General features: G+C 61.4%; 391 protein-coding genes, 3 tRNA genes, 7 pseudogenes and 2 riboswitches (2 of these 403 only partly in view). Of the genes and pseudogenes, 210 read left to right on the top strand and 191 right to left on the bottom strand.

Annotation, left to right across the window (positions count from 1 at the left end):
• The 17 genes from R1T44_RS07185 to R1T44_RS07265 all read left to right on the top strand — a co-directional run.
• Positions 1–368: the end of an N-acetylmuramoyl-L-alanine amidase gene (locus R1T44_RS07185; RefSeq protein ID WP_043335201.1), read on the top strand. It extends 1,087 nt beyond the left edge of the window; the window shows 368 of its 1,455 coding nt (coding positions 1,088–1,455); its start codon lies beyond the left edge, outside the window; it ends in the stop codon at positions 366–368.
• Between the two features lie 163 nt (positions 369–531).
• A complete protein-coding gene (gene mutL, locus R1T44_RS07190) occupies positions 532–2,862 on the top strand; it encodes a DNA mismatch repair endonuclease MutL (RefSeq protein ID WP_225347773.1) in 2,331 nt (776 codons plus the stop codon).
• 60 nt (positions 2,863–2,922) lie between these two features.
• On the top strand, positions 2,923–3,906 hold the full coding sequence (miaA, locus tag R1T44_RS07195) for a tRNA (adenosine(37)-N6)-dimethylallyltransferase MiaA (RefSeq protein WP_197738708.1): 984 nt from the start codon (positions 2,923–2,925) through the stop codon (positions 3,904–3,906).
• Between the two features lie 114 nt (positions 3,907–4,020).
• Positions 4,021–4,269: an RNA chaperone Hfq gene (gene hfq / locus R1T44_RS07200; RefSeq protein ID WP_043335203.1), complete on the top strand. Its 249-nt coding sequence runs from the start codon at positions 4,021–4,023 to the stop codon at positions 4,267–4,269.
• Positions 4,270–4,284: 15 nt separating this feature from the next.
• Entirely contained in the window at positions 4,285–5,655 is a 1,371-nt protein-coding gene (hflX, locus tag R1T44_RS07205) for a ribosome rescue GTPase HflX (protein WP_052384759.1), read from the top strand.
• A 392-nt stretch (positions 5,656–6,047) separates the two neighbouring features.
• Positions 6,048–7,274, top strand: a complete 1,227-nt coding sequence (hflK, locus tag R1T44_RS07210; RefSeq protein ID WP_153635357.1) for an FtsH protease activity modulator HflK — start codon at positions 6,048–6,050, stop codon at positions 7,272–7,274.
• Positions 7,274–8,155, top strand: coding sequence for a protease modulator HflC (gene hflC / locus R1T44_RS07215; protein WP_043335206.1), 882 nt, complete (start codon positions 7,274–7,276; stop codon positions 8,153–8,155). Before hflK ends, hflC begins: the two co-directional genes overlap by 1 nt.
• A 348-nt stretch (positions 8,156–8,503) precedes the next feature.
• Entirely contained in the window at positions 8,504–9,688 is a 1,185-nt protein-coding gene (locus R1T44_RS07220) for an ATP phosphoribosyltransferase regulatory subunit (RefSeq protein ID WP_153635358.1), read from the top strand.
• A gap of 188 nt (positions 9,689–9,876) precedes the next feature.
• Positions 9,877–11,172, top strand: coding sequence for an adenylosuccinate synthase (locus tag R1T44_RS07225; RefSeq protein ID WP_043335209.1), 1,296 nt, complete (start codon positions 9,877–9,879; stop codon positions 11,170–11,172).
• A 403-nt stretch (positions 11,173–11,575) separates the two neighbouring features.
• Positions 11,576–12,082, top strand: coding sequence for an SUF system Fe-S cluster assembly regulator (locus R1T44_RS07230; protein WP_153635359.1), 507 nt, complete (start codon positions 11,576–11,578; stop codon positions 12,080–12,082).
• A gap of 119 nt (positions 12,083–12,201) precedes the next feature.
• On the top strand, positions 12,202–13,644 hold the full coding sequence (sufB, locus tag R1T44_RS07235) for a Fe-S cluster assembly protein SufB (protein ID WP_054557094.1): 1,443 nt from the start codon (positions 12,202–12,204) through the stop codon (positions 13,642–13,644).
• Positions 13,645–13,718: 74 nt separating this feature from the next.
• Positions 13,719–14,468, top strand: a complete 750-nt coding sequence (gene sufC, locus R1T44_RS07240; RefSeq protein ID WP_043335213.1) for a Fe-S cluster assembly ATPase SufC — start codon at positions 13,719–13,721, stop codon at positions 14,466–14,468.
• Positions 14,468–15,880 (top strand): Fe-S cluster assembly protein SufD, encoded by a 1,413-nt coding sequence (gene sufD / locus R1T44_RS07245; RefSeq protein WP_052384761.1) that lies wholly within the window; start codon positions 14,468–14,470, stop codon positions 15,878–15,880. Before sufC ends, sufD begins: the two co-directional genes overlap by 1 nt.
• Positions 15,877–17,121, top strand: coding sequence for a cysteine desulfurase (locus tag R1T44_RS07250; RefSeq protein ID WP_153635361.1), 1,245 nt, complete (start codon positions 15,877–15,879; stop codon positions 17,119–17,121). Before sufD ends, R1T44_RS07250 begins: the two co-directional genes overlap by 4 nt.
• A gap of 166 nt (positions 17,122–17,287) precedes the next feature.
• Positions 17,288–17,863 carry a putative Fe-S cluster assembly protein SufT gene (gene sufT, locus R1T44_RS07255; RefSeq protein ID WP_153635362.1) on the top strand — a complete coding sequence of 192 codons (576 nt, stop codon included), beginning with the start codon at positions 17,288–17,290 and terminating at the stop codon, positions 17,861–17,863.
• Positions 17,864–18,118: 255 nt separating this feature from the next.
• A complete protein-coding gene (locus tag R1T44_RS07260) occupies positions 18,119–18,724 on the top strand; it encodes a YceI family protein (protein ID WP_153635363.1) in 606 nt (201 codons plus the stop codon).
• A 138-nt stretch (positions 18,725–18,862) separates the two neighbouring features.
• On the top strand, positions 18,863–19,813 hold the full coding sequence (locus R1T44_RS07265; RefSeq protein ID WP_153635364.1) for a SanA/YdcF family protein: 951 nt from the start codon (positions 18,863–18,865) through the stop codon (positions 19,811–19,813).
• A 105-nt stretch (positions 19,814–19,918) separates the two neighbouring features.
• Here R1T44_RS07265 and R1T44_RS07270 read toward each other — a convergent pair whose 3' ends face one another.
• The 4 genes from R1T44_RS07270 to R1T44_RS07285 all read right to left on the bottom strand — a co-directional run bounded on the left by R1T44_RS07270 (position 19,919) and on the right by R1T44_RS07285 (position 23,916).
• The gene (locus R1T44_RS07270; RefSeq protein WP_043335223.1) at positions 19,919–20,377 is read right to left on the bottom strand and encodes a hypothetical protein; all 459 of its coding nucleotides are present in this window, start codon (positions 20,375–20,377) and stop codon (positions 19,919–19,921) included.
• Between the two features lie 322 nt (positions 20,378–20,699).
• Positions 20,700–21,608, bottom strand: coding sequence for a 30S ribosomal protein S6--L-glutamate ligase (gene rimK, locus R1T44_RS07275; RefSeq protein ID WP_043335225.1), 909 nt, complete (start codon positions 21,606–21,608; stop codon positions 20,700–20,702).
• Positions 21,609–21,805: 197 nt separating this feature from the next.
• Positions 21,806–22,315, bottom strand: coding sequence for an ATP-dependent zinc protease family protein (locus tag R1T44_RS07280; RefSeq protein WP_082388802.1), 510 nt, complete (start codon positions 22,313–22,315; stop codon positions 21,806–21,808).
• Positions 22,316–22,791: 476 nt separating this feature from the next.
• Positions 22,792–23,916 (bottom strand): DUF3549 family protein, encoded by a 1,125-nt coding sequence (locus R1T44_RS07285; protein WP_153635365.1) that lies wholly within the window; start codon positions 23,914–23,916, stop codon positions 22,792–22,794.
• A 780-nt stretch (positions 23,917–24,696) separates the two neighbouring features.
• Here R1T44_RS07285 and R1T44_RS07290 point away from each other — a divergent pair.
• From R1T44_RS07290 to R1T44_RS07300, 3 genes are all read left to right on the top strand, one after another.
• The gene (locus R1T44_RS07290; protein WP_197738747.1) at positions 24,697–25,431 is read left to right on the top strand and encodes an amino acid ABC transporter substrate-binding protein; all 735 of its coding nucleotides are present in this window, start codon (positions 24,697–24,699) and stop codon (positions 25,429–25,431) included.
• Positions 25,432–25,578: 147 nt separating this feature from the next.
• A complete protein-coding gene (locus R1T44_RS07295) occupies positions 25,579–26,253 on the top strand; it encodes an amino acid ABC transporter permease (RefSeq protein WP_043335389.1) in 675 nt (224 codons plus the stop codon).
• The gene (locus tag R1T44_RS07300; RefSeq protein ID WP_131431600.1) at positions 26,250–27,014 is read left to right on the top strand and encodes an amino acid ABC transporter ATP-binding protein; all 765 of its coding nucleotides are present in this window, start codon (positions 26,250–26,252) and stop codon (positions 27,012–27,014) included. The genes R1T44_RS07295 and R1T44_RS07300 overlap by 4 nt, the downstream gene beginning before the upstream one ends.
• 202 nt (positions 27,015–27,216) lie before the next feature.
• On the opposite strand, the gene R1T44_RS07305 is transcribed toward R1T44_RS07300, so the two are convergent.
• Entirely contained in the window at positions 27,217–27,483 is a 267-nt protein-coding gene (locus tag R1T44_RS07305; RefSeq protein ID WP_054556810.1) for a late competence development ComFB family protein, read from the bottom strand.
• A gap of 199 nt (positions 27,484–27,682) precedes the next feature.
• Positions 27,683–29,671, bottom strand: a complete 1,989-nt coding sequence (locus tag R1T44_RS07310; protein WP_082388800.1) for a cation:proton antiporter domain-containing protein — start codon at positions 29,669–29,671, stop codon at positions 27,683–27,685.
• A gap of 75 nt (positions 29,672–29,746) precedes the next feature.
• Here R1T44_RS07310 and R1T44_RS07315 point away from each other — a divergent pair, with 75 nt between their 5' ends.
• Both R1T44_RS07315 and R1T44_RS07320 read left to right on the top strand, forming a co-directional pair.
• Positions 29,747–30,112 carry a YqcC family protein gene (locus tag R1T44_RS07315; RefSeq protein ID WP_153635368.1) on the top strand — a complete coding sequence of 122 codons (366 nt, stop codon included), beginning with the start codon at positions 29,747–29,749 and terminating at the stop codon, positions 30,110–30,112.
• 117 nt (positions 30,113–30,229) lie between these two features.
• Positions 30,230–30,730 carry a gamma-glutamylcyclotransferase family protein gene (locus tag R1T44_RS07320; protein ID WP_153635369.1) on the top strand — a complete coding sequence of 167 codons (501 nt, stop codon included), beginning with the start codon at positions 30,230–30,232 and terminating at the stop codon, positions 30,728–30,730.
• A 135-nt stretch (positions 30,731–30,865) separates the two neighbouring features.
• On the opposite strand, the gene brnQ is transcribed toward R1T44_RS07320, so the two are convergent.
• Both brnQ and R1T44_RS07330 read right to left on the bottom strand, forming a co-directional pair.
• On the bottom strand, positions 30,866–32,206 hold the full coding sequence (brnQ, locus tag R1T44_RS07325) for a branched-chain amino acid transport system II carrier protein (RefSeq protein WP_197738709.1): 1,341 nt from the start codon (positions 32,204–32,206) through the stop codon (positions 30,866–30,868).
• Positions 32,207–32,475: 269 nt separating this feature from the next.
• Complete coding sequence (locus R1T44_RS07330) at positions 32,476–33,774, bottom strand: DUF1853 family protein (RefSeq protein ID WP_153635370.1); 1,299 nt, start codon at positions 33,772–33,774, stop codon at positions 32,476–32,478.
• A 1,267-nt stretch (positions 33,775–35,041) separates the two neighbouring features.
• Between R1T44_RS07330 and R1T44_RS07335 the strand changes: the two genes are divergently transcribed.
• The 8 genes from R1T44_RS07335 to R1T44_RS07370 all read left to right on the top strand — a co-directional run bounded on the left by R1T44_RS07335 (position 35,042) and on the right by R1T44_RS07370 (position 39,830).
• Positions 35,042–35,383, top strand: a complete 342-nt coding sequence (locus R1T44_RS07335; protein WP_153635371.1) for a hypothetical protein — start codon at positions 35,042–35,044, stop codon at positions 35,381–35,383.
• 87 nt (positions 35,384–35,470) lie between these two features.
• Positions 35,471–35,803, top strand: a complete 333-nt coding sequence (locus R1T44_RS07340; protein ID WP_153635372.1) for a hypothetical protein — start codon at positions 35,471–35,473, stop codon at positions 35,801–35,803.
• Positions 35,804–35,899: 96 nt separating this feature from the next.
• A complete protein-coding gene (locus R1T44_RS07345; RefSeq protein ID WP_043335408.1) occupies positions 35,900–36,232 on the top strand; it encodes a hypothetical protein in 333 nt (110 codons plus the stop codon).
• 105 nt (positions 36,233–36,337) lie between these two features.
• On the top strand, positions 36,338–36,670 hold the full coding sequence (locus R1T44_RS07350) for a hypothetical protein (RefSeq protein ID WP_153635373.1): 333 nt from the start codon (positions 36,338–36,340) through the stop codon (positions 36,668–36,670).
• Between the two features lie 623 nt (positions 36,671–37,293).
• Complete coding sequence (locus tag R1T44_RS07355; RefSeq protein ID WP_317292820.1) at positions 37,294–37,545, top strand: hypothetical protein; 252 nt, start codon at positions 37,294–37,296, stop codon at positions 37,543–37,545.
• Positions 37,546–37,860: 315 nt separating this feature from the next.
• Positions 37,861–38,100 (top strand): hypothetical protein, encoded by a 240-nt coding sequence (locus R1T44_RS07360; protein WP_153635374.1) that lies wholly within the window; start codon positions 37,861–37,863, stop codon positions 38,098–38,100.
• A gap of 73 nt (positions 38,101–38,173) precedes the next feature.
• Positions 38,174–38,935, top strand: a complete 762-nt coding sequence (locus R1T44_RS07365) for a haloacid dehalogenase type II (protein ID WP_317292821.1) — start codon at positions 38,174–38,176, stop codon at positions 38,933–38,935.
• A 211-nt stretch (positions 38,936–39,146) separates the two neighbouring features.
• Positions 39,147–39,830: an alpha/beta hydrolase gene (locus R1T44_RS07370; protein ID WP_153635375.1), complete on the top strand. Its 684-nt coding sequence runs from the start codon at positions 39,147–39,149 to the stop codon at positions 39,828–39,830.
• Positions 39,831–39,969: 139 nt separating this feature from the next.
• Here the strand turns inward: R1T44_RS07370 and R1T44_RS07375 are convergent, their stop codons facing one another.
• Positions 39,970–40,536 (bottom strand): DUF6314 family protein, encoded by a 567-nt coding sequence (locus R1T44_RS07375; RefSeq protein ID WP_153635376.1) that lies wholly within the window; start codon positions 40,534–40,536, stop codon positions 39,970–39,972.
• Between R1T44_RS07375 and R1T44_RS07380 the strand changes: the two genes are divergently transcribed.
• On the top strand, positions 40,535–41,410 hold the full coding sequence (locus R1T44_RS07380; RefSeq protein WP_153635377.1) for a DMT family transporter: 876 nt from the start codon (positions 40,535–40,537) through the stop codon (positions 41,408–41,410). The two genes, R1T44_RS07375 and R1T44_RS07380, sit on opposite strands and share 2 nt — an antisense overlap.
• A gap of 39 nt (positions 41,411–41,449) precedes the next feature.
• On the opposite strand, the gene R1T44_RS07385 is transcribed toward R1T44_RS07380, so the two are convergent.
• A complete protein-coding gene (locus R1T44_RS07385) occupies positions 41,450–43,156 on the bottom strand; it encodes an aminotransferase-like domain-containing protein (protein WP_153635378.1) in 1,707 nt (568 codons plus the stop codon).
• Between the two features lie 156 nt (positions 43,157–43,312).
• On the opposite strand from R1T44_RS07385, the gene R1T44_RS07390 reads away from it, so the two are divergent.
• Positions 43,313–44,302: a DMT family transporter gene (locus R1T44_RS07390; protein WP_172978630.1), complete on the top strand. Its 990-nt coding sequence runs from the start codon at positions 43,313–43,315 to the stop codon at positions 44,300–44,302.
• Positions 44,303–44,426: 124 nt separating this feature from the next.
• Here R1T44_RS07390 and R1T44_RS07395 read toward each other — a convergent pair whose 3' ends face one another.
• The 3 genes from R1T44_RS07395 to R1T44_RS07405 all read right to left on the bottom strand — a co-directional run bounded on the left by R1T44_RS07395 (position 44,427) and on the right by R1T44_RS07405 (position 47,336).
• Positions 44,427–45,038: an OmpW family outer membrane protein gene (locus R1T44_RS07395; RefSeq protein WP_153636803.1), complete on the bottom strand. Its 612-nt coding sequence runs from the start codon at positions 45,036–45,038 to the stop codon at positions 44,427–44,429.
• A 481-nt stretch (positions 45,039–45,519) separates the two neighbouring features.
• A complete protein-coding gene (locus R1T44_RS07400; protein WP_043335424.1) occupies positions 45,520–46,113 on the bottom strand; it encodes an OmpW/AlkL family protein in 594 nt (197 codons plus the stop codon).
• 359 nt (positions 46,114–46,472) lie between these two features.
• The gene (locus R1T44_RS07405) at positions 46,473–47,336 is read right to left on the bottom strand and encodes a lipopolysaccharide kinase InaA family protein (protein WP_317292822.1); all 864 of its coding nucleotides are present in this window, start codon (positions 47,334–47,336) and stop codon (positions 46,473–46,475) included.
• A 586-nt stretch (positions 47,337–47,922) separates the two neighbouring features.
• Between R1T44_RS07405 and R1T44_RS07410 the strand changes: the two genes are divergently transcribed.
• The 10 genes from R1T44_RS07410 (at position 47,923) to R1T44_RS07455 (ending at position 58,230) form a co-directional block, all read left to right on the top strand.
• Positions 47,923–49,539, top strand: coding sequence for a cytochrome ubiquinol oxidase subunit I (locus R1T44_RS07410; RefSeq protein WP_153635381.1), 1,617 nt, complete (start codon positions 47,923–47,925; stop codon positions 49,537–49,539).
• A 6-nt stretch (positions 49,540–49,545) separates the two neighbouring features.
• Positions 49,546–50,679: a cytochrome d ubiquinol oxidase subunit II gene (cydB, locus tag R1T44_RS07415; RefSeq protein ID WP_172978631.1), complete on the top strand. Its 1,134-nt coding sequence runs from the start codon at positions 49,546–49,548 to the stop codon at positions 50,677–50,679.
• Between the two features lie 125 nt (positions 50,680–50,804).
• Positions 50,805–50,906, top strand: a complete 102-nt coding sequence (gene cydX, locus R1T44_RS07420) for a cytochrome bd-I oxidase subunit CydX (RefSeq protein WP_024951692.1) — start codon at positions 50,805–50,807, stop codon at positions 50,904–50,906.
• A 59-nt stretch (positions 50,907–50,965) separates the two neighbouring features.
• On the top strand, positions 50,966–51,271 hold the full coding sequence (locus tag R1T44_RS07425; RefSeq protein ID WP_082388798.1) for a cyd operon YbgE family protein: 306 nt from the start codon (positions 50,966–50,968) through the stop codon (positions 51,269–51,271).
• 499 nt (positions 51,272–51,770) lie between these two features.
• Positions 51,771–52,907: a glycosyltransferase family 2 protein gene (locus tag R1T44_RS07430; protein WP_225347777.1), complete on the top strand. Its 1,137-nt coding sequence runs from the start codon at positions 51,771–51,773 to the stop codon at positions 52,905–52,907.
• On the top strand, positions 52,897–53,331 hold the full coding sequence (locus tag R1T44_RS07435; RefSeq protein WP_159055771.1) for a GtrA family protein: 435 nt from the start codon (positions 52,897–52,899) through the stop codon (positions 53,329–53,331). Before R1T44_RS07430 ends, R1T44_RS07435 begins: the two co-directional genes overlap by 11 nt.
• Positions 53,328–54,527, top strand: coding sequence for a hypothetical protein (locus R1T44_RS07440; RefSeq protein ID WP_153635384.1), 1,200 nt, complete (start codon positions 53,328–53,330; stop codon positions 54,525–54,527). Before R1T44_RS07435 ends, R1T44_RS07440 begins: the two co-directional genes overlap by 4 nt.
• Complete coding sequence (locus R1T44_RS07445) at positions 54,502–55,197, top strand: hypothetical protein (protein WP_153635385.1); 696 nt, start codon at positions 54,502–54,504, stop codon at positions 55,195–55,197. Before R1T44_RS07440 ends, R1T44_RS07445 begins: the two co-directional genes overlap by 26 nt.
• A gap of 207 nt (positions 55,198–55,404) precedes the next feature.
• On the top strand, positions 55,405–56,244 hold the full coding sequence (locus R1T44_RS07450; RefSeq protein ID WP_225347778.1) for a mechanosensitive ion channel family protein: 840 nt from the start codon (positions 55,405–55,407) through the stop codon (positions 56,242–56,244).
• Positions 56,245–56,388: 144 nt separating this feature from the next.
• On the top strand, positions 56,389–58,230 hold the full coding sequence (locus tag R1T44_RS07455) for a glucosyltransferase domain-containing protein (protein ID WP_153635386.1): 1,842 nt from the start codon (positions 56,389–56,391) through the stop codon (positions 58,228–58,230).
• 143 nt (positions 58,231–58,373) lie between these two features.
• Here R1T44_RS07455 and putP read toward each other — a convergent pair whose 3' ends face one another.
• The 4 genes from putP to R1T44_RS07475 all read right to left on the bottom strand — a co-directional run bounded on the left by putP (position 58,374) and on the right by R1T44_RS07475 (position 65,133).
• Positions 58,374–59,855 carry a sodium/proline symporter PutP gene (gene putP / locus R1T44_RS07460; protein WP_153635387.1) on the bottom strand — a complete coding sequence of 494 codons (1,482 nt, stop codon included), beginning with the start codon at positions 59,853–59,855 and terminating at the stop codon, positions 58,374–58,376.
• Positions 59,856–60,323: 468 nt separating this feature from the next.
• On the bottom strand, positions 60,324–63,503 hold the full coding sequence (gene putA / locus R1T44_RS07465) for a bifunctional proline dehydrogenase/L-glutamate gamma-semialdehyde dehydrogenase PutA (protein WP_225348112.1): 3,180 nt from the start codon (positions 63,501–63,503) through the stop codon (positions 60,324–60,326).
• A gap of 506 nt (positions 63,504–64,009) precedes the next feature.
• Positions 64,010–64,768, bottom strand: coding sequence for an AraC family transcriptional regulator (locus tag R1T44_RS07470; RefSeq protein ID WP_153635388.1), 759 nt, complete (start codon positions 64,766–64,768; stop codon positions 64,010–64,012).
• A complete protein-coding gene (locus tag R1T44_RS07475; RefSeq protein ID WP_043335450.1) occupies positions 64,768–65,133 on the bottom strand; it encodes a hypothetical protein in 366 nt (121 codons plus the stop codon). The genes R1T44_RS07470 and R1T44_RS07475 overlap by 1 nt, the downstream gene beginning before the upstream one ends.
• Positions 65,134–65,333: 200 nt before the next feature.
• Here R1T44_RS07475 and R1T44_RS07480 point away from each other — a divergent pair, with 200 nt between their 5' ends.
• Positions 65,334–65,999 carry a helix-turn-helix domain-containing protein gene (locus tag R1T44_RS07480; protein WP_153635389.1) on the top strand — a complete coding sequence of 222 codons (666 nt, stop codon included), beginning with the start codon at positions 65,334–65,336 and terminating at the stop codon, positions 65,997–65,999.
• 140 nt (positions 66,000–66,139) lie between these two features.
• Here the strand turns inward: R1T44_RS07480 and R1T44_RS07485 are convergent, their stop codons facing one another.
• Genes R1T44_RS07485 through R1T44_RS07495 form a run of 3 tightly spaced genes read right to left on the bottom strand, consistent with a single transcriptional unit; the run spans position 66,140 to position 69,071 of the window.
• On the bottom strand, positions 66,140–67,660 hold the full coding sequence (locus R1T44_RS07485) for a tripartite tricarboxylate transporter permease (protein WP_043335451.1): 1,521 nt from the start codon (positions 67,658–67,660) through the stop codon (positions 66,140–66,142).
• Complete coding sequence (locus R1T44_RS07490; protein WP_043335453.1) at positions 67,660–68,097, bottom strand: tripartite tricarboxylate transporter TctB family protein; 438 nt, start codon at positions 68,095–68,097, stop codon at positions 67,660–67,662. The genes R1T44_RS07485 and R1T44_RS07490 overlap by 1 nt, the downstream gene beginning before the upstream one ends.
• Positions 68,097–69,071, bottom strand: coding sequence for a Bug family tripartite tricarboxylate transporter substrate binding protein (locus tag R1T44_RS07495; RefSeq protein WP_317292823.1), 975 nt, complete (start codon positions 69,069–69,071; stop codon positions 68,097–68,099). Before R1T44_RS07495 ends, R1T44_RS07490 begins: the two co-directional genes overlap by 1 nt.
• A 625-nt stretch (positions 69,072–69,696) precedes the next feature.
• On the opposite strand from R1T44_RS07495, the gene R1T44_RS07500 reads away from it, so the two are divergent.
• A complete protein-coding gene (locus tag R1T44_RS07500; RefSeq protein WP_153635391.1) occupies positions 69,697–71,343 on the top strand; it encodes an MFS transporter in 1,647 nt (548 codons plus the stop codon).
• 165 nt (positions 71,344–71,508) lie between these two features.
• Here the strand turns inward: R1T44_RS07500 and R1T44_RS07505 are convergent, their stop codons facing one another.
• On the bottom strand, positions 71,509–72,465 hold the full coding sequence (locus tag R1T44_RS07505) for a Bug family tripartite tricarboxylate transporter substrate binding protein (RefSeq protein ID WP_225347780.1): 957 nt from the start codon (positions 72,463–72,465) through the stop codon (positions 71,509–71,511).
• A gap of 441 nt (positions 72,466–72,906) precedes the next feature.
• On the opposite strand from R1T44_RS07505, the gene R1T44_RS07510 reads away from it, so the two are divergent.
• The gene (locus tag R1T44_RS07510; protein WP_317292824.1) at positions 72,907–73,947 is read left to right on the top strand and encodes an adenosine deaminase; all 1,041 of its coding nucleotides are present in this window, start codon (positions 72,907–72,909) and stop codon (positions 73,945–73,947) included.
• A 158-nt stretch (positions 73,948–74,105) separates the two neighbouring features.
• A tRNA-Gly gene (locus R1T44_RS07515) sits at positions 74,106–74,179 on the top strand.
• 43 nt (positions 74,180–74,222) lie between these two features.
• Here R1T44_RS07515 and R1T44_RS07520 read toward each other — a convergent pair.
• On the bottom strand, positions 74,223–74,669 hold the full coding sequence (locus tag R1T44_RS07520) for an HIT family protein (RefSeq protein ID WP_317292825.1): 447 nt from the start codon (positions 74,667–74,669) through the stop codon (positions 74,223–74,225).
• 333 nt (positions 74,670–75,002) lie between these two features.
• Here R1T44_RS07520 and R1T44_RS07525 point away from each other — a divergent pair, with 333 nt between their 5' ends.
• Positions 75,003–75,641 carry a LysE family translocator gene (locus tag R1T44_RS07525; protein WP_153635401.1) on the top strand — a complete coding sequence of 213 codons (639 nt, stop codon included), beginning with the start codon at positions 75,003–75,005 and terminating at the stop codon, positions 75,639–75,641.
• A 108-nt stretch (positions 75,642–75,749) separates the two neighbouring features.
• Here the strand turns inward: R1T44_RS07525 and R1T44_RS07530 are convergent, their stop codons facing one another.
• Together R1T44_RS07530 and dctP (R1T44_RS07535) are read right to left on the bottom strand one after the other, a co-directional pair.
• On the bottom strand, positions 75,750–76,748 hold the full coding sequence (locus tag R1T44_RS07530; RefSeq protein ID WP_153635402.1) for a TRAP transporter substrate-binding protein: 999 nt from the start codon (positions 76,746–76,748) through the stop codon (positions 75,750–75,752).
• Positions 76,749–76,916: 168 nt separating this feature from the next.
• The gene (gene dctP, locus R1T44_RS07535) at positions 76,917–77,930 is read right to left on the bottom strand and encodes a TRAP transporter substrate-binding protein DctP (protein WP_172978633.1); all 1,014 of its coding nucleotides are present in this window, start codon (positions 77,928–77,930) and stop codon (positions 76,917–76,919) included.
• Positions 77,931–78,252: 322 nt separating this feature from the next.
• Here dctP (R1T44_RS07535) and R1T44_RS07540 point away from each other — a divergent pair, with 322 nt between their 5' ends.
• The 10 genes from R1T44_RS07540 (at position 78,253) to xylB (ending at position 89,647) form a co-directional block, all read left to right on the top strand.
• Positions 78,253–78,846 (top strand): Yip1 family protein, encoded by a 594-nt coding sequence (locus R1T44_RS07540; RefSeq protein WP_082388794.1) that lies wholly within the window; start codon positions 78,253–78,255, stop codon positions 78,844–78,846.
• 181 nt (positions 78,847–79,027) lie between these two features.
• The gene (locus R1T44_RS07545) at positions 79,028–79,984 is read left to right on the top strand and encodes a sugar-binding transcriptional regulator (protein ID WP_043334551.1); all 957 of its coding nucleotides are present in this window, start codon (positions 79,028–79,030) and stop codon (positions 79,982–79,984) included.
• Between the two features lie 875 nt (positions 79,985–80,859).
• Complete coding sequence (locus R1T44_RS07550) at positions 80,860–82,203, top strand: ABC transporter substrate-binding protein (RefSeq protein ID WP_107335189.1); 1,344 nt, start codon at positions 80,860–80,862, stop codon at positions 82,201–82,203.
• A 234-nt stretch (positions 82,204–82,437) separates the two neighbouring features.
• The gene (locus R1T44_RS07555; RefSeq protein WP_043334545.1) at positions 82,438–83,325 is read left to right on the top strand and encodes a carbohydrate ABC transporter permease; all 888 of its coding nucleotides are present in this window, start codon (positions 82,438–82,440) and stop codon (positions 83,323–83,325) included.
• 31 nt (positions 83,326–83,356) lie between these two features.
• Positions 83,357–84,241, top strand: coding sequence for a carbohydrate ABC transporter permease (locus tag R1T44_RS07560; RefSeq protein WP_043334580.1), 885 nt, complete (start codon positions 83,357–83,359; stop codon positions 84,239–84,241).
• A gap of 221 nt (positions 84,242–84,462) precedes the next feature.
• A complete protein-coding gene (locus tag R1T44_RS07565; protein ID WP_153635405.1) occupies positions 84,463–85,710 on the top strand; it encodes an ABC transporter ATP-binding protein in 1,248 nt (415 codons plus the stop codon).
• Between the two features lie 56 nt (positions 85,711–85,766).
• Positions 85,767–86,477, top strand: coding sequence for an HAD family hydrolase (locus R1T44_RS07570; protein ID WP_225347828.1), 711 nt, complete (start codon positions 85,767–85,769; stop codon positions 86,475–86,477).
• A 21-nt stretch (positions 86,478–86,498) separates the two neighbouring features.
• A complete protein-coding gene (locus R1T44_RS07575; protein WP_153635406.1) occupies positions 86,499–87,344 on the top strand; it encodes an L-iditol 2-dehydrogenase in 846 nt (281 codons plus the stop codon).
• Positions 87,345–87,403: 59 nt separating this feature from the next.
• Positions 87,404–88,105, top strand: a complete 702-nt coding sequence (locus R1T44_RS07580; RefSeq protein WP_317292826.1) for a nucleoside/nucleotide kinase family protein — start codon at positions 87,404–87,406, stop codon at positions 88,103–88,105.
• A gap of 24 nt (positions 88,106–88,129) precedes the next feature.
• Entirely contained in the window at positions 88,130–89,647 is a 1,518-nt protein-coding gene (gene xylB / locus R1T44_RS07585; RefSeq protein ID WP_153635407.1) for a xylulokinase, read from the top strand.
• A gap of 137 nt (positions 89,648–89,784) precedes the next feature.
• Here the strand turns inward: xylB and mgrA are convergent, their stop codons facing one another.
• Positions 89,785–90,813, bottom strand: a complete 1,029-nt coding sequence (gene mgrA / locus R1T44_RS07590; RefSeq protein WP_153635408.1) for an L-glyceraldehyde 3-phosphate reductase — start codon at positions 90,811–90,813, stop codon at positions 89,785–89,787.
• A gap of 194 nt (positions 90,814–91,007) precedes the next feature.
• Between mgrA and R1T44_RS07595 the strand changes: the two genes are divergently transcribed.
• On the top strand, positions 91,008–91,913 hold the full coding sequence (locus R1T44_RS07595) for a LysR family transcriptional regulator (protein ID WP_153635409.1): 906 nt from the start codon (positions 91,008–91,010) through the stop codon (positions 91,911–91,913).
• A 102-nt stretch (positions 91,914–92,015) separates the two neighbouring features.
• Here the strand turns inward: R1T44_RS07595 and R1T44_RS07600 are convergent, their stop codons facing one another.
• The 4 genes from R1T44_RS07600 to glcD all read right to left on the bottom strand — a co-directional run bounded on the left by R1T44_RS07600 (position 92,016) and on the right by glcD (position 96,673).
• Positions 92,016–92,423, bottom strand: a complete 408-nt coding sequence (locus R1T44_RS07600; protein WP_043334532.1) for a GlcG/HbpS family heme-binding protein — start codon at positions 92,421–92,423, stop codon at positions 92,016–92,018.
• Between the two features lie 79 nt (positions 92,424–92,502).
• Entirely contained in the window at positions 92,503–93,825 is a 1,323-nt protein-coding gene (gene glcF / locus R1T44_RS07605) for a glycolate oxidase subunit GlcF (RefSeq protein ID WP_153635410.1), read from the bottom strand.
• Positions 93,826–93,853: 28 nt separating this feature from the next.
• Complete coding sequence (gene glcE / locus R1T44_RS07610) at positions 93,854–95,056, bottom strand: glycolate oxidase subunit GlcE (protein WP_153635411.1); 1,203 nt, start codon at positions 95,054–95,056, stop codon at positions 93,854–93,856.
• A 117-nt stretch (positions 95,057–95,173) separates the two neighbouring features.
• Entirely contained in the window at positions 95,174–96,673 is a 1,500-nt protein-coding gene (gene glcD, locus R1T44_RS07615) for a glycolate oxidase subunit GlcD (protein WP_153635412.1), read from the bottom strand.
• A 376-nt stretch (positions 96,674–97,049) separates the two neighbouring features.
• On the opposite strand from glcD, the gene glcC reads away from it, so the two are divergent.
• The gene (glcC, locus tag R1T44_RS07620) at positions 97,050–97,865 is read left to right on the top strand and encodes a transcriptional regulator GlcC (RefSeq protein ID WP_317292827.1); all 816 of its coding nucleotides are present in this window, start codon (positions 97,050–97,052) and stop codon (positions 97,863–97,865) included.
• Positions 97,866–97,964: 99 nt separating this feature from the next.
• Positions 97,965–98,549 carry a YqaA family protein gene (locus R1T44_RS07625; protein WP_153635414.1) on the top strand — a complete coding sequence of 195 codons (585 nt, stop codon included), beginning with the start codon at positions 97,965–97,967 and terminating at the stop codon, positions 98,547–98,549.
• 4 nt (positions 98,550–98,553) lie between these two features.
• Here the strand turns inward: R1T44_RS07625 and R1T44_RS07630 are convergent, their stop codons facing one another.
• From R1T44_RS07630 to R1T44_RS07645, 4 genes are all read right to left on the bottom strand, one after another.
• Positions 98,554–99,981, bottom strand: a complete 1,428-nt coding sequence (locus tag R1T44_RS07630) for a D-serine ammonia-lyase (RefSeq protein ID WP_153635415.1) — start codon at positions 99,979–99,981, stop codon at positions 98,554–98,556.
• A gap of 615 nt (positions 99,982–100,596) precedes the next feature.
• Positions 100,597–101,016 carry a CBS domain-containing protein gene (locus R1T44_RS07635; RefSeq protein ID WP_043334523.1) on the bottom strand — a complete coding sequence of 140 codons (420 nt, stop codon included), beginning with the start codon at positions 101,014–101,016 and terminating at the stop codon, positions 100,597–100,599.
• Between the two features lie 158 nt (positions 101,017–101,174).
• Positions 101,175–102,659 carry a dihydrolipoyl dehydrogenase gene (locus R1T44_RS07640; protein WP_153635416.1) on the bottom strand — a complete coding sequence of 495 codons (1,485 nt, stop codon included), beginning with the start codon at positions 102,657–102,659 and terminating at the stop codon, positions 101,175–101,177.
• A 113-nt stretch (positions 102,660–102,772) separates the two neighbouring features.
• Positions 102,773–103,522 (bottom strand): glutathione peroxidase, encoded by a 750-nt coding sequence (locus R1T44_RS07645; RefSeq protein WP_107335176.1) that lies wholly within the window; start codon positions 103,520–103,522, stop codon positions 102,773–102,775.
• 375 nt (positions 103,523–103,897) lie between these two features.
• On the opposite strand from R1T44_RS07645, the gene R1T44_RS07650 reads away from it, so the two are divergent.
• From R1T44_RS07650 to R1T44_RS07675, 6 genes are all read left to right on the top strand, one after another.
• Positions 103,898–104,176, top strand: coding sequence for a hypothetical protein (locus tag R1T44_RS07650; protein ID WP_197738711.1), 279 nt, complete (start codon positions 103,898–103,900; stop codon positions 104,174–104,176).
• 100 nt (positions 104,177–104,276) lie between these two features.
• Positions 104,277–104,438, top strand: coding sequence for a YqaE/Pmp3 family membrane protein (locus tag R1T44_RS07655; RefSeq protein WP_043334518.1), 162 nt, complete (start codon positions 104,277–104,279; stop codon positions 104,436–104,438).
• 368 nt (positions 104,439–104,806) lie between these two features.
• Positions 104,807–105,955: an ABC transporter ATP-binding protein gene (locus R1T44_RS07660; RefSeq protein WP_082388792.1), complete on the top strand. Its 1,149-nt coding sequence runs from the start codon at positions 104,807–104,809 to the stop codon at positions 105,953–105,955.
• A 161-nt stretch (positions 105,956–106,116) separates the two neighbouring features.
• Positions 106,117–107,253, top strand: a complete 1,137-nt coding sequence (locus tag R1T44_RS07665) for an extracellular solute-binding protein (protein WP_317292828.1) — start codon at positions 106,117–106,119, stop codon at positions 107,251–107,253.
• Between the two features lie 174 nt (positions 107,254–107,427).
• On the top strand, positions 107,428–108,729 hold the full coding sequence (locus R1T44_RS07670; protein ID WP_153635417.1) for an ABC transporter permease: 1,302 nt from the start codon (positions 107,428–107,430) through the stop codon (positions 108,727–108,729).
• Positions 108,730–108,732: 3 nt separating this feature from the next.
• Entirely contained in the window at positions 108,733–109,584 is an 852-nt protein-coding gene (locus tag R1T44_RS07675) for an ABC transporter permease (protein ID WP_153635418.1), read from the top strand.
• 180 nt (positions 109,585–109,764) lie between these two features.
• Here R1T44_RS07675 and R1T44_RS07680 read toward each other — a convergent pair whose 3' ends face one another.
• Positions 109,765–111,648 (bottom strand): sigma-54-dependent Fis family transcriptional regulator, encoded by a 1,884-nt coding sequence (locus R1T44_RS07680; RefSeq protein ID WP_317292829.1) that lies wholly within the window; start codon positions 111,646–111,648, stop codon positions 109,765–109,767.
• A gap of 660 nt (positions 111,649–112,308) precedes the next feature.
• Here R1T44_RS07680 and R1T44_RS07685 point away from each other — a divergent pair.
• From R1T44_RS07685 to R1T44_RS07715, 7 genes are all read left to right on the top strand, one after another.
• Positions 112,309–113,463 (top strand): ABC transporter ATP-binding protein, encoded by a 1,155-nt coding sequence (locus R1T44_RS07685; RefSeq protein WP_153635419.1) that lies wholly within the window; start codon positions 112,309–112,311, stop codon positions 113,461–113,463.
• A complete protein-coding gene (locus R1T44_RS07690; RefSeq protein ID WP_153635420.1) occupies positions 113,463–114,701 on the top strand; it encodes an ABC transporter ATP-binding protein in 1,239 nt (412 codons plus the stop codon). The genes R1T44_RS07685 and R1T44_RS07690 overlap by 1 nt, the downstream gene beginning before the upstream one ends.
• A complete protein-coding gene (locus tag R1T44_RS07695; protein ID WP_043334509.1) occupies positions 114,701–115,570 on the top strand; it encodes a carbohydrate ABC transporter permease in 870 nt (289 codons plus the stop codon). The genes R1T44_RS07690 and R1T44_RS07695 overlap by 1 nt, the downstream gene beginning before the upstream one ends.
• An 11-nt stretch (positions 115,571–115,581) precedes the next feature.
• A complete protein-coding gene (locus R1T44_RS07700; RefSeq protein WP_043334505.1) occupies positions 115,582–116,382 on the top strand; it encodes a carbohydrate ABC transporter permease in 801 nt (266 codons plus the stop codon).
• A gap of 73 nt (positions 116,383–116,455) precedes the next feature.
• Positions 116,456–116,728, top strand: a complete 273-nt coding sequence (locus R1T44_RS07705; RefSeq protein WP_043334560.1) for a DUF2160 domain-containing protein — start codon at positions 116,456–116,458, stop codon at positions 116,726–116,728.
• A gap of 156 nt (positions 116,729–116,884) precedes the next feature.
• A complete protein-coding gene (locus R1T44_RS07710) occupies positions 116,885–118,951 on the top strand; it encodes a DUF4955 domain-containing protein (RefSeq protein ID WP_153635421.1) in 2,067 nt (688 codons plus the stop codon).
• Between the two features lie 329 nt (positions 118,952–119,280).
• Positions 119,281–120,933, top strand: a complete 1,653-nt coding sequence (locus R1T44_RS07715) for an ABC transporter substrate-binding protein (RefSeq protein ID WP_225348116.1) — start codon at positions 119,281–119,283, stop codon at positions 120,931–120,933.
• Positions 120,934–121,115: 182 nt separating this feature from the next.
• Here the strand turns inward: R1T44_RS07715 and gcvP are convergent, their stop codons facing one another.
• The gene (gene gcvP, locus R1T44_RS07720) at positions 121,116–124,010 is read right to left on the bottom strand and encodes an aminomethyl-transferring glycine dehydrogenase (RefSeq protein ID WP_317292830.1); all 2,895 of its coding nucleotides are present in this window, start codon (positions 124,008–124,010) and stop codon (positions 121,116–121,118) included.
• Between the two features lie 311 nt (positions 124,011–124,321).
• A complete protein-coding gene (gene gcvH, locus R1T44_RS07725) occupies positions 124,322–124,714 on the bottom strand; it encodes a glycine cleavage system protein GcvH (protein WP_043334495.1) in 393 nt (130 codons plus the stop codon).
• A gap of 897 nt (positions 124,715–125,611) precedes the next feature.
• On the opposite strand from gcvH, the gene R1T44_RS07730 reads away from it, so the two are divergent.
• Together R1T44_RS07730 and gcvT are read left to right on the top strand one after the other, a co-directional pair.
• The gene (locus R1T44_RS07730; RefSeq protein WP_225996440.1) at positions 125,612–126,973 is read left to right on the top strand and encodes an alanine/glycine:cation symporter family protein; all 1,362 of its coding nucleotides are present in this window, start codon (positions 125,612–125,614) and stop codon (positions 126,971–126,973) included.
• 254 nt (positions 126,974–127,227) lie between these two features.
• Positions 127,228–128,361 carry a glycine cleavage system aminomethyltransferase GcvT gene (gene gcvT / locus R1T44_RS07735; RefSeq protein ID WP_394805766.1) on the top strand — a complete coding sequence of 378 codons (1,134 nt, stop codon included), beginning with the start codon at positions 127,228–127,230 and terminating at the stop codon, positions 128,359–128,361.
• A 264-nt stretch (positions 128,362–128,625) separates the two neighbouring features.
• Here gcvT and R1T44_RS07740 read toward each other — a convergent pair whose 3' ends face one another.
• The 3 genes from R1T44_RS07740 to R1T44_RS07750 all read right to left on the bottom strand — a co-directional run bounded on the left by R1T44_RS07740 (position 128,626) and on the right by R1T44_RS07750 (position 130,960).
• On the bottom strand, positions 128,626–128,832 hold the full coding sequence (locus tag R1T44_RS07740; RefSeq protein ID WP_043334489.1) for a cold-shock protein: 207 nt from the start codon (positions 128,830–128,832) through the stop codon (positions 128,626–128,628).
• A gap of 636 nt (positions 128,833–129,468) precedes the next feature.
• The gene (locus R1T44_RS07745; RefSeq protein WP_043334487.1) at positions 129,469–130,131 is read right to left on the bottom strand and encodes a 3-oxoacid CoA-transferase subunit B; all 663 of its coding nucleotides are present in this window, start codon (positions 130,129–130,131) and stop codon (positions 129,469–129,471) included.
• A 127-nt stretch (positions 130,132–130,258) separates the two neighbouring features.
• Positions 130,259–130,960: a CoA transferase subunit A gene (locus tag R1T44_RS07750; protein WP_043334485.1), complete on the bottom strand. Its 702-nt coding sequence runs from the start codon at positions 130,958–130,960 to the stop codon at positions 130,259–130,261.
• Positions 130,961–131,345: 385 nt separating this feature from the next.
• Between R1T44_RS07750 and R1T44_RS07755 the strand changes: the two genes are divergently transcribed.
• Positions 131,346–132,242, top strand: a complete 897-nt coding sequence (locus tag R1T44_RS07755; protein ID WP_043334482.1) for a LysR family transcriptional regulator — start codon at positions 131,346–131,348, stop codon at positions 132,240–132,242.
• A gap of 132 nt (positions 132,243–132,374) precedes the next feature.
• Here the strand turns inward: R1T44_RS07755 and R1T44_RS07760 are convergent, their stop codons facing one another.
• The 5 genes from R1T44_RS07760 to R1T44_RS07780 all read right to left on the bottom strand — a co-directional run bounded on the left by R1T44_RS07760 (position 132,375) and on the right by R1T44_RS07780 (position 137,032).
• On the bottom strand, positions 132,375–133,184 hold the full coding sequence (locus tag R1T44_RS07760; RefSeq protein ID WP_225347831.1) for an alpha-ketoglutarate-dependent dioxygenase AlkB family protein: 810 nt from the start codon (positions 133,182–133,184) through the stop codon (positions 132,375–132,377).
• Between the two features lie 85 nt (positions 133,185–133,269).
• Complete coding sequence (locus R1T44_RS07765) at positions 133,270–133,821, bottom strand: phosphatase PAP2 family protein (RefSeq protein ID WP_043335024.1); 552 nt, start codon at positions 133,819–133,821, stop codon at positions 133,270–133,272.
• The gene (locus R1T44_RS07770; protein ID WP_043335027.1) at positions 133,793–134,950 is read right to left on the bottom strand and encodes a glycosyltransferase family 4 protein; all 1,158 of its coding nucleotides are present in this window, start codon (positions 134,948–134,950) and stop codon (positions 133,793–133,795) included. Before R1T44_RS07770 ends, R1T44_RS07765 begins: the two co-directional genes overlap by 29 nt.
• Before the next feature lie 236 nt (positions 134,951–135,186).
• Positions 135,187–136,140 (bottom strand): LysM peptidoglycan-binding domain-containing protein, encoded by a 954-nt coding sequence (locus R1T44_RS07775; protein ID WP_225347832.1) that lies wholly within the window; start codon positions 136,138–136,140, stop codon positions 135,187–135,189.
• Entirely contained in the window at positions 136,130–137,032 is a 903-nt protein-coding gene (locus R1T44_RS07780) for an acyltransferase (RefSeq protein WP_043335030.1), read from the bottom strand. The genes R1T44_RS07775 and R1T44_RS07780 overlap by 11 nt, the downstream gene beginning before the upstream one ends.
• Positions 137,033–137,303: 271 nt before the next feature.
• Between R1T44_RS07780 and nhaD the strand changes: the two genes are divergently transcribed.
• Positions 137,304–138,593: a sodium:proton antiporter NhaD gene (nhaD, locus tag R1T44_RS07785; RefSeq protein WP_213114316.1), complete on the top strand. Its 1,290-nt coding sequence runs from the start codon at positions 137,304–137,306 to the stop codon at positions 138,591–138,593.
• A gap of 463 nt (positions 138,594–139,056) precedes the next feature.
• Here the strand turns inward: nhaD and R1T44_RS07790 are convergent, their stop codons facing one another.
• Positions 139,057–139,839 (bottom strand): VOC family protein, encoded by a 783-nt coding sequence (locus R1T44_RS07790; protein WP_043335032.1) that lies wholly within the window; start codon positions 139,837–139,839, stop codon positions 139,057–139,059.
• A 116-nt stretch (positions 139,840–139,955) separates the two neighbouring features.
• Between R1T44_RS07790 and R1T44_RS07795 the strand changes: the two genes are divergently transcribed.
• Complete coding sequence (locus R1T44_RS07795) at positions 139,956–140,855, top strand: DMT family transporter (protein WP_131431689.1); 900 nt, start codon at positions 139,956–139,958, stop codon at positions 140,853–140,855.
• A gap of 144 nt (positions 140,856–140,999) precedes the next feature.
• On the opposite strand, the gene R1T44_RS07800 is transcribed toward R1T44_RS07795, so the two are convergent.
• The 3 genes from R1T44_RS07800 to R1T44_RS07810 form a co-directional block, all read right to left on the bottom strand.
• Complete coding sequence (locus R1T44_RS07800) at positions 141,000–142,757, bottom strand: monovalent cation:proton antiporter-2 (CPA2) family protein (RefSeq protein WP_107335164.1); 1,758 nt, start codon at positions 142,755–142,757, stop codon at positions 141,000–141,002.
• Between the two features lie 214 nt (positions 142,758–142,971).
• Positions 142,972–143,238, bottom strand: a complete 267-nt coding sequence (locus tag R1T44_RS07805) for a GrxA family glutaredoxin (RefSeq protein ID WP_043335038.1) — start codon at positions 143,236–143,238, stop codon at positions 142,972–142,974.
• Positions 143,239–143,415: 177 nt separating this feature from the next.
• The gene (locus tag R1T44_RS07810) at positions 143,416–144,468 is read right to left on the bottom strand and encodes a YeiH family protein (RefSeq protein WP_225996387.1); all 1,053 of its coding nucleotides are present in this window, start codon (positions 144,466–144,468) and stop codon (positions 143,416–143,418) included.
• Between the two features lie 214 nt (positions 144,469–144,682).
• On the opposite strand from R1T44_RS07810, the gene R1T44_RS07815 reads away from it, so the two are divergent.
• The 3 genes from R1T44_RS07815 (at position 144,683) to R1T44_RS07825 (ending at position 147,861) form a co-directional block, all read left to right on the top strand.
• Entirely contained in the window at positions 144,683–145,591 is a 909-nt protein-coding gene (locus tag R1T44_RS07815; protein ID WP_043335040.1) for a LysR substrate-binding domain-containing protein, read from the top strand.
• Positions 145,592–145,771: 180 nt separating this feature from the next.
• Positions 145,772–146,596, top strand: coding sequence for an alpha/beta fold hydrolase (locus tag R1T44_RS07820; RefSeq protein WP_317292831.1), 825 nt, complete (start codon positions 145,772–145,774; stop codon positions 146,594–146,596).
• Positions 146,593–147,861, top strand: coding sequence for an MFS transporter (locus R1T44_RS07825; protein WP_225347835.1), 1,269 nt, complete (start codon positions 146,593–146,595; stop codon positions 147,859–147,861). Before R1T44_RS07820 ends, R1T44_RS07825 begins: the two co-directional genes overlap by 4 nt.
• A 113-nt stretch (positions 147,862–147,974) precedes the next feature.
• On the opposite strand, the gene R1T44_RS07830 is transcribed toward R1T44_RS07825, so the two are convergent.
• From R1T44_RS07830 to R1T44_RS07840, 3 genes are all read right to left on the bottom strand, one after another.
• A complete protein-coding gene (locus tag R1T44_RS07830) occupies positions 147,975–149,261 on the bottom strand; it encodes an ABC transporter substrate-binding protein (RefSeq protein WP_225347836.1) in 1,287 nt (428 codons plus the stop codon).
• Positions 149,262–149,407: 146 nt separating this feature from the next.
• Entirely contained in the window at positions 149,408–150,175 is a 768-nt protein-coding gene (locus tag R1T44_RS07835) for an ABC transporter permease (protein WP_225347837.1), read from the bottom strand.
• The gene (locus tag R1T44_RS07840) at positions 150,172–150,924 is read right to left on the bottom strand and encodes an ABC transporter ATP-binding protein (RefSeq protein WP_200906787.1); all 753 of its coding nucleotides are present in this window, start codon (positions 150,922–150,924) and stop codon (positions 150,172–150,174) included. The genes R1T44_RS07835 and R1T44_RS07840 overlap by 4 nt, the downstream gene beginning before the upstream one ends.
• A 58-nt stretch (positions 150,925–150,982) precedes the next feature.
• Positions 150,983–151,096: riboswitch (TPP riboswitch) on the bottom strand.
• A 164-nt stretch (positions 151,097–151,260) separates the two neighbouring features.
• Between R1T44_RS07840 and R1T44_RS07845 the strand changes: the two genes are divergently transcribed.
• The 3 genes from R1T44_RS07845 to R1T44_RS07855 all read left to right on the top strand — a co-directional run bounded on the left by R1T44_RS07845 (position 151,261) and on the right by R1T44_RS07855 (position 155,401).
• Positions 151,261–152,226, top strand: coding sequence for a phosphotransferase family protein (locus R1T44_RS07845; protein WP_225347838.1), 966 nt, complete (start codon positions 151,261–151,263; stop codon positions 152,224–152,226).
• A 137-nt stretch (positions 152,227–152,363) separates the two neighbouring features.
• Positions 152,364–154,073: a potassium/proton antiporter gene (locus tag R1T44_RS07850; protein ID WP_131431696.1), complete on the top strand. Its 1,710-nt coding sequence runs from the start codon at positions 152,364–152,366 to the stop codon at positions 154,071–154,073.
• Between the two features lie 203 nt (positions 154,074–154,276).
• Positions 154,277–155,401, top strand: coding sequence for a GGDEF domain-containing protein (locus R1T44_RS07855; RefSeq protein ID WP_054557336.1), 1,125 nt, complete (start codon positions 154,277–154,279; stop codon positions 155,399–155,401).
• Between the two features lie 159 nt (positions 155,402–155,560).
• Here R1T44_RS07855 and R1T44_RS07860 read toward each other — a convergent pair whose 3' ends face one another.
• From R1T44_RS07860 to R1T44_RS07870, 3 genes are all read right to left on the bottom strand, one after another.
• Positions 155,561–156,772, bottom strand: coding sequence for a DEAD/DEAH box helicase (locus R1T44_RS07860; RefSeq protein WP_225347839.1), 1,212 nt, complete (start codon positions 156,770–156,772; stop codon positions 155,561–155,563).
• A gap of 222 nt (positions 156,773–156,994) precedes the next feature.
• Positions 156,995–157,085, bottom strand: a tRNA-Ser gene (locus tag R1T44_RS07865).
• A gap of 220 nt (positions 157,086–157,305) precedes the next feature.
• Positions 157,306–157,396, bottom strand: a tRNA-Ser gene (locus R1T44_RS07870).
• A 254-nt stretch (positions 157,397–157,650) separates the two neighbouring features.
• On the opposite strand from R1T44_RS07870, the gene R1T44_RS07875 reads away from it, so the two are divergent.
• The 6 genes from R1T44_RS07875 (at position 157,651) to R1T44_RS07900 (ending at position 161,054) form a co-directional block, all read left to right on the top strand.
• The gene (locus tag R1T44_RS07875; RefSeq protein WP_054557334.1) at positions 157,651–158,319 is read left to right on the top strand and encodes a Bax inhibitor-1/YccA family protein; all 669 of its coding nucleotides are present in this window, start codon (positions 157,651–157,653) and stop codon (positions 158,317–158,319) included.
• Between the two features lie 127 nt (positions 158,320–158,446).
• Positions 158,447–158,836 (top strand): sulfurtransferase complex subunit TusD, encoded by a 390-nt coding sequence (gene tusD, locus R1T44_RS07880; protein ID WP_043335054.1) that lies wholly within the window; start codon positions 158,447–158,449, stop codon positions 158,834–158,836.
• Between the two features lie 52 nt (positions 158,837–158,888).
• On the top strand, positions 158,889–159,299 hold the full coding sequence (gene tusC / locus R1T44_RS07885) for a sulfurtransferase complex subunit TusC (RefSeq protein ID WP_225347840.1): 411 nt from the start codon (positions 158,889–158,891) through the stop codon (positions 159,297–159,299).
• Positions 159,300–159,420: 121 nt separating this feature from the next.
• Positions 159,421–159,711 (top strand): sulfurtransferase complex subunit TusB, encoded by a 291-nt coding sequence (tusB, locus tag R1T44_RS07890; protein WP_043335056.1) that lies wholly within the window; start codon positions 159,421–159,423, stop codon positions 159,709–159,711.
• Positions 159,712–159,766: 55 nt separating this feature from the next.
• Positions 159,767–160,120 (top strand): TusE/DsrC/DsvC family sulfur relay protein, encoded by a 354-nt coding sequence (locus R1T44_RS07895; RefSeq protein ID WP_166019546.1) that lies wholly within the window; start codon positions 159,767–159,769, stop codon positions 160,118–160,120.
• A gap of 205 nt (positions 160,121–160,325) precedes the next feature.
• Positions 160,326–161,054: a YebC/PmpR family DNA-binding transcriptional regulator gene (locus R1T44_RS07900; RefSeq protein ID WP_054557332.1), complete on the top strand. Its 729-nt coding sequence runs from the start codon at positions 160,326–160,328 to the stop codon at positions 161,052–161,054.
• A gap of 186 nt (positions 161,055–161,240) precedes the next feature.
• Here the strand turns inward: R1T44_RS07900 and R1T44_RS07905 are convergent, their stop codons facing one another.
• Positions 161,241–161,927, bottom strand: a complete 687-nt coding sequence (locus R1T44_RS07905) for a DUF4396 domain-containing protein (protein WP_153635435.1) — start codon at positions 161,925–161,927, stop codon at positions 161,241–161,243.
• A gap of 280 nt (positions 161,928–162,207) precedes the next feature.
• On the opposite strand from R1T44_RS07905, the gene rloA3 reads away from it, so the two are divergent.
• From rloA3 to R1T44_RS07950, 9 genes are all read left to right on the top strand, one after another.
• Positions 162,208–162,804 carry a retropepsin-like aspartic peptidase RloA3 gene (gene rloA3, locus R1T44_RS07910; protein WP_225347841.1) on the top strand — a complete coding sequence of 199 codons (597 nt, stop codon included), beginning with the start codon at positions 162,208–162,210 and terminating at the stop codon, positions 162,802–162,804.
• Between the two features lie 69 nt (positions 162,805–162,873).
• Complete coding sequence (locus R1T44_RS07915) at positions 162,874–163,269, top strand: thiol-disulfide oxidoreductase DCC family protein (RefSeq protein ID WP_225347842.1); 396 nt, start codon at positions 162,874–162,876, stop codon at positions 163,267–163,269.
• Between the two features lie 142 nt (positions 163,270–163,411).
• Entirely contained in the window at positions 163,412–164,293 is an 882-nt protein-coding gene (fhuF, locus tag R1T44_RS07920) for a siderophore-iron reductase FhuF (RefSeq protein ID WP_225347843.1), read from the top strand.
• Positions 164,294–164,379: 86 nt separating this feature from the next.
• The gene (rlmF, locus tag R1T44_RS07925; protein ID WP_225347844.1) at positions 164,380–165,576 is read left to right on the top strand and encodes a 23S rRNA (adenine(1618)-N(6))-methyltransferase RlmF; all 1,197 of its coding nucleotides are present in this window, start codon (positions 164,380–164,382) and stop codon (positions 165,574–165,576) included.
• A gap of 247 nt (positions 165,577–165,823) precedes the next feature.
• Positions 165,824–166,792: a glycosyltransferase family 2 protein gene (locus R1T44_RS07930; RefSeq protein WP_317292832.1), complete on the top strand. Its 969-nt coding sequence runs from the start codon at positions 165,824–165,826 to the stop codon at positions 166,790–166,792.
• Positions 166,792–167,268: a lipid-A-disaccharide synthase N-terminal domain-containing protein gene (locus R1T44_RS07935; RefSeq protein ID WP_225347846.1), complete on the top strand. Its 477-nt coding sequence runs from the start codon at positions 166,792–166,794 to the stop codon at positions 167,266–167,268. Before R1T44_RS07930 ends, R1T44_RS07935 begins: the two co-directional genes overlap by 1 nt.
• 101 nt (positions 167,269–167,369) lie before the next feature.
• The gene (locus tag R1T44_RS07940; RefSeq protein ID WP_225347847.1) at positions 167,370–169,061 is read left to right on the top strand and encodes an ArnT family glycosyltransferase; all 1,692 of its coding nucleotides are present in this window, start codon (positions 167,370–167,372) and stop codon (positions 169,059–169,061) included.
• A gap of 113 nt (positions 169,062–169,174) precedes the next feature.
• Positions 169,175–170,959 carry an ArnT family glycosyltransferase gene (locus R1T44_RS07945; RefSeq protein ID WP_317292833.1) on the top strand — a complete coding sequence of 595 codons (1,785 nt, stop codon included), beginning with the start codon at positions 169,175–169,177 and terminating at the stop codon, positions 170,957–170,959.
• 2 nt (positions 170,960–170,961) lie between these two features.
• Positions 170,962–172,128: an NAD-dependent epimerase/dehydratase family protein gene (locus tag R1T44_RS07950; RefSeq protein WP_225347849.1), complete on the top strand. Its 1,167-nt coding sequence runs from the start codon at positions 170,962–170,964 to the stop codon at positions 172,126–172,128.
• A 112-nt stretch (positions 172,129–172,240) separates the two neighbouring features.
• Here R1T44_RS07950 and R1T44_RS07955 read toward each other — a convergent pair whose 3' ends face one another.
• On the bottom strand, positions 172,241–173,404 hold the full coding sequence (locus tag R1T44_RS07955; RefSeq protein WP_225347850.1) for an oxidoreductase: 1,164 nt from the start codon (positions 173,402–173,404) through the stop codon (positions 172,241–172,243).
• A gap of 399 nt (positions 173,405–173,803) precedes the next feature.
• On the bottom strand, positions 173,804–174,277 hold the full coding sequence (locus R1T44_RS07960) for a hypothetical protein (RefSeq protein WP_225347851.1): 474 nt from the start codon (positions 174,275–174,277) through the stop codon (positions 173,804–173,806).
• A gap of 421 nt (positions 174,278–174,698) precedes the next feature.
• Between R1T44_RS07960 and R1T44_RS07965 the strand changes: the two genes are divergently transcribed.
• Positions 174,699–175,130 (top strand): OsmC family protein, encoded by a 432-nt coding sequence (locus R1T44_RS07965; RefSeq protein ID WP_043335071.1) that lies wholly within the window; start codon positions 174,699–174,701, stop codon positions 175,128–175,130.
• Positions 175,131–175,255: 125 nt separating this feature from the next.
• On the opposite strand, the gene R1T44_RS07970 is transcribed toward R1T44_RS07965, so the two are convergent.
• Genes R1T44_RS07970 through R1T44_RS07980 form a run of 3 tightly spaced genes read right to left on the bottom strand, consistent with a single transcriptional unit; the run spans position 175,256 to position 177,712 of the window.
• Positions 175,256–176,320, bottom strand: a complete 1,065-nt coding sequence (locus tag R1T44_RS07970; protein ID WP_317292834.1) for a YihY/virulence factor BrkB family protein — start codon at positions 176,318–176,320, stop codon at positions 175,256–175,258.
• 46 nt (positions 176,321–176,366) lie between these two features.
• The gene (rarD, locus tag R1T44_RS07975) at positions 176,367–177,317 is read right to left on the bottom strand and encodes an EamA family transporter RarD (RefSeq protein ID WP_225347853.1); all 951 of its coding nucleotides are present in this window, start codon (positions 177,315–177,317) and stop codon (positions 176,367–176,369) included.
• Positions 177,314–177,712: a DUF1904 family protein gene (locus R1T44_RS07980; RefSeq protein ID WP_317292835.1), complete on the bottom strand. Its 399-nt coding sequence runs from the start codon at positions 177,710–177,712 to the stop codon at positions 177,314–177,316. The genes rarD and R1T44_RS07980 overlap by 4 nt, the downstream gene beginning before the upstream one ends.
• Positions 177,713–178,042: 330 nt before the next feature.
• On the opposite strand from R1T44_RS07980, the gene R1T44_RS07985 reads away from it, so the two are divergent.
• From R1T44_RS07985 to R1T44_RS08010, 6 genes are all read left to right on the top strand, one after another.
• A complete protein-coding gene (locus R1T44_RS07985; protein ID WP_225347855.1) occupies positions 178,043–178,957 on the top strand; it encodes a nitrilase family protein in 915 nt (304 codons plus the stop codon).
• Entirely contained in the window at positions 178,957–179,658 is a 702-nt protein-coding gene (locus tag R1T44_RS07990) for a pseudouridine synthase (RefSeq protein ID WP_054555772.1), read from the top strand. The genes R1T44_RS07985 and R1T44_RS07990 overlap by 1 nt, the downstream gene beginning before the upstream one ends.
• A gap of 292 nt (positions 179,659–179,950) precedes the next feature.
• Positions 179,951–180,958 (top strand): ABC transporter substrate-binding protein, encoded by a 1,008-nt coding sequence (locus tag R1T44_RS07995; protein WP_225347856.1) that lies wholly within the window; start codon positions 179,951–179,953, stop codon positions 180,956–180,958.
• A gap of 313 nt (positions 180,959–181,271) precedes the next feature.
• Positions 181,272–182,594 carry a dicarboxylate/amino acid:cation symporter gene (locus R1T44_RS08000; protein WP_225347857.1) on the top strand — a complete coding sequence of 441 codons (1,323 nt, stop codon included), beginning with the start codon at positions 181,272–181,274 and terminating at the stop codon, positions 182,592–182,594.
• A gap of 91 nt (positions 182,595–182,685) precedes the next feature.
• Positions 182,686–184,173, top strand: coding sequence for a cysteate racemase (gene cuyB, locus R1T44_RS08005; protein WP_317292836.1), 1,488 nt, complete (start codon positions 182,686–182,688; stop codon positions 184,171–184,173).
• A gap of 138 nt (positions 184,174–184,311) precedes the next feature.
• Positions 184,312–185,226: a LysR substrate-binding domain-containing protein gene (locus R1T44_RS08010; protein WP_317292931.1), complete on the top strand. Its 915-nt coding sequence runs from the start codon at positions 184,312–184,314 to the stop codon at positions 185,224–185,226.
• 257 nt (positions 185,227–185,483) lie between these two features.
• On the opposite strand, the gene R1T44_RS08015 is transcribed toward R1T44_RS08010, so the two are convergent.
• Positions 185,484–185,837: a hypothetical protein gene (locus R1T44_RS08015; protein ID WP_043335079.1), complete on the bottom strand. Its 354-nt coding sequence runs from the start codon at positions 185,835–185,837 to the stop codon at positions 185,484–185,486.
• 659 nt (positions 185,838–186,496) lie between these two features.
• Here R1T44_RS08015 and R1T44_RS08020 point away from each other — a divergent pair.
• The gene (locus tag R1T44_RS08020) at positions 186,497–187,615 is read left to right on the top strand and encodes an ISAs1 family transposase (RefSeq protein ID WP_317292837.1); all 1,119 of its coding nucleotides are present in this window, start codon (positions 186,497–186,499) and stop codon (positions 187,613–187,615) included.
• A 612-nt stretch (positions 187,616–188,227) separates the two neighbouring features.
• Here the strand turns inward: R1T44_RS08020 and R1T44_RS08025 are convergent.
• From R1T44_RS08025 to hsdR, 5 genes and pseudogenes are all read right to left on the bottom strand, one after another.
• Positions 188,228–188,974, bottom strand: a pseudogene (locus R1T44_RS08025) (DDE-type integrase/transposase/recombinase); the annotation flags it as partial.
• Between the two features lie 1,290 nt (positions 188,975–190,264).
• Complete coding sequence (locus tag R1T44_RS08030) at positions 190,265–191,311, bottom strand: Abi family protein (RefSeq protein WP_317292838.1); 1,047 nt, start codon at positions 191,309–191,311, stop codon at positions 190,265–190,267.
• A gap of 1 nt (position 191,312) precedes the next feature.
• Complete coding sequence (locus R1T44_RS08035; RefSeq protein WP_317292839.1) at positions 191,313–193,052, bottom strand: restriction endonuclease subunit S; 1,740 nt, start codon at positions 193,050–193,052, stop codon at positions 191,313–191,315.
• The gene (locus R1T44_RS08040) at positions 193,049–194,554 is read right to left on the bottom strand and encodes a type I restriction-modification system subunit M (protein ID WP_317292840.1); all 1,506 of its coding nucleotides are present in this window, start codon (positions 194,552–194,554) and stop codon (positions 193,049–193,051) included. The genes R1T44_RS08035 and R1T44_RS08040 overlap by 4 nt, the downstream gene beginning before the upstream one ends.
• A 79-nt stretch (positions 194,555–194,633) precedes the next feature.
• Positions 194,634–197,072, bottom strand: a complete 2,439-nt coding sequence (gene hsdR / locus R1T44_RS08045; RefSeq protein WP_317292841.1) for an EcoAI/FtnUII family type I restriction enzme subunit R — start codon at positions 197,070–197,072, stop codon at positions 194,634–194,636.
• A gap of 429 nt (positions 197,073–197,501) precedes the next feature.
• Between hsdR and R1T44_RS17530 the strand changes: the two are divergent.
• Positions 197,502–198,454 (top strand): annotated as a pseudogene (locus R1T44_RS17530) (IS30 family transposase).
• Between the two features lie 91 nt (positions 198,455–198,545).
• Here the strand turns inward: R1T44_RS17530 and R1T44_RS08055 are convergent.
• The 3 genes from R1T44_RS08055 to R1T44_RS08065 form a co-directional block, all read right to left on the bottom strand.
• Positions 198,546–199,238 carry a flavin reductase family protein gene (locus tag R1T44_RS08055; protein ID WP_317292843.1) on the bottom strand — a complete coding sequence of 231 codons (693 nt, stop codon included), beginning with the start codon at positions 199,236–199,238 and terminating at the stop codon, positions 198,546–198,548.
• A gap of 78 nt (positions 199,239–199,316) precedes the next feature.
• Positions 199,317–200,452 (bottom strand): IS3 family transposase gene (locus R1T44_RS08060; protein WP_394805767.1). Its coding sequence is split into 2 segments (ribosomal slippage): positions 199,317–200,194 and positions 200,194–200,452, totalling 1,137 coding nucleotides; the frame shifts between segments, so codons are not numbered across the junction.
• A 63-nt stretch (positions 200,453–200,515) separates the two neighbouring features.
• Positions 200,516–200,731, bottom strand: a complete 216-nt coding sequence (locus tag R1T44_RS08065; protein WP_317292845.1) for a transposase — start codon at positions 200,729–200,731, stop codon at positions 200,516–200,518.
• Between the two features lie 155 nt (positions 200,732–200,886).
• Here R1T44_RS08065 and R1T44_RS08070 point away from each other — a divergent pair, with 155 nt between their 5' ends.
• The 14 genes from R1T44_RS08070 to R1T44_RS08130 all read left to right on the top strand — a co-directional run bounded on the left by R1T44_RS08070 (position 200,887) and on the right by R1T44_RS08130 (position 215,183).
• A complete protein-coding gene (locus R1T44_RS08070; RefSeq protein WP_457851504.1) occupies positions 200,887–201,234 on the top strand; it encodes a hypothetical protein in 348 nt (115 codons plus the stop codon).
• Between the two features lie 10 nt (positions 201,235–201,244).
• A complete protein-coding gene (gene trbK / locus R1T44_RS08075) occupies positions 201,245–201,475 on the top strand; it encodes an entry exclusion lipoprotein TrbK (protein ID WP_317292846.1) in 231 nt (76 codons plus the stop codon).
• Between the two features lie 13 nt (positions 201,476–201,488).
• Positions 201,489–202,985 (top strand): P-type conjugative transfer protein TrbL, encoded by a 1,497-nt coding sequence (gene trbL / locus R1T44_RS08080; RefSeq protein ID WP_317292847.1) that lies wholly within the window; start codon positions 201,489–201,491, stop codon positions 202,983–202,985.
• 12 nt (positions 202,986–202,997) lie between these two features.
• Positions 202,998–203,264, top strand: a complete 267-nt coding sequence (locus tag R1T44_RS08085) for a hypothetical protein (RefSeq protein WP_317292848.1) — start codon at positions 202,998–203,000, stop codon at positions 203,262–203,264.
• A gap of 72 nt (positions 203,265–203,336) precedes the next feature.
• Positions 203,337–203,537: a hypothetical protein gene (locus R1T44_RS08090; RefSeq protein ID WP_317292849.1), complete on the top strand. Its 201-nt coding sequence runs from the start codon at positions 203,337–203,339 to the stop codon at positions 203,535–203,537.
• Positions 203,538–203,763: 226 nt separating this feature from the next.
• Positions 203,764–204,195, top strand: a complete 432-nt coding sequence (locus R1T44_RS17495; protein ID WP_394805775.1) for a plasmid fertility inhibition factor family protein — start codon at positions 203,764–203,766, stop codon at positions 204,193–204,195.
• A 78-nt stretch (positions 204,196–204,273) separates the two neighbouring features.
• Positions 204,274–204,528 (top strand): FitA-like ribbon-helix-helix domain-containing protein, encoded by a 255-nt coding sequence (locus R1T44_RS08095; RefSeq protein ID WP_317292850.1) that lies wholly within the window; start codon positions 204,274–204,276, stop codon positions 204,526–204,528.
• Complete coding sequence (locus R1T44_RS08100) at positions 204,525–204,953, top strand: type II toxin-antitoxin system VapC family toxin (protein ID WP_317292851.1); 429 nt, start codon at positions 204,525–204,527, stop codon at positions 204,951–204,953. The genes R1T44_RS08095 and R1T44_RS08100 overlap by 4 nt, the downstream gene beginning before the upstream one ends.
• An 82-nt stretch (positions 204,954–205,035) precedes the next feature.
• Positions 205,036–207,801 (top strand): class I SAM-dependent DNA methyltransferase, encoded by a 2,766-nt coding sequence (locus tag R1T44_RS08105; protein WP_317292852.1) that lies wholly within the window; start codon positions 205,036–205,038, stop codon positions 207,799–207,801.
• Positions 207,798–208,631, top strand: a complete 834-nt coding sequence (locus tag R1T44_RS08110) for a hypothetical protein (protein WP_317292853.1) — start codon at positions 207,798–207,800, stop codon at positions 208,629–208,631. Before R1T44_RS08105 ends, R1T44_RS08110 begins: the two co-directional genes overlap by 4 nt.
• Complete coding sequence (locus R1T44_RS08115) at positions 208,628–209,638, top strand: virulence RhuM family protein (RefSeq protein WP_317292854.1); 1,011 nt, start codon at positions 208,628–208,630, stop codon at positions 209,636–209,638. Before R1T44_RS08110 ends, R1T44_RS08115 begins: the two co-directional genes overlap by 4 nt.
• A 13-nt stretch (positions 209,639–209,651) precedes the next feature.
• Positions 209,652–211,700 carry a DEAD/DEAH box helicase gene (locus R1T44_RS08120; RefSeq protein WP_317292855.1) on the top strand — a complete coding sequence of 683 codons (2,049 nt, stop codon included), beginning with the start codon at positions 209,652–209,654 and terminating at the stop codon, positions 211,698–211,700.
• Positions 211,693–212,877 carry a GIY-YIG nuclease family protein gene (locus tag R1T44_RS08125; protein ID WP_317292856.1) on the top strand — a complete coding sequence of 395 codons (1,185 nt, stop codon included), beginning with the start codon at positions 211,693–211,695 and terminating at the stop codon, positions 212,875–212,877. The genes R1T44_RS08120 and R1T44_RS08125 overlap by 8 nt, the downstream gene beginning before the upstream one ends.
• A gap of 281 nt (positions 212,878–213,158) precedes the next feature.
• Complete coding sequence (locus R1T44_RS08130; RefSeq protein WP_317292857.1) at positions 213,159–215,183, top strand: hypothetical protein; 2,025 nt, start codon at positions 213,159–213,161, stop codon at positions 215,181–215,183.
• Between the two features lie 206 nt (positions 215,184–215,389).
• Here R1T44_RS08130 and R1T44_RS08135 read toward each other — a convergent pair whose 3' ends face one another.
• The 4 genes from R1T44_RS08135 to R1T44_RS08150 form a co-directional block, all read right to left on the bottom strand.
• On the bottom strand, positions 215,390–215,911 hold the full coding sequence (locus tag R1T44_RS08135) for a flavin reductase family protein (RefSeq protein WP_317292858.1): 522 nt from the start codon (positions 215,909–215,911) through the stop codon (positions 215,390–215,392).
• A 289-nt stretch (positions 215,912–216,200) separates the two neighbouring features.
• On the bottom strand, positions 216,201–217,235 hold the full coding sequence (locus R1T44_RS08140; protein WP_317292859.1) for a methionine synthase: 1,035 nt from the start codon (positions 217,233–217,235) through the stop codon (positions 216,201–216,203).
• 97 nt (positions 217,236–217,332) lie between these two features.
• A complete protein-coding gene (locus R1T44_RS08145; RefSeq protein ID WP_317292860.1) occupies positions 217,333–218,322 on the bottom strand; it encodes a DUF1852 domain-containing protein in 990 nt (329 codons plus the stop codon).
• 549 nt (positions 218,323–218,871) lie between these two features.
• Entirely contained in the window at positions 218,872–220,923 is a 2,052-nt protein-coding gene (locus tag R1T44_RS08150; RefSeq protein ID WP_317292861.1) for a sigma-54-dependent Fis family transcriptional regulator, read from the bottom strand.
• Between the two features lie 427 nt (positions 220,924–221,350).
• Between R1T44_RS08150 and R1T44_RS08155 the strand changes: the two genes are divergently transcribed.
• Positions 221,351–223,147 carry an NAD(P)/FAD-dependent oxidoreductase gene (locus tag R1T44_RS08155; protein WP_043336840.1) on the top strand — a complete coding sequence of 599 codons (1,797 nt, stop codon included), beginning with the start codon at positions 221,351–221,353 and terminating at the stop codon, positions 223,145–223,147.
• Between the two features lie 84 nt (positions 223,148–223,231).
• On the top strand, positions 223,232–224,008 hold the full coding sequence (locus tag R1T44_RS08160; RefSeq protein ID WP_024952470.1) for an SDR family NAD(P)-dependent oxidoreductase: 777 nt from the start codon (positions 223,232–223,234) through the stop codon (positions 224,006–224,008).
• A 264-nt stretch (positions 224,009–224,272) separates the two neighbouring features.
• Here the strand turns inward: R1T44_RS08160 and R1T44_RS08165 are convergent, their stop codons facing one another.
• A complete protein-coding gene (locus tag R1T44_RS08165; RefSeq protein WP_043336845.1) occupies positions 224,273–225,313 on the bottom strand; it encodes an SDR family oxidoreductase in 1,041 nt (346 codons plus the stop codon).
• Positions 225,314–225,442: 129 nt separating this feature from the next.
• On the opposite strand from R1T44_RS08165, the gene R1T44_RS08170 reads away from it, so the two are divergent.
• Positions 225,443–226,234 carry a LysR family transcriptional regulator gene (locus R1T44_RS08170; protein WP_209443821.1) on the top strand — a complete coding sequence of 264 codons (792 nt, stop codon included), beginning with the start codon at positions 225,443–225,445 and terminating at the stop codon, positions 226,232–226,234.
• A 492-nt stretch (positions 226,235–226,726) separates the two neighbouring features.
• Here R1T44_RS08170 and R1T44_RS08175 read toward each other — a convergent pair.
• The 15 genes and pseudogenes from R1T44_RS08175 to R1T44_RS08245 all read right to left on the bottom strand — a co-directional run bounded on the left by R1T44_RS08175 (position 226,727) and on the right by R1T44_RS08245 (position 239,127).
• A protein-coding gene (locus tag R1T44_RS08175) for an IS3 family transposase (protein WP_394805758.1) occupies positions 226,727–227,862 on the bottom strand; the annotation gives its coding sequence in 2 pieces (ribosomal slippage) (positions 226,727–227,604 and positions 227,604–227,862; 1,137 coding nt in all).
• Between the two features lie 66 nt (positions 227,863–227,928).
• A pseudogene (locus R1T44_RS08180) lies at positions 227,929–228,914 on the bottom strand (IS3 family transposase); the annotation flags it as partial.
• Between the two features lie 57 nt (positions 228,915–228,971).
• The gene (locus R1T44_RS08185) at positions 228,972–229,196 is read right to left on the bottom strand and encodes a hypothetical protein (protein WP_043337194.1); all 225 of its coding nucleotides are present in this window, start codon (positions 229,194–229,196) and stop codon (positions 228,972–228,974) included.
• 105 nt (positions 229,197–229,301) lie between these two features.
• Positions 229,302–229,760: a hypothetical protein gene (locus tag R1T44_RS08190; protein WP_043337196.1), complete on the bottom strand. Its 459-nt coding sequence runs from the start codon at positions 229,758–229,760 to the stop codon at positions 229,302–229,304.
• A gap of 66 nt (positions 229,761–229,826) precedes the next feature.
• Positions 229,827–231,230, bottom strand: coding sequence for a DUF3141 domain-containing protein (locus R1T44_RS08195; RefSeq protein ID WP_209443825.1), 1,404 nt, complete (start codon positions 231,228–231,230; stop codon positions 229,827–229,829).
• Positions 231,227–231,526 (bottom strand): DUF3141 domain-containing protein, encoded by a 300-nt coding sequence (locus R1T44_RS08200; protein ID WP_209443826.1) that lies wholly within the window; start codon positions 231,524–231,526, stop codon positions 231,227–231,229. The genes R1T44_RS08195 and R1T44_RS08200 overlap by 4 nt, the downstream gene beginning before the upstream one ends.
• A 49-nt stretch (positions 231,527–231,575) precedes the next feature.
• A pseudogene (locus R1T44_RS08205) lies at positions 231,576–231,782 on the bottom strand (hypothetical protein); the annotation flags it as partial.
• Between the two features lie 84 nt (positions 231,783–231,866).
• Positions 231,867–232,526 carry a methyltransferase family protein gene (locus R1T44_RS08210; protein WP_043337201.1) on the bottom strand — a complete coding sequence of 220 codons (660 nt, stop codon included), beginning with the start codon at positions 232,524–232,526 and terminating at the stop codon, positions 231,867–231,869.
• Positions 232,519–232,764 carry a DUF2933 domain-containing protein gene (locus tag R1T44_RS08215; protein WP_052384922.1) on the bottom strand — a complete coding sequence of 82 codons (246 nt, stop codon included), beginning with the start codon at positions 232,762–232,764 and terminating at the stop codon, positions 232,519–232,521. Before R1T44_RS08215 ends, R1T44_RS08210 begins: the two co-directional genes overlap by 8 nt.
• 2 nt (positions 232,765–232,766) lie before the next feature.
• Positions 232,767–235,175 (bottom strand): copper-transporting P-type ATPase, encoded by a 2,409-nt coding sequence (locus R1T44_RS08220; RefSeq protein WP_245163154.1) that lies wholly within the window; start codon positions 235,173–235,175, stop codon positions 232,767–232,769.
• A gap of 100 nt (positions 235,176–235,275) precedes the next feature.
• The gene (locus R1T44_RS08225; RefSeq protein ID WP_043337204.1) at positions 235,276–235,530 is read right to left on the bottom strand and encodes an SHOCT domain-containing protein; all 255 of its coding nucleotides are present in this window, start codon (positions 235,528–235,530) and stop codon (positions 235,276–235,278) included.
• A 201-nt stretch (positions 235,531–235,731) separates the two neighbouring features.
• Positions 235,732–236,070: a DUF5676 family membrane protein gene (locus tag R1T44_RS08230; protein WP_225347873.1), complete on the bottom strand. Its 339-nt coding sequence runs from the start codon at positions 236,068–236,070 to the stop codon at positions 235,732–235,734.
• Positions 236,063–236,416 carry a YHS domain-containing protein gene (locus R1T44_RS08235; protein WP_052384923.1) on the bottom strand — a complete coding sequence of 118 codons (354 nt, stop codon included), beginning with the start codon at positions 236,414–236,416 and terminating at the stop codon, positions 236,063–236,065. Before R1T44_RS08235 ends, R1T44_RS08230 begins: the two co-directional genes overlap by 8 nt.
• Before the next feature lie 796 nt (positions 236,417–237,212).
• A pseudogene (locus R1T44_RS08240) lies at positions 237,213–238,382 on the bottom strand (IS3 family transposase).
• Between the two features lie 286 nt (positions 238,383–238,668).
• Positions 238,669–239,127, bottom strand: coding sequence for an META domain-containing protein (locus tag R1T44_RS08245; protein ID WP_024953445.1), 459 nt, complete (start codon positions 239,125–239,127; stop codon positions 238,669–238,671).
• Between the two features lie 198 nt (positions 239,128–239,325).
• Between R1T44_RS08245 and R1T44_RS08250 the strand changes: the two genes are divergently transcribed.
• The 5 genes from R1T44_RS08250 to R1T44_RS08270 all read left to right on the top strand — a co-directional run bounded on the left by R1T44_RS08250 (position 239,326) and on the right by R1T44_RS08270 (position 244,622).
• Positions 239,326–240,321, top strand: coding sequence for an ion transporter (locus R1T44_RS08250; RefSeq protein WP_024953446.1), 996 nt, complete (start codon positions 239,326–239,328; stop codon positions 240,319–240,321).
• Between the two features lie 214 nt (positions 240,322–240,535).
• Positions 240,536–241,573, top strand: a complete 1,038-nt coding sequence (locus tag R1T44_RS08255) for a TauD/TfdA dioxygenase family protein (protein WP_024953447.1) — start codon at positions 240,536–240,538, stop codon at positions 241,571–241,573.
• Between the two features lie 271 nt (positions 241,574–241,844).
• Positions 241,845–243,164: an ergothioneine biosynthesis protein EgtB gene (gene egtB, locus R1T44_RS08260; protein ID WP_024953448.1), complete on the top strand. Its 1,320-nt coding sequence runs from the start codon at positions 241,845–241,847 to the stop codon at positions 243,162–243,164.
• Positions 243,165–243,254: 90 nt separating this feature from the next.
• Positions 243,255–243,596 (top strand): DUF427 domain-containing protein, encoded by a 342-nt coding sequence (locus R1T44_RS08265; RefSeq protein ID WP_024953449.1) that lies wholly within the window; start codon positions 243,255–243,257, stop codon positions 243,594–243,596.
• Positions 243,597–243,854: 258 nt separating this feature from the next.
• Positions 243,855–244,622 (top strand): nuclease-related domain-containing protein, encoded by a 768-nt coding sequence (locus R1T44_RS08270; RefSeq protein ID WP_225347876.1) that lies wholly within the window; start codon positions 243,855–243,857, stop codon positions 244,620–244,622.
• A gap of 59 nt (positions 244,623–244,681) precedes the next feature.
• On the opposite strand, the gene R1T44_RS08275 is transcribed toward R1T44_RS08270, so the two are convergent.
• From R1T44_RS08275 to R1T44_RS08320, 10 genes are all read right to left on the bottom strand, one after another.
• The gene (locus R1T44_RS08275) at positions 244,682–245,974 is read right to left on the bottom strand and encodes a type II toxin-antitoxin system HipA family toxin (RefSeq protein WP_052384808.1); all 1,293 of its coding nucleotides are present in this window, start codon (positions 245,972–245,974) and stop codon (positions 244,682–244,684) included.
• Positions 245,971–246,213: a helix-turn-helix domain-containing protein gene (locus R1T44_RS08280; RefSeq protein ID WP_084589588.1), complete on the bottom strand. Its 243-nt coding sequence runs from the start codon at positions 246,211–246,213 to the stop codon at positions 245,971–245,973. The genes R1T44_RS08275 and R1T44_RS08280 overlap by 4 nt, the downstream gene beginning before the upstream one ends.
• 445 nt (positions 246,214–246,658) lie before the next feature.
• Positions 246,659–249,271 (bottom strand): site-specific integrase, encoded by a 2,613-nt coding sequence (locus tag R1T44_RS08285; protein ID WP_156961922.1) that lies wholly within the window; start codon positions 249,269–249,271, stop codon positions 246,659–246,661.
• Positions 249,268–251,757, bottom strand: a complete 2,490-nt coding sequence (locus R1T44_RS08290) for a hypothetical protein (RefSeq protein WP_153635476.1) — start codon at positions 251,755–251,757, stop codon at positions 249,268–249,270. The genes R1T44_RS08285 and R1T44_RS08290 overlap by 4 nt, the downstream gene beginning before the upstream one ends.
• A 134-nt stretch (positions 251,758–251,891) precedes the next feature.
• Entirely contained in the window at positions 251,892–252,716 is an 825-nt protein-coding gene (locus R1T44_RS08295; protein WP_043335830.1) for a hypothetical protein, read from the bottom strand.
• Positions 252,717–253,080: 364 nt separating this feature from the next.
• Entirely contained in the window at positions 253,081–254,028 is a 948-nt protein-coding gene (locus R1T44_RS08300; protein ID WP_043335828.1) for a site-specific integrase, read from the bottom strand.
• Between the two features lie 334 nt (positions 254,029–254,362).
• Entirely contained in the window at positions 254,363–255,928 is a 1,566-nt protein-coding gene (locus R1T44_RS08305; protein WP_284893779.1) for a DEAD/DEAH box helicase, read from the bottom strand.
• Positions 255,925–256,470, bottom strand: coding sequence for a hypothetical protein (locus R1T44_RS08310; protein WP_284893780.1), 546 nt, complete (start codon positions 256,468–256,470; stop codon positions 255,925–255,927). The genes R1T44_RS08305 and R1T44_RS08310 overlap by 4 nt, the downstream gene beginning before the upstream one ends.
• A gap of 227 nt (positions 256,471–256,697) precedes the next feature.
• Entirely contained in the window at positions 256,698–256,826 is a 129-nt protein-coding gene (locus tag R1T44_RS08315; protein ID WP_284893781.1) for a hypothetical protein, read from the bottom strand.
• Positions 256,827–257,200: 374 nt separating this feature from the next.
• Complete coding sequence (locus R1T44_RS08320) at positions 257,201–258,211, bottom strand: helix-turn-helix domain-containing protein (RefSeq protein ID WP_317292862.1); 1,011 nt, start codon at positions 258,209–258,211, stop codon at positions 257,201–257,203.
• 306 nt (positions 258,212–258,517) lie between these two features.
• Here R1T44_RS08320 and R1T44_RS08325 point away from each other — a divergent pair, with 306 nt between their 5' ends.
• Positions 258,518–259,567, top strand: coding sequence for a phosphotransferase enzyme family protein (locus R1T44_RS08325; protein WP_317292863.1), 1,050 nt, complete (start codon positions 258,518–258,520; stop codon positions 259,565–259,567).
• Positions 259,567–260,901 (top strand): aspartate aminotransferase family protein, encoded by a 1,335-nt coding sequence (locus tag R1T44_RS08330; protein ID WP_317292864.1) that lies wholly within the window; start codon positions 259,567–259,569, stop codon positions 260,899–260,901. The genes R1T44_RS08325 and R1T44_RS08330 overlap by 1 nt, the downstream gene beginning before the upstream one ends.
• 398 nt (positions 260,902–261,299) lie before the next feature.
• On the opposite strand, the gene R1T44_RS08335 is transcribed toward R1T44_RS08330, so the two are convergent.
• The gene (locus R1T44_RS08335; protein WP_317292865.1) at positions 261,300–263,327 is read right to left on the bottom strand and encodes a TonB-dependent receptor domain-containing protein; all 2,028 of its coding nucleotides are present in this window, start codon (positions 263,325–263,327) and stop codon (positions 261,300–261,302) included.
• A gap of 357 nt (positions 263,328–263,684) precedes the next feature.
• On the opposite strand from R1T44_RS08335, the gene R1T44_RS08340 reads away from it, so the two are divergent.
• On the top strand, positions 263,685–264,563 hold the full coding sequence (locus tag R1T44_RS08340; RefSeq protein WP_317292866.1) for an ABC transporter substrate-binding protein: 879 nt from the start codon (positions 263,685–263,687) through the stop codon (positions 264,561–264,563).
• A 106-nt stretch (positions 264,564–264,669) separates the two neighbouring features.
• On the opposite strand, the gene R1T44_RS08345 is transcribed toward R1T44_RS08340, so the two are convergent.
• From R1T44_RS08345 to R1T44_RS08380, 8 genes are all read right to left on the bottom strand, one after another.
• On the bottom strand, positions 264,670–265,662 hold the full coding sequence (locus R1T44_RS08345; protein WP_317292867.1) for a nucleoid-associated protein: 993 nt from the start codon (positions 265,660–265,662) through the stop codon (positions 264,670–264,672).
• Positions 265,663–265,978: 316 nt separating this feature from the next.
• Positions 265,979–267,556: an aldehyde dehydrogenase (NADP(+)) gene (locus tag R1T44_RS08350; protein ID WP_317292868.1), complete on the bottom strand. Its 1,578-nt coding sequence runs from the start codon at positions 267,554–267,556 to the stop codon at positions 265,979–265,981.
• Between the two features lie 54 nt (positions 267,557–267,610).
• Positions 267,611–268,783 carry a fumarylacetoacetate hydrolase family protein gene (locus tag R1T44_RS08355; protein ID WP_107335117.1) on the bottom strand — a complete coding sequence of 391 codons (1,173 nt, stop codon included), beginning with the start codon at positions 268,781–268,783 and terminating at the stop codon, positions 267,611–267,613.
• Positions 268,784–268,785: 2 nt separating this feature from the next.
• A complete protein-coding gene (locus R1T44_RS08360; protein ID WP_284727638.1) occupies positions 268,786–270,243 on the bottom strand; it encodes an FAD-binding oxidoreductase in 1,458 nt (485 codons plus the stop codon).
• A gap of 30 nt (positions 270,244–270,273) precedes the next feature.
• Positions 270,274–271,530 (bottom strand): TRAP transporter large permease, encoded by a 1,257-nt coding sequence (locus R1T44_RS08365; RefSeq protein ID WP_317292869.1) that lies wholly within the window; start codon positions 271,528–271,530, stop codon positions 270,274–270,276.
• Positions 271,527–272,018 (bottom strand): TRAP transporter small permease, encoded by a 492-nt coding sequence (locus R1T44_RS08370; RefSeq protein WP_317292870.1) that lies wholly within the window; start codon positions 272,016–272,018, stop codon positions 271,527–271,529. Before R1T44_RS08370 ends, R1T44_RS08365 begins: the two co-directional genes overlap by 4 nt.
• 75 nt (positions 272,019–272,093) lie before the next feature.
• Complete coding sequence (locus tag R1T44_RS08375; RefSeq protein WP_107335113.1) at positions 272,094–273,146, bottom strand: TRAP transporter substrate-binding protein; 1,053 nt, start codon at positions 273,144–273,146, stop codon at positions 272,094–272,096.
• Between the two features lie 198 nt (positions 273,147–273,344).
• Entirely contained in the window at positions 273,345–274,649 is a 1,305-nt protein-coding gene (locus R1T44_RS08380) for an L-fuconate dehydratase (RefSeq protein ID WP_317292871.1), read from the bottom strand.
• A 292-nt stretch (positions 274,650–274,941) separates the two neighbouring features.
• On the opposite strand from R1T44_RS08380, the gene R1T44_RS08385 reads away from it, so the two are divergent.
• The gene (locus R1T44_RS08385; protein ID WP_317292872.1) at positions 274,942–276,471 is read left to right on the top strand and encodes a UxaA family hydrolase; all 1,530 of its coding nucleotides are present in this window, start codon (positions 274,942–274,944) and stop codon (positions 276,469–276,471) included.
• 465 nt (positions 276,472–276,936) lie between these two features.
• Here R1T44_RS08385 and R1T44_RS08390 read toward each other — a convergent pair whose 3' ends face one another.
• Positions 276,937–277,956 carry an SMP-30/gluconolactonase/LRE family protein gene (locus R1T44_RS08390; protein WP_107335112.1) on the bottom strand — a complete coding sequence of 340 codons (1,020 nt, stop codon included), beginning with the start codon at positions 277,954–277,956 and terminating at the stop codon, positions 276,937–276,939.
• A gap of 286 nt (positions 277,957–278,242) precedes the next feature.
• Here R1T44_RS08390 and R1T44_RS08395 point away from each other — a divergent pair, with 286 nt between their 5' ends.
• From R1T44_RS08395 to R1T44_RS08405, 3 genes are all read left to right on the top strand, one after another.
• Positions 278,243–278,899 carry a transposase gene (locus R1T44_RS08395; RefSeq protein ID WP_317292873.1) on the top strand — a complete coding sequence of 219 codons (657 nt, stop codon included), beginning with the start codon at positions 278,243–278,245 and terminating at the stop codon, positions 278,897–278,899.
• A gap of 11 nt (positions 278,900–278,910) precedes the next feature.
• Positions 278,911–279,576, top strand: coding sequence for a transposase (locus R1T44_RS08400; RefSeq protein WP_317292874.1), 666 nt, complete (start codon positions 278,911–278,913; stop codon positions 279,574–279,576).
• Positions 279,577–280,551: 975 nt separating this feature from the next.
• Positions 280,552–281,532: a LysR family transcriptional regulator gene (locus R1T44_RS08405; RefSeq protein WP_284727689.1), complete on the top strand. Its 981-nt coding sequence runs from the start codon at positions 280,552–280,554 to the stop codon at positions 281,530–281,532.
• Positions 281,533–281,607: 75 nt separating this feature from the next.
• Here R1T44_RS08405 and R1T44_RS08410 read toward each other — a convergent pair.
• The 6 genes from R1T44_RS08410 to R1T44_RS08435 form a co-directional block, all read right to left on the bottom strand.
• Positions 281,608–282,461 (bottom strand): IS5 family transposase gene (locus R1T44_RS08410; RefSeq protein WP_317291923.1). Its coding sequence is split into 2 segments (ribosomal slippage): positions 281,608–282,119 and positions 282,119–282,461, totalling 855 coding nucleotides; the frame shifts between segments, so codons are not numbered across the junction.
• Between the two features lie 60 nt (positions 282,462–282,521).
• Positions 282,522–284,099, bottom strand: a complete 1,578-nt coding sequence (locus R1T44_RS08415; protein ID WP_317292875.1) for an aldehyde dehydrogenase (NADP(+)) — start codon at positions 284,097–284,099, stop codon at positions 282,522–282,524.
• A gap of 115 nt (positions 284,100–284,214) precedes the next feature.
• Positions 284,215–285,231 (bottom strand): AraD1 family protein, encoded by a 1,017-nt coding sequence (gene araD1 / locus R1T44_RS08420; RefSeq protein ID WP_284727465.1) that lies wholly within the window; start codon positions 285,229–285,231, stop codon positions 284,215–284,217.
• Between the two features lie 145 nt (positions 285,232–285,376).
• Positions 285,377–286,681, bottom strand: a complete 1,305-nt coding sequence (locus tag R1T44_RS08425) for a TRAP transporter large permease (protein WP_284727466.1) — start codon at positions 286,679–286,681, stop codon at positions 285,377–285,379.
• Positions 286,681–287,328, bottom strand: coding sequence for a TRAP transporter small permease subunit (locus R1T44_RS08430; protein WP_284727467.1), 648 nt, complete (start codon positions 287,326–287,328; stop codon positions 286,681–286,683). The genes R1T44_RS08425 and R1T44_RS08430 overlap by 1 nt, the downstream gene beginning before the upstream one ends.
• Before the next feature lie 154 nt (positions 287,329–287,482).
• Positions 287,483–288,502 carry a TRAP transporter substrate-binding protein gene (locus tag R1T44_RS08435; protein ID WP_284727468.1) on the bottom strand — a complete coding sequence of 340 codons (1,020 nt, stop codon included), beginning with the start codon at positions 288,500–288,502 and terminating at the stop codon, positions 287,483–287,485.
• A 232-nt stretch (positions 288,503–288,734) separates the two neighbouring features.
• Here R1T44_RS08435 and R1T44_RS08440 point away from each other — a divergent pair, with 232 nt between their 5' ends.
• Together R1T44_RS08440 and R1T44_RS08445 are read left to right on the top strand one after the other, a co-directional pair.
• Complete coding sequence (locus R1T44_RS08440; protein ID WP_284727469.1) at positions 288,735–290,480, top strand: IlvD/Edd family dehydratase; 1,746 nt, start codon at positions 288,735–288,737, stop codon at positions 290,478–290,480.
• Between the two features lie 10 nt (positions 290,481–290,490).
• A complete protein-coding gene (locus tag R1T44_RS08445; protein ID WP_317292876.1) occupies positions 290,491–292,290 on the top strand; it encodes an IlvD/Edd family dehydratase in 1,800 nt (599 codons plus the stop codon).
• 77 nt (positions 292,291–292,367) lie between these two features.
• Here the strand turns inward: R1T44_RS08445 and R1T44_RS08450 are convergent, their stop codons facing one another.
• The 11 genes from R1T44_RS08450 to R1T44_RS08500 form a co-directional block, all read right to left on the bottom strand.
• Positions 292,368–293,075: a FadR/GntR family transcriptional regulator gene (locus tag R1T44_RS08450; RefSeq protein ID WP_284727471.1), complete on the bottom strand. Its 708-nt coding sequence runs from the start codon at positions 293,073–293,075 to the stop codon at positions 292,368–292,370.
• A gap of 1,101 nt (positions 293,076–294,176) precedes the next feature.
• Positions 294,177–295,232, bottom strand: a complete 1,056-nt coding sequence (locus R1T44_RS08455; RefSeq protein ID WP_284727472.1) for a LacI family DNA-binding transcriptional regulator — start codon at positions 295,230–295,232, stop codon at positions 294,177–294,179.
• Between the two features lie 145 nt (positions 295,233–295,377).
• The gene (locus R1T44_RS08460; protein WP_279836709.1) at positions 295,378–297,096 is read right to left on the bottom strand and encodes an alpha-amylase family glycosyl hydrolase; all 1,719 of its coding nucleotides are present in this window, start codon (positions 297,094–297,096) and stop codon (positions 295,378–295,380) included.
• 136 nt (positions 297,097–297,232) lie between these two features.
• Positions 297,233–298,504 (bottom strand): ABC transporter substrate-binding protein, encoded by a 1,272-nt coding sequence (locus tag R1T44_RS08465; protein WP_024950908.1) that lies wholly within the window; start codon positions 298,502–298,504, stop codon positions 297,233–297,235.
• 125 nt (positions 298,505–298,629) lie between these two features.
• The gene (locus R1T44_RS08470; RefSeq protein WP_394805768.1) at positions 298,630–300,297 is read right to left on the bottom strand and encodes an alpha-amylase family glycosyl hydrolase; all 1,668 of its coding nucleotides are present in this window, start codon (positions 300,295–300,297) and stop codon (positions 298,630–298,632) included.
• Positions 300,298–300,335: 38 nt separating this feature from the next.
• On the bottom strand, positions 300,336–301,985 hold the full coding sequence (locus R1T44_RS08475) for an alpha-amylase family glycosyl hydrolase (RefSeq protein ID WP_024950906.1): 1,650 nt from the start codon (positions 301,983–301,985) through the stop codon (positions 300,336–300,338).
• Positions 301,986–302,136: 151 nt separating this feature from the next.
• On the bottom strand, positions 302,137–303,243 hold the full coding sequence (locus tag R1T44_RS08480) for an ABC transporter ATP-binding protein (protein WP_175090554.1): 1,107 nt from the start codon (positions 303,241–303,243) through the stop codon (positions 302,137–302,139).
• A gap of 45 nt (positions 303,244–303,288) precedes the next feature.
• On the bottom strand, positions 303,289–304,929 hold the full coding sequence (locus tag R1T44_RS08485; protein ID WP_317292932.1) for an alpha-glucosidase family protein: 1,641 nt from the start codon (positions 304,927–304,929) through the stop codon (positions 303,289–303,291).
• Positions 304,930–304,955: 26 nt separating this feature from the next.
• Positions 304,956–305,798: a carbohydrate ABC transporter permease gene (locus tag R1T44_RS08490; protein WP_084208934.1), complete on the bottom strand. Its 843-nt coding sequence runs from the start codon at positions 305,796–305,798 to the stop codon at positions 304,956–304,958.
• A gap of 11 nt (positions 305,799–305,809) precedes the next feature.
• Entirely contained in the window at positions 305,810–306,784 is a 975-nt protein-coding gene (locus R1T44_RS08495) for a carbohydrate ABC transporter permease (protein WP_175090552.1), read from the bottom strand.
• A 15-nt stretch (positions 306,785–306,799) separates the two neighbouring features.
• Positions 306,800–308,068: an ABC transporter substrate-binding protein gene (locus tag R1T44_RS08500; protein ID WP_284727477.1), complete on the bottom strand. Its 1,269-nt coding sequence runs from the start codon at positions 308,066–308,068 to the stop codon at positions 306,800–306,802.
• Between the two features lie 417 nt (positions 308,069–308,485).
• Here R1T44_RS08500 and R1T44_RS08505 point away from each other — a divergent pair, with 417 nt between their 5' ends.
• Positions 308,486–309,985: a carbohydrate porin gene (locus tag R1T44_RS08505; protein ID WP_107335101.1), complete on the top strand. Its 1,500-nt coding sequence runs from the start codon at positions 308,486–308,488 to the stop codon at positions 309,983–309,985.
• Positions 309,986–310,249: 264 nt separating this feature from the next.
• On the opposite strand, the gene R1T44_RS08510 is transcribed toward R1T44_RS08505, so the two are convergent.
• Both R1T44_RS08510 and R1T44_RS08515 read right to left on the bottom strand, forming a co-directional pair.
• Complete coding sequence (locus tag R1T44_RS08510; protein ID WP_284727478.1) at positions 310,250–310,378, bottom strand: putative transporter small subunit; 129 nt, start codon at positions 310,376–310,378, stop codon at positions 310,250–310,252.
• A gap of 53 nt (positions 310,379–310,431) precedes the next feature.
• Positions 310,432–312,123 (bottom strand): sodium:solute symporter family protein, encoded by a 1,692-nt coding sequence (locus R1T44_RS08515; protein WP_317292877.1) that lies wholly within the window; start codon positions 312,121–312,123, stop codon positions 310,432–310,434.
• 791 nt (positions 312,124–312,914) lie between these two features.
• Between R1T44_RS08515 and R1T44_RS08520 the strand changes: the two are divergent.
• The 9 genes and pseudogenes from R1T44_RS08520 to R1T44_RS08560 all read left to right on the top strand — a co-directional run bounded on the left by R1T44_RS08520 (position 312,915) and on the right by R1T44_RS08560 (position 322,546).
• Positions 312,915–313,166: pseudogene (locus R1T44_RS08520) on the top strand (PAAR domain-containing protein).
• Between the two features lie 296 nt (positions 313,167–313,462).
• A complete protein-coding gene (locus R1T44_RS08525; RefSeq protein ID WP_153635504.1) occupies positions 313,463–314,095 on the top strand; it encodes a putative quinol monooxygenase in 633 nt (210 codons plus the stop codon).
• A 335-nt stretch (positions 314,096–314,430) separates the two neighbouring features.
• A complete protein-coding gene (locus tag R1T44_RS08530) occupies positions 314,431–315,144 on the top strand; it encodes a UTRA domain-containing protein (protein WP_153635505.1) in 714 nt (237 codons plus the stop codon).
• Positions 315,145–315,289: 145 nt separating this feature from the next.
• Positions 315,290–316,321, top strand: a complete 1,032-nt coding sequence (locus R1T44_RS08535; protein WP_317292878.1) for a putative 2-aminoethylphosphonate ABC transporter substrate-binding protein — start codon at positions 315,290–315,292, stop codon at positions 316,319–316,321.
• 62 nt (positions 316,322–316,383) lie between these two features.
• Positions 316,384–317,607: a putative 2-aminoethylphosphonate ABC transporter ATP-binding protein gene (locus R1T44_RS08540; RefSeq protein WP_317292879.1), complete on the top strand. Its 1,224-nt coding sequence runs from the start codon at positions 316,384–316,386 to the stop codon at positions 317,605–317,607.
• Complete coding sequence (locus R1T44_RS08545; RefSeq protein WP_317292880.1) at positions 317,604–319,295, top strand: putative 2-aminoethylphosphonate ABC transporter permease subunit; 1,692 nt, start codon at positions 317,604–317,606, stop codon at positions 319,293–319,295. The genes R1T44_RS08540 and R1T44_RS08545 overlap by 4 nt, the downstream gene beginning before the upstream one ends.
• Positions 319,296–319,342: 47 nt before the next feature.
• Positions 319,343–320,482 carry a 2-aminoethylphosphonate--pyruvate transaminase gene (locus R1T44_RS08550; protein WP_317292881.1) on the top strand — a complete coding sequence of 380 codons (1,140 nt, stop codon included), beginning with the start codon at positions 319,343–319,345 and terminating at the stop codon, positions 320,480–320,482.
• Between the two features lie 13 nt (positions 320,483–320,495).
• Positions 320,496–321,314: a phosphonoacetaldehyde hydrolase gene (gene phnX / locus R1T44_RS08555; protein ID WP_317292882.1), complete on the top strand. Its 819-nt coding sequence runs from the start codon at positions 320,496–320,498 to the stop codon at positions 321,312–321,314.
• A 335-nt stretch (positions 321,315–321,649) separates the two neighbouring features.
• Positions 321,650–322,546 carry an EamA family transporter gene (locus R1T44_RS08560; RefSeq protein ID WP_153635511.1) on the top strand — a complete coding sequence of 299 codons (897 nt, stop codon included), beginning with the start codon at positions 321,650–321,652 and terminating at the stop codon, positions 322,544–322,546.
• Positions 322,547–322,662: 116 nt separating this feature from the next.
• On the opposite strand, the gene R1T44_RS08565 is transcribed toward R1T44_RS08560, so the two are convergent.
• Together R1T44_RS08565 and R1T44_RS08570 are read right to left on the bottom strand one after the other, a co-directional pair.
• Entirely contained in the window at positions 322,663–324,144 is a 1,482-nt protein-coding gene (locus tag R1T44_RS08565; protein ID WP_279836685.1) for a mannitol dehydrogenase family protein, read from the bottom strand.
• 140 nt (positions 324,145–324,284) lie between these two features.
• A complete protein-coding gene (locus R1T44_RS08570; protein ID WP_153635513.1) occupies positions 324,285–326,045 on the bottom strand; it encodes a purine-cytosine permease family protein in 1,761 nt (586 codons plus the stop codon).
• Between the two features lie 803 nt (positions 326,046–326,848).
• On the opposite strand from R1T44_RS08570, the gene R1T44_RS08575 reads away from it, so the two are divergent.
• The gene (locus tag R1T44_RS08575) at positions 326,849–327,256 is read left to right on the top strand and encodes an RcnB family protein (RefSeq protein WP_284727488.1); all 408 of its coding nucleotides are present in this window, start codon (positions 326,849–326,851) and stop codon (positions 327,254–327,256) included.
• A 115-nt stretch (positions 327,257–327,371) separates the two neighbouring features.
• Here R1T44_RS08575 and R1T44_RS08580 read toward each other — a convergent pair whose 3' ends face one another.
• Positions 327,372–327,980: a helix-turn-helix domain-containing protein gene (locus tag R1T44_RS08580; RefSeq protein ID WP_172978641.1), complete on the bottom strand. Its 609-nt coding sequence runs from the start codon at positions 327,978–327,980 to the stop codon at positions 327,372–327,374.
• 338 nt (positions 327,981–328,318) lie between these two features.
• Between R1T44_RS08580 and R1T44_RS08585 the strand changes: the two genes are divergently transcribed.
• From R1T44_RS08585 to R1T44_RS08625, 9 genes are all read left to right on the top strand, one after another.
• Complete coding sequence (locus R1T44_RS08585; RefSeq protein WP_043334026.1) at positions 328,319–329,377, top strand: type 2 periplasmic-binding domain-containing protein; 1,059 nt, start codon at positions 328,319–328,321, stop codon at positions 329,375–329,377.
• Between the two features lie 81 nt (positions 329,378–329,458).
• The gene (locus R1T44_RS08590; protein ID WP_043334025.1) at positions 329,459–329,974 is read left to right on the top strand and encodes a TRAP transporter small permease subunit; all 516 of its coding nucleotides are present in this window, start codon (positions 329,459–329,461) and stop codon (positions 329,972–329,974) included.
• The gene (locus R1T44_RS08595) at positions 329,971–331,299 is read left to right on the top strand and encodes a TRAP transporter large permease (protein WP_054555879.1); all 1,329 of its coding nucleotides are present in this window, start codon (positions 329,971–329,973) and stop codon (positions 331,297–331,299) included. The genes R1T44_RS08590 and R1T44_RS08595 overlap by 4 nt, the downstream gene beginning before the upstream one ends.
• 31 nt (positions 331,300–331,330) lie before the next feature.
• Entirely contained in the window at positions 331,331–332,371 is a 1,041-nt protein-coding gene (locus R1T44_RS08600; protein WP_317292883.1) for an Ldh family oxidoreductase, read from the top strand.
• A 308-nt stretch (positions 332,372–332,679) separates the two neighbouring features.
• Complete coding sequence (locus R1T44_RS08605; RefSeq protein WP_317292884.1) at positions 332,680–333,774, top strand: ADP-ribosylglycohydrolase family protein; 1,095 nt, start codon at positions 332,680–332,682, stop codon at positions 333,772–333,774.
• A gap of 837 nt (positions 333,775–334,611) precedes the next feature.
• Positions 334,612–334,956, top strand: coding sequence for a hypothetical protein (locus R1T44_RS08610; protein WP_317292885.1), 345 nt, complete (start codon positions 334,612–334,614; stop codon positions 334,954–334,956).
• A 65-nt stretch (positions 334,957–335,021) separates the two neighbouring features.
• Positions 335,022–335,360 (top strand): hypothetical protein, encoded by a 339-nt coding sequence (locus tag R1T44_RS08615; RefSeq protein ID WP_054555881.1) that lies wholly within the window; start codon positions 335,022–335,024, stop codon positions 335,358–335,360.
• A 69-nt stretch (positions 335,361–335,429) separates the two neighbouring features.
• The gene (locus tag R1T44_RS08620; RefSeq protein ID WP_175090547.1) at positions 335,430–335,768 is read left to right on the top strand and encodes a hypothetical protein; all 339 of its coding nucleotides are present in this window, start codon (positions 335,430–335,432) and stop codon (positions 335,766–335,768) included.
• 77 nt (positions 335,769–335,845) lie between these two features.
• Complete coding sequence (locus R1T44_RS08625) at positions 335,846–336,193, top strand: hypothetical protein (protein ID WP_043332305.1); 348 nt, start codon at positions 335,846–335,848, stop codon at positions 336,191–336,193.
• A gap of 392 nt (positions 336,194–336,585) precedes the next feature.
• On the opposite strand, the gene R1T44_RS08630 is transcribed toward R1T44_RS08625, so the two are convergent.
• From R1T44_RS08630 to R1T44_RS08655, 6 genes are all read right to left on the bottom strand, one after another.
• Positions 336,586–338,550, bottom strand: a complete 1,965-nt coding sequence (locus R1T44_RS08630) for an ABC transporter ATP-binding protein (protein WP_317292886.1) — start codon at positions 338,548–338,550, stop codon at positions 336,586–336,588.
• Between the two features lie 23 nt (positions 338,551–338,573).
• Positions 338,574–339,473, bottom strand: coding sequence for an ABC transporter permease (locus R1T44_RS08635; protein ID WP_043332303.1), 900 nt, complete (start codon positions 339,471–339,473; stop codon positions 338,574–338,576).
• Positions 339,474–339,480: 7 nt separating this feature from the next.
• On the bottom strand, positions 339,481–340,425 hold the full coding sequence (locus R1T44_RS08640) for an ABC transporter permease (protein WP_054555884.1): 945 nt from the start codon (positions 340,423–340,425) through the stop codon (positions 339,481–339,483).
• A 1-nt stretch (position 340,426) separates the two neighbouring features.
• Entirely contained in the window at positions 340,427–341,704 is a 1,278-nt protein-coding gene (locus R1T44_RS08645) for an alkaline phosphatase family protein (RefSeq protein WP_317292887.1), read from the bottom strand.
• Complete coding sequence (locus R1T44_RS08650) at positions 341,704–343,203, bottom strand: ABC transporter substrate-binding protein (protein WP_175090543.1); 1,500 nt, start codon at positions 343,201–343,203, stop codon at positions 341,704–341,706. Before R1T44_RS08650 ends, R1T44_RS08645 begins: the two co-directional genes overlap by 1 nt.
• 292 nt (positions 343,204–343,495) lie before the next feature.
• A complete protein-coding gene (locus R1T44_RS08655; protein ID WP_052384372.1) occupies positions 343,496–344,533 on the bottom strand; it encodes a LysR substrate-binding domain-containing protein in 1,038 nt (345 codons plus the stop codon).
• A 253-nt stretch (positions 344,534–344,786) separates the two neighbouring features.
• Between R1T44_RS08655 and R1T44_RS08660 the strand changes: the two genes are divergently transcribed.
• Both R1T44_RS08660 and R1T44_RS08665 read left to right on the top strand, forming a co-directional pair.
• Positions 344,787–345,884, top strand: a complete 1,098-nt coding sequence (locus R1T44_RS08660; RefSeq protein ID WP_317292888.1) for a TauD/TfdA family dioxygenase — start codon at positions 344,787–344,789, stop codon at positions 345,882–345,884.
• Positions 345,881–346,456, top strand: a complete 576-nt coding sequence (locus R1T44_RS08665) for an HD domain-containing protein (RefSeq protein ID WP_043332289.1) — start codon at positions 345,881–345,883, stop codon at positions 346,454–346,456. Before R1T44_RS08660 ends, R1T44_RS08665 begins: the two co-directional genes overlap by 4 nt.
• Before the next feature lie 16 nt (positions 346,457–346,472).
• On the opposite strand, the gene R1T44_RS08670 is transcribed toward R1T44_RS08665, so the two are convergent.
• Positions 346,473–347,375, bottom strand: coding sequence for a LysR family transcriptional regulator (locus R1T44_RS08670; RefSeq protein ID WP_043332286.1), 903 nt, complete (start codon positions 347,373–347,375; stop codon positions 346,473–346,475).
• Between the two features lie 217 nt (positions 347,376–347,592).
• On the opposite strand from R1T44_RS08670, the gene R1T44_RS08675 reads away from it, so the two are divergent.
• On the top strand, positions 347,593–348,579 hold the full coding sequence (locus tag R1T44_RS08675; RefSeq protein WP_317292889.1) for a zinc-dependent alcohol dehydrogenase family protein: 987 nt from the start codon (positions 347,593–347,595) through the stop codon (positions 348,577–348,579).
• Between the two features lie 226 nt (positions 348,580–348,805).
• Entirely contained in the window at positions 348,806–349,615 is an 810-nt protein-coding gene (locus R1T44_RS08680) for an SDR family NAD(P)-dependent oxidoreductase (RefSeq protein WP_317292890.1), read from the top strand.
• Between the two features lie 129 nt (positions 349,616–349,744).
• Here the strand turns inward: R1T44_RS08680 and R1T44_RS08685 are convergent, their stop codons facing one another.
• From R1T44_RS08685 to R1T44_RS08700, 4 genes are all read right to left on the bottom strand, one after another.
• Positions 349,745–350,995: a methyl-accepting chemotaxis protein gene (locus R1T44_RS08685; protein WP_317292891.1), complete on the bottom strand. Its 1,251-nt coding sequence runs from the start codon at positions 350,993–350,995 to the stop codon at positions 349,745–349,747.
• 297 nt (positions 350,996–351,292) lie between these two features.
• Complete coding sequence (locus R1T44_RS08690; RefSeq protein ID WP_317292892.1) at positions 351,293–352,705, bottom strand: amidase; 1,413 nt, start codon at positions 352,703–352,705, stop codon at positions 351,293–351,295.
• A 136-nt stretch (positions 352,706–352,841) separates the two neighbouring features.
• The gene (locus R1T44_RS08695) at positions 352,842–354,368 is read right to left on the bottom strand and encodes a sodium:solute symporter family protein (RefSeq protein WP_215824277.1); all 1,527 of its coding nucleotides are present in this window, start codon (positions 354,366–354,368) and stop codon (positions 352,842–352,844) included.
• 10 nt (positions 354,369–354,378) lie between these two features.
• Positions 354,379–354,618: a hypothetical protein gene (locus tag R1T44_RS08700; protein ID WP_107335026.1), complete on the bottom strand. Its 240-nt coding sequence runs from the start codon at positions 354,616–354,618 to the stop codon at positions 354,379–354,381.
• 269 nt (positions 354,619–354,887) lie between these two features.
• Between R1T44_RS08700 and R1T44_RS08705 the strand changes: the two genes are divergently transcribed.
• On the top strand, positions 354,888–357,080 hold the full coding sequence (locus R1T44_RS08705) for an OsmC domain/YcaO domain-containing protein (RefSeq protein WP_317292893.1): 2,193 nt from the start codon (positions 354,888–354,890) through the stop codon (positions 357,078–357,080).
• Positions 357,081–357,200: 120 nt separating this feature from the next.
• Here the strand turns inward: R1T44_RS08705 and R1T44_RS08710 are convergent, their stop codons facing one another.
• Positions 357,201–358,142 (bottom strand): LysR substrate-binding domain-containing protein, encoded by a 942-nt coding sequence (locus R1T44_RS08710; protein ID WP_317292894.1) that lies wholly within the window; start codon positions 358,140–358,142, stop codon positions 357,201–357,203.
• A gap of 169 nt (positions 358,143–358,311) precedes the next feature.
• Here R1T44_RS08710 and R1T44_RS08715 point away from each other — a divergent pair, with 169 nt between their 5' ends.
• Positions 358,312–359,016 (top strand): SDR family oxidoreductase, encoded by a 705-nt coding sequence (locus R1T44_RS08715; RefSeq protein WP_192838068.1) that lies wholly within the window; start codon positions 358,312–358,314, stop codon positions 359,014–359,016.
• A gap of 259 nt (positions 359,017–359,275) precedes the next feature.
• On the top strand, positions 359,276–359,959 hold the full coding sequence (locus R1T44_RS08720; RefSeq protein WP_054555908.1) for a type 1 glutamine amidotransferase domain-containing protein: 684 nt from the start codon (positions 359,276–359,278) through the stop codon (positions 359,957–359,959).
• Between the two features lie 188 nt (positions 359,960–360,147).
• Here the strand turns inward: R1T44_RS08720 and R1T44_RS08725 are convergent, their stop codons facing one another.
• The 9 genes from R1T44_RS08725 to R1T44_RS08765 form a co-directional block, all read right to left on the bottom strand.
• Positions 360,148–361,203 carry an ABC transporter substrate-binding protein gene (locus tag R1T44_RS08725; RefSeq protein WP_317292895.1) on the bottom strand — a complete coding sequence of 352 codons (1,056 nt, stop codon included), beginning with the start codon at positions 361,201–361,203 and terminating at the stop codon, positions 360,148–360,150.
• Between the two features lie 142 nt (positions 361,204–361,345).
• Entirely contained in the window at positions 361,346–363,541 is a 2,196-nt protein-coding gene (locus R1T44_RS08730; RefSeq protein ID WP_317292896.1) for a TonB-dependent siderophore receptor, read from the bottom strand.
• A 344-nt stretch (positions 363,542–363,885) separates the two neighbouring features.
• Positions 363,886–365,718 carry an allophanate hydrolase gene (atzF, locus tag R1T44_RS08735; RefSeq protein WP_245162897.1) on the bottom strand — a complete coding sequence of 611 codons (1,833 nt, stop codon included), beginning with the start codon at positions 365,716–365,718 and terminating at the stop codon, positions 363,886–363,888.
• Positions 365,718–369,557, bottom strand: a complete 3,840-nt coding sequence (uca, locus tag R1T44_RS08740; RefSeq protein ID WP_317292897.1) for an urea carboxylase — start codon at positions 369,555–369,557, stop codon at positions 365,718–365,720. The genes atzF and uca overlap by 1 nt, the downstream gene beginning before the upstream one ends.
• Positions 369,558–369,764: 207 nt before the next feature.
• Positions 369,765–370,475, bottom strand: coding sequence for an urea amidolyase associated protein UAAP2 (locus R1T44_RS08745; RefSeq protein WP_084589286.1), 711 nt, complete (start codon positions 370,473–370,475; stop codon positions 369,765–369,767).
• A gap of 90 nt (positions 370,476–370,565) precedes the next feature.
• Positions 370,566–371,336 carry an urea amidolyase associated protein UAAP1 gene (locus tag R1T44_RS08750; RefSeq protein ID WP_213114920.1) on the bottom strand — a complete coding sequence of 257 codons (771 nt, stop codon included), beginning with the start codon at positions 371,334–371,336 and terminating at the stop codon, positions 370,566–370,568.
• Positions 371,320–372,192, bottom strand: a complete 873-nt coding sequence (locus R1T44_RS08755; RefSeq protein ID WP_084589284.1) for an ABC transporter ATP-binding protein — start codon at positions 372,190–372,192, stop codon at positions 371,320–371,322. Before R1T44_RS08755 ends, R1T44_RS08750 begins: the two co-directional genes overlap by 17 nt.
• On the bottom strand, positions 372,189–373,013 hold the full coding sequence (locus R1T44_RS08760; protein ID WP_043332237.1) for an ABC transporter permease: 825 nt from the start codon (positions 373,011–373,013) through the stop codon (positions 372,189–372,191). Before R1T44_RS08760 ends, R1T44_RS08755 begins: the two co-directional genes overlap by 4 nt.
• A 108-nt stretch (positions 373,014–373,121) precedes the next feature.
• Positions 373,122–374,270, bottom strand: coding sequence for a putative urea ABC transporter substrate-binding protein (locus tag R1T44_RS08765; RefSeq protein WP_084589283.1), 1,149 nt, complete (start codon positions 374,268–374,270; stop codon positions 373,122–373,124).
• A 53-nt stretch (positions 374,271–374,323) separates the two neighbouring features.
• Positions 374,324–374,432: riboswitch (guanidine-I (ykkC/yxkD leader) on the bottom strand.
• 315 nt (positions 374,433–374,747) lie between these two features.
• Here R1T44_RS08765 and R1T44_RS08770 point away from each other — a divergent pair.
• From R1T44_RS08770 to R1T44_RS08780, 3 genes are all read left to right on the top strand, one after another.
• Positions 374,748–375,194 (top strand): DUF6998 domain-containing protein, encoded by a 447-nt coding sequence (locus R1T44_RS08770; RefSeq protein WP_200906750.1) that lies wholly within the window; start codon positions 374,748–374,750, stop codon positions 375,192–375,194.
• A gap of 45 nt (positions 375,195–375,239) precedes the next feature.
• Positions 375,240–375,929 (top strand): DUF6998 domain-containing protein, encoded by a 690-nt coding sequence (locus R1T44_RS08775; protein WP_213114922.1) that lies wholly within the window; start codon positions 375,240–375,242, stop codon positions 375,927–375,929.
• Between the two features lie 296 nt (positions 375,930–376,225).
• The gene (locus R1T44_RS08780) at positions 376,226–377,464 is read left to right on the top strand and encodes a pyridoxal phosphate-dependent aminotransferase (protein WP_317292898.1); all 1,239 of its coding nucleotides are present in this window, start codon (positions 376,226–376,228) and stop codon (positions 377,462–377,464) included.
• A 79-nt stretch (positions 377,465–377,543) separates the two neighbouring features.
• On the opposite strand, the gene R1T44_RS08785 is transcribed toward R1T44_RS08780, so the two are convergent.
• Together R1T44_RS08785 and R1T44_RS08790 are read right to left on the bottom strand one after the other, a co-directional pair.
• Positions 377,544–377,957, bottom strand: coding sequence for a DUF6691 family protein (locus tag R1T44_RS08785; protein ID WP_043332231.1), 414 nt, complete (start codon positions 377,955–377,957; stop codon positions 377,544–377,546).
• Entirely contained in the window at positions 377,954–378,412 is a 459-nt protein-coding gene (locus tag R1T44_RS08790) for a YeeE/YedE family protein (RefSeq protein WP_043332377.1), read from the bottom strand. The genes R1T44_RS08785 and R1T44_RS08790 overlap by 4 nt, the downstream gene beginning before the upstream one ends.
• 139 nt (positions 378,413–378,551) lie before the next feature.
• On the opposite strand from R1T44_RS08790, the gene R1T44_RS08795 reads away from it, so the two are divergent.
• Complete coding sequence (locus R1T44_RS08795) at positions 378,552–379,463, top strand: LysR family transcriptional regulator (RefSeq protein WP_043332228.1); 912 nt, start codon at positions 378,552–378,554, stop codon at positions 379,461–379,463.
• A gap of 142 nt (positions 379,464–379,605) precedes the next feature.
• On the opposite strand, the gene R1T44_RS08800 is transcribed toward R1T44_RS08795, so the two are convergent.
• From R1T44_RS08800 to cadR, 9 genes are all read right to left on the bottom strand, one after another.
• Positions 379,606–380,355 (bottom strand): 2OG-Fe(II) oxygenase family protein, encoded by a 750-nt coding sequence (locus tag R1T44_RS08800; protein WP_225347925.1) that lies wholly within the window; start codon positions 380,353–380,355, stop codon positions 379,606–379,608.
• 263 nt (positions 380,356–380,618) lie between these two features.
• Positions 380,619–381,407, bottom strand: coding sequence for a CmcJ/NvfI family oxidoreductase (locus R1T44_RS08805; RefSeq protein WP_156961859.1), 789 nt, complete (start codon positions 381,405–381,407; stop codon positions 380,619–380,621).
• A gap of 183 nt (positions 381,408–381,590) precedes the next feature.
• Complete coding sequence (locus tag R1T44_RS08810) at positions 381,591–381,911, bottom strand: DMT family transporter (protein WP_043332225.1); 321 nt, start codon at positions 381,909–381,911, stop codon at positions 381,591–381,593.
• A 14-nt stretch (positions 381,912–381,925) separates the two neighbouring features.
• Positions 381,926–382,378 carry a DMT family transporter gene (locus R1T44_RS08815; RefSeq protein ID WP_084589279.1) on the bottom strand — a complete coding sequence of 151 codons (453 nt, stop codon included), beginning with the start codon at positions 382,376–382,378 and terminating at the stop codon, positions 381,926–381,928.
• A 189-nt stretch (positions 382,379–382,567) separates the two neighbouring features.
• Positions 382,568–383,977, bottom strand: coding sequence for an NAD(P)-binding domain-containing protein (locus tag R1T44_RS08820; protein ID WP_052384367.1), 1,410 nt, complete (start codon positions 383,975–383,977; stop codon positions 382,568–382,570).
• Between the two features lie 175 nt (positions 383,978–384,152).
• Complete coding sequence (locus R1T44_RS08825; protein WP_317292899.1) at positions 384,153–385,040, bottom strand: PAS domain-containing protein; 888 nt, start codon at positions 385,038–385,040, stop codon at positions 384,153–384,155.
• A complete protein-coding gene (locus R1T44_RS08830; protein WP_317292900.1) occupies positions 385,037–386,002 on the bottom strand; it encodes a response regulator transcription factor in 966 nt (321 codons plus the stop codon). Before R1T44_RS08830 ends, R1T44_RS08825 begins: the two co-directional genes overlap by 4 nt.
• Positions 385,999–386,400, bottom strand: a complete 402-nt coding sequence (locus tag R1T44_RS08835) for a sensor histidine kinase (protein WP_043332223.1) — start codon at positions 386,398–386,400, stop codon at positions 385,999–386,001. The genes R1T44_RS08830 and R1T44_RS08835 overlap by 4 nt, the downstream gene beginning before the upstream one ends.
• Before the next feature lie 93 nt (positions 386,401–386,493).
• Positions 386,494–386,901 (bottom strand): Cd(II)/Pb(II)-responsive transcriptional regulator, encoded by a 408-nt coding sequence (gene cadR / locus R1T44_RS08840; RefSeq protein ID WP_007148576.1) that lies wholly within the window; start codon positions 386,899–386,901, stop codon positions 386,494–386,496.
• A 95-nt stretch (positions 386,902–386,996) separates the two neighbouring features.
• Between cadR and R1T44_RS08845 the strand changes: the two genes are divergently transcribed.
• The 3 genes from R1T44_RS08845 to R1T44_RS08855 are packed head-to-tail and all read left to right on the top strand — an operon-like array spanning position 386,997 to position 389,720.
• Complete coding sequence (locus tag R1T44_RS08845) at positions 386,997–387,893, top strand: cation transporter (RefSeq protein WP_004364974.1); 897 nt, start codon at positions 386,997–386,999, stop codon at positions 387,891–387,893.
• A gap of 3 nt (positions 387,894–387,896) precedes the next feature.
• Complete coding sequence (gene lspA / locus R1T44_RS08850; protein WP_110075549.1) at positions 387,897–388,409, top strand: signal peptidase II; 513 nt, start codon at positions 387,897–387,899, stop codon at positions 388,407–388,409.
• Positions 388,410–388,430: 21 nt separating this feature from the next.
• Positions 388,431–389,720 carry an ISL3-like element ISPpu12 family transposase gene (locus R1T44_RS08855; protein ID WP_285461985.1) on the top strand — a complete coding sequence of 430 codons (1,290 nt, stop codon included), beginning with the start codon at positions 388,431–388,433 and terminating at the stop codon, positions 389,718–389,720.
• Between the two features lie 42 nt (positions 389,721–389,762).
• Here R1T44_RS08855 and R1T44_RS08860 read toward each other — a convergent pair whose 3' ends face one another.
• Positions 389,763–390,449: a histidine kinase gene (locus R1T44_RS08860; RefSeq protein ID WP_317292901.1), complete on the bottom strand. Its 687-nt coding sequence runs from the start codon at positions 390,447–390,449 to the stop codon at positions 389,763–389,765.
• Positions 390,450–391,174: 725 nt separating this feature from the next.
• Here R1T44_RS08860 and R1T44_RS08865 point away from each other — a divergent pair.
• The 5 genes from R1T44_RS08865 (at position 391,175) to R1T44_RS08885 (ending at position 397,177) form a co-directional block, all read left to right on the top strand.
• Positions 391,175–393,406 (top strand): DUF1989 domain-containing protein, encoded by a 2,232-nt coding sequence (locus R1T44_RS08865; protein ID WP_317292902.1) that lies wholly within the window; start codon positions 391,175–391,177, stop codon positions 393,404–393,406.
• A 350-nt stretch (positions 393,407–393,756) separates the two neighbouring features.
• Positions 393,757–395,115, top strand: coding sequence for an ammonium transporter (locus tag R1T44_RS08870; RefSeq protein WP_107335007.1), 1,359 nt, complete (start codon positions 393,757–393,759; stop codon positions 395,113–395,115).
• Positions 395,116–395,240: 125 nt separating this feature from the next.
• On the top strand, positions 395,241–395,408 hold the full coding sequence (locus R1T44_RS08875; RefSeq protein WP_153635554.1) for a hypothetical protein: 168 nt from the start codon (positions 395,241–395,243) through the stop codon (positions 395,406–395,408).
• 183 nt (positions 395,409–395,591) lie between these two features.
• The gene (locus tag R1T44_RS08880) at positions 395,592–396,524 is read left to right on the top strand and encodes a phosphodiesterase (protein ID WP_317291877.1); all 933 of its coding nucleotides are present in this window, start codon (positions 395,592–395,594) and stop codon (positions 396,522–396,524) included.
• Positions 396,521–397,177 (top strand): HAD family hydrolase, encoded by a 657-nt coding sequence (locus tag R1T44_RS08885; protein ID WP_225347935.1) that lies wholly within the window; start codon positions 396,521–396,523, stop codon positions 397,175–397,177. Before R1T44_RS08880 ends, R1T44_RS08885 begins: the two co-directional genes overlap by 4 nt.
• Positions 397,178–397,435: 258 nt before the next feature.
• Here the strand turns inward: R1T44_RS08885 and R1T44_RS08890 are convergent, their stop codons facing one another.
• Complete coding sequence (locus tag R1T44_RS08890; RefSeq protein WP_043332205.1) at positions 397,436–398,845, bottom strand: NAD(P)-binding domain-containing protein; 1,410 nt, start codon at positions 398,843–398,845, stop codon at positions 397,436–397,438.
• A 954-nt stretch (positions 398,846–399,799) separates the two neighbouring features.
• On the opposite strand from R1T44_RS08890, the gene arfA reads away from it, so the two are divergent.
• A complete protein-coding gene (gene arfA / locus R1T44_RS08895; RefSeq protein ID WP_043332202.1) occupies positions 399,800–399,979 on the top strand; it encodes an alternative ribosome rescue factor ArfA in 180 nt (59 codons plus the stop codon).
• 116 nt (positions 399,980–400,095) lie between these two features.
• On the opposite strand, the gene R1T44_RS08900 is transcribed toward arfA, so the two are convergent.
• A complete protein-coding gene (locus R1T44_RS08900) occupies positions 400,096–401,295 on the bottom strand; it encodes an oxidoreductase (RefSeq protein WP_043332199.1) in 1,200 nt (399 codons plus the stop codon).
• A 167-nt stretch (positions 401,296–401,462) separates the two neighbouring features.
• On the opposite strand from R1T44_RS08900, the gene R1T44_RS08905 reads away from it, so the two are divergent.
• The gene (locus R1T44_RS08905) at positions 401,463–402,341 is read left to right on the top strand and encodes a LysR family transcriptional regulator (RefSeq protein ID WP_317291878.1); all 879 of its coding nucleotides are present in this window, start codon (positions 401,463–401,465) and stop codon (positions 402,339–402,341) included.
• A 111-nt stretch (positions 402,342–402,452) separates the two neighbouring features.
• The gene (locus R1T44_RS08910) at positions 402,453–403,232 is read left to right on the top strand and encodes an NYN domain-containing protein (protein ID WP_317291879.1); all 780 of its coding nucleotides are present in this window, start codon (positions 402,453–402,455) and stop codon (positions 403,230–403,232) included.
• A gap of 88 nt (positions 403,233–403,320) precedes the next feature.
• Here the strand turns inward: R1T44_RS08910 and R1T44_RS08915 are convergent, their stop codons facing one another.
• From R1T44_RS08915 to R1T44_RS08925, 3 genes are all read right to left on the bottom strand, one after another.
• The gene (locus R1T44_RS08915; RefSeq protein WP_317291880.1) at positions 403,321–403,563 is read right to left on the bottom strand and encodes a YdcH family protein; all 243 of its coding nucleotides are present in this window, start codon (positions 403,561–403,563) and stop codon (positions 403,321–403,323) included.
• A gap of 93 nt (positions 403,564–403,656) precedes the next feature.
• Complete coding sequence (locus R1T44_RS08920) at positions 403,657–404,502, bottom strand: enoyl-CoA hydratase/isomerase family protein (RefSeq protein ID WP_192838093.1); 846 nt, start codon at positions 404,500–404,502, stop codon at positions 403,657–403,659.
• A 252-nt stretch (positions 404,503–404,754) separates the two neighbouring features.
• Complete coding sequence (locus R1T44_RS08925) at positions 404,755–405,942, bottom strand: CNNM domain-containing protein (protein ID WP_317291881.1); 1,188 nt, start codon at positions 405,940–405,942, stop codon at positions 404,755–404,757.
• Between the two features lie 509 nt (positions 405,943–406,451).
• Here R1T44_RS08925 and R1T44_RS08930 point away from each other — a divergent pair.
• Positions 406,452–407,399: a helix-turn-helix transcriptional regulator gene (locus R1T44_RS08930; protein WP_317291882.1), complete on the top strand. Its 948-nt coding sequence runs from the start codon at positions 406,452–406,454 to the stop codon at positions 407,397–407,399.
• A 125-nt stretch (positions 407,400–407,524) separates the two neighbouring features.
• Here R1T44_RS08930 and R1T44_RS08935 read toward each other — a convergent pair whose 3' ends face one another.
• From R1T44_RS08935 to R1T44_RS08945, 3 genes are all read right to left on the bottom strand, one after another.
• A complete protein-coding gene (locus R1T44_RS08935; RefSeq protein ID WP_317291883.1) occupies positions 407,525–409,504 on the bottom strand; it encodes a tripartite tricarboxylate transporter permease in 1,980 nt (659 codons plus the stop codon).
• 176 nt (positions 409,505–409,680) lie between these two features.
• Complete coding sequence (locus R1T44_RS08940) at positions 409,681–410,814, bottom strand: tricarboxylate transporter (RefSeq protein WP_317291884.1); 1,134 nt, start codon at positions 410,812–410,814, stop codon at positions 409,681–409,683.
• A 183-nt stretch (positions 410,815–410,997) separates the two neighbouring features.
• Entirely contained in the window at positions 410,998–412,113 is a 1,116-nt protein-coding gene (locus R1T44_RS08945) for a 4-oxalomesaconate tautomerase (protein WP_317291885.1), read from the bottom strand.
• A 134-nt stretch (positions 412,114–412,247) separates the two neighbouring features.
• Between R1T44_RS08945 and R1T44_RS08950 the strand changes: the two genes are divergently transcribed.
• A complete protein-coding gene (locus tag R1T44_RS08950; RefSeq protein WP_317291886.1) occupies positions 412,248–413,138 on the top strand; it encodes a LysR family transcriptional regulator in 891 nt (296 codons plus the stop codon).
• Positions 413,139–413,400: 262 nt separating this feature from the next.
• Positions 413,401–415,242: a dipeptidase gene (locus R1T44_RS08955; protein WP_317291887.1), complete on the top strand. Its 1,842-nt coding sequence runs from the start codon at positions 413,401–413,403 to the stop codon at positions 415,240–415,242.
• Positions 415,243–415,418: 176 nt separating this feature from the next.
• On the opposite strand, the gene R1T44_RS08960 is transcribed toward R1T44_RS08955, so the two are convergent.
• On the bottom strand, positions 415,419–416,867 hold the full coding sequence (locus R1T44_RS08960) for an amidase (protein WP_317291888.1): 1,449 nt from the start codon (positions 416,865–416,867) through the stop codon (positions 415,419–415,421).
• Between the two features lie 218 nt (positions 416,868–417,085).
• On the opposite strand from R1T44_RS08960, the gene R1T44_RS08965 reads away from it, so the two are divergent.
• The gene (locus tag R1T44_RS08965; protein WP_043332182.1) at positions 417,086–417,274 is read left to right on the top strand and encodes a DUF3008 family protein; all 189 of its coding nucleotides are present in this window, start codon (positions 417,086–417,088) and stop codon (positions 417,272–417,274) included.
• Positions 417,275–417,427: 153 nt separating this feature from the next.
• Here R1T44_RS08965 and R1T44_RS08970 read toward each other — a convergent pair whose 3' ends face one another.
• The gene (locus R1T44_RS08970) at positions 417,428–418,216 is read right to left on the bottom strand and encodes an OBAP family protein (protein WP_225347945.1); all 789 of its coding nucleotides are present in this window, start codon (positions 418,214–418,216) and stop codon (positions 417,428–417,430) included.
• Positions 418,217–418,488: 272 nt separating this feature from the next.
• Between R1T44_RS08970 and R1T44_RS08975 the strand changes: the two genes are divergently transcribed.
• Both R1T44_RS08975 and R1T44_RS08980 read left to right on the top strand, forming a co-directional pair.
• Positions 418,489–419,238, top strand: a complete 750-nt coding sequence (locus tag R1T44_RS08975; RefSeq protein WP_317291889.1) for an HAD family hydrolase — start codon at positions 418,489–418,491, stop codon at positions 419,236–419,238.
• Between the two features lie 141 nt (positions 419,239–419,379).
• Complete coding sequence (locus R1T44_RS08980; RefSeq protein WP_317291890.1) at positions 419,380–420,570, top strand: DUF4268 domain-containing protein; 1,191 nt, start codon at positions 419,380–419,382, stop codon at positions 420,568–420,570.
• Positions 420,571–420,694: 124 nt separating this feature from the next.
• Here the strand turns inward: R1T44_RS08980 and R1T44_RS08985 are convergent, their stop codons facing one another.
• On the bottom strand, positions 420,695–421,006 hold the full coding sequence (locus R1T44_RS08985) for a hypothetical protein (protein ID WP_317291891.1): 312 nt from the start codon (positions 421,004–421,006) through the stop codon (positions 420,695–420,697).
• 576 nt (positions 421,007–421,582) lie between these two features.
• On the opposite strand from R1T44_RS08985, the gene R1T44_RS08990 reads away from it, so the two are divergent.
• Positions 421,583–423,214 carry a BCCT family transporter gene (locus R1T44_RS08990; protein ID WP_054555939.1) on the top strand — a complete coding sequence of 544 codons (1,632 nt, stop codon included), beginning with the start codon at positions 421,583–421,585 and terminating at the stop codon, positions 423,212–423,214.
• Between the two features lie 173 nt (positions 423,215–423,387).
• Here R1T44_RS08990 and R1T44_RS08995 read toward each other — a convergent pair whose 3' ends face one another.
• Positions 423,388–424,419, bottom strand: a complete 1,032-nt coding sequence (locus tag R1T44_RS08995) for an LLM class flavin-dependent oxidoreductase (protein ID WP_317291892.1) — start codon at positions 424,417–424,419, stop codon at positions 423,388–423,390.
• A 289-nt stretch (positions 424,420–424,708) separates the two neighbouring features.
• On the opposite strand from R1T44_RS08995, the gene R1T44_RS09000 reads away from it, so the two are divergent.
• Both R1T44_RS09000 and R1T44_RS09005 read left to right on the top strand, forming a co-directional pair.
• Positions 424,709–425,476 (top strand): extensin-like domain-containing protein, encoded by a 768-nt coding sequence (locus R1T44_RS09000; protein WP_254627193.1) that lies wholly within the window; start codon positions 424,709–424,711, stop codon positions 425,474–425,476.
• A gap of 237 nt (positions 425,477–425,713) precedes the next feature.
• Complete coding sequence (locus R1T44_RS09005) at positions 425,714–426,199, top strand: Sbal_3080 family lipoprotein (RefSeq protein WP_317291893.1); 486 nt, start codon at positions 425,714–425,716, stop codon at positions 426,197–426,199.
• A gap of 151 nt (positions 426,200–426,350) precedes the next feature.
• Here R1T44_RS09005 and R1T44_RS09010 read toward each other — a convergent pair whose 3' ends face one another.
• Positions 426,351–426,773, bottom strand: a complete 423-nt coding sequence (locus R1T44_RS09010) for a VOC family protein (protein ID WP_043332174.1) — start codon at positions 426,771–426,773, stop codon at positions 426,351–426,353.
• Positions 426,774–427,051: 278 nt separating this feature from the next.
• Here R1T44_RS09010 and R1T44_RS09015 point away from each other — a divergent pair, with 278 nt between their 5' ends.
• From R1T44_RS09015 to R1T44_RS09030, 4 genes are all read left to right on the top strand, one after another.
• Positions 427,052–427,777, top strand: coding sequence for an SCO family protein (locus tag R1T44_RS09015; protein WP_317291894.1), 726 nt, complete (start codon positions 427,052–427,054; stop codon positions 427,775–427,777).
• Positions 427,774–428,250 (top strand): hypothetical protein, encoded by a 477-nt coding sequence (locus tag R1T44_RS09020; protein WP_175090515.1) that lies wholly within the window; start codon positions 427,774–427,776, stop codon positions 428,248–428,250. Before R1T44_RS09015 ends, R1T44_RS09020 begins: the two co-directional genes overlap by 4 nt.
• A gap of 108 nt (positions 428,251–428,358) precedes the next feature.
• Positions 428,359–429,888, top strand: a complete 1,530-nt coding sequence (locus tag R1T44_RS09025) for a PepSY-associated TM helix domain-containing protein (RefSeq protein ID WP_175090514.1) — start codon at positions 428,359–428,361, stop codon at positions 429,886–429,888.
• Positions 429,885–432,068, top strand: a complete 2,184-nt coding sequence (locus tag R1T44_RS09030) for a TonB-dependent receptor domain-containing protein (RefSeq protein WP_317291895.1) — start codon at positions 429,885–429,887, stop codon at positions 432,066–432,068. The genes R1T44_RS09025 and R1T44_RS09030 overlap by 4 nt, the downstream gene beginning before the upstream one ends.
• A 148-nt stretch (positions 432,069–432,216) precedes the next feature.
• Here the strand turns inward: R1T44_RS09030 and R1T44_RS09035 are convergent, their stop codons facing one another.
• Positions 432,217–432,801, bottom strand: a complete 585-nt coding sequence (locus R1T44_RS09035; protein ID WP_043332160.1) for an NAD(P)H-dependent oxidoreductase — start codon at positions 432,799–432,801, stop codon at positions 432,217–432,219.
• Between the two features lie 274 nt (positions 432,802–433,075).
• Between R1T44_RS09035 and R1T44_RS09040 the strand changes: the two are divergent.
• Positions 433,076–434,238, top strand: a pseudogene (locus tag R1T44_RS09040) (IS3 family transposase); the annotation flags it as partial.
• Between the two features lie 177 nt (positions 434,239–434,415).
• Here R1T44_RS09040 and R1T44_RS09045 read toward each other — a convergent pair.
• Both R1T44_RS09045 and R1T44_RS09050 read right to left on the bottom strand, forming a co-directional pair.
• Positions 434,416–435,690 carry a Y-family DNA polymerase gene (locus R1T44_RS09045; protein ID WP_317292933.1) on the bottom strand — a complete coding sequence of 425 codons (1,275 nt, stop codon included), beginning with the start codon at positions 435,688–435,690 and terminating at the stop codon, positions 434,416–434,418.
• Positions 435,691–435,698: 8 nt separating this feature from the next.
• Positions 435,699–436,160 (bottom strand): LexA family protein, encoded by a 462-nt coding sequence (locus R1T44_RS09050; protein WP_043332158.1) that lies wholly within the window; start codon positions 436,158–436,160, stop codon positions 435,699–435,701.
• A gap of 288 nt (positions 436,161–436,448) precedes the next feature.
• On the opposite strand from R1T44_RS09050, the gene R1T44_RS09055 reads away from it, so the two are divergent.
• Positions 436,449–437,657 (top strand): glutamate carboxypeptidase, encoded by a 1,209-nt coding sequence (locus R1T44_RS09055; RefSeq protein ID WP_254627163.1) that lies wholly within the window; start codon positions 436,449–436,451, stop codon positions 437,655–437,657.
• Positions 437,658–437,769: 112 nt separating this feature from the next.
• On the opposite strand, the gene R1T44_RS09060 is transcribed toward R1T44_RS09055, so the two are convergent.
• The 3 genes from R1T44_RS09060 to R1T44_RS09070 form a co-directional block, all read right to left on the bottom strand.
• A complete protein-coding gene (locus R1T44_RS09060; RefSeq protein ID WP_043332154.1) occupies positions 437,770–438,081 on the bottom strand; it encodes a putative quinol monooxygenase in 312 nt (103 codons plus the stop codon).
• Positions 438,082–438,307: 226 nt separating this feature from the next.
• Positions 438,308–439,798 (bottom strand): CoA-acylating methylmalonate-semialdehyde dehydrogenase, encoded by a 1,491-nt coding sequence (locus R1T44_RS09065; protein ID WP_043332153.1) that lies wholly within the window; start codon positions 439,796–439,798, stop codon positions 438,308–438,310.
• Between the two features lie 142 nt (positions 439,799–439,940).
• Positions 439,941–441,290, bottom strand: a complete 1,350-nt coding sequence (locus R1T44_RS09070) for an omega-aminotransferase AptA (RefSeq protein ID WP_043332339.1) — start codon at positions 441,288–441,290, stop codon at positions 439,941–439,943.
• 199 nt (positions 441,291–441,489) lie between these two features.
• On the opposite strand from R1T44_RS09070, the gene R1T44_RS09075 reads away from it, so the two are divergent.
• Positions 441,490–442,452 (top strand): LysR family transcriptional regulator, encoded by a 963-nt coding sequence (locus R1T44_RS09075; RefSeq protein WP_043332151.1) that lies wholly within the window; start codon positions 441,490–441,492, stop codon positions 442,450–442,452.
• Positions 442,453–442,627: 175 nt separating this feature from the next.
• Here the strand turns inward: R1T44_RS09075 and R1T44_RS09080 are convergent, their stop codons facing one another.
• On the bottom strand, positions 442,628–443,530 hold the full coding sequence (locus R1T44_RS09080) for a LysR family transcriptional regulator (protein WP_043332149.1): 903 nt from the start codon (positions 443,528–443,530) through the stop codon (positions 442,628–442,630).
• Positions 443,531–443,652: 122 nt separating this feature from the next.
• Here R1T44_RS09080 and R1T44_RS09085 point away from each other — a divergent pair, with 122 nt between their 5' ends.
• The 7 genes from R1T44_RS09085 (at position 443,653) to R1T44_RS09115 (ending at position 449,499) form a co-directional block, all read left to right on the top strand.
• A complete protein-coding gene (locus R1T44_RS09085; RefSeq protein ID WP_175090287.1) occupies positions 443,653–443,943 on the top strand; it encodes a putative quinol monooxygenase in 291 nt (96 codons plus the stop codon).
• 118 nt (positions 443,944–444,061) lie between these two features.
• Positions 444,062–444,790: a glycine betaine ABC transporter substrate-binding protein gene (locus R1T44_RS09090; protein ID WP_175090286.1), complete on the top strand. Its 729-nt coding sequence runs from the start codon at positions 444,062–444,064 to the stop codon at positions 444,788–444,790.
• Between the two features lie 152 nt (positions 444,791–444,942).
• Complete coding sequence (locus tag R1T44_RS09095; RefSeq protein WP_317291896.1) at positions 444,943–446,109, top strand: L-dopachrome tautomerase-related protein; 1,167 nt, start codon at positions 444,943–444,945, stop codon at positions 446,107–446,109.
• A gap of 336 nt (positions 446,110–446,445) precedes the next feature.
• Entirely contained in the window at positions 446,446–447,459 is a 1,014-nt protein-coding gene (locus tag R1T44_RS09100; protein WP_175090284.1) for a zinc-binding alcohol dehydrogenase family protein, read from the top strand.
• Between the two features lie 157 nt (positions 447,460–447,616).
• A complete protein-coding gene (locus R1T44_RS09105) occupies positions 447,617–448,012 on the top strand; it encodes a VOC family protein (protein WP_175090283.1) in 396 nt (131 codons plus the stop codon).
• A 215-nt stretch (positions 448,013–448,227) separates the two neighbouring features.
• Positions 448,228–448,665 (top strand): RcnB family protein, encoded by a 438-nt coding sequence (locus R1T44_RS09110; protein ID WP_153635609.1) that lies wholly within the window; start codon positions 448,228–448,230, stop codon positions 448,663–448,665.
• Between the two features lie 405 nt (positions 448,666–449,070).
• On the top strand, positions 449,071–449,499 hold the full coding sequence (locus R1T44_RS09115; protein ID WP_175090282.1) for an RcnB family protein: 429 nt from the start codon (positions 449,071–449,073) through the stop codon (positions 449,497–449,499).
• A gap of 99 nt (positions 449,500–449,598) precedes the next feature.
• Here R1T44_RS09115 and R1T44_RS09120 read toward each other — a convergent pair whose 3' ends face one another.
• From R1T44_RS09120 to R1T44_RS09140, 5 genes are all read right to left on the bottom strand, one after another.
• Positions 449,599–450,990: an amidase family protein gene (locus R1T44_RS09120; protein WP_317291897.1), complete on the bottom strand. Its 1,392-nt coding sequence runs from the start codon at positions 450,988–450,990 to the stop codon at positions 449,599–449,601.
• The gene (locus tag R1T44_RS09125; RefSeq protein ID WP_052384353.1) at positions 450,987–451,670 is read right to left on the bottom strand and encodes a DUF2848 domain-containing protein; all 684 of its coding nucleotides are present in this window, start codon (positions 451,668–451,670) and stop codon (positions 450,987–450,989) included. The genes R1T44_RS09120 and R1T44_RS09125 overlap by 4 nt, the downstream gene beginning before the upstream one ends.
• A 114-nt stretch (positions 451,671–451,784) precedes the next feature.
• Positions 451,785–453,065, bottom strand: a complete 1,281-nt coding sequence (locus R1T44_RS09130; RefSeq protein WP_317291898.1) for a TRAP transporter large permease — start codon at positions 453,063–453,065, stop codon at positions 451,785–451,787.
• Positions 453,065–453,670, bottom strand: a complete 606-nt coding sequence (locus R1T44_RS09135; RefSeq protein WP_054555982.1) for a TRAP transporter small permease subunit — start codon at positions 453,668–453,670, stop codon at positions 453,065–453,067. Before R1T44_RS09135 ends, R1T44_RS09130 begins: the two co-directional genes overlap by 1 nt.
• Before the next feature lie 193 nt (positions 453,671–453,863).
• Entirely contained in the window at positions 453,864–454,910 is a 1,047-nt protein-coding gene (locus R1T44_RS09140; protein WP_286173725.1) for a TRAP transporter substrate-binding protein, read from the bottom strand.
• Between R1T44_RS09140 and R1T44_RS09145 the strand changes: the two genes are divergently transcribed.
• On the top strand, positions 454,909–455,100 hold the full coding sequence (locus R1T44_RS09145) for a hypothetical protein (RefSeq protein WP_317291899.1): 192 nt from the start codon (positions 454,909–454,911) through the stop codon (positions 455,098–455,100). The genes R1T44_RS09140 and R1T44_RS09145 overlap by 2 nt on opposite strands.
• On the opposite strand, the gene R1T44_RS09150 is transcribed toward R1T44_RS09145, so the two are convergent.
• Both R1T44_RS09150 and R1T44_RS09155 read right to left on the bottom strand, forming a co-directional pair.
• Positions 455,087–455,887, bottom strand: coding sequence for a putative hydro-lyase (locus R1T44_RS09150; RefSeq protein WP_317291900.1), 801 nt, complete (start codon positions 455,885–455,887; stop codon positions 455,087–455,089). The genes R1T44_RS09145 and R1T44_RS09150 overlap by 14 nt on opposite strands.
• A 176-nt stretch (positions 455,888–456,063) precedes the next feature.
• Complete coding sequence (locus R1T44_RS09155) at positions 456,064–456,966, bottom strand: LysR family transcriptional regulator (protein ID WP_317291901.1); 903 nt, start codon at positions 456,964–456,966, stop codon at positions 456,064–456,066.
• Between the two features lie 132 nt (positions 456,967–457,098).
• Here R1T44_RS09155 and R1T44_RS09160 point away from each other — a divergent pair, with 132 nt between their 5' ends.
• The 5 genes from R1T44_RS09160 to R1T44_RS09180 all read left to right on the top strand — a co-directional run.
• Positions 457,099–457,290, top strand: a complete 192-nt coding sequence (locus R1T44_RS09160) for a hypothetical protein (RefSeq protein ID WP_043332127.1) — start codon at positions 457,099–457,101, stop codon at positions 457,288–457,290.
• 153 nt (positions 457,291–457,443) lie between these two features.
• The gene (locus R1T44_RS09165; RefSeq protein WP_317291902.1) at positions 457,444–458,373 is read left to right on the top strand and encodes a LysR family transcriptional regulator; all 930 of its coding nucleotides are present in this window, start codon (positions 457,444–457,446) and stop codon (positions 458,371–458,373) included.
• Between the two features lie 422 nt (positions 458,374–458,795).
• Complete coding sequence (dctP, locus tag R1T44_RS09170) at positions 458,796–459,824, top strand: TRAP transporter substrate-binding protein DctP (protein ID WP_054555987.1); 1,029 nt, start codon at positions 458,796–458,798, stop codon at positions 459,822–459,824.
• 201 nt (positions 459,825–460,025) lie between these two features.
• A complete protein-coding gene (locus tag R1T44_RS09175) occupies positions 460,026–460,592 on the top strand; it encodes a TRAP transporter small permease (RefSeq protein WP_052384351.1) in 567 nt (188 codons plus the stop codon).
• Positions 460,589–461,373 carry the 5' portion of a TRAP transporter large permease gene (locus R1T44_RS09180; RefSeq protein ID WP_317291903.1) on the top strand. Its footprint extends 493 nt past the window's final position, so only the first 785 of its 1,278 coding nucleotides appear in the window; the start codon lies at positions 460,589–460,591; its stop codon lies beyond the right edge, outside the window. The genes R1T44_RS09175 and R1T44_RS09180 overlap by 4 nt, the downstream gene beginning before the upstream one ends.

Below are 461,373 nucleotides of genomic sequence, written 5' to 3' on the forward strand. Positions count from 1 at the left end.
AGCAGGCGGGCTTCGTGGTGCTCAAGTCGCCGGATATCCCCTCGCTGCTGGTGGAGACGGGCTTCATCTCCAATCCCCAGGAAGAGCGCAACCTCAACAGCGGCCCCTATCAGGAGAAGCTGGCGCGCTCGATCTTCTCGGGAATCCAGAGCCACTTCGAGCGCAATCCGCCGCCCGCGAGTCTGCTGGCATGGCAGCGCAGCCAGGCACGCGGTGGCAACGGCGGCGAATATCGCGTCAAGAGTGGCGATACGCTGTCGGAAGTGGCCCAGCGCCACAACGTGAGCATGGCGGCCCTCAAGCAGGCCAACAACATGAGTGGCGACACGGTGCGCGTGGGCCAGCTGCTCAAGATCCCGCGCAGCTGAACCTGACGTCATGAAGTCGCCCTGACCGCGCCTTGCGTTGGCGGGGCGCAGACACTGTCCGCTGATGCAGTTCCGGCATGCGTTGCTTGCCGTGGCTGGGTCGGCGGACAGTATCGTTTTCAGAGAAGCGGCGTTTTTCGCTCGTGTATCCAGGAGTCTATCGATGTCTGACGAGCTGACCGACATGCAGCCCGCTCGCCCTGGCGAGCGACGGATCCGTATCCTCAATCCGCGCCTTGCCAACCAGATCGCGGCGGGTGAGGTCGTGGAGCGGCCGGCTTCCGTTGTCAAGGAGCTGGTCGAGAACGCCATCGATGCCGGCAGCACCCGCATCGAGCTGGAGCTGGAAGGTGGCGGTGCGCGGCTGATTCGCGTGCGCGACAACGGCTGCGGCATCACCGAGGAAGACCTGCCGCTGGCGCTGTCACGGCATGCGACCAGCAAGATCGAGAGCCTGGATGATCTCGAGGGCGTGGCGAGCCTCGGTTTCCGGGGCGAGGCACTGGCCTCGATCAGTTCGGTCTCGCGGCTGGAGCTGTTCTCGAATGTCTCGGAGGAACCGGCCAATGGCTGGCGGGTGGTGGCGGAAGGGCGCGAGATGGCGCCGCGCGTCTCCCCGGCGCCGCATCCGCGTGGCACCAGCGTCGCGGTGCGTGATCTGTTCTTCAATACGCCGGCGCGCCGCAAGTTCATGCGCACCGAGAAGACCGAGTTCGGTCATGTCGAGGAAAGCTTCCGGCGGCTGGCATTGTCACGCCACGACATCGGCTGGACGCTGCGCCACAACCAGAAGGTGGTGCACCAGCTGCGCGCCGGTGAAGACACCCTGACGGTGGAGCGGCGCATCGGTGCGTTGCTGGGGCGCAACTTCCTCGAGCATGCGCTGCATCTGGATATCGAGGCCTCCGGCCTGCGCCTGTCCGGCTGGGTGGGCTTGCCGACGCACTCGCGTGCCCAGGCCGATCAGCAGTACTTCTTCGTCAATGGCCGCGTGGTGCGCGACCGCCTGGTCGCGCATGCCGTGCGTCAGGCCTATCGCGATGTGCTGTTCCATGGTCGGCATCCGGTGTTCGTGCTCTACCTGGAGCTCGACCCGACGGTGGTAGATGTCAATGTTCACCCGACCAAGCACGAAGTGCGCTTCCGGGACGGGCGCCTGGTGCATGACTTCCTGTTCTCGAGCCTGCACAAGGCGCTGGCCGAGGTGCGCCCCGGTGACAACAGCGCCGCGCCTACCGGCATCGAGGGGCAGGAGAAGGAAGAGGACCCCGGCTGGCAGCAGCAGGGCATGCGCCTTGGCCGTCAGGAACAGGATGCCCAGCCAAATGCCGCCACTGAACAGCAACCGTCATCGGCCGGTCCGCAGGCCGGGGGCGACTCGTCAGCCTCGCCAAGCGCGCCTGCAGGCCGCCCTGCGGCCCCCTGGCAGCCTTCCTCGCAGCTGCCGCCTGCCGGTGATGGTCGCTCCAGCGAACGCCTGAGTGCCGAGCGTGTGCGTCAGTTCATGGCCGGCTATCGGGCACTGCACCCCAGCGAAGATCATCTGCTCACGCCGGGTGGCGGCGCAGGCGGCGCGGGCGTGGCCAATGATCCGGCGGCGATCGCCAGTGCCGAACGTGAGGCACGGCGTGCGCCACGTGTCACGCTGGGCGAAGGTGGCCGCGAGGGTGACGGGCCAGGGCAGGGCGCAGGACAGGGCGCAGGACAGGGCAGTGCGCAGGCCGGTGTCGGGGAGTCTGCGCCCGGCTGGCGGGTCGACTCGGCGCCGGCGGGAGCGCCTTCCAGCGACGCAGGGCCTGGCATGTCGGCGCCGTCTGTCTCAGGCAGTTCGGTCTCGGGTGGTTCGGTCTCAGGCAGCTCGGCAGTGGTGATGCGTGGTCTGCCGGCCCAGAGTGACGACGATGACACGCCGCCGCTGGGCTACGCCGTGGCGCAGCTGCACGGCGTCTATATCCTGTCGCAGACCTCGCGCGGGCTGGTGATGGTCGACATGCATGCCGCTCATGAGCGCATCACCTATGAGCGCATGAAGCAGCACGTTCACGGTGGCGGCCATCTGGAGGCCCAGCCGCTGCTGGTGCCGGTGTCGCTGGCGGTCAGTTCGCGTGAGATGGGTACCTTCGAGCGCGAGTCCGAGGCGTTCACGCGTCTGGGCGTCGAGCTGGACGCTGCCGGGCCGGAAACTCTGCTGGTGCGTCAGGTGCCGGTCGTGCTCGGCAATGCCGATGTGGAGCCCCTGGTGCGCGGCATGCTGGAAGATCTCGAGCGCTATGGACGCAGTGACCGCATGGAGGCGCACATGAATGAACTGCTCGCCGACATGGCGTGTCGCGGCAGCGTGCGCGCTAACCGCCGTCTGACGATTCCGGAAATGAATGCCCTGCTGCGTGACATGGAGCGCACCGAGCGCTCCGGGCAATGCAATCATGGCCGGCCGACCTGGACCGAGCTTTCGATGCATGAGCTCGACAAGCTGTTCCTGCGCGGCCAGTAGATGACGCCCCGTGTCGTAGCGGTTCACCCCTGATTCACCTCCCAGCCCAGACAATAGGCCATGACCCAGATTCAACCCCCTGAAGATTCCCGACACCACGCGCCTGAGGTGGCTGACAAGCCGCCTGTCGTGTTGTTGATGGGGCCGACGGCCTCCGGCAAGACCGACCTCGCCATTCGCTGGCATGAGGAGCAGGGCGCGGAGCTGGTCAGTGTCGATTCGGCGCTGATCTATCGCGGCATGGATATCGGCACGGCCAAGCCGAGCGCGGCAGAGCTGGCCCGAGCGCCACACCGCCTGATCGACTTTCTCGACCCGCTGGAGAGCTATTCCGCCGCCGAGTTTCGTCGCGATGCGCTGGCGCATATCGCCGAGATCCAGTCCCGCGGCAAGATGCCGCTGCTGGTCGGCGGCACCATGATGTATTTCAAGCGTCTATTGGAAGGCGTGGCGGAGCTGCCGGCAGCGGATGCCGAGCTGCGCGCGGAGCTCGAGGCGCGTATCCAGTCCGAGGGTCTGTCGGCGCTGCATGCGCAGCTGGCGCGGCTTGATCCGGCCACGGCACAGCGCATTCGGGCCACTGACCCCCAGCGGCTGACACGCGCGCTGGAGGTCTGTCTGATCAGCGGGCGCCCGATGAGCGAGCTGCTCGCGGAGCAGCCAGAGGCGGAACTTCCGTTCCGGCCGATAGCGATCGCACTGGCGCCCCACGATAGAGCCGTGTTACATGAACGTATCGAGACGCGTTTTGATCAGATGTTGGAACAGGGCTTCATTGCCGAGGTCGAAGCGCTGAAGGCGCGTCCGGAGCTGCATGCGGGCCTGCCCTCGATACGTTGTGTCGGCTACCGTCAGGTGTGGGATTTTCTCGATGGCCATCTGAGCCGGGATGAGATGCGCGAACGCGGCATCATCGCGACGCGTCAACTCGCCAAGCGACAGTTGACCTGGTTGCGGAGCTGGCAGGGGATTCACCCGGTGGATTCCATGGGTGTAGATCCTTACAGTGAAACCTTGAAAATCGTGCGCCAGACCTGCACTTAGCGTAACATGAGCGGTCACGACCCGCGCCCGTGAAGCCCCCTCAAGAGGGCAACCCGGAGCGCTGGCGAACATAACCATACTTACCTCGAACGAGACATTTTTACGGAGAGTCACATGTCCAAAGGTCAATCACTCCAGGACCCGTACCTGAACATCCTGCGCAAGGAACGTATCCCGGTCTCGATCTTCCTGGTCAACGGCATCAAGCTGCAGGGCCAGATCGAATCCTTCGATCAGTTCGTGATCCTGCTGCGCAATACTGTCTCCCAGATGGTTTACAAGCACGCTATCTCGACCGTGGTGCCGTCGCGCAATGTGCGCCTGCCGGCCCAGGATCCGAGCGTGCCGTCCACAGAAAGCTGAAGTTAGAGGCGCTGATTGTTCTTCGAACGACCCGAAGCCGGTGAAACGGCCGTCCTGGTGCATGTCAATTTCCGGGACGAAAAAGAACGCGAGGATGCCGGTGAGCTCCTCGAACTCGTACGTTCGGCAGGCGCCGTGCCGGCGACCCTCATCGAGGGTAGCCGGCCCCGCCCCGACTCCCGTACGTTCATCGGAGAAGGCAAGCTTGAGGAAGTGCAAGAGGCCCTGGCCGTGCACGAAGCCGAGCTGGTCATTTTCAACCATTCATTGAGTCCTTCCCAGCAGCGAAACCTCGAAGCCACGCTCAAGTGTCGCGTCATCGACCGTACCGGTCTGATTCTCGACATCTTTGCCCAGCGTGCGCGGACCCATGAGGGCAAGCTGCAGGTGGAACTCGCACAGCTCGAGTACATGTCCACCCGCCTGGTGCGGGGTTGGACCCACCTTGAGCGTCAGAAAGGCGGTATCGGTCTGCGAGGCCCGGGGGAAACCCAGCTCGAGACTGACCGTCGCCTGTTGCGTGCCCGTATCAAGTCGATCCACAAGCGACTCGAGAAGGTGCACAAGCAGCGCGATCAGAACCGCCGTGCCCGTGCGCGTGCCGAGATCCCGAGCCTGTCGCTGGTCGGCTATACCAACGCCGGCAAGTCGACGCTGTTCAACGCGCTGACCACCTCCGAGGTGTACGCCGCCGATCAGCTGTTCGCGACGCTGGACCCGACGCTGCGTCGTCTGGAGCTCGAGGATGTCGGTCCGGCAGTCCTGGCCGATACCGTCGGCTTCATTCGTCATCTGCCGCACAAGCTGGTGGAAGCCTTCCAGGCGACCCTGCAGGAAGCGGCGGAAGCGGATCTGCTGGTACATGTCATCGACGCCGCAGACCCGGAGAATGACCGCAATACCGAGCAGGTCAATCACGTCCTGAGCGAGATCGATGCCGGTGATGTGCCGCGTCTGTTGGTCATGAACAAGATCGATCGACTCGACATGGCGCCGCGCATCGAGCGTGATGGCTTCGGTCGTCCGCTGGCGGTGTGGCTGTCGGCACGCGACGGCAAGGGGCTGGATCTGCTGATGCAGGCCTTCGCCGAGCTGCTGTCCGACAACGTCATCTCCATGCAGCTGACGCTGGGGCCTGCCAAGTCCCGTCTGCGGGCAGGCCTGCATGAGCTGGACGCGGTCAAGGACGAGCAATATGACGAGCAGGGCAATGCGCTGCTGGACATTCGTCTCGAGAAACGCGACTTTCTGCAGTTGTTGTCGCATCTTGGTGAATCGCCTGAAGATTATCTCGGCGGTGAACATGACGACCGCGAAGCCTGGCAGCGTGAGCTGTCCGCCGAACGCGCGGAAAAGCATCGCGTGTCGGTCACGCACAAGTCCTGATACCGTCTGGTAGCGAGACTTGCGCCGGTGCGCTGCGCTGCGCTGCGCTCGACGAGAAGTGGCGCGCGACGCAGCATCGCACCGTTGTCGCATTGCAGTGGCAAGCACTACCCGGCATCCATCGCCGCGCACGAATGACGATGGATGCCCTCGCGCAGGGCCTGCCCTGCGCGTCAGAGCAGCGGGCATTCAGCAGGATTGGCTGGATGCCGTCCGACGGACGATGGTCGTCGGGCAGGGCCATGGCCTTCTCCCGCAAGGGACGCGTCGCCATGCCGTACGAGAGAATCGGTCGCCGGAGGCCATCAGGCTCAAGGCATGGAACCGGTCGCAGCTGGCAGGGCGGCGTCATCATAATGACGAGCGGAACATCGACTGAGTGGAGACGACGTATGGCTTGGAATGAGCCGGGTGGCGGCAACCAGCATGACCCGTGGAGCGGCGGTGGTCGCAACGGGGACAAGAAGGGGGGCGGGGGTAGCGGCGGTGGCAATGGTGGACCGCCCGACCTCGACGAAGCGCTGAAGAAATTCCAGGACAAGCTCAACGGCATGCTCGGCAATGGCCGCAAGCGTCGTGGCGGTGCCGGTGGCAATGGCAATGGTGGCAACGGTGGCAGCACCAATGCCTTCGCACTGCCGGGTATCATCGGTGTCATCCTGGTCGCCATCTGGGCGGCTTCCGGTTTCTATCTGGTCGATCAGTCAGAGCGTGGCGTCGTGCTGCGTTTCGGCAAGTACAACGACATCGTCGGTCCGGGCCTGCACTGGAATCCGCCGATCATCGACGATGTGCGTGAGGTCAACGTCACCAAGGTGCGTTCGCTCTCCCAGACCAAGTCGATGCTGACCCAGGACGAGAATATCGTCGAAGTCCAGATGTCCGTGCAGTATCAGGTGTCCAACCCGCGTGACTTCCTGCTCAACGTCCGTGCGCCCGAGATCAGTCTCGAGAACGCCATGGACTCTGCGCTGCGTCACGAAGTCGGCAGTGCCGACATGAACGACATCCTGACCTCCGGTCGTGAACTGCTGGCCAGCAACGTCAAGTCGCGCCTGCAGTCCTATTTGGACAACTACGGTGTCGGCCTGACGCTGCAGACCATCAACGTCGAGTCCACCTCTGCGCCGGCAGCGGTCCAGGATTCCTTCGATGACGTCATCAAGGCGCGTGAGGATCGTCAGCGCACGATCAACCAGGCACTGGCCTACGAGAACTCGATTCTCCCGGAAGCCCAGGGTCAGGCGCAGCGCATCATCGAGGAAGCCGAGGGTTACAAGGAGTCCGTGGTCGCGAAGTCCCAGGGTGAGGCCAACCGCTTCACGTCCCTGCTGACCGAGTACCAGAAGGCGCCGGAAATCATCCGCGAGCGCATGTATCTGGAAACCATGGGTGAAGTGCTCGGCAAGACCAACAAGGTGCTGGTGGATGTCGAGAACGGCAATTCTCTCATGTACCTGCCGTTGGACAAGCTGGCCAACAAGTCCAGTGCTGCCGCCGAAGACAGCAGTGGCATGAGTCGTAGTGAGCTGGACCGTGTGTCCCGACAGGCGAGTGATGCCCTGAGCCGCAGCCAGAGCACTGACAGCAGCAACAGCATCCGTCGGGAGGGTCGTTAATGATCAACAATCGCTCACTGATGGCCGTCGCCGGTCTGGCCGTAGTGGCCTGGCTTGGTAGCAACAGCCTCTACACGGTTGATGAGACCCAGCGCGCCATCAAGCTCAAGTTTGGTGAAGTGGTGGAAGACAACATCCAGCCCGGTCTGCACTTCAAGCTGCCGGTCTACAACACGATCCGTACCTTCGATACGCGCGTGTTGACGCTGGATGCCCAGGCAAGCCGTTATCTGACCCGCGAGAAGAAGGCCGTCATCGTCGACTCCTTCGTCAAGTGGAAGATCGTCGATCCGAAGCGCTACTACGAAGCGACTTCCGGCGACGAGCAGATGGCCGAGCGCCTGATCGCGCCGCGTGTCGACGAGAGTCTGCGTAACGAGTTCGGCAAGCTCGAGCTGGTGCAGATCATCTCCGAGCAGCGTGACGCGCTGATGAAGAAGCCCACCGAAGAGCTCGACGAGGTGATGCGCAAGGAACTGGGGGTGTCGATTCTCGATATCCGCGTCAAGCGTATCGACCTGCCGGACGAAGTCTCCCAGGCGGTCTACGAGCGCATGAAGACCGAGCGTCAGCGTGAGGCACGTGAGTATCGTGCCCAGGGTCAGGAGCAGGCCGAGAAGATTCAGGCCAATGCCGATCGTCGCCGTTCCGTTCTGCTCGCGCAGGCCGAAGAACAGGCGCAGACCCTGCGCGGTGAGGGCGATGCCTCCGCCGCTGCCATCTATGCCGGTGCCTACGGGGCGGATACCGAGTTCTTCCGCTTCTACCGCTCACTGCAGGCCTATCGCGACAGCTTCAAGGGCGATGGCAACATGATGGTCATGCAGCCGGACAGCGAGTTCTTCCGCTTCTTCAAGGACCCGCAGGGTGGCAGCAAGTAAGCAGCATCACTCAGCCCGAAGGCTTGCTTTCGGGGATGTTGCGCGCGGCCTCTGGCAGCATCAGAGGCCGCGCAGTGGATGAACGTCGCTCGAGAGGTTCGCGGGGTTCATCCCACAAGGATTCATGCTAGACTCCTGCAACCGGGCACCGCCCGGTTTTTTTGTGGCCGCTTTTCATGCACAGGCGCAAGGCCGACAGGAAAGCGTCGAGCAGGACCTTGCTTCACGGGTCTCGGTCGGCTGCTGTGAAATCCCCCGCAGGCGTCGCGTTCGTCACGCACGCCAGCCGGGTGAATTTCCTCGCGTCACGAGTCACCCCTTGTCATAAATCTCTCGCAGGATAGCGCAATGACCATCGCAGATCGCTGGCTCCTCCCGGATGGCATGGATGAGGTATTGCCCCCTCAGGCAACCCGTATGGAGGCGCTGCGCCGCGCGCTGCTCGACCTCTATCATCGCTTCGGCTATGACCTGGTGCTGCCGCCGCCCGTCGAATTTCTCGATTCGCTGCTGACCGGCACCGGTACCGAGCTTGATCTGCAGACCTTCAAGCTGACCGACCAGATGACCGGTCGCATGATGGGCGCCAGCGCCGACGTCACCCCGCAGGTGGCGCGCATGGACGCTCACTCCCTGCACCGCGAAGGCCCGGTACGTCTGTGCTACTGCGCCAACGTGCTGCGCACCAAGGCGGACAAGCACCAGGGCGGTCGCAGCCCGGTGCAGGTCGGTGCTGAGCTGTTCGGTCACGCCGGCCTCGAGGCCGACCACGAGATCCTGCACCTGGCACTGACCAGTCTCGAGCAGGCCGGCGCCGGTGAATTGCACCTGGCACTGGGCCATATCGGCATCTATCGTGCCTTGATCGCCGAAGCCGGCATGAATGACGAGTACGAGCGTGAACTGTTCGCCGCCATCGAGCGTAAACAGTATTCCGCTCTCGATGCATTGATCGATCGCGTGGTGGGGGACAAGGTAGTGGCGGGCATGCTCAAGGCGCTGCCGCACCTGCACGGTGATGACGAGATTCTTGCCCAGGCGCGTACCGCCTTCGCCGGCGCACCGGCGGCAGTCGCCAGCGCTCTGGATCAGCTGACGGCGCTGAGCTGCGCGGTCCGCGAGCGTCATCCGCAGGTCACGCTCTATTTCGATCTCGCCGAACTGCGCGGTTACGAGTATCACACCGGCATGGTGTTCGCGGCCTACGTCCCGGGATACGGTCAGGCGCTGGCCAAGGGTGGTCGCTACGACGATACTGGACGTGCCTTCGGTCGTGCGCGTCCTGCCACCGGCTTCTCGATGGACCTCAAGCAGCTGGCCTCGCTGGCCGTGCAGGCCCCGGCCTGCGACGGCATCTGGGCGCCGGCACTCAACGACAGCGCGCTGCGTGAGTGTGTCGATCAGCTGCGTGCCGCTGGCGAGCGTGTCATCGAAGCGCTGCCGGGCCAGACCACCGGCGCGGATGCACACCGTTGCAATCGTGAGCTGGTCAATGGCGACGGCGGCTGGCAGGTCGTCACACTCGATGCCTGAGCTTGTATGACTGAGCTTGTATGACTGAGCTTGAATGGTTGAGCTTCGGTGATCCGAGAGCGATGGCAGCGAGTGACAGATAGCAGAACAGCTGGGGCCACTGGGTCCCGAGGTGCAGCTGCCGACAGGGCAGCTGCACTTGTGAGTGGGTTTTCACCGACGGTTATTCACCGAAAGAGATAGGAACCATGGGCAAGAATGTAGTCGTGCTCGGCACCCAATGGGGTGATGAAGGCAAGGGCAAGGTCGTCGACCTGCTGACCGAATCCGCCAGCGCCGTCGTGCGTTTCCAGGGTGGCCACAACGCGGGTCACACCCTGGTGCTGGACGGCAAGAAGACCGTCCTCCACCTGATCCCGTCCGGCATCCTCCACCCGGGCAAGACCTGCGTCATCGGCAACGGTGTCGTGCTGTCTCCGGAAGCGCTGATCAAGGAAATCCGCGAGCTTGAAGCCAACGACGTGCCGGTGCGTGATCGCCTGCGACTGTCGCCGGCCTGCCCGCTGATCCTGTCCTACCACGTGCGTCTGGACCAGGCGCGCGAGAAGGCCCGTGGCGTCGCCAAGATCGGTACTACCGGTCGCGGCATCGGTCCGGCCTACGAAGACAAGGTCGCGCGTCGTGGTCTGCGTCTGGGTGACATGCTCCACCGTGAGCGTTTTGCCTCCAAGCTGGGCGAAGTGCTGGATTACCACAACTTCGTGCTGCAGCACTATCACGGTGAAGCGCCGGTCGACTTCCAGCAGGTGCTGGACGAAGCCATGGAAATGGCCGAAGAGCTGCGCCCGATGGTCTGCGACACCGTGGATCTGGTCCACTCCGTGCGCAAGGCCAACGAGAACATCCTCTTCGAAGGTGCTCAGGGCTCACTGCTCGACATCGACCACGGTACCTACCCGTACGTCACCAGCTCCAACACCACTGCCGGCGGCACCGCCACCGGTTCCGGCGTCGGCCCGCTGTATCTCGACTACGTGCTGGGCATCACCAAGGCCTACACCACGCGTGTCGGCTCCGGTCCGTTCCCGACCGAGCTGTTCGATGAGTTCGGCCGTCACCTGGCCGAGCGTGGCCACGAATTCGGTGCCACCACCGGTCGTGCGCGTCGTTGTGGTTGGTTCGATGCCGTCGCTCTGCGTCACGCCGTGCAGATCAACTCGGTCAGCGGCATCTGCCTGACCAAGCTGGACGTGCTGGATGGTCTCGAGAACATCCGTGTCTGCATCGGCTATCGCAGCAAGGATGGCGACGTGCTGGACAACCCGGTGGATTCCGAAGGCTACGAAGCCATCGAACCGCTGTACCAGGACCTGCCGGGCTGGAGCGATTCCACCATCGGCGTGCGCGAAGTCGACAAGCTGCCGGCCAACGCCCGCGCTTACATCAGCTTCCTGGAAGAGCAGGTCGGCGTGCCGATCGACATCATCTCCACTGGCCCGGACCGCAACGAGACCATCGTGCTGCGCAACCCGTTCCACGGCTGATCATCACGCATGGCTCACATGAGCCTTGCATGACGGCATGATGGCGTGACCAAGACACCCCGTCGGGAATTCCCCGGCGGGGTGTCTTGCGTTGTGGAGGGGCGCGCGTTGTAGAGATGACTTGTGTTGCAGGTAGGGCTTGCGTTGTAGAGAGGGTGGGGCTGCCGTCATCGCTTACCTGGCGCGCACGGGATTGTTGTACAGGGCACCTGGTCCCTAGGGCAGGGCTGGTAGATATTTTAAATGGGAATGATTGTTATTTTTGTTGTGATCGGCGGCTATCTTGTCGGCAAACTGGTTGCCCAGGTCGCAATTCGACGTTTTCGGTGGGGTCCCCGCTTCACATCGTTCTGATACAGGACTAAAATGGTCCCCAATTAATCTTCCCGTGGTGGAGGCCAGCATGCTGAAGCTTTCCAAGATGACCGATTATGCCGCTGTCGTGATGGCGCGCATCGCCCGCGAGCCGGACTCGGCCCATGCGGCGATCGATCTGGCCGAAAGCGTGCAGCTGCCGCATCCCACCGTGAGCAAGACGCTCAAGGCGCTGGTGCGGGCAGGGCTGCTTGAGTCGCGGCGCGGCGCGCTGGGCGGTTATCGCCTGGCACGCCCGGCCAGCCAGATCACGGCCAGCGACATCATCAGCGCCATCGAAGGCCCGGTGGCCGTGACCGAGTGCAGCCACGCCGACGGCGATTGCGAGCTGGTCAACACCTGCGGGGTGGCCGACAACTGGCAGCGCGTCTCGTACGCCATCAGTGAGCTGCTGGGCAGCGTGACGCTGGCGCATCTGGCGTCATCCGCGCCACTGCGCATGCCGGTGCAACTGCCGATTCAGGCCATCAGCCTGTACGGGGATGACGAACCGCCCCCCATGGCCACGGCAGCCGACAGCACCGGTAAACGCTGAATCCGTTGCCGCGCGACACACGTCGCCGTGGCAACACGAACATTCGAACTTCGCTGCGATTCGGGCGGGGTGATCAGGCATCTGAACAGACCCGGAGCTCTCCGGGAGAGGAGACCAGCATGGCGAGCCAGGAGATGGAGCAGCTTGTACAGCGCGAGTACAAGCAGGGCTTCGTGACCGATATCGAGAGCGACACCATTCCGCCGGGACTGGATGAAAGCGTGATTCGCTTCATCTCGGCCAAGAAGGGTGAGCCGGAGTGGATGCTGGAGTGGCGTCTGGATGCGTATCAGCAGTGGCTGAAGATGAAGGCGCCGTCCTGGGCCCACCTGGATTATCCGGAGATCGACTACCAGGCGATTTCCTACTTCAGCGCGCCGAAGAAGCCGGAAGACCGCCCGCAGAGTCTGGACGAGGTCGACCCCAAGCTACTCGAGACCTACGAGAAGCTGGGTATCCCGCTGCACGAACGTGCCGCACTGGCCGGTGTCGCGGTCGACGCGGTCTTCGACTCCGTGTCTGTGACCACCACCTTCAAGAAGGAGCTGTCCGAGGCGGGCGTCATCTTCTGCTCCATCTCGGAAGCCATCCAGGACTACCCGGAGCTGATCAAGCAGTATCTCGGTACCGTGGTGCCCAAGGCAGACAACTACTTCACCGCGCTGAACGCGGCCGTCTTCACCGATGGCTCCTTCGTGTTCGTGCCGGAAGGCGTCACCTGCCCGATGGAGCTTTCCACCTACTTCCGCATCAACGCCGCCAACACCGGCCAGTTCGAGCGCACCCTGATCATCTGCGAGAAGCAGGCTCAGGTCTCGTATCTGGAAGGCTGTACCGCGCCGCAGCGTGATGACAACCAGCTGCACGCCGCCGTGGTCGAGCTGGTGGCACTGGAAGACGCCTACATCAAGTACTCCACCGTCCAGAACTGGTATCCGGGCGATGAAGATGGCAAGGGCGGCATCTACAACTTCGTCACCAAGCGTGCCGACTGCCGTGGTGACCGCTCCAAGGTCTCCTGGACCCAGGTCGAGACCGGCTCCGCGATCACCTGGAAGTACCCGTCGTGCATCCTGCGCGGCAAGGACAGTGTCGGGGAGTTCTACTCCGTCGCCGTCACCAATGGCCGTCAGCAGGCGGACACCGGTACCAAGATGATCCACATCGGTGAGGGCACCAAGTCCACCATCGTCTCCAAGGGCATCTCGGCCGGTAATTCCGAGCAGTCCTATCGTGGTCTGGTCAAGATCGGCCCGCGGGCCAAGGGCGCGCGCAACTTCACCCAGTGTGACTCGTTGTTGATCGGCGACCGCTGTGGCGCGCACACCTTCCCGTATCAGGAAATCGGCAACGCGACGGCCACCGTCGAGCACGAGGCGACGACCTCCAAGATCGGCGAAGATCAGCTGTTCTACTGCCGTCAGCGCGGCATCAGCGAGGAAGATGCGGTCAACATGATCGTCAATGGCTTCTGCAAGGACGTCTTCCAGGAGCTGCCGATGGAGTTCGCCGTCGAGGCCGAGGCGCTGCTCAACGTCACCCTTGAAGGCGCCGTCGGCTGATCCCGCCGTCCCTTTCGCATTCACCCCATTCTTGAAGGCCGCTCGCGGGCGGCCTGTCAGCAAAAGGTATCAACATGCTCGTAGTCAAAGATCTGCACGTTTCGGTGGAAGGCAAGGAAATCCTCAAGGGTCTCGATCTGACCATCAACAAGGGTGAAGTCCACGCCATCATGGGGCCGAACGGCGCAGGCAAGTCCACGCTGTCTTCCGTGATCGCCGGCAAGGACGGCTATGAAGTGACCTCGGGCACCATTACCTATGAAGGTGAGGATGTGCTGGAGATGGAAGTCGAAGAGCGTGCGCGTGCCGGCATGCTGCTGGGCTTCCAGTACCCGGTGGAAATCCCGGGGGTCAAGAACGTCTACCTGCTCAAGGCGGCGCTGAATGCCAAGCGTGAAGCCGAAGGCCTGGGCGAGATTCCGGCCCCGGAATTCATGAAGCTGATCCGCGAGAAACTGGCCTTCATGCAGATGGACGCCAGCTTCCTGCAGCGCGCCGTCAACGAAGGCTTCTCCGGCGGTGAGAAGAAGCGCAACGAGATCCTGCAGATGCTGGTGCTGGAACCGAAGCTCGCCATGCTCGACGAGATCGACTCCGGCCTCGACATCGATGCCCTCAAGGTCGTCGCCAAGGGCGTCAACTCGCTGCGCAACGAAGACCGCGCCGTGCTGATGGTCACCCACTACCAGCGTCTGCTCGAGCACATCGTGCCGGACCAGATCCACGTGCTGATGGATGGCCGCATCGTCAAGTCCGGCGACAAGTCGCTGGCACTCGAACTCGAAGCCCAGGGCTATGACTGGCTGCAGGAGGAAACCGCGTAATGACAGCACTTGCTACCGCGTCCGTCCCCGGCAGCGAAGCCTTCGCCAGCGAATTCGCTGCCCGCAAGGCCCGCTTTGCGGCTGACCCGAGCTGGATGGCCGCCCGCCGTCAGGCCGGCATCGCCCGCTTTGAAGCCCTCGGCCTGCCGACCCGCAAGGTCGAGGCCTGGAAGTACACCGACACCCAGGCACTGGGTCGTCAGCAATATCGTCTCGCCGACGATGCAAGCCTCGCGCCGGCCGTGAAGGATGCGCTGGCTCTCGACGTCGACGCCTACCGTCTGGTGTTCGTCGATGGCCTCTACAATGCCGAGCTGTCCGATGTGGCAGGCCTGCCCGACACCGTGCGTGTCGTGCCGCTGTCTGACGCCATCGTCAATCAGCCGGAAGTCATCGGCGGCTCGCTGAACCGCCTGACCGGCATCGACTTCACGCCGTTCGTGGCGCTGAACTCCGCCTTCACCGAAGAGGGTGCGGTGATTCAGGTCGGCCCGCGCACGGTGCTCGACAAGCCGGTCTACGTGCTGTTCCTGTCGCGTGCCGCCGTCGAAGGCCAGCCCGTGACCATGAGCCACCCGCGTCTGCTGGTGCAGCTGGGCAGCCGCGCTGAAGCCAGCGTGATCGAGCATCACATCGGTGAGAGCGGCGCGACCAACTTCACCAACATGGTCAGCGAAGTGATGCTGGAGCGCGGCGCCGTGCTCAATCACTACAAGCTGGGCGAAGCCGCCACCGGCGAGACGCATATCGCCTCGCTGCAGGTCGAGCAGCCGCGTGACAGCCAGTATCGCTCCATCAACCTGAACACCGGTGGTGGTCTGGTGCGCAACGACATCGTCTGCGACCTGAACGGCAACAACGCCCATGCACGCCTCGATGGCCTGTTCTTCGGTCGTGATCGCCAGCACGTGGACACCCACTCGCTGGTCAATCACAACGAGGCACTGACGTTCTCCGACGAGAACTACAAGGGCATCCTGGCCGACCGCGCCCGCGGCGTCTTCAATGGCCGCGTGCTGGTCAAGCGCGACAGCCAGCAGATCGAGGCGCATCAGAACAACGCCAACCTGCTGCTGTCGGACCGCGCCGAGATCAACACCAAGCCGGAACTCGAGATCTACGCCGACGACGTCAAGTGCTCCCACGGCACCACGACCGGTCAGCTCGACGAGACCGCCGTGTTCGCGCTGCGCGCCCGTGGCATCGATGAGCAGACCGCCCGTGGCCTTTTGACCCTGGCCTTCGCCAACGAAGTCATGACCGGTCTGGGCATCGACGCCATCGCCGAGCGCATCGAGCGCAGTGTCGCGGGACGCCTGCCGTCACGCTTCCACCTCGATGAGCTGGTCGATCTCAGCGTCGAGCTGGGCGGTGGCGCCGTGGCGGTGGCACGTGATGAGGACTTTGCATGAGCGCACTCGACAACCTGATGCTCGACGTCGTGCGGGTACGCGAGGATTTTCCGATCCTCGAGCGTCGCGTGCATGGTGATGTGCCGCTGATCTATCTGGACAGCGCCGCCACCAGTCAGACGCCGACCGCCGTCATCGACGCGATGAGCGACTACTACCGCAAGACCAATGCCAACATCCACCGTGGCCTGCATACCCTGGCGGATGAGGCGACGGCGGCCTTCGAAGGTACGCGTGAGAAGGTGCGCAGCTTCATCAATGCGCGTCTGACGCGGGAAGTCATCTTCACGCGTGGCACCACCGAGGCGATCAATCTGGTCGCCAACAGCTGGGGAGCCAACTGGCTGAATGCCGGCGATGAAGTGCTGATCTCGGTGATGGAGCATCACGCCAACATCGTGCCGTGGCAGCTTCTGGCCGAGCGTCTCGACATCGTCATCAAGGTCATCCCGTGTGACGACGATGGCGTGCTCGACATGGCGGCTTACCGCGACCTGCTGGGCGAGAAGACACGCCTGGTCTGCGTCAATCAGGTTTCCAACGCCCTGGGCAGCATCAACCCGGTGGCCGAGATGGCGACGCTGGCGCACGCTCACGACGCGCTGATTCTGGTCGATGGCGCCCAGGCGGTGCCGCATCAGCAGGTCGATGTGCGCGAGATCGATGCTGACTTCTATGTCTTCTCGGGCCACAAGATGTACGGCCCGACCGGCATCGGTGTGCTCTACGGCAAGGAAGCGCTGCTGGAGGCGATGCCGCCGTGGCAGGGTGGCGGTGAGATGATCCGCACGGTGTCGTTCGAGAATGGCACCCTGTTCGCGGACCTGCCGCACAAGTTCGAGGCCGGCACGCCGCCCATCGCCGAGGTCATCGGGCTGGGCAAGGCCATCGACTGGCTGGACTGCACCCACATGGCGCTGATCACGCGCTGGGAACAGCAGCTGATGCGCCATGCCAGCGAGCGCATGCGCGAAGTGGACGGCCTGCGCATCATCGGCAACTCGCCTGACAAGGCAGGCGCGATCTCCTTCGTGGTCGATGGTGCCCACGCCCAGGATATCGGTCTGCTGATCGACCAGCTGGGGGTCGCCATCCGTACCGGCCACCACTGCGCGCAGCCGGTGCTGCGTCGCTTCGGTGTCGATGCCACCTGTCGGGCCTCCTTCGCGGCCTACAACACGCCGGAAGAGATCGACATGTTCGTCGATGCCCTGCAGCGTGTGCTGACCATGGTGCGCTGAGCACCACCCTGCGGTGGCCCTGACGGGCGCTGATCAATGAGGCTCGCGCATGGCGGGCCTCATTGGTATCGGCACTTGCCAGGGGATGTTGTCACCCGCACGTCTTGAGTGAACCAACAGAATTCACGAGCCGCATGCCTGTCATGCGGCTCGGCAAGGAGAGGGCATGAGCCACACTGAAGACCAGCTGGCCAGCCTCGGCAAGGGCCAGAAGATGCCGTTGCAGCGGGACGTGGAGGGCATCTCGGTACCGTTCGGCAAGTCGGTGACCCTGCACGAGGACTCGGTGGTCGAAGTCATGCAGGCCAAGGGCAGCACCGTCAGCGTCGCCTTCGAGGGTCGCATGTACCTGATCGAGAGCTTCAGCCTCGATGCGCTGGGGCTGGACGCCGTGCCGCGTCCGCATCTGCCTGCCGGCCAGAGCGATGCCGACATCGAGGCCTTCGTCTGGGCCCAGCTGCGCACCTGCTTCGACCCCGAGATCCCGGTCGACATCGTCGAGCTGGGGCTGGTCTATGGCTGTCGTATCGACACCCTGATCAGCGGCGAGAAGATGGTCAATCTCAAGATGACGTTGACCGCGCCGGGCTGCGGCATGGGCAACGTGATCGCCGAGGACGCCAAGCGCAAGATTCTTGGCGCCGAGGATGTCTCCAAGGTCCATGTCGAGATCGTGTTCTCGCCTGCCTGGTCGCGCGAGATGATGAGTGAGGATGCCCGCCTGGAACTGGGCATGTTCTGAACATCATCAGCGCCCCTTAGTCGTCTGCTGTTGTCGCCCTTTATTGTCTGCGGCCCCCTGGAGGCCTTGCATGGCCGTCAGTCGCAGTAACACTTGGGCGAGATGCAGCAAACGCAACCGGATGGGCGGGAACCTCTCGTCCATCCGGCTATCCAATTCACGTTGCTGAGCGTCCGGGCAAGTTGCTGCCTCGGGCCGCGTCGGCACGTCCGTTTGACGGTTTCCCGTATCACCTGCCTCAAGGAAGACTCCCCAATGCGATTCCAGACTGCGCTGCGCACCCTGACCGCCACCCTGATCCTGAGCACCGCTGCCAGCGCGCAGGCCGCCTGGAAGCTGGATGGCGATGTGTCACAGCTGAGCTTCCAGACCACCAAGATGGCCAAGTCGGGCGCCAGCACCGTCGAGACGGATGCTTTCACCTCCTGGCGGGCGCGCGTCAATGACGCCGGTCAGCTGTCGGTGGAGATCGACCTCGACTCCGCCAGTACCGGCATTGACATTCGTGACCAGCGCGTCAGCGAGAAGCTGTTCGAGTCCGGCACCTATCCGTTGGCCGTGATGACCGCCAGTCTCGACATGCCGACCCTCAAGGTGATGGAGCCGGGTGATACTCAGAAAGTGGATGTCGAAGGCCAGCTGACGCTGCACGACAACACCCAGAACCTGCCGATGAGCCTGCAGGTGACACGCCTGCGTGGCGATCGCTGGCTGGTGCAGACCCTCACGCCTGTGATGGTCGACGCTGAGCAGTTCGCGCTGGTTGATGGCATTCGCACCCTGCGTGACCTGGCCGGGCTTGGCAACATCGCGACCCAGGTGCCAGTCAACGTCAAGGCCGTGATGGTGCAGGAAGACTGAGCGGAGTCACCCGCATGCGTGGCCGGGGAACAGTCAGTGCTGGCAGAGCCTCGGCCGCTTGGGTAGGCTGGGCGCTCATGCCTGCACGATGTGACGGTAACGGCAGGAAAGACAGGCAGGGATGGGCGTGAGGAAGAGATGCAGCGAGTGATCATGCGGGCTGGCTGGACCATCGTCGGTCTGCTGGCCGCCGGTGCAATGACGGTGGTCGGGCTCAACCTCTGGGTCGTGATGGCAACGCACGATCGCATTGCCACGTCACCGCTGACCTGTCAGAGCCGTGAGGTGGGGATCGTGTTCGGCACCTCCCACGGCCTGGTGGGCGGGGGCAGCAATCCGCACTATCAGGCGCGCCTCGATACCGCCGCCCAGCTCTACCGCCTGCGCCGCGTTTCCAACCTGCTGCTCTCGGGAGACAACCGCACGCGTTACTACAATGAGCCGATGACCATGTGGCGTGATCTGCGAGCACGCAACGTGCCGCAGGAGTTCATGACGCTCGATTACGCGGGCTTCTCCACCTTCGATACCCTCGTGCGAGCGCACAAGGTCTTCGGTGTCGACGAGGCGGTGCTGGTCACCCAGCCGTGGCACCTGCCGCGCGCGCTGTTCATCGCCGATGCACTGGGTCTGGAGGCGGTGGGCTGTCCGGCCATCTCCGAGCGCCAGCCGCCGGGGCTCAAGCTGATGCTGCGCGAGTGGCTGGCCCGTGCGGCGACAGTGGGTGATCTCTACCTGTGGGGGCGCAAGCCGCGCTTCCTCGGGCCGCAGGAGTCGCTGCCGACGCCGGTGTTGTCATCGCACTCATCATCGCATCCCTCATCATCTCACTCCTCAGACAAGCACGTGATGTCGACGCGAGAGGACTCCGTGACAGCCGGAGCAGGGCAGCAGGCCGCTCCCAATCGTGATGTGGCGGATGGAGTGGAAGTGGCGGATGGAGTGGATGTGACGGATAAAGAGAATGCTGCCGACACGCCGGACCCGCATGCCCTCGCGCGTCAGGCGCAGGCAAGCCTGCTGGCCAGTCTGCCCGGAGTGAAGCAGGCATTGCTCCAGTGGCTGCCTGTCAGGTCTGATACGAACTAGCCGCGCATTGGCCTCGTCAGACGCACAAGGTCAACACGAAAACGCCCCGCACTTCCTTTGGAAGGCGGGGCGTCTTGCGTTCACGGCCTGGCGGCGGGCAGGTGGCTAGCCGGCGCGGCGGCGGGCGGCCTGACCTGTCTGGTGACGGTACAGCTCGCGGATCAGATGGCGGCAGTTGTGGAAGATGCCTTCCAGTACCTTTTCCATGCTGTCAGGCAGTGGATGCGTGAAGGCGGTCGAGCAGGCCTGCATCAGGACGCGTTCCTGTTCGAGCAACTCGTTGATCAGCACCTGATTGTCATTGCCGACGATGCTCTTCAGGCGACTCCATAGCCACATGTAGTCATCGCGCTCGACATCGGCGTCGCGCGGCATCAGGCTCAGATGCTTGCGTGTCTCGACTTCCAGGGCCTGTTTGAGCTCGACACGGCTCGCATAGAAGGGCTCGAAGGCCTTCAGGAGCGCGGGACGCAGCCGTTCGGCGTTATCCTCGAAATAATCAAGACTGTCTGCCAGGGCTTCCTGGACGCTATCCATCGCCACCTGGCGATTGTCGAGAAACATGGGCGGTCACCTCCTCCGTCAGAAGAGATTGTGCGGGTGAAAACAGTGTTTTTCTACCCCTGAAGGGCAGAAAGTCAGGATATTTATTCCCGCACTGTCAATCCCTGCAGTTTACGACAATACAATGACGTTCTGGTGACGATCATCGTTGCCTTTCAGGCGCTGGCCTTGCCCTGTTTCCATCGCTCACGCTTGTGCACGCGCGGCCATCTGACCCAGAGACGCCAAGGGTGCAGTCATGACGACCTGCACCCTTGATCAAGCGTTGCGCGCAATGCTCTCAGGCTTCAGCGCTAAGGCTCAAGCCCTCAGCCCTCAGCCCTTAGCCCTTGGGCTTGGGCGGAATCTTCTTGGCCGGCGCGGCGGACTTGGCGATGTGATCGATGATCAGACCGGCGATGTCCTTGCCGGTGGCCGTCTCGATGCCCTGCAGGCCCGGCGAGGAGTTCACTTCCATGATCACTGGGCCATGATTGGCGCGCAGCAGGTCGACACCGGCGACGGACAGGCCCATGGCCTTGGCGGCGCGGATGGCGGTGGAGCGCTCTTCCGGCGTGATGCGGATCTCGCTCGCGGTGCCGCCACGGTGCAGGTTGGAGCGGAACTCGCCATCGGCCGCCTGACGCTTCATGGACGCCACCACCTTGTCACCCACCACCAGGCAGCGGATGTCGGCGCCACGCGCTTCCTTGATGTATTCCTGCACCATGATGTTGGCTTTCATGCCCATGAAAGCCTGGATCACGCTCTCGGCGGCCTGGTTGGTCTCGGCGAGTACCACGCCGATGCCCTGGGTGCCTTCCAGCAGCTTGATGACCAGCGGCGCGCCCTTGACCATGGTGATCAGGTCGGGGATGTCATCCGGCGAATGCGCGAAGCCGGTGACCGGCAGGCCCAGCCCCTTGCGCGACAGCAGCTGCAGGGAGCGCAGCTTGTCGCGTGAGCGGGAGATGGCCACGGAATCATTGACCACGTAGGTGCCCATCATCTCGAACTGGCGCAGCACGGCGCAGCCATAGAAGGTGACCGAGGCACCGATGCGCGGCACGACCGCATCGAAGTGCTCGATCTCGGCACCCTTGTAATGGATGGACGGGCGGTGCGAGGCGATGTTCATGTAGCAACGCAGCGTGTCCACCACGCGCGCGGTGTGGCCACGTGCCTCGGCGGCCTCGATCAGGCGACGGGTGGAGTAGAGGCGTGAGTTACGCGACAGGATACCGATATGCATGAAATCCTCCGGAGCCGAATGGGCCAGACAGAGATAGGAATGAATCAGAAGAAGACTGACGTGATGCCCGTCAGGAGGCGTGGTATTCGCCGGTGAAGCCTTTGTCGAATCGAGGCGTCACGCGATGCAGATGGCACCGGGGCCAGCGTCTTGAGGCGAGATGCCGAAGCATGCCGCCGCGCGCCTGGCTGGTGCCGTCAGGGTTCGCCGTGCAGATAGGCGGCGCCCGGTGCGACCAGCAGGCGACGCAGGGCACGGCGCCCCAGCAGAATGGGGTGACGCATCTGGGAGCGGTCCACCAGCGTCATGTCGATATCGTAGTCGAGCCCGGCCAGCTTCATGCGCGAGCGAATCGCGTAGCGCCACTCGGCCTGACCATTGGATGAGCGCACGCGGCGGCGATCATGCACCGGCGTCTCGACCGTATGCGGCGGGGAGTCGCTACCGCCGGTCCGGGTGATGAAGCGAACCCACAGATCATCGTTATGTTCGAAGACCTCGATGCTCTCGGCATGCAGCGCACTGGAATGCGCACCGGTGTCGATCTTGGCATTGAGGTGCAGCTTGAGTTCCGGCAGCTCGATCAGCTCACGCCGACCCACCACGCCCCGCGGACGAAAGCCCAGCAGGTCATGATTCAGTGTCTTGAGATCGAGGGGCGGTGCCTTGTCGATGTGATGACGCGAAGTGTTCTTGTGATGCGACATGTTTCATCCTGAATCAGAGGGCGTGAGCGAAGCGGGCAGCGGCTCACGGCATGAAGACACCGGGCAGGCGCGGCACAGCGTAATGTGCGTTGCCGGCATGGCGGGGTAATGGCCAGGCGGGCGCGCAGCATAGTCACTTAACGTACTGACAGCAATCCTTGCTGAAGCCTCTTTTTTCGCCTCACGAATCGGAGATGACGGTGGCGCTGGCAACGCCCGGCAAAACCGCCCCGGGCACGCGGTCATGGCACGCGGTGATGGCGCGCTTTCATCGCCGTCAGACGCCTCGCTTGCGGGCGCTGGGCAAGTCACCCACGGCCACAGGCGCGGGTGGCATCGTGCAACTGGCGCGTCGCAACTTGCCCTGTTCACCGGTGCCGATCAGCCCCGATTCCACGACTCGATCAAGTGTCCGATCAAGTGTCGTGGGTTATGCGCATGATCTCAAGCACTGTCACCTGTGGGCATGCCCGGCGTCAATGACGCGGGGCAGGATTGCCGGTATCGGCCTGGCGAGTTAGGGCGGCGAGCGCCTGACCCAGCGGGCTGTCCGCGCTTGCATTGCGCAGCGTCATCAGCACCGGCAGACGCAGACGCGGAATCAGGGCGAGGTCGCGGGCCAGGGCAGCGAAGTTGGCCTGCGGGCAGCTGGCCAGGCGGGTCAGGAAGGCCGGCAGACGTTCGGCATCTTCCAGGTGGGCGTAGCCGCGCGCGGCGATTGCGACCAGCACGTCGACATTGACGGCCTCGTCGTCGGCCAGCAGGGCATCGATCCACTCCGCCGCCGCAGGCCGTGGGCTGGCACCGGCGGCCCGCAGGCAGGCGCACAGCGTCTCCAGGTCCCCCAGGTCACGCGCGGCCTGGCCACGCGCGATCAGGGCGGAGAGCAGCTCGGTCTCGTATTCCTCCGGCAGCTGGCCAGCCAGCTGGGCATGGGCGGGCGGCGCCTGCTCCAGACACAGCGCGATGGCGCGCAGCGGCGTATCCGGCAGGTCAGCCAGACGCTGCACGAAGGCGGCGGCAAGCTCGCCGGACAACTCGCCGCGTCGTGTCAGCACGTCGGCAATGCCCTGCAGGCCCAGTGACGGCCAGTCATCCAGCGGTAGCTGGGCGGTGAGATACTGCTCGGCGAGCTCGTAGTACTGGCTGGCAGGGCGGTCACAATCGAGGCTGGCGCGGGCGTGCAGCATGGCGCGCAGGCTGTCATCCGGCGTGAAGGCCAGCGGGTTGTCCTGCATCAGGTTGTCGATCTTGCCTGCCTCGGCCTGCTGGAGATCAGGCCGGCCGACGGTCAGCGCCGTCTGACCCAGCGTCGTGATCAGGCGTTCGAGGAAGGCGTCGCGTTGCGCGGGAGACAGACGGCCTTCCTCATCCAGCGGCAAGGCCAGAAACCACACCAGCGGATCGTCGAGCCCGGCCGGACGGAACACGCATGCCAGGCGTGCCTGGCCCTTGAAGGGCTGCTCCCACGGCTGCTGTTCGGTCTCGAAGGCTTCGAGTTGCTCAAGACTGAGCGGCGCCAGGGTGCGACCCAGGTGATAAAGGTGCAGCTCGGCGCCGGTGCGTGTGAAGAAGTTGCTCAAGGAAGAGAGAGGAGTCATGAGGCTCACCACGGCTGTGTCTCCGCCACGCCTCGGCTTGGCGTGTGGAAGAACGGAAGAAAAGAGTCTTGTCGAGCATCATTGCCAGGCGTGGCATGTGTCGTTGAGTGACAGCTGCCGGCGCGTGACATGTGCCTGAGCATGTCTGGAATGGCAGCGACTTTAGCGATTCACCGGCTGTCATGCCACCCGCTGGCGTGTGATGGCGGCCAGAGGGAAGAGGGCGACCTGATCCTATTATGGCCGCTCTTTCGGCCCGTAACGGCTTGACAGATTACGCGGCACCTCAAGTCCCGCTGAGCGTTTTGCAGGTTGATGATTTTTTGATCAATTTTCGTCATCCCACGACTGGCGTGGCTTGCAGCGTGACCGAGGCGGGTTATCCACAGCATCGTCCACGGATGGCGTGAATAACTGTCATCCACTTGTCGTCAGGCTGACATCTAGCGCTGCAGGTAGCCCAGACGGCGTCACTGGCCCGCCATGACAGGCATGCTAGAATCGCGCTCATTGACAGAATTGCTGTCTTATTCCTTCTGGTTATGTCCTTAAGGGATGAAATGATTGGGAATGCGGGGCAGTCCCGTTATCCTATACAACCAAATCACATATAAAAGGCTGTGCTTATACCTGTTCTGTTGGCTAGACATCCGCGATCAGCCGAATGTCAGCGACCGTCCAGCGCCAATGGCTCAGTCTTGCGATCCACGAGGAATCCCGATGCGCCAATCACGTTCGCTCGCAGCTGTCTTCTCTTCTACCGCTCTCAAGGGCGCCGTGATGGCTGCCGCGCTGGGCGCGACCACCCTGGGCAGCCTGGCGGCACAGGCTGACACCCTCAAGGTCGGCATGTCGGGCGGCTACTTCCCGTTCACCTTCGTCAAGCAGGACAAGCTGCAGGGCTTTGAAGTGGATGTCCTCAACGCCGTCGGCGAGATCACCGGCGACGACATCGAATTCGTGACCATGAGCTTCTCCGGCCTGATCGGCTCGCTGGAAGCCGGCCGCATCGACACCGTGGCCAACCAGATCACCATCACCGATGCACGCCAGGCCAAGTTCGCCTTCACCCAGCCCTACGTCTACGACGGGGCTCAGGTGGTCAAGCGTCGCGGCAATGACGAGATAACCGGCGTCGAGTCCCTCAAGGGCCACAGCGTGGCGGTCAACCTGGGCTCCAACTACGAAGCGCTGATGAAAGAGCTGCCGTACGCCGACCAGATCGACATCAAGACCTATGAGTCCAACATCGAGCAGGACACCGCTCTGGGCCGTGTCGATGCCTTCGTGATGGACCGCGTCAGCGCAAGCCAGGTGATCCAGAAGACGCCGCTGCCGCTGGAACTGGCTGGCAAGCCGTTCTCGCGTCTGGAGAACGCACTGCCGTTCCGCAAGGACGCCGAAGGCGAGGCCAAGCGTGACGAGGTGGATGCCGCGCTGACCGAGCTCAAGGAAAATGGCCGCCTGGCCGAGATTTCCAACAAGTGGTTCGGCAACGACATCACCACGCCTTGAACATTGCTTGCTGCGCCCTGATACAAGGGCGCATGCCAGGATGTCATGTGCAAACGGGGTGACGGCTTGACCGTCGCCCCGTTGTCGTCATGTCGACGGGTGTCTTTCCAGACCCTCAGCCAAGCCCCCAGCCTGTCCGGATAACGAATGGATACTCTCAATATCGATTACATGCTTGGCCTGTTGCCGGTCATGCTCAAATACCTGCCACTGACACTCAAGATGGCCTGTATCGGCATGGTGGCCGCGCTGGTGCTGGCCTCGCTGTTGGCGGTAGTGCGGGTGCTCAAGGTGCCGGTGCTGAATGCGCTGACCATCGTGTTCATCTCCTTCTTCCGCGGCACGCCGCTGCTGGTGCAGTTGTTCCTGTTCTACTACGGCCTGCCGCAGGTGATGGCGTTCCTGACCCAGATCGATGGCGTCACCGCGACGATTCTCGGCCTGACGCTGCACTTCTCGGCCTACATGGCCGAATCCATCCGCGCTGCCATCGTCGGGGTCGATCGCAGCCAGACCGAAGCGGCGCTCTCCATCGGCATGACCAATGTCCAGCTGATGCGACGCATCGTGCTGCCCCAGGCGGCCCGCGTGGCGGCCCCCACGCTGATGAACTACTTCGTGGACATGATCAAGTCCACGTCGCTGGCCTTCACGCTGGGGGTGACCGAGTTGATGGGCGCGACCCAGAAGGAAGCGGCCAGCAGCTTCCTGTACTTTGAATCCTTCATCATGGTGGCCATCGTCTACTGGGTGATGGTGGAAGGGCTGTCCTTCGTGCAGCGCTGGATGGAGAAACGTCTCAACAAGGCCTATCAGCGATGATTGCAGTCAGAAACCTGGTCAAGAAATTCGGCGGGCAGGCCGTACTCGATGGCATCACTCTGGAAGTGAAGCAGGGTGAGATCATCGTCGTCATCGGCCCGTCAGGCACCGGCAAGTCCACGCTGCTGCGCTGCATCAACTTCCTCGAGCAGCCCGATGGTGGCGAGATCCAGATCGGCGAGCGCAAGGTCGAGGCTACACGCGCCAGCCGTCACGACATTCTCGGTCTGCGTCGCAGCAGTGCCTTCGTGTTCCAGAACTATGCGCTGTTCGCCAACAAGACGGCGCTGGAGAACATTGCCGAGGGCCTGATCGTCGTCAACGGCTGGCCCAAGGCCAAGGCGCACCAGCGAGCGCGCGAGATTCTCGAGCGTATCGGCATGAGCGAGAAGGCGGACGCCTTCCCGGCGGCTCTGTCAGGCGGTCAGCAGCAGCGTATCGGCATCGGGCGCGCCATGGCCGCCCAGGCCGAGGTGATCCTGTTCGATGAGCCGACCTCGGCACTGGACCCGGAATGGGTCGATGAGGTGCTGGAGCTGATGAAGCAGCTGGCGGTCGAGCGCCAGACCATGATCGTGGTCACCCACGAGATGCAGTTCGCGCGGGAAGTCGCCGACCGCGTCATCTTCATGGAAGGCGGGCGTATCGTCGAGCAGGGGCCGCCGAGTCAGCTGTTCAGCGCGCCGAAGGATGACCGCACGCGCGCCTTCCTGCGCAAGGTGCTGGATGAAGTGCCGCCGCAGTGCGCCGAGGGCATCTGATACTGCCCGGTTGAGGTAATGCCCCTCAGGTCACGTGAGGTAACGCCTCGGGCAGTACCTGCGACAGACACAACGGCCACCGCGATATCCATCGCGGTGGCCGTTGTCGTTTCGCTGGCGGTGATCATTAATCCGTTTCTGGTGTTGCAGGGCGCGTTCAGGGCGCGTTCAGGGCGACGCTTCATGGGGCCGCAGCGTGTGGCTAGCCGTGGCGGGGCATCGAGCGCACCTTGTCGAAGGCTTCCTGAAGCGCCATCGAGACGCGCTCTTCCAGCAGCTCCTGCTCGGCGGGTGCCATGTAGAACGCCATGTCGACGTCGTGGCGGATATAGCGGGGCGCCAGCTGATTGAGCGCGATGCAGGCCACGTCTTCGCGGCTGTCGACATCCATGGCGTGGCTATCGGGATGCAAGCGCAGCTGGTCGAGCACCAGCTGCTCCATGTAATTGTGTACGCCTGCGCTTTCCATGTGTATTGCCTCCTGGTGATGGGTGCTATCTCCCATGCAGGGCCGTGCCCCCTGACATGTCGATCCCTTCAGTGTGCTCATCAGTATGTTCATCCGAGCTGACTCTCTGTGACGCTCTCCCTCCCGCACGCCAGCTCGGTTGCTGGCGGCAGGACAGCAGGCGGCGGAGTCTTGGGTGTCGCCTGCCGCTCAAGGCCTGTCAGCCGGTCAGCAGGCGGGTTTCCGCCTCTTCAATATGATCAGCCAATCCCGATAATACCAGTGTATCGCCACACGCCAGCGTCAGGTCGCCGGTGGGTTCTTCCAGGTTCTCGCCACTGGCGCGCACCACGCGTGAGACGAGAATGCCGCACACTTCCGGCAGGGCGATGTCGTCCAGTCGCCGGCCACAGGCCCAGGCATCGGCGGTCAGCGTCAGTGGGTGTCGTCGCAGCAGCGGGTTGCCGCGTTTGTCGGTCAGCTGGGACTGCTGACCATGGAAATAGCCATGCAGCATGCTGTAGCGCGCCTCACGCGCATTCTGGATCGAGCGCGCCACGCGCCGGAAGGGCACCTCGAGATTGACCAGCACATGCGAGACCAGCATCAGCGAGCCCTCGAGTACCTCGGGAATCACCTCGGTGGCCCCGGCGGCCTTGTAGGTCTCGAGGTCCGCGTCATCCTGGGTGCGCACCAGCACCTTGAGGTTCTCGAGTTCCAGCGGCTGGATGGCGCGCAGAATGGCCAGCGCATGCGAGAGCTGATTGACGGTGATCACCACCTGACGGGCGCGCTCGATACCGAGCGCGCGCAGGATTTCCAGACGCTGAGCATCACCGAACACCACCGGCTCACCGGCGCTGGCGGCCTCGTGGACGCGGATGGGGTCGGCATCGATGGCGATCCACTCAAGTTTCTCCTGAGTGAGAAATCGCCCCACCGTCTGGCCGACACGCCCGAAGCCGCACACGATGACATGGCCACTGAGCGGGGCGGTGGCGGCGCTCAGCTCCGCGGTGGTGTGCGGGTTCTCCTGGGTGGGCGTGGTGGAGCGACACAGGCGGCGCGTCAGCTGCTGGTTGTGGCGAATCAGGCTTGGCGTGACTACCAGCGAGCCGATGATGATCGCCACCACCAGGCCGACGGTCTCGTTGTCCATCAGGCGTTGCTGACTGGCCAGGGCCAGCAGCGCGAAGCCGAATTCGCCACCCTGGGACAGCACCAGGCCAGTGCGCAGCGCGCTGTCCAGCGGGCGGCCGGAGAGGCGCGCCAGTCCGGTGATCAGCAGTGCCTTGGTCGCCAGCAGGCAGGCCACGCCGATGACGACCCAATACCACTGGGCCAGCAGCACCTGCGGGTCCAGCAACATGCCCACCGAGACGAAGAACAGCCCCAGCAGGATGTCGCGGAAGGGCCGGATGTCGGCCTCGATCTGATGGCGGAAATGGCTCTCGCCGAGCATCATTCCGGCCAGGAAGGCGCCCAGCGCCATCGACAGGTGCAGGCTGTGGGTCAGCCAGGCGGAGAACAGCGCCACCAGCAGCACGGTGAGCACGAACAGCTCTTCCGAGCGCGCGCGCGAGATTTCCTGGAACACGAACGGCAGCACCCACTTGCCGATCATCAGCATCACCGCCACCAGCCCGAGCCCCTTGATGAGCATCAGGCCCAGGTCGCTGAGCAGCTGGCTGCCATCGCCGGCCATGGCCGGAATCAGGATCAGGAACAGCAGGGCGGCGAGATCCTGGAACAGCAGCACGCCCACGGCGGCGTGGCCGTGGGGGCTGTCCAGTTCATTCCAGCGCGCCAGTTCCCGCGTAACGATGGCGGTGGAGGAAAGCCCCAGTGCACCGGCCGCGACCAGCGCCGCCGCCGGTGACAGGCCAAGCGCCGAGCCCAGTGCCCAGAACAGGCCACTGCATACCGCCACCTGACAGGCACCCAGCCCGAACACCGTGGTCTTGAGGGCGCGCATCCGCGGCACCGAGAATTCGAGGCCGAGCGAGAAGAGCAGAAACACCAGCCCGAATTCCGACAGGAAGGCGAGTTCTTCCGGGCGACCGATCCAGCCCGCCAGATGAGGGCCGACCAGAAAGCCGACCGCCAGATAGGCCAGCACCGGCGGCAGATGCAGGCGGCGGAACAGCGCCGCGGCCACTACCGAGGCTCCCAGCAGTATCATCACATCATTGAACAGCGTGTCTGCCATGCGGCCTCCTGGCCTTCCGTGAGCATCATCGGGATAATAGCGTGAACGAACCATGCATGATTTGACGGAGGTCGCATGAATCCGACTGAACAACCCCAGGACGGCGAGATCGCCGGCAATCCCTACGACGAGCTGCGCGCGCTGCTGGCACGTCTGGAAGCGACCATGAAGGCAGCAGACCTGTGGCGCATGGACACGCCATCCCCGCAGGCCTTCATGAGTGTGGAGCCATTCTGTGTCGATCACATGGACATGGGCCAGTGGCTGCGCTTCGTGTTCATCGCCCGTCTGCAAGCGCTGTGCGATGCCCGCGCGCCGTTCCCCGCCAAGTGTGAAGTGGCGCCGGCCATCGAGGCCTGGTTGAAGGATGCCCGCCCCGAGCGCCGCGTGGCGATGACGGAAGTGATTCGCGAGATCGACACGCTGATCACGACGCACTGATTGCCGGGTAGGGGTCTCACCTCGCACTGAGCCTCCTCTACCCGACACCTCCCACTCTGCCCCTATGCAGGCGTGATGCCCTCGCATTGCGCCTCGAGACAACTGTCAGGCGCTTGCATGGCCTATTACTTCGCCTACGGCAGCAACATGAATCCGGCGCGTGTCGAGGCACGCATCGGCGAGACGCGACGGGCCGTGCATGGTTGGCTGCAAGAGCATCGCCTGAGTTTCGACAAGGCCTCTCGGGTCGATGGTATCGCGCATGCCAACGTGCAGCCTGCGCCGGGCGAGCGCGTCGAAGGCGTGCTGTATGAGCTGCTCGAGGCCGAGCAGATCACGCTGATGGACCCCTTCGAAGGCCGCCCGCATGAATATGAGCGTTTCCTTCATTCCATCGTCACCCGCGAAGGCGTGATCGACGCCTGGGTGTATGTGGCGCTGCCCGAGCGCACCGCCGAGGGCCTCAAGCCGGCACGCGAGTATCTGGAGCACCTGCTTGGCGGGCGTGACTTCCTGACGCCGGACTACTTCACGGCACTGAGCGGCGTCGAGGCCGTGCATGCGCTGGATGACGCCACCCTGGCTCAGCTGGGCCTGTCGCGTAGTACGCCGCGCTGACGGTCGCCTGATAGCTGACGGGTGCCTGTCATCTGTTTTCTGTCACCTGTCATGTCGCAACAAAAAGCCCGCCTCTCGTTGGAGAGGCGGGCTTTCGTGTTTCTGGTCACGCCGCGCGACTGATTGGCGTGAGCCTCAGTCCTGCGCGGCCAGTGCCGGGTCCAGGTTCGTCTGGTCACGACGGCTGGCCAGCATGCCGATGATCAGCCCCGCCAGCGCCGGCGCCAGCCAGCCCAGATTCATCGAGGCCAGCGGCAGCAGCGGCTCGATGCGGTGCGAGATGGCCATCAGCGAGTCGATGCCGCTGGCTTCGAAGCCATCCAGCAGGCTGACCAGCAGCGTCAGGCCCAGGGTCCAGGCGAACACGCGCGGCGCATCATGCAGGCGCGGACGCAGGTAGGACAGCAGCGTCAGCACCAGCACCAGCGGATAGAGCGTCACCAGTACCGGAATCGAGACGCTGATCAGGGTCGAGAGGCCCAGATTGGCGATCAACGCCGAGGCCACGGCCATCACGATCACCAGCAGGCGGTAGGGCACGCTCGGCAGCAGGCGATGGAAGAACTCGCCGCAGGAGGTCAACAGGCCCACCGCGGTGGTCAGACACGCCAGGGTGATGACCAGCGCCAGGATCAGCTTGCCGGCATCGCCGAACAGTGCCTCGACGTAGACCGGGATCAGTTCGCCCTTGGCCGCTTCGCTGACCAGTGCATGGCTGGTGGCGCCCATGTAGGTCAGCGGCAGGTAGACGGCGGCCAGACAGATGGCGGCGATGGCGCCGGCCCACAGGGTGTAGCGGGTCACGTCAGCGGTCGCGGTGATGCCGCGTGCCTTGATCGCCGAGACGATCAGGATGCCGAACACCATCGAGGCCAGCGCATCCATGGTCAGGTAGCCCTGCTGGAAGCCGGTCATGAACGGCGCCTCGGCCCACTCGGGACTCACCGGCCCCAGCGGCCCCTGTGGGTCGATGATGGTGAACAGCGCGATCAGCGCCAGCAGCGCGATCAGCAGCGGCGTCAGCCACTTGCCGACCACATCCATCAACTTGCCCGGGCTCAGCGCGATCAGCGTGGCGATGCCGAAGAACAGCACCGAATGCAGGGCCAGGCCGCTCTGTGCTGACATGTCGATGAAGGGGCGCATGCCCATCTCGAAGGCCACGGTGCCGGTGCGCGGAATCGCGAACATCGGCCCGATGGACAGGTAGATGGCGACGCCGAAGGCCGCGGCTGCCCACTTGGGCAACGGCGAGGTGATCTTGTCGAGGCCACCGCCGATCACGGCCACCGCGACGATACCGGCCAGCGGCATGCCGACACCGGTGGCCAGAAAGCCCAGTGCCGCCGGCCAGAATTCGGCACCCGCGCCCTGACCCACCTGAGGCGGGAAGATGATATTGCCTGCGCCCAGAAAGAGGGCAAAGGTCATGAAGCCCAGCGCCACGATGTCGAGGCTGGAAAGTCGTGTTTTCACTATGACGTCCTACGGATTCAGCAGATGCGTTGCAGCAGGCGTCATCAGGTGACCGATGAGGTGGTCGGTCAGGCAAGAAGACGTGCCGAGAAGCCGTTGGCTAGCGACAGGGGTGGGTCACCAGCAGACCCGGGAGCAGCGGGGTAGTGTTGCGCGCGGGCCGAATGGCGAGATCAGGCTGATGGATTGTCGCCACCCTGATCTGACGCGGCGCATTATCGTTGATTTCACGTGGCAAGACAAAGCCATCAGCAAGCCACGCGGCAGGCTCACTGCGCGGCAGGCGCCGGGGGCGGTAGTGGAATGAAGCTCGGCCAGTCGTCCGGCACCACGAAGATCCGCCATTGCTGGCGGGGCGAGCTGGCGGTGGTCGGCTCGCCGTCAGGCGCCGCCACGCTGCGCTCCAGCCACAGCTGGCGGGGGTGTTGATGCGTGCGCTGGCGGCTATGCTGCTGAGCCGGCGCGTCTTGCTGAGCCGCCGTGACTTGCTGAACCGGTTCGTCCGGCCTGAGGTCGTCAGCGGCAGGTGGCACGAAGTGATCGCGCAGCCAGCGGTCAAGTTCATGCCATGGTTGTAGCGACGCCACGGGCGGGGCGGCCAGCCAGGCAGGCTTTTCCCTGACACAGCCCAACAGCGGGCCGTCATGTATCGGGGAGGCCTCGAGGGTCTGACAGAAGGCAGCGAACTGACTGACGCTCATCCACCAGCCGGCCTGGCGCGCACTCTCGGGATGGCAATGGCGGGGCGGGGGCAGCCAGTCGGCGGGAGCTATATCTGGCTGCCAGGGGCGAAACAGGCAACCGGGCAATGCCAGTTGCTGGCCTGCAAGCAGCGGGGCAGGCGGATCTTCTGCCAGCGGTGAGTTCGTCTCGCTCGCGCCTGCCTGTCTGGCCAGTGCTTGTCTGGCAAGTGCCTGGCGGATCGTCTGCTGTCCGCGCTCGGTATAGGCCAGGGGCAATTGATGCTCAAGGCTGCGCTGATACTTGATGGCGAGGCTGTCGGCGCCGCCGGGGCCTATCCAGCGTGCCGGGCTGTCAGCCGCTTCGGGGCCTTCTGGCAGGCCGAGATAGAACTTGATCGCGACCTCCAGGTGCGTGGGCGCCGTGTCCTGCGCCGCCAGATAGAGCATGTCCAGCTCGCCCAGCGTGATCTTGCCCTGGGAAATCCTGAGGTTGTTGACCAGCAGGTGACTGCCGGGCGCGTGTGCCAGCACGAATTGCCAGAGCAGCTCATGGTAGTGGCCCAGGCGATAGTGGCGGCGCTCATTCACGGCGGCCTCGAGCGCGTGGGGCGCCTGCTCCAGTGTCATCAGCCAGCGGTGGCGGACGCGGTCATCCTCCAGCCCGAGTGCCGCCAGGGACGGGCGCGGGTAACGCGCAAGCTGCAAGAGGTCCGGGGCACTCAGAAGCCAGGCGATATCCCTGACGCGCGGGTGACTGTAGCGCGCGCAGTCGCGGCGCAGGTCGCGGCCGGTCGCACAGGGGGAGTCGGCCCATTGGGCAAAAGGGGGCGATGACTCGGCTGCACCGGGCGATGCATGGGATTGGGCTTCGGGCTCGATAGGCATGACGCCAGTGTATCCCACGTCGGATGACGGTCGATAATGCGCGACTTCGTTCGGGGCTGGCTCTGTGTGAACCGAGCCGAGTGCTGCTTGCCGGCCGTGGTGTCCTGCTGGTGCTCCTTCTCTCCCTCTATCTACTCCCTTCTCCTTTCCCTTCCTCCACTCCCACTCTCTGCTCTCTCTGTCTTCTCGCTCCTTTCCCTCACTCGCCACTCTTTACCCGACCCTTTACGCCAGCCTAGCGCTGCTCACGCGACACTTTCTCGCCGTTTTCTTGACGCTCTTCCACCACGTTCTGCCGTCCACCGCCGGAAATGCGACGGCCGTCCCCAGGCTGTCATCATTTTGACATCGTTGCATGGGTCGCCTAAGCGATTGAAAACGTTGAGATTACTTCGCGTGGGTGGGTGAGGGTGCTTCAGTCCGGGTTGGAAGAGCGCTGAATTGATTCGATGAGAGAATCAATCCTGTTCCGGCGCGGGGATATATCCCGCGGCTCGCGAGGTTCACAATGCACTCCATCAACGTTGCAGCAAATATGCAGGGCTGATGAGGCGGTATTGACCTCGAGCTCTTGGTTGTCGAGCGACATGAATCTTCTCGACATCAGTGGGCAAGGCGTCACCGACTGACAGTGTGAGGGGCAGAATCCACACCCTGAACAATCGGTCAATGAATATTCGTAAAGATTGATGTGCACAATTTCTTGCTGCTAGACGCTGTTTTCAGGCGTCTCAGCCAAAGCAGAAAGAAAAATACGCATTTTCTTGTTTTTGTGGCATCCAGTTCTGCTGTGGCGACGTATAACTCATCAGCACAGCAAGACACACCCTGCAGCGTGCAGCATGTTCGACCAAGGTGGTGGGCGAGACACTGTCTTCCTCAACCAAAGTCGATAGTGATCTGCCAGGCCGAAGCGCCGCTCAAGGGGATGGGCCAGCACGCAAACAAGGAATTCTTGCACTCTCCATGTTGTACAAGTCTTTTTCAGAACCGATGCAATAGCTTTATGGGTGATGAGAGGGGCAGTAGGGGCAAGCGCTGGGGAAGGCCGTTCGTTTCCAGTGGCGTTGCTCAAAGAGAAACAGTGAGCTTCCAGTTGCACGGCTAGTTTGAGCGCAGCATAACAATTAGTCTGTTAATAATCGAAACGCAGCACGCACCACAGTCAGTGAAGGCCAGGACCCGGACAGGGGTCAGCAAACCACTCCTTCACTGACTGACAACGACTCAAAGCGGAAGCATCCGCACCAGGACCAGGAGATACACCATGAAAAACATTTCCCTCAAGACTCTGATCGCTACCGTCGCCATCGCCACTGCCAGCACCTCCGTATTCGCAGCCGACGATAGCCCTGCCGCCGTGCGCGTCCAGAACGCCATCAGCAGCCAGCAGATCATGGGCCAGACTCAGCCGGCTGCCACCAGCCAGCAGGGCTTCTCCGAAACGGGCATGAGCGTTGCTGCCGGTCGCGTTGAGCAGGCGCTCAATGCTGACCACATCCGTGGCGTCGATACCGCTGCCGTGTCCCAGGCCAACGCCACCGTCAATGATCAGGGCAAGAGCGTCGCCGCTAGCCGCGTTCAGCAGCGCATCAGCGACAACGCCTGAAGCAGAGTGGGCCACGCTGACAACTCGGTGACCCCCGAACATCGCCTCACCTGACATTCGATCCTTGCCCATTTCTGGAGAATCATCATGAAAACCCTGACTTCCCTGATCGCCGCCGCTGCCATTTCCATTGCTGCCACCGGCGTTGCCACCGCTGATGAAAGTGTTGCCGATGCCCAGGTGCGTGCCGCACTGAGTGAACAGGTCATCCACGGCCAGGCGCAGCCCGCCGCGACGCAGCTGAATGCTGCCGAGTCCGGCATGAGTGCCGCTGCCAACCGTGTCGAACAGTCCCTGAACGCCGACACCATCAAGGGTGAGCAGACGCACGCCGTCTCCCGCGGCCAGAGTCTGAGCAACGACAACGGCAAGAGTGTCGCGGCATCACGCTTTGAAGATGCGCTGAACGGCAACGCCTGAGTCTGCAGGTCCTGATTCATGGCCTCAGGCCCGGGACCACAGCAGCACTGATCTCCCTTTTATCTATTCGCTATTCACTTTTTCTGGAGTCATCTAATGAAAACCCTCAATGCCCTTATCGCCGCCGTTGCCCTGTCCGTGACCGCCACTGGCGTCGCCAATGCCGATAGTGTTGCCGACCAGCAGGTTCGCGCCAACATCAGTGAATCCGTGATCCACGGTCAGGCTCAGCAGGCAGCCACTCAGCAGCAGGCCATCACCGATGCAGGCAAGAGCGTTGCGGCCAGCCGTGTCGAGCAGGCGCTGAACAGCCAGACCATCAAGGGCCAGCAGGCGCAGGTCACTCGCGACACCCAGCAGTTCGTCAATGATTCCGGCAAGAGCGTTGCCGCGTCACGTGTCGAGCATGCCCTGAACGACAACGCCTGATGCGTCGCGCCGTCACACTGACGGCAGCGAACAAGGACTCTGCTTGCGACCTGGCTGACCTTTTTACCCGGTTGACCCGATAAAAGATTTCACTGGAGATATTTCATGAAAATGCTCAATACCCTCATCGCCGCCACCGCGCTTTCCGTTGCTGCCACCGGTGCTGCCTTGGCAGACAGCGTCGCTGACCTTCAGGTGCGCTCTGCGCTCAGCGAATCCAGCATCCACGGCCAGGCCCAGTCCGCCGCCGCCGAGCAAGCCACCTTTGCCGATACCGGCATGAGCGTTGCCGCGGGTCGTGTCGAAAGCTCCTTGAACGATGCTGCGATCGAAGGTCAGCGCGAGACCCTGGCGTCCGACTCACAGCAATTCGTCAACGATGCTGGCAAGAGTGTTTCCGCGACTCGCGTCCAGCATGCTCTGAGCGAAAGCGTCTGAGCCAGATTGTCTGAGCCAGATTGTCTGAGCCAGGTTGTCTGATTCAGGTTGTCTGAGCCCCGCTCTGATTCGTGACCACGCATGGCAGCAACTGACCCAAGCGTCCCCGTAGCAAGTGTCGTCATGAGCAGCAGCAAGAGTTTTAAGTAGCTAGAGCTTGAAGACATAAGGTCTTGGAGACATAAGGGCTTGGAGACATAAGGGCTTGGAGACATAAGAGCTCGAAGAATCAAAAGCGTGAACAAGCCAGTCGTAAAGCAGTGTCACTGACACTGATCGCCAGGTGATACCTCGTCGCGAAGTGAAACGACAGTCTGACCCTTCCTGAAATGGCCGGTATCTGTCGGGAGTCATCCCGCGCAGCGACGCCCCGTGCCTCGTACGATGACGTAGAAGGGTCCCGCCATGGGCAAGCCTGAATATCGCGCCATCGTAAACCGCATCCTTGTGGGTAGTGCTTGTTGATGGTCTTTATCAATAGGTCACGTGGGTGATGTCAGTTATCGACTCTGATAGATATCCCGCCTGGATATACCCAGTACTTGAAGTGATCAATGATGTGTCACTTCATGGCAACTCGATAGTGAAAATGAACGGAGGATAGAAAGATGATCAAGTCATTCATGACTCACGGCCTGGCAGCGTTTGCCCTCGCCACCAGCGGTCTGGCCAGTGCCGATATCAGCACTGATGACAGCAGTAACGTGCGATTCAATAGCGCTCAATCTCACGGCATCCACAGCGAAGTGCGTGATTATCAGAAGAGCGAAAAGCGCTACGCCGCAAATCCTGACATTCTGATCACCAGCCGTGGCAATGTGTTTGCCGATAGTGATGTGCATGGTGCAGTCGATATCGACGCTGACCATCGCTGAGCTTTCGATGCTGACGGTTCACACGACTCGGTTCACACGACTCGGTTCACACGACTCGGTTCACACGACTCGGTTCACATGACTTCATGCCGCAAGTTGTCATTGCGAAACAATTGAAGCGCTGTGATTTGATTGCCACTGCTTGAATCACCGCGCAGCGACGATTGAAGGCGTAGGCACTGATGCGCAGCCAGTGACTACCGACATTCAGGGAGAGCGAAAGGAAATATCCCAGACGTAGAGACACTTGGATAGTGAGCAGAACGCTTGAGCAAGGGCTTTGGGACCCTCCACCATCCCCTCTAGAACGACCTGGTGGCAAAACCCTTTCTCAAACGCTTTCCTGTCCTGGGTGTCGCTGTCCCGACATTCATTGCCCGCCACCATGGCGGGTTTTTTTATGCCCGGATTCCAGAAGGGCACAGCAAGTGGCTGGTCGACTCTGTGTATGGCACCTTGCTTGATGCCCGCAATATTCTGAGGGTTTTCCAGATGATTCGTAAGGATTCATCGGCAGTTCACTGTGTGGATGTCATGATGCATCACGGTGATTAAACGTTGTTGATTGCCGGCCTGCATGTCGGATATCCCGAGGCAGGATGCCATGATATCAATCAAGTGGAGGCCCATGATGGTGCGCGGAAAACTCAAGAAAGTGGCGGGTTCATTGGTGTTGGGCGTTGGTCTGATGTCAGGGAGTGTGATGGCGGGTGATGTCGTCGAAAAGCCCAAGGTGCTGATCTTCGATGTCAATGAAACGCTGCTGGATCTTGCCTCGATGCGCAGTTCCGTCGGCGAGGCACTGGGGGGAAGAGAAGACCTGCTGCCCCTGTGGTTCTCGACCATGCTGCATTATTCTCTGGTGTCTACCGTGACTCGGGATTACCACGATTTCGGGCAGATCGGTGTCGCCTCGTTGCGGGTGGTCGCGCAGAAAAACGGTGTCGAATTGACGGATGAGCAGGCGAAGAAGGCCATCATCACCCCGTTGCTGACACTCCCGCCTCACCCTGATGTCAAGGAAGGTCTGGCCAGGCTGAAGGCGGAAGGCTACAAGATCGTCAGCCTGACCAACTCGTCCAACAAGGGCGTCCAGGCGCAGTTCGAAAACGCGGGATTGCTGCCGTATTTCGATGCGCGCTACAGCATTGAAGATATCCAGATCTACAAGCCGGACCTGCGTTCCTATGAATGGGTGCTGGACAAGCTTGATGTCGAACCCGAGGAAGCCATGATGGTCGCGGCACATGGCTGGGATGTCGCGGGCGCCAAGGAGGCGGGCTTGCAGACCACGTTCATCGCCCGCCCGGGCAAGGCATTGTTCCCGCTGTCAAAGAAGCCCGATCATGTCGTGAAGGATGTGAACGAACTGGCCGACATTCTGCAATAGCACCAGAACCCTTGATTGGCAGAACCCTTGATTGACAGGTGCTGAAGATATTCTGTCATCATGGCGTTTATGGCATCGGTGAGGCTGGCGGGCGTCGAGTGACAGGGCAATTTGCCTGTTCATCGTGAGATTGCCAGCCTCATCGCATGGCAGATGCCAGCGTCAATGGTAGGCTGGGCGGCATTCCCCTTCTTACCGACCGGAGCTGAACATGAGTGACGCATCACAGCAGCATGGCCACCGTGCCCCTCAGATCATCGAGCCGAGCGCCCAGGCGGATGCCTGCGTGATCTGGCTGCACGGCCTGGGTGCTGACGGCAGTGATTTCGTGCCCGTGGTGCCTGCATTGGGTCTGCCTGAGAATCACGGCGTGCGTTTCGTCTTCCCGCATGCACAGGAGCTGGCCGTGACCGTCAATGGCGGCATGCGCATGCCGGCCTGGTACGACATTCTCGAGATGAATCTCGGCCGGCGCGTCGATGAGGTGCAGCTGCGTGAATCCGCAGCCTACGTGCATGCCTTGATCGAGGAGCAGATCGCCCAGGGCATCGCCAGTGAGCGCATCATTCTGGCCGGCTTCTCCCAGGGCGGTGCGGTGGTCTATGAGGCGGCGTTGAGCTGCGAGCGTCCGCTGGGCGGCTTGCTGGCGCTCTCGACCTATTTCGCGACCAGCGCGACCATTGCGCCGAGCGCCGCCAATCAGGGCCTGGCCCTCAGTGTCCATCACGGTACCCACGACGATATCGTGCCGCTGGCACTGGGTGAGGCGGGCGCCGAGAGTGCGCGTGCACTGGGTCATCCACTTGAATGGCAGACCTGGCCGATGGCGCACGCCGTGTGTCTCGAGGAAATCGAGGCGATCGGTGAGTGGTTCAAGGCGCGTCTGCTGGCCTGATCGGCTGCCAGGATCGACTGTCAGTATCGACTGCCAGAGCAAAAACGCCGCTGACGGATCACTCCGTCAGCGGCGTTTTCATGTGCTGCCAGCGGCCCCGTCATACGCCGTCAGCGGTCTTTGCCAGTGCTGGTCGCGCTCAGCAGCGATAGCGGTAGGCGAGGTGTTCATCCTTGCGCGGGCCGGTGATGCGCCAGTCGAGATCAAAGCCCAGGGCATTGCCCACCTCATCGCGCACGATGACCAGCGTGGCGGCGTAGAGATCATCGATGCACAGATGCGCTTCACGACTGACGAAGTGATCTTCGCCTCGAGCGCTGTCGGCCACCAAGTCGAACAGGAAGACGGCGGCATCGCGGCCACGACGTTCATGACTGAGCGACAGCGCCTCGCCATCCGCAGCCAGCTGCCAGCGATAGCGGTTGTGGAAGTTGACGCTGGATGACTGGCCCTCGAGCTGGAACTGGCCCTGCTCGAGAAATACCACACTCTCCTCCTCTTGCTGAGCCGCCTGTCGTGACCCGTCGTGGGGGAAGGCTGGGGCTTCGCGGGTGACCGTCACCTCGCCGCTTCCCTGGCCAGACCAGGCATTGCGCGAGGCCGGGCCGGAGCGTGACGAAAAATCCAGCCGGCGGATCTGCGCGAGCAGCGCATAGAGGGTTACAATTGGTGTCAACTTCTTCTGGCTACCGAGTTTACTCGTCATGTCCTACCTGATTGGTGTCACGGCCCTCTGGGCCTTCTCGTTTTCCCTGATCGGCGTCTATCTGTCCGGTCAGGTCGATAGCTATCTGGCCGTACTGACGCGTATCGTGCTGGCGTGCCTGATCTTTGCGCCGTTCATGCGCCCGCGGGCGATCAGCGGTCGTCTGCGCTTCCAGTTGATGGCCATCGGCGCGATCCAGCTCGGCCTGATGTACATCTTCTTCTATCGCTCCTTCCTGCTGCTGCCCGTGCCGGAAGTGCTGCTGTTCACCATCTTCACGCCTATCTACATCACCTTGCTCGATGACCTGATGAACAAGCGCCTGTCGCCATTCTACCTGCTGACCGCCGCGATTGCGGTGCTGGGTGCGGCGATCATTCGCTACAACGGGGTCAGTGACGGCTTCTGGCTCGGCTTTGCGGTCGTGCAGGGTGCCAATCTGTGCTTTGCCATCGGGCAGGTGGCCTATCGTCAGGTTGCTCCGCAGCTGCCGGCGGATGTCGCCCATCGCCATGTGTTCGGCTGGTTCTATCTCGGCGCGCTGGCGCTGGTGATCGTGATGTTCCTGCTGTTCGGCAGTACCGACAAGCTGCCGTCGCAGCCGGTGCACTTCGTGGTGCTGGGCTGGCTGGGCATCGTGGCCTCGGGGCTGGGCTACTTCCTGTGGAACAAGGGCGCGACGCGGGTCGATGCCGGCACGCTGGCGATCATGAACAATGCGCTGGTGCCGGCGGGCCTGCTGGTCAATCTGCTGATCTGGAACCGCGACGCCGACCTGGCGCGTCTGGCGCTGGGTGGGGCGGTCATCGTGGCGGCACTGGTGATCAATCAGGTGTGGGCACGTCGCCGCGAGCAGGCGCTGCGCATGGCCTGACAGTCTGTGCCATAAGCAAATCCAGACATCGCACCTCAATCAGCCCTCGCCCTGTGCGAGGGCTTTTTGCAGGTGAGCGGTGAGGCGCGCCAGTATCTCCTGCTGGCGGGGAATCTCGTCAGAGGGCCGCGCAGCGTTCTGCATCGCTTCCTCGCCGAGCTGGGCCGCATTGAGACGCAGGCCGGATTGTTCGGCATTGAACAGGCTGCCGGGCAGGGTGGCGATGCCTGCATTCAGCAGCTCCTGATGCAACTGCTCAAGCTGGCGCGCCTCAAGGCTGGGCAGGCCACACCATTGCAGATAGCCGCCGCTCGGTGGCGGCAGCCAGACTCGGTCACCCAGCGCCGTGCTCAGGTGCGCACGCAGACGCTCCAGGCGCCTCGCATAGCAGCGTCGCATGCGCTGCACGTGGCGGCCGTAATCCCCGCTGGTGATCAGTTCGCTCAGGGCAGCATGCATCCACGGCATGTCGCCCATGCCATTGGCCCAGCGCGCCCGAATCATCGCCTGCAGCCCCAGTGGTGACTCCTGCTCGGGCCGTGACAGCCACAGCCAGCCGCAGCGGGTGCGGGGGTCCAGCGTCTTGGAAAATGATCCGAGACTGATCAGCGCAGGCATCGGCCTGTCGGCATGGCGATGGGCGAGGTCGGCCAGCCACGGCTGGCGGGTATCGAAGCTCAGCTCGGCAAAGGTGGTGTTCTCGACCAGCAGGATGGCGTGGCGGGCCGCCAGTGCCAGCAGGCGGTGGCGATCTGGCGTGCTCAGCTGTCCGCCCAGGGGATTGTGGCCATCCGCGGTCACGATCAGGGCATCCAGCGTCAGGGCGGGCGTCTTGTCATCATGACGTTCGAGCAGACGCTCGAGCGCCGCGACATCCAGTCCCTGGTGCGCGCGGGCCGGAATGGCGATCGCCTGATGGCCCTGGGCTTCGATGGCAGCCACGATGCCGAAATAGCCCGGCGCTTCGACGCCGATCCGACAGCGGCCCTTGGCGGCACGCAGCTGGCCGAGCAGCAGGGACATGCCATGCTGCGCCCCCTGGCTGATCAACAGGGCGTCGCTGTCACAGGGATGGCCGTGGTGGCTGAGGTGCTGGGCGATGGCGGTGCGCAGCGCGCTCGAGCCCGGCGGTAGGGCATAGGCGCTGGGATGCTGGGCATGCGCCCCGAGCTGAGTGCGCGCCAGACGATACAGGCGACGCACGGCGGGGGCGTCCAGCTCTGGGTGAGCGGCACCTAACGGCGCCAGGCGCGGATCACTGGCATTCGCCATCGCCTGCCAGGCCGGGTCACTGATGGTGAGGGTGGTGATGGCGCGCGGCCTGTGATGTGACTCTCGCTGCCCGTGCTCTAGCTCGTCGGGGTGGCGAGATGAAGCCGGGCTGGTCTGTGAGTCGGTATTCAGGGCATCCGCGTCGTGAGCAGCCTGCGTCGCTGGCGCGACCCGATAGCCGGCACGCGGTTCGGCGATGATCAGGCCCGCCGCCTCCAGCTCGCCATAGGCACGAATCACGCTGTTGAGGCCGAGCCCCGACTGCGCCGCCTGCCGCCTGAGCGAAGGCAGGCGCTGTCCCGCGCTCAGTTTACCCGTCGCCATCTGGGTCTTGAGCCGCTCGACCAGCTGCTGATAGCGCGGCAGCGTCGCGGCTGTGGCGCCTGAGCTGGCGGTTGAGCTGGTGGTTGAGTTGATGGCGGGGCCTGCAAGCGAAGGGCGGCTGGCGGACGAAGCGTGCTCGGCGGATGACATGCCTGTCTGTACCCCTTGAATTGGTGATTATCTGTATCTTGTGCCCCCTTGAGGGTTCGCGGCAAGCTGAAGGCTCATGTCGTGGTCCCGTCGGTGCACGTCCTGCACCTGCCTATGGGCCGACCGCTTGTCATTTCTCTCGCTGGAGTCTGCGTGATGTGGATGCCACTTTGCTTCGTGTTTCTGTTCGCCAGCGGCTTCATCGCCGCGCGCTTCGGCACCCTGGACGCTGAACCCTTCACCTTGCTGCTGGTGCGCAGCCTGCTGGTGCTGCCGGTGCTGGGGTTGATTCTATGGCTGCGCCGCAAGCCGCGTCAGTGGGGCCGGCGCAATGACCGTCTGGCGCAGATGGGCATTGGCATGCTGTTGCATGGCGCCTACCTGGGCGGCGTGTTCGCGGCGGTCAAGGCGGGGCTGCCGGCGGGCCTGACGGCGCTGCTGGTCAGCCTGCATCCACTGGTGACGGCGGCCTTGTCACTGCCGCTGTTCGGCGTGCGGCTGGGCGCCAAGCAGTGGGCGGGGCTTGGCTGTGGCGCCATCGGCGTCAGTCTGGTGCTGGGGGCAGGGCTTGCCAAGGATGGCGCGGGTACCCTGGAGTGGCCGCTGATCGGGCTCGTCTGGTGCCTGGTGGCGCTGATCGGCGTGTCCAGCTCGACGCTGTGGCAGAAGCGGGTCTCCGGGCGCATGGGGCTGGTCGAGGGGCTGATGTTCCAGTATCTCGGTGCGGGCGCGGTGTTCGTCGTCGCGGCGACCAGTGTCGGCAGCTTTGCCTTTGACCCCACGCCGCGTCTGCTGCTGACCATGGCCTGGCTGGTGATCGCCATCTCGGTCGGTGCCATCTGGCTGCTGATGCTGATGCTGGAGCGGGGCGAGGCCCATCAGGTCGCGCGCACCTTCTTCCTGGTGCCGCCGTGTGCCGCGCTGATGGCATGGTGGCTGTTCGATGAGCAGTGGACCGCGCTGATGGTGGCGGGCGCGGCACTGGTGGTGCTGGGGCTGGTGCTGGACCGCCCGCGTCCGGGCAAGGTGAGCAAGGCGCCGGCCGACGACGCCATGCCGCCTTCGCCTTCAACGCCCTCAACCTCAATAGCTTCAGCAACTTCCAAGGCCTCGGTAACGAACAGCGGGCAAGCCGCCCCGCGCTGAGGCGTGCCGAGCGCACAACTCACAACGCACAACGCACAACGCACAACGCCCCGCCGGCCCGAGATGGGCTGGCGGGGCGTTGTCGTTTCTGACCAGTCAGAAGCGCTAGCCAGGAAGTGGCTGATCAGAAGCGATAGCTGATCCCGGCCATGGTCACGATGGGGTCGATCTCGACCTTGTCGTTGACGCTGCCCGCCACGGTGACATCGGAATCGATATCCAGATACCAGGCGGCGACGTTGGCCGCCCAGTGCTCGTTGATCACCAGATCGACGCCGATCTGTGCGGCCGCGCCCCAGCTGTCATCCATCTCGAGCTTGGTGCCATCGTCGAGGGTTTCATCGGAGAAGTGGGTGTAGTTGACGCCCGCGCCGATGTACGGCTGAATGCGCGATTCACGTCCGCCAAGCGGGTAGTACTGCAGTGTCAGGGTCGGCGGCAGGTGATCGACGGAACCGGCTTTCTGGCCATTGAGCGAGATGTCGTGGTCGAAATCCTGCGCCGCCAGCAGCTCGATACCGAAGGTGTCGGTGAAGCGATAGCCGAGAGTGAAGGCAAAGGCGCTGTCATCATCGACATCCACGTCGGCACCGATGGCATCGATGCGACCGTTGTCACTCTTCGGCGAGACCTTGGCGACACCTGCACGCGTCCAGAACTGTCCGGCGCCGTAGTTGAGCGAGCTGAGAGAGTTGAGAGAGCTGTGAGAGCTGGCATTCAGCGAGTCGGCGGCCATGGCCGGTGTGGCGCCGAGAGTCGCGAGGCTGGTGAGGCCTGCCAGTGCCAGAATCTGCCACGGGCGTGCCGCAGAGCGCGGGCTGCGCGAAGTCAGGTGCGCGGGGAGGGAGGCTGAGCGAGAGACGACGTCGGACATGATGGCTCCTGAAGGATGGCGGGAAACAATGCCCTCATTCTAGGTAGCCGAATTTCGAGAAATTTGATCTGGGGCAAGAGTTTACGGGCGTTCTTGCTCGGTCAGGGACGTGGTTGATCCAGGTCAATTTCTGCGCCACGTCGCTGAAGATCGGCCATGTAGCCGTTGGCTGCCCACAACGAAAACGCCGCAGACCCGAAGGTCTGCGGCGTTTGTGTGTGATGCCCATCTGGCGCCTGGACGGCTCGGCGTTGCCGAGCTCCATCGCTGACGTTTTCATGACGCGGCATCACACGGCTTGCCAGGTACTCGCTGGAGGCATGTTCACGCCTCGTGCAAGGACTTAGAAGCGGTAGGTGACACCGGCACCGACAGTGACCGGGTCCAGCTCGGTGTCGTTCACGTCCTGTCCGGCGATCTTGGTATCGGCCTTGACGTCGGCGTAACGAGCGAAGCCGTTGACGGCCCAGGCTTCGGTGATCTTGAGGTCCACACCCAGCTCGGCAGCGGCGCCGTAGCTGTCGTCGATGTCCATGCTCTGGCCACCGGCAGACTCACCGGAGAAGTGGGTGTAGTTCAGGCCGACACCAGCGTACGGCTGGACGCGGGCTTCAGTACCGCCCAGCGGGTAGTACTGCAGCATCAGGTTGATCGGCATCTGATCGAAACCACCGGCGCTGTTTTCCCAGTCAGTGCTGAATTCTTCAGTGGACTGCAGGGCGATGGCCAGGTTGTCGTGGAACATGTAGCCCACGGAACCGGCGAAGCCAGACTCGTCCTTGGCGATCAGACCGTTGCCGTTGTTGCTCTTGCCGTCGACCTTGGCAACGCCACCGCGCAGGAAGGTATCACCCTTGCCATATGCCATGGCGGATTGTGCGCCCATTGCCATGGTGCCGGCGATAACAGTAGCGGTCAGGATCTTGATAGCTTTCATGTGTAGTTCTCCTTGAAGCTTGGCTTCGTGAGCTGCCTGTCAGCAGTGCCTCGCTACCCTACGGCTTGGGCCGTGTGCTCTGCGTGGCTGCGTCGATCAGGGGACGCTGCAAACTATAAAAAACAGCGTTCTGTTTGGCAAGCTTTTTTTAGAACGTTGTTTGAAAACTTATTAGGCGTCCTGTTAGCGGATGTTACCGATTATTTCAGGGAAGTTTAATGTCTCACGAGTGAGACTTGTGGTGACGCATTCGAGCGACATCCCCATTCATCCTCGCGCAAGGTGACCAAGACCTTGGTCGCATGCCGTGCGCGAGGTTAGTGTTCACTACGCAAAGGTCATTTCCGGCCTCTGCAGGCTCAGCGCCGCTTGCGTGCGGCGCGTGCTTCCAGCTCTTTCAGCCACTGACTGACCTCGGCGCTCTGCGCATCCGCATCGCGATAGATGGCAAGAAATTGTCGCCATTCATCGTGCTGCCAGCTCTTCAGGCGGCGCCACAGCACGTAGAGATCGCGCAGGCACTCGTGGCGGCGCAGCACGAAGCGGCGCGTCTTCTCGAGGTCGATGATGACGGCGTCCATCTGCCAGGTGCTGTTCGGCGACTCACTCGGCGGGCGACTGAGGAAGAGGTGCTTGGGGAACAGACAGCCATGCATCAGGCCAGCCTGATGAATCTCGCGAACGAGGCGGGCGCTGGCGGTGATGACCTGAGAGCGCATGCCGGCATCGAGTTCCGCCCAGCGTTCATGCCAGTGATCCAGATCATCGCGCCCGGCGAGATCGAAGGTGATCAGGATGGCGCGCCATTCCCGGCCAGCACGCCGCTCGCCGTACCAGCCGGCGTCCACTGCCGGTATTCCCAGCGCGTGATAGTGGCGGATGGCACGCCATTCGCGAGAGAAGGTCGGTTCGCCCAGCGGGCGCGCCAGGCTGCGGCCCAGGTGGTTGGTCTGGCGCTTGAGATAGAGGCGATGACTGTTGCCGTCCTCATCCTCGAGCGTCAGCAGCGAAACCGTCGAGACGCCGCCGCGTTCACGATTCGGCGCGTCGACGTCGTGGGCTGCCACTTGCCACAGGGCATCGAAGCTATTGAGGTCGTGCTGCTCCAGCAGGCGGGCGAGGCCGGCTTCGCAGTAATCGCCGTGGCCGCGCGGCGCCGTGGCGCTGGGGCTGGTGGTGGCGGTGTGACCAGCAGAGGGATGAATGGGGGAGCGATGCGTCATGTCAGGTAGGAATCACGGTCTCGGGTGATAGGCGGTAAGCGTTCACTGGCAATCCTTGGCGGTGAGCGCTGCGATGACTGGCCATGATAGTTAGCCTGCTGGGGAAGTGACAGGCCTGCGGCACAAAACTCTCCTTCCCAGCGCGTCAATGGCGCGGGGCCGTGATGGCTTGCTGCGCGGCGACTGGCGGCGCTTGGGTGCGCCAGTCGGTCGCAGCGTGGTGCAACGTCGCAGTGTGGTCGATGGTCGCAGCGCGCGCAGGGGTGCGCAGAGTCAGCGTTGAGATGGCGCCAGGCCAGCGAGGCCCGCCGCTCCAGCATCCATGCGGCTTGCAGCGGAGTTGTCCAGTGACAGCAGGCACTTGGCGGAGGTAGCGGGTGCGACATGCGCCCGGTGAGTGCGACAACCTGACATCTGGAGACTGGCGCGGGAGGGTAGACAATGCCGACCAAGGTCTTGGTGCCACGGTGCCATTGCCTGTGTGCTTGCCGGCGAGAGTCGGCCTGATGTGTCCGTCCGACGTCGGTGGCAAGCGCATGCAGGGACGGCAGCCTGACCGTCCGCCTTATCGCAAAGGGGTTAAGACATGATCTCCGATACCGTCGTGGAGCTGTCGCGGTTCCAGTTCGGCATGACCGCGCTCTACCACTTCCTGTTCGTACCATTGACCATCGGCATGGCTTTCCTGCTGGCCATCATGGAATCCCTGTATGTCATGACCGGCAAGCAGGTCTACCAGGACATGACCAGGTTCTGGGGCAAGCTGTTCGGTATCAACTTCGCTCTTGGCGTGGCCACTGGCCTGACGATGGAATTCCAGTTCGGCACCAACTGGGCCTACTACTCGCATTACGTCGGCGACATCTTCGGTGCGCCGCTGGCCATCGAGGGCCTGGTGGCCTTCTTCCTCGAGTCCACCTTCGTCGGCCTGTTCTTCTTCGGCTGGGACCGCCTGACCAAGCGTCAGCACCTGATGGTGACCTGGCTTGTGGCCTTCGGCTCCAACTTCTCGGCGCTGTGGATCCTGATCGCCAACGGCTGGATGCAGAATCCGGTCGGTGCGGCCTTCAATTTCGAGACCATGCGCATGGAGCTGACCAGCTTCGCGGATGTCATCTTCAACCCGGTCGCCCAGGCCAAGTTCGTGCATACCGTGTCGGCAGGCTATGTGACCGGCGCCATGTTCGTGCTCGGCATCAGCGCCTTCTACCTGCTCAAGGGGCGTGACCTGGGCTTTGCCAAGCGCAGCTTCGCCATCGCCGCCGCCTTCGGTCTGTTCTCGGTGGCTTCGGTGATCGTGCTGGGCGATGAGTCCGGTTATGAAGTCGGGGATGTCCAGAAGGCCAAGATGGCCGCCATCGAGGCGATGTGGGAAACCGAGCCGGCGCCGGCGTCCTTCACGCTGATCGGTCTGCCCAACGAGGAGACCCAGCACACCGATTACGGCATCCATATTCCCTATGTGATGGGCCTGATCGGCACGCGCTCGCTGGATACCGAGATTCCCGGCATCAAGGAGCTGACCGAGGAGCACCGCGGACGCATCCTCAATGGCATGCAGGCCTATGACCTGCTCCAGCAGCTGCGTGATGGCCAGGACGACATCGCGACCCGCAAGGCCTTCGATGCGGTCAAGGATGATCTCGGTTACGGCATGCTGCTCAAGCGCTACGTCGAGACTCCGTCAGATGCCACGCCGGAGATGATCGACAAGGCCGCCGCCGACTCGATTCCGCCGGTCGCGCCGATGTTCTTCTCGTTCCGCATCATGGTCGCCTGCGGCATGGCGATGCTGGTGATCTTCATCGCGGCGGTGTGGATGACCGCCAAGCAGCGCTTCGACGTGCGGCCCTTCCTGTGGATCTGCCTGCTGTCGATCCCGCTGCCGTTCATCGCCGTGGAAACCGGCTGGTTCGTGGCCGAATTCGGGCGTCAGCCGTGGGCGGTGGGGGAGATCCTGCCGACCTTCATGGCGGCCTCGAGTCTGGATGAGTCCGACCTGTGGTGGTCCATCGGTGGCTTCCTGGCCTTCTACAGCCTGTTCTTCGTCATCGAGATGTGGCTGATGTTCCACTTCGCGCGCAAGGGGCCGTCTTCCCTGCACACCGGTCGCTATCACTTCGAGCGCAGCGGCATCCACCATGGCGCCATGTCCGAAGATGACGGCATGTCACTCAATCCTTCGCTGTCATTCAAGGAGTAACGGATCATGTGGGATTACGAGATCCTCAAGCTGTTCTGGTGGGTGGCGGTAGGGCTGCTGCTGATCGGCTTCGTCATCACCGATGGCATGGACATGGGCGCGGCGATGCTGATGCCGCTGGTCAGCCGCAATGACAGCGAGCGCCGTGTGGTGATCAATACCCTGGCCCCGCACTGGGATGGCAATCAGGTATGGCTGGTCACCGCCATCGGCGCGGTGTTCGCGGTGTGGCCGGTGGTCTACGGCGCCGTGTTCTCCAGTTTCTATTTCGCGATGCTGACCATCCTGTTCTCGCTGTTCTTCCGCCCGCTGGGCTTTGACTATCGCTCCAAGCTCGAGAACACCCAGTGGCGTGGCTGGTGGGACCGCGGCATCGTCGCCGGCAGCCTGATTCCCACCGCCTTCTTCGGGCTGATCTTCGGCAACCTGCTGCAGGGCGTGCCGCTGGAAGTCGATCAGTTCATGCGTGCCAGCTACGCCGGCAGCTACCTGGGGCTGTTCAACCCCTTCGCTTTGCTGTGTGCGGCGCTGTCCATCGTGATGGTGATGCTGCATGGCGGCACCTGGCTGGTGGCACGTGCCGATGAGGCCGTCGCCGCACGCAGCGCGCGTCTGGTGCAGCCGCTGGGCCTGCTGACGCTGGGGCTGTTCGCGCTGGGCGGCCTGTGGGTGTGGCTGTCCGGCATGGGCTACAGCATCGATCAGATGGGCGATACCGCTTCGGCCTTGAAGCTGCTCGACAAGCAGGTCGGGCCAGGCAGCTGGCTGGATGTCTATGCGCGTGAGCCGCTGACGCTGCTGGCACCGCTCAGCGCAGTGGTCGGTGTGCTGGCCGCGATGGTGCTGTCGGCCCGGCGCAAGGGCGGCGCGGCCTTCACGGCAAGCTCCGTCGGGGTAGGGGGTGTGGTCGCCACCGCGGGCATCAGCATGTTCCCGTTCATCGTGCCGTCCTCGCGCATGAGCGAGGCCAGCCTGACGCTGTGGGATTCCGTTTCCAGCGAGCTGACGCTCTCCATCGTCACCGTGGCGGGGCTGGTGATGGTGCCGACCATCATCCTCTACACCACCTGGTGCTACGTGAAGATGTGGCGTCGCGTCACCGTCGCGCATATCGAGCAGGACGGTCACAGCCTGTATTGAGGTGCGCTGACCTGAGTTGAGCTGATCTGAGTTGAGCTGATCTGAATTGAGTTGAGCTAGCTGAGCCAATTGCTCCCATTTGCTATCAACAGGCGAGGGCAGTGCCCTCGCCAGGAGACGACACCATGTGGTATTTCGCCTGGATTCTCGGTGTGTTGCTGGCCTGCTTCGCGGGCATCATCAATGCATTGTGGCTTGAGCAGACCCACACCTTTGACGATGATTGAGTGAGGCGGCCCCCAACGTTACTTCTGCGCCGCTGACCGTTCCGATCAAGGAGAGCTCGATGTCACGACCCTGGTACGCCTCACGACCACCGGCCTGGTGCCGAACTCGACCTGCCCATCTGGCCTCGCTGCTGCTGTCTGCCATGGTGGCCATCTGGATGCTGCTGGGGCCGGATGCGATAGCCTCGATGCAGACAGGACCGCGCTATCTGATGTTGCTGGTCGCGCTGTGGGGGCTGGGCGCCGGCTTCACGCATGGCGTCGGCCTGGTGCCGCGCCATGCGACCCGCGCCTGGCTGCTGGGGGCGCCGCTGAGCTGGTGTCTTTTGCTCATCACGCTGGTGACCCTCGCGTCCAGCCAGTAACGCGATTGCGCGGGCTCTAATCATTACATCAACAAACACGGCCGCTCCCTGGAGCGGCCGTGTTTGTTTAGGGCTAAAGGCATGGCTCAAGGGCATGGCTTGCGAGCCCTTGAGTGATTCAGGCTTTACTTGTTGAGGCCGCAGGCTCTATAACGCAGCGAGGTGGTGTCGCGCTCAATGACCCGCGCAGACCGCTCTCGCAAGCCCTCGTAAACCCTCGCAAGCCCTTGCCGATGTCTGGCGCTGTGCGGAGCTTTTCACGGATTCTTGCAGCCGGCAGACCGGTTCGCGCTGGTCACCGTCAGCATTGACGCTGCGTTGTATTCGTCGCCCTCGGCCCCAAGAGGTAATGGAGCGGAGGGAGGAGGGGCGCCGATCGAGAACGGGAGAGTGTCTGGTAAGCCGCTGGTGCAGCACCTGTGTCCTCTTCACTCTCACCTTGTCAGATGATGATGCCCTGGCGTGTATGAATGACGGGGCTCTCGATGGAGGAAATACCATGCGGTCTTCAGCTGATGCATCCTGCGGCCAGGCGTCTGGCCGGCAGTCCTCGTCGGGGCACATTCCCCGCGACATGTCGCGCCGCCTTTCCGGTGACTGGGTCTTGTCATTGGTGGTGCCGGTGATGAACGAGGAGGAGACCATCGGTCTCTTTCTGGAGGCCATCGAGAAGACTCTGGGCTCGCAGGTGCCACACCTTGAAGTGCTGTTCGTCGATGATGGCTCGACCGACGGCACCCTGGCGTGTCTGGAGGCCGCGGCGGCCGGCGATGCCCGCGTGCGCTACCTGAGCCTGACACGCAACTTCGGCAAGGAAGCGGCCATGTCCGCCGGCATCGAGCAGGCGCGTGGCGATGCCATCGTGCCGATGGATGTCGATCTGCAGGACCCGCCGGAGGTGATTCTCGAGTTCATCAGCCAATGGCAGGCCGGCTACGACATGGTCTATGGCGTACGCGCCGCGCGTAATGAAGACACCGCCACCAAGCGCAAGACGGCAGGCTGGTTCTATCGCGTCTTCAACCGCCTGACCTTCACCGAGATACCGCGCGATGCGGGCGACTTCCGCCTGCTGGACCGCCGTGTCGTCGAGGCGCTGCGGCGCCTGCCCGAGCGCAATCGCTTCATGAAGGGCCTGTTCTCATGGCCCGGCTATCGCTCGGTGGGCGTCACCTACCAGCGCCCGTCGCGCACGGCCGGCACCACCAAGTTCAACTACTGGAAGCTGTGGAACTTCGCCCTCGATGGCGTGGTGAGCTTCTCGACCTGGCCGCTGCGGGTCTGGACCTATATCGGCAGTGTCGTCGCCGCTCTGTCCTTCCTCTATATCCTGGTGATCATCAGCAAGACGGTGCTGTTCGGCGCCGATGCGCCGGGCTATGCCTCACTGATGGTCGCGATCCTGTTCTTCGGCGGCATGCAGCTGATCTCGATCGGCGTGCTGGGCGAATACCTCGGTCGTCTGTTCATGGAAACCAAGCAGCGTCCGCTTTACCTGATCGACCATGACAGCCTGCACGACAGCCCGCCGGGCAGCGTGTCACCGGACAGGGGCCTCGATAGCGGCCTGAGCACTGCGCGAGTCGTGCGCGGCGCGTCACGCGATGCGGCGCGAGGTGAATCACTTGAGCGCTGATCGTGAGGGCGTCAGCGAGTCCGACAGGCCAGTCACTGCCCGCGCCAGGGAGGAGGCGGGCACCGCGACCCGCTTCGGGCTGGTCGGGCTGGCCGCGACGGGCGTGCACCTGGGCGTCGCCGCCTTGCTGCTGTTCCTGTGGCCGCAGCTCAATGAATTCATCGCCAATATCATTGCCTTCTGCGTCGCCTTTCAGGTCTCGCTGGTCGGCCATCGCCGGCTGACCTTCAAGCGCCAGGGCAGTGCCTGGCGTTTCGGGCTGGTCGCGGCGGGCGGCTTTGCGCTCAACAATGGCCTGTTGGCACTGCTGATGCAGGGGCTGGATCTGTCGGGCTTCGTCGCCATCGCGATCGCCACGCTCTCGGTGCCGATCGTGACCTATCTGGCCTCACGGCTGTGGGCCTTCAAGGAAGACCATGCATGAATGACAGCGTCACCGCAGGACCGCGCTCGACGCTGGGGGAGCGCCTCAAGACATTGGCAGCCGAGACGCCGCCCCCTGCCGAGGCACTCGCGCGGGCGCAGGCCGTGCGCATTCCCTGGGGGCATATCCTGCTGGCGCTGCTGGTGACGCGCGCCGTCTGGCTCGCCATCGCGCTGTGGGGCGATCACAGTTATCTGCACGCCATGGCGCAGTTCGACGGCAGCTGGTTCAAGGGCATCATGACGCGCGGCTACGATGTCGAGGCGCGCGGCATGAGCGATGGCGACGCCGCCAACTGGGCCTTCTTCCCGCTCTATCCGGCGCTACTGTGGCTGGTGACGCTGGGCGGTCAGCTGGACCCCGAGCTGATGGGCGTGCTCCTGAGCAATGCCTTGCTGGCCGTCGCGCTGGGGCTGGGCTGTCGCTATCTGGCCATCACGCGCCCCGGCGCGCCGTTGCTGCTGTTCGTGTGGCTGGCGGCCAGCATGCCGTACAGCTTCTATTTCAGCGCGCTCTATTCCGAGTCACTGTTCTGGCTGCTGTGTCTGGCGTCATTGATCGACTGGCGCTGTCAGCGTACCGGCCGCGTGATGCTCTGGACGCTGCTGTTGTCGATGACCCGCGCCACCGGGGTGTTCTGGGTCATCGCGATGGGAATCGAGCTTGTGGCGCGCCTGCGCCTGCGGGCTTTCGCCGAGCTGTGGCGGCGGCCCGATTGGCTGCTGATCGGCGTGGTGGGGCCCTTGGGGCTGTTCCTGTTCATGGCGCTGCTCTATCACCGGACGGGTGACGCGCTGGCCTTCAGTCATGTGCAGATTTCCTGGGGCCGTGAGATGGGCAATCCCCTCACCAACCTCATTGAAGGGCTGAGCTACTGGCAGAGCGCGCCGGAGACGCTGCGCCCGGCGTGGCAGGCGAGCATGGCGCTGGTCGGTGTCGGCCTGATCGGCTGGCTGGGCGTGCAGCGGCGCTGGCTGGAGATGGGGCTGGCGGGCTTCACGCTGTTCGTACCGCTGGCGACCGGGCTGGACGCTATTCCGCGCTACATGATCGGCATGCCGGTGTTCGTGCTGGCCCTGCATGACCTGCTCACTCGTCTGCCACGCATGCTGGCCTGGGGCCTGGTCATGCTGGGCGCGCTCGCTAATCTCTGGCTGGTGGAGAACTGGTATGACACCGTCTTCTGGCTCGTCTGATGCCCTGTATGGCGCGCCACGGCCACGGCGCAGCCAGCGGGTCTGGTGGCTGCTGGCCACCGTGGTGGTGTTGGCCTTCGAACTCACCCTGCTGTGGCTGGCGCGCACGCCCAGGGTCGATGATCACTACCGGCGCTACTTCATCGAGCATGCCACCACCTGTTACCGGCCGATGGGCGAGGTGCCGGTACTGACGCCCGGTGAGCGCTACCCCATCCGCAAGGGCGAGCCGCTGGGCAATTGCGGCGTGCTGTGGGCCGGTTTCTACTCGCCCCAGCCAGATGTGCCGGTCAGTGCGCGGCTGGCGGAGGTCACCTTGCGCCTGCGGGTGGCGCCCGAGGTCTCGCCGGCAGGCTCGCAGGCCGTGGTCGTGGCGCTTGAGCTGTCACGCTTCCCGGATTCGGCCGCCGCGCTGCCGGTGGAAGTCATGATCGGGGAGCAGACCGTCACGCGCTGGCCGGTAGGCGGCCGTTATGAGCGCTTCGAGGTCGAGGTGCCCGCCGCGCTGATCGCGAGCGACGGCAGCTTCAGCCTGACCCTCAAGGGGCCGCCGCCCATCGCGCCGCGCGATGCGGGCCTGGATGCCAACAAGTTTCCCGTGGGCCTGCGCCTGGACGCGCTGACGCTGCGCTCACCGCTGGGACTGACGCCCGCTCGGGCGCAGCCCTGAATGGATGAATGGCCTGTCAGGGCACGCTGCTTCAGCGGCAAGAGCACTGACGTGACGCCGATAGTCAGGTAAATTGTGTGCGCGTGAATACCCAATGATCCGTTCGGCCGAGTGTCAGTGCGTCCCCGGCGCGCGCCTCGTGCCCTATAACGATAAAGCACCCGGTGGTCTGCTGACCGCCACGCAAGGGATGCTCAAGGAGTTGTCGTGGAATTTTTGAATGCCATCCCCATGGATACCAGTCAGCTGTTCGAGATAGGGCTGCAATGGGGCGGAACCCTGCTGTCGGCGCTGGCCGTGCTGGTCTTCGGCATGTGGGTCGCCAAGCGCCTGACCCAGTGGGCGACCTCGCTGCTGCACCGCAAGAGCATGGACGAGGCGGCGGCCGGTTTCGTCGGCCAGATCGCCTACGCCATCCTGGTGGTCATGGTGCTGCTGACCGCTCTGGACCAGATCGGTGTCGATACCACCTCCATGATCGCCGCGCTGGGTGCGGCGGGTCTGGCGATCGGTCTGGCGCTGCAGAGCTCGCTGTCCAATCTGGCCTCCGGCTTCCTGCTGGTCACGCTGCGTCCGTTCAAGAAGGGCGATTACGTCGAAGCCGCCGGCACCTCCGGTAGCGTCGATCAGATCACCATGCTGCAGACCCGCCTGGTGACGCCGGACAACCGCAAGGTCACCGTGCCGAACTCCAGCGTCATGTCCAACACCATCACCAACTACTCGGCGCTGCCGACGCGGCGTCTGGACCTGGTGGTCGGTGTCAGCTATGACGACGACATCCGTCAGGTCAAGGCGGTGCTCGAGGAGCTGGTCGCCGGTGACGAGCGCATCATGAAGGAGCCGTCCTACCTGATCGCCGTGTCAGAGCTGGCCGACAGCTCGGTCAACTTCAACTTCCGCATGTGGTGTCAGGCCTCCGATTACTGGGCGCTGAAGTGGGACATGACCGAACGCATCAAGCTGACCTTCGATGAGCGCGGCATCAGCATTCCCTATCCGCAGCGCGATGTGCACTTCCATCAGGCCAGCACGCCGGCCGAGTAACTTTTGCATCACGTAGGCATGTCGACAACGCCACCCTCGGGTGGCGTTTTTGATGGGCTTTCGTCGGGGCATTCCATCGCGCCCCGAGTCAGGTACTCTCGACGTCATCCGTCCTGGGTATCGTTCTGATCGGGAGTCCAGTGCATGACAAGCTCGCAGCCGTTGTCCCAAGCGTGTGATGCCGCTGATGCCAGGCGGCGTCAGGCATGGCGCATTCTGCTTGCCAGTCTCGTGGTGATCGGGCTCGGGCTTGTGCCACTGATCGCCACGCGCGCGCTGTATCTGGATGACATGAGCCGTGCCCTGGATGGCTATTACGGCTGGATGCTCAATGCGCGCCCGGCCGCCGAGGGCATCATGCGCCTGCTGGGCTTTGGCGATGTGCTGGTCAATGTCGCGCCCTTGCCGCAAATGGCGGCCTGGGGGTTGGCGGCGAGCATGGCGCTGGCCTGGTGGCGATGGCTGCCGGGGCTCTCGCTGGCGGGCTGCGTAGTGGGCAATGCGCTGATCTGGCTGACGCCCTTCACCCTGCAGAATTTCAGTTACGCCTTCGACAGCCTGCCGATGAGCGTGGCGCTGGCCAGTGCCACACTGGCCAGTCTGGTGCTGCGTGCTGGCGGGAAAAGCGGGGCAGAGGGAGAGCAAGGCGGAGGGATAAGCGAAGGGCGAGGCCCATGGCAAGTCTGGCAGCCACCGCTGAGCGCCTTGCTGCTGTTGTTGCTGGCGCTGTGCTGCTATCAACCGGCCCTGAATGCCTTTCTGGTGCTGAGCCTGCTCGAAGCCCTGTTCGCGGGCGCCGTCAGCACGTCACTGTGGTCGCGCTGGCGGATGCTGTTGCAGCGTGGGGCGCTGGCCGCCGTCGCCTTGCTGCTCTATCTGCCCATCACGCGGCTGCTGGTGGCGGGGGAGTACAGTCAGCAGCATGGCCAGATGCTGCCCTTCGCCGACCCTCAGGCCTTGCTGGCAGGGATCGAGCACAACCTGAGCGTGGCGCTGGGCGCGCTGCGTGAGGGGCTGGGGCAGGTCACGTTGTTGCTCAGTCTGGCGCTGCTGGCCGGGGCAGCGCTGTTGCGACTCCTGCCTCGAAGCGTGCCTTTATGTCATGCAGAAGCCGCTGGCGCGCCCGAGGGCAGGTCTCGCTCGGCGCGCCAGCTATCGCTGCAGCGCATGAGCTGGGCCCTGTGGGCGCTGCTGCTGGTTCCCGCCCTGTGGGGGCCGATGCTGTTGCTGGCCGAGCCGGTATTTCATTCGCGCACCCTGATCGCCTGGGGACCGCTGTTGGGCGGTGCCCTGATGCTGGCACTGAGTGTGAGTGTGAGTGTGAGAGAGGGCGCGAGCGCGGAGGCAAGCGCAACGCCGAGCATGACAGAAACGGCCAACACGCAGCGCAAGTCACCTGGCTGGCGGGGTCTGACGCAGTGCCCTTTGAAGCCGTGTCTGTTGATCGTCGCCGGCCTGTTGCTGGTGCGCCATGGGGTGATCTTCGCCGCCTGGAGCAATGCGCTGGGCGCCCAACAGGCCCATGAGACACAGCTGGCGCGCACTCTGGTGGCTCAGGCGCGGGAGCAGGGCCTGCCGCTGGACTCGCCCCGTGACGCCGAGCGCTACCAGCCGCGCGATGCCTTGCCGGTACTGGTGCTGGGCGAGGCGCCAGTGGCGCCGCTGGCGCGGGTCGCTCGCCAGCAGGCGGCGGCCGTGGGCCAGAATCTGGTTGCCGCCTTCACGCCTGACAACTACTGGGCCGTGGTGCGGCTGCGCCTGGCGGGCGCCAGCGCGGTGACCTTGCTGCGCGATGAGGCGCTCAAGGCACGCCTGCAAGCGCGATCGCCCTGTGCGCCGGGCGATGCTGTCAGTCAGGCCTCCGATCAGCCCACCAGCCAGCCCTCAGCTCCTTTATCAGTTCTGTCGCAAGTGCCGTCGCCAGCGCTGTCACTGCAAGAGGGAGTCTGGGTAATCGATTTCCGCAAGCCTCGCCAATGTGATTAGGACATATGAGAGAGCCATGACAGCCAGAGTCAGTGAGGACAAGTTGCCATGAACGACAACGCCGCCCCGAGGGGCGGCGTTGTCGTATTGCCGATATGAGCGGCAATAGGTACAGGCTTCAACAATGTGTTGTCACACCTCGATCAGGCGTGGTTCTCGACCTTGTCGAATTCCGTGGTGATCTCATCAGCCGGTGCTGCGCTCATGATGCTGGCCACGTAGATGGCGATGTAGGCGAAGATGACGCCCGGCACGATCTCGTAGAGATCGAAGATGCCACCGGAAAGCTGCTTCCAGACCACCACGGTCACGCCACCGACGATGATGCCGGCCAGCGCGCCGAAGCGGTTCATGCGGCGCCAGTACAGCGACATGATCAGCGCCGGGCCGAAGGCGGCACCGAAGCCGGCCCAGGCGTAGGACACCAGACCCAGCACGCTGGAGTTCGGGTCCAGCGCCAGGATCCAGGCGATGATGGCGATACCGACCACCGCGAAGCGACCGACCCACACCAGCTCGGACTGGGTCGCATCCTTCTTGAACAGCGCCTTGTAGAAGTCATCGGCCAGAGCAGAGGACGATACCAGCAGCTGGGAGTCAGCGGTGGACATCACGGCAGCCAGGATGGCGGCCAGCAGCACGCCGGCAACCGCCGGGTGGAAGATGAAGTTCACCATGACCATGAAGATCTTCTCGCTGTCGGCCAGGTCCTTCGGCACGTAGACGAGACCCAGCAGGCCGATACAGATGGCCGCGAACAGACCCAGTGCAGACCAGACGACGGCGATGGTACGGGCCGCGCCGATGTCCTTCTCGCTGCGGATGGCCGCGAAACGCGCCAGGATATGCGGCTGACCAAAGTAGCCCAGGCCCCACGCCAGTGAGGAGACGATGCCGACCAGGGTCAGCGCTTCGCCGGTGGAGGCGTCACGGAACCATTCCAGCAGCAGCGGGTTCTCGGCAGTGATGCGCGAGGTCGCTTCTGCCACGCCACCCATGTCGGTGAGTGCCACGATGGGCACCACGATCAGGGCAACAGCCATCATCAGACCCTGGATGAGGTCAGTCCACGACACGGCGAGGAAGCCGCCGAAGAAGGTGTAGGACACGATGGCGATGGTACCGACGGTCACGGCGATGGTGTAGTCGAGGCCGAAGACGGTCTCGAACAGCTTGCCACCTGCCACCAGACCGGAGCTGGTGTAGAAGAGGAAGAACAGCAGGATGAAGACGGCCGAGATGACGCGCAACATCTTGGAGTTGTCGCGGAAGCGCTTCTCGAAGTAATCCGGCAGGGTCAGCGAGTCGCTGGCGACGAAGCTGTAGATACGCAGGCGCTTGGCGACGATCAGCCAGTTGAGCCAGGTACCGGCCAGCAGACCGATGCCGATCCAGGCAGCGGACAGGCCGCTGAGGTAGGCAGCGCCGGGCAGGCCCAGCAGCAGCCAGCCGGACATGTCAGACGCACCGGCGGAAATGGCGGATGTCCAGGGGCCCAATGAGCGGCCACCCAGGATGTAATCCGACATGTTGGAGGTGCGCTTGTAGGCCAGCAGGCCTATGCCGAGCATCACCGCCAGATAGATAGCGAACGTGATGAGTATGGTGGGGCTGTTATCGACCATCGTGGAGTAAATCCTTTGCATTTATTGTTGTCGGACGGCGAGCGTCGTGATGATTCACTGCCAGTGACGGTTCCTGTCAGACCGTCGCCGGGAGTCCTGCGTCATGCATCGAACGTCCTTCGAGGGCCATGTCGCGGCGGCTCTCGCAAGTTCCTGCCAATCTTGTACGTTCAGACTAGCGCATAAACGAATCTTCTGACGTTCGTCCGTCCCCGCATATTGCCGTCGAGTCAAAAGGGGAAACGGCAACGGACACCGCAGGGCACGAGCATGAGGGGCCAGTCGCTGGCGATTCATGTCCGTGGGCGTCCCTGTCGGTGTCCGGGGCAGATGACGGCCTGGCGTGCTCGCCGTCATCCACTGGGCATCGTCCTGATGCCCTGTCACCTGGCTACCTCATGCACGTCCAGCATGCAGTCTTCCGCCAGGCATGACCTCTGCTGCTGCCGCGAGAGCAGGCAGCGTCGGTCATTCGTCGCCCATGGCGAGAAGAGACGCGTTGCCGCCGAGAGCCGTGGTGTTGACGGTACGGGTCTTCTCGGTAGCGAAGCGGTGCAGGTAGTGCGGGCCGCCGGCTTTCGGGCCAGTACCAGAGAAGCCCTGACCACCAAACGGCTGTACACCTACCACAGCACCGATGATATTCCTGTTGACGTAGACATTACCAACACGAATTTTCTGTGCAACGGCATTAGCAAAACTTTCGTTTCGCGAATGCACACCGAAGGTCAGGCCGTAGCCGAGGCCATTGATGGTATCGATGACCTTGTCCACTTCGCCGCCTTTCCAGGTCGCGATGTGCAGTACCGGACCGAACTGCTCGCTTTCCAGGCTATCGATGCCATCGATGCGCAGGGCGACCGGCGCAACGAAGGTGCCGTGCTCGGTGATGGTCTTGTCGACGGCGGCTTCGGCGATCACGCGGCCCTGGCTGCGATATTCCTCGATGTGCTTGAGCAGACCGGCACGCGCTTCCTCGTCGATGACCGGGCCGACGTCGGTGCCCAGATCGCGCGGGTCACCGATCTTCAGCTCGTCCATCGCGCCCTTGAGCAGGCCGATGACGCGCTCGGCGACGTCTTCCTGCACGTAGAGCACACGCAGGGCGGAACAGCGCTGACCGGCACTCTGGAAGGCGGACTGCACCACGTCATTGACGACCTGCTCCGGCAGGGCGGTGGAGTCGACGATCATGGCGTTGAGGCCACCGGTCTCGGCGATCAGCGTCGGCAGCGGAGCGTTCTCACGCGCGGCCAGCGAGCGGTTGATGATCTGCGCGGTCTGGGTGGAGCCGGTGAAGCACACGCCAGTGATGCGCGGGTCGCTGGACAGCACGCTACCCACGGTCGGGCCATCGCCCGGCAGCAGCTGGACGACATCGTGCGGCATGCCGGCTTCGCGCAGCAGCTCGACCACGCGGTGAGCGACCAGCGAGGTCTGCTCGGCGGGCTTGGCGACCACGGTGTTGCCGGTGACGGCGGCGGCGACCATCTGGCCGCAGAAGATCGCGACCGGGAAGTTCCACGGGCTGATGCAGGCGAAGACGCCCTTGCCGCCGAGCATGATCTGGTTGTGCTCGCCGGTCGGGCCCTGCAGCTCGGTCGGCTCGGCGAAGTCGGCACGCGCACGGTTGGCGTAGTAGCGGCAGAAGTCGACCGCTTCACGGATCTCGGCGATGCCGTCGGTGAGCAGCTTGCCACCCTCGCGGGAGCACAGGGTCATCAGCTCGGCGGTGTGGGTTTCCATCAGGTCACCGAAGCGCTCGAGAATCGCGGCGCGTTCCTCGACCGGTGTCTGCTCCCAGCGCGGGAAGGCAGCCCAGGCGGCGTCGATGGCCTTGGAGGCTTCCTCGGCGCTGGTCCACTGCACGTGGCCCAGGGTGTCACGACGGTCGAACGGGCAGGTGACGGCCTGACGACGCTCGGCATTGACCTCGACATCGAAGGCCAGCTGCGGACGCACGTCGTAGGTGGTGTCCATGTGCGTGGCCATCTCGTCGATCAGCGGCTGGTACTGGCTATTGATGTTCAGATTGATGCCCCGTGAATTCAGGCGGTCTGCGCCATAGATATTCGGCGGCAGCGCGATGCGTGGGTTGTGGTAGGTCTTGTACTGATTGAGCGTGACCACCGGGTGGGTGCACAGGCTCTCGACCGGCACGCGCGGGTCGACCAGCTGGTGAACGAACGAGGAGTTGGCCCCGTTCTCCAGCAGACGACGCACCAGGTACGGGAGCAGGTCCTTGTGCGCGCCGACCGGCGCATAGATACGGCACCAGGTCCCCTTGGGGGCACGCTTGAGCGCGGCTTCATACAAGGCTTCGCCCATGCCGTGCAGACGCTGGAATTCGAACTGACGTGTCTCGCCGGCGTTGGCCACATCCAGAATGGTGCTGATGGTGTGGGCATTGTGGGTGGCGAACTGCGGGTAGATGCGTCCGCGAGTGTTCTCGGACAGCAGGAAGCGCACGCAGACCAGGTAGCTGACGTCGGTGGAGGCCTTGCGGGTGAACACCGGATAGCCTTCGACACCCAGCTCCTGGGATTCCTTGATCTCGCTGTCCCAGTAGGCGCCCTTGACCAGACGCAGCGGGATCTCGTCGCCTTGCAGGTCGGCGATGCGGTTCAGGTACTGCAGGGTCGGCAGGGCACGCGTCGAGTAGGCCTGCACGACGAGGCCGAACTTGCCCCAGCCGCGGCAGGTGTCGCTCTCGTAGACGGCGCGGAACACTTCCAGCGAGATCTCGAGGCGATCGACTTCCTCGGCATCGATGGTGATGGCGACGTTCAGCTCGCGGGCGATGCCGGCCAGTTCACGCACGCTTGCCACCAGCTCTTCCAGCACCTGCTCACGACGGCCGAATTCATAGCGCGGATGCAGGGCGGACAGCTTGATGGACACGGACGGCGACGGGGTGCCTTCCTTCAGCTTGCGCGAGGTTTCGCCGACGGTGCGGATGGCACGCGCGTAGTCGTCGAAGTAGCCCTTGGCGTCGTCGCGGGTACAGGCCGCTTCACCCAGCATGTCGTAGGAATAGGTGTAGCCCTTGTCGAACAGCGGCTGGGAGCGCTTGAGCGCTTCCTTGATGTCGCGGCCCAGCACGAACTGCTTGCCCATCACCTTCATCGCCTGGTACATGGCGCGGCGGATGACCGGCTCGCCGAGACGATTGACCATGCGGTTGATGAAGGTGGCCGGCTTGCCGTCACCCTTGGGCAGATCCATCTTGATGACGTTGCCGGTCATCAGAAGGCCCCAGGTGGAGGCGTTGACGAACCAGGACTCGCTCTGGCCCAGGTGGGACTTCCAGTCGGCCACGCCGAGCTTGTCCTCGATCAGCGCATCGGCGGTTTCCTTGTCCGGAATGCGCAGCAGCGCCTCGGCCAGGCACATCAGCAGCACGCCTTCCTGGGTGTCGAGGCTGTACTGCTGCAGCAGCTCGTCGATGGAATCGACGGCGGTGTCCATGGTGCGGATCTCGCGAACCAGCTCGGCCGTCTTGTCGCCGATGCGCTTGGCATCCTTGTCTTCGGCGTTCAGCAGCCCGACCAGCTCGCTGACGTAGGCGCTTTCATCGACCAGGTAGTGGTCGCTTAAGCGCGCGAACAGCGCCTCCGGAGACTGCTGCCAGGTGCTGGCGGCCAGCATCTGGTCACTGCGCAGGATGTTGTCCTTGAGCACATTGCCCTTGAGCACCCCTTGCTTGTCGTTTGTCGATGACTGGGCGGCTGTGGACGTGGCTGAGGCGATCGCGGCATTCACTGCACTGGACTGATCGGAGGAAGTGGAGGTGGTCATGGTGCGAACCCCTTGCTGCTGGGCGTCGAAGCGCCGAATGGGATTGCCGAGTCACAGCGCCGGGAGTGATGCAGAACGCATCAGAAAGCGCGACAGCGGCACGTCTGGATGTATGACTGAGAATGTAGGGTGGCGCAGGGGGGCGGGTCTTTCCAATTTCTCGGCTGCACATGTCAAATTCACGGGCATGTCAGAAAAGTGACACGCTTCTCCGACCTTTGTCGAAGGCTGTGCAGCGAAATGATGCGATCTTGTTATACCAAGGTGGTAGAGGCTTGAGGGGCGAATTGAAGAGCGGCGTGCCAGGCACACGGGCGGATCTGACACGCACGCCTCATCGGCTCCTGCCGGCTCGATCAGGACTTGCGCAGTGCCGAAGGCGGGAAGCCGAGATGCTTGCGGAAGGCGTGGGACAGGGCGCTCTGGTTGGCAAAGCCGCAGCGATCCGCGATCTGGGACAGGGAAAGCTCGCTGGTGCCCAGCAGCTGGCGTGCCTCTTCCAGCCGACGGCGCAGCAGATACTGATAGGGCGAGAGGCCGGTCAGGACGCGGAAGCGCTCGCTGAAATGCTGCTCGGAGAGATGCGACTGGCGGGCAAGATCCGCCACGCTGAGGCGCTGGCCGAGATTGGCGTCGATGAAGCGGTTGAGCGCGACCAGATCCAGCTGACGACCACTGGTGCTCAGCGCGCTCATCGGCTCTTCTATGCGTGTGTTCAGGCAGGCGAGGAAGGTGGCGGCGAGCAGGTCGCCCGGCGCCTGCTGGTAGTCGTTGACTTCCGCGAGCATGAATTCGAGATAGCCACGCAGGCGGGTGTCCAGCGTGAAGAAGCGTGGGCGCTCGAAGAGACGCTTGAGCTCGCGATGATGGGCGGTCAGGTAGGGCGCATCATCGGGCAGGTCGAGAATCAGCTGGCGATTCTCGCCGATGCCCGCGTAGTAATGGACATGATCGGCCGGCACGATGCAGCCGGTCAGCGGGCGAATCTCGCCGCCCTGGCCCTCGATCTCGAACTCGGCCAGGCCATCGAGGCCGATCACCAGCTGGTGGTAGCTGTGATCGTGGTGCTCACGCAGGTTGGAGAGCGGGATCAGGCGCATCTCGCTGGCGGCCATCAGGCGCGAGTCTCCGCGACACCGGTGCGGGCACGCAGATGGCCCAGCAGCACGTTGAGCTCTTCACGGCCGGCGCGCGAGAACAGCGCACCGCCCTGGGCCAGCTGCCACGGCCGGGCGTGGTTGTCGAAGATGCCCTGGCAGCGGCGCCGTAGACTCTCCAGATACTCATCATGGCGAATCGGGTAGCCGATCACGCTGTGCCACTCGTTCTCGTTGATCTCGCCGCTGATCGCCTGGTCCAGCACGCGGGCGATATCGCTGTAGTCGGTACGAAAGCGCGGCGTACGCGACATCATCAGCATGGCCACGGTGCCGACGGTGACGATCAGGCAGACCACGAAGGTGATGATGAAGATGGACATGAGCGAACCTTGTGCGGGCGTAACCGGAAATAGTGTGGTAGCTCACCATTCTATCACGCTGCACGGCCAGTATCGTCAGTGCGGCAGGCGCGTCATGTTCTGTCTGTCAGAACGTTATGGCATGATTCAAGTCCATTGAGACGGCATGGCACACGTTGCCTGTCAGCCTCGTTCTTCACCTGCCGTGGGAGCCCCGCCGCATGGCCAATCAACGTGTGGAAGCGGTCGAGCGTGCCTTGACGCTGCTGGAAGCCTTTACCCCCGCGACCCCTCGCCTGACGCTCAACGAGCTGGCGCAGGCCAGTGGTTTCTACAAGAGCACGATTCTGCGGCTGATGGGCTCGCTTGAGCACTTCGGCTATGTGGCGCGTGACAGCCATGGCATCTACTCCATCGGCGCGGCGCTGGGGCGTTTTGCCCAGCTGGCACCGGCGCTGCCGGCCCGCGAGGCTCAGCTGCGCGGCTGGTTGGCGGCGCTGAATGCCGCCAGTGGCGAGACGGCCAGCCTGATGCTGGTCGAGCATGGCCCGCTGGCCGAGGCGCGCCCGGTGGAGGGCGTGACACGCCCGCGTCAGGCGATGTGCCAGTACGCGCATGTCAGCCAGTGGCCGCTGCGTCATCAGCTGGAGGAGGGCGAGCTGGTCGATGAGGCGCTGTCCGCCTTGCTGCAGCAGTGTGTCGACAGTGGCGAGATCGAGACCGGTGAAGCCGCCGGCCTGTCGGTGGCGGCGTTGGCGGTCAGCGTCGCCCAGCATCACGACGAGGGGCTGGCACCGGCGGAAGTCATCGTGCTCAGTGGCCCGACGGCGCGCCTGACGCCTGCCCAGGCCCACCGCCTGCTCGCGCAGTGGCAGCAGGGCAACTGATGCGCGCTCACCAGTGACAGGAGTCTTGAAGTGCTGAAATGACATCGCCCCCGCCGGTCTTGCCGGCGGGGGCGATGTCATTTCAGAGCGCTGTCATTCAGGGCGTGGCACCTCATGAGAGGCGCGGACCCTGGCCAGGATCAGGCGTCGGTGGCGGCCTTGGCGGCGCTCATGCGGCGACGCAGGATGGGGCCGACGATCACCGGCAGCAGCAGACCGGCGATGGCGATGCACCACAGGGTCACGGCCAGCGGGCTGCCGATCAGGATGGTCCAGTCGCCGTCAGACAGCTGCATGGCGTGACGCAGGTTCTTCTCCATCTCTGGCCCCAGCAGCATGCCGAGAATGACCGGCACCAGCGGGATATCCAGCTTGCGCAGGAAGTAGCCAGCGACCCCGAAGGCGACCATGAAGTACAGGTCGAAGGTCGAGTGGCTGATGGAGTAGATGCCCACGAAGGCGACCATGGTCACCACCGGCAGCAGATACTTGGGCGGCACGGACAGCAGCTTGACGAAGATGCCGACCATCGGGATGTTCATCAGCAGCAGGATGACGTTACCGATCAGCAGCGCCGCGATCACGCCCCACACGATGTCGCCGTGCTGGGTGAACATCAGCGGGCCGGGGGTGATGTTGAGCGAGATCAGCATCGCCAGCAGCACCGCGGTGGTACCGGAACCCGGCACGCCCAGCGTCAGCATCGGCACCAGGGCACCAGAGGCGGCGCCGTTGTTGCCGGCTTCCGGGGCGGCCACGCCGCGCGGATCACCTTCACCGAAGTTGCCTTTCTTGCCGAGGATCTTCTTCTCCAGCGTGTAGCTGATGAAGCTGCCCAGCGACGCACCGGCGCCCGGCAACACGCCGGAAATGAAGCCCAGCACACCGCCACGGAAGGAGGTCGGCAGAATCGCGACGATGTCCTTCAGCTTCAGGGTCATCTTGTTCATGGCGATCATCGGCTTGCCTTCACCGGCGTGCTGTTCGATGAAGAACAGCAGCTCCGAGATGGCGAACAGACCGACGATGGCGATGATGAAGTCGATGCCCTCGAACAGCTCCAGCACATCGAAGGTGTAGCGCTGGGTGCCGGTGGAGCCATCGATGCCGACGGTGGCGATCATCAGGCCGATGGCGGCGGCCATCAGCGTCTTGACCGGATTCTTGCCGGTGATGCCGCCCAGGGTGGCGAAGGCCAGCACGAACAGCGCGAAGTATTCCGCCGGGCCGAAGGTCAGCGCGAAGCTGGCCAGCCACGGCGCCATCACGATCAGGCCGATGGTGGCGATCAGGCTGCCGATGAAGGAGGCGATCGCCGAGATGGCCATCGCTTCGGCGGCCTTGCCTTTCTGGGCCATCGGATAGCCATCGAGACAGGTCATCATCGCCGGCTCATCGCCCGGGATGTTGAGCAGGATCGAGGAGATGCGCCCGCCGTACATGGCACCGGCGTAGACCGAGGTCAGCAGGATAAGCGAGGTTTCCGGGCTCAGGCCCAGGGTGAAGGCCAGCGGAATCAGGATGGCCACACCGTTGGCCGGGCCCAGGCCCGGCAGTGCGCCGATCAGGGTGCCCAGGAAGGCCCCCAGCACGGCGAACATCAGATTCTCTGGCTGCAGGGCGATGCCGAAGCCCTGCATCAAGAAGCCAAGACTTTCCATTACGCCACCTCCAGGATGCCCAGCGGCAGTGGTAGCTCAAGCACGAAGTTGAACAGGGCGAAGACGACGATGCCGCCGAGCAGGCCTGTCACGTAAGCGCGAACCGGCTTGGAGCCCATGCGCCAGCACAGGGTGCCGACCGCAGCGGTGGTCGTGACGATGAAGCCCAGCGGCTCAAGCAGTGCGGTGTACAGGCACAGGATGACGATGGCCAGCACCATCTCGGCGCCGGTGCGGCTCCACGGCCATTGCTGGTCCGGGTCGGGGCGCACGATCAGATACAGGCTGCTCAGCGCCAGCACGATCGAGAGCACCGTGGGGAAGGTTTCGGGCCCGATGGACTCGGCCCCGCCGAAGGGTTCCGGGAACTGCTGGGCACCCCAGCCGTACGCGACGGCCAGGGTGAGCATCAGCAGACCAAAGATGCGGTCATTCATCAGCGAATCAGCCCAATGTCCTTGGAAAGGGTCTGGATGTCCTGGATCTGTGCCTTCACGAAGGCATCAAAGTCGGCACCCGATTTGTGGAACGGCATTAGGCCGCTCTTGGTCATCACATCTTTCCATTCTTCGCTTTCATAGACGCTGTCCAGCGTGGTGGTCCAGTACTGCTCGGCATCGTCGCTGACACCGGCCGGGATGTAGAAGCCGCGCCAGTTGGGGGCGACGGCATCGATGCCCTGTTCGCGAGCGGTCGGCACCTCAGCCAGCTTGCCCGGCAGGCGCTCTTCGGAGAGCACGGCCAGCACTTTCAGGTCGCCGGATTCCATGAAGCCCTGAATCTCGGAGATATCACCGGTGAAGGCCTGCACGTGGCCGCCGACGACCTGGGTGATGGCTTCGCCGCCGTTGTTGTAGGACAGGTAGGAGACCTTGGGCAGGTTCTCGACATCGGCAGCCTGGGCGGCGATCAGCACCTTGAGGTGATCCCAGCCACCTGCGGCACTGCCGCCGGCGAACTTGACGGATTTCGGGTCTTTCTTCAGCGTGTCCATCACCTCACTCAGGGTGTTGTACGGCGAATCCTTGGAGACGGCGATGGCGCCGTAGTCCGCGCCCAGTGCGCCGATCCACTCGACCTGGTCCTGATTCATGCCCGGGAACTGGCCCTGGGCCAGACGGGTGGTGGTCGCGGTGGAGGCGGCCACCAGCAGCTGCTCGTCACCGGCACGCTTGGAGACGGTGTGCGCGAAGGCGACACCGCCACCGGCACCGGCCATGTTGATGGTCTGCACGTTGCCCGGCACGAAATCGAGCTCAGACAGGATCTTGCCGACGCTGCGGCAGGTGAAGTCCCAGCCGCCGCCCGGATCAGCCGGCGCGATGCAGTCAACCTTGCCTTTCGGTTCGAAGGCGAAGGCCTGGGCGGACATGGCGGTGACCACCGCAGCTGTCAGGAGTTTGAGTGTCATATGACGTGTCATGGCGACCTCTGGTGTTATTGGATTGTGGTAGCGGCACATGTCGTGAGTCAGGTGCTGGCAGCGGTCGAGCGAGAAACTCGCCCTGCGCCGCGAACCTGACAGCAACCTTACAATTCTGTAAGGCGGAACTTTATTCTGTATGGTGAAATTAGACTGCCGCCCGATGGCTCGCAAGATACCCATTCGTCGCACCGACCTTGGTCGAAAGGCGTATTTGCGCACCTTTGTGGTGCATTTTTGTGAATGATCCGGCGGGATGTCGTGTCGGAATCTGGCGGTTTCCGACGCTCTCTTGCTTCTCTCTTGCTTTTCTCTTGTTCCTCTCTCACTCCTCTCTTGTTTCTCTCTCGCTTCTCTATCGCTGCTCTCTGGCTGCTCTTACTTGCCTCCCTCGCACCTCGCCCAGCAGGCCCGAGCGGGACGCTTGCGTCGCCTGCGTGAGCTGTGCGTTCACGGGCGTCATGGCTTGCTTGTCGTGTTTGAAACGTTATGCGGCGTTGCAGCAGAAGCGTGGCCATTGGGCTTTGGTCTAGCGTGTAGCCGGTAGCCAGACTGCGTGCTGACCGGGTGCCATCGGCAATCGTGCAAGGGGACAGGGGAGGGGAGAAGACTCATGGCCAAGGTGTTGGGCAGTGTGTGGGCGTTGTTGCTGGGTATCGTGCTGATCATGCTCGGCAATGGCATGCACTTCACGCTGATCGGTCTGCGTGGCGGCATCGAGGGCTTCTCCTCGGCGGAGCTGGCGATCGTCACCTCGGGCTACTTCGTGGGCTTTCTCTCCGGCGCGCGCTATACGCCGGTGCTGATCCAGCGGGTCGGGCATGTGCGGGTGTTCGCGGCACTCGGCAGCTTCATCTCGGCGGCCTTGATCGCCTTGCCGCTGCTGACCGAACCCTGGGCCTGGACGTTGCTGCGCCTGCTGATCGGCTTCTGCATGTCAGGCATCTATGTCACGGCGGAAAGCTGGTTGAATGCGGCTGCCAGCAACGAGACGCGCGGCAAGGTGCTGTCGGCCTACATGATGGCGCAGACACTGGGCATCATCGGCGCGCAGGGCCTGTTGACGCTGGGCGACGCCGCGACCTCGGTGCTGTTCATCTGTGCCTCCATCCTGGTGTCGATCTCCTTCGGGCCGATTCTGCTGTCGGCAGCCGTGGCCCCGGTGGTCGAGGTGTCGCGGGCCATGTCGTTCGCGAAACTGTTCAAGGCGTCACCGCTGGGCGCCATCGGCATCTTCCTGCTCGGCAGTGTCTATGCGACCCAGTCGGGGATGGGCGCGGTCTTCGGCACCCAGGTGGGCCTGTCGGGCTCACATATCGCTCTGTTCATCGCCATGCTGTTCGCCGGCGCGCTGGTGTTGCAGACCCCGATCGGCTGGCTGTCGGACCGCATGGACCGCCGCGTGCTCATCTGCGGCCTGTCCGCCGCAGGGGCAGGCTCATGTCTGTTCGGCTGGATGGCGGGCGATGCGCTGTGGCCGTTGATCGCCTCGGCCTTCTTTGCCGGGGGCGTGACCACACCGCTGTATGCGCTGCTGCTGGCCTTCACCAATGATTCGCTGTCGGCCGAGGAGATGCCGGGCGCCTCCGGCGGGCTGGTGTTCGCCTTCGGGCTGGGTGCCATCGTCGGGCCGCTGGCGGCAGGTGGCGCGATGGAGGTGATGGACCCCTACGCCTTCTGGCTGGTGCTGGCGACCACCTTCGTGGCCATCTCGCTGTATGCGCTCTATCAGATCACCCAGCGCGAGATGGTGCCGGTCGAGGAGACCGACAGTTACCTCAACATCCTGCCGACGGCGTCACCGATGGCGGTCGAGGTGGCGGTGGAGTGGGCGCATGAACACGCCGAGGATGAGCAGCTGGCCGCCGAGGCAGCCGAGGCAGCGGCGCAGGAAGAGGCCTTCGAGGTCGCGCTGGAAGAAGCCTTCGAGGAGGCATTGGAAGAGGCGCTGGATGAGGCGTTCGAGGCCAACGTCGCACCGCTGGAGGAGGCGGAGTTGGTGGAGCCGGATCACGAGTACGTGGCAGAGCCGCTGCTCGAGGCTGATGCCGACACGGAAATCGCGTTCGAGACGGAGCGGTTGTCCGAGCTGTTGCCGGGAGCGGAGCCTCGGTCACAGACAGCTTCTGAGACAGGTTCAGGCGCTGACACAGGTTCAAGCTCGGACTCAGAGCCGCACGAAGAGAGAGACCAGGCATCGTCCTATCAATTCGACTCCGAACATCAGCCGCCCAAGGGGCCCTGGCCCTCCATGCCTTGAGGTCGTTGGAAGCCAGTCAGTCGCAAAAAGACGCCACCCCGGCTAACGGGTGGCGTCTTTTTTGGGGCTGCCTTGAGCTTTTGCCAGTCTCGAGCGTTTGCCAGGCGAGCGCGGCGCTCAGGGCTCAAGGGTCTCAGGGAGCCAGTACCTCAGGGCTTCAGTTGATCACTGCAGGCCCAGCTCCTGCGACATCTGCTCGACATCGTTGACCTGCTGGGTGATGAAGCGATCCAACGCCTGGCCGGACTTGTGGAACGGCATCAGGCCGTTGTCCTGCATCACCTGCTGCCACTCGGGCGTCTCGGCCATGCGGTTGAGGGTCTGCTCCCACCAGTCGAAGGCGGCATCCGACGCGCCACCCGGCAGGTAGAAGCCGCGCCAGTTGGGTGCGACCACATCGATCCCCTGCTCACGCGCGGTGGGGATGTCGCTGTACTGGCCGGGCAGACGCTCTTCACTGAACACTGCCAACAGGCGCAGGTGGCCGGATTCGACGAAGCCGCGGGCCTCGGTCATGTCGCCGGTGAAGGCCTCCAGGTGGCCGCCCATCACCTGGGTGATGGCGACGGAGCCGGAGTCGTAGGCGAGGTACGGCAGGGCGCGCAGATTGTCGATGCCCGCCTCACGCGCCGCCATCAGCACCTTGAGGTGATCAAACCCGCCCGCGACATCGCCACCGGCGAAGCGCACCGCCTTGGGGTCTGCCTGCATGGCGGCCAGCAGCTCGTTCAGCGATTGGTAGGGTGAGTCCTCGGCCACGGCAATCACACCGTAGTCGGCGCCGAGAGTCATCAGCCAGCGTACGTCGTCGACCTTGCCGTCCTGATAGGCATGCTGGCCCAGGCGGGTGGTGGTCGCGCTCGAGGCGGCGACGATGACCTGCTCATCGGCGTGGCGCTTGGACTTCACATGCGCGAAGGCGACGCCACCGCTGGCGCCGGGCACGTTGAGGGTCTGCATGCCGGCAGGGATGAGGTTCTGCTCATCCAGCAGGCGGGCCACGCTGCGACAGGTGAAATCCCAGCCACCGCCGGGCTTGGCGGGTGCGATGCACTCCGTCTTGCCCTGCGGGGCGAAGTCGGTCTGTTCGTTCTGCTCCTCTTGGGCGGCGTTGGCGCTCAAGGGTGCCAGCAGGCCAAGGCTGAGCAGCAGGGCAGCAGGGCAGCGGGCAGGGCGCCAGTGCGCTGTCGAGATTGCTTTCTGCGTGAGAAGGGATGGCGTGCAGGGGATGTGGCGTGCATGGCTATCGTGTCCTTGGTGTTCAGCGTCGATCGTTATGGTTATGTCAGTCAGCGTGGCATGGGGCTGAGCGTTGCTGGCTGTCGCACGCTCATGACTGTTGTGATGAGCTTGTGTCGTGAGCTTGCGAGAGTGCGAATGAACGAAAATAGCCTATTTCGGCGAGTCGCGAAAAGGCACGGCAGGCGGGCAGTGAGTAGAGAAATCGCATTTCCCGCGCCGTCACTCCTCAAGGTGGTCTCGGGATTGCTAGAATTGCGCCATCAGGCTGTGGTGAGCGCTCCGCGATCTTCCAGCCGCCGCCTTTCATTGAGGAGACGGGCCATGACCCTTACCCCGCGCATGCACGACTTTCTCGCCCGCCTGCCCAAGGTGGAGCTGCACCTGCACATCGAAGGCTCGCTGACGCCGGCCTTGATGTTCGAGCTGGCGGCGGAGCAGGGCATCACATTGCCCTACGCCACCCTGGAGGAGGTCGAGGCGGCCTATGACTTCGCGGACCTGCCTGCCTTCCTCGCGCTCTATTACCAGGGCATGGGCGTCTTGAATGATGAGTCACACTTCTACCGCCTGGCGCAGGACTACTTCCGCCGTGCGAGCGCCGATGGCGTCAAGCATCTGGAGCTGTTCTTCGATCCGCAGGCGCATCTGGCGCGTGGCGTGAGTCTGGAAACCCAGTTCGCGGGGCTGGAGCGCGCCTGTCGTGAGGCAGTGAAGGAATTCGATATCACCTCGGCGCTGGTGCCGAGCTTCCTGCGTTGTCATTCCGCGGCGTCTGCGCGCGAGCTGTTCGACGCGCTGATTCCCTTTGAATCGCGCTTCGTGGGTGTCGGCCTGGACAGCGCCGAGATCGGCAATCCGCCGGAGAAGTTCACCGAAGTCTTCCAGCTTGCGGGGGAGCGCGGCTGGCATCGTGTCGCGCACGCAGGTGAGGAAGGCCCGGCAGAGTACATCCGCACGGCGCTTGAGGTGCTGGGGGTGGAGCGTATCGACCACGGTGTGCGCTGCCTGGAAGATGCCGCCCTGGTCGCGGAGCTGGCCGAGCGGCGTATCCCGCTGACGGTGTGTCCGCTGTCCAATGTCGCGCTCAAGGTGGTGGAGCGCATGGAAGACCACCCGCTGCCGAAGCTGATCGATGCGGGCCTCAATATCACCCTCAACTCGGATGACCCGGCCTATTTCGGCGGCGGCATGCTCGACAACTTCATCGCCGTGCAGCAAGCGCTGAACCTCAGCGAGGCGCAGTGGCTTACCCTGTGCCGCAACGCCATCGACGCCGCCTTCCCGCAGCGCGGCGAAGGCCTCGGCATGAGTGACGCCCGCCGTGGTCTGCTGCTGGCGCAACTCGATAGCTGCGCAGCCTGAGAATTATCACCGGCGCTTGAATACTGAATGCAATCAACGGCTTGGCCACCAACATCGCCAGTACGACGCCGCCTGCGGCAACCGCTCCATCAGATGTTGCTTGACCGCGCTAAGTCGTTGAGTACAATGCAGTTCTGGCGTGCGCAATGCACCGCCCTGCGGGTGTAGCTCAATGGTAGAGCAGAAGCTTCCCAAGCTTAAGACGAGGGTTCGATTCCCTTCACCCGCTCCAGATTCTTCAAAAAAGCCTTCCGAATGGGAGGCTTTTTTGTTTTTCACTCACAACGTTGGCGTATATCTTCCGCCAGCTCGGCCAACTTCTCATCACTTTCACGTGGGCCATCCGCGCTGACAACGTAGCCATCGTATTCGGTCATGTAGTACTTCATCTTCGAGTTTCTGGCCTGCCATTCGCCTGGCTGTGTGCCATGCAGCGGGATGAGCTTGGCGTGCAGGTGGTTGACGCCGTAGCCCTCGAAGATGATGGCGGTGCGTGCTACCCCGAAGTAGGCGTCGAGCTTGCGCGCCACGCGGCGCGTGAAGCGCATCAGGCCGAGAATCACCTCATCGTCTTGTTCATACACGCAGCTGCCCAGGTGGCGTTTGGGGATGACGACCGTGTTGCCCGGAGTAGAGGCAAAGATGGAGAGGAAGGCCAGGAACTGCTCGTCTTCGGCCACGACATGGCTTGGACTGTGGCCCGCAACGATCTGACAAAACACGCAGTCACTCATGGTTCTTCCCTGGTAGTTTAGTGTCGCCAGATTCGTCCTGAATCTGGGGCAGAGTTCTGTGATCAGAGCTTTTGTGAGCAGGGCACTTGTGAATAGCGCTCGGCAGTCTCCTTGCATGAGTGAAGTGTGATGGAGGCTGGTTGTCAATGCCAGGCAGCCCCCGCAGAAGTGGTTATCGGCAGCAACAACGTGCTCAAAGAGGGGAGCGGCTATCTTGCCGAGCCGATCGGAGCGAAAAGTGTTGCTGACGTGGCGGAGAGTCGCGATATTGGCAGGTCACCTTTCAGCAGTTCGTCACTCGTTGAACGACAAGGAAACCCAGTGGAACTCACCGTCTGGCTGGCATATGTCAGCGTCATCACTGCCTTGATCACCTTTCCCGGGCCGTTTGCGTTGCTGTGCATGGATCATGGCCTGCGCCACGGCCGACGCCGCTCGTTCGCGACGGTGGTGGGTGGGGCGGCGGCGTCACTGGTGTTGATGGCCTTATCGTCGCTGGGCCTCGGCGCAGCATTGGCGGCCTCCGAGACGGGGTTTCTGGTGCTGAAGATCGTCGGGGCGCTCTATCTCATCTATCTGGGCATTCAGGCCTGGCGGGCGCCATCCCAGCCGGTGGTGTTCGATGCCGTGGGGGAAGACGGGCAGATGCGCGCCCGAGCCACGCGTTGGCAACTGTGCCGCAAGGGCTTCGGTATCGGGATCAGCAACCCGAAGGACCTGCTGTTCTTCGGCGCGCTGTTTCCCAACTTCATCGACATGGCCCAACCGCAGCTGCCCCAGTTCGTGGTGCTGGCGCTGACCTGGCTGGTGGTGGACCTGCTGACGATGAGCACCTACGCCCATGCGGGTTCCAGCATCAGTCGCTGGTTTGATAGCCACCGGCGCGTGCGGCTGTTCAATCGCACCACGGGCAGTCTATTCGTCGTGGCCGGCGCGGGACTGGCGGCGTCGCATCGTTGAGCAGAGCCCCGCTCTATTGCACAAGACGTGAAGCGCACGAAGACGACAACGGCACCCGAGGGTGCCGTTGTCGTGTCTGGAGCCTGTCGATCATCAGTGCTTTCGGGCTCAGCGCTCAGGACGTGATTCGAGATACTTCGTCAGCAGTTCGCGATCTTCACTGGTGACCTTCTGCTTCCAGCTTTCCACCACATGCTGACTGGCCTCCTCGAGGGCATCCTGCAGCTCAGGTGGGGCCGGGGTGATCAGCTTCGCGCCGTTCTCCTGCAGGATGGCGTAGGCCTCGTCCAGCACGCTGTGGGTGGCCGTCCAGCCGGCAGACTCGGCGGCATGCGCGGCATCGATCAACGCCTGCTGCTGCGCCTCTGTCAGGTCGTCGAAGCTATCGCGATTCATGTGGATGATATTGAGCGGCATCGCGTAGTTGAGCGTGGTGAAGTGGGGCATGTAGCGGTAGAGCTCCGCACTGACACCGCCCATCGCGGAGGTCAGCGCGCCGTGGATGCTGCCACCGGGCAGCAGGGGTTTGAGCTCTCCCCAGCTCATGACCTGAGGCGCCGCGCCCAGATTGAGCAGCACACGCTGCGTGTTGCGGTCGTAGGTGCGGATCGGCATGTCCTTCAGGTCATCACCGTCAGCGATAGGCGCTTTCGACCACAGGCCGCTGGGCGTCCACGGCAGGGCATACAGCAGGATCTGGTTGTACTCGGCGAGCAGTTCCTCGTAGCGCGGCTTCGCGACCACGTACAGGCGGTGAGCTTCATCGAGGTCGTAGGCGATCGCCGGCAGTGAGGAGATGCCGAAGAAGGGGGCTTCCTCGGCGAGCGCGCCACTGAGTGTCGCGGCGATGTCGATGACACCGCCGGCGGTGGCCTGTAGGTGACTGGCGGAGCGAATGTCCGAGCGCAGCGTCAGCGTCAGGTCGCCTTCGGACTGGCTGGCGACCTGCTGACTGAATTCGGCAGCGCGTTGGCCCATCATCGTGTCGGGCTCGTAATCGCTGCTCATGCTGAGGGTCGTCTGGGCGTGCGCGCTGAGTGCGCTGATCAGGCCTGCCGTGGCCAGGCCAGCGGACAACAGCGCGGAAATGCGTGAGGAAGACGTCATGGGGAATCCTTTCTTTTTGTCATTGACCTTTGCCCGCTAGGGTAGTGCATGCCTGCGTTTATGCTCAGGTGAATCGTGACGTCGCGCATTTTCCCTGCGCTGTCGGGAGAGGTTGCCGCGTGGGGTGGCCGTCATGGCCAAGGTCGGTGGCGTGGGCGCGTGCCTGACTCAGAGGGCATCGCGTTGTGCGAGATAGCGATCCAGCAGTTCGCTTTCCTCAAGGTCAACCTTGCTGCGCCAGCTCTCGATCACGCTGACACTGGCGCGTGCCAGTGAGCGCTTGAGTTCGGGCGAGAGCGGATTGCTGACCGTCACGCCGGCCTCTTCCAGCTGGGCATGGGTCTGCTCCAGGACGCTGGCGATGGCGTTCCAGCTGGTGTCTTCGATCTCGGTCGCGGCGCTGAGAAGGGCCTCGCGCTGGGTGTCGTCGAGCGCTTCGAAGCGTGACCGGCTCATGTGAACGATATTGAGCGGCATGGCGTATTGCAGCGCGGTGTAGTGATCCAGCGTGCGGTTGAGCTCCGCCGTCAGGCCGCCCAGGGCCGAGGTCATCACTGCCTCGATACGGCCTTCGGCCAGCTGCTGTTGCATCGGCTCCCAGCCGAGCACGGTGGCGATGGCGCCAAGGTTGAGCAGTACGCGTTGGGTATTGCGGTCGTAGGCCCGCACGGGCACGCCCCGGAGGTCATCGCGTGTGGTGATCGGCTTGCGCGACCACAGCCCGCTGGGCGGCCAGGGCAGGGCGTAGAGCAGAATCTGGTCATGCTCTTCCAGCAGCGCTTCATAGCTGGGGCGCGCCAGGCGGTAGAGTTCGCGCGCCTGATGCGGGTCATCGACCAGGGTCGGCAGCGAGCTGAGGCCGAACAGCGGCATTTCGGCGGCCAGCGCGCCGCTGTGGGAGTCAGCCAGCTGGATGATGTCGGCGTTGATGGCCTCGAGATGATTCACCGAGCGCAGCCGACTCAGCGGGCCTTCTCCGAAGGAGATCTCGAGCTCGCCCTCGCTGAGCGATGCTACCTGATCGACGAACTGCTGGGCGCGCTGGCCCATCATGGTCTGGGGGCCGTATTCGCGGCTCATGGTCAGCTCGACAGGCTCCGCCTGGGCGGGCGTGCCCAGGGTGGCAAGGCCCAGTGCCAAGCCCACGCCGAGCGCTCTCTTGATGCCGAACATTCTCTTCATGTCGAGCACTCCCTGCATGACAAGCACTGCCTTCATGCCGCTACGCTGTCCGATTAGCATTCGTCGTTATCCATCCATAGGGGGTAAATCAAGTATCCCTCAAAAGTGCAGGGCGTGCTGTCGCTGTCTCGATCAACGCTTCCCCGGTTGGCCTGTTTCACGCCTGCACCGGCACGATTCGGAAGGGGCAACGGGCGTTGAACTGCCAGTTGGCGCAATGTGGTCTACGCTCAAATCATGGCTGTGCAACTGCCCTGACACGAACTCCGCGCCGGGACCGCATGGCCGGATTGTCGACGACTGTCAACGGGAGGTAGACCACATGCTGACCCACGTATGGGGCTTGATGGCGCATCCGCAACGGGAATGGCAGACCATCCGCAAGGAACACGAATCCATCACCCACCTCTACGCACATCATGTGCTGCTCATGGCGCTGGTGCCTGTCATCTGCGCCTACATCGGGACCACGCAGTTCGGTTGGAGCCTGACGGAAGGCCACGCCATTCTTCTGGAGCCTCTGGATGCCTTCTTCGCCGGTATCGCGTTCTATATCGCCATACTGACAGCGATCGGCTTCATGGGCACTGTCATTCACATGCTCTCGCAGCGTTTCTCGGGGCACCCCAGCCGCCGGCGTTGCATCATCTTCGCGGGCTATGTCGCCACGCCGATGTTCCTCGCGGGGCTGGTCGCGCTCTACCCTGTCATCTGGGTGTGTATCCTCGCGGGCACCATTGGCCTGTGTTACAGCGCATACCTGCTGTATCTGGGCATCCCGCCACTGCTCGACATCTCCAACAAGGAAGGCTTCCTCGTCACCGGGTCGACACTGGGGATCGGGGTGCTGGTTCTCGAGGGCCTGCTGGCGGTCACCGTGCTGCTGTGGGGGTATGGCGCACGCTGGTTCATGTAGTCCTTCGCGGCACGTAGGCGTCAGTCTGCTGATGCCATCGGCGCGAAAAAGCGTCTCTGCAACGCCTCGCCTTCATCGGCGGGGCGTTGTCATTTTGCGCGCGGGTTGGCGCGTGGCACTTGTGCTCGGTGGCGGCGGCGTGGAAAGTGTTGGACTCAATCGACAGTGTGGAAGAAAGCGCATGGACAAGTTTGAACAGCGACTGGAGCAGGCTGCGCGGGCTGCATGGTTGTCATATGTCGGTGGACGGACCCAGGACGACATCGCGGTTCAGCTGGGGGTGTCGCGCCCCGGCGTGCAGCGCCTGCTGTCGTTGGCGCGTCAGGAGCGGCTGGTCAAGATCTCCATCGATCATCCCGTGGCCAGCAGCATGGCGCTGTCGGATACGCTGGTGGAGCACTTCGGGCTGAGCTTCTGCGATGTGGTGCCCTCTGACACCCAGTCACCGGAGAGCATCGCGGAGTATCTGGCGGTGGCGGGTGCCGAGCGCCTGGCGTTCTATCTCGGTCGCCAGCAGCCACAGACCATCTCGCTGAGCACCGGGCGTGCGGTACGTGCGGCGGTGGAAGCGCTGAGTCGCAGCGAGCGCCCCCAGCATCGCATCGTGTCACTGGTCGGCAATGTGGCGCTGGATGGCTCCTCCAACCGCTATGACGGCGTGATGCTGCTGGCGGACAAGATCGGCGCTGATCGCTTCCTGCTGCCCGCGCCCGTGGTGGCGGCCAGCATCGAGGAGAAGGAGTCGCTGCAGGGGCAGAATCTGGTCAAGGCGGTGTTCAAGGTCGCCTGTGAGGCCGATGTGGGCATGATCGGCATCGGGCGTCTCGATGCCCAGGCGACGCTGTTCCAGGATCAGTTCATCAGCGCCGCCGAGCGCGATGAGCTGATGGAGGTCGGTGCCGTGGGGGAGTTGATGGGCTGGCCGCTCGACACCCATGGCCGGCTGATCGATTGCCCGCTGGCGCAGCGCATCACCAGTGTGCCGCTGACCTCGCTCAAGGCGCAGCCGCTGATCGGGCTGGCGGGCGGCCACGACAAGGTGCCGGCCATCCTGAGTGCGTTGCGCGGTGGTTGGCTGCAAGGGCTGATCATCGACGAGGTGGCTGCCCAGCGGGTCTGCGCGGCCCTCAAGGAGTGAGCAGAGAACTGCCGTCTTCGTATGATTTCACCGAGATGTCAGCAGCCTATTAGTTTTCTGCTGATGGCTTGCGCTTGACGGCTGGCTCCCGATGACAGGCTTTTGTGGATACAGTCTGCACAAGGCGCCGTACAAGGCGCCGAGCGAGTCATCGGGAGCAGGGCGGGGCGTATGGCCAGGCCTTGCTCCTGGTGTCGTTCTTGGTGTCGTTCGCGGTGTCGTTATCGTGGTCAGGGTTCAGCATTGTCGTTGCCCGCGCGATGCTCGCGTGAGGCCCAGGCGTCCCGTTACCTTCCCGGTGCTATTGCTCTGCTATTTCTCCGTCACTCCTTCGCCCTTCCTTTGCTATTTCTCCGCGATACCTGCGTTTTTTCTTGCCCTTTGCTCTCTCTTTGCCCTCTCTTGGTTCGCTCTTTGTTCTCTCTTTATTTCCCCTTCGTTCTCCCATCCTCGCGTAGGAGGTACGACTTTCAGGGCGAACACTGACTTCTCTTGTCTGACAATCGAGTGCGTTTGTTCACCTCAATGATAAAGAATCGGGGCGGCAATCGTGGTCCGCGTTGTTTCGTTTAACGCTAATATCTGTCTATGCTGAATTGCACGCAAGCTCAGTGGCCATGCCGCCTTGTGGCCTACACCCAAAGGATCAGATCCCAAGGTTGTATAGCCCAAGGTATAGCGCTTCAGGGTTTGCTTTTTTACAGGTCTGATCCGATCATTTGTTCACTGAATGACGTTTTGATCGAACGTGTTTGCGTCGCGATGTCTCGCCAGGACATCCGTTCACCAAGCCGGTTGATGGGAAGGTATCGGTGCCCAAGGCGCCGCTGCCCTCGAAAAGAACAATGCCAATAACGCCCCGATGGAGTGCCCTCATGCGCCTACCTCACATCACCAAGTCCCGCCGTCATCTGCTCTCGCTCGCCAGTGTCGCTGCCCTGGCGCCGCTCAGCGCCCAGGTCAGTGCCGAGACCATCACCGTCGCGACCGTCAACAACGCCGACATGGTGGTCATGCAGAGCCTGACCAGCGAATTCGAGAAGGCGCATCCGGACATCACCCTCGACTGGGTGGTACTGGAAGAGAACGTGCTGCGTCAGCGTCTGACCACCGATGTGGCGACCCAGGGTGGCCAGTTCGACGTCATGACCATCGGCACCTATGAAGTGCCCATCTGGGCCAAGCATGGCTGGCTGACCAAGCTCGACAACCTGCCGGAGGACTATCAGGTCGATGACCTGATCAAGCCGGTGCGTGATGGTCTGAGCGTGACCGAAGGCGAGAAGAAGGGCCTCTACGCGCTGCCGTTCTATGGCGAAAGCTCCATGCTCTACTACCGCAAGGACCTCTTCGAGCAGGCCGGTATCGAGATGCCCGAGCAGCCGACCTGGAGCCAGGTCAATGACTGGGCCGCCAAGCTCAACTCCGCGGATGAAGGCGTCTACGGCATCTGCCTGCGCGGCAAGCCGGGCTGGGGGGAGAACATGGCGGTACTGGGCACCATGGTCAACAGCTTCGGCGGCCGCTGGTTCAATGAGGAGTGGGAACCGCAGCTGGATTCCCCGGCCTGGAGCGAGGCCATCAACTTCTACGTCGACATGATGGGCAAGTACGGCCCGCCGGGCGCGACTTCCAACGGCTTCAACGAGAACCTGGCACTGTTCTCCAGCGGCAAGTGCGGCATGTGGGTCGACGCCACCTCGGCGGCCGGCAAGCTCTACAACCCGAAGGAATCTTCCGTGGCCGACAAGCTGGGCTTCGCGCCGGCACCGATCGCCAAGACGGAGAAGGGCTCGCATTGGCTGTGGTCCTGGGCGCTGGCGATTCCGGAATCCTCCAAGTCCAAGGATGCCGCCCAGACCTTCATTACCTGGGCCACTTCCCAGGAATACGTGAACCTGGTCGGCGAGCGTGAAGGCTGGGCCAGCATCCCGCCGGGCACCCGTGTCTCCACCTACGAGAACCAGTCCTACAAGGACGCCGCACCCTTCGCCGGCTTCGTGATGGACGCCATCACCAGTGCCGACCCGACCGATCCGACCCTGGAGCCGGTGCCCTATGTCGGCGTGCAGATGGTGACCATTCCGGAATTCCAGTCCATCGGTACCCAGGTGGGGCAGATGATCGCCGCGGCGCTGGCCGGCCAGATGTCGGTCGAGCAGGCACTGTCCTCCGCCCAGCGTTCCACCGAGCGCACCATGCGCCAGTCGGGTTACTGATCTGATCCAGCCGGTCTGATCCCAACCGATCTGATCTGAACGTTGCAACGGCCTCCCGCCTTGCCTTGAGCCTCAATCGAAATTGACTCGAAGCACGGCGGGAGCCCCGTCCGGCACCCGCGGTTACCCCCTTCCTCTCGAGACTCCTGCAACGCCCTCGCGGCGTGGCACGGGGAGCCTCGGCCTGAAGCCCACCGCATTGCCGGACTTCCTCACCGTATCGAAGGACTCACCATGCGCACGAGAGCATCCGGACGCACCGTCGGGGGATTGCGAACCCTGTCGCTGCAAGCCCCAGCCGTAAGCCTGTTGTTGATGTGGATGCTGGTACCACTGGTCATGACCCTGTGGTTCTCCTTCCAGCGTTACAACTTGATGATGCCGTCGGTGTCCGGCTTTGCCGGCGTCGACAACTATTACTACCTGCTGACCGACCCGTCCCTGTGGACCGCCATGGGCAACACCTTGCTGCTGGTGGGCTGGGTGCTGGTCGCCACCGTGGTCGGCGGCACGCTGCTGGCGGTATTGCTGCAGCAGGAATTCTTCGGCCGCGGCGTCGCGCGTCTGTTCGTGATCGCACCGTTCTTCATCATGCCCACCGTGAGTGCCCTGGTGTGGAAGAACATGATGATGCACCCGGTCAACGGCATTCTGGCCTGGGTCGCCGGGCTGTTCGGTCTGCCGGCCATCGACTGGTTCGCCAGCCTGCCGCTGACCTCCATCGTGATCATCGTCACCTGGCAGTGGCTGCCGTTCGCGGTGTTGATCCTGCTGACCGCCATCCAGTCACTCGATGACGACCAGGTCGAGGCGGCGCGCATGGACGGGGCAGGGCCGGTGGCGATCTTCTTCTACATCACCCTGCCGCATCTCAAACGTGCCATCAGCGTCGTGGTGATGATCGAGATGATCTTCCTGCTGACCATCTTCGCCGAGATCTTCGTTACCACCTCCGGTGGTCCGGGGCTTGCCTCGACCAACCTGGCGTACCTGATCTACATCCGCGCCCTGCTGGACTTCGATGTGGGTGGTGCCTCCGCCGGTGGCGTGATCGCCATCATCCTGGCCAATATCGTGGCCTTCTTCCTGGTGCGTACCGTCGCCAAGAATCTCGAGAACTGATGACAAGCGCTCAGCACAGGGAGACTCAATGATGTCGACTTCAACTTCCAATTCCGTGGCCGCCGCCAGCGCTGCCGTCAGCGCCAGTCGCGCGCGCCGCAGCGTGATCAACAAGAAGCTTGTCCTGACCCTGGTGGCCTGGACCATCGCGCTGGTGATGTTCTTCCCGATCTTCTGGATGATCCTCACCAGCTTCAAGACCGAGGCCGAGGCGATCGCCACGCCGCCGAGCCTGTTCTTCACGCCCAGCGTCGAGGGCTATATCGAGATCCAGGCACGTGCGGACTACTTCAAGTACGCCCTCAACAGTGTGGTGATCTCGCTCGGGGCAACGCTGCTGGCACTGCTGATCGCGATTCCGTCCGCCTACTCGATGGCCTTCCTGCCCACCAAGCGTACCCAGGGGACACTGCTGTGGATGCTGTCGACCAAGATGCTGCCGTCCGTGGGCGTGCTGCTGCCGGTCTACCTGATCTTCCGCGATCTGGGCCTGCTGGATAGCCGTACCGGCCTGATCATCATCTACATGCTGATGAACCTGCCGATCGTGGTCTGGATGCTCTACACCTTCTTCAAGGACATTCCCAAGGACATCCTCGAAGCCGGTCGCATGGATGGTGCCAGCACCCTGCAGGAGATCTTCCACCTGCTGCTGCCGCTGACTCTGCCGGGCATCGCTTCCACCGGTCTGCTGTGCGTGATCCTGAGCTGGAACGAGGCGTTCTGGAGCCTGAACCTGACCACCTCCAACGCCGCACCGCTGACCGCCTACATCGCGTCCTTCTCCAGTCCTGAGGGGCTGTTCTGGGCCAAGCTGTCCGCGGCTTCCACGCTCGCCATCGCGCCGATCCTGATCTTCGGCTGGATGACCCAGAAGCAGATGGTACGCGGCCTGACCTTCGGCGCCGTCAAGTAATCCGCGCCAGCCAGAGACACGCAAGACGCACACGCAAGACGCATAAGCTACAGAGAGGTACGCCGCCTGCGCCACATTGGCTGATGAACATTGCCAGATGAGCATTGACTGAGAGCAGATCAGCGCAGGCGGCCGAGAGCCACACGCATGTTGCACCCTTGCCATGCCACCCAAATTTGCCATCACCTGCCCTCGGGCAGGTGCGGATAAGGAAACTTCCCATGTCCACACTCACGCTCAAGAACATCGTCAAGGAATTCACCTCCGGCAGCGGCGCCAGCGCCTCCACCACCCAGGTCATCAAGGGAGTCGATCTGGAAGTGAAGGACCAGGAATTCGTGGTCTTCGTCGGCCCGTCCGGTTGCGGCAAGTCCACGCTGATGCGCATGATCGCCGGTCTCGAGAACGCGACCTCCGGTGACATCCTGATCGATGGCAAGCGCATGAACGATATCGGCCCGGCCGAGCGCGGCCTGGCGATGGTGTTCCAGAGCTACGCGCTCTATCCGCACATGACGGTGGGCGAGAACATGGGCTTCAGCCTCAAGCTCGCCGGCGTCTCCAAGGAAGAGCGCGCCGAGAAGGTCAACGCCGCCGCCGAGGTGCTGCAGCTCGGGCCGTTGCTGGACCGCAAGCCCAAGGCTCTGTCCGGTGGTCAGCGTCAGCGTGTCGCCATCGGTCGCGCCATCGTGCGCAACCCGAGCATCTTCCTGTTCGATGAGCCGCTCTCCAACCTGGACGCCGCGCTGCGGGTGCAGATGCGCATCGAGCTGGCGCGCCTGCATGCCGAGCTCAAGGCGACCATGATCTACGTGACCCACGACCAGGTCGAAGCCATGACCATGGCCGACAAGATCGTCGTGCTGCAGGGCGGCGTGGTCGAGCAGGTCGGCTCGCCGATGGAGCTCTACCATCACCCGCGCAACCGCTTCGTGGCCGGTTTCATCGGCTCGCCGAAGATGAACTTTCTCGACATCACCGTCACTGGCGTGGCCGGCGAGGGCGTCACGGTGCGCCTGCCCGACGGCAGCGAGCGCCTGATTCCGGTGGTGAGCCAGACCGAAGATGGCGCCTCGGTCATCGTCGGCGACAGCCTGACGCTGGGCGTGCGCCCCGAGCACCTGATGCTGGACGCGCAAGGCCCGTTCAGCGGCCAGGTTCAGGTCATCGAGCGTCTGGGCGGGGTGACCTCTCTGTACCTGGCGACTCCGGATGGTTCCGGCGATGCGCCGATCGGCGGCCTCAAGTCCGACGAGCAGTCAGACAGCGGCTGGATCCTGATGGCGGATGGAGACGTCAACAGCCGCGTGGGTGACAGCATCCGCTACGGCTTCGATACCGAGCGTGCGCACCTCTTCACCCGTGAAGGGTTGGCGCTGCAGAATCTCAACCGTCACCCGCTGACCAGCCTGACGCGTCAGGACAATTCCCTGTCCAGCGCCAGCGCCGCACAGGAAGCCCGCGCATGAACCGCGCAGCCGCGAATCGGGAAGCCGCGAATCGGGAAGCCAGAGAGGATGATGAGATGAGTACACCCTTGCAGCAGGTGATCTTCGATTGTGACGGCGTGCTGGTGGACAGCGAAGTGCTGGCCGAGGAGGAGCTGTCGCGTCAGCTGGGTGAGTGGCTGCCGGATCTCGACACCGAGGCCGAGCTGCGCGCGGCGCTGGGCATGACCACCGAGGCCATCCTGGGCCATCTGGAGGCCATGAGCGCTCACACCCTGCCGCCGCAGGCGATGGAGCGCATCGACCACGCCATCGAGTCACGTCTGGCAAAGGAACTTGCGCCCATCAGCGGCATGGCGGAACTGCTTGGCGGGCTGTTGGCGAATGGCGTGGCCGTGGCGATCGTCTCCAATAGTGCCGAGCGGCGGGTGCGTGCCTCGCTGGCCGCCACCGGTCTGGATCGCTGGCTGGGCTCGGTGCCGCTCTTCACGGCCGAGCAAGTCGCGCGCCCCAAGCCCGCGCCGGACGTCTATCAGCTGGCGCTGCGTCAGCTGGGGCGCGATGCCCTGGAGTGCGTGGTGATCGAGGATAGCCTCGCTGGCGTCAGCGCGGCGGTCGCGGCCGGTCTGCGCGTGATCGGCTTTACCGGCGCCGGGCATATTCCGCCGGGCCACGCCCAGCATCAGTTGGAGGCGGGTGCCTGGCAGAGCCGTGCCAGCATGGAGGAGGTCAGTGGTCTGATCAGTCAGCTGCGTATCGGTCAGGCCAGCGACCTGAGCGCCACATGAGCACCGTCAGGGGGTGACAACATGCAGACGCTATCCGAGTCGGCCAATAATAGTGAGCCGCTGACCTCGCCACGCAGCGCCCGGCTCGCCGGCAAGGTGGCGGTGGTCACCGGTGCTGCGGGCGGTATCGGCCTGGCCATCGCCACCCGCTATGTCGCCGAAGGCGCCTATGTGGCGCTGGCGGACATCAACGGCGAGGCGGCGGAGCGTGCCGCCCAGCAGCTGCGCGAGCAGGCCGGGCCGCAGGCACGCGTCCTGGCGGTGACGCTGGACGTGACGTCGAGCGTCTCGCGTCAGAGCATGCTGGAATGCGTGCAGGCACAATTGGGGCCGATCGATATCCTGGTCAACAATGCCGCCGTCTTCGCCATGGCGCCGGTGCTGGAGGTCAGCGAGGGCATGCTGCGCCACCAGCTGGCGGTCAATGTCGAAGGCCTGTTCTTCACCCTGCAGGCGGTGGCCAGAACGATGGTCGAGCGCGGGCAGGGCGGCAAGATCATCAACATGGCCTCGCAGGCCGGACGACGCGGCGAGGCGCTGGTCAGCGCCTATTGTGCCTCCAAGGCCGCCGTGATCAGCCTGACCCAGTCCTGCGGGCTTGATCTCATCCGTCATGGCATCAATGTCAATGGCATCGCGCCGGGCGTGGTCGACACGCCGATGTGGGATCAGGTCGATGCGCTGTTCGCCCATCATGAACAGCGCCCGCTGGGCGAGAAGAAACGTCTGGTCGGTGAGGCGGTACCCTATGGACGCATGGGGCTGCCGGATGACCACGCCGGCGCCGCGGTATTTCTGGCCTGTGAAGACAGCGATTTCGTCGTCGCCCAGACACTCAATGTCGACGGTGGCAACTGGATGAGCTAAGGATGAGAGACACCTTCCGTCCCGCTGCAAGGGTGCGCATCCATTAATGAGGTAGTCACGTGACATCTTTACCCGATTCTCGCCTGGCCCACATGTCGCCCTCGTTGGACGACATGGCAAGCCGTGTGCTGGCGGAACACGCCTCCAGTCAGCGCACACGTACCATCGTGGCCCTCGCCGGCCCGCCGGCGGCGGGCAAGTCGACGTTGTCGGAATCCCTGTGCGAGACCCTCAATGCGCTGGAACCCGGCATCGCCGTGGTGGTGCCGATGGATGGCTATCACTACGACAACGCCGTGCTGGCGCCGCAGGGCCTGCTCTACGTCAAGGGCGCACCGGAGACCTTCGATGCGCGCGGGCTCTATCATGATCTCGTCAGGGTGCGCGCCGATGATGGCCCGGTCGCCGTGCCGGTCTTCGATCGCCCGCTGGACCTGGCACGTGCCGGCGGCCGCGTGGTCGGGACTCACCATCGCATCGTGCTGGTCGAGGGCAACTATCTGCTGCTGCGCCACGCGCCCTGGGACGCGCTGCTCGGCTTGTTCGACATCAGCATCTTTCTGGATATCGAGGATGAGGTGCTGGTGCCGCGTCTGTTGCATCGCTGGCGCGAGATGGGCCAGGATGCCCGCGGTGCCCACGAGCGCACCCATCACAAGGACATGCTCAACGCGCACCTGATCAAGCAGGACTCGCTCAACGCCGACTGGCGTTGGCGCCTTGCGAATGCCCCCATCGGCCCCGATGGGGAAGACAGCTGAATGACGGATGGCAGGGAGAGCCCCATGTGGGTAGGTGTTGATTGTGGGACTCAGAGTACCAAGGTGGTGATCGTCGATCCGGCCTGCGGCAGCATCGTGGCCCAGGGCCAGCGCAGTCATGCGCTGCAGGAAGGTGCCAACGGACGCCGCGAGCAGGATCCGCAGGACTGGGTGGCGGCGCTTGAGGGCGCCTTCGCTGATGCACTGGCCGCCTCGCGGCTGGACCCGCAGCGCATCACGGCGATCGGAGTGTCCGGTCAGCAGCATGGCATGGTGGTGCTGGATGAGGCCGGTGTGCCGCTCCATCCGGCCAAGCTGTGGTGTGACACCGAGACCAGCGAGCACAATGCCGCACTGATCGCGGCGCTGGGAGGTGAGGCGGGCTGTCTGGAGACGCTCGGTCTGGTGCTGCAGACCGGCTACACCGCCTCCAAGCTTGCCTGGCTGCGTGAGCGGCATCCCGAGCGCTATCAGCGCATCGCCAGCATCCTGCTGCCGCATGACTATCTCAACTTCTGGCTGACCGGCGAGCGCGTCGCCGAATACGGCGATGCCTCGGGCACCGGCTATTTCGATACCCGGCGGCGCTGCTGGCATCTGGATGTCTTCGCGCAGATCGCCCCGGAGCTTGATGCCCGGCGCGTGCTGCCCCGATTGATAGAATCCCATCAGCCGGCCGGGAGCATTCGCCCCGAGATCGCCGCGCGCTTCGGGCTGCGTGACGACGTCATCGTCTCCAGCGGCGGCGGCGACAACATGATGAGCGCCATCGGCACCGGCAACATCGCGCCGGGGCGGGTGACGCTCAGCATGGGCACCTCCGGCACGGTATGCGCCTGGTCGGCGGACTATCCGGCCGACTGCGACCCTCAGGTGGCCAGTTTCAGCGCCAGCGATGGTGGCTGGCTGCCGCTGGTGTGCACCATGAATGTGACCTCGGCCACCACGCGGGTACGCGAGATGTTCGGCTTCGACATCGCCACCTTCTCAGCCCAGGTGGCAAGCGCCCCGCGCGGAGCCGAGGGCGTGCGGGTGCTGCCGTTCTTCAATGGTGAGCGTGTGCCGATGCTGCCGCGTGCCCAGGCCAGTTTCCATGGGCTGGACAGCCGCAATGCCACCCCGGCCAACCTGTGTCGCGCGACCATGGAAGGCGCAAGTTACGGCCTGCGTTACGCACTGGAGTGCATGGGGCCGCTGGGCAGTGAGGCGCGCCAGATCCGCCTGGTGGGCGGTGGCGCCAAAAGTCCGCTGTGGCGTCAGATGCTGGCGGACATTCTCGGCCTCGAGGTGGTCTGCCCGCAGGTGACCGAGGCCGCCGCCCTGGGCGCCGCGATTCAGGCGGGCTGGTGTCTGGGACAGTCAGGCGATGAAGGACAGGGTCGCCATAGCGAGACGCTTGAGCAACTCTGTGAGCGGCTGGTCGCGCTGGATCACGCGACACTCGCCCAGCCCCAGGCCGAAGGAGTGGCCGCCTACCGCAAGGGCTACGCCGATTACCGCGCGCTGCTCGCCAGCGAGCACGGCATTACCGCCGGCGGCTGAGCACGTTGTCAGAGCACGGCGGCTGAACTCAATACATCAGCACGTCACGCCAAACACATCGCCCCCGCCGAGTGAGACTCGACGGGGGCGATGTGTTTCACGCGCTTCATTGTATCAGTCGCGGCTCAGGCACGAGCTCAGGCATTGGACGAGCGCGCCCATAGATTGACGCCGCTATCGATGGCGTAGCGGTCGATCTCGTCGAGCTCGGCCTGGGTGAAGTCGAGATGATCCAGTGCCTTGACGCAATCGCTGACCTGTTCCGGACGGCTGGCGCCGATCAGTGCGGTGGTGACGCGGTTGCCACGCAGCGCCCAGGCGAGGGCCATCTGGGCCAGCGACTGGCCACGGCGCTCGGCGATGGCGTTGAGGGCGCGCACCCGCTCCAGATTGTCCTCGGTGAGGTGATCTTCCTTGATCGCTCCGCCGCGTGCCAGACGGCTATCCTGTGGCACGCCGCCCAGATACTTGTTGGTCAGCACGCCCTGGGCCAGCGGCGAGAACACGATGGAGCCGATGCCCTCGTCATCGAGGGTGTCGAGCAGGCCGTCTTCCTCGATCCAGCGATTGATCATCGAATAGCTGGGCTGATGGATGATGCACGGCGTGCCCAGTTCGCGCAGGATGGCGGCGGCTTCGCGGGTGCGTTGGGCATTGTAGGAGGAGATGCCTGCATAGAGCGCCTTGCCGGAGCGCACGGCACTGTCAAGCGCGCCCATCGTCTCTTCCAGCGGCGTGTCCGGATCGAAGCGGTGTGAATAGAAGATGTCGACGTAATCGAGGTCCATGCGCTTGAGGCTCTGATCCAGGCTCGAGAGCAGGTACTTGCGGCTGCCCCATTCGCCGTAGGGGCCAGGCCACATGTGATAGCCCGCCTTGGTGGAAATCACCATCTCATCGCGGTAGCCGGCGAAGTCGCGCTTGAGCATGCGACCGAACATTTCCTCGGCGCTGCCCGGCGGCGGCCCGTAATTGTTGGCCAGGTCGAAGTGGGTGATGCCCAGATCGAAGGCGGTCTGGCAGATGGCGCGCGCATTGTCTTCGTGGGCGTTGTTGCCGAAGTTGTGCCAGAGCCCCAGTGACAGGCGGGGCAGTTTGAGGCCGCTCTTGCCGCAGCGCTGGTAGTGCATGCGTTCGTAGCGATCTTCAGCCGGGGTATAGCGCATGGCGGAGTCCTTTCACGAGTGGAGGCGTCGATGTCTCACAGGGATGAGGTGACATCGAATGACGCCTTCAGTCTAGGTCGCGTCTGCAGGTCTGATAAGCACATGCGAACGAATAGATTGTTCGCCAGAACGTACAATGCTGTGGCAGTCTCGTTCACTGAAATCCCGGATGGCTGGCGTGAGGAGCAGGCAGGATGCGGCATCACAAGCAGGTGGAGCGACTGATGTTGTTCGCTCAGGTGGCGGAAACCCTCAGCTTCACCCGGGCGGCCAAGGCGCTGGGCGTGTCGCGTGCTCATCTTTCCGAGCAGGTGCGGCGGCTGGAGCAGGACATCGGAGCGCCCTTGCTGATCCGCACCACACGGGCGGTACGCCTCACCGAGGAGGGCGAGCGCATTCGCCAGCGCATGCAGTCGGTACATGGCGAACTGCTGGCACTGGAGCGCGAGCTTGAACACGACCTGAAGCAGACGAGTGAGTCGGAGCGTCAGGGCTACAGCGGGGTGTTGCGCATCACGGCGCCGGTACTGTTCGCCGAGCGTTATCTGATCGAGGTCTGCAATGCCTTCCAGGCGCGCCATCCGGCGGTCGAGCTGCGTCTGGACGTCAGTTACGAGAGTCATGACCTGACCCGCGAGCCATTTGATGTGGCATTTCGCGCCACGCGCACGCCACCGGACAACATGATCGCGCGTCGCCTGCTCGATTACGTCCACTGCTGCTGCGCGTCGCCCGAGTACCTTGCCGCGCATGGCACGCCGCACACGGCCGCGGCACTTGGTGATCATCGCTGCCACGTCTGGTCGGGGCAGTCCGGCTGGCCGCTGGCCAGTGGTGAAGTCAGTCTCGCGGGGGGATTGGCCATCAATGATCACCGCCTGCTCAAGCAGCAGGCGCTGGGTCATGCCGGCATCATTCGGGTCGCCCATTACCTGGTCGACCGTGAGCTGGCCGAGGGCCGTCTGGTGCGTCTGCTGGCGCACGAGGAGGGCGAGCCCAACAGCATCTACATGCTCTATCCCCAGCGCCTGCCGCAGTCGGGCAAGCTGCGCGCCTTCATGGCGGCGGTGGAAGCCGCCATGCCGCCTCGCGGTGCGTGAACGAAAGACACAGACGCAAGAGTGGCGTATGCAAAAAGACCGCCGTGCCCTGATGGACGCGGCGGTCTTTTTATTTGCCTCTTTATCCAGGCTGGCGGGGCCTCAGAGGCCCAGCGCGGCGACCCCGGCCTTGGCGATCTGGGCATCCTGCTCCGGCTTGACGCCGGACACGCCGATGCTGCCGGCGATCTGGCCTTCGACCATCACCGGCACGCCGCCGCCCAGCATGCCTTCAAGTTGCGGCGCTGACAGGAAGGCGGTGCGTCCGCCGTTGATGGAGTCCTCGAACAGCTGGGTCTCGCGGCGACCCAGGGCGGCGCTCTTGGCCTTCTCCTGGGCGAAGTAGCCGGTCATCGCCGGGGTGTCGTCGAGGCGACGCAGACCCAGCGGGTGGCCGCCATCGTCGGCAACGGCGATGGAGACGGCCCAGCCATTGGCCTCGGCTTCCTTCTGGGCGGCGTCCAGCATCTGATTGACGTCAGCGAGGGTCAGTACGTGGCGAGTGATCATCGGGCTTCCTTGGCAGTGGTGAGGTGAAAGAGATAGTGAAACAGATAGTGAAACAGATACTGAAACAGATAGTGACGCTTCATTTCTGCGGGAGCGTCTCGGGCAGGGCGTCATCCACCAGTTCGATCCAGTGACTCACCGGCGTGCGTCCGGCGCTCGAGAGATGCGTCTGACAGCCGATGTTGGCGGTGGCGATGCGCGCAGGCCCGTTGGCCTCCAGCGCCTCAAGCTTGCGGTCTCGCAGCTGGCGTGACAACTCCGGTTGCGTGATCGAGTAGGTGCCGGCGGACCCGCAGCACAGATGGCCCTCCATGACAGGCGCCAGTGTAAAGCCCAGTTGCGACAGGATCTTCTCCACCTCGCCGCCCAGTCCCTGGGCATGTTGCAGGGTGCAGGGACAATGGAAGGCCAGCGGCTGTTGGTCGGGCGCGGCCGCGAGACTCTTTCGATCATCGCGGGCGATCTCCTCGCCGAGTACCTCGACGATATCGCGGGCCAGGGCGCTTACGCGTGCGGCGCGCTCAGCATAGTCCGGGTCATCGGCCAGCATCTCGCCATATTCCTTGACGAAGGCCCCGCAGCCACTGGCGGTCTGCACGATCGCTTCCGCACCGGCCTCGATGGCCGGCCACCAGGCATCGATGTTGGCACGCATGCGCGCGCGACCGGCCTGCTGGGCGTTGAGGTGATAGTCGATGGCACCGCAGCAGCCGGCCTCGTGGATCGGCGTGACGCCGATGCCGAAGCGCGCCAGCACGCGGGCGGTGGCGGCATTGATGTTGGGGGCCAGGCCCGGTTGCACGCAGCCCTCCAGCATCAGCACCTGGCGAGACAGCAACTGATCAGAAGGCGTCGCGGTGACGGGCGCAGCTGGGTGCTCGGCTTGACGGTCGCGCTCGCGGGCCAGCGGGATCTTGTCGGCCAGCGCGCCAGGCGCGAGGGGGCGAAAGCGCACGCCAAGTGCCAGCAAGGCCTTGAAGCGCGCGGGTTCGACCAGCGCATGGCGCAGGCCACTGCGCAGCAGGCGCTCTCGCCACGGGCGGCCGACGCGACGCTCCAGTTCCTGACGCCCGATATCGAGCAGGGTGTGATATTGCACGCCCGACGGGCAGGTGGTCTCGCAGCTGCGACAGCTCAGGCAGCGATCCAGATGCCGCTGGGTCTCGCGGGTGATCTCGCTGGCCTGCTGGCGGGTGCTTGAGTCCTGGCTCTCGGGGTCGCTCTCCAGCAGCTGCTTGATCAGATAGATGCGCCCGCGCGGCCCGTCGCGCTCATCGCCCAGCAGCTGATAGGTGGGGCAGGTGGCATTGCAGAAGCCGCAATGCACGCAGCTGCGCAGGACCTTGTCGGCCCGCTGGATATGCGGTCTGGCAAGCGCGGCGTCACTGAAGTGGGTCTGCATTCAGGTGCGTCTCCTGTCGTGGCGTGAGTCACATCTCGGCATACAGGCGACCGGGATTGAGGATGCCGTGGGGGTCCAGCTGCTGCTTGAGCTGAAGGTGATAGCGGGCATTGGGGGCGGCCAGCGGCATCAGCGGGCTGTCCTCGGCGGCGACGGTGCCCGGGGTATAGCAGATGGCATGGCCGCCCAGCCGACTGGCCAGCGCGCGGATGCGCTGGGCCGGGGCATCGCTTGCAAGCCAGCGCTGTGCACCCGCCCAGTCACACAGCAGGTCGGCATCCCCCACAGGGCCCAGCAGTTCGCTGACGGCGGCTTGCCACTCGAGGTGGTCCAGCGCCAACGGCAGCGACAGTCGCCACAGTGCCTGATGCGGTGCGCGCGCGCTGAAGAAGGGCAGGCGCTGCTCACGCAGCTCAGTCCAGTGCGCCGTCGCCTGATCCGCCGTCAGGGCCTCGCCGCCCAGCTGCTCGCACCCGGCCTGGACCGACCGCTCGCCTCCTTCCAGACGCAGGGTGAGGCGGCCGTCATGCCAGCTGGTCGCCGTGATCGGCAGCGGCGTGCGGCCCCAAGCATTCAGGTGAGACAGCGCCTCGGCGAGGCTGATTTCCAGACACAGCGATTCGCTTGCCACCGGGCGCGGCATCACCTTGAGCGAGACTTCACTGATCACGCCCAGCGTGCCCTGGGCGCCGCACATCAGGCGCGACAGGTCATAGCCCGCCACGTTCTTCATCACTTCACCACCGAAACGCAGCGCCTTGCCGTCGGCGCTGATGATGCGCGTGCCCAGCACCAGGTCGCGCAGGCTGCCGCTCCAGGGGCGGCGTGGGCCGCTGAGCCCCGAGGCGAGAGTGCCGCCGACGGTCGCCGCGGGCCCGAAGTGGGGTGGCTCGCAGCTCAGGTGCTGACCTTGCTCGGCGAGCACGGCCTCCAGCGTCGCCAGCGGGGTGCCGGCGCGCACCGAGACCATCAGCTCCACCGGGTCGTAGTGGGTGATGCCATGATGCGCGCGCATGTCGAGCACTTCCTCGGCGGCCACTTCACGGCCTAGAAAGGCCTTGCTGCCACTGCCGGCGATGCGCAACGGGCGTCTCGCCTCATGGGCGGCGCGGACCTGTGCGCGGAGTGCCTCGCTGGCATCCTGCTGCTGCGGGGGCTGGCTGGCGGCAGGCGTAGCGCACTCGGCATGGCTTGGCACCTGATCCTGGAGCGAATCATCTGGCTCTGGCATGGCATGTCTCTATTAAAGTGGCGATGAAGTGGTGAACGTCAGGTAGCGAAAGGTCAGGCGGCAGCGGATTCGAGAGCTGTCCATGACAGAGAAACCGTCCAGCCACGCGGCGTCTGTCTAGAAACGCGGCAGATCGGGGTGCGGCAACTGGTTGTCATGCACGTGCATGGCACCGAATTCGGCGCAGCGCGCCAGCGTCGGGATGTTCTTGCCGGGGTTGAGCAGGCCAGCGGGGTCGAAGGCGGCCTTCACGGCATGGAAGACGCTGATCTCCTCGTGGTTGAACTGGGCACACATCTGATTGATCTTCTCGCGGCCCACGCCATGTTCGCCGGTGATGCTGCCGCCGGCGGCCACGCACAGTTCGAGAATCTTGCCGCCGACCTCCTCGGCCAGTTCCAGCTCGCCGGGCTGGTTGGCATCGAACAGGATCAGCGGGTGCATGTTGCCGTCACCGGCATGGAAGACATTGGCCACCGCGAGCCCCGATTGGCGCGAGAGCTCCGCGATGCCGTTCAGCACGGCGGGCAGCTCGCGACGCGGAATGGTGCCATCCATGCAGTAGTAGTCCGGCGACATGCGACCCACGGCGGGGAAGGCATTCTTGCGCCCGGCCCAGAAGCGCGCGCGCTCGGCCTCGTCCTGTGCCTGGCGGATCTCGGTGGCGCCGGCGCGCTCCAGCACCTCACGGACTCGCGCGCAGTCATCGACGACATCGGCCTCGGCGCCGTCCAGCTCGCAGAGCAGAATGGCGGCGGCCTCGACCGGGTAGCCCGCGTGGATGAAGTCCTCGGCGGCGCGGATCGCCAGGTTGTCCATCATCTCGAGCCCGCCGGGGATGATGCCGCAGGCGATGATGTCGCCCACCGCGCGGCCGGCCTTGTCGATATCGGCGAAGCTCGCCATCAGCACCTTGGCGGTCTCGGGCCTGGGCAGCAGGCGCACCGTGACTTCCGTGACCACCCCCAGCATGCCTTCGGAGCCGGTCATCAGCGCCAGCATGTCCAGCCCGGGCGAGTCGAGGCTGTCGGCGCCGATCGTCATCGCCTCGCCTTCGATGGTCAGCATCTCGAGCTTGAGCAGGTTGTGAACGGTCAGGCCGTACTTGAGGCAGTGCACGCCACCGGCATTCTCGGCCACGTTGCCGCCGATGGAGCAGGCGATCTGCGAGGAGGGGTCCGGCGCGTAGTAGAGCCCGAAGGGCGCGGCGGCCTCGGAAATGGCGAGATTGCGCACCCCGGGCTGCAGGCGTGCGGTGCGGGCGTCAGGGTCGATCTCGAGAATCCGTGCCATGCGCGACATCACCAGCAGCACGCCTTGCGCCAGCGGCAAGGCACCGCCGGATAGCCCGGTGCCGGCGCCACGAGTCACCACCGGCACGCCCAGCGCATGACATTCACGCAGCAGGGCGGCGACCTGCTCGACCCGCTCCGGCAGGGCGACCAGCATCGGCATGACGCGATAGGCGGACAGGCCATCACATTCGAAGGGGTGCAGGTCCTCCTCGCGGTGCAGCAGCGTCAGGTCCGGCAGCAGGGTGGTGAGATGCGCCAGCACCTGACCCTTGTCGTGCTGGGCCAGCGGTCCATCCAGCGTCGGGTCATAGAGGATATTCATGCACTGCCTCCCGGAGGTTGGGGTCTGCGCGGCTGCTTTCTGTCGTTGCTGTCTGTCGTTACTGTCGGCTGGTGCGGGGTTCGAGCGAGTCGCCTGTCGATTCCGCCGCACCTGATCTGCACACAATCTGGCCTGCCTCCCCGGCCTTGTCCATGCTTCACATCAGTGGTCTGACCAGACATTCGTCTAGTGTTTGCGCAAGGAAAACCACGCTTTACTGGCCTCACGTCCGCTGCCATCAGGCGGCTTTGCGTCACTCGATCGACAGGTCTGACCAGTCGGAAATCTCCAGGCGCTGCCAGCGGGTTGATCAAGTGCCACGAGCGGGTTGATCAAGGCCCAGCACACAAAGGTCGAGCAAAAGGGGAGGGGCAGGATGCTGCGAACCATCGCCGAGTCAGGAGCTGACCCCCGCGCTGCGGATCAGGCCGCGGCGCGTCTGGAGCAATTGATTCTGGACGGCGTGCTCAAGCCCGGGCAGATGATCCCCTCGGAGCGCCGGCTATGTGAGCGGCTGGGTATCTCGCGGGCCTCGCTGCGCGAAGGGCTCAGGCTGTTGCGTGGCAAGGGCATCATCGAGACGCGTCATGGCAAGGGCTCGAGCGTCGCGGCGCTGTTGCCGAGCGGCGATATCAGCCCGCTGATGCACCTGTTTCGAGATCAGCCGCGCACCCTGTATGACCTGCTGGAAGTGCGGGCTTTGCTGGAAGGGCAGTCGGCGCGACTGGCCGCCCAGCGCGGCACGCCGGCGGATAGAGTGTTGATCCGGCGTCATTACGAGGCGATGGCGGCCTGCGTGCGCGAGTATCCGCCCGACTTCGCGTCCTCAGCGCCGGGCGATGAGGCGCTGCCGGATGCCCAGCAGCTGGCGCGTCACGACCACGCCTTCCACCACGCCATCTGTGAGGCGTCCCACAATCCGGTGCTGGTGCATACGCTCAAGGGCATCAATGACCTGCTGCTCAGCTCGGTGTTCGCCTCGCTGCGCAATCTCTACCATCGCCCGATTCCCCGCGGCCAGATCAATGCCCAGCACACGGCCATCTACCGCGCGGTGATGGACCAGCAGCCGGAGGCGGCAGAGAAGGCGGCGCTGGAGCATCTGCACAGCATTCGCGACAACCTGCGCGAGCTGGAGGCGGAGGACGAGCGGCTGGTGCGCTCGGCCGTGCGGCTGGAAGGCTTCGAGTAGCGCGTCAGGGTTCTGGCTCAGGCGGACAAGCAGGCTGGCAAGCGGGGCGGACTCAAGGCAAAGTGGGCAGCTCATCGCCCAGGACAACGTGCTGCCTTCATGTGGAAACTCTCTTCCGCGAGTGATTGGCTCGACCGCCTCAATCACTCCCGCCACGCCATGCTGTGGCTGTTCATCGCCTCGATGCTGGAAACCCTGCTGATCCCGATTCCCATCGAGGTCGTTCTGATCCCGTGGATGCTGCGCCACCCCGAGCGCCGCTGGCGCGTGGCCGCGGTGGCACTCGCCGGCAACCTGACCGCGGCATTGCTGGGCTTCTATTTGGGAGCCTACGCGCTGGCGGCGTGGGGCGATGGGTTGATCGGCTTCTTTGGCGGGCAGCAGGCCTTCGAATCCTTCCAGCAGCGCTTCAGCGAGCAGGGCTTCCTTGCCATCATGCTGATCGGCATCGTGCCGATTCCCTTCCAGAGCGCCATGCTGGTCGCCGGTGCCAGCGGCTATCCGGTCGCGTTGTTCCTGCTGGCGGCGCTGATCGGGCGCGGGGTGCGCTATTTCGGGCTGGCAGCCCTGGTGGCACTGGTCGAGGATCAGGCACTGGCGCTCTGGCAGCGCTACTCGCGCCCGCTGGGAGTGATCGGGCTGGCGCTGACCGGCGTGTGGTTGTGGCAGGCCTTCATCGCCTGATCGCTCACTCTTGCCGGCTTGCGCTGACCTGCGACAGCAACGCCTTGCCGCGCTGATAGTCGGCCTGCCAGATCGCCTCGGGCACCATGCTGCCGCCGGTGGCCCAGACGACATGGGTGGTATTGGCCTGCACCTCGCCGTCATCCAGCCCGTTGGCCGCCCGCCAGGCGTGCCACTCGGGGGCATCATTGCGCAGTACGTGGCGGATACCGGGCACGCCGGCCAGCGCGGACGGTTCAAGCATGAGGCCTTCGCTGTCATATGCCAGCGCGAGCAGTTCGAGCAGATGCTCATCGCGCACGGTATGGATGCCGCTGAGCAAGGGGGCCATCACGCGCCCGACGAAGGCCGAGGCGCGACCCACCGCCAGGCCATCGGCGCAGGTGCGATTGTCCAGCCCGATATCCTCCACCGCGATGCCGTCATGTTCGCCGGTCAACATGCCCAGCAGCATGCAGGGGGAGCTGACCGGTTCAGCGAAGAAGCAGTGCACGGCGTCACCGAAGACCTGCTTGAGGCCGTAGGCCACGCCACCCGGTCCGCCGCCGACGCCACAGGGCAGATAGACGCAGAGCGGGTGGCGGGCATCCACCGGGATGCCCTGCGCCGAGAGCTGCTCCGCGAGGCGGCTGGCCGCCGTGGCGTAGCCCACGAACAGATCCCGCGAGCTTTCATCATCGATGAAGTGGGCGTTGGGCTGCTGCGCTTCCTGGCGCCCCGCGGCGACGGCCTTGCCGTAATCCCCGCTGTGCTCCACGACCTCCGCGCCCCGGGCGCGCAGCAGGTCCTTCTTCCATTGCTTGGCATCCGCCGACATGTGCACGGTGACGCGAAAGCCGAGCCGCGCGCTCATGATGCCGATGCTGAGCCCCAGATTGCCGGTGGAGCCCACCACGACCTGTTGGCCGGCCAGCAGGTCTCGTATCTCATCACGCTGGAAGGCGCGGTAGTCGTCTTCCTGATGCAGCAGCCCTGCGTCAATGGCGAGACGCTCGGCATGCTTGAGCACTTCATGGATGCCGCCGCGCGCCTTGATCGAACCCGAGATGGGCAGGGCGTTGTCACACTTGATCATCAGGCGGCCGGGCAGCGGGGATTCGGTTGCGCTGAGAGGAGATGCGGTCGAGGCTATGCCGCTCAGCGCCTGCTGCAAGCCGGGCGTTGCCACCAGCGGTGATTCGATGCGCCCTGACGCGGCGGCGGTCTCGGGGAAGGCTTCGGCAATCCAGGGAGCGAAACGCATCAGGCGTGCGTCGGCGTCCTCGATGTCCTGGGCTCCCACGCCACTCGCCTGCAGCGCCGGTGAGGCGAGCGCCTTGGCGGTCGCGACGCGTTCAGGGTTGAGCCAGCCGATTTCGCGGCCGGCCATCAGGCTGGCGATTTCAGGGTGACGCAGCGTCAGGGCGTGGAGGTCATGGGGCGTGGCAGACATGCGGTGTCCTTGTGGGGGCTCGATCCAGCGATCAGGTCAGATCACAGGTTAGCGCGTCTTCCACTGGCAACGCACGTAGCCCAGCTTTCACATTCCGTAAAGGTCAGTGACAAAAAAGACCGAATTTTTTGGCAACCGTCGGGATAGAAATGCAAAAGGTGCAGTCATAGTAAGCAAGGACATGATGTTATCGCGATGTTATGTCTGGCTTTAACTGTTCTTTGGTCCGCCACGGTTTTCCTGGCGGATTTTTTTATGCCTGAAATACGCGGGCTTTGGCAGGTTTTCGCCTGGGGCGTTTGGATTCTCCCAAGCTTTCAGCGACTTTCACTGTGACTATAGGTCTTGGGGGCAGGGCGCGGCACAGCGCTTCCCAACGACTGTCACCGCCTCGGGTTGCGGCGCGAGAATTGATGGGTGTCAGGCTGGCGGCAGAGATTGATTAGCCATTGGGTAATCTTCGAGGCGTTGGCCTGCTGGTGCAAGCATGCTGAAGGCGCTCTCGATGCACTCGGTTTTCTCAGCCATCACGTACAGAGCCCCCAGCGGTGATGACCGCTGGGGGCTCTGTACGTTTGGTCTGGCTCCAAGCAGTTTCTTGATGGGTGAACTGTCTCAACAGCCGTTCTGCATCACCAGCAGCGCACTCAGAACATCGCGGCGGGTGACCATGCCGATCAGGCGGCCCTGCTCGACCACAGGATAGACCTTGGGACGCTGGCCATTCATGTGCTGCGCCAGATCCGTGATGCTGTCATTCGGGCCGACGCTGAGGACTTCGTGACGCATCAGGTCGCCGACCTGGGCATGCTGGCCGCAGTGATAGGCACTGTCGAGCAGCTTGCCGAGGATGTCCTGTTCGGAGATGAAGCCGATCAGGCGGTCCAGGTCATCCACGACCGGCACGCCGGGCAGACGGTGGTGGGTCAGGCCCTGGGCGAGTTCGAGAATGCTGGTGCGCGCCTTCACGCGATAACAGTCGCGGGACATGATGTCGCGAAGGGTCGAGGGCACCTTGAGCTGGGTGGCTTTCATGGGCAGATCTCCTGCGTCACTGCTCTTCGACTCTCCGGTGAGGGAGCCGTGCGATGAATGCCGGCAGCCACTATCGTGACTGCCGGCGACATTCAACATCTGTTCAGAGCATAGGGCATCACTGCGTGAGCTGCGCGTCCCGTTGCCTTGAGGGGGTATCAGTCACCCGGACCGCATTCCATGCAGCGCTCGACGATGGCCGGGCCCAGCTGCAGGTTGGCGTTGAGGTCACGCAGCGCGGTGCGCAGGCCTTCCTCGATCACCGGGTGATAGAAGGGCATTTCCAGCATCTGCTCGATGGTCATGCGTTGCTGATGGGACCAGGCCAGCAGGTGGGCGAGGTGCTCGGCACGCGGACCGAAGATCTCGGCGCCCAGCAGCAGGCCGGTGCCTTGCTCGCCATAGACGCGCAGCATGCCCTTGTTCATGCGCATCACGCGGGAGCGACCCTGGCCGGTGAAGTCGACTTCGCCCACCGCGTAGCAGTCGCAGGCACCGTAGCGCTGTTCGATCTCGGCGGTCGAGAGGCCGATGGTGGCCATCTGCGGATCACTGAACACGACGGCGATGGTGCTCTTGCGCTGACCGGCACGCACGTCGGGGAAGCGACCGGCGTTGTCACCGGCGATTCGACCCTCATCGGAGGCTTCGTGCAGCAGCGGCAGGTCATTGTTGGCGTCGCCGGCGATGAAGACATGGCTCGGCGTGTCGTCGCTCAGACGAGTCTGCAGGGTGTGACGATTGAAGATCGGCACGCCGCGCTCGTCCAGCTTCAGGCCCAGCGCCTCGATATTGAGGCGATCGACATTCGGGCGACGGCCGGTGGCCGCGAGCAGGTAGTCGAAACGCTCGGTGAGGCGAGCTTCGCTGCCACGCTCGATGAAGGTGATCTCGACCCCGGCACCGTTATCGTCCTCGACACGTTCGATCTTCTCGACCTTTGCGTCCGGGTCGAGGTAGAACTCCTCGTTGAAGACGCGATCGGCATTGGCACGCAGCTTCTCGTCACGCAGCGGGCCGATGGCGCCGCCGACACCGAACATGCGGATGCGCACGCCGAGACGCGTGAGCGCCTGGCCCAGCTCCAGCCCGATGACGCCCGGGCCGAAGACGGCGACGGATTCCGGCAGGTCGTCCCAGTCGAAGACGCTGTCGTTGATGATCAGGCGGTCACCGGCATTCTCGAAGAAGCCCGGGTAGCTGGGGCGTGAGCCGGTGGCGATCACGACACGCTCGAAGGTGACGCGGGTCTCGTTGTCGCCGATGATCAGGCTGTTGGCGGTCTCGAAACGCGCATTGCCGCGCAGCTTGTCGTGGGAGGGAATGCCTTCCACGGACTCGACCACGAAGCCGACGAAGCGGTCGCGCTCACGCTTGACGCGGTCCATCACGGCGCGGCCATCCACCTTGACCTCGCCTTCGATATTGATGCCGAACGGTGCGGTGTCACGGGCGTGATGCGCGGCTTCGGCCGCACTGATCAGCAGCTTGGACGGCATGCAGCCGACACGGGCACAGGTGGTGCCGTAGGGGCCGCCTTCGATCATGACCACGGAATCGGTGTGTGCCTTGGCGGCGCGATAGGCACCCAGACCGGCACTGCCGGCACCGATGATGGCGACTTCAACCTGGCGTTCGTTCACGTCGTACTCCTCAAGGCGCGCCAGCGGCGCACCTGACAATGGGGTCTCAGGCGCGAGCGTGGCCCGCGCGTGATGAAAAGAGAAAGTTATCGGGGCCTGTCAGCGTGATGCGTTCAAGCGCTGGTCAGGCTGCCGAAGTAGCGGGCGACTTCATCGCTGCCGCCGACATGCTCGCCGTCGATCCAGACCTGCGGCACGGTGGCCTGACCGGTCATGGCGCGCAGGGTGCGTGAGGTTACGCCGCGGGTGCCGACTTCGATGACTTCGTAGCTGATGCGTGCTTCGTCGAGCATCTGCTTCGCACGTGCGCAGTACGGGCAGCCCGGCTTGCTGAACAGGGTAGCGAAACTGGGACGGCCGGCGTCCGGGTCCAGATAGTCGAGCATGGTATCGGCGTCGGAGACTTCAAAGGGGTCGCCCGGCTTCTGCGGCTCGATGAACTGCTTCTCGACCACGCCGTTGCGTACCAGCATGGAATAGCGCCAGCTGCGCTTGCCGAAACCGATGTCGCTCTTGTCGACCAGCATGCCCATGCCGGCGGCGAAGTCGCCGTTGCCATCGGCGATCAGGCTCAGGTTCTCGGCTTCCTGATGCTCGCCCCAGGACTCCATGACGAAGGCGTCATTGACGGACAGGCAGACGATCTCGTCGACGCCGACAGCATAGAAGCGATCGGCCAGCTCGTTGTAGCGCGGCAGGTGAGTGGAGGAGCAGGTCGGGGTGAAGGCGCCCGGCAGGGCGAAGACCACCACGTTGCGGCCCGAGAAGATCTCCTCGCTGGTGCGCTCGACCAGACGGCCGTCGCGACGGATCTTGAAGCTGACGTTCGGGACCTGCTGGCCTTCGTGTGATTCGAGTTGCATGAAATTGGCTCCGGTCTCGATGAGACGTATCTAAAGGGGATGGCAGGCGACTGAGGCTCGATGACAATGTCGAGTGCATGAGAAATCAGTGCCTTGCGAAACTGGAGCCAGTCTAGGGGCAAGCCTCTTGCGGGTGAATTTGATTGCATCAAGCGAGGCGATAGCTTTTCTTGATGATACTGCTGACAGTCAGTCGTGTGCTGGCTCATGGCCTTGTTCTCGGCAGGAACGTGCTGGTCGGCAAGCGGCTTTTTTGCCGGAAATAGTTATACAGACTTGATATTTGCCCCTGTCAGCCATAGGTAGTGGGTACGTCACGGCATCGTCAGGCGTCGAGTCTGGCAAGCGAGGCAATAGATGAACGCACGAGAGTACATGGCGAAGCACGGCCTGGACGGCGACAAGGACAAGGAGGAGGACAAGCCTCAGAGTCTGGAAGAACATGCCTGGGCACGTGCACGTGAGTCCGGCAGCCATCGGCCACGCACCGGGACGCCGCATGACTGGGAAGACTGGGAGCGCTACCACGAGCAGCTGGCCGCGGACTCCGAGAAGCTGTCCCAGAAGATCGATCGTCAGGCCCGCGCCGGCGGATCCGCCTCTGCGCACGACGATGACGTCGACAAGGCTGACGCTGATCGAGACGGGCAGTGATCGAGAAGGACTGTGATCAAGAAGGACACTGATCAACACGAGTACCGAACATTCATGACCTCCGTGGAGTCACGGTTGTCACAATCGCAAGGAGCAACTCATGGATATCATTCGCATCATTCTGGCCATCATCCTGCCGCCGCTGGGCGTTCTCATGCAGGTGGGTGTCGCCAACAAGCATTTCTGGATCAACATCATCCTGACCTGCTTCGGTTTCCTGCCGGGGATCATCCACGCGGTGTGGGTCATTACCAAGTTCTGACCGCCGCTGAACCCCAGAGGCTCTGATATGGCTGCCCACCTCGGGCAACCCAGAGTTGAAAGGCCCAAAGCCCCCGCTGCCTTGTGTGCAGCGGGGGCTTTTCAGTGGGCGCTCACCGGGGAAGCGCCATGTGGCGTCGGTGATTCAGCGGCGGTGCATGCCGAGGGCCCTTGGCGAATGGCAGGCGACGGTAGTTCAACATTTAGACTTTCGCATAGCCTGATTTCAACGCTTTTCAGCGAGCGCGGCGCTTGTCGCCTCTCGCTTGCCCCCGTAGGGTCAAATGGGACTGAGGGCAGCGATCAGGGCCGGTGAAGCCTGTTCGATCACATGCTCCACGATAACAACAACACGTATGGATACCACGCATGGTCACGACTGCTGAGCCCGACGCGCCGCAGGAGACCAGCTCCTGCTTCGCGATCTTCAATGATGTGCAAAAGAGCTATGACGGCGAAACGCTGGTGGTCAAGGGCTTCAATCTTGAAGTCCAGCGCGGCGAGTTCGTCACCCTGCTGGGACCGTCCGGTTCCGGCAAGACCACCTGCCTGATGATGATGGCAGGCTTCGAAACGCCGACCCACGGCGACATCCTCCTCGACGGTACCCCCATCAATGACTTGCCACCGCACAAGCGCGGCATCGGCATGGTCTTCCAGAACTATGCACTGTTTCCGCACATGAGCGTGGCCGAGAACCTGGCCTTCCCATTGGAAGTGCGCGGCATGAGCAAGGAGGAGATCTCGACCAAGGTGGCCAACGCGCTGGACATGGTGCGACTCGGCGAATTCGGCGATCGCCGTCCGGGGCAGCTCTCCGGCGGGCAGCAACAGCGGGTCGCCCTGGCACGTGCGCTGGTCTTCGAGCCGGAGCTGGTGCTGATGGATGAACCGCTGGGGGCGCTGGACAAGAACCTGCGCGAGGAGATGCAGTTCGAGATCAAGCGCATCCACCAGCGCCTCGGCGTCACCATGCTCTATGTGACCCATGATCAGACGGAAGCGCTGACCATGTCGGACCGCATCGCGGTCTTCAATGACGGCATCGTCCAGCAGCTGGCAACCCCCGAGGCGCTGTATGAAGCGCCGGAGAATGCCTTCGTCGCCTATTTCATCGGCGAGAACAATCGCCTCAACGGCCAGGTATCGCAGCTTGACGCTCAGGGGGAGCATTGCACGGTGACCCTCGACAGCGGCGAGCAGGTACGGGCACTCAAGGTGGCCGTCAATGAGGTCGGCGAGCGCACCCAGCTGTCACTGCGCCCGGAGCGGGTACGCCTGCTGTCGGCGGAAGAGCCAGGCGCCGCGGGCACGCAAAGCCCTCCCGACAATGTCTTCTCCGCCGAGGTGCTCGAGGTGATCTATCTTGGAGATCATCTGCGCACGCGCGTGGCGGTGTGTGGCAGTGACGAATTCATCATCAAGACACCCAACGCCGAGGGTTATCCGCCCTTGCGGCCCGGGCAGACATTGCAGGTCGGATGGGACGCCTGCGACTGCCGGGCGCTGGATGCCTGAGGCCAGCAAAGGTCAGAACAGGCCAGCAAAGAACAGGCGAGAAAGGACAGGCGAGTAAAGACAAGGCAGCACGGGAGGTGAAGCACGCTTCCTCAGCAGAGCAAGAGCAGATTTCGCGACAAGAGTGCAGCACAACAACAAGAAATCAGGGAGATTCATCCATGTCAGTCATCAATCAGTTCACCGCGTCATTCACTACCTCGCGCCCGGGCATGCCGCTGCGCAGCCTGCTGGCGGTTGCCGTGGCAGCGGCCGGCATGAGCGCCGCAGCGGCCCAGGCCGAGACGCTCAATATCGTCTCGTGGGGCGGCGCCTATACCGACAGCCAGAACAAGGCCTATCACGAGCCCTGGGAAGAGAAGAGCGGCGACACCGTCGTCAATATCGACAAGTCATCCAATGCGCTGTCCGGTCTGCGCGCACAGGTCCAGGCCGGCAACGTCACCTGGGACCTGGTCGACATGCTGCCCAGTGATGCCTTGATCGCCTGTTCGGAAGGCCTGATCGAGCCGCTGGACCCGGACACCCTGTTCGCGGCAGCGCCGGATGGCACGCCGGCCAGCGAGGACTTCATCGAGAATTCGCTCAGCGAGTGCTTCGTGCCGCAGATCGTCTACTCCAACATCGTGGCCTTCAATACCGAGATGTTCCCCGAGGACAAGCAGCCGGATTCCATCGATGACGTCTTCAATCTCGAGGAATTCCCCGGCAAGCGTGCGCTGCAGAAGAAGCCGATCAACAACATGGAGTGGGCGCTGGTAGCCGATGGCGTGGCCCCGGAAGATGTCTACGAGATGCTGGATTCCGAGGAAGGCATCGAACGTGCCTTCGCCAAGCTCGATACCATCAAGGACAGCGTGATCTGGTGGGAAGAGGGCGCACAGCCGCCGCAGCTGCTGGCGGACAAGGAAGTGGCCTTCGCCTCGGCCTACAACGGACGCATCTTCGATGCCGAGGTCAACGAGAAGCAGCCATTCTCCATCGTCTGGGATGCCCAGGTCTTCGAGCTGGATGGCTGGGTCGTCCCGACCGGCAAGCTCGACAAGGTCAAGGATTACCTGATGTTCGCCACCGATACCCAGCGACTGGCGGATCAGGCCAAGTACATCTCCTACGGGCCGGCGCGTACCTCCTCCGCGGCACTGGTCTCGACCCATGCGGACACCGGCATCGACATGAAGCCGCACATGCCCACCTATGGCCCCAACTTCGAGACCGCCATCCCCAAGGATGACGAATTCTGGGCCGACAACCTCGATGAGCTGAGCCAGCGCTTCAACGCCTGGCTGGCACGCTGACCCCTGCACTGACCCGCTGGCCCCGGTGGCGCACACCCGCGCGCCGGGGCCTTTTTGATCATGCCTGATGGCCCGTCGGCCATGCTCGATTCCGCCAGGTTGGCTTCCGTCACTGTCACGCGGAAGCCGGCTGGCGGCCCAGGCATCCTCGGATAGCCGATCAAGGAGTGCAGGATGAGCGATTCCTCCGCCCCGGCCACGTCCGGAAGCGCAGCACATGACCCCACTGGCGCCCCCGGCGCGGCGCTGACCACCGCCGATGGCGTACCGCTGAAACAGAGCCTCAATCGCGCCATCCGTCGCAGTCGCATCAAGGCGTTGCTGCTGGTGGCGCCGTTGCTGGTCTTCATCGGGCTGGCATTCGTCATGCCCATCTTCGACATGCTGTCACGCAGTGTCGACAACCCGGAAGTCTCCACCTATCTACCGCGCACCAGCGAGGTGCTGGTCGACTGGGACGGCGAAGGGTTGCCGGAAGAGGCCGCCTACGCCGCCCTGGCGCAGGATCTGGCCGCGGGACTCAAGGCGCGCAATCTCGGGCGCGTCGCCTCGCGTCTCAACTACGAAAAGTCCGGCATGCGGTCGCTGTTCATGAAGAGCGCCCGCCGTGCCGGTCGCATGGAGGCCCCTTACAAGGCCGCGCTGATCAAGGCCGATGAGGATTGGGAGGACCCGGATATCTGGCGTCTGATCAAACGCGAATCGTCGCCTCTCACCGCTTCCTACTATCTGGCGGCGGTGGATCGCCAGTTCTCACCGACAGGCGAGATCGTCGAGAAACCGGAGTATCTGCAGATCCACGTCTCGCTGTTCATCCGCACCTTCTGGATGAGCGCGGCGATCACCGGGCTGTGTCTGTTGCTGGCCTATCCGGTGGCCTGGCTGCTGGCGACCCTGCCAGCCAGTCGCGGCAATCTGCTGATGATTCTGGTGCTGCTGCCGTTCTGGACCTCGCTGCTGGTGCGAACCACCACCTGGATCGCGATCCTGCAGCAGCAGGGGGTGCTCAATGACATGCTGGTGGGCGTCGGGATACTCGCCGAGGAGGCGCGTATCCAGATGATCTACAACAAGACCGGCACCATCATCGCGATGACCCACATCCTGCTGCCGTTCATGATCCTGCCGCTGTACTCGGTGATGAAGACCATACCGCCCAGCTACATGCATGCGGCGCGCTCGCTGGGTGCCGGGCCGATAACCGCCTTCCGGCGTGTCTACTTCCCGCAGACCTTGCCGGGCATCGGGGCGGGCTCGATTCTGGTCTTCATCCTCTCCATCGGCTACTACATCACGCCGGCACTGGTGGGCGGGCAGTCGGGCCGCTTCATCACCAACTTCATCGCCTATCACATGCAGACCTCGCTCAACTGGGGCCTGGCAGCGGCCATTGGCTCGATACTGCTGGTCGTGGTGATCCTCTTCTATCTCGTCTACAACCGCCTGATCGGTGTGGACAAGGTCAAACTGGGGTGACAGATGGCCATACCTTCCTATGCAACTCGTGGTGAGCGGATCTGGCATTGGGTGTTCTGCGTGCTGTGCACGCTGATCTTCCTGTTCCTGATCGGGCCGATCCTGGTGATCATTCCGCTCTCGTTCAATGCCGAACCCTACTTCACCTTCTCGGAGAAGATGCTGTCGCTGGACCCGGAGGGCTACTCGCTGCGCTGGTATCAGGAGTTCTTCACCTCGGATGAGTGGATGCGCTCGATCAAGAACAGCATCATCGTGGCGGTGTGCGCGACGGTGCTGGCCACGGTACTGGGCACGCTTGCCGCACTGGGGCTTTCCAGCCGTTTCATGCCGTTTCGCAATACCATCATGGCGATCCTGATCTCGCCGATGATCGTGCCGCTGATCATCAGCGCCGCGGCGATGTTCTTCTTCTTCTCGAAACTGGGGCTGACCCAGACCTATCTGGGCGTGATTCTGGCGCACACGGCGCTGGGCATTCCCTTCGTGGTGATCACGGTGACGGCGACGCTGTCCGGCTTCGATCACTCGCTGACACGTGCGGCGCACTCGCTGGGGGCCAGTCCGAGTCGCACCTTCTTCCGCATCATCCTGCCGCTGGTGACGCCGGGGGTGGTGTCCGGTGCGCTGTTCGCCTTCATCACCTCGTTCGATGAAGTCGTGGTGGTGCTGTTCATCGCCGGGCCGGCGCAGACCACCATCCCGATCCAGATGTGGTCCGGTATCCGCGAGGAGATCAGCCCGACGATTCTGGCGGTGGCCACGCTGCTGGTGATGGTCTCGATCCTGCTGCTGACGACACTGGAGCTGATTCGCCGCCGCAATGAACGTCTGCGCGGCCTGACGCCGAGCTGACCACTGTCCTCGACCCTCTGCCCTTTGCTCTTGAGTGCTGAGCGCTTGATGGCTGTGAGAAACAGGAGTCGCAAGAAACGCCCTTGCCCCCGCAGAGTCTGTCTGCGGGGGCAAGGGCGTTTCAGGGCCAGGGCTTGAAGACAGGGCTTGGAGACAGGGCTTGAGGAAAAGCCTGCTGCGTCAGGCCGCGCCGAGTCGCTTGTAGAGCGTGGTGCGGCTGATGCCCAGCTCCCGCGCGAGACGCGAGACGTTGCCGCCCAGCGCGTCCAGCGCACTCTGCAGCTCCTCGGCACTGAAGAGATCATGCAGCGAGGGCAGGCCGCTCGGTTGCGAGGGCTGGTGGGCAATCTCGCCCTCTGCCGCGTGGCAGTCGCCCTGTGAGGCGAGACAGTCGCCCGCCAGCATCACATGGCACGGCTCCAGGGTCGGCCCATCGCACAGTGCCAGCGCCAGACGCAGCACGTTGTCCAGCTCGCGCACGTTGCCGGGCCAGTCATGCTGGGTGAGGCGATCGAGGAAGGCGGGCGTGATGCGCGGCAGCTCACGTTGCTGCTCCCCGCACAGCCGTGTCAGCAGGGCACGACTCAGTCCGGCGATGTCGTGACGCTCCCTCAGCGGCGGCAGGGCGATGGTGGCCCCACACAGGCGATAGTAGAGATCCGCCCGGAAGCGCCCGGCCTTGACCAGCTCGCTGAGGGGCTGATGGGTGGCGGCGACCAGTTCGAAATCGACCCGCTGCGGCTTGCCGCCGCCCAGCGGGGTGACTTCACGCTCCTGCAGCACGCGTAGCAGACGCGCCTGCACATGCAGTGGCATGTCGCCGATCTCATCCAGAAACAGGCGCCCGCCATTGGCCTCGAGCAGGCGGCCTTCGCGTCCGGCGGGGTCGGCACCGGTAAAGGCGCCGCGCCGATAGCCGAACAGCTCGGCCTCGACCAGCTCATCAGGCAAGGCGGCGCAGTTGATGGCGACCAGCGGCTGATGGGCGCGATGACTGGCCTGATGCAGCGCCTTGACCACTTCCTCCTTGCCGACGCCGGTCTCGCCCTGCAGCAGTAGTGGCAGGCGGGCGTTCACCAGCCGCGCCAGCAGTTCGCAGACTCTGGCCCAGCCGGCATCGCCATGATGCAGGCGCGCGAGGCTCGGGTGGCACGCAGTCTCTCGAGTGGCGACTTCGGCCGGTGGCTGGCTTGCGGAGCGCTCGGCCGGCGCACGGGCCACGACCCGTGGCCTGGGCGGGGCTGCACACAGGGTGTAGCCCGTGAAGCGCGGGTGTTGTGTGAGCATCAGGCACTGCGCATTGGCGAGCTGGGCCAGCGGCGCCCAGTCCAGCTGCCAGCGTGCCAGCGGCTGGCCCAGCAGCAGGTGGATGTCATCGCGGGTGGCGCAGCTGTCGCTGTCCGCTGCATTGGCTGCGCTGTCCGTTGCGTTGGCTGCGTTTTCGGAAGCGGGCGTGAGTTCAAGATGAGCCGCCAGCAGCTGCAGTCCCCGGCGACTGGCGGCAGCGACCTGACCTTGCGGCGTGACGGCCAGCAGGGCCGCACTGGGCGAGTCCAGCTGCGAGCGGTTGAGATGCAGGCGCAACAGGTGATGGTCGTGCCCATGCGCCTCGCCCAGACGGCGTTGCTCGATGTCATCCGCCAGTACGCCGAGCATGCCGAGGCTGTACTGGCGCACACGGTAGGGATCGCAGATCAGTCCCAGGCACCCCTCGCAGGCGCCGGGCGTCAGGCCTCGATTGGCACTCCAGCTGGCGGGTGCCAGCAGCGCGGCACTGGCACTGGCCAGCCCCTTGAGGCATTCGGCGTCATGCGCTTCGAGCGCGATGCGCGCCAGGCGATTGGCACGCGGTGCATTCAGGGTCTCGGCGATGGCGTTGTGACCCAGCGACTCCTCACGCCAGCGCGCGCCGGGGTGCAACAGGGGGGCGTCATTGCCCAGCAGCTGTTGATGGCCGTAGCTTGCCAGCACCACGCCGTCGCGGTCGGTCAGCACCAGACACGCCTGCCAGTGATCGAGCAGGTTGAGGGTATGGCCGGCCACCGCTGACGCCACCGTCGCCATCAGGTTGGCGGCCTGACGCTGACGCCAGACGAGCTCCTCCGGCGGACACCTGAGGGTTGAGGGCGGCAGCGACGAGGGGAAAGAAGAGGGAAGAGAAGAGGAGGGAGCAGGTGGAAGCGCCGCCGCAGACGTTGCGCAGGCGGCGCTTGGATCGAGCGCCTGATCCTCTGCGTGGTGAGCTGGATGCTTGGCCGAATGATGAGCAGCGTGGCGCGCTGAGTGTTTGGCGGCGTGGGGTAGTGGCATGCGATGTCCCTTGTGCGGCGGGCCTTTCAGGCCTCTGTTGTTATTGGTGCTGTTATCGATGCTGTGATCGGTCTGGGGGAGTGTTCACGGCAATGTTCACTTGTGCGTGGTGAGTGTTCAGTTCCGAGGACTCCAGTGTGCAGACACTGTTCATCAGAGTAGCGGCAGACGCGGCGGATGACGGGCTAGACCATGGTCTGCCCCTGCCTTGGTCGCATCTGGCAAGTGGCTGAATGATCGACAGAAGAGCGGAATCCGGCGCCCTCCGAGGGGCGATGGAGGCTGTCTGTGGGCAGGGGGTTGCGCGCGGCTGGCACAGGGTTCGCTTGAGGATAGTCACCAGGTGGGTGTGAACACTCGGCAGTGGTTGGCCGTGTCCTTGCCCCGATGACTTTCACCAGACGAGACAGCGCCATGTCCTTGAGCCTTGAGGCGGTCACCCGCCGGGTTGGCCGCGAGACCCATATCGACAGGGTGGACCTGACCTTCGAGCCCGGCTCCTTCAATGTGCTGCTGGGACGCACCCTGTCCGGCAAGACGTCGCTGATGCGCCTGATGGCGGGTCTCGATGTGCCCAGTGACGGGCGCATCGTGATGAACGGCGAGGACGTGACCGGCCGTCCAGTGCGCGAGCGCAACATCTCGATGGTCTATCAGCAGTTCATCAACTACCCGAGCCTGAGCGTCTACGACAACATCGCCTCGCCGCTGAAGCTGGCGCGCATGGCGCCGGAGGAAATCCGCCGCCGCGTGCACGAGATCGCCGAGATGCTGCATATCGAGCAGTTTCTTGCGCGTCAGCCGGCGGAGTTGTCCGGTGGCCAGCAGCAGCGCACGGCCATGGCGCGGGCGCTGGTCAAGGACGCCGACCTGGTGCTGTTCGATGAACCGCTGGTCAATCTCGACTACAAGCTGCGCGAAGAACTGCGCCACGAGATGCGCAGCCTGTTCGCGACCCGCAACACCATTGCCGTCTACGCCACCACCGAGCCCGGCGAGGCGCTGGCACTCGGCGGCACCACCACCCTGATGCATGAAGGGCGGGTGCTGCAGTCCGGGCCTACCGAGGCCGTCTACCATCATCCACTGAGTGTCGAGGCGGCGAAGCTCTACTCCGAGCCGCAGATCAATCTGTTCGAGGCCGAGGTGCGCGGACGTGAGCTGGCGTTCTCCGGCGCGGCCAGTGCCGGCGAGCAGGGCAGCCGTTTCGTGCTGCCCACGCCACTGGCGGGGATCGAGAGCGGGGCCTACCGCTTCGGCATCCGCCCCAGCCATCTGGGGCTGGCACCTCTGGCCGATGATGATCTGGAGTTCGCCGTCACGGTGGATATCGCCGAGATCTCCGGCTCCGAGACCTTCCTGCATGTCAGCAATGACGATCACTCGCTGGTCCTGCATCTGGCCGGCATCCACGACTTCGCCGTGGATGATGCCATCCGCGTCTATGCCCCCGCCCACAAGCTGTTCGTCTATGCCGCCGATGGTGGTGACGGGGCGGAACAGCATGGCGATGGGGCACTGATCCGCTCGCCCGAGCGACCCACCACGACTGGCGGAGGGCTGGCCTGATGGCGGAAATACACCTCAATGATCTGGCGCACAGCTACCTGGCGGCGCCCACCGCGGACAGTGATTACGCCATCCGGCGCATGAATCATGTCTGGCAGCAGGGCGGCGCCTATGCACTGCTCGGCCCGTCGGGGTGTGGCAAGAGCACGCTGCTCAACATCATCTCCGGGCTGCTGGCCCCCTCCGAGGGCGAGGTGCGCTTCGATGATCGCGTGGTCAATCGGCTGCCGCCGGAAGAGCGCAACATTGCCCAGGTTTTCCAGTTCCCGGTGGTCTACGACACCATGACGGTCTTCGACAATCTGGCCTTTCCGCTGCGCAATCAGCGCCAGCCGGAGCACAAGGTGCAGTCCCGGGTGCGTGAGATCGCCCAGGTGCTGGAGCTGGAAGACCTGCTGACTCGGCGTGCCAGCAACCTGACGGCCGACGAGAAGCAGAAGGTCTCGATGGGCCGTGGCCTGGTGCGCGATGACGTGGCCGCCATCCTGTTCGATGAACCGCTGACGGTCATCGACCCCCACCTCAAGTGGAAGCTGCGCCGCAAGCTCAAGCAGATCCACGAGCAGTTCAACATCACCATGGTCTACGTCACCCATGATCAGCTGGAGGCCTCGACCTTCGCCGACAAGATCGCGGTGATGTACGAGGGCCGCATCGTGCAGTTCGGCACCCCGCGCGAGCTGTTCGAGGACCCCGCTCACACCTTCGTGGGCTACTTCATCGGCTCACCGGGCATGAACCTGGCCAGCATCACGCTGGAATCGCAGGGCGTGCGGCTCGGCACGGGGGAGGATGCACCCTTGCTGCATCTTCCACGAGCGCTGCTAGCGACACTGGCGGAGCGCAAGGGCGAGTTGAAACTGGGCATTCGCCCCGAATTCGTCGAGCTCGAGGCCAGCGACAGCTCATCAGCGGCGGCGGTTCCCGACACCCGCGAGCATTGGCTGAGTGGTCAGGTCACGCTGGTGCAGGACCTGGGGACCTACAAGGTGGTGGATCTCGACATCGGTGGCGGCTGCCTGTTCAAGGCGCGCATCGAGGAAGATGCGCTGCTGCCGACAGGCCGCGTGCGTCTGCGCCTGCCGGCCCGCTGGCAGCGCTTCTATCTCGATGAGCACCTGCTGGACCTGTCACAGGCCGGCGCGCCCGACAGTGGCGAGGCGGACAGCTTTGCCAGAGGGGAGAGTGGCGGCCCTGTCAGAGGGGAAGATGACCAGCGGCCGGGAGGAAACGCCTGATGCAACGCACACACAACAATCGCGCCTGGTGGCTGGTGCTGCCGGTAGTCATCGTGGTGGCATTCTCGGCCATCATCCCGATGATGACGGTGGTCAACTACTCGGTGCAGGACATCTTCGACCCCTCCACGCGCTTCTTCGTCGGCACCGAGTGGTATCGCGAGATCCTGCGTGACGAGCGCCTGCACGATTCGCTGATCCGTCAGTTCGTCTATTCATTCGCGGTGCTAGCCATCGAGATTCCGCTGGGGATCGCCGTGGCGCTCTCGATGCCGCGCAAGGGCTTCATGGTCTCGCTGTGCATGATTCTGCTGGCCTTGCCGCTGCTGATCCCCTGGAATGTGGTCGGCACCATCTGGCAGATCATCGGTCGTGAGGACATCGGTCTCTACGGCTGGGCGCTGGGCCAGCTGGGCATCGACTACAACTACGCCTCCAATCCGGCTGACGCCTGGGTGACGGTGCTGGTGATGGATGTCTGGCACTGGACGTCGCTGGTGGCGTTGCTGTGCTATTCGGGGCTACGTGCCATTCCCGATGTCTATTACCAGGCCGCGCGTATCGACCGTGCCTCGCCCTGGGCCGTGTTCCGCTACATCCAGCTGCCCAAGCTCAAGAGCGTGCTGTTGATCGGCATCATGTTGCGCTTCATGGACAGCTTCATGATCTACACCGAGCCCTTCGTGCTCACCGGTGGCGGGCCGGGTACCACCACCACCTTCCTGTCCCAGACCTTGACCCAGATGGCGATCGGCCAGTTCGATCTCGGACGTGCCGCAGCCTTCTCGCTGATCTACTTCCTCATCATCCTGCTGGTCTCGTGGCTGTTCTATACCGCCATGACCCATCAGGACAGTGACGACGCCTGAGGAGACGAGTGATGACCACACGCAAGCGTCTGGTAATGACGATCTATCTGCTGTTCCTGCTGGTGCCGATCTACTGGCTGCTGATCATGTCCTTCAAGTCGAATCAGGAGATTCTCGGCGGCCTGACCCTGTGGCCCGAGAACTTCACCTTCGACAACTATCGGGTGATCTTCACCGACCCCAGCTGGTACATGGGCTACCTCAACTCGATGAGCTACGTGGTGCTCAACATGCTCATCTCGCTGGCGGTGGCGCTGCCGGCGGCCTATGCCTTCTCGCGCTATCGCTTCCTGGGCGACAAGCATCTGTTCTTCTGGCTGCTGACCAATCGCATGGCGCCGCCGGCGGTCTTCCTGCTGCCGTTCTTCCAGCTCTATTCCTCGGTGGGGCTGTTCGATACCCCGCTGGCGGTGGCACTCGCGCACTGTCTGTTCAACGTGCCGCTGGCGGTCTGGATTCTGGAAGGCTTCATGTCCGGCGTACCCAAGGAGATCGATGAGACGGCCTATATCGACGGCTACAGCTTCCCGCGCTTCTTCCTGACGCTGTTCATTCCGATGATTCGCCCGGGAATCGGGGTGACCGCCTTCTTCTGCTTCATGTTCTCGTGGGTGGAGCTGTTGCTGGCGCGAACCCTGACCTCGACGGAGGCGAAACCGATAGCGGCGGTGATGACGCGAACGGTCTCGGCCTCGGGCATCGACTGGGGCGTGCTGGCCGCCGCCGGTGCCCTGACGCTGATTCCCGGCATTCTGGTGATCTACTTCGTGCGCAACCATGTCGCCAAGGGCTTCGCCCTGGGCCGGGTGTGATCGTCACCAGGCCGAGCGCCGCTGTCATTGCCGTCAGCAAGTCTCTGCTGGCGGCCCACAAGAGGACATGATGATGGAATGGATGGCCTGGACACTGCCCACGTCACTCTTCTTTGCCGGTATCGGCACCCTGCTGCTGGGCATGACCGCCTGGCAGTTCGTGACCCCGACGCTGAGTCGGCAGGGATTTCTGCCCATCGCGACCACGCGGGGCGACAGACTGTTCATCGGCCTGCTCTCCAGCGGCTGGCTGCATCTGCTGTGGTTGGGCTTTACCGATCAGGTGCTGTGGATGATCAGCATCGTGTGTGTCGTCTGGATGCTGGTGTTGATGAAGTGGGGATGAAGTGGGGATGACATGCGGGGAGATGTGAAGAGGAGAGAGCGCTGACGACAGGCAGCGTCGCCCGGTGGCAACACGGAACCGGACAGCCTGAGGGGAGTCCCAAGCGGTTCTGACTGGCATCCGCCAGTGTCATTCGCCGCTCTGGAATCTCGTTGCATGTCGTCATCTCGTTCACCGCATCGCTCGTCTACAGGTAGTGCTTCAAAGGGTGCTTCACATGGCGCTTCACGTGGCGACTCTCCCTCGCCGGGCCGCAAGAACCGCCGTCGTCTCTGGGCGGGCGTGACAGGGCTGAGCATTGCCTGCGTTGTCGCCCTCGGCTGGTGGGCCGGTACACCGCTCGACAACCCGGACGCCGCGACGCCTGATCAGCAGGTCGGGGATGGCGAAACGGAAGATGCAGGGCAATCAACATTGTGGCAGCAGTATCAGCGCGTGTGGCAGGCCAATCAGACCCGCTCACCCAAGGCGCGCAAGCCACTGCCACTGCCAGACGTTTCCCGCGCCGGCTACCACCAGGGCGAGGCACTGCCGGCGCTTGAGCTCGAGTCCCGTGACGAGGGTGAAGCGGCAGGAAAGGGCGAGGCAGAAAAGGGCACGGCAGGTGAGAGCGCAAAGGGCGTGCTGCGCCGGTTCGATGTCACGGCCTACGGCGCGGATGGTAGTGACACCCTGAGTGATCGCCGCGCCATTCTCGAGGCGCATGCCGCCATGCGTGACTGGCAGCGCCAGGGCAGTGATGACGCTGACCGCCCGGCGCGCCGCGGCGTGCTCTATTTCCCGGCGGGGGATTACGTGGTGTATGGGGCGGCCGAGCGCGACTGGTTTCACTCCCGCCTGGTGGCACTGAAAGCCGCGGTGGCGGACGCAGAACACCAGCAGGCGCTGCGCGAGGCATTGCTCAAGATGCAGGGTTTGAGTCTGGCAGGCAGTCATTGGACCTTGATGGGCGCGGGCAGTGATGTCACGCACCTCAAGCAGACCCGGCCGATGCTGCCGTTGCACGCCAGCTGGTACTGGAGCACTCCCTGGCTGCTGCATCTGGGCAATCTGGCCGAGGGGGGCAAGCAGGAAGAATGGCAAGCCGTCACACCGACGAGACACCGGCAGCCGGCGGATACGCAGGACACGATCACGCTGGCGGATGAGGCGGGTCAGTCGGATGAGACAGATGGCGCAGCGCTCTCGCCAGGCGATGAGGTGCTGCTGGAGAGCATCGACAAGCGGCCTGAGTCAGTGGCGCGTGCCCTGGCGCCCTATCAGATGGAAAAGGACGCCAGCACCGGCGAGTCACGCTGGTTGATCGAGCGTGACGGAGTGATCAAGCGGGCGCGCTATCGCGTGGTGGCACGTGACGGCAAGCGCCTCACGCTCTCGCTGCCGGTGGTGCATGAGCGCTTTCCCGGCGAGCAGTGGCGCATCGCACGCCTGCACCCGGCGCGGGAAGTCGGGGTGCAGGGCATCACGCTCAAGGGCAACTGGCGGGGGCACTTCAAGCATCACCGCAGTGCCGAGGATGACAGCGGCTTCGGCCTTCTGGACCTGGATGGCATCACGGATGGCTGGGTACGTGACGTGCGGCTCGACAGTTTCAATCAGGGGGTGAAGGTGCGCCACAGCTCACAGCTGACACTCGAAGACGTGACGATGACCGGCAAGCCCGGGCATATCGCGATGACGATCAGTGACAGCAATCAGGTACTGGCCCGCCAGGTAGTCGACCAAAGTCATGCCTGGCATGCGCCCGGGGTGGCCCGCTACGCGACCCATAACGTCTACCTTGAACTGGAGCACGCCGGTGACAGTGGTATCGAGCTGCATGGTCAGCAATCGCGCGACAACGTGTTCGATCGCAAGCGTGGCGGTCATGTGCGTGACCGCTGGGGCGCCAGTGTCGGCCATCAGCCCAATCATCTGCGCGGGCTGGTGCTGTGGAATCCGGTCAATACCGGCAAGCCGCATGCTGCCTGGCCCTTCATGCGCGCCGACTCCCACTTCGGCAAGGTGATCATGCCGACGGTCGTCGGGGCGACCGGGCATGCGCTGGGCATCGCCAACCGCCATGACTATGCCCGAGTGATGAATGCCAAGGGCGTGACCGAGTATGACCCCTTGCCGCCGATGGATGCCTTGCAGGCACGCGTCGAGTCGCCGGGCGAGGCCGTGGAGCCCGCCTCGCTCTACCGCGCCCAGCGCGAGCTGCTGCAGGAGACGCGAGAGTGACAGCAAGCCGCTGAGTATCAGTGCATCAGGGCATCAGCGCAGCAGAGCAATCAGGTCAGCAAGGACAACAGAGCAGCAAGAACAACAGAGCAGCAGCCAACGACAGCCGATCGCAACGGCAGGAGGACGAGCAGCACCGAGAGCAAGCAAGGCGGCGAATCGCGCCGCGCGACACGTGATTGACGGAAGTGGTTGTTGGAAGACGCGACACAACAATAACGCCAATGAAGGGACATCCCATGAGTCAGCACATCATTCGACCCGCACGCCTGCGTTACGCCATCGCCTTCGCCACGGCGGCGGGGCTTGCCGGCCTTTCCAGTCAGGCCATGGCCGATCAGTATCAGGATGCGGCAAGGAAGTGGATCGATCAGGAGTTCTCACCCTCCACGCTGAGCAAGGACGAGCAGATGTCCGAGCTCGAATGGTTCATCAAGGCCGCTGAACCGCTGCGCGGCATGGAAATCAAGGTGGCCTCGGAAACCCTGACCACCCATGAATACGAGTCCAAGGTGCTGGCCAAGGCCTTCAGCGAGATCACCGGCATCAAGCTGACCCACGACTTGATCCAGGAAGGCGACGTCATCGAGAAACTGCAGACCCAGATGCAGTCCGGGCGCAATATCTACGATGGCTACGTCAACGACTCCGACCTGATCGGCACGCACTTCCGCTATGGCAAGGTCGTGCCGATCAGCGACATGATGGAAGGCGACGGCAAGGCCTTCACCTCGCCGACGCTGGATCTGGACGACTTCATCGGGCTGGATTTCACCACCGGCCCGGATGACAAGCTCTATCAGCTGCCGGACCAGCAGTTCGCCAACCTCTACTGGTTCCGTGCCGACTGGTTCGAGCGCGAAGATTTGAAGAAGCAGTTCAAGGACAAGTACGGCTACGAGCTGGGGGTGCCGGTCAACTGGTCGGCCTATGAGGACATCGCCGACTTCTTCACCAATGACGTCAAGGAAATCGACGGTGAGCGGGTCTACGGCCACATGGATTACGGCAAGAAGGACCCGTCACTTGGCTGGCGCTTCACCGATGCCTGGTTCTCGATGGCGGGTGCCGGCGACAAGGGCCTGCCCAACGGCCTGCCGGTGGACGAGTGGGGCATTCGTGTCGAGGAATGTCAGCCGGTGGGCTCCTCGGTGACACGTGGCGGCGCGGCCAACGGCCCGGCGGCCGTCTATGCCACCACCAAGTATGTCGACTGGCTGGGCAAGTACGCACCGCCGGAAGCCCAGGGCATGACCTTCTCCGAGTCCGGTCCGGTGCCGTCCCAGGGCAACATCGCCCAGCAGATCTTCTGGTACACCGCCTTCACCGCCGACATGACGCGGGATGGCCTGCCGGTGGTCAACGACGATGGCACCCCGAAGTGGCGCATGGCGCCGTCGCCGCATGGCCCGTACTGGGAAGAGGGCATGAAGCTTGGCTATCAGGACGTGGGCGCCTGGACCTTCTTCGATTCCACGCCGGAGAAGAATCGTCACGCGGCCTGGCTGTACGCGCAGTTCGTCACCGCCAAGACCGTCTCGCTCAAGAAGACCCTGGAAGGGCTGACGCCGATCCGCGAGTCGGATATCCAGTCCCAGGCGATGACCGATGCCGCGCCGAAGCTGGGCGGTCTGGTCGAGTTCTATCGCAGCCCGGCGCGGGTGCAGTGGTCGCCGACCGGGACCAACGTGCCGGATTACCCGAAGCTCGCCCAGCTGTGGTGGCAGTACATCTCCCAGGCCGCCAGCGGCGAAGCCACGCCGCAGGAAGCCCTCGATGGTCTGGCCAAGGCGCAGGACCGCATTCTCGAGCGTCTCGAGCGCGCCAAGGTGATGGACAACTGTGGGCCGAAGCTCAACGAGGAGCGTGATGCGGAGTACTGGTTCGCCCAGCCGGGTGCGCCGAAGGCCAAGCTGGACAACGAGAAGCCCAAGGGCGAGACCATCGCCTACGACGAGCTGCTCAAGAGCTGGAAGGAGTAAGTTTGGCCGGCGCGACAGTGCGCCTTCGAGCAGTTTCCTGAAAGACAGCAGCAACGACAACGCCCCTGCCGGTTTCCCGGCAGGGGCGTTTTTGTGCCACAGCGATCAGCGACAGCGTTTCATCACTTTCTCATTGCTGGCTTACCGTTACGGCTTTTAATTACCGCGTTCAGTCACGGCTCTCAATCACGGTAGAGATCGATGCTCGGGCAGGAGCAGATCAACTGACGATCGCCGTGCACGTTGTCGACCCGGTTGACCGCCGGCCACTGCTTGGCGGCCTTGACGTGCTCGCTGGGGAAGGCGCCGATCTCGCGGGAGTAGCTGCGCGTCCACTCGGCGTCCATCAGGTCGGCCTGAGTGTGCGGCGCGTGCACCAGCGGGTTGTCTTCCAGGGTCCACTCACCTTGCTCGACACGGGTGATCTCGGCGCGAATCGCGATCATCGCCTCACAGAAACGGTCGATCTCGTAGAGCGACTCGGACTCGGTGGGCTCGACCATCAGCGTGCCCGCCACCGGGAACGACATGGTCGGCGCGTGGAAGCCGTAGTCGATCAGACGCTTGGCGATGTCTTCCTCGCTGATGCCGGAAGCGGCCTTCAGCGGGCGGATATCGATGATGCACTCATGCGCCACGGTGCCGTTCTTGCCGCGATAGAGCACCGGATAGTGCCCATCGAGACGCGTGGCGATGTAGTTGGCGTTGAGGATCGCAAGCTCGGTGGCTTCACGCAGCCCCTGCGCGCCCATCATCTTGATGTAGGCCCAGGAGATCGGCAGGATCGCCGCGGAACCGAAGGCGGCGGCCGAGACGGCGGTGCATTCCGGCTTCACGCCTTCCAGCGGGGTGACCACGTGGTTGGAGACGAACGGCGCCAGGTGGGCCTTGATGCCGATCGGGCCCATGCCCGGGCCGCCGCCACCGTGGGGAATGCAGAAGGTCTTGTGCAGGTTGAGGTGCGAGACATCGCCGCCGAAGTCACCCGGGCGGCAGATGCCGACCTGAGCGTTCATGTTGGCGCCGTCGATGTAGACCTGGCCGCCGTGGTCGTGAACGACCTGACAGGCCTCGCGCACGGTTTCCTCGAACACGCCGTGGGTGGACGGGTAGGTGATCATGATCGCGGACAGCTTGTCGCTGTGCTGTTCGGCCTTGGCGCGCAGGTCGGCGATGTCGATGTTGCCGTTGGCGTCACACTCGACCACCACCACCTTCATGGCGGCCATCGCGGCGGAGGCCGGGTTGGTGCCGTGGGCGGAGCTGGGGATCAGGCAGATGTCGCGCGCGCCTTCGCCGATGGAGGCCTGGTAGCGACGGATCGCGACCAGCCCCGCGTATTCCCCCTGCGCGCCGGAATTCGGCTGCATGGAGATGGCGTCGTAGCCGGTGATCTCGACCAGGAAGGCCGACAGCTCATCGATCATCTGCTTGTAGCCGACTACCTGATCCGACGGTGCGAAGGGATGGACGTTGGCGAATTCGGGCCAGGTGACCGGGATCATCTCGGTGGTGGCGTTCAGCTTCATGGTGCAGCTGCCCAGCGGAATCATCGCGTGGGTCAGCGACAGGTCCTTGTTCTCCAGACGCTTCAGGTAGCGCAGCATCTCGGTTTCCGAGTGGTAGCGGCTGAAGGTCGGGTGGGTCAGGAAGTCGCTGTCACGCTGGCAGGCCGCCGGAATCGCGCTTGCGCCCTTGGCCAGCAGGTCCTGGTCCAGCGCGGCGACGGACAGGCCGTGCTCCTCGCCGAGCAGCACGTCGAACAGCACGCCGACGTCAGCGGCGGTGGTGGTCTCGTCGAGGTTGATGGTGATGCGGCCGTCGCCGTGGTGGCGCAGGTTGATCTCGTGGGTCAGCTCGCGACCGTGGATCTTGCCCTCATCCACGCCGGTCACGGTGATGGCATCGAACCAGCTGTCGTGGGCCAGTGCCATGCCGCAACGGCTGACGCCCTCGGCGAGAATGCTGGTCAGGCGATGCACGCGGGTGGCGATGCGCTTGAGGCCCTCGGCACCGTGATAGACGGCGTAGAAGCCGGCGATGTTGGCCAGCAGTGCCTGGGCGGTACAGATGTTGGAGGTCGCCTTCTCGCGGCGGATGTGCTGCTCGCGGGTCTGCATCGCCATGCGCAGTGCCGGGTTGCCGCGTGAGTCCTTGGAGACGCCGATGATGCGGCCCGGGATGGAGCGCTTGAGCTTGTCGGTGGTGGCGAAGAAGGCCGCGTGCGGGCCGCCGAAGCCCATCGGCACGCCGAAGCGCTGGGAGGTACCGACGACGATGTCGGCGCCGAGGCTGCCCGGCGACTTGAGCAGCACCAGGCTCAGCAGGTCGGCGGCCACCACGCTCATCGCGCCATTGGCGCGCGCGGCGTCCAGCAGCGGCGCGAGGTCGCGCACCTGACCGGTGTTGCCCGGATACTGGAAGAGGGCGCCGAAGATGTCGTGCTCGCCGACGTTCTCGGCGGCATCGATGATCAGCTCGAAGCCGAAGTAGTCGGCGCGGGTGCGCATGACGTCCAGGGTCTGCGGCAGCACGTCATCGGCGATGAAGAAGCGCTTGCTCTTGCTCTTCTTGTTGCCGCGTTGACACAGCGCCATGGCCTCGGCAGCGGCGGTGGCTTCGTCCAGCAGGCTGGCGTTGGCCAGCTCCATGCCGGTCAGGTCCATCACCGCCTGCTGGAAGTTGAGCAGTCCTTCGAGACGGCCCTGGGCGATTTCCGGCTGATACGGCGTATAGGCGGTGTACCAGCCCGGATTTTCCAGCACGTTGCGCTGGATGACCGCCGGCAGGTGGGTGTTGTGGTAACCCTGACCGATATAGGTCTTGAACACCCTGTTCTGACGCGCGAGGCGCTTCAGGTAGTCCAGTGCTTCGGATTCCGTGCGTGGCCCTTCGAGATCCAGCTCACGGCCCAGACGAATGGCGGTGGGCACCGTGCGGTCGATGAGCGTGGCGATGCTCTCTTCGCCCAGCGTCGCCAACATGCGCGTCACATTGGCATCGGTCGGCCCATTGTGGCGGGAGATGAAATCGTCGTGTCCGGCCAGCTGGGCCAGGGTAAGCGTCTCGTGAGCCATGCAAGAAATCCTGTGCTGCAACGGGGACTGCAGAGGGCAGTCCGCGGGAGGAACATCACCGTGCCAGCGAGGAAGCGGCGGGCAGGGCGTCGGGAATCATGGGGGCATCGACATCACTGCCGAGCATGCTGCAGTTGCTTCACTCCCCGCGCGACCTGCAAGGGCGGTCGTGTCAGGGGCGTCGTGCCATCGAAACGGGGTGGCGCAGTCACGAGGGTGGCTGTGCGCGAGTGCGGCTATATGCGAGCGCGGAAAGGCGCTGAAACCTCCTGCCCTGAGCGTCTGCGGCATGGACAGGAGGTTGACGGCGATCAGGCTTCGCTTTCGACCAGCTGAGAATAGGCATCAGCGTCGAGCAGCTTGTCGAGTTCGGCGCTGTCAGCGACCTTCATCTTCAGAATCCAGGCATCGTCATAGGGGCTTTCGTTGACGGATTCCGGCGCGTCTTCGAGGCTCTCGTTGACGGCGATGACTTCACCGGCCAGCGGCGCGTACAGATCAGAGGCCGCCTTGACGGACTCGATGACCCCGAACTCTTCTTCCAGCGCCAGCTCACGGCCGACTTCCGGCAGTTCGACGAAGACGACGTCGCCCAGCGCTTCCTGGGCGTGGTCGGTGATCCCGATGGTCACGGTGCCATCACCGTTGTCCTGAACCCACTCGTGACTCTCGGTGTACTTCAGCGTGGCGGGAATATTGCTCATGAGTGTTTTCCTATGTGAAAAGATTTTCTGATTCAGGGAATCGGTACGTCATTATGCCCCAAGGTCCCGGCGTGTGGCAGTGGCAGACTGCCGCGTGATGCTACGACTTTGGGCGTGTATTGCTGACGGCCGTACCTCTATCGTGGTCTGTCACTCTTCGGGCGTCCAGTGTCTTGCGTGGTTCACTCATGAAGCCCGCCATCACGGGCCTGCCTGGCCCATGGATGTGCATCGCTGGCCAGGCCGCCCAGCGCCTTTCCAGCGCGCCGTGACACCTCGTGAGAGGTTGAGTGCATTGCAGCAGCGCGGGAGATCGGTCGCGCCAGTGGGCGAGGATGTCCGGGTCACTGTTGCGAGGCGCTCAAACTCGCGTTATGGTGCCGACAGTTTCTTATCGGAAACTTGTTTCCATGTTGTGTCGTGAAGACCCGGCTGTCAATGCCTGATGCGTTCGAGCAGAGCGAACCTGATGAGAGCGCGTGAGAGTGCTAGTGGCGCTGAGGGAGTCTTTACCTGAGGGTTACCGCGCCGGGCATGCGGCTCGGCTTTCGGTTCGTCATTTGTCTCGACATCCGGCTCGGTTTGTTGTGAGACTTTTTTCGTCAGTCTCGAGATCACCCGGCGCAGGATCTGCTGCCAGAAGACACGATGAGGCGATGAAACATGCGAGTTGGCGCAGTCTCATCGTACTTTTTACGCAATGATTGCCTCACCTGCCAGCGTAAAGCCCTGTTGGGCTAGTGAAGTGAGATAGCTTCCGCTAATGTGAGCTGTCCCAACGGTGAAAATGCCGTGGGAGGCTCGTCGCGGGTCGATCACCCGCCTGGGGATGGTACCGCCACGAGTCACTGCGCATCGTGTGATAACAACAATTCAGCGGAGGAAATCTGCGTGGAAATGATCAGTTCCGTCTTTAGTGCCATCAATGGCGTCGTCTGGGGCCCATTGATGCTGATCCTGTTGCTCGGGGTCGGCTTCTATCTTCAGGCAGGCCTCAAGGGCATGCCGCTTCGCAAGTTGGGTACCGGCTTCAAGCTGTTGTGGAATGGTCGTGCGCCGGGCAAGGATGGCGACGGCGAGATTTCTCCTTTCAATGCCCTGATGACGTCGCTGTCGGCGACCATCGGTACCGGCAACATCGCGGGCGTGGCAACCGCCATCGCGCTGGGTGGCCCGGGGGCGATCTTCTGGATGTGGATCACCGCGCTGGTCGGCATGGCGACCAAGTACGCCGAGGCCGTGTGTGCCGTGCGTTATCGTGAAGTCGATGACACCGGCAACCATGTCGGTGGCCCGATGTACTACATCCGCAACGGTCTGGGCGCCAAGTGGGGCTGGCTGGGCGGTGCCTTCGCCTTCTTCGGTTGCTTCGCGGCCTTCGGCATCGGCAACACCGTGCAGTCCAACTCGGTCGCGGATGCGCTGGAAACGTCCTTCGCCATCCCGCACTGGGTCTCCGGTGTGGTGATGATGGTGCTGGCCGGCGCCGTGATTCTCGGTGGCATCAAGCGTATCTCCAGCGTGGCGGGCAAGCTGGTGCCGTTCATGGCCATCGCCTACTTCCTGGCCGGCATCATCATCCTGGTGATCAACGCCGACCAGATCGGCCATGCCTTCGGCCTCATCTTCACCTATGCCTTCAATCCGGTCGCGGCTACCGGCGGCTTTGCCGGGGCAGCGGTGATGGCCGCCATCCGCTTCGGTGTGGCGCGCGGTATCTTCTCCAATGAAGCGGGCCTGGGCAGTGCGCCCATCGCCCACGCGGCGGCGCAGACCAAGAACCCGGTTCGTCAGGGGCTGGTCGCGATGCTGGGGACCTTCATCGACACCATCATCATCTGCACCATCACGGCGCTGGCGATCATCACTTCCGGCCTGTGGTCTTCCGGGGAAACCGGCGCGGCCCTGACCTCGATGTCCTTCGATCAGGCGCTGCCGGGCGTGGGCAACCACCTGGTGGCCATCGCGCTGGCGGTCTTCGCCTTCACCACCATTCTTGGCTGGTCCTTCTATGGTGAGAAGTGCTTCCAGTACCTGTTCGGTACGCGTGCCATCATGCTGTATCGCATCGTGTTCGTGATCGCGATTCCGCTGGGCGCGATGGCCAAGCTCGACCTGATCTGGCTGATGGCGGACACCTTCAATGCGCTGATGGCGATTCCGAACCTGATCGGTCTGGCGCTGCTGTCGCCGGTGGTCTTCAAGCTGACGCGTGATTATTTTGATGGCAAGGAAGTGCTGGCTGGCGAAGATCGCTGAACGACGCTGATGACTCGCCTGGCCCTACCGTGCCACTGACTGCCTTCTGCATCGCTCGGGTCACCTGATCTGGGCGGTGCAGGCGCAGGGTGCCCTGTTCAAGTCGGCAGTGCTCTTGAGAGCAGTGCCCATGCCGGCAGGGCTCCTGACAGCGGTGCCCTGACAGCAGTGCCCATGACAACAAGCCTCTAGAGAGCGTGTGCCGTTCGGGTGCCATCTCTGAGAGTCATCGCAAGCCAACCTGGAGAATGACGATGTCCGATTCCGCCGCAGTGACGGGTCTCAAGCAGACCGCCCTTCATGACCTGCATGTCGAGCAGGGGGCCAGGATGGTCGAGTTCGCCGGCTATTCCATGCCCGTGCAGTACCCGCTTGGCGTCAAGAAGGAGCATGAACACACGCGCGCCAAGGCAGGGCTGTTCGATGTCTCGCACATGGGGCAGTTGATCCTGCGTGGCGAGAATGTGCAGGCGGCGCTGGAGGCCCTGGTGCCGACGGATATCATCGACCTGCCGGTGGGCATGCAGCGCTATGGCCTGCTGACCTCCGACACTGGCGGTATCCTGGATGACTTGATGATCGTCAATGGCGGTGATCACCTCTACGTGGTGGTGAACGCTGCCTGCAAGGATCAGGACATCGCGCACCTGCGGGTCGGCCTGCCGATGGATATCGAGCTTGAGGTGCTGGATGATCGGGCACTGCTCGCACTGCAGGGGCCGATGGCTCACGCGGTGATGCAGCGTCTGTCGCCCGAGGCCTGCGAGCTGACCTTCATGCACCATGCCCACGTCACCATCGAGGGCATCGAGTGTTGGGTCAGCCGCAGTGGCTATACCGGCGAGGATGGCTTCGAGATCTCCGTGCCCGATGCCGACGCAGAGCGTTTCGCGCGTCTGTTGCTGGCGATTGAGGAGGTGGAGTTCATCGGTCTTGGCGCGCGGGACTCGCTGCGTCTCGAGGCGGGGCTGTGCCTGTACGGTCACGATCTCGATACCACCACCTCGCCGGTGGAAGGCAGCCTGATCTGGGCGTTGGGCAAGGTGCGTCGTCAGGGCGGCGAGCGTGAAGGCGGCTTCCCGGGGGCCGATGTCATCCTGACCCAGATCGCCAACAAGGATCACACCCGCAAGCGGGTGGGGCTGGTTGCCCAGGGGCGTGCGCCTATCCGCGAAGGGGCTGAGCTCTATGATGCCCAGGACAATCGTATCGGTGTGGTGACCTCCGGCAGCTTCGGGCCGACCTATGGCAAGCCGGTGGCGATGGGCTACGTGAGCATCGCTCACAGCGCACTCGAGACCGAAGTGTTTGCCGATGTGCGTGGCAAGCGTCTGCCGATGACGGTGACGAAGATGCCGTTCGTCGAGCAGCGCTACTATCGGGGGTAAGCGCACCGTGGTCAGGTGAGCCACAGTCAGGCTCGCTGCGAGGCGTGACGACCCGTCGCGGGTAGCAGCGCCTTGAAGAGATACGAAAAGGAAGGGAAACGAAAAAGGGACTGCCCAGGCAGTCCCTTTTTTCATGTCTGGCACTCGGGCATGCGGAGGGATGCGATACCCCGCGGCGTGCGCGAACGCCAGACGCAGAAAAGCCCGCCGAAGCGGGCTTTTCTGTCGGAGGAGGGGTTAGCCTCTTCCAGCTAAAATCAAAGCTTAGTCGATCAGCTTGATGTTAGCGGCCTGGAGGCCTTTCTTGCCCTGGGTGACGTCGAAGGAGACCTTCTGACCGTCTTGCAGAGACTTGAAGCCTTCAGCCTGGATTTCGGAGAAGTGTGCGAACAGGTCGTCACCGTTGTCGTCCGGAGAAATGAAGCCGAAACCTTTGGTGTCGTTGAACCACTTGACTGTGCCAGTTGCCATGATCGTAATTCCTTACTGATGATATTGCCGGGAGTTACCCGATAAACGTGGGTAAAACAAGGAGGATATACACCAGGTACCGAAGTGCTTCGATCACGACTGACGATATTCGACTTGCTAACCAACGAGAGCAATACTGCGCTGCTCGGGCGGTAAGGTCAAATGAAATATCAAAAACTTATCCTTTTGCCTAATAATCGTGCGCAGAATTCGCCCGCAAAGCCGTGCCAATAGTGCTGAGAATTTCGCCACACCGAGGGCAAGGAGTCCGCTTGTTTTTTATCCCGTTATCTTGGTGTGAGCGATGACACCTGTAGGTAAAAGACCATAGTGCGGCTTTTCTTGTATAGGGGGTTGAATGGCGCAAAGCCCCGTATGGCGGGCGATGGACACAAAAAAGCCGGCAGCGATGGCAGCGCTGCCGGCGGATGGCGTCGAAGCCATCAAGGCTCTCGGAGAGAGGATGTGATGCGCCCATCACATCATGAGAGATTTTCCTCAAAAGAGTCGGCAAAAATCCGTGGGATGCCGGGGCCGTGTTTTGCCACCCTCGAGCGAAATTGTTTCATGAGTCAAAAGTGGCTCGAAGGTCAAAAGCGGCGCGAGGGTGGCCAGTGCCCGGGGGCAGAAGGTGCCTCAGGCGTCCAGCTGCATTTCCGGCACGTGTTCGGGGACGACCAGTTTGCCTGCGGTCAGGCGCTCGATTTCCTCGACGCTCACGCCTGGCGCGCGCTCCAGCAGGTGGAAGGCACCATCCTTGATCTCGAGGAAGGCGAGGTCCGTCAGCACGCGACGGATGCAGCCGGCACCGGTCAGCGGCAGTTCGCACTGGCTGAGCAGCTTGGATTCGCCGTGCTTGGAGGCGTGGGTCATGGTGCAGATGATGTTCTCGGCACCGGCGACCAGGTCCATGGCGCCGCCCATGCCCTTGACCAGCTTGTTGGGGATCATCCAGCTGGCGATGTTGCCGTTCACGTCGACCTCGAAGGCGCCGAGCACCGTGAGGTCGACGTGGCCGCCACGGATCATGGCGAAGGATTCGGCCGAATCGAAGATGGCGGCGCCATCGATGGCGGTCACGGTTTCCTTGCCGGCGTTGATCATGTCGGCGTCGACTTCGTCTTCATAGGGGTAGCGACCCATGCCGAGCAGGCCATTTTCGGACTGCAGCATCACCTCGATACCGTCGGGGATATAGTTGGCCACCAGTGTCGGGATGCCGATTCCCAGATTGACGTAGGAGCCGTCCTGGATTTCCTGAGCCACTCGCTGGGCCATCTGTTCGCGTGTCAAAGCCATGATTGTTTCCTTGTCTTGGGTGCCATCAACCATGAGGCACTGTGCCGTGTCGTGAAGGCGGTCGAGAAAGTTCGCCGTGGGGCCTGTCGCCCTGATGGCGGCGATTCATGCCGGCGGAGCCCTGGGCTCAACGCGAGCGGACGGTGCGTTTCTCGATGCGCTTCTCGAAGTTGCCCTTGATGACGCGATCCACATAGATGCCGGGCGTGTGGATGTCGGCGGGGTCCAGTTCCCCCGGCTCGACCAGCTCTTCGACTTCGACCACGGTGATCTTGCCGGCGGTGGCGGCCAGCGGGTTGAAGTTGCGCGCGGTATGGCGGTAGACGACGTTGCCGTAGCGGTCCGCCTTCCAGGCCTTGACGATGGCGAAGTCGCCCTTGATGGACTCTTCCAGGATGTAGGGGCGGCCATCGAACTCGCGCACTTCCTTGCCTTCGCCGATCGGTGTGCCGTAACCGGTGGCGGTGAAGAAGGCGGGGATACCGGCGCCGGCAGCACGCATCTTCTCGGCCAGCGTGCCCTGGGGAGTGAGGATCACTTCCAGATCGCCGTCGAGCAGCTGCTTCTCGAACAGCGCATTCTCGCCGACGTAGGAGGCAATCATGGTCTTGATCTGACGGTCTTCCAGCAGGATACCGAGCCCGAAGCCATCGACGCCGCAGTTGTTGGATACCACGGTGAGGTCCTTGGCGCCGAGGCGCTTGATCTCTGCAATCAGGTTCTCCGGGATACCACACAGGCCGAAGCCACCGGCGATTACCGTCATGCCATCTTCGAGGCCTGCCATGGCCTCCGCGTAGCTGGTTACCACCTTGTTGAATCCTGCCATGCGAATCTCCTTGAGTATCCAAGCTGTTGTTGTCGGGATGTCTTCATCATTGCCGACAATCCTGAGTCTGTATATATTTAATAAGTTTGTTTTTTCTATCCATTGATCAGTTTTTGATAAGAATAGATCTGCTGTTTATCGAACCTGCTCGCGAGGAAAAAGCCTGCCAAACCCCATACTGGCGCGGCTGACGCGGTAGCGGGGCGGAATGGCCTGAGCTGAGCGGTCAGTCATGTGAGAGCTTCGTGGCTGTCATCTATGACCAATGGCCTAGATGCCCTGCAAGCCTGACCTGCGAGCGCCTGCTCTGCGAGCAACAGACGACGAACTGCGCTACATCACCTCTTGTGACATCTCTTGAAACAACCCCGGGACAGGACACGACATGACTCTCAAACAGCTGAAGGCCTTCGTGGCCGTGGCGCGCACGCTGTCCTTCGCCGAGGCGGGCACGCTGGTACATCTCTCGCAGCCGGCCCTGTCGTTGGCGGTCAAGAATCTGGAGGAGTCGCTGGGCGGGCGCCTGTTTCAGCGCTCGACCCGACAGGTCAGCCTGACGCCGGAGGGGCGCGCCTTCTTCCCGCTGGCCAGGCGTCTGCTGTCGGACTGGGAGCATGCCGAGGATGAGATGCGCCAGCGCTTCAGTCTCGGGCGCGGCCGCGTGGCTCTGGCCGCGATGCCGACCTTCGCCGGCAATCTGCTGCCCGGGGTGCTGGCCGATTTTCGCCGCCAATATCCGGAGATCACCATCGAAGTGAACGATGTCATCGCCGAAGAGGTGGTCGAGCGGGTCACCGATGGCCGCGTCGAGCTGGGGATCTGCTTCGACCCCGGCGTGCGGCAGGACCTGGTGTTCGAGCTGCTGTTCGAGGACCGCTATGTGGCGATCATTCCCCCCGGCCATGCCTTGCTGGCAGAGGCGCCGACCTCCATCGAGTGGTCACGACTGCTCAAGGAAGACTTCATCACGCTGCAGCGGCCCTCGGGGGTGCGTCGCATGCTCGAGAAGCGCCTCGAGGATGCGGGCATGGCGCTGCATGTCGCCTTCGAGACTCACCAGCTGGTCACCTGCGGTCGCATGGTGGCGGAAGGTCTGGGCGTCAGCGCGGTGCCGGCGATGAGCGCGGCGCAGATGAGTGCGCTGGGTTGTCAGTGTCTGCCGCTGACAGGCCCCGAGATTCAGCAGCGGGTCGGGGTGATCCGTCGCGGCCGCCATGAGCTGTCGGTGGCGGTACAGGCGATGCTGGAGACCCTGCGCGCGCGTTACCCGTCGGCGGATTGAGTCCGGGGCGCAGTGACGCTGGAAGGGGCAACAAAAAGGGACAATAAAGCAGGCGTTAGAGCTGGAAGAGAGCAGGAAGAGGGCAAGAGGAGAGCGAGAAGAGAGAAAGCAGAGTGCACAAGAAAGATGACCTCAGCGCGAGGGCGTCAGCAACTGGCGGTAGGTCAGGCTGATGCGTAGCCCCTCCAGCTTGCGCGGCGGCAGCGCATGATGGAGGCGGTCCTGACAACCACGGCCCATCACCAGCAGCGAGCCGTGCGGCAGCCACAGATTGAACGCCGGCGTGTCGGCATAGGGGCTGCGCGGATGGCCCTTGAAGCGCAGGGGGCGCTCTCGTCCCAGCGAGATGGCGAGCACGATCGGGCGAGTGCCCAGTTCCGGCTCGTTGTCGCTGTGCCAGCCCATGCGGTCGGCGCCATCGGCGTAGCGATTGGCCAGCAGGCTGTTGAAATGCTCCGGGATCACGGGCTCGTTGCGCCCCAGGTCATCGCGTTGCGGGCTGAGCTCGTGATTGATGGCATGACGCGACAGCTCGCCCAGCTGCCAGGCGGTCATGTGCCAGGGGTTGGGTTCGAACAGACTGCCGGAGTAGCGATAGCGGGCGCCGACATCGCCCATCCACACCTGACGGCGTGGAATCGGGTGCGTCTTGCCATGCACGCTCAGGCTGGGGCGCTGCCAGTCGAGATCGCCCTCCAGCGTGACGAGGGCCTGATCGGCCTGCAGCGGCGTCAGGGCGCGCGGCTTGAGATACAGCGGATGCAGGGGGTGGCGGTACCAGCCGTGCGCGAGGTCGAGCCAGTCCTCGGGCAGTTCGCGCGGGCGAGCTGCCAGGGCCGAGCCATCCGCCGCCGCCTGGCGCGCAGCCCCATCAGCCGCGGACGTCGAATCAGAGGTCGTGAGGGCGGCGAAGAGGTCGTCGCCAGCAGAAGGAGTCGTCATGCGGCGAGAGTGCCAGAGCCGCGTCAGGTTGGGCAAGTGGCTCTCGATTCGCGCCGACCCCGGGCTGACGCATGACTCGCGAGCATCAGGTCGTCAGCAGCGCCTCGAAGGTCAGGATGGCCACCTCGGCAAGGCCCAGCCCCAGCAGCGCGCCGGCCAGCACATCACTGACGTAATGCAGGCCAAGGATCACCCGGGAAAGCGCGATCAGCAGTGCCAGCGGTGTGACGAGGATGGCAAGCTCCGGCAGCTGCTGAGCGGTCAGGCTGGCGAAGAGGGCAGCATGCAGGGTGTGACCGCTGGGAAAGCTGTAGCGGTCCAGCGGCGGCATGGTGCAGTTGATGGTATTGAAAGTGATGAACGGGCGTTCCCGACACAGCCGTGTCTTGAGCGCGCGGTAGAGCAGTGCCCCGGCACCAGCCGCCAGGCCGAATTCCAGAAACAGCCAGCCGCCCATGGCATGGTGCAGCGGCAGGCTCAGCGTCAGCAGCGCCCACACCGGCCAGTCACCCAGGCGCGAGACGATACGAAACAGGGTGAGTATCGGCCGGAACAGCGCCAGGCGCGCGACCTGGCGGCACAGGCGCCACTCCAGAAGGTCCAGTCGCTCAAAGACGGGAAGGCTGCGATCGTGCATCGGGCTTCTCCTCGGCGTGACGCAGGCAGGTCAGAAAGCCCTCGGCGATGCGGCTCCAGCCCAATGGTTCGACGCGCACGCGGGCGGCACGTCCCAGTCTGGCGATGCGGGCCGGCCGCTGGCAGGCCTCCACCGCCTGTTCGATGAAGCGCTCCGGCTGGCTGCAGGGCGCCAGCAGGCCCTGGTGATCATCGCGGATCACCTCGGCGGCCGCCGCGTAATCGAAGGCGATCACGGCCAGTCCGCTGGCCATGGCTTCCAGCACCACATTGCCGAAGGTCTCCGACAGTGACGGGAAGACGAACAGGTCGGCACTGGCGTAATGGGCGGCCAGCGCCTCACCGGTCTGGAAGCCGGCGAAGATCGCCTCGGGCAGGCGCTGCTCCAGACGCTCGCGCAGCGGGCCGTCTCCGACCAGCACCAGGGCGAGGTCCGGTTGCACGGCCAGCATGGCCTCATAGGTGCGGATCAGCAGCTCGATGTTCTTCTCGGCGGCCAGGCGCCCGACGTGCAGCGCGACGGGTTGCTGTGAGCTGACGCCCCATGACTTGCGCAATGCTTCGCTGCGATGACTGGGCGAGAAGCGCTCGCAATCCAGGCCGCGTCCCACCACCTGCACATGCTCGAAGCCTTGCTGCATCAGGCTGTCTGCCTGGGTGCGGGTCGGTACCAGCGTCATGTTGGCGGCGTTGTGGAAGCGGCGCAGGCCGCGCCGTACCAGCGGGCGTAGCGCCTTGAGCCGGTAGTGGGTGCTGTATTGATCGAAATTGGTATGGAAGCCCGCGACCACCGGCAGGCCCAGACGGCGGGCGACCATCAGCGCGCTGATGCCCAGCGGGCCTTCGGTGGCGATATAGACGACGGAGGGGCGATGCTCGCGCCACATGCGCATCAGGCGCTGCGGCGCCGGCACGCCGACCTGCACGGTGTCATATCCGGGCAGGCGGAAGCCGCGTACCTGAAGCTCCTGCTGGACACGCGGCTCCAGGCTGCCATCTCGGGTGGCGGGACGAATGAGTTGGAGCTCACAGCCGCGTGCGATGAGTTGATCGCACAGATGACTCAAGGTATGAGCCACGCCATTGATCTCCGGATGCCAGGTTTCACTGACGAAGGCAATGCGCTCCATGACGTCTCCCTAGATGACTATTGTGGTCATTATCGAGAGAGGGAGTGACGGCGGCATAACAAGCAGGTGACGAAGCGATGACACACCCTCAACCCCTCACAACTCAGAGGTATGAGGGTTGTCTCATGAATCGTCAAGCAAGGACGACAGTCACCGGCGTGGCACCGGCGCTGTCGTCATCTGGCGGGGATTGGAGGTGGCGCCATGTCGGGCTGGCGCCGTGAAGCAACGCTGGTTCAGCGCTTCTCGAGAATCTCGCGCGGGTCGATCGGCTTGCCGCCGTGGCGCACATCGAACAGCAATTCATGCTGACCGTTGTTGCCGCGTGCGACGCGACAAAGCGGCGTGCCCGGAGTGACCTGCTGACCCACCTTGACCAGAATCTCGCCGCATTGGGCCAGCACGCTCTGCAGGTTGCCGGAGTGGTGCAGGATGACCACGTTGCCCAGTTGGCGCATGGAGTCGGCGAAGCGCACTTCGCCCCGCGCCGGTGCACTGGCGATGCCGCTGGCGGCGGTACGAATCTGCATGGGCGCCAGCTGGCCATTGCCGTTGGTGCCGAATTCACGCGTCACGCTGCCGGCGGCAGGCCAGCGCCATGACTGGCCCGGCTTCTGCAGCGGGCCGGGGTCCGGGCGGGCGACCAGGCTGCCACCGCTGGCGCGCGCGGCCGGGGCGCTGCGGCTCGGGCCACCGTTAAGCGGCACCGAGATCAGCATGCCGACATCGAGATCATTGGGGTCCTTGCCGGGGTTGGCGGCCTGAATGCGCTGCGGGCTGGCACCGAAATAGCGACCGACCTTGGAGTAGGTATCGCCGGGGCGCAGCTGATAGCGATACGGGCCGCCGGAGGGCGCCCGCTCACGCGCGGTGGGCACCAGGATGCGCTGACCGACCTTGAGGTCACGAATCTTGACGCCCGGATTGAAGCGCGTGAGGCGCAGCAGGGGAATGTCGGCATCGCGTGCGATCTGCCCCAGGGTATCGCCCTTCTGGATGGTGACCCACTGGCCGGCCGGCGAGCCGGAATAGCTGCCGGTCGCGCAGCCGCTCAGCCACAGGCCGAGACAGATCAGCGCCAGCCAGCGCAGCGCGACGCCAACACGCTGCAGAAGTGGACGGTTCACGTCAGGTTCGGCCTGCGCTCGTGCCGAGAAGTCCGCGGCATTCAGGCCGTATTCAGTGTTCATCAATGTCATTCCCTGCACGTGACAGTCGGGCATCCTTGTCCTTCCAGACCTGATTGAGCCATTGCTGGAAGCGCTCGCGATAGGCGGCGTCCGCATGATAGTTGCCGTCCAGCATCCAGGGCTCCAAGGGCCGCTGAGTGATGACGAGCGTGATGTCGCCCCCGTGACCGCACAGGAACTGCCAGAAACTGGCATCGGCATGTCGGTAATCGAGGGTGGCATCCAGAATACCGGAAAGTCGATCGCCAAGCGTGTTGATCACCTGGGCACTGCCGCCGGCACGCGGCTTGAGCAGGTGCTGGAAAGGGCTTTGCTGCTGGTTGTGCTTGGCGGGCGTGAAGCGAGTGCCTTCCACGAAGTTGAAGATCGCCATCGGCGCCTGGCGTGAGCGCTCGCACATGCGTCGCGTCGCTTCGCGATCACGCTCGGCGAGCCGCGGATTGCTGGCCAGTTTCTGCTGGCTGTAACGGCGCATGAACGGGAATTCCAACGCCCACCAGGCAAGGCCGATCACCGGTACCCAGATGAGCTCCTGCTTGAGGAAGAACTTGGGCATCGGCGTACGACGGTGCAGGGCGTACTGGAGAACGAAGATGTCAGTCCAGCTGCGATGATTGGCGATCACCAGCCACCAGCGACGTCGGGCAGACCCATCGCGTAGCGATGGCGGCACGTGGATGTCCCAGCGCGGACGCAGCACATGGCGAATCCACAGGTTGTTGGTGCCGATCCAGCCCATGGCGAGGCGGTTGAGCCCCTCCAACATGTGCAACTGCAGGCGGCGCGATGGCGTGATCAGCTTGAGTGCGGCCAGCAGGTAAAGCGGCAGCGCCCAGCACAGGGTATTGATGATCAGAAAGACAAGGCTGATGACACCTCTGATACTCGACATGCATGACTCCTTCATCAGGTGGCGCCATCGTAATTCACCCAAGAGTGGATGCCCACCCCGCTTGCGTGGGGGATGGCAACCCTGCGTTGCACGAAGCGAACGCCCCTCAGGTCGAATGGCGGGGCGCACGCAGCTGTGATGAGATGCATTGCCGGTCGTGTGACGGGTCGGTGCAAGGGAAAGGTCGTGGCAGGGTTCACGTTGAAGTCACGCCGGGCACCGTCAATCATCGCCGCCGCTGCGCGACGATATCTCAGGGAGTGAGAGTGGCATGTGGTTGCAGGGACTGTTGATCGGGCTGGCGCTGGCCGCCTTCGTGTTGATTGCCATAGAGGATGTGATCCATCTCAACAAGGCCAAGACGACCTTGTTGCTGGGCACCTTCAGCTGGTTGCTGCTGTTCATCTTCGGCCCCGCGGCCCTGGCGGTGGATGATGTCCCCGAGGCCTTGAACGAGAACCTGCTCGAGATCGCCACCTTGTGGCTGTTTCTGATGGCGGCGATGACCTTCGTGGCCTTTCTCAATGCCAAGGGGCTGATCGCCAATCTGATCTACCGCCTGCTGCCGAAACGCATCGGGGAGCGCGGCCTGCTGTATCTGACGGGACTCTTTGCCTTCGCCTTTTCATCGCTGGCCGACAACATCACCGCGACGCTGGTATCGCTGACCCTGGTGCTGTCGCTGGGCCTGGCGCCGAAGAAGACGCTGCGCTTTGCGGTGCTGGCGGTATTTGCCGTCAACTCCGGCGGCGTGGCGCTGATCACCGGGGACGTGACCACGCTGATGATCTTCCTGGCGGGCAAGGTGCGCATCAGCGAGCTGATGCTGCTGGCGCTGCCGTCCTTCCTCAGCGTGATGCTGCTGGCGACGCTACTGCTGCCCGGGCTGGGAGGCGAGGTGAACCTGGTGCGCGAGCCACGCGAGACCCGGCGTCTTGATCGTCTGGTCGCCTGGCTGTTTCTGGCCACCATCCTGTCGACCCTCGGGCTCAACGTGCTGTTTGGCGTGCCGCCGCTGCTGACCTTCCTGTTCGGGATGTCGTTGATGTTCCTGCTTGGACATGTCGCCGAACGGCGCAGCGACAGCGAAGAGCGCCGCATACTTGATTACATTCGTATTATCGAATTCGATACATTGCTATTCTTCCTCGGCATCCTGCTGATGGTCGGGGCGCTCAAGGAAGCTCGTCTGCTGGAAGGCCTGGCACAGCTCTATGCCCTGATGCCGGCGATGCAGGCCAATTATCTGGTCGGGCTGCTCTCGGCGTTGGTGGACAACGTGCCGCTGACCGCTGCAGTGCTCAAGGCGGATGTCAGCATGAACGATGCCGAGTGGCTGGCGCTGACCTATGCCGCAGGTGTGGGTGGCTCACTGCTGGTGATTGGCTCCGCCGCCGGGGTGATCGCGCTTTCCAAGGTGCGTGAGGTGAGCTTCATGAGTTATCTGCGCTTCTTCCCGGCGTTGTTACTGGCCTACAGCGTGGGCTATCTGGGGGCATACTGGCTGGGCGGGCAGATCACGAATACGCCAGTGACATTGGCGCTCTCGTCTCTAGGCTGATTTGAGGGGTGCTGGGGGGGGGGTTCACTACGGCCACAGCCGCTGCCACAGTGGCCGTCTGATGCACTGCCAGATGCGTGGTCGGAAGGGGAATTGGCGCTGTTTGCGGTCGGCTGATCATTTTTTGATCAATCTGTCTGCGCTCGCCTGATCTCGATGGCGATACCTAGATGTACAGAGATTCTTCACAGCTTTTTCCACAGCTTCTGTTGATAACCTGTCTGCGACGTTAGGTTTAGAGGATCAGGCACAAGGCGCAGGCATGGCGGGGGAAAGCGGCGGGGGAAGCGGCGAGTCGTGCAGTGATGACATCATGAGGTGATGCCATGAAGAGTGATGGCAAGAGAGGGTGTGAAGGGTATGGCATGACAGGTCATGTCACTCTCTGAACACAAGAGCCCCCTACGCATGCGCAGGGGGCTGAATGCGACTCATCTCATTGCGCAGTGCTGCCAAGAGGCCATTACGCGCTGAGCTGGCACAGCGTATGTTCCGGCAGCAGTTGTTCTGCGGGACGCTGTTTTCCTTCTTGCTGAGTCGTCACCGGTGCCGTCGCCAGCAGGGCGATGCCGCCCAGCACCACCATATGCTCGTCACCGTCCGCGAACACCATGCGCTGGGCGTGGGCCGGGTAGTAGTGATACTGCAGCTTGGGATTGATGGGCAGTACCGCATGATGGCGCCCGGTCTGCGGTGCCATGCCGTAGGCCAGCATGCCCTCGCAGACCGCTTCCAGCGTTTCGCCAAGCTCTTCGGCATTGAAGCCGACATGGTGCAGGCGCGGCCCCATCACGGAGAGCCAGGCAGCCAGCGGGTTGGCCTCGAGCAGGCGCTCGAAGGTCGGCCAGTCCGGCATGTCCCACGGACGGCAGGGCGCGAGCAGGTTCTGACCCTTGCAGTCATCACGATGACTCTGACTGATCAGGCGCTTGAGCAGGTCACGGTGCATCGGCGGCAGGCTGTTGGCCTGCAGTTCCGCCAGCATGACGGCAGCGCCACCATCCGGGGGAAGCAGCAGATCGACCAGCAGGCCGCGGTCGGCCATGGCGTACTGTTTCACGCGGCGATAGCCCTGGTGGTACAGGCTGGGTAACAGTTTCTCGCTTCTGAAAGGCCCCTGATTCAGCGTCAGGAACATCAGATATTCAGGGTTGATGCTGTCTGGCCAGATATCCAGCGCCCCGATGTCGGGGTGGCGATGGACGAAGTCCAGCCATAGCTGCTGTTGGAATTCCTTGCGTTGCATGATGCCTCCTTGGACGGCCCCTATGACCTCAGTGCTGGAGCGATTATAGGTAGTCGTGCAAAGGGGTATTCAACGCCATTATCCGTTTTTTCGCGTTTCTTGATCGGAGAGTAAAAATGCCAGTGCTGGTGGCGTATTGCGTGGTTCTCATGGTGTGGTCGACGACACCGCTGGCCATCTCGTGGAGCGCTTCGGGCTGGCTGCCTGCCTGGTCGGCGATGGGCAGAATGTTAATTGCCGCATGCCTTGGTTACCCATTGTTACGCATGATGGGGCTGAAAATGGACCTTTCGCGTGGGGCACTGCGCAGCTACTCGGCAGCCGCTCTGGGTATCTGGGGTGGCATGTACTTCGCCTACCTGTCTGCGGCCTGGTTACCAAGCGGTATCATGTCGTTACTGTTTGGACTGGCACCATTGCTATCAGGGCTTTATGCACGCTGGTGGTTGAAAAGTGCTCCACTTGACAAGTTGCAGTGGATGGGGTTTGCGTTGGCATTGAGTGGACTGGCCGTCGCGGTCTCGGATTCCCTGGCGTTGCCGCCGGGCAGCTGGAAGGGAGTCTTGACCATGCTGCTGGCCGTCAATTGCTTCGCCGCCTCGGGGGTACTGGTGCAGCGCGAACGGGCAGGGCTGCATCCGCTGGTGCAGACGGAGGGTGCGCTGCTGGTCTCGCTGCCGCTCTATCTGGTGTGTGCGCTGATCGTCGATGGCGTGCCGCAGGCCCTGCCGGAGGGGCGGCCGATGGCGGCCATCCTCTACCTTGGCATCTTCGGCTCGCTGATCGGCTACCTGTGCTACTACTTCGTGCTGTCACGCCTGTCGGCCAGTACGGTGGCGCTGGCGACCTTGATCACCCCCATCTTCGCCATGAGCCTGGGCGCGGTGCTCAATGATGAGCTGATCTCCAGCCGCGTGCTCGCTGGGGCCTTGCTGATCGTGATCGGGCTGTGCGCCTATCTGTTCGGCCCGCAGTGGCGGGCGCGCCTGACGTCCCGCCGCCTGTCGCAGGGCTGAGCAGGACTCGGGCCGCTCGCCTTTCGAGGAATCGGGTCTGCACGCAAGGTGTTGCCGAGTGCCCCAACGACAAGGGCCGCCCCTGCCGGGGCGGCCCTTGTGTCTTTTCAGGCGCGACTGAGCGCTCTGACGAGTGGTGCGACGTCAGTCCTGATTGTTCTGGAACAGGCGCTTGAGCTCGACCATGGCGGCTTGCTCGCTGTTGACGAGCGCTTTCTGGTCGTGACGGTGCTCGTAGTTCTGCTTGAGCATGTTGTCATCCATTTCCCGGAACGCACGCGCCACTTCCGCCGCGCGAGCACTGGGATAGCCCATCGCCACCAGCAGTTCTCCGCCCATCTCCAGGCTGCTGGCGTAGGTGTCACGAATCACGTGCTCCACGCCCAGTTCCATCAGCTCCCAGGCGTGGTGGCGGTTACGGGCACGCACGAACAGCTTCAGGTGCGGGAATTGATGGCGCACCATGCGCACTATGCCTGTCGAGGTCTCGGCATCATCGACCGCCACCAGCATGATCCTGGCCTGCTCGGCACCCGCCGCCCGCAGCAATTCGGCGCGGCTGGCATCGGCGTAGAAGATGCGCGACCCGAACTGACGCACGAACTCGACCTGGGTGATATTGGGGTCAAGCGCGGTGAAGTTGATGCCCTGGCTCTTGAGCATGCGCGCGCTGATCTGGCCGAAGCGGCCGAAGCCGGCGATCACCACCTGCGGCGTTTCCTCACCGAAGTCCTCGTCATAGGGGCGCTTGGCTTCGCTGGTGGCGCCGAGGTGGCGGGCATAGCGATAGAGGAAGGGCGTGGCAGCCATCGACAGGGTCACCGCACTGATCACCAGGCTGGTGAGGGTCTGATCGAAGATGCCGGCGGCCATGCCGGCGGTCAACAGCACGAAGTCGAACTCACCCCCCTGTGACAGGACCGCGGCCAGCGGCAGGGCCTCGGCCATCTTGAGGCGTGCGACGCGTCCGACCAGCGTGATGACGATGACCTTGCCGAACATCAGCGCCAGCGTCAGCGCCAGCACGGTCAGCGGACGCTCCATCACCAGCGACACGTCGACCGACATGCCCACGGCCATGAAGAACAGCCCCAGCAGCAGCCCCTTGAAGGGCTCGATGTTGGCTTCCAGCTCGTGACGGTAGACGGTATCGGCCAGCAGTACCCCGGCCAGGAAGGCGCCCAGGGCCATGGACAGCCCCACCCATTCCATCAGCAGCGCCGTGCTGATCACCACGAACAAGGCCGCGGCGGTGAAGATCTCGTGGATCTCGCTGCGCGCGACCATCTTGAGCAGGCGCGGCACGACAAGGCGCCCGACGATGATGACCGCCGCGATCATGCCGATGCCCTTGGCGATGCCGATCCAGTTGGTGCCGGTGGAGGCATCGAAGTTGTCAGCGAACAGCGGCATCAGGGCCAGCAGCGGGATCACCGCCAGGTCCTGGAACAGCAGGATGGCGAAGGTCGACTGGCCGTGCGGCGTCGCCAGCTGCTGATTCTCGCTCAATACCTGCAGCGCGAAGGCGGTCGAGGACAGCGCCAGAATCAGGCCCAGCAACACGGCGGCGGGCAATTCCAGCCCCAGCCACAGGCCGACAGGGGTGAGCAGGGCGCCGCACAGCAGCATCTGGGCGCTGCCCAGGCCCGCAAGCTTGAGGCGCATGTCCCACAGGCGCTTGGGCTCCAGTTCCAGTCCGATCATGAACAGCAGCATGACGACCCCGAATTCGGCGAAGTGCAGCACTTCGCCAGGCTCCGAGATGAAACCGATCAACGACGGACCCAGCAGTACCCCGATGGCCAGATAGCCCAGGATGGAGCCGAGGCCCAGACGCTGGAAAAGTGGCACGGCAACCACCGCGCACCCCAGCAGCACGGCGCCTTCCATCAACATGTTCATGTGCGTGTCCTTGTGCATACACGGGCGGAGAAGGCAGCGATTGTCGCTGCCCCCTCCTTTTGTCGCAAGCGGCAAGGTGCGCAAGACGCGACCTTGTGTGCTGCGTTGTGGTGCGAGTAAGCGTCGTGACCAGGGGCGGGAGGCGGTGACGCAGGCACAAAAAAGCCCCCGCCAATGGCGAGGGCTTCAGCAGTGAAGCGGCTGATGGCGGCGATCAGGCCTGCGGCATCAGAGCTTCGTCCTGCACGTACTGGTTGAACTCGGTGAAGCCACCGATGTGGGTCTGATCGACGAAGATCTGCGGCACGGTCTCGACCGGCTTGCCGATGGTCTTTTCCATGTCGGCCTTGCTGATGCCTTCGGCATGGATGTCGATGTAGCGGAAGTCGAAATCATCGCGCTTGGCGGTGAGCTCTTCCGCGAGGTCCTTGGCGCGGACACAGAAAGGGCAACCCGGACGACCGAAAATGACTGCAAGCATGAGACTCTCCTAAGGTTCGTGACTCTCGTTCAGCCCGTACTGGGTGGGCCGAGAAAATGGCGCCGGCACTGCCGGTGAGTAATTGATGACCGCCATTGTGCTTGAGCCTGCCCGGGTTTGCCAATTGAGCCGTACTACCAAAGTCATTGGGGCAATCAATCACTGCCGTGCTGAGGATTAGCCCATCAGCAGCAGATTGGCGCCAAAGCCACCGACGATCAGCAGCGTGAACAGGATCAGCGCGAGCAGGAAAGGCTTCATGCCCAGTGAGCGCAGACGATCGATGCGAGTCTCGACGCCCAGGCCCGCCATGGCCATGGTCAGTGCCACGCTGCCGAGGGTAGAGAGGCTTGAGTGCACTGCCGCCGGGATCTCGCCGGTGCTGTTGATGCCGGCCATGGCGATGAAGCCCAACGCGAACCACGGAATCGTCATGCTGCCGCCGGTCTCGCGGTCATCGCCTTCGGTACGGGCCCGCATCGCCCACAGCTTCGGCAACAGCAGCAGGAAGGGTACCAGCATCATCACGCGCATCAACTTGACGATCAGCGCATTGGCCAGGGCGTCCGGGCCGACCGCTTCACCGGCGGCCACGACCTGAGCGACCTCGTGGATGGTGGAGCCGATATAGATGCCGAACAGGCCTTCATGCATGCCACTCAGCGGGTAGAGCAGCGGGTAGACCAGCATCGCCAGCGAGCCGAACAGCACCACCGTGGCGACGGCCATGGCGGTGGCCGCCGGGCGTGCCTTGATCATTGATTCGGTCGCCAGTACCGCCGCGGCGCCACAGATGGCGGAACCGGCACTGGTCAGCAGTGCGGTGTCGCGGTCCAGCCCCAGCCAGCGCGTGCCGATGAAGTAGCCGCTGCTCAGCACCGCGGTGATCACCAGCACATCGAGGAAGACGACGCTCCAGCCCAGGCCGAGAATCTGCTGCAGGGTGATGGAGAGGCCGAACAGGATGATGCCGAGACGCAGCAGCTTCTTGGTCGCGATATGCAGCCCCGGGGAGAGCGCCGCGGCGTGCCGGCTGGTGATCGGCAGGTTGCCGACCACGATACCGCACAGCAGGGCGAAGACCAGCGGGCTGATGCCGGTGGAGGCCAGCGCCGGAATGGAATGCAGTGCCAGTCCCACCAGGGTCAGGCCGCCACACAGGGCGAGGCCCGGCAACATGCGGCGCAAGCGCTCGGCAGTGGCGGGGGGAGTCAGGGTCTGTGCGTCCATGAGCATTCTCCTTGAGGAAAGTGGCCTATCCCGTGCGGAACATGGCCTGTCTTGTTATGGGTCGTGCGCTGGCGTGTGGTGCACGGCTGTCATCGGCAAGGGCGCTTGAGTCTGCGTCGCTTGCTTAGTGCCTCTGGTTTGATGATTAGTCTATTCGGGAATATTATTCGGCAGTTAGTCGATTATTCTTTTATTACATACCGGAAAAACCGATATGCAGATCCACATCACGCTGCGCCAGTTGCAAGTGTTCGTGGCGGTGACCCGCCACGGCTCCGTCAGCGCCGCGGCGCGCGAGATCGGCCTGTCGCAATCGGCGGCGAGTCAGGGGCTATCCGAGCTTGAGCGTCATCTCGAGGTGCAGCTGTTCGAGCGCCTCGGTCGCCGCCTGGCCCTGAACGCCAATGGTCGTCGCCTGTTGGCGCGCGCCGAGCAACTGCTGGAACAGACCCACGCGCTGGAGCTGGAGGCGCGTGAGCCCGGCGTGGTGGATGGCAACCTGCGTGGCGAGCTGGAAATCGCTGCCAGCGCCACCATCGGCACCTGGTTGTTGCCGGGGCTGGCGGGGGCCTTCATGCGCGAACATCCGGGCACCGAGCTCAACCTGCGTCTGCGCAATACCCATCAGGTGGTGGAGGCGGTGCTCAACTATGACGCCGAACTCGGCCTGATCGAGGGTGACTGCCATGCGCCGCGCCTGATGAGCCAGACCTGGCGCGAGGATGAGCTGGTGGTGGTGGCGCCCCCGAGCCATCCGCTGGCCGTGCGTGGCGTGGCGCTCAGCGATGAGGACCTCGCCACCGCCGACTGGATTCTGCGCGAGGGGGGCTCGGGCACGCGGGCGGTCTTCGAGCGTGCACTGCACGGGCGGATCGAGCGCCTCAAGGTACGCATGGAGCTGGGCCAGCACGAGGCCATCAAGCAAGCCGTATTCGCCGGGCTGGGGCTGGGATGTCTGTCGCGGCTGTCAGTGGCGGCCGAGATCGCGCGTGGCGAGCTGGTGGTGCTGGCCACGCCCCAGCTCAACCTGAAGCGGCGCTTCTCGATGCTGTGGCACCCGGAGCGTTACCGCAGCCCGCTGTGGCAGGCGGTCAAGGTCTATCTGGAAGCCAGCCCGCGCTGAGCCGTCGAGGACGGAGCCGCCGCGCGCTTGATAGTTTGCTAACATAGGCGCTCCCCGCGAGCCGGCTGCCGCCGAGCCACGCCGCTGAGCCACGCCGCTGAGCCTGAGCTACCGCGCCTGAGCTACTGCGCCTGAGCCACGGGGAGCGTAACGGTCTGTCTAGCGTCCATGGAGATGATGATGAGCACAACGGTCGAGCTTTATTACCACGAGAGCGATGCTCGTGATGGCGCCGAGGAACAGACAACGAGCCAGCAGGACGCGACGCCGCTGGTCATTCTTCACGGCCTGTTCGGCAGTGCCGACAACTGGCGTTCGCATATCAAGTCGTGGTCGCGGACGCGCCGCGTGATCGCGGTGGATCTGCGCAACCACGGCCGCAGTCCGCACGTGGCCGGCATGAGCTACCCCGAGCAGGCCGCGGATGTCCTCGCGCTGCTCGACCGCCTTGCCATCGAGCGCTGTGACCTGCTGGGCCACTCGATGGGCGGCAAGGTCGCCATGCAGGTCGCACTCGAGGCGCCCGAGCGTCTGCGCAGCCTGCTGATCGCCGATATCGCGCCGGTCGCCTATGGCCACGGGCATGACGATATCTTTGCCGCCTTCGAGGCGGTACGTGACGCGCGCCCGGCCTCACGCAAGGAGGCCGACACGGTGATGGCGCAGCATGTCGATACCCCGGCCATTCGCCAGTTCCTCGCCACCAATCTGGTGCGTCTCGACGATGGCGCCATGGGCTGGCGCGTCGGGCTGGACCATATCGCGGCGGGCTACCCGCAGATCGTCGAGGCGCCGCACGGTCAGGGGCCAATCGAGCTGCCGGCGCTGCTGCTGTGGGGCTCGCGCTCCAACTATGTGCAGGCCGAGGGCCTGGCGACGATGCGCGAGCACTTCCCTGCGCTGGAAGATGACTCGCTGGAGGCCGGCCATTGGCTGCACGCCGAGCGTGCCAGCGAGTTCCAGCAGGCGGTGGTGGCGTTCCTTGATCGCGTCGCACGCGCTTGAGTACGCCGAGCAGCCACTCCGAAAATCGTCAGCCGGCCGCGAGCGAGCGGGTCATCCCGCCGGTGACCACCCACGAGCGCCTGGTGGTGGCGCTGGTCACCCTGCTGCAGTTCGCCGTCATCATGGGCTTCACCATGGTGATGGCGCTGGGCCCCGACTTTGCCACCTCGCTGGGCATTCCGCTGGATCACCTTGGCTATATCGTCGGCAGTTATCCGCTGGCCGCCGCGGTGGGCACTCTGCTGTGGACGCGACACGCCGATCGCTTCGATCGGCGCTGGGCGGTGTTGGGCTTCCTGTTCGGCGCGGCGCTCTGTCACCTGATCGCCAGCTTTGCCACCGACTTCGAGACCTTGCTGGCGGCGCGCATGCTGGGCGGCCTGTTCGGCGGGCCGGCGGCGGCGACGGCGCTGGCCATCGTGATCGACGTGGTGCCGGGAGTACGTCGGGGGCGTGCCATGGGCCTGGTGATGGGTGCCTTCTCGGTGGCCTCGGTGCTGGGGCTGCCGTTTGCGCTGTGGCTGTCGCAGGGCTTCGGCTGGCAGGCGCCATTTCGCGCCGTGGCACTGTTGGCGCTGCTGGTATGCGGGCTGCTGGCCTGGATACTGCCGCCTATCCGCGGCCATCTCGATAACCCCGAGACACGTCAGCGCAGCCGCAAGGGCACCACGATCCTGAAGATCCTGGCCCAGCCCGACCATCGGCTGGGGTTGGCGCTGATCGCCACGGCGATGTTCAGCAACTTCCTGGTGATTCCCAACCTGGCAAGCTATCTGCTGTTCAATCTGGGCCTGCCGCGTGAGGATCTCGGTGGGCTCTACATGATCGGTGGCGGCCTGTCGCTGGTCGGCATGCAACTCACGGGGCGGCTGTGTGATCGCTATGGCTGTGTCTGGCCGGGCACCATCACCTGCCTGATGACGGCGCTGGTCGGCTGGGCCTTCCTGCTGCATTCGCCGGGACCGTCGCTGATCTGGATCGGCTTCGGCGCCTACATGCTGTTCTCGTCGGCGCGGCGTGTGACCCAGAATACGCTCAACAGCTTCATTCCCGCCGACCACGAGCGAGCGGCCTTCACCAGCACCCAGAGTGCCGTGCAGCATCTGAGTTCCGCCGCCGGCAGCTATGTGGGCGCCGGACTGCTGGTCAGCACCCCGAGCGGCGCGTTAGAGGGCATGCCGCTGCTGGTCGCGGTGCTGATGATCGCGCTGGTGATTCAGCCGCTGCAGATCCTGTGGCTGTCGCGTCGCCTGGCACGCCGCTAGCGCTTGTCGAATAGGCACAAGACGGCGAGAGCGAGCCGGTCCTGAACCCAAAACGCCCTGTCGGAATCTCCGACAGGGCGTTTTGCATGGGGCGCGCTCAAGCGCTCAACGCCTCAGGGCGTGTTGACGTCGACGGCCAGGTGGCTCAGCGACTGGCGCTTCTTGATCATGCCGCGCTCGAACAGGAAGTCCTCGAAGTCACGGTAGCGGCCGGCATCCAGCGCGGCAGGACGCAGCGCGAAGCGCGGTAGGGTGGCGTACCAGGCTTCCTTGTTGAGCTCGGTATCCAGTGCCGGGTCGGAGTCGCGGAACATCTCCCAGCCCTGGTCCGGATGGTTGATGATCCAGGCGGTGGCTTCGCCGACGGCGGCGAGGAAGCCGGCGTACTGGGCCTGCTTGCGCTCGTAGCTGTCGCTGTTGGCGACGAAGATCAGCTCGTCATAGGTCGGCACGCCTTCTTCCTCGATGTAGAAGGCGCGGCCCTTGACGCCTTCCTGGGCCATCTGGGCCAGCTCGAAGTTGCGGAAGGCGCCGGTGACGGCATCGACCTTGCGCGTCAGCAGTGACGGCGTCAGCGAGAAGTTGACGTTGGTCAGCGTGATGTCATCCAGCGTCAGGCCGCTGTGCTGCAGCATGGTGGAGAGCAGCACTTCCTCGACGCCGCCTACCGAGTAGCCGACCCGCTTGCCCTTGAGGTCGGCGATCGACTGGATGTCGCTGTCGGCGCGCACCACCACCACATTCAGCGGCGTGGCGACCAGGGTGCCGATACGCACCAGCGGCAGGCCCTGATCGATCTGCAGGTGCAGCTGCGGCTGATAGCTGATGGCGATGTCGACGCGCTCGGCGGCGGCCAGCTTGGGCGGCACGCTCGGGTCGGCGGGGGCGATCAGCTCGACATCAAGACCGTGCTTCTTGAACAGGCCCAGCTCCTGCGCCAGCACCAGCGGGGCGTGGCCGGGGTTGGTGTACCAGTCGAGCATGACCTTGAACTGCGTCAATGGCTGCTCGGCGGTGGCAGCGTCCTTGGTAGCGTCATTGGCAACGCCCTTCGAGTCAGCATCAGCGCTCTGTTCGTCGCTGGCGGCTGGTTCAGCGCCGTTCTTGGCCTGCTCGGCGGCGCCGGCGGTCGCTTCCACGGCTTCCTGGCTTGCCACCGGCGCCGAGGCGGTCGAGTCACCGTTCACTCCGACCTCGGCCTGCTGAGCGACGATTTCCGGCGCTGACTGGGTGCTGGTGGCGGGTTCTGCCTCGGCGGCGTGGGCCGACATGGCGGTGGCTGGCAGGCTGCTCAGGCACAGCGTGGTCAGCAGGGTGGCGAAGGCGGTGGACAGCAGCGAGGCACGCGGTGAACGTGTCGGCTGCGCTTTGCGCCGTGGCGCCGATGACGAAAGAGACATGGCGGAGTTCCTTGTGATCACAGGGTAGTGGTGCTGCCGTTCGTGGGCGGCAGTCGTCAGGCTCATGCAATTTGTGTCGAGCGTCGTTGCGTCTTTCGGTTACGCGATCTTGCGGTCTTGCGGTAGTTGCTCGAAGCCCAGGCGTGTCAGCTCAGACGTGTCAGCCGGTCGCGGTGCCAGGGCATCAGGGCGCGCAGCAGCGCATCCAGCGAGAAATAGAGCAGCAGGGAGAAGGCGACCAGCACCAGCAGGGCGGCGAACATCAGGTCGATCTCCATGCGCGCGTTGGCGTTGAGCATCAGATAGCCCAGCCCCTGACTGGCACCGGCCCATTCCCCGATGACGGCGCCGATGGGGGCGGCGGTCGCGGCCATTCGAATGCCGGAGGCCAGTGCCGGCAGCGCGGCGGGCAGCTGGATGTGGATCAGTCGGCGCCATGGGCTGGCACCCAGGGTATGGGCAAGATCCAGCCAGCCCTGCTGGGTCTGGCGCAGGCCGTCGTAGCCGGTGGAGGCGACCGGGAAGTAGATGATCAGTGTCGCCATCACCACCTTGGACAGCATGTCATAGCCGAGCCACAGCACCAGCAGCGGCGCGATCGCGAACAGCGGTATCACCTGGCTGATCAGCAGCATCGGCAGCAGCGTGCGGCGCAGGCGGGGAATGAAGGCCAGCGCCAGCGCGGTGGCAAGGCCGAGCAGAATGCCCAGCACCAGCCCGGCCAGTATCTCGCTGATGGTGACGCCAGCGTGATGGGCCAGCAGCGGCGCCTTCTCGATCAAGACCTCGAGCACGGCCTGCGGCGTGGGCAGAATGTAGGGCGGTACGGCGGTGACGGCAATGATCAGCTGCCACAGCCCCAGCAGGAGCAGCGCGCTTATGACGAGGTGACGCATGGCGTGCAGACGTTTCATGCGGCCTCCTCGCTATCACGCAGGCGGGCGATCAGTTGTGCCTGCGCCGGTGGCAGGGCCGGGTCATCCAGTGGCACCGGGCGTGCGGCGCCAAGCCCCGGCAGGCGTTCCAGCTCGGCGCCGTGGCCCGGGAGGCTCGACGGGCGCAGCACCAGCAGCTGATCGGCGAGGCGCAATGCCTCCAGCGGGTCATGGGTCACCATCAGGACGGTGCGGCCCTTGAGCAGGCGGCTGGCCAGATCATGCAGCTCCAGACGGGTGATGGCATCCACCGCCGAGAACGGCTCGTCCATCATCACGACCGGCGCCTGCTGGTAGAGTGTGCGGGCGAGGGCGACGCGCTGGCGCTGACCGCCCGAGAGGGCGTCCGGCCAGGCCTGCTCACGGCCCTCAAGCCCGACCGCGGCCAGCAGTTCATGAGCAAGCTTGCGATTGCGCGGCCGCCGGCGCAGGTCATCGCCCAGCCACAGGTTGTCGATGACGCGCCGCCACGGCAGCAGCAGGTCCTGCTGCGCCATCCAGGCCACGCGGTCGGTCAGCGGCTGACCGTCATCGGTGGCGAGGTCGAGCTGGTGGAGGTCTGACATCTCAAGGCCGGCCAGCAGGCGCAGCAGCGAACTCTTGCCGCAGCCGGAGCGCCCCAGCAGTGCCGTCCAGCTACCGGCTTCCAGACGCGCGGAAATATCGCGGAACAGCGTGTGGCCGGCGTAATCGATTCGTGCGTTGTTGAGGGTGAGTCCCAGCGACACAGGCAATTCCGTGGTCAGGCGGCGTGCCGGCAGGAGGAAGCAGGTGACGCGCCGTGCAGGGCACGCGTCGGGGATTCCCTCCGCCGGTATCAACCGGATCAGGTTCCAGGGGTTGTCGCGCGACGTATCGCTGCGGCTCTCAGCCCATCCTCGGGCACCCCCATCCAGGTCGACAGTGTAACGTCACTCTCTTGCCGGTGTCTTGTCCGACGCGGGTCAGGGGGCGGGTCCGGTGGGCAGGGCAGAGGTGGCGTGCGAAACGGACTATGCCGATGTGCCACGCCTTGGGTATGCTGAGCATTACTGTAACAAGACGTGTAGCCCAAGGAGATCATCATGCCCGACACACCGGATCTCTCGACCTGTTCCAGTTATCCCGTTCCCCCACGGCGGCCGAGCACGGCTGAGGCCGTGGGCGAGCCGCGTCCCGTGCCCAGGGGCTGGCCCGAGGAGTCACTGACCCGCCGGCTCTCGACCTATCTGGGTCAACCGCTCGAGCCGCTGGCGCTCGCCTGGCCGGATAGCGCCAACTGGCTATGGCGCCAGCGTGGCGGCACGCCCGGCCTCATCAAGCTGGCGCGCACCGGCCCAGACCATGACCCCTTCTGGCGCGCCATGCGCGGGGTCTTCGGCGCCGATCGCTGGGCGACGCCGGAGGGCCTGACGCGACTAGCGGGCGCCTTGCCCGCGCGTCTGCCGATTCCGCCACTGCCCCTGACCTTTCTGGGGCGTCTCGATGGCGCGCCCATCTGGCACCTGCCGTGGTCCAGCGGGCAGCCGAGCGATCTCAGCATCACCTTCTGTGAGCTGCTGGGCGACCAGCTTGGTCGCCTGCATCAGGACACGGTGTCCGGCTTCGGCCAGCCGCTGGCGCAGCCGATGCCGCTATTGCACTGGAATACCCGCGTCACGCGCTTTCTTGCCCATCACCCGCGTCGCGCGGAGCTTGGCACGCTGCTCAAGCGCACCTTCCCGGCACCGACTCGCGCGGTGTGGTGTCTGCCGGACATGCGCGCCGATCAATACCTGTGCGCCGCCACAGGCTGGGTATGGAGCGATTGGGAAGCGCTGGTGTGGGCGCCGATCGAGTTCGACTGGGCGCTGGTGGAGTTGCTGCTGGAAACGCCGGAGCAGCGTCAGGCCTTCATGAAGGGCTATTCGCGCCATGGGCGCATGATCGATCTCGACGGCCAGCGCGAGCTGTGCCGTGCGCTGTTGTGGGCGATGGAGGCCTTCGGTCCGCGGCCCTATGCTGAGCTTGCGGCAGCCCCAGCCTGGGTCTCGCCGCGTAGCCTGGCGTGAAATCCGCGTGCTGCACGCTGCAAGTACATGAAAGGTGTGAAATTTCTCTGCAGCCCCATCGCTGACATGGAATACTGTGGGTGAGTCGTCATGGACGTCACTCGAGATCTGATGTAGGGCTTGGCGGGGGAGCACTCGTGGTAGAGAACCTGAATTATTATTTCTTGCTGGCAGGCACGCTGATCGCCTTGAGCGTGTTGGCCAGCCGCGTCTCGGCGCGTCTTGGCATGCCGCTGCTACTGCTGTTCCTCGGCCTTGGCATGCTGGCGGGTGAAGATGGCGTACTGGGCATCCAGTTCGACGACGCCTCATCCGCTTACATGATCGGTAACCTGGCGCTGGCGCTCATCCTGCTCGATGGCGGCCTGCGCACGCGGCTGTCCACGTTTCGTGCCGGCCTGAAACCGGCACTGGTGCTGGCCACCGTCGGGGTCTTCATGACCAGCGGTCTGGTGGGCCTTCTGGCCATGTGGCTGTTTGATCTCACCCTGATCGAAGGCCTGCTGGTCGGAGCCATCGTCGGCTCCACCGATGCCGCGGCGGTCTTCTCGCTGCTGGGCGGCCAGGGCGTTCACCTCAATGAGCGTGTCGGTGCGACGCTGGAAATCGAGTCCGGCACCAACGACCCGATGGCGATCTTCCTGACCATCACGCTGGCCGAGATCCTGACCGGTCAGCTCTCCGGCGTCGCGTCGGGCATCATGAGCTTCCTGCTGCAGTTCGGTGTCGGCGCCGCCATGGGCATCGCCGGCGGCTGGCTGATCGCCCGTCTGATGCGCTATCTGGACCTCGCGCCCGGCCTCTACTCGCTGCTGGCGCTGGCGCTGGGCCTGAGTCTGTTCGCCACCACCAACGAGATGGGCGGCAGTGGTTTCCTTGCCATCTATCTGTGCGGCCTGATGATCGGCAATCACCCCGGCCGGCATCTGGAGCACATCCTACCGGTGCATGATGGCCTGGCGCATCTCTCGCAGATCGTGCTGTTCCTGATGCTGGGCCTTCTGGTCTCGCCCTCGACCATGCTGCAGTTCGCGCTGCCGGCCGCCATCCTCAGCGTGGCGCTGATTCTGGTGGTGCGCCCGCTGGCGGTCATCCTGTGTCTCAAGCCGTTCTTCCGCTTCCGCTGGCGCGAGCTGTGGTTCATCAGCTGGGTCGGGTTGCGAGGGGCGGTGCCGATCGTGCTGGCGATCTTCCCGGTGATCACCGGGGTCGAGAATGCCGGTCTCTACTTCAATGTCGCCTTCTTCGTGGTCATCATCTCGCTGCTGGTGCAGGGCTCGTCGCTGGCGCCGATGGCGCGCAAGCTGCGGGTGGTGGTGCCGCCGGGCGCACAGCCCAGTCGCCGCAACCTGCTCGGCATCATGCCGGTCAATGACTACGAGATGCTGGTCTATCGCGTCGACAACACGGCGCTGGAAGGCGTGGCGCTGCGCATGCTGCGCTTCCCGTCGGGGGCCAAGGTCGGGGCGCTGTTCCGCAACAAGGTGCTGATCCACCCCAAGGGCAGCACCTGCCTGCATCAGCAGGATGTGCTGTGCGTGGTGGGGCGCTCCTGTGATGTGCCGAGCCTCAACCGCATGTTCAATGGCGAGAGTCTGCAGCACGAGCAACGCGCCTTCTTCGGGACCTTCACGCTGGAAGGCGATGCCAACATGCAGGATATCGCCGATGTCTACGGCTTGACGCTCTCCCAGGGCGAGCACCACCTGACCATCGCCGAATTCATCACCCGGCGAGTCGGCGGGGTGCCGGTGGTCGGCGACGATGTCGACTGGCATGGTATCCACTGGGTGGTGAACGAGGTGGAAGGCAATCGCATCACCAAGGTCGGCCTGCGACTGCACTGAGTCTGAGTCCGTTTCTGGGCCTGAATCTGTGTCAGGGCCTGAGCCTGCGCCTGCGCTTCACACGATACGACGCCCCCATTGCACTGCGTGTAATGGGGGCGTCGTGTTTGGACTCATCAATATCGTATTCTGTTGATGTCAGGCCAATTTGTCCGTGACAGCGCCTGGCCACCGATTGTGGCCAGCGACAAGGAGGTGACTACATGGCCAGCCCACATCCTCATCTCGCGGGCTTTCTGCGACGATTCGAGCAATTTCCGCCCGGACTCACGGCGGATGAGAAGACCTTTCATGCCACCTTCAACGTGGTCTACGTGCTGGCGGTCAGCTGCCATCTGCTCTACGCCATCCTGCTGTTGTGGCTGGGCGAGATGGGCATTCTGGCGCTGAATCTGGCGATGCTGATCGTCGATCTGGTCTGTCTGCAGCTGCACCGTGCTCGCCGTGAAGCCCTGGCGGCCACGCTGATGGCGCTGGGCACCTGCGCGCAGATCAGTTTCTCGTTGCGCTATTTCGGCTCGGAGGCCGGGTTCGACTACTTCTACTTCGGCGCCTTGCTGTGCATCTACTCGATCCGCATGTCGTTCATGCGGCGCGTTCTTCTGTGCGCAGCCTGCCTGAGCATGCCGCTACTGGCCTACATCATCCTGATGTTGGAAGGGCCGACCAATCCGCTGCCCGCCGGCTGGATGCTGGCATTTCGCATCATCAATCTGGGCGTCTTGACCATCTTCTTCACGCTGGTGCTGGTGCAGATGGGCTGGTCGGTGGAGCGCCTGCAGCAGCGTTTCGAGACGGGAGGGCGCTTCGATGCACTGACCGGCGCCCTGAGTCGCGCCGAGCTGGTCGACAGCGGGCGTGGCATGTTGATCAACAACGGGGCGCTGAGCGTGATGATGGTGGATGTCGACCATCTGGCGCTGATCAACGAGACCTGGGGTCGCCAGGCCGGTGATCAGGTGCTCAAGGAGCTGGTGCGGCGCATGCGCAGCATCCTGCGCGGGGAGGACCTGGTCGGGCGCTATGGCGGCGAGGAGTTCGTGCTGTTATGCCCGGGGCTGCATGGCGAGCGCGTCGATCAGGTGGCAGAGCGCCTGTGCAAGGGCGCCTCGGCGTTGCCGTTCGTCATCAATGACGGCCTCAACAGTCTGGATGTCAATCTGTCGATCGGTGTTGCCCAGCGTCAGTCCGGCGACAAGGACCTGGAAGGCCTGATCGCCAAGGCCGACGTCAATCTGTTCCGCGCCAAGCAGGACGGCGGCAATGGCTTCGTCAGTGACACCCAGCTGGGCCCCGTGGGTGGGCCGGGCATCGCCGCCATCAATTGAGCGCAATTCACTGCGCGCAGAGTCTTGTGCACAGAGGTTTGCGTATAGAGATTTGCGAACAAAGCTTGGTATACAACCCAGCACGCCCCCGGAGAATGACGTTCATGTCTCCGGGGGCGTGCGTGTGTCAGGGCATCATCAGGCTTGCCCTGAGAAGAGTCAGCGGCGGTTGGACTGGCGACGACGGCTCTTGCTTGCGGACTTGGGGGCGTAGTCGCTGTTCGAGGCCGGTACCGCGAGCTTGGGCGCAAAGCCTTCCACGACTTCGCGTGTCACGAAATAGCCCAGGTGCTGCTCGATGGCGCACAGGTTGCGGAAGTCATCACGCGAGACCAGCGAGATGGCTTCACCGCTCGCCCCGGCACGGCCGGTACGCCCGATGCGGTGGACATAATCCTCGGCGGCGTCCGGCAGGTCGTAGTTGACCACGCGCTGCAGGTCATCGATGTCGATGCCCCGCGCGGCAACGCCGGTGGCCACGAGATACTTGATGGTGCCGGCCTTGAAGTCGGCCAGCAGCTGCTCGCGCATTGCCTGGCTGCGACCGCTGTGGAAGGACTCGGCGGCGATGTCACGCTTCTCCAGCTGACTCACCAGCTTGGCGGCGCCGCGCTTGGTCTCGATGAAGATCAGCGCCTGCTGCCACTGCTTCTCGTGAATCAGATGGCTCAGGAGGGCGGACTTGAACTCCTTGTCGACCGTGATCAGATACTGGCTGATATCCGGCGCGGTGACGTTCTCCGGTGCGACCATGATCTCGACGGCGTCCGTCACTGCGGTCTTGGCGAGTACGCGCACCTGGGCCGAGAGCGTGGCCGAGAACAGCAGGTTCTGGCGCTCCCTGGGCAGCTTCTCGACGATCTTGTTGATGTCGGCGATGAAGCCCATGTCGAGCATGCGGTCCGCTTCGTCGATGACGAGGGTGCGTGTCTCGTCGAGATGGATCGCGCGGCGGGTCAGCATGTCCAGCAGGCGGCCGGGCGTCGCCACCAGAATGTCCACGCCCTCGATCAGGCGTTGTTGCTGGGGTTCGATCTCCACGCCGCCATACATCGCCATGGAGCTGACTTCCAGATACCGGGCGTAGTGCTGGATGTTGTCTTCGACCTGGATCGCCAGCTCCCGCGTCGGCGTCAGGATGACGGCATGTACGCGCTTGGCACGCACCTTGGGCGCTTGCTGCAGGGTCTGCAGTATGGGCAGCACGAAGCTTGCCGTCTTGCCGGTACCCGTCTGGGCGGCGGCGATCAGGTTGTCACCGGCCAGTACGACGGGGATCGCCTTCTCCTGGATGGGAGTCGGGGTCTGGTAGCCTTGCTCGGTGACGGCCTTGACGATGGAATCGCTCAAACCAAGGGCAGAAAATGGCATGGTGTCTCGACTTGTCTAGAGGGGGAGGGGCAAGCGCACATTCTGCGGCAAGGAATGTCTGGCGCAGTGATGCTCACTGTAGCCGAAAGTCCGCTGACGGCCCGGCGCATCATTGGCCATCGCTGCTCAGGCAGGGTAGCGAAGTGGCGGCGATGGGCGCTGCGCGGCAACAATGAAAAAGCCCCGCCTACCTGAAGTAGACGGGGCTTTCGGAATTCAAGGTGGTGGAGGGACAGGGATTCGAACCCTGGGTAGGCTATTAACCTACGCCGGTTTTCAAGACCGGTGCATTCAACCGCTCTGCCATCCCTCCGACTCACGGAGCGAAATACTACCGAACCTGATGAGAATAGCAAGAGGTAAGCGAAGAAAAATCTTCGGAAAAGCCATCGCGGACAATCACTTGCAGCAGGATGGCGCCGGGGTGAGGCCGCCGGAGCCGCCTGCTGGCACCAGACCATGAATCATGATCATGTGTCAGGCCACGAAAAAGCCCCGCCTACCTGAAGTAGACGGGGCTTTCGGAATCAAGGTGGTGGAGGGACAGGGATTCGAACCCTGGGTAGGCTATTAACCTACGCCGGTTTTCAAGACCGGTGCATTCAACCGCTCTGCCATCCCTCCGACTCACGGGATGAAATACTACGGATTTTTCAGTCAGGGTCAAGGGCTTAGCGTAAATTTCCTTGTCGTTCAGATGCTTGAAAGGTCGCACATGCCACAATGGCTGCGGAGACTGACGATGTCGTTGCCTTGCACGCGCCGGATGGTTGCCTCAATAGGGCTTTTCATCGTTCTGTCTCTTGATTAGGCAAACCCCTGAGGGCATGCTGGGGTCAAATCGATGAATCCATCGTAGCAACCTGAGGATAGACACCATGGCTAACAGCTCCTGGCAGGTCTCGCAGGATACCGCGAGCCGCTCGCTCAGTACTCACAAGGTACTGCGCAACACTTACATGATGCTGGCAATGACGCTGCTGTTCTCCGCGCTGACAGCTGGCGTGGCGATGAGCATGGGCGTCGGCCGCATGAACATCTTCGTGCTGCTGATCGGTGCCTACGGCCTGATGTTCCTGGTCCACAAGACCGCGAACTCCACCGCCGGCATCTTCGCGACCTTCGCCTTCACCGGCTTCATGGGCTTCACGCTCGGCCCGGTACTGAACGCCTACCTGAGCCTGCCCAACGGCGGCCAGCTGGTGATGACCGCGCTCGGCATGACCGGCATCACCTTCGCCGGCCTGTCCGCGGTGGCACTGGTGACGCGCAAGGACTTCTCGTTCCTGGGCAACTTCCTGTTCGCCGGCGCCATCGTGCTGATCCTGGCGATGCTGGCAGCGATGATCTTCAACATCAGCGGCCTGGCACTGGCCGTCTCCGCCGGCTTCGTGCTGTTCGCCTCCGCGGCGATCCTGTTCGAGACCAGCCAGATCATCCACGGCGGGCAGACCAACTACCTGCTGGCGACGGTGAGCCTGTACGTCTCCATCTACAACATGTTCGTCAGCCTGCTGGCCCTGCTGGGCTTCGCTTCCGACGATTGATCGTCAAGCGAAGGAACATGAGACCTGCAAACGACCCCGCCTCGGCGGGGTCGTTTGCGTTCGGGTGTCAGGTGGCGTGACTCGCGCTAGAATGGCGCCCATTCATAAGCAGTCACACGAGGTTCGCATGCGTTATGCTCTGGCCGTCTACGGCGGCCCCTACAGCCAGCAGGCCAGCCATTCGGCGCTGCGCTTTGCCGACGCCCTGCTGGCGCGCGGCCATCAGCTGACCACGGTGTTCTTCTATCACGATGGCGTCTATAACGCCGCCAACATGATGGCACCGCCCCAGGACGAGCCGCATCTGCGCGATCGCTGGCTGTCGCTTGCCGAGAACCACGCCACCCGCCTGCAGGTGTGTGTCGCGGCGGGGCTGAGACGCGGCATGCTCGATGAGCGCGAAGCGGCGCGGCATGGCAAGCAGGGGCATACCCTCGAGGCGCCGTTCGAGCTGACGGGGCTGGGCCAGCTGGTCGAGGCGACGCTGGACAATGACCACCTGATCACCTTTGCATGACGTCATTTCTTGTCGTCACTGATGATGTCACTTATCGAGTGAGGAGCAGACCATGAGCGATGTGATGACGGCGCCCCTGGCAGGCGATGACGCCGGGATGGCCGCCGGTGATCTGCTGGTCATGCTGCGCCATGGCCCGCATGGCAGCAGCTGGCTGCGCGAGGGGCTGGAGGCGGCGATGGTCGCGGCCGCCTTCGGGCGCGAGGTCGGGCTGCTGTTCACCGGCGATGGCGTGATGGCGCTGCTGGAAGGGCAGCAGGTCGGGCCGCTGGGGCAGAAGGGCAGTGACAACCTGCTGGCGGCGCTTGAGATGTATGACGTCGAGCGCTGCTACGTCGATGCGGCGGCGCTGCGCGCACGGGGCCTGACAGCGCAGGATGTCACGCTGTTGCCGGTCACGCTGCTCGAGCACGACGAGGTGGTCGCGCTGACCACCGCGTTCTCGCGCGTGCTGAGCTTCTGACACGTCACTGCCGCCAACGCTGGCGACTGATATGCTCGCATCAGTTTCCTGATGCCATGTCATTGATATCTCTTGATTGATGGCCAGTGGCAGTCCCAGCTTCCCTTGCCTGGATAATTGCATGAATCTACATCTACTCAATCGTTCGCCATTCTCCAGCCGCATCCATGATGATGTGCTCAATGCCATGGGCCCGGAAGATCAGCTGCTGTTGATCGAGGATGGCGTCAATGGCGCCCTCGACAACGCCGAGCAGCACCTTGCCGGGCTTGAGGGGCGGCTGTTCGCGTTGCGCGAAGACCTCGAGTCCCGCGGCCTGCTGGGGCGCTGCGCGGAGAACGTCATCGTGGTCGACGTCGACGGTTTCGTCGCCTTGACCGAGGCCGCCGACAAGACCGTCAGCTGGTTCTGAGGCGCCAGGCGCTTCTCCCTTTCAATTTTCATGCAAGACGTGAATCAGGATCTGTATGGCCAGTAGTGAAACGGTGCGCACACTGACGCTTGATGGGCGTGATATCGGACTGGATGCGGAAGGTTATCTGGTCGATCTGGATGACTGGAGCCCGGCGCTGGCGGAAATGCTGGCCGCCGAGGAGGGGCGTGAACTGACGCCGGAGCACTGGGAGGTGATCGAGGTGTTGCGCGACTTCTATCAGCGCTTCTCGCTCTCGCCGGCCATGCGCCCGCTGAGCAAGGCGATGACCCAGCGGTTTGGTCCCGACAAGGGCCGCTCGCTGCATCTGATGCGGCTGTTCCCGGACAGCCCGCCCAAGGTGGGCGCGCGCATCGCCGGGCTGCCCAAACCGACCAACTGTCTGTGACGGTCAGCCGCATGCATGAGTCACCTTGCCCGTCGTGGTGCGCTGCGCTCAACGCGCAAGACCCGGCAGGGATGGCGACGTACGGCGTTGTCTGCGTTACTATTCGTCACAGCGTTGCGGTGTCGGCCAGGAGGCCGATGCTGCTTCAGGTCCCGCGACATGGTCGCAAGGGCATTTGAATTCAGGCGGACAAGAGTCGACTTGCATGGGAAGAGCATTCCAGAACCGTAAAGAATCAATGGCGCGTACCTCTCTCAACAAGGCACGCGTGTATTCACGTTACGGGCGCGAGATTTACGTCTCGGCCAAGAGCGGTGGCCTCGACCCCAACGGCAACCTGAGCCTGCGTCGTCTCATCGAGAAGGCCAAGAAGGACCAGGTGCCGACTCACGTCATCGACAAGGCGATCGACAAGGCCAAGGGCACCGGCGGCGAAGACTTCGCTCTGGCGCGCTATGAAGGCTTTGGTCCGGGCAACGTCATGGTCATCGTTGATTGTCTGACCGACAACAACAACCGCACCTTCGGCGAAGTCCGCACCTGCTTCAACAAGGGCAAGGGCAAGCTGGGCGCGCAGGGTTCGGTGTCGCACATGTTCGACCACCGCGCCATCCTGGCTTTCAAGGGCGCGGAAGAGGACGAGGAAAAGGTCCTGGAAGCGCTGATGGAAGCCGACGTCGATGTCAGTGATATCGAGCTCGACGAAGGCATCATCACGGTTCTCGCGCCGACGACCGAGTACTTCAAGGCCAAGGGTGCGCTGACCGACATCTACGGTGAAGACCTCGACTTCGAAGTCGATGAGATCAGCTTCATTCCGCAGATCCATACCGAAGTCGGCGGCGATGATGCCGAGCTGCTCAACAAGATGCTCGAGCTGCTGGATGATTGTGAAGACGTGCAGCAGGTCTATCACAACGGCGAGTTCGTCTAGGCCAGCGTCTTGAACGTGATGCGACTGACGGTTTCACGCTGACTGGGATGCGAATGTCAGTGTGAGAGGTCAGTCAGAGAAAAGCCCCGTCGGCATGCCGACGGGGCTTTTTCATGTCTCGACACTCTGCACGTATCGACACTCTGCACGTATCGACAGTACGCGCGTCTCAGCAGTGCGCGCGCTTCAGCAATGTGCATGGTGCTGCGCTTGCGGGTCCGTCTCGCGTGGGTCCGCCATGCCACCCTTGACGCCATGCTTTACCAGCCAGACGTTGACGGGCCAGGCGGCGAGCAGCCCCAGGCTCAGGGAAATGATCAGCGAGTTCCAGAACAGCGGCTGGTGCATGCCGGCACCGCCCGCAAGCCAGAGGTCCACGGAAATCGCCACCACTTCCATCACCACGATGGAGGCCGTCTCGCTCTTGAAGGCATCACGAATCACCTGCGGCTTGTCATCACTGCCGCCCTGCAGCATCGGGCCGACCGTCAGCAGGAAGCCGAACAGGTAAGCGAAGATGAAGGTGATGATCGCGGTGGAGATATTGCCCATGGCCAACAGGCCCACCGCCAGGCTGACGCCGACGAATTCCCCCAGTCCGCAACCCGAATAGCAGTGCGCGACGCTCCTCAGCCCCTTGCGGGCATCACCGTTGGCGGCGATCTGGCGCCGCCCGGCGAAACGATAGACCAGCAGTCCCACGACACCGGAGTAGAGCGTGGTCAGCCCCCACACCCACTTCATCATCGGGGCCAGGTGAGCATTCTTCGTGGTCAGGTCACGCACGACCCAGATCAGCGCCGGTACCATCAGCAACAGCCAGCACAGCAGCAGGCTCCAGTGGGAAAGTGACTCACGTAATAGATCTTGCATGGTGACCCCCGTAGAGTGGATGTCGCAGATGGCCGTGCGCCGATAGCAATACGCTGATAGCAGTACGCTGGTGGCGCGGCCCTCCTTGATAGCTGGTGGGGGCAGCGCGCCATATCAAGGGTGGCTGGTCATCGCCTGCTCGCAACCGCCCGTTGCTTCCGCCTGACAGGGTGACAGACGAGGGTGTGTTCTCACGCCTTGTTAACCTTGCCGCAAGCCTCCATGGTGAAGGATGTCGGGCATTGCCCTTGCAATGTCGCCACTTTTCCCAGGAGTCACCATGTCGAGATACGCTGCTACATCCCTTGCGCGCGCCGCCCGTCAATTCGCCGGCGTCGGCTTGATTGCCTCGCTCGCCGCGCCAGCCGTGGCCCAGGCGGCAGACGACAAGGTCTTCGGCTGGGTGGAGAAGGCGACCATCGAGCCGTGGGGCGTGATGGTGAAGGCCAAGCTGGATAGCGGCGCACTGACCTCCTCGATGCATGCCGAGAATATCGAGACCTTCGAGCGTGATGACGAGGAGTGGGTGCGTTTCGATGTGGAAGTCGAGGACGAAGCCAAGGGTGACAAGGTCGAGAACACCTTCGAGCGCCCCCTGTATCGCGACCTGACGGTATCCGGCGCAGGCGGACGCGATACGCGCCCGGTGGTGCTGATGACGCTGTGCATGGGCGGCGAGCGCTACGAGGAGCAGTTCAGTCTGCGCGATCGTGACGGCATGAATTACCCGGTGCTGCTGGGGCGCCGCACCATCCAGAGCCTGGGTGTGCTCGATGTGCGCAAGACCTTCCAGACCAGCCCGGACTGTGCCGAGGACGCGCCGCTGCATCGCTATGAAGACAAGGAGTATTCCGATCGCATCGGCGCGGCGTCCTGATCATATGTCGCTCTGAACGCTCATTGAGGAACGCGTACTGCGCACATTCATCACAAGAGGGAGGCCAGCATGTCGGACATCGCCAGCCAGCGACCTCAGCGTGACGGTTTGCCACTCATCAGGATCTACTACGACGCGCGCTGCCCGGTGTGTCGTCGTGAACGCGCCCGCTACGAGCGGCTGTCGCGCCAAGACGCCAACGTCGAGTGGTGGGATGCGACGGATAACGCCGAGCATCTCGCCGCTCGCGGCATCGGCCTTAAGCAGGCATTGCTGTCGTTGCATGTCGAGACAGCGCAAGGGCAGATCTGTGAGGGCATGCCGGCGTATCGCCTGCTGCTTGCGCGCATCCCCGGTCTTGCCTGGCTGGGGTGGCTGATCACGCGGCCGCTGATCGAGCCGGCGCTGACGCGAGTCTACGATGCCTGGGTGCGTCGTCGGCTGTGTCGGGACGGCAGGCTGTGAGGTGCCGACGAGCCCGACGCAGGCTGCTGGAAGCCCCGTTGCAAGCCCTGCTGGTTTATCATGCTTTTTTGATATGCAAATGCTAATAGTTTTCGTTAGTATGTGAGGCACTGTCTGTTTCTTCACGTCTGCGAGCTTCCCGATGATCGACGCGCTTTCCCCGCTCTTTGCCGGTCCGATGGTTGCCTATCGGGACCTGATCACTACCTACACTCAGGTGCAGGCAGATGATGAGGCGTCGCTCCAGCGTGTCGTGCCGGCGCGCGATGTGCTCAGCCCCGGGTGGCTGGCGGCGTGCATCGCCGCGCATGGCATGCAGTACGAGGCCAGCCCGGCAAACGCCGCCTCTCACCACAGCGCCCCCGATGAGCAGGCGCTGCTATCCCAGTGGTCCAAGTACCTGTTGTCCTCGATGGTGTCGCTGCCGCTGGCGGCCAACCTGCTGCTGGACCATCAACTGCCACTGGAGCTGCGGCATCTTTCGCTGCGCCTTGGCGAGCATGGCGTGGTCACGCAGCTGATACTCGATGATGCGGCGGGGCAGGGCGCAAGCCTCCCGGCGGAGATCGAGTCGGCCGATGAGGCGACGCGGCTCCAGGCGCGCTTTCAGGGCTACCTGGCGCATCTTGAGGCCGTCATCGAGCGCCTCGTGCCGCACACTGCGCTGGGGCCCAAGGTCTTCTGGAGCAACGCGGCACATTACTTCGTCTATATCGTCGGCATGCTGGAAGAGCAGGGCTGGGTCGCGCAGGCGGCGCCGGCACGTCAGCTGATGGCGACCAGAATTCTGGCCGACGGGCGGCGCAATCCGCTCTATCAGCCGGTCAGCGACGTGATGGACCGCCACGGCGAACGGCATACGCCGCGCAAGGTATGCTGCGTGCGTTATCGCATCGAGTGCCTGGGCTATTGCAGCAATTGTCCGCTGAGCATCGAGCGCGCCACGGCCCGCCGCGCTCAGACGCGTCGGGTCGATCAGCGCGCCAACTCGCGCGCGGCGCTGATCGGCAGCGACCTGTCCTGATGGGTAGCGTCCTGAGCGGCAGCGGTCTGTGTTGATCGGCGCCCTCTGGTAAGATGGCGGCCCCTGTCATTGTCCGGTATGTCGTCATGTCCTCGTCTTCGCGCCGCCCACGCGGTGCTTCCCTCGCCAAGTCCGGCGCATCCTCCCGACACGACTCGGCTGACAGACGTCAGCAGGGCACCGCGGCTGACCGTCGTGATCCGGCCGCGCGCGAGAAGCCTGGCGCGGCCAAGGCGCCTTCCATTAAAGCGCCTTCCAACAGGATGCCTTCCAACAAGGCGCCTTCCATCAAGGTGACCCCGGCTCGCAAGGGTCAGCTGCATCCCCGCAACCCGCATCGTGGGCGCTATGACATGGCCGCGCTGGTCAAGGCGAGCCCGGCACTGGCGGCCTTCGTGATCAAGACACCCGCTGGCAGCGAGTCCATCGACTTCGCCGATCCCCTGGCGGTCAAGGCGCTCAATCGGGCCCTGTTGAGTCGCCATTACGGTATCGCCCACTGGGACATCCCCGCCGGCTATCTGTGTCCGCCCATCCCCGGGCGTGCCGATTATCTGCATTACCTGGCGGACCTGATCAGTGAGGCGAATGGCGGTCAGCTGCCGGCGGGTGAGCACGTGCGCGCGCTGGATATCGGCACCGGCGCCAACCTCATCTACCCCCTGCTGGGCAATCGCAGCTTTGGCTGGCAGATGGTCGGCAGTGATATCAGCGCGCAGGCGATCGACTCGGCTCGCGCGATTGTGAGCGCCAATCTGCGGCTCAAGGGCCAGATCGAGGTGCGTCTGCAGACTGATCGCACGCGCCACTTCGCTGGTATCTGGGGCGCGGATGAGCGTTTTGATCTGGTGCTGTGCAATCCGCCGTTCCATGCCAGCGAAGCCGATATGGCGCGGGAATCGCAGCGCAAATGGCGCGGGCTCGACAAGTCGCGCCGGCAGCGCGGCAATGCCTCACGCAAGGGGCGTGCACGCAACGTGCCAGCGCTGAATTTCGCGGGACAGGCGGCCGAGCTCTGGTGTCCGGGCGGGGAAGAAGCCTTCGTCACCCGCATGATCCAGGAGAGTCGCAACGTCGCCACGCAGTGCCTGTGGTTCACCTCGCTGGTCGCGCATTCGGCGAGCCTGACCGGCATCAGGAAAGCCCTCAAGCTCAGTGGCGCCAGCGAGGTCAGGGTGATCGAGATGTCCCAGGGGCAGAAGGTCAGCCGCTTCGTCGCCTGGTCGTATCTCACGCCCGACCAGCGTCGGCAGTGGGGGCGGGATCACTGGCAAGGGAAGTGAAGCGTCTGTCATAGCCGTATCAAGAGAGTCTTCGACTCAATGATGTCTTTGCATTGAAGCCCCCGTCGCCCAGCGCGACGGGGGCTTCTTGCATTGGCGGTTGTCATCCGCGCTTCACTTAAGCCTGCCTTAATAGTTTGCGGGCAAACTTTCTGCCAGAAACGCGCAGCCTGCCGGTTCCGATCGCTGCAGGATCTGACATTTATCCGGCTTGCTCGACGCCCAGTCATTGCTCAGGAGTTATTCCATGAAGTCCGCGATCACCATGACATCGCCTGGTCCAGACCACCCCTCGGCGCAGGGCGAGGGGCCCTTGTGCGGAGGAGTTTCGGTGTTGATACCGGCTCGTGATGAGCGTGACAACTTGCCGGGCCTTATTGCCGAGGTGCATGAGGCGCTTGCGGGGCAGCGCTACGAGATCATCGTGGTGGATGATGGTTCCAGTGATGGCAGTTGGAGTTGGCTCAAGCAGGCTGCGCAGGAAGATGCACGATTGCGCCCCTATCACCACGGCACCAGTTTCGGACAGAGTACTTCGCTGTGGCAGGCTGCCAGGCTGGCGCGCGGTCGATGGTTGGCGACCCTGGATGGTGATGGCCAGAATGATCCAGCGGACTTGCCGGACATGTTGTCACTGGCAACGCTCGAAAAGCTCGACCTGGTAGCTGGTCATCGCACGCAACGCCGCGATGATGCCGTCAAGCGTGTGTCATCACGCTTGGCCAATGCCATCCGACAAGCGCTGCTGCAAGATGACACGCCAGATACCGGCTGCGGAATCAAGGTCATGCGTCGTGACGTCTTCCTTCGGCTGCCGTATTTCGATCACATGCATCGCTTTCTTCCGGCGTTGGTTCGCGCTCAGGGTGGCAAGGTGCAGTCATTGGCAGTCCGTCACCGCGAACGAGTGGCAGGAGTATCCAAATACGGCTTCTTCGATCGGCTCTGGGTCGGTATTGCCGATATCGTCGGAGTGATGTGGCTTGTGCGTCGCTCGCGTCTACCGTCACCGCTCGAGAATATCTTTGGCCATGCTGCCAGTGAGGCCATCGACCATGGTTCGCTGCCGTTGGTGGGGACGCCCGTGTCGACGCCTTCTGCATTCGCGCCAACAAGCCTGTTTGACTCCCCCTCTAGATATCAAGCTGATGGTCACGATGCAGCAGCAGGTGACAGCAACCCGGACCAGGCCGACGTGGCGCGGGGTGCCTGCTGATGGATGTCAGTCCGTGGTGGGTCGCTGTCGGTTTTGGAGGCCAGGCGCTGTTCTCGGCGCGTTTCATCATTCAGTGGCTGGCCAGTGAGAAGGCACGTCGTTCCATCGTTCCTCGTGCCTTCTGGTGGTTCTCGCTTGCCGGTGGCATGACGCTGCTTGCGTATGCCATCCACCGCGAGGATCCGGTATTCATTGCCGGTCAGGGGGCAGGGCTTTTCATCTATCTGCGTAATCTGAGCTTGATCAAGCGGGATCGCCGGTCACTCACGTCGCCTGGTAGCGAAGCGTCGTCTCAGGCACCGCAGGAGGCCACTGTCGTCGAACACGCTTGTGGCAAGACGGAAGATCGCGAATCGGGCACTGACGACTCCCTGAAGGCCAGGCTCGCGTCGCTGGAGATAGAAAACGCCCGACTCAAGACTGAAGTGGCACACCTCCATGTCAATCCCGTTCAGCACCAAGGGACAGGCGCATGAAGGCAATGACGCCAGCTGGCGGTGTGTACCGAAGACTTTCCCGCCATCCCTGGTGGGTCCTGGGGGCGTTGTATCTATCTGTCTCTGCCATCGGGCTTGGCATGCGTATGCCGTGGCCTGCCGATGAGCCACGCTTCGCGCTCAATGGTCTCGAAATGTGGATCACGGGGGACTGGTGGTTGCCACACCGCGCGGGAGAGCTTTATCCCGACAAGCCGCCGATCTTCATGTGGCTCAGTGCCTTGTCCACTGGCTTGGTAGGGGATATCCGCATCGGCTTTGCCCTGCCGTCGCTGGTGGCCGGAGCCGCGACTCTGGGGCTGAGCGTGGACCTGATTCGCCGCCTGCATGGCCGGCACACAGCCTTCATTGCCGGGCTGTGGTTGCTCGCGTCAGTGCAGTTCATCTTGCAGGCCCGTACGGCTCAGATCGACATGCTGGTCACGGCTTTCATCCTGCTGGGTAGCTGGGGATTGTTGCGGCATGCATTGCTCAATGATGGCGTGCGCTATTTCTATCTCGGCTGCTTTGCGATGGGACTTGGCATCCTCACCAAGGGGGTCGGGTTCCTGCCGTTGCTGATGTTGCCTTTCTGGCTGATGGCTGCGCGTCACGCATCGATTTGGCGCAGCAGTGGTCGTCGCGCAGGGCAGCTGACATCACGCGAGCTGTTGATCGGACTCTGCTGGATGCTGGCGGCTCCGCTGCTCTGGGTAGGGCCGATGCTGGTAATGTCCTTCGTGTCCGGCGATTCGGAGCTTGCCGCCTATCGCGACAACATCCTGCTCAAGCAGACCGCTGAGCGATACACCGACAGCTGGCATCATCTGAAGCCTTGGCATTACTTCCTGACCAGTGTGATTCCTTGGGCATGGATGCCGCTGCTGCTGACGCTACCCTCGTGGCCGAAGGCACTCGCTCGCCGCTTCTCGCGCCGCGATCTACGAGTCTGGCTGCCCCTGGTGGGTGCGGCATTGATGGTGGTCTTCTTCTCGTTGTCTCCAGGCAAGCGGGGAGTCTATATCCTGCCGGCGCTGCCGTTGTTGGTGATCGGTCTGGCACCCATGTTGCCGGGGTTGTCACGTAAGCCTCATGTCTCCTGGCTGGGGTTTGCACTTTGCGCCGGATTGGCAGGCATCTTCCTGATCGCGGCACTGCTCGGTGTCTTCGGGTACCCGGCATTGGCGACGCTTGCCGAAAAGGAGGGGGTGGTGCCGTGGGGGTGGTGGGGGCTGCTGGGTGTCAGCGGTATCACGCTCTGTACCTGGCTGAAACCACGGAACGGCTTGTTGGCCTTGGGGATTTGGCTCGTGGTGTTCTGGAGTCTGTGGGGCACCTGGGGGGCACGATTGATGGACCCGGTTCGCAATCCTGCCGTACTGATGGCGAAGGTTGCCGAGAAGAGCGATTACCAGGCATTGGCCATTCCCGACTTTCGTGAGCAATACATCCTGCAGGCGCGCCAACCATTGTGGCACTTCGGTTACAAGACGCCGGAGGAAGACCAATTCTCGCGCCTCTATGCATGGCTGAAGGAGGCCCCGCAGAACCGCTGGGTCTTGTTGACACCCCGCAAGCTCAAGCGGCATGCCTGTCTGGATGGCGCACAGGCCATCACATTGAATGAGCCTGATGAGCAATGGGTACTGCTACCTGGCAGCGCGGCCGTGAAATGTCAGGGCAATCCCGATGCTGCGCCGATGTATCTGGCGCCGACCTCGGTCTCGAATGAAGCGGCACAGCTGATCGGACTTCCCCAGCGCCATACTCTGATGCCGGAGGTTCAGCCATGAAGTGTCAGAAGCAACTTTCATGTGCGATATCCCTGGTGGGAAGAGGCTCCCATTCGTTGATCAACCTGAATGCCAGCGAGCGAATATGTTGGACGCTATGGGGAGTGTTGCTGATGTCAGCAGCGCTGGCACGACCCTATCTGCCCATCGATGAAACTCGCTATGTCTCGGTGGCATGGGAGATGTGGCATGCCGGCAGCGGGTTCGTCTCGACCATGAACGGGGCGGCCTACGCTGACAAGCCGGTACTGTTGTTCTGGTTGATTCACGCCGGATGGATGGTCTTTGGAGTCAATGATGTCTGGCCAAGATTGGTGATGCCGCTGGTCAGTCTGCTGGGTATCTGGCAGATAGGGCGTGTCGCCCGCACCCTGTGGCCGGCCGCTAGCCTGGCCGATGCCGAACGGCAGAGGCATGAACTTTGGGTACGCATGGTGCGTTGGATGCTCGCCGGTTGTCTGATGTGGGTGCTCTATAGCCAGGCCTTGATGTTCGATGTGCTGTTGACGACGTGTCTACTAGGCGCGTTGCGGCCCTGGTGTACACCACAGGGAGGGCAGCCGTTCAGCCTGAGCGTCGTGCTCGAGAGTGGTGTGTGGCTGGGGTTGGCATTGCTGGCCAAAGGGCCGGTCGCACTCTTGTGGTTTCTGTTGGTGGTCGGCTCGCGCCCCTGGTGGACGCAAGCACAAGCCCGCGAGGTGTGGGTCTGTGAGTGGCGCGGTTGGGTGTTGAGCCTGCTGCTGAGCATCGCGGTGTTGTGCATCTGGTTGCTTCCCGCCGTCATCACAGGCCCTCCCGACTATGTCGAGGATCTGCTTTGGGGCCAGACGGCAAACCGCGTCGTCTCCGCGCAGGATCATGCTCGACCGCCATGGTGGTATCTACCGTGGCTGGCGGTGTTGATCTTCCCGCTCAGCCTGCGCCCGCGATTGCTGATCGAGGGGTTTCTGGCCTCGGTTGCTCGGCGGCCAACGTCAGAGCATCCCTTGCTGAAGCTGGGACGCTTCTGGGCACTGGGCGCACTGCTGGTCTTTTCACTTATCTCCGGCAAGCAAGTGCATTATCTGATGCCGCTACTGGTACCGGTGAGTCTGCTGCTGGCCTGGGCTGCTCTGCGCCAGCCTCCGGCTCGCACATCGCTGAAACTGCTGGCAATGATCAGCGGTGGCCTGGGACTGACAAGCCTGGCGTTGGCGGTCATCGTCATGCCCGCAGGCTGGCTGACTGATGCCTCATTTCTGCCGACCAACGCAGCGCTGGTGGCTTCGGGCAACGCAAGCCTTGCGTGTCTCATGGCGGGAGCTAGCTTGCTGGCCTTGATGGTATGGCTATGGCCTTCCGTGGATGAGGCGAGACGCTCCATCACGGCTCAAACACCTGCCGCTGAGTCACTGGGCAATAGCGCGCTGAATGCTCAGCGGCGACTGGCGCTGGGTAGCGTGTTGCTGGTGACCTGCTTGCTGGCCCTGACATTACGTCCGTTATGGCCACGTCTGGATCAGACTGCCCTGGCTCAATGGGTTCAGCACCATCAACAGGAAGGCCAGGAGGTGGCCGTCGTTGGCTGGGACTATCAGGCAACCTGGCAATTTCTGGGGCGACTGACCCAACCGCTGAAGCAGTTGAAGCGCGATTCGAGTCAGCTGGATTCCTGGCAGACAGCGCATCCCGATGGCTGGCTGATAATCGAGGCTGACAAATGTCTGCGTCTACCCGACACGCGAGGCCCTCTGGCCGGCATGCGTGATTGGTGTCAGGCGGCAGTAGACGATGGAGCCAATGCCACGCCGGTCTTTCATCAGGGACGCCACCGATTATTGACGGTACCCGCAGCGGCATTGGGCGGCCCCTCATCAGCACCAACGGCGTTGGTCATGACCGCTCAGGAGAAACGATGAGCATGAAAATACTGGTAACTGGGGCTGCAGGTTTCATTGGTGCTGCTCTGTGTGAGCGACTCTTGAAGGAAGGCCTGCAGGTCGTCGGTCTCGACAATCTCAACCCCTACTATCCGTTGGCGCTGAAGCAGCACCGCCTGACACGTCTCGAAGCACTTGCCGGGCAGTGCGTTGCTGCCCCCGGGAATGCACGCCGGCTGGGCAGCTTTCGCTTCGTCAAGCTGGATCTTGTCGAACGTGAGGTGCTTCGCACATTGATGCAGGAAGCGGAGTTTGATGTCGTCGTCAATCTGGCGGCCCAGGCTGGGGTGCGCCACTCCATCACTCAGCCTTTTGATTATGTCGACAGCAACCTGGTCGGCTTCGTCAATCTTCTTGAGGCTTGTCGTGACACGGCTCCGAGCCATTTGCTCTATGCTTCCAGCAGTTCCGTTTACGGGGATGATACCCGTCAGCCTCTGCAGGAATCCCAGGCGGGTGTACGCCCGCTCTCGCTGTACGCTGCCACGAAGCGCTCAAATGAATTGATGGCTTACAGCTACGCGCATCTCTATGGTTTACCGGTGACAGGGCTACGCTTCTTTACCGTTTATGGCGCCCGCGGGCGCCCGGACATGGCGCCACTTCGTTTCGCACGCAAGCTGCTGGCCGACGAGGTGATCGATGTCTACAACCATGGACAGATGGCACGTGATTTCACCCATGTCAGTGATATCGTGGAGGGCATCTACCGGCTTATGCACCTGCCGCCGACGCAGGAAGTGAATGCCGCTCCCTCGCGTGTCCTGAACCTCGGGCGTGGCGAGCCCATCGCATTGGGGAATTTCATCAATGGCCTCGAGGCAGCGCTGGGTGTCCCGGCTCGCAAGCGTCTGCTGCCGATGCAGCCAGGGGATGTCGAGCGTACCTGGGCAGATACCTCGACACTCGAGACGCTGACCGGCTTTCGCCCCAGTGTCAGTCTTGCGACAGGGCTTGAGGAGTTGGCTGAGTGGGCGCAGCAGTATCCGTCACTGCTGAGAGAAACCGATGATGAGCAATCGCCCCGGGTGGGATGTCCTGACGAAGCAGGCGTCGCTGCAGGTGGACATTCTGGACGCATGACAAAGGCCGGCATGTCCGCCATGACGGCCTTGGCCTTCAGTAGTGGAACTCTCTTGAAGGCCTGAGTGCGATCAGTGGCTGTATATCTGAGGTCAGGTCGAGAAGAGACCAGTTCCCAACACAAAGAGCCCCGCCAGTGACTGGCGGGGCTCCTTGTGTCTTGCCTGTCAGCCGCTATCAGCAGCGACCCTCGCAGTTGGCAGGCTTGTCATTGGCGATGCGCCAGTCCTCCTCGTTGGCCAGCGTGGCCAGCGGCGACAGCATCGAGAAGTCGAACTCGGTGAGGCAGGTGCCGCGTTGTACGCGCTTGGGCCAGTCATGATTGGCCAGCGCCGAGCGACCGATGGCGACCAGGTCCGCGTGCTGCAGGGCGGCCTGCGCCTTCGCGACGCTGGCGACATTGCCATTGGTGATCAGACTCACCTCGGCGGCCTTCTCGCTGCGCACCTGTGCCGCCAGTGCGGTCAGGCTGAGGCTGCGCTCGCGCTCGTCGTCTGCCTCGGGGAAGGCGGGGGCATCGACATCACTGCCGGTCAGGTGCAGGAAATCCAGCCCGGCCTCCATCAGCTTGGCGAAGCGCTCGCGGGCCTTGTCAGGACCGCCCTGCCAGGTGAGCTCCGGCTCGGTCACGGTGCCCTGGGACAGGCGCATGCCGATGGCGAAGTCGGCGCCGACTGCCTCACGCACGCTGCGGATGACCGCCAGCGGGAAGGCCAGACGCGCGATGGCGTCGCCGCCCCAGGCATCGTCACGCTGATTGAAGCGCTCACTGATGAACTGGTGGATCAGGTAGCCGTTGGCACCATGCAGCTCGATACCATCGAAGCCGGCTTCCTTGGCGCGACGGGCGCTGGTGGCAAAGCCGGCGATCGCATCATGGATCTCCGCTTCGCTGATCTCGCGGGCCAGCGGGAAGGGGCCGGAGCCACCGTAGAAGCTGAGCATCTCGCCACTGGCGCGGCTCTCGGAGGGGGCGACGACCTCATCCTTGAAGCGGTTGTGCTGGGTCTGGGCGCCGGCATGCATCAGCTGGGCGATGATACGCCCACCTTGTTGATGCACGGCGTCGACCACCGGACGCCAGCTGTCCAGCTGTGCCTGGTTGGCCAGCCCCGGCTGGTTGGCGTAGCCCTGGCTGAAGGCTTCATCGGTGTAGATGCCTTCGGTGATCAGCAGCGAGAAGTTGCCCCGCGCGAAATCGCGATAGTAATCGACCATGTCGAAGTGCACCTGGCCGTCATCCTGCGCGCTGGTACGTGTCATCGGGGCGAGCACCAGGCGATTGCTGAGCTCAAGCCCGGCGAAGGCATGGGGGGTGAACAGTGCGGTGGTGTCTGTCATCTAGTACGTCTCCCGCGGAAAGCATTCCGCTGTCGTATCCGGTCGTAGGCCCTGAGCGTCTGCGTGCACAAAGAGGTGAAGATCGACGCAGTGCGGTGGCCTGAATGAATGATCGACGGATCATCTGCATGCCCTATATCGTGCCTGCCGCACCTGGGTGTCACAAGCCGGAACGCTGGAAGGAGAGTGTTGTCGTTTTGACAACCTGTGCATGTAATTGCCTGAATTTGCGAGATTTTTTCTCAAATAATTCAGGGTTGCTGCATGAAGTGGCAACGCAGTGCTGCTTTCCATGCACATAAGCATATGCGCGCAACGACGCAGGCCCCGCAACCGTGGGTTGCGGGGCCTGCGTCGTCAGCGCCAATCGTGCCTATGGCGAGTGCTCCGTGCTGGCGATCACTTGCCGTCGCACTGGGCATTCTGCTTGCTGCTGCCTGAGGGCGGGCAGCCGAACCAGTTCTCGGTCGGCTTGGCCTGGCCAGTGTTGGCGTGTCGGCCGCCCTGGCTACCGACCTCGCCGCCATCGAGGCTTTTCTGTACCTGGCGCGTGGCGTTGTCCTTGTCTTGCTGACTCGCTTCGGGCTGTTCGTTCTGTTGATAGTGCGCGCCGTTGTCAGCTGCGCCGTCTGCGGTGCGCTTGGAGTGGCTGGGCGTTGGTTGGCCCTGCGAGGAATGCTGGGAAGAGGCCGCGCCGCTGGTCCCTGTCTCGGTGTTCATCTCGTCGAAGGCCTGGGCCGGGGAGAGGCCCAGCAGGCCCAGCATCACTGCGGCGGCGCCAATGCCACGGCGCAGGCGGGTGCTCGCGGCAGGGCGCAGGCGATGGAGAGAGGCGTTGTCGTCAGTGATGTCTGTCGAGGTCTTGTAGAACATGATGAGGGGACTCCTTGCGGGTCTGGCTGCCGGTGTCGGCAGCCGCGCGGGTGAGGGATTCACCGGCGACGTATGAGGTGTCGGCGAATGCTGCGCCAGCTTGCGAGCGCACGATGCCAGACATGAGAGGGTGACGTGAGTGACTGCAACTCGGCGTTGCGCGCCAGTTAATCGATAGAACAGTTATCGGGGCACACAGCGGGAATTCAACTCTTGTTCAATAATTGGCCGTGGCGACGGGCGCACTCGCCGGGGTGGGTGGCGTGTCTTGCTCACGCAATTGATAGGCAGCCGACACACGATCGATCAGACACTTGTGATGGCAAAAGGGCAGACGCCCCTTGAAGTCGCGACGCGCCATGACAATGTGAGAGGGACAGGGCAACGGCCCTGAGTGTTCACCCAGGTCAAGGAGACAGGCATGACGATCAAGAAAACCGGTTCCGCGCATTGGGAAGGTAGCGTCAAGCAGGGTAAAGGCACTGTCAGCAGTGAAAGTGGGGCGCTCAAGGATCAGCCTTACGGCTTCAATACGCGCTTTGAAGATGGCGCCGGCACCAATCCTGAAGAGCTGATCGGGGCGGCTCACGCCAGCTGCTTCTCGATGGCACTCTCGATGATGCTGGGCGAGGCGGGTCATGAGCCCAAGGCCATCGATACCACCGCCACCGTCCATCTGGACAAGGACGACAGCGGCTTCAGCGTGACCAAGGTCGCTCTGGTGACCAAGGCCGATGTGCCGGGCATCAGCGAGGCAGACTTCCAGTCCACCGCCGAGAAGGCCAAGGGCGGCTGCCCGATCTCCAAGCTGTTCACCGCCGAGATCTCGCTGGAAGCCTCGCTGGTCAACTGAGGCGTCGACCACGACAGAAACGACTCGCGTGACCTCAAGTTTCATCTCTGCGATGCGAGCATGAAAAAACCGCCCTTCGGGGCGGTTTTTTTCGTTGTGTGCGGTGAGCTTTCCGAGGGCGTGTACTAGCGCTTGTCTGAGCCGCTTTCTGAATCGCTCTCTGAACCGCTTTCTGAACCGCTTTCTGAACCTCTGTCTGGGCTCATTGCCAACTCCTCCTCCTCGCTGACCTCGCCGGCGTGCTGCATGGCATTGCGGCGGGATTGCAGGCGCGTCAGTGGCTTGCGATCCGGCGTGCGGTACCAGCGAATGTTCTCGCGTGAGCACTGCTCCAATTCGGCGATCACCTGGGCGCCGAGCAGCAGGATCACGGCGCCAATCTCCAGCCCCAGCAGCAGCACGATCAGCGTCGCCAGCGAGCCGTAGACGGCACCGACGAAGGACAGGTGGGTGAAGTACCAGCTCAAGGCGAGACGCGTCAGCTCCCACAGGGTGGCCGCGACCAGGCCACCGACCAGCGCGCGGCGGGTCGAGACGCGGGTCTGGGGCAGTATCTTGTAGATGGCGCTGAACAGCCCGAACATGCCGACGATGCTGATCAGATAGATCACCTCGCTGCCGGCATCGCCCAGGGTCAGCTCGATGCCGGTCAGCAGTGTCAGGGCGTCATTCATCGCCGAGGCCAGCGCCACCAGCAGGGTCAGCGCCAGCAGGCCCGCGCCCAGCACCATCACGAAGGCGTAGGGCAGCAGGGCGGAAATCCAGGCGCTGCGCTTACGAATCACCGGATGCTGATGGAAGATCAGCGCGATGGCGTCTTCCAGCATGCGAAAGGCCAGTCCGGCGAAGAACAGCAAGCCGCCCATGCCGATCCAGCTGATCACCTCGCGATTGGCCAGCAGCTTGCGCACCGCGTCCAGCAGGATATCTTCCTGGCCCGGCCCCAGATGCTGGACCTGAATGGCGATGATGCTCATCAGGCGCGTTTCATCCACCAGGTGCGTCAGCAGCACGCAGAGCAAGGCGAACAGCGGCACGCTGGACAGCAGGATGTTGTAGCCGACGCCACCGGCCAGCAGCACGCCACGGTTGGCGATGAACTGCCCGATGACGCGCAGGGCGAAGGCCAGCAGGCGCGGCAGAAAGCGCAACAGGCGGCTGCTCACGGAGTCTGCAGCAGGGTCTGGCATGGCTGGGCATCCTCGCTTTGGTTCGTTAAGTCAGTTCTGGGTGATGTCAGCCGCGCTGCCGGGCGCGATGCTGGAAGAACGTCGAGGCGGTATAGAGCGCCAGACCGGTCCAGATCAGCACGAAGGTGATCAGCATCGTCGGATGCAGGGTTTCCTTGAAGATCAGCAGCGCGATCAGAAACTGCATGGTCGGGTTGATGTACATCAGGAAGCCGACCGTGGCGAGACGCAGGCGGCGCGCCGCACCGGCAAAGGCGAGCAGCGGCAGCGCGGTGAGCACGCCGCTGGACATCATCAGCACGCTGGCGGGAAGCCCTAGCGGGCCGACATCGCTGGCCGTGAAGTGCGATTCGCCGGAGAACCACTGACCGCCGATCAGCAGCAGCGCGAGTGGCGCGAGCATCATCGTCTCGACCAGCAGGCCCGACAGGCCATCCAGTGCGATGCGCTTTCTGAGCAGTCCGTAGGTGCCGAAGGTGACGGCCAGCGAGAGCGTGATCCACGGCAGTTTCGTCAGCCCGATCAGCTGCAGGCTCAGGCCGAGAACGGCCAGCCCCAGCGCGAACAGCTGCACGCGCGTCAGGCGCTCCTTCAGGAACAGCATGCCGAGCCCGACATTGACCAGCGGCGTCATGAAGTAACCGAGACTCGCCTGCAGTACCTCATGCACCTCCACCGCGTGGATGTAGATGCCCCAGTTGAGCGCGATCAGGATCGAGCAGGCCAGCACCGGCACAAGCTTGCGGGGTTCGGCGAAGGCGGCGCGCACCGGCGACCAGCGCCGGATGACGCTGATCAGCAGCACCATGAACACGCAGCTCCACAGGATGCGGTGCAGCAGCACTTCCCAGGCGGGAATGCCCTCGAACAGCGCGAAGTAGAGCGGAAAACAGCCCCACATCACATAGGCGCCCAGCCCGAAGCCGACACCCTTGGCGCTCTCGCGGCGCGCCTGCGCCAGACTCTCGGCGCAGGGGCTTGCCTGCTCCCGCCTCATTCGGAGTCGCTCGAACCATCCTGCGCCAGCGGTTTACCTGCGATGTAGTAGCCAGAAGGTTCAAGGGCGATGAAGAAGCTTTCGGCCTCCGGATAGCCGGCCTCGTTCATGGCCTGCGCGATGGATTGGGCGCACAGATCACGCACCTTCTGGCCTCGTTCGAACCACAGCACCTCGACGAAGGGGAAGGCATCGACGAGCTGACCATCGAACACATACTGGGTGGTGATGCATTCCAGCGTGAATTCGTCGCGCGTGGTGGCGGTCGCTTCGCTCAGCTGATCGATCAGTGCGCGCGAGACAGGGGCAAGACGGGCAGGCGTGACACCGTGCAGTGCGCGCGAGACAGGGGCAAGACGGGCAGGCGTGACACCGTGGAAGCGAAGCTGAGGCATGAAGCTCTCCTGTGAGTCGGGATAGGGAGGGGGCGAGCAAGCTCGCGGTGAACTGACGTCGCCGCAACCTGGCGTGGCGACTTTGCGTTCATCGCCAATATATCACTGGCTTCTGATGCTCACACCCGCCGCCAGGGTTTCGTGCGCACGCTGAGCGGTGCGGCGATGACAGATCATGCTTTGCCTCTCACATCTGATCGCCACAGACGGTAGAATGAGCGCTTTCAAGGCGTGGCACGACCAGCGGCAGGGTGGGCAAGGCTTACGCCGCCGCGAAACCGCCAGTCGCCACTCAAGCGTCCATTCAGTCAGCAGGGAGGCACGACGACCATGACGACACAGCCACAGGCGACTTCCTCGCAAGCGAATGCTGGCGATGCCTCGCGAGGGGCGATACTGCGTGTCAGCCTGGTGCAGGCGGACCTGCGCTGGGAAGACCCGGCGGAGAACTGCCGCCTGCTCGGCGAGCAGCTGGATGCCGCTGGCCTGGTCATGGGCGCCGATGGCCGCAATGCCGAAACGGACCTGATCGTGCTGCCCGAGATGTTCGCTACCGGCTTCACCATGAATTCGCGTGAGATGGCGCAGCCGATGGAGTCCAGCGAGAGCGTCGACTGGCTCAAGGCGCAGGCCATCTCCCGTGGTTGCGTGATGACCGGCAGCATCGCGGTGCTGGATGACGGCGAGTGTTACAACCGCATGCTGTGGGCCACGCCCGACGGCGAGGTGACGCACTACGACAAGCGCCATCTGTTCCGCATGGCCGGTGAGCATGAGCGTTATGGCATGGGCTATGAGCGGGTGCTGGTCGAGCTCAACGGCTTTCGGATTCAACTCTCGGTCTGCTATGACCTGCGCTTCCCGACCTGGCTGCGTCAGCGTCCCGTCATCGGTGGCGTGAGTGCTGCCGAGACCGCCGCCGACAGCGCCTTTGAATATGACCTGCTGCTGTGCGTGGCCAACTGGCCGGGCGTACGGCGTCATCCGTGGCGTACGCTGCTGCAGGCGCGCGCCATCGAGAATCTGGCCTATGTGGTGGGCGTCAACCGTGTGGGTGACGACGCCAACGGGCTGCACTATACCGGCGACTCCATGGTCTGCGACTTCAAGGGCGAGCCCATCCTCGACCCTGCGCCAGACCAGCCCTTCATCGAGACCGTGACGCTTGAACGCGGCGCGCTCGACGAGTTTCGAACCAAGTTTCCGGCGTGGATGGACGCCGATCATTTCACTCTGGAGGCCTGATGCGCCTGGACAAATTCCTTACCGAAACCACGGATCTCAGCCGTAGCGATGCCAAGAAGGTCGTGCACCGCGGCGATGTCACCGTGGATGGTGAGGTAGTCAAGAACACCGCGAGCGCCGTCAAGGATGGCATGCGCGTCGAATGGAATGGCGAGCACCTGGAGCTGATGGGGCTGCGCTATCTGATGCTGTACAAGCCGGCCAATGTGGAATGCACCAGCAAGCCGGGCCTCTATGAGCGCGCGCATGACCTGATCGATCTGCCCAATGTCGAGCGCCTGAGCATCGTCGGGCGTCTCGATGTCGACACCACCGGTCTGGTGCTGATGACAGACGACGGCCAGTGGAACCACCGTGTCACCTCGCCCAAGAAGGCTTGTGCCAAGCGCTATCGCGTCACTCTGGCGCGTCCGCTGGAAGGCGATGAGCTGGCGCGCGCCGTGGAGGACTTCGATCACGGCCTGATGCTGGATGGCGAAGAGAAGCCGACGCGTCCGGCGCGTCTCGAGATGGAAACCGCCACCGTGGGCCTGCTGTGGATCACCGAAGGCCGTTACCACCAGGTGAAGCGCATGTTCGCTGCCATCGGCAATCACGTCGAAGCCCTGCATCGCGAAGCCATCGGGGCTGTCGAGCTGGACCCGGAGCTGGAGCCGGGCGAATGTCGCTTCCTGCGTCCGGAAGAGATCGCCAGCTTCTGATCATTCGCTTCTGGTCGCTAGCTTCTGATTCATCGACGCATGCGTCATGAAAAGCCCCCGTCATTTTCACGAATGGCGGGGGCTTTTTCATGCGCGTCGTTGGCCGCCGAGCCTTGTATCGATCCAACGATCGCGCTTAAGGTAGGCAATTGTCTGCTCGTATTGTGAATTATTTACTGGAAGTGGGTTTTGCAGAAGTGGTATTTATGCAGAGGCTGTCTTCAATCAAACGCTTGTTTCCAGTATTTTCATGACAATGGCGTATTCATAACAACAACGAGGAAAATCCACTATGTCGTCCCCCTTCTTCAAGTCGTCTCCCTTCACCAGGTCCCACCTGCTGAAACCTCTGCCACTGCGCATGGCGCTGGCGGGCAGTGGCCTGTTGCTGGCAACCCTGTCAGCGCCGGCGTCTGCCGCGGAAGATGCCAGTGTCGTGTTCGCGGCGCCGCCATGGCCGGGCGTGACCATGAAGACCGAGATCGCCTCCGAAGTCTTCGAGGCACTGGGTTACTCCCCCACCACCCGCCAGCTGGGCGCGCAGATCACTTACGAAGGCATCTCGCTCGGGGAAGTCGATGTCTACCTGGCCGCCTGGTTGCCGGGGCAGAGCACCATGTACAAGGCGGCTATGGCAAAGGATGCCATGGTCGACTTCGGCAACAATGTGGATGGCGCACGTGCCAATTTCGCCGTGCCACGTTACGTGGCCGAAGCCGGTGTCACCTCACTGCATGACGTCGACAAGCCGGAATTTGCCGACAAGTTCGAAAAGACCATCTATTCCATCGAGATCGGCTCGGGCTCCAGTGAAATCGCCAACCGTGCCGTCGATGAGGATATCTATGGCCTCGGCGATTGGGACCTCAAGGAGTCTTCCACTGCCGGCATGCTTGGTACAGTCGCCAATGCCATCAAGCGTGATGAGTGGGTCATGTTCGTCGGCTGGACTCCGCACTGGATGGGCGTCGAATACGACATGGTCTTCCTCGATGACCCGGAAGACCTCTGGGGCCCGGGTGGTGGTGCCAGTGATGTGAAGACCTTGGCCAACAAGGCGTGGTCGGAAGCACATCCCAATGCATCCATCTTCCTGGACCAGATCTCCTTCACCTCCGAGGAGCAGAGTGAACTCATCTATGGCTATGGCAAGGAAGAGCGCCCGCAGGAAGAGGTGGCGGGAACCTGGATGAAGGCCAACCCGGCCAAGGTCAAGGCCTGGCTGGAAGGCGTGACCACCCGTGATGGCGAGCCTGCATGGCCGGCCGTCAAGGAGGCTCTCGGCCTGCCGGAGGCATGATCGACAGCTTGAAAAGGTGCCGCTGATCTTTGTGTATGCAACACCTTGAATATAGTGCCAAGAACACGAAGCCCGCTCATTGAGCGGGCTTCGTGTTCTACAGCAGCGAACGTGTCAAAAGCGTGCGCAGCGTCTGGACAGGAAATGGCCTCTGGCGTGCCGCGCAGCAGGGGGTGTACTCGTCGTCATGCAAATCTTGCATGGAAAATCCAAATAAAGAATTGGTCGCGGGATAGGGGCCTGTATCACCATCAGTCTGCACTCTGCGCTGCTTCCACGCGCAGCCAACAATAATGACAAGAAGGAAACACTCATGGCTGATTCAGGTTCTTCCTCCGCCCCGATACCTCGCTCTCCCGGGCCCATTGCGCGCTTTCTGTCTCCCTGGACACGTCTGGCGCTGTGGAAGCAGATCTTCATCGCGCTGGTTCTGGGTCTGGGGCTGGGCATCGTGCTCAACCAGACCGGGCGCGCCGATATCGCCGCCGATATCAAACCGCTGGGCGACCTGTTCATCCGCGGCATCAAGATGCTGATCGTGCCGCTGGTCTTCATCTCACTGGTCACTGGCGTGGCCTCGCTCAACAACCTCTCCAAGATCGGCCGCTTGAGCGTCAAGACGCTGGTGCTCTATCTGGGCATGACGGCGGTCGCCATCACCATCGGCCTGGGGCTGGCCACCGTCTTCCAGCCGGGCGTCGGGATCGACCTGGGCAGCGCGGCCAATGTCGAGGTGCGTGAAGCGCCGACCGCCGTCGATACGCTGCTCGGGCTGGTACCGACCAATGCCGTCGAGGCCTTCGCCGAAGGCAATGTGCTGCAGATCATCGTCTTCGCGATCCTGTTTGGCCTCTCCATCACGCTGGTGGGGGAGAAAGCTCGTCCGGTGCGCGTGTTCTTCGAGTCCGCGGCGGAAATCATCTATCGCATGACCAGCATCATCATCGCCTTCACGCCCTACGGTGTCTTCGCCCTGATGACCTGGGTGGCCGGCACCTATGGCCTGGCAATGCTCGCGCCGCTGGCCAAGGTGATCGGCATCGTCTATCTCGGTTGCTTCGTGCATGCCGTCGTGGTCTATGGCGGCATGCTGCGCTTTCTGGCGCGCTTGAACCCGCTGCGCTATTTCCAGGGCAGTGTCGAGCCGATCATGCTCGCCTTCACCAGCACCTCCAGTTCCGGCACCTTGCCGGTGACCATGATGGCCGCCGAGCAGAATCTGGGCGTCAAGCGGGGTGTCTCGAGCTTCGTGCTGCCGCTGGGTGCGACCATCAACATGGATGGCACTGCGCTGTATCAAGGCGTCTGCGCGCTGTTCATCGCCCAGGCCTATGGCGTTGATCTGGGCATGACCGAATACGTCACCATCATCATGACCGCGACGCTGGGCTCCATCGGCACCGCCGGTGTGCCGGGTGCCGGCTTGATCATGCTCTCGCTGGTGCTGACCTCCGTCGGCCTGCCGCTGGAAGGCGTTGCCATCATCGCGGGTATCGATCGTGTGCTCGACATGGCGCGTACCGGCCTGAACGTGGCGGGTGACTGCGCCGTCAGCTGCCTGGTCGCCAAGAGCGAAGGCGAGCTGGACGAGGAAGTCTTCAATACGCCCCACGTCATGCGCTCAGAGCTCAGTTGAGCGCTCTTGTCTGAACACCCACCGCGTCATCATCATCGGCTTGTCGGCATCCGCGTGATAAGCGTGTCAAAGACATCAGGAGAACATCGTCATGGAACGCCCCAACGCACCTTCACATAAAGCCAGCCCCTCTGTCGTTCGCTACGGCGTCGTGGGTGGCCTGGGGGCGATCGGCAGCGCGGATGTCCTGCTCAAGACGGTGCGCGCGGCGCAGTACTGCAAGCCGCCGGGCGGGGTGGATATCGCCTTCGAGCAACGCCACTTCGATGATGGGCCGGGAATCGCCGCGGAGGCCTACGACCCGCTGCGGCGCAAGTTCTACGTCTACAACGTGCTCAAGGACATGCAGGGCAAGGTCGAGAACGCGATGGTGCCATGCTTTCTCTCCCATACCTTTCTGGCCGAGATCACCCCGGAAATCAGCTTCAACGTCGTCGATATCTTCGATGCGCTGCTGGCGCGAATTCGCCGCGACTATCCCGAGGTGCGCAAGATCGGCGTGCTGACCTCAAGCTATGTGCGCGCCTCCGGCATCTTCGAGCAACGCTTCGGTGAGCCGGAGGCCACGCAAGACGGCGGCCTCGAGGTCATCTACCCCGATGCCACGCTGCAGCGTGATGCCCTGATGCAGGCCATCTATGGGCCGAGCGGCATCAAGAGCGGCCATCATGGTGGCGAGTGTCTGCAACTGTTGCTCGAGGCCTGTGATGACCTGGTCAGTCAGGGTGCGGAGATCATCGTGCCGGGCCTGAGCGAGATTCCGGTGCTGATGGAATCGCTGCAGCCGCTGGTACCGGTGCCCTTGCTCGACTCCAACCTCATCTACGCCGAATACGCCCTGGGCGTGGACCGCGAGCGCGAGAATCGCAACTTCAAGCTTGGCGTGCTCGGTGGGGTAGGGCCGGCGGCCACGGTGGACTTCATGCGCAAGGTGGTCAGTCTGACGCGTGCCGAGCGCGATCAGGACCACCTCAAGATGGTGGTGGAGCAAAATCCGCAGATTCCCGATCGCACCGCCAATCTGATCGGCAAGGGCGAAGATCCGAGCATTCCGATGCTCGCCACCTGTCAGCGGCTGGAGGCCGATGGCGCCAATGCCATCGCGATTCCCTGCAATACCGCGCATGCCTTCGTGGCGCGTATCCAGCCCTATATCGGCATCCCGATCATCAACATGCTGACGGCGGTGGTTGACCATATCGCGGCGATGCAGACGCCGGTGGCGCGGGTCGGGTTGCTCGCGACCAGCGGCACCGTGACCAGTCGTGTCTACCACGACATCATCGAGGCCTCGGGGCGTGAAACGCTGGTGCCCGATGCGCGCTGTCAGACCCGGGTGATGGAGGCGATCTACGGGCATCACGGCGTGAAGGCGGGGCATACGACAGGGGAGTGCAGCGAGCATCTGCAGGCTGCCATTTCCCACCTGCTGGCACGGGGCGCAGAAGTGATCATCCTGGGCTGTACCGAGCTTCCGTTGATCGAGCTCGATGCGGCACTACGTGAGCGGGTAGCGCTGCTCGATCCCGCGGAAATACTCGCGCAGCGCTGTGTGGCACTGGCGCAAGCCGAGGCCTGATCAGCGCTGTATGCATCCGATCAGCCAGTGAAGGGAGCTTGAAGAAAAGACACGCAGTGACGCGATATACTGCGTTCACGCAGGCCCGCTGTGTGCCTTTGCCTCATTCATGCCTCTCTTCAGGTGCTCGCCGTGGAAATGAACTGGCTGGAAGACTTCCTCACCCTGGCGGTGACGCGTAACTTCTCGCGCGCCGCCACCCTGCGCAACGTGACGCAACCGGCCTTCAGCCGTCGTATTCGCAATCTGGAATACTGGGTCGGCGCCACCCTGATCGACCGCAGCCTGTTCCCCGTCGGCCTGACCCCTGCGGGCGAATCCTTCCAGCGCACCGCCCAGGATGCGCTTTCGGTATTGCGCGTCGGCCGCGATGAGGCGCTCGGCTTCGTGCCCAAGATAGAAGAAGTCGTCTCGATTTCCGCCTCGCACACGCTGGCGGTCAGCTTCTTCGTCGACTGGCATGAACAGCTGCAAAGCCGACTGGGCAACTTGAAGGCACGTATCGTGCCCGACCACGTTGCCGGCTGTGTCGATGCCCTGATCAGCGGCAACTGTGATCTGATGCTGGCCTACAACAGCCCGCTACTCCCGACGCTCACCGACATCGTGCGCTACCCCTCCATCGTGCTCGGCTCCGAGCGACTGGTGCCCGTCAGTGCCGTCGATGACACAGGCCAGGCGTTTTACTCCCTCGACAGCGACACGCCGCAACCCTATCTCTGCTACTCCAGTGACAGCTATCTCGGCCGACTGACCGCACTGATCATCGGTCGCCAGAACCTCGCCGCGCGACTCAACTTCCGCTACGAATGCTCGATGTCTGACGTGCTCAAGCGTGGCGCTCTCGCCGGTAGCGGCATCGCCTGGGTGCCGGAACGCGCCGTGCGCGACGAGCTGGCCGCCGGGCGCCTCGTCATCATCAGCGATGATAGCCACACTGCACCGCTTGACATCTGCCTCTTCCGCCACGCCGAGCACGACCAACGCGTGGCCGAACGCATCTGGCAAGCCTGCCTGACCGCCGAAGACGAAACCCTCGAGCCAGGCCAATAGTCCGCTCGCGGCGTGCCAAGGCAGGGATAGGGAAAGAAAGGGCCCGGAGAAGAAAGAGTCCAGACAGGGCACGCAATGGAAAGAGCACGCAAAGCAAAGAGCAGGGCAATGACCTGACATCATCGCCAGAGCACAACGCAAGACGGGAGCCACCAGGGCTCCCGTCTTGCGTTGTGGCATCTGAGCGCATCCGACCATATCTGAGCGCATCTCAGCTCACAGCTTATTGGCCGCAGCTGCAAGTCATGCAACGCCTCTCACGACAGTCGACGCGAGTTGGCCGTCGTACGCTTGTGCAACGGCTTGATGAAGAGGGTGCCCGTCGTCCACCACGGCGCCACCTTGCCGCCCGTCATCGCATTCATCCACGCCTTCTGCATCACGAACCACATCTCCCAGCTGGCCGCGATCTTCTCCGACACCATCTTCTGGTTCTCGGTGATCATCTTCGGGTCCAGCGGCGACTGGGTTCCCCACAACTGAGTGCGCGACATGATGGTCGACATGGCCGTCGACCACATCTCTACCGACGTCGTGCCCAGTTTCCAGACATCGAACATTGCAGCCGGCGTCGTCGGGACCAACTCTGACCAGGCAGGTTGTTTAGCCATTGTGCTCTCCAAGTAAGGAACCTGGGTACATTGATACGCCTGTTTTTGTTGCAGTGCAATATGAGTTTTGGCTGTGAGATGAGATAGGGCGATTCGGAGCCTCCCTTATCACCACTTTCTATATAAATCAGTGAGTTATCGATGGGTGATGGCTTGAGAAGCCGGAATTTTCCGTGTCTGGGCGGAAATTTCCCGTGAGAGCGAGGAAAGTGGATTTTTAAGGGTTGTAAGTCATGGCTTACACGCCTGTTAACTCTAAGGACAGAATTGCGACAGAGATTCATTCGCTTGTAAGTCAGCGATGGTCTAAGTGGCGGAAATTTCCGGTGTTGAGTTGGACGCGCTAGAGGTGAGGGCGAGGCGAAACGCGCTGGATATCGAGCTTGGCGTCTCATTAATGCGACGCAGGGTGTCGCACTCAATTAACGATTCCTTCTCGCGCTTGCCTCGACTCGGCTATTATTAGATTTCTTGGAATTTCCTATATTTAAATATGCATCTCTCGCCAAGGCAGGACGCCATGGTGGAAGACCATGAGACGGAGCTCGCCCCAGAGGTCAGGGAAAATGCATGAAAAACCGCTCTACGACGGGCCTCGTAGCGCTTTACCAAAAGGACCTCATGTGGTCATTTAGCAGCTTTCGCTCATGGATGATCCGATGCTGACACCGTCTCTTATGCACCATTTATCGATTGTTTCCGACTTCCGCCAGGCGTGGAAAGTGCAGCATCAGCTGTCGGATATCTTGTTTCTGATCGTCTGTGCGGTGATCTGTGGTGCAGAAGGTTGGGATGAAATCGAAGATTTTGGCCACGCGAAGTTGGACTTTCTTCGCCAGTACGGCGATTTTAAGGCTGGCGTGCCGAGCCACGATACCTTGGCCAGGGTGATGGCCCTGGTGAATGCCGAGCAGCTGCAAACTGCATTCGCTGAGTGGATGAAAAGTTGCCATGACGTGACTGAGGGCGCAGTGGTAGCCATTGATGGCAAGACATTGCGTGGCTCGTATTGCCATGGCAAGAACAAGGGTGCGATCCACATGGTCAGTGCCTTCAGCGCGGCTAATGGTGTCGTGCTAGGGCAGGTGAAGACGGCGCAGAAGTCGAATGAGATTACGGCGATTCCCGAGCTGCTAAAGCTACTCAATCTGCAAGGCTGCTTGGTGACAATTGATGCCATGGGCTGCCAGAAAAAGATCGCCACTCAGGTCCTGCAGAAGGGTGCCGATTACCTGCTATCGGTAAAGGGGAATCAGCCAGCTTTGGCTGCCGCCTTCGAGACGGCATTCCCAATAACCAAGGTGGCGAGCTTTTCGGGAGACTCGTATATCACGGATGAAAAGAACCGCGGCCGGCAAGAGACGCGCTATCACATTGTGAGTGAGATTACTGAAGAGTTTCAAGAGCTTAGCTACGAATGGCCGGGCTTGAAAGCGGTAGGGGTAGTGATGAGTTTTCGCCAAGAGGGCGATGAGGCTCCTGAAGAGCCGATGATCCGCTACTACATTAGTTCAGCCGAGTTGACCGCCAAGAAGCTCGCCGAAGCAGCTCGGCAGCACTGGCATATTGAGGCCAAGCTCCACTGGTCTTTGGATGTGGCGCTTCGTGAAGATGCCTGCAAAATCCACCGCGGACAGGCGGCGGAAAACCTCGCTAGGGTCCGGCATATTGCGCTGAATTACCTGAAAGGAGAGAAATCTTTCAAAGGCGGAATTCGGCGGAAACAGAAGAAAGCGGCACTGGTTGAGACATATCTTGCTGACATTCTCGCGGTCTGAAAGCTTTCATGCGTTTTCCCTGCCCCAGAGGTAAGCGCCGTGCGGTAGCCGTGCTAAAAGTAGAAGGTTAGTTGATCTTGGGACTCATAATCCCTTGGTCGCTGGTTCGAGTCCAGCTGGGCCCACCAATGAAATCAGCGTCTTACGAATTTTACCTGGTGAGTCCCATAGTCCAAGGGTACAGTTTCGGTACAGTGCCGATCCTTCAGCAGCCCCCTGGAGACTTTCATGGCCACCATCGTCAAGACCCCTGCCGGTAGCTGGAAAGCCGTCATCCGCAAGACCGGCTGGCCCACCACCGCTAAGACCTTCCGCACCAAACGAGACGCCCAGGACTGGGCACGCCGCACCGAAGACGAAATGGTGCGTGGCGTCTATATCCAGCGCAGCGCTTCGGAGCGCATGACGCTCGAAGCCGCCCTCAAGCGCTACCTGGCCGACGTCACCCCCACCAAGAAGCCAAGCACCCAAAAGAGCGAGCGCCACAAGGCCAGCACGCTGATCGAGCACCTGGGCAAGTATTCCCTCGCGGCCCTGACGCCGGAGCTGATCGCCAACTTCCGTGACACCCGCCTGAACAGCATTGGCCATCGTGGCCAGCCTATCAGCGCCAATACCGTGCGCCTGGAGCTCGCCTTGCTCGGCCATCTCTACACCGTATTCCTGGTCGAAAAGATGATTTCCACTGGGCTTACGTTCGCCACCCACGGTGAAGCGATCGGTAAAGGATTTACCATTGTCCGTGAGCACGATTCGAATCGTGAAGGGAGCCTCCTCTTCCACACGCTTCATGAACGCCTGGGCGTCCTTTGCAGATTGACTTGATCTGACCTCCAGATACACCCACCGAGTGGCACGATCAATCGCGACGTAGAGATAACGCTTCTGATCTTCGTCAGGCATTTGGGGCAGGTGCTTGATATCAATGTGCACATACCCGGGCTCATAATCCTTGAAAGGCCGATGCTTGGGCTTCTCGTCCTCCTTCGCATCTTGACGCGCCAGCTTGGCGAGAGTCGGTACATCACGTCGTTTGAGCATGCGCTGAAGTGCGGAACGCGACAGATTGGGGTTCAGGAATTCCCGAGCAACGACAAGTAGATCATCGAGCCCCAGGCAAAGCAGTTCACGTGCGGCGATGACGATCTCTTCCTGTTCTGAGGTCAGAGTCGCGAGTAGGTTATGACGTGTGTGGGAACGATCCAGGACATCATCACGATAGCGCCAGCGCTGTATAGTTGAGACGCTGACCCCGAACTGACGAGCGAGATCTTTATTGGTCATGCTGGAGGGAGCTGCTTGGATGTCGGCACGGATTTTCGGTGTCGTCGTCGCTTGCTTATGCAGCCTGATGTCCATGAAGCTTTTCTGAATCAATTGCTTGATGAGCTCACGAGAGGCTAACAAAAGATAGCTTCGTTGTGAAATCCGATCATCCGGCACCCTACACCATTTCGGTGCCGTGGGTTTGCAGACCGTATTTTGGTTGCCGAACAGGCCGACCTCGCTGAATGCCTGCGATGCAGGAAATGAGGCGATCCAGCGGACCGGCACCAGATACTCCGCTGCTTCCTCGTCGTCGTCATCGGTCGCCCGGTGGATCTGCGGGTACTCGGTGGCTGTTGTGAGATCCTGAAGCCGCTGACTTCCCTGCTCGGTCTGCACCATGAACTGGTCGCCTCGGCAACGCTCCCCGATCACCTCGGCCACGCCTACATAACCGGTTTTCGGGATGTTGACCCAGACCCGGTCTCCTTCCGAAAGCATGGCAAGGGTCTTGGAGTACCAGGCCGCGCCACCACCGGCGATGAAGCCATGGCGACGTGCTAGTTCCCAGGGGCGGTTATCGCTGAAGGAGGCGTAGAACTCGCCGTTCCAGGGTTCCTTGCGCGTGCGAGCCGCCGGCTGGGTGGGTTCGTCTGGGTCGATCATCCAGGCGCGGCTCAGGTAATGATTGCCCTGGTCCTCGAAGGCGGCGAAGAACATGGCGTTGATCGAGAGCTGGGCATGCTCGTTGAGGTAGCTGATGATCCGCTCGCTGCTGGCGTCGAGCTGGGTGGCGACGACCACCAGCTGGTGATTCTCATTGAGGGTGACACTGTCCAGCGTGATGCCGAACTTGGCCTCGAAGGCGTTCTCAAGAGACGCATGAGGTCGCTGATAGCGTTCGGCGAAGGCCTTATAGATCTCGATCAGCTGGTAGTCGGCCAGGGTGACGATCCAGGAGGCATAGTCGATGGCCTGAGCCACCACGTCGCGGGGCGTCTTGTCGCGCTTGAGCTCGATGACGATAACTGTGCCGTTGGCGCCGATGGCCAGCAGGTCGATCAGCTTGTCGAAACCGGTGCGTACCTGCCGGCCGATCAGCAGCCAGTCCTGATTGAGGATCGAGACATCCTGCATGATCTGATCTTCCAGCTGACCCTCGTTGGCGAGCCCCATGGGCCACAGCTTCTGCGGCAGCTCACCCGTAGTACCAGCCAGCTTCCAGATTCCTTGTTCGATGGACATACTGACCCTTTTATTCTATTCAGCTATATAAAACCCTTTGCACCCCACGAGAGTGGTCTTTATAGTGTCTGTCAACACGGCCCCGATCAGTGAATCCGCTTTGCGGTGAAGCTGCTGAGGGGTTTTTTAATGCTCGCTTTAAGGCCGTACAGGCCACTCCCAGTGTTCCCAGCCTTCGATGACCCCCATGCCGTGCAGGTCTACTCCTACGTGAGAGAGATCGGGGAATGCGTGCAGGAGAGATTTGAGGCGTTCCCACCAGCTGGAACTCGGGTTGATCGTTGTCAGCAGATGCTTCATCACGCACAGCAGCACAAAGACACGTGCCAGTTGATGCTCATGCCCTTTTTGCCAGGCGGTCTCGAAATGCGGCACGTCGCCCGTGGTGGGCTTGGCCGGCTGATCCACCATGTTGCGGTTCCATAGGCGACTATGATGGGCGCAGACATTGCGTAGATAGTTGAGGCTGCGCAGCCAGGAGGCGAGCACTCGGCCGTCTCGGACGCCATAGCGGGCGGCGATCTGATCCTGGTCATCCTGACGCATCCCGTCGTAGAGCGTGGAAAGCGTGCCGAAGTCCCACACCTCGCAGGCGATCCAGATTGGCAGCGGCAGCCCGTACTTCTCCTTGTTATGGCGAATGAACTCCTCCTTGGAGCGATTGATCATCACCGCCTGCTTCTGCAGCCACGCCTGATGGTCGGTAATGCCGGTCTTCTGGTTGATTTCCTGCGCGAAGGCTTCGAAGAGATGGCCAGGGTCGAGGTAGGCAAAGGCGCCGTGCTCACCGACGGTGTGGGAGATATCGACCCGGAAGGCCACTTCGATGCGTTCCAGGGCGTCCATCACCAGCAACCGCAGCTGCTTGTCGAAGACATACAGGGCGACGGCATCCCGGAAGGTAGCGCCCGGCTTGAACTCATCCAGCGCGATGCGCTCGACGCGGCCATCCTTGGCTTTCCGCCCTTTTCGTCGGCGGGGCCAGGCGCAGCAGGCTTCACTCCGCTGGCGAAAGGGAAACCAGTAACCACTCAGCCGGTAATATCCGATGCGCTGTAGATAGTCGAGGGCCTTATCGTCGTCGGTAATGGAAAGTCCTCGCGCTCGGAGGGTTTCCAACTGATCGCGATAGCTGAGCCACGGCTTGTCATAGCCCCCATGCTGAAATTTCGGTGCTGGTGCCATATCAGGATACCGCCTGTTCCACTACCGTCTCGGCGAGCTGGGACCGGGTCTTGCCGGACTCGCTCAGGCGCGTTTTTAGCTGGTCGCAGAGGGCCATTAGCTCACTGACCTTTTCGGCGATGCGGTGCTGTTCATTGATAGGTGGAAGAGGGATAAAAATCTCTTCCCACTTGGAACGGTTTATTATAGGTGTCGCTGACCCGGTAGATTTTTCCAAGATAAGTTCGCGGACAAAGTCTGTGGAAAGCGTTGAGAGAAGATAGTCAGGATGGACTAATATTGGCCGAACCTTATTGATTTGTTGGTTGAACCCACAGCGCTTGTGAATCTTGGCGCATTTTCCTATAGATCCACCAATACAAACAACGACTATATCATTGGGGAGAGCTTCTTCTGACTCCAAAAGACCATTTTCTGAAAGAAACTTGTCAGGTTGGTTGATATGACCTGATGTGGTTATTTGTCCGGGCCCGATAAATGGTATTTCTCCATCAAAAAAAAGCCTTTCCTTGGTGCTGGGTGTTTTCCCAGTTGAAGTAATGCCTGTAGAGGCAATGCTTGCCCACTCCCAACCATCTGGCAGGGGGAATTTCTTGTCTTGATCTTCCGGGAAGGGAAGCTTTTTGGACTTCTTAATCTTCCCGTCCTTGACCAACTGTGCCTTCTCCTCGGCGATCCTTTCGAGCAACGCACTGACAGGATCATCATTGGGATCCTGCTCCACCAATCGCCCCATCACCGCCAATTGGAGGATGGTCTTCTTGAGCTTGTCGATGCTGGCTTCGGTGGTGAAGAGCGTATCGAAATGCTCGGCCACGCGGCCCCAGTTCTCGGCTAACTCGGCGGGATCCGTGGAGCGGGTGAGGGCATCGAGCAGGGTATCGATCAGCACCTTATGGGCTTCCAGCTGGTCGCCAACCTGCTGTTCCAACCGATCGCAGAGGGCCATTAGCTCGTCGACTTTTTCGACGATGCGGTGCTGTTCTTGCAAAGGTGGAACTGGAAGAGCGCCCGAAAAGAACTGCTTGTCATTAATGGCTGGATAGGCAATGCCTGTCTGAACAGACTCCACGTAGCGAACAAATACTGGGCTTCTAAGGTAGTGCAATAGATATTTTGCAGGGATACCACTTAACGGGCTCACTATAGCGAAAGCTGTGCTAGCAATGGGCTCGGGTTCAATCTTTTTATCAATGACCGCTATGTTTTTAAGATAGGGTCGAACAGTTGAGTAAACAACGGTGTTTTGCCTAACTTTCTTTCTGGCCCGTGAAGGTGCATTACTTGGACTGACAGCTTCAGGCTGATCTATTATCCCCTTGATGTTGTCAATCGATGATACGTCAATATAGCTAAATACCCGATCTGGTTCCTTTTGTCCCCAGTCATGACCGACCGCTTCTATTTGAGTCCATTCCCAACGTTCTGGCAGCGAAAATGGCTTGTTAGCATCGGTTAGTGGAGGCAGCTTTCTCGGCTTCTTGATCTTCCCATCCTTGACCAGCCGGGCTTTCTCCTCGGCGACACGTTCCAGCAGTACGCTGGCAGGTTCATCGCTCGGGTCCTGCTCCACCAGTTTGCCGCGCACGGCGAGCTCGAGGATCAGCTCGCGCAGCTTCTTGATACCGGTAAGCTCGATTTTCCCGTTCTTACCCGATGCATTCCGCCCTGAGCCGTTCTTGTGCGTCACGGCGCTGGTCCATAGGTCGAGATGGTCGGTGATCAGCTTCTGAACGCTCATGCCGGCTCCTCCGCTTGCTGCGGTGTGGTCTGGTCTTGCGGCTCATGGCTGAGCGCATCGCCGAGCACGGTCTTCAGCTGATCGCGCAGCTCCTGGATCTCGGCCTGCTGGCGAGCGTATTGTGCGAGCAGCTCGTCGGGGGCGTGGCTGACCTGCTCTTCCTGCCAGGGATTCTTGATGTCCAGGTTGTAGTTACGCGCCTTGATCTCCTCGATGCCGATCTTCCAGGCCTGCTCGGTTTCCTGGCGGCTGGCGAAGCCATCGGCCTCGTCGCCCCACCAGTCGATCTCGGTGGCGAACTCCTCGACCCGCATGGGCTTGGTCTTGCTGTAGTTCTTGTAGCCCTCGGGGTAGGGGTGCTCGTAGTACCACACCTGTTCGGTCGGCTGGCCCTTGGTGAAGAACAGCAGGTTGGTCTTGATGCCGGTGTAGGGGTTGAACACGCCGTTGGGCAGGCGAACGATGGTGTGCAGGTTGCACTCACTGAGCAGTTTTTCCTTGAGGCGCGTCTTCATGCCCTCGCCGAACAGGAAACCGTCCGGCAGCACCACGGCGGCGCGGCCATCCTGCTTCAGCAGGCGAATAAACAGTGCCATGAACAGGTCGGCGGTCTCACGGGTGCGGAATTCCGCCGGGAAGTTGTTCTCGATGCCGTCTTCCTCGGTGCCGCCGAACGGCGGGTTGGCGACGATCACATCGACCCGCTCCTTCGGGCCCCAGTCCCGGTAGGGACGGTTCAGGGTGTTGTCGTGACGAATCTGGCTGGGGACCTCGATGCCGTGCAGGATCATGTTGGTGGTGGCCAGCAGGTGTGGCAGCGGTTTCTTCTCCCAGCCATGGATGCTGTATTGCAGCGCCTGCTCGTCGGCGGGGGTCTGCACATAGTGCTTGCGCTTGTGCTCGATGGCGCAGGTGAGGAAGCCGCCGGTGCCGCAGGCCGGGTCCATCACGCTCTCGGCAAGCTTGGGATCGACGCGGTTGACCATGAACTCGGTCACGGCGCGGGGCGTATAGAACTCACCGGCATTACCGGCGCTTTGCAGGTCCTTGAGGATCTGCTCGTACATGTCGCCGAAGGTGTGACGCTGCTGAGAGGCGTTGAAGTCGATGCCTTCCTGAATGCGGTTGATCACCTGGCGCAGCAGATGGCCGGACTTCATGTAGTTGTAGGCATCCTCGAACACGCTGCGGATGACGGCGGCGCGGGCGTCGCCGCCGGCATCCAGCTGTTGCAGCCCGGGAAAGAGGGTATTGTCGATGAAGCTCTTCAGGCCCTCGCCAGTCAGCCCCTCCGGGTCGGCGGCCCAGCTGCTCCAGCGCAATTGCTCGGGGATGGGGCTGACGTAGTCGTCGTAGTCCAGCTCCCATTCCTGTTCGCGGTCATCGTAGATCTTCAGAAACAGCATCCAGACTAACTGGCCGATACGCTGGGCGTCGCCGTCGACGCCGACGTCCTTGCGCATGATGTCCTGGATGCTCTTGATGGTGGTGCTGATGCTCATGGGAATCTCGTCTCGATAACCGAAAGCGCGCCGGTGTGGCTGCCGGCGCGCAGAATGCGACGTATTGTACCTAGCTGGGTCAGCCGACTGTAGCGGCGTCTGCGTAGAGCGTTTCCTCGAGGGCTCTCACTGCCTCGCGATAACCGGCCTTGCCGCCGAAGGCCTTGGCGAGCTCCACGGGGGTACCGAGCCGGTCCAGCGGTGCCAGCTTCAGTACCTTGGTGTCCTCGATGGTGGCCACGCCGTTGTCGGCATATTTGTCTAGCAGGGCGTCCAGCACGGCGCGGGCCTGGCCCTCGTAGCGAGTGAAATAGTCCGACTGGCGGGCCTTGGCCGCGCGCTGGCGACGGGTGAGTGCAGGCTGGCCGTAGACGATGTGCACGATGGCATCGAAGGGGTCCGGTGTATCGCCGAGTGTCTTCTCGACCTCGCTGGTGAGGTCTTCCCAGAACACGCCTTGTTCAGCCAGCTCATCCAGCACGGCCTGCTTGCGGTCGCTGGCCTCCCAACGGCGCAGGAAGTCCTTCAGGGTGGCGTAGTGGGCGCGTACCGTCTTGCGAGTGTAGTCGGTCAGCTCTTCGGTGATCAGCTTGCCGTCCGGCCCCAGGTACTGCACGCGCCGGCCGATGACCGCCACGGTGACGTCATCGACGACGTATCGCTTGGGCGGCTCGCCGATGCCGCCGTCCTCGTCATCCTCCCAGCCCCCTTCGGGGGGCAAGGCGGGATCGTTCGGTGACTCGTCGTCGGGGGATGCGCCGTCTTCGTCAGCGGGCGCGTTTCCATCGACGCTGTCCTCGGCTTCATCGTCGTCGTCCGGTAGTAGCGGGTCGCCTTCGCCGGGTACGTAGACCTTTTCTGGTTCGCCGTCGAAGGCGGGGTCGGCGAAAAGCTCCGTGGCCTTGCGGAAATCGAGGATGGTGAACCAGAACTTGTCGTGATCGGCGTCAATCCGCGTGCCGCGTCCGATGATCTGCTTGAACTCGGTCATCGACTGGATGCGCTGGTCGAGCACGATCAGCTTGCAGGTCTTGGCGTCGACGCCGGTGGTCATCAGCTTGCTGGTGACGGCGATGACGGGGTAGGGCTCTTCGGGGTCGATGAAGTGGTCGAGCTCGGCCTTCCCCTCGAGCTCGTCGCCGGTGATGCGCATCACGTACTTGCGGTTCTTGGCCACGTGCTGAGGGTTGAGATTGACCAACGCCTGGCGCATCCGCTCAGCGTGGTCGATGTTCTCGCAGAAGACGATGGTCTTCTGCATCGGGTCGGTCTGGGTCAGGTAATCGGTGACGGTTCGAGCGACCAGCTCGGTGCGTTGCGTCAGGATCAGATGACGGTCGAAGTCTCGCTGGTTGTAGATACGATCCTCGATCACCTCGCCGTGGATATCGATCTGGCCGTCGCTGGGGCGCCATCCTTGCAGGTCGCGGTCCAGGTCGACCCGAATCACCTTGTAGGGTGCCAGGTAGCCGTCGTCGATGCCCTGCTTGAGCGAGTAGGTGTAGATAGGCTCGCCGAAGTAGTGGATGTTGGAAACCTCGGTGGTCTCCTTGGGCGTCGCGGTCAGCCCGATATGGGTGGCCCCGCTGAAGTAGTCCAGGATGGCGCGCCAGGCAGAGTCTTCGGCGGCGCTGCCACGGTGGCATTCGTCGATGACGACCAGGTCGAAGAAGTCCGGACTGAACTGCTTGTAGATGTTCTTTTCTTCCTCGCTGCCGGTGACGGCTTGATACAGCGAGAGGTAGATCTCGTGCGACTTCTCGACCTGGCGCTTGGAGATCTTGGTCATGGCCGCGCCGAAGGGCTTGAAGTCGCCGCTCTTGGTCTGATCGACGAGTACGTTTCGGTCCGCCAGAAACAGGATGCGCTGCTTGCGGCCGGCCTTCCACAGTCGCCAGATCAGCTGGAAAGCGGTGTAGGTCTTGCCGGTGCCAGTGGCCATCACCAGCAGCAGGCGATCTTGCCCTTTGGCAATGGCTTCGACCGTGCGATTGACCGCGACCATCTGGTAGTAGCGGGGCGTGCGGCCGCTGCCATCATCGTAGAAAGGCTGCTCGACGACCGGGCGTGTCTCTTCACTCAGGCCTTTCCAGCGGCGGTAGCCGTGCCAGAGCGCATCGGGCCCGGGGAGCTGATCGAGCGCCAGGTTGGTCTCGGCCTGATCGAAGACCAGGCGGTGGGGATCGCTGAACAGGAAGCCGCTGCCGTTGGAGCTAATGGCGAAGGGGACATCGAGCTTCTCCGCGTAGGCCTGGGCCTGCTGCATGCCATGGCCCAAGCTGTGGCTGGCGTCCTTGGCCTCAATGACGGCGATGGGCTGGTTCTTCTGAAAAGACAGCACGTAATCCGCTCGGCGCGGGTGAGCCCGATGATGCATGCGGCCCCGCACCGTGATGCGGCCATCGCTAACCGGATACTCTTCACGTACCTGGGTATGGATGTTCCAGCCTGCCTGCTCGATGGCGGGGGTGATGAACTTGGTGCAGATGTCCCGTTCGCTGAAAGCTTGCCTTATCATAGCTGCTTCCCTGCTGCGTTTATTGGTTGCTTATCAGTTTTTTCGTTAGATTACTTGAAGCTGAGCAGAAACGCATGGGGGCGAGGAAGGGGCCGGCAAGCCTCACGATTCTGAGAAGCAGCGCCTGGCTGGGGTCATCAACCGGCTGAACGACCTCCATGGCGCCGAGATTAGCGACGAGAACAAGCTGCTTTTCGGGAGGATTATCTAGCTTTCGGTTCAAATTATTTACTAGAAGCGGCCTGTAATGGCGATTCTATGTTTGAAGGTAAACCAGTGTGGTTTATTCCTGGGTTCATAGAATAACCGCAGCACTTTGGACCGCATGGTAGAGGCAGGAGGGCCAGCCCCGGTACCCTTCTCGGCTCACTGACCAAAGTGAAGCAGAGTATGGAATACCGACAGCTGACCCAGACCCAATGATACCAGATCCACGCCCGTTATGACTTGGGCATGAGCCAGCGCCAGATCGGCAGGGAGCTGAACCTCCACAGCAGCACGATCAGCCGTGAAATTCGCCGTAACGCCACCGCTGATGGCTATGATCCCGAGCAGGCCCAGACACTCAGTGATCATCGGCGCCGCACTGCTACCAAGTGGTCAAAGCGCCTTCCAGGCATGATGGCCGCCGTTGCCGGTCGGCTACGTGAGGAGTGGAGCCCACAGCAAATCAGTGGCTTCATGGCGCCTTTGGCCGGCGTTAATGTCAGTCATCAATGGATCTACTCCTTGATCTGGGACGACAAGGCACGGGGTGGTGACCTTTGGCGGCATCTCCGTCAGCCCAAACGCCGCAATAAGCACCGCACGCATGCCAAGAGCGCCGGGTTGGGCAAGATCCCCAACCGAGTCGGTATCGAGCACCGCCCAGATGAGATTGATGACCGGCGCTTCATCGGCCACTGGGAGGGCGACACCGTGATACAGGGCCACAAGCAATCAGGCTTGGTCACGCTGGTCGAGCGTCGAAGTGGCTATTGACTGGCCGCACGACTGCCCAGGATCTCAGCCGAGTTGACGCAAGCAGCCATGATCCGCTTGTTGAAGCCGCGTCGGGGAGCGGTCCAGACGATCACACTGGACAATGGCTCGGAATTCGCTGGCCACGAAGCAGTGGCCAAGCCGTGACGGCGGCGATGTACTTCTGCGATCCCTACTGCTCTGGGCAGCGTGGGACCAACGAAAATACGAATGGCCTGATACGGCAGTACTTCCCCAAAGGAACGGATTTCCGCCAGATCAGCAATGCAGAGCTACGCAAGGTGGTCGAAAAGCTGAATGACCGTCCTCGAAAGTAACTCGGCTACCGGACACCGGCGCAGGTGTTTCTAGGGGAATATTCAAGAGGCCTGGATACCGCAGGTGCTGCGCTTATTGCTTGAATTCAGGTATCAGTAACTTATTATTTTAAAAGCGAACTCATAATCCCCTGGTCTGATCTCAAAGGTTTCAGCCGCCCAGTATCCTCCAGCCTTATTCCCCCCCAGCCATGCCCCTATACTTCCCTTTGAAATACAACAACGGCCGCGCCGTCCCCGCAACATCCAGATTCAGTCCTTTCACTTCCCCGATCACGATCAGGTGATCACCTGCGGGATGCTCTGCGTGAATCTTGCAGTCGAGCCAGTGCAGGCTGTCATTGATGACCGGGTTGCCGAGAGGGGAGAGCTGCCAGTCGATGCCTTGCCATTTATCTGCGCCACGCATGGCGAACTGGTTGGAGACATGGCTTTGCTCGCTGGAGAGGATGTTGACGGCGAAGCGCTCTGCCTGGCGGATCTTCGGGTAGCTGAACGAGCTGGCCTTGACGCTGAAGGAGACCAGCGGCGGATTCATCGAGGCGCTGTAGAACGACTGGCAGGTGAAGCCGATCGGTTCATCGTCGACCTGGGTAGTGATGATGGTGATGCCGGAGGCGAAGTGGCCGAGGGCTTCTCGGAAACTGGCGGAGTCGATGGTGGGGGCTGGGTTAGTGTTGGAGAGCGACATGGCAGGTCCTGCAAGATTGGGGAGGTGGTAATTGTCAGCCGTGGGGGAGGGGCTGCAGCGATAGCGCGGGTCTGGGCGCTTGGGTAACAAAGATAAGAGTGATGAAAAAATGGCCGTCGTGAATTCTTCACGATGGCCATTTTTGTTTGCGGCGGTATCAGCCGCAGCTGCTTCCACTCTCGAGCACTTGAAGTGGACCCCATCCTTTGGACCACCTGACGGGTCGTCTAAGCTCGGATCAGGTCATCATCGGCGTCAGGCCGCCTGGGTCAGTGGTTGAGAGAAGTACACTTCATCAGGTGTGGCATCGTCCAGCCCTTGGTGGGGCCGCTCCGTGTTGTACCAAGCGAAGTAACACTTCAGATCCCTTCGCAAGTGGGCGCCACTCTCGAAAGCCTTCAGGTAAACGCACTCGTACTTCACGCTGCGCCAGAGTCGTTCCACGAAAATGTTGTCCTGATAGCATCCCTTGCCATCCATGCTTATCCGGACATCATGGGCTTCCAGCACTTCGGTGAACGCCTGGCTGGTAAACTGACAGCCTTGATCTGTATTGAATATCTCGGGCTTTCCATAGCGCGCCAAGGCTTCCTCCAAAGCATCGATACAGAAGTCCGTATCCAGGGTGTTGGAGACCCGCCAGGCCAGCACGCGACGGCTGTGCCAGTCCATGATGGCCACCAGGTACATGAACCCGCGCGCCAAGGGAATGTATGTGATATCGGTCGCCCACACTTGATTGGGGCGGTCGATGACCCGCCCCCGCAGCAAGTAAGGATAGATCCGATGCCCCATGCCCGGCCGGCTGGTGCATGGCTTTGGATAAATAGCCTGTAGGCCCATCTCGCGCATCAATCGCTGAACGCGCTTGCGGTTCACCGCGTATCCCTGGCGATTGAGATGGGCTGACATCCGTCGTGAGCCATAGGCCGGTGTGCGCAGATGCTCCGCGTCGATCAGACGCATTAACTCCAGGTCATAGGCCCCTAGCGCCTTGCGCTGATAGTACATTGAGGAGCGACTGATACCGAGTAGCTGGCACTGACGCCGGAGGCTGATGTCGGGCGCCTGCGGCTCGACCAGTGCCACGCGCTGGGCCCGGCTCAACGACCGAGCCCGCGTGACAAAAAATCCCGTTCCACCGTCAGCTTGCCGATCTCGCGGTAGAGCGTATCGATCTCCTCCTGGGTCTTCTGAGCGGTTTTACCGGAACTCTTGCTCTCGAAGACGCCGGTGGCATTGTCCAGCAGTTCGCGTTTCCACTGACTCACCATGGTGGGGTGGATCTCGAAGCGGGCCGCGATCTCCGACGTGGTCTGCTCTCCCTTGAGGGCGGCGAGGGCTACCTTGGCTTTGAACTCACTGCTGTACTGTCGACGTTTCTTGCTCATGATCAAGCTCTCCTGGTCGGTCTGATCAGAGCTTAGCGCCTGGTCCGAATTCCGGGGACCACTTCACTCCTCCTGGGTCTTCTGAGCGGTTTTACCGGAACTCTTGCTCTCGAAGACGCCGGTGGCATTGTCCAGCAGTTCGCGTTTCCACTGACTCACCATGGTGGGGTGGATCTCGAAGCGGGCCGCGATCTCCGACGTGGTCTGCTCTCCCTTGAGGGCGGCGAGGGCTACCTTGGCTTTGAACTCACTGCTGTACTGTCGACGTTTCTTGCTCATGATCAAGCTCTCCTGGTCGGTCTGATCAGAGCTTAGCGCCTGGTCCGAATTCCGGGGACCACTTCACCTAGGCAAGTTCCAGGACGTAGCGTATTACCGGAGTTCTCCCTGCTTCAATGGCGGCGGTTGCACGGATGCCGAACGTGCAGCGATGGATGAAAACCGTCGCCTGGCGTCTGAATCGCAAAAAGCGGCCAACGATGCGCTCTTCCGGGGGGCTGGATCAGCAACAGGATAATCTGGCGTCTGATGCTCGACAGCTTGAGCGTCTGCAATCCGCTGCTCAGGGCGCGGATGGTCAACTTGCCGCCATTGGTTACGCAAACCAGCTCGCCAGTAACCAAGCGAACCAACTTCTGCAAATTCGCAGCTTGCTGATTGCTCAGCAGAACGCTGAAGCCGCCCGTCTCGCTGCCGAACTGGATGCTAACGCCAGAGGGGAAGCGCGGGAAAGGCAGATGCGTACCTGGAATTACCAACCTAGCGCAGCAGATCGCTATTAAGGAGGCTGCGATGAAGAAGATCATCCCTCTTGTGGCAGCTGTTGCCTTGGTAGGTTGTGAGCAGGAAACGGTACCAGAGGCGAGTGCGATCACGTGCGCGCCAGTTGCCTTTCAGCAGGCTATCCGTGAGCTGAGCCGGGAATCGAACCGAAAAGCCTTCACCGAAGCCTGCCGGTCGTTCGAGAAGGCCCAACGCATGCGGGAATGGGAGTTCGAACCCAGCTCCCCCGACAGATATTGAGGGAGGGCGTTGCATGAAACGATTCGTTTTTGGTGGTTTGGGCATGATGGCCGTCGTCATGTTGTCCGATACTGCAATGGCTCAGGAGCTATCCAGCAGCAACATCATGGATGATGTGTTGGACCGCTTTCATTCCGCGGCATCAACGTGGGGGCCTGCCATAGAAGCGGCCGCCAGTCGGTTGTTCTGGACCCTGGTAGTGATCTCGATGGTCTGGACATTCGGCATGATGGCGCTGCGCAAGGCCGACATTGGCGAGTTCTTTGCCGAGCTTGTTCGTTTCACCATCTTTACAGGCTTTTTCTGGTGGTTGCTGACGAACGCGACACAGGGCATGAACATCGCGGGAACCATCGTACAGTCATTGCAGACCCTTGGGGCACAAGCCGGTGGCCTCTCCAACGGCAACTTGGGGCCGTCCAGCATCCTTGATATCGGCTTTGAACTGTACGACCAGACGGTGAAGGCCACGTCAGAGTTGAGCTGGAAGCAGTTTGCCACTGCGTTGGTGATGGAAGGTATGGCCTTGGCCGTATTGCTGGTGTTGGCGATTATCTCCGTCAACCTGCTCCTGCTGCTAGCTGCCAGTTGGATACTGCTTTATGCGGGAGTGTTTTTCCTGGGATTTGGCGGTTCCCGTTGGACATCAGACATGGCGATCAACTATTACAAGGCTATTCTCGGCATAGCGGCTCAGTTGATGGCAATGGTGCTTCTGGTCGCCATCGGTAGGGAGTTCATTACTCACTACTACTCGCAGATGAGCGAGAACATGGCGTCCCAGGAGTTGGTCGTGATGCTGGTTGTTTCGGTGATCCTGCTATTTCTGGTTAACAAGATTCCACCGATGATTTCCGGCCTGGTGTCGGGTGGCAGCGTGGGAGCAATGGGCATCGGGTCATTTGGTGCCGGTGCTGCGGTAGGAGCAGCCATATCAGCGGGAGGTATGGCCCTCACGGCGGGCAAGATGGCTGGGAACGCGATGTTGGGCGGTGCGGCGAATGCAGTAGGTGGCGGGTCAGCCATCAAGGCTGCCTTCGAGAAGGCCCAGTCCAATATGTCAGGGTCAGGAGCGGACATGCCGAGCTTTGGCACTGGAGGTGACAGCAGCGGTGGTGGGAGTGGCAGCAGCTCCACCGGAAATGAAGCTGGCACCGGTGACACCCCATTTGCGCAGGCGGCTGGCTTCTCTGGTTCTGGCTCCCGTTCTGGTGGAGATGGAGGGTTCAAGCGGGCGGCATCCTTGGGAGCTGGAACGGCTGGCGAGCTGGCCAAAGGGGTTGGGGTGAAGATGGCCGGAAAATTCCAGGACAAGGTTGATCAAACCGCTGGTGGTCGCTTGGCGTCCTCAATTCGCAAGGGCATGGAGCCGGAAGGTGGTAGTGATGTCGCAGAAGCGGACGACTCTGCTCCCTCATTCGACAGCGACAGCCTGGGCGGTAGTGAACACCAGCAGGACCGTAGCGACGAGATCGCTCGCTTTTTGAACCGTGGCCAGCAGGACACCTAAGGAGACCCCACGATGAAACAACGCCATTTTATGGTAGCCCTGGATATGCTCGACGAAGCGCATGAAGCCCACACTGAAGCCGCTTTTTTACCGGCTGTCGAGCTATCGGCTGAGGGCGAGAGTAACGCTGAGTCAGAGATTTCAGCCTTTGTGAACCGCCCAGCCCGCTCGGATCGAGAGGAAGTGCCATGCAGCACGCACACTAGCACCGACGTAGGAGCTGGAACCGGAAGAACCCCGTTCTCAGAGGCGGCGGGATTTTCCGATACTGGATTCTGACATTATTTATGGGAGCCATTGACCAGCGATAGCTCAGGCGGCCAATGGCCGCCTTTCAGCCAGGAGGAGGACATGGACGAACAGATACGCCCACAATTGCAGCATGAGAGTGAAACCATAATCGTTGACCAGGACGACGAGACGCATCCAGAAAGAGGAGAGCCGGCGGTTCGCTGGCTGACTTCCGAAGAACTGGATGAACTGCGGCGGGACATGAAAGAAGCCTCTGCTTGGGCGCGGGCTGAGCTGAAACGGCGTAGAGAGGGCGGGTAGTCAAGTTCAAGGTGGTTGGGTAAGAATTGATGGTAACTATCGCGACCTCGGCTTTCTGACCATGTTTCGACGCAGGATTCATGACGTTCTGTCCCGTCACTTCGAATTGCGCCAACTCCGTAAGGCGGCTCAATCCCATAGAAGTCCAGAGTCACCGGAGCTGGTGAAGGTCGATCCATTCAAGGCAGTCTGGCGGGTTTCGATACCGAATCACGCGCCACGCTTTATGTCGGTTAGATCAGGGGCAGTCAACCACGAGTTCTTTGTCGTGCATCTGGACGCTGAACGCTTCTATCACGCTTGGCTCAAGGCCAGTCCAAGGATATCAAGGCGCCGGGGCTCAGATTGCATTTGCCGATCTCAGATGTCTGCTGACTACAAGTACAAATGGGCAGTGGATGGCTTTTCTCATGGCGTAAATAACCCTGTACCCCTCGCCGAGGCGGGAGCCCATGTCGATACTGGTGGCCAGCTGTGCTTGGGCTTCACCAACGGGGTTACACGTACCTTCTGGCTTTTGGCAAACCGCTGCCCAGCTTTTCCTGTAGAGGTCTACGGAGAGGAGAGCGCACAACTCCTCCACCAAACAGCCGGCCTCGGCCCAGGTCCAACTACCCTGGCGGAGCTCTTTTCGAAGACCACCCGACAATACGTATAGAGCTGTATACAGCCTAGCTTGCAGAAGTGCATGCAAAACCATAATATGCATTCATCGACGTTCAGGGATCACCGACCGATGGCAATGCTTACAGTTCGCAACATACCAGACGAGGTACACCGCGCCCTGCGTGTCCGTGCGGCTCTGCACGGGCACAGTATGGAAGCCGAGGTGCGCGAGATCCTGGAGGCTGCTGTAGCCCCCGAAGGCCGGGTAAAGCTGGGGTCCATTCTGGCCGACATCGGCCGCCATGCCCAGCTGACCGATGATGAGTTCGCCGCCTTCGAGCAAGTCCGCGACAAGACCCAGGCGCGTCCGGTGGACTTCGAATGATCCTGCTCGACACCAACGTCATCTCGGAACCATTGTGTCAGGAGCCAGAACCGCGCGTTATCGAGTGGATCGACGCCCAGGCCCTCGAGACTCTCTACCTCTCCGCTATCACAGTGGCAGAGCTACGCACTGGCATCGCCTTGCTCCCGGCAGGGGATCGCCGGACGAAGTTGCAGGAGAACCTGGAGAAGCGGGCGCTACCCCTGTTTGCCGGGCGCGTCCTTCCGTTCGATCTTCCCTGTACGCAAGCCTATGCTGGGCTGATGGTGAAGGCACGGGAAACTCGCATCGAGCTCTCTGTCGCCGATGGCTACATCGCAGCGATTACCCTAGCCAACGGCTTTGCCGTGGCAACGAGAGCTCCCGAACGCTTCGAAGCAATAGGCGTGGCGGTAATCAACCCGTGGAAGATGAAAGCCGCCTAACGCCAAGTAAGTTGGACGGCGAAAATTTTAGCGGCTAAAAACGCAGCACTCGCCAGAAGGCGAACAGGATAAATGGCACACCATGAACGCAGTAGAAATCGAAGCCGCAATATCGGATCTGGCACAACAGCCCTTTGACCCGGCTGAATTCCCCTATGCCTTCCTGGAAGCCTTCGGCAATAAGGCTACTACCATCAAACGGCTGCGCTCGGGTGCATCCAACAAGTCCGACCTTGGCGGCGTGTTGCAGACCAACAATATCCATATCGCAGTGGCGGATGCCGGAGCCGTTACGCGAACACTGGAGGCCCTCAAGGCCAGCCCGGCGACCACCCGTGCCAAGGCGCGCTACATCCTGGCAACCGATGGCGTGCTTTTCGAGGCTGAAGATCTGGAAACTGGTGAGACGGTGGCCTGCACCTATGAGGCTTTCCCTGACCATTTCGGCTTCTTCCTACCGCTGGCGGGCATCACCACGGTCAAGCAGGTGCGCGACAGTTCCTTTGACATTCGCGCTACCAGCCGCCTGAATCGGCTGTATGTGGAGCTGCTGAAGGACAATCCTGACTGGGGTACGGAGGAGCAGCGCCATGAAATGAACCACTTCATGGCACGTCTGATTTTCTGCTTCTTTGCGGAAGACACCGACATTTTCGCTGGTAGCGGCCTGTTTACCGATACCGTGGCCCAGATGAGTGCACGGGATTCCGCCAATACCCACGAGGTGATCAGCGAAATCTTCCGTGCCATGAACACCAAGCAAGCCGAACGCACGACGGCAAGTATTCCCCGCTGGGCAGATGATGGCTTCCCCTATGTGAATGGCGGGCTGTTTTCGGGTAGCGTGGCGGTACCGCGCTTCAGCAAGATTGCGCGCTCCTACCTGCTACACATCGGCAGTCTGGACTGGACCCAGATCAACCCCGACATTTTCGGTTCCATGATCCAGGCGGTCGCGGATGATGAAGAACGCGGCGCGCTGGGCATGCATTACACCAGCGTGCCCAACATCCTGAAAGTGCTGAACCCGCTGTTCCTGGACGACCTGCGCGAGAAGTTGGAGGATGCGGGTGACAACCCCCGCAAGCTGTTGAACCTGCGAAACCGCATGGCCAGAATCCGGGTATTTGACCCGGCCTGCGGCTCGGGAAACTTCCTAGTAATCGCCTACAAACAGATGCGCGCTATTGAAGCCGAGATCAATCAGCATCGTGGCGAAACCAACCGTCCCACAGACATTCCGCTGACAAACTTCCGAGGCATAGAACTGCGGGACTTTTCGGCAGAGATAGCTCGGCTTGCATTGATCATTGCCGAGTATCAATGTGACCTACTTTATCGCGGCAAAAAGCTGGCTCTGGCCGAATTCTTGCCGCTGGACTCGCAGAACTGGATTACATGCGGAAATGCCCTGCGCCTAGATTGGCTGAGTATTTGCCAACCAACTGGCACCAAAGTGAAGCATCGCAGTGACGATCTGTTTGAAGAGGTAAGTCAGGCGGAAATCGACTTCGAGAATGAAGGCGGCGAGACCTATATTTGTGGGAATCCACCCTACAAAGGAAGCCAGACGCAGACCAAAGAGCAGAAGGCAGACTTGGCAGCAGTTTTCGACCCTTACGGTATCTCGTCAAAGCAGATTGACTATGTAGGGGGCTGGTTCATCAAAGCAGCCGAATACGCACGGCACACGCGGACGGAATCAGCTTTCGTTAGTACTAATTCTATCTGCCAAGGACGTATCGTCCCGATCATATGGCCTAAGATTTTTGAATTAGGCTCGGTCATTCGTTTTGCTCACACCTCTTTTAAATGGGCGAATCTAGCTGCATATAACGCAGGTGTCACAGTTGCTATTATAGGACTGTCAACAGATATAAGAAAAAAGTGTGCGCTCTATGACATAAGCTTGGAGGGAGAAACCATTGTTAGAGACGCAGGAATGATTACTCCATATCTCACTGCTGGCGAGATTGCTCTTGTGGATGGTCGGCGCAAAAGTATCTCGGGCCTGCCAGATATGTCTTTCGGTAATATGCCTGTTGATGGAGGAAACCTTCTTCTCTCAGCCGATGAAGTTGATTCGCTTGGTTTGAGTAAATCCGATGAGGATATTTTTATTCGGCGTATCTACGGGTCCTCAGAGTTTATTCGTGGGACTGTCCGAAAATGCCTTTGGGTATCCGACCAAGAACTGCCAAGAGCCTTGAATATTGATTCGATCCGCGAGCGCATCGATGGCGTGAGGCAAATGAGGCTAAGGAGCAAAGATGCGGGCACAAAAAAAATGGCTTCGCGTGCACACCAGTTCCGAGAAATGTATCACGGTACAAAGCACACAGTAGTCTTGCCAGGGGTTTCATCGGAGGGCAGGGAATACCTTCCGGTCGGAGTAGTCGACAGCCGTTCAATTGTTTCCAATCTCGCCTTCGCCCTCTACGATGCCCCTCTTTGGAACATGGCTCTAATCGCCTCTCGCATCCATCTGGTCTGGATTGCCACAGTCTGTGGCAAAATGAAAACTGATTTTCGCTATTCTAACACGATGGGTTGGAACACCTTCCCAGTACCCACCCTCACCGAAAAAAACAAAGCCGACCTGACTTGCTGCGCCGAAGATATCCTGCTGGCCCGTGAAGCGCATTTTCCGGCCACCGTCGCTGATCTCTACGATCCAGAGAAAATGCCAGAAAGCCTGCGCAAAGCTCATGAGAAGAACGACGAAGTGTTGGAGCGTATATATATCGGTCGCCGTTTCAAAAATGATACCGAGCGTCTGGAGAAGCTATTCGATCTGTATACTAAAATGACAGCATCTGAGAATAAAATGAAGAAGGGCGCAGTATGAGTAGCCTTAACGATGTCGAAAAGCGTTACTTCGAAAAGCTTTTTGGAATGCAGAGTGGCTATGTGCTGGACTACTCTGATTCGACGTTCGGCGAGTTTTTTTATCGTCACAATATCAATATTCATGGTCAAAAGTACCAGACCTATGGAACATCCAAGGCAAAGAAGTTGCGGGCATTTTGGGAACAAGCATCAGATGCGCTGGTCGGTAAAGTGATGGGAGAAATGCTGGATGCTTATGAGGCAGATTGTGTTCTAAGCAGCCGTACTTCAGAAACATCTATTCTCGAAAAAGCTCGGGGTATTGTTGCACGTCTATCAGGTGTGCCAGTGTCCTCGAAACCGACCCAAGCCGTCGATGATTTTCTGCATAATGAATTTACGATCCCCAACATCCGTAAGTTGCCCATAGAGGCGATGGCGGTCCCGGTCATCGAAAGCCGCCTCAACGAAGCTCGGACGGCTATGGGGGCAGGCGCCTACCTTTCCACCATCTTCCTATGTGGCAGTGTACTGGAAGCTGTGCTCCTTGGTGCAGCACAGAGTGATCCAGCGCGCTTCAATCGAGCTTCAGCCAGCCCAAAGACTGCCGACGGCAGTGTAAAGCGCTTTCATGACTGGAGCCTCGCGCAATTTATAGATGTCGGATGCGAGGCTGGTCTGTTGAAACCCGACGTGAAGAAGTTTAGTCACGGGCTTCGGGACTTTCGCAACTTCATCCACCCATATGAACAGATGTCATCAGGGTTCACACCTGATGAGCATACAGCGAAAGTCTGTTTCCAGGTGCTTAAGGCGGCTCTTGCCAGCGTTGCCGGGGAAAGATCATGAGCGAGCTGATCCTATACACCACGGATGACGGCCGGACCCAACTGCACCTTCGGGTGGAAGGGGACAGCATCTGGCTAAGCCAGATGGAGATTGCTGAGCTGTTCCAGACCACCAAGCAGAACGTCTCTCTGCATGCCAAAAACATATTTGAAGACAATGAGTTGGCCTCGGAGGCAACTGTCAAGGAATCCTTGACAGTTCAGTCTGAGGGCAATCGCCAGGTGAAGCGTCGGATCAGTTACTACAACCTTGATCTCATCCTGGCCATTGGCTACCGCGTCCGCTCGCCTCGGGGTGTGCAGTTCCGCCAGTGGGCCAGCACCCACCTCAAGGAGTTCCTGCTAAAGGGCTTCGTAATGGATGACGAACGCCTGAAGAACCCCAGTGGCTGGGACTACTTCGACGAATTGCTGGAGCGCATCCGGGACATACGGGCCTCGGAAAAACGCTTTTACCAGAAGGTCCGTGATCTATTTGCCCTCAGTTCCGACTACCAGGCCCGCGAGCGAGAGACCGCCCAGTTCTTTGCCGAGGTGCAGAACAAGCTGCTCTATGCCACCACCGGACACACGGCCGCTGAGCTGATCCTAAAGCGTTCAGACCCCAGTCAACCCAACATGGCGTTGACCAACTGGAGCGGTTCACGGGTACGCAAGCACGACGTCATCGTGGCCAAGAACTACCTAACAGCCGACGAGATCGACACGCTCAACCGGCTGGTAGTGATCTTCCTGGAACAGGCAGAGCTTCGGGTGAAGCAACAGAAGGATCTGACCCTGGACTTCTGGCGTAACAACGTCGACAAGATGCTGGCCTTCAATGACCAGCCCATTCTCGAAGGTGCTGGGTCGGTTAGCCGTGAGAATATGGAGAAGGTCGCCCGGGAACGTTATGAGGTTTTCGACCAGCAGCGGCGTATTGCGGAAGCCAAGGCAGCCGATGTCGCTGACCTGAAGGAAATTGAACAACTGGAACAAGACCTCAAACACAAGGGCAAGAAGCCTTGACAGGTGTCGCGCTATGACAAAGATCGTACCCTCTGTTTCCGTCTCGTATGCCAGCAATGGCAGCTCCACCAAGTCCAATGCGTTAGGCATGCGCCCCATGCAGGAGCGCGCTTACGAGCGGCGCGGTGAGCAATACTTGCTGATCAAATCGCCACCGGCTTCCGGTAAAAGCCGGGCCTTGATGTTTATTGCGCTGGACAAGCTCCACAACCAAGGACTCAAGCAGGCCATTATCGTGGTGCCAGAGAAGTCCATCGGTGCCAGCTTCAATGATGAGCCGCTGAGTGATTTTGGTTTCTGGGCAGACTGGCATGTGGAGCCGAAATGGAATCTCTGCAATGCGCCTGGCTCCGATAATGGTGGCAAAGTCAAATCGCTGGGCGCTTTTCTGTCCAGTGACGACAAGGTACTGGTCTGCACCCATGCCACTTTCCGTTTTGCCGTCGACCAGTTTGGCGTTGCCGCCTTCGACGACCGACTGGTTGCCGTGGATGAGTTTCACCACGTTTCAGCCAACCCCGACAACAAGCTAGGTGTTCACTTGGGGGAATTCATTACCCGCGACAAAGTGCATATCGTGGCTATGACTGGCTCTTATTTCCGAGGGGATGCCGAGGCAGTGCTGGCCCCCCAGGACGAGTCGCGCTTCGATACCGTCACTTACACCTACTACGAGCAGCTCAACGGCTACAAGTACCTGAAACAGCTCGATATTGGCTACTACTTTTACTCCGGTTCCTACGCTGACGATATTCTCAAGGTTCTCGATCCAGCCGAGAAAACCATCGTCCATATCCCCAGCGTCAATTCCCGAGAGAGCAGCGGTCAGAAGATCAAGGAAGTCGAACACATCTTTGAGGAGCTCGGTGAGTGGCAAGGAGCTGATCCGGTGACGGGGTTCCAACTGGTAAAAATACCAGGGGGAAAAGTTCTGAAGATTGCTGATCTAGTCGATCCAGCACATCAAGGACGGATACAGGAAAGTCTCAGAGCTCTGTCAATGAAAACAGACCGTGACTACGTTGACATTATTATTGCGCTGGGCATGGCTAAAGAGGGGTTTGACTGGATCTGGTGCGAGCATGCGCTAACGGTAGGCTATCGCAACAGCCTCACAGAAATCGTGCAAATAATCGGCCGCGCCACCCGGGATGCCCCAGGCAAAACACGGGCACGCTTCACCAACCTGATTGCAGAACCCGATGCTGCTGAGCAGGCTGTGACGGAAGCTATCAACGACACCCTGAAAGCTATTGCCGCCAGTCTGTTGATGGAGCAAGTGTTGGCCCCGCGTTTCGAGTTCACGCCGAAGAACCCCACCAGTGGCCCGCAGGAAGGCTTCGACTACGGTGAGGAGGGCTATGACCCTGACAAGTGCAACGTGGGGGTCAACGAAGAAACTGGAAAGTATCAAATAGAAATCAATGGTTTGGCTGAGCCAAAAAGCGAGGAGGCCAATCGTATTTGCCAGGAAGATCTGAACGAGGTCATTGCCAGCTTTGTGCAAGACAAAAACGCCATTGAGCGTGGTCTGTTCGATGAGGAGTTGGTACCTGAAGAGCTTACCCAGGTACACTTGGGCAAGATCATCAAGGACCGTTATCCCAACCTCGATGAGGAAGACCAAGAGGCCGTTCGTCAACACGCCATCGCAGCCCTGAATCTCACCCAGCAGGCCAAGCAGCTGCTAGAGGGAGAGAGCACCGTTGATACAAACGATCCCAAGCCAAATACGGCTCTGATTGCTGGTGTGCGAAAATTCGTGAATGTGCACGATCTCGATATCGACCTGATTGATCGCATCAATCCCTTCAGTGAGGCCTATGCGATTCTTGCCAAGACCATGAGCGAAGACAGCCTGAAACAGGTGGCGGCAGTTATCTCCGGTAAACGTACTAATCTGACGCCAGAAGACGCCAAGGAGCTTGCTGTGAGGGCTTTCAAATTCAAAAGGGAGCGCGGTCGGCTGCCTTCTATCAGCTCACAGGACGCTTGGGAACAACGCATGGCTGAGGGTGCTGCCGCTTTCGTGCGCTTCAAGGATGAGGGCCGTTATGACTGATCTGGACGAATTGCGCGCCGAACTGGACGGGCTCGCCCAGCCCGAGAAGAAGAAAGGCCACTCTGCAAGCGAAGAGCGCATCATCGCTGGTTTCGAAGAGATCCAGCGCTTTGTCGACCAGCATAGCTGCACCCCACAGCACGGTGAAGACAAGGATATTTTCGAACGGCTCTATGCCGTGCGCCTAGACCGCATACGCGCGCTTGAGGAATGCCGTACCCTGGTGGCACCACTTGATCATCAGGGTTTGCTCGATGACGACTACGCCAATGCAGCGGAATCCGTAGAAACTATGGACGATGACGCCTTGCTTGCCGAGTTGGCCGGTGCTGCAGGGACGCCTGAGCTTACCCAGCTGAAGCATGTTCGCTCCAGCGCCGAGAAACGCGCTGCCGAGCAGATCGCGGATCGCAAGCCATGCGAGGACTTCGAGACCTTTCGGCCCTTGTTCGAGCAGGTGCAAACGGAAGTCAAGACCGGCTTGCGCCAATCCCAGCCCATCGAGGCGGGCCGGCGCGCGATTGAGGTCGGAGACTTTTTTGTTCTCGATGGTATCACGCTCTACGTCGCTGAGGTCGGCGATCCGCTGAAAACCACTGCCGGGGAGGTGGACCGTCGCCTGCGCCTTATCTTCTCCAACGGCACCGAGAGTAATCTGCTGCTGCGCTCGCTCCAGCGTGCTTTCTACAACGATCACGCCGCGCGGCGGCTGTCCTCGACCGATAGCGGGCAACTCTCTTTCGGCGGCGAGCTTGAGGCTGACGATGTCGAAAGCGGCACCATTTATGTGCTGCGTAGTCTGTCAGAGCACCCGTTCGTTGCCGAGCACCGCGAGCTAATCCACAAGATTGGCGTCACCGGTGGCAAGGTGGAGGCGCGGATTGCCAATGCCGCGCATGATGCCACTTACCTGCTGGCCGATGTCGAAGTGGTTGCCACTTACAAGCTGGCCGGCATCAACCGCCGCAAGCTGGAAGCACTGTTCCACCGCATCTTTGCACCAGCGCAGCTTGAGCTGACCATCCAAGACCGCTTTGGTCATCCGGTGAAGCCGAGAGAGTGGTTCTTGGTGCCGTTGCATGTGATAGATGAGGCAGTTCAATGCATTCGGGATGGCTCGATTACGAACGTGGTTTACGAACCGAAGACAGCAAACTTGGTCAGCCAAGGAGAGTAGTTTGATGGAGTGGGGAAAACCGATAGTGAATGCTCATGCCATCACCAAATGACATGCAAGCCGCTATCTCACGCATGAGAAAGACTATTCGGCGGCGAGTCGCGGTACTGTGGCAGCACGCATATAGGGCTCGATATCGGATTGAGCGATTGGGGTTTCGCTACCGCTATAGCGCGTTCTCTACGGTTCTCCTTCTTCTTATATCTGCAAGCGTTTATCTGTCACCTATCCTCCAAGCTACGCTTGAGCCCCATTACGCAGCAGAACAGTCGACCGCAGGGATGCGTAGCTTGATTCTAAACACGGGAAGCGCACTGATTGGCGCGGCCGCCATTGTGACATCGCTCGTACTGTTCGCCATGCAGGTGAACATCGAGCGCATGCCTCACGGGTTATTTCGCCGTCTGAGTGCGGATCCAAAGCTGCTTGGCTCGTTCGCGCTGGCATTTCTCTTGGCAATCGGCGTTGCTACGCTGTCGACGTTCGTCGATCAAGCCCGACTGGCGCATGTCATGCTCGCGGTCTTCTGGGCGATCGTGTTCATATTGATCTCGTTCATGTACGCCTATCGGCGTGCCTTGGTCCTCATCAATCCCTTGAGGCAGTTGAGAATACTCATTCACGACACTAGGAAGGAATTGCGGACCTGGACTCGGCGGGCTCAGCGGGCAATGCCCCTCCTTGAGCGAGAAGAAGCTGTAGGTGCCACGTCGTCTCTCACAGACTCGACGCACGACCTGGCTCGTACAACATTCTTCCAGGTCAACAGTCAATGGACCGATGGTGCGAAACGAGCGATTCGACATGCAATGTCGTTTGCTCGGCGCTATGCAGAGCAGGGAGATCATGAGGTGTCAGGTGCGGCACTGAATGCTGTCATCGGCATCAACGCCGCCTACATCGAGTCCAAGGGGAAAACGTTCTACGCCAATACTCCATTTGTCGATAATCCGTTTTCTAGCGACAGCTTCATCAACGACACGCTAGAACACCTTCGGCAAAACCTGCAGAGTGGAATTGCGCGCCGGGATGAACAGCAAGTCGAGCAGACATTGCAAACCATGGCTGCGCTTGTCCGGGTGTATCTGGGCATCGATTACTCGAGCCGATATGCCCCAAAAAGCCACGCACAACTCGCAGCAGGATACCTTGCGAGCTCGGTACAGGCAGTGGTTCCACACGATATGGCTGATGTTCTGCTGGAGGGACAACGGCTTATGGGGCAGTCTGCTCAGTATATCCTCACTCATGGGAAACCTGATGACATAACAGCTCTCAGCGAAAAAATCGCTTTTATTGCGTGCACTGGCTGCGCTAAGAAGGAGTACCACCCCGTTACGATGGAAGGCATCTCGCAACTTGCGAATCTGACTTTCGATCTAATTCGCTCTAGGAGCCACGGTATCCATTTCGCGGTCGGGGAGGTTCGCCGAGATATTGCCTTGGTTGCGAAGTTATTTCTTAAAGTTCCAGATACTCCACTTTCGAGCAGCCATAGCACATTCTTGGGACCGTACTACTCGTCGACGAGCACGCAGAGCTTGAGAGCACGGCTAACAAGCTTGGTGAACGCGATCTTAGAAGCGGAACCGGACAATGAGGATGCCAAATCAGTCATACAGAATATTGAGCGTTGGGCAGAAGGTCTCTATCAAACAGAAAAGGAGCTACTTCTCGCAGCCATACAAGCGAAGTCGCACTTCACGTTTGATATGATTCACTGGATAACGGGAGTGACAGAGATACTTTTGGCAGTCTCCAATGCTCCTGCATGCGATCATCACAGCCAAAATAAGTTGCAGGAGCATGCGCGCTGGTTAATTGCGATATTAACCTGGATTCCCGATGACAAGGACACAATATCGTTTGTCGAAAATTACCAGATGACTGAGACGTTGTTCGAAGCTGCGCTGGGCGCACGCAGTCGCGGTTACGATGACATAGCTAAGGGGATCAGGAAGAATCTCATGTCATGGACATTCAAGGGTGGGAAATACCAAACAGGATGGAATATTCTGGAAAAGGGACTGTGCGGTCTCGCAGCATTCGCTCTTCTAGTTGGGGATGAAGAAGCTTCGGAGATGAGAACAGAGGTAGGGACTCGTTTGTCCGGCGAAGGCGCGCCCGAACAAGAGATCCGAGATCGCACGGCAAGAGCAATCCTGGAGCGCGCTGGCAATCTGTATCGGCAGGGACATTGGTCATCGCAAATTGAAGTGGCCGTTGATAAAGCTGACCACCAGAAATTGCGTCCACTTTTGGAGGAAATTGCAGGCATGCTGATGGGAAGAAGTCGCTCAAGCTAGCATCACTGCGACGGTACACCAGCGGTACACACACCAGCTTCGTGTGCTATCCTCAAATTTCGCTAAGCTACTGATTGCAAAGAACTGTACCTTTCGCTCGATTACGGTTACTTTTCCTTGTGTGTCAGTAGCTTATTGTTTTAAAAGCCAACTCATAATCCCCTGGTCTGATCTCAAAGGTTTCAGCCGCCCAGTATCCTCCAGCCTTATTCCCCCCCAGCCATGCCCCTATACTTCCCTTTGAAATACAACAACGGCCGCGCCGTCCACGCAACATCCAGATTCAGTCCTTTCACTTCCCCGATCACGATCAGGTGATCACCTGCAGGATGCTCAGCGTGAATCTCGCAGTCGAGCCAGTGCAGGCTGTCATTGATCACCGGATTGCCAAGAGGGGAATGCTGCCAGTCGATGCCTTGCCATTTATCCGCGCCGCGCATGGCGAACTGGTTGGAGACATGGCTTTGTTCGCTGGAAAGAATGTTGACGGCAAAGCGCTCTGCCTGGCGAATCTTCGGGTAGCTGAAGGAGCTTGCCTTGACGCTGAAGGAGACCAGCGGCGGGTTCATCGAGACGCTGTAGAACGACTGGCAGGTGAAGCCGATCGGTTCGTCGTCGACCTGGGTAGTGATGATGGTGATGCCGGAGGCGAAGTGGCCGAGGGCTTCACGGAAACTGGCGGGGTCGATGGTGGTGTCAGCTTTGGTATCGGTATCGGAGAGTGACATGGCAAGTCCTGCAAGATGGGGGAGGTGGTAATGATCAGTCGTGGGGGAGGGACTGCAGCGACAGCGCGGGACTGAGTGCTTGAGTGACAAGGATGTGAGTGATGAAAAAATGGCCGTCGTGAATCCGTCACGATGGCCATTTTTGTTTGCGGCGGTGTCAGCCGCCTCGACTTTCACCCCTCAGCACTATCGTCGGGCCAACTCGGTTCGAAGCTAGCTAGGCGCGATGTTTCAGTGCTGTGCCTCGACCCGAGCTGTATCTTGGCCAGTTCAGTGTTTCGCCAAGCGATCAGCGCTGCGCTTCGAGTTCCTTGCGCACGATGGCGGCGCCGGCGCTGAGTGCCTGCAGCTTGCCGCGGGCGACTTCACGGGAGAGAGGGGCCATGCCGCAGTTGGTGCAGGGGTAAAGCTTGTCGGCATCCACGAACTGCAGCGCCTTGCGCAGGGTATCGGCGACCTCTTCCGGCGTCTCGATGGTGTTGTTGGCGACATCGATGGCGCCAACCATGACCTTCTTGCCTCGGATCAGCTCGATCAGCTCCATCGGCACGTGGGAGTTGTGGCACTCCAGCGAGACGATATCGATGTTGGATTGTTGAAGCTTGGGGAAGGCTTCTTCGTACTGACGCCACTCGGAGCCCAGGGTGTTCTTCCAGTCGGTGTTGGCCTTGATGCCGTAGCCGTAACAGATATGGATGGCGGTCTCGCACTTGAGGCCTTCGATCGCGCGCTCCAGCGTGGCGATGCCCCATTCATTCACTTCATCGAAGAACACGTTGAAGGCTGGTTCATCGAACTGGATGATGTCGACGCCTGCCGCTTCGAGTTCCTTGGCTTCCTCGTTGAGGATCTTGGCGAATTCCCAGGCCAGCTTCTCGCGGCTCTTGTAATGGCCATCGAAGAGGGTGTCGACCATGGTCATCGGGCCAGGCAGTGCCCACTTGATCGGTTGATCGGTCTGCGAGCGCAGGAACTTGGCATCTTCGACGAACACCGGCTTCTGGCGAGAGACCGGGCCGACCACGGACGGCACGCTGGCCTCGTAGCGATCACGGATCTTGACGGTTTCACGCTTCTCGAAATCCACACCATTCAGGTGTTCGATGAAGGTGGTGACGAAGTGCTGACGCGATTGCTCGCCATCGCTGACGATATCGATCCCGGCGTGCTGCTGCTCCTGCAGAGAGACGCGCAGCGCATCCTGCTTGCCCGCGACCAGTGCCTCACCTTCGAGTTTCCAGGGGGACCAGAGGACCTCCGGTTCGGCGAGCCAGGACGGTTTCGGCAGGCTGCCAGCGGTGGAGGTCGGGAGTAATCTCGTCATGATGAATAACCTTGTCCTTGGAATGGTTCAGATAGCGAATGTCGTTCGTCGATCAGCGCGCGCTGTTTGCGGATCAGTGAGCTGACCGATGATGGATTTATCGGTTGGCGGACCAGTTGGCGGACCACTGCTCGAGCAGGTTCTGGTAGGGCTTGATGAAGCTCTCTTCCACGAACTTGCCCTGCTCGATGGCGAGCTGGCTGCGCTCTTCGCGGTCGTACACGATGCGCGTCAGTGAATGGTCCTGCTGCTTCAGGCTCGCCTGATAGGATTTACCGGCCACGGAATTGGCGTTGTAGACCTCGGGACGATAGATCTTCTGGAAGGTGTCCATGGTGCTGATGGTGCTGATCAGTTCCAGATTGCTGTAATCGTTGAGCAGGTCGCCGGTGTGGTAGAAGGCCAGCGGTGCAACGCTGCCCGGCGGCATGAAGTAGCGCACCTTCAGGCCCATCTTGCTGAAGTAGGCATCGGTCAGGGAATCGTCGTCCTGGCGATATTCCACCCCGAGGATCGGGTGCACGTTCTCGGTCTGCTGGTAGGTCTTGGTGGTCGAGACGCTGATGCAGATGATCGGCGGCTTCTTGAAGCATTCCTTGTAGGCAGCAGAACCCACAAAGGCCTGGAACAGATTGCCGTGCAGCACGCCGAACTGCTCCGGCACGCTGAAGGAATCCTTGCCCTTGTTGTGCTCCAGCAGGCGCACGCTGAAGTCATAATCGCGCACGTAGGACGAGAAGTTGTTGCCGGTCACGCCGTCAATGCGCTGATTCGTCTGGTGGTCGACGATGGTGGTCTGCAGGATCTCGATGATCGGCAGGGCATTGTCGGAACGCGCGGCATCGAGATTCAGCTCGACGGAGATGATGTCCAGCTCGACGGAGTAACGATCGCCCTTGGGGTTGTCCCAGTTGGCCAGCGCATTGAATCGGTTGTTGATCATGTTCAGCGTGCTGCGCAGGTTCTGCTGACGGCTCTCACCACGCGCCAGGTTGGCGAAGTTGGTGGTCAGGCGGGTGTTTTCCGCCGGAACGTAGTTCTCGTCGAAGCGCAGACTGTTGATGCAGAAACCGAATTCGTTGTTCATGGCGTTCACCCTGATCCTGAGAGAGAAAATTCACTGTGTCGTCGACATCTTCCCGTGATCTTTCAGGCGTCTCGTGAGCGGGTTGCTCTCTGTGAGAACGCATCCATGCCGGGAGAGGCACGCTGCTCGCCATCACGTTCCGTGTGCTGGCTGTGAAGTGCAGCGTCATGGGAAGTCTTCATCAACGATCTGATGCAGGTGAGTATCTAGTGCCTGTCTCCATGACACAAACTGGATTTTTTAATGTTCAAGTTGAGTTAAATTCATGATGAGGGCGGGCGTCATTTCGCACGTTGTGAAAGCCGGCGAATCGAGCGGGGATAGGCGGGCTCAGCAAGCACGCAACGTGAGCCGCAGAGACGTTGACGTGAGGAGTGGGTAAGAAGGGTAAGAAGGGAAAGAGGGGTAAGGGGGAAAGAATGGAGAAACACACACGCTGGCCCGAACTTCCGCTCGGGCCTGTGTGTGGCAAGCACCTGACGTTTCAGAGCACGACACCCTCATGCACTCTTCACGTTCTCCATACTCGGCCATGAAGATGCAGCTGGCTCATGAGGCGAGCGGCTGATGATTGGGCGCCACCAGGCCATGGCGGCGCATGCGGCGGTAGATGGTGGGCCGCGAGACGCCGAGTTGGCGGGCGACCTGGCTGACGTTCCAGTCCGTGTGGCGCAACAGCTCGAGCAGTTCGTTGGCGTCCGCATCAGTCCCCGCATCAGCCCCTGCAGACGCGGGCGCTGGAGAGGCCGGGTTCGAGGAAGCGCCGGATGCGAAGGGGGAGGCAGCGGCAAGCGGACTGGCAGCCCCGCGGGTGCTGCCGGTGTGGGTCTGGCAGACCTCCGGCAGATCATGCAGGGTGATTTCATCGCCTTCCGCGGTGGCCATCGCGAAGGCAATCGCATTGCGCAGTTGGCGTATGTTGCCCGGCCAGTGATGACTCAGCAGCGCACTGATGGCATCGGCGCGCAGGTGGAGTGACTGTTCGCGTTCGGCTTGCAGTTCCGCATGCAGCTTGCGAATGAGGTAGTGACGATCGGCGCGCTCACGCAGTGCAGGTAGCAGGAGTTCGGCGCCGTTGAGTCGGTAGTAGAGGTCTTCGCGGAATTGCCCGCTGGCGATCAGCTCCGTGACATCACGATGCGTGGCAGTGATAACGCGAATATCCACCTTGATGGGCGTCTCGGCCCCCAGTGGCGACACCTCCCGTTCGGCGAGCACGCGCAGCAGGCGTGACTGGAGCGACAGCGGCATGTCGCCGATCTCATCCAGAAACAGCGTGCCGCCGTCGGCCTGTTGGATCAGGCCGCGCATGCCCTTGGGCCTTCCTCCCGTGAAGGCGCCCGGCAGATAGCCGAAGAGTTCACTTTCAATCAGCGATTCCGGAATGGCGGCGCAGTTCACCGCCACGAAGGGCGACTTGGCGCGTGGTCCGCTGTCATGCAGCGCCCGCGCCAACACTTCCTTGCCGGTTCCCGTCTCGCCACGAATCAGGATGCTCACGTTTTCATGGCGCATGCGGCGCGCCAGCTTGAGCAGCCGGTGCATGGAAGGGTCGTCTCCCGCGAGCTGGTCCAGCTCGGGCACCGGGTCATCCTGCTGGCTGACGGTGGGGAGGGCCCGCACCGGATAGCCGCGTGGCTCGATCAGTGTCACGAAGACGATGGCGTCATCCGCCCGCAGGCGGAAGGCGCGAATCTGATCCCGGCTGGCGTGCGGAATGCTCAACAGCTCATTGAGCTCCCCATCGAACAGCTGCGTGACGGCGGGCAGGGTGGAGACCGTCCACGGTGGCCAGCGCTCCAGATGCGCATCGATCAGACGCCGGCCTTCGTGGTTGGCGGCGATCACCTTGCCATCTTCCTGAATGGCAAACAGGCCGCGACCATTCAGGTGCACGAATTCCCGCGCGGTGTCGAAGTGCAGGATCAGGCAATCCCGATAGCGATGCAGGAAGTACGCATCCTCGATCATGCGGGCATGCAGGGTGACCAGGGAGAGCGCAAAGGTCTGGCTCTCCTGCGGGCGGGGCGATTTCAGCGCCGAGATGTCGAGGGCAGCGATCACACGCCCCTGGGGATCGGTGATGGGGGCCGCAGTACAGGTCAGGTCGATGTGGGTGGCATCGAAGTGCTCACGCTGATGGCAGGTGACGGCTGCGCCATCGTGCAGACAGGTGCCCGCCGCCGAGGTGCCGGCATAGCGCTCGTTCCAGTCCGAGCCGAGATAGAGGCCCGCGCGCCGCAGCTCACTCAACTGATCACGCTGACCGCGAAAATCCACCGCGATGCCGCGTTGATCGGTGAGGATCAGCGCATAGCCATGTTGTGCGATCTGACTATAGAGCCGCTCCACCCCGGCACGCGCCACATGCAACAGCTCATCCGCCGATTCCTGATGATCGCGCAGCGCCTGCTGGGTGAGAACGCGGACCGGGCGAGGGCGGCTAGGGTCCAGCTGATATTCCTCCAGACAGCGCTGCCAGGAACGACGGATGACGTCGCGCTGCGTCTCAGGGAAGACGTCGCGGCCTTCGCCCAGCTGCATCAGGGTCTGGATATGCTGCCGCTTGTCGGGCTGCATCGTTTCGAGTTGGCGGATCATGGCTGCCTCGGCGCTGGCCGTCTCGGGACGGCTCTTTTGATAGTGGCTACGGCTCTTTTGATTGTGGCTATGGCTCTTGTGCCGGTGGCGATGGCAATCGCAATTGTCACAACAGCGTCCATAGCAAAAGCGGCGTGTGCTCCTTCAAGCGTATGCGGTGTGACGGGAGCGTCAATCACCCTGTCCTGCATCCTTGGTCGGGGCGTTACAGGTGTAACGCCCCGTGTCAGGCGTACAGCGTACAGTTGTCACGAGGAAGGTGGAGAGCCCGGCGAGGCGAGGAGGGTGGTGATTCGGTAGTGGCGAATTTTTGTCATTCACGACAAGTGCTTACGAGCTTTGTCAGTCGTGCATGACGAAGCTGGCATGCTTGATGCCTTGGATGGAAGGCGTGACTACAACATCCAACAACACGCGGAGAGACGCCATGACCGCACGCACGCCAACTCAGATTGCTCAGCAATGGCTCGATGATTTCGAGTCCTCCCTGACTCAGCGCGATATCGCCCGGGTTCTCTCGTTGTTTGGCGAGGAATGCTACTGGCGCGATTTGATCGCCTTCACCTGGAATCTCAAGACGTCGGAGGGCAAGGACGAGATCCAGTCGATGCTCGCGGCGACCCTCGAGCATGTCGCTCCCTCTCGCTGGCAGCTGGATGGCGAGGCCAGTGAGGCCGGCGGCATCGTCGAGGCCTGGTTCACCTTCGAGACCGCCGATGCACGCGGCAAGGGCTTGTTGCGCCTGAAGGAAGGGCGCTGCTGGACGCTGTTGACCGCCATGCGCGAACTCAAGGAATTTCCCGAGCCGCTGGGCATGCAGCGCCCCAAGGGCGCCGAGCATGGTGCCAACAAGCAGCGTGAGACCTGGCTTGAGTCGCGTCAGCGCGAAGAGGCCGAGCTGGGCTACGAGCGCCAGCCGTATTGCGTGATCATCGGTGGCGGTCAGGGCGGCATCGGGTTGGCCGCGCGGCTCAGACAGATGGATGTGCCAACCATCGTGATCGACAAGAATCCGCGTGCGGGCGATGCCTGGCGCAATCGCTACAAGTCCCTGTGTCTGCACGATCCGGTGTGGTACGACCACATGCCCTACATCCCCTTCCCGGCAAACTGGCCGGTGTTCGCGCCCAAGGACAAGGTCGCGGACTGGCTGGAGATGTACACCAAGATCATGGAGCTCAATTACTGGAGCTCCACGGCCTGTGAGAGTGCGCACTTCGATGAGGCGAGCGGCGAGTGGGTGGTCGAGGTGGTACGCGACGGCAAGCCCGTGACCTTGCGGCCCAAGCAACTGGTGCTGGCCACGGGCATGTCGGGCATGCCCAATGTGCCGCACTTTCCGGGGGCCGAAACCTTCGAAGGTGAGCAGCAACACTCCAGCCAGCACCCGGGGCCGGATGCCTATCGTGGCAAGAAGGTGGTCGTGGTGGGCGCCAACAATTCCGCTCACGATATCTGTGCCGCGCTGTGGGAGCACGACGCGGATGTGACCATGCTGCAGCGCTCCTCCACGCATGTGGTGAAGTCCAACTCGCTGATGGAAGAGGCGCTGGGGCCGCTCTACTCCGAGCAGGCAGTGCAGAACGGCATCGATCACCACAAGGCGGACCTGATCTTTGCCTCGATCCCCTACCGGATACTGCCTGACTTCCAGCGCCCGATCTTCGAGGCGATTCGCAAGCGTGATGCCGACTACTACCGTCGATTGGAGGCGGCAGGCTTCCTGCTCGATTTCGGCGATGACGACTCGGGCCTGTTCCTGAAATACCTGCGCCGCGGCTCCGGCTACTACATCGATGTGGGCGCCTGTGATCTGGTCGCCAATGGTGACATCAAGTTGCGCAGTGGCGTCGGCATCGAGCGCATCAATCCGCGCTCGGTCACTCTGACCGATGGCTCGGAATTGCCCGCTGACCTGATCGTCTATGCCACCGGCTACGGCTCGATGAATGGCTGGGCGGCACGCATCATCTCGCAGGACGTCGCCGACAAGGTCGGAAAATGCTGGGGCATGGGCTCCGATACGCTCAAGGACCCCGGGCCCTGGGAGGGCGAGCTGCGCAACATGTGGAAGCCGACCCAGCAGCAGGCGTTATGGTTCCACGGCGGCAACCTGCACCAGTCGCGCCACTATTCCCAGTATCTGGCGCTGCAGCTCAAGGCGCGGCTCGAGGGTATTCCGACGCCGGTCTACGGCCTTCAGGAAGTCCACCATCTGAGCTGAGGCCAGTGGCGCTGGGCAGTCTGCCAGCGTCATGGTAGCAGCGCAGCATTTGCAGATTTCGGTGAAAGATTCAGGAGACAACTCATGCAACTGAACGACAAGATTGCACTGGTGACAGGGGGTGGGCGCGGTATTGGCCAGGGGATCGCGCTGGCATTGGCCAAGGCGGGCGCGGATGTCGTGGTGGCGGATCTGGACCTCGCCATCGCCCGCGAGACGGCGGCAAAAGTGGAGGCACTGGGTAGACGGTGTCTGGCGCTACAGGTCGATGTCGCGGATGCGGCGTCCGTGCGGCGCTTGATTGAAGAGGCAGAGGTCGGACTCGGCCCGCTCGATATCGCCGTCAACAATGCCGGCATCATCGGCATCCATTCCATCGATGCGCTGACGGTGGAGGAGTGGGACCGCGTCATGAACGTCAATGCGCGAGGTACCTTCTTGTGTACTCAGGCCGAGGTCGCCGTGATGCGCTCACGCCGCGTCGGGTGGATCATCAACGTGGCCTCGATGGCCGGCAAGGTCGGCTTTCCTGATCTGTCGCACTACTGTGCCTCGAAGTTCGCGGTCATCGGCTTTACCAATGCCGTCGCCAAGGAAGTGGCAGCGGAAGGCATCACCGTCAACGCGATCTGCCCGGGCGTGGTGGGCACCGGCATGTGGCGGGGCGAGAGTGGGCTCTCGGCACGCTGGAGTCAGGAAGGCGAAAGCGAGCCCGCTGCATGGGAGCGCCTGCAGAAGAGCCTGCTGCCCCAGGGAGTCGCCCAGACACCTGAGGACATGGGGCAGCTGGTGGTCTACCTCGCCCAGGCCGAACACGTGACAGGGCAGGCCATCGCCGTCGATGGTGGCTTCACGCTGTAAGCTAGCGCTGATCATGGTTCGATACATGATGACAGCACGAGACAGGCCACCTTCGCTAATGGAAGGCGGCCTGTTTGTCGTGACGGCTCCTGACTTCTGTCACTTGAAGGCTTTATGACCCTCGCTCATGGGGCGGTCTACTCTGCAACCGCGTAGGCTCATGCGGTTATCTGTCAGCGTGTTAGTGCCCCCGTAGTACGTCATCGCTCAAGCACTTAGGGCGAATCGAGCAGGTGCGTACCAGAGGGGTCGAGTGATCAAACGTCAAGGGATCAGGCGGCGTTCCTTCATGGCCTCAAGGTGCTGAATGAGACTCTGGGGTGAGTGGCGACACATTTCTGCAAAGCCGGCTTGGCGAGCCTTCGTCAAATCAAAGACAGCGTCCTCTTCGACATGGAAGATGAAATCTCCGAAGCCACCTTGCGCAATCTTGTCGATATCTGTCTCGGCAAGTCCTTGGCGCTCTGCAAGCGTCTTCCAAGTGCTTGACACGGCAGCGAGACGTGTCTCCAACGAAATAGGTTGAGGCTCGCCAGTCTCAAGCCCAAACCAGTTGGCGATCTCTGGCCAGACGTGGCGCCACCGAATCTGATCACCATTGGTGACGTTATAGGGCCCTTGCTGGTTCTCTGCGATGGCCCACAGGGCGGCTTTGCCCACCAGATCGGCATCGCAGATGTTCAGCAAGATATCGTAGGCACGCGCCGTACCGGGGAATTGCATGGCAACACCGAGCTCCCGGCAAAGCGTGCCATAGAGACCGATAAGGTTACCGAGGTTCATGGCTGAACCCAGGGAATGGCCTATCACGATGTCGGGACGCAATGCGGTCCAACGAATTCCCTTGCCTTCGAGTTCGCGAGCCAGATCTTCATGCTCGAAATACAGGTTGGGGGGGAAGTGCCGGCTGTCCTCTTCTCGAGCCGGTGTTTTGTAGACCCCGAGGTGAGCACCGTAGACCTTCCCGCCCTGTACGAAGACCTGGTGCTCGATTGACGCTTGGGATTCTTCAAGCACCTGGAAGAGGTGCCGCATCATGTCGCCATTTTGTTGTGCTTCAGTGGCAGGGTCCGGATCCGGTTTCAAGGCGGCGTAAAATACGTGCGTCACGCTGCTCAGTACATCACTTGCATCTCGCAAAGAGGCAATATCCAAGAGATCGGCGCTGACGTGGTGTCCGCTTCCCGGACCCTCTGAGGAGCGAGAGAGTGTCGTGACTCGCCATCCTGCCTCTTCAAAGGCCAATGTTGCTGCACGGCCGATGACGCCACTGGCACCAGCGACTAATAGGTGATGTTGGCTCATGAGACTCTCCTGTCCTGTGGCGCATGATCATGGGAGGGGTCGCCCATGACGTCGGCCCTGACAGTGGCATTGTTTGTTTTGCTAATAAATGCTCGACTGATGAATTCATCCTTCACTATATGGTGAATAATGGATCGCTTGGCGTTAATGAAACTTTTTGTGGATATCTGTGAGCGTGGGTCAATGGCGGCGGTGGCCCGTCAGCGAGGCCAGTCCCCGTCATTGGTCACCCAAGCCTTACAGAAGCTTGAGCAGCAGGTCGGGGCCAAGCTTATCGTCAGAACAACGCGTGCCATGCATTTGACGGCGGAAGGCGAACAATTTCGAGACGACAGCGAAAGGATCCTGGCCGAGTATGACAAGGCTCTTGAGCGGATCTCGGGCACAGGGTCGCTGAGTGGCACCATCAGGCTGACGGCGACCAATGATTTTGGCCGCACGCGCCTACCACGGCTGATCGATCAGTTCCTGATACAGCACCCGGAAGTAAAATTTGAACTCGTGCTATCCGATGGAGTGTTGGACCTGGTCGATGAACGATTTGATCTGGCCATTCGTCATGGGCCGATGGCGGACTCAAGCTTGACGTCACGACGTCTCGTCAGTACCCATCGTGTTGTGTGTGCGGCACCTGCTTATTGGCAGGACGCAGGGCGCCCCCAACACCCATCAGAGCTGTCATCCCACCAGTGCATGGTGCTCGCTCGCCCAGGAGCGCCCCAGAACCATTGGGAGTTCCAGGAGGCAGGGCAGGTATTTTCCGTGACGGTGGCGGGGAACCGAATGGCCAGCGATGGTGGCGCGTTGCGCGAGTGGGCGATCGCAGGGGCTGGAGTGATATTTAAATCGATGGTGGATGTGGCAGAGGATATTGAGGTCGGACGACTGGAAGTTGTGCTGAATGACTATCAGGATTCCTGAAGTGAATCTGTACGCCGTGTTTCCGGAAGGCAGATATGCAAGTCGACGGATCAGTACCTTCATCGAATTTCTTCACGACAAGCTTGGCAGTGAGAGAGAGGCCTCACACTGCCAGAGTCGTGCATCCAGCTCTCGCGCTTGAGGGCTGCCGGGGAGTGGCAAGGGCAAAGAACGACCCACATCATGTCTATGGCAGGCTGGGCCTCGGATGGCCAATCCGGTTGTAGTGGTCAAGTGTTTTTGGCCACCGATCTTTGAGCATTCCAGTAGTTCTTTTCTGCCAAGTTCGGCGGTATCCCATCGTTATGCTTGTGCGGCCTGAGGCTGCTGTAGTAACCGATCATATAATCAGTGACAGATCGCTTCGCCGCAGCGACATCGGGATAGCCGATCTCTGGTATCCATTCCGTTTTCAGGCTTCTGAATGAAGTGGACCCCATCCTTTGGACCACCTGACGGGTCGTCTAAGCTCGGATCAGGTCATCATCGGCGTCAGGCTGCCTGGGTCAGTGGTTGAGAGAAGTACACTTCATCAGGTGTAGCATCGTCTAGCCCTTGGTGGGGCCGCTCCGTGTTGTACCAAGCGAAGTAACGCTTCAGATCCCCTTGCAAGTGGGCGCCGCTCTCGAAAGCCTTCAGATAAACGCACTCATACTTCACACTGCGCCAGAGTCGTTCCACGAATATGTTGTCCTGATAGCATCCCTTGCCGTCCATGCTGATCCGGACATCATGGGCTTCCAGAACTTCGGTGAACGACTGGCTGGTGAACTGACAGCCTTGATCTGTATTGAATATCTCGGGCTTTCCATAACACGCCAGGGCTTCCTCCAAAGCATCGATACAGAAGTCCGTATCCAGGGTGTTGGAGACCCGCCAGGCCAACACGCGACGGCTGTGCCAGTCCATGATGGCCACCAGGTACATGAACCCGCGCGCCAAAGGAATATAGGTGATATCGGTCGCCCAGACCTGATTGGGGCGGTCGATGACTCGCCCCCTCAGCAAGTAAGGATAGATCCGATGTCCTGTGCCTGGCCGGCTGGTGCATGGCTTCGGATAAATAGCCTGTAGTCCCATCCCGCGCATCAATCGCTGGACGCGCTTGCGGCTCACTGCGTGCCCCAAGCGATTGAGATAGGCTGACATCCTTCGTGAGCCATAGACCGGTGTGCGCAGATGTTCCGCGTCGATCAGACGCATTAACTCCAGATCATAGGCCCGTAGTGCCTTGCGCTGATAGTACATCGAGGAGCGACTGATACCGAGTAGCTGGCATTGACGTCGGAGGCTGATGCCGGGCGCTTGCGGCTCGACCATTGTCAGGCGCTGGGCCCGACTCAACGATCGAGCCTGCGTGACAAAAAATCCCGTTCCACCGTCAGCTTGCCGATCTCGCGATAGAGCGTATCGATCTCCTCCTGGGTCTTCTGGGCGGTTTTACTGGAACTTTTGCCCTCGAAGACGCCGGTGGCGTTGTCCAGCAGGTCGCGCTTCCACTGACTCACCATGGTTGGGTGGATCTCGAAGCGGGCTGCGATCTCTGACGTGGTCTGTTCCCCCTTGAGGGCGGTAAGGGCTACCTTGGCTTTGAACTCACTGCTGTACTGTCGACGTTTCCTGCTCATGATCAAGCTCTCCTGGTCGGTATGATCAGAGCTTAGCGCCTGGTCCGAATTCTGGGGTCCACTTCAGAAGAAGCGCTCTGTTGGGGCATTGTCCCAGCAATTGCCACGGCGACTGAGACTCAGCGTCATTCGGTAGCGCCAAAGCATCTGCCGGAATGCCCGGCTGGTGTACTGGCAACCCTGATCCGAATGAAACAGGATATTCCGTGGCTCTCCACGCGATTCGTAGGCCATGGTCAGCGCTTTCTTTACCAGCTCCGTGTTCGGCGATAGGGACAATGCCCACCCCACGGGTTTACGAGCATACAAGTCGATGACCACTGCCAGATAAGCCCAGCGTGCCCCTGTCCAAATATAGGTAATGTCGCCGGTCCATACCTGATTGGGCTTCTTTACATCGAACTCCCGATCAAGAACATTCGGTATATCCAGGTGTGGCTGATCAGCCTTCTTGTAGGCGTGCCTCGGCGGCTGCGAACTCATCAGCCCCAGCTGCTTCATCCGCCTGCTGGCCCGATAACGACTCAACTGTATTCCTGCCTGCGTGACCATTTTTGCGATGCTGCGAGCCCCAGCAGAGCCGTTACTGACGGTATGCGCCTCGACAACCTGATCCAGCAGCTTCTGCTCAGTCTCACAAGGTCTTCTATCCCGACCACGCCAAGCCCGGTAGCTACTGCGATGCACCCCAAACACCTGACACAAGTGCTGCACCGCGTAGCTCTCTTCAAGTCGCTCGATTATCGAGAATTGCTCAGGGAGTCCGACATCAAGAGAGCGGTAGCCTTTTTTAATATTGCCTTCTCTTCTTCCACTCGCCGCAGCTTGCGCTTCAGTTCCTGGATCTCACGCTGTTCCGGCGTCAGAGCCTCACCTTTCAGCGGCGCCTTGCCTGCTCGCTCAGCCCGAAGCCTGCGTACCCAATATTCCATGGTGGATTTGCCAACTCCCATGGCCTCACACGCCGCCTTCAGCGTGTAACCCTGATCGACCACGAGTTGGGCCGCTTCCAAGCGAAATTCCGGGCTGAACGTTCTCTTCTTCGTCATCATCTGCACCTGACTGTCTCTGTGAGTGATCATACACTCAAAATCAGGTGGCCAGATTCACTATGCCACTACACACCCGATCGCCGCGGCGGCCTCGACGATCTCGGTGGGACGGCCGATGAGCACCGGCTCGGCGATGCCCAGCCTCGCCGCCTCGCGAAGCGTCTCCAGCACGACGGCCTGGGCCGCGTTGACCACGGCGACGCGGATCGGGTTACCGCCACCGGCTCGCTGAATCAGATCATCGAGCGTCGCAAGGGCCACTGGCGTTGCCGTCTGGGTCATGTCACCTCCTGGGTGTTGGTTAATGTGCGCTGCACGTGCCGGGCGATCATCCGTTCTTCATTAGTGGCTACGACCTCTGCTTAGACGGCCCTGTAGCGTCGACATCTATAGATCCCGAGCCCGGTTGATCTGCTGGGACAGACGCATCGCCTCGTGTTCCTCCAGCTTCAAGAGCTCGCGAACGAGATCCCGAGCCTCGGGGATGTCGGCGCGTCCTTCCAGGTAGCGGTATAGCGCGATGACCTGATCGTGCAGCGAGAAGACTTCCCGGCTGATGTCTTCGAAGCCCATCTCGGCATAGGGCAAATTGCACGCCTGATGGGGTTTGATGGGCGCATGCGACAGATAATCGTAGACCCAGGTGTTTAGGGCCTTGGGGTCGGCCTGCTTCTCGAAGCTGGCCACGGTGTGCTCCAGGACCGCCTCGTGATCGGCGAGATACTCCAGCAGTGATTTGGCCCGTGCCTCCTCCTGCCGGGTGGCACAGTGCCTGAAGCACTCGGCCAACTGGGCATGCAGCTGGCGAGTCCAGTCGATCAGGTCATGAAAGGTCTCGATCTTCATTTATTGCTCTCCATTAGTGGGTTGCTCTATAGGTATTGGCTGTAAACCGGGTCGGCTTCGACTGGGTCACTCGTTCTCGCTCCACCATCCCCCGCCGTAGAGGCTGCGAAACCCCATCTCGTACATGCTGTCGCGGGTCGTGCCGGCAAGCTCCAGCGTCGAGGCGATAGAGTCGCTCAACAGCGTCTCCCATTGCCGATAGGGGGTGTCACTATCGATCGGCGCCGGTGCGGTCTCTACCATCTCGGCCAGCCACTTCACACCGGTCATCCAGGGGGAGAAGCGTTCCGAGTACATCAGCCGGCTGGTCCGCGCCGGATGCAGTTGACGCAGCACCTCGGCTGACCAGGGGGTGGTGTAAAACCGCACCCAGGGCCCGACGAAGGTCTCGTAGAGGGCCACATTGTGCTCGGAGAGCGCTCGCACCCCTTCGAACGCCGGGGCCCGGTCGGGAAAGTTCATGTCTTCCACGCGGCGCTCCTCGAAGCGCACCTGGAACTGGGGCTTGTGACAGTCGGGGTCGCCGGTGGGGTTGTCGATGCGCATCTCGTAGAGGCCAGGGGCCAGGTCATTCAGATTGCCGACGCTCTCGAGGATCGCTCGGTGCTCGAGGCGCGCCACCTTGGAGGAGACGAAGATGCCCAGATGCCCGACGTGGGGATTGAGCAGGTAGACGATACGCTGGTCGGCGGCCTTGAGTGCCGCGGTATCGGGATAGACCGCGGGGATCCAGTTGAGCGCCTGATGGGGCGGGGTGATGTTGTCGCCGCCGGAGGCGAAGATCACCAGGGGGTTGCGGATGCGCTTGAGGTCGACGCTACAGCCGGGGCAGACCTCGAGCTCGCCACGCTCCAGCTTGTTGCCGACGAAAAGGTTCTCGACGATGGCAACGATCTCCTCTTTGCTCAGGCTATAGAAGCCCGTCCACCAGCGCTCGAACTCGAGGAAGCGTTCGCGCTGGCCGTCGATGTCGGCGAACAGCTGATAGTCCTTCTGCCACAGGGTATTCGCAGGCTTGAGGGCTTCGAAGTTGGTGGCGAGGTTCGCACCGTCGAAGCGCCCGTCTCCCAGGTCGGCCATCAGGTGCGTCAGCCAGGCACCGCCAAGCAGGCCGCCGGCGAGGCGCATGGGATTGACGCCGGATTCGCCGGACCAGTAGGAGAGCGGCGAGCCGTTCAGCACCGCCGGCCCGACCAGACCCTCGCAGTCGGCGGAGAGCAGCGCGATGGCCCAGCCCGCCTGGCAGTTACCGTAGAGCACCGGCGGCTGGCCGGGGTGGCGCTCGGCCAGCGTCTCGACGAAGCGGCGCAGGACGTGCAGCACGTCCTCCAGTGTCTGGCCGGGGACGGGCTCGGGGAAGAAGATCACGAAGTAGACCGGGTGTCCCTCGTGGAGCGCCATGCCCACCTCGGAGTCGCGCTTGAAGCCGCCGATGCCTGGGCCGTGGCCGGCACGCGGGTCGACGATCATCCTGGCGGCCTAGTCTCGTCGAGGCAGTCCTCCAGGCAGTCCTCGCCGACCCGGGTGATGCGCAGCAGGGCATAGTTGGCGGGGCGCGCCAGTCGACGGCCATCCACGAGCATCTCGTAATCGAAGTCGAGCAGTGGCGGCTTGCCCGCCTGCTCATGCTCGAGCATGTTGTCCGCGCGCTCACACAGCGTGTCCAGGTAGCGTACGCCGCGTCGCCACAGGTCGGTCTGATAGGCGAGTAGCTCCGTGGCCGGGTGGCTCGGGAGGGTGCCTTCTTCGGGCTCGGGTGCGGTCATCGGGGCGTCCATCTCTGGTGGGGCGGTGGGTTGGCGCTTGCGCGGGGTTTTATGAGCCGTGGGTGGCTTGGTGGTGGATGTTTTGGCGGTCATAGTGGATACCTCTCAGTGTCAGGATGTCGTGGGCGCCGATCTCGATCCGGGACTCGGACAGGAAGCGGTACGGCGGAACCTTCAGGTTGATCGGCGCCGGCACCGCCTTGAACACGCGTCCGGCGAAGTCGAACTGGGAGCCGTGGCAGGGGCAGAAGAAGCCCCGGGCGAGTCGTCGCTGACGACCACGATCGTGCCGACGAGAAAAACGTCTGCTTTTCATGACTGCACCTCTGGGATTTTGTCCTTACAGGCGCCAGCCACTCGTACTCGCCATCCGCAGGTGCGGAATGAAGCGTGGCGTGCGGGCCGCGTAGGTCTGCCATTTGTCGCCAAACTGGCGCGCTACGTCGCGCTCTTCGTGGATCGCCAGTCGTGAGTACATCCACACCAATACCGGGAACATGACCAGGGTCAGCAGGGTGGGCCACTGCAGCAGGAAGCCGGTCATCACCAGCACGAAGCCGGCGTACTGGGGATGCCGGACATGGGCATAGAGCCCGGTGGTGGCCAGTTCTCCCCGCCGCTGGGCGGTATAGAGTGACCGCCAGCCGGCGGCGATGAGCCAGAAACCCGCGGCGATGAACACCATGCTCAGCAGATGGAACGGCCCGAAATGCGGGTTGGCCTGCCAGCCGAACAGCATCTCCAGCAGGTGGCCCGCATCGTGGCTGAACCAGTCCACCTCCGGGTGGCGCGACTGCAGCCAGCCGGAGAGGAAGTAGAGGGTCAGCGGGAAGCCGTACATCTCCGTGAACAGCGCCACCAGGAAGGCGCTGAAGGCCCCGAACGAGCGCCAGTCGCGGCGCGTCTGCGGCTTGAAGAAGCTGAAGGCGAAGAAGATGAAGATCGCCGAGTTGAGAATGACCAGGCCCCACAGCCCATAGGCGGGTACGTCATCACTCATCGCGTCCTCCCTTGTGATCATCATGCCCGCCATGACCCCCGTGGCCTCCATGTCCGCCGTGCATGAACACATGCATTAGCGGACAGGCGAGCAGGATCAGCCAGGGCAGGGCACCGAGCAGGTGCACCTTGTGCTCCTCCCAGAGCAGGAAGCCCATCACCGCCAGGGCGATCGCCACCATGAGCCAGAAGCTGCCTTTGCTGGGTCCTCGCTCCAGCCACCCCTTTTCGTCATGCATGATCAAATCCTCACCCGGCGCAGGCGCAGCGAATTCATCACCACCGACAGCGAAGACGCGCTCATCGCGAAGGCGGCGAACATCGGCCCGATCAGGATGCCGAGGAACGGATAGAGGATCCCGGCGGCGATCGGTACGCCGGCCCCGTTGTAGACCAGGGCGAAGAACAGGTTCTGCTTGATGTTGCGCATGGTGGCCAGCGACAACTTGCGGGCCCGAACGATGCCGTCGAGGTTGCCCTTGACCAGCGTGAAGCCGGCGCTTTCGATCGCCACGTCGGCGCCGGTGCCCATGGCGATGCCCACATCGGCCTGGGCCAGGGCGGGAGCGTCGTTCACCCCGTCGCCCGCCATGGCCACCTTGCGGCCTTGTTCCTGCAATTCGCGGATGATGCGGGCCTTGTCCTCGGGCAGCACGTCGGCGCGGATCTCATCGATACCCAGTCGCCCGGCCACCGCCTTGGCCGTCCGCTCGTTGTCGCCGGTGGCCATGATGATGCGAAAGCCAAGTTTGTGCAGCGCCTTCAGGGCCTCGGGGGTGGTCTCCTTCACCGGGTCGGCGACGCTGACCAGGCCGGCGATCTGGCCATCGAGCACGACGAACATCACCGTTTCGCCTTCATCGCGGCGGGCGTTCGCGGTCTCGGAGATCCGGCCGCCATCGAGGCCCAGTTCGGCCATCAGCTTGGCGTTGCCGAGGGCCACCGACTGGCCGTCCACGACCCCCTTGACGCCCATGCCGGTCACGGCTTCGAAATCGGTGGCATCGGCGAGGGATACGCCACGTTCTTCGGCGCCGGCGACGATGGCCTCGGCCAGTGGGTGTTCCGAGCCACGTTCGAGGCTGGCCGCCAGGCGCAATACCTCGGCCTCGTCATGCCCTTCCTCGGGCAGCACCGCCACCAGCTTCGGCTTGCCTTCGGTCAGGGTGCCGGTCTTGTCGACCATCAGCGTATCGACCTTGGCGAAGCCTTCCAGCGCCTCGGCATTCTTGATCAGTACGCCGGCCTGCGCGCCGCGTCCGGTGGCCGTCATGATCGACATCGGCGTGGCCAGCCCCAGTGCACAGGGGCAGGCGATGATCAGCACCGCCACCGCCGAGACCAGCGCATAGGACAGCGCCGGCGCCGGCCCCCAGATCGCCCAGGCGATGAAGGAGAGGATGGCGACGCCGATCACCGCGGGCACGAACTTGCCCGCCACCTTGTCGGCGAATTTCTGGATCGGTGCGCGGCTGCGCTGGGCGGCAGCCACCATCTCGACGATCTGGCTGAGCATGGTGTCGGCGCCGATGCGGGTGGCCTCCATGACCAGGCTGCCGGTGCCGTTGATCGTGGCCCCGGTGACCTTGTCGTCTTTGACCTTTTCCACCGGCACCGGCTCGCCCGAGATCATCGACTCGTCGATCGAGGAGCGGCCCTCGACCACCACGCCGTCCACCGGCACCTTGTCGCCGGGGCGCACCCGCAGGTGGTCGCCCACCTGCACGTCTTCCAGCGCGACCTCTTCTTCGCTGCCGTCGGGCCGGATCACCCGCGCGGTCTTGGCGGCCATGTCCATCAGCGCGCGGATCGCCTTGCCGGTGCCTTCACGGGCGCGCAACTCCATCACCTGACCCAGCAGTACCAGGGTGACGATCACCGCCGCGGCCTCGAAATAGACGCCGACGGTGCCGTCTTCCCGGCGAAAGCCGTCGGGGAAGACGCCCGGCACCAGCACCGCCACGATGCTGAACAGATAGGCCGCGCCGACCCCCATGCCGATCAGGCTGAACATGTTGAGGTTCATGGTGCGGAAGGAGTTGTAGCCGCGCACGAAGAACGGCCAGCCCGACCACAGGATCACCGGCGTGCTGAGCACCAGCTCGATCCACATCGCGTTGCGTTCACCGAAGAAGTCGCGAATGGCCCCGAGGCCCAGGTAGGGGCTCATCGTCAGAATCAGGACCGGAAGCGTGAGCACGGCCGCGACCCAGAAGCGTCGGGTAAAATCGACCAGCTCGGGATTCGGCCCTTCATCGCCGACCGTCGCCGATTCCAGCTCCAGACCCATACCGCACAGGGGGCAGGCACCGGGAGTGGTTTGGCGCACCTCGGGGTGCATCGGGCAGGTGTAGACGGCGCCGGCATGCCCGGCCGGCACCTTGTCGTACTTGCCGCCGTGGGCCGGCGCGGAGGCCCCATGACCATGCCCGTCATGCGTCTGCGAGTCGTCGCTTCCCACGGGCACGAGGTGCATGCCGCACTTGGGGCAGTCACCCGGCTGGTCGGAGACGACCTCCGGGTGCATCGGGCAGGTGTATTGGGCGCCACCCTGGCTGCCGGCGGCGTGTTGGTCCGTATCGCCGCTGCCTAGTGTCGGTGCCTCGTGCGAGGCATGCCCGTGACAATGGTCGTGTTGGTGTTGCGTCATGGAATCGTCTCCGTCGCTTCCGCGTCTTGATTCAACCTCGTGGCCCTATCTCGATAGGGTCGAAACTAATAGTGCCGTATCCAATAATCAGGAGGTGCGATCAAAGCAGAAGATCGCGCTTGCGTTGCTCGTACTCCTCGCGGTCGATTTCTCCCCGGGCGTAGCGTTCTTGAAGAAGGTCCAGGGCCGTTGGCCGCCGTTGAGAAAATGGCTCGCCCCGGCCTCGGGTCAGGCCACGCACCAGGAGAACGGCCAAGGCAATGACGATGCCCCAGAACAACACCATCATGAGCCCGCCGAAGAGCATATGCCCCCAGCCGTAACTCCCCATATACGCCATCATGTCGCCCCACATGGTCGGATCTCCTTTTCTTGTTACTTACTTTGCCCTGACGTCAGGCTAAAGCCTGCGGGTAACCCAAGGGTCAAGAGAAGGTAGAGATGAAAGTAGGCGGCTCTTGATCCCGGACAGTTTCCGACCTCTTCAGTGGAATGGAATCAACGCCGCACGCATGCGTTGAGGCCTTCGGTATTGAGTGATGGATTCGTTCATGGCCTACGCTCCGCTGTGTCGGTTGAGGCGTGTGACAAAGAAGTTGTATAGCGGGCCGAAGACCAGGGCGATGTACCAGCCGTAGCCGAAACTTTCGACCAGCCCCAGGAAGAAGCTTGACCAGCTGAGCCAAGTGAAGCCTGGCAACAAGCGCAGCCAGCTCTTATACATCGCCTGGTCGGGAAACAGCAGATCGAAGCCGACGCAAAGGATGAAGGTTACGGCCAGGAACAGCCCCAGGCTCATCCCGAGTGCGATCATGGGAATCCGCGGCGTTGCCTGAACCGGCAAGCGAGTTCCTGAACGGGGCTTGGCTGTCAACGGAGCATTGGCATCAGGCATCTTTGTTCTCCGGTTGGAGGGGCGAGGCCGTTGCACCAGGGACGAGATACTGTTCGGGCGCGGCCTCGAAGCGCTCCCGGCAGTCACGAGAGCAGAAGTAAAAGACGTGGCCATCGTGGACGCTTGGCTTGGCCCCTTTCGTTCTGACGGTCTTGCCGCAGACGGGGTCGACGTCCTCGGCTGGCGGAATCCACTCCAGCCCTTCAGTTGCACGTTGATTCCCTGGGCTATCGTTGTCGTGTTTGGTCCTGCCATGGCTGTGCCCCATGACGTGGGCGCCACAGCCGAACCGCATCATCAAGAAGAGGATTGCTGCCCAAAGCAGGAAGTAAAACAGTGCGTCCATAAAGTCTTCCTCGTGACGTCCGCTAAGCCGTACCCGATACCGAGCACTCGGGTGTGGTTGCGAATGTGCATGCACTTCTCATGGTGGGAAGAGTCTCTGCACACACAGCGGCCACTCCGGCAGTTGCCTGGATCAATGTGGGGCGGGCACGGGTTTTCTCCCACGCGGCCACGGCTGGAAGCGCGAGATGGAGATACGAGGTCGACTTAGACTCTGTAGCGTTGGGTCAAAAGGTAGACAGGAACCGAGGAGGGTGAGGGAGGGGCACTTGGCGAGCCGCTGGCGGTGACAACCCGGGGCGCTATGGCCGGGGCCGTCATGCTCAAGGGAAGGGGCTCGAGCTCCAAGTCCTGGCGCTCCAGGCGCAACAGGGCGCTGCCGACATTACGAGTGCCATGGCCATGGTGGCATCGCGGTTGAGGATAGTCTGCGTTGATGAACTCGGTGTTCGAGTGCGTATCTGCGTGAGGCTCAACGCCAACCTGGCCAGACTCAGTAGAGGAGGGAGCATCTGCCGAGGAGGGGTCATCTGCCATTGTGGCGGCGCTAGAGAGCAGTAGCACCATGCCCAGCAGGATGACCAGACCAAAGCGATGCCAGGCGGTGGCAGACCGCGAGGATTGCTTAGGAAATGACGTGTGCCTGGCCATGCGGCAGGGCTCCTGCAGAGTGATGTATATCTTAACCTAGCGCAGATTCGAACCTTGTCCATTGACACGGATCAAGACGGAGCTTGCCGTAAGCTGCAGCGGCCTCATTGAAGTGGTGACCTGGGCGAATGGCTGGGATGTAGTGGTCAAGTGTTTTTGGCCACCGAGCTTTGAGCATTCCAGTAGTTCTTTTCTGCCAAGTTCGGCGGTATCCCATCGTTATGCTTGTGCGGCCTGAGGCTGCTGTAGTAACCGATCATATAATCAGTGACAGATCGCTTCGCCGCAGCGACATCGGGATAGCCGATCTCTGGTATCCATTCCGTTTTCAGGCTTCTGAAGAAGCGCTCTGTTGGGGCATTGTCCCAGCAATTGCCACGGCGACTGAGACTCAGCGTCATTCGGTAGCGCCAAAGCATCTGCCGGAATGCCCGGCTGGTGTACTGGCAACCCTGATCCGAATGAAACAGGATATTCCGTGGCTCTCCACGCGATTCGTAGGCCATGGTCAGCGCTTTCTTTACCAGCTCCGTGTTCGGCGATAGGGACAATGCCCACCCCACGGGTTTACGAGCATACAAGTCGATGACCACTGCCAGATAAGCCCAGCGTGCCCCTGTCCAAATATAGGTAATGTCGCCGGTCCATACCTGATTGGGCTTCTTTACATCGAACTCCCGATCAAGAACATTCGGTATATCCAGGTGTGGCTGATCAGCCTTCTTGTAGGCGTGCCTCGGCGGCTGCGAACTCATCAGCCCCAGCTGCTTCATCCGCCTGCTGGCCCGATAACGACTCAACTGTATTCCTGCCTGCGTTTGCGATGCTGCGAGCGCCGGCAGAGCCGTTACTGACGGTATGCGCCTCGACAACCTGATCCAGCAGCTTCTGCTCAGTCTCACAAGGTCTTCTATCCCGACCACGCCAAGCCCGGTAGCTACTGCGATGCACCCCAAACACCTGACACAAGTGCTGCACCGCGTAGCTCTCTTCAAGTCGCTCGATTATCGAGAATTGCTCAGGGAGTCCGACATCAAGAGAGCGGTAGCCTTTTTTAATATTGCCTTCTCTTCTTCCACTCGCCGCAGCTTGCGCTTCAGTTCCTGGATCTCACGCTGTTCCGGCGTCAGAGCCTCACCTTTCAGCGGCGCCTTGCCTGCCCGCTCAGCGCGAAGCCTGCGAACCCAATACTCCATGGTGGATTTGCCAACCCCCATGGCCTCACACGCCGCCTTCAGCGTGTAGCCCTGGTCGACCACGAGCTGGGCCGCTTCCATGCGAAATTCCGGGCTAAACGTTCTCTTCTTCGTCATCATCTGCACCTGATTGTCTCTGTGAGCCATCATACACTCAAAGTCAGGTGGCCAGATTCACTGTGCCACTACAGGTATAGACCTTTACCAGAAACAATTCGCCGTCTGATAAAGGCGTAGCCGAGGTGAGTCCCTTCATGCTCCCGGCAGTCCGAAGATGCGAGATGGGGAATACCCTGCGGCGTGGATGTCGCAAAAAGACCGGAGCGGGACGAGTGATTCAGGCGCGATGAAGCAGTGCAAGCATTTCTTCTCGTCCCGACACCTTGTCACTGGAGCTTGTGAGTCCTCAATAGAGATGGACTGTCTGGAAACGGGCACGCGACGCCCCTTGTGCATCCATCAGCGTCAGTGTCTTGCCTTCTATCTGCCAGCCCGACACGTCATTGAGTGTCGCGAGGAAATCGCGTTCGAGCGTTGCTACTTCACCGGGACATGCCATTCGCGTGATGGCCAGGCGGCCGAAGCCGAGTTCTTGCGCATCATGGTGATATTCCCCCATCAGGCGATTGCAGCCGGTGGAGCCGGCTACTCGCGAGTCTTGTGTATGTAAGACGATATGGGCTTCACGCTTGCCTTCCACCACGGGTGTTGGCTGGTTGTCGAGTGTCACCAGCTTCCAATAGGTGTTCTCCAGTGGCTCGTCGACACCTTGATAATCCTCAGAGGATTGAGCGCCTGCGCAGCCGCCCAGGGTGAGTGCTGCGCTCATCACGGCGGCCCATGTCATCACTTGCGCTTGTTTCATGCGGGTGTCTCCCTCACTAATAGGGTGTCTACGGCGATTCGGGGCTGGGCTCCGGTAGCGCTGCAAGCCCTCGCAGATAGCGTCATCGCCAGTGTGGTCAGCTGATGCGCGGTCATCGCCAGCGTGGTCATCTGAAGCGTTGTAGGCTGAGTCAGGAAGACGCGTTACGCATTCTGAAACAATCGCCAAGGAGTTGTCATGCCAGCCACCCGCACGCCCTCGTCCGCCAGGGAGCGGATACATCTGTGGTGGGATCTGTTCATCATCGTGCTCGTGATCGCCAATCTGGCATTGCTGCTATTCGATAGTCTCTTCCTGATTCCCCCGCTGAACACGGCCTTCGAGGCCGTGACACCCGGGTTGCATGCGGCCTATGAGCAGAATATCCACGCCAATTTCCTCTCTATCGACCTGGCATTCGTCGCCGTCTTCCTGCTCGATGTGCTGGCGGGGTGGGCAGTGGCCATTGCGGAGCGGCGCTACCACCGCTGGTTCTTCTATCCCTTCGTGCACTGGTACGACGTGCTGGGGTGTATCCCGCTGAGCGGCTTCCGCCTGTTGCGTGTGTTGCGTGTGATCTCGCTGTTGTTCCGCCTGCAACGTCTCGGCTTGATCGATGTTCGCCGCTGGTACCTCTACGGGGTGGCGGCCAAGTATCTCGATATTCTGCTGGAGGAGCTGACGGACCGTATCTCCCTGCGCATGCTCGATAACGTCCAGCAGCAGTTGCGCGACAGCGATGACCTCTCATCTTCGGTGATCGAGCGTGTCGTGGAGCCTCGCAAGCAGGCCTTGATCCGTGAAATTACCCAGCGCCTCGAGACCATGGCGGGGGATGTCTATACCCAGAATCGCGACGATACCCTGCGCTATGTGCGGGGCCTGGTCAGTCGCACCCTCGCCGAGAGTCCGGAGCTTCAGCGTGTCTCGCGCCTGCCCATGGGCACCCAGCTTACGAAAGGGCTGGAAAGCTCGCTGTCGGATCTGGCCTGCCATCTCGTCGATGAAGCGCTGGTCGGCCTGCGTTCCAAGGAGTTCTCGGCGCTGGTGGGGCACCTGGCAGAGAGTGGTTTCGATGCTTGGTCGCGCACTGACCCGAGGACGGAGCAGATCACCGAGCAGGTGCTGATCGACATGCTGGATCTGCTCAAGGAGCGGATCGCCGTGAAGAGTTGGCAGAAGAAATACGAGTGACGTGATGCACCAGCGTCATCCTGATAGGTAACTCGCGGCGTTCGGGATGAGATGGGGCGAGGTTTGGCGCACGGGAATGTGTTTGCGAGAATGCTGATACATTCATCCCACGCCGAGAGTCTGTGAGCCGCGAGTGTCGTCGCGCAGCGATAGCGCGGCCTGATGACACATCAGCGTCTCGCCAGCGTGGGAGCCGCGACAGGAGGTCAGTGTCATGGCGAATCCAACACGCACTGAGGTAGCCGAGTCAGCACCGGGCGTTCCGTTCGACCCGGCACAGGTGGCTGTCATCCAGCAATTCGGCGGCAGCATCACACCGCTGGAGCCGATAGGCGCCGAGGTGAGGGGAATCGATCTGTCCGCTCAGGACGCGCCGCCCGCGCCAGTGCTTGAGGCGCTGGAGCAGATCATGGCCGAGCGCGGCTTCTTGGTCTTCAAGCGCGATACGCCCCTGGAGGCCGATGACTTTCTGCGCGCCAGTTGCTGGTGGGGCGGCAAGGAGCTGCACAGTACCCATGGGATGCATCCGGCCACGCCCGATGGCAACCGGCACATCTTCCGGCTGTCGAACGATCGCCGTCACGGCATTCCCGGCGTCGGGCCGCAGTGGCATAACGACGGCAGCTTCAATACCGATACGTTCTCGCACTCCGGCTACCACATCATCCGCCCGGCCGAGAACGGCGGCGGTACCTGCTTTGCTCATCAGGGCGCGGCCCATGACGCCTTGTCTGCCGAGCGTCAGGCCTTCTGGCGCCGTCTTGCTTCGGTGAATTCCTCCTCCGGGGCCGTACATCCCGTGGTACACGAGCACCCCATCACCGGTCGCAAGTGCATCTGGCTTCATCTGGGCATGACCGGCGCAGTGATCGAGAAGCTACCCGATCAGGATGCCTTCCGGCTGCTGACCGCCGAAGAGCTGACGCAGCTCTGCCGTGAGTACAACGCCATCCTGAATGCCGGCTTCACCGAGGGTTACGCCCTCGACTTCGAGTACCAGGAAAACGACTGCGTGTTCATCGATAACCTGGCGGTCGCTCATAGGGCCGCGCCCGGCGCGCACTTGCCGGCACAGGAGCAAGGCCTGCGGATCATGCATCGCAGTACCGTGCGTGGCACTCAGGATCTGGCACCTGGCTTCGGACTGCCGCTGCAGGTGGATATCCATGGCCCCAGCCCGCTGGAGAATGGTGTATGGCAGGGCGGCGGTATCGGCTTTCGTTGGGAAGAGAATATTCCGATGCAGAACTGAGGCTGGCGCGCTCAGGTAAGACACTTGCAGCGGGACGTGCGTTACAGCGAAGTGAAGGCTAGGGCAGATCAGGGGTAGATCAAGGTGCAGACCTAGTTTCAGAGGAAAGACCAGAGTCCGTGAAGAGTTGGCATTAGCAACACGAGTGATAGGGTGGGGATATCACCCCGGCCAAGCGCTGATGGGGCTGGGGAGGCACGTCAGCCGTGCTGGCCAAGAGCCTGTCCGATCACGTTTCAGGGAGAGAACCAGACTCGTAAAGGAAGCCATCATGTCATCTGCCCATGACACCGTCATCGAAAGACCCGATAGCCTGCATGCCAAGGAGTGGCTACGCGCGTACCAGCGGGTACGCGCCGCCACCGAGGCGATCTGTGCGCCGCTGCATAAGGAAGACTACATGGTGCAGAGCATGGCAGATGTCAGCCCGCCCAAGTGGCACATCGCCCATGTCACCTGGTTCTTCGAAGCCTTCATCCTGAAGCCGTTTCAGCCGGACTATCAGACGCTCGACCCCGCCTACGATCACCTCTTCAACTCCTACTACGAGACCCATGGCGTACCGTTCCCGCGCGCCGAGCGTGGCACGATCTCGCGCCCGACCGTCGACGATGTCTATCGCTATCGCGCGCACGTCGATCAGGCCATGCAAGCGCTGCTTGAGAATCCGCCACGGGAACATCTGCCCGAGATTCTTCGCCGCTTGGAGCTGGGGCTGCCGCATGAGCAGCAGCATCAGGAGCTGCTGTTGATGGACATCAAGCACATTCTGGCGCAGAACCCACTGTGTCCGGCCTATCGGGATGATCTGACTCCGGGATTGGCACCAGCCCCTGCGCAGGAGGTGCCGTCGCTTGGATGGCTGGCCTATCCAGCCGGGGTTCGCGAGATCGGCCATGATGCAGCCGAAGGTGGCTTCGCCTACGACAACGAGATGGGCCGACACCGTCAGTTCGTCGAAGCGTTCGAGATGGCCGACCGTCCGGTGACCAACGGCGAGTTTCTCGCCTTTATGCAGGACGGCGGATACGCCACCCCCGAGCACTGGCTGGCGGATGGCTGGGCGACGGTCAAGGCGGAAGGCTGGCCGGCGCCGCTTTATTGGGTCGAGCGCGACGGCGTCTGGCATCACTACACGCTAGGTGGCCTGGTGCCGGTGGATCTGAATGCGCCGGTCTGCCATGTCAGCTTCTTCGAGGCCGATGCCTACGCCCAGTGGGCGGGCGCGCGCCTGCCCACCGAGGCCGAGTGGGAGACAGTCGGTCAGGATGTCCCTCTCTCTGGTAACTTCGTCGATCAGGATTATCTACAGCCAGTCGCGGCCGCGAGCTCCGAAGGCATGCCGAGTCAGATGTTCGGCGATGTCTGGGAGTGGACGGGCAGTGCCTATCGCCCGTATCCGGGCTTTCGCAAACTGCCGGGCAGCCTGGGGGAGTACAACGGCAAGTTCATGTCCGGTCAGATGGTGCTCCGTGGGGGTTGCTGCGCCACGTCTGCCGATCATATCCGCGCGACCTATCGCAACTTCTTCCCGCCCGAGGCGCGCTGGGCGTTCTCCGGCTTTCGGCTCGCCAGGGACGGTGGGGTCTGAGGGTCTGACTCTTTCAGAACGCGCCTCAAGGCACTTTCATCTGCCGCTTTCATCTGCCGCTTTCACCCGCCAACCCGTAAAGGAGTCTTCATGGCCGACCACCTCGAACCGCGTATCACGCTGCACCCGCTATCCTCGCGGGTGCGAATCCTGGTCGGTGAGACGGTGATCGCTGACACTGGCAACGCGCTGGAATTGCGCGAGAAGGGCTATCCGCCGAGGCTCTACTTGCCGCGCGCCGATGTGGCGATGGCGGAGCTCTCGGTTTCTCACACCGTCACTCATTGTCCGTTCAAGGGCGACAGTACCTATTACTCGCTGCCGGATCTTCCTGATATCGCCTGGAGTTACGATCACCCCATCGAGGAGGTGCAGGCGATCGCCGGGCGGCTGGCGTTCGATACCGACAAGGTCATGTTGGAGGTGGAGTGATTCAGACGAACGGCTCGTCGCCAACCTGATTCTCTCGTCGATGCACAACGCTCCGTCGTGCTCTGCTTCAGAGATAAACCGATAGAGAACAGTAGCTTGGCGTTCGCCAGATGGTTAGAATCCTGCAGTTTGCTGCACCGCGCTCCTCCATCGGGCGCGGTGCAGCATTACCTTTCCCTTATCAAGGCTCAGTACTCCGGTTGGACGAATCACCTCGCTTGATTCCTTTCCGTACAGGCTGCACCAGGAGTCATGACAGTGGTTGTCCCTTCGAACATCGCGCCGGTGATGAGTGTACTGCTATGCCTCGTGCTGGCCTCCTGCGTCAGTCGTTATCTCAAGTCTCCCCGCATGAAAGGTCGCATTGGCGAGTGGCGAGTGCGCTGGATGGCGCGTCGACTCGGCAAGCAGGGCTATCGGGCCTTGCACAATGTCACCCTCAAGACCGAGAGCGGCACCACCCAGATCGATCATGTGCTGCTGTCGCGTTTCGGCTGCTTCGTGTTGGAAACCAAGAACATGAAAGGCTGGATCTTCGGCAGTGAGCACGAGGCGAACTGGACCCAGCAGTTTCCTCGACAGTCGTTCAGCTTCCAGAACCCGCTACGTCAGAACTACAAGCATCTCAAGGCACTGGAGACGACGCTTGGCGTGACTCCCGAGCATCTGCATTCGGTGATCGTCTTCGTCGGCAACGCCAGGCTCAAGGGTGAGATGCCAGCCAACGTGACGCGCGGTACTGACTTCGTTTCCTTCGTACAGTCGTTCAAGGCCCCCATCTTCAGCGAGGCGCAGGTCGAGGCCATGCATGAGGCGCTGCTGACGGGGCGGCTGGCGCCGACTCGGGCGACGCAGCGTGCTCATGTGCAGCATCTCAAGCAGCGCAATGATCCACAGGCGAGACGTGAATGCCCGAAATGCGGTAGCCGTATGGTGCTGCGTACTGCCAAAGCAGGTGTACGTGAGGGCCAGCAGTTCTGGGGATGCTCGGCCTATCCGGAGTGTCGCGCGACACAGGCGGTGTGATGACTGCCTTCACGGCCCCGAACGAGGCAACATCCAAACTTGAATTTCGCTGACAGGCACTACCATCGCTCGGCACGGCGGCACTGCTTTTGAATGTGTTGACGTTGCTGCTGCAACCTCGTCCAGCCTTTGCCTTCGAGACCGGCTTGCTGTAGCTGCTCCTTGAGTATGACTGAGTCGGATAGATCAGCGAGCATGGTAACCATCTGTTGAATTTGGCGCTTCACAAACGGATAACTGAATCGGCACTCCTCCGAAAAGGCCTGCCAATCGCGCGGTAGCAGCTGCATCGAATTGAACTCCCCGCCGAGGGAGAAGGCCATGTCTGAATCGTAACCGAGCACTATGGTGCCAACGAGGTCATAGGCTGGGGCGATCTGCCAACGACCTCGGGAGTCCTGTAACAAGGACACGTTCTTGGCATGGCCGTCACTGTTGCCAACCAGCACATTGAATATTTGCCAGCGAAGCAGCTGCTGAATGGATGCCGCTGAGGGTCGGCAGGCTTCGCGGACTGTTTGCACGATCTCTCCGAAACGTGGCCCACCGTAAGCCTGGTATTTCTGATTCCGCGACACGCCCATGGCCTGACACAGATCCTCCTGATGCAAACGCTCGACGTGTCCGCTTTCAATACCCAAGCGGTCGTAGCGTTCGACCATCAAGTAAGGATGTCGGCCGGCATAGACCATCGTGGTCCTCGGGCAGGCTATTCCCCCCAAGCGTGCCAGATTGTTCAGATACAGCTCATTCAGAATGACTTGCTCACGCCCTTCGACGGCGAATTTCAAAATATGGGTAGAGGGTTCGATTCCGATAGGTAAGTAGAGTGTATCGTTCCACAGTCGCACAGGGATCTTGTCCTGCGCGCCGGCCAGCGAAAGACGAGGGCGTTTGGCCAGAGCTCCTTCATTCATCAGGGCATACCGCTCGCGAGCACCTGCCCATTGCGCAAGTCGATCGAGCGGCAACTCGCGGTAGTTGTCATCGAGGGATGACGGTAGGGTTCTTGACGGCGGCATGTGATCGCTCGGAAGGATCGTCAGCGCACCAGCACAATCGCCGCCGATGGTCGCCAGTAGCGAGAAGTCGTCGTCTGGTATACCCAGGCGCTTGATCAGCGCCGCCCGGGCTTGCTCTTCAGGCAGCAAATTTGCGAACCAGTGATGCGCCAGAAGGTCTTGGGGCTGCCAAGCCTTTTGGCTTAGAGGCAAGCTGTACGAAATGGCATGCCCGTTCTGTCGCCAGGTATCGTTGTATTCGAAGCCCATCAGTCGGCCATCCGTGCCGCGCCACAACGTCCCTACATGCTGCGTGTCGCGCCATACGTTCAACGAATCCGGCAATATCATGATTCGGATCCCTCCGGTGGAACAGCGGACAGCTCGATGCCTAGCGTATCAAGTACGATCAATATGCGACCCAACCCGCAGCTGTCACGGCCGTTTTCCAACTCACTCAGAAAGCGAATGCTCAACCCGCAAAGACCTGCGAGGGTTTCAAGATTTAGCCCTTGCTGCTTGCGAGCGCGGCGAATCAACTTGCCAAGCGTTGCGGCATCATGAATGGGAACTGCTTGCGATAGGGGCATGCTAAGACCTTTCACGATAAGAAAGCGGGTTGTTGTAAACAATTTAGTATACTTAAAAATTTCCCTATAGGGATAATTGGGTGGATATACTGGAGTAGTCCTGAATTTTTCCCTATAGGGAAAATAGTTGGTGTGCGGGTTGCAAGTGCTGCAATTTTTCCCTTTCAGGACAATTTGGGGCGATCAGTCTGTCAAAGTGTCAAGGAGATCATCGCACCACGCATGAACTGCTAATGCTCCATCCGTGTGTACAGGCTCGGACAGCCTACTGTACCTCCTGACTCATCCTGGTTGCCGAGCGTGAGATGGCGCAGGTGGACTCTGAGTGCAACACCGCAAGTGATGGAGGGTGATACATCGGGGTTGGGCTATCTCTAGCCCGTCGACCACCTGCGCTTCGGCTTCGATAGGCGACAGCCAGTATGCGAGTATGCGATCTTCGCCTTCAGCGTCGCTTCATCAGCTCCAGAAGTACCTCACCATGTATCTCACCCAGCACATGCGTGTAGTGATGTGTCAGTGTTTGAGAGTTGCGGTGCCCGATCAACTTGGCGAGTAACTCGAGACGGTGACCTCGTGCCTTGGCATCTCTTTCCAGTACGTCGTAGACCGCTCGGCGGCAGTTCGCCAGTGCTGCAGGAGTGAAGGACCAATGTCCTCGGCAGGTGGAGGAAAGGCGATCCAGAAGCTGAGGGTAGTCGTCGCTGTAGAGGCGCAGTACGAGCCACGAGATTGCATTGTGCCTCAAGAGATGAAAGTCGAAGTGGATGTCCTCCAGCTCCAATCCGGGTGTGAGAGCACCGCGGAGAGACTGCCGGGCCCATGCCATGAGCGGGGTCAGCAAGCTCTCTCTTGAATAGCCCAGCGGAGAGCTTTCTGGCCCCAGCAAGGCAATGTTCTTCAAACGCTGCTGGCCAGCAAAGGACTCTCGGCGCCTATCAATCCATTCTTTCACCAGCGTCATCAATTCTGGGGATATCAAAAGGTGAAGAGGAACGCTGCGACGAGCATTTGCGGTCTTCCCAGCATGGATTTCTACGTAACAGTAGGTGGGGCCGTCATCTCCCGGCTGATTGATGATGACGTCATGCAGTGTCAATGCCATGACTTCTCCAGCTCTCAGGCCCCCGTAGTAGCCAAGGAGGAAGGCGATCAGCCAGCTGCGCCGCAATCCACTCCGTCTTCGGGAGAGCGCCCGGGTCAGATGTTCCGCCTCGTGCGGCATGATCAGATGTGTACGCAATGTACTGATGAAGCGACCTCCCTCACCCTGCACGGGGGGAATACCCGTTAATCGATCGTTACCTTGGCAGAAGCTGATGAACTGATTGAACGTCTGGAAGAAGTTGTGGGACGTCGAAGTGTCCCAGCCTTTCTGAGTCGGTAGCTGTTCGCTGATCGCCTCCATCAGTTCTCCATCCCAGAGCGTCAACCATGGGATATCGGGCAACATCATCATGGAGGTGGGCGTCAGACGACTCAGGTAAGTTCTGAGCGTGCTGGCTTTGTTGCCTTGAGTGCTCGATTGATAAGACAGCCATAGCAGTATCCAGAGTGGATAGCTGTCTTCGCCCAGCATGTGTATCAGCTTCTTCGCGTAGCGAGACGTAATGGCGTCATGCCGCTGGATCGCAGATTCCCCTCTGGGGGTTATCAGACCTTCATGCTCCAGTTCGGTGATATACGCATACAGTTGGTTGCCTGCTTTCACATACCAGTCTGTTGATAGTTGATCCTGCCTGTATCGAGGGGAGGTTGATGGTGACGATTCGTTACTCCTGACGCCTCCTCTCATAAGGAGTTCAGGGGTGTGAAGATCGGTCTCGATGTCTTCCGGTTCAGAGGCATCCATGGCGCCGGAAGCGCTTGACGTACCGGAGGTAGGGAGGGATGCCGCCGATAAAAAGAGGCTTTCGTCATGCTGCCAAGGAGAACGCCAGCTACACACCGGCACGGGATAGCGCCGAAGCAGCTGTGACCAGAGGGGCGCAGGGCCCAACAATGTCGTGCACCGAAAGGCATGACGAAGCAATGATCGGACACTCTTCAGCGAAGCGGAGGAACCAGTCCTGCGTGGTGCCTGGCTATCTAGCAGCTGTGACAGACCGGTGACCAAGAGCTGATCCAGATGGGCAGCTCGCGCTTCCAATGGACTGTTTAGATCCAGCGTAGCATCCGAGGAGAACCACCATACATCTGCTCGCTGAGAGGAGGGGGCTGATGATGGGGCAGGGGACTGACGGCAAGCCCTGAGTAGCCTCCTGAGATGATTCGGGATTTTTAGCCGGTAATGGGCTGGATGTGTTCGAGATAACCCTGGCAGGCAGCCGATGAACCAATGGTGGGGACCGCGCTTGGTGTTCAGGCGTGGCAGATGCTCTGAGCTCAAGTTCAGCAAAGTATGGCGAATCACTTCTTCCTCCATCCCCAGCAGGGTACCCATGCTCAAGGCCAGGAAGAGAAGAGACTGCTCTGGCGTGCATTGGTTAGCGGGAATGCTCTGCAGGGCGCGTACCGAATCCAGCACCCGTTGCTGAACCTTGATATCTCGTGATGAGGTAGCCGCGGATGAGGGTCTGACCGGACGCTTGATACTGGTCGGAATCGTAGCCTCGAAGTCAGGCTCTCGGTTGAGATGAGTCAGTACAAGCGCGACTTCCTTGGTGACCTTTCGGGAGCTGAAGTCGAGTTCAGCTTCCTTGGTAAGCTGGATGGCGTTGCGAATCAAGGCTTGTACAGCTCGCTGGTTCAAGCGTGTGGCATTGTGTCGAGCGCGAGACGGCTTGGTGGAAGGCGCACTTTGCGCTCTAGCCTGTGCTCTGGTTACCTTTTTCTTATGCCGTCGCCAGGCGTAGCGTGCGACATTCTTGCGGAAATGTCTGAGCTCTTCAGATGAGGAGAAAAGGGGATGAGCTGGATCATCCCAGCGACGGAATATCCTACCCAGTGTTTTCGAAAGCTCGATCGGAGACAGCTTCGGAGTTGTAAGCTCTTGGTGCGTGGCCTGGGCAGGTACATCGGTTTTCTTCCGAAGATCAATGGTGGTAACAGCGCTCATCCTCTATCTCCTTGAATGGCTGGTCCGGCGTGCTCAATGGGCCATGGGAGGTCGTCTCTGTGAAGCAGATCCGGTGTCAAGCCGCATAGTCTGGCGATATCGGTTAGTGCGCTTCGTGTCGCCGATTGAATCAGGCTCCGATCACTGGCCGGGGATTGGAGTGAGTGCCCCTGGGTGGTGTGCCCAGCGAGTGCGCTAAATTCAGCGTGAGAAAGTCGCGATTGGAGCGCGGTGAGCATGCTGTGGCGCGTGATATTGGAAGGCTGGTGGCCCCACTGGCTCAATTCAGTTGCCAAAGGCGAAGGCATGAATGTTGGAAGATCCTTGAGCCACTGTCGCCAGTCAGCATGCTGCATGCGTTGCTGCGTCAACATCATTGTCGAGGCATTGAACTTCCATTGAACGGGGTAGGCGACTTGTTCATGCCTAAGAAAGTCTGCTTTGCCACCGTGGCGTTTCCACCATCGTTGCCATTCCTCCCGCCACTCATGCTGAAGCCGGAGCAATGTGCCAAGGGCAGGGACAAGTGGAATTTGGCGGCTTTCCTGTGCCCGAGCCGAATCCTTGTCGCGTAGCCAGAGCGTATTTTCCAGCTGCTCACATTGGGTTTTGGATCCAATTGGGCGAGCCAAGGTGCAGAGCTGCCATGCAAGTAAGGTCAGCGCTCCCAGTATCTGACCTTGCCGGGCAATGGCTTCGCCGACTGCCCGTAAGTCGCGACTACGATTCCCTTGTGAGGTAATCAATGAGGTAACCAGCATGGCGTGGTTCTTGGTAAGTTGCGTCAGCAAATGAAGCGGACGTTTGAAATAGCTCGGCTCCTGGGCTTTTGTGGATCCCACGGTGTGATCTTCGCGAGGTGTACGACAGTCTTCTTCTAATAAGGGAAATAGGCCAAGCGCAGCTTGAGCCGAGAGAAAAGCCTTCTGAATCTTGTGCAGAGGTATCGTTCGATACGTTGCCGGGGCAGAGAGCGAAAGCGGGAGCTCGCCTCGCAACCAGGTCGCGATCACTTCATCTTCACAGGCAGGTATCACCCAATGATGATGACTGGCGGACACGCGTCTCAACGTCAGAGTACTTCCGGGACGGTTATCCCCCCAGCGCTTGAGTTTTTTCTCGATCAGTGATTTCAGTGCTTTGAAGGGCTGGGCGCCGGGGAGCCATGCCTTTTCGGCCATGAGTGACTGATTGAGAGCGTTGGGCAAGGGCAACGTGATGATGGTTTCGTTAGGTGCCTTGTTGACAGAGTAATGGAGTAGCCCCTCCTCCGGTGACCAGCTGGGAACTTGATCCAGTGTCTGGCAGATGATCCACTCACGATTGCTATCGCTATTGAGGGGCAGCTTGGGGGATCGGGAGATTACCGTCGTCTGCAGCAAGCGCTCAGGTGCTATTCCACTGCAAAGTAGAATGCTAAGAAATGCCAAGGCTTGTCGGTTTGCAATAGCACTCTCAGATTCTATGAGAAATTCCTCATCTTTCGGTGGTTGGAAGATACGTAAAGCTGCTAGAACCTCTTCTTGTGGGCGTAGGCTGATGTCTGCAGATGTCTTGAGACTGCGGGCCTGTTGCAAGAGCTGTACGCTCTCAAGGTGAAGCGCCTGATCGCCTTGTGAAAGCAGCGTGTTATGGAATAGCTCTTTCACTGGGTCGAGGGGTGAGATACTGCTTTGGTTCAGATCATTAGATGATGATTCATTCTGATGTTCATTGTCATCCGTGAGCTCTTCATCATCCTCTATTAAGGCATGGTCAAGTGCTTGGATTGACCTGTCAAGGGAGCGATAGTCGGTATATTCAGCATGAATTTTGTAAGATTTGTCACTGGCCCAAAGTGGCGAATCACGAAGAATGGTATCGACATGTTGACGTCTTTTTTGATTTTCATTGCGAGCTCTATGCTGTTTTCTTATTGGGCTACGAGTGAGCTGGCTCGACTGATAAATTTCGTCAAGCAAAGCGCGTGTCGCTTTCTTATTGCGCAGATGGTTGGGATGCTCCGATGGACGATCAGTTGCTTTATCATAGGCATGAAGAAACTGTTCGAGCAGCTCCAAATCAGCATCGGAAAAATGCTCCGGAGGAGGAACTAACTGCTCTCCCAGGGTAGGGGAAATGGGTCTGGGGAAACTGTTTTGAATATCATCCAGGTCGCCCCAGTTAAGTAGCCGCTTAAGCGCCTTTCTAAGCTCAAGTATCTGGGTGTAATATTTGATGGCAGAGCCACGTCTTACAGTACGACGTGGCTGACAAAAAATCAGTCTAAGCAGCTTTCGGATACTGCTTACGCGAGGATCAGTGAGCGATATAAATCGGTAGTTCACCGTGTAATGAAGGCAGTGAGACATTCTATGATTTCGATGTGACTCATCTTCCATAAAAAATTGGCTTTCTAGAAACTCTTCTACTTGGGGCACAAGGTCTGGCTCCGAGTAATCGGCGGCAAAGAGGCGAGCACTGAGGCGATATTCTGAGGCAATCAAGGGTGGGAGGCTCCTCTTGAGCCACTCCGGTACAAGGGGCCAGCGGGACCCGATCGCATTGAGGTCGTAATTAGCCAATATTTGGTCAGGTAGTTGGTGTTCACTCACGTGAAAGCCTCCTGTTTATCAGTCAATCAAAGCTCATAAAGCCAATCAATTTGCGAATCTGAGTCGTTTTCCCTCTTATTGTTCGAGTACTTGTTTTTTTCTTTTATATTGCTTTGCTTGTTGGTATCTGATTCCTGCTTCCTATTATCTTTTCTTTTGCTATGGGTGTTCTTCTTACTTGTTTTAGCGACAGTGGCGCCGTTTGCTATATTTCTATCTTTAGATGCATTACTTTGACTTTTATTAGCGCTATCCGTTATTGTGTTCATAAACTTTCTAATCGAGTCAGTGGAATAGCGATGTTTGAACATTGATGAGATTTGCTTGTGTGTTATTGGCAAGTTTTGTTGAGTGACTACATTGCTCCATGCGTATTGTAATCTTTCATCACTAATGAAGTTTCTGAGTATATTGTTCCATAACTTCTTCTCGTTAATATTGATATCGCCAGTGGTATGTAGGTTGTGGATATTGATCCATTCCCAGCCAAGCTCGAGCAGAGGCTGTAGCACCTGGTAATAGAATCTCACCACCTGGACTTCATCTTCGTTGAGTCTGCCGATATCGATCTCGATGCAAAATACACTTTGTGAGACGGGCACTTTCTGTGTGGATACGATGGCTTTGATGACATGAAAATTCACGAACTCCTCGGAAGTGTGAGTCGACTGAACGTTGCTGCGGAAGCGGACAGGCGCTATGGGCAGGCTCTCTGTCGCGACCGTTGGTCGAAAAGCATGCTCCTCGTTCATAAGCTCGGCGGTGTCCACCTCGAGTACTCGCTGATAGATGACAAGCGTCTTGTCAGCGCTGATTTTCACTAGTGACGGTGTATAGGTAGCATCTGGCATATTGATGACTCCAACGATAGGCAAAGGGGGGCCGAGACGTATGAGAGAATCATTCGTCGAGTTCATGTCCAGCAAACGCGAGTAACTTTGAGTAGTGATGATCAGTCGAGTAATACACCCGACCTGTAGAACGATATCTCTGAGAGTACTACCTCCTGATATGTCTAATCTGAATCAATGTGTACTAATAGCATAACTCAAGTAGCAAGAATCTACTGCATCAGTTAACCGTCAAAATCGACCGTTTCGCGAGCATTAGGGCTTTTTAGCGTCAATATTGGTAGTGATTTTTTATTATGACTTTGCGTTTGATTGCTTTTCTCAATTCATCGATTATTGAACGGTAATGTACTGTTCGTGTTTATCAAAAGTCATTGGCACTGTTTTCGAAAGGGTCTGCGACCCGAATATACTCCGTCAAGGTGCTGAGATGCCTGTGACCTGTTACGCGTTGTATCTGCTCCAGGCTCTTCCCCCGCAGATGAGCTTCAGTGATCAGGCCAGCACGCATGCTATGTGTGCTGAATCCCCGTGAAGCCAGGTTTGACCGCTCAAGCCCTCTGATCAACGCATTCTGAAATGCAGTTCGAGAGAGTTTCGAGCCTCCTGGCCTGCCGCCCAGCGAGACGCTGCGAAATACCGCACCTCTCTGGATATGGGCGGCTTCTAGCCAGCGATACAGGAGATTGACTGGGCAGTAGGGGAGCGAGGTATCCGCATGGTGAATGGCTTTGACTTCATGTCGTCCTTCTTGATTGGTCTTGCTGCGGGCGAGCCTGACCAACACGCCTCGTGTATCCCATGTGAGGTGCTCGACACGAAGGTTGAGGACTTCGCTGTAACGAAATGCTCCATAGAACGTCAGGCAGAACATGGCGGCGTCGCGCAGATCTCGCAACTCGCTCAAATTCAGGCTATTCAGCAGCTGATGCAGATCGTCTCTCATCAAGGCTGGTGCACGTTTCACCGGCACTTCATTGAGGCGTGCACAGCCGCGCATGACCCCCTTGATCATTTGCTCATTGCCCAAGGTGGGGCAATTCATGACAAGGTGCCAACGCCGTAACGAGCACAGCTGCCGCTTGAGCGTATTCGGTTTATAGCCGTCCTCGAAACACCGGGTGAGATAGTTGGCTATCTCCGTGTCGGTGCTGGGGAGGGTGCCGCCACGTCTGAGAAACATCCGTATGTCGCTTTGGAAGGCTCGGATGGTACTCGGTGCAAGGCTTGCCATTATCAGCTTTCGTGCCGAGACCGTCAGGCAAAGTCCCGGCAGAGAGTCCTGGTTTCCCTGATAGGGGATCACTTGCATTGCCTGATGTCTTCGTCTTTGAGGCGGGTGAATGCCTGTCGGTGGTCTGGACACCATGAGGGATCTCCATCGATGTCGAAAAGTTGGAATGATGGCCGACATGCGCTTGTGAGGCGGCCAACCAATTTCACGCTATCACTCTTCGTAAATCAGCCAACCCGAAATGCATGCCTCAGAAGGCATGGAAAGTCGAGAGTCACGCATGCTTAGGGTTATTGGAGGGATACCACTAGCAAGTGCATGATATGTGAGTGTTATCTCTGGGATGAGGTTGAAGAAAAGTGAAATCATCTGCCTGGTCGTGCAGGCGGTGCAGCCGAATCGCTGCCTGTGGTCAGAGCGATACCAGGCGCGCCAAGAAGGCGTTGGAGAACGCCACATCATTTGCCAGATCGAGAGTCATCTCTCGTATTCCCTCTGATAGGCTCACACACTCACTCATGGGGGCCTGAGCATGTGGCGCGCCATGCATTTCAATCGTGGGGAGTTCTCCGCTCGTGCCAGGGTCGTTGGAGGCTATCGAATCTGTGGCTGGATAGACGATTGGGGCGGGTGTTGTCGGGGAAGAGAAGGGATCCAGTTGGATCGCAGCATGCTCGTCGGGTAAGTCGTCAAACAGCCGGTAGGCGTAGTGCCGTAACGTGCTTTCGTTGAGTGCATAGAAATAGCACGCATCATCTTGTGCATGTCGACGCCGTATGATTCGGCCTAGCACCTGACGAAAATACTGTTCGGTCCTGACGTGGCTGAGGTAGCAACATACCTGCAAGCGGGGAATGTCGATCCCTTCACTGACCATGTTGACGGAGACAATCCACGAGGTATGGCCGTAGCGAAAGGCCTCAAGTCGTGCGTGCGCCCCTTCCGTCTGGCTGGTTACCAGACACACCGTCTGTCCCATCTGTTTCAGACAATCAGCGATGTCTTCCGCATGGGAAATGTTGGATGCCACCACCAATCCTGCGGCGGTCGGGTCTTTCTCCTGAAGCTGTCGCAAGCGTTGGCAGCTGACGTCCAGCAAATGCTGCTGAGGCCCCGGGTGACGCAGCAAGGCGGCGTAATGCACCCCTGGATGACGCAACAGGGCTGGGATGCTTTGGTAATACAGTGTCTCACGCTGCGCCTGCTGTTCTGCCACCAGACGTATGTCGTCATTATCTATCAGGTATATCTGGGGAGTACGGCAGACATCATCCTGGATGGCATCACGCAGGGGATAAGTGAAGTCTGGGATCAGCGCGAGGCGGTCACTGTCCGCCGATGGCAGGGTTGGCGCCGATGGCTCGGACGCTGAGGCGTCTTCATGGCTCGGTGCCATATAACGCAGCATCGGAAGGCAACTGCCATCAGTGCGCCAAGGAGTGCCTGACAAGGCGAGCGTAAAGCGAACATCGCGCTCCAATGCCAAGAGTGCCAATCCCCATTGATTGGCGCCGGTGGCTGCCGAGCTGGTGTAGGCGTTTTTTGCGGCGCATGCTGTCGCGCCGGCGGCATGGTGGCTTTCGTCCCAGACCAGCAGGACACGCCCTTGGCGACAGAGTTGCTTGAGATCCTCCAGGCGGAAGCTGAGCGCTTGATAGGTCAGCGCAATACCGATGTCCCCCAGCCTGCCCTGCATGGGCCGCCCCAGAATTTGCGAAAACGTCTCGCGTGCACGCTCCACCACGGCAGAGGTGGGGCCGAGATAGATGACGTGATCAATGCTCCCGTTGAGAATCAGTTCCTCAGTTAGAACGGCTGCCATCAGCATCTTGCCCGCACCCGGGGTGGCCTGGCACAGGAAATGGGGCTGCTGATCCGAAAGCCGTTGAAGCGCTGTCTCAATACAACGCGCTTGCCAAGCTCTGAGTGTCTGGCTTGTCAGAGAGGGCAGTAATCGATTGATCTGACGCGGCGTCATGAGGCACCTCCAGCATGGCGTTTTGCAGAGAGCGCCAGCACGGCGGCCAGTTGTCCCTGGAGTTCACAGGCGCGCTGAATCGCATCCTCCTGAAGTGGAGCGATGTCGGGTTTCGCCTCCGGATAGTCCTTTGCCAGCTGATAGAGGTGCTCGGCTTCCGCCTTCGCGGCCCGCATAGATTTTTTCAAGGCTCGACGTTGTTCCTGCAGTGCTTTATCGAGCGGTAGATGCGATGTGCTGTCGGTTTTCGACGTGGCAAGATCCTGTCGATTGCTCGGCAGTGGGATATCCGGTGAGCGCCCCGAAGTGCTATCGATGAGTTGATAGACGCGGCGACGCTTGCCGATGGTGTCGGATTGCACAGCGTGACCATCAATGACCAAGCGATCGATCAGGTCACCGACACGCTGCAGGACAATAATGGGTTTATAGCCCGCCAACTCTGGATGTTTCATCAGCTCGTTGCGGCAGCTGACTTTCGTGAAATGAGTCGGTTTATCCTTCAAGGCTTTCAGCCACTGCTGGAAGTGCTGTTTGATCAACTGTCCTCGTCGATAAGCTGCTGCAGTCGAGGAGTCTTGGAATGTGGGAGAGCTTGAGGTGTGAGGAGAAGTAGAGCTGTGCTGATTCTCTGAGGTGGTGGTAGAAGACGAGTCGTGTGACGCTGAAGCCTCAGGCATCTTGGAAGACTCGGCTATTGCCTTGCCCGTAACAGAGGGCATATGAGGAGTAGATGAGGCTGCTGGGATGGTGTGAGAAGAATTCGAGGTCATGACAGCACCTCGCTGCAGTCGCCAGCGATACGTGCGCGACAGCCTTGGGAAGGGGGATCGGGATAGCCGCCATAGGGGGTGGGTAGATCGGGGCTACGCGGGGATGCCGTAGTCTGAATGACCATGGTTGAAGCTCCTTTGTGTTGGAGCCGCTCCCGCTGTCGCCAAACAGTGATGGGGGCGGCCGTACACGGGTTGGCGAACCGGCCACAAAGGACACCGGCAGACCCGAGGGTCTCCCGCGCACGACCGCCATAACGCATGGCAGGCACAAAAAAAGCGCCAACCATGGTCTGGGCGCTTGTGCGCCTTTGTGGTTTCGAGTCGCCAAACCCGATCGGGGATTTTGCCCCGATTCTCAAAATTTAGCAGATGGTCGATGGGAGGTAAATATCACTTGTTCGATTTGTCACTGATAATCGGTCTGACACCCCGACGAGAATGGAAGATCATCGGTTAACAAGAGGATCTCTGAAGTGCCCAGTGCACTTGAACCCCTTCACGCTTCCAGCATGGGGTTGGCGCGATAACGTAACAGCGTCACCGACGGCCGCTCGCCAAACAGATGACGATAATCCTGCGCGAATTTTCCCAGGTGATAGAACCCCCAGTCATTGGCAATCTGGCTCACCGTACTGGTGCTGTCCGGGTCACATAGCCGACGTCGTACATGGTTGAGGCGGTTCAGGCGAATGAAGTGCATCGGGCTGATACCGAGAATGCTGACGAAGCTGTTGTGAAGCGTGCGCTGGCTGACATGGGCGATGTCACACAGGGTGTCGATGCTGATGGGGGCAGAAGCACTGCCATTCACGTAGTCACGTATCTTCGCGACGACTTGACGCCGGTGGTGATAGCTAGGGTAGCGCTCAGGGAGAGGGGTCTTTTCGTGCAGGATGGTGTTGATTGCCAGAGATAGAATGTCCTGGTGGACCTGCACCTCGAACGCCGCACTTTGACGCTTGAGCAGGCATTCCATCAGGAAGGTGGCGGCCTGCCGAGTCTTGGATGATACCTCCAGACGCATCACCTGTTGTGGGTCTGCCTCCAGCAATGCCAGTGCCGACTCTCCCGCGACGTTCACCAGCCAGTCCCGCCGGATCACCAGACTATAGATCGCGAAGTCATCAGGCGTGGTCAGTTCAAAGTCATGGTCTCCCGGCTGACACATGATGTCCTGCGTTTGCAGAGAGTAGCCATTGATACGGCAAGGCACCCGAGCTGCCGGGATGCCCAGCCACAGCGAATCCGGCCAGACATGACATTGCTGCCCGAGCGCATGACTGGTGTATTCCTTGAATACCTGCATGTGAGGCAGGTGAAGCTCATCGATACGGCCATAGAATCTCCCCTCGCCGTATTGATCATATTCCTGTGACCAATCGGTCAGGTTGCCGGCCTGTTCATTGACGTCCCATGCCTCCCGCGTGCACTTGCCTGGTGCGAGTGAATCTTTCCTGTACTTCCTTGTGGCATCGCCTGCGCCTGCTAGTGACACATATTGTGGCATATCGCGTGTAACTCATTGGTTTCCATGGTTAAGCAAGGTTTGCCAGATGCTGATAACGCTCTCCCTTGCTGTGTCGTTAGTCTGGACATGCAACTTTCGCGCACATCTTCAAAGAGGGAGCGGGGTTTCGGAATATCGATTCGCACACCCATGCCTGTTTCTTCCGCGAAGTGGCACCGAGACCACAAGGACAAGAATCGCCGAGGAGGGCATGGCTTCGACCACGAGGCCGCCCTTCATGTGACATCGCGAGGCAGTGAGTATTTCGCAGCGTCCCGGCCTTTCTGATGTCAGCGAGGTAGTGAGATGTATACGGACACTCTTACAAATCAAATAAAAATCGAGTTGGCACGCTGTCTGGAGAAATGGGGCCTATCGAAACAGGCTCAGGTCTCGCTCCTGACCCTGTCGGAGAACGCGACCTTCATCGCTGAGGAGAGTGCGACAGGTCGCAAGATCATCATTCGTGTCCATCGGCCGGACTACCACTGCCGAGAAGAGATCGAGTCTGAATTGGCCTGGATACGCGCTATTCGGGTGACCACCGAGGTCAACACGCCAGCCCCTTTGCCGACTAAGACGGGGAGCCCTGTGCTGAGCATTTCCGTGGGCGAGCTGACATTACTGGTGGTGGCCTTTGAGCATGCAGCGGGGGCTGAGCCAGATATCGGTGACGGCTTGCCGGAATGGTTCGAGCGTCTCGGGGCTGTCACTGCGACCTTGCATGCGCACAGTCGTCGTTGGCAGTTGCCAGAAGGGTTCGTGCGCAAGCATTGGAATCTCGAGACGATGATCTCTGCGCAAGGGCTATGGGGGGATTGGCGTAATGCCCCCGGCATGACGATGAGCGAGGCTCACACCATCAGTGAGGCCATCCCCTATATCAAGTCAGAGATCGCGTTATACGGCACGGCACCCCATCGCTATGGCCTGGTGCATGCCGACCTGAGGCTGACCAACCTGTTGGTGTCGGGAGAGGGCATGTCGATCATCGACTTCGATGATTGTGGCTTCTGCTGGTATGCCTATGACTTCGCTGCCGCCATCAGCTTTCATGAGACAGACCCCTGTGTTCCGCAATTGCGGGACGCCTGGCTCAAGGGCTATCGCTCGGTTGCTGAATTCTCGGCAGCGGATGAGGCGATGCTCGATACCTTCATTCTGATTCGCCGCATCTTGCTATGTGCCTGGTTGGCAACCCATCAGGAGAGCCAGGAAGGCCAGGCGTTGGGCAGTGACTTCAGCCGCGATACCGCGGTGATGGCACAGCGCTATATGACACAACGTGGCCATCCGGTACGCGATGGCTATCTACCTGATGATCTGCAACGACACCACAATGTGAGGATGGCGTGATGGAAAAGGTACGCGGGATTCTGGATCAGAACGCCTTCAGCATGGCGCACATCGACAAGGCAGATGCGCGAATCGGCGCACTGGTACGCAAGCGGCTGGAAACGGTAGGGCCTACGTCCATGCTCTTCTATGAGGAGCCGCTGCACATCGTCCGGGGGGAGCGGGTCTGGTTGTTCGATGATCAAGGCAAGCGCTACCTGGATGTCTATAACAATGTGCCGTCGATCGGCCACTGCCATCCTCGCGTGGTCCAGGCGGTCGCCGAGCAGATGGGGACCCTTAACGTGCACAACCGCTACCTGCACGAAGGTATTCATCGCTATGCAGAGCGCGTATTGGACACGCTGCCGACAGCGCTCAATCGGCTGGTCATGATGTGTACCGGGAGTGAAAGCAACGACATGGCGCTGAGGCTGGCGCGTGGCTGGACGGGCCGGCAGGGGATCATCGTCACCGAGGCGGCCTATCACGGCAACACGGCGGCCGTGACCGAGGTGTCACCGTCTTCCTATAAGCAGGGCACGCCACCGGATCATGTCCATATCCTGCCGATTTCCGAGATGTCCCAGCAATCGGACCCCGCCGCCTGGCTCACTGAGCAGGTACGGCATGGTATTGAGCAGCTGGATGCTCGGGGCTACGGATGCGCGGCCTTGCTGGTGGACTCGATCTTTTCCAGCGATGGCATCTACGCCGACCCCGTCGGTTTTCTAAAGCCCGCGGTCGAGATGCTGCAGGCACAGGGAGGGCTATTCATCGCTGATGAGGTTCAGCCCGGCTTCGGGCGGACCGGTGATGGCATGTGGGGCTTTGCACGTCATGGTGTCAAGCCGGATGTGGTCACCATGGGCAAGCCGATGGGCAATGGTTTCCCGATGTCAGGGCTGGCGGCGCGCGAGGAGTTGCTGGTGAAACTCAATACCGATGTCGGCTACTTCAATACCTTCGGCGGCTCGCCTGTCGCGGTGGCGGCCGGAACAGCAGTGCTCGATGTCATCGCTGAAGAAAGCCTGATGGAGAATGCGAAGCGTCAGGGCGCCTATCTCATGCGCCACCTGCGCGATATTCAGTCACGCTTCGAGGAAGTGAGTGATGTCCGAGGCGCTGGCTTGTTTCTCGGCGTAGACCTGTGTGATCCGGCGCGTGACGGAGCGCCGGACGCCCAGCGCACCACGGCGTTGATCAACGACCTCAAGCGCAATGGCGTGTTGATCGGCGGGGCCGGCAAGTCCGGCAGTACCTTGAAGATTCGCCCGCCACTGTGCATCGAGCGCTCGGAAGCCGACCTCTTCCTGGACAGGTTTGAGCAATCCTTGAGAACGACTGCCAGGTAACCCACTCGCAATACGTCATGGATCATCGGTGAATAACTCCGCTTCGGAGCGGCAGGTTGCAATTGATAAGCAGGATATTGCACTGGCTCGTGAGGTAATGGCTCACGATGTAATTGCTGCAGGGCGTCTGGTGAGACTTTTCGATGAGGTGATATGCGCTTCTTCCTTGGCCTATTACGTGATTCATCGGCCTGGGGGCAACGCTTGCCAAGGTGCAAGCCTTCCGCGAGCGGTTGCTGGAGGAAAGTGGCAGCGAGTCTCGTGGATCTGATGGAAGCTGCTGATGAAGACACCGGCCCGTCATGACTGACGTCTTGTTTTAAAACCATGAGCTGCAATGCAACAAGGGGAGCCTCGGCTCCCCTTGTTGCGTAAGCATGAGTGGATCTAGTCGAGGGTCAGAAGTCCATGGTGAGCCCAAGGTTCAACCGGCGGCCATCCAGCACCACGCCGTAGGTGTCATTGGTGACTTCCTTGTCAGCGATGTTGTAGAGGCCAGCCTTGACGCGAGCGCTCTCGTTCAAGGCATAGACGACACCCACATCGAAGAAGGTATAGCTCGGCGTGCCTTCGCTCATGCTGGTACGTGACAGGTAATCACTGGTTTCGCCACGGTAGTTCCCCTGTGCCCACAGGTTGAGGTCGTGAGTGGCTTGCCAGTCCAGCGCCACGTTGAGCATATGTTCCGGGATCTTGTTCAAGGGCTCGCCCTTGAATTCACCACTTTTCTGCTCGGAGTCGGTGTAGGTGTAGCTGGAGCTAAGGTTCACGCTTGGCGTGATGGCATAGTCCAGTGACAGCTCGATGCCCTGCATGACAGCTTCGTCGATGTTGCGGTAGGTGCTGATGAAATAGTAATCAGTGCCGGCATAGCTGCACTCGCGGAAGGCGGGGTCGGAGAAACCTTCATCCGGGCCTTGGCAGAGGCGATCTTCGGAGATCTTATCCTTGAACTGGGTGTAGAACAGGGTGGCACCGGCGCTGAGTGTGCCTGACTGGTTCTGGAAAACGGTGCCCAGCTCGTAGTTGGTGCTGGTTTCCGGATCCAGCTCCTCGTTGCCGATGATGACGGCACTGCCCTGGCCAGTTCGACGTCCAAAGCCCTCTGTTGCGGCGGATAGACTCGGTTGGCTGTAGCCCGTGGAGACCCCGCCCTTGAGCGTCCATTGCGGATCAAAGTGGTAATTGGCGTAGACGCGTGGCGAGAGATGACCCCCGAACAGTTCATCGTCGTCGTAGCGGACTCCGGTGGTGACGTTGAGGTCCTCGGTCAGACTCCATTCCATCTCGACGAATAGTGCGGCAATCCAGCGATCGACGTTATCGACGGCGCCGGGGACATTTGAGGCCAGTAGACCATTGGTCTCGTCGGTCAACTGCTCGAATTTGTACTGACCGCCGAAGGTCAGCATATGGTCGCCCCAGAAGTACGTGGTCTGGTTGTTGAGCGTGGTGACTTCTTCGCGTTTCTCATCATCGGAATCCAGCACGTTCTCCGAGATGTCGTGCTGCAGATAGGTGTCCGTGAGGAAGCTGCCGTAACTTCCCTTGTGGCCAAGGGTATAGACATCCTTGTCGTAGCGATAACGACTGGTTTCGGAATCATCTGCGATGCTCACGCCAGCATTGTGAGTGTATTCTTTCTTGGAGGCGGTATAGCCGAGCGTGAACGCATTGTCCTCATCTGGTGTCAGCGTGAACTCGGCACCTCCTTGACGTGTGTCGCTGTCGGGCATGCTTTCAGCATTGTCGCTACCGCCCTGGTAATCGCTTTCTTCATAACCGGTCCAGTTTCCGTGGACCTTGAGACCGAGCAGGCCTTCGATGAGCGGCCCGCTGGTATAGAAGCTCAGTTGCTGCCCGTCATTGCTGATGTCGTTGAGCGAATGGGTGTATTCCGTCGTGACAGACCCCGACCAATCATCCGCCACTTTTTTTGTGATGATGTTGATGACGCCGCCCATGGCTTGTGAGCCGTACAGCGATGACATCGGTCCGCGAATCACTTCCACTCGCTCGATCATCGAGATTGGGGGGAGGCCAATCTGCTTGCCTTCATCATTGCCATTGGTATTGACGGAGCGGCCAGCCGAGAGAGGGCGGCCATCGATCATGTAAAGCGTATAGCTGTTGTCCATCCCTCGAATACTGATGTCCTGAGAATTCCCGCCCCCCGTGACATAGACGCCAGGCACATTATCCATGGCATCTGTGATGTCCGTGTACGACTGCTTGTTGAGCTGCTCGCCGGTAATGACCGAGATACTGGCAGGGGCATCCGAGATCACCTGTTCGTAGCCGGAAGCTGTCACCACCACAGGTTCCAACTGGCTGGAGTCGTCAGCCTGTACGCCAGCAGGTAGGCAAGCGGCGGCGATACCGATAGCCAAGGCCGATCGAGCAAAGGGGAGTGCGGGGACTGTCATGTTCCTGGATCCTTGAGGTCGCGATTATGTCGTTATTGAGCCACGAGTTTTTTAGGGTTGTGGGCCACTGAGTGCTCTGTTGACGTCGACTTCGGGTTGGGAATACGACAGGCATCATCGCATCAGTGTCGATCTTTTTTTCGTGTTTGAGAAAATAAATGATAAACATTCGTATTTTTTAGTTCAGGTGTGTTTCTTTGTTGACAGAGTTGCGTTCTACGCAACCCTTGGTGATGGCATGGAGTCGTTCGTAAATTGCGGGTTATGCAACGCACAGTTGCATGATTTTGAGGAAATAGTCGTGCTAGGATCGCAAACACAAATGATATTAATTATTATTCAATAAAGGGAATGTCGATGAACGTCACTGGGCTCACCTTGTCTGTCTCTACTCTGTTGTTGGCTGCTTTACCCTTGAGTGCACAGGCACACGAAGTCGCCGGGGGAGAGCATGGCCCTTCCGTCGTGAGTCTGGACTGGGGCGCTGCCGATACGCTGGATGAGCTGGGCTTGGCCGAGCATCTCGTCGGGGTTCCACATCAGTCTGCACCCGCCTATTTGTCGCATTTGATCAAAGATCGAGCAGATGTCGGCGGACTCAAGGAGCCTGATGTCGAGGCGATCGCGGGATTGGAGCCGGACCTGATTCTGGTCACCGGCCGTCAGTCTGGATCGCTTGAGGCGCTCAAGGCTGTGGCGGAGACGCGTGATGTCACTCTCGAAGAAGGCAATTACTTCGAAGCATTTAGTGACAAGGTGCTGAGCCTGGCGTCCCCGTATCATGCTGAGGAAAAGGCGCACGATCATCTTGCAGCGCTTGAGTCTGCAATCGATACGGCACGGGAGGGGCTCGTTAACGATCTTCGAGTGCTGGTCGTGACTCACAATGACGGTCGCTATGCTTTGCGTAACGAGCCGGTAGTGACTGAGCTGCTGCAGATCGAACAGCCGGCGTTGCCGGATTCCGTGGAGCCGGTCAGCCGTGGTGCGCGTACTTTCTACCCGCTGACGCCAGCGAATATTGCCGAGATGGCGCCGAATGCTCTTTATGTGGTCGATCGCAGTGCTGCCATTGGCCAGACCCCGATGGATGCTGACGCGCTTGAGGCCGCGCTGGCCGATGCTGGCGGCGCGGACATTGGTGTCACCGTGCTATCCCCGGGGCTTTGGTATCTCTCCGGCAATGGCTTGCAGAGTGTGCGTGCTCAGATGAATGAAGTTCTCGAAGGGCTGTAAAGGCCGGGGCACACGGTTTCTTGTCAGACACACGAAGGCCAGGCATCTGCCTGGCCTTCGTGTGTCTGCCGGGTGTGCATCAGGTGATGTCGTCTGATCAGAGGCTTCAGCGTTGCTTGAGCTGATCGCGCAGGCCCGTCGGGACCTGCTTGATGATCAGACGGTCACTCGCTTCATCGTATTCCACCGAGTCGCCCAGCAGGTGCGAATCAAAGCTGATCGAGACGCCCGCGGCGCGCCCGGTGAAACGCTTGAACTGGTTGAGCGTCTTCTTGTCCGGCGGGATTTCCGGTGACAGCCCATAGTCGCTGTTGCGAATGTGGTCGTAGAAGGCCTGCGGGTGCTCTTCATCGATCAGCTCAGACAGCTGATCCAGCGTGATCGGCTCGCCAAGCTTGGCCTGGTCGGTAGCGTAATCGACCAGGGTGTCGGTCTTCTGCCGGCTGGCTTCCTCGGCCATGTCTTCCTTCTCGACATAGTCGCTGAACGCCTTGAGTAGGGTGCGGGTTTCCTGGCCGGCATCCCGCTGTTCCTGTGCGCCCAGCGTCTCGGCGAAAGCTTCGGCGAGCTTGGTGCGTCCGCGATCGCGCGCCCAGGACAGATAGGGGTGAGACGTCGAGCTGCCTTGCCACTGACTGATATCCAGTCGTGCGGCCAGCGACATCTGGGTCATGTTGAGCTGTCGGGCGGGCGTTACCGCGAGGGACTCGCCGATCGCGAAGCCATCACGATGGTGCAGCAACGCCATGAACAGATGACGCGTCTCACCCTGTTGGTGATCCACCACCAGCAGATGGCCGCCTGTCGGGAGGTTGTCATCGATCAACGGCATGAGTCGACTGGCAAGCGTCTGGGTCAGGCTCGAGAAATCGGTATCACCTGCGAGGAAAGACGCCAGCTCGGCGGGGAAGGCAGCAGGCGCGTCTTCATTGAAACGGCCCCAGTTCTTGGCCTTGCCGTGGTAGGCATCATTGAGCCCGGACACCAGATCCTCCAGTGCATCGGATGCCGGCAGGGCGGTGGCGGCAGGCACCAGCTGGGCCGGCGTCTCGCTATTGCCCTTGTCGATACGGTGAATGATGCTGTGCAGGATCGGCATGGAAACCTCCCTCGGCTGCGATGAACGGGCTGGGGATGATACCTGCCACGATTCGGCAGTGGTAGGGTTGTAGTGGTCAACTAGGCTTGGGCAGTATGGTCAGGTTTCACAAGGGGGAAGCGGCCGAAATACCCGTAGTGAATGCTTTAACCCGCTGCTAGTTGCAGTAATCCTTCAATCAACTATCGATGTCTTTTTATCTCTAGCTGTATTGTCTGACGATTCGAATGCCTACCAATGACAACGGGACGGCAAATGCCGTCCCGTTCAGTATCACCTGTTCACTCTGGTAATATTTTCTAAAACCGCATGAACCTTAGGTCTCGCGGTGGCCGTCGATCAAGCGACTTACCCCGGCAGGGTTGCCGTCACGCAATGCTTCAGGTAGTAGGCCTTGTGGCAGGTCTTGGTAGCAGACTGGGCGCAGGAAGCGATAGATCGCTGCACTGCCCACAGAAGTGGTACGCGAGTCTGAGGTGGCAGGATAGGGGCCACCGTGGACCATGGCGTGGCATACCTCGACGCCGGTTGGCCAGCCGTTAGCCATCACTCGCCCTGCGCGACGCTCTAGCACAGGTAGCAGCAAACGGGCTGCGCCTAGGTCGTCTTCGTCCATCTGCAGGGTGGCGGTGAGCTGGCCTTCTAGCGATTCTGCCACGTGCTTGACCTCGTCGAGGTCGGTGCACTCAACCACCAGTGAAGTGGCACCGAACACTTCGGCCTGTAGCGTCTCATCGCTCATGAAGTCCTTGGCAGAGGTCAAGAACAGCCCGGTCTGGCAAGCATTTTGGCTCTCGCCAGTGGCGCCGCGGGCGACTTCGCGGGCAGTGCTACTTTGCAGAAGACCATCGACGCCCTGCACGTAGGCATCATGAATGCCTGGGGTCAGCATGGTCTGGGCCGCGGAGTCTTTTACCGCCTCGCTGGCGGCGGCCACGAAAGCATCGAGTGCCTCGCCCTTTACTGCGATGACCAAGCCCGGGTTAGTGCAGAACTGGCCGGCTCCCATGTTCAAAGAGCCGACAAAGGCATTACCCAGTTCCTTGCCGCGTGTCTTGAGTGCTTCAGGCAATAGGAACACTGGATTGATTGAGCTCATCTCGGCATAGACGGGGATCGGTTCGGGGCGTTCTTGGGCTGTTTGCATCAGAGCGGTGCCGCCCGAGCGGGAGCCGGTGAAGCCCACCGCCTTGATGCGCGGATCGCGAACCAATGCCTGGCCGAGCTCACGTCCGGAGCCATAGAGTAGTGAGAACACGCCTTCGGGCAGTTCGCTTTTGGCTACGGCGCGTTGTATGGCGCGACCGACCAGCTCGGAGGTGCCGGGATGTGCAGCGTGAGCTTTGACAATGACTGGGCAGCCTGCGGCCAGCGCCGAGGCAGTGTCACCGCCGGCAACGGAGAACGCCAACGGGAAGTTGGAGGCACCAAACACGGCGACGGGGCCCAACGCGATGTGACGCTGGCGCAGGTCGACCCGCGGCATTGGCTGACGCTCAGGTAACGCAGGGTCAAGGCGTACATCGAGCCACTCGCCATTGCGTACGACCTGTGCGAAGAGGCGTAGCTGACCGCATGTACGGCCCCGTTCACCCTCGAGTCGGCCACGGGGCAGTCCGGACTCTGCCATGGCGCGCACGATAAGATCATCCCCGATTGACTCGATCTCCTCAGCGATGGTTTCGAGAAAGCACGCACGGACTTCGAGGCCAGTCTCGCGGTAGGCATCAAAGGCTGTCCAGGCCAGTTCACAGGCATGCTCGACCTCCGCTCTCGAGCCTGCCTTATAGCCGGGTTCGAGGGTTTCGCCGGTAGCGGGGTCCACTGCGTGGATGGCATTGCCATTGCTGAGTACGGCCTGTTGGCCAATGAGTTGTTTGCCTTCCAGGGTCATATTGTCTCCTGACTCATGGTTGAGATAAATGCTAATGGTCGTTCTTGAAGCGCTTTAGTAATGGCCACGTGTGGCGAGATGGGAGAAGAGTGAGCGTAGCCCGTAAGTCCAGGCTGGCAGGCGATCGCTGTGATCGACGTGATTGATCAGGGCGCCGAGACTGGGCGTCGCGATGGTCACGCGATCGTTTAGGTGGTGAGTAAAGCCTTGGTCGGGGCCATCACGATCTTGAACAGGCGAGAACATAGTGCCGAGAAACAGCATGAAGCCGTCGGGATACTGGTGATGAGTGCCGTGGGTCTGCGATACCAGCTCCAGCGGATCGCGGCTGATCTCGCGCATGTCACTAGAATCTTCCAGCACGAAGTCATCATCGGCCCCCTCGATGCGCAATGAGACTTGCGCGTGGCGAATGGTATCCATCGTGAAGTGATCATCGAATAAGCGGATGAAGGGACCGATGGCACTGGAAGCATTGTTATCCTTTGCCTTGCCCAAAAGCAGGGCGCTACGTCCCTCTATGTCGCGCAGATTAACGTCATTGCCGAGGCTGGCACCCCGTGGAGTACCTGAGGCATCTACGGCGAGAACTATTTCGGGCTCGGGGTTGTTCCAACGCGAAGCGGGGTGCAGGCCGACGGACTCTCCGAATCCCATTGATGAGAGCGGCTGAGCCTTGGAGAACACCTCGGCATCTTCACCGATGCCGACTTCCATATACTGCGACCAGGCGCCGCGGGCTTGGAGATCGGCTTTAAGAGCCAGGGCCTCGGGAGAGCCTGGCCGTATACGTGACAGGTCACCGCCGATCAGGGACTGAATCTCGCGACGTAGTTCTCCGGCGCGCTGCGGGTCGCCAGCAGCCTGCTCTTCGATCACGCGCTCGAGTAGGCTGACAGCGAAGGTTACACCACAGGCTTTGACTGCCTGCAGATCGCATGGCGCGAGCAAGCGGGGAGCATTGCTTGAGTTGTTCAGCGAGTTCTCGAGTAAAAACTCGACACGCCCCAGCGATTCGCCGTCGACATTTCGAACAAAGGCGACAGGATCTGCTAGGTCGAGCAGGTCGGCGATGGTCGCGATTTGTGTAGAGATGTCTAGCACCTCGCCATCGCGGACGATCACGATTGCAGGGCCTGGGTGCTGCGTCTCACGCCAGACTCGGCCGATCAGCACAGCTCGATCGAGATCATGAGGGAGACATTTATGGATATCGACGTGATGCATACTCATTCCTGGGGCTGGTAGTGTATGGCTGGGTCTGTCACGCGGGGCAAAATTCGTCCGGCGGCCATCAGGTTATCGGGATCGAAAAGTTGCTTGAGATCGGAGATCAACTCGCGTTCAAGCTCGCTGAGACCATCGAGGAAAGCGGTCTGCTTGGTGCGTCCGATACCGTGCTCGGCGCTGATGCTGCCCTGATAATCCTCGACGATGGCGAATAGTTCTGTTTCGAGTGCGTGAAGCAGCACGCGCTTGGCAGTGAGATCCAGCTCGGCAGGCGGCAGCAGGTTGAAGTGAAGGTTGCCGTCGCCGAGATGCCCGTAGGCGATGACTGTGGTTTGAGGAGAGATTGCAGCCATGGCTCGGTTGGCTTCATTAAAGAAGTTACCCAGCGTGGAGATCGGTAGCGCTATATCGGTGCGCAGATGCTCACCATGGAGCTGCTGTCCCTCAACCATGGCTTCGCGAATCCGCCAGAGGCGAGCAGCTTGGGCGTCGCTGCTGGCTAGCACACCATCGAGTACTTGTCCGGCTTGCATGCCACTATCGAAGAGGTGCTCAATCATGGCTTCGAGATCGACTGGGCCGCTGGCGGTTATTTCCAGCAGTACATAGAACGGTGCTGGAGTCTCCAGTGGATCGGGCAAATCGGGTGCTGCCTCGAAGGCGAGTTCTAGGCAGGCACGTGGGATCAGCTCGAATGCGCTCAGGAGTTCGCAGCAACTGCGCCTTGCCAGAGCATAGAGTCCTAGCGCAGCGAAAACGTCTGGCACAGCGACCAGCGCGGTGCGCGTTTCTTGGGGCTGAGGGAATAGCTTGAGAACCACTCCAGTGATGATGCCCAGCGTGCCTTCGGCTCCGATGAACAGCTGCTTTAGGTCATAGCCACGGTTGTCCTTGTGCAGCGCACGCATTCCATTCCAAATACGCCCGTCGGGCAATACTACCTCCAGCCCCAATACTAGCTGGCGTATCATGCCGTATCGTAGAACGTTGAGTCCGCCGGCATTGGTTGCGACGTTTCCGCCGATCTGGCAGCTGCCTTGGGCACCGAGGCTTAGGGGGAAGTCGCATTCGTGTTCTGCGGCCACGTCCTTGACAGTCTGTAGTACGCAGCCACTGTCCACGCTCAGGGTGAAATTTAGAGGGTCGATCTCACGAATCTGGTTGAGGCGCTCTAGACTGATTACCAGTTCTGGTTGCTCGGCATCGGGTAGGGCGCCACCAACTAGGCCGGTATGACCGCCTTGCGCGACCATGGGCACCCGATGACGGTGGCAGAACTCGACAATCCCGGCCACTTCTTCGGTAGTTCGTGGGCGTGCCACAGCTAGGGGACTGCCGAGCCTATCGCCTGCCCAATCTACTGCGTAGCGCGACATGTCTTGCGACGACTCTAAGATGCCGCCCTCACCAAGTAGCGCGTTCAAGGCGTATATGACTTCTGAAGAACTAATGTTCATACCGAGCTCCTCTTCCTTGATCTGGAGGGGTTAGCGGAACCATAGAACTAATCCGGGGAAGGCCAGTAATAGGGCTAGTAGGAGGAGTAGTGTGGAATAGAAGGGCAGTAGGCTCTTGACCAGGTGCTCCATACTGACCTTGCCGACGCCGCAACCGACGTAAAGCACGGTACCCACTGGAGGTGTGATCAAACCGATGCCAAGGATGAACGACATCAATACACCGAAATAGACCGGGTCGATGCCGAGCTTAACTACTATTGGAGTCATCAGCGGGGCAAGGATGACCATGGCGGGCGTCAAGTCCATAAAGAAGCCGACGATGAGCAGGAATAAGCTCAAAATGCCCAGGATTACGAACATGTTATCCGACAACGCCGAGAGACTAGCGACCAATTGTTGGGGGATCATATTGGCAGTTAATAGCCAGGCCAGAACATTGGCGAAAGCCAACAACAGCATGACGACCCCGGTAAGCTTGCCGGTAGCGATACAAAGTTGGAAGAAACGCTTCAGCGGCAAGCTGCGGTAGACGAACATTGACACTGCTAGAGCATAGAGAAGTGCGATTGCGGCACTTTCAGTAGGCGTGAAGACCCCGCTCAGAATCCCTCCCACGATGATCACAGGAAGCAGCAAAGCCAAAAAGGCGCTCTTTAATGCAGCCAAGAGTTCGCTGGCATCGAAAGGCTGGGCCTTGCCATTCTTTTTCGACTGTAGATAGGTAGTGACGGCAAGCCCCAAAGTGATCAATATCCCTGGAACTATTCCGGCCAAGAACAATGCCGAGATCGATGTGCCGGTAACAACGCCAAACAGAATCATGGGGATTGACGGGGGGATGATGATGCCTACCACCGAGGCAGCAACGATTATCGCAGTTGCCATCGGGGCCGAGTAACCATGGCGCTTCATGGGATCTATCATCATGCTTCCGACAGCCGAGGCATCAGCGACTGCCGAGCCGCTGATGCCCCCGAAGAACATTGAGGTCAGTACTGCAACTTGCCCGAGCCCTCCGGAAATGAAGCCGACCATGGCGCTAGCGAGCCGCACCAAACGCTTGGCGATACCGCCTTCACTCATTACCTCCCCTACTAGGATGAACAAGGGGATCGCTAGCAGTGGGAAGGAATCAAGACCGTTAACAGCCTCCGAAACGATGGGGCTCAGTGCGTAGTCAGCAGAGACGAATATGAACAGGCTGATAGCAGCGAGCCCGAAGGAGATCGGCATGCCGATCACGATGCATAATGCTAGGCCTAGCAAAAGGCTCCAGAGAATCATTTCGGGCTCCGCTTTAGCAGCTGAAATAGGAAGATCGTATTGGCAATCAATGTCAGAACCGCCATGACGGGCATGGCACTGTATAGCAGGGTTTTAGGAAGCTTTAGCAGTGGGGTTGTGCTGATGTAGCCGGCGACCAAGTGCTGGAAGCCGAGGAGGATACAAACGCATACGACATAGATGATTAGTACTGAGAGAATGCCGAAGAATCTACGGATCTTCGGTGGCGCCATGTTCTTGAAGAAGGTAACCGAGACATGCTCGTTGTTGAGGCTGCCTAATCCGGCGCCGAGCAGCACTAGCCAGATGAATAGCACTCGCGATAGTTCTTCGGCCCACACGAAGGAGTAGTTGAGTACGAAGCGACCGAAGACGTTAGATACCACACAGAAGACGACCCCCAGGACCAACAGGCCAATGACGATCTCGAGGCTGCGCTTGAGCAACCCCAGTACTGAAGAACGTGAGGAGATTGAGCTAGCGTTCATGGCGGACTCTTATGACTGGCGCGTTTGAGGTATAGGCGGGACGACGCTGGCCGCCCCGCTACGGCATATCCGCGTTTATTGTGATGCCTTTCGGATCGCATCGATCAGCTCACCGCCGATCTCGTCGCGCCAATCGTCATAAACCGGGGCCAGTTTCTCTTGGAATACTTCGACTTGCTCCGGAGTTAGTTCAGTTATCTGCATCCCGGCCTGCTTCAGCTGCTGCTTGATTTGGTCGTTCAGGGTACGGCTAACTTCGCGCTCGTAGTCACCCATCTGCTTGGCAGCGTCTCGCACCAACTGCTGATAGCCTGCAGGTAGGCGGTTCCAGAAACGTTCGGACACCAGCGTAATAAAGGGCGTGTAGACATGGTTAGTCTCACTGGCGTAGTCCTGCACCTCAATGAACTTAGAGGCTTCGATAGTAATCCAGGGGTTCTCTTGGCCGTCCACCACACCCTGTTCCAGCGCTGTGAATAGTTCGGCGAAAGACATTGGGGTCGGGTTGGCACCGAGCGTTCGCCAGATATCTAAGTGAATATCGTTCTGCATTGTACGAATCTTCAGGCCGTCCAGGTCGTCGGGGGACGTAACCGGTGTAGCGCTATTGGTCAGCTGACGATAGCCATTTTCGGCCCATCCAATAGCGACAAGTCCTTGTCGTGAAGCGTCATCGAGCATCTTCTGGCCGATTTCACCGTCCAAGACCTTATCGGCAACTTCTGGGGTGGGGAATAGGAATGGCAAGTCAAAGACGGCAAATTCCGGAAACATTCCCACTAGAGGCGAAGTGGAGGGAGCGGTCATCTCGAGTGTGCCGGACTGAAGGTTGCTGACGGCTTGAAGGTCATCTCCAAGCTGGGCGCTATGGAAGAGTTCGACCTGGATGTGGCCATCGCTGCGCTGTTCGACGATCTTTTCGAAGTACTCTAGACCTCGATATTGGGCACCGGATTGAGTGGTGCCGATACTGAACTTGATCTTGAAATCACCTTCAGCTTGGACAACGTCGCCTTGGACGGCAGGAATTGGTGGAATTTCAGGTGCGGCGCTGGCCTGTAAGGTGGTCAAACCTAGCAGTGTGGCGCCGATCAGAGAAGTCACACGCGTCATTGTGGTTGTGTGCATGCTTGGTTCCTTGATATGGCTAGCGTGTCTACGTTTTGCGGCGTGCCATCCGAGCACAGTGCGCTACGTATGGCTGAGAATGGTTGCATTAATTTTGGTTATGTTTGTCAATGCCTCCTGTATGTTCAACTTACACGAGGAGGCATCTGATGAGACTTGGCCATTGGTCGAAGTGCTGCGGATATGTTGAAGGTCAAATCATTGCTGCCAAGCTTCACCACCTGGGAACTGAAAGCGTGCCAGTGATTCGGGGTGCATAGTGATGCTGTACCCAGGGGCCTCTGGCACTAGATAGCGGCCCTTATTGATACGAACCGGGTCGAGGAAGTGCTCGTGCAAATGATCCACGTACTCAAGAAGTCGACCCTCAAGCGAACCGGAAACGGCAATGTAGTCAAACAAGGATATATGTTGGGTATATTCGCACAGCCCAACGCCTCCACCATGTGGGCAAACTGGAACGTCGTACTTGGCTGCGAGCAGCAACACCACGATCACCTCGTTAAGCCCACCCAGCCGTGCAGCGTCGAGCTGACAGAAGTCAATTGCCTCGGCTTGGAGTAGCTGCTTAAACATCACCCTGTTGTGACAGTGCTCACCAGTGGCAACGCCGATTGATGGAGCAAGGCGGGCGCGGATCTCTGCATGGCCAAGGATATCGTCCGGGCTGGTGGGCTCTTCGATCCATAGCGGGGCGTACTCTGCGAGGCTGCGCATGTTCGCGATAGCCTCGTCGACATCCCACATCTGGTTAGCATCCATCATCAGGGTGCGCTGCCAACCAATTTCTTCGCGTAGAATTTGTGCGCGCTGCCGATCTTCAGTCAGGTCACCACCGACCTTCTGCTTGAAATGCTCCCAGCCCTCTGCAAGTGCCTCTCGCGCCAAGTGACGCACTTTGTCCTCGGTGTATCCGAGCCACCCCGCTGATGTCGTATAGCCCGGATAGCCGGCCTCTCGCATATACGCCTCGCGCTTGGACTTTCCAGACTCGTTACGCTTGAGGATTGCCAGTGCTTCGCCTGGGGTCAGGGCATCGCTGACGAAACGGAAGTCCAGACAGCGCACTAGTTCTTCAGGGGTCATGTCGGCTAACAGCTTCCAGATGGGCTTGCCTTCGCGCTTAGCCCAAAGGTCCCAGATGGCGTTGACGATAGCGGCACATGCAAGGTGGATAACTCCTTTCTCTGGGCCCAACCAGCGCAGCTGGCTATCTCCACTGGTTAGGTCTCGCCAGAAGCTACCCATGTTGGCTGTTATCGCTTCCAGTTCACGCCCCACTATGCGTGAGGATAAGGAATTCACGGCAGCTACACACACCTCATTTCCGCGACCGATGGTGAAGGTCAGGCCGTGACCTTCGCGCCCGTCGTCTGCATCTGTGGAAAGTACTACGTAAGTGGCCGAATAGTCGGGGGCAGCATTCATGGCATCTGAGCCGTCTAGGTCCCGTGAGGTTGGGAAGCGGATATCGCGCACTTCGAGGTGAGTTATGGTGGTCATCTTTGCTCCTAGGAGGTCGTTTTTTAAATCGTGGTAGGGTCAAGCGTCCTAGCAGCGTATGTGTACTCTTTGATATCTATCCAATCAAAAATAAGTTTTAGCGATTCGTTTTGGTTATCGGTGGTCTGGTGCCGTGATGTTCTGCGGGTGGGGGGGCACAGCATGGGGAGAAATTCACCTTAAAGAAATTTTTGAATGCGAATGTATGTTTCTTGGTTGTTGTCCTTAAGTGTCATCTCGTGGAAGCATTGGTGGTTCCCCCCCCTAGCAATATCTATTTCGAGGTGCTGGCATGGAACTGATCAATAATTTACATGTGCTGGTCAGGCTGGATGATGCTGATAATGTAGGTGTTGCTACCCGAGCTATCCCTCAAGGCTATCCTGTTGACGGTAGCCAACATCTTGCCAAGCAGAATATCGATGCAGGACACAAGGTGGCGGTGATGTCGATCGCTAACGGCGAAGAGATCATCAAATACGGTCAAGTCATCGGTGTTGCCAGTCGAGATATTGATATCGGCGAGCACGTGCACACGCATAACTTGGCAATGCGTGAGCGCGACTCTTCCTTGATGAATTTCGTTTCAGCCGAGAAGACGGCGGTGATGGCAAATGATCGGACCTTCGACGGCTACCATCGAGACAATGGTCAGGTTGGGACACGCAACTACATTGGCATCCTATCGACGGTGAATTGTTCGGCGACGGTGGCCAAGATGGCGGCGGAATCACTCAATTCCAGCGGAGATCTCGAGGCGCTGGGGTTTGATGGTGTTGTTCCGGTTACTCATGGATCAGGGTGTGCCATTAACACCGAGTCCGACGGCTTCACCTTCCTCGAAAGAGTGATAGCGGGGTACGCCCGACATCCTAACTTTGCTTTCGTGCTAATCATCGGTCTGGGCTGCGAGACGAATCAGGTCAAGAAACTGGTCGAGAAGTCAGGCCTGACAGATATATCACACATTTATTATTTCAATATTCAGGAGGCAGGGGGCACTCGCGCGAGCATTCGACTGGCCAGCGAGAAGGTGCTGGAAATGGCTCGCGCGAAGGGGCCCGTGGTGCGGCGTCCGGCGGCGCTAAATCATTTGACCGTGGCGCTGCAGTGCGGTGGTTCTGACGGTTATTCGGGTATCTCAGCTAACCCAGCCCTTGGCCATGCTGCAGATCTTATTGTGAAACACGGCGGGAACGTGATCTTAAGCGAGACGCCTGAGATCTATGGGGCGGAGCATCTATTGCTTGATCGTGCCATCGACAAAGAAGTGGCGGTCAAGTTGCTAGAGCGCCTTGCCTGGTGGAAGCATTATACTCGCATTAATGGGGCAGAGCTCAACAATAATCCGTCGCCGGGCAACAAGGCGGGAGGCTTGTCGACGATTCTCGAGAAGTCGTTGGGAGCGGTGGCTAAGGGTGGAACATCGAGCCTCAATGATGTAATCGAATATGCCCAGCCGCTCGTGAGAAGCGGACTCAATTTCATGGATAGCCCCGGTTATGACCCAGCATCGGTGACCGGGCAGATTGCTTCGGGGGCCAATATGGTCTGCTTCACCACCGGGCGGGGGTCGGTATCGGGCTTCAAGCCTGCGCCTTGTCTTAAGCTTGCGACCAACACTCGTATGTTCGAGGCCATGCGTGAAGACATGGATATCAACTGCGGTATCATCGTCGAAGGGGGAGGGAGCATTGATAGCGTTGGTCGTGAGATATTCGAACACATCATATCGGTAGCCTCCGGTCAGCTCAGCGCTAGCGAGACTCTTGGTTACGGTAATAACGAATTCGTACCTTGGATGGTTGGAGCAATTACCTGATCAAAACGGGGGAGCTCTCGTAAATATATTGCTAAAGGTGATTATGTAATTTTTTTGTCAATTTATTACATGCAAAATGTACTGAATTAGCGGTAATATTACGGTGATATACCTTACGAAATAGCCCTTGTCGAATATGATGGGTGGCGTCATGGTTATCGACCGCATGCCACCCTTAATTACCAGCTTCCGCATAGCCGGCTGGGGCTTTTCGTAAACAATCGGATGGAGTCGCACAGCTAGACTTCGACGTCCAGTAGTGTCACAGCGCTGGTCAGTAGTACGGCGTAGGCGCCGGTCTCCATCTTGACGGTAGGTAAGACCGGCTGTTCCGCCACACGGGCCATGGCTTCAAGGTCGCGATTCGCGTGGCGGAACAGTTGGTTAAAATTGGTTTTGAAGAATCGAGCGCCGGCGCTGATGCCCTACAGATTCCCAAGAATCACCAGCGGCGGTAAGGCAGCTTTAAATGCCGCGAGCACCGGTGTAAATGGTGTAGATGGAGCGGCTAGCGGTCATCAGTAGTCGGTTGCGGTCCTCGCCGGCGAAGCAGACATTGGCACAGACCTCGGGCAGTAGGATGCGCCCGATGCGCTCACCCTCGGCGGTGAAGATGCTGACGCCGTCCTTGCCTTCGCCGCCGGAGGTTCCGACCCAGAGATTGCCGTCCTTGTCCACGGCCATACCATCGTAACCTTCGCCCTGACCTTCGACCAAGCGCTCGCCGTCTGAAACGGCCTTGCCGTCCTCCGCGAGCATGAATCGGAAGATGGCGGGTGGCTGGTCAGGATAGTGCGATGGCGCGGTATCGGTTACGTAGAGTGTGCGCCGGTCCGGGCTGAGAGCGATGCCGTTGGGCTTGTAGGGCGCTGTGGTCAGGCGCAGCGGCTCGTCCAGGGTATCGTCAACGTAATAAACAGCCGGCTCGATCTCCAGATCGCGCTTGTGGCCCTCGTAGTCCACGTGAGCGCCGTAACCGGGATCGGTGAAGATGATGCCGCCGTTGGGCAGCGTGACCAAGTCATTAGGTGCGTTGAGACGCTTGCCCTGCCAGTCGTTGGCCAATACGGTCACGCTGCCATCCCACTCGTAGCGAACCACCCTGGCGGGCGAGTGCTCGCAGGCGATGAGCCGGCCGTGGTCGTCGAAGGCATTGCCGTTGGAGTGACCGACCTTGTGGCGCAGCACACTAACCGTGTTACTGGCCTCATCCCAGCGCATCTGGCGCGCGCGGGGGATGTCGCTGAACACGGCAAAGCGACCGACGGCGTTCCAAACCGGACCTTCGAGCCACAGCCCGCCGCTCCAGATCCGCTGCAGCGGTGAGTTGAATAGCATGTAGCGTTCGAACCGCTCGTCGAGCACCTCCCAGCAGTCGTTAGGATAGCGCTCGGGCGCTTCGGCGCGGGCGAATAGGGAGGGCGAGCTCGCCGCAGCGGTCAGTGCGGCGGTCCCAGCCAGGAATTGACGGCGTCCAATCGTCATATATCACCTCATGTGAAAGCGTATTTGTTGTTCGGGGTTCTTTAATGAGAATGACCTGATGGAACGTATGTGTAACTGCGACATACGTATGGTTAACATTTGCAGGGGGTGTGGTTGCCGACGAAGGAAAATGGCCGCCACGTCGTTGCGAATTTCGGGCTTGCAGGTGACACCCGATGAGCCCGGCTTATTCATGAGGCCGACCTGAAAACGAAGATGGCGAGTAGTTTTCTCTTGTAGAATCAGGATGTTACTGCCAGAACACGATTCAAGAGGACCACTCGCCATGGATGAAACCCTAACGACCTGGACGCCCTCATGCAACGGCTCTGTCCGTGTCGAGCTGAGCGGCCACCGCACCACCAGCGACAGCGGCGCATTGTTGCTGCGCGAAGCCCTCGACAGCAGTGGCGTGATCGAGGAGCTCGAAGATAACCTGGTCGATCCGCGCCATCCGCTGCGTATTCGCCACTCGCTGGCCAGCCAGATACGCACCTTGGTGCTGCAGCGGGCGATGGGGTGGATCGATCTCAGCGATACCGACACGCTGCGCCGTGATCCGCTCTGGCAGCTGGCCTGCAGTGATGCGCGCGGCATGACGCCACTGGTCCAGGATAGGCCGTCCCAAGCCACGCTGTCGCGGCTGCTGACCTGCCTTGGACACAACGACAACATCGATGCCGTGCATGAAGGTCTGCTGCGGCTGGTGGCCTGGCGCCTGACCTCGCTGAAGAACGGCGAGCGTCCCAAGCAGCTGACGCTAGACATCGACGGCCTGCCGATTGAGGTCCATGGACACCAGGGCGGTTCCGCTTATCATGGCCTTTACGGTACGCGGATCTATTCGCCGCTGGTCGCCGCTGGTCGCCTCGTTGGCCGAAACTGGCGACATGGTCGGCGGCCTGCTGCGCGAGGGCAACGCCGGCCCCGCCGAGAACGCTGATCCCGCACCTGGTGAAGCGGCTTAACGAGAGCACCGGCGCCCAGGTTCGGGTGCGTATCGACGCCGGCTTCACCGACAATGACACGCTGGAGGCGCTGGAGAAGCGCAGCATCGAGTACCTGGGCCGACTGCGCAGCCACAAGGGCTTGCAGGCGCTGGCAGCGCCCTACCTGAAGCGGCCACGCGGCCGGCCCCCTGAGCAGCCTCGGGAGTGGTGCCACGACCTTGAATACCAGGCCGGTACCTGGCCAACGCCACGACGCGTGGTGCTGGTGGTTCAGGAACGCCCCGATGACCTGCTGCTGCATGCCTTCTTCCTGGTCACCAACCTCGGCAAGTTCGACTGGCCGCCCGAGAAGATTCTGGCACTCTATCGCAAGCGCGGCAGCGCCGAAGCGCACATGGGCGAGGTGAAGTCGGCGCTCGACGTGCATCTCTCGTCGACCGATCGCGGTGCCTCCACCGTCCAGGACGTGATGGCCCGCAATGAGGTGAGCCTGTTGCTGAGTCTCTACGCCTATCAGGTTCTGCATGGCCTTCGCTGCTTGCTGGGGCGCCAGACCCGGCAGGGTTGGAGCCTGAGCCGGATGCGTGAACAGGTGCTCAAGGTGGCGGCGACGCTCTCGCTGCACGCTCGGCGCATCACCGTTCACCTCGGCGATGCGGCTGATAAATAGTGGCCTGCCTTGCTGAAGGGGCTGCCGAAGCTGACCGCGCTCAGCTGACGTTCGGCGCAACCACCATAGCTTCAAGAATCGAGCGACCGCAGCGACGGTCGACGATGACGGCTGCTTTAACGGCGTGATTAATTCCTGAACGTTATATAGATACGACAGAAGAGCAGCATTTGGGCATGATTCAGCGGGCCGTTACGGCGTAGATAGCGCCCCTGGTGCGAGAACCCAGCGGCCAGCCACTTCAAGCCGCCTGATCAGGGCACTCGTGAATAAGGCGGGATGAGGCGTATTTCTCTTGACCACTGTACAAAGCGGCCTGATGATGTTGATGATCCGATCCGAGCTTGGATAAGCTGTCAGATTATTCAAAGAATGAGGGCAGTTTCAGCTGTGTAACCCAAAGATCTGACATAACTTCTGTCTCGTATGGCTCCCTTTAAACCGCTAGATTAATAAGAATTCTTCCGAGAGTCCGTCGTCAAGAGAGTAATAGCCTTTATAATATTTTCTTCTCTTACTCCACCCACCGATCTTACGCTTCATCTCTTGGATCTCACACTGCGTCCTCGTGAACACTTCATCGGTCATCGGAGCTCTGCATGTCTGCTCAACTCGCGGTCTAGAACCCTAATGTTTCGAGATATTTTACTTGTCTTCATGGTTTCACACGAGGCCTTCAGCGAGTAAATCTGGCGCGACAATGCGCTGGGTGCCTCCTAGCTAAGTCTTGGGCCGAGCGTTATTTTTTCGTCATCATTCGAGCCTTAAGATCTCCATGAGTGACCATGCTCTCAGTGTCAAATAGTCAGATTTACCATGCTGATATAATAAGGCTTGCTGAAAAACTACATTAGCTTATGATTAGCTCTCTGTAAATGCTAACTCGAGCTTGTGACCCAGTGTCCCTTTCAAGTCATTATGACGCTGGCATGTTGCAAGTATAGATTTTTCGCACTGTAATGGGGTCCCGTGATCATGGAAAAACTGTCATCTTCTAGCCTTCGTGGTTGGCTACGTTTTAAACATCTGACATTAATCACAACGCTGGCGCAGAGTCAGAATATGCATTCGGCGGCTCGTATGATGCATTTGAGCCAGCCTGCAGCGAGCAAGATGTTGCGTGATCTCGAGGAATATTTTGGTTTCGCTATCTTCGAACGACTGCCGCGTGCCATGCAGCCTACCGAGCTTGGAGAACAGGTAATTCGCCATGCATGGCGACTGATAAATGATGCTGATCGCCTTGTCAGTGATATTAATGATCTACGTGAAGGAGGCTATGGCCAGCTGTTGATTGGCGCGATTCCTGCGGCGGCTCCTGAGATTCTGCCAGCGGCGATTGCGCGACTTAAGCGTCAACGGCCGCGATTATCCATAGACTTGCAAGAACAGACAAGTGATCGGCTGTTGGCTGAACTCGAGTGCAAGCGGCTTGACTTGGTAATTGGTCGACTGACTCATGTTAGTCAACACAATCTATTCGACTTCGAGCCCTTACTTAATGAACCACTGCGGTTGGTCGCACGACATGATCATCCATTGGTGTTAGATGATAAAGTGCCTGACCTCGAGTTACTTAGTCGCTGGCCTTGGATTCTGCATCCTTTGAGTAGTCCTATGCGAGGCGTATTTGAAGCTGCATTGGCTGAGGAGGGCGTAACTTCGCCAAACAATGTTGTCGAGACTACTTCGATCCAGGCGACATTACAACTGTTGCAAGCATCCGACATGCTGGCGGTCTTGCCACGTTCGGTATTACGACGACCGCTTGAAAGTGGTCAGTACGCGGTACTTAAGCGCGTGATTGGTAAACCTCTCGATTACTACGGCATCATAACTCGTCGTAATGAGCCGCTGTCGCCTGTCGCACAGGAGATAATCAACCATTTGCGCGATCTAGTCGCTGATCTAACAGATAGCTCTGTGCTACCTGACGGTTTTAACGAGTCAAAATAACAACGGGACGGCAAATGCCGTCCCGTTCAGTATCACCTGTTCACTCTGGTAATATTTTCTAAAACCGCATGAACCTTAGGTTCTGTACGAAAAGTCGGCTCGTAGGCAGCGACGTATGCAAGCTAGGCATACCATCGCATAAAAGCTACGGGCCAACTTCTCGTACCGCGTCGCAATACGACGGAACTCTTTCAGCCAACTGAAAGAGCGCTCCACGATGTTTCGCTGACGGTACATGGGTTTATCGAAACCCCGAGGAAGGCCTGGACGGGGTTTTCGCTTCATCCTTCGTTGGGCGATGATCGGCTTGATACGAACGCGGTCGCAGTAACGACGCAGCTCATCACTGTCATAGCCCTTGTCTGCCACGATGTAGCGGCAACGTTTTCGTGGCCGACCGAGACTCCCCGGTAGATGAACTTTTTCCAGGGTGGGCATGAAGTATCGGGTATCCGACTCTTGACCTCCCGATAGTGTGAAAGCGATGGGCCAGCCAAGACGATCACAGATCATATGGATTTTGGTCGTGATGCCCCCACGACTCCGGCCCAACGCATGGTCTAAGGGTTCTTCAGATCCCCCTTTTTGCCTCCACCAGCGGAGGCACGTGTTGCACGAACGGCGGTTGAGTCGATCATCCAGGACTCGAGATCCATCAGGCCATCTTCGCGAAGCTGGAGTTGAAGACGCGACAAGACTGCCTCAAAGGTGCCGTCATCACGCCATTGTCGAAACCTGGCGTAGACAGTGCTCCAAGGGCCATAACGTTCGGGGAGGTCACGCCACTTGGCACCAGAGCAGAGGGCCCAAAAGATGCCGTTCAGCATCTGTCTGTCGTCTTTCCTGGGTCTGCCCATCGATTGAGCCGGTGAGACAATGTCTTCGATCAACTGCCATTGGCTATCCGAGATTTCGTATCGTCCTGTCATACCGCACCTATGCTGGATGTGCATGGGTCACATTAGCAAAAATGACTTTTCGTACAAAACCTAGGTCTCGCGGTGGCCGTCGATCAAGCGACTTACCCCGGCGGGGTTGCCGTCACGCAATGCTTCAGGTAGTAGGCCTTGTGGCAGGTCTTGGTAGCAGACTGGGCGCAGGAAGCGATAGATCGCTGCGCTGCCCACAGAAGTGGTACGCGAGTCTGAGGTGGCAGGATAGGGGCCACCGTGGACCATGGCGTGGCACACCTCGACGCCGGTTGGCCAGCCGTTAGCCATCACACGACCAGCGCGACGCTCGAGCACAGGCAGCAGCAAACGGGCTGCGCCCAGGTCGTCTTCGTCCATCTGCAGGGTGGCGGTGAGCTGGCCTTCTAGCGATTCCGCCACGTGCTTAACCTCGTCGAGGTCGGTGCACTCAACCACCAGTGAAGTGGCACCGAACACTTCGGCCTGTAGCGTCTCATCGCTCATGAAGTCCTTGGCAGAGGTCAAGAACAGCCCGGTCTGGCAAGCATTTTGGCTCTCGCCAGTTGCGCCGCGGGCGACTTCGCGGGCAGTGCTACTTTGCAGAAGACCATCGACGCCCTGCACGTAGGCATCATGAATGCCTGGGGTCAGCATGGTCTGGGCCGCGGAGTCTTTTACCGCCTCGCTGGCGGCGGCCACGAAAGCATCGAGTGCCTCGCCCTTTACTGCGATGACCAAGCCTGGGTTAGTGCAGAACTGGCCGGCTCCCATGTTCAAAGAGCCGACAAAGGCATTACCCAGTTCCTTGCCGCGTGTCTTGAGTGCTTCAGGCAATAGGAACACTGGATTGATTGAGCTCATCTCGGCATAGACGGGGATCGGTTCGGGGCGTTCTTGGGCTGTTTGCATCAGAGCGGTGCCGCCCGAGCGGGAGCCGGTGAAGCCCACCGCCTTGATGCGCGGATCGCGAACCAATGCCTGGCCGAGCTCACGTCCGGAGCCATAGAGTAGTGAGAACACGCCTTCGGGCAGTTCGCTTTTGGCTACGGCGCGTTGTATGGCGCGACCGACCAGCTCGGAGGTGCCGGGATGTGCAGCGTGAGCTTTGACAATGACTGGGCAGCCTGCGGCCAGCGCCGAGGCAGTGTCACCGCCGGCAACGGAGAACGCCAACGGGAAGTTGGAGGCACCAAACACGGCGACGGGGCCCAACGCGATGTGACGCTGGCGCAGGTCGACCCGCGGCATTGGCTGACGCTCAGGTAACGCAGGGTCAAGGCGTACATCGAGCCACTCGCCATTGCGTACGACCTGTGCGAAGAGGCGTAGCTGACCGCATGTACGGCCCCGTTCACCCTCGAGTCGGCCACGGGGCAGCCCGGACTCAGTCATGGCACGCACGATAAGATCATCCCCGATTGACTCGATCTCCTCAGCGATGGTTTCGAGAAAGCACGCACGGACTTCGAGGCCAGTCTCGCGGTAGGTATCAAAGGCTGTCCAGGCCAGTTCACAGGCACGCTCGACCTCCGCTCTCGAGCCTGCCTTATAGCCGGGTTCGAGGGTTTCGCCGGTAGCGGGGTCCACTGCGTGGATGGCATTGCCATTGCTGAGTACGGCCTGTTGGCCAATGAGTTGCTTGCCTTCTAGAGTCATGTGAGATCCATTTCGTTTGCAGGGATGATTAGTTGTCTATATCGACGGTGGCTCGACAACTATTCAATATATACACAGTAAATTTTAAGGATGGTCGAAGCGTTTTTTCAGTCGGTTACATTGGCGTGACGCTGACTTGATCATCGGCTTTGTTTGGCTGAGCAAGTGGATTACGTAACGGACGCCCGAAAGCCGGTAACTCGATCTCATATCGCTCGCCTGGATTAACTCTGACACCGTCGGCGAAGCTTAAAGTCGCGGTACCCAAGAAATGGATATGGATATCGCCGGGTCGGCGGAAACCAGGATATTTGAAGTGGTGGTGCTCCAAGTTGGCGATGCTGTGCGCCATGTTGGCCTCTCCGGTCAAGAACGGCCTCTCCCACAAGGTCTCGCCATCTTTGGTGATACGCGAGATGCCCTCCAGTTGATGTGGGAGTTCGCCGATCAGTAGTTCAGGGCCAAAACTACAGGCGCGAAGCTTCGAGTGTGCCAACCACAAATAGTTGTAGCGTTCGATGGTGTGATCTGAAAACTCGTTGCCGATGGCAAAGCCGAGCCGATGGGGACAGCCATGATCGTCAATGAGGTATAGTCCAGCTAGTTCAGGCTCTTCACCGGCGTCTTCAGCGAAGGATGGCCAGGGCAGGGGAGTCTCAGGGGCCACCACACAATTACCATCACCCTTGTAGAACCACTCGGGTTGGGCGCCAACTTGACCCTTGAAGGGCTTGCCACACTCGACGCCGAGCTTGAACATGCGCATGGAGTCGGTTAGTTGTTGGTCATTGGTCTCAAATGATGCTGCGTGCATAGCGCTACGGGTATCGGCACTGCCAAGGTGAGTCAGACCGGTGCCGCTGACCAAACAGCGTGCGGCATCCGGATGGGTCAAAGGCGGAAGTAAAAGTTCCTTTTCGACTAAACTGGCGTAATCGAGGCACTCGCTACTGAGGCTTTCCATTACTGTAATCGCCAGGCTCTTGCCCGTGGCTAAGGCACGGCGTGCCAAAGTGTAGGTGTCAGCGTCGGCTAGTCGTACACGATCCACATTTTCAACCAAGGCGGCCTTGATACTGCCTTGGTGGCGGCACTGAATGATACGAAAAGGCATGGGTGTGTCGTGTTGCATAGCGATGTCCTTGCGTGTGGTTACTAACCTGTTCCGGATTACAGTTAGCCATAGGCGTTTTAATACGCCTCTGGCTAGATTTGCAGTCAAAGAATTGAGTCGCGTTATAAGTAGATTGTCTTGCAGTTGAAGAGAGAGGTATGAATCACTGCACCAGCCACATTGCCATCTCGGGCCACACTAATAGTGCAGCGAGCACACATAGCTGCAAGCCGATGAAGGGGAGCACCGCGACGAAAATATCCTTGAGACTTATGTTCGGTGGCGCCACGCCCTTTAAATAGAAAGCTGCAGGGCCGAAAGGTGGCGATAGGAAGGAAACTTGCATGTTCACCGCGAATAGAATGCCGAACCAGATTGGGCTGTAGCCCAGCTGTACAATGATCGGCACGAAAATGGGCAGGGTCAGCATTGCCACTCCAATCCAGTCGAGGAACATTCCAAGCACTATTAGGATCGCCATCATCACGAGAATGATCACGATGGGTGATACGTCAAGATCCATGATCATGCCGGAGATAAAGCGGTTTCCTCCCATTAGGTTATAGACCCCCACCAAGGCGGCGGCACCGATACCGATCCAGATGATCATGCCGCATGTCACCAGGGTCTGGGACAAACTTCTATGCATCATGGAAAATGAGAACTCCCCCCGGGCGATTACTGCCAGCAGTACGCCGAATACGCCCATGGCCGCTGCCTCAGTGACTGAGGCCACGCCCCCGTAGATTGAACCCAGCACCATAAAGGCGATTAACGCGGGCACGAGAATCGAGCGCAGTGCAGCTCCTCTAGAGGCAAAGCCGGCGTTGCGGTCTTCCTCACGCATAGGCGGCCCCATGGTGGGATTGCGGAGGCAGCGCACCAGCACATACCCGATATAGGACAGCATTAGAATCACTGCCGGAGTGATCGCTGCAGTGAATAAATCGGCAATAGAAACGCTGGCGATCAAGCCGTAGATAATTAGTACGATTGATGGCGGCATCATGGTCCCGAGTGCTCCTCCTGCACAGACCACGCCGATCGATAAGTGCTTGTCGTAGCCAAGCCTGAGCATCTGCGGCAACGCCAGAATACCCAGTAGCACGATTTCGCCGCCGATGATGCCGGATAGTGCGGCTAGAAAGAATGCAACTACCACGGTCTGGACGGCGACCCCTCCGGGCAGGCGACCAGCAAATACCCGCATGGCGTTGAACAAGTCTTTGGCGATGCCAGATCGATCGAGTAGCGAAGCCATCAACACAAACATCGGTACCGCCACCAAGGAGTACTCGGTGACGAACCCATATACCCGGCTGGTAACCAGCGGCAGGGCGTTAGGGCCGAACCAACCAAAGGTAAAAGCCAGAGCCACTAGGCCGGTGATAAAGGCTAACGGTAGGCCTGTGACCAGTAGCGCGAAAATGGCGCCGACCAACAGCAAAGTCCCATCTGCGATGCTCATTAGTCAGCTCCTCCTTCGGGGGCGTCGGGGGCGGGCTCGCCTCTGATCGACTGGATTAAGTGGATCAGCGCCTGGATGCACATGATCGCCACTGCGGAGAGAATCATGCCCTTGACCAAGGCTGGGAACGGCGGGTTCCAAGAAGTGCCGGACCGCTCTAGCTGCAATGCACCAAGGGGATTGTGGGAGGCGCTGTAGAACATTAACCAAGCGGCATAGGTCATACCCATGCAGAAGGCGAAGGTAACCAAGTCGTTGAAGCGATCAAGCCACAGCCGGAATCTTGGCCCGACGGCGTCGTAGAGCACCTTGACTCGGATATGACGGTTGGAGGCCAGCGTGGCCGGCCCACCCAGACAAAAGCTGACTGCTACCAGCATAACTACTGTCTCGTGGACCCAAGAGGTAGGCGCGCCAAAGCCATAACGCATGATTACTTCATAGACGCTGATAGCCATGGCGATAAATACCAGCCAGGCGACGACTTTAGCCACACGAACCACGCCACGATCGAAATAGCTACGAACCACATCGGGTGCTCGCTCGAATGTTTTACTATCCGGCGGTGGCTTAGATGATGGATTGGCTGGCAGATTAGTACCGTCTATCGGCGATTTAGGAGAGTTGTGTGAAGAAGGAGATGTCATGGTTGCTCCGGACCACTGGCGGCATTGGTTAATAGGGTTTAGGACCGCAACCGCAAGCTTGGTCAGAAATCTCACGGTACTGTCCCTCGGTACCAGCGATTGGGACTGAGGGCAGATACTCGAATAGAGGATGAATAGTGATGGTTGACTAGATTTACAGTTGGCCGCGGGCAACCAAGAAGCTATTAGCGGCGTCGAATATCTTCTGGGTCATCTCATTTTTGCCGGCCCATACCTTCCATTCCTGTTCGGCTGCCTGACGGAAGGTCTTGCGTTCTGAATCAGGGAGGTCAACCGGATGGACTTCTGGGTCCTTTTGAAGACGTGCTAGCGCCTCGATGTCTTGGGCCTTGAGTCGTGCGATCAGATCGTAGGCCATGGCGTCAAACGCGGTTTCAAGGGTGGTCTGAAGGTCATTAGGCAGGCCATCCCAGATATCTTTGTTTATCGACACAGCGATCATCGGCATGGAGTGAAAGCCTGGATAGAGCGGATAGGGAGCGAACTCGTGGATACCCATGGCGTCGTTGTTGGATAGGACAGTGGAGTCGGCGGCATCTATTACACCTTTCTCCAGACCTGTGTAGACCTCTGAGCCCGGTAGATTGACAGGGGTGGCGCCAATACGCTCGAAGATGTTGTAGACCATGCCTTGAGGAGCACGGATCTTAAGGCCTTTAAAAGCTTTTATGGAGTCAACCTTGACCGTGGAGGGGATCGACTCCAAGGGGAAGGTCGCAGCACTGATCAGGTGAGTGCCATAGGGCGAGGCCAACTCGTTATAAAGTGCCGCGCCGTCCTGCTTCATGAATTCTAGAAAGTCATAGGGTGTGTTCCAGGCGCCGACCAAGTTGCCGATCATGCCGAAAGCTGGGTCTTGCCCTGAAAAATAGCTGGGGTCAGTCATGTGGCCCTGAAGGATGCCGGAGGAGACCGCCTGCAATGTTTCTGTAGGGCCGACCACAGCGTTTATCGGTAGCATTTCGATGCTTACACGGCCTTTTGTCATGGTCTCTATCCGATCAGCCCACTCTTGCTTTATCTGGAAACTGGGCTCGCCGGCGGTCTCTGAGGCTTGAAACTTCCACTCGTATTCCGCCGCTTGGGCGGGAGTCAGGCCGAGCATCATCATTGTGCCGGTGATCAGCAAGCTTGGCATTTTAAGGTGGGACATCGAGGCTCTCCATCGAAGCTGTTGTTGTTTTGTGGCGTTTTAATTGGGGTGCTGTTATGGCAACCAAATGTTGTACATACGGGCCAATTGTTCAACATATACTTTTGTATGTATCGACTACAGGGCGCCATGCAGCTACCGTCATCCCATGGTCGTGTCGCCCGAGGGGCACGCTCACGATGAGACGCTCAACATGGGAACAGGTCGCGATAAGCAATGAGGAGAGGCTTTCATGCCAGATAACAAGCGCCGGCTGCGCAGCGCCGAGTGGTTCGGTACCGCTGACAAGAACGGCTTTATGTACCGCAGCTGGATGAAAAATCAGGGCATTCCCGATCACGAGTTTCAGGGCAAGCCAATCATCGGAATTTGTAATACTTGGTCGGAGCTGACGCCTTGCAACGCTCATTTCCGTAAAATCGCTGAGCATGTCAAGAAAGGCGTACTCGAGGCCGGGGGCTATCCGGTGGAATTTCCAGTATTTTCCAATGGCGAGTCTAATCTTCGCCCCACAGCGATGTTCACTCGTAACTTGGCGAGCATGGACGTCGAGGAGGCTATCCGCGGCAATCCGATGGATGCAGTTGTATTGCTGGTGGGCTGCGACAAGACCACACCAGCGTTGCTGATGGGCGCTGCCAGCTGTGACCTGCCGACGATTGTGGTGACGGGGGGGCCGATGCTCAACGGCAAACACGAGGGCCAGGATATCGGTTCCGGTACTGTGGTATGGAAGCTCTCGGAAGAGGTCAAGGCAGGCAAGATATCGATACACGACTTCATGGCCGCCGAGGCCGGAATGTCTCGCTCAGCAGGTACCTGTAACACCATGGGCACTGCCTCCACCATGGCCTGTATGGCGGAATCACTCGGCACCTCGTTACCGCATAACGCGGCGATTCCAGCAGTTGACTCCCGTCGCTATGTATTGGCGCACCTTTCCGGAAACCGCATTGTAGAAATGGTCGATGAGGATCTAAAGCTTTCAAAAGTGCTGACCAAGGATGCTTTCGAGAACGCTATTCGTACCAATGCGGCTATAGGCGGCTCCACCAATGCTGTAATTCACTTGAAGGCTATCGCTGGGCGCATAGGCGTCGAGCTGGGAATGGACGACTGGTCACGAGTTGGCCGAGGTACGCCGACCATTGTCGATCTACAGCCTTCCGGCCGCTACCTGATGGAGGAGTTTTACTATGCTGGTGGCCTTCCTGCGGTGCTCAAGCGTCTCGGCGAAGCCGATCTTCTACCCCATAAGGACGCGTTGACCGTCAATGGCAAGACCCTGTGGGAGAACGTCTGCGACGCCCCGCTGTACAACGATGAGGTGATTCGTCCTCTCGACAATCCGTTGCGGGAGGATGGTGGCATGTGCGTGCTCCGCGGGAACTTGGCACCTGGCGGCGCGGTACTCAAGCCTTCGGCGGCAACCCCCGAGCTGATGCAGCATCGTGGTCGCGCGGTAGTGTTTGAGAATTTCGACGACTACAAGGCGCGTATCAACGACACGGACCTAGATGTAGATGCCGATAGTATATTGGTGATGAAAAACTGTGGGCCACGTGGCTATCACGGCATGGCTGAGGTCGGCAACATGGGCTTACCCTCCAAGCTGCTGGAGCAGGGCATAACCGATATGGTGCGCATCTCCGATGCCCGGATGAGTGGAACTGCCTACGGTACCGTAGTACTGCATGTGGCCCCGGAAGCGGCTGCAGGGGGGCCGTTGGCTGCAGTGCGCAACGGCGACTGGATTGAGCTCGATTGCAACAGCGGCCGGTTGCATTTGGAAGTCGACGCACTTGAACTTGAGGCGCGTCTGGCCGAGGGCGACCCTACCGCAGTTTCGAAAGAGATCGCCCGCAGTGGTGGCTATCGACAGCTCTACATTGAGCACGTGTTGCAGGCTGATGAAGGTTGCGATTTCGATTTTCTGGTTGGCTCGCGGGGTGCCGATGTGCCGCGCCACTCGCACTGAGGAAATTTCTATGACTAAACAACTTATGACCAAGGATCGGCTGCGCTCGCGCTATTGGTTCGACAACCCGGATAATCCAGGCACCACTGCCCTGTGCTTAGAGCGTTACATGAACCAGGGCGTCACTCTAGAGGAGTTGACCAGTGGCCGGCCGATCATTGGCATCTGCCAATCGGGCTCTGATCTGGCGCCCTGTAACCGGCACCACATTGAGTTGGTGAAACGAGTCAAGGATGGTGTCCGCGCTGCTGGTGGGGTCCCCTTCGAGTTCCCATTGCATCCGATTCATGAAAATGTGCGCCGGCCTACCGCGGCGTTGGATCGTAACTTGGCCTATCTAGGGCTAGTCGAGGTGTTGCACGGTTATCCGCTGGACGGTGTAGTACTGACCACCGGCTGCGATAAGACCACTCCGGCCAGCCTGATGGCCGCGGCAACTGTTAATATCCCTGCCATAGTGCTGTCGGGCGGGCCGATGCTCAACGGTTGGCGAGGCCGTGAACGAGTCGGCTCTGGAACTGTGGTGTGGGAGATGCGCAAGCGACTGGCCGCTGGGGATATCGACTACCCGGAGTTCCTTTCGCGGATAGCCGATTCGGCGCCCTCAGTGGGCCACTGCAATACCATGGGCACCGCCTCGACGATGAACTCGCTGGCCGAGTCACTAGGCATGAGCCTGCCCGGTTCAGCGATGATCCCCGGGCCCTATAAGGAGCGAGGGGCGGTTGCCTACGAGACTGGTGAACGCATCGTCGACATGGTCTGGGAAGATTTGCGGCCGAGCGACATTCTGACCCGTGATGCGTTCGAAAATGCCGTCGTTACCTGCTCGGCGCTAGGGGGATCATCCAACGCGCCGATCCACATCAACGCCATCGCTCGCCACGCTGGAGTCGAACTCGACAATGACGACTGGCAGCGTTTGGGCCATGAAGTACCGCTGCTAGCTAACGTTATGCCTGCTGGAGCCTATCTCAGCGAGGAGTTTTATCGTGCCGGCGGTGTCCCGGCGGTGATGAATGAACTGCTATCGGCGGGACGACTTCACGGCGAGGTGATAACTGTCAATGGCTTATCCCTAGCAGACAATATTGCCGGTTGTGAGACTGCTGATGAAGATGTGATTCGACGCTATGGAAATCCGCTGGTAGAACACGCGGGGTTCCTCAACCTGAAAGGCAATCTTTTCGACTCGGCGTTGATGAAAACCAGCGTAATTGCCGCTGACTTCCGCCAGCGCTTCCTCAGCGACCCGGATGACCCAAACGCATTCGAAGGTAAGGTGGTCGTGTTTGACGGTTCTGAGGACTATCACGCACGCATTGATGACCCGTCGCTTGGTATTGACGGGCGTACCATCCTAGTGATGCGGGGCGCCGGCCCTGTCGGGCATCCTGGTGGTGCCGAGGTGGTTAATATGCAGCCACCTGAGGCGCTCATTCGCGCTGGCATTGACTCGTTGCCATGCTTGGGGGATGGGCGTCAGTCGGGCACATCCGGCTCGCCGTCCATCCTCAATGGTTCGCCAGAGGCTGCTACCGGTGGGGCACTTGCGCTGCTCAAGAGCGGTGACTGGGTACGGGTCGATCTTGGTCGTAGCGAGGTAATGTTGAAAGTCGATGACGCCGAGCTGGCAGTGCGCCGCGAGTGTCTGGAGGCCGAGGGTGGCTATCGTTACCCCGACCATCAGACACCTTGGCAGGAGATTCAGCGTGGGATGGTCAGGCCACTGGACCAGGGCATGACCTTAGCACCTGCAACCAAGTATCGCGATGTTGCCCGGACCAGTCCCCCGCGGGACAATCACTGAGTAAACACTAACGGCAAAAGCACGCGGCCGGCACAAAGGCGCCGGCCGCGTACTTATGTTGAGGACAAGTCCAGGGCTCAGACTAGGTCGAGCTGACGACCTAGGGCGCTGTCCCCAGGCTCAATGCCCAGTGCTTCGGCGGTTCCAGCAAGCACAGCTTGAGCAGCGAGGAAAGCTTCGCGGGGCTGGCGGGCACGAATGCTCTCCATTAGCTGACGGTGTCGTTCTAGACTTGCTTCGGGATCGCTGGCGCTGGTGTTGGATTCTGCCACCAACATGTAGATCGAGGGTCTGAGGATGTGCGAGAGCTGTGCCCAAACGATGTTGTGGGTTGCTTTGAAGATGGCAACATGGAAGGCGACGTCGAAGTCACTATGCAGCCTGCCACCCTGGCCGTGCAGGTTTTGTCCCATGCCCTCGAAAGCCTCCTCCATAGCGACCAGGTCTCGGGCTGTGGCGCGCTTGGCTGCGGTTAGTGCCACATAGGGCTCGACGTCGAGACGAAACGATAGAATTTCGCGCTGGATGCCCGGGTTGGGGGCAGCGTACCGGGTCATCCAATCGGTGACTTGGGTATCGAGGATATTCCATTCGGCGTATTCGCGTACCTTAGAGCCATGGCCTGAGATGCGTTCGATGACGCCTGCATCCACCAGCTGTCGCAGGTCGCTGCGCACAGCTGAGCGGTTGATTACAAACTGCTCGCAGAGGTCTACCTCCTTGGGCACGAAGTCACCAGGGTGATAACGGCCAGAGAAAATGGCCTCAGCCAAGAAGTCGGCCACGCTAGGGCGAGTAGCTGTTTTGCGCTTTTTATCTATCACAGGTCCCTCGGCTAGTAAAAACTAAACATATGATGTTTTATGTTACACATTTCGTCAATGCGATTTTTGGGCTACCAGGTCGTAGCCCGTTATTAGGCCGCAGAATGGCCAAAGGCGATGTGGTCTTCGGGCTTGGTAGCGCCGGAGCCAACAGTGTCTTTGGTCATGCCCCTCTTAAGCCGCCCTCGGGGCATGGTGGTGGGCGCATATTACTGCTGAGAAAGAAGCACCTAAGAGGTGGGGTCTCTGCTTGCTCCCTTGCGCAACGCCTACAAGGTATCGTGAACTCTCCTAGCCGGCACTTTGCTCTCTGTCAACGGTGTAAGATGTGGCCGCCTTGAGGTCTTAGAAAATTTGCTGGTGGATATGAACGGCTAGAGCACGCTGTCGGGGAGCCGTTTTGGGCATCGAACTCTTTGAAGTATGTGCCTGGACAAGGATAACACCCGGTTCCGGAACGTTGTCTCTCCGCCGTTGTGAGCCTCGACGATGATAACCAGGTCGTTCCCGGCCTTGATGGGCACTAGTCGTGGCATTTTGGTTCTCTTCAGTGAGCTTCTGCTTCAATGCGCGCATGGAGCCAAGCGATCTACGTCTAAACGATTTCAAATATTCATTGGCCTATTGGATTTTGTCGATGCTGTAACGGACGTAGAAAACCGTAGGTAGGTTGGCATTATGGAACTATCTGCTCTTGATAGTCCGCGCTTCAATTACACACAATCGATTTCACCCATCTACTTTAGGTGCGCATTTAACGATTATCTTATTCCAAGTGTGCTTAGGTTGAGCATTCTAATTATGTTGTGTTGGTTTATGTTTTTTAGTTTGTAAGGAGTTTCTATTTATTGGTATTGGGAATAGCTAAGGGATAGCATGGCCTAGTATCCAATAAACTACGGCGTGAACTAAATGAAATTCTCTTAAGTTGGTAAATATTGATTAAGTTACCTGATAAGAGTATTTGCTCTATTTTTAAATTTTTATGCTGTATATTGGTTTTAATTTTTGATATAAGAGTATATCTAGTGATAGATTTTTTCACTAGATATTATATTAAAATTACGGACAGGTCTCGCCTTGGATCAGCCGAGTCGTGAGCAGGCGAGGCGAGGCGGGTTCCAGTCCCAGAATCATTCGCGCGGCAAGGCGGCCTTTCTCGGTACTGTCCTGCTGGACCGTGGTCAGGCGTGGTGAGCGATATTGCCCTTCCTCGATACCATCAAAGCCGGTGATACGCAGGTCTTCGGGAATCCGGATGCCGCGTTGTTCGGCCAGGGTCACGGCGGTCAACGCGATACGGTCGGACATGCACAGCAGGAGGTCTGGCCGTTTGCTGGCCGGCAGGTCGAGTATCTCTGCCAGCACCGGCGCGCAGACCTCATAGGTGTTTTCCTCGATGTTCCACATCGCGACGTCTTCCAAAGCCACCTCTCGCTCAGTCAGGGCGCGATGAAAACCTGCCAGACGTGAGCGGGTGATTGTCTGACCCGTCGGAAGCAGCGCGTGGGCATCGGTGATGGGGCCATTGCAGGGCGTGTCGGTCAGGCGCAGGTTGACGATGCCGATACGACTGGCGGGTGTCTGCAAGGCATGTTGCGCAATGGCGTAGCAGGCGGGCTCATCATCCACATGGATGGCGGGGTGATCGCCCAGATCGAAGTCGACCGCCACGATAGGCTTGTGACCCGCGCTCTGCAGTTCGTCCACCAGCGCCATGCTGGCCATTAGCCCGTAGACGATGAAGCCATCGGCAATGCTGGAAGATCCGGGCGCCTGGGAGGCATTCTGGCGGCCTGAAAGCAGCAGTAGGGTATGGCCGTGAGCATCCAGCACTTCCGCGATGCCCGACAGCAGTTCGCTGGCGACGGCATCCTTGAGGCTGTAGGTCAGCGTCTCCGCGAGTACCACGGCGATGATCCGTGAACGCCCCGTGCGCAGACTGCGCGCCTTGGCATCCGGGCCACGGTAGCCAAGGCGTCTGGCCTCCTTGAGCACCCGCTCGCGCAATGCTGGCGAGAGCTGGTCGGGGCGGTTGAAGGCGTTGGAGACGCTGGCGGTGGAGACGCCGAGTTGAGCGGCTAGCTCCTTGAGAGTGATGCGGCGAGGTGATGACACAGGCGTCGGGTTCCTGAAGGTGAAAAGCTTGAACGATTAAGTGCAGAGATAGCATATCGCCACGTACCAGAAATGCCCAGAAAGTGAGGGAGTTGGTCGAACGAGCGGTCAACTGCGCACAAGGCGTCCAGCCGGGCAACGCCTGCTAGCGGTCCTGCTCTTGTGAGGTATCGGCTGGCACGACCAGCCAGGCTGCCATCCCCGGCGCCAGGCTCAATTGGCCTGCTTCAAGCGAGGGCGTTGCCATGCCGGGCAACGAGACGACCTCTATCGGGTCATGATGCTGGTCATGAGGCATTCGCGAGCCCAGCAGGGCAGGCAGGTCGAGCATGACGGGGGCGTTGTCGTGTTCCGGGTCGTGATCTGTCTCGTGTTCCAGATTGGCCAGGCACACCATCTGCTGGTGAGGGGTGTGGCGTATCACGCCAAAGACTCCCTTCGGCAGCACGGAAGGAGAGATGAGTGTCTGTTGCCCCGTCTTCAGCGTCGCATTCTCACGTCGCAGTTCCAGCAGCTTGCGAACGCGATTCAGCAGGCTCTCGGGCGCCTCTTGTTGCAGCGAGACCGCCTGTGACTGATGAGGGGCATGGACGGGAAGCCAGGGCGACAGAGAGTCGGCGCAGAAACCACCATTGCGTTGAGGCTCCCACACCATGGGCGTGCGACAGCCATCGCGTCCCTTGACCTCGGGCCATAGCGCGATTCCGAAGGGGTCCTGCAGCTCGGCGTAGCTCAGCTCCGCTTCCTCGAATCCAAGCTCTTCGCCCTGATAGAGGCAGAGGCTGCCCCGCAATGAGCAGAGTACCGTCAGAGCCAGCAAGGCGCGTGCGCTCCCCCAGCGGCTGGCACTGCGCGGAACATCATGATTGGACAATGCCCAGCACGGCCAGGCGTCTTCGCCATGCTCGGCAAAGCGTGCCAGAACGGCGTGCAAGTCCACGGCATCGCCCGTGCTGTTGAGCAGGTCGAAGGTGTAGGCCATATGCAGGCGGTGCTGGCCCGCGGTGTAGGCTGCCATGGCGGGAAGCGGGTCGCTGCCTCCAACCTCGCCGACGCTGGTGGCGCCGGGGTATTCCTCCAGCAGGGCACGAATCTCTTCCAGATAGTCGAGATTCTCTGGCTGATCCGCATTGTGTTTCAGCAGTTGATAGCTGCGGGGATGCCCACGGCTACGGTAGTCGTCCGAGGACGGCGGATTGTCCGTCAGCGCCTGGTCATGGAAATAGAAGTTGGCGGTGTCGAAGCGGAACCCGTCGACGCCCAGCTCCAGCCAGAAGCGCAGATTGTCGAGCTGTGCCTGACGCACCTCCGGATGATGAAAGTTCAGGTCCGGCTGGCTGGCGAGAAAGTTGTGCAGATAATACTGGCAGCGCCGTGAATCGAAGGTCCAGGCCGGGCCACCGAAGGCGGCTAACCAGTTGTTGGGCGCACCGCCGTCCGGGCGCGGGTCCGCCCAGACATACCAGTCAGCCTTGGCATTGTCCCAGGATTGGCGACTTTCCCGGAACCACGCATGCTGATCGGAGCTGTGTGACAGCACCTGATCAATGATGACGCCCAGCCCGAGCTCATGTGCGCGGGCGACGAGCCGCGAGAAGTCCTCCAGAGTGCCGAACAGGGGATCGATGTCACGGTAGTCCGAGACGTCATAGCCGAAGTCCTGCATGGGCGAGGTGAAGATGGGGGAGACCCAGATGGCGTCCACCCCCAGGGTCGCGAGGTAGTCCAGACGTTGGATGATGCCGGCAATATCGCCGACACCATCGCCATTGGCGTCCATGAAGCTGCGCGGATAGATCTGATAGAGCGTTGCGCCGCGCCACCAGTCGTGTGCGGCATGGCGATGGAGTTGGGTAGATGTCATTGCACGATCCTTGTTGTCGAGGCGGCAGGGGTCACGGGCATGCTAGAGCGCCGGAAAGGCCCCGCGTCTCTGCGCGAGACCTTCCGGGCGTCATCAGTCTGCAGGCGCAAGGCCTGGCGGGGTGAGGCCGTTGGCGTTACCAGCCGCGGCGTCCGATGCGGGTGAGTTCTCTCCCGAGCGCTTCCACCGCCTGAGCACCGGTCTCCTCGCCCGACAGCACCTGATGGGTGCGGTTGAAGAAGGCATTGGAGACGCGAGCGTAGGCATCGCCCGTCACCGAGGCCGGGCGCGCGACGCCGGTTCTGAGCGCTTCATAGAGCTCCCCCATCGAGGGGTTGCTCGCCAGCACCTCGTCATCCTGATAGAGGTGTTCGATGGTGGGGTTGCGCCCCATCTTCATGGCATGGGCCTTTTGCTGCGGGGCGGCGGTGATGTAGGCGACCAGCTCCGCTGCGGCCTGTGGGTGCTCCGAGTAGCGTGATACCGCAAGATTCCAACCGCCCAGGGTTGCGCGTGACTCGCCCTGCGGGCCATGCGGGAGGGGGGCCATGCCGACCTTGCCTGCCACCGGACTGCCCTCGGCCTGGCTGAGCTTCCAGACATAGGGCCAGTTGCGCAGGAACAGCGCATTGCCCGACTGGAACAACCCACGTGACTCCTCCTCGGTATGATTCAGCGCACCTTCCGGAGCGATGCTGCCGATCCAGGAGGCGGCAAGATCGAGTGCCTCGGCGGCGCGCGAGTTGTCGATGGTGACCTCACCGGCATCATCCACCAGGGTGCCGCCGCCCTGGCTTGCGACCCACTCCAGTGCGTTGCAGGTCAGCCCCTCGTAGGCGCGCCCCTGGAAGCTGTATCCCCAGAAATCGGCATTGCCGGCGTCACGTTCCGCCGCCTGGATCGTGCGCGCCGTCTCGGTGAGTTGCTGCCAGGTCTCCGGCACCTGCTGGTCGTATTTTTCCAGCAGGTCCTTGCGGTAATAGAGCACGCCTGCGTCGGTGTACCAGGGCATGGCCACCAGACGTCCCTCTACGGTGCCGTTGTCGACCAGCGCGGGGAAGAAGCCCTCGGTGGCGTCGTCGGGCAGATAGCGGGAAAGGTCGACCAGGTGATCGTCGAGCAGCCCTGGCCACGCCATGTCGACGATCAGCACGTCGATGTCACTGGAGCCGCTGCTCAGCAGCTGCTGATACAGCGAGAGCTTCTCGGTGGTGTCGTTGGGAGTGGAGATCACATTGACACGATTGCCGGATTGCTCAGCCCATTGCTGGGCGAGCTCCGGGCACATGTCGGAATCTCCGCCAGGGCCACAGGCAATCGTGACCTCGGTGGCCAGTGCGAGGGGTGCCGTCAATGAGGCCCCGCTCAACAACAGGGCACCGGCGCTACCCTTGAGGGTCGTGAGCATCCGTTGGCGTGGGGTGCTGATAACAGAAGGCATGGCGTGCGACTCCATCATTGTGATTGTTGTTGCGGCGTCCGGGATGACCGTCATCCACCGAGCATCCCGTGAAGCATCGAATCTGCCAGGCGTCAGTTGAGGGCGAGCCACATGGCGCTGCCTGGCATCAGCGACAGGGGGTGGTGAGAGGCGTGTGTCGCCGTGACACCGGCGATCTCGAGGGTGGTCCAGGTGGTGATATCTGGCGCCAGTTGACTCGGGTCGATCACGCTCGGCGTATCGCCTGTCCCGAGGTGTGCCAGACACAGCAAGCGTTGCGCTCCATGCTGGCGCACGCTGGCGAAGACGTTGTCCGGGAGCCGCTCGGGGGCAATCAGGGTCTGATCACCCTCGCGCAGCACCTGGCTGGTCCCGCGATAGCGCAGCAGGCGACGTGCTCGCGACAGGAAGCTGTCATCACGGTTTTCCTGCTGCGCCACCGACAATGGCAACTGGCGTGGGGAGACCGGTAACCAGGGCGTGGCCTCAACGCCGGACTTCGTCGCGCAGCGGCTGAACCCACCGTTCAGGCTGTCATCCCAGACCATCGGCGTGCGACAGCCATCGCGGCCCTTGATCTCGGGCCACAGGTTGATGCCGAAGGGGTCCTGCAGGTCCTCGAAGGCCAGCTCCGCTTCGGGAAGCCCCAGTTCTTCTCCCTGATAGAGGCACAGGCTGCCACGCAGCGAACACAACACCGTCAGGGCGAGCAGGGCGCGCGATTCTCCCCAGCTGGTCGCACTGCGTTCCACGTCATGATTGGACAGGGCCCAGCAAGGCCAGGTGTCTTCGCCTTGCTCGGCAAAGCGCGTCAGCACGTCGTAAAGCGCGCGGGCATCGCCATCACTGTTGAGCAGGTCAAAGGTGTAGGCCATGTGCAGGCGGCGTTGGCCGGCGGTATAGGCAGCCATGGTCGGGAGAGGGTCATTGCCGGCGATCTCGCCGACACTGGTGGTGCCCGGGTACTCATCGAGCAGGTCGCGGATGCGCTCCAGATACGCCAGATTCTCCGGTTGCTCGATATTGTGCTGCATCCGCTGATAGCTCTGCGGGTTGCCCGGGTTGACGCCTTCGCGCGCCATCGCCGGGTTGTCGGTCAAGGCGCGGTCATGGAAGTAGTAATTGACGACGTCGAAGCGGAAGCCGTCCACCCCCAGATCCAGCCAGAAGCGCAGGTTGTCCAGCTGCGCCTGGCGCACCTCGGGATGATGGAAATTCAGATCCGGCTGACTGGCCAGGAAGTTGTGCAGATAGTACTGGCGACGCTTGGCATCGAAGCTCCAGGCGCGACCACTGAAGGCTGCCATCCAGTTGTTGGGCGGGTTGCCATCCGGGAGCGGGTCGGCCCAGACATACCAGTCGGCCTTGGCGTTGTGGCGGTCCTGACGGCTTTGCTGGAACCAGACGTGTTGATCGGAGCTGTGAGACAGCACCTGGTCGATGATCACGCGCAACCCCAGCTGGTGGGCTTGCGAGACCAGGTGCTTGAAATCCTCCAGGTGGCCGAACATCGGGTCGACATCCCGATAGTCCGCGACGTCATAGCCGAAATCCTTCATCGGCGAGGTGAAGAAGGGGGACAGCCAGATGGCATCCACGCCGAGGCTGGCCACATGGGGCAGGCGCTCGATGATGCCGGCCAGGTCGCCGATGCCGTCGCCGTTGGCATCCATGAAACTGCGGGGGTAGATCTGATAGATCGTGGCACCACGCCACCAGTCGAGGCGTGCGTGAGGATCGAGTTGAGACAGGGTCATCATGACCTCCTTGTGAGTCGCGTGATCGGCAAGCGGGAGATTCAGTGCACCTCGCCAACACAGCGCGCGATGGCAACGCCGTGGGGCGGCAGCGTCAGGCGACCTGCCTGCCAGTGACCATTGATCATGCCGGGGGCATCCTCGAGGGCTTCCGCTCGCCAGGCGGTCTCCAGAGTCAGGGCCTGAGCAGAGAAGTTGAGCGCGATCAGCAACGACTCGCCGCCTGAGAGACGCGTGAAGCAGATGACTTCCTCATGCAGCGAGTGGAAGTGGATCTCTCCTCGGCTGAGGGCGGGGTGACGGCGGCGGAAGGCGAGCAGCTCCCGGCTGGCATTCAACAGCGATGCCGGGTCGTGTTCCTGATGGTCGACGGCCAAGGCATGATGGAAGTCGGGAACCGGCAACCAGGGAGACACGCGAGAGAAGCCCGCATGTGACTCACCGGCCTGCCACGGCATGGGCGTCCGGCAGCCGTCGCGTCCCTTGTAGCGTGGCCAGAAGGTGATGCCGGCGGGGTCCACCAACTGGTCATGGCGTAGCTGGGCTTCACTCAGCCCCAGTTCTTCGCCCTGATACAGACAGACGCTGCCGCGCTGGGTCAGCAGGAAGGCGAGATAGAGGCGCAGGCGCGCCGGCGAGGCTTCGGCGTCCCAGCGCGTTGCCAGACGTGTGACATCGTGATTTCCCAGCGCCCAGCACGGCCAGCCGTCCCCGATCTGCGCTTCCATCGTCTGTAGGGTCGCCAGGAGGTGGCCGGGTGAGGCGTTCTCGGTCAGCAGATCGAAGGAATAGGCCATGTGCAGCCGCTGGTCGCCCCGGGTGTACTCGGCCATGACGCGCAAGGAGTCATCGTCGCCGACCTCGCCAACGCTGGTGGTGCCGGGGTATTCATCGAGCAGACTCCGCAGCCGTTCGAGAACGGCGAGGTTCTCGGGTTGGGTCTTGTCGTGAAGATGTTGTTGATAGCCGTAGGGGTTGTCCGGGCGCACGCCAATGAAGCCCTCGGCGATCTCACGCCGCGGCGGGTTATCCTTTAGCTCACCATGTGTGCAGAAGTTGATGGCGTCCAGGCGGAAACCATCCACCCCCCGCTCCAGCCAGAATCGCACTTCTTCAAGAATGGCCGTCACGACTTCGGGGTGATGGAAGTTGAGGTCCGGCTGCTCGATCAGGAAGTTGTGCAGGTAGTACTGGCAGCGGCGAGTGTCCCATTGCCACGCGGAGCCCCCGAAGATCGATTGCCAGTTGGTGGGCGGTGCGCCATCGGGTCTGGGGTCTGCCCAGACATACCAGTCGGCGCGCGGGTTATCGCGGCTCTGGCGGCTTTCCTCGAACCACGGGTGGGCGTCGGAGGTGTGTGAGAGCACCTGATCGATGATGACTTTCAGGCCGCGCGCATGCGCTGCCTCGACCAGACGGTCGAAGTCCTCCAGGGTGCCGAACATCGGGTCGACATCGCGATAGTCGCTGATGTCATAGCCGAAGTCCTTCATGGGCGAGGTAAAGAAGGGGGATAGCCAGATCGCATCGACATTCAGCGAGGCGATGTAATCCAGGCGCTCGAGGATGCCCGGCAGATCACCGATGCCATCGCCATTGCTGTCCTGAAAGCTGCGCGGGTAGATCTGATAGATGACGGCGCCGCGCCACCAATCGTGGGCCGACACCTGGGTGTCTCGAATCGTGGACATGCGAGTCTCCTGGGCGGGAACCATGGCTCCCGCCCGTGGGGTCCTTGCGGAGAATGAAGCGGTTGGCCTGAGGCGCCGTGAGCAGGCGCTGGATACTCAGTCCTGGCTGCCAGGCCCTCGAGAAAAAGCCCTGCAGAACAGGCCCTGAACGTCAGGCTGCCTGGCGTTGCTGGGTCAGGCTCAGCGCGCGATCCTGGCTGTCGAAGAGATGCACGTGCTCCAGGTCCGGCACCAGCGCGACGCGTTGGCCGATCTTCCACTGACTGGGGGCTTCACTGCGGTGGATCAGCAGGCTGTCGCCGACTTTCGGATCCAGATAGACATAGACTTCGTTGCCCAGGTACTCGACGTTGACGATCTCGAAGGCGTTGTCGCCACGGGCCTCTTCCAGGCAGAGGTGTTCGGGACGAACCCCCAGCATCAGACGGCTACCAACGCGCTCGCTACCGGCATCGCGAGGCAGGCCCAGCTCGCCGATCCCGGCCGTCGTGATGCGACAGTTATTGGCATCGCTGCTCAATAGCTCCGCCGGCAGGAAGTTCATGGTCGGGGAGCCGATGAAGCCGGCCACGAAGCGGGTCGCCGGTGCCTGATAAAGTGTCTGGGGACTGCCGACCTGTTCGATACGGCCATCACGCAGTACCACGATCTTGTCGGCCAGGGTCATGGCTTCGACCTGGTCGTGGGTGACGTAGACCATGGTGGAGCCCAGGCGGTGGTGCAGGCGGGCGATCTCATTGCGCATCTGCACCCGCAGTGAGGCATCCAGGTTGGAGAGCGGCTCATCGAACAACAGGATCTTCGGCTCACGCGCCATGGCGCGCCCCATGGCGACGCGCTGTCGCTGGCCGCCGGAAAGCGCCTTGGGCTTGCGGTGCAGCAACTCCTCGAGCTGAAGGATGCGCGCCGTCTCCATCACGCGTTGTTCGACGCTTTCCTTGTCGGTCTTGGCAAGCTTGAGGCCGAAGGCCATGTTCTCGTACACCGTCATGTGCGGGTAGAGGGCATAGGACTGGAAGACCATGCCCACGCCGCGCTCACGCGGGGGGAGGTCATTGACCAGATCGTTGGCGATATGCATCTCACCCTCGGTGATCGATTCCAGCCCGGCGATCAGGCGCAGTAAGGTCGACTTGCCACAGCCTGACGGCCCGACGAAGACCACGAATTCTCCGCTGCCGATCTTCAGGTCCAGGTCCTTGATGATGTGCGTGCTGCCGAAGGTCTTGTTGATCTTGGAGAGGGTTACGCTTGTCATCTTGCGACTCCCAGCCGGTGCTCGGCACCGGCTTTCGAAAGAAGGTTAGTCGAGTGCCAGGAAGGCAGCCTGATAGGGCGGCAGTACCAGGCGCGCTGTCTGGGGCTGAGCCTCATCCAGTTCGGCAGTGAAACCCGTGCCCTTGAGAAGACGCGCGCCGCCTGCGTAGGCTTGCGGCAGCGCGGTACTTAGTTCAGTGCCTGTGAGATTGAACAGGCACAGCATGCGCTGACCGTCATGCTCACGCAGGAAGCCCAGAAGCTCGTCCCCCACGTCGACCAGTTGAATGTCCCCCTCACGCAAGACCGGATGCTGACGGCGGAAGTTCAGCAGAATCCGCGTGGCATGAAGCACAGAGTTAGCGTCGTCTTCCTGGTTGGCCACGGCCAGTGGCAGGTGGCGCTCATCGACCGGTAGCCAAGGCTCGACACTTGAGAAGTCCCCTTGCGCCGCTTGACGCCAGGGCATGGGGGTCCGGCAGCCATCACGGCCCTTGAACTCCGGCCACAGCACCTTGCCGTAAGGGTCCTGAATACGCTCGAAGGGCACCTCGGCTTCTGGCAGGCCCAGCTCCTCACCCTGGTAGAGGCAGACGCTGCCGCGCAGTGACAACACCATGGCCAGGGCGACCTTGGGGTAGGACACCGGGTCTTCGTGGGCCCCCCAACGGGTGGCGCTGCGCACCACGTCGTGGTTTGACAGGGCCCAGCATGGCCAGGCATCACCGGCCAGGCGCTGGAAGCGCTCGATGACTTCTCGGATATAGCCTGCGGAATGCGGCGCATTGAGCAGATCGAATCCGTAGGCCATGTGCAGCTTGTCGCCCCCAGCGGTGTATTCCGCCATGCGCTCCAGCGGCTTGTCGTCACCGATTTCACCGACCGTGGTGGTGCCGGGGTATTCATCCATCAGGGCACGTAGGTCTCTCAGGAAGTCGAGATTTTCCGGGCGGCTCAAGTCATAGACGTGGCGCTGCCAGGTATAGGGGTTGGAATCCGGCGCGCCCAGTGTCTTGGCTTCGCCTGCTGGCACTGGCGGATTGTCGCGCAGAGCCTGATCGTGGAAGTAGAAGTTGACGGTATCCAGTCGGAAGCCATCGACGCCGAGTTCCAGCCAGAAGCGCATGTTGTCGAGCTGAGCCTGACGGGCCTCCGGGTGATGGAAGTTCACGTCGGGCTGGCTGGTCAGGAAGTTATGCAGGTAATACTGCTGGCGGCGCGAATCGAAGGTCCAGGCCGAGCCGCCGAAGATCGACAGCCAGTTGTTGGGCGGCGTGCCATCGGGCTTGGGGTCTGCCCACACAAACCAGTCGGCCTTGTCATTCGTGCGGTCCTGACGGCTTTGCTGGAACCAGGGGTGCTGGTCGGAGGTGTGGCTGATCACCTGGTCGATCATGACCTTGAGATTGAGCGAGTGAGCGCGCTCCAGCAGGGCCTTGAAGTCCTCCAGGGTGCCGAACATCGGGTCGACATCACGGTAATCGCTGATGTCATACCCGAAGTCGAGCATCGGAGAGGTGAAGAAGGGCGACAGCCAGATGCCATCCACGCCCAGGGAGGCCACGTAATCGAGGCTGGCGGTGATGCCCGGCAGATCGCCGATCCCGTCGCCGTTGCTGTCCAGGAAGCTGCGCGGGTAGATCTGGTAGATGACGCCACCGCGCCACCAGTTGGAGGAGGTCTGCATTTGGGCTTCGAGCAATGACATGAAAATTATCCTTTGACGGCGCCGGCGGTCAGGCCGGATACGATGCGGCGCTGGAAGATCATCACCAGGATGACCAGCGGTATGGTGACGGTGACGGAGGCGGCCATGATGGGGCCCCAGGGGAGCTCATGCTGGCTGCCGCCGGAGATCAGGGCGATGGCGACCGGCACGGTGCGTTCGCTGTCGGTCAGCGTGAAGGTCAAGGCGAACAGGAACTCGTTCCAGGCCGCGATGAAGGCGAGCAACCCGGTGGTGGCCATGGCCGGCCACATCAGGGGCAGGAAGACCTTGGTGATGGTCTCCCACGGTGTGGCGCCGTCCATGATCGCGGCCTCTTCCAGCTCCATGGGCAGCTGACGCATGAAGGTCGTCAGTACCCAGACGGTGAAGGGCAGCGTGAAGATGGTGTAACTGAGAATCAGGCCACCGGGGTTGTTGTAGAGATTCAGGCTGCGAATCACCTCGAACAGCCCGGAGAGCACCGCGACCTGAGGGAACATCGAGACCCCGAGGATGATCAGCATCACGGTGGAGCGGCCGCGAAAGCGCACGCGCCCCAGCGCATAGGAGGCGGTGATGCCCAGCAGCAGCGCGATCAACACGACGCTCAAGGCGATCAGGATCGAGTTGCCGATCGCCTGTAGGAAGCTCTTCTGCGCAAAGATCTGGGCATAGTTGCTGAAGTCCAGAGAGGTCAGCCAGTAGTTGACCTCGAACAGCTCACTGGACGGTTTCAGTGAGGTGATCACCGCGTAATAGAAGGGGAACACGGCGTAGACGATGATGATGGCGATCAAGGCCCATTTGCCGACATGCTTGGCGAGTCGGGTCAGCTGGTAGCGGTTCATCGGAGTCTGATTCATTTCTCCACTCCCAGTTGGCGGCGGCCAAGGTAGAGGTAGACCACGACGGCCAGCGCGATGATCAGGAACAGCATCGTGGAGGCGGCACTGCCGTAGCCCACGTCCTGGAACTCCACCAGTTGCTGGCGGGCGTAGATGGACATGGTCATGGTGCTCGACGAGTTGGAGGTCAGCACATAGATGACATCGAAGACGCGCAGTGCATCGAGAAGGCGGAAGATCACAGCGACCAGCAGGGCCGGGGTGATCAATGGCAGGGTGACACGGAAGAACACCTTCACCGGGTGGATGCCATCGACCTCGGCGGCCTCATAGCAGTCCTTGGGCAGCATCTGCAGCGCGGCGAGTACCAGTAGTGCCACGAAGGGGATGGTCTTCCAGACATCGACCATGATCACGGCCCACATCGACAGATCGGCATCCGCCGTCCAGGCCAGGGGCGCATCAATCAGCCCCAGCCCCATCAGCAGGTGGTTGATGATCCCGAACTGGTCATTGAGCATCCAGGCCCACATCTTGGCGGAGACGATGGTCGGGATGGCCCAGGGGATGAGCACCGCGGCGCGGACCAGCATGCGCCCCTTGAATTCGGCGTTGAGCAGCAGGGCCACGATGATGCCGAAGACGACTTCCAGCGACACCGAGATGACGCTGAAATAGACGGTGTTCCAGACGGAATTCCACCACACCGGGTCAGCCAGCAGGCCGTACCAGACGCCGTCGTCCTTCACGAGGTAGTTTTCAAAGCCGATGAAGGCGGCGCCGGTCGTGTCCGAGAGCGAGGCATCGGTCAGGCTGAGGTAGAAGGTTCTCAGCAGTGGCCAGCCGGCCACCAGGGCCAGCGCGACCAGCATCGGCGCGAGATAGGTCCAGGCCGCACGTACCCGCTGGCGTCTGACCTTGGTGCCGCGTTTGCGGGTCCGGGCCGAGGGCGTGTCCGTCGGCACTGACTCATTGAGCGTGGTTGTCATGCGAAACCTCCCGGGTTACCAGCGACGACGTTTGATGCGAGCCAGCTCGCCCTTCAGCTGAGCCACGGCCTGGGCGCCGCTCTGCTCGCCGCTCAGCACACTGTGGGTCGCATTGAAGAAGGCGTTACTGACCTGGCCGTAGTTGTCACCGGTGACGGCAGACGGACGTGCCACGGCATTGGTGAAGGTGTCGTAGAGCGTGCCGAAGAAGGGCACGGCGGTGAGCACCTCTTCGTCCTGATACAGCGCCGTGAGGGTCGGGTTGTAGGCGGCCTGGATGGCCCGGCGTTTCTGCTCGGACTCACCGGTGAGGAAGGCCACCAGCTGCGAGGCGAGCTCGGGGTTCTCGCTGTACTTCGAGACCGCCAGGTTCCAGCCGCCCAGCGCCGCCGCGCTTTCTCCCTCGGCGCCGTGGGGCAGCTTGACCACTCCGACCTTGCCAGCCACCTTGCTGTCATCGCTCTGGGTCAGCGACCAGGCGTAGGGCCAGTTGCGCATGAAGACGGCGTTGCCGGACTGGAAGATGCCGCGGGCTTCTTCCTCGGAATAATTGAGCGCCCCCTGCGGGGTGATCTCGCCGATCCAGCTGGCGGCCAGGTCGAGAGCGGAGGCCGTATTGGGGTTGTCGACGGTGATCTCGCCATCGGCATCGACAATGGCGCCACCGTCGTTGCTGGCGACCCATTCCAGCGCATTGCAGGTCAGGCCCTCATAGGCACGCCCCTGGAAGACGTAACCCCACATCTTCTCGCTGCCGGCCTCGCGTTCCTTTGCCTGGATCTGCGTGGCAGTCTCTGTCAGCTCCTGCCATGTCTCGGGAGGTGCGAACCCGTATTTCTCCAGCAGGTCCTTGCGGTAGTAGAGCACCCCGGCATCCGTGAACCAGGGCATGGCCACCAGGCGGCCATCGACCGTGTTGTTGTCGATGATGGTCTTGAAGTGGCCCTGCGATGCCTTTTCGCCGAGCGTCTGGTGCAGATCAAGCAGGTGATTGCCGAGCAGGCCCGGCCAGACCACATCGATCTGCAAGACGTCGATGTCACCGGACTGCGCTGACAGAATCTGCTGGTAGAGCGAGAGGCGTTCCGTCGAGGAATTGGGCGTGGAGACGATATCGACCTCATGGCCGGTCTTGTCTTCCCAGGCAGCGACGCCCTGTTCACAGAGTTCCAGTTCGGCCCCGACCGCACCGCAGGAGATGGTCAGGTCCGCGCCCATCGCAGGGGCGGTGGTGGCCGCTCCCAGCAGGGCGAAGCTTGAGGCGATTAGCGTCTTGCGTTGCATGGTGGATCCTCGTCACTTGTTGTTGTTTGACCCGCATCGGACGACTGGGTGGGGGAGAGTCACAACGTCGTCCGATGGTGGCTTCTTAATCGATTAAGGCGTAGTCACAGTCAAACGATTGGCGTCGATATCCGCAACCTGAACTTTGGTCTTGCTGTCACCGATATGTCGCCAGAAATGGGAGTTTTACGCGGTGATCGCTCCCCTTTGGTCGAATTTCGACATAAGTCGTGTGTCTGGAGCGCCGGATTGCCACTAGGGTCTTAAACGATTAAGTGAGTGTGGCAACCCCTCCAACGCCAATGATTCGGGCGCCACTTCGCTGATCATCGCCAAGCGAGTGATTCGTCAACAACAACAAAGGCTCTCTTCAACATGACAACTCCCCCTCAGCACCCGCTCAAGACCCCACTTGTCATGGCCGTTGCCATAGCGGTCATGAGCACCAGTGGACTCGCCAATGCCGACGGGACAGGCGATATCGAGGCGCGGCTCGCAGAGCTGGAACAGCGTATCGATGACGCCGAACAACGGGCCAGAGCGGCTGAGCGTCGCGCCGCCGAGGCAGAGCGCGCGATGGCCGTTCAGCGCCAGTCGAATGAGGCTGATCAACCCGCGCGCGTGACCGCGCAGACCGAGGACCTCGAAGAGCGTCTGGCGGCCGTCGAGCGCCAGGCCAGTGGCGAAGAAGGTTTCTCCTTCAATGCCTATGCTCGCTCTGGGCTATTGATCGGCGAAGGAGGCAAGAGCATCGAAGGCGGCCCCTATCTCACGCCGGCGGGCTCGGTGGGCGGGGCGGTCGGGCGGCTGGGGAACGAGCCCGACACCTACGTCGAGTCGGTATTCAACTACAAGACCCGCTACGACAACGGGACGAAGGCGCTTTACCGCACCATGATTGCCGACGGAGTAGAGACCAGTAACGACTGGACCTCGGACGAGTCCAGTCTGAACGTACGACAGGTCTTCGTGGAGTTGAGCGATCTGCCGAGCTTTACCGGCGCCTTCGAGAACTCCTCCATCTGGGCGGGCAAGCGCTTCGATCGGGACAACTTCGATATCCACTGGCTAGACAGCGATTTCATCTTCCTCGCCGGGACCGGCGCAGGTATCTACGACGTCCAGCTTGCCGATGACTGGAAAGCCAACTTCTCGGTCTACGGGCGCAGTTACAGTGAATACCCGACAGAGGACTCCGATACTGGCGGCAATACCGACAACCTGACGTTCACCATGAATAACTATGTCGGCCACTGGCAGTGGATGGTCAGTGCCCTGTCGGCGGCAGACAATGAAGAGCGCGCCATGGACACGGGGGCCGAAGCGGCCGATTCCGGCTTCCACACCATGCTGGCCTACCATGGCGACAGCTTCTTTGGCCTCGCCGATGGCAGCTTCAAGGCCGCCGTGCTGCATGGTCGCGGGCTCGGCGCGGAGACCAAGGTCATCGGGGCTGACGGGAACCTGACGGATGACGCCACTTCTACTCGTCTGGGGCTTTACGGCACGACCTATCTCGCACCCAAGTGGCGCTTCGCACCAGCCGTTCTGGCAGAGGTGAGCAAAGATCGCTACGACGACGGAGATGAGTATTCCTGGGCGACCTTCAATGCGCGTCTGGCCAATGAGCTGACGACGAATTTCGAGATGCAGTACGAGCTGAGCTATCAATGGATGGACCTGGACCCCGGCTCGACAGGCAATGCCGTGGAAGGCGGGTATCGCAAGTTCACCATTGCACCGACCTTCAAGCCTGAAGTCGGTGGCTTCTGGAAGCGTCCGGAAATTCGCTTGTTCGCGTCCTGGAGTGACTGGGATGAAGAGCTCAATGATTACTCCGAAGACGATGCCCTCGGGAGTGCAGGCTTTACGGGAGGCGAATGGGCCTTCGGTGTCCAGAGCGAGGTATGGTTCTAGGAGCAGGGTGCTAAGACCGTCATCGCCTGCCAGTGTTTCGAGCTTGCCCGTGGAAATGTGCTCGATTTTCTGATGGCCAGCGTGGTCTCAACGACAGTGCCGGCCCCAAGCGGGTCTGGAAGTTCAAGAATGACCCCGCGCATGAGTGGATCGTCGAGCAGGTGTGATAGATAGGCTATTCTTCGGTAAGCTGTAAAAAAGCCCGCCTCTGGACATTCCAGAGGCGGGCTTTTGCGTTCATGGCGTCACATTACGCCAAGAGCTTCATACCAGCTCGCGCTTTTCTTCACGTGCGATGCGACGATCACGTGCGACCGCGCGACAGATGACGGTCAATACCGCCAGGGTGAGTGCTGGCCATATCAGTACATAGGTAGCGAAAAGCAATGTCATGGGGCATGTCTCCTGTTGTCCGTCTTCAGACGTTATCCAGCTTCATGCGAGGCTCAGGCCGCCGGCTGTGGCTGGTTGGGCGCTGAAGTCTTGTGGTCGTCTGCGTCGAGTGCTTCGTCATAGTTGCCGACACGTGCGGTGATGGTGTCGAAGTCGAAGCGCTCCTGGCGGCTGGCGAGGCTCATGACCACACACACCAGAGTGCTGGTGCCGTAAGCGGTCAGTGAGGCGAGCAGAACGGTGTAGTCACGCAGGAAGTCGGTCGCGAAGATCAGCATGGCGATCATGGCGGCGACAGCAGCGATGATGCCGAGAATGCGCCCCAGGAAGCCGAATACCATCAGACCGATGATCACGCCGCCGCCGATGCTGGCGAGCAGCTCGAAGAACAGGCCGCTCATGCCCGTCAGCGGCACCAGTTCAAAGCGTGCCAGGCAGAACATCACCATCGCGACGAGGACCGACGTGGTGAAGGCGGTGTTGGTCACGCGATTCCAGAAGCAGCTGGCGATGACCGGGAAAACGATCGCGCCCCACAGAGCCCCGACGAAGACCAGCATCACCAGGATATCCAGTGAGAAGCTGGCGAAGACGATGCCCAGCACCGTGGCGATGATCATGGTCAAGCGGCCGATGAAGAGCATGCGCTTCGGGTCTGGCTTGCCGCGGGCGATATTCTTGCCATAGACATCAGCCATGATGATGGCGGATAGCGCGGAAAGGTCGGAATCCGCGGTAGAGGACAGCGAGCCGATCACCAGAATGAAGAACAGCGCGATGAAGAACGGCGGCAGATACTCGGACACCATCTGCGGGATGAGGTTGTTCATGTCGCCGTTGAGCGGCTCCACCCCGAGTGTCAGTGCCATCAGGCCAATCATGCCCAGGCCGATGACGATGGCGCCATAGCCCAGCGTCGCGGTGAGGAAGGTCGGCTTGATGTGGTCTTCGTTGACGGCGAACAGGCGCTGGGAAATGGTCTGGTTACCGATCGCATAGGCCAGTACAGCGACGAAGAAGGGCGCCCCCTGGTTCAGGATGGCATCCGTCGAGAAGAAGTTGGCCTGCTCAGGCGTCAGATTATCTAGGCCAGCGACCAGCTCCGTCGGGCCGCCCATGGCGAAGAACACCGCTGGAATGATCACGATGGCGATCGCCATCAGGGCAACCAGTTGCGCGAAGTCGGTCAGTACCGAGGCGCGGAAGCCGGACCACAGGGTGTAGAACAGCACCCCCACACCCGCCATGATCACGCCTGCCTGGAAGGACAGCGGTGAGAGCACGGAGACGAGCGCCCCGGCGGCGGTGAAGTTGACCATCAGGCTGATCACGCTACCCAGCAGGTTGGAGAGCGCCAGAATCAGCTGACTGGAGGAGCCGTGGCGCGCATGGATCAGCTCGCCCAGTGTATGCGCATTGGGCGCCAGCTTGCGGAAGCGGCGACCGAAGGGGTAGATGAACAGAATCATCAGTGCACCCCACAGGCCATAGTGGATCGGCCCTGAGACACCATAGGTATAGCCGGAGGTGGCGGCGGCATAGAAGGAGGCCGCCCAGATCCAGGTAGCCGTCATGCTTGCCGCGCCCATGCCGAAGCCAACGCGATGGTTGGAGACCATGAAGGCATCGGCATCTTCATTTTTCTTGCGGATCCCCAGCGTCATCAGGTAGGTGCCGCCATAGAAGGCAAGCAGCAGCAGTACGACAGTCAGGGTAGAGAATTGATATAGCGATTCGTTATTCAAGAACTGGCCCTCGGTAGGGAAACAGGGCGCTACGCAACGCAGTCGCCTAAGGGCAAACGGTTGTCGATAGCGACGAGTAAGGAGGGGAAGGTTCTTAGCCGTGGACGTAGTTCTGCGTCATTTGCTCAAGCAAATGGCATCCAGCGCAGCACGTGGGCCGCGTCATCAATAATCGGCAATCTCGGTCAATGAAGACGGAGTTGGTGGCACTTCCCGGTCAGGCGGGAACTTGGGGGAGGGCGGCGTGGCATGCATCTGCCTTCATCGGAATAATGATATCGCATACGCGTCCTTGTTATCGGTCAAGCCTTGCAAGGGCGCTGATGCGAGTTGTTGGTCAGCCCCAAGCTTGGCAAAACGGTGTTTTTATTTTTTCTCGTTATCAAATTCGTTGGCAACGATAAATTATGCGCATGTCAATGTCCACACCCTGGCGGGGAAAGCTTGCCTCTCATTCACCTCAACGATGATTGGACGAGCGGGTGCGACGATGTTCAGTTGCGTGACACGTGCCAGAGCAGCATGAAAGACATGACGTATTATATAAATAATATTACTCGGCATGAGTTGTGTTTATTTGCTGAGTGTTCTGAATGGTGCCAGAAAGTGAAATAAATCGTTGTCATTACGTCATGCGTATTTCTTGTCCAATGCTTGAGGAAAAGACTCCCTCAATGGCCCAAGCAACGGCTGACTCGGCGTGGAAGAGGACGTTGACACATGGGAGAGCGAGTCTTCAAAGCGGCCCAGCTGTAGGGTCTCGGATGCTCAGTTCCGGCGATGGCGTTATAGTGCCAGGTGATAGCACCACACATGGCGGCAAGGTGGTGTATGCCCAGTCCAACTATCTGTTGGAGGGCAAGCCGGTGGCAGTGGTGGGGGGCATGGTAAGGTGTCCCAAGGATGGCCACAGCATCTGCAGCATCATCTAGGGGCATCCCACCATCAGCTTGAATGGCAAGCCGGTAGCGTTTCACGGCTGTCACACGTCATGTGGGGCGGCGCTGATCTCTGCCGCGAGTGGCAAGCAGGGCCTGGGTTGAGGACGTGAGCTGGTCGATGAGTTGTCTGTATTCGTTGATCCTGTAGCCCTGCCTGCGGGATCTTTCGTTCTGAATCTGCGTGAGGCCGCAGTTTCTTGTTTCAAGCGGCGCATTGCAGAGGAAGGGGCTGTATTCACGTTCAAGGTTTCATTGAAAGTTTTTCTCTGCGCCGCGGGTTTTTCAGCCAGGCAGCGAGAGATAGTGTCAGTCACTTCCCGAGACAGACCTGCTGCCACGTGACGTAACAGCTCTTGCCGTTGGGCCTATGACAACCACTGACTATAAGGGGCATCTCCATGCTCACCTTGATCGTGAAATTTGACGTCAAGCCCGAACAACTCGCTACCTTCAAGCAGGCCTTGGCTGACAACAAGCTGGGCTCAGCGGCTGAACCGGAGATGCTGGAAATGCGTTTCTTCGCGGCCAAGGATTCTCCCACCACCATCTTCGCCTACGAGCGCTGGGCAAGCGCCGAAGCTCATCAGGCACATGTGAATCAGCCATACGCGCAAGCCCTGCTGAAACTGGCTGACACGGCGTTGGCATCGCCATTCGAGGTGATGCCCTTGAACGATACTGACCCGGCGCCATTGCATGAGGCGAACCCCAGGCACGTGCAGCCGGAAGATGAGGTATTCAGTATCTTCTTCATCTTCAAGATCAAGGAAGAATATCGCGCTCGATTGCTGCAGCAATTCACCACGCATGTGGCGAAGACGCGCAGTGAGGAGCCGGGCAATCTCGTGTTTGATCTGTATACCATCGACGGGCAGGACGACACGCTGGTGATATACGAGCATTGGCGCACGGAGTCAGACCTGTGGGACATTCACTTCCAGCAGCCCTATGCCATCGAGACAGGCAAGCTCTTGGAGCAGGCCATGGTCGGGGACATGCAGCAGTACCTGAATATCGTCAGCGAGTTCTGAGTTCTCCCGCCGGTCATTCGTTTCCTGTTTACCCATGCGATGCGCAGTCTTTAGAGGCTGCGCATTGTGCGTTCACCCCCTCCTTGAACATCAGCGTGTCATCCCACCGCCATCCACGCCTGTGAGCTCAACCAGGCGGCTGTCATGAAACCCTGCAGCGCCAGCGGCACGTAAGCTGGCAGGCCAGTGCGAGTCACGCGAATGTGATAGTTTCTGGAGCGTCCAGCCGTTTGGCGGCGCAGAGTCCCGGGCATTTTCTTCGCCGGCGGGGCAAGCGGCGCCGTGTTATTACCCGGTAGTGGCAACCCCTTCATCTTTGGTCAGGACCCCTCGTCATGAGTGATGCGTATTACCTCCACCTTACCGATCGCCTGCGCGAACAGCTGAAGGACCCTGATGCCTTTGAAGATGGGCGATTGCCCTCGGAACGCGTGCTGGCCGAGCGCTTCGATACCACGCGCGTGACGTTGCGTCAGGCGTTGGGGCAGCTGGAGGGAGAAGGGCGCATTCATCGCAGCAATCGGCGTGGGTGGTTCGTGTCGCCGCCGCGGCTGGATTACGACCCCACGCGTGACTCCGGCTTCAATGACTATGTGACGGCGCAGGGGCGGCGGCCACGGACGGAAGTGCTGCTGACCGATGTTCAGGCCTACCCACCGGCTGCGCAAGCGCTGGGCCTGGCGGCCCAGACACCGCTCTATCATATTCGCCGCCGGCGTTTCGTGGATGAGCGCGCCGTGCTCAGCGAGTCGATGTGGGTGGTGCCGGAGCGTGCCCCGGGACTGCTCGAGGAGGGGCAGTTCGGGGTGTCACTGTGGGCGGAGCTGCGCGGGCGCTATGGCCTGACGCTGGCCCACCGTGAGCTGCGCTTCTACTCCGAGTCGCTGGGGGAGCAGGCCGCCCGGGAGCTGGGGGTCGCCATGGGTAGTCCCGGTCTGACCGTACGTCGCGCTACCTTCGATGAGCAGCATCGTCCCATCGGCTATGACGAAGAGCGCTGGCTGCACAATGCGCTGTGCATCACCGTCACGCTCAAGAACAAGCCCTGAACCCGCGCTACAGGGACACTATATGAGGTAACACTGTTTCACTGGGCCTTCAACTGACTGTCACGGGGGTGTCATTCGGCCCGCCCATACTCTTGGTATATACCAGATGGCGAGAGCCATTCATTCCAAGCGTTGGAGAGTCCCGATGTCCTTCTTGACCCGTTCCTTGCTGGCCAGTGCCGTTGGTCTAGTCGTTTCCCTCAATGCCCAGGCGGCCACCGAGCTCACCGTCTATACCGCGGTGGAGTCCGATGATCTGCAGAAATATGCCGAGCGCTTCCAGCAGGCGCATCCGGATATCGACATCAAATGGGTACGCGACTCCACGGGCGTGATCACCGCACGATTGCTGGCCGAGAAGGACAACCCGCAGGCGGATGTGGTGTGGGGCCTGGCCGCGACCAGCCTGCTGGTGCTCGAGAAGGAAGGCATGCTGTCGCGTTATGCCCCCAAGGGAGTCGAGGCGCTGGATAGCAAGTTCGTCGACCCCGCCTACCGTGATGGCCAGGACCCGTCCTGGGTCGGGATGGACGCCTGGGTCGCCTCGCTCTGCTACAACACCGTCGAAGGTGAGCGACTGGGAGTGCCGAAGCCGACGTCCTGGGAAGACCTCACGCGTCCTGAGTTCAAGGGCCACGTGATCATGCCCAACCCGAGTTCTTCCGGTACCGGTTATCTGGATGTCGCCAGCTGGTTGCAGCTGTGGGGTGACGAGGGCGGCTGGGAGTACATGGACCGCCTGCACGACAACATTGCCCGCTACACCCACTCAGGCTCCGCACCTTGCAATCTGGCCGGTTCCGGCGAGGCCGTGGTCGGTGTGTCCTTCGCCTTCCGAGGCGCGCGCCTCAAGGCACAGGGCGCACCGGTGGACCTGGTCTTCCCCGAGGAAGGGCTGGGCTGGGACATGGAAGCCGCGGCGATCATGAAGGGCACCGACAAGCGTGAGGCGGCGCAGACACTGATGGATTGGGCAGTGTCCAAGCCGGCCAATGAACTCTACAACGAAGGCTATGCGGTCGTGGCCTATCCGGGGGTGGCCAAGCCGATCGAGCATTATCCGGCCAACATCACCGAGATGATGATCGAGGCTGACTTTGCCAAGGCGGCCAACCAGCGGGATGAAGTGCTCGCCGAATGGCAGCGCCGTTACGACGGCAAGTCCGACAGTCAGTAAGTCACGCCCAGCCACCTTCGTCATTGCCCCGGCGCCTTGCGCCGGGGTCGGGAGTTTCTCGCATGTCTCTTGTGACCGCACCTCCGCGTCATCACGCCTCGCGCCAAGCGCCGCCAGCGACTGCCGGCGCCTCGCCTCGCGCGGTCTCCGGCCCTGCAGCCCAGGCGCCTGCGCGTGACGCAGCGCCTCAGGCACTCACCACGCGTTCTGCGTCGTCAGACAGCATTCACCTCAAGATCAGCGGCCTCACCAAGCGCTATGGCCAGTTCACGGCCCTGAGCGAGATCGACCTTGCGATCCGCGAAGGCGAGTTCGTGTGCTTCCTCGGCCCCTCCGGCTGTGGCAAGACCACCTTGCTGCGCGCCATCGCCGGGCTTGCGCCGCAGAGCGAAGGCACCATCCACCAGCGCGGCCAGGACATCTCACGGCTGCCGCCGCAGGCGCGCGACTTCGGCATCGTCTTCCAGTCCTATGCGCTGTTCCCCAATCTCACCGTGTTCGACAACGTGGCCTATGGGCTGCGCAATCGGCGCGATGCGCGTGACGCGATGCGCCGGCGCGTGACAGAGCTGCTCACCCTGGTGGACCTGGCCGGCAGTGAAGGCAAGTATCCGGCGGCCCTGTCCGGGGGCCAGCAGCAACGCGTGGCACTGGCGCGGGCGCTTGCGACCGAGCCGGGGCTGCTGTTGCTCGATGAGCCGCTTTCAGCGCTGGATGCGCGCGTACGTCTGCATCTGCGCAGTCAGATCAAGGCGCTGCAGGCACGGTTGGGCGTCACCACCATCATGGTGACCCACGACCAGGAAGAGGCCCTGGCCATGGCGGACCGCATCGTGGTGATGAACCATGGTGTGATCGAGCAGATCGGCACCCCCGCCGAGATCTATCGTCAGCCGGCGAACGCCTTCGTGGCCGAATTCATCGGCAGCATGAACTTCCTGGAATGCTGTCCCGAGAACGCCAGTACCCTGCGTCTGGGTCAGCAGCGTCTGGAATGCGCGGCGCATGATCTTGAGGGTCTGGATCAGGCGCGTCTGGCCATTCGCCCGGAAGCCGTCTCGCTGTGCGCAGTGGGTGAGGGGCTGTCGGCGCAGGTGGATCACGTCGAGTTTCTCGGCGCCTTCCTGCGTATCACATTAACGCTTGAGGGCTGTGGGCAGACACTGTCGGCGGATGTGGCGCTCAAGGACAGTGAGTCTCTGGGCGTGCGGGTAGGCGCCCGGGTGGGTGTGCGTCTGCCGTCAGAGGCGATCCGCCTGTATCCATTGGTGGAGGCGCAGGCATGATGGCGCGCGCATTGCCCTTGTCGGGTCGGCTGTCAGGCGAGTCCGGCTTGCGTCTGTTGATGTTGCTGCTGGCCCTGGCGCTGCTGGTCATCGGGCTGCTGTTGCCGCTGGCCACCATGCTGTTCAAGAGCGTGCAGGACCGCAGCGGCGACTTCGTTGGCCTGGCCAACTTCGCGCGCTATGTGCAGACGCCGGCGCTGGTCGGCTCGATCATCAATTCCGTCAGCATCGCGCTGATCAGTACCCTGACGGTGGTGAGTCTGGCGTTCCTGTGCGCGTACGGCATCACCCGCACCTGCATGCCGGGCAAGCGCGTCTTCCGCATGCTGTCCATCCTGCCGCTACTGGCTCCGTCACTGCTGCCAGCCATCAGTCTGGTGTATCTGTTCGGCAATCAGGGCTGGTTCAAGGATGTGCTGCTGGGGGAGAGCATCTACGGCCCCATCGGCATCGTGATGGGCATGACCTTCTGGATCTTCCCGCATGCGCTGATGATCATGATGACGGCGCTCAGCAACAGCGATGCCCGTCTCTATGAAGCCGCGGATGCGCTGGGAACGCCCAAATGGCGCAGCTTTCTGACCATCACCTTGCCGGGCGCGCGCTACGGCATCATCTCCTGTGCCTTCGTGGCCTTCACGCTGGCGATCACCGATTTCGGCGTGCCGAAGATCATCGGCGGGCAGTTCAGTGTGCTGGCCACCGATGTCTATCGTCAGGTGGTGGGGCAGCAGAACTTCCAGATGGGCGCGGTGGTCAGCGTCATCCTGCTGTTGCCGGCCTTGCTGTCCTTCGCGGTGGACCGCTGGATCCAGCGCCGTCAGGTCGCGCAGCTCTCGGCGCGCGCCGTGCCCTGGCAGCCGACGCCAAGCCCGCTGCGTGACTGGGTCTTCGCGTTGCTCTGCTATGGCGTGGCCGCCGCGATTCTGGCCGTGATCGGCACCGCCATCTATGCCTCGCTCGTGCAGTTCTGGCCCTACAACCTGAGCCTGACCCTCGATCACTACGCCTTCAAGGCGCTGGCGGGCGGTGGCTGGGACGCGTGGCTCAACTCGCTGACGCTGGCCTTCTGGGTCACCTTGATCGGCACGCTGGTCATCTTCTTCAATGCCTGGCTGACCGAGAAGAGTCAGGGCTATCGCCCGCTGCGCCAGGGGCTGCACTTCATGGCGGTGATGCCGATGGCCGTGCCGGGCATGGTGCTGGGTCTGTCCTACATCTTCTACTTCAACCAGGCCGACAACCCGCTGAACTGGATCTACGGCACCTTCGCGATTCTGGTGCTCAACACCCTGGTGCATTTCTATACCGTCTGCCACCTGACCTCGGTGACTGCGCTCAAGCAGCTTGATCCGGAATTCGAGGCGGTCGGAGCCTCACTCAAGGTGCCGTTCTGGAAGACCTTCTGCCGCATCACCTTGCCGGTGTCTCTGCCGTCAGTGCTGGATATCTCGGCCTATCTGTTCATGAACGCGATGACGACCGTCTCGGCAGTGGTATTTCTCTACAACAGCGATACCCGACTGGCCTCCATCGCGGTGATGCATCTCGACGAAGCCGGGCACTTCGCCAGCGCGGCCGCCATGGCAGTGCTGATCTTCTTCACCTGTCTGGGCGTCAAGCTGCTGCATGCGGTGGTCAGTCATCTGCTGTTGACCCGTGCCCAACGCTGGCGACAGGCGACCTGATACGCCGTTGGCCGTCTTTTTTTGTGCAAATTAACTGGTATATACCAATGAGTATTCAACATCCGTACCTGCTGACTCCCGGTCCCTTGACCACCAGTGCGAGCGTCAAGGCCGCCATGATGAAGGACTGGGGCTCCTGGGATCAGGACTTCAACACCAAGACCGCCGAGATCTGCCAGCAGTTGCTCCGCTGTGCCAATGCCAGTGAGCACCATGAGTGCGTGCCGATGCAGGGCAGCGGTACCTTCGCGGTCGAGGCGGCGCTGGGCAGTCTGATCGAGCCGACGAGTACGACGCTGGTGCTGGTCAATGGCGCCTATGGCAAGCGGCTGGTCAGTCTGCTGACTCGCATGGGACGCGACTGCGACGTGCTGGCGTGGGGCGATGCCGAGGCGCCGTGTGCCAAGGCCGTGGCCGACAGACTCGCGGCAAGGCCCGAGATCGGTCATGTCGCCATGATTCACTGCGAGACAAGCTCCGGGATGCTCAATCCGGTGGCGGACATCGCCGAGGTGGTGGCAGCACACGGTCGTGAGCTGATCCTCGATTCGATGAGTGGCTTCGGGGCGCTGGAGATCGATGCGCAACGTACTCCGTTTCTGGCGCTGATCTCCTCGGCCAACAAATGCTTCGAGGGGGTGCCGGGGTTCGGCTTCGTGATCGCTCGGCACGATGCGCTGCAGGCGGCACAGGGGCGTAGCCACTCATTGTCGCTGGACCTGCACGATCAATGGCAGTACCTCAAGCGCACTGGGCAATGGCGTTATACCCCGCCGACTCACGTGGTGGCGGCGTTTCACCAGGCGCTGAAGGAACACGCCGAGGAGGGCGGCGTCGCGGGCCGCCACACCCGCTATCACGCCAACATGCAGCGACTGGTGGCAGGCATGCGTCAGCGCGGCTTCACGACCCTGCTCGACGATGCCTGGCTGTCGCCGATCATCACCACCTTTCTGAGCCCGGCACACCCCGACTTCGACTTTTCACGTTTCTACGCCGAGCTCAAGGCACGTGGCTTCATCATCTACCCGGGCAAGCTCACCGACGTGGAGAGCTTCCGCATCGGTAGCATCGGGCAGCTGGATGTCCGCGTGATGGATCAACTTCTGGCCGCCGTGGATGACGCGCTGGCCACCCTGGGTGTCGACGATGCCCGCCCGTGCGCTGACGCTGTCGCACTTAACTGACTGGAGAACTGTCATGCAATATCACACCCCGGATCGTCTGCAGGCTGCCATCTTCGATTGGGCCGGCACCCTGGTGGATTTCGGCTCCTTCGCGCCGACCCAGATCTTCGTCGAGGCCTTCGCGGAAATCGGCGTGGCAATCAGTCTGGAAGAGGCGCGCGGCCCGATGGGCATGGGCAAATGGGAACACATTCGCACCCTCTGTGATGACCCTGCGATCGCGGCCCGTTTCGAGGCGGCCCGTGGCCACGCCCCCAGTGATGCCGATGTCACGGCGCTTTATGAGCGCTTCATGCCGCTGCAGATCGACAAGATCGGGGCGCACTCCGCACTGATTCCCGGCGCGCTCGAGGTCATCAACGGGTTGCGCGACAAGGGCATCAAGATCGGCTCCTGCTCCGGCTACCCCCGCGAGGTGCTCGAGCAGGTGGTCGCACGGGGCAAGGGCAATGGGCTGGTGGTGGATCATGTCGTGGCCACCGATGAGGTGCCCAAGGGGCGACCCTCTCCGGCGCAGTCTCTGGCCAATGTCATCGCGCTGGGCATCACTGACGTGGCGGCCTGCGTGAAGGTGGATGACACGGCGCCGGGGCTGCTGGAAGGTCGCAGTGCCGGCATGTGGACGGTCGCGTTGACCTGCTCTGGCAACGCCATGGGGCTGGATCACGCAGCGTTCATGGCCCTGTCAGAGGCAGAGCTCAATGAAAGGCGCAGCAGAATCGAAGCCCAGTTCGCGCCGTCCGGGCCGCACTTCATGATCGACACCATCGCGCAGCTGCCCGAGGTGATCCGCGAGATCGAGGCGCGTCTGGCGCGCGGTGAGCGCCCCTGACAGCCTGGTGACGGGGTGGCGACGCCAGGCCTGATGCTGCACTGCCTGTCACCTCGCTCGCCCACCTTGATCTACCATTTCACCCCACCACTTCACTCCACCCCTTCAGGCGCCAGCCTCGGGTCCTTGCACAAGGCCTTGAGGCTGGCGTCTTCTCGCAAAAGGTAAGGACATATGCTCATTGGCGATTGCCGCCTGGTTGCCCTGAAAGCCCGTCATTTCCGCATGCCCGTCCGCATGCCTGTCCCCATGCACGGGCAAGCTCACTCTCAAGCCCAATTTCATGTTCAAGCTCAAGCTCAAGTTCAAGCCCACACGATTGCCGTGAGTGCCTCTTGAGCCCACTGGCGCTGGGACTCATCCTGATCTCGGTCTGTCTGCATGCCGGCTGGAATCTGCTCGGCAAGGGGCGGGCGCCGTCGCTGGCCTTCTTCATGCTGGCCATGGCCAGTGGTGCGCTGATCTTTGCGCCGCTGCTGGGACTGGGGCCATCGTTTGCCGTGCTGCCCACTGAATTCTGGGGCTGGCTGGTGGCCACCGGCCTCTGTCAGGTGCTCTACATGGGCGGACTTGCCTGGGCCTATGCGCGCGGCGAGGTCAGTGTGCTGTATCCCATCGCGCGGGCCTTGCCGGTGGTGCTGGTGCCGCTGGTGTCACTGAGTCTGCTGGGCAGTCAGGCACTCACGGCGTTGGATCTGGTCGGCATGGGGCTGATCGTGCTCGGCGCGTTGGTGCTGCCCTTGAGCAGTCCGCAGGGCCTGCGCCCCTCGACCTACCTGACGCCCGCGTTGGGGTTCGCGCTGCTGGCAGCAGTCGGCACCACCGGCTATTCGCTGATCGACAAGCAGGCGCTGGATATCATGGTGAGTGTCGGTTACTCGCCCACCTCGGCGGGCGCTGTCTTTCTGGTGTTGCAGGCCATCATGACCGTCGCTTGGGGCGCGCTGCTGGTGATGTTGCTGCCGGCAGAGCGTCGCCGCCTGCCCGCGCTATGGCGGGGGGAGCGGGGCAGCATGGTGCTGACCGGCGTGATGGTGATGGCGACCTACGGGCTGGTGCTGGTTGCCATGACGCTGACGGCGGAGGTCAGCCTCGTCGTAGCGATGCGTCAACTGTCGATCCCGCTGGGCGTGATGCTCGGGGTGCTCTGGTTGCGCGAGCGAGCGGCCATCGCCAAGTGGATCGGCATCGTCATCATGCTGGCGGGACTCTGGACCGTTGCGCTGGTGTGAGGAAAGGCGTGGCATGAGGCACAAAAAAGCGAGACAGGCGGCTGCCTATCTCGCTTTTGTCTTTCTGCGGGCGCTGGCGGGGCATCACGTTGTCGTGAACCCCTGCACCGCCATGCTTACTTGGCGTCTGCCACCAGCATTTCCAGCGTGGCGCGCGCGCCGTTGTCGTGCAGGCTCTTCAGCGCTGCCAGGTAGGCGTCGCGGAAGCGCGGCTGATCGACCAGATCACCGAACAGTTCACGGTTGTCCAGGAAGGCAGTCGGCTCTTCGCGCTGACGGCTGGCACGCTCCATCAGCTCGTCCTTCAGCGGGTCGACCACGTCGATGGTCTCGCCTTGCTCATCCACGCCTTCTGCATAACGTGCCCAGCTGGCCACGACGGCTGCGGTACGACGCAGTTCGCCGTCGGTCTTGAGCTGTGCGTGTGCCACCGGGATCAGGAACTTCGGAATGCGGTCGGAGGTCTCGGCGCACAGACGCGCGAGGGTGTCCTTGACTTCCGGGTTGGCGAAACGCTCGATCAGCGTGCGGCAATGGGCGTCGAGATCGATACCCGGCAGCTGGGCCAGCGTCGGGCGAGCTTCCTCGTTCATGTAGCCGAGCAGGAAGTCGACGATCAGCGGGTCGTTGCAGGCTTCATGCGCGTAGCGATAGCCGGCCAGATAGCCGAAGTAGCACAGCGCCTGGTGACCGGCGTTGAGCAGACGCAGCTTCATCAGCTCATAGGGCTCGACATCTTCCACCGGCTGCACGCCGGCATCTTCAAAGGCCGGGCGGCCATGGGCGAAGTGGTCTTCCAGCACCCACTGGGTGAAGGGCTCGCAGACCACCGGCCAGGCGTCTTCCACGCCGAAACGTGAGGACAGCTCTTCGATGTCAGCCGGCGTGGTCACCGGCGTGATGCGGTCGACCATGGAGTTGGGGAAGGGGACTTCGGCTTCGATCCATGCCGCCAGTTCTGCATCACGTGCACGCGCGTAGGCAGTGAACATCTTGTGGGCGACGTTGCCGTTGCCTTCGATGTTGTCACAGGACATCACGGTGAACGGGGCGACGCCACGCTCGCGACGACGTGCCAGGGCTTCGGTGATCAGGCCGAAGCTGGTCTTGGCTTCCCCCGGGTTGGCCAGGTCGTGCTGGACGTCGGCGTTCTCGAGATTGAATTCGCCGGTGACCGGGTGGAAGTTGTAGCCACCTTCGGTGACGGTCAGCGAGACGATGCGGATCGCCGGGTCGGCCATCAGCTCGATGACGGCATCCGGGGAGTCCGGGGCAAAGCGGTAATCGATGATGGAACCCACCACGCGCGGCTCATAGTTGCCGTCCGGGTGCTTGAGTACCACGGTGTAGAGGTGGTCCTGCGAGGCCAGGGCTTCCTGCATGCGGCGGTCGCCCGGCATCACGCCGACGCCGACGATGCCCCAGTCCAGCGCCTTGCCCTGATTCATCAGCTCGTCGAGGTACATGGCCTGGTGCGCACGATGGAAACCGCCCACGCCGAAGTGGACGATACCGGCGCTGACCGCAGTGCGGTCATAGTTCGGAGTGGCTACCTTGGCGTCCAGCTGAGTCAGACTGGCATTGGAGAGACGGGTCATGGGGAGGTCTCCTGCCGCGTGTCGCGGTCGAGTCGAGATGGGTAAAGAAAGGGTAGGTCGTAACGGCCAGCGGCGAAGGTCACCCGTGTGATTCAGGCTTCCTTCGCCGCTGGCATGGCAGGGGGCAAGCCCCTGCCGACTCAGCTAGCGGTGGCCGCTTGCTTGGGGGATTGCTTGTTGAACAGCGCCTTGCTGCGCTGCAGCTCCCAGTACGCGAAGATGAAGTAGATGATCGTCGACCAGATGGTCACGTCATAGAACAACTCACGATTCGCTTCGTAGCTGGCCAGGTCCGGGCTGCCGAAGAGTACGCGCAGCGCGAGGACCATCGGCACCGCCAGGCCCAGCACCATCCAGACGGCCTTGATGGCCTTGGTCAGACCCGAAGTGTCCTTGACCGGTGCGTGGTTGGTGGTCTCGGCCTGCTTGGCGTGCAGGGCTTCGACACGCTCCTGGAATTCCCGCTCGGCCGCTTCGGCTTTCGGGTAGGAGTCGGCTGCACCGGCAGATCTGGCCATCAGGGTGTAGAGGATGATGGAGACGAACCAGGTCGGCAGGAACAGGTAGTAGAACGGGATCACGTCGACCGTCTCGAGGCCAAAGCCGAAGATCAGTGACAGCGCCCAGGTTGCCAGTGCCGGCGTGTTGTGCTTCACGCCCTTGTAGCGCGCCCAGTAACGGCTGAAGCCGAGTTTCGGGAACAGGTGATGCTCAGCGAAGATGATCCCGCCGACCGGCACCAGCACCAGGCCCGCATAGGTCAGCAGCGGCAGCATGCTGCGATAGACGAACGGGAAGCAGCTGAGCACGGCAACGCAGATACCCACGGCCAGCGTCGCCTTGTTGCGCGACAGGTTCGGCATGGCCGACTGGGCGGCAAGGCCCGCGCGGTACAGGTTGGCGTTGGCGGTGGTCCAGCCTGCGACGACCACGATCACGAAGCCAGCGGCGCCAAGGGCGTGCAACGCCACTTCGCCCGGTTCCAGCACATCGATGCTGATACCGGCGACGGCTGCGGTGGCCGCGCCCATCAGACCGGCGGAGATCCAGGCGACATAGTGGCCGAACATCATGCCGGTGCTGGTCGCAAGGCCGGAGCGCATACGCTTGGCATAGCGCAGCAGCGCCATGTCGATCAGACCGAAGTGGGAGAAGGTGTTGGCCGCCCAGGAGAAGCCGATGACTTCCCAGATGCCGATGCCCGCTTCGCCCTGGGAGTTGATCCCGGTGAAGACGGTACTGCCGGCGACATCAATGAAACTCGAGAAACTGTTCAGGCTGGTTTCACCGGTGACGGACTCTGCCAGTTCCGGCAGCAGAACCATGCCGCCGACGGTGAACATCAGCATCAGCCACGGGGCACAGATGCTGGCGAATTCGGTCAGGGCATTGAAGCCATAGACCGCGACCAGTACCACGATGGCCGCCACGGCCAGTGCCAGCAGGATGAACTCGAAGCTGGTGGGGTAGGCCTGGGTCTGGGCCGGAATGTCGAACAGCAGTCTGACCGCCGTGGCGGAAACGGTGATCATGGCCGCCGATATGGCGGTGAATATGACCACGTTGGCCCAGTTGTAGAGCCGTGACATCGAATCACCGGCAATACGGTGAAGATAGGTGAAGAGGCTCAGACGGGTCTCGATCGCGATTGGCGTCGTGATCAACCAGAAGCTGAGCACTGCGAGGCCATTGCCGATCAGCAGGCCCAGCAGGATATCCCAGATACCGGCACCGAGCGCCACGAAGGTGGCACCGATGACGAACTCGGTCGCGGCAACGTGCTCGGCGGCATAGAGACCGGCAAAGTGCGGCCACCGGTGCAGTTTATGACGTGGCACCGGCAGTAGCTCATCGTCCATATGGGCGATCTGCCGATCCAAATCTGGCGCAGTACTGGCCATGATTGGCTCCTGTTTTTTTACGGCTTGTCTTGCTGCTCCTACCCGAGATGTCACGCAGCCGCCTTGGCGATCCTGTCGGCGATGACGAGGGTAGATCGTCTATTATCGATCAAATGACTCAGGCGTGGTGCAAATGATCGGTGAATGGTCATCAAAACGCAAAGCCCGCGTGCTTGAACTTTGGGCTATGACCTCGAGTGATCATGACTATGGAAGTCAGGAAAGCGCTGAAGGCCGCATGAAATCTGGGATTGCGCGTTGGTGTCTCGATTCAATGACACGATTCAGCAAAATGAATTTTCCGTTCTCACACCCCGTTCGGCGCCTGAAGCATTGTGTCCTGGCTAAAACGGCCAACGATCCAGGGCCAGATATCTCACAACTCTGAGGGTAGTCTTGCACCGATGTGGTGCGATCGGCGTACAGGCATCGTCGCTTTCTTGCCATGCCTCAGCAGGCTCCTGATCGAGGCCCGAGAGTCGAAAGGGGAAAAGGAGTAACGGGAAGGGAAGCGGAGAGGGCAGCGGAAAGGGCAGCGAAAGTCGGGTCGCTGCGAAAGAGCACGATAGAGAGCGCTATAGAGGTGGCGACATATAAAGGTGGGTGTTGGTCAGTGGCGACATCGGTTTCGGCATAATGCGACGGAAAGTGCATGAAATAACGACAAAGAACGAGAAAAATGAGACATCTTGCGGCGTTCCCCAGTTCTCGCTAAGGTTGCGCAACACTGTTTCCTAACCAGGAAGCCCCCAACACGACTCCCAGCGCTTGATTGGCGACGGGGCAAGGCGAGGAGGCCAGCCATGCGAACGCGCACACTGACCATTCTGATGATGATATTCACGCTGCTGGGAGCCCCGCTGGCCCAAGCAGGACCGCACGATAGAGGCCATGGGCATCATGACCGTGGGCATGGCCACCACGACCGCGGCCATCATGGCAAACAGCACAAGAAGCACCACAAGCAGCACCACAAGCAGCAGCGTCATCATGAACGCCGCCGTCATGAGGCGCGCCGCCATCACCAGTGGCGCCGTGGCGACCACCTGCCGCGTCATTACTACTCCGACAGCCGCTACTGGGTGAAGGACTGGCACCATCGTCACCTCTCCAAACCGCCGCGCGGGCATCGTTGGCTGAACATCGATGGGCGCTATGTGCTGGCCGCGGTGGCGGGTGGCGCGATCACGGCCATCATTCTCAATCGCTGAATTAGTGGCCAACAGGCTGCGCTAAGCAAGACGATGAAAAAGGGGCCTCTGATGAGGCCCCTTTTTCATGTCCGATCTTCAGTGGAAAGTGCTGTCCACATGAGGCTCGATCCCCTCACGCGTAGGCACTGCATACCCAGGTCATGGTCGCGGGGGTGTCACCGTTGTAGGTGATGGCGTGTCCGAGGGTGCTGTCAAAGGCCAGGCTGTCACCGACCTTGAGCTGGATGGGGTCGTAGAGTTCGGTCCAGACCGTCACCTCGCCGCTGGTCACGATGATCTGTTCCTGGCCGGAATGTTTTTGCAGGCCGCCGAACTCCTCGAGACTGCGATTGAGCACGGTGGTTTCCAATACCATGTATTCCTTGGACGCCACATTGTTGCAGAGCGGTCGATAGCGGTAGTTGGGCGTCTCGATGACGTCTCCCTCCTGTGCTCGCGTCAACGCGAGCCAACCCCGAAATGCCGCGTCCTCCGTGTGATAGAACAGCTCGCTGACATCCACCTTCAGGCCCCTAGCGAGATTCACGATCGCCTCGAAGGTCGGCGAGATACGTCCATTCTCGATTCTCGACACGCTGGCCGCCGAGATACCTGACGCGCTGGCCACGGCCGCGATGGTCAGTCCCTTCTCCTTGCGTAGTGCCTTGAGATTGTCACCAATGGCGCCTGCCTTGCGTTCTCGGTGCTTCAGCGCGATCGGCGTTTCCTGGTGGGGTGTCATGTCAGCGTGCTCCATCGAGTTTGTCTGCTGGGTGGCGTCTGTCGCCGTTTGCCGTTGCTCAGCGCCTGTGTGGCACATGGGCGCGAGTCATCAAGTCATGCCACGGCAGGAGAGAGGCGTAAGCGCCATGATGGCGTCCATTTAGGGCTTCCACGAGCAAAATGTCGAGCAGGTATCCACATTTGACCCAATATTGCGTATATGCAATTGTGGAGGCGAATGCGCAATCGACAGTGGCCGCCCACTGGGCGTGTATCAGGCCTCAGCCTGTATCAGGCATTCGCCTGCAGGTACGCATGGCATTGCACTCTAATTAAAATAATCTTGGGAAAACAAAAATGTACGACTTCAAGAAACAGCTCCTCGGCATGGGTATCGCTGCCAGCCTGTTGGCGACTGCCACGACTCAGGCGGCGGACGTCGAGTGGAAGATGGCGACCCCGTGGGGCGGTGGGCCCTGGCTTGAACGGGATGCCAAGACCTTCGCGGACTATGCAAGCGAATTGACGAATGGCGACGTGAGCATCCAGGTATTCCCCGGTGGCACCCTGGGCGGCGCGCTGCGCGTCACCAATACCGTGAAGTCCGGTGTCGCGCAGATCAGTCACAACTACATCAACTATGACTACGGAACTGACCCGACGGCAGCGCTGCTGGCCGGGCACTCCAGCGGCCTGACACCGGAAGAATTCATGCTGTGGATGTACGAGGGCGGCGGTGTCGAGCTCTATGAAGCCTTCCGTCGCGAGGTGTTCGGCGTCGTGGCCTTCCCGTGCTCGACCCTGGGCACCGAGATTTTCCTGCACTCGAGCAAGAAGGTGCAGACGCTTGAGGACTTCCAGGGACTGCGCCTGAGAACCTCGGGTGCCTGGGCTGAAATCGCCTCACGTCTTGGGGCCTCTACCGTGGTGATGGCCGGCAGTGACATCTATACGGCGTTGGATCGCGGTGTAATCGATGCCGCGGAGTGGGGGAGTCCTGAGCTCAACAAGCCGACGGGTTTCCAGAATGTCGCGCAGTACGTCATCTTGCCCGGCATCCATCAGTCGGGCGGCATTCTGGAGTGTGAAGTGAATGTCGATGCCTGGGACGGGCTGAGCGAAGCCCAGCAGAACCAGTTGCGCCTCGCGGGCAAGCTGAGCGTGTTCGAGTCCTGGCTGGATAGCTCCTTTGCCGATCTCAAGGCCTTCAAGGAGCTGGAGGAAGGCCCCAACGAAATCGTGCAGCTGGATCAATCCTTCATCGATGCCATCTACGAAGAGACCCGTGCCTGGGAAGATGAGAAGGCGGGCGAGAATGAGTGGTTCGCACGTGTGCTTGAGTCGCAACGTACCTTCAAACAGAGCATGACGACCTGGCAGGACTACCGTTTGCCGATCGGGGAAATGGGACGCTGATTCCTCTTGAATGATGTCTCTGGCCCGGGCGATACCTGTATCGCCCGGGCTCTCTCCTTGTCGTCATCCTGGTGAGTTGCCATGAAAATCGTCGCTGTCATTGAGCGCCAGACCCGCTGGGCCGGGTATCTGGGGGCAGTCTTGATACTGCCGCTGGTGCTTGCGTTGGTCTATGAAGTCTTCAGTCGTTATGTGCTGGGAAAGCCCACCTTATGGGCGTTTGAAGTCAGCTACATGGTGATGGGCGCCATCTTCATGCTTGGCATGGCAAATGCCCTGCGTGTCGGCCAGCACGTTAGTGTGGATGTGTTGAGCCAGAATTTTGCACCGCGTCTCAGGGCTGGAGTTCATCTGGCCTGTTATGCGGTGTTGCTGCCGGTACTGATGTGGCTTGTCTGGGAGCTGTCGCTCTATGCGCTCGAGGCGTTCTCCAGCAATGAGCGCTCCGGACGTTCTGCCTGGAATCCGGTGATCTGGCCGGTCTTCGGCGTGTGGTGGCTGGGCTTCGTCTATCTGACGCTGCAGGTGATCGCGGAGATGTTGAAGCTCTGGAGCACACTGCTGGGCCATGATCATGGCGCGGAGGTGTCCTCATGAGCGACTTCATTGCCCTCATCATGTTCCCTGCGCTCATCGCTCTGATCGTGCTCGGTTTCCCGATCGCGTTCTCGATGATCGTTGTCGCTACCGTCTTTGGTGTTGCCCAGTTCGGGGATGCCGCGGCCTATCAACTGCTGACCAAGATCGAGGACACGGCGTCCAATTCCATTCTGGCTGCCGTGCCCTTGTTCATCTTCATGGGCGCGATGCTCGAGAATTCCGGCATTGCCGAGCGACTGTTCGGGGCCATCCATCTGTGGACACGTCGGATGCCCGGCGGGCTGGGCGTCGGTGCGGTCATCATGGGCACCATCTTCGCCGCCGCCAGTGGTGTCGTCGGGGCCACCGAGGCGGTGATCGGCATGCTGGCCGTGCCGGTCATGCTCAAGCATCACTACGACAAGTCGCTGATCTCCGGCACCATCTGTGCCAGTGGCTCATTGGGCACGGCGATTCCGCCTTCCATTACCGTGGTCATTCTCGGGCCTGTAGCCGGGGTCTCTGTCGGATCACTGTTCAGTGGTCTGCTGATCCCGGGGCTGTTGATGGCGCTGCTGTTCCTCCTCTATATCGTCGTGGTCTGTGCGCTGAAGCCAGCACTTGCGCCGCGACTCAAGGAAGATGAGCAGCATCCGGGGTGGGGCAAGCTGCTCACCATTACCCTGAGTGCGCTGCTGCCGACCATGAGTCTGATCCTGGTGGTGCTGGGCACGATTCTGATGGGCATCGCCACGCCGACGGAAGCGGCGGCCTGTGGGGCGCTCGGCTCCGTATTGCTGGCACTGGGGTATCGCAATCTCACGCTGTCCATCCTGTGGAACGCGGCGGTACGCACACTCAACATCACCGCGATGATTCTGCTGATCGTGCTGGGCGGCAACATGTTCGCGGGCGTCTTCTTCGCCTCCGGCGGGATGGCCACCGTACAGTCGTTGCTGCTGGATACCGGCTTGAGCCCGTGGCTGATTCTTGGCGCCATCCTCCTGATCGCCTTCCTGGCCGGTTTCGTGCTCGACATGATCTCGGTGGTCCTGATCGTCATCCCCGTGGCGATGCCGGTCATCGGCCTGCTCGGGTTCGATGAGATCTGGTTCTGCGTGGCCTTCCTGATCGTGATGCAGACGAGTTATCTGACACCGCCGTTGGCGCCCTCCATCTTCTATCTGCGTGCCATCACGCCTCCTGAAGTGACGCTGAAGCACATGTACAAGGGAGTGATGCCCTTCATCTTCCTGCAGCTGGTGGTGTTGGCGCTGATCCTGGCCTTCCCGGGACTGGCGCTGTGGTTGCCTGATGCCATCAGCGGACCGTCATGGAAATGATGGACACCTTATTGGAAAGGAATGAGTTCGTATGAGTGATGCAACACAGGAAGAGACAGGAATGGACGTCAATCTCGATCGGGCAGCGCTCAAGACGCTATGTCACGAGGTGCTGAGCCACCATGGGTTCAGTGAGCCACATGTCGATGCCATGAGTGACGCGCTGGTAGCGGCGGAAATGGACGGTTGTCGCTCCCATGGGCTCTATCGCCTGATGGGGTTCGTCGCGACACTGAACAATGGCGGTGTGGTGCCGGACGCCGTGCCGATCATCGAGGATACGGCGCCCTCCATCGTCAAGGTGGATGCCAGGGGGGGCTTCTCGTCGCTGGCCTTCCAGCAGGGCGTGCCTGAGCTGCTCGACAAGGCGCGAGCCAATGGCATTGCCATTCTGGCCATCAATCATTGCGTGCATGGCACGGCATTGTGGGTAGAGATCGAGCGGCTGACGCGTGAAGGGCTGGTCGCTATCGCCTGCAATCCGACCCAGTCGTACATGGCCCCGTATGGTGGCAGTCAGCCTCTGCTGGGGACCAATCCCCTCGCCTTTGGCTGGCCGCGCGAGGACGGTAACCCGTACGTATTCGACTTCGCCACCAGTGCCATCGCGCGTGGCGATATCGAGCTGCATCGTCGCCAAGGGGACAAGATTCCGCTCGGCTGGGGTGTCGATCGAGCGGGCGAGCCGTCACAGGACCCGACAGAAGTGCTGGACCATGGCGCGATGCTGCCCTTCGGTGATCACAAGGGCTCTGCGCTGGCGATCATGATCGAGTTGATTGCAGGGCCGCTGATCGGCGACATGCTGAGTATCGAGTCCAGCGAACACGATCAGGGCAAGGGGAGCCTGCCATATCATGGGGAGTTGATCATCGCGATAGATCCCGTGCGCCTCACTGGCGGTAGCGCCCAGCAGCACATGCTGCGCTCTGAAAGGCTGTTCGAGCTCGTGAAGCAGCAGGGCGCAAGGCTATCCTCCGAGCGTCGCTTCAAAGCTCGCCAGAAGCATCAAGAAGAGGGCGTCACGCTTTCGAGAGCCTTGTATGACGATATCCTCAAGCTGGCCTCCTGAACCTCCGTGTAGACCGAGCAGTAGAGTGATCGCTGAGAGCACACCGCGGAAAGTCACAACTGCATGAAGAAGAACGGCCGCCCTTGGGCGGCCGTTCCTGTATGAGGGTCTCTATCGTCGGCCTTGTCATCGGCCTTGTCATCGGTGCTGCCAACCTCACGCCTGCCGATACTGAGCGCCCATCCAGTTCTGCCTGAATATGTGCACCACTGGTTGAGCCTGCTTTTCAGCAAATGCGCAGATGCTGATAGCGTAAGACCTATTGAGGGTGGCTGACGCCACCTGAAGGTCACGCAGGGGAGAGGCACATGACGCTTGAGATGACATCGCGGTTTCGTGGTTGCCTGTTGGGTGGTGCGGTGGGTGACGCCCTGGGGGCGGCGGTGGAATTCCTGTCGCACGAGGAGATCCAGGCGCGCTTCGGCAGTGATGGAATAGCCGACTATGCGCCGGCCTATGGTGGGCTGGGGCGGATTACCGATGATACGCAGATGACGCTGTTTACTGCCGAGGGCCTGCTGCGCAGTCATGTGCGTGGCTGCTTGAGAGGCATCACGACGCAAAGTGGTCTGGTCAGCAGCGCCTACGAGCGCTGGCTTTACACCCAGGGCGAACGCTCGCGGCAGGAGACCGAGCAGGAATGGTTGGACAGTGGCTGGCTGATCAAGCAACGCGAGCTCCATTCGCGGCGCGCCCCAGGCATGACATGCCTGTCAGCGCTCAAGCAGATGCGTGCCTACGGTGACAAGGCGCAAAACGACAGCAAGGGCTGTGGTGGGGTGATGCGTGTGGCACCTGTCGGCTTGTTCGCGCATGCGATGGGAGCCTCCCATGAGATGTGCTTCGAACTCGGAGAAGAGGTCTGTGCGCTGACCCATGGGCACGTGACCGGGCAGCTGACCGGCGGCGTGCTGGCGGTGATGATCCAGTGTCTAGTGGCGGGGGATTCGATGGCACAGGGACTCGCGCATGCTCTGCGTATTCTCGAGCGCAAGCCGGGCTGTGGTGACACCCTGAAGGCCCTGGAGCAAGCCCGCGCGCTGGCCGAGTCCGAGACGTCGGCACCGGCCGCAGTGGTATTGCTGGGGCTGGGGTGGATCGCGGAAGAAGCCTTGGCAATCGCTGTCTACTGCGCGCTCACTGCCCTGGATTTCCGCTCTGCGATTCAGCTCGCGGTCAATCACGACGGGGATTCGGATTCCACCGGGGCCATCACGGGCAATCTGCTCGGGGCGCAATGGGGCGAGGAGGCGATACCGAGTGACTGGCTGGCGCCCCTTGAGCTGCGTGATGTGATCGGCGAGATCGCCAAAGACCTGCACGACTGTCCCCGCTGGGAGCTCTACACCGATGGTGGTGGCAAGGATGAAAAGTGGGCCTGGGAGAAATATCCGGGTTATTGAGTCGCGGTGCAGCAGCATGAAAAAACGCGGAGCCATCTTCCAGTGGCTCCGCGTTTTGGTGTCTGGATAACAATTTTCATCACCCGTCGCGATGCAAGGGGAGCGCAGAGGCGCAGGGAGCGCTTGATGCGGGTGACTTGAGAGGGCGTCCACGGGCTTCGTAAGCGGTTGATAATACTGTTCTTATTACTAAAGTCGTAGATGAGTGTCTGTTCAGCTGGTCAGATGAGCGAGGTATTGGTTCGATGTTGGAATCAATGCTGTTCCAGTGGAGGGATATCTCGCGTGGCGGGTTTCGTCCACAATGCGCTCATTCCAAATTGCACGAAACGGCAGTCTGGATTCGGTCGATGGCTGGCGCCTGTCAAGACGCCTTCCACTTTTTTGAAGATGGCATGCATCCAACCCGTTGGCTCAAGCGTAAGACTCTACAAGCACAACGGTGAGGGTTTCAGCAGGGTGGAAAGACATACTGCTGACGAATGCCTTCCTCATGATCGCGACCAAAGTTGAAGTGTCAGGCAGCGGTACCGGAGCAGACCTGAGTGACTGATCGACATTCGATCACTGGCGACATGCACCTTCATAGTTGTACATAAGTGATGCAAAAAGCTTGCAAGGGTTTTTCGTGATGAGGGACTTCATCACTTACGGGTACCGAGGCAATGACAAGGCATCGCAATCTGGTTCTTTGATGGAAACAGTGAGCTGCCAGCAACACGGCTAGTGTGATAGCGCAATAATCATTAGTCTGTTAACAAGTTAGACGGGTGCAGCCGAGACTGCACACGACATCACAAGGGCAACATCGCCCAGGACAAGCAAAGGAAAATCACCATGAAAACTCTGAACCTCAAGACTCTGATCGCCGCCGCCGCTGTCGCTACCGTGAGCACTGCCTCCTTCGCAGCGGATGACAGCCCGGCCGCACAGCGTGTTCAGCAGTCCGTCAGCCAGGACGTCGTCGTCGGCACTGCCCAGCAGGCACCGACTGCCCAGGCCACCTTCGCCGATACCGGCATGAGCGTTGCCGCAGGTCGTGTCGAGACTGCCCTCAATCAGTCCGCCATCGAAGGCAAGGGTGTTGCCACCGTCAGCCGCGAGCAGGCCTTCGACAATGACGCCGGCAAGAGTGTCGCAGCGACTCGCGTTCAGCACGCCCTGAGCGACAGCAACGTCTGAGTCATTCAGCCTCTTGCCCGGGCACTCACGCCCACTGACCACTTTGTTCATCGAGGAGATTCATCATGAAAACCATCAAGACTCTGATCGCCGCCGCCGCTCTCGCTACCGTCAGCACCGCCACCTTCGCCGCGGACGACAGCCCGGCCGCCCAGCGTGTCCAGCAGTCCATCAGCCAGGACGTCGTCGTCGGCACCGCTCAGTCAGCCGCTACCCAGCAAGCCAGCTTCGCGGAAACCGGCATGAGCGTCGCGGCAGGTCGCATTCAGCAGTCCATCAGTGCCGATCGCATCCATGGTCAGTCGCACACCGTGGCCACTGCCAGCCAGGCATTCGATAACGATGCCGGCAAGAGTGTCGCAGCGACTCGCGTCCAGCACGCCCTGAATGACAGCAACGTCTGAACCATCGTCAAGCCTGACCTGGATTGCCGGGTCTGATCATCGCTTTGCTTTTTATCGAGGAGATACACCATGAACACTCTCAAGACTCTGATCGCCGCTGCCGCACTCGCCACCGTCAGCACTGCATCCTTCGCCGCCGACGATAGCCCGGCTGCCAAGCGCGTCCAGCACAACGTCAGTGATAGCGTCATCCATGGCTCTGCCCAGCAAGCTCCGACCGCCCAGGCGACCTTCGCGGAAACCGGCATGAGCACCGCTGCTGGCCGTTTCCAGGTGGCATCCGGTGACGACGAGATCCGTGGCCATGATCGCTCCATCCATCTGCAGGAATTCGATGTCGCCAATGATTCCGGCGATAGCGTTGCCGGCACCCGTGTTCGTCACACCGTGAGCGACGTCAACGTCTGAGACGCCCGACGTCTGCGTCAGGCGCTTGCAGGCCAGGTGTCTGCACTGACATGACCTTTTTCGACAGGAGAACCCCCATGCAATCCCTCAAGTCTCTATTTGCCATTGCCGCATTGTCCGTTGCCGCCACTGGCGTGGCCTCTGCCAATGACAGCGAAGCCGATGCCCGCGTCCGTGCCACCCTCAGTGATCGCGTGATCATGGGCCAGGCACAGCCGGTGACTCAGCAAGCCGCGCTGCATCACGATGACGCCGTGGAAACCGGCATGAGTGTCGCTGCCAGCCGCGTCCAGAAGTCCATCAGCAACGCCGGCATCCAGGGCACCACCCGTGCACTGGCGAGCGATTCGGCTGATTACGTCAACGATGCTGGCAAGAGTGTCTCTGCTACACGCGTCGAGCATGCCTTGAACGAAAGCGCATGATCTCTCGTCGGCGGATGAACATCCTCCGACTCTGCAAGACAGCCAAGGATGCCGATATGCCATCGACTTGCCCCTGTCAGTTGCTGAATGGACCCACTGACCATCGTGTCGCGTCATGATGGTCAGTGTCCCAGAGAAGAATACGTGAGAGAGAAGAACGCTTGAGCAAGTGTTTTGGCTGAGTGGAAGCCAGTGTGGAAGTGCGCACTCGTCGTCATCTGCAGAGCCCTTGCTCAAACGCTTTCCTGTCCTGAATGTCCTGTCCCGACATTCCCTGCCCGCCATTGGTGGGCTTTTTTCGTTGCATGAAGGTAATCAGCAGCGGAGATCGGCAGCAGGGAGAGGCAGCCGGGACAGGCGGGCGGGACAGAATGGTGGGACAGAAAGCCGGGTCATGCCGCGACCAGCTTGGCCTCCATCAGGGTTTGCACATAGGGCGGCAGGTCCCCTGTGGCGAGGCTTGCGACATCTCCCAGATGCTCGGTGCGGCCATTGCGCAGCACCAGTACGCGGTCCGCGAAATGACTGACCAGCCCCAGGTCATGGGTGACGAAGACCAGGCTCAGGCCGCGCTCACGCTTGAGGCGTTGCAGCAGACGAATGATGGCCGCCTGTACCGAGACATCCAGCGCCGAGGTGATCTCGTCACACAGCAGGATGTCGGGCTCGGCGGCCAGCGCGCGGGCGATGGCGACGCGCTGCTGCTCGCCCCCCGACAGCTGGCTGGGCAGACGGTCGAGATAGAGCGCGGGCAGGCGCACCTCTTCCAACAATGACTGGGCACGCTGGCGGGCGCCATCGCCCTTGAGATCGAACCAGCGAGACAGCACCGGTGCGAGGGATTCGAACACGGTCAGACGAGGATTCAGCGCCGTGCTGGCATGCTGGAAGATGTACTGGATCTTCTGACGCTGCACCGGACGCCGCTCGGCGACCAATCCCGCCAAGGGCTCCTGACGCAGACTGAGCTGTCCGGAGACGGGGGAGAGCAGGCCGGCCAGCGCCTTGAGGATCGAGGTCTTGCCGCTGCCGGATTCGCCGATCAAGGCCAGCGTCTCGCCTTGCTGGAGCGAGAATGCCACATCGCTGACGGTAAGCACCGGCGTTTCACCGCGCAGGCGCGCCAGCCAGCCGGGCATGCGATAGCACAGGTTCAGCGACTCCACGGCCAGCAGCGGCGCGATGTCCAGCGACGTGGCTGACTGCGAGTCGCGCTTTACGCTATCCGTCCGCTCATCGGTTGCTGTGTCACTTTTCGTACTTTGGGGTCTTTCCGCACTTTTCCCGCTCTCCTTTGCCGCCATTGCGTGACCTTCCAGCGCATGATGACAGGCGTAGCGACCTTGCCAGCTCGGCACGCTGTCACGGCACGTTACACTTGCGCGCGGACAGCGCGGTGCGAAGGCACAGCCCTTGATGGCGCTTCCCACCAGGGGCGGCGTGCCTTCCAGCGCGGCGTCAGGTCGATAGCACTGACTGCCCGGAGTCGCGGCCAGCAGCGCGTGTCCATAGGGGTGGCGCGGGCCATTCAGGAAGTCGCGAGTCGCGGCGACCTCCACCAGCTGACCGGCGTACATCACCGCGACGCGGTCACACAGGTGAGATACCGCGCCCAGATCATGACTGACGAAGACGATGCTCATGCCCAGCTCAGCGCGCAGTGAGGTCAACAGCGCCAGAATCTCATTCTGGGTGCTGGCATCCAGTCCGGTGGTCGGCTCATCCATCACCAGCACTCGTGGGCGTTGCGCCAGGGCCAGCGCCAGACTGGCGCGTTGCTGCTGTCCGCCGGAAAGCTGGTGCGGATAGCGCTGCATCAGTACTTCGGGATGAGGGAGGTGGACGCGTCGCAGCCATGCCACGGCCTGCTGTTCGCGTTCCGCCTTGCCTTTCACGCCCTGTGACAACAGCGTCTCGCACAGCAGGCTGCCGAGCGTGAGGTGGGGTGTCATGGCCTTTTCGGCATGCTGGGACACCAGCCCGAGCCTGAGTTCGCCCAGCCAGCGCCCCGGCTGATGATGAAAGCTCAGCCGGCGGTGCTCGTCGTGAAGAGGGTCAGGACTTGTAGAAGTAGAGGCAGTGGCAGAAGTGGAGGCGGTGGCAGAAGTGGAGCCAGAGGCGGGCGCAGGTGAGGTGACACTCACCTCGCCGGTGCGCACCAGGCTGCCCCGACGCAACAGGCCCAGCATGGCCGTGGCCAAGGTGCTCTTGCCGCTGCCGGACTCGCCCACCAGACCCAGAATCTCGCCCTGGCCCAGGCTCAGGTCGATACCGCGGAGCACGGGTCGCCAGGTCTGCTGGCGATCATGAAAGCCGATGTTGAGATCGCGAACGCGGATCACGGCGTTGTCCGTCATGGCGTCACCTTTGGAGTTCGGAATCATTCGGGGCGCCCCGCACGGTCGATGCCCAGTGTCTTGGCCAGGGTGTCGGCGACCAGATTGATGGCGATGATCAGGCTGGACAGCGCCACGATGGGCGGCAGCACGGCCCAGGGCGCAAACGACATGAAGCCGCGGCCATCGGCGACCATCAGCCCCCAGTCCGGGGTCGGCGGGGAGACGCCGAAGCCGAGAAACGACAGCGAGCTGAAGGCCAGCAATGCCCAGGACCAGCGCATCGCCAGCTCGACGAGGATGGTGTCGAGCACGTTGGGTTTGATCTCGCGCCACAGCAGGCGCATCAGGCTGTCGCCGCGCAGTCGTGCGGCCTGTATATAGTCAAGGCACAGCACTTCGCGGCACGCAGTGACCATCACGCGCACCACCGCCACGCCATAGAAGATGCCCAGAGTCAGGATGAAGACCAGCGGGCCGGGGCCCATCACGCCGATGACCAGCAAGAGGAACAGTAGCCAGGGAATCGACAGCAGGGCGTCCACCAGACGCATGGCGATGTTCTCGACCCGCCCGCCGATGATGGCCAACAGCATGCCGCAGGCGCTGCCCCATACCACGGCCAGCACGGCGGCCGGCAGCGAGGTGTAGATGGCCTCGCGGCCCCCGGCCAGGGTGCGGCTGAGGACATCGCGGCCGAGCTGGTCGGTGCCCAGCCAATGTTCGGCACTGGGGGGCAGCAGTGAAGCGAGACTGTCACCCGCAGAGATGTCATGGGGCGCCAGCCAGCGGCCAGCGACGGCCAGCAGAAGATGCAGGCCGATCAGCACCAGGCCCAGGCGGCCCTGGCGATTGGCCCACAGCAGCGCCAGGGTGTGTTGACCCGGCAGGCTGGCCAGGGCCAGTCGCGGGCCGCGTGCGGTCGTCGAGGAAGAAGCGTTCATGAGTGACTCAGGCTGTCTTGAGTTTGGGATTGAGCACGATGACCAGCATGTCGGCGACCAGATTGCACAGCACATAGGTGACGGAGAGCACCAGTGCGCAGGCCTGCACCACCGGCATGTCGCGGTCATTGATGGCCGAGATCATCAGGCGCCCCAGCCCCGGATAGTTGAAGACCTGTTCGACGATCACCACGCCGCCCAGCAGCCAGGCGATGGTCATGGCGGCCAGACTGATGGTCGGCAGCAGGGCGGCCGGTGCCAGATGACGGATCACCAGTCGCCAGCGCGGCAGCTGGCGGATACGCGCCATGTTCATGAAGTCACTGTCCATCACGCTGATGGTGTTGGAGCGGGTCATGCGCATCATGTGTGCCATGGCCACCAGCGCCAGCGTGATGGCGGGCAGCCAGACACCGGGCAGCAGGTTCCACAGGCTCTCGTTGGCACCGGCCACGGTGATGGCAGGGAACCACGGCAGCCAGATGGCGAAGGCCAGGGTCAGCAGGGTGGCGCTGATGAATTCCGGCACCGTCATGGCGATCAGCACCAGGCTGGAGAGGCTGGAGTCGATCCAGCTGTCGCGCTTGAGCGCCGCGATCAGCCCCAGCAGGATGGCCAGCGGAATGGCCATCACGGTCGCGATGCCGCCCAGCAGCAAGGTGTTGGCCAGACGCGGCATCAAGGTATCGCTGACCGGTGCACGACTGGTCAGCGAGGTGCCGAAATCACCACTCAGCAACTGCCCCCACCAGCTGACGAAGCGCGTCGTCACCGGCGTGTCCAAGCCAAGCTCGGCGCGACACTGGGCGAGATTGATCGGTGTCATGCTGCGTCCCAGATAGTTGACGCAGAAGTCGCCGGGCAGCATCTCGATCACCCAGAACACCACGCAGGCCACGAAGACCAGCGTGAAGCCGCCATACAGGCAGCGCTGCAACAGCATTGCCCACATCTCAGTTCACCTCTTGAAGATCACGTGCCCGCTGTGGCGTCGAAGCCTCACAGAGGGGCGGCAGGCCCAGCACCTGACGCAGGCGCGGGTGGAGGGCCAGTGACTCGAGTTCAAGGCGCTCGCCCGCAGTGATTGACGGGCCATGCAGAATGGCGAAGCGCTGATCCGACGTGGCGCCGGGGCCGAAACCGTGTGTGGAGACATAGCCGGGCGCCGCCACCAGCTCTGCGTGATGGGCATGCTTGCAGGCGGGTTCGAAGCTCATGCCAGGCGGTGCCTGATAGAGTTGGATATGCTTCACGCCCGGGGGCAGGAAGTCGGCCGCCGCAAGCGGCGTGACGCCGAACTCGGCCAGGCGCGCGGCCTGCTCGCGTTGGCGTTCGTCATCATCACAGGCCACCAGCAACAGGCCACCATCACATTGCAGCGCGACATCCGGTAGAAGGCGGTCTGCCACCAGCGCCCGCTGGACCGGGGCATGGCCATGATCACTGAAGACACACAGGTGATAGGCCTCGCGCTTGTTGATGGCCTCAAGGCCGGCCAGCAGGCTGCCAAGCTGGGCATCGACCATCATCAGGGCCCCATCGACCAGGGCGTCATCATTGCCATGCACATGCAGGCAGTAATCGGGAGTGTTGAGTTCGAGCAGCACCAGCTCTGGCGTTTCGCGCTCGATCAGCGACAGTGCCTCGTTGAGCAGTTGCTGGTCATTGCTCATCGCGCGCATCAGGGCGTCATTGCGGGCATCCCAGTGATTCAGACGCGGCGCGCGCAGGTCGCCTTCCTCCCACCAGGGCGACAGATACCAGTCGCAGCTCTCGGGGCGGGCCAGCCCGAAGCCGAGGCTGGCCACCCGCAGTCCTGCCGCGCGCGCGGCCTCGAGCAGGGTCTCGCCACGCAGGTCCTCGACCGTTGCAGGGCGAAAATGCCCTGCAGTGGCGCTGGCGTCTGAGGCGTGACTGTTGCTATCCGTTTCAGTCCCTGTATCAGACGCAAACTCCGTCTTCGTCTCAGCACCGGGGCAATGGATGCCGTTGGAATAGATACCGTTGGAATAGATACCGTTGGAATAGATGCCGTGCACCTGAGCCGGTTGCCCGGTCAGGACGCCCGCTCGCGCGGGCATCGAATTGGCATTGGTATCGGCACCCAGGCGCTCGATCAGCAGGCCGTCTCTGGCAAGGGCATCGAGATGCGGCAGGCGCGCCCGCGTCTCGGCGAAGCGCTGACTGCTGATGCCGTCCATCAGAATCAGGATCAGGCCAGGGCGGGACATCAGCTCTCTCCCTGCTTGTCGACCTGGTGCCAGCGAATCGCGAAGTGTTCGACTGCCGGGATATGCACCTCACGCTTCATGACGCGGTTGTTGTTGAGGTGGAAGGGAATCAGCGTCGCGCCGGTCTCGGTCAGCAGCGCCTGGGCCTGGTGATAGAGCTCGGTGCGAGCTTCGTCATCCAGGGTGGCGCGCGCCTTGGCGAGCAGGGCATCGAATTCGGGGTTCTTGTAGGCCGACTCGTTCCAGTTGGCCTCGCTCTGGAAGATCTCGTTGAGCACCTGATCGGTCGGGCGCTGGCCCCAGGCCGTGGTGAAGGCCGGCTTCTTCATCCAGGCGGTGTTCCAGTAATCCGCCGCGGGCACGTTGTGCACGTTGACGGTGATGCCGGCCTCGGCTGCCTGACGCTGGTAGAGCTCCGTCATCGGGCGGAAGTAGTTGTCGACGCCGCTGGTGTAGACGTCGATCTCCAGCCCATCGGCATACCCCGCGTCGCTCAGCAGGCTGCGAGCGGTGTCGAGGTCCTGCGGGCATTGCTGCGCCAGCTTGTATTGATCGCCATTCCAGACCGGATTGTCACAGGTAATGGTGGCGCCGCCCTTGCCGAACAGCAGGTTGACCATCTCTTCACGGTCGGCCACCAGACGCAGCGCACGGCGCACGCGCACATCCTGGAAGACCTCGTCGTCGGCGCGGAACACCATGCCACGCCAGTCGCCGGTGGCGATGGAGTCGTAGTGGTAGGCCGGATTGCTGGAGAACAGGCGCAGCTGCTGGGCGTTGACGCCATTCCAGCCCGACCAGTCAATCTGGCCGGCCAGCAATGCCTGGGTGCGGGCGTTGTCATCGGGAATGCCGATCAGGTCCATGCCATCCAGCTTCGGTGCGCCTTCCCAGTAGTCAGCGAAGGCTTCGAAGGTGGTGGTACCCTGCGGATCGAATTCGACCAGCTTGAAGGGGCCGGTGCCGATGCCCTGCAGTGAAGTGTCGTCATCAAAGCCGACCGGCACGATCTTGGCGCGGTAATCCATCAGCAGAATCGGCAGGTCAGCATGGGACTGGCTGAGGCGGAACACGATCTGGCCGGCCTCATTGACGCTGACGTCCTCGATGACTGACAGCGCGGCACGTGCCGGGGCATCGCGCTCGGGGTCGAGCAGACGCGTGAAGCTGTAGATGACGTCATCCGCGCTCAGCGCCTTGCCATTGTGAAAGCTGACTCCGTCACGCAGCGTGAAGGTCCACTCATCGGCAGCGGGGTTGGCCTGCCACTCGGAGGCCAGATCCGACACCGGCTCGCCCTTGCTGCCCTGACGGACCAGGCGGCTGTAGATCAGCTGGTTGGCCGAGTAGAAGCGCGTCGGGGAGATGGGGTCCAGCGACTCCTTGCCACTGAACTCGACCCAATGCGGGGTGCGCAGTGTCTCGGCATGGGCCAGCTGGGGGACGGCCAGTTGGGCGAAGGCGGCAAGGCCGATGGCGGCGATCAAGGGCTTCTTCATGTCAGGCTCCAGGCAAGGGCAACGGTCAGGGACGGTAGTCAGGGACAGTGGTCAGATACGGTCATCAGTGACAGCAAGCAGGTTCCGCAAAACCGGGTCAGGCCGACAGGCAGGCCGTTGGTTGGCTCGTGGCGCAGCCCGCCGGGACGGTCGAACTGCGGCAACGCTGTCGTCTTGAGGCGTCATCTTTGGCGCAGATGATGACGTTTCCGTGACAGATGCCAGCCGTTGGCCGCAACAAAAACTGCGACTGTGCCTTAGAAATTCTGAGGCTCGCGTCTTCCTGCCCGTGCTAGCGGGGCTGGGAGGGCATCTCGCTGGTGACAGGATTGGCCTGAGAGGTGTGCATGGTGCTGCGCAACCAGGCACAGAAATCGTTGACCGCCGGGGCATGGCGGCGCTCCGGAGACACCAGCAGGTACTGGCTGCTGGTGCTGGGCATGCGCAAGGCGTGCGCCAGTTGCAGGCGTCCGTTCTTGATCAGGTCCATCACGAAGGACTGGCGGACGAGCAGGAAGCCATGTCCCTCGAGTGCCGCGGCAATCGCCAGACTGGCATTGCCGAACTTGAGGCCGGCCGGCGGGATGTGGCCGCGAAACTTCTGCAGGCGGAACCAGTCCAGCCAGCTTTCGCGGTAGCCGATGCACTCGATTCTGGGCGCGCGGGCCAGCTCGTCGAGTGGACTCGCGGGCGAGGCATTGGGGGCGAGGGAGTGATGCAGGAAGGTGGGGCTGGCCACGACGACCCACTGCTCATCGGCCAGTTTCTCGTACTCGCGCCCACACCAGCCGCCGTAGCCATTGATGATCTCGATATCGACATCGGGCTGCTCGTCCGGGAGTACTTGATTGTGTGGCAGCACCGTGACCTGGATGTTCGGATGCAGGCGCTGGAAGTCCTTGAGCCTGGGGATCAGCCAGTATTCGACGAAGCTGTGATTGGAGCGCAGCGTCAGGCTTTGTTGCTCATCGTGCTGGAAGAGGGTGGCGGTACCGCGCTTGAGGGTCTCGAACACGCCACTGACCAGCGGCAGATAGGCATGCGCCTCATCGGTCAGCTCGATGCGATTGCCGCGGCGCACGAACAGGCTGACCGCGAGGAAGTCTTCCAGCTGCTTGACGCGCTGACTGACGGCGCCCTGGGTAATGCACAGTTCGGCGGCGGCGCGGGTCAGGCTGCCGAGGCGTGCGGTGGCCTCGAAGGCGGTCAGGGCATTGAAGGGGGGCAGGCGCTGAGCGAGGCGCTGGGAAGGGTGATAGGCAGGACGCGACATGCAGAACTCCAGCTTGACTGAGCCAGTCGCCGCATCGGCGGCTGGTGCTGAAGCCATGACTGCAGATCCTGCCGCGGCACGCGGCCGGGCGCTCATTCTTGCAGCCGTGCATGACGATGACGTGACAGTCTGCGCGCATAAAAATTAAGGCTCGCCGCCAGAAAGTCTCGCTATGGTCACGGGTCTGCGTTCACTAGCATGGCGGGCATTCACTGGCGGATCGCTCGTTTGACATGAGCGTTTGCCACACCCGTTCGTCATGCCGTGCCTTGCGGCTTGTGATCGCACTCGACAGACAGGAAGACTCTGCATGCCTCGCCTCGCGTTTGACGCCGAACAGCTTCACCTGACTCTGGATGATGGCCAGACCCTTGCCCAGCATGTGCTGTGGTTGCAAGACCATGACCCTGCCCGTCGCCATGCCAATGGCCAGCGTCTGGACAGTGTGCTCGACCTCGACTGGGACGCCGCCATCAGCGAAGCGGCGCTTGAGGAGGGCGACGTCCTGCGAGTGACACTGAGCAATGCACGCGAGATTCGCTACGGCGTCGATGAGCTGGCCGCCTTGAGCACCTGCTTCCCCGATGAGCGCAGCAGTGCGCACAAGACGCTGTGGCAGGGCAGCGAGTTCTCGGTCGCCCGGGTCGAGTGGGCCGATGTCGTCGCCGGGGGAGAGGCACGTCGCAAGGCGCTGGCCTGGGTCCGTGACACCGGGGTGGTGTGCCTGCGTGGCGTGCCCGTCGAGCCGGGCAAGGTGCTCGAGGTGATCGAGCAGTTCGGGTATGTGCGCGAAACCAATTACGGCAAGCTGTTCGATGTCCGCACCGAGGTCTCGCCGAGCAATCTCGCCTTCAGCAATCTCGGGCTCGGGGCGCATACCGACAATCCCTATCGTGATCCGGCGCCGAGCATCCAGCTGCTGCATTGCCTGAGCAACGAGGTGGAAGGCGGCCAGACCCTGCTGGTGGATGGCTTCGCCGCCGCCGAGCGCCTGCGCGAACTGGCGCCCGAGAGTTTCGCGCTGCTGACGCGCACGCGGGTGCCGTTCCGCTTCCATGACGCGGACCATGCCGATCTCAGAAGCTGGGTGCCGTTCATCGAGACCGACCACAAGGGCAACATCCGCCAGGTGCGTTACAACAACCGCTCCATCGCCTCGTTGCCGCTGCCGCTTGAGGCGCAACGCGCCTTCTATCGTGCCTATCACGACTGGGCGCGCGTGATCGGTCAGCCGGAGCAGGCCACGCGCCTGCGCCTTGCCCCGGGGGACTGCCTGCTGTTCGACAACAGTCGCGTGATGCATGCCCGCACCGCCTTCGTGGCCGGTGGCAATCGTCATCTGCAGGGCGCCTACGCCGATCTCGACAGCCTGTATTCCACTCTCAACCTGCTGGAGAACGCCCGATGATCACTCAGCCTGCCAACGCCGAAGGCATCGTCGGCCTGATCGAGGACATCTTCGCCCTGCACGGTGCGGACTCCTATCTGGGCGAGGAGGTGACCATGGCCGAGCACATGCTGCAGGCGGCGCATCTGGCCGAGCAGCAGGGAGAATCCGAGTCGGTGATTCTGGCCGCCTTGCTGCATGACGTGGGGCATTACGCCAATGCGCTGCCGCCGGAGGTCTTGATGAACGGCCAGGACAACCGTCATCAGGTCAGCGGTGCCGACTGGCTGGCGCGCTTCTTCCCGGCCGAGATCGTCGAGCCGGTACGCCAGCACGTGGCGGCCAAGCGTTATCTGGTCGCGGTGGAGCCGAGCTATCGCGCCTGTCTGTCACAGGCCTCGCTGGATAGCCTGGCCCTGCAGGGCGGGGCGATGGAGCCGCACGAGGCCGCGGCCTTTGCCCAGCTGCCCCAGCTTGCGGCCATTCTCAAGGTGCGTCGCCTGGATGATGCCGCCAAGGTGGCCGGCATGCAGACGCCGGACTTCGCTCACTACAAGCCGATGCTCCAGCGCTGGGTGCTGGCGGCGGGATGACGGGCTTTCCGGCGTCTCAGCCCTGTTGAACATCCCAATAGGGCGGGCTGCCGAAGTATTCGGAGAAGTAGTCCAGGAAGGCGCGCACCTTGGGGGCCAGCTGGCGGTTGCTGGGATAGACCGCCCAGATGCCGGTCTCGCTGATCAAGGGCGTCTCGGGCAGTACCTCTACCAGGCTGCCTTCGGCCAGGTGGCGGTAAATGCTCCATGTCGAGGACAGGGTGATGCCCAGGCCAGCGGCGCAGGCGTCACGAACGGCTTCGCCATTGTCGGTGCGGATACGCCCCTTGACCCGAATCGGCTCGACGCCGTTCTCGCACTGAAAGCACCACTGGTCCATGCCGATCAGGGTCAGGCATTCGTGTTCGTGCAGCATCGAGGGGTGCGTCGGCGTGCCATGGCGCGCGAGATAGTCCGGCGAGGCGCACAGAATGCGCTTGTCCGGTGCCAGGCGCCGCGCGATCAGGCTGGAATCCTTGAGGGCGGAGTTGCGGATGGCGATATCAAAGCCGCCCTCGACCAGATCGACGATGGTGTCGGTCAGGCGCAGGTCCAGTTCCAGATCAGGGCAGCGCTCGAGAAAACCGGCCAGGCCCGGCACCAGGTGCATGCGCCCGAAGGAGGCGGATGCGGTGATGCGCAAGGTGCCGCTGGGGGAGGTCGTGCCGATGCCGACGGCAGCCCGCGCGGCCTCGGCGCTGATCAGTACCTCCTCTGCATGGGGGAGAAAGGCACGACCTTCTTCGCTCAGTGCCACATGACGCGTGGTGCGATGCAACAGGCGCACCCCCAGACTGTCCTCGAGCTTGCGCAAGTGAGAGCTGGCGACGGCGGGTGACAGCCCCAGATCCTCGCCGGCCTGACTGATGCTGTTCACGGCGGCCAGACGGACGAACAACTTCAGGTGCTCAAGATTCATGCGGGTGTCCTCATTTGCGTCGATGTGCGTGGCTCCCGATGGCGAGAGGCACGCCAGCAACGGCTTGGCGCAATGTTCGTGATGTTCAATACGCCCAATACGTCCAACACATCTATTACTTTCAATAAAAACAATAAACTGATTGTAGTTTATCGCCGTTTATCATTCGGGCCCATGACAATTATGCTGGCTCCACATCCACGCAGGAGACAGACTCATGAAAGCGATGCTCGTCAAATCATTCGGTGGTCCCGAGGTGTTCGAAGCGGCGGAAATCGCCAAGCCCCAAGCGGCGGCAGGTCAGGTACTGGTGCGCATCGCCGCCACCAGCATCAACACCGTCGACACCATGATTCGCGAGATGGGCCCTGAGCTGCCGCTGTCTCCGGCACTGCCGGCGCTGCTGGGCATGGACTTCGCCGGTACCGTCGAAGCCGTGGGCGAGAGCGTCGAAGGCTACGCCATCGGGGATGAAGTCTATGGTTGTGCTGGTGGCCTGGCCGACCTTCCGGGCACCCTGGCCGAGTATATCGCCGCCGATGTCCGCCTGATCGCCCACAAGCCGAAGTCCTTGAGCATGGTGGAAGCCGCGGCGCTGCCGCTGGTCGGCATCACGGCCTATGAAGGTCTCAAGCGCGCCAGCATCGAGGCCGGTCAGAAGGTGCTGGTTCACGGTGGTGCGGGTGGTGTGGGTCACATCGCCATCCAGCTGGCCCGTCACTTCGGTGCCGACGTCGCCTCTACCGTCGGTCGTGATGAGCACGAGACGCTGGTCGAAGGGCTGGGTGCCAGTGCCATCAATTACCGCAATGAGCAGGTCGCCGACTATGTGGCCAAGCACACCGACGGCAAGGGCTTCGACATCGTGTTCGACTCCGTCGGCGGCGCCAACCTGCTGACCTCCTTCGAGGCTGCCGCGCTCAATGGCCATGTCTCGACGACCGTGTCCTTCATGGAAATCGATCTGACCACCGCGCACTTCAAGGGCCTGTCACTGCATGTCGTCTTCATGCTGATCCCGATGCTGCATGACTTCCGTCGTCAGCAGCACCACGAGATTCTGGCCGACATGGCGCGTATCGCCGATGCCGGCGCGCTCAAGCCGATCATCGATGATCAGGTCTTCCCGCTTGAGGAAGTGGGCCAGGCCCACGCCCGTCTGGGCAGCGGCAAGGCAACCGGCAAGGTCATCGTCGAGGTCTGATGCCAAGACCTGCTGCTGAGGCCTGATGCCGAGGTCTGATAGCGAGACCTGATAGCGAGACCTGATAGCGAGACCTGATAGCGAGACCTGATAGCGAGACCCGCCAGCCATCCAGGCGGCAGTATTTTGACACTGCGCTGGCACAGATGAACGACAGGGAGTGGCCATACGGCACACCCTGTAGTTCGCGTCTCAAGCGTCGTGTGACATTTCAAGGAGAGAGCGCATGAAAACCATCCTCATCACCGGTTCTACCGATGGCATCGGCCTGGTCACGGCCAAGGCCCTGTTGGAGCGCGGCCATCGCGTGCTGATTCACGGGCGCAGTGAGCAGAAGGTCAATGGCGTCGTCGCTGAACTTGCGGCGCTGGCAGGGGCTGAGCGTGTCGCCGGTTTCGTGGCCGACCTGTCCGACCTGGCCGCCATCGATTCACTGGCAAGCGAAGTGCTGGCGGCCAACGCCAGTCTGGATGTCCTGATCAACAATGCCGGTGTCTTCCAGGCCCCCAGCGTCGTGACGGCTGACGGTCTCGACCTGCGCTTCGTGGTCAATACCCTTGCCCCGTATCTGCTCACCCAGAAACTGGCTTCGGCACTGCGTCCGGCCGGGCGGGTCGTCAACCTCTCCTCGGCGGCTCAATCCTCCGTGGACCTGAAGGCGCTGACCGGAGAGGTCGCGTTCAACGACCACTACGCGGCCTATGCCCAGAGCAAGCTCGCGATCACCATATGGACCCGCATGCTTGCCCAGGACTGGGAAGGCCAGGGGCCGATCCTGATCGCGGTCAACCCGGGCTCTCTGCTGGCCAGCAAGATGGTCAAGGAAGGCTTCGGCGTGCCGGGCAAGGACCTGGGCATCGGTGCCGATATCCTGGTGCGTGCGGCACTGGATGAGGAATTCGCCGGCGCCAATGGTCAGTACTTCGACAACGACGCCCAGCGATTCGCACCGCCGCACGCTGACGCACTCGATGATGCGCTGTGCCGTGAAGTGGTCGCGACGATGGAGAAGACGCTCGGCTCTCTGGCTGGCTGAAGCGCGCCGGGAACCGCTGTCACGCTGCAATATGACGCCCCGCTCATGCTGATGATCTCTCAGCGTGGGCGGGGCGTCGTCGTATGCAAGGGCATGCAACGGCTGGCGGATGGATGGCGCCGGCTAGCCTCAGAGGCGATCGATCGCGGCGCTGACCTGCCGGGCACCGGCCAGGATCTCGGCGATGACCGCCTGGGTCTGATCGACGCTCTGCTGGCCGGCTTCACTGTGGATGACGACGGTATTCATGCGCTCGCCCGCCTGGCGGATCAAGGCCGTGTTGTCGCGCAATACCTTGCTGATCTGCTCGGCGGATTGCGTAGTGGCCTGTGACAGGCGCCGAACCTCGTGGGCCACCACCGCAAAGCCTCTGCCATGATCCCCCGCGCGGGCGGCTTCGACCGCCGCGTTCAAGGCCAGCAGGTTGGTCTGCTGCGCAATGTGGGAAATGCTTTCGGCCATCTGGTTGATGCTTCTCACATGATGATTGAGCGCCTCGATGACCTGCCGCGCCGTCGCGACTTCCGTGCCGGCGCGGGTGACATCCTCCACGGCGGCCGCCAGTTGTGTCAGGCCGTCAGCGGCGATGGTCTCCGTCTGCTGGGCGCTGGTGCGCGCGGCAGTGACGGCGTCTCGCGTTGCCTGATGCTGCTGCATCTCGGCGGTGATATCGCTGGCGAACTTGATGACGCGAACCACCTTGCCGCGGGCATCGAGCACCGGGTTGTAGGTCGCTTCCAGCCAGATCGGGCTGCCATTGGCCGTGACGCGCGCAAAACGCCCCTGTTTGAAGCTGTTGTTGGCCAACTCGCGCCAGAAGTCGGGGTTTTCCTCATAGAAGCTGTCAGCGCAGAAGCGACGATGATGCTGCCCGATGACGTCATGGGCCTGATACCCCATCACCTTGAGGAAGTTGTCGTTGGCCTTGAGCACGGTGCCATCCGGCGCGAATTCGATCACTGCCATCGAGGTGTTGAGCGCGGTGAGAATGGCGTCCTGACTGCTGGCGCTCTCGTGACGCTCACTGACATCGCGGGCAATCTTGATGATGTAGCGCACACGCCCGCGGCGAGTCATGACCGGCAGGTAGGTCGCCTCCAACCACAAGGTCGCGCCTCTGGCATCACGTCGCTCGAAGGTGCCACCGCGTGAATGGCCGGCGACCAGCTGTTGCCAGAAGTGTTGATAGTCCGGGGCCTGATGGACCTCGCTCGAGCAGAACATGCGGTGATGCTGCCCCACGACCTGATCACGGCGATAGCCCGTCGCTGACAGAAAGGCGTCGCTTGCGCCAAGAATGCTGCCATCCGGGCGAAAGAAGATGCAGGCAGTGTGGTCTTCCAGCGCACGGCGCAGGGCCTGGGCACGATCGAGCAGCATGGGAGAGTTCCTGGCAAGAGAGGGGAGGCATCAATCCGTCATCGACTGCGGACATCCTTGATGCGATTGTGCTGAAGTAATGTTTATTTACTGTTGAATCCTTTATTGACACGGCTGCGCCGATCTTTAGCATCAAATTCCTGATGCTGTGGGTATCAGGATTCTCATCAATACGCCTGCCCCGCACGATTGCTCGGGCGGGGCGGGGCGGGGTGGGATGTGAGGAGTGAAGCGAGCTGAAGCCAGAGGCTTGAGGCATGCCATAAGCTCGGCGGCTGGTTGATGGACTTCTCTTGGCTAGGGCTTGGGATAGACAAGGCCAGGAAGCATCTCCTCAAGCAACATGGCCGCATGCATCACTTTCATATCCTGGAACTTTCCTCCCACCAGATGCAGTCCGACAGGCAGCCCATTGTCATCCAATCCGCAGGGGAGTGATGCCGCGGGTTGTTGGGTCAGGTTGAAGGGGTAGCTGAACGGCGTCCAGTCCATCCAGTCAGTGTATTTCTCGCCGGGTGGGACGTTGTGCCCAGCGACAAAGGGTGAAATGGGCAAGGTGGGGGTAACAAGCAGATCCCATTGCTCGTGGAAGGATTGCATGTGTGCGCAAAGTGCAGTCCGCTCTCGTCTTGCCGCCAGATATTGCGACAAGGAAATGTTGTTGCCGCGCTCTGCAATGTCCAGCAAGCCCGGGTCCATTTGCTCTCGCTGGCTGTCGGTCATCTTTTCGACCACCTGGGTGGCACCCGCGAACCACAAGGTATTGAAGGTATCGAGGGGACAGGAAAACCCGGGGTCTATCTCGATGACGTCAGCGCCCAGTCTCGACAGTAGAGCGACCGCTTCGTCCACTCGCAGGCGTATGTCCTGTGCAACGTCGACATACCCAAGCGTCGGGCTGTAAGCGATTTTCCATCCTTCAAGAGACAATGGGAGTGGCGCATTCCAATGAATGCCATGCGGGTTGCCGAGCAATCCGTCTCGGGCATCCGGTCTTGCCATGCTGGCAAGCATCAGGGCGCTATCGGACGCAGTCCGCGTCATCGGTCCCAGGTGTGAGAGTGTCGACATGGCGCTGGTCGGCCACTGAGGAATCCAGCCAAACGTGGGTTTCAGGCCGAAGGTGCCGGTAAAGCTGCAGGGTATGCGGATCGAACCGCCCGCGTCACTTCCTTGATGGAGCATGCCCAGGTTCAGCGCGGCCGCTGCTCCAGCCCCGCCTGAGGATCCACCCGACGTCAGCGCGGTATTCCAGGGGTTGCGGGTCACGCCGTGCAGCGGGTTGTCCGTCACTCCTTTCCAGCCGTACTCCGGTGAGGCTGTCTTACCGAGAAAGACGGCGCCTGCCTTGCGCAGGCTCGCGGCGACGGGGGAATCGACGTCACTCCCCCCGTCGGGTGATGTGGTGGCGGAGCCGTACCGGGTTGGCATGTCCCGGGACAGCGTCAGGTCCTTGAGTGTTGTCGGTACACCGTCCAGCGGGCCGCAGGGCGAGCCGTTCATCCAGCGGGCTTCGGCGTCTCTCGCCGCCTTCATTGCCCCATCATGGGCGATGTGCACGAAGGCATTGACCTTGGGGTTGAGCGTATCGATACGCTCCAGGCAGTCCCGGGTCAGCTCGACAGGGGAGAGCTCACCCTGGCGAAATAGCGTCAGGGCGTCAGTGGCGGTCAATTCAGATAATTGCGTGGGAAGAGAGGCTGGGGTCATGTCAGATCCTGTCCATTGGCTATCAAGTGCCGGCTATCAGGTACTGTGATCAAGTACTCGCACGTGGGACGTTCTTGGCACGTGAGATGTGCTCGGCAATGAAAAGGGCCTGCGCAATGCAGGCCCTTGTCGCTGGTCAGCGGGCTTCGATCACCTGAGGTGAGGGAGCCGCATCATCTTCCAGCTGCTCCGGGTGATATTCCGCGGTGTAATCCCGACGCGCCTGCGCGAAGCGTTCCACCACATCGGCATCCTTGCGCTGCAAGGCGAGGCTGATGATGACGAAGGCTGACGCATTGAGAATCAGGCCCCAGATGCCGGCATGCAGGCCAAGCGGGTTGCTGACGCTGGCGCCGTAGGACAGCCAGAGGACGGTCACGATACCCAGAATCAGGCCCCAGAAGGCCGCTTGCGGGTGTGCCTTGCGCCAGGTGATGGCGCCCAGTGTCGGCACGATCAGCTGAGCGGTGCCCGCCAGTGCCGCTATCCCGATGGTGACGAGCAGCCCCGGAACGGTCAGTGCCAGGATGTAGGCCGCCAGAGAGAAGCCGACCAGAGACAGGCGCCCGATGTGGACGATGCGCTTCTGATCCGCTTGCGGGTTCACGTAGCGCTTGTAGATATCCATGGTGACGACGGTCGATACCGCATGGATCTGGGAGTTGGCGGTGGACATCGCCGCTGCCGCGCCAGCCGCCATGATCAGTGATGCCAGCAGATAGGGCGCATAGTTCATCAGCATGACGGGCAGGATCTGGTCAGCATTCTCCAGGCCAGGCTCCAGCAGTACGCCGGTGTACCCCGTGAGTACCGAGCCGAAGTAGGCGAAGGCGGCGAGCCCCAGCAGGAAGGGCATCAAGCCGAACAGCTTGCCGCTTTTCACCGAATACATGCGCAGCCAGATCTGGGGACCCATGAAGGCGCCGATGGCCACGATCACGAACAGAGAGAACCACATGGAGTAGCCCATGTTGCCATTCGGCCCCGGCAGCGTCAGATGCGCGGGCGAGTCGCTGGCGAGCTGAGCGAACATGCTGGTCGGGCCACCTGCCTGGCCGGCGATGTAGTAACCCGCATACATCATGCCGAAGAACAGCAGCGCCCCGTAGATCACATCTGTCCAGGCGATGGCGCGAATTCCGCCGACCCACACATAGACGATGATGATGAAGTAGAACAGCAGTGCGGCCAGCCAGAAGGGCACGACGCCACCGGAGGCGACCTCGATCAGGTAGGCGCCGCCTGTCAGCTGGATCTGCAGATATGGCACGGTAAAGATCAGCGTGATGACGGCAACGAGGACTCTGAGTGCTTCACTGTTGTAGAAATCGCCCATCAGGTCTGACGGCGTCAGGTAGTCAAAGCGCTTGCCGAGATACCAGACGCGCTTGCCCACCCAGTAGTACATGAAGCCGAAGAGCAGGTTCCACGCAAGCGCGGTGAGATAGATCGGGCCACTGGTGTAGAAGGTGGCATTCGATCCCAGGAAGGCAAAGGCGCTCCACCAGGTGGCCGCCACCGTGAAGAACACGGCAATGCTGCCCATGGCCCGCCCCTGAACGAAGAAGTCTTCGCTCGTCGTCTGGGACTTGCGGGCCGAGACGAGCCCGACGATCAAGGGAATGATCATGAAGGCCGCGATGATCAAGATGCTTCCAGTCATGGTGAGCTCCTCAGCGCTTGCCGCCGGTGGAAGGGGCTCTGGCGCTACCCCAGTTGGTCAGGTAGGCATACAGGAACACGGCGGTGAGGAAGCCCCACCACACCAGGTTCCAGACGAGGAAGAACGGAACTCCCATCACCATGGGCTCGATCTTGTTGGCCATCAGCATCAATGGACTCTCGAGCATCAAGAATCCCAGCAGCATGCTGCCGTAGATGGCGACCTTGCGGGTCGTGAAGCGCTTTCTCATTGCATTCCCCTTTATTGTGGTTGGTGGGGCGGGTTGTGACCTGTCGTGTCGATGGCAGGGAACCAGGCATGGCAAAGCATCAATTATTGTATTTATGCGTATAAATTATACCAATAGGTGACAATCCCCCTACCGTCAAGGAAGTCACGGCGTTTTCGCTTTTCGCCTCACCCGCGACGCAGGCCCCCAAAATCTGGATAATGGCGGCCATCGCGTAGCCGTCTGACTGGCGTGCTGGCGCCCACACTCTTCACAGCGGTGCATCGTTCATGGAAATCAAGGTCAACTTTCTCGACAACCTGAGGCTCGAGGCGAAATTCGACGACTTCACGGTCATCACCGATCAGCCCATCCGCTACAAGGGTGATGGGTCGGCGCCGAGCCCGTTCGACTACTTCCTGGCGTCGTCGGCGCTGTGCGCGGCGTACTTCGTGAAGGTGTACTGCGTGGCGCGGGACATCCCGACCGAGAACATCCGCCTGTCGCAGAACAACATCGTCGACCCGGAGAACCGCTACAACCAGATCTTCAAGATCCAGGTGGAGCTGCCGGAAGACCTCTCCGACAAGGACCGTCAGGGCATCCTGCGTTCCATCGAGCGTTGCACGGTGAAGAAGGTCGTCCAGACCGGCCCGGGCTTCGAGATCGAGACGGTCGACAACCTCGACGAGGACGCCCAGGCATTGCTGATGGCGGAGCCGCCAGAAGGGCAGAGCACCTGGATCGAAGGCAAGGACCTGCCGCTGGAGCAGACCATCGCCAACATGACGGGCCTGCTGAATGATCTCGGCATGAAGATCGAGATCGCCTCCTGGCGCAACATCGTGCCGCACGTCTGGTCGCTGCACATTCGTGATGCCGCCTCGCCGATGTGCTTCACCAACGGCAAGGGTTCGACCAAGGAGAGCGCGCTGTGCTCGGCACTGGGCGAGTTCATCGAGCGTCTGAGCTGCAACTTCTTCTACAACGACCAGTTCTTCGGCGAAGCCATCGCTGACAGCGAGTTCGTGCACTACCCGAACGAGAAGTGGTTCCAGCCGGGCCCGAATGACGAGATCCCGGAAGGCGTGCTGGATGACTACTGCCTGGAGATCTTCAATCCGGATGGCGAGCTGGGTGGCTCCAATCTGATCGACACCAATTCCGGACGTGCGGACCGTGGCATCGTTTCCTTGCCGTTCACTCGCCGCTCGGACGGTGAGACGATCTACTTCCCGTCCAACCTGATCGAGAACCTGTATCTCAGCAACGGCATGAGCGCCGGCAATACTCTGCCGGAAGCCCAGGTGCAGTGTCTGTCCGAGATCTTCGAGCGTGCCGTGAAGCGCGAGATTCTCGAGCAGGAACTGACCCTGCCGGACGTGCCGCAGGAGGTGCTGGCCAAGTACCCGGAAATCGTCGAAGGCATCGAGGCACTGGAAGCCCAGGGCTTCCCGATTCTGGTCAAGGACGCCTCGCTGGGCGGCCAGTTCCCGGTGGCCTGCGTCACCTTGATGAACCCGAAGACCGGCGGTGTCTTCGCCTCCTTCGGCGCGCACCCGAGTTTTGAAGTCGCCATCGAACGCAGCCTGACCGAGCTGATGCAGGGCCGCAGCTTCGAGGGTCTCAACGACTTCATGCCGCCGACCTTCAACTCGCTGGCCGTGTCCGAGCCGAACAACTTCGTCGAGCACTTCATCGACTCCTCGGGTCTGGTCTCCTGGCGCTTCTTCAGCTCCAAGACCGACATCGAGTTCGTCGAGTGGGACTTCTCCGGCAGCAACGAAGAAGAAGTCGCCAACCTGTTCGGCATCCTCGATGAGATCGGCAAGGAGGCCTACATGGCGGTGCATGAGGATCTCGGTGCGCCGGTGTGCCGTATCCTGGTGCCGGGCTATTCCGAGGTCTATCCGGTCGAGGACCTGGTGTGGGACAACACCAACATGGCGCTGGATTACCGCGAGGACATCCTCAATCTGCATCGTCTCGATGATGAGCAGCTGGCGGACCTGGGCGAGCGTCTCGAAGAGAGCCAGCTTGATGAGCACATGGACATCAAAACGCTGATCGGCATCGAGTTCGACGAGAACACCATCTGGGGCCAGCTGACGATTCTCGAGCTGAAACTGATGATCAACCTCGCGCTGGGTCAGCACGAGGACGCGCTGGATCGCGTCGAGATGTTCCTGCAGTACAACGACAACACCGTCGTGCGCGGCCTCTATTATCAGGCCATGAAGGCGGTGCTGGAGATCACGCTGGATGACGAGCTGGAACTCGAGGACTACCTCTACAACTTCCGCCGCATGTTCGGTGAAGACACCATGGCTGCCGTGGTGGGCTCCGTGCAGGGCGAGGTGCGCTTCCATGGTCTGGAGCCGACCAACATGCAGCTGGAAGGGCTCGATCGCCACCTGCGTCTGATCGAAAGCTACCAGAAACTGCACGCCCATCGTGCTGCCCTGGCGGCCAGGCAGGCCTGATGCTCGCCTGCTGAATCCCGTGGCATGACAAGAACGGCCCCTCACTGGATGGTGAGGGGCCGTTTTCGTAGCCGGGCGCTTATTTTCTGTGCTCATGGCTCATGGCACATGGCTCAGGACTTAGCGCAGCACCTGCTGCCCCTCCGCCAGACGCTGACAGCATTCAATGATCTGCTCGCGGATCCAGCGATGCGCGGGGTCCTTCTGATAGCGGCGATGCCAGCTCAAGTGGAAGGGGAAGGAGGCGAAGGCGACCGGCGGTGCCACACGGGTGACGGCGAATTGGCGGCAGAAATGCTGGCATAGCCCGGTGGGCAGGCTCGCGATCAGTGGCGAGCGCTCCAGCAGCGAGGGCACGGCCATGAAGTAGGTGACCGCCAGAGCCACCTCACGCTTGAGCCCCTGACCTTCGAGCTGCTTGAAGATGCCGCTTTTCAGGCGGGTATGGGGCTGTACCAGCACATGGGCGTGGTGCTCGAAATCCGCCTTTGTCATGCGGCCTTCATCATCCAGACGCTCCAATAGCGGATGCCCGTTGCCGACCAGACAGTCGATGCCTTCCGTGATCACTTCCCTGATCACCAGATTCTCGGGCGGATCGACCTGACGGCCGAAGGCGAGGTCCGTCGTGCCGCTCATCACGCCGGCTTCGCTCATGTCCTGCGAGAGGCGGCGTACCTGGAGGGTGATGCCCGGCGCCTGTTCACGCAGGATCGTCGCCAGTTGCGGCAGGATCAGCACCTCGAAGTAATCGTTGGCGGCAATCTCGAAATGACGGCTTTCGGTGGTGTGGTCGAAGTGCCGCTCGCTGTTGATCAGGCCATCGAGGTCGGTCAGCGCCGCCTCGATGGTCGGGAACAGGTGGTCGGCCTTCTCGGTAGGACGCATGCGCTGGCGGTCGCGGATGAACAGCGGGTCATTGAACAGCTCGCGCAGCCTGGAGAGCGCCGCGCTCACCGAGGGCTGACTCAGATGCAGACGCTCGCCTGCGCGCGTGACGTTCTGCTCGAGATACAGCGCATGGAAGGTGCGCAGGAGGTTGAGGTCGTAGTTGAGCTTCATGTTGACTACCAGAGCAGGCGGAGTGTCGCGACTGCACTCGGGCGAGTGAGCACTATTTGTCTGGATGATAGCAGCTATCTGTACTATCGATTATCACGATGGCAAGTTCAGGCGGTAGGGTAGTGATCAGAACACGACGAGTGATCCAAGCGACCCACAGGAGTGAGCCATGAGTGATGTGAAGCGGACGCAAGCCGAAGAGGAAAAGATCGTGCTGATCACCGGCGCCTCAAGCGGTATCGGTGAGGCCACCGCGCGCACACTGGTGAAGGCCGGGCACAAGGTCGTCGCGACCGCCCGTCGCAAGGAGCGCCTCGATGCGCTGGTCGATGAACTGGGCAGCGACAAGGTGCTGGCGATTGCCGCCGATGCGACGGACTACGATCAGCTCGCCAAGGTCGTCGAGCAGGCCGTCGCCCAGCATGGCCGTCTGGATGTGGCGTTCGCCAATGCCGGTACCGGCGTCAGCCAGGCAGGCACCGAGAATGGCGATCCCGAGGAGTGGAAGCGAGTCATCGACATCAACATCAATGCGCTGCTGTGGACCGCCCACGCGACCCTGCCGCACCTGAGAGAGAGCAAGGGCCACTTCATCCTCACCAGTTCCGTGGCCGGCCGCGCCAATCATGCGGGCTCCATCTACAGCTCCAGCAAGTGGTTCGCCTACGGCTTCGGCCAGAACCTGGCGATGGAAATGGCCGAGTGGCAAGGCCGCTGCACCACCATTACCCCGGGCATGGTCAATACCGCCTTCTTCGACCAGCCCAAGCCGGACAAGCTGGACCCGCAGGATGTGGCGGATGCCGTGCTCTACGCCATCAGTGCCTCGCCGCGTGCCAATATCCGCGAAGTGCATCTGATGCCGACCTATTGAGCCGGTTGCCGGCATGCGAGTTGTCGAGCGGGTGCGCTCGATAAGCACGCTGGCGCAAGACAACTATTTGTGTGTGCGATAGTGGCTATCCGGACTATCGATTATGACGATGGTGGCGTGAGCAGTAAGCTTCATTCAACACAGGGCGAGCACCACTTGGTGGCCATCACGTGGTGAGCATCACGTGGTGACCATCACGTCGCCGACATCTTTCGTGAAGTGACCGTTGCGGGCTATCCCGCACGTTGAGGAGAGCATCATGAGCAAGGTTCTGGTAGTAGTGACATCCCACGATACGCTGGGTGACACGGGCAAGAAGACAGGCTTCTGGCTGGAAGAGCTGGCGGCTCCCTACTACGTCATGAAGGACGCCGGCATCGAGGTGACGCTGGCCTCTCCCAAGGGCGGTCAGCCGCCGCTGGATCCGGCAAGCCAAGGCGAGGATTTCCAGACGGATGCCACGCGTCGCTTCGACAAGGACGCCGCTGCTCAGCAGGATCTTGCCACCACCGCCGTGCTGGCAGACATGAAGGTCGAAGACTTCGACGCCATCTTCTACCCGGGTGGCCACGGCCCGCTGTGGGATCTGACCAACGACGCGGATTCCATTCGTCTGATCGAGCAGTTCCATGCGGCTGGCAAGCCGGTCAGCTCCGTCTGCCACGCCCCGGCAGTGCTGTTGAACGCCCGCAAGCCTGACGGCACTCCCTTCGTGGACGGCGTGCGTGTCACCGGCTTCACCAATGGCGAAGAAGAAGGCGTCGGCCTCACCAATGTCGTGCCGTTCCTGGTCGAAGATGCCCTGCAGCAGAAAGGCGGCATCTATGAGAAGAAGGCCGATTTCACCTCCTTCGCGATTCAGGATGGCCTGATCATCACCGGCCAGAATCCGATGTCCTCCGAAGGTGTTGCTGAGCTGCTGATCGACAGCCTCAAGAAGTAGATCGGGCGAGTTCAGGCAGTATGAAAAACCCCGCGACCGGGTCACCGGTCGCGGGGTTTTCGTCTTTCAGGTGGCGGGTCTCAGCTGCGCCCGTCTGGTTCAGTTGTTCTGAGTCAGTTGCCTGGTTCAGTAGAATGAGTCAGTCGCCTGTTTCAGTAGAATGAGCCAGTAGAACGAGCCAGTCGCCATCAGCCATTCGAGGCTTTCGCTGCTCGCGCAAGCTGGGTCACGTAGGCATCGAGCACTTCCGGCATCGAGAGCGGTGTCGGGTTGGCCGCCGTGCCCATCGGGTCATTCTCCAGCAGGATGACCCTGTCGTTGCTGAAGGTGGGCAGGTCATTGTCCGCAAGGTGCTGGTTGAGGCGCTCAATCAGCGCCTGGCCACCATAGGTCAGGATGATATCGACGTCGGCCAGTTCCGCCAGTTGTTGCGGGGGCACTCGCCCGCCAATCTTGCCGTCGCTGGCACTTGCCGTCACGAAGGACGGGGAGGTCAGCCCCAGCTCGGCAAGGAAGCGCCCCCGGGCATCGTTGTCGTTGTAGAAGGCGATCCGGGTCGGGTCTTCAGGGTCGATATAGCGCAGGGTGATGGCCGACTTGCCCTTGATCTCCGGGTGGGTGGCGATGTTCTCGGCGACCTGCGCCTCGAGACGCTCGATCAGTGCTTCCCCTTCGGCGGCCATGCCCATGCCGGCACTGTCGAGGCGAATCATGTCGCGCCAGCTGGAAGACCAGCGCGGGCCGGGGCGCGCCACGACCGGCGCGATCTTGCTGAGCTTGGCGTAATCGTCTTCGCTCAATCCTGAATAGGCGGCGAGGATGACGTCCGGCTGGCTGGCGGCCACGGCATCGAAATCGAGGGTCTTGCCCTGATCGAACAGATTGGCCGAGTCGGCCCCCAGTGCTTCCAGGCGCGCCTTGACCCACGGCATCATGCCGTCGCCGTCATCATCCCCGAAGTCCTGACGGGGGAAGCCCACCGGCACCACACCCAGTGCCAACGGCACTTCATGATTGGCCCAGGCGACGGTGGCGATACGTTGCGGCTTGTTCTCGATGATGGTGGTACCGAAGGCATGTTCGATCGTGAGCGGATACTGCGCCGTTGCCTCGGCGGAGGCGGCAGATGATCTGGCAGATGACGTGTGTGCAGTCGCTGATTCGTCTGCCTGTACGGCAGGTGTGAAGCAGGCGGCCATGGCGGTGGTCAGGCCGATGGCGCAGGAAAGTCGCGTGAGTCGCAAGGGAGACTCCTTGTGTGATCGGCTGGCGGCAGACGCTGCTGGCCAGAGACGAGGTGACAGCCCCTGGCGGGGAGGGGCTGTCGGTGGGTAGGCAAGCGTTACGTGTGGAGACGAGGGTCCTGTCGGCAGGGCGGGCCCGTGGTCAGAAGTCGTAGGTCATGCTCAGCAGCGCACTGCGCGGTGCGCCGTACAGGTACTGGCTGTAGAAGCCCTGCTGCGTGTAGTACTCCTCATCGAAGAGGTTGGACACGTTGAGCTGGGTGCTGAAGTTGTCATTGAAGCGATAGCGCGCCATGGCGTTGGCGAGGAAGACATCGCCCTGGCCGACCTTCTCGGTACCGGTGGGCGTGTCGGTATCCGTGTAGGTATCACCCTGCCAGGAGCCACCAGCGCCCAGCGTCAGACGCGACCAGTCGCCGGGCAGCTGCCAGGTGGCGTAGACCTTGGCCTGCTGGCGCGGATAGCTGGTATTGAGCTGGGTGCCATCGGAGTCCTCGGCGTCCACCAGTGCGTAGCTGGCGGAGAGATTGATGCCCGGTGCGACTTCACCGGCCACTTCCAGTTCAAAGCCTTCGACCACGGCGCCGTCGGACTCGGTGTAGGCCTGATCGGTGGTGCCGGCGACATAGACACCGGGGATCTCGACGGCCAGATTGTCCTGCTCGCTGCGGAAGACGGCGAAGGACACGTCAGCGCGGTCCTCGAACAACGCCGCCTTCAGGCCCGCCTCATAGCTGGTGCCCTCGAGCGGGTCGAGCAGGGCGCCATCGGGGGCACGTTCGCTCTGGGTATTGAAGATCTGCGTGTAGCTGGTATAGGCGGTGAGGTTGTCGGTAATGTCGACGATCAGGCCGGCATAGGGCGTGAACTCGTCGTTGTATTCATAGCTGCGCTCGCCACGGTAGTCCTGGTCGATCTCCCAGTCGGTCAGGCGGGCGCCGATGATCAGGTGCACGGGGTCGGCCAGCGAGAAGCGCGTCACGGCGTAGAAACCGCTCTGCTCGGTTTCGGTGTCGTCGGTCAGCCCCCATTCGCCCCATTCCGGCTCGGCCAGCGCCGGGTCATCGCGATCGGTGAAGCTGCCCAGCGCCGGCACGGCGCTCGCCGGGGTGCGGCTCCAGATCTCGTACTCTTCCTTGAGCCGCATGTAGCCAAAGCCCAGCTGGTGCTCACGACCGAGCAGCTCGAAGGGGCCCTCAGCGCTCAAGTTCAGGTTCTTCTGGGTGCGATCACCGCGATAGTCGACCAGATAGGAGGTCGTCGGATACTCGCGATTGCTGTCGTAGTAGAGGATGCCATTGTCACGATCCACATAGCCGCCACGGTAGTTGTAGGTCAGCCCGTAGTTGGCATCGCCATGACTGTAGGCGGCGGTCGCCTTCCAGCCGTTGGCGAAGTAGTGGGTCAGGTCGGCGAAGCCGCGCGTGTTCTCGGTGAAGAAGTGCGCCCATTCGGTATTGTTGGCGACCGACTGGTCGAAGTCGGTGCGCGTGCCGTCGGTGTAGTAGAGCGGCACGCCCAGATAGGCGCCATCCTGGTCATAGCGCTGATACTCGACCCCGACATTCAGCTCGGTGTCAGGCGTCAATTCGGCGGCGATCACCCCGTAGAGGGTCTCGCGGTCATTCTCGACATCATCCATGAAGCTGTCGGAGCGGTCCTTGGCGGCCACGAAGCGCACGCCGACCTTGCCGGCATCATCCAGCGGCGTGCTGACATCCACCACGCCACGCCGACGGTCCCAGCTACCCATGGCACCGGTCACGCTGGCGGCGGCTTCATCCAGCGGCTTCTTGCGCACGAAGTTGACGGTGGCGGACGGGTCGCCGACGCCTGTCATCAGGCCGGTGGCCCCGCGGACCACCTCGACGCGATCATAGATGGCGGTGTCCCACTCGGCGTCGCCGAACGGCCAGAAGCTGCTGGTGTTGCTCTGTTGGCCATCGAACTGGAAATTGCGGATGGTATAGCCGCGTGACTGGAAGCTGGCGCGGGTGCCGTCCAGGCGATTGGAGGACACGCCCGGCAGGCGGTTGATCGCCTCCGTGGTGCTGGTCAGCGCCTCATCATCCATCTGCTGGCGGGTCAGAAAGCTGACAGACTGCGGTGTCTCGCGTGGCGACAGGGTCAAGCCATTGGCGCTGGTGCTGGAGTCGACCGTATACGCCTGAGTCTCTTCCGTGGTGCCGCCTTGCGCCTCGCCGACGATGGTCATCGCCTCAAGCGTGCGAGTCTCATCCGCGATAGCGGTGGCACTGAGCAGTGACGAGGTCGCGAGCGCAATGGAGAGGGCGAGTGGCGAGCGAGTGAAACCTGGACGGCGGAGTGAGTGAGCCAAGACTGCGTTCCCTAGTTGTTTATAATAATCATTATTATTTACCCGCTGGCGGCACTTTTGTTTTGCGAAATGCCAGACACGCTTTGCGGGATGCCAAGAATGAAAATTTCGGGGAACTTCATGAGCCCGGCATGGTGCTATCGGGCGATGGGTCTGGTCATGCGGCAGGCCAGAGACAGCTGCCGGGCCACGTGTTCGACACATTCAGGCCACGCACGCAAGCGTCATACTGAAACGCCCCGCGACCGTTCATCCGGTCGCGGGGCGTTTCGTTTCAGGGCTGTTGCTTTTGGGCTGTGGCTCCTGGTTCTGCGATGCAGGGCGGATCAGGGGTTACGGCGCGCTTACTCGCGCTCCACCCACGCCTTCCAGCCGCCGTACTCGCTGATGTCCGTCATCGGCACGCCGCTGTCAGCGGACACCGAGCAGATGAAGCCCGCGACCCAGCGGCTATCTTCGAGTTCGATCTGGCCCAGTCCCAGCGGGAAGGGGATGCCGGCGAGGAAGCTGCCGACACTGTCGATGGGCAGAGACCAGACCTCCAGCGCGATGCTGGTGCCGTCTTGCGGGGCACGCAGCATGGCCGGTTTGGCGGGTGTCGCGTCATCCAGTTGATAGAGGCGGTAGCTGGGTGCGCTGTGAGTGCGCGCGACCAGACGGGCCTCGCGCTGGGTGAGCTGATGATTGAGCGGCATGCCACTGAGGTGTGCGCCGCAGACGGCGATCTCGAGTCGGCCATTGGCCGCCGCGGGCAGCTGGCTTTCCGCGAGGCGCGCCTGAGGACGGGCGACGGCGCTGGCACCCAGCGGCAGCGCGAATTCGTGCTCGAGCAGACGCGCGATGCTGAGCAGCTGCAGGTCTTCGAAGGCGGGCGCGAACAGCGTCACGCCCCCCGGCAGGCCCTGGCGATTGAAGCCCACCGGCACGGCCAGCGCGCTGAGATCCAGCAGGTTCATGAAGTTGGTCCAGGTGCCCAGCTCCGAATTGACCGCGATCGGCGCCTCGGCCAATTCCGCCTTGGTGGGCAGGCGCGGCGTGGTCGGCGCCAGCATCACGTCCACCTGCGCCAGCAGCGCCTCGGCCTGACGGCGGTATTCGGCCAGTTGATAGCGCGCATCGAAGGCATCGACGGCCAGCGGCGTGGCACCGCCGAGGGTGATCTCGCGAGTCACCGGGTGCAGCGCCTCGGGGTTGCGCTCGATCAGCTCGCGCACCGCGTGATAACGCTCCGCCACCCAGGGGCCTTCATACAGCAGGCGCGCGGCGGCCAGCAGCGGGCTGCAATCCAGCTCGACCAGCTCGGCCCCCAGCGCTTTGCACTGGCGCATCGCGGCTTCCATGTAGCCGCTGTAATCGCTGTCGGTATGCCACTGAGCCCGCGGCGGCACGCCGATGCGCAGGCCAGCCAGGTCGGGCAGCACGCCATAGGCCTGGCCGTGAACGCTGAAGTCATGCTCGCGCGCCCAGCGGTTGTCGGCATCGAACTGTGCGGTGACTGACAGCACCTTCGCGGCATCATCGCAGCCCAGCGCGAAGATGGAGATGGTATCCAGCGTCGCGCAGGCCGGTACCACACCACCTGCACTGAGCAGGCCAAGCGTCGGCTTCACGCCGACCAGATTGTTGAAGCAGGCCGGAACCCGGCCGGAACCTGCCGTGTCCGTGCCCAGCGCGAAGCTGACCTGGCCCTGGGCGGTGACGACGGCGGAGCCACTGCTGGAGCCACCCGGCACATAGGCGGGGTCGAAGGCATTGGCCGGGGTGCCGTAGACCGGCAAGGCGCGTTCCCCGACCAGCCCGGTGGCGAACTGGTCCAGATTGGTCTTGCCCATCGGAATCGCGCCTGCCGCGATCAGCTGCTTGACCACGAAGGCATCATCGCTCGGCGTGTAGGCAAATTCCGGGCAACCGGCGGTGGTGGTCACGCCGGCGAGATCGATATTGTCCTTGATCGCGAAGGGAATGCCGTAGAGCGGCAGCGACTCGGGTGCCACGTCGTCCAGACGTGCCAGATAGGGTTCCAGCTGCTGTGCTGACAGGCGGGTGATCCAGGCGGCGTCGGTCTCGGCCTGCGCGGCCAGCAGCTCATCCACCAGTTGGCGCGGCGTCATCTCACCGGCCTGATAGGCCTTGCTCAGCGCCGTGATGCTCAGGTTGAGCGGGGTATGGGTCATCATCACAGCGTCTCCTCGGAGGACAGGGTCGATCGGGTGTTGTCTGGTGCGCTGGCATCAGCGGAATCCGTGGCTTCCACGGCGGTCGACAGCACGATCAGTGGTTGGCCGGGGGCGACGCCGCTGCCTTCCTTGATCGGCAGGCGCACGACACGGCCAGCGGTGTGGGTGCGAATCTCGACTTCCATCTTCATCGACTCGACCAGCGCCACCACCTGGCCGGCCTCGACGTCATCGCCCTCGGCGACTTCCAGCTTCCACAGGCTGCCGGTGACCGGTGTCTCGATGCCCAGCTCGTCATCACTCAGGCTGTCGGCTTCCTGCACCTCATTGATCTGATCCTCGAAGGTGAACTGGCCGCGCGCATGCCAGTCGTCGATTTCCTGCTGGAAGGCGGCCTGGCGGCGTTCGCGGAAGGCATCGGTCTCGGCCTGGTGCTCGGTGATCTGCGCCTGATAATCGGCGAGACGGAAGCGGGTCTTCTCGATCTTGAGGTCGTAACGCCCCTGTGGATGATCACGACGGATCTGCTCGAGCGCTTCATGGCTGACCGGATGGAAGCGCAGCTGATCGAACACGCGCAGCAGCCACGGGGTGGTGAAGTGTTCGGTGCGGCGATAGCGATTCCACATCTGCAGCGTGCGGCCGACGAACTGATAACCGCCCGGGCCTTCCATGCCATACACGCACAGATAGGCGCCGCCGATGCCCACCGAGTTCTCGGCGGTCCAGGTACGTGCCGGGTTGTACTTGGTGGTCACCAGCCGCTGGCGCGGGTCCAGCGGCGTGGCCACCGGTGCGCCGAGATAGACATCGCCGAGGCCCATCACCAGATAGCGGGCGTTGAGTACCGTCTCGCGCACTGCCGCCTCATCGGCGAGGCCATTGATGCGGCGAATGAATTCCAGATTGCTCGGGCACCAGGGGGCGTCCGGGCGCACCGAGCGCTGGTACTTGTCGATGGCCTGCTGACACGCCGGGTCATCCCAGGACAGCGGCAGGTGCACGGTGCGGGCCTCGATCTCGATGTCCTCGACATCCTTGAGCGCGACTTCGGCCTGTTCGAGATGCGCCATCAGTGTCTCGAGCGTCAGGCTGCGCGGGTCGTAATGCAGTTGCAGCGAGCGGATGCCGGGGGTCATCTCCATCAGACCGGGCAGCGGGTGCTCCTTGAGCCACAGCATCCAGGCATGGGCGCGGAAGCGCAGCGCGATATCCAGCTCCATCTGGCCGAATTCGATCAGCAGGAAGTCATCGCCGGCGCGGCGATAGACGATCTGCTCGCCGCCTTGCTCGGCGCTCAGGCATTTGAGCACCGGCGAGTCATCGGGGCGCGGACGTTTTGCGGCGATGGCGCTCAGCGTGGCGCCGCTGGTCTCCGCCTGGCGCTGTTCCAGAGTGTCGAGCTGGCCACTGGCGAGGGCGGCGATCACGGCGTCCTGCTGCACCTCGATGGCGCGAGCTTCCTCCAGAGTCAGCGCGACGAAACGGATGCGATCGCCGGCGGCCAGCTGGCCCAGCTTCCAGCGTTCGGCACGCACCACGGTGGCCGGACATACGAAGCCGCCCAGTGACGGGCCGTCCGGGCCGAGGATGACCGGCATGTCGCCGGTAAAGTCGATGGTGCCGAAGGCGTAGGCGTTGTCGTGGATGTTGGAGGGGTGCAGTCCGGCCTCGCCACCATCGGCGCGCGCCCACTGCGGACGCGGGCCGATCAGGCGTACGCCGGTGCGGCTGGAGTTGTAATGCACTTCCCAGCGGTGGCCGAAGAAGGTGCTGATATCGTCTTCGGTGAAGAAGTCCGGCGCCCCGTGCGGGCCGTAGAGCACGCCGATCTGCCATTCGCGGCCCGTTGTCTTGCCTTGATCATTCTTGCCTTGCGCCTCATTCACTGCACCAGCGCCCTGCGGGATCAGCGCCTCGGGCAGCCGGGTCAGGGCGGGCAGGTGGCACTCGGCGAGATCGGCCAGCGGCAGGGTGTCGCCACTGCGCAGCGCACGTCCGGCATGGCCGCCGAACTGGCCCAGGGTGAAGGTCGCGCGCGAGCCCAGATACTGCGGGCAGTCGATGCCACCGGCGATCAGCAGATAGCTGCGCGCGCCGGCGGCGACCTTGCCCAGACTCAGGGTGCTGCAAGCGGCGATCTCATGCACCTGCCACAGGGCAAGCTCGTGAGTCGCGGTGTCATCAGCGCCGTCTTGCGGTGCTGAAACGGACAGCATGGCGGGCAGCGGCGCACCGGCCAGTACCACGCGCGTGGCGCGGTGGAAGTGTAGCGTCGGGCCATTGAGGGTGATTTCGAGGCCTGCGGCATCGGCGGCGTTGCCCAGCAACGCATTGCCGAGACGGAAGGCGTAGTCATCGAAGGGGCCGGAGGGCGGCACGCCCACATCCCAGTGGCCCAGGCGACCCGGCATGTCCTGCACGGTGGTCAGAGTGCCGGGGACGAGTACCTCGAAGGTCGGCGCGGCCCACTCGAGGCCTTCCAGCCAGCGGGTGTAGATCTCGACATTGATGAAGCGCGGGTCTTCCAGCAGGTGCGACAGCCACTGGCGGTTGGTCTCGATGCCGTAGAGGCGAGAGGCTGCCAATGCCCTGGAGAGATCGCCGCGCGCCTGCTCGCGGGTCGGTGCGTGCACCATCACCTTGGCCAGCATCGGGTCGAACCAGGCGGGGACCTCGAAGCCGGCCTCGATGGAGTGATCCACCCGCAGCTGGCTGTCGTCGGCGAGGGCGGCGGTCACGGCGTCATTGGCGAACTCCACCTCGGTGAGCAGACCGCTGGAAGGGCGGAAATCGTGCTGCGGATTCTCGGCATAGACACGTGCCTGCATGGCGTGGCCGCGGGGAGTCAGCGGCGCGACCAGCTCGCGCAGATTGCCCAGCTCACCGGCGCCCAACTTGAGCATCCAGGCGACGATGTCCACGCCCCACACCAGCTCCGTGACACCGTGCTCGACCTGCAGGCGTGTATTGACCTCCAGGAAATAGAAGGCCTGACGCTCGGCGTCATAGATGAATTCGACGGTACCGGCGCTGCGGTAATTGACGGCCTCGCCCAGGCGGATGGCGGTGGCGATCATGTCTTCGCGAACGCGCTCGGGCAGGCCCGGTGCCGGGCATTCCTCGATGACCTTCTGATGGCGGCGCTGACTGGAGCAGTCGCGCTCGCCCAGCGCGATCACCGTGCCTTCGCCGTCACCGAACAGCTGCACTTCCAGGTGACGGGCGCGGGCGATGTACGCCTCGAGGAAGACGCCACCATCACCGAAGTTGCGCTCGCCTAGGCCCTTGACCGAATCGAAGGCGCGGCTGAGGGAGGCTTCGTCGTCACAGACCTGCATGCCGATGCCGCCGCCGCCGGCGGTGGACTTGAGCATCACCGGATAGCCGATACGGGCGGCCTCGCTCAGTGCGCTCGCGACATCGTCCAGCAGGCCGGTGCCGGGCACCAGCGGCACGCCGGCGTTCTCGGCGATGGTGCGCGCTTCGTGCTTGAGGCCGAATGCGTGGATCTGCTCGACGGTCGGGCCGAGGAAGACCAGGCCGGCGGCGTCACAGGCCTGGATGAAGCGGGTGTTCTCGGACAGGAAACCATAGCCCGGGTGCACGCCCTGGGCGCCGCTCTCGCGGGCGATGGCGATCAGCTTGTCGATGTCGAGATAGGTCTCGGCGGCGGCACCTTCGCCGAGGCTGTAGGCTTCATCGGCCTCGCGTACGAAGGGGGATTCACGGTCGGCTTCTGCGTAGACGGCGACGCTCTGGACACCGAGGGCACGCAGCGTGCGCTGGATTCGGGTGGCGATGGCGCCACGGTTGGCAATCAGGACCTTGTGGAACATGACGGAGTCATCCTTCCGGCGGCGGGTCGTCCCGCCTTCAAACTGTGAGCTGCCGGTCGTCCGGTAGCCGGGCAGAGCCTTGGGGGCTGACGAGTGATGCAGGAGAGATGACATCGTCAGGCGGGGCTCGGCCGTTTCTTGTCGTATGCGTGTTCGAAAGCTTCGCTGTCAGCTCGGCGGATCAGCTCGGCCGATCAGCTCGGCCGATCAGCCCAAGGGCGAGTCGCTGATGCGGATGGCGACCGGTGTCGGGTCGTAGCCATTGCAGGGGTTGTTGAGCTGCGGGCAGTTGGAGAGCAGCACGTAGACATCACGCTCGGCGACCATCTCGACGTACTTGCCCGGGCCGGACAGGCCATCCTCGAAGCTCAGGCCGCCATCGGCGGTGACCGGCACGTTCATGAAGAAGTTGATGTTGTGGCCGATGTCGCGCTTGGTCAGGTCGTACTTCGGGTAGCGGGCGATGGCCAGCATCCAGTTGTCGCGACAGGAGTGCATGTGGCGCTTCTCCAGGTCGTAACGCACGGTGTTGGACTCGCTGGAGCAGGCACCGCCCAAGGTGTCATGCCGACCGCAGGTATCGCCGGTGATGGTCAGCAGCGCCCGGCCACGGGTGGAATAGAGCACCGTGCCGGTGGTCAGGTAGACCTTGCCCTGCTCGCGCACGGTGTCCATCGCGCTGTAACGCTCGGCGGTGTCGTCGGCTGAGAAGAACAGGGTGTCGGCGGCCTGATTGCCATGCAGGTCGGTGATACGCAGGTGCTGGCCGGCGCGGACCAGGCCGATGAAGTGATCGCCGGCCTCGACGGTGCGCTCAAGCTCGCGCGGCTGCTGTGCGGGGTCGGCGTAGCTCAGCGGGGCGCCGTCCGTCGCGGCCGGGGTGTGGGCATGGGGGTGTTCAAGTGTCGAGGTGCACATTGGGATGTCCTTTGTCCTTGTCATCTGGGGCGTCGTTTCCAGTTGCCACGAGCCAGTCGGCGTGGCCTCCGTCTGCTGTCGGGGGACGCCTCAGCCCGCCAGGTGATAGAGCTGGTTGTTGGCGTAGGCGCGGGCATTCTCGGGGCGCGACAGATAGCAGGCGTCGTGCTCATCCATCGGCGTCGCGGTGCCGAAGGTCATGTCCACGCCGCGCAGCGGATAGTCCTCGGCGGGGTCCAGCGGATGCGGACAGGTGTGCAGCATGACGAGGGTGTCCATCTCGAAGCGCAGGGTGACGCTGTTGCCGGCGGCACAGTGGTCCGCGACGTAGTGCAGATTGGCGTCTTCATCGGCGCGCACGCGGGAGAACAGGTTGAGGTTGGCGCACAGGTCGCGCTCGCCCAGACCGTACTTGGCCATCTCGATCAGCAGGCTGTCGTGGCCGCTGGGCGTGAAGTCATTGAAGGCTTGCTGATAGGCCTTCTTGTGCCAGCCCTTGGCGGCGAAGTGGTGCTCCATCAGGTTGCCGCTGGCGCTGTCATGCCAGCCGAGATCGTCCTGGATGATGGAGGCGAAGATACGGCCCATGTCGGAATACAGGCAGTGGCCTTCGGTGAGGCGGAAGGTGTGCTGACCCTTGAGGGTATCCGGCAGATTGAGGCGCTCAAGCGTATCCAGCGGGTTGTACATCACCAGGCCGACATTGGCGTTGGCCTCGCTCGCGGTCAGCTTGAGCGCGCTGCCACGCGGCATGCGCATCGACCAGTGATGGCCGCCGGGCAGATGGGTCTTGTACTTTGCAGTAAAGCTCGCGGTAAAGCTGGTGCGGGCGGCGGTTGCGGCATCAAGCGGTATGTTCATTGAATTGGCCTCCGGTGAGAGTGGCTTGGGAAACGGAGTGGGCTGGTGTCGTCAGCGTTTCGTGCTCGCGCTCGAGCGTCGTCTGGTCAGAGCCTGGTGGGCGAGCACCCGGCTGGCGTGACGTCGTGTTGGCCTTGCTGCGCTCGGTGGGCAGGTCATAGGTGATGGTCGAGCCATAGGCCTGCGGGGCCTGCGCATCGACACGCACCTTGTCGAACACCCAGACGCGCGAGCCCAGCTCGAAGGCTTCCTTGAGGTCATGGGTGATCATGAAGATGGTCAGCTGCTGTTCTTCCCACAGGCGCAGGATCAGCTGGTGCATGTCCTTGCGGATGCCCGGGTCCAGCGCGCCGAAGGGCTCATCCAGCAGCAGGATGCGCGGCTTCATCATCAGCGCCTGGGCGATGGCGAGGCGCTGCTGCATGCCGCCGGACAGCTCATGCGGGTACTTGTCCAGTGCGTGGGACAGGCCGACTTCCGCCAGACGCGCTTCGGCGGCGACCCGGGCTTCACGGCGCTTGGCCCCGAACAGCTTGCCGGTCAGCGGGGCACGTGCCAGCTCCTCGGCCATGATCACGTTGCCCAGCACGGTGAGGTGCGGGAAGACGGAATACTTCTGGAAGACGATGCCGCGGTCCGGGCCCGGCTCGCCGGGGATGGGCTTGCCATCGAGCAGCAGCTCACCGCGCGAGACGCCCTCGGTGCCCAGCAGCAGCTTGAGGAAGGTGGTCTTGCCGCAACCGGAGGCGCCGACCAGGGTGATGAATTCTCCGGCCTCGACGGTCAGGTTCATGCGTTCCAGCACGACCTGCTGACCGTAGTGCTTCTCGAGGCCCTTGGCGTGGATCAGGCTCATGATTGGCTCTCCTCAGCGTGGTACCAGGGGAAGGCGCGGGTCGAGACGAGCACCAGCAGACGGTCGAGCAGGAAGGCCAGCAGCGTGATCCAGGCCACGTAGGGCAGGATGACGTCCATCGCCAGATAGCGACGCACCAGGAAGATGCGGTAGCCGAGGCCGTCCTGGGCGGCGATGGCTTCCGCGGCGATCAGGAACAACCAGGCGCTGCCGAGTGCCAGGCGCGTGGCGCTCAGAAGGCGCGGGGTCAGCTGGGGCAGCAGTACGCGGGTCAGCACCTGCCAGGAGCTGGCGCCCAGCGTCTGGGCCTTGATCAGCTGCTCATCGGGCAGGCGCAGGGCCTGATTCTGCAGGTCGCGAATCAGGAAGGGCGTGATGCCGATGACGATCAGCGCGATCTTGGCCAGCTCGCCGGTACCGAAGGCGATGAACAGGATCGGCAGAATCGCCATCGGCGGAATCAGGGACAGCACGGTAATCAGTGGTGACAGCTTGGCGCGCAGCAGCGGCAGGCCACCGGTGAGCAGGCCGACGGTCAGGCCGATCAGCGCACTGATCAGCACGCCGGCCAGCAGGCGTTCGAGACTGGCGAAGGTGTCGGTCCACAGCGGCAGATCGCCGGTGCGCACGTTGACCTCGGTGGCCAGTCGCGAGAACGACTCGCCCATGGCGGCGAAGGACGGCAGCAGGCGGTCATTCGGGTTGTCGAGCAGTCGCTGGTTGGACTGCACGATGTAAAGGATGGCCAGCAGCGCGAAGGGCAGGCCACCGAGCAGCCAGCGGCCACCACGGGAGGGTGTCAGATTGATCAGGCGTTTCATGCGCGGGCTCCACGGGTGCGAACGAGGGTGCGGTCGAGGGAGGCGGTCGGTTCACGTTCCGCGAGGCAGGCTGCCCCGCGGAGCGTGTGCGGCATCCACCGCGTGGCGTTACTGGCTGTCGGCCAGTGCGGCGGTGTAGCTCGGGTCGAAGCGCAGCATCACGTTGCCTTCATTGCCGATGACGCCGGCGGGGGTCTCGATACCGATGAAGCCGGCATCCGGGGCGCCTTCGCCCAACAGGCCCTGCGCGAAGCTGAAGTCGGCGATGTGCTGCATGGTGTCCTTGAGACTCGGCGCATTGAAGGCGGCCACGGCCTCGGCGGGGGTGTAGTACATGTGGGTCGCGGCCAGCTGGGACTGATAGCCGGCGAGGTCGGTGCCGGCGGCATCGGCCATCTGGGAGAGGGCGGCTTCGTCACCGGCCTTCATCTTCTCCATCACCTCATACCAGGCACCGACCAGTGCGTGGCCGAAGTCCGGGTTGTCCTTCAGCGTCTGGGTATTGACGACCATCAGGTCGAGAATCTCGCCGGGGATGTCGCTGGAGTTGAAGACTTCGGTGTAGCCGGGCATCTCCTTGAGCGTGGCCAGCTGCGGGTTCCAGGTCACCACCGCCTGGGTGTCGGTGTTGCTGGCCAGCGCCACGATGTCGGCATCGCCGGTATTGGTGGTGGTGAGATCGCGCTCGCTCATGCCGACGCTGTCCAGCGCGCGTGCCAGCAGGTAGTGGGAGACGCTGAACTGCACCAGATTGACCTCGCGGTCCTTCAGGGACTCGATGGAATCGCCATCGCGGACCATCACGCCGTCATTGCCATCGGAGTAGTCGCCCAGAATCAGCGCGGTGGAATCGACGCTGCTGGCGGCGGGGAGGGTGAGGGCGTCCATGTTGGTCATGGCGCAGCCATCGACATTGCCGGAGGTGTACTGATTGATGGACTCGACGTAATCGTTGACCTGCACCACATCGATATTGATGTCGTACTTCCTGGCCCACTTGTCGACGATGCCCTGGGTGTCCGCGTATTCCCACGGCATCCAGCCGGCATACACCGACCAGCACACGCTGAAGGAATCCTGCGCCATGGCCTGCGGGCTCAGCGATGCGCCAAGCAGCAGGGCGCCGGCCAGCGCAGCACGTCTGGAAGCGTTTCGGGAAACGGCGGATGAAGCAGATGAGACAGCAGCGGATGACACCTGGGCGCTGGCATCCGAGGGGGAAGTCGCGGACTGGGAAAGGCGAGTGAGCTGGGTCATTGTCGTTATCTCCGGCGGAAAAAGTGAGAGGCGCCGACCTTTACAGGCTTTGCGTCTCCCGGGCTTTTGTCCCGCCGTGTAACCCCCAGCTTGGAGGTCGAGTGCTCTCGGACCAGTCGTGACGGCTATCAGCCAGTCACCGGAACCCTAGCGCTCCATTGGTGTAGATTTTCGATTGTTGTATGCCTATCGGTGCCTCGGTGAATGTCTAGCAGGAAGTGTGCCGGAGAGAATTTCTTCATATAAAACAATGCTATATAAGATTTCATGCAGCATGGATATGCATATCGAAAGCGTACGCTGCACCAATTTGATGAATTTCTCCGTCTCTTGCACCTTGGTGAAGTCAGTCGAGAGTGAGTGCTATCCAGTGACCAGTGAGAGAGAAATCCAGAGATATTTTTAATACACAATTGGTTGTTTTCAAAATATGGTAAAGATAATATGTGATTACCTTGGATAATTGATGACTAAATTGTGGATAAAAATAAACTCAAAAGCTTGGTAGGCGACTTATATAATATTGTTAATGAGCTGGAAGAAATGTTCCCCGGGCGACATTTCACTCCGGATGGCCATATGGTAGGGAGTCTAGGAGAGTGTCTAGTTGCCAATGCATATGATCTAGAGCTTTTGACTGCTTCCAACAAAGGGTATGACGCTATCGCCAAGTGCGGTACCAAGATCGAAATCAAGGCAACACAAGCGAAATCGGTTGCATTTCGCAGTGAGCCCGAGCATGCAATTGTGATCAAGATTTTACCCGATGGTAGCTTTGAAGAAATCTATAATGGCCCTGGGTCATTAGTCTGGCAGCAGTTTTCTGAAAAGAAATTACCTAGTAACGGGCAGTTTCAGATTTCTCTTGCAAAACTGAAAGTGATGAACAAGTCAGTCCGTTTTGAAGAGCGTATAAGGCCGTAATATAAATGCATTATGCATATGTAAACCTTCTATGAGTAGTTGATCATGGCACTTTCACAGATGCAGATCATCCAATCCTTGGGTGAGGCAATGGCCTGGTTCGAGCGAGAACTGAACTGGGGCGTGCCGCCGACTGAGCTACGTCATCTTTGCGGACGCATTGGTGAGCTTTACGCTGCATTGATCACCAATGGTCAGATGGCGACCGAGGTGAATCAGCGCGGCTATGACGTGGTAAGCGGTGACGGTGAGCGAATCTCGGTCAAAACCACTGCGATGATGGGCGGTGGGGGCAATGTTGCTTTCAATCCCCGTTCGTTGGATGAAGTGGAGCGCATCATCATCCTGCGTATCAATACAGAAGAGATGCAGATCGAGAAGTTGCTGGATGCCACAGTGGAAGAGGCCCGGTCGCTGATGTCGCCGGAGCGCGCGGGCAAGCAGAGTATCTCGTTGTCTCGATTGGCCAAGACTACGAAGCCACGCAGCGAGCTGAAAGCCGTGCGTGAAGTCATGTTCGCGTCTTGTCTTGTTCGTGAGCTTGAGAACGGCAGCATCGAAGTCGAGCGTGATGATGGTCAGGGGATGCAGTCAGTGAGCCCTGTTCAGCCAGTGCTGCGTGAATTGGCAAAACAGTTGAATCTGCCGCTGGTGAATGGCAACGGCAATCCGCACAACACTCGTCAGCTGGGTAGCCTGGTCATCAGGGAGATTGCTCAGGAATCTACTGGATGATTCAGCTTTGAATGGGATTCAAGACGCCGGCCAATGGCCGGCGTCTTCGTGTCATGAGCAGTTTATTTATCTGCTTTACCGAGCGCTCACAATGCAGTGCGCGACTTCCCCGAGGGGTTGCCCTTGCCGCGGCGCATGGTTGCGCGATCCGGCGCGTCGTTTCGTTGTGCCTCTCACCAAAGTCTTATACGTTGGTGGTGCTTTATTAGCACATACAAAAACAACGGCTTGCTCCCGATTGCCCGTGTGGCTTCACACGAGGGGGAAGGGCAGCAGCGATAGACAAAGGACACACGATGACAGACGTAGTCGAGAAGGATCTGCAGGAGTCTTCTGTGGTTCAGGCGGTTGAGAAGGGCTCTCCATCATCGCGTTCGCGTCGTGGTTTCCTGGGCATGAGTGGGGCGGCAATTGCCGGGGCGGCGTTGGGTCAGTTCCTGCCGGGGATTCCCAGTGCCTTGGCCAAGGAGACGGCACCTGCGGCGGCGGTGCTCAAGCCTTCCGCCAAGTCTCCGGTGCGGCTCAACTACAACGAGAATGCGCTGGGTATGGCACCGTCTGCACAGCGTGCCGCAGCGGCATCCATCCCGCATTCCAATCGGTATCCCTTCGCCCATCTGGGCAAATTGCAGTCCCTGGTGGCGACTCATCACAAGGTGCCGAGCGAGAGCATTCTGTTCACGCCGGGCTCCTCCGATGCGATCCGTGCCAGTGTGCTGGCCCATGCGACTCCCGATACCCAGCTGGTGATTCCCGAGCTGACTTATGGCGATGGCGCCCTGTATGCCGGCTTCTATGACCTCGCCATTCGCAAGGTGCCGTCCTCGCGCGAGGACTGGTCATTCAAGATTTCCGACATGAAGCAGGCCGTGGCCGACCACTCCGGCCCCTCCATCGTCTATCTGGTGAACCCCAACAACCCGACCTCGACCATCATTTCCAGTGATGAACTGGAGGCCTGGGTCAACGACAGCCGCGACGATACGCTGTTCATCATCGATGAAGCCTATGCCGAATTCGTCAATGACCCTGCCTTCCGCTCCGCCGATCATCTGATTGCTGGTGGCGCCAAGAACATCCTGCTGCTGAAGACCTTCTCCAAGATTCACGCCATGGCTGGCCTGCGTGTCGGCTACGCCGTCGGCGATGTCGATCGTCTCGAGCATGTCTCCCACTATGTCGAAGACGATGCCATGACGCTGTCATATCCTGGCGTGATGGCGGCGACGGCCTCCATGCAGTCACCGGAGTTTCTGGTCCACAGCAAGCAGAGCAACGATGAAGCGCGCGCCATCTTCACGGCGACGCTCGACGAGCTGGGCTGGGAGTATCTGCCGGGGCAGACCAACTTCGTCTTCCACCGTATCTCCAGGCCGCTGAAGGAATTCCAGACCGCGATGAAGGAACGACACGTGCTGATCGGGCGTGCCTTCCCGCCGGCGGATGGCTGGTGTCGCATGTCACTCGGCACGCCGGAGGAGATGCACTATGTCGCTGCCGTGCTGCGCGAAATGAAGGCCAAGGGCATCGTCTAGTCGTGACGGACTCCCATGTAGGAAGACGCAAACGCCCGCCATTTGGCGGGCGTTTGCGTTTCAAGGCGGGGTTATCAGATCAGCTATTGCGCGTCAGGCGGGTGGCCAGCCACCAGCCCAGTAGCATCGTCACCAGAAAGCCCGCCAATGGCAGACTCATGGCGCTGCTGGAGACGATGGCAGGCCCGGGGCAGTAGCCGCTCAGCCCCCAGCCGATACCGAACAGCGCCGCGCCGAGCAGCAGGCGGCCATCGATATCGCGGCGCGTGGGCAGTTGGAAGCGCTCGCCCAGCAGGGGAGTGCCACGCCGCCAGACGAGTCGATAGCCGAGGAAGGTGGTGATGACGGCACCGCCCAGCACGAAGATCAGCGTGGGGTCCCAGTCTCCGGCCACGTCGAGAAAGCCGACCACACGTGCGGGGTCGGTCATGCCGCTGAGTGTCAGCCCGAGGCTGAAGACCAGCCCGGTGAGAAAGCCGATGACCGTTTTCATGGTGACTCCCCCAGCAGATGTTGGCTCACGAACACCGTCAGCATGGCCACAGTCACGAACACCACCGTAGCCACCAGCGAGCGGGGGGAGAGACGCGCGATACCGCAGACACCATGACCACTGGTACAGCCGCCGCCGATGCCTGTTCCGATACCTACCAGCAGACCGGCGAACATCATGCTCAGCACCCCGCTGGCGGGATTGCCGATCAGCGCATCCGTGCTTGCGGCCACATTGCCCCAGTCAAGATTGAGCAGCAAAAGCAGCAGCGGGCCGCTGATCAACCCGAGCACGAAGGCGAGACGCCAGCGGCGGTCCTGGCCTGATTCCAGCAGCGCACCGCGCGTGATGCCACTGATACCGGCGATACGTCCCAGCAAGGCCATCAGCATCACTGCCGAGAGACCGATCAGGACGCCACCGGCGAGTCCTTTCATGCTGCTTATCATGTCCATGTCGTTCATCCTCGTGTCGCGGTCATCCTGCGGTGCGTCGATGATATGCTCGTGGCTGGCGAGCGCCAACCGGTTGTCTGGCCGCTTGGCTGTACGACAAGGACGCCGACCTTTCGATGGAGGGCACAGCAGGAGCACCATGAACGAACTGACCCAACGCCTGCGCACCTTTCTCAAGGTGGCGGAGCATCAGAGCTTCAACGTGGCGGCGCGGGAGCTGGATATCGCCAGTTCCACGGCGACGCGTCACGTCAATCATCTGGAGCGCCAGCTGGGCGAGCCGCTGCTGGTGCGCACCACGCGCCATGTACGGCTGTCGCCGGCCGGCGAGCGCGCCCTGATCCGCTTTCGCGCCATTCTGGCCGAGGTGGACCAGCTGGAGGATGAGCTGGAGACGCTGAGTGAGCGGGTCGCGGGGCCGCTGCGCATCTCGGTGCCGTGGCGCTATTCGCGCCTCTATCTGGCGCCGCTGGTGAGCGAGTTCATGCAGTGCTATCCCGAGGTGGCGCTGGATATCGTCAGCAGCGACCAGCGGGTGGACCTGGTCGAGGACCACTTCGACGTGGCCCTGCGCATCGGCCATCTGGAAGATTCGAGCCTGATCGCGCGCCATATCAGTGATCAGCGCTTCGTGCTGGCTGCCGCGCCGTCCTACCTCGCCGCCCAGCCGTCTATCCATCAGCCACAGGACCTGGAGCAGCACCGTCTGCTGACCTTCAGCTATACCACCGCCAATCATCACTGGCGGCTGGTGCAAGGCGATCGGGAGCATCGCATCTCGGTGCGCGCCCGCGCGCTGCGCACCAACAACGCCGACATTCTCACCCAGGCAGCTCTGGGGGGCGCCGGCGTGGTGGTGCAGCCGCTCTGGGCGATTAGGGAAGAGCTGGCAAGTGGCCGCCTGCTGCCGGTGCTGGAGGACTTTCAAGTCACTTCATCGGATTTCGACACCGGTATCCACGTCGTCTTCGCGCGCGAGAATCAGCACAACCCGCGCGTACGTGCCTGGGTCGACTTCCTGCTCGCCCGCCGCGAGCGGCTGTCCTGCTGACAAGCCCTGTGAACGACACGCAGGAAAACACGAAGGGCCCGGTCTCGAGAGATCGGGCCCTTCGTGTTTTCAGGCTGCGCGCTGGCTACTTACCAAGCAGCATCTACCAAGCGGTGCCTGGCCACTGCTCATCAGGCAGCCATCAATAGAGGATATCGCTGCGGATGATGTACTTGGCACCGTCGCGGATCGGCTCGCTGGCATGCACGCAGTGCTGCGGGTGCGAGCCATGCGGGAAGCACAGTACGCCACCCTTGGGCGTGGAGACCGATACCTTCTGGATATCATCCTGCGACTGGGCCGGCTTGCCGGGGTCGCGACGGCTGACCAGAAACTCGGTGCGCCCGCCGGTATAACCATCGCTGAGGAAGATGAGGAAGGTGTACTGGCTCATCAGGCCCGGATAGGCGTCCTGGACGATCTCGCCATTGATGACGCGACTGCCCGGCCAGGCACCATCGGTGTGCGGCTTGAAGAAGTCGCCGGCCTCGTAGCGATAGACGCGAAAGCGCGCATTGATGCCCTTGGCGCCTTCGCCCTGGATCTGCTCGGTCACCAGCGGCGCCGAACGCTGCCAGATGACCTGATCGACCGCTTCACTGACGACCCAGTTGACGTTGTGGTTGTGGCGTACCGAACGCGGCAGGGAGACGGGCGCATCTTCCTCGAAGCCCATTTCCTCCAGGGCGGCGACGAAGTTGTCGGCCTCGGCGGGTGTCAGCACATTGAGCAGCTGGAAGGCACCCGGGACACCCTCGACTTCCTGACGGACCACCTCTGGCGCCGCGTCGGCCTCGAAGAGATCAGACACGTCGCCGTTGTCGGTCCAGATGGGCAGGGGCGTGGGAGAGAAGCCGCGTTCGTGGCGGACGACATGGAAAGACAAGCTCATGGCAAAGCTCCTGAATGACGAAGAATGTGAGACGAGAATCTGGTGGCCGCCAAGCGGTGGCCGCCAGGCCTGCAAGGAGGGAGGCCTGGGCGACGGTCATCTGGTGGCGAGTGCCGATAAGGTCGGGCGAGGGGCGGGCGAGGGGCAGCAACCCGGATGGGCCAGGTGTCTGCCATCTCGACCGCGGCGCTCAGCCGCCACCAACCAGTCATTTTCAACCAGCCGCCACCGACCAGCCGTTATCAACCAGCGGCCGTGACACCTCAGTCGGGATAGCGGACCAATACCCGCGTCTCGAGACTGGTGCGTGTCGGCGCATCGTCGGGCGTATCGAGCAGCTCGGCCGCGGTATGCGCGACCGGCGGCTTGCCGGCGCTGTCGAAGGCATTGAAGACGATGGCTTCGTCGGGGCGCATCTGTGAGGCGAAGTACCAGCGGTGAGCCGGATTGTGCACGAGGCCCTGGATCTGGCCGCAGCGGTCCGGATAGAGGATGTCGATGTTGACCCAGTCCTCGTGTTGCACGCTCTGGGTATCGGCGAAGGCCAGCGGGTCACGTGCGACGGCCTGCTCGACCGGCTGCCAGACATTGACGATGCCGTAGTGGCCGCTCAGCCACTGCTCCGCCTGCTCGGGCGGGAGCAGATCGCGCACGCGCTGCGGTCCAGAGCGCGGCGAGTAGTCGACATGCACATGCTGCGCCGGCACGCGCTCACCCTCGAAGCCGCGCAGGGTGTGGTCGAACACCTGCACCTCACTGACGCCGAGCTGCTGCTTGAGCAATGCCTCGATGGCCGGTGTGTGCAGGCGATCGCGCACCTTGGCATCGCGCACATCGACGGCAAGTTCGGGCGTGTCGAGAAACAGCAGCCCCTGGCAGGCGAAGCTGGGCGGTGTGGCGCGCAGGTCCTGCAGCCTGACACCGCGGCGGTCATGCTCCGGCTCGATACGGCGACCGGTCTCGCCGTTCGGGTCCACCTTGATCTGCAGGCCTTCCGGGCGGTCGAGCTGATAATTGACGAACGCCATGCGGGTAGGGACGGGCGCTGACATGAACGAGACCTCCTTCACGATGGGTTGTCAGAGGATGCCGCAGGACAGGCACTCAGGCGGGTGCCTGCGGTGCCGAGTCCAGGAGGCTGGTTCACGAGGCTAGTGCACTGGCGCGGGCAGAAAAAGGCGCCTGTCGGCAATTGGTTATTGCACATATGGCAATAATCAAGCGCCGACCGACGCTCAATGCCCGCCGGACAGGTGCAGACCAGCGATGGACAGCACGATGACGCCGATGCAGGCCATGCGGCGAAACGAGAAGTGCTCGCGCCAGAACAGCACGCCGATGATGGCGCTGACCACGGTCCCGATGCCGGAGAACACGGCATAGGCGATACCCAGACTGATGGTGTCCATGGCCAGATACAGCAGGCTCAAGGAGGAGCTGAAGCCCAGCGCGACCAGCAACACGCCCATGCGGCGGTGCTGATTGGCGTACTGGTTGAAACCGGTGACGCCGACGACTTCACAGCAGCCGGCGGCGATCAGATAGACCCAATCCATGACGTCACTCCTGGTCATTCACTGAGGGTGGTCTGCGGTGTGGCACTCGCGCGAGGCTGCTTGTCGGCAGGCGCGCTGGGGGCCGTCTTGAGCACGATGATGCCGATCAGCATCAGCACCACGAAGCCCAGCGTGGACCACTGGAATTCGAGATCGAAGAACAGCAGGTCAGCCACCACCGTCCCCACCGTGCCCAGGCCGACGAAGATGGCGTAGGTGGTGCTGGCGGGCAGTGTCTTGGCGATCTGGGTGACCAGACTCAGGCTGATGATGACCAGCAGCACCGTCAGTGCCCATTCCAGCGGACTGTCGGCGACTTTCAGGCCCGTGGCCCAGCCGATTTCGCACAGGGTCGAGATCAGGAAGTAGAGCGTGATGCGCATGGTGATCGGGTGTCCTTGTGGGGTGTCCTTGTGGGGTGTCGAGAAATACGGCGTTTCATTACCTGTGAGAGACCTGCGTTTCATCAATATCCAACAACCAATACCAGTCTATATGAGTTTTTGTTGATGTTTTGATGCAGGAAAAGGCGGAGGGAGCCCCTCCGCCTGTTGTCCCTCCACCTGCTGCCTGGCAAGTCGTTGGCGCAGCCTTGTTTGGCCAGAGCTCCTTTGAACAAGAGCCCCTTTGAACACGAGCCCTGGTGACCAGGAGCGTCAGGAGGCCAGCGGCGTGGTCGTCGCCTGAATGTCTGATTCCGCATCGGATGGTGTCGCGGCCTCGGCCGGCTGGGCCAGATAGGCTTCCAGCGAGTCATCCATCGCCTCCAGCCACGGCGTGTGATGCCTGGGCGCCAGAGTGCCGGTCATCAAGGAGCGATAGCCGTGATCGCGGAAGGTCATGATGTTCTCGTGCTTGTGATGCTCCCATTCCAGGAAGGTACGATTCACGCCATCGATATCGAAGCTCGGGTAGTCGGTCTCCTCGATCAGCGATTTCACGTAATCGCCCTGGAAGAGAATCATGTCCTCATCACTTTCCAGCGTTTCCTCGCGGGCCCGCCACGCCAGACTGTCTGCACGCATCGCGTCCAATGACGGCAGGGGCAGGGTGCCGAGAATCGCATCACGCACCCACCAGGCCTGGGCATCGAACATGTTGAAGGTGTACCACTGGTCCTGCATGCCGAGATAGAACAGGCGCGGATTCTCTTCCCACGCCACCCCCTTGTAGAGCCCCCGCGGCCACATGCGGTTCTGGGTCTTGAGGCGCAGCGACTCCTCGAGGAACGGGAAGTGGTGCAGATAGCCGGTGCACAGGATGATGGCATCGACGCGCTTGTGTCTGCCGTCACTGAAATAGGCGGTATCGCGATCGACCTTCACCAGCAGCGGCTTCTCTTCCCAGTTGTCCGGCCATTTGAAGCCCATCGGGGCGGTGCGATAGCTGGTGGTGATGCTGCGCGCACCATACTTGTAGCACTGCGAGCCGATGTCCTCGGCGGAATAGCTGCTGCCGAGCAACAGCAGGTCCTTGCCCTTGAATTCCAGTGCATCACGGAAGTCATGGGCATGCAGAATGCGGCCATTGAAGCTCGAGAAACCGGGGAATTCCGGCACATTAGGCGTCGAGAAATGCCCGGAGGCCACGATGACGTGATCGAATCTTTCGCTGGTCACCAGATCGAGCGCCTGGTCATGCACGCTGACCGTGAATTGCTGGCTGGCATCATCGAAGGTGACCTGGCGCACCGGGCAACCGAAGCGGATGTACTTGCGCACGCCGGCCTTCTCGACGCGACCCTTGATGTAGTCGAACAGCACCGCGCGCGGCGGATAGGAGGCGATAGGGCGCCCGAAATGTTCTTCAAAGGAGTAGTCGGCGAATTCGAGACATTCCTTGGGGCCATTCGACCACAGGTAGCGATACATGCTGCCGTGGACCGGCTCGCCGTGGGCATCCAGTCCGGTACGCCAGCTGTAATTCCACAGACCGCCCCAGTCATCCTGCTTTTCGTAACAGACAATCTCGGGAATCTCGATGCCCTTGTCGGCGGCGGATTGAAAGGCACGCAATTGAGCCAGGCCACTGGGTCCTGCACCGATGATCGCGATACGTTGGGTCATGGATACCTTCCTGTTCTTGTTGTGTCTTCATGCGTTATCCGAGGCTTCAGGACGTGGTGACGTCGTGAAACACTGACAACGAAACAGGCTAGCGAGATGTGCTCCGGCTGCACATTGCTCGGAAAGGGTAGCCATAAAGGGGTACATCAGTTCATGTCTCAGTTCATGTCTCATTTCATGCGTCAGTCGATGGCGGTACGCCTGGAATATCCGAGGTGTCGACGGCGAAGATGATGCCCTCCACCGCCAAGGGCGTGCCATCCTGTGAATAGATGCCATGGCCCTTTTCCTGCACCCGGATGACCTCGCCTTTGCGATGGCGAATGCGGTAGGCAAGGGTGAAGGGAGTGCGGGCCTCAAGGGCTGCCTGCACCTGATCCCACACGCGGTCGGCATCTTCGGGATGGATCATCTCGCCGTAGGTGAGGGAGGGATGGTCGAGCAGTTGCTGGGGGCTGAGGCCGGTGATGGCCAGGCAGCCGTCACTGATGTATTCCATCGACCAGTGGCGGTTGTTGCGCGCGCGATAGACCATCGCGGGCAGCCCCTTGATCAGCCGTGTCAGGCTGCGCAGGTTGGCGGCGTCGATCTGCTCCTGCTGCACGCGCTCGCTGATGTCATGCAGGGTGAGCGTGGCGGGCCAGGGCGAGGCCAGCGAGAGCGACTGGCTGCGCACTTCACACCAGCGATAGTGGTGGTCCGCCCCCATGATGCGCAATCGCCAGCAGTCAGGGCGTTCGCGGCGCGAAACGTGGCGGGCGAGCATGTCCCAGCGCGATTGATCCGCGGGGTGCAGGGCATCGCGCAGGCGCTGCGCTGCCGTGCCGTGCCCGTCCGCTCGAGTGGCGGGTGGCATGTCTTCCCGTGGGTCGCGCGATTCGTGTCCGCTCAGGGACTGCCAGCCGCGCGAGGCATACAGCAGCGTACTGTCGGCATTCACCACCAGCACGGCATCACTCAGCCCATCGAGAATCGCCTGTGCGCTGAAGGGCGAGGCAGTCGAGGCAGTCGAGGCGGGCGAGGCAATCGAGGCGGAGGCGAACTGTTCGAGAAAGCGCATCATCGCAGGCTCTCCTTTTTGGCCCGGGTCGTATCCTGTTCGGCGCCTGTCGCGTCCTCGGCGAGCGCTCGGCTGGCATCGCTCGCGGGCGTCAGCGGGTGAGCGTAGACCCAGGCGGCCAGCTCCAGTCGCGAATGCAGGTTCAGCTTGCGCAGCAGATTCTTGACGTAGACCTTCACCGTGCTGTCACTGATGCCCAGCTCGCGGGCAATCAGCTTGTTGCTGAGGCCGCGCCCGATCCATTTGAGGGTATCGCGTTCACGCTCGGTCAGGCCTTCGTACCATTCAGGTGCCGTGGGCCAGTCAGGTGCCTTGGGCCAGTCAGCTGCCGTGGGCCAGTCAGGTGTCGTGGGTCGGTCGAGAGCGGCGGCCCCGTCGAGCGTGGGGCCAGCAGGGGGATTCGCCACAGCTGGCAGCGCCTCAGTCTGCTCCTGCTCCTGTTTATGCTGCTGTTTATGTGTCTGTGCTTGCGAGTGTTGTTCGCGCTGGCGGTGGTCCTGCTGCAGACGCCGGGCGAGCAGCAGCAAGGTCTCTTCCTCCAGCCCCAGCTTGCCGTCGATCACGGCCTGCAGGCGCTCGAGAATGCGTTCGGGGTCGGTGTCCTTCATCAGGTAGCCATCCGCCCCTTGCTGGATGGCATCCAACAGGTGGCGGCTGTCATCGGAGGCGGTCAGCAGCACTACCTTGAGAGTGGCATCACGCTGCTTGAGATGGCGCATCAGGGTCAGGCCATCGAGCTGCGGCATCTGCCAGTCGACGATCACCAGCTCCGGGGCCAGGGTGGGCAGGGCGTCGAGCAGATCGGTGCCGTCATCGAAGTCGGCCACGACCTCGAACAGGCCACCTTCACTCAAAAGCTCAGCCAGCCCACGCCGAAACAGCGGATGGTCGTCGACGAGCACGACTCGTGTCGGGGGTGTCGAGGGTGTCTGGTGTGTCGAGGGCATCTGGCGAGTCACGGTCATGTGTCGTGGCGCTCCCAGCTCAGTGTCACGCGGGTACCGCCATGGCGGGGTTGGGTGATGGCGAAGTCGGCCCCGAGCTGGCGTGCGCGATCCTGCATGATGCCCAGCCCGAAATGGGCGGGGGCGACGTCGGCGGGGTCAAAGCCGCAGCCGTTGTCCTCGATGGTCAGCAACACCCGCTCCGCTGGCTGAGGCCCTGAAGATTGATGAGGCCCTGAAGACTGATAGAGCAATTGCAGGCGCAGGTGGGGGGCTCGAGCATGGCGCACGCTGTTGGTCATCGCTTCGCGCACGATGAACATCACCTGCAGGGCCTGGGCATCGGGGAGGTGCAGCGACTGGATGCGGTTGTCGAGCTCGAACACCATGCCTGAGCGTGTCTCGAATTCCTCGATCAAGTTGTCGGGTAAGCGGATTAAATGGTTGATCTTACCTTTGCATGAGAGTGAGACAGACCGGCATCTCATCGGATTATCTGGTTGATGCTTCACCTACTGCTGGTGCATGTTTCCTTCGCTAATTCCAGCAAGAACCCCACACGCCTCAACTTCCCGGTCATCGTTGCAACTCGCTCTCAGTGAAACGAGTTGTTTCTCAAGCGCTTGCAGAGCGGTTATCTGCGACCGCACATGAGAGATGTGATCATCGAGCAAGGTGTTGACGGCGGTACAAGGCTGATGAGGGTCGTCCTGATAGCTCTGTAGTTCGTGAATCTCAGCCAGTGACAGGCCCAGGATTCTGCAGCGACGGATGAAGGCCAGCCCCTCACCATGCTTCTCGGTATAGACACGGTAACCGTTGTCCTGCCGATCAGGCGGCGGCAACAAGCCCTGCTGTTCATAGAAGCGGATCGTCTGTGTTTCGACCCCTACCAACTGCGCCAACTGACCAATGCGCATCAGCCTCCTCCCCAACGGATTCTTTACTCTATTGACCTTATAGTAGCTTTATAGTTTTAAATGGTACCACAACATTGTTCAAGTGGAGTCGTATCATGAGCAAATCCTGTGGTGGCGCCTGTGGCGGTGATGCAACGTCCGCAGCGGATACCGATATACAGGCCTCCTCCGAGGCGCCAGGGAGATGGGTCAGTGTTTATGCCGTGCCGAAGATGGACTGTCCATCAGAAGAACGAATGATTCGCCTAGCCCTGAACGGCTTTGAGGAGATTCGGGCGCTGTCCTTCGACTTGTCGAACCGCCGGCTGAAGGTCGTGCATGACGGCGAGGTCGAGCCCGTCACCTCGAAACTGAAGACCTTGGGGCTAGGCGCCTCGCTTCAGGAAACCGTCGCTGCAAATCCGGAGACCATCAAGGCCGCCGAGTTTTCGGCAGCTTCTGCTAAGCAAGAATCCGGGACCCTGCGCTGGTTGCTCGGCATCAATGCACTTCTGTTCGTGGTGGAAATGACTGCCGGTCTGATCGCCCGGTCCACCGGCCTGATTGGAGAATCCCTGGACAATTTTGCCGATGCGGCGGTGTACGGGCTTGCCCTTTATGCGGTTGGACATAGCGTGAAAATGCAGGTACGTGCCGCGCATCTTGCTGGTGTACTGCAACTGATCTTGGCTGTGGGCGTGCTCGTAGAGGTGGTGAGACGCTTTGTATTCGGTAGTGAGCCTGAATCGCTGGTGATGATGGCTATCGCATTCGTCGCATTGATTGCCAATACCAGTTGTCTGCTGCTCATATCCAAACATCGGGAAGGCGGGGCGCACATGAAGGCAAGCTGGATATTCTCGGCCAACGACGTGGTGATCAACCTGGGGGTCATCACCGCCGGCGCCCTGGTCGCGTGGACCGGTTCCAATTATCCGGATCTGATTATCGGCACCATCGCGGGGGGCATTGTACTTAACGGTGCCAGACGCATTTTGGCGTTGAAGGGTTAAATAATGCTCATTATTGGCAAAAAGCTCTCGCCGTATGCCCTATTGTCCATATCGGGCCTGCTGGCAGCGTCTGATCAGGCTGTAAAGTGGCTGGTGCAGCAATCAATGGCCTATGGCGAGTATGTTTCGGTGACCCCGTTCTTTAACTGGGTGCACCTATGGAACACCGGTGCCGCATTCAGTCTTTTTGCGAATGGTGGAGGCTGGCAGCGCTACTTTTTTATCGGAATCGCGGTAGTGGTCTCGATTTTTCTGATCAACCTGATCCTTGAAAATCGTCATAAAGGAGAAGCCATCGCTTACAGTCTTATCCTCGGTGGCGCCATGGGCAACCTGATTGACCGGGTCTTTCGCGGCTATGTTGTGGATTCCTTTGATTTCTATTGGCGAGACTGGCATTGGCCGGCCTTCAACCTGGCTGATATTGCAATTGTCCTCGGTGCCTTACTTTTCGTTTCCAGCAGCTTGTTGGGTAAAAAAGCAAACACCAATGCCGAGTCGGATGGATCTGACTGACACCTACGCCTATACAACACCATGACCGAACTTCCCGACAACATCCTTCACCTGCCGCAATACCAAGTACTGGGCTGCAAATCAACCGACGACAAAATGCACTTCCAGGTGGACGTGCCCGATCCCATCGCCTGCGAGGAATGCGGCGTGCAGGGTGAGTTCGTACGGTTCGGCAAGCGTGACGTTCCCTATCGTGATCTGCCCATCCACGGCAAGCGGGTCACTCTCTGGGTGGTCCGCCGCCGATACACCTGCCGGGCCTGCAAGACAACATTCAGGCCCCAGCTACCGGAGATGGTGGACGGATTCCGTATGACACTGCGGCTGCATGAGTACGTGGAGAAGGAATCCTTCAACCACCCCTACACCTTTGTGGCGGCACAGACCGGCCTGGACGAGAAGACGGTGCGCGACATCTTCAACGCCCGCGCCGAGTTCCTGGGGCGCTGGCACCGCTTCGAGACGCCCCGCATCCTGGGCATTGACGAGCTATACCTGAACAAGCGCTACCGCTGCATTCTGACCAACATTGAGGAGCGAACCCTGCTCGACCTGCTGGCCACCCGCCGCCAGGACGTGGTGACCAACTACCTGATGAAGCTGAAAGACCGGCAGAAGGTCGAGATCGTCAGCATGGACATGTGGAACCCCTACCGGGCAGCGGTCAAGGCTGTGCTGCCCCAGGCCCGTATCGTGGTCGATAAGTTCCATGTGGTGCGCATGGCCAACGATGCCCTAGAGAGAGTGCGCAAGGGCCTCAGAAAGGAGCTGAAACCGTCCCAGAGCCGGACTCTCAAGGGAGACCGGAAAATCCTGCTGAAACGCGCTCACGAAGTCTCAGACCGGGAGCGCCTCATCATGGAGACCTGGACAGGCGCGTTCCCGCAACTGCTGGCCGCCTACGAGCACAAGGAGCGCTTCTACGGCATCTGGGACGCCACCACACGGCTCCAGGCAGAAGCCGCCCTGGACGAGTGGATAGCCACCATCCCGAAGGGCCAAAAGGAAGTCTGGAGCGATCTGGTCAGGGCAGTGGGAAACTGGCGCGAAGAGACCATGACCTACTTCGAGACGGACATGCCCGTCACCAACGCTTACACGGAGTCCATCAACCGACTGGCCAAGGACAAGAACCGTGAAGGGCGCGGTTACTCCTTCGAGGTGATGCGGGCACGAATGCTCTACACCACGAAGCACAAGAAGAAGGCACCGACTGCGAAGGTCTCTCCTTTCTACAAGAAAACCATCGGTTACGGACTGCCGGACTTCGCAGAGGAACTCAACTACGGAGTCGATCTATCAACCATCTGAGGGTGGTATCAGATTGATGGGGTGAAGGTGCCCCATCAACCATTAAATCCGTATACCCAAGTTGTCCAGCACACAGGCCAGCGGCGCGTCTCCCCAGGTGGCGTGCGCGCCGTTGATCAGCTCCCGGGTCTGGCGCAAGGCGCGCCGGGACTGGGTATGCACGTCCTCGGCCAGTGCCTGCACTTCCTGTGGCGCATGACGAGCGGCGCGAGTCAGGCGTGCGCTCTGCATCTGCAGATAACTCAATTCCTGGGCGAGGGTGTCGTGCAGTTCCGCCGCCAGATGTCGACGTTCGTTCTTCAGTGCCTGATCCACCGCTGCCTTCCTGTCTTCAGCGTGACGCGCCTGTTGCTGCTGATGCAGTGCCAGGCCACGGCTCAGGGCATCGATGGCGGCGCTCGCGAGCCTCGATTCGAGGGCTTCGGCGGCCGGCTCTCCAAGCCACAACCAGTCATCGCCTGTCGCCTGGCTGTCAGTGGTGTGCGTGAGGGCGATCAATACCCCGTGGGGCTTGCCCGAGACAGCTAGCGGCTGACGGCTGACGTGCGCGTCGTGAGCAATCTGGCTGACGATCTCCAGCAGGGTCTGACGCGTCTTTGCGGGCAGGGCGAGGCCAGTCGGCGCGATCACCTCATGGCGTTGCTGATCGACCCCGCGATGCAGCACGCAGCTCTCGACAGGACGTGAGCAAGCCTGAGTGCCGGCAATCTGCTGGCTGAAGAGGCCCATCCTCTCTCCCTGAAGTTCCCCCCAAAGCTCTCGCAGCAGCTCTCCCAGCAATGATGGCAGCGTCTCCGTGAGGTCAGCGCAGGTGGCGATGCGCAGGGTGATGGCGTCGAGCTTGGGCGTCTCGCGTCGCCGGGGGAGGAGTGCAGTGGGTCGTCGGCTCGGCGTACATCAACCAGGGCGGCCGCCGTTCGTGCAGCAGGCACCTTGCCTTCCTTCCCTGCGCCGAGAATGACTTGCATGCGAGCTCCTCTCTCTACTTCCTGCTTCGGGGTTCTTTCTTCGGGCTTGCGATGTCGCGTCAGCAAGCTTGATGAGCAAGCTTCATGCCAGTGAACGGCTTACCCCTTCATGGGTACCTCTCTTGATGGATTGTCGCGATCTCCACTGTGAGTAAATTTAATTCACCATGAAGAACGTGGTGCGTCGCAGAAGGGGATATGCACCATCCAGGCACATCGGGGAGCTGCTTCCCCCCATCACGCGTGCAACGCCGGACCCACTTGCCATGACCACAAGAGGTATCACCACGATGGAGCTTGCAGTCGAGATACCCGCTGCCACGCCGTGCCAGCCGTATCGTTATCGAATACCCGGGCTGGATGCGCTGGCGCTTGAGCTGTCGCCGGGGGACAGCGTGCAGGTGTCATCCGTCGATGGTGCCCAGGCCTGCGAGTGGCTGTTATTGCCGCCAGGGGGCCGGGAGGGAGAGCACGGGGTGGCACGGGGTGGCACAAGCTGGAGGGGCAGAAGTTGCAGAGGCAGAAGCTGGAGAGCTTGCAAACGCAGTCGATGGACTGACACTCGCGCGCTACGCCAGCATCACCTGTCTGGAAGAACATGCCTTTGCCAGCCAGCCACAAGGGGCAGAAGAGGGTAAGGCCGAGCAGGTGCGAAGCCCGTTCACCCAGCAGCGTCTGGCAGCGCTGGGAGTCGCGCAGGTGCCACTGTCGCAGTGGCAGCGCTTGTCAGTGGCCGGGTTGCCGGCCGAGATTCGCTGGCCGCTGGAAGCGCCTGCCGCGCGCCTGATTCTGTTGGCCCCCGGTGATGACATGTCGATCGATGGTGAGCATCTGGCCACCGAGCTTGAGGTCGCGCACTTTCAGAGCGTGCCCGATCAGGAGCAGTTACCCGTCCCCCTGGCGTCGATCAAGCAGGAGCGGCGAGTCGCGGCGGGCACGGTCGAGGTCTATGAGGTCAAGCAGGGCGAGTGGATCCAGATCATCGATGTGGCGGGCCGCCAGTGCTCCGATTTCGTGGCCTTCGATGCCAATGCCTGGGCGCAAGAGGAAGAGCTGGGGCTGGACGCCGGCGCCACGCGCAGCCTGTCCGGCCACTGCATGCCCAACCCGGGGCTCTACTCCGTGTTCTTCGATCAGCACCTGCATCCGATGCTTGAGGTCGTGCAGGACACGGTGGGGCGCCATGACAGCTTCATGCTCGCCTGTTCGCCGCAGTATTACGAACACCACGGCTACTTCGGCCACGATAGCTGCACGATCAACTTCAATAACGCCCTGTCGGCGTCGCATGGCATTCAACAGCGTGCCAGCTGGCCGGCGATCAACTTCTTCTTCAATGCCTATGCAGAGCCCTGCGGCACCCTGGCGGTGGATGAGCCCTGGTCGCGCCCCGGCGACTATGTGCTGCTGCGCGCCGACCGTGACCTCATCTGCGCCTCATCGGCCTGTCCGGATGACATCGACGCCGCCAATGGCTGGGTGCCGACCGATATCCAGGTGCGCATCTACGCCGCTGAACATGATTTCCCCCGTGGGATCGCCTATCGCAATCGGCCCGAGGAATTGCCGCGCATGACACTGCCCACCGCCTTTCATCCCTGCACCTCCGCCTTGACCAAGCAGTTCATCGACTACCACGGCTACTGGCTGGCCACGCATTACGAAGGGTGGGGCGCGCGGGCCGAATATCTGGCCTGCCGCGAGCGGGTCGCGATGATGGATCTCTCGGCGCTGCGCAAGTTCGAGGTCGCCGGTCCCGATGCCGAACGCCTGCTGCAATACGCATTGACCCGCAATGTGCGACGGCTCTCCATCGGCGAGGTGGTGTACTCGGCCATGTGTCAGGAAACCGGCGGCATGCTCGATGACGGCACCTTGTTCCGCATGGGCGAGCAGACCTTCCGCTGGATCTGTGGTGACCCGGCCAGCGGCCAGTGGCTGCGAGATCTCGCTGCGCGCCAGGGCTATCGCGTCACGGTGCGTGACTCCACCCATCAGCTGCACAACATCGCGCTGCAGGGGCCGAAGAGTCGTGAGGTGCTGGCGCCGTTGATCTGGAATGCGCGCACCCAGCCTGAGGTGGAAACGCTGGGCTGGTTCCGCTTCATGATCGGTCGTCTGTCGGGGCCGGATGGCATCCCGCTGATGGTGTCGCGCACTGGCTATACCGGTGAGCTCGGCTATGAAGTCTGGTGTCATCCCAAGGGTGCCCCAGCCGTATGGGAAGCGATCTGGGCGGCGGGTGAGCCCCATGGCATCGCGCCGCTGGGGCTGGATGCCCTGGACATGCTGAGAATCGAGGCAGGGTTGATCTTCGCCGGCCATGAATTCTGTCCGCAGACTTCCCCCTATGAGGCGGGTATCGGCTTCACCGTGCCGATGAAGAGCAAGGAGGATGATTTCGTCGGGAGGGCGGCGCTGCAACGCGAGACACCGGAATCACGCCACCGCGTGATGGGGCTGAAGATGCACAGCAGCGAGCTGGTCAGCCATGGCGACCTCGTCTACCACGGCCGCTATCCGGTGGGCGTGGTCACCAGTGCCACCCAGTCGCCGCTGCTCGATCGCTCCATCGCGATGTGCCGCCTGGCACCGGACTTCGCAAGCCCGGGAACCCAGCTTGAGATCGGCCAGCTGGATGGCCATCAGAAGCGCCTCGCCGCCGAGGTGGTGACATTGCCCTTCCATGACCCGGAGCGCCTCAAGGTACGTAGCTGATCTCACTGCAAGGCGGGGGCATGAGAGATGAGTCGCGAGCAATGACTTGCGCATATGCAGCGCCCTGCAAGTCATCTCACGGTGCATGCCGTGGCCGGCATGCCTCAATAACGCCCATCCTCCTCGCAGGGAAGGCTTCATGGGCTTCATATCTGAAGAGGAGTCCTCGGTTTCAAGAATGATGCAGTAAAAACAACGAATTGCTGAGGGTGGCCAATCAGGGTCATCTGGCATGTCGCTTGCTTTATCCAGCAGGTCCCCTTGAAAAACAACAACAACCCCCGGACGGGCAGTGCCGCTTGCACAGTGAAGCGCGCTGATCCACAGGCTCCGGTAAAGGAGAAAAGACGATGGATGAAAAGACGTTGCAAAGCATATTGGATATGCATCAGGCGATGAACATCGAGGTGTTCTATTGGTGGTGTACCGCCATCATGTTCCTGATCCATGCAGGCTTCCTGGCCTATGAGATCGGTGCCTCACGTTCCAAGAATGCCTTGGCATCCGGCATGAAGAACGTGCTGACGCTGGCCTCGATCATCCCCGCCTTCTACTTCGTGGGCTGGTGGATCTACAACGCCTTCCCCAACGGGCTGATCCCCATCGAGGCGTCCGCCGCTCTGCCGTGGAGCGCGAGCATGCGTCCGGACGCCGATGACATGGGCACCGGCATCTTCTTCGCCGCCTTTGCCCTGTTCGGCGCGACCACCGGCTCCATCCTCTCGGGGGCGGTGATCGAACGCATCCGCCTGGGGGCCTTCCTGATTCTGGCGGTGATTCTCGGTGCCGGTGTCTGGATCATGGCGGGCGCCTGGGGCTGGCATCCGGATGGCTGGATGCTGCACAAGCTGGGCTACCACGATGTCGGCGCCGCCGGTGTGGTGCACGCCGTGGCCGGCTTCTTCGCGCTGGGCGTGCTGCTCAATCTGGGCGCGCGCATCGGCAAGTACAGTGACGATGGCAAGCCGCAGGTGATCGCGCCGCACAACATGCCGATGACGTTGATCGGCCTGATGCTGATCATCGTCGGTTTCTTCGGCTTCCTCGGTGGCTGCATCATCTTCAACACCGGTGACATCGGCTGGACCACCATCTACGGCAATCGCACCAACCTTTCTGCCTTCGCCTTCAATACCCTGATGGGCTTCGGTGGTGGCGTGATCGGTGCCTATCTGTCCTCGCGTGATCCCTTCTGGACCATGTCCGGTGCGCTGGGCGGCATCATCACCGTCGCGGCGGGACTGGATCTCTACAACCCGGGGCTGGCCTTCGTGCTGGCGGTCACCGGTGGCGCCCTGATGCCGAAGATCGGCGCACTGCTCGAGAAGCGTGGCCTGGATGACTCCGTCGGCGCCTTCGCGGTGCATGGCTTCTGCGGCTTCTACGGCGTGGTACTGGTGGGCATCTTCGCGGCCGGCTTCCCGAATGTCGGCGAAGGCGTGCCGGACGTTTCCTTCACCGGCCAGCTGACCGGCGCGGTGGTGATGGCACTGACGGGCTTCATTCCGGGCTGGGGCGTGGCCTATCTGCTCAAGAAGTTCAACCTGCTGCGCGTGCCGCCGCATGTCGAGGTACTGGGGCTGGACCTGTTCGAAGTCCCGGCCAAGGCCTATCCGGAAAGCCTGTCCTCCGAGACGAGCTCCAGCGTGCCGGCACGTTCCGGTGGGGTGGTCGCGGCGCCGATGGACAAGCGCCCGGACATCAGCTGAGCCCTGGTAGCTGAGCCCCGGCGCACATCCTGAAGGGGCCGGTCTGTCGAGATAAGCGCTGACTGGCCCCGTTATTGCAGTACTGGTAGACCCAACCGATATCCGCTTTCGCAAGGAGTCTTGCAATGGAAACTGTCGATACTGTGGTACACGCTGGCAACTACGCCTTCTTCTTCAGCAACTCTGGTGCCGTGGCGGTGTGCCTGCTGGTTGCCGCTGGCGTCTGCATTGCGCTGAGCGCCAACATCCTGCGCCACGAGAAAGCGTCCTTCGAGAGCAAGAAGACGCCGTGACCCTCCGGGCATCAAGACCGGCATATCAAACGCCGCAGCGCTCAGCGCTGCGGCGTTTTTGATAGGTGCCATTGCACCCGATTGGCTTTGCGCGAAGAGAGTGTGGCGTGCGTCACGCAGTCGTCACCTGAGAGCTTGATAATGGCGGCCCCTCAAGGTGGCACTCATGGAACGCGCGATAGCATGAAACTGATTCATCTGACCGACACCCATCTGGTCGCTCCTGACAAGCGACTTTACGGGCTGGACCCACGTGCACGGCTGGCGGCTGCCGTCGCCGATATCAATCTGCACCACGGCGATGCTCAGGGCGTGATCATCAGCGGTGACCTGACCGATCGCGGTGAACCGGCCGCCTTCCAGGCGCTGCGTGAGGTGCTGGAAGAACTGTCGATGCCGTATTTCCTCGGCATGGGCAATCACGATGCGCGTGAGGCTCTGCAGGCCGCCTTCCCGGAGCTGCCCTGTGATGACGGAGGCTTCGTGCAGTATGCGCATGCCTTCGGCCCCGGCGCCGATGATTGCGTGCTGGTGATGCTCGATTCGGCGGTCGCGGGGGAGCATGGCGGTCTGCTGTGTGAGTCCCGCCTGGCGTGGCTGGATGCCTGTCTGGCTGCGCATCACGATCGCCGTATCCTGCTGGCGCTGCATCATCCGCCCATGGCCCTCGGCATCCGTTACATGGATGACATCCGCTTGCAGAATTCACAGGCGCTGCATTACGTGATCCAGCGGCATGGCAACGTCGAGCACTTGCTGTTCGGGCATGTGCATCGTCCGGCCAGCGGTGTCTGGCGGGGGCTCTCGTTCTCGACCCTGCCGAGCGTCAATCATCAGGTCGGGCTGGATCTGGTCTCCGCGGCGGATTGTCTTGCAGGCAGTCATGAGCCGCCGGCCTATGGCGTGCTGATGATAGGCGAGGAGCAGATCGTCAATCACCTGCACCTCTACATGGATGACAGTCGCCGCTATTTCTTCCACGACACGCTCGAGGCCGCCCAGTCGCTGGAGGCGCTCGATGAATTGATCGCTCTGCAGCGCGATGAGCGGATTCCGACTCGCGAGCGCGAGCCGTTGAGCAATACCTTGCAGGCAGCTGAGGCAGCAAAAGAATGAACAAAGCGTTATATGTCTTTGATTTTGATGGTGTGATTGCCGACAGCCTGACACTGTGTCTCAAGGCCTGTGCGCATGCGGCGCACCTGGAAGGGCGGACGATCGTGCTGGAACGCGACAGCTGGGAGTCGCTGGACAACGTGACCTTCGAGGAGATGGCGCGTGTGCAGGGCTTCACGGGCGAGGCCGTCGCGCGCTTTGCCGCGCATGTCTTTGCCTATACCCGCCAGGCGGCGCCGCCGGCGGTCTTCACCGGCATGCGCGAGGCCTTGTCGGCACTCGCCGAGCAGGGCGACGTCATGGTGCTGTCGGCCAATCACAGCGAGATGATTCGTGCCACGCTGGCCGCCGCCGGCCTGGCGGATTGCGTGTCACAGGTGCTGGGCGGCGAGATCGCGGGCAGCAAGGGGGCCAAGCTGGCGGGTCTGTTGGCAGCGCCGCAAGTGGCGGTGGAGCGCAGCTGGATGGTGGGCGACGCCGTCAGCGACATTCGCGCCGCGCACGAGGCAGGGTGTCGTGCCGCTGCGGTCAGCTGGGGATGGCAGAGCCCCGAGCGACTGGCCAGCATGGCGCCGGAGCGGGTCATCGCGCAGCCGCAGGCGCTGACATCACTTTGCGATCTGCCAAGCAGCGACAGTCGCGAAGCGGTATAGAGCCTGAGCAGGGCCGGCCGCAAGGCGCAGGCCTTTGCGCACGCTTGCTCTGATTCATTCATGCACTGGTTCACTCATGCACGTGTGAGCTGCTGCACGTGTGAGCTCCTGCACGAGTGAGCTGTTGCACGTGTGAATTGATAGAACGATGCCGCCGAGTCGTGTCATGACTCGGCGGCATCGTTGCCTGGAGGATCACGCAGCTCGTCGTCTCAGACGGCTTGCTCGCTCAGACGGCTGCTGACTGAGATGGCCTGCTCAGGCGTCGTCAGTCGCGAGCTGCTCGGCGGTGGCTGTCTCGCCGCCTGCTTGTCTGGCGCTCTTGTCGGGCTGCGCCAGGAAGGCTTCCAGCGAATCATCCATCGCGTCGAGCCAGGGCGTGTGATGGCGCGGGGCCATGGTGCCGGTCATCAGCGAGCGGTAGGAGTAGTCACGGAAGGTCATGATGTTCTCGTGCTTGTGGTGCTCCCACTCGAGGAAGGTGCGATTGACGCCGTCGATATCGAAGCTCGGATAATCCGTCTCCGAGATCAGTGACTTCACGTAATCACCCTGGAAGAGGATCATTGATTCATCGCTGTCCAGTGTCTCTTCCCTGTCACGCCATGCCTGACTATCCGCCTGCATCGCCTCGCGGCTGGGCAGCGCGATCTCACCGAGAATCACGTCACGCACCCACCATGCCTGGGCGTCGAACATGTTGAAGGTGTACCACTGGTCCTGCATGCCGAGGTAGAACATGCGCGGATTCTCTTCCCAGGCAGCGCCCTTGTAGAGACCGAGCGGCCACATGCGATTGCCCGTCTTGAGGCGCAGTGGCTCATCCAGGAAGGGGAAGTGGTGGAGGTAGCCGGTACACAGGATGATGGCATCGATCTTCTTGCTGCTGCCATCGCGGAAATAGGCCGTGTCGCGGTCCACTTTCAGCAACAGCGGCTTCTCTTCCCAGTTGTCCGGCCAGGCAAAGCCCATCGGGGCGGTGCGATAGCTGGTGGTGATGCTGCGAGCGCCATACTTGTAGCACTGTGAACCGATATCTTCGGCAGAGTAGCTGCTGCCGATCAATAGCAGGTCCTTGCCCTTGAATTCCAGCGCGTCGCGGAAGTCATGAGCGTGCAGAATACGGCCATTGAACTGCGAGAACCCCGGGAATTCCGGCACGTTGGGGGTCGAGAAGTGACCTGATGCCACGATGACGTGATCAAACTGCTCCTGAACGACCGCATCGGCCTGCAGGTCATGGACACTGACGGTGAACTGCTCGCGGGTGTCGTCAAAGCTGACGTGGCGCACCGGGCAGTTGAAGCGGATGTACTTGCGCACGCCTGCCTTCTCGACCCGACCCTTGATGTAGTCGAAGACCACCGCACGTGGCGGGTACGAGGCGATGGGATGGCCGAAGTGCTCCTCGAAGGAATAATCCGCGAACTCCAGACATTCCTTGGGGCCGTTGGACCACAGGTAGCGATACATGCTGCCGTGGACGGGTTCACCATTCTGATCGAGACCGGTGCGCCAGCTGTAATTCCACAGACCACCCCAGTCACTCTGTTTTTCATAACAGACTATCTCGGGAATATCGATACCCTTGTCAGCGGCAGATTGAAAGGCGCGCAGCTGTGCCAGGCCACTCGGCCCTGCGCCAATGATCGCAATGCGTTTTGTCATGGGTATTTCCTGTTGAGACTGTAATGAGACGTCATGTTCCGTGAACAACGAGTTGCGGGATCTCGTGTTGACCAGGTGCTTTTTCCTATGTAGTGGAGCGCGATAATAATGAGCATTATCCAGCGCTTGAGTGGCCTGGAAAGGTAAGGAATCCAGTTGACTGGCCACCTGACATTTCTCTGAACCTGAACACGGAAGCCGTATTTTTCTTGCCTTGAGAGCAATCTACGGCTCGCGGAACGTGAGGCATCCTCGCAGAAATGATGCGCCATCTCAAATGTGAGGCATTGATTCTGAGTGTATGAAGTGTACACGATCACGAGGGTGTTTAGACTTTAGTGGTAAGATTATTTCGGGTTGTGTCACTTTGGAAAGGCCAAGCGCAAGGATGCGATTTATCGACTCATGGCTCGGGTTATTTTTTTGTAAACTGTTGATTTGCGTGTATATTTTTGATGTTGTGGTGGTGGTTTTCCGTGGCGTTATCTGGCTTGTTTTTCATGTGGAAAGAAAAGAAGATTGCCGTGTTGCAATGTCGATTCGAAGGTGGATGATTTTCTGCCTATTCAAGGCATGCTGAGTCAAGCGGGTGGAGGGCTGAAATGATCTATTGGTCAAGCAAGTGGGTGCTGGTAATTTTGTGATTTTGCGTAAAATAGGGGTGTGAGGAGGATGGAAAAGGGGTGTCACAATAGTGAGTGCTGTGTGAATGGAGAAAGAGACGGGATCAGGAGGGAAAAGGGCGCCAGATTATCGAATGATCCTCGCTGGAGGATTTGCTGGAGGATTCGCTGGTGGGGAGGGCTAGAGGATCTGCTGGGCTATTCGCAGAACTATTCGCGGGGCTATTCACTCACCAGGCCAGCGACGAGGGGGGAAGCGGAGGTTGATCACTCTGCATGCCGAAAGGGCGTATACTGGACTGGCGATAGAGAAGCTACAGGAGAAGACACCATGACTCACAAGCGCAAGGTGCAAGACAACGCGCTCAAGGCGGCGCTGCGTACCCCGATGTTCAAGCAACGCGTGGTAAAGGCGCGCAAGGGCAAGGGCAGCTATCAGCGCCAGGGCAAGTCGCAGGGAAACAGGGGCGGCAGTGAAGCGCCTTCAGTCAGTGTGCACAACGCTGCCTGAAGACGCTTCATTGGTGCGGTTTCCCACGACCTGACATGCATCACTGCAAGGGACTGAAACATGAACGCCGCAGCGTCAGCGCTGCGGCGTTCTGCGTCTGTCCTACTGAAAGCGACTCAGTTAGAGAAGTGCGCATTCCAGGTCTCGGCGCGTGTGGCGTCGCGGGCTTCATAGTCGGCCAGCACCGTCTCCAGTTCGCCCAGTGATTCATGCTCACGATCCTCCCCCAGCTGGGTCAGGCGCAGGGTATACCAGGCTGTCACCCCGCCTTCAGGCGGCGCGCTGAAACGCGGGAATTCTGGCGCGGGGCATTCTCCGGCCTGCCAGAGGGCGGGCAGTGACGGGTGCAGCGCCAGTGGTCGGGCCAGGCCGACGAGGTCGACGGCGCCCTGTGCCACGGCGTCTTCGGCCTGCGCGAGTGTCTTGAAGCCGCCGGTTGCCATCAGGGGCAGGGTCGTTACCTCGCGTGCACGCTTGGCGAATTCGACGAAGTAGGGGCCGCTGGCGCTGGCATCCGACGCCGAGCTGGCGCCGGGGAAGTAGGTGCCGCCACTGATGTCGATCAGATCGATGGGCAACTCATCGAGTGCCGCTATCACCTGCAACGCTTCGGACTCCTCGAAACCGCCTTGCAGTTGATCACTGGAGTTGAGTTTCACCATGACCGGGTAGTCGTGGCCGACGGCCTCACGCACGGCAATGATCACTTCCCTCATCAGCCGCATGCGGTTCTCCAGGTTACCGCCGTAGTCATCCGTGCGCTGATTGAAGAGGGGAGACAGAAACTGGCTGAGCAGGAAGCCGTGTGCCGCATGCACCTGTACTCCGCCAAATCCGGCGTCACGGGCCAGGCGCGCCGTCGTTGCCATGGCCGCGGGCAATGCCTTGATGGCCTTAAGGCTCATGGCCTCGCAACGTAGCCCGGGAATATCCAGGGCACTGGGGCCGTGCGCCGTGCTGGTCGGTGGGTAGGCCATCGCACCGGCGTGGCCGAGCTGCAGCCAGAGGTCTGCACCGTGCTGTTGACCGCGCTGGGCCAGTTGCGTGAAGGCTGCGAGATCCGACTGCGCGTTGAGCACCAGATTGCCCGGTTTCTCGGCATGGTGGTGATCAGGCTGTACCTCACCGACCAGTGACGCCGCCACGCCACCCTCTGCCCAGCGCTCGTAAAGGCGCAGCTGTGCCTCACTGGGGTGCCCCGTGCCATCGCCGAGAGAATCCGACATCGCAGCCTTGACGATTCGGTTGGCGAGCACCCGGCCGCTTGGCAGCGTGAAAGGGGTGAACAGGGCGGAGGCTGTCGGCTGGTCTGTCATGGTGGCGATGTCTCTCTAGGTGCGCGTTAAGTAAAAGATGTGGCAAGGGATATGGCGAGCAATGTGGCACTAAATCTGTCATTTCAGGAACTGATGACAGGGTGACATGCCTTTCGGACGGTGATAATCCGTTGTGCGCGCACAGTATCCGTGAGCAAATGGAACATATGAAAACGCATACGGACCTCGACATCTTTCACGCCGTCGTCGACGCCGGCACCTTCACCGGGGCGGCGCGCCAGCTTGGCATTACCCACTCCGCGATCAGCAAGCGCATCGCGCAGCTGGAGCAGCGTCTTGGTGCCCAGTTGTTGATTCGCTCCACTCGGCAGATGCGCTTGAGTGAAGCGGGGCAGCTTTATGCCCTGGAGACGCGCGAGTTGCAGGAGCGCCTGCGCAATGTAGAACAGGAGATCGCCGAAGGCAGCGGCGCGCTCAAGGGGCGCATTCGCCTCTCGTGTTCCAATGCATTGGGCAAGCTGCAGGTGATGCCCCTGCTGTTGCGCTTCATGGAGCGCTATCCCGAGGTGATCGTTGACCTGACGCTGTCGGACGCGGTGGTCGACCTGGTCCATGAAGGGATGGATCTGGCGATACGCAGCACCGCACAGCCCGAGCTCGGCCTGATCGCCAGGCGGTTGGCCACCAATCATCGCGTCATCTGTGCATCACCGGACTATCTGGCAAGCCACGGCACGCCGCGCTCAGTGCCGGAGCTGGCGGAGCATGTCAGCCTGATCCTGAATCTTCCCGGCGGGTTCAACGCCTGGGGGCTCAAGTCACTGCCCGACATGCGTTGCGGCTTCCTCTCCAATTCTCTGGAAACCCTGCACGCCGCCTGTCTGGGCAGTCGCGGCATTGCCTGTCTGCCGCACTACCTGATCGCCGATGACCTGGCTTCTGGACGCTTGCTCCCGCTGCTGGAAGACATACGTGGGGACGGCGCAGATACCAGCATCTACATCGTCCGCCAGGAGACGCAGATTCTTCCTCGGCGAGTGAGGGTTTTGATGGATGCCTTGATAGAGGGATTTGAAACCGGCTAGGAGGCGTTTGCTAAGGGTATGACTTATCTGGTGAGCATCAAGGTCATTACATGACATATTATCCCAAGGAGAGATAACAGGATTTCAGTGACGTACATCATGGAGCGATACATGTCACAGATAGGACGCAATAGATTGGCGGTACTTATTGATGCTGACAATGCGCAGGCTGCTATCTGCGAAGCGCTGCTGGCAGAGATTTCAAAACTGGGTGTCAGCACCATCAAGCGGGCTTACGGAGACTGGACGACGCCGAATCTTGCGCCATGGAAAGAGCATCTTATGCGTCATGCCATTCATCCGGTTCAGCAGTTCAGCTATACCCAGGGCAAGAATGCAACTGACTCTGCGTTGATCATCTATGCCATGGACTTGCTGTACTCGGGGAACGTGGAGGGGTTCTGCCTCATCTCTTCGGACAGCGACTTTACACGGCTGGCGGCTCGTTTGAGAGAGAGCGGCATGCTGGTATATGGCTTCGGTGAAGACAAGACACCTCAGCCCTTCGTGTCTGCCTGTGACAAGTTCATCTACAGCGAAGGGCTGCGCAAGGTGGCTGAGAAGCCCGTCCCGGCCATGCCCGTCAGCAAGCCGGCCGCTGAGCCGGTAGCCCTCGTCAAGCCGACCAAGGCACAGAGGCAGTTGAGGTCGCATATCTTGAATGCGGTGAATGAACTGCAGCAGAAAGATGGCTGGACTTCCTTATCAGCAGTAGGAAGTGATCTAAAGAAGAAGATGCCCGACTTGAAGCCGTCTGATCATGGTGCCAGCAAGCTTGGAGCGATGATTCAGAAACTGGATTATCTGGATGTATGCCGTAGGCCTGTTAAAGGGGGGAGTATGCATTTCTATATCCGAAAAAAGAGTAGCCGGCCTGCAAAGGCCAGCTGATCAGGCAATCTAATGATAGAGGTAGTCAGTCACACAAGCCGATGGATAATAATCGGCCGCTATTTTCAGGTAATGAGCAGTCGTCGCTTTACTCAGCCGCCATCATTCGCTCGTACAGGCCATCCTTGAGTAGGCTGCGCTGGAGCTTGAGTTGGTGCATGGAGTCATCGCCGATCGACGATTCATCGACTTCCAGGGCGTGAATCTCGATATCGATACGGGTATAGGCTTCCGCGATGCGGGCAAACTCTTCATTGCCATTGATCAGGCGCAGAATGAGTTCACGTTGCTGAGGGAAGTCGTTGCACAGGGAGTGGTCATCGATATGCATGGTGTGGCTCCGAAATAGGGTGGGAGAATCCAAAAAGAGGGAGTGTTGCCACTCCCCTAAAGGGCATCCTTGCTTACGTTGCAGGACGTATTCTCAAACGATGGACTGGACGTCGATCACGATCTGGTCCCAGTTGCGCTGGGCGGTCATGTCGTTTTCGACATCGCTGTCATAGGCATTCTGGAAGCGCTTGATGGCGGCGGTCTGGCTGGTGGCCTGATAGAGCCAATAGGCCTCTTCCTTCAAGGCGTCTTCGATGGGCTTGTCGATGGAGGCGTAGACGGCCTGTTTGCAGGCGTTAATGGCGGCTGATGGCCACAAGGAGATTCGCTCGGCCAGCGAGTCGACGAAGGGACCGATCTCCTGCGGGTCCAGCGCACGATTGATGGTGCCGTATTCGGCGGCCTGATCGGCATCGAAGTCCTTGGCGCTGAGGATGATTTCCAGCGCTCGGCCAAGGCCTGCCTGACGTGCCATGCGTGAGGCACCACCCCCGCAGGGCAGAATGCCCATCGCGACTTCCATCTGCATGAAACGGGCCTTGCCACGTGCGGCGAAGCGCATGTCACAGGCCAGGGCAAATTCGTGACCACCGCCGCGGGCAAAACCTTCAATCTTGGCGATGGTCGCCTGGGGCAGGCGGCTTACGCGCTCGAGGACCACCTGCAGGTCCAGCAGCTTGACCTCACCCTGGTGGACCGCATGAGTCGACATGTCCTTGAGGAAGTCCACGTCGGCATGGGCGACAAAGATCTCGGGATGGGCTGACTGGAAGACCACCACCTTGGTGTCGCTGTCACGCTCGAGCTTCTGCGACAGCATGGTCAGGTCGGCCAGCATGGGAATGTCCTGAATATTGACCGGCGGATAATCGAAGGTCACATACAGAATGGCGCCTTTCTGTTCAGTGCGGAACGTCGTAAATTTCTTGTATATCATTATGTTATCTCGGTTCGTTCACTGCCCGTCGTGTGTGATTAACGTTAGCACCGAGTCCGGGGATTGATTACCGAGAGATTGGAAGAAAGAAATTATTCGATTGATTGAGAGTCGGGGTTCGCAAGAGGAATCAATGGGTTATCAGGCGGTATCAACAGCCGCCAATAAAAAAAGTCCCGCGATAGTCGTATCTGGCAACGACTTTCACGGGACTTTTGCCTTCGAGCGGGTCATACGCGTGGAGGGACGAGCCTAGCCCTTGCTGTCATCGGCGCTCTTGGCAGGCCCTTTGGCAGAGTTATTGGCTGAGCCCGCATCTTTCTCGGTGTGCTCGTAGACGGGTAAAGCACCTTCACCAGAGCCAGCTTCATCGTCCGAGACAGCACCTTCACCAGCCGCCGTTGCAGCGGAAGGCTGGGTGCTTGAGGTGTTGGCACCGATACGCTTGGTCCAGCGCTGGCGGGCAAAGCGGCGCAGATTGGCCACGTTGTCCGTCTCGTCGATGATGTCCTCGCCCAGAATCGTCTCCATCACGTCTTCCAGCGTGATGACACCCAGCCAGTTGCCGAGGTTGTCGTAGACCACGCACAGATGCTGTCGTTCGCGCTGCATGAGCCCAAAGGCATGTTCGACGTTGTCTTCGGCGTGCAGCTCGCTGATCGGGCGCATCAGGTCCTTGAGCGGCGTGGTGGGCTCTGCCTGATGGGCATCGGCCCGATGGATCATGCCCAGCGTTCGCTCATCGTCGGTCATCACCGGGTAGCGGCTGAAGGGCCAGACCGTCAGCTGGTCATTGAATTCGGCCACGCTCATCTCGGGACTGACCGTCTGGCAGACAGGGCGCGGCGTCAGCACGTCACGCACCTTCATCTCATGCAGATTGAGGATGTTGGTGATGACGCGCTGTTCATCATTTTCCAGGGCTTTCTTGTCGAGCCCCATCTGGGCCAGTGCCTTGATCTCGCCACGCACATCGATGTCATGGGCATCCTTGCCGATGCGCGAGGTGATCAACTCCGACAGCCAGATCAGTGGCTTGAGCGCGATGACCATGGCATTGAGCACGCCGGGCAGCATCGGCGACAGCTGACGCCAGTAGGTGGCACCGATGGTCTTGGGGATGATTTCCGAGGCCACCAGGATCAGCAGCGTCATCACCGCCGAGGCCACGCCGACCCAGGCTTCCCCGAAGACGACCGATACCTGCGCGCCCACCCCCGTGGCACCGACGGTATGCGCGATGGTGTTGAGCGTCAGGATGGCGGCCAGCGGCTTGTCGATATTGTCCTTGAGCTTGGCCAGTGCGGCGTGGCGCTTGGGGTGCTGGTCTCTCAGGCTTGCCACATAGCTGGGGGAGAGCGACAGCAGCGCCGCCTCGAGCACGGAGCAGATGAATGAGATGCCAATCGCGATGGCAGCAAACAGGATCAACAGAAACATGAGGCGTGCTCCTTGGGGGAAAGGCATCCATTAGTGACATAAGGCGCAGCACTGTCAAACCCGTGAATTCTCGCAGAGTTTTCAGCCTGCTGGCCAAGCTTGCCAGCCTGTGCCACAAAGTGCCGTTGACTCGAGGGATGCAAGAGGGCTGCAAGAGGGAAAAGGGCTTTACATGAGACAAGATGCAATACTTATATGGTAATGAGATTGTTTTGCTTTCGGTAATCATTGTATTTTGTGGGCGCCAGCCGTATTCGCAAGCCACGGCCTGGCATGGCCGCTGAGTGGCACCGTTCGACCCTTCAGCCGTCAGTGCGACCCGCAGCAGGCGGTAGGCCTTCACCAGGATTCACATTGCAGGGATTTGCAGCGACATGTCACAGCCGCTTGGAGACATAGCCGACAGTCGGATTACACGCCGCGTCATGGCCCCACCTCAACAGCGCCCTTCATCGCTCAGCGAGCGGCGAGGCTGGCGAGCAGCGAAATATCCGCATTGCGAGGGGCAGGTGCGGAACCTGCATCCCTGGCGGGACGCGCATCTGACGCTGTGTGATCTAGAGGTGTCACGCGCCTATCACGGCCAGCATCAGTTTCATGAGGGTCTCTATCTCTGCTTGGTGCTGGAAGGGCGACTGACGCTATCAGGCCTGGACGGCGCGGGGATCGACTTGTCCGCGGGGCAAGGGGGGATCTTTCGCCCGGCGAGAACGCAGTCTGCGCCGCCGACGCTGAAGAGCTATCACCCTCAAGGCCGCCTGCGCTGTATCAGCTTGCATCTGGAGGGCGAGGCCAGCCAGTCCCTGCAGGTACGGCGGGGGCTGGCGAACTGGGATGCATTGCCGTGCGCGCGTCATTCCAGCCCGTTGGGTTGGACGCCGGGGCGCTGGCTTCATCAGCAACTGGATGAGCGTGTCAGAGTCCCTGATGGTGAGGGCCCACGAGGAGAGTGCGAGACCCCCGCGCCCCCCGCCTGCGAGGGTGAGATGCTGGAGTGGCAGGGGATCGCGCTGCAGTTGCTGGGGGCGGCACTCAAGCGCCGCGCTGGTGAGGCACAGGAGGTTTCGGCGTTCTCCGCAGCTCCTGCACCCCCTGCATCGCCATTGGCGCCCCCATCGCGACCCCACGGCGCCTGTCGACATCTGGAGGCGGTGCGCCAGCGTCTTGCCGCCGTGCCGCATGGCGCACACTCGCTGGAGGAGCTGGCGCGGCTGGCCTGCATGAGCCCCTCCGGCTTGCGCCACAAGTTTCGCCAGGCCTTCGGGCAGTCACTGGGCAGTTATCAGCGTGAATGTCGCATGCGGTGTGCCGAGCAGGCCCTGCGGCGCGGGGTGAGCATTCAGCAGGTGGCGCATCAGGTGGGGTATGCCCACGCCTGCAACTTCGCCACGGCCTACCGGCGTCATTTCGGGGTGTCGCCACAGGCGGCACGAGCCAGGTTTCATCGCGTCGATTGAACCGTGATGGTGGCGAGCATCTGACAATGGATTTGGGGTTGTCACAATACGCAAGCGGGCACCCAATGGGTGCCCGCTTGCGTATATCGTACTCGAGAGTCGAGTGCTGGTGATGCCCGCTGGCCTTACAGGAAGGGAATCATCGGCAGCACCACGTCATCCAGCAGACCCGTCGGGTAGTGCAGGTTCATCGCCGCCTGCATGCCGAGCAGGAAGACTGCCACGCCCAGCGCGAAGAGCCCTGCGAACAGCGACGACTTGCGCGCGATGGTGAGCTGGAAGCCCAGGCAGAACAGCACGGCGGTGGAGACGAAGCCCAGCAGCGCACTGACGCCGATCAACACGAAGAAGCCGAGAACCACACCCACTGCCTTGAAGGCCGGTTGCTGGACGCGAATCATGCCGCGACGCCAGCCGTTGAAGACCACGGCGATCACCGAGAGCAGCGTGATGAAGGCGGCCAGCGTCGGGAAGGCCTTGCCCAGCGGCATCAGGTCCCTGACGTCACAGAGCGCCCACAGGGCGGCTGCGCCCATCATCAACAGCAGCAGGAAGTCGACGCCACCGAAGCCACGCGATTCCAGCACATCCTCTTCCGGCGACGGCGCAGTCTCGACCACTTCATGGGTCTGGCGACGACGCATGATCGCCTTGCGGATCACCGGCAGGAAGAAGGCCAGCAGGATCAGGCCGAGGATGATCAGTACGCCCGGACGCAGGAAGGCTTCGGCGCCGTGGAACTGCATGCTCTGGTAGAAGTAGTTCTCGGCACCCGGTGCCAGCACGAAGCCGATCAGGAAGGCCGGACGCGACCAGCCAGCACTCTTGAACAGCACACCGATCATGCCGATCATGCCCAGCGCGGCCCAGTCACCCAGCGAGCGGCTGGCCTGGTAGGCAGCGAACAGGATCAGCACGGTGATGGCAGGGGCCAGAATGGCGAAGGGTACACGCGTCAGCTGCGCGACCGGACGCGCCAGCATTAGACACAGGCCCGCGCCCAGGATATTGGCCAGCGCCAGTGACCAGATGATGGTGTAGGTCATGTCCAGATTGGTGGTGATCATCGACACGCCGGGTTCCAGACCCAGCAGCAACAGCCCGCCCAGGAAGACCGCCGCCGTGCCGGAGCCTGGCACCCCGAACAGCAGTGTCGGCACCATGGCACCACAGGCGCAGGCATTGTTGGCGGATTCCGGCGCGATGACGCCGCGGATGTCACCCTTGCCGAACTGGCTCGGGTCCTTGGCGGTCTTGACCGCGAAGCCGTAGGTGATCCAGTCGACCACGGAACCCGCCAGACCCGGAATGGTCCCGATCAGGCTGCCGATACCGGCACAGCGCGCAACCAGCCACTTGTTCTTGACCACATCCTTGATGCCGGCAGACCAGCCCTTGCCCAGGTCGGTGTTGCCGTTCTTTGCGATACTGCCACGTCCCAGCAGCAGCTCGACGATTTCCGGCAGGGCGAAGATGCCCAGACCCAGCACGATCAGCGGTACGCCGTCGTACAGGTAGTCGATATCCAGGTTCATGCGGTACTCGCCGGTCGCCGGTGCGGCGCCGATGGCACCGACCAGCAGGCCGAGGCCGCAGGCAGCGGTGCCCTTGAACAGGTTCTTGCCGGACAGCACCGCCACCATCGTCAGGCCCAGCAAGGTCAACACGAACAATTCGGCTGACGAGAAGGCCAGTACGAGGGGGCGTGCGACGAGGATGAAGCCGGTCAGGATGATGGCACCGATCACGCCACCACACAGGGAAGACAGGAAGGCACTGGTCAGCGCGCGGGCTGCCTGGCCCTTCTTGGCCAGCGGGAAGCCATCCAGCACCGTGGCTTGCGACGCGCTGGAACCGGGAATGCCCATCAGCACCGAGGCGAAGGTATCGCCGGTAGGAATGACCGCGACCATGCCCATCAGCATGCCCAGGGCGTAACCCGGGTCCAGACCATAGAGGAAGGGCAGCAGCAGGGCCATGCCGGCGATGCCGCCCAGGCCGGGAATGATACCGACCAGCAGGCCGACGAAGATGCCGATCATCATGAACAGCAGATGCGTCAGCGTGAAGACGTGTCCAATGCTGGACAGGAGAGTGTCGATCATGGCGTTACTCAACCTCTTGTTCTTCTCTAGATGCTTCTCTAACACTCAGAGGCGGTGCCGGGGAGAGCATGGTGAGGCAGGGAGTGAAAGGCTCACGGGGCTGCTGGTCGGCAGCCCCGTGAGTGGGTCCCCATCACACCCGGGGGTTCAGACCGTTACGGGTGTGATTGCGCGCCTCAACGAGATTGCAGGCGGATATTGTGGCGTTCCATCAGCCAGTTCTTGACCCATTCGTGCTCGGCTTCGCTCAGCTGCATGGCTTCCTGAAGCTGGGTCGCGGCGGCCTTGCCGACCATCAGGCCATAGGGCCCGACCTTCTCGGCGGCCTCCTTGAGGAACTCGGGGTCCTTGGCCAGATCACGTGCGGCCTGGCGGTAAAGCTCCAGCAGTTCCGGGTCCACGTCCTTCGGCACCAGCAGCATCTTCTGCATGGCGTAACCGGAGGCGAAGAACTTGTGGAAGATCTGGTAGGCCTCGTCGTCACGTGAATGGCCTTCCTGGGCCAGATACAGTTCGGAGAAGGTCGGCAGGTCCGGGAAGGACGGATCGCGCTCGATATGGCCTTCGTCATCCATCACGCCAAGGCTGAACAGCGGTACGGCCTGGCCGGCGTCGACCAGCGGCGTGACGTTGCTCTTGTAGGCGGAGGTGGTCTGGAAATCGAGGGCGACTTCGCCACGTTCGAAGGCCAGGCGGCCTTCACCACGGCTCTTCATGCCGAAGACCGGGTCGACCTGGAAATCGAGCAGATCGAAGGCCATCAGCACTGGCATCTCGAGCCCGGTCGGGTTCTGGCCGGCGAACTTCACTTCCTGGGAGGCGAGGGCCTCGAGCGCACTGGCGCTGTCCTTGCCCAGCGAGCTTGAGGCGTAGACGACACCCCCTGTCGGTGCGGCGAAGATCGGCTCCCAGTCGGCATAGTCATAGCGCACGCGACGGTCGCGCAGCATGGCCGGATACTGGGTAGAGGCCGAGGTGACGACCATCTCGTCGCCGTCATCGCCGGCACGCTTGCTGAACAGGTTGACGCCGGTGATGGAACCACCGCCCGGGACGTTGTCGATGACGACAGCCGGGTTGCCCGGCAGGTCCTTGGTCACCCAGTTGGACATGAAGCGTGCCCAGACGTCCGTGCCGCCCCCGACTCCGAACGGGACGGTCCAGGTCAGGGTGTCAGGGACTTCCGCCGCGGCGTGAACGGCTGAGGACAGTGGCATCAGGCCCATGACGGGCAGCATGAAGGCCAATGCGGTGGTGCGGGCATGACGCTTGAAGGTCTGGCGCTTGGGGGTAGACACGATGATGGACATGGTCTGACTCCTGATTATTGTTGGAATGCGTTGTCGATCAGTGATGCGCTATCTGCATGGTGGCGCAGTCAGGCTATTTCGTTTAGCGAAAATTCATTGTAAATCAATATACTGCAGTACCAGCTCGTTGCCTGTCGACGATGTCCCCACGTCTGGCGCTTGCCAGCGCGGTCGTCTGGCGTGTCATGCACGCCCAGGCATTTCCACCGAGTCGGGGAGGTTCAAGAACACCTCGCCACTCATGATCTTGCGTGCCGTGCGCAGCACAGACACGCGGCTGGGGGTCATCGGGTCGGCATTGGCATGCTCGACCTCGACATCCAGAAATCCGGCGGGATGTTCCAGATGGACGTTTGCCGCCAGGCTATCCGGTGCCAGAGTGCCGGCCGTGAGTGCCACACGATTGGCCAGGGTACCCGGGATGCTGGTCGCAACGGCCAGCGTGATGGCACCCGTGACGGCCAGGGCGCCATGGCAGCGATGCGGCACGAAGTAGCGGGCACATAGAGTGCCGTCCTGGGTGCGCGGGGCGGACAGAATCACCGGCTTGGGCAGCACCGAGCCGCTGACGTCACCCATGCCCATCAATTCCCCCGCCTTGAGGCGAATCTGCTCGAGACGTGCCATCGCCTCGCGGTTGGCATCCATCTCGGCCGGCGCTTCGTTGCCCACCCAGCCCAGACTTGCCGCTTCGATCAGCACCACCGGTGTGGCGGAGTCGAGGCAGGTCACCTCGACGCCATCAATCACGTCGATGACCTGGCCGCTGGGAAGCATCTTGCCGGTCTTGGCGCCCACCGCGCCGAGGAAGCCCAGCTTGATGGCACTGCCGGCGCCGGGCACGCCACTGATGCGCGTGTCACCCTGGTAGGCCACCGCGCCGCCGGGCGTCGGCACCTGGCTGTCGATCAGCGTGCGGGTGTTGAGGTTGTGAATCCGCAGACGCGTCAGGTCGCCTTGCGGCGCAATCATGCCGGTCTCGATGGCGTAGGGGCCGACGGCGGCCAGCATGTTGCCGCAGTTGGGCGAGAAGTCGACCTTGTCGCCTTCTACGTCGACCTGAGCGAACAGGTAATCGACATCAGCGTCAGGATGACTGGGCGGCCCGACGAGGGCGACCTTGCTGGTCAACGAATTGCCGCCGCCCAGGCCATCGATCTGCAGTACGTGGCCGGAGCCCATGACCTGACGCAGAACTTCGCGACGGCCTTCGTCATCGGCGGGGAGGTGATCCAGACGCAGGAAGGGACCCCGAGAGGTACCGCCACGTAGGATCATGCAAGGAAGTGAATGCATCATGTTGGAACGCGCTCCTGTCTGTTTGCGCCTTCGTGAAGCATCACAGCCGATGATCTATGCATCAAATGCAAATAAAACCTATACTGTTATCATTATGCGCATTAATCCGAAAACTGAAACAATAAGGTAGTTGCATGCATAGGCTGGAGTTTCTGGATCTGTCGGCGTTCGTCGAGGTCGCCGAGAATCATTCCTTCAATGAGGCGGCAGAACGGCTGCATATTTCGCAGCCGGCATTGTCGCGCCGCATCCAGAAACTGGAGGAAATTCTGGGCGCCAAGGTGCTCGAGCGCACCACGCGAAGAAGTCGTTTGACGCCCGTTGGGCGTGATTTCCTGCCCAAAGCCCGCAAGTTGCTCGAAGATTATGAGTCGTCTCTGATCGGCGTTCGCGAGCTGGCCACCCACCGCAAGGGGGTGCTGACCATCGCCTGCCTGCCCACGGCAGCCTTCTACTTCCTGCCCAGCGTGGTGCGCGAATTCAATACCGCCTATCCCGGTATCCGGATTCGCATCCTGGATGTCAGTGCCAATGAAGGGGTCGAAAGGGTGGTTTCGGGGGAGGCAGACTTTGGTATCAACATGGTCAGTGCCCACCATCCGGCGGTGGATTTCACCTCCATCTATCGTGATCCCTTCGTGCTGGCCCTGCGTCGAGACCATCCTCTTGCACAGAAACAGCGCGTGGAATGGAGCGACCTGGACGATGTGCGCCTGATCACGGTTTCGCGTGACAGCGGCAACCGCATTCTGCTCGACAACACCCTGCTGTCCGCCGGCCTGCATCTGGATGGCTTCTACGAGGTACAGCATCTCTCGACGTCACTGGGTCTGGTCGAGAGCGGGCTGGGCGTCGCCATCCTGCCGTCGATGGCCATGCCGGGGCCGGAACACGAGGTGCTGTGTCAGCGTGAACTGCCCGAACCGCGCATTGACCGCACCATTGGCCTGCTGCGGCGGCGCGGTGAGTCCCTGTCGCCGATCGCGGAACTGTTCATCGAGATTCTGCTCAAGCGCTGGAACTGAGTCGCTCGTCTGGGGCGAAGAGGGGCAAGGCCACAATGGAGAGCAGAGTGGCAGGCACCTCTCGCCAGGGTTGGCGTGGCGTGGTCTAGTGCATAAGATGGTTGTGTATAAGACATTCATGTTTCACGGCAAGGCCGATGAAACCGTCTTGATGTCGCGTGGTCAGCTGCCGCCGGGCGCCGGTGAGGGTCTCCTCCTCATCCATTGTCTCTGCGGCCATTGACGACGTGGCGTCTTGCCTAACACAAGGATGTACATGCCCATGAGTACCCGCACAGCCACTCACGCTACCTCTCGTCAGACGGCCCTCGCGCTGGGTCTGGCACTCGGGCTCGGCAGCGCGCTACCTGTCAGCGCAGACGAGCCGATGGCGGCCGATGACACGGGCAAGCGCGCACCGCAGGGTGAACATACCCTCAAGCGTGCCCAGCTGGTCAGCTTGATCGAACAGGGCCGGCAGGAGCTGGCGCCGGACTTCAATGGCTTTCTGACCCAGGTAGCCGAACGCAATTCACAGGACACGGCCGTCAGGGCCGCCATCGAGCAGTATCAGGCTGGTGAGACGCTTGAGGGCGATGCCTTCGTCAACATCTATCGTCTGCTGGGGGTCTACAACCGTCTGCAGTATGGCGATGACGTCCAGGCGCTGCTCAAGGAAATGGTCGCGATCCCGACCGCCAAGGTGGGGGAGAAGCCGCAATTCGAAAACCCGGAAATCGCGCGCTTCGGTGAGTTGATCAAGGCGCGCGCCGAGGCGTTTGGCCTGACATTCCGTAACGTCGACAACCGCGTCTTCGAGGTTGAGCTCGAGGGAACTGGCGATGACGTGTTCGGCATTCTGACCCACGGCGATGTAGTGCCGGCAGGCGAGGAGGGCTGGACACTCGACGACGGTACCCATCTCGACCCGTTCGCGATGACCGAGATCGACGGCAAGCTCTACGGGCGCGGCACCGAAGATGACAAGGCCTCGATTGCCGCGGCGCTGTATGCCATGAAGTCGCTCAAGGAGAATGAGGTGCCGCTCAAGCGCACCATTCGCCTGATGATCGAGACCACGGAAGAGACCGGCGGTGATGGCTTCGAGTACTACAAGGCCAGAAATGACCTGCCGGAATACAACATCGTGCTTGATAGCGGTTATCCGGCGATCACGGCCGAGAATGGTTTCGGCACCATCGATGCGCGCTTCCCCTTGACGCCCAAGGCGGGCGAGGCCTCATCTGATCAGGCAGTCGACACTCTGCCGACGATCACCGACTTCCAGGGTGGCCTGGCGACCAACCAGATTCCGGAGCGCTCCACCGCCACGCTGCACGCGGCTGACGCAGCGGGCGCCAAGGCGCTCAGCCACAAGCTTGAAACGCTCGGCAGCCGCTACGTCAAGGAGCATGGCCAGGACTTCAGCGTCGCCAGTGAGGTGGAAGGCGAAGAGGTCAGCGTGACGGTGACCGGCAAGTCGGCCCACTCCTCGGCGCCGGCCAACGGCGTCAATCCTGTCACACGGCTGGCGGGCCTGCTTGCCACCTCCGGCATCGATTTCCATGACAATGCCTATGAAGATGCCATCCATTACCTGAACGACAATTACGGGCTGGACTATCACGGCAAGCAGTTGGGTATCGCGTATTCCCATGATTTCATGGGGCCGCTCAAGGTGACGCCGACCTTCTTCGCCAGGGAGGACGATGCGCTTCGGGTCGCGGTCAATGTGCGTGCGCCCGCCGGTGAGAAATCACCTGAGGAATTGAGCCAGACGATTCGGGACAAGCTGAGCGCCTATGCCAGCGAGCAGGGCATGGACATGACGCTGAACGTCGAGATTCGCGACTGGATGCTACGTGATCCCAGCGGTGCCTGGCTGCAGACGCTGCTCAATATCTTCGGGGATACCACCGGCATGGAGGCCGAGCCGCGCTCCTCCGCGGGCAGCACGACCGCCAAGCTGTTGCCCAATGCGATCAACTTCGGCCCGTCCATGCCGGGCGAGACCTATACCGGGCATACCTCCGAGGAGTTCAAGCGGGTCGATAACCTGATGCTCGACATCCAGATGTTCACCGAGATGATGGCGCGTATCGGCAATCAGGATTCGCTCAAGTAACCAGGGCGGTTCACGGGGCTGGGTTCATGTGGATTGCCTTCTGCAGAGCGTATTGAAATAGCCTCTTGCCTGGACGACAGGCATCACGGCCAACGCCCGCCACCGCCCTGATGAAGGGGCGGTGGCGGGCGTTGTCGTATGTGAAGGCCAGTCGGTCAGCCAGTGTGGGCGCGTTCTCACCTCGGGCGGTAGGGCTCGGCGGGATGCGCGGTAGGGTAGGCATCCATATAGGCAGCGGCAGCCCGCAGCAGTCGCACATCATCGTGCTTGCCGCCTGCCAGCTGAAAGCCGACGGGCAGCCCCTGAGACGTGAAGCCACAGGGCACTGACGCCGCAGGTTGGCCGCTCAGGTTGAAGGGATACGAGAACGGCGCCCATTCCTCCCAGTCATGCATCTGGCTATCCGGGGGTACCTGATGATTCAGGGCGAAGGGGGTGACGGCGACGCTGGGTGTCAGCAACAGGTGGTAATCCTGATTGAATTTCTCCAGCGCCTGGGTGATCCGGTAGCGCTCCTCGAGTGCCTTGAACAGATCCAGCGACGACCATTCGCGTGCACACATGGCATTCTCGACCAGCCCGGGGTCGAGCTGTTCACGCTGCTCGGCATCGCAGTCATCCCAGAGCCCCAGCGAGGCGGTGAACCAGATCTTGCGAAACGTCTCGAGGCTTGTCTCGACCGGGGGATCGACCGCCACGATGTCCGCGCCAAGGTTCGCCAGACGCTGTGCGGCGCGCTCCACCAGGCTTGCGATCTCGGGGTCGACCTCGACAGACCCGAAACATGGCGAGTAGGCGATACGCAGTCCTGCCAGCGACTTGCCGATATCCGCGCCCCAATCCTCGGGTTGGCCGCGATTGGCGTAAGGGTCCTGGGCATCGTGACGGCCGATGACATTGAGCATGGCGGCGGCGTCACGGGGGCTGCGGGTCATGGGCCCGATACTGGACAGGAAGGCAGCCTTGGAGGGTGGCCACTGCGGTGTCCAGCCGAAGGTGGGCTTGAAGCCGAAGATGCCACTGAAGGCGGCAGGGATACGGATCGACCCACCGGAATCACCGCCCTGATGCAGCACGCCCAGATTGAGGGCGGCGGCGGTAGCCGCGCCACCGGAAGAGCCACCGGGTGTCAGTTCGGTATTCCAGGCATTGCTGGTGGTGCCATGCACGAGGTTGTCGGTGACGGCCTTCCAGCCGAACTCGGGGGTGTTGGTCTTGCCCAGTAGAATCGCGCCTGCCTCACGCAAGCGCCTGACCGGAGGCGCATCCTGCTGGCATGGCGTAGCCGGTGTGATCAGGGAGCCTGCTCTCGCTGGCATGCCGGCAACATCCGTCAGGCCTTTCAGTGAGGTCGGAATGCCATCGAGCGGACCCAATGGCTTGCCGGCCTGCCATCGCTGCGTGGATTCACGCGCCTCCTTCAGCGCCGTGTCATGCGCGACATGCACATAGGCATTGACGAGCGGGTTGAGTCGCTCGATACGATCGAGCACCGCTCGGGTCACCTGTAGCGGGTCGAACTCACCGCGTTGATACCCGCGTGCCAGTTGCTCGGCGTCCAGCGCCGTCAGGTCATCCTTGGCAGTATGGGGCGAAAGATGTTGAGGAAATTCGACGTCACGCATGGCGGCTCTCCTGCTGCTGGATGGCGATATTATTGTTGAGGACAGTCATCTGTCTCTCCTGCATGGCCTTGGGTCAGAGAGGGGAAACTCAAGGCATCGCGAGGCTTGAAAAGGGCGAAGGAGGGCCGCATGGCCTATGGAGAGTGACAGCAAGCGACATGGTCGAGCTCATGGCAGCCGACCATGGTTCACGATATTCGCCCAGAGGGAGGACAATCATGCCAGCCAAGTCCAAGGCACAGCAGATGGCAGCCGGGGCAGCACTGTCAGCACGTCGTGGCGAGCAGAAGGTCAGCGAACTGGATGGGGCCGCTCGCTCGATGTATGACTCCATGAGTGAGGAGGAGCTCGAGAAGATGGCCTCGACATCACGTGAAGACAAGCCGCGCCACGACAATCAGAGCTGAGCCCTGCGGGATGCCCATTGCGGCTTCCTGACGCGATAGCTGAAACGACAAGGCGCCTGGCAAATGATTGCCAGGCGCCTTGTCGTGGATGCATGTCGTAGATGCATGTCGTTGGTGCGTGTCGTGGCATGTGTCGCTGATGCGCCGCTGGCCTCAGCGGCTGTCGTTCAGGCTCTCATGCGGCGGCTGGTGGGACTCGCTGTCGGGCGGGGTCGGGCCACCGTTGGCCTTGGGGCTGACATCGGGCAGCGGAATCTCGGCGCGCTTCCGGCAGCGCTCTTCGGTGCTGATGCCCAGGCGCTCATCACGGCGCTTCATCAGCTCCTCGTCGATCTGACCGTCACGGGTGAAGGCCATCATCAGCTGCGGGATACCGTAGGGGAAGTCGTCGCGGTCGATCTGCCAGGTGTGGAAGGTCTTGCCGTAGGTGGTGACGAGGTCCTCGAAGTAGCTGCGCTCCGCCAGTTCCGGAATCCCCGGGGCCACCAGGATGCCGGACTTCACTTCATAGTGATGGCTGTGCCAGAGCGGCTTCTCTTCCTCGGGCAGCTGCTCGTAGCGCTCGGCGCTGATGATGTATTCGATCCCGATCAAGCGGGCATCACTGCGATTGGAATCGAAGATCACGCATTGGTGCAGATCATGTTCCAGGTGGATGCAGAAGTGGCTGGCCTCCACCTGACGCCCCATGTCATCGGCGTAATGGTGGAAGCCGTTGAGATAGGTACTCATCGCTTCCATCGGATACTTGCGCTGCATGACCTGCGAGGCCGCATCGAGCACCTGATGCTTCAGCGGATGGCCGCTACTGACCTTGCGAGCACTGTTGAGGCGCCGGCCCAGAAAGAAGGCGGTCGCCGCGGCGGCGCCGGCCAGAAGGCCTGTGCCGAAGCCGGACGAGTGTGAGGGATGTGAGCATGTGCGGGAATGGCGATGACGCATACTTCCTCCTGCATGGGTGTCTTGATAAGGCAAGAATTCCTGTCATGACGTTGCCATTGCAGTGCATTACCCTTGAGCGCGTCAAGTCACCTACCGACAGCCTTGCCTCGTAAAATCCTCGCCCAGGTCTGCTGCAGAGTGTCGGGATTGCTTTTCAGTTTTCTGCCCTCATCAATGAGGGATATCACTTCTTGTGGCCGCTCAATGCCTTGCGCGACAAGGTGTCTTGTTCATCACGTGTTTCGGCCATCTTTTCTCGAATTGGAGCTCGCATGAAGCAACTTATCTTTGATTGTGACGGTGTATTGGTGGATAGCGAGATCATCGCTGATGGCGTGCTCAAGGAAAAACTTCCCGTCTGGCTGCCAGACCTGGGGAGTGCAGAGCAGATCGAGCATGAGCTGGACCGCTGTCTGGGCATGATGACGCGCGATATCCTGCTGGACCTGGAAGCCCGCAGTCAGCACACGCTGCCCGTGGATGCGCTCGACCAGGTACGCCATCTCGTCGATGCCCGCCTGGCCGACTCGCTCAAGGCCATGCCCGGGGTGCGTGAGACGCTGGAGTGGATTCGCGATCAGCGTCTGCCGTTGGCGATCGTGTCCAACAGCTCTGAGCAGCGCATGAAGATCAATCTCGAGAGCTCGGGGCTGCGTGGCATTCTCGATGAGATTGCCGCGGCCAATGGCGACGAGCAGCTGCCGATCTTCACCTCCGATGAGGTCATGAATCCCAAGCCGGCGCCGGATCTCTATCTGCTCGCCCTCAAGACGCTGGGACGCTCCGCCGAGGAATGTCTGGTGGTGGAAGACAGCCGCACGGGAATGCAGGCAGCCGTGGCCGCGGGCCTCAAGGTCGTCGGCCATCTGGGCGCCAGCCACATCCCGCCGGGCCACGCCGAGGTACTGCGGACCACAGGCGCCTGGCAGGTCATGCAACACTGGGATGAATTCAGCCGCCTGTGCGCTGATGCCGGTTTCGTGGTTGACGATAGCAATAAAATAGAGCCTGCAGTCAGTTAAAGAAATTGATGTTTAGGCAAGCAATAAAAAGCCGTCACTGTTGTGGCGGTTTTTTTATTTTTTTATATGACGAAATACTGTAAGATTAATTTACATGGTTTTGGTGCTGGTCATAATTTTTGAAAAGTAGGGTGTGTTTCTATGTATCGGATTGATAGAGTTTCTAATCGTATAACACCTGTATTGGCCAAGAGCTTCAGTGATCTTGGCTTCTCTGAACGGAAGCATCTTCAAGAGTGGCTGGCCTTTCATCCGCAAGCTTTGACTACAGGCGAAGATGATGAACTTCTTATTATTCAAAAAGAATTCGATGGTTTCGATGAGACGCGTGAACGTCTGGATTTACTAGCAATCGATAAAGAGGGTAATTTAGTTATTATTGAGAATAAGCTGGACGATAGTGGACGTGATGTCACATGGCAGGCTTTGAAGTATGCAAGTTATTGTGCGAGTTTAAGTAAAATTCAGATTGTTGAGATATATCAGCGTTATTTGAATCAGTTGTCGCTGGGCTCTAGTGGTGACTCGCCTAATGCTGAAGTGGAGCTGTTGAATTTCCTCCAAGCAGATGACATCGATTCAATACAGATCAATACCCTTCAAAGTCAACGGATTATCTTTGTAGCCGCAAAGTATCGTAAAGAGGTTACTAGTACCGTGTTATGGCTTAGCCAATTTGGAATTCGATGCCAATGTTTCAAAGTTACACCTTACAAGGAAGGAGATGAGCTGTTCATGAGTGTGGATCAAATCATCCCAACTCCTGAAGCCTCTGACTTCATGATCGGTATGTTGGCGAAAGAAGCAGAAGAAAAGGAAACATCCAGTACCAAGAAGAAGCGCGAAGTCATTTGCTATCAATTTTGGGAGCTATTGATTGAAGCTTTCCAGAAAAGTGATTGTTCATTACATGACAGTAGTGCGCCTAATGCTAATATGTGGCTTCCCGGGCCATCTGGCATTCCGGGAGTTTCATATAGTACTGTATTTGCTAAATCTTGGGTGCGAGTCGAAATTTATCTCGCTCATTGGAAGCCTCAGCGTAACAATTATATATTCAATGCTCTTGAATTACATAGGCTAGATATAGAGTCCAAGGTGGGTTGTTCTTTGAAATGGGATGAGCTTCCAAAGAAAAAAGCAAGCAGAATTTCTTATACATATCCTACCAACTCTGAAGATAAAAGTCATTGGCCCGACTTGATTTCTTGGATTATTGACTTTATGAGTAAATTAGAAGCAGTGGTGCAGCCTCATCTTGAGAAATTAAAGCCTAAGCTAAAAAATATTGATTTTGACGTTTATATTGAAGATGCTGAATCAGGAGTATAACTTTTTAGACTCCTTAGGGCGATGCGCTAGTGGTATCGCCCTGAAGTCTACTCGGTTTGGATGTTGTTTTATTAGATTTATCTGATCGTATCTTGAATGAAATAATATGTTGGAATTTATGTGTTTACCGAAAACAGATACGCGTGCCCCAGGCGAGCAGTTCTTCCTGATTGAGGCTGCGCGATTCGACCCCGATCATTTCATCTCCCCACTGGTCCGCCCAGGTCAGCACGCCGTGGCTGATGCCGCGTGCGCCCATCAAGTCGCGTATCTCACCGGTGCCCTTGAACCAGAGCGCGCTGTGATCGTTGCGCGTCAGGTCCGAGATGCCGTGGCAATGATGGATTCTCACCTTGTAGATGCCATCCAGTGACATGACCTCGACCACCGGCACCATGCCGTGCTGCAGTCCGCGTGCCAGCGACTCGAGTGTCATGCTGGTCTCGTCCTGGTGGGCGAGCGGCTGATCGGCGAGCTGGCTTGGGGGTAGTGGGGTAGCAGGCGACGCGTGAGTGGGGGGCACAGCGGTGCGTGGCTGGTGTGTTGCAGTGGTATGTGCAGGCATCGGGAATACCCTCAGTGGGATGTCATGTCGGCGGTGAATCGCGTTTTATAACTATCGTACAAGTAATGTAGAGGTTATCTGGCGATCTCGCCATCGTGACTGGCCAGCTTGCCCGGGACTTCCCGTCTTCCTGTTCCTTCGTCACTGTCCTTCCAGGGCCTGCACTGTCCTTCCAAGGCCTGCGCTGTTTTTCCAAAGCCTGCACTGACCTTTCAAAAGCGGCTTTCTCCTCCCACGCGGAGGCTGTGGCCTGGTTGGGGCAAACGCCTACCTGTACAGACGGTGACAAATTTTCCTGTGCTGCTGACGTCGTCTGCCCTTGAAGTTCTGGGGAATCAGGTTCATGTCTAGAAGGCACTGCGAATATTCGTTGGCGATACGCTACTCGTTTCTCGCTGGTGCGCGATCCACCTCACCGCTGTCACAGCTCACAGGGAGTAGCGATTTATGACATCTGGAGGAAAGCGCGTATTCAGCGCGTCGGTCATCATCATTCTGGGGCTGGTCGCATTGGGGGCAGGATTCCCCACCCGTTTCGGTGAATTGGCAGATCAGGCGCTCGGCGCCGTGACCAGCATGTTCGGCTGGTTCTATCTGATATCCGTGTTTGGTTTCGTGATCTTTCTCATCAGTCTCGCGTTGAGCAAGTACGGCAAGATCCGGCTCGGCCCGCAGGATAGCCGGCCTTCCTATACCTTCTTTTCCTGGGTCAGCATGCTGTTGGCAGCAGGGTTTGGCGTCGGGCTGGTGTTCTATGGCATGGCGGAACCCATGCAGCACTATCTGAAGCCGCCGTTCGCCGATATGCCGGGCGAGACGCCCGAGTCTGCGCGCTATGCCATTCAATATGCCTTCTTCAACTGGGGCGTCCATCAGTGGGCTGCCTTCTCGGTGGTCGGCCTGATCATTGCCTATTTCCAGTTCCGCAAGGGACAGGCGGGGCTGGTGTCCTCGGTGCTGTCCTCCGTAACGGCCAAGCATCCCAAGGTGCGCCGCTATGGCCCGGTACTGGATGTCTTTGCGGTGGTGGCGACCGTGATGGGGGTCGCGACGTCGCTGGGCCTGGGCGTGTTGCAGATGAATGGCGGGCTGCACTTCGTCTTCGGCGTGGAAGAAGGCTGGCAATGGCAGTTCATCATCATGGGCGTGATGTTCTGTGCCTACATGGCCTCGACCTGGTCCGGGCTCGACAAGGGCATCAAGCGCTTGTCCAACCTCAACATGAGCATCTGCATCGCGCTGATGCTGTATGTGCTGTTCACCGGCCCGACGCTGGACATCCTCAAGACGATCACCCTGGGTATCGGCGATTATCTGCAGAACTTCATCGGCATGAGCCTGCGCATGTCGCCCTATGACGGCAATGACTGGAACAGCTCCTGGACCGTCTTCTACTGGGCATGGGTCATCGCCTGGTCGCCGTTCGTCGGCACCTTCGTCGCGCGTGTCTCGCGTGGCCGTACCATCAAGGAGTATGTGGTGGGCGTGCTGATCGTGCCGCCGCTGCTGGCGTGCCTGTGGATCGGTGTCTTCGGTGGCGCGGCGATCAACATGGAGTTGGCCAGTGATGTCGGTCTGGCGGCCGCGACGGATGCCAACATCACGTCTGCCTTGTTCGAGATGTTCGATCTGATGCCCTTCAGCAGCGTGCTGTCGGTGGTCGCGATCATGCTGATCTTCATCTTCCTGGTGACCTCCGCCGATTCGGCGTCCTACATCGTGGCACAGATGACCGACGGCGGCTCGATCAATCCGCCGCTCTACAAGCGTATCGCCTGGGGCGTGCTGATCGCGGCCATCTGCCTGACGCTGATCTCGACGGGCGGTCTCAAGGGCTTGCAGTCAGCCTCGGTACTCTCGGCCTTGCCCTTCACCTTCATCATCTACGGCATGATCGTGGTACTGGTGAAGGAGCTGCGGGCTGATCGTCGCCAGATGCTCAGTCAGCTGTATCGCCGTCATGGTGAGACACCGGTCGGTGCGGATATCTTCGAGGCTGACAGCCTGGCCGAGGAAGACCGCATCCGCCGTGCGCCGGACGTCAAGAATCGTCGCGTGAACCCGCGCGATCATCATTGAGCCGAGTCGAGGCATGAACTTATCGCCTTGAGTTCATCGTTTTAAGCTCATCGCCTTCAGCTCATGACGTCAATGCGTAACTTCACGGCAGGCTCAGAACGACAAGACGCCGCTCACAGGAGATGTGAGCGGCGTCTTGTCTTGGCAAGCCAGTCAGCGTGAAGGGGCTCACGTCATTGACTGGCGGCCGGCGTCCGGCGGCCGGCGACCTCGGCGAGTATCTCGTAGCTTTTCAGGCGGTCGGCATGCTCATAGAAATCCGAGTTGAACATCAATTCGTCGGCTTGGGTCACCTCCAGCAGATGCTCGAGTTCGCTGCGAATGCGCTCTGGCCCGCCGATGATGGCAGCGGCCAGATTCTGGCCGACCATGGCTTCTTCGCGTGCTGACCAGTCCAGTGTCTCGCGTGGGGGCAGGGCGCGCGTGCTCTTGCCACGGATCAGATTGAGGAATTTCTGTTGCTGGGTGCTGGCCAGGAAATGGGCGCGTTCATCGCTGTCGGCGGCGATCAGTGGCAGGCCGAGCATCACATAGGGCGCATCCAGCACCTCGGAGGGCGTGAAGTTCTCGCGATAGAGCTTGATGGCCTCCAGCATGTAGCCGGGAGCGAACTGACCGGCGAAGGCGAAGGGCAGACCTTTTTTCGCTGCCAGGCGTGCGCTGTAGTCGCTGGAACCCAATAGCCACAGGGGGACATGAGTGCCTTGCCCCGGCATGGCCTTGACGCGCTGACCGGGTGAGGCCTCGCCCAGATACTGCTCGAGTTCGGCCAGGCGCTGGGGGAAGTCATTCACGCCGGCGGAAGGGTCGCGGCGCATCGCCTGCATGGTGATGCCATCGGAGCCCGGCGCGCGGCCAAGCCCGAGATCGATCCTGTCGGGGTAGAGTGTGGCCAGGGTGCCGAACTGCTCCGCCACCACCAGCGGGGGATGATTGGGTAGCATGATGCCGCCCGAGCCGACCCGCAGGCGGGAGGTCTTGCCCGCCACATGGCCGATCAGCACCGAGGTGGCGGCACTGGCGATGCCATCGATGTTGTGATGCTCGGCCAGCCACAGGCGATGAAAGCCCAGCGCTTCGACATGCTGGGCGAGACTGACGCTATTGTGGAAGGTTTCAGCAACACTGCCGGTATCGCGGATGGGGGCAAGGTCCAGCACCGAGAGTGGGATCGTGCCCAGGCGTGAGGTAGGGGCTGTCGTCATGTGCGCTCCTGATAGCGGATTGGCGTGCAGAGAGCAGCCGGGGCGTGGCCCCTCAAGGGTGTGTGGCTGGTCTGCTGAATGGCGTCCAGCATAGTGGACAGCCGCGTCTCTGACAGCGCCTCGCCCCTTCATTTCACTGTTTCTGATATGGCATATATGAGGCGGTCGATACGTCATGCCATTCACGGTGGTCAGTCACCCTGGGGCAGGTGAAGCCCAGGGCAGGTGAAGTCCAATGCAGGCGAAGCCCGGGGCAGGTAAGGGCCTGCATCGCGCACAGGAGGCGAACATGAACGGTTTGCAGTACAAGCAACGCCGCAAAGGCATGGGGCTCACGTTGATATGCCTGGTGCTCATCGGCCTGGGCGTTGCGATCCAGCGCGACATCATCGTGCTGGAGCGCTGGATACCCGCTCACTATCTCCCGTGGGAGCCACTGCAATTGGAGGACCCGCCCGGCATGGTGACCGGCTGGAAGCTCTCACGCTTGAACGAGAACCCGGCCGCCTGTCGCGCATTTCTCGAGCGGGAAGCCCCGCAACGGGTTTCCTTCCTGCCGGACCGCCCCAGCGACAACGGCTGTGACCTCATAAACAGCGTACGCATGCATTCGGCGTCAGGCGTGAGTGGTGAGCAGGGCGTTCGCTTCAACCAGTCCTTCATTGCCAGCTGCCCGCTGGCGGTGAGCTGGTTGCGCTTCGAGCGCCATGGGCTCAAGTCTGCGGCGCAGGAAGTCATGGGGAGCGAGGTGACGCAAGTGTCCCATGTGGGCAGCTACGCCTGCCGCAACATCTACGGACGAGAGAACGCACGTCGCAGTGAACATGCCACTGCGGATGCGCTGGATGTCACAGGCTTCACGCTGGCGGACGGCCGTCAGGTTCGCCTGCCGCGCGACTGGACGGCGCCCGAGGATGAAGATGCCCCGGGCCGCTTCCTGCGTGCCGTGCAGGACGCCGCCTGTGAGAGTTTCGGTACCGTGCTGGGGCCGGATTACAACGCCGCCCATCGTGATCACTTCCACCTCGGCACGCGGGGCTGGCGATTCTGTCGCTGAGCAATACTTAATGCTGCGTCGGGCAAGAGTGCGGCAATGCGGACATCCGCGCACTCTGTCAGTGGGTCATTATTGGCTCGGCGTGATAAAGGGGACTCATGTTTGCCACGCCTGTCATCATTTGTCGGTGTCGCTGTAGGAGACTCGCGCTTGCATGGGGGGAATTACGCCTGATCACGGGCAGATTCCTCGCATTTATTTGCTTTCACTAATACCCTGCGGGCAAGCATGCCTTCCATGGCATATATCGCGAAAAGCCTCTTGTTCAATGACAGGGAGTCAAGAATGACAGGGATGACGAAGGCGTTATTGGCAGCTTCCATCACCTTCGTGATGGCCGGCTGTACCTCGGTGCAGGTTCAGCCTCTGGAACGCATGTCCTATCTGGATACCGTGTGCATCGAGCGCAATGAAGCCGTGATCGTGCCGGGCTTCCTGAGTGTGATCAAACGGGGCTTCAGTCGCAATGGCTTGAATACGCGAGTCTATGACGCTCCGGTCCCCGGCCATTGTGAAGTGATATTGACGTATACCGCTTTGCGCTCCTGGGACGTCACGACCTATCTGTCACACGCAGAACTCTGGCTCAATGATCCGTATGGCGATGAAATCGCCTATGCGCAATATCATCTTGTCGCAGGGGGCGGCCTGACGTCCTCCAAGTTTGCCGGGGTCGAAACCAAGATGAACCCGGTCATCGATGACTTGCTCGTCAATTACTGACGCCTCAGCCGTGATGGGCATCCAAGCCTTTTCCTTGCACGCCTCACCGGTACGTCATCTCTCACCATGATGGCGCACTTGATAGCGGGCCGGCGCTTGTGTCATGTGCCGGCCCAGCGGAGACTTTCGATCCATCTGGTGTGCTGGAATCTCAGGGTGCCATGCCCATGCCACGGCTGATCGTCGGGGCGCAGCGCTCGGGGTTGATGCTGACCACGCGTAGGCGATGCCCATCGGGGAGCACGCAATCGAGCACCTGCCAGGCACAGCCGGGGGCGCTGCTGCCGTGACTCTCGATCAGATGCGCTCCCTGGGCCTGCCATTGTTCGCGGAAGCGGGCAAAGTCCGTTCGCTCGATCTCAAGCGTCAGCTGGCGGCTGTCGGGTTGCTCGGCACTGCGCTGCAACAGCAATACGCTGGTCTGCTTGTCTCGGCGATGGTTCAGCTCCAGGGTCGCGCTGGTGGCGTTGCGCAGCAGGATGGGCAGGGCGAGTGTTTCGGTGAAGAAACGGCAAGCGGCATCGAGGTCGCGCACTTCAAGGATGGCTGGGTGCAGGGAAAGGCGCTGAATCATGGCGAAGCCTCATGGCGTGAGGGGAAGAAGGGGATGGGGGACTGGCTCAATTGCAGGAGCATGGAGACAGTGTCGTGTCCGTCCGGGTGAGACGCACTTTGAATCTGATGATGGTGGTGATGGCTTTACGCTATCTGGGGCCTTGTCGCGCTCGCGAAGGCCCGGGGCAATCGCTGTGGCAACTTGTCGCATTAGTGGTTTCGCGGGTGTGAATGGTTAGCATCCCTGTCATCGACCCTGCTGCCTTTACCTTCTCTGCACGCCACGCTGGAGTGTTCATGTCGCCGCGCAAGCTGATCCTGATGGGACTCAGTGCTTTTGCCCTCGTCATTATCGCGTTGATCACGGGGCTTTCTGCCTCGCATCAACCGCGTGATGCGTGGCCGACGACGCTCGAGCTGCCTTCCACGCGTGGACTGCTGCACGCGGACACCCTGTCTCGGGGGGAAGCGGGTCACCTGAGCGTGCTGATTCCCGGCTTTACGCATTGTCCGGATATCTGTCCGTTGTCGCTTGCCCGGCTGCAGATGGCCTGGCAACGCCTTGACAAGACTTCACGCGCGCATCTGCATCCGATGTTTCTGACGCTGGATCCGGCGCGCGACACCCTGCCCGTGCTGTCACGTTATCTGTCTGCCTTCAGCCTGCCGGTGACCGGCCTTCGCCTCCCGTCACAGGACGACACGCGTCTGGAGGAATTCACCCAGCGCCTCGGTATCCAGTTTCAGCGGCGAGAACCTGAGCAGAGTCATCCCCCTGAACACGCGCAAGCGCAGGCGTCGGCCGGTGAGACCGATTACATGATCGACCACAGCGTGGCGATCTTCGTGATCGACGAGCAGGGAAGGCTGCGTGACACCCTGCCGCTCAGTCAGACGCCTGCGCAACTTGCCGATCGACTGACGTTCCTGCTCCAGACCGTGGCCGCAGCGACGTCTTCTGACAGTGTTGCGACCGTCAACACGAGCGAAAACGCGAACGTGCCGGCCACGGGGGACGCATGACAGTGACTTGTCCCTCGACTCGCCACGCCAGGCGTGAATCCGTCTCCTATCATCGCGCCCTGTCGCGCCTGACTGCGGCCAATGGGCATGTCGTCTTCGTGATGCTGATCGCGTTGGCTGCCATGCTGGTCATGCCGCTGGCGGCCCCGCGTGTGGTGATGGTCAACGACCATGCCGTCTTCGAGAGCGTTGGTACCGGGCGTTGGGTGAGTGCCGATAGCGACTGGATAATGCGTGCCGCTCGCGAAAGCGGTTCGCAGGCGCAGATCACCCATAGTTCCGCTGCCTCGGATTGTCCATTGGCCAGCATGGCGGCCTTCACGCTGGCATTGGTCGCCGTTGCCCTGTTGCTGGCGTTGGGGCGGTTGTCTCGAGACACGGTCCCGCGTCCCTGCCTTGTCGCGTTTCGCGACATCAATGTCTATCTGCGTCCGCCCGGGCGGGCGCCACCCCACGATTCCCTCGCGCCATGAATTGCTGGGCCACCTCGCGGTGGCTCTCCATAGTGTTCGGTGACCTCACGTTGACCGGCGGACAAAGCATCCGTCGCGCGTCGTGGCACCTGTCGATGGGTAATCGAGATGAGTTCAACAACCAATACCGACTCCGCGGGTCGCGCCGCTCGCGGTTTCAGCGATATCTACCGCGCCGTGTGGCGCTGGCATTTCTATGCTGGCCTGCTGGTGCTGCCTTTCCTGACCTTGCTGGCCGTCACCGGCGGTCTTTATCTGTTCCGTGAAGAGATCGACCACTTCGTGCATGCCGACCTGATGAAGGTCAACACGCCAGTGGTGCAACAGGTCAATGGCCAGGCACAGGCGAGTGTCCCGCTGAGCGATCAGGTGCGTGTCGCCGTGGAAAGTCTGCCCGGCAAGGCCGTGCGTGTCGTGCCGCCTGCGGCCAGTGACTTGACCACGGAAGTCGATATCGTGGCAGCCGATGGCAGTGGCAAGCAGGCGGTCTACGTCAACCCCTACAGCGGTGAAGTACAGGGGCAGATGGCCTACCGTGACAGCATCATGTGGACGGTGCGCAATCTGCACAGCCTCGCCATCACCGGCCCCATCGGCAATGCCGCGATCGAGATCGCTGCCGGCTGGAGCATTCTGCTGGTACTCAGCGGCCTTTATCTGTGGTGGCCACGGGGTCAGAAGGGTGGTGTCGTCACGCTGCGTACCACGCCTGCGCGTCGACTGTGGTGGCGTGATTTGCATGCCGTGTGTGGCATCTTTGCCGCTGGTTTCATCCTGTTTCTCGCCGTGACCGGCATGCCGTGGTCAATGGTGTGGGGTGCCAAGGTCAACGAGTTGGCCAACGGGCATAACTTCGGGTATCCCGATGGCGTGCGCGTGAATACGCCGATGTCCGATACGCGGCTGGTGGACCAGGAGCGGACGACCTGGTCGCTCGAACAAGCCATTATCCCGTTATCTTCCTTGCCGGCTACAGCGACAAGCCACGTCGTGGACGAGGGGGAGCATGCCGGGCATGGCGGTGGGGGCACCAAGTCTGGTGCCGAGCAGGCCTCCGCCGCCGCGGCCGTGCCGCTGAGTGCCGCCGCGATTGCCCATGCCGATATCGGCCTCGATCAGGCTGAGCGCATCTTCGCTCGCGAAGGCCTGGCGCCGGGCTATGCCATCAATCTGCCGGGCTCGCCGCAGGGCGTCTACACCGGCTCCATCTATCCGGATGCGCTGGAGCGCCAGCAGGTGGTGCATGTGGATCGCTATTCCGGCGATGTGCTGCTGGACATGCATTACGCCGATTATGGCCCGCTGGGCCGAGCGTTGGAGTGGGGTATCAATGTCCACCTGGGGCAGCAGTACGGGCTGATCAACCAGCTGGTGCTGGTACTGGCCTGTATCGCGATGGTGATGATGAGCGTCGGTGCGGGCGTGATGTGGTGGAAGCGTCGTCCGGTGGGCGGTATCGGTATCCCGCCGCTGCCCAAGGAGCGCAAGCGTATCGCCGGTGTCTGGGGCTTGATGATGATCATCGGTGTCATCTTCCCGCTGGTCGGCCTCTCGCTGGTCGTGATGGGGCTGCTGGATTGGCTGTGGATTCGCGCCACGCACAAGCGAGGGGATGACCTGCAGGAGGCCAGCGCATGACACTGTCTCTCGTCAATTTCCCGATCCGTGCGCGTCGCTTGTCATCGCCAGTGAGCGCATCGCGTGGTCGTCTGCCCTTGGCCATTGCTGCCGCGATCGCGGGTAGTGGCACGCTGCCGGTTTACGCCGATGCTGACACCACCAGCGTATTGCCGTTGATCCGTATCGAGGCTCAGGCGCCCATGGCCAGCCCCGTCCATGACGTGCATGCGGGGCATGCCAAGGGCGACATGGACCTTGGCGAACAGCTGCGCGAGGTCAATGGTGTCAGTGGCTCGCGCTTGGGTAGTCACGGTGTTTCGGCCATCTTCCGTGCGCAGGGCGGTGAGCGCCTGATCCAGGAGGTGGATGGCGCATCGCTTTATCCCGCCTGTCCAGGGGGCATGGACACCACACTGGGTTACGCCACTGCCGGCAGTCAGTCGGACCTCACGCTCTACAAGGGCGCGCAGACCGTCAGTCGCGGCCCCAACTTTGCCGCGGGCAGCATCGAGGTGACGCGTCAGACGCCTTCGCGCACCGATGATGATGGCGTCCAGGGTACCTTGGGGGCTGGCTGGCGCAGCAATGATGACGCCACCAGCGAGACTCTGTCACTGACCGCCAAGCAGGGCGATTTCTGGACCGCGCTGGACTTCGAGCATTCCGAGCGCAACAACTACGAGGATGGCAATGGCGATACCCAGTCAGGCGCGTATCGCAGTGACAATGGCAGTATCCGCATTGGCGCCTTCGCCACCGAGGATGTCGCCATCGAGGCGGGTGTCGCCGTGGTGCGCATCGATGATGCCCTGTATCCCACCATGGATGCACCACGCAGCGATATGGACCGCCAGTATCTCAAGCTGACCATCGACAACGTCGGGCCGTTCTCGCACACCGAGACACAGGTCAACCATGCTCGCGTCGTGCACGACATGGATAACGTCACCCTGCGTGACTTTGATGATTCCAGCGCCAACTCGATGAGCATGGACATGAGCTCGGGCATGGACATGAGCTCGGGCATGGATATGAGCTCGGGTATGGATATGAGCTCAGATATGGACATGAGCGACATGGCCATGTTCTCCAGCGCGACCACCGAGACCTGGTATGCCAGCACCCAGGGCGATATTCCGCTGACTGTCGGCGGACATGACGCGATATTGACGCTGGGTGCCGATGCCGAACGGCTCGAGAGCAATACCAACTCCCGGATGGGCATGTCACTGGATAGCCTGTCGGATAGCCAGACCTGGCCGGATGTCGTGCGGACGCGCGGTGGGGTATTCGCGGAACTGGATACCACCCTTGATGCCAACAACCGACTCGTGACCGGTGCGCGCTATGACGTCTCCATCAGTGATGCGCGAGATGCCGATGAGGTGGTGGGTAGCAATGCCTCGGCCATCTCCGCCTGGCGTGCCCAGTATGGCGATGATGTTGACGCCAAACAGCGTGATGGCGAACTCAGTGCACTGGCGCGTCTGGAGCATCGCGTCAATGAGGCGGTGAAAGGCTATGCGGCGCTCAGTCGCAGCGTACGCTTCCCGACGGCCAGTGAGCGCTATTACAACCGCCAGTCCGACTCCGATGGTTGGTTGGGTAATCCAGAGCTTGATCCCGAGATCCATCAGCAGCTCGAGCTTGGGGTGGCGGTCAGGCAGGGCGCCTGGCGTTATTCGGCGGACACCTACTACAACCGGGTGCATGACTGGATAGAACTGACTGAAGGCGACTCGCTGACCACCTACGACAATGTCGAGGCCGAGATCTACGGTATCGAGCTGGAAGCCAGTTGGCGGCAACACGGCTGGCGGCATTCCGCAGGCGTTGCCGCCACGCACGGCACCAACCTGAGCGATGGGACGCCCCTGTCACAGGTCGCCCCCTTCAATGGCTATCTGGCGACACGCTATGACGCGGATCGTTGGTGGGCAGGTGCCCGATTCGATGCGGCCGCACGTCAGTCGCGTATTTCCGACAGTGAAGACGCGACGGCAGGCTTCGGCATCGTCGGCCTGGAGGGCGGCTATCGTGTTACCGACGACATCGAGTTGAGCGCCGGCATCTCCAACCTGTTCGACAAGGTCTACGCCTACCACGTCAATCGCTTCTACGACGATCCGTTGCAGGGCGATGTACAGGTCAATGAGCCGGGGCGTATCTTCTGGACGCACGCCAGCTGGAGCTTCTAAGACTCGCACCCTCTCAATAGTGAGCGCTGGTCGCCGCTAACCGTTAGAACGCAAGAAGCCCGCCATCGGTCATGTCACCGGTGGCGGGCTTCTTGTATTACGAGCGGGCTCGAATGCTTTCAGCGCTCGCAACTCATCTCTCGAGCCTTCAGGCGCGGCCGACGTGCTCGCGCAGGTGCGTGCGGTAGGCCTGGGTGTAGGCTGCCAGGTCAGGGTTCTTGATCACATCAGTGGCCAGGTAGGTCGGCAGGGCCGTCATGCCGAGGAATTCCATCGCCTTGTGCACTGGGAAGTAGACGCCATCGATGCCCTTGCCCTCGAAGAAGTTGCCTTCTTCATCAAAGGCTTCAAGTGGCGCATTCCAGGTCAGTGACAGCATGTACTGGCGGCCCTGCATCAAGCCGCCAGTGCCGTAGCCCTGGGTCGGGCTGGTGCGATGACGCCCATCGCTGGCATACAGCGAGCCGTGGCCCTCAGTCAGGATGTCATCGAGATACTTCTTCACGGTCCACGGCAGACCCATCCACCAACCTGGGGTCTGATAGATGATCAGGTCCGCCCACAGCTGCTTCTCGATTTCCGCCTTGGCCTCGAAACCTTCCTCGATGACGGTTTCACGCACCTCATGACCCAGCTCGGCCAGCTCACCGCGCGCCAGTTCATGCAGCGTCGCGTTCAGCTCGCCATTGGAATGGGCAAAGGCCTTGCCGCCGTTGATCAGTAGAATCTTCATGCCGGGTACTCCAAAACTGTTGGCTTTTCAGCAATGGCGCACAGCATGAGCGTTCGCAAGTCATTGATAAAGCGGCACTGGCGTAAAACACCTTTGCTGTAGGTGCAACAATCCAGACGGGGCACTTCCTTAAGCCATGAGAGTCTACGGGCCGTGGCTCGCTCAGTTCTCCCGTTTCACGACTGAGGGGCGGGTCTTGTTTGTAGTGGCACAGTGAATCTGGCCACCTGACTTTGAGTGTATGATGGCTCACAGAGACAATCAGGTGCAGATGATGACGAAGAAGAGAACGTTTAGCCCGGAATTTCGCATGGAAGCGGCCCAGCTCGTGGTCGACCAGGGCTACACGCTGAAGGCGGCGTGTGAGGCCATGGGGGGTGGCAAATCCACCATGGAGTATTGGGTTCGCAGGCTTCGCGCTGAGCGGGCAGGCAAGGCGCCGCTGAAAGGTGAGGCTCTGACGCCGGAACAGCGTGAGATCCAGGAACTGAAGCGCAAGCTGCGGCGAGTGGAAGAAGAGAAGGCAATATTAAAAAAGGCTACCGCTCTCTTGATGTCGGACTCCCTGAGCAATTCTCGATAATCGAGCGACTTGAAGAGAGCTACGCGGTGCAGCACTTGTGTCAGGTGTTTGGGGTGCATCGCAGTAGCTACCGGGCTTGGCGTGGTCGGGATAGAAGACCTTGTGAGACTGAGCAGAAGCTGCTGGATCAGGTTGTCGAGGCGCATACCGTCAGTAACGGCTCTGCCGGCGCTCGCAGCATCGCAAAAATGGTCACGCAGGCAGGAATACAGTTGAGTCGTTATCGGGCCAGCAGGCGGATGAAGCAGCTGGGGCTGATGAGTTCGCAGCCGCCGAGGCACGCCTACAAGAAGGCTGATCAGCCACACCTGGATATACCGAATGTTCTTGATCGGGAGTTCGATGTAAAGAAGCCCAATCAGGTATGGACCGGCGACATTACCTATATTTGGACAGGGGCACGCTGGGCTTATCTGGCAGTGGTCATCGACTTGTATGCTCGTAAACCCGTGGGGTGGGCATTATCCCTATCGCCGAACACGGAGCTGGTAAAGAAAGCGCTGACCATGGCCTACGAATCGCGTGGAGAGCCACGGAATATCCTGTTTCATTCGGATCAGGGTTGCCAGTACACCAGCCGGGCATTCCGGCAGATGCTTTGGCGCTACCGAATGACGCTGAGTCTCAGTCGCCGTGGCAATTGCTGGGACAATGCCCCAACAGAGCGCTTCTTCAGAAGCCTGAAAACGGAATGGATACCAGAGATCGGCTATCCCGATGTCGCTGCGGCGAAGCGATCTGTCACTGATTATATGATCGGTTACTACAGCAGCCTCAGGCCGCACAAGCATAACGATGGGATACCGCCGAACTTGGCAGAAAAGAACTACTGGAATGCTCAAAGCTCGGTGGCCAAAAACACTTGTCCACTACAGCTTTACCCAAGCCCTCATGACCCTTGGCTATATCCAGACGGGTTATGGGGGCTATTGTTATTGAGCTTGTTCTTGGGCTGCCTCTTTGTACCTGGGTTTAGGCTCAGGCACTTCCATCGTTTCTGTTCCTGCAGTGGAGAAGTCAGTTCATATCCACTAACGCAACCGCTTCAATTCCTGCCAGTTGGTGGTGTAGCGGGCGCTGCGGTGGGCGCAGCGCAGTTGCCAGGCGGCGTCGGGGCGTGCGACGCCCAGACGCACGGTGCCGCGGCCCATCTTCTGATTCATGGCGTCCAGTGTCGCCATCAGCTGCTGACTGCGTTCACGCCTGGCGATGTCATCTTCGCTTTCCAGCAGCGAGAGTTGCTCGCGTGGCTGGTCGATGAGGTCGAGCAGCATCACGCCAGCCTTCATGAAGCGATAGCCGCGCAGGTAGATATGCTCCAGCGCCTGTTGCGCGGCGGCGAGTATCTCGCGGCTGTCATTGGTGGGGGCGGGCAGCTCGACGATGGTGCTGGGTGAGTATTGCGGCAGGTCGGGTCGGTGACGATTGCTCTTGAGGAAGACCAGTACGGCGCGTGTCAGGCTGCCTTGATGGCGCAGCTTCTCGGCGCCGCGCTGGGCATGTTGGCGGATGGCATCCCTGAGTTCATTCAAGTCACCGGTCATGCGCCCGAAGGAGCGCGAGGTCATGATGCGCTGGCGGGCGTCATCGGCATCATTCATCTCGAAGCAGGGCGTGCCTTGCAGTTCGCGCGCGGTGCGTTCCAGTACCACGGAATACCGCTGGCCGATGGCGCGCGGGTCGGCGCAGCGCAGGTCCCAGGCAGTGTGCAGGCCTTGCAGTGCCAAGCGTTCGACCAGTCGTCGGCCCACGCCCCAGACATCGCCCAGTGGCGTATCGGCCAGCAGGCGCTGGGTGCCGACTTCATCGGGTTCCAGCACGCAGACACCGCCGAATTCCGGACGCTTCTTGGCTGCGCGATTGGCCAGCTTGGCCAGCGTTCGAGTTGGCGCCACCCCGACACACACGGGAATGCCGGTGAACTTGCGGACATTGCGGTGCAGGGTGCGGCTCAACGTCAGCATCGAGTTGCGATCAAAGCCATCGAAACGCACGAACATCTCATCGATGGAGTAGGGCTCGACCCCGGCGGAATATTCCTCCAGCACCTCACGCACGCGCGCCGACATGTCGCCATACAACTCATAGTTGGAGGAGAGCAGGTGGATGCGCCCCTCACGGACGAGTGGCTGTAGCTGGAAGGCGGGGGTGCCCATCTCCACGCCCAGCGCCTTGAGCTCGTTGGAACGCGCGATCACGCAGCCGTCATTGTTGGACATCACGCCGACAGGGCGGCCCTCCAGGCGCGGGTCGAACACTCGCTCGCAGCTGGCGTAGAAGTTGTTGCAGTCCACCAGTCCGATCATTGGCGTCTTCATACCGCGTATTCGTGGATGACGGAGCGCACCACCCCCCAGACCTGGCATTCGAGGTCGAAGATCGCGACCGGCGGATACAGGGCATTGCCGGAGCTCAGATAGGGGCGCTGACCGATCAGCTCATAACGCTTGACCACCACCTCACCCTCGACCAGTGCCACCACGATATGCCCGGGGCGGGCATCGATGGAGCGGTCTACCACCAGGGTGTCGCCCTCATAGATGCCGAAGCCTTCCATGCTGTCACCCGCCACCGTCATGAAGAAGGTCGCTGCCGGGCGCTTTATCAGCCGCTCGTTGAGGTCCAGCGTACGCCCCGCGTAATCCTCGGCCGGCGAGGGGAAGCCTGAAATGCCAGCGCGCCCCGTGATGTGAGGGTGCGGCAGCGCACAGGGCTCCGGCGCTGGATGAGGGCGAGCCAGCGAGGCGTGGGACGGTTGAGCGGCAGATACGGTCATGGGTGGGGTCTCCTTTCGATACTGTATTCATATACAGTATCGGCGCTGAGAAGCCCTCAGGCAACCGATAATCCCTGCGAGTGCTGCACATTCACGAGACGCAGATCAGATGAAGTGCACCTGTGTTCAATGGTGGACGGCAGGTAAAGCTGCTAGCAGAAAAAATTTCCCGGTAGGCCTCGCGTTTGCGTTTGCCTGATATCCGCCTTACCTTCGTTATTCCTTATATAACAATATTAGAGGTGGAAAATGCGGCTTCCGATGTTGGCGGTGGGTTTGGCATGCGGTATGTGCAGTGCCAGTGCGCAAGCGGCGGACTATCAGGATGTGCAGGATGCCGTCGAGCAACAGCGAGCGCCTCTGCTGGAGACGCTGGAAACACTGGTCAACTTGGATTCGGGAACGGGCTACCGTGAAGGCTTGAATGACGTTGAGGCAATGCTGACCCAGCATCTCGAAGCGCTTGGCGCACAGGTGGAAACGCACCCTGCCAAGACCTATGGCGGCAATACGATTGTCGGTCGCCTGCAGGGAGATGGCAGTCGCAAGATCATGTTGATGATTCACTACGACACCGTCTTCGATGAAGGCGCCGCCACGGAGCGTGCCTTCCGTATCGAGGATGGGCGTGCCTATGGCCCGGGCGTGGGCGATGCCAAGGGTGGCGCAGCCGTTATTCTGCACAGTCTCGAGGCGCTGAAGTCGCTCGGGTTTGATGACTATGGCCAGGTGACGGTTGTCTTCAATCCTGATGAGGAGAAGGGCTCGCCGGGCTCGCATGACCTGATTCATGAGCTATCGGCAGATCAGGATGCCGTGCTGGTATTCGAGCCTACCTTCGCTGACCCGGGAGTTGATGCCGTCACCGTCGTCACCAAGGGCATCAACTATGCGTTTCTCGAGGTGAAGGGCCGTGCCTCCCATGCCGGTGGCGCACCAGAGGAAGGGCGCAACGCCATTATGGAGCTGTCTCATCAGCTGCTGCAGTTGAATGAGCTTGATGATGCGGACAAGGAGACGACGCTCAACTGGACGATCGTCGAGGGCGGCGTCAAGCGCAACGTGATTCCGGAGCATGCCAGGGCGGAAGGTGATATGCGCTACTTCGATAGCAGCGAGTATCAGCGTGTCCTGGAAGAAGCGCAGGCCATCACGAAGAACCAGTTGATCGATGATACCGAAGTGGAGTTCCACCTCGAGAAGGGGCGTCCGCCGCTGCCTGACAATCCGCAGAGTCAGCAGCTGGCCGAGCAGGCCCAGAAGATCTATCAAGAGTTGGGGCAGACACTGCAAGCGGTCGAGATCGGTGGCGGCACCGATGCAGCCTACGCCTATCATGCAGATTCCGATAAACCGGCAGTGCTCGAATCCCTGGGTCTCGTCGGCGGCGGCTATCACAGCGATCAGGAGTTCGTGCTGGTCGATAGCGTCGTGCCACGCCTTTACCTGACGACGCGCATGATCATGCAATTGTCCGAGGATCAGCCGCAGGAGTGAAACCGGGGTTGTAGCGGTAAATGATATGCCGTCATGACAGCAAGCCCGATAAAAAAGCCCGGCCTCCTGGAGGTCGGGCTTTTTTGGGTCTTTCCCAATGCTGTTCTGTCTATCAGCCCGCCGGGCTCAGGATGCGGATATCGCCATCGGCGATCCAGTCACCGGCGTTGTCGCGGAAGCGCTGCATGTGTTCGGTCTCACGGTGGGCCTGCAGCGCATCGTGGGATTCCCAGGCTTCCACCACGGTGATGGTGTCGGGGCGTGGGTCGTTGTCCTTGTCGGCGGCGCGTTCGGAGTCCAGGCACGGGTGGTAGGCGTGGCAGCCATCTTCCTCGCGCACGGTGGGCGCGACGGCGCAGAGTTCATTGAAGACATCCTGAACGTGGCCTTCCTTGGCGGTAACGGTGGCGATTACCCAGATCATCTTGGCTCCTTGTGACGGTGCTGACCGCCGATGTTGTCGGGATTCTCGTGATGAGATGTCCTGACTATGTGGAGCCGTTTCTGGCCACTGCAAGGGGCAGGGGCTGACTGCCGGCATGACCCTGCATGATTAGCACATGAAAGCGCCGGACAGCAGGGCTGTCCGGCGCAGTTGTCATCAGACGATGATCCGCGTTCGTGATGGATCAGAAAGCGAAGGCGATGGATCAGGACGGGAAGGCGAACTGGGCGCCTTCACGCAGACCGGCGGAAGGCCAGCGCTGGGTGATGGTCTTGCGGCGAGTGTAGAAGCGCACCGCATCCGGGCCGTAGGCGGACAGATCGCCGAACAGCGAGCGCTTCCAGCCGCCGAAGCTGTGATAGGCAACCGGTACCGGCAGCGGCACGTTGATGCCGACCATGCCGACCTGGATGTGATCACTGAAGTAGCGGGCGGCTTCGCCATCACGGGTGTAGATGCAGGTGCCGTTGCCGTATTCGTGATCATTGATCAGCTGCATGGCGGCTTCCATCGAATCGGCGCGCACGACCAGCAGCACCGGGCCGAAGATCTCTTCCTGGTAGCAGGTCATCTCCGGGGTGACGCCATCGATCAGGGTGCCGCCGACGAAGAAGCCGTTCTCGCCGCCTTCGACCTGCGGATTGCGGCCATCGACCACCACCGTCGCGCCTTGCTGCTCGGCGCTGTCGATGTAGCCGACCACCTTGTCACGATGGGCCGCGGTGATCAGCGGGCCGAAATCATTGCCCTTGTCGCTGTAGATGCCGACCTTGAGGCCTTCCATCTGCTGCTTCATCTGCGCGATCAGCTTGTCGGCGGCGTCATCGCCCACGGCCACCGCGACGGACAGTGCCATGCAGCGCTCACCGGAGGAGCCGAAGGCGGCGCCATTCAGTGAGTTGGCCACGTATTCCATGTCGGCGTCCGGCATCACGATGGCGTGGTTCTTGGCGCCACCGAGGGCCTGACAGCGCTTGCCGTTGGCTGCGGCGCGGCTGTAGATGTATTCAGCGATCGGGGTGGAGCCGACGAAGCTGACCGCCTGAATGCGCGGGTCGTCCAGCAGCGTATCGACGGCTTCCTTGTCGCCATTGACGACATTCATGACGCCGGCCGGCAGACCGGCCTCCATCAGCAGCTCGGCGATGAACAGCGTGGAGGTCGGGTCGCGCTCGGAGGGCTTGAGGACGAAGGTATTGCCGCAGGCGATCGCCATCGGGTACATCCACAGCGGCACCATGGCCGGGAAGTTGAACGGCGTGATGCCGGCAACCACGCCCAGCGGCTGGAATTCACTCCAGGAATCGATGCCCGGGCCGGTATTGCGGCTGTGCTCGCCCTTGAGCAGTTCCGGGGCGCTGCAGGCATATTCGACATTCTCGATGCCGCGCTGCAATTCGCCCAGCGCATCGTGACAGATCTTGCCGTGCTCCTGACCGATCAGGCGGGCGATCTCGTCGGCATGTTCTTCCAGCAGCTGCTTGAAGCGGAACATCACTCGGGCGCGCTTGATCGGCGGCGTGTTGCGCCACTCCGGAAAGGCGGCCTCGGCGGCCGCGATGGCTTCCTCGACCGTCGCCTTGCTGGCCAGGCGCACCTGACCGCCGACTTCGCCGGTGGAGGGATTGAAGATGTCCTGGGTACGGCCTTCGCTGTGATCGATGTTGCCGTTGATGAGGTGTCCGAGCGTCTTCATTGGGTGGGTCTCCCTGAGATGACTTGTGAAATGAATGGCGATGAATGAAGTGGTGTTGATCGTCAGTTCTGAATGTTGATGGTCAGTCTTGAACGTCGATGGTCAGCCTTGAGCGTCGACCGTCAGCCTTGAGCTTCGAGCGTCAGTCCTGGGCGGCGAAGGCATCGCCGAGGGCATTGATCAGACGGTCCAGCTCGTCGTGTTCGGTGATGAACGGCAGGCCCAGCTGGATGGTGTCGCCGCCGTAACGGACATAGAAACCGGCCTTCCAGCAGTGCATGGCAATCTCATACGGGCGCCGCGCCGGCTCGCCGGGATAGGCCTCGACCTGCAGGGCACCGGCCAGACCGTAGTTGCGGATGTCGCTGATGTAGCGCGTGCCCTTGAGCTCGTGCAGCTTCTTCTCGAACACCGGACTCAGCTCGCGGACACGGGAGATGAGCTGGTCGTTCTCGAGCACGTCGAGGGCTGCCAGCGCCGCGGCACACGCCACCGGGTGACCGGAGTAGGTGTAGCCGTGGGGAATCTCCATCATGTAGTCGGGGCCGCCGTTGTCCATGAAGGTCTGGTAGATGTCGCCCTTGACGACCACGGCGCCCATCGGCACCGCGCCATTGGTGATCTGCTTGGCGACGTTGAGGATGTCCGGCGTGACCCCGAATTCCTCGGCGCCACTCATGGCGCCCATGCGTCCGAAGCCGGTGATGACCTCATCGAAGATCAACAGGATGTCGTGCTGGTCGCATATCTCGCGAAGGCGCTTGAGATAGCCTACTGGCGGTGGCAGCACGCCGGCGGAGCCTGCCATCGGCTCGACGATGACGGCGGCGATATTGGAGGCATCATGCAGCGCGATCAGCTCCAGCAGCTCATCGGCGCGCTCGGCACCGGTCCTGGGCATGCCGGGCGTGAAGACATTTTCCTTGAGCAGGGTATGCGGCAGGTGATCGGCATCGACCCCCTGACCGTAGAGCGAGCGGTTGGCCCCGATGCCACCGACACTGAAGCCCCCGAAGTTGACGCCGTGATAGCCCTTGCTGCGTCCGATCAGCTTGGTCTTGGTCGGCTTGCCTTTCTTGCGCCAGTAGGCACGCGCGATTTTCAGTGAGGTGTCGGCACTCTCGGAGCCGGAGCCGGTGAAGAAGACGTGATCCAGCCCCTCAGGCATCAGCGTCTTGATGCGATGCGCCAGCTCGAAGGCCTTGGGATGGCCGTACTGGAAGGCGGGCGCGTAATCCAGCTCGCGCAGCTGCGCACTGACCGCCTCGGCGATTTCCGGGCGGCAATGGCCGGCACCGCAGGTCCAGAGACCCGACAGGCCATCGAAGATCTGACGGCCCTGGGAGTCCGTGAAGTAGGCCCCCTGCGCCTTGGTGATGATGCGCGGGTCCTGCTTGAACTGGCGGTTGGCCGTGTAGGGCATCCAGTAGGCATCGAGCTGCTCCTGGCTCAAGCCTGCCTGGGCGGAAGGGGATGTATCGAAGGCGGTCATGATGTCTCCCACAGAGTGTTGTTGTTGGTTCTCGGCTCCTGTCCAACTAGATTAGGAAGTCCTTTTGGTAAGATAAATGCCATTGTCTTTACCTTCAGGAAAGCATTTACTTAACTTTCCGCTGGCGTTCGCTACGCCATCTCGGCGCAGTCAGGCGCCGTCTGTCGCGGAACCGTTCAATAACAGGAGGCGCGGGCCTATGCGAGGCGAGGTCATGCGGGGGCAGCTCGGCGATACCGACCTGCGTCTGCTGCGTATCTTTCGCAAGGTGGTGGAGTGTGGTGGCTTCTCAGCGGCCGAGATCGAGCTCAACATCAGTCGCTCCGCCATCAGCATGGCGATGAGTGACCTGGAGACGCGGCTGGGCCTCAAGCTCTGTCAGCGCGGGCGCAGCGGGTTTGCTCTCACCAATGAGGGGCGGGAAGTCCACGAGGCCGCGATGCAGATGCTGGCGGCGGCAGAGGGCTTTCGCACACGCATCAATGGTCTGCATGCCTGGCTCAAGGGTGAGCTGAACATCGGCATCACCGACAATCTGGTCACCATGCCCGAGATGCACATCACGGATGCGCTGAGTGCGCTGAAGGGTCACGGCCCGGAGGTGATGATCAACATCCGCATGATTCCCCCCAACGAGATCGAGCGCGCCGTGCTGGATGGCCGTCTGCATACCGGGGTGATCCCGACGCTCAAGACGCTGCCGGGGCTCGAGTATCGCTCGCTCTACGAGGAAACCTCCTGCCTTTACTGCGCACGGGGCCATGTGCTGTTTCGTGAACCCCGCGCGGGCGATACCCTCGCGCGGGGACGTCCGGTGGGCGAGGAAGAGATTCGCCAGCATGATGCGGTGCTGCCGGCCTACGCCCAGACGCCTGCGATCAAGGCGCTGCATGAGCCGCTCAAGGCCGCCGCCTCCGCGACTGACCGCGAGGGCATCGCCTTCCTGGTGCTTTCCGGGCGCTATCTCGGCTATCTGCCCACCCACTATGCCGAGCGCTGGGTGCGCGATGGCCAGATGCAGGCGCTCAGCCCGGTGGCCAACTCCTATGTCACCTATTACAGCGCCATCACGCGCAAGAGCCGCCCACCCAATCTGGTGCTGGAGCGTTATCTGAAGGAGCTGGATACCCTGCGCCAAGCGAAACCAGCTCGAAGAGTGTAGTCGGCGAGGGAGAGTAAGCTACGAACAAGTCCAAGCGTGTCGGGGTCAGAGAAGTCGCCCAGCTGGCGGGTGGAAGCAGCTATACGCTCTTAAGGAGACGGTGGCTAGTGTAGGGTGCCGGATGATGAAAGCTCCCCCCGCAGCCTTTGGTTGCCGGGGGCTTTTGCGTTTCAGGCTATTGCGGATGCGATAGTGATTCGCTGAAGGTCTCGACCAGGTGCTGGGCAAATGCCTGCACGCGACGAGGTTGGGCGCGCGCCGGCGGAAACAGCAGCTGCAGCGGCGAGGGCGGCGCGGCATGTTCCGGCAGCAGTTCGATCAGGCGACCCGCACGCAGATCCTCCTTCACATCGACTTCCGATTTCAGGGCGATGCCCAACCCTTCCAGGCACCACTGGCGCACCAGTTCGCCGTCATTGGCGATCCGGTTGCCACTGACGGTGACGATCTGCGGCACCTTGTGGCTGCCGAAGCGCCACTCGTTGTCGAGGCTCTTGCCGAAGCGCATCACCAGGCAGTTGTGGTGCTTGAGGTCCACCGGCGTCAGCGGCGCAGGATGCTGCGCCAGATAGGCGGGGGAGGCGCATAGCAGGCGGCGTTTCTGGCCCAGATGCCGCACGCGCAGCGTACTGTCCATGATGGTGCCGAAGCGCAGGGCAAGATCGATCCCCTGGCCGACGATATCCACGTAGCTGTCCGACAGCAGCAGTTCTATCTCGATGGTGGGGTGCAGATGCTGGAATTCGGTGATGGCGCGTGACAGGGCATTGCGGCCCAGGTCGCTCGGCGCACTGACGCGAATGCGGCCGGTGAGAGTCTGGGCGCCCAGGCGGATGCGGGTCTCCAGTTCCGAGACGCTGTCGAGCAGGCCGCGAGCTTCTTCCATCAGTGTCCGGCCTTCTTCGGTCAGGCTGATGGCGCGCGTGGTGCGGTTGAGCAGCACCACCCCGTAATGGGCTTCCAGCGCGGCGAGGCGCTCGGACACGGTGGTGGGCGACAGCCCCGTCTCGCGTCCTGCGGCGGTCAGACTGCCTTTCTCGATGATGGTCAGGAACAGGGCGATATTATCCAGCAGCATTGTACGGTTTTTCCGAATTATCTTTGCGTAAGTTGGATGTTTATACGGATGAGGCTTGTGGCTAGGATGACCACATCGCTTGCGCAACTCAAGCTTCCCGATCACGCCACGGAGTGTCTTTCATGACCCAGCTGACCGTCATCGCCAATATCCATGCCAAGCCGGACCAGATCGAGCAGGTCAAGGCAGCGCTTCTGGCACTGGTGCCCATCACCCGTGCCGAGGAAGGCTGCCTTGGCTACACCCTGCACCAGAACAACGATAACCCGGCGCATTTCACCTTTCATGAGAATTGGGCCTCGCGGGAACTCTGGCAGCAGCACATGCAGGCCCCACACCTGGAAAAGTATGTGGCAGCGACCGAAGGCGCGGTCAGCGAATTCACCCTGCATGAAATGACGGCCTTCGACTGAGAGGCGGGCCTGGGCCCTGGATATGGGCTCTGGCCCTGGATAAAGGCCCTGGCTTACCACCGCGGCCATGCAGGCCTGCTCGCTTTCTTTCTCTTTCAACAACCCACTCGAGGCAGTCATGACAGACCCCATCCGTATCGGCCATATCGCGTTGTCCTTCCATGAGGCCAGTGCTCGGGAAGTGGCGCGTGTTCTGGAGAGCCACGGCCATGAGGTGACCTTCGCCTCTGCTCCCCACGAAGAGGCCTTCGCGATGCTGGGGCGAGGGGAGGTCGACATTCTGGCCTCCGCCTGGTTGCCGTCGAGTCATGAGACCTACCTGGCCCCCATGCTGGATGACGTCGACAAGATCGCCGTCATCTATGAGCCGTATTGCATCTGGGGAGTGCCGGATTACGTGCCACAAAGCGCGGTGGCAAGCGTCACGGACCTGCTGCGGGAACCGGCGCTCAGCAAGATGGAGCTGATCATCCAGGGCATCAATCCGGGGGCCGGCATCAGTCGCTTCTCGGCCGAGATGATCAAGCAATATGGTCTGGACGCCGCCGGGTATGTCTTCCGCACCGGCAGCGAAGCGGACTGCTTCGATCGTTACGAAGCGGCGGTGGTGCAGGGACGTTGGGTCGTGGTGCCGCTGTGGCATCCGCAGTTTCTGCATCACCGCTACCGGATTCGCGCCCTCAAGGAGCCCAAGGGGCTTCTGGGTACCCAGGATGACGCCACGCTGGTGGTGCGCAAGGAGGCTCGCATGCGCATCGGCGCCGCGGCCCTCAAGGACCTCTCTCAGCTCTACATCGGCAATCCTCGCTTGAGCGAACTGGAAGACGACCTGCGTCGCCGCGCCTGATTTATCGCACCTGATTTATCGCACCTGATTTATCTCGCTTGAATCTCGACAAATCCCGGGCGATGGCCACGTCACCGCCCAGTCTCTTCATCTCATCATCATCGACCCTGCCGGTGCAGCGCACAGCGCCAACCGGCGGGCAAGGAGCCCCCATGCCGTTTTCTCGCCTCAAGACAGCCATTCTCATCGCCTCGCTGGGCGTTGCCACTGTCGCCGGCGCCGCGCAGGCGGCCGCTGACAGCACGGCCGTGACCCCCCAGAATGCGCAAGCCGCCTCCCTGCGCGACGGCACGCTGACCACCGTCGCCGAATATTCGGACACCCGCCCCGGCAACATCACCTTCACGCCGGATGGCCGCTTGATCATGTCCCAGCAGCCTCTCGATGCACCGGCGCTGCGCGTGGTCGAGATCACCCAGGACGGCAAGCGTGTGCCGTTCCCGAACCTGGACTGGGCCGATGGCCCGGAAAAGGGCGAGGTCGGCATCGCCTCGATCATCGGCGTGCACTCCGACAGTCAGGGCGTGGTGTGGATGCTCGACATGGGCAGCCAGGACAGTGCGCCCAAGCTGGTGGGCTGGGATACCCGCAGTGATTCGCTCCAGAAGGTGATTTCGCTTGCCGGTGACAGCGTGCTGCCGATCTCCTTCCTGCAGGATTTCGTCATCGATGAGCAGCGCGGCAAGATCTATATCGCTGACATGACCTTTACCGCTCCGGCCTCCAGCATGAAACCGGCCTTCGTGGTGGTGGATATCGCCAGCGGCAAGACGCGTCGCGTGCTGCAGAGCGATGAAAGGCTGATGCCGGTGGAACACGACATGGTCATCAATGGCCATCTGATGGCGGCCAAGGGCGACAAGAATGGTGAGCCGAAGCCCTGGTACCTGGGCTTGAACGCCATCGCCTTCGATCCGGCGGACGACGTCGTCTATTTCGGTGGCGTGAACGGCAGTGAGATCTATCGCCTGCCGGCGGCTGAGCTGGCCGATGACACTGCCACTGAGGCGGAACTGGCTCGCGCCATCACGCCTTACGCCCCCAAGCGCCCCAATGATGGCTTCATCTTCGATGCCAAGCGCGGCGGCATCATCGCCGGTGACGCGGAGCACAACGCACTTACCTTCTCATCGCCGGAGGGCATGTCGGTGATCGCCCAGGATGACGAGCGTCTGCGCTGGCCGGATGGCTTCGCCTTCGCGCCGGATGGCAGTCTCTACCTCACCACCAACCAGCTGAACGCCCATCCGGCACTCAATCAGGGCGTGGATGGCAGTGACAAGCATTACTACCTGCTCAAGCTGACACCCGCCAACTGACCCTTGCTCCCTTGGGACTTGGTCCTCGGGCAACTCATTGCCTTGGCGTCATGGCTGCCTCGCTAACCTGTGATCTGCGCAGGACGTGTCTCACGACCGTCCTGCGTTGTCGTTTTTGTGTCTGGCCGGCGCATCTCGCATCGCAAGCCGATGACCCGTCGGCGTCTCCCTGCACGCAACACGCAAACTCGCGATACATTATCCGCTTTATCCGGATTAACCTTGCGGTCATGGGCTGTTTTTACGCCAAGGCCAGAGAGTTAACATGCTGTCATCGCATCACGGCACGGCCTTTCAGTGCTGCCGTGACTGACATGATCTTTAGGAGAGACTCTGATGAAAGCCATTGGTTACTACGTTGCCGGTTCCGTTGATCGTGACGACGCCCTGGTTGATATCGAACTCGAGACACCGGTCGCCACCGGTCACGACCTGCTGGTCAAGGTTGCCGCGGTGTCTGTGAATCCGGTGGATTACAAGATTCGTGAGAGCCGCGAGCCGGCCGCCGGCGAAGCTGCCGTCATCGGATGGGACGCCGTGGGCGAAGTCGTCGCCATCGGTGACCAGGTCACGGCCTTCGCCCCGGGCGACAAGGTCTGGTATGCCGGTGATCTCACCCGCGCCGGCACCAACAGCGAATTCCACCTGGTGGATGAGCGCATCGTCGGCCATGCGCCCAAATCCGTGGCGGCCCATGAGGCGGCTGCGCTGCCGCTGACCACGCTGACCGGCTTCGAGATGCTGTTCGATCGTCTGCGTGTCACCGAGCCGGTGCCGGGTGCTGCACGTGCCATCCTGATCATCGGCGGGGCCGGTGGCGTGGGCTCCATCACCATCCAGCTGCTGCGTGAGCTGACCGACCTGACCATCATCGCCACGGCGTCACGTCCCCAGACCCGCGAGTGGGTGAAGTCACTGGGCGCGCATCACGTCATCGACCACAGCCAGCCGCTGCCGGCCCAGATCGAGGCGCTGGGCATCGGTGCACCGGCCTTCGTGTTCTCGACCAACTTCTCCGAGCACTACGCGCCGCAGGTCGCCGAATTGATCGCGCCGCAGGGCCGTTTCGGCATGATCGATGACCCGGAGACCCTCGATGTGGTGCCGTTCAAGCCCAAGGCCGTTTCCATCCATTGGGAGCTGATGTTCACTCGTTCACTGTTCACTACCGCCGATATCACGCGTCAGGGCGAGATTCTCACCAAGGTGGCGGGTCTGCTGGACACTGGCAGAATCACCTCCACCGCGACGGAAACCTTCGGCACCATCAACGCCGAGAACCTCAAGCGCGCGCATGCCTTGCTGGAAAGCGGCAAGGCCAAGGGCAAGATCGTCCTCGAAGGCTTCTGATCGAAGCCACTGTCGAGGCGGTGATGTGAAAGGAGTGCGGCCGGGCAACCGGTCGCACTCCTTTTCGTGAAAGACACTCTCATTGCCACCCGGCACTCACAAGCCGCCTTGTCTGCTGGGGAGTGCCGGGTGGCTGATACAATGATGGAACCCTGTCATGGGCATACAGCGCCTTGATCATGTGAACCTGCGAACCGGACAGCTGAGTGCCATGCTCCAGTGGTATGGCGATGTGCTGGGGCTGCACAGCGGGCCGCGACCCGATTTTCCCTTCGCCGGTGCCTGGCTTTACGCCGGGGAGGTGGCGGTCATCCATCTCATCGACATCGGTTGCCTGTCAGCGATCAGCAGTGATGCCAGTCTCCGGCTTGAGCATTTCTCGCTTGCCGCCACGGATATCGAGGCATTCGAGGCGCGCCTGGCGGCGTCCCGTACGCACTATCAGCGGATCGCGCTCGCGGATGGCGGGCTTGTGCAACTGCACATGCGAGACCCGGACGGCAATCATCTACATCTCGATTTTGCCACCGCACCCTGCCGCGCCGTGGCCTGAACTGGCTCTAGGAGGTCATATCTGGCGCCAAGTGGCTGCCAGACTTGAGGAAAGCGTGTAGATCACGCGTTTTCCAACCGCAAATTGCGCCGCTGACGCGATAAGCTGATGGTAGGGAATGGCGATCTGGAACGCAGGGTGTCCAGCCGTCAGCAAGATGGCCTGAGCTGGACTCAGCACATCGCACGCATACGCAATCAGCCGAGGAGGCCAACATGGCGAAGCGGTCATTTGCGGTACTGACCCTGGTGTTGTCGTTGCTGGGTGCTGGCCTCGTGCAGGCTGACTCGGCGGGTGACGGCAATGATGACAAGGACGAGGAGCGGCTGCGCCAGAAGCATCATGATCTGGAAGGTCAGGTAAAGGCGCAGCGCGTTCAGGCGCAACAGATGCGGGAATTGAAGAAGATCCAGCACCAGGAAAAGCTGGCTGAGAAGAAAGCGGTGGCAGAGGCTTCGCCGGCACATGTCTGGAAGCGGGGCGGCAAGGTGCCGGACACTGTCGCCCGGGATGATGGTCTTCGGGTCGAGAACTGGCAGCAGCACAAGCTCTCGGAACCCGGCGCCAACCAGCGCTGGCTGCAGCTCAAGAATGCCTTCGTGCTGATGAATACCGAAAGCCATGTCATCGATGAGATCGTGCTCGAACAGTGATGCCCCGGGCAGCGATGACATTACCTATCTCTGATGCAAGCTGTCCTCATCTGGCGACGCTCTGATGGGGCACCCACCCCCTTGCGGCCATGCAATGCGCAGGCATCAATGCTTGCTACGCGCCATGGCGCGCCATATCAACCATTACGAATGTCTGCTTCTCGATGTCGTCATTGCGCAACAAGGATGCGTCAACTGGCGACAAGTCGTTGCGAATTGTGCGCAAAAGTGGAGGTTGGCGCGCTGGCTTGCCGTGGCGAACACGAGGCGATAGTGTTCTCTCATACCGTTTGTTAACACTGTTTCTTAACTCTGTCTCATGACCCCGTTTCATGACTCCGTTTCATGACCCCTGATTCACAGCCTCGGCATTCCTTGATGCCGAGTACGACGAGGAGGCCAGACATGCGCAATCGCACCCTGACCGTAATGATGATGATCTTCACCCTGATGACCGCGTCGCTGGCGCAGGCATCGCCCAACGACCGCGATAATCGTGGCGGTCAACACAACAGCCAAGGCAACCAGCACAACAGCCACGGCAATGGCCATCAGAAGAAAAAGCAGCAGACGCGTCACGACCAGTCTCAGCGCCATAATCAGCAAAAGCATCAGGCGCAGGCCAGGCATCAAGGTCAGAAGTCACACAACTGGCGTCGTGGCGACCATGTGCCGCGCAGCTACTACTCCAACAAGCGTTACTGGGTGAGTGACTGGCGTGCTCACAAGCTGTCTGCGCCGCCGCAGGGGCATCGCTGGTTGAATATCGATGGTCGCTATGTGCTGGCGGCCGTGGCGGGTGGTGCCATTACCGCGATCATTCTCAATCATTGAGGACAGTCAGACTGTCCGCGTCATGAAAAAGGGGCCTCCATCTGGAGGCCCCTTTTGCGTTTTTGCGCTCGGCCGCTGCTGAGCTAAGCCGGCACAGCACTATTGCGTGAGCAGTGTCTCCAGCGCCTGGGCGACGCGCAGCAGCGCCACATCCTGACCCTGAGGGCGCGACAGCATCAGGCCCAGCGGTTCTTCGTTCTGTGGTGCCGGCCCCGGAATCGAGATCGAGCTGGCATCCAGGTAGTTGAAGACGTTGGTGTTGCGCAGCGCGCGCTTGTTGAGCTGGGCGAAGAGCGCGCCATCCTGCTCCAGCAGGTCACGACGCGGAGCACGCATGGCAACGGTCGGCATCAGCACCGCATCGACGTCCTGCACCTGCTGAGCGAAGCGTTGCTGGATGGCGGTGCGCGGCCACAGGCGTGCCAGATACTCGCTGGAGGTGATGTCGCGCCCGCCGTTCAGGCGTTCGGCGATCAGCGGATCATACTGGGCTTCGTGGGCGGCCAGCAGTTCGTGATGCACGGCGGCCGCTTCCGGAATGACCAGCCCGCCGCGCTGATTGATGGCGTAAGCGGCCTCGATGGCCTCGACCGGCGCACGCTGGAGGCGAACCCCCAGACCCTCGAGCCGTTCCAGCAGGGCGGCGAAGTCGGCGGCCACATCGGCATCCACTTCACTGACCAGCTCGCTCTCCGGCACCAGCAGCGTCAGCGGGCGAGTGAGCGGCGTCGCGTCAGCGACCTCACCGCTCAGGACTTCCCACAGGCGGCGACAGCAGGCGACGCTGGGCGCGATGGGGCCGATGCAGTCCAGGCTAGGTGACAGCGGGAAGGCGCCATCTCCCGGCACGCTGGCCTGTGACGGCTTGAAGCCCGTCAGGCCACAGAAGGCCGCCGGAATCCGCAGCGAGCCGCCGGTATCGCTGCCCAGGGTCGCGGCTGCCAGCCCGAAGGCGACGGAGGCGGCACCGCCGGAGGTCGAGCCGCCGGTGATGCGCTCGCCATCGAAGGGGTTGGGCGGCGTGCCGACATGCGGGTTCAGGCCCAGGCCAGAGAACGCGAACTCACTCATGCTGGTGCGGCCGGCATGCAGGATACCGGCGGCTTTCAGGCGGCTCAGCGCCACAGCGTCCTGATCGGCTGGTTGGCTTCCTGCCAGTGCCCGCGAGCCTGCCAGCGTCGTCATGCCGGTTTCGTCGAAGAGGTCCTTGATCGAGACCGGAACACCCCCCAGCGGCAACGACGTCGCAGCCGCCTTGAGTTGCTGCTGAGCGGCGGCCTGCACGCTCATGCCAGCATCATCGCGGCTGATGATGCTGTGGCTGGCGCTCTCGCCCAGGGCCTGATGGCGCTCGGCAAGCACCGTGGCGGTCTGCTCGGGGCCGAAACTGCCTGTCTGATAGGCGGCCAGCAACTGCGTCAACCTGCGCTGGCGGGGCGGGCGTGCCCAGAATTCACGCGCCTGTTCAAGGCGCTTGTGCTCATCACTCATGCCACCACCTCAAGTTCTTCCACCTCATAACGGTGCTCGATGCGACGACCGGTCTGCGGGTCGATCAGGCGCATGGTAAAGCTCGGGCTGGGGCGGATGCCACCGATCGCCGGCACGGTGCCGCACAGCAGCACGCTGTTGGGGGCCAGGCTGCCGTCCTTGGCGATGCCGGCCGGCAGGCGCTCCATCAGGGTGGCGACCGGCAGCAGCTCAGCGAGAGTGCCCTGCTGATAGCGCACGGTCTTGCCGGCGTCTTCGATCTCGCTTTCGATCTCGAGGCTGTCCCAGTGGTCGATGACCTCACTGAGCTTCCAGGCGTGGCGGGCAATCGGCTTGGCGCACAGCTGCTTGGATTCGGCGACGCCGACGGCTTCGAGCTTGCGGTCGGTGTGGTCCGAGGCGATCGTCACCCACAGGGTGCCCTCGGCGTCGCTGACCAGACAGGTCTCGACCTCACCGGAGCCTTCGCCGCCGAGCATCGCGACCTGAGAGGCCTGGGTCAGGGTCTCGCGGGTCACGCGGTAGAACAGCGGGGTCTGGGAGGGCGGCGCCACGCCCAGCAGCTTGAGCTCGTCGATATGGTGCTGCACGCCCGCCTGGTCGCGTCCGGCCCAGCCGGCAATCGCGACGCGCTGGACATCAAGGGTGAATTCGCCGTTGTCATGGGTAAAGGTCAGCATGGGAATCGCTCCGTTATCGGGGGTTGTCGTTGTTCTGTGCAAGAAGTCTTGAGTGAACGGTGTTGCGTCAATGACACCTGCCGGCTTGCCAGCAGGTGTCAGGCAAAAGCGGCTTTACAGTGCCGAAGGCAGCCACAGCGCGATCTGCGGGAAGGCCACCAGCAGCGCGGCCATCACCAGCATCGCGCCCAGATACGGCAGGGTGCCGATGATGACGTCGGCGAAGGCTTCGCCACGCCGTGAGGCCTGCACGATGTAGAGGTTCAGGCCGACTGGCGGCGTGATCAGGGCCAGCTCGACGAACAGGATCATCACGATGCCGAACCACACCTTGTCGTAACCGGCCGCTGCGATCAGCGGGGTGACGATGGGAATGGTGATGACCATCAGTGACAGGGTCTCGATGAAGAAACCGAGCACGATGAACAGTGCGATCACCGCCATCAGCAGCGCGAAGGGCCCCAGGTCGTAGGCTTCGAGCAGGCCGGTGACCTGCTGGACCATGCCGGAGGAGGCCAGCGCGAAGTTGAGGAAGGAGGCCGCCATGATGATGAACAGGATCATCGAGGTGGTCTTGACGGTGCCATCCAGCGCGCGGCTGATCATCGACAGATTCAGTGAGCGGTTGATGGCGGCGAGGCCCAGCGAGGCCAGCACGCCGATGGCGGCGGCTTCGGTCGGCGTCGCCCAGCCCAGATAGATGGAGCCGACAATGACGATGAACAGCACCAGCAGCGGCAGCAGGAACGACAGGCTCTTGATGCGGGTGCTCCAGCTGGCGCTCTGGCGCGGGCCGCCCAGGGACGGCTTCCAGACACACAGCAGCAGCGAGGCCAGCATGAACAGCGCCGCCAGGCCGAGGCCTGGCACCAGGCCGGCCATGAACAGCTTCGGGATGGAGGTCTCGGTCAGGAAGCCATAGACGATCAGGTTGATCGACGGCGGAATCAGGATGCCCAGGGTGCCGCCCGCGGCGATGCTGCCGCAGAACAGCTTGGCGTCATAGCCGAGCTTCTTGCCCTGGGGGAGTGCCACGGTCGAGACCGTCGCCGCCGTCGCCACCGAGGAGCCGGAGGTCGCAGAGAACAGTGCCGAGGTGGTGATGTTGGCGTGCAGCAGGCCGCCCGGCAGCCACGATAGCCAGTGGTCCATGGCGCGGTAGGCCTTCTCGGCGATGCCGGCGCGCACGATGACCTCGCCCATCAGCACGAACAGCGGAATCGCGATCAGCAGGAAGGAGTCCGCGGCAGACCACAGGTTCTGGCCCAGCGCCTTGGTCAGAGGGAAGAAGGAATAGAACTGGTCGATCCCGAAGGCGAGCAGGAAGAGGGTGACCGCAACGGGAATGCCGGCCAGCAGCAGGGTGAGGATACCCACCGAAAGAAAGCCCAACATCAGCGAGTCTCCTTGGTCGTGGAGGCAGCCTGGGCCAGAGCCCCTTCGCTTTCTCCGTGATCGGGGCCGGCCAGCGTCTCGAGCGTGGTGGTATCACGCAGACAGGCGGCAACGAGAACGCGCAGTCCCAGCACGCTGGTGGTGATCGCGAACCAGGCATAACCGGATAGCCACAGCAGCTGCGGAATCCATAGCGGTGTCGCCAGCGGGGTGTTGGCGGTGGAGCCGTTGCTCAACGACTTGCCGAGCACCGGCCAGGCATTGATCAGAATCACCCAGGCCACCAGGTTCAGCGCCAGCATCGCGAGGATATCCAGGGTGTGGCGCGAGAAGGCCGGCAGCTTGCCGTGCACGACATCGATACGGATGTGGGCGCGCTCCATCAGGGTGTGGGAAAGGCCCCACGCCGAGAGCATCGCCAGCACATACCCGGCATATTCGTGCACGCCGGGCAGCGGATGATTGAACAGTTGGCGCATCAGGATTTCGGCGCCGATGAAGACCACGACGGCCAGCAGCAACAGGCCCATCAGGCGTGCGGCGTGGCGTGATATCGCGCGTGTCAGTGACACGAGGACATCGAGTGCGTGAAGGAAGGAGTTCATGAGTCGGGTCCTGCTGGGGCGCTGAACGAAGGCCGCTTTCTCGAGAAAGCCTGCTTTTGAAAGCTTGCGCTTGAATACACAGGCGCGAGTCGTTCAGCGCTACGTCTCTGGGGAACATGTCTGCCACGTCGGGACAGGGCGGGGCTATCGGCACCTGCTCGCGAACAGGCTTCGGTGAGCAGGTGCCGTTGGATCACTCCGCGCTAGCGGTCAGGCCGACGACCTTGCCGACGCTCTCGTTCCAGGTCTTGCGGGTCTCGGCATCGACACGCGCCGCCCAGGCAGGCAGGACGGTGTCTTCGAGCGCCGCACGAGCACGTTTGGCGTCGTCATCGCTGAAGTCGACCAGCGTCATGTCGGCGCTCTTGCCCAGCGGGCAATCGCCTTCGCCGGTCAGGCAGGCTACGCCACGTGCAGTCTCGCCACGTGCGTTTTCCCACACCGGTGCGGTGAACTCGCTATCCACCTGCTGCTGGATCAGTGTCTGGGTCTCGGCGCCCAGGCCCTGCCACTTGTCCTGATTGATGGCGGTGATCACGTAATCCCAGCCACCCAGCGGCAGTGGCATCAGGTGGCTGGACACTTCATGCCAGCCGGCGCTGTAGCCGGAGAGCGAACCGGTGACGGCGCAGTCGATGACGCCACGCTCCAGGGAGCCGGGCACCTCGTTGAAGGCGATGTTGAGGCTCTGTGCGCCCAGCGCCTCGATGAACTCACCGGTGGAGCGGCCGCTGGCACGCACCTTCTTGTCCTGCAGGTCATCGAGCCCTTCGATCGGGGTGTTGCAGAACAGCACCTGAGCCGGATACGGCACGATCGCCAGCACGTGGCTGTTGAAGCGCTTGTTCATGGTGGACTCCGCCAGGGGGCGGAAGGCCTCGGCGACCTGCTGCGCTTCCTCGGCAGTGGGGGCCATCATCGGCAGGTCCAGCCCTTCGAGTTCCGGCGCATCGGACACGGTGTAGTCGGCCACGGTCATGCCGACATCGAAGACACCATCGCCCAGATAGCGATAGACGTCAGAGCCGGGGATGCCCATCTGATCGAAGGTGGTCACCTGGGTGCTGAGTTCACCGCTGCTGGCGGTCGGGAGGGTCTCGCTCCAGAACGGCTTCTCGAACTGACGGTTGAGCTCCAGGCTGCTCCAGCTGCCTACCACGTTGAGGGTATCGGCAGCATTGGCGCTACCGGCCGCGGCGAGTGCGAGACCAAGGGCGGAGAGGGCAAAACGTGTCTTCATGGGAATCACCATTGTTGTTGTGCATCTGGTGTTATCGGAAAAGCCTGTCGGTTGCATCTTTGCGGGGTATTTCTTTCCCGCCGCTGTCCTGTGCTGTGCTGTGTTTCGATTCGCGGTGCGTCCCTGCACTGCGCCGGGCGTGATGAGTGCGGATTTCTCTCATGCCCGGCAGCAGGTCATCCGTACTTGAGACGATGATTGGGAATGTCGGTAATCAGCATGTGGCCCGGGCTATGCGCGATCGCCAATGGCAGTCGGGCATTCTCCAGCGCCAGTTGTGGCGTGACGCCACAGGCCCAGAATACCGGCAGGTCGCCTGTCTCAAGCGTAGGCGTATCGCCGAAGTCGGGGCTTTCGATATCGGAAATACCGATCAAGGCGGGGTCGCCCAGATGGACGGGGGCACCGTGCACACGAGGCATGTCGGTGGTGATCTGGATCGCGCGAATGGCGTGCGCCGCCGACATCGGGCGCAGGGATACCACCAGGTTGCCGTGGAAGCGCCCGGCACTGATCAGCGGGATATTGGTGCGATACATCGGCACGTTGCGCTTCAGGCGCGTATGGCGAACCTCGACACCCTCGTTGAGCAGCGCCTCTTCGAACGAGAACGAGCAGCCGATGGAAAACGCCACGAAATCGTCCTGCCAAAGGGCGGCGATATCCTCGCGCGTTTCCTCAAGCTTGCCGTGACGATAGATGTGATAGGCCGGCAGGTCATGGCGCAGGTCGATGTTCTCACCGAGCCCTGTCGGGGCGTGAGAACCGACGGTCGTGACATCCAGCAACGGGCAGGCCTTGGGATTGGCCTGGCAGAATTGCAGGAATTCGCCGGCAGCCTCGGCTGGCAGGATGATCAGGTTGGTCTGGGCGTAGCCGGCAGCGATACCGCTGGTGTGGCTGGCCCAATGACCGCTGCGGATCTGCTCGCGCGCCTCGCGGGGGGACGACGCGGCACTGAGAAGTGTCTGGGGCATCGTAGGGGCTTCTTGTGAAGTTGTTGTTGTCTGTCTTCACCATAAGAAGCGCACTCGGATAAATCCAATCGATTTTTATCGAGTCAAGTCATCGGAAATTCCTTTCATGTGGCGCGAGTCAGTAGAGACATCATGGTCGAAAGGGAGGCTATGCAGGGTATGAAAGCCCGAGAAGATCAGGCGATTCGTGAATGCGCCTCCTGATCCTGGCGGGCGATCTCGATGGCGAGTTCACACACGCCTTCGGCGAGGGCGCTTTCCATATGGGTCGGCCAGGAGGCGGTGAAGGTCAGCTCGGGCAGGTCGCAGGGCAGGCTGAGCAGGATGCCCTGGCGGATTTCCTCGGCGACGATACGTGGCGGGATGGCGCCGACGCCCAGGCCATCCAGGGTCATGCGCACGATGGTCCACAAGGAGCTTGAGCAATGCAGCTTCACGTCATCCAGTCCCATCTGATGCAGCATGGAGCCAAGTTCATGGTGGGGTCGGCTGTTGCGGGCAAACGAGATCAGCGGCAGAGAATTCAGGCGCCGCAACGAGAAGTTGTCTTCGGTGAAGCCCAGCGCGGGGCTGATCACGAAGCCCATCGTGTAGTTGCAGAGAAAACGATTGAGCACACTCTCTGCCGTCACCGGCCCCATCAGAAAGGCGAGGTCGATATCGCCGGCGGTGAGCATGGCGGCAAGTCCCGGGGAGCTGTCGACCTCGAGTTCCAGCGTGAGGTCCGGATAGCGGCGCGCCAGTTCGGCCAGAAAGCCGGGCAGCCAGCTATGCGCGACGGTCTCGACGACGCCCAGTCGCAGCACGCCCTGGAAGGGCGTATTCAACTCCATCATGGACAGCGCTTTCTGGCGCGCCTCCAGCAACGCCTCGGCGTGGCGATAGAATTCGCGCCCCTTGAGCGTCGGCTGTACCGGTCGGCGAGTGCGCTCCAGCAGGCGGGTCTCCAGCGTGGTTTCCAGCTTGTTGATGCGTTCGGAAATCGAGGGCTGGGTCAGATGCAGGTGCTGAGCGGCCAGCCGGAACGACCCCAGGCGCGTGATCCACACGAAGGCTTCCACTTCCTTGAAATCGAACATGGCCAGATCCTGTCGTGATTGATGCCGCAAGCTTGAGGCTCACATTACCACTCGTTGAGAAATTGCGTTCTCGATGGCGTACATTCCGGTACGATGTGGAGCATCGAGAAATGCGTATTTTCATGAAAAGGAATGATGATGAAGTCTAGCGTGCGAGTTGTCAGCCTGGTGATGCTGAGTGCCCTTTTCGTGGCAGGGTGCAGTTATACACCGGCGCGGATCGATGCCGAGCCAATCATCGAGATCGGTGATGGTCACCATGACCACAAGCGTGGAGGCGGTGACTTCTGCCCGCCGGGGCAGGCCAAGAAAGGTAACTGCTGATCACGTCGAACCAGAAGGAGCCGCTCATGCGGCTCCTTTTTCGTTGTCGATCGCTTCCCGATATGGGCCTCTGGAGTCGCTCGGTCTGCAAGGATATCCTGAGTGATCCGAGTCTTGCCTCTTCCTCCACTGCTGCTGGCAGGTATTGTCTCCATGCTCAATCCCAAGGCGCTGACGGCGCTGAATGAAATCATCCGCCGGGGCTCACTGCGGCGCGCGGCGCGACATCTGAATCTCGACCCTTCAGCGGTGAGCCGCCAGATCAAGCAGCTGGAAGAAGAGGTGGGTGTCGCGCTGTGCGAGCGCAGCGAGACGGGCATGCGCGCCACCCAGGCCGGGGTGTTGCTGCTGGATCACTTTCATCGCCAGCAGGCGGCGGAGGCGGCAGCGCTCTCGCAGCTGAGCGCCTTGCAGGGCCTGCGCAGCGGTGAGGTGAGAATCGCGGTGGGCGAAGGCTTCATTGCCGACCTGATCTCGCTGCCCTTGCAGAGCTTCATGGCACGTCATCCCGGCATCGAGGTCGTGGTGCGCATGGCGGGGGTGAATGAGGCGACCGAACTGTTGCGCGACTTCGAGGTGGATATCGCGCTGCTCTATGCCCCGCCCGTCGATCCGATTCTTTGCTGTCATGTGGAGACCTGCCAGCCGCTGGACCTGATCGTGCCGGCGGAGCATCCACTACTCGAGATCGCAGAGCCGTTGACGCTTTCGCAGGTGGCGCAATGGCCGCTGGCGTTGATCGATGAATGCACCGGCATGCGTCAGATGGTCAATCAGGCGGCGCAGCAGGAGCGGGTCTCGCTGCGCGCGCAATTGCGCACCAATTCCGTGTCGGTGCTCAAGAATTTCGTGCGTTCGGGGATCGGCGTGACCTTCATGCCGGAGTTGAGTGTGGTGGAGGAGCTGCGGCGCGGCGATATCTGTCTGCTGCCGATGCAGCACCCCGCGCTGGCGACGACCCGTGCGCAGATGTGTACGCGGCGTGGGCGCGAGATGACCGTCGCCGTCGAGGCCTGCGTCACCCATCTTCAGCAGGGCCTGCGATTCTTTACCGCGGATGCGCCACGCCTGTTAAACAAGTGACATTTGACAAGTGACGTTCGCCACGTGATGTTCGCCACGTGACATTCAAGCAGCATCGCTCGACGCACAGGCCAGGGTATTGGCGCTGACGGGCGCTTGTTCAGCTCTATCTCCTCACACGACTGTCCCATTGCACAGGCCATTCTCTCGCTCAGTGCAGCATGTCACAGAACGTCCCGACTGCCCCGTACAGCCCATGCTGGCGGGGCAGTCGTCGTCAGGAAGGACACTATTCAGGCGCTTTTTCAGGTGTGGACGAAAAAACAACACTCAGGCGATTGATTAGTCTACAGCGGCAACGCTACTTTTGAGGTGTGAAGGCGAAAGTCCCTCACCTTGACTGGCCGCAGGGCCGCACTGACAAAGGCGGCGTCACTCCCGCCGCATACAACGAATATTTACAACAACAAAAGGGAATCCACATGTCCTTGTCCAAGACATCTCTGCTGCGCAAGACGCTCACCGGTTCCACTCTGGCGCTCAGCCTGCTGGCGGCCAGCGTGCAGGCCCAGACCATCAACCTCAGCTACAACGGTGCACCGGATGCCGACAAGAACGCGGTGCATGTCTTCGCCAGCAATCTGAAGACCCTGGTGGAAGAGAAGACCGATGGCGAGCTGGAACTCAAGCTCTATCCCAACAGCATGCTGGGCGAGGAGCAGGAGCGCATGGAGCAGGTGATCAGCGCCCCGAATCTGAATATCGCCTCCTTCGCGGGCATGGCCCCCATCGTGCCGGAAGTCTATGTCAGCGCGACGCCGTTCATGTTCGACGGCTTTGATGAGGCGCGCCGTTTCTTCGATGAGGGGCAGTACTGGCAGCAGGTGCAGCAGCTGTTCAGCGAGCGCACCAATGGCGCCGAGATTCTGGCCGTCGTGGAGGAAGGGGGCTTTCTGGCCTTCACCAACGACAAGCGCCCGATCACCAGCCCTGATGATTTCGAAGGCCTGCGCTTTCGCGCGATGGACCCAAGCCAGGTAGCGCTCTACGAAGCCTTCGGCGCCTCGGGGACGCCGATTCCGTGGACGGAGGTCTACATGGCGCTGCGCACGGGGGTGGCGGATGGTCAGATGAACCCGCCGATGTACATCCTGCTGGGCAGTCTGCAGGAAGTGCAGAAGTACCTGACACTGGCCAACATCCAGTATTCCGATCAGTTCCTGGTCGCCAATGGTCAGCTGCTCGAGAGCCTGTCGGATGAGGAGCGCACGGCACTTCTCGAGGCGGTTCAGGAAGCCAATGCCCAGGCCCGTCAGGACAACCAGAGCCAGGTCGAATCACGCATCGCCTCGCTGGAAGAGCAGGGCATGCAAGTGATCCGCCCGAGCGAAGCTGATCTCGAGGCATTTCGCAGCAAGGGCCAGCCGGCCTATCTCGAGTGGCTCAAGAGCCAGGACATCGCGCCAGAGCTGATTGATACCGCCATGAAGGATGCCGGCCTGTCCTCGTGATGGCCTGTCGCGATGGTCTGTTGAGATGGTCTTTCGAGATGACCAGTCGCGATGACCTGACACGCTGACTCGGTGAAAGGCGAGTGACGCTCAAGCATCAGCGAGCATCCCGCTGCGGTACCCGGTGCCCGGGCAATGATAGTCCGGGCATCGAGGCTCTGAATTTCCCTCCTTGCTGGTGGATTGCGGTAAATGACTTCCATGACTCCTTCACGACAGCCTTCCCTGCGGGAAGGCCTGCTGCTTGCCTGTGGCCGCGTGACACTGGCGATAGCGGCGGTACTGCTGGCTTCCACGGTGCTGATCATGCTCTACGGCGTGGTGATGCGCTATGTACTGGGCGGCGCGCCCATCTGGGTCGATGAGCTGACCCGCTATCTCATCATCGCCAGTGTCATGCTGGCGATCGGCGTCGTCTGGGCGGAAGGGGCGCACATGCGCGTGGCGCTGCTGGAACGGCGTCTGCCTCCGCGCATGGCCACGGCGCTGATCCATTACCAGTGGTGGCTGACGCTCGTGCTGATGGCGGGCGCGACCTGGATGACCTGGCACTACGCCATGTCGGCGAGCATGTTCCGCACCATGGGGCTGGGCGTCAGCCGCAGCGTGCCGATGCTGTCGATGCCGATCGGCTTCGCGCTTATCACGCTGCAGGTCCTGTTGCATGGCCCGCGGCCGCTGACATCCCCGGCGCTTGAGATCTCGCCGGACGAGGAGGTCGACGAGCCTGCGACACACGATGACAGGACAGGAGGGCCACGCACATGATCTGGGCAATGTTGGCCATCTTCGTCGTGCACGTGCTGTTGGGCCTGCCGCTGTTTCTCTCCCTGCTCGTCACCGCCGTGACCGGCTTTCTGTTCGTCGATATTTCGATGCTGGAGCGCCTCGGGCCGCAGCAGTTCTTCGGCGGCATCAATGCCTTCTCGCTGATGGCGATTCCGCTGTTCATTCTCGCCGGCAACCTGATGAACATCAGTGGCCTGACCGAACGCCTCATGCGTCTGGCACGCCTGATGGTCGGACATCTGCGCGGTGGCATGGGCCATGTCAACGTCGTCTCCAGCGTGTTCTTCGCCGGTGTGAATGGCTCGGCGGTCGCCGATACCTCCGCGCTGGGCTCGCTGTTGGTGCCGGCCATGCGCAAGGAGGGCTATTCGACTTCCTTTGCCGCAGGTCTGACGGCGGGCAGCTCGTTGATCGGGCCGATCATCCCGCCGAGCATCTTCATGATCCTCTACGCCTCGCTGACCAACACCTCCGTGGGCAGCCTGTTCCTGGCCGGTGTCGTACCCGGTCTGGTGCTGGCGGTGGCGTTCATGGCGATGAATGCCTGGTATGCCCGGCGTCATGGTCTGCAGGCACGTGGCCAGGCACCGGCACGTCGCGAAGTGATCGCGGCGGTCATCGGGGCACTGCCTGCGCTGGTGGCACCGGTAATCATCGTCTCCGGCATCGTGCTGGGCATCGTGACCCCGACCGAATCCGGCGCCTTGATCGTGGCCTATGTGCTGCTCTGCGGCTTGTGCCAGGGGCCGCTCAAGCTTGT

Source organism: Cobetia amphilecti, assembly GCF_032923285.1.
Taxonomy (GTDB): Bacteria; Pseudomonadota; Gammaproteobacteria; order Pseudomonadales; family Halomonadaceae; genus Cobetia; species Cobetia amphilecti.

Bases quoted from the DNA above. Each gene is read 5' to 3' on its own strand.
- R1T44_RS08965 (WP_043332182.1), top strand. From the start codon at position 417,086: ATGCCAGCCAAGTCCAAGGCACAGCAGATGGCAGCCGGGGCAGCACTG.
- R1T44_RS08945 (WP_317291885.1), bottom strand. From the start codon at position 412,113: ATGATGCATTCACTTCCTTGCATGATCCTACGTGGCGGTACCTCTCGG.
- R1T44_RS08040 (WP_317292840.1), bottom strand. From the start codon at position 194,554: ATGAGCATCAGCACCACCATCAAGAGCATCCAGGACATCATGCGCAAG.
- R1T44_RS08070 (WP_457851504.1), top strand. From the start codon at position 200,887: ATGAAAACCGTCGCCTGGCGTCTGAATCGCAAAAAGCGGCCAACGATG.
- R1T44_RS07315 (WP_153635368.1), top strand. From the start codon at position 29,747: ATGAATCCGACTGAACAACCCCAGGACGGCGAGATCGCCGGCAATCCC.
- R1T44_RS08440 (WP_284727469.1), top strand. From the start codon at position 288,735: ATGCCAGATAACAAGCGCCGGCTGCGCAGCGCCGAGTGGTTCGGTACC.
- R1T44_RS09120 (WP_317291897.1), bottom strand. From the start codon at position 450,990: ATGAGTGATGAGCACAAGCGCCTTGAACAGGCGCGTGAATTCTGGGCA.
- R1T44_RS08035 (WP_317292839.1), bottom strand. From the start codon at position 193,052: ATGAGCGTTCAGAAGCTGATCACCGACCATCTCGACCTATGGACCAGC.
- R1T44_RS08225 (WP_043337204.1), bottom strand. From the start codon at position 235,530: ATGTGGGGCGACATGATGGCGTATATGGGGAGTTACGGCTGGGGGCAT.
- R1T44_RS09010 (WP_043332174.1), bottom strand. From the start codon at position 426,773: ATGATTCAGCGCCTTTCCCTGCACCCAGCCATCCTTGAAGTGCGCGAC.
- R1T44_RS07715 (WP_225348116.1), top strand. From the start codon at position 119,281: ATGGCCGATCAGTATCAGGATGCGGCAAGGAAGTGGATCGATCAGGAG.
- R1T44_RS08710 (WP_317292894.1), bottom strand. From the start codon at position 358,142: ATGAAGCTCAACTACGACCTCAACCTCCTGCGCACCTTCCATGCGCTG.
- R1T44_RS07950 (WP_225347849.1), top strand. From the start codon at position 170,962: ATGAAAATACTGGTAACTGGGGCTGCAGGTTTCATTGGTGCTGCTCTG.
- R1T44_RS09135 (WP_054555982.1), bottom strand. From the start codon at position 453,670: ATGAACTCCTTCCTTCACGCACTCGATGTCCTCGTGTCACTGACACGC.
- R1T44_RS08435 (WP_284727468.1), bottom strand. From the start codon at position 288,502: ATGTCCCACCTTAAAATGCCAAGCTTGCTGATCACCGGCACAATGATG.
- R1T44_RS08295 (WP_043335830.1), bottom strand. From the start codon at position 252,716: ATGCCAGATGCTACCTATACACCGTCACTAGTGAAAATCAGCGCTGAC.
- R1T44_RS08490 (WP_084208934.1), bottom strand. From the start codon at position 305,798: ATGAACCGCTACCAGCTGACCCGACTCGCCAAGCATGTCGGCAAATGG.
- R1T44_RS08430 (WP_284727467.1), bottom strand. From the start codon at position 287,328: ATGACATCTCCTTCTTCACACAACTCTCCTAAATCGCCGATAGACGGT.
- R1T44_RS07940 (WP_225347847.1), top strand. From the start codon at position 167,370: ATGCGTATGCCGTGGCCTGCCGATGAGCCACGCTTCGCGCTCAATGGT.
- R1T44_RS08745 (WP_084589286.1), bottom strand. From the start codon at position 370,475: ATGTGCACCTCGACACTTGAACACCCCCATGCCCACACCCCGGCCGCG.
- R1T44_RS08960 (WP_317291888.1), bottom strand. From the start codon at position 416,867: ATGCGTGACGTCGAATTTCCTCAACATCTTTCGCCCCATACTGCCAAG.
- uca (WP_317292897.1), bottom strand. From the start codon at position 369,557: ATGTTCCACAAGGTCCTGATTGCCAACCGTGGCGCCATCGCCACCCGA.
- R1T44_RS08900 (WP_043332199.1), bottom strand. From the start codon at position 401,295: ATGACAGACCAGCCGACAGCCTCCGCCCTGTTCACCCCTTTCACGCTG.
- R1T44_RS07970 (WP_317292834.1), bottom strand. From the start codon at position 176,320: ATGCCAGACCCTGCTGCAGACTCCGTGAGCAGCCGCCTGTTGCGCTTT.
- cydX (WP_024951692.1), top strand. From the start codon at position 50,805: ATGTGGTATTTCGCCTGGATTCTCGGTGTGTTGCTGGCCTGCTTCGCG.
- R1T44_RS09055 (WP_254627163.1), top strand. From the start codon at position 436,449: ATGTGCAGTGCCAGTGCGCAAGCGGCGGACTATCAGGATGTGCAGGAT.
- R1T44_RS09020 (WP_175090515.1), top strand. From the start codon at position 427,774: ATGACAGTGACTTGTCCCTCGACTCGCCACGCCAGGCGTGAATCCGTC.
- R1T44_RS09045 (WP_317292933.1), bottom strand. From the start codon at position 435,690: ATGATCGGACTGGTGGACTGCAACAACTTCTACGCCAGCTGCGAGCGA.
- R1T44_RS08905 (WP_317291878.1), top strand. From the start codon at position 401,463: ATGAAAACGCATACGGACCTCGACATCTTTCACGCCGTCGTCGACGCC.
- R1T44_RS07685 (WP_153635419.1), top strand. From the start codon at position 112,309: ATGTCCTTGAGCCTTGAGGCGGTCACCCGCCGGGTTGGCCGCGAGACC.
- R1T44_RS07220 (WP_153635358.1), top strand. From the start codon at position 8,504: ATGACCATCGCAGATCGCTGGCTCCTCCCGGATGGCATGGATGAGGTA.
- R1T44_RS08020 (WP_317292837.1), top strand. From the start codon at position 186,497: ATGCTGACACCGTCTCTTATGCACCATTTATCGATTGTTTCCGACTTC.
- R1T44_RS08830 (WP_317292900.1), bottom strand. From the start codon at position 386,002: ATGACCGTGACTCGCCAGATGCCCTCGACACACCAGACACCCTCGACA.
- R1T44_RS08525 (WP_153635504.1), top strand. From the start codon at position 313,463: ATGCTCACCTTGATCGTGAAATTTGACGTCAAGCCCGAACAACTCGCT.
- trbK (WP_317292846.1), top strand. From the start codon at position 201,245: ATGAAGAAGATCATCCCTCTTGTGGCAGCTGTTGCCTTGGTAGGTTGT.
- R1T44_RS07775 (WP_225347832.1), bottom strand. From the start codon at position 136,140: ATGAACACTGAATACGGCCTGAATGCCGCGGACTTCTCGGCACGAGCG.
- R1T44_RS08795 (WP_043332228.1), top strand. From the start codon at position 378,552: ATGAACGAACTGACCCAACGCCTGCGCACCTTTCTCAAGGTGGCGGAG.
- R1T44_RS08125 (WP_317292856.1), top strand. From the start codon at position 211,693: ATGACTGATCTGGACGAATTGCGCGCCGAACTGGACGGGCTCGCCCAG.
- R1T44_RS07495 (WP_317292823.1), bottom strand. From the start codon at position 69,071: ATGACACTCAAACTCCTGACAGCTGCGGTGGTCACCGCCATGTCCGCC.
- R1T44_RS07385 (WP_153635378.1), bottom strand. From the start codon at position 43,156: ATGTCATCCGCCGAGCACGCTTCGTCCGCCAGCCGCCCTTCGCTTGCA.
- R1T44_RS08120 (WP_317292855.1), top strand. From the start codon at position 209,652: ATGACAAAGATCGTACCCTCTGTTTCCGTCTCGTATGCCAGCAATGGC.
- sufB (WP_054557094.1), top strand. From the start codon at position 12,202: ATGGCGAGCCAGGAGATGGAGCAGCTTGTACAGCGCGAGTACAAGCAG.
- R1T44_RS08915 (WP_317291880.1), bottom strand. From the start codon at position 403,563: ATGCATATCGATGACCACTCCCTGTGCAACGACTTCCCTCAGCAACGT.
- R1T44_RS08750 (WP_213114920.1), bottom strand. From the start codon at position 371,336: ATGAACATACCGCTTGATGCCGCAACCGCCGCCCGCACCAGCTTTACC.
- R1T44_RS08705 (WP_317292893.1), top strand. From the start codon at position 354,888: ATGGAAATCAAGGTCAACTTTCTCGACAACCTGAGGCTCGAGGCGAAA.
- R1T44_RS08000 (WP_225347857.1), top strand. From the start codon at position 181,272: ATGGCTGATTCAGGTTCTTCCTCCGCCCCGATACCTCGCTCTCCCGGG.
- R1T44_RS09065 (WP_043332153.1), bottom strand. From the start codon at position 439,798: ATGAAGACGCTCGGACACCTCATCAACGGCAACATCGATCACAGCGAA.
- R1T44_RS08200 (WP_209443826.1), bottom strand. From the start codon at position 231,526: ATGACCGCACCCGAGCCCGAAGAAGGCACCCTCCCGAGCCACCCGGCC.
- R1T44_RS08105 (WP_317292852.1), top strand. From the start codon at position 205,036: ATGAACGCAGTAGAAATCGAAGCCGCAATATCGGATCTGGCACAACAG.
- R1T44_RS08280 (WP_084589588.1), bottom strand. From the start codon at position 246,213: ATGCCCCTATCGCAAGCAGTTCCCATTCATGATGCCGCAACGCTTGGC.
- R1T44_RS08195 (WP_209443825.1), bottom strand. From the start codon at position 231,230: ATGATCGTCGACCCGCGTGCCGGCCACGGCCCAGGCATCGGCGGCTTC.
- atzF (WP_245162897.1), bottom strand. From the start codon at position 365,718: ATGATGACCCATACCCCGCTCAACCTGAGCATCACGGCGCTGAGCAAG.
- R1T44_RS07680 (WP_317292829.1), bottom strand. From the start codon at position 111,648: ATGGCGACGGTGGCGTCAGCGGTGGCCGGCCATACCCTCAACCTGCTC.
- R1T44_RS09035 (WP_043332160.1), bottom strand. From the start codon at position 432,801: ATGAAGATTCTACTGATCAACGGCGGCAAGGCCTTTGCCCATTCCAAT.
- R1T44_RS07570 (WP_225347828.1), top strand. From the start codon at position 85,767: ATGAGTACACCCTTGCAGCAGGTGATCTTCGATTGTGACGGCGTGCTG.
- glcD (WP_153635412.1), bottom strand. From the start codon at position 96,673: ATGAATATCCTCTATGACCCGACGCTGGATGGACCGCTGGCCCAGCAC.
- R1T44_RS08190 (WP_043337196.1), bottom strand. From the start codon at position 229,760: ATGAAGATCGAGACCTTTCATGACCTGATCGACTGGACTCGCCAGCTG.
- R1T44_RS08845 (WP_004364974.1), top strand. From the start codon at position 386,997: ATGAGCAAATCCTGTGGTGGCGCCTGTGGCGGTGATGCAACGTCCGCA.
- R1T44_RS08095 (WP_317292850.1), top strand. From the start codon at position 204,274: ATGGCAATGCTTACAGTTCGCAACATACCAGACGAGGTACACCGCGCC.
- R1T44_RS07845 (WP_225347838.1), top strand. From the start codon at position 151,261: ATGCCCGACACACCGGATCTCTCGACCTGTTCCAGTTATCCCGTTCCC.
- R1T44_RS08130 (WP_317292857.1), top strand. From the start codon at position 213,159: ATGCGTAGCTTGATTCTAAACACGGGAAGCGCACTGATTGGCGCGGCC.
- R1T44_RS08910 (WP_317291879.1), top strand. From the start codon at position 402,453: ATGTCACAGATAGGACGCAATAGATTGGCGGTACTTATTGATGCTGAC.
- R1T44_RS08305 (WP_284893779.1), bottom strand. From the start codon at position 255,928: ATGACGCCGCGTCAGATCAATCGATTACTGCCCTCTCTGACAAGCCAG.
- R1T44_RS09145 (WP_317291899.1), top strand. From the start codon at position 454,909: ATGGGAATCACCATTGTTGTTGTGCATCTGGTGTTATCGGAAAAGCCT.
- R1T44_RS07995 (WP_225347856.1), top strand. From the start codon at position 179,951: ATGTCGTCCCCCTTCTTCAAGTCGTCTCCCTTCACCAGGTCCCACCTG.
- R1T44_RS07600 (WP_043334532.1), bottom strand. From the start codon at position 92,423: ATGATCACTCGCCACGTACTGACCCTCGCTGACGTCAATCAGATGCTG.
- R1T44_RS07710 (WP_153635421.1), top strand. From the start codon at position 116,885: ATGTCGTCATCTCGTTCACCGCATCGCTCGTCTACAGGTAGTGCTTCA.
- R1T44_RS08480 (WP_175090554.1), bottom strand. From the start codon at position 303,243: ATGACAAGCGTAACCCTCTCCAAGATCAACAAGACCTTCGGCAGCACG.
- R1T44_RS08530 (WP_153635505.1), top strand. From the start codon at position 314,431: ATGAGTGATGCGTATTACCTCCACCTTACCGATCGCCTGCGCGAACAG.
- R1T44_RS07440 (WP_153635384.1), top strand. From the start codon at position 53,328: ATGAATGACAGCGTCACCGCAGGACCGCGCTCGACGCTGGGGGAGCGC.
- gcvT (WP_394805766.1), top strand. From the start codon at position 127,228: ATGTCCGATTCCGCCGCAGTGACGGGTCTCAAGCAGACCGCCCTTCAT.
- R1T44_RS08980 (WP_317291890.1), top strand. From the start codon at position 419,380: ATGTATCGGATTGATAGAGTTTCTAATCGTATAACACCTGTATTGGCC.
- R1T44_RS08935 (WP_317291883.1), bottom strand. From the start codon at position 409,504: ATGATCGACACTCTCCTGTCCAGCATTGGACACGTCTTCACGCTGACG.
- R1T44_RS08885 (WP_225347935.1), top strand. From the start codon at position 396,521: ATGAACAAAGCGTTATATGTCTTTGATTTTGATGGTGTGATTGCCGAC.
- R1T44_RS07790 (WP_043335032.1), bottom strand. From the start codon at position 139,839: ATGCAACGCAAGGAATTCCAACAGCAGCTATGGCTGGACTTCGTCCAT.
- sufC (WP_043335213.1), top strand. From the start codon at position 13,719: ATGCTCGTAGTCAAAGATCTGCACGTTTCGGTGGAAGGCAAGGAAATC.
- R1T44_RS07290 (WP_197738747.1), top strand. From the start codon at position 24,697: ATGGCTGCCGCGCTGGGCGCGACCACCCTGGGCAGCCTGGCGGCACAG.
- R1T44_RS07745 (WP_043334487.1), bottom strand. From the start codon at position 130,131: ATGGCTTTGACACGCGAACAGATGGCCCAGCGAGTGGCTCAGGAAATC.
- R1T44_RS08405 (WP_284727689.1), top strand. From the start codon at position 280,552: ATGGAAAAACTGTCATCTTCTAGCCTTCGTGGTTGGCTACGTTTTAAA.
- R1T44_RS08815 (WP_084589279.1), bottom strand. From the start codon at position 382,378: ATGAAACGCAGGTCTCTCACAGGTAATGAAACGCCGTATTTCTCGACA.
- miaA (WP_197738708.1), top strand. From the start codon at position 2,923: ATGACCCAGATTCAACCCCCTGAAGATTCCCGACACCACGCGCCTGAG.
- R1T44_RS08755 (WP_084589284.1), bottom strand. From the start codon at position 372,192: ATGAGCCTGATCCACGCCAAGGGCCTCGAGAAGCACTACGGTCAGCAG.
- R1T44_RS08495 (WP_175090552.1), bottom strand. From the start codon at position 306,784: ATGACAACCACGCTCAATGAGTCAGTGCCGACGGACACGCCCTCGGCC.
- R1T44_RS08335 (WP_317292865.1), bottom strand. From the start codon at position 263,327: ATGACAGTCCCCGCACTCCCCTTTGCTCGATCGGCCTTGGCTATCGGT.
- R1T44_RS07310 (WP_082388800.1), bottom strand. From the start codon at position 29,671: ATGGCAGACACGCTGTTCAATGATGTGATGATACTGCTGGGAGCCTCG.
- R1T44_RS09050 (WP_043332158.1), bottom strand. From the start codon at position 436,160: ATGACCGTATCTGCCGCTCAACCGTCCCACGCCTCGCTGGCTCGCCCT.
- nhaD (WP_213114316.1), top strand. From the start codon at position 137,304: ATGTGGTTGCAGGGACTGTTGATCGGGCTGGCGCTGGCCGCCTTCGTG.
- R1T44_RS09155 (WP_317291901.1), bottom strand. From the start codon at position 456,966: ATGTTCGATTTCAAGGAAGTGGAAGCCTTCGTGTGGATCACGCGCCTG.
- R1T44_RS08315 (WP_284893781.1), bottom strand. From the start codon at position 256,826: ATGGTCATTCAGACTACGGCATCCCCGCGTAGCCCCGATCTACCCACC.
- R1T44_RS09110 (WP_153635609.1), top strand. From the start codon at position 448,228: ATGGCGAAGCGGTCATTTGCGGTACTGACCCTGGTGTTGTCGTTGCTG.
- R1T44_RS08940 (WP_317291884.1), bottom strand. From the start codon at position 410,814: ATGTCCATCATCGTGTCTACCCCCAAGCGCCAGACCTTCAAGCGTCAT.
- R1T44_RS07730 (WP_225996440.1), top strand. From the start codon at position 125,612: ATGATCAGTTCCGTCTTTAGTGCCATCAATGGCGTCGTCTGGGGCCCA.
- R1T44_RS07915 (WP_225347842.1), top strand. From the start codon at position 162,874: ATGTCGGACATCGCCAGCCAGCGACCTCAGCGTGACGGTTTGCCACTC.
- R1T44_RS08975 (WP_317291889.1), top strand. From the start codon at position 418,489: ATGAAGCAACTTATCTTTGATTGTGACGGTGTATTGGTGGATAGCGAG.
- R1T44_RS08650 (WP_175090543.1), bottom strand. From the start codon at position 343,203: ATGAAGAAGCCCTTGATCGCCGCCATCGGCCTTGCCGCCTTCGCCCAA.
- R1T44_RS08140 (WP_317292859.1), bottom strand. From the start codon at position 217,235: ATGACGAGATTACTCCCGACCTCCACCGCTGGCAGCCTGCCGAAACCG.
- R1T44_RS07690 (WP_153635420.1), top strand. From the start codon at position 113,463: ATGGCGGAAATACACCTCAATGATCTGGCGCACAGCTACCTGGCGGCG.
- R1T44_RS08875 (WP_153635554.1), top strand. From the start codon at position 395,241: ATGGAAACTGTCGATACTGTGGTACACGCTGGCAACTACGCCTTCTTC.
- R1T44_RS08300 (WP_043335828.1), bottom strand. From the start codon at position 254,028: ATGCAAGTGATCCCCTATCAGGGAAACCAGGACTCTCTGCCGGGACTT.
- R1T44_RS08355 (WP_107335117.1), bottom strand. From the start codon at position 268,783: ATGCATCACGTCGATATCCATAAATGTCTCCCTCATGATCTCGATCGA.
- R1T44_RS07930 (WP_317292832.1), top strand. From the start codon at position 165,824: ATGAAGTCCGCGATCACCATGACATCGCCTGGTCCAGACCACCCCTCG.
- R1T44_RS07410 (WP_153635381.1), top strand. From the start codon at position 47,923: ATGATCTCCGATACCGTCGTGGAGCTGTCGCGGTTCCAGTTCGGCATG.
- R1T44_RS09130 (WP_317291898.1), bottom strand. From the start codon at position 453,065: ATGTTGGGCTTTCTTTCGGTGGGTATCCTCACCCTGCTGCTGGCCGGC.
- R1T44_RS09095 (WP_317291896.1), top strand. From the start codon at position 444,943: ATGCCGTTTTCTCGCCTCAAGACAGCCATTCTCATCGCCTCGCTGGGC.
- R1T44_RS08135 (WP_317292858.1), bottom strand. From the start codon at position 215,911: ATGTCACTCTCCGATACCGATACCAAAGCTGACACCACCATCGACCCC.
- R1T44_RS09075 (WP_043332151.1), top strand. From the start codon at position 441,490: ATGCGAGGCGAGGTCATGCGGGGGCAGCTCGGCGATACCGACCTGCGT.
- cydB (WP_172978631.1), top strand. From the start codon at position 49,546: ATGTGGGATTACGAGATCCTCAAGCTGTTCTGGTGGGTGGCGGTAGGG.
- R1T44_RS07405 (WP_317292822.1), bottom strand. From the start codon at position 47,336: ATGACGCATCGCTCCCCCATTCATCCCTCTGCTGGTCACACCGCCACC.
- R1T44_RS08320 (WP_317292862.1), bottom strand. From the start codon at position 258,211: ATGCCACAATATGTGTCACTAGCAGGCGCAGGCGATGCCACAAGGAAG.
- gcvH (WP_043334495.1), bottom strand. From the start codon at position 124,714: ATGAGCAATATTCCCGCCACGCTGAAGTACACCGAGAGTCACGAGTGG.
- R1T44_RS07565 (WP_153635405.1), top strand. From the start codon at position 84,463: ATGTCCACACTCACGCTCAAGAACATCGTCAAGGAATTCACCTCCGGC.
- R1T44_RS07770 (WP_043335027.1), bottom strand. From the start codon at position 134,950: ATGGAGCGCATTGCCTTCGTCAGTGAAACCTGGCATCCGGAGATCAAT.
- R1T44_RS07265 (WP_153635364.1), top strand. From the start codon at position 18,863: ATGCAGCGAGTGATCATGCGGGCTGGCTGGACCATCGTCGGTCTGCTG.
- R1T44_RS08470 (WP_394805768.1), bottom strand. From the start codon at position 300,297: ATGATGACCCTGTCTCAACTCGATCCTCACGCACGCCTCGACTGGTGG.
- R1T44_RS07945 (WP_317292833.1), top strand. From the start codon at position 169,175: ATGTCAGCAGCGCTGGCACGACCCTATCTGCCCATCGATGAAACTCGC.
- R1T44_RS08995 (WP_317291892.1), bottom strand. From the start codon at position 424,419: ATGACGACAGCCCCTACCTCACGCCTGGGCACGATCCCACTCTCGGTG.
- R1T44_RS07630 (WP_153635415.1), bottom strand. From the start codon at position 99,981: ATGTCTGCCACGCCCCATGACCTCCACGCCCTGACGCTGCGTCACCCT.
- R1T44_RS09150 (WP_317291900.1), bottom strand. From the start codon at position 455,887: ATGCCCCAGACACTTCTCAGTGCCGCGTCGTCCCCCCGCGAGGCGCGC.
- R1T44_RS08615 (WP_054555881.1), top strand. From the start codon at position 335,022: ATGAAAACCATCAAGACTCTGATCGCCGCCGCCGCTCTCGCTACCGTC.
- rloA3 (WP_225347841.1), top strand. From the start codon at position 162,208: ATGTCGAGATACGCTGCTACATCCCTTGCGCGCGCCGCCCGTCAATTC.
- R1T44_RS08380 (WP_317292871.1), bottom strand. From the start codon at position 274,649: ATGACCACCATAACTCACCTCGAAGTGCGCGATATCCGCTTCCCAACC.
- R1T44_RS07905 (WP_153635435.1), bottom strand. From the start codon at position 161,927: ATGCAAGATCTATTACGTGAGTCACTTTCCCACTGGAGCCTGCTGCTG.
- R1T44_RS07545 (WP_043334551.1), top strand. From the start codon at position 79,028: ATGGACAAGTTTGAACAGCGACTGGAGCAGGCTGCGCGGGCTGCATGG.
- R1T44_RS08275 (WP_052384808.1), bottom strand. From the start codon at position 245,974: ATGATATTGCCGGATTCGTTGAACGTATGGCGCGACACGCAGCATGTA.
- R1T44_RS08825 (WP_317292899.1), bottom strand. From the start codon at position 385,040: ATGATGCGCTTTCTCGAACAGTTCGCCTCCGCCTCGATTGCCTCGCCC.
- R1T44_RS07445 (WP_153635385.1), top strand. From the start codon at position 54,502: ATGACACCGTCTTCTGGCTCGTCTGATGCCCTGTATGGCGCGCCACGG.
- R1T44_RS08600 (WP_317292883.1), top strand. From the start codon at position 331,331: ATGAGTGATGCAACACAGGAAGAGACAGGAATGGACGTCAATCTCGAT.
- R1T44_RS07900 (WP_054557332.1), top strand. From the start codon at position 160,326: ATGGGAAGAGCATTCCAGAACCGTAAAGAATCAATGGCGCGTACCTCT.
- R1T44_RS08255 (WP_024953447.1), top strand. From the start codon at position 240,536: ATGGCGAATCCAACACGCACTGAGGTAGCCGAGTCAGCACCGGGCGTT.
- R1T44_RS07780 (WP_043335030.1), bottom strand. From the start codon at position 137,032: ATGTCGAGTATCAGAGGTGTCATCAGCCTTGTCTTTCTGATCATCAAT.
- R1T44_RS07350 (WP_153635373.1), top strand. From the start codon at position 36,338: ATGAAAATGCTCAATACCCTCATCGCCGCCACCGCGCTTTCCGTTGCT.
- R1T44_RS08540 (WP_317292879.1), top strand. From the start codon at position 316,384: ATGTCTCTTGTGACCGCACCTCCGCGTCATCACGCCTCGCGCCAAGCG.
- R1T44_RS08510 (WP_284727478.1), bottom strand. From the start codon at position 310,378: ATGACATTGCTTTTCGCTACCTATGTACTGATATGGCCAGCACTCACC.
- R1T44_RS07395 (WP_153636803.1), bottom strand. From the start codon at position 45,038: ATGGCCGCCGACTCGCTGAATGCCAGCTCTCACAGCTCTCTCAACTCT.
- lspA (WP_110075549.1), top strand. From the start codon at position 387,897: ATGCTCATTATTGGCAAAAAGCTCTCGCCGTATGCCCTATTGTCCATA.
- cuyB (WP_317292836.1), top strand. From the start codon at position 182,686: ATGGAACGCCCCAACGCACCTTCACATAAAGCCAGCCCCTCTGTCGTT.
- R1T44_RS08220 (WP_245163154.1), bottom strand. From the start codon at position 235,175: ATGACGCAACACCAACACGACCATTGTCACGGGCATGCCTCGCACGAG.
- egtB (WP_024953448.1), top strand. From the start codon at position 241,845: ATGTCATCTGCCCATGACACCGTCATCGAAAGACCCGATAGCCTGCAT.
- R1T44_RS09080 (WP_043332149.1), bottom strand. From the start codon at position 443,530: ATGCTGCTGGATAATATCGCCCTGTTCCTGACCATCATCGAGAAAGGC.
- R1T44_RS07980 (WP_317292835.1), bottom strand. From the start codon at position 177,712: ATGCCTCAGCTTCGCTTCCACGGTGTCACGCCTGCCCGTCTTGCCCCT.
- glcE (WP_153635411.1), bottom strand. From the start codon at position 95,056: ATGCCAGAGCCAGATGATTCGCTCCAGGATCAGGTGCCAAGCCATGCC.
- R1T44_RS07225 (WP_043335209.1), top strand. From the start codon at position 9,877: ATGGGCAAGAATGTAGTCGTGCTCGGCACCCAATGGGGTGATGAAGGC.
- R1T44_RS08215 (WP_052384922.1), bottom strand. From the start codon at position 232,764: ATGCATGACGAAAAGGGGTGGCTGGAGCGAGGACCCAGCAAAGGCAGC.
- R1T44_RS07345 (WP_043335408.1), top strand. From the start codon at position 35,900: ATGAAAACCCTCAATGCCCTTATCGCCGCCGTTGCCCTGTCCGTGACC.
- R1T44_RS08010 (WP_317292931.1), top strand. From the start codon at position 184,312: ATGAACTGGCTGGAAGACTTCCTCACCCTGGCGGTGACGCGTAACTTC.
- R1T44_RS07330 (WP_153635370.1), bottom strand. From the start codon at position 33,774: ATGCCTATCGAGCCCGAAGCCCAATCCCATGCATCGCCCGGTGCAGCC.
- R1T44_RS07540 (WP_082388794.1), top strand. From the start codon at position 78,253: ATGCTGACCCACGTATGGGGCTTGATGGCGCATCCGCAACGGGAATGG.
- R1T44_RS07530 (WP_153635402.1), bottom strand. From the start codon at position 76,748: ATGACGTCTTCCTCACGCATTTCCGCGCTGTTGTCCGCTGGCCTGGCC.
- R1T44_RS07340 (WP_153635372.1), top strand. From the start codon at position 35,471: ATGAAAACCCTGACTTCCCTGATCGCCGCCGCTGCCATTTCCATTGCT.
- R1T44_RS07250 (WP_153635361.1), top strand. From the start codon at position 15,877: ATGAGCGCACTCGACAACCTGATGCTCGACGTCGTGCGGGTACGCGAG.
- R1T44_RS07935 (WP_225347846.1), top strand. From the start codon at position 166,792: ATGGATGTCAGTCCGTGGTGGGTCGCTGTCGGTTTTGGAGGCCAGGCG.
- R1T44_RS08165 (WP_043336845.1), bottom strand. From the start codon at position 225,313: ATGAGCCAACATCACCTATTAGTCGCTGGTGCCAGTGGCGTCATCGGC.
- R1T44_RS08235 (WP_052384923.1), bottom strand. From the start codon at position 236,416: ATGGACGCACTGTTTTACTTCCTGCTTTGGGCAGCAATCCTCTTCTTG.
- R1T44_RS08955 (WP_317291887.1), top strand. From the start codon at position 413,401: ATGAGTACCCGCACAGCCACTCACGCTACCTCTCGTCAGACGGCCCTC.
- phnX (WP_317292882.1), top strand. From the start codon at position 320,496: ATGCAATATCACACCCCGGATCGTCTGCAGGCTGCCATCTTCGATTGG.
- R1T44_RS08645 (WP_317292887.1), bottom strand. From the start codon at position 341,704: ATGTCCCGCCCTGGCCTGATCCTGATTCTGATGGACGGCATCAGCAGT.
- R1T44_RS08330 (WP_317292864.1), top strand. From the start codon at position 259,567: ATGGAAAAGGTACGCGGGATTCTGGATCAGAACGCCTTCAGCATGGCG.
- R1T44_RS09175 (WP_052384351.1), top strand. From the start codon at position 460,026: ATGACTCCTTCACGACAGCCTTCCCTGCGGGAAGGCCTGCTGCTTGCC.
- hfq (WP_043335203.1), top strand. From the start codon at position 4,021: ATGTCCAAAGGTCAATCACTCCAGGACCCGTACCTGAACATCCTGCGC.
- R1T44_RS08785 (WP_043332231.1), bottom strand. From the start codon at position 377,957: ATGAAAACGGTCATCGGCTTTCTCACCGGGCTGGTCTTCAGCCTCGGG.
- R1T44_RS08630 (WP_317292886.1), bottom strand. From the start codon at position 338,550: ATGACGGACAACGCCGTGATCCGCGTTCGCGATCTCAACATCGGCTTT.
- R1T44_RS08870 (WP_107335007.1), top strand. From the start codon at position 393,757: ATGGATGAAAAGACGTTGCAAAGCATATTGGATATGCATCAGGCGATG.
- R1T44_RS07595 (WP_153635409.1), top strand. From the start codon at position 91,008: ATGCGGCATCACAAGCAGGTGGAGCGACTGATGTTGTTCGCTCAGGTG.
- R1T44_RS07335 (WP_153635371.1), top strand. From the start codon at position 35,042: ATGAAAAACATTTCCCTCAAGACTCTGATCGCTACCGTCGCCATCGCC.
- hflC (WP_043335206.1), top strand. From the start codon at position 7,274: ATGATCAACAATCGCTCACTGATGGCCGTCGCCGGTCTGGCCGTAGTG.
- R1T44_RS08985 (WP_317291891.1), bottom strand. From the start codon at position 421,006: ATGACACTCGAGTCGCTGGCACGCGGACTGCAGCACGGCATGGTGCCG.
- R1T44_RS07820 (WP_317292831.1), top strand. From the start codon at position 145,772: ATGAGCACAACGGTCGAGCTTTATTACCACGAGAGCGATGCTCGTGAT.
- R1T44_RS08395 (WP_317292873.1), top strand. From the start codon at position 278,243: ATGGATGAAACCCTAACGACCTGGACGCCCTCATGCAACGGCTCTGTC.
- R1T44_RS08325 (WP_317292863.1), top strand. From the start codon at position 258,518: ATGTATACGGACACTCTTACAAATCAAATAAAAATCGAGTTGGCACGC.
- R1T44_RS07655 (WP_043334518.1), top strand. From the start codon at position 104,277: ATGGATATCATTCGCATCATTCTGGCCATCATCCTGCCGCCGCTGGGC.
- R1T44_RS07835 (WP_225347837.1), bottom strand. From the start codon at position 150,175: ATGAAACGTCTGCACGCCATGCGTCACCTCGTCATAAGCGCGCTGCTC.
- R1T44_RS08805 (WP_156961859.1), bottom strand. From the start codon at position 381,407: ATGTCAGCGCCCGTCCCTACCCGCATGGCGTTCGTCAATTATCAGCTC.
- R1T44_RS07370 (WP_153635375.1), top strand. From the start codon at position 39,147: ATGAGTGACGCATCACAGCAGCATGGCCACCGTGCCCCTCAGATCATC.
- R1T44_RS08575 (WP_284727488.1), top strand. From the start codon at position 326,849: ATGCGAACGCGCACACTGACCATTCTGATGATGATATTCACGCTGCTG.
- R1T44_RS08115 (WP_317292854.1), top strand. From the start codon at position 208,628: ATGAGCGAGCTGATCCTATACACCACGGATGACGGCCGGACCCAACTG.
- R1T44_RS08340 (WP_317292866.1), top strand. From the start codon at position 263,685: ATGAACGTCACTGGGCTCACCTTGTCTGTCTCTACTCTGTTGTTGGCT.
- R1T44_RS07750 (WP_043334485.1), bottom strand. From the start codon at position 130,960: ATGGCAGGATTCAACAAGGTGGTAACCAGCTACGCGGAGGCCATGGCA.
- R1T44_RS09140 (WP_286173725.1), bottom strand. From the start codon at position 454,910: ATGAAGACACGTTTTGCCCTCTCCGCCCTTGGTCTCGCACTCGCCGCG.
- R1T44_RS08245 (WP_024953445.1), bottom strand. From the start codon at position 239,127: ATGAAACAAGCGCAAGTGATGACATGGGCCGCCGTGATGAGCGCAGCA.
- R1T44_RS07320 (WP_153635369.1), top strand. From the start codon at position 30,230: ATGGCCTATTACTTCGCCTACGGCAGCAACATGAATCCGGCGCGTGTC.
- R1T44_RS08670 (WP_043332286.1), bottom strand. From the start codon at position 347,375: ATGAATCTTGAGCACCTGAAGTTGTTCGTCCGTCTGGCCGCCGTGAAC.
- R1T44_RS08090 (WP_317292849.1), top strand. From the start codon at position 203,337: ATGGACGAACAGATACGCCCACAATTGCAGCATGAGAGTGAAACCATA.
- R1T44_RS07875 (WP_054557334.1), top strand. From the start codon at position 157,651: ATGGCTAACAGCTCCTGGCAGGTCTCGCAGGATACCGCGAGCCGCTCG.
- R1T44_RS08345 (WP_317292867.1), bottom strand. From the start codon at position 265,662: ATGCCGATCCTGCACAGCATCATTCACCGTATCGACAAGGGCAATAGC.
- R1T44_RS07550 (WP_107335189.1), top strand. From the start codon at position 80,860: ATGCGCCTACCTCACATCACCAAGTCCCGCCGTCATCTGCTCTCGCTC.
- R1T44_RS08700 (WP_107335026.1), bottom strand. From the start codon at position 354,618: ATGAGAAAGCGCTTCACGACCCGCAAGGTCGCCATCTACGGCAGCATG.
- R1T44_RS08780 (WP_317292898.1), top strand. From the start codon at position 376,226: ATGACAGACGTAGTCGAGAAGGATCTGCAGGAGTCTTCTGTGGTTCAG.
- R1T44_RS08605 (WP_317292884.1), top strand. From the start codon at position 332,680: ATGACGCTTGAGATGACATCGCGGTTTCGTGGTTGCCTGTTGGGTGGT.
- arfA (WP_043332202.1), top strand. From the start codon at position 399,800: ATGACTCACAAGCGCAAGGTGCAAGACAACGCGCTCAAGGCGGCGCTG.
- R1T44_RS08585 (WP_043334026.1), top strand. From the start codon at position 328,319: ATGTACGACTTCAAGAAACAGCTCCTCGGCATGGGTATCGCTGCCAGC.
- R1T44_RS07665 (WP_317292828.1), top strand. From the start codon at position 106,117: ATGTCAGTCATCAATCAGTTCACCGCGTCATTCACTACCTCGCGCCCG.
- R1T44_RS09085 (WP_175090287.1), top strand. From the start codon at position 443,653: ATGACCCAGCTGACCGTCATCGCCAATATCCATGCCAAGCCGGACCAG.
- R1T44_RS08475 (WP_024950906.1), bottom strand. From the start codon at position 301,985: ATGTCCACGATTCGAGACACCCAGGTGTCGGCCCACGATTGGTGGCGC.
- dctP (WP_172978633.1), bottom strand. From the start codon at position 77,930: ATGAAGAGAATGTTCGGCATCAAGAGAGCGCTCGGCGTGGGCTTGGCA.
- R1T44_RS07760 (WP_225347831.1), bottom strand. From the start codon at position 133,184: ATGACGACTCCTTCTGCTGGCGACGACCTCTTCGCCGCCCTCACGACC.
- xylB (WP_153635407.1), top strand. From the start codon at position 88,130: ATGTGGGTAGGTGTTGATTGTGGGACTCAGAGTACCAAGGTGGTGATC.
- trbL (WP_317292847.1), top strand. From the start codon at position 201,489: ATGAAACGATTCGTTTTTGGTGGTTTGGGCATGATGGCCGTCGTCATG.
- sufT (WP_153635362.1), top strand. From the start codon at position 17,288: ATGAGCCACACTGAAGACCAGCTGGCCAGCCTCGGCAAGGGCCAGAAG.
- R1T44_RS07895 (WP_166019546.1), top strand. From the start codon at position 159,767: ATGGCCAGTAGTGAAACGGTGCGCACACTGACGCTTGATGGGCGTGAT.
- mutL (WP_225347773.1), top strand. From the start codon at position 532: ATGTCTGACGAGCTGACCGACATGCAGCCCGCTCGCCCTGGCGAGCGA.
- R1T44_RS07645 (WP_107335176.1), bottom strand. From the start codon at position 103,522: ATGCAACTCGAATCACACGAAGGCCAGCAGGTCCCGAACGTCAGCTTC.
- R1T44_RS08950 (WP_317291886.1), top strand. From the start codon at position 412,248: ATGCATAGGCTGGAGTTTCTGGATCTGTCGGCGTTCGTCGAGGTCGCC.
- R1T44_RS07955 (WP_225347850.1), bottom strand. From the start codon at position 173,404: ATGACAGACACCACCGCACTGTTCACCCCCCATGCCTTCGCCGGGCTT.
- R1T44_RS07295 (WP_043335389.1), top strand. From the start codon at position 25,579: ATGGATACTCTCAATATCGATTACATGCTTGGCCTGTTGCCGGTCATG.
- R1T44_RS09165 (WP_317291902.1), top strand. From the start codon at position 457,444: ATGCTCAATCCCAAGGCGCTGACGGCGCTGAATGAAATCATCCGCCGG.
- R1T44_RS09105 (WP_175090283.1), top strand. From the start codon at position 447,617: ATGGGCATACAGCGCCTTGATCATGTGAACCTGCGAACCGGACAGCTG.
- R1T44_RS09030 (WP_317291895.1), top strand. From the start codon at position 429,885: ATGACACTGTCTCTCGTCAATTTCCCGATCCGTGCGCGTCGCTTGTCA.
- R1T44_RS07990 (WP_054555772.1), top strand. From the start codon at position 178,957: ATGCGCCTGGACAAATTCCTTACCGAAACCACGGATCTCAGCCGTAGC.
- R1T44_RS08445 (WP_317292876.1), top strand. From the start codon at position 290,491: ATGACTAAACAACTTATGACCAAGGATCGGCTGCGCTCGCGCTATTGG.
- gcvP (WP_317292830.1), bottom strand. From the start codon at position 124,010: ATGGCTCACGAGACGCTTACCCTGGCCCAGCTGGCCGGACACGACGAT.
- tusC (WP_225347840.1), top strand. From the start codon at position 158,889: ATGAGCGATGTGATGACGGCGCCCCTGGCAGGCGATGACGCCGGGATG.
- tusB (WP_043335056.1), top strand. From the start codon at position 159,421: ATGAATCTACATCTACTCAATCGTTCGCCATTCTCCAGCCGCATCCAT.
- R1T44_RS09000 (WP_254627193.1), top strand. From the start codon at position 424,709: ATGAACGGTTTGCAGTACAAGCAACGCCGCAAAGGCATGGGGCTCACG.
- R1T44_RS07475 (WP_043335450.1), bottom strand. From the start codon at position 65,133: ATGTCCATCTTCATCATCACCTTCGTGGTCTGCCTGATCGTCACCGTC.
- R1T44_RS08570 (WP_153635513.1), bottom strand. From the start codon at position 326,045: ATGGCCAGTACTGCGCCAGATTTGGATCGGCAGATCGCCCATATGGAC.
- R1T44_RS08145 (WP_317292860.1), bottom strand. From the start codon at position 218,322: ATGAACAACGAATTCGGTTTCTGCATCAACAGTCTGCGCTTCGACGAG.
- R1T44_RS07470 (WP_153635388.1), bottom strand. From the start codon at position 64,768: ATGGCCGCCAGCGAGATGCGCCTGATCCCGCTCTCCAACCTGCGTGAG.
- R1T44_RS08285 (WP_156961922.1), bottom strand. From the start codon at position 249,271: ATGAGCGCTGTTACCACCATTGATCTTCGGAAGAAAACCGATGTACCT.
- R1T44_RS08015 (WP_043335079.1), bottom strand. From the start codon at position 185,837: ATGGCTAAACAACCTGCCTGGTCAGAGTTGGTCCCGACGACGCCGGCT.
- R1T44_RS08610 (WP_317292885.1), top strand. From the start codon at position 334,612: ATGAAAACTCTGAACCTCAAGACTCTGATCGCCGCCGCCGCTGTCGCT.
- R1T44_RS08890 (WP_043332205.1), bottom strand. From the start codon at position 398,845: ATGACAAAACGCATTGCGATCATTGGCGCAGGGCCGAGTGGCCTGGCA.
- R1T44_RS08085 (WP_317292848.1), top strand. From the start codon at position 202,998: ATGAAACAACGCCATTTTATGGTAGCCCTGGATATGCTCGACGAAGCG.
- R1T44_RS08665 (WP_043332289.1), top strand. From the start codon at position 345,881: ATGATCACTCAGCCTGCCAACGCCGAAGGCATCGTCGGCCTGATCGAG.
- R1T44_RS09125 (WP_052384353.1), bottom strand. From the start codon at position 451,670: ATGCTGACCTTTACCCATGACAACGGCGAATTCACCCTTGATGTCCAG.
- mgrA (WP_153635408.1), bottom strand. From the start codon at position 90,813: ATGCGCTATACCCCGGCTGAAGATCGCTACGAACGCATGCACTACCAG.
- R1T44_RS07830 (WP_225347836.1), bottom strand. From the start codon at position 149,261: ATGTCTCTTTCGTCATCGGCGCCACGGCGCAAAGCGCAGCCGACACGT.
- R1T44_RS08675 (WP_317292889.1), top strand. From the start codon at position 347,593: ATGAAAGCGATGCTCGTCAAATCATTCGGTGGTCCCGAGGTGTTCGAA.
- R1T44_RS07480 (WP_153635389.1), top strand. From the start codon at position 65,334: ATGGCCAATCAACGTGTGGAAGCGGTCGAGCGTGCCTTGACGCTGCTG.
- R1T44_RS07860 (WP_225347839.1), bottom strand. From the start codon at position 156,772: ATGCCATTTTCTGCCCTTGGTTTGAGCGATTCCATCGTCAAGGCCGTC.
- R1T44_RS09160 (WP_043332127.1), top strand. From the start codon at position 457,099: ATGATGATGAAGTCTAGCGTGCGAGTTGTCAGCCTGGTGATGCTGAGT.
- R1T44_RS07455 (WP_153635386.1), top strand. From the start codon at position 56,389: ATGACAAGCTCGCAGCCGTTGTCCCAAGCGTGTGATGCCGCTGATGCC.
- R1T44_RS08230 (WP_225347873.1), bottom strand. From the start codon at position 236,070: ATGCCTGATGCCAATGCTCCGTTGACAGCCAAGCCCCGTTCAGGAACT.
- R1T44_RS08655 (WP_052384372.1), bottom strand. From the start codon at position 344,533: ATGGCTTCAGCACCAGCCGCCGATGCGGCGACTGGCTCAGTCAAGCTG.
- R1T44_RS07575 (WP_153635406.1), top strand. From the start codon at position 86,499: ATGCAGACGCTATCCGAGTCGGCCAATAATAGTGAGCCGCTGACCTCG.
- R1T44_RS07985 (WP_225347855.1), top strand. From the start codon at position 178,043: ATGACGACACAGCCACAGGCGACTTCCTCGCAAGCGAATGCTGGCGAT.
- R1T44_RS07555 (WP_043334545.1), top strand. From the start codon at position 82,438: ATGCGCACGAGAGCATCCGGACGCACCGTCGGGGGATTGCGAACCCTG.
- R1T44_RS08625 (WP_043332305.1), top strand. From the start codon at position 335,846: ATGCAATCCCTCAAGTCTCTATTTGCCATTGCCGCATTGTCCGTTGCC.
- R1T44_RS08715 (WP_192838068.1), top strand. From the start codon at position 358,312: ATGAGTGATGTGAAGCGGACGCAAGCCGAAGAGGAAAAGATCGTGCTG.
- R1T44_RS07650 (WP_197738711.1), top strand. From the start codon at position 103,898: ATGGCGAAGCACGGCCTGGACGGCGACAAGGACAAGGAGGAGGACAAG.
- R1T44_RS08460 (WP_279836709.1), bottom strand. From the start codon at position 297,096: ATGACATCTACCCAACTCCATCGCCATGCCGCACACGACTGGTGGCGC.
- R1T44_RS07500 (WP_153635391.1), top strand. From the start codon at position 69,697: ATGGCCAAGGTGTTGGGCAGTGTGTGGGCGTTGTTGCTGGGTATCGTG.
- R1T44_RS07375 (WP_153635376.1), bottom strand. From the start codon at position 40,536: ATGACGAGTAAACTCGGTAGCCAGAAGAAGTTGACACCAATTGTAACC.
- R1T44_RS07855 (WP_054557336.1), top strand. From the start codon at position 154,277: ATGGCCAGCCCACATCCTCATCTCGCGGGCTTTCTGCGACGATTCGAG.
- R1T44_RS08500 (WP_284727477.1), bottom strand. From the start codon at position 308,068: ATGCAACGCAAGACGCTAATCGCCTCAAGCTTCGCCCTGCTGGGAGCG.
- dctP (WP_054555987.1), top strand. From the start codon at position 458,796: ATGTCCTTGTCCAAGACATCTCTGCTGCGCAAGACGCTCACCGGTTCC.
- R1T44_RS08100 (WP_317292851.1), top strand. From the start codon at position 204,525: ATGATCCTGCTCGACACCAACGTCATCTCGGAACCATTGTGTCAGGAG.
- R1T44_RS08775 (WP_213114922.1), top strand. From the start codon at position 375,240: ATGGCACTTTCACAGATGCAGATCATCCAATCCTTGGGTGAGGCAATG.
- putA (WP_225348112.1), bottom strand. From the start codon at position 63,503: ATGCTGGCCGCCAGCACCTGGCAGCAGTCTCCGGAGGCGCTGTTCGCG.
- R1T44_RS08160 (WP_024952470.1), top strand. From the start codon at position 223,232: ATGCAACTGAACGACAAGATTGCACTGGTGACAGGGGGTGGGCGCGGT.
- R1T44_RS09100 (WP_175090284.1), top strand. From the start codon at position 446,446: ATGAAAGCCATTGGTTACTACGTTGCCGGTTCCGTTGATCGTGACGAC.
- R1T44_RS08550 (WP_317292881.1), top strand. From the start codon at position 319,343: ATGAGTATTCAACATCCGTACCTGCTGACTCCCGGTCCCTTGACCACC.
- R1T44_RS07430 (WP_225347777.1), top strand. From the start codon at position 51,771: ATGCGGTCTTCAGCTGATGCATCCTGCGGCCAGGCGTCTGGCCGGCAG.
- R1T44_RS07380 (WP_153635377.1), top strand. From the start codon at position 40,535: ATGTCCTACCTGATTGGTGTCACGGCCCTCTGGGCCTTCTCGTTTTCC.
- R1T44_RS08970 (WP_225347945.1), bottom strand. From the start codon at position 418,216: ATGCGTCATCGCCATTCCCGCACATGCTCACATCCCTCACACTCGTCC.
- R1T44_RS07560 (WP_043334580.1), top strand. From the start codon at position 83,357: ATGTCGACTTCAACTTCCAATTCCGTGGCCGCCGCCAGCGCTGCCGTC.
- R1T44_RS07965 (WP_043335071.1), top strand. From the start codon at position 174,699: ATGACGATCAAGAAAACCGGTTCCGCGCATTGGGAAGGTAGCGTCAAG.
- R1T44_RS08595 (WP_054555879.1), top strand. From the start codon at position 329,971: ATGAGCGACTTCATTGCCCTCATCATGTTCCCTGCGCTCATCGCTCTG.
- R1T44_RS07670 (WP_153635417.1), top strand. From the start codon at position 107,428: ATGAGCGATTCCTCCGCCCCGGCCACGTCCGGAAGCGCAGCACATGAC.
- R1T44_RS07390 (WP_172978630.1), top strand. From the start codon at position 43,313: ATGTGGATGCCACTTTGCTTCGTGTTTCTGTTCGCCAGCGGCTTCATC.
- R1T44_RS08415 (WP_317292875.1), bottom strand. From the start codon at position 284,099: ATGACTCTAGAAGGCAAGCAACTCATTGGCCAACAGGCCGTACTCAGC.
- R1T44_RS07675 (WP_153635418.1), top strand. From the start codon at position 108,733: ATGGCCATACCTTCCTATGCAACTCGTGGTGAGCGGATCTGGCATTGG.
- R1T44_RS08350 (WP_317292868.1), bottom strand. From the start codon at position 267,556: ATGACCCTGGAAGGCAAACAACTCATTGGCCAACAGGCCGTACTCAGC.
- R1T44_RS08920 (WP_192838093.1), bottom strand. From the start codon at position 404,502: ATGATATACAAGAAATTTACGACGTTCCGCACTGAACAGAAAGGCGCC.
- R1T44_RS17495 (WP_394805775.1), top strand. From the start codon at position 203,764: ATGTCGGTTAGATCAGGGGCAGTCAACCACGAGTTCTTTGTCGTGCAT.
- R1T44_RS07400 (WP_043335424.1), bottom strand. From the start codon at position 46,113: ATGAAAGCTATCAAGATCCTGACCGCTACTGTTATCGCCGGCACCATG.
- R1T44_RS08685 (WP_317292891.1), bottom strand. From the start codon at position 350,995: ATGCTGCTCGATCGTGCCCAGGCCCTGCGCCGTGCGCTGGAAGACCAC.
- R1T44_RS08065 (WP_317292845.1), bottom strand. From the start codon at position 200,731: ATGAGCAAGAAACGTCGACAGTACAGCAGTGAGTTCAAAGCCAAGGTA.
- R1T44_RS08535 (WP_317292878.1), top strand. From the start codon at position 315,290: ATGTCCTTCTTGACCCGTTCCTTGCTGGCCAGTGCCGTTGGTCTAGTC.
- R1T44_RS07365 (WP_317292821.1), top strand. From the start codon at position 38,174: ATGATGGTGCGCGGAAAACTCAAGAAAGTGGCGGGTTCATTGGTGTTG.
- R1T44_RS09115 (WP_175090282.1), top strand. From the start codon at position 449,071: ATGCGCAATCGCACCCTGACCGTAATGATGATGATCTTCACCCTGATG.
- R1T44_RS08265 (WP_024953449.1), top strand. From the start codon at position 243,255: ATGGCCGACCACCTCGAACCGCGTATCACGCTGCACCCGCTATCCTCG.
- R1T44_RS07960 (WP_225347851.1), bottom strand. From the start codon at position 174,277: ATGTTCTACAAGACCTCGACAGACATCACTGACGACAACGCCTCTCTC.
- R1T44_RS08385 (WP_317292872.1), top strand. From the start codon at position 274,942: ATGGAACTGATCAATAATTTACATGTGCTGGTCAGGCTGGATGATGCT.
- R1T44_RS07260 (WP_153635363.1), top strand. From the start codon at position 18,119: ATGCGATTCCAGACTGCGCTGCGCACCCTGACCGCCACCCTGATCCTG.
- R1T44_RS07800 (WP_107335164.1), bottom strand. From the start codon at position 142,757: ATGAACATGTTGATGGAAGGCGCCGTGCTGCTGGGGTGCGCGGTGGTT.
- araD1 (WP_284727465.1), bottom strand. From the start codon at position 285,231: ATGCAACACGACACACCCATGCCTTTTCGTATCATTCAGTGCCGCCAC.
- R1T44_RS08880 (WP_317291877.1), top strand. From the start codon at position 395,592: ATGAAACTGATTCATCTGACCGACACCCATCTGGTCGCTCCTGACAAG.
- R1T44_RS08360 (WP_284727638.1), bottom strand. From the start codon at position 270,243: ATGAACATTAGTTCTTCAGAAGTCATATACGCCTTGAACGCGCTACTT.
- rimK (WP_043335225.1), bottom strand. From the start codon at position 21,608: ATGCATATCGGTATCCTGTCGCGTAACTCACGCCTCTACTCCACCCGT.
- R1T44_RS08790 (WP_043332377.1), bottom strand. From the start codon at position 378,412: ATGGACATGATAAGCAGCATGAAAGGACTCGCCGGTGGCGTCCTGATC.
- R1T44_RS08375 (WP_107335113.1), bottom strand. From the start codon at position 273,146: ATGCACACAACCACAATGACGCGTGTGACTTCTCTGATCGGCGCCACA.
- R1T44_RS08565 (WP_279836685.1), bottom strand. From the start codon at position 324,144: ATGACCCGTCTCTCCAATGCCAGTCTGACTCAGCTGGACGCCAAGGTA.
- R1T44_RS08465 (WP_024950908.1), bottom strand. From the start codon at position 298,504: ATGCTCACGACCCTCAAGGGTAGCGCCGGTGCCCTGTTGTTGAGCGGG.
- R1T44_RS08150 (WP_317292861.1), bottom strand. From the start codon at position 220,923: ATGATCCGCCAACTCGAAACGATGCAGCCCGACAAGCGGCAGCATATC.
- R1T44_RS09025 (WP_175090514.1), top strand. From the start codon at position 428,359: ATGAGTTCAACAACCAATACCGACTCCGCGGGTCGCGCCGCTCGCGGT.
- rlmF (WP_225347844.1), top strand. From the start codon at position 164,380: ATGTCCTCGTCTTCGCGCCGCCCACGCGGTGCTTCCCTCGCCAAGTCC.
- R1T44_RS07700 (WP_043334505.1), top strand. From the start codon at position 115,582: ATGACCACACGCAAGCGTCTGGTAATGACGATCTATCTGCTGTTCCTG.
- R1T44_RS08635 (WP_043332303.1), bottom strand. From the start codon at position 339,473: ATGAACGCTTCTTCCTCGACGACCGCACGCGGCCCGCGACTGGCCCTG.
- R1T44_RS09015 (WP_317291894.1), top strand. From the start codon at position 427,052: ATGTCGCCGCGCAAGCTGATCCTGATGGGACTCAGTGCTTTTGCCCTC.
- cadR (WP_007148576.1), bottom strand. From the start codon at position 386,901: ATGCGCATTGGTCAGTTGGCGCAGTTGGTAGGGGTCGAAACACAGACG.
- R1T44_RS07740 (WP_043334489.1), bottom strand. From the start codon at position 128,832: ATGGCAACTGGCACAGTCAAGTGGTTCAACGACACCAAAGGTTTCGGC.
- R1T44_RS08680 (WP_317292890.1), top strand. From the start codon at position 348,806: ATGAAAACCATCCTCATCACCGGTTCTACCGATGGCATCGGCCTGGTC.
- R1T44_RS08760 (WP_043332237.1), bottom strand. From the start codon at position 373,013: ATGAAACGCCTGATCAATCTGACACCCTCCCGTGGTGGCCGCTGGCTG.
- R1T44_RS07705 (WP_043334560.1), top strand. From the start codon at position 116,456: ATGGAATGGATGGCCTGGACACTGCCCACGTCACTCTTCTTTGCCGGT.
- R1T44_RS08660 (WP_317292888.1), top strand. From the start codon at position 344,787: ATGCCTCGCCTCGCGTTTGACGCCGAACAGCTTCACCTGACTCTGGAT.
- R1T44_RS08485 (WP_317292932.1), bottom strand. From the start codon at position 304,929: ATGCAGACCTCCTCCAACTGGTGGCGCGGTGGCGTCATCTACCAGATC.
- R1T44_RS07625 (WP_153635414.1), top strand. From the start codon at position 97,965: ATGTGGAAACTCTCTTCCGCGAGTGATTGGCTCGACCGCCTCAATCAC.
- R1T44_RS07765 (WP_043335024.1), bottom strand. From the start codon at position 133,821: ATGCACGATCGCAGCCTTCCCGTCTTTGAGCGACTGGACCTTCTGGAG.
- R1T44_RS08765 (WP_084589283.1), bottom strand. From the start codon at position 374,270: ATGACCCAGCTCACTCGCCTTTCCCAGTCCGCGACTTCCCCCTCGGAT.
- rarD (WP_225347853.1), bottom strand. From the start codon at position 177,317: ATGAGGCGGGAGCAGGCAAGCCCCTGCGCCGAGAGTCTGGCGCAGGCG.
- R1T44_RS07230 (WP_153635359.1), top strand. From the start codon at position 11,576: ATGCTGAAGCTTTCCAAGATGACCGATTATGCCGCTGTCGTGATGGCG.
- R1T44_RS08030 (WP_317292838.1), bottom strand. From the start codon at position 191,311: ATGGCACCAGCACCGAAATTTCAGCATGGGGGCTATGACAAGCCGTGG.
- R1T44_RS08155 (WP_043336840.1), top strand. From the start codon at position 221,351: ATGACCGCACGCACGCCAACTCAGATTGCTCAGCAATGGCTCGATGAT.
- R1T44_RS08720 (WP_054555908.1), top strand. From the start codon at position 359,276: ATGAGCAAGGTTCTGGTAGTAGTGACATCCCACGATACGCTGGGTGAC.
- R1T44_RS09005 (WP_317291893.1), top strand. From the start codon at position 425,714: ATGGCATATATCGCGAAAAGCCTCTTGTTCAATGACAGGGAGTCAAGA.
- R1T44_RS08810 (WP_043332225.1), bottom strand. From the start codon at position 381,911: ATGGATTGGGTCTATCTGATCGCCGCCGGCTGCTGTGAAGTCGTCGGC.
- R1T44_RS09090 (WP_175090286.1), top strand. From the start codon at position 444,062: ATGACAGACCCCATCCGTATCGGCCATATCGCGTTGTCCTTCCATGAG.
- R1T44_RS07755 (WP_043334482.1), top strand. From the start codon at position 131,346: ATGACTCTCAAACAGCTGAAGGCCTTCGTGGCCGTGGCGCGCACGCTG.
- R1T44_RS08505 (WP_107335101.1), top strand. From the start codon at position 308,486: ATGGCCGTTGCCATAGCGGTCATGAGCACCAGTGGACTCGCCAATGCC.
- R1T44_RS07285 (WP_153635365.1), bottom strand. From the start codon at position 23,916: ATGACTCCTCTCTCTTCCTTGAGCAACTTCTTCACACGCACCGGCGCC.
- R1T44_RS07270 (WP_043335223.1), bottom strand. From the start codon at position 20,377: ATGTTTCTCGACAATCGCCAGGTGGCGATGGATAGCGTCCAGGAAGCC.
- R1T44_RS08690 (WP_317292892.1), bottom strand. From the start codon at position 352,705: ATGACCCCAGCCTCTCTTCCCACGCAATTATCTGAATTGACCGCCACT.
- glcC (WP_317292827.1), top strand. From the start codon at position 97,050: ATGCTGCGAACCATCGCCGAGTCAGGAGCTGACCCCCGCGCTGCGGAT.
- R1T44_RS08250 (WP_024953446.1), top strand. From the start codon at position 239,326: ATGCCAGCCACCCGCACGCCCTCGTCCGCCAGGGAGCGGATACATCTG.
- fhuF (WP_225347843.1), top strand. From the start codon at position 163,412: ATGATCGACGCGCTTTCCCCGCTCTTTGCCGGTCCGATGGTTGCCTAT.
- R1T44_RS08170 (WP_209443821.1), top strand. From the start codon at position 225,443: ATGGATCGCTTGGCGTTAATGAAACTTTTTGTGGATATCTGTGAGCGT.
- glcF (WP_153635410.1), bottom strand. From the start codon at position 93,825: ATGCAGACCCACTTCAGTGACGCCGCGCTTGCCAGACCGCATATCCAG.
- hsdR (WP_317292841.1), bottom strand. From the start codon at position 197,072: ATGATAAGGCAAGCTTTCAGCGAACGGGACATCTGCACCAAGTTCATC.
- R1T44_RS08185 (WP_043337194.1), bottom strand. From the start codon at position 229,196: ATGACCCAGACGGCAACGCCAGTGGCCCTTGCGACGCTCGATGATCTG.
- R1T44_RS07300 (WP_131431600.1), top strand. From the start codon at position 26,250: ATGATTGCAGTCAGAAACCTGGTCAAGAAATTCGGCGGGCAGGCCGTA.
- R1T44_RS09060 (WP_043332154.1), bottom strand. From the start codon at position 438,081: ATGATCTGGGTAATCGCCACCGTTACCGCCAAGGAAGGCCACGTTCAG.
- hflK (WP_153635357.1), top strand. From the start codon at position 6,048: ATGGCTTGGAATGAGCCGGGTGGCGGCAACCAGCATGACCCGTGGAGC.
- R1T44_RS07490 (WP_043335453.1), bottom strand. From the start codon at position 68,097: ATGAATGACCGCATCTTTGGTCTGCTGATGCTCACCCTGGCCGTCGCG.
- putP (WP_153635387.1), bottom strand. From the start codon at position 59,855: ATGGTCGATAACAGCCCCACCATACTCATCACGTTCGCTATCTATCTG.
- R1T44_RS08990 (WP_054555939.1), top strand. From the start codon at position 421,583: ATGACATCTGGAGGAAAGCGCGTATTCAGCGCGTCGGTCATCATCATT.
- R1T44_RS08820 (WP_052384367.1), bottom strand. From the start codon at position 383,977: ATGACCCAACGTATCGCGATCATCGGTGCAGGACCCAGTGGCCTGGCT.
- R1T44_RS07805 (WP_043335038.1), bottom strand. From the start codon at position 143,238: ATGCTTGCAGTCATTTTCGGTCGTCCGGGTTGCCCTTTCTGTGTCCGC.
- R1T44_RS08925 (WP_317291881.1), bottom strand. From the start codon at position 405,942: ATGTTTCTGTTGATCCTGTTTGCTGCCATCGCGATTGGCATCTCATTC.
- R1T44_RS08855 (WP_285461985.1), top strand. From the start codon at position 388,431: ATGACCGAACTTCCCGACAACATCCTTCACCTGCCGCAATACCAAGTA.
- R1T44_RS07425 (WP_082388798.1), top strand. From the start codon at position 50,966: ATGTCACGACCCTGGTACGCCTCACGACCACCGGCCTGGTGCCGAACT.
- sufD (WP_052384761.1), top strand. From the start codon at position 14,468: ATGACAGCACTTGCTACCGCGTCCGTCCCCGGCAGCGAAGCCTTCGCC.
- R1T44_RS08365 (WP_317292869.1), bottom strand. From the start codon at position 271,530: ATGATTCTCTGGAGCCTTTTGCTAGGCCTAGCATTATGCATCGTGATC.
- R1T44_RS07795 (WP_131431689.1), top strand. From the start codon at position 139,956: ATGCCAGTGCTGGTGGCGTATTGCGTGGTTCTCATGGTGTGGTCGACG.
- R1T44_RS09070 (WP_043332339.1), bottom strand. From the start codon at position 441,290: ATGACCGCCTTCGATACATCCCCTTCCGCCCAGGCAGGCTTGAGCCAG.
- R1T44_RS08370 (WP_317292870.1), bottom strand. From the start codon at position 272,018: ATGAACGCTAGCTCAATCTCCTCACGTTCTTCAGTACTGGGGTTGCTC.
- tusD (WP_043335054.1), top strand. From the start codon at position 158,447: ATGCGTTATGCTCTGGCCGTCTACGGCGGCCCCTACAGCCAGCAGGCC.
- R1T44_RS07485 (WP_043335451.1), bottom strand. From the start codon at position 67,660: ATGGAAAGTCTTGGCTTCTTGATGCAGGGCTTCGGCATCGCCCTGCAG.
- R1T44_RS08800 (WP_225347925.1), bottom strand. From the start codon at position 380,355: ATGAGCTTGTCTTTCCATGTCGTCCGCCACGAACGCGGCTTCTCTCCC.
- R1T44_RS07305 (WP_054556810.1), bottom strand. From the start codon at position 27,483: ATGGAAAGCGCAGGCGTACACAATTACATGGAGCAGCTGGTGCTCGAC.
- R1T44_RS08640 (WP_054555884.1), bottom strand. From the start codon at position 340,425: ATGTGGGCAATGCTGTTGCAGCGCTGCCTGTATGGCGGCTTCACGCTG.
- R1T44_RS07510 (WP_317292824.1), top strand. From the start codon at position 72,907: ATGACCCTTACCCCGCGCATGCACGACTTTCTCGCCCGCCTGCCCAAG.
- R1T44_RS07815 (WP_043335040.1), top strand. From the start codon at position 144,683: ATGCAGATCCACATCACGCTGCGCCAGTTGCAAGTGTTCGTGGCGGTG.
- R1T44_RS08590 (WP_043334025.1), top strand. From the start codon at position 329,459: ATGAAAATCGTCGCTGTCATTGAGCGCCAGACCCGCTGGGCCGGGTAT.
- R1T44_RS08545 (WP_317292880.1), top strand. From the start codon at position 317,604: ATGATGGCGCGCGCATTGCCCTTGTCGGGTCGGCTGTCAGGCGAGTCC.
- R1T44_RS08390 (WP_107335112.1), bottom strand. From the start codon at position 277,956: ATGACGATTGGACGCCGTCAATTCCTGGCTGGGACCGCCGCACTGACC.
- R1T44_RS07810 (WP_225996387.1), bottom strand. From the start codon at position 144,468: ATGGACGCACAGACCCTGACTCCCCCCGCCACTGCCGAGCGCTTGCGC.
- R1T44_RS07660 (WP_082388792.1), top strand. From the start codon at position 104,807: ATGGTCACGACTGCTGAGCCCGACGCGCCGCAGGAGACCAGCTCCTGC.
- R1T44_RS08425 (WP_284727466.1), bottom strand. From the start codon at position 286,681: ATGAGCATCGCAGATGGGACTTTGCTGTTGGTCGGCGCCATTTTCGCG.
- R1T44_RS08860 (WP_317292901.1), bottom strand. From the start codon at position 390,449: ATGGGCCTCTTCAGCCAGCAGATTGCCGGCACTCAGGCTTGCTCACGT.
- R1T44_RS07635 (WP_043334523.1), bottom strand. From the start codon at position 101,016: ATGAAAGCCACCCAGCTCAAGGTGCCCTCGACCCTTCGCGACATCATG.
- R1T44_RS07695 (WP_043334509.1), top strand. From the start codon at position 114,701: ATGCAACGCACACACAACAATCGCGCCTGGTGGCTGGTGCTGCCGGTA.
- R1T44_RS07280 (WP_082388802.1), bottom strand. From the start codon at position 22,315: ATGTCGCATCACAAGAACACTTCGCGTCATCACATCGACAAGGCACCG.
- R1T44_RS08580 (WP_172978641.1), bottom strand. From the start codon at position 327,980: ATGACACCCCACCAGGAAACGCCGATCGCGCTGAAGCACCGAGAACGC.
- R1T44_RS08110 (WP_317292853.1), top strand. From the start codon at position 207,798: ATGAGTAGCCTTAACGATGTCGAAAAGCGTTACTTCGAAAAGCTTTTT.
- R1T44_RS08695 (WP_215824277.1), bottom strand. From the start codon at position 354,368: ATGACTGGAAGCATCTTGATCATCGCGGCCTTCATGATCATTCCCTTG.
- R1T44_RS08210 (WP_043337201.1), bottom strand. From the start codon at position 232,526: ATGAGTGATGACGTACCCGCCTATGGGCTGTGGGGCCTGGTCATTCTC.
- R1T44_RS07355 (WP_317292820.1), top strand. From the start codon at position 37,294: ATGACTCACGGCCTGGCAGCGTTTGCCCTCGCCACCAGCGGTCTGGCC.
- R1T44_RS08620 (WP_175090547.1), top strand. From the start codon at position 335,430: ATGAACACTCTCAAGACTCTGATCGCCGCTGCCGCACTCGCCACCGTC.